This window comes from Dyella telluris (assembly GCF_014297575.1).
Taxonomy (GTDB): Bacteria; Pseudomonadota; Gammaproteobacteria; order Xanthomonadales; family Rhodanobacteraceae; genus Dyella; species Dyella telluris.
On sequence record NZ_CP060412.1, the window covers coordinates 4,056,315 to 4,517,687 of the forward strand.

General features: G+C 64.4%; 390 protein-coding genes, 5 tRNA genes, 1 other RNA gene, 1 pseudogene and 1 riboswitch (2 of these 398 running past the window's edge). Of the genes and pseudogenes, 225 read left to right on the forward strand and 172 right to left on the reverse strand.

The genetic code is table 11. From position 1 onward, the window contains the following. The 11 genes from H8F01_RS17865 to H8F01_RS17915 all read left to right on the forward strand — a co-directional run. A protein-coding gene (locus H8F01_RS17865) for an SDR family oxidoreductase (protein ID WP_187056387.1) crosses the window boundary here: on the forward strand, positions 1 to 268 show its final stretch. 518 nt of this gene lie to the left of the window's left edge; only the last 268 of its 786 coding nucleotides appear in the window; its start codon lies beyond the left edge, outside the window; the stop codon is at positions 266 to 268. 17 nt (positions 269 to 285) lie between these two features. Next, positions 286 to 546, forward strand: coding sequence for a hypothetical protein (locus H8F01_RS17870; RefSeq protein ID WP_187056388.1), 261 nt, complete (start codon positions 286 to 288; stop codon positions 544 to 546). A 161-nt stretch (positions 547 to 707) separates the two neighbouring features. Beyond that, complete coding sequence (bcsB, locus tag H8F01_RS17875; protein ID WP_238481038.1) at positions 708 to 3,008, forward strand: cellulose biosynthesis cyclic di-GMP-binding regulatory protein BcsB; 2,301 nt, start codon at positions 708 to 710, stop codon at positions 3,006 to 3,008. A gap of 3 nt (positions 3,009 to 3,011) precedes the next feature. Next, on the forward strand, positions 3,012 to 4,181 hold the full coding sequence (bcsZ, locus tag H8F01_RS17880) for a cellulose synthase complex periplasmic endoglucanase BcsZ (RefSeq protein ID WP_187056389.1): 1,170 nt from the start codon (positions 3,012 to 3,014) through the stop codon (positions 4,179 to 4,181). Beyond that, entirely contained in the window at positions 4,163 to 7,948 is a 3,786-nt protein-coding gene (locus tag H8F01_RS17885; RefSeq protein ID WP_187056390.1) for a cellulose biosynthesis protein BcsC, read from the forward strand. Before bcsZ ends, H8F01_RS17885 begins: the two co-directional genes overlap by 19 nt. 31 nt (positions 7,949 to 7,979) lie before the next feature. Continuing rightward, the gene (gene bcsE / locus H8F01_RS17890; RefSeq protein ID WP_187056391.1) at positions 7,980 to 9,734 is read left to right on the forward strand and encodes a cellulose biosynthesis protein BcsE; all 1,755 of its coding nucleotides are present in this window, start codon (positions 7,980 to 7,982) and stop codon (positions 9,732 to 9,734) included. 7 nt (positions 9,735 to 9,741) lie between these two features. After that, on the forward strand, positions 9,742 to 9,942 hold the full coding sequence (locus H8F01_RS17895; protein WP_187056392.1) for a hypothetical protein: 201 nt from the start codon (positions 9,742 to 9,744) through the stop codon (positions 9,940 to 9,942). Beyond that, positions 9,939 to 10,745: a cellulose biosynthesis protein BcsQ gene (gene bcsQ / locus H8F01_RS17900; protein ID WP_187056393.1), complete on the forward strand. Its 807-nt coding sequence runs from the start codon at positions 9,939 to 9,941 to the stop codon at positions 10,743 to 10,745. The genes H8F01_RS17895 and bcsQ overlap by 4 nt, the downstream gene beginning before the upstream one ends. Next, positions 10,679 to 13,309: a UDP-forming cellulose synthase catalytic subunit gene (gene bcsA, locus H8F01_RS17905; RefSeq protein ID WP_238481039.1), complete on the forward strand. Its 2,631-nt coding sequence runs from the start codon at positions 10,679 to 10,681 to the stop codon at positions 13,307 to 13,309. Before bcsQ ends, bcsA begins: the two co-directional genes overlap by 67 nt. 11 nt (positions 13,310 to 13,320) lie before the next feature. Next, positions 13,321 to 14,904 carry a cellulose biosynthesis protein BcsG gene (gene bcsG, locus H8F01_RS17910; protein WP_187056394.1) on the forward strand — a complete coding sequence of 528 codons (1,584 nt, stop codon included), beginning with the start codon at positions 13,321 to 13,323 and terminating at the stop codon, positions 14,902 to 14,904. Next, the gene (locus H8F01_RS17915; protein WP_187056395.1) at positions 14,904 to 15,089 is read left to right on the forward strand and encodes a hypothetical protein; all 186 of its coding nucleotides are present in this window, start codon (positions 14,904 to 14,906) and stop codon (positions 15,087 to 15,089) included. Before bcsG ends, H8F01_RS17915 begins: the two co-directional genes overlap by 1 nt. A 4-nt stretch (positions 15,090 to 15,093) precedes the next feature. Here H8F01_RS17915 and H8F01_RS17920 read toward each other — a convergent pair whose 3' ends face one another. The 4 genes from H8F01_RS17920 to H8F01_RS17935 form a co-directional block, all read right to left on the reverse strand. Continuing rightward, a complete protein-coding gene (locus H8F01_RS17920; protein WP_187056396.1) occupies positions 15,094 to 16,845 on the reverse strand; it encodes a GGDEF domain-containing protein in 1,752 nt (583 codons plus the stop codon). Positions 16,846 to 17,077: 232 nt separating this feature from the next. After that, positions 17,078 to 17,842, reverse strand: a complete 765-nt coding sequence (locus H8F01_RS17925) for a bestrophin-like domain (RefSeq protein WP_187056397.1) — start codon at positions 17,840 to 17,842, stop codon at positions 17,078 to 17,080. A 182-nt stretch (positions 17,843 to 18,024) separates the two neighbouring features. Continuing rightward, on the reverse strand, positions 18,025 to 18,162 hold the full coding sequence (locus H8F01_RS17930; protein ID WP_187056398.1) for a hypothetical protein: 138 nt from the start codon (positions 18,160 to 18,162) through the stop codon (positions 18,025 to 18,027). 346 nt (positions 18,163 to 18,508) lie between these two features. Beyond that, the gene (locus H8F01_RS17935) at positions 18,509 to 18,838 is read right to left on the reverse strand and encodes a hypothetical protein (RefSeq protein ID WP_187056399.1); all 330 of its coding nucleotides are present in this window, start codon (positions 18,836 to 18,838) and stop codon (positions 18,509 to 18,511) included. Between the two features lie 257 nt (positions 18,839 to 19,095). Here H8F01_RS17935 and H8F01_RS17940 point away from each other — a divergent pair, with 257 nt between their 5' ends. Next, positions 19,096 to 19,533 (forward strand): VOC family protein, encoded by a 438-nt coding sequence (locus tag H8F01_RS17940; RefSeq protein ID WP_187056400.1) that lies wholly within the window; start codon positions 19,096 to 19,098, stop codon positions 19,531 to 19,533. A gap of 21 nt (positions 19,534 to 19,554) precedes the next feature. Here H8F01_RS17940 and H8F01_RS17945 read toward each other — a convergent pair whose 3' ends face one another. The 4 genes from H8F01_RS17945 to ssrA all read right to left on the reverse strand — a co-directional run bounded on the left by H8F01_RS17945 (position 19,555) and on the right by ssrA (position 23,616). Then, positions 19,555 to 21,192, reverse strand: coding sequence for a mechanosensitive ion channel family protein (locus tag H8F01_RS17945; protein ID WP_187056401.1), 1,638 nt, complete (start codon positions 21,190 to 21,192; stop codon positions 19,555 to 19,557). 185 nt (positions 21,193 to 21,377) lie between these two features. Further along, positions 21,378 to 21,707, reverse strand: coding sequence for a hypothetical protein (locus H8F01_RS17950; protein WP_187056402.1), 330 nt, complete (start codon positions 21,705 to 21,707; stop codon positions 21,378 to 21,380). Positions 21,708 to 21,818: 111 nt separating this feature from the next. After that, positions 21,819 to 22,226, reverse strand: a complete 408-nt coding sequence (locus H8F01_RS17955; RefSeq protein WP_222615677.1) for a VOC family protein — start codon at positions 22,224 to 22,226, stop codon at positions 21,819 to 21,821. 1,037 nt (positions 22,227 to 23,263) lie between these two features. Next, positions 23,264 to 23,616, reverse strand: a transfer-messenger RNA (tmRNA) gene (gene ssrA, locus H8F01_RS17960). Positions 23,617 to 23,728: 112 nt separating this feature from the next. On the opposite strand from ssrA, the gene H8F01_RS17965 reads away from it, so the two are divergent. Then, a complete protein-coding gene (locus H8F01_RS17965) occupies positions 23,729 to 24,241 on the forward strand; it encodes a GNAT family N-acetyltransferase (protein ID WP_187056403.1) in 513 nt (170 codons plus the stop codon). 6 nt (positions 24,242 to 24,247) lie between these two features. Here H8F01_RS17965 and smpB read toward each other — a convergent pair whose 3' ends face one another. Beyond that, positions 24,248 to 24,739: an SsrA-binding protein SmpB gene (gene smpB / locus H8F01_RS17970; protein ID WP_019466965.1), complete on the reverse strand. Its 492-nt coding sequence runs from the start codon at positions 24,737 to 24,739 to the stop codon at positions 24,248 to 24,250. Positions 24,740 to 24,822: 83 nt separating this feature from the next. Here smpB and H8F01_RS17975 point away from each other — a divergent pair, with 83 nt between their 5' ends. Together H8F01_RS17975 and H8F01_RS17980 are read left to right on the forward strand one after the other, a co-directional pair. Beyond that, the gene (locus tag H8F01_RS17975; protein WP_187059362.1) at positions 24,823 to 25,254 is read left to right on the forward strand and encodes a type II toxin-antitoxin system RatA family toxin; all 432 of its coding nucleotides are present in this window, start codon (positions 24,823 to 24,825) and stop codon (positions 25,252 to 25,254) included. After that, a complete protein-coding gene (locus tag H8F01_RS17980) occupies positions 25,247 to 25,528 on the forward strand; it encodes an RnfH family protein (RefSeq protein WP_187056404.1) in 282 nt (93 codons plus the stop codon). The genes H8F01_RS17975 and H8F01_RS17980 overlap by 8 nt, the downstream gene beginning before the upstream one ends. A gap of 16 nt (positions 25,529 to 25,544) precedes the next feature. Here the strand turns inward: H8F01_RS17980 and H8F01_RS17985 are convergent, their stop codons facing one another. After that, on the reverse strand, positions 25,545 to 26,021 hold the full coding sequence (locus H8F01_RS17985) for an outer membrane protein assembly factor BamE (RefSeq protein WP_187056405.1): 477 nt from the start codon (positions 26,019 to 26,021) through the stop codon (positions 25,545 to 25,547). A gap of 76 nt (positions 26,022 to 26,097) precedes the next feature. Here H8F01_RS17985 and fur point away from each other — a divergent pair, with 76 nt between their 5' ends. Beyond that, positions 26,098 to 26,514, forward strand: a complete 417-nt coding sequence (gene fur / locus H8F01_RS17990) for a ferric iron uptake transcriptional regulator (protein WP_187056406.1) — start codon at positions 26,098 to 26,100, stop codon at positions 26,512 to 26,514. Positions 26,515 to 27,078: 564 nt separating this feature from the next. Here the strand turns inward: fur and H8F01_RS17995 are convergent. Next, positions 27,079 to 28,674, reverse strand: coding sequence for an MASE1 domain-containing sensor histidine kinase (locus H8F01_RS17995; protein WP_187056407.1), 1,596 nt, complete (start codon positions 28,672 to 28,674; stop codon positions 27,079 to 27,081). A 126-nt stretch (positions 28,675 to 28,800) separates the two neighbouring features. On the opposite strand from H8F01_RS17995, the gene H8F01_RS18000 reads away from it, so the two are divergent. Beyond that, on the forward strand, positions 28,801 to 29,436 hold the full coding sequence (locus H8F01_RS18000; protein WP_187056408.1) for a response regulator transcription factor: 636 nt from the start codon (positions 28,801 to 28,803) through the stop codon (positions 29,434 to 29,436). A gap of 513 nt (positions 29,437 to 29,949) precedes the next feature. Here H8F01_RS18000 and recN read toward each other — a convergent pair. Then, complete coding sequence (gene recN, locus H8F01_RS18005) at positions 29,950 to 31,620, reverse strand: DNA repair protein RecN (protein WP_187056409.1); 1,671 nt, start codon at positions 31,618 to 31,620, stop codon at positions 29,950 to 29,952. A gap of 194 nt (positions 31,621 to 31,814) precedes the next feature. On the opposite strand from recN, the gene hrcA reads away from it, so the two are divergent. The 6 genes from hrcA (at position 31,815) to H8F01_RS18035 (ending at position 39,064) form a co-directional block, all read left to right on the forward strand. Then, a complete protein-coding gene (gene hrcA / locus H8F01_RS18010; RefSeq protein WP_187056410.1) occupies positions 31,815 to 32,867 on the forward strand; it encodes a heat-inducible transcriptional repressor HrcA in 1,053 nt (350 codons plus the stop codon). Positions 32,868 to 32,951: 84 nt separating this feature from the next. Beyond that, complete coding sequence (gene grpE, locus H8F01_RS18015; RefSeq protein ID WP_187056411.1) at positions 32,952 to 33,485, forward strand: nucleotide exchange factor GrpE; 534 nt, start codon at positions 32,952 to 32,954, stop codon at positions 33,483 to 33,485. Positions 33,486 to 33,645: 160 nt separating this feature from the next. Then, positions 33,646 to 35,571: a molecular chaperone DnaK gene (gene dnaK / locus H8F01_RS18020; protein WP_187056412.1), complete on the forward strand. Its 1,926-nt coding sequence runs from the start codon at positions 33,646 to 33,648 to the stop codon at positions 35,569 to 35,571. A gap of 130 nt (positions 35,572 to 35,701) precedes the next feature. After that, positions 35,702 to 36,826: a molecular chaperone DnaJ gene (gene dnaJ / locus H8F01_RS18025; protein ID WP_187056413.1), complete on the forward strand. Its 1,125-nt coding sequence runs from the start codon at positions 35,702 to 35,704 to the stop codon at positions 36,824 to 36,826. A 143-nt stretch (positions 36,827 to 36,969) separates the two neighbouring features. Beyond that, positions 36,970 to 37,773, forward strand: coding sequence for a 4-hydroxy-tetrahydrodipicolinate reductase (gene dapB / locus H8F01_RS18030; protein ID WP_187056414.1), 804 nt, complete (start codon positions 36,970 to 36,972; stop codon positions 37,771 to 37,773). Positions 37,774 to 37,821: 48 nt separating this feature from the next. Continuing rightward, positions 37,822 to 37,955: riboswitch (yybP-ykoY riboswitch) on the forward strand. A gap of 101 nt (positions 37,956 to 38,056) precedes the next feature. Further along, complete coding sequence (locus H8F01_RS18035) at positions 38,057 to 39,064, forward strand: sodium:calcium antiporter (protein ID WP_187056415.1); 1,008 nt, start codon at positions 38,057 to 38,059, stop codon at positions 39,062 to 39,064. 41 nt (positions 39,065 to 39,105) lie between these two features. On the opposite strand, the gene H8F01_RS18040 is transcribed toward H8F01_RS18035, so the two are convergent. Continuing rightward, positions 39,106 to 39,801: a 2OG-Fe(II) oxygenase gene (locus H8F01_RS18040; protein WP_187056416.1), complete on the reverse strand. Its 696-nt coding sequence runs from the start codon at positions 39,799 to 39,801 to the stop codon at positions 39,106 to 39,108. A 230-nt stretch (positions 39,802 to 40,031) separates the two neighbouring features. On the opposite strand from H8F01_RS18040, the gene carA reads away from it, so the two are divergent. Genes carA through greA form a run of 3 tightly spaced genes read left to right on the forward strand, consistent with a single transcriptional unit; the run spans position 40,032 to position 44,864 of the window. Further along, positions 40,032 to 41,168: a glutamine-hydrolyzing carbamoyl-phosphate synthase small subunit gene (gene carA / locus H8F01_RS18045; protein ID WP_187056417.1), complete on the forward strand. Its 1,137-nt coding sequence runs from the start codon at positions 40,032 to 40,034 to the stop codon at positions 41,166 to 41,168. Then, entirely contained in the window at positions 41,161 to 44,388 is a 3,228-nt protein-coding gene (gene carB, locus H8F01_RS18050) for a carbamoyl-phosphate synthase large subunit (RefSeq protein WP_187056418.1), read from the forward strand. The genes carA and carB overlap by 8 nt, the downstream gene beginning before the upstream one ends. After that, positions 44,385 to 44,864 (forward strand): transcription elongation factor GreA, encoded by a 480-nt coding sequence (gene greA / locus H8F01_RS18055; protein WP_187056419.1) that lies wholly within the window; start codon positions 44,385 to 44,387, stop codon positions 44,862 to 44,864. Before carB ends, greA begins: the two co-directional genes overlap by 4 nt. A 241-nt stretch (positions 44,865 to 45,105) precedes the next feature. Here the strand turns inward: greA and ykgO are convergent, their stop codons facing one another. From ykgO to H8F01_RS18075, 4 genes are all read right to left on the reverse strand, one after another. Continuing rightward, positions 45,106 to 45,231 (reverse strand): type B 50S ribosomal protein L36, encoded by a 126-nt coding sequence (ykgO, locus tag H8F01_RS18060; protein WP_029213509.1) that lies wholly within the window; start codon positions 45,229 to 45,231, stop codon positions 45,106 to 45,108. A gap of 138 nt (positions 45,232 to 45,369) precedes the next feature. Then, positions 45,370 to 46,266: a LysR family transcriptional regulator gene (locus H8F01_RS18065; RefSeq protein WP_187056420.1), complete on the reverse strand. Its 897-nt coding sequence runs from the start codon at positions 46,264 to 46,266 to the stop codon at positions 45,370 to 45,372. Between the two features lie 359 nt (positions 46,267 to 46,625). Beyond that, positions 46,626 to 48,644, reverse strand: a complete 2,019-nt coding sequence (locus H8F01_RS18070) for an NADPH-dependent 2,4-dienoyl-CoA reductase (RefSeq protein ID WP_187056421.1) — start codon at positions 48,642 to 48,644, stop codon at positions 46,626 to 46,628. A gap of 260 nt (positions 48,645 to 48,904) precedes the next feature. Then, positions 48,905 to 49,162 carry an acyl-CoA-binding protein gene (locus H8F01_RS18075; RefSeq protein ID WP_187056422.1) on the reverse strand — a complete coding sequence of 86 codons (258 nt, stop codon included), beginning with the start codon at positions 49,160 to 49,162 and terminating at the stop codon, positions 48,905 to 48,907. Between the two features lie 114 nt (positions 49,163 to 49,276). Between H8F01_RS18075 and cmk the strand changes: the two genes are divergently transcribed. From cmk to H8F01_RS18135, 12 genes are all read left to right on the forward strand, one after another. After that, positions 49,277 to 49,957, forward strand: coding sequence for a (d)CMP kinase (gene cmk, locus H8F01_RS18080; RefSeq protein ID WP_187056423.1), 681 nt, complete (start codon positions 49,277 to 49,279; stop codon positions 49,955 to 49,957). Between the two features lie 164 nt (positions 49,958 to 50,121). Next, the gene (gene rpsA / locus H8F01_RS18085) at positions 50,122 to 51,795 is read left to right on the forward strand and encodes a 30S ribosomal protein S1 (protein WP_187056424.1); all 1,674 of its coding nucleotides are present in this window, start codon (positions 50,122 to 50,124) and stop codon (positions 51,793 to 51,795) included. A 70-nt stretch (positions 51,796 to 51,865) separates the two neighbouring features. Next, a complete protein-coding gene (locus H8F01_RS18090) occupies positions 51,866 to 52,153 on the forward strand; it encodes an integration host factor subunit beta (protein ID WP_046973381.1) in 288 nt (95 codons plus the stop codon). Positions 52,154 to 52,349: 196 nt separating this feature from the next. Continuing rightward, entirely contained in the window at positions 52,350 to 52,622 is a 273-nt protein-coding gene (locus H8F01_RS18095) for a LapA family protein (RefSeq protein ID WP_187056425.1), read from the forward strand. Then, positions 52,619 to 53,794, forward strand: a complete 1,176-nt coding sequence (lapB, locus tag H8F01_RS18100) for a lipopolysaccharide assembly protein LapB (RefSeq protein WP_187056426.1) — start codon at positions 52,619 to 52,621, stop codon at positions 53,792 to 53,794. The genes H8F01_RS18095 and lapB overlap by 4 nt, the downstream gene beginning before the upstream one ends. Before the next feature lie 7 nt (positions 53,795 to 53,801). After that, on the forward strand, positions 53,802 to 54,833 hold the full coding sequence (locus H8F01_RS18105) for an MraY family glycosyltransferase (RefSeq protein WP_187056427.1): 1,032 nt from the start codon (positions 53,802 to 53,804) through the stop codon (positions 54,831 to 54,833). Beyond that, complete coding sequence (locus H8F01_RS18110) at positions 54,820 to 56,715, forward strand: polysaccharide biosynthesis protein (RefSeq protein ID WP_187056428.1); 1,896 nt, start codon at positions 54,820 to 54,822, stop codon at positions 56,713 to 56,715. Before H8F01_RS18105 ends, H8F01_RS18110 begins: the two co-directional genes overlap by 14 nt. Next, positions 56,716 to 57,588 carry a UTP--glucose-1-phosphate uridylyltransferase GalU gene (galU, locus tag H8F01_RS18115; RefSeq protein WP_187056429.1) on the forward strand — a complete coding sequence of 291 codons (873 nt, stop codon included), beginning with the start codon at positions 56,716 to 56,718 and terminating at the stop codon, positions 57,586 to 57,588. Between the two features lie 288 nt (positions 57,589 to 57,876). Next, a complete protein-coding gene (locus H8F01_RS18120; RefSeq protein ID WP_187056430.1) occupies positions 57,877 to 63,909 on the forward strand; it encodes an MG2 domain-containing protein in 6,033 nt (2,010 codons plus the stop codon). A 52-nt stretch (positions 63,910 to 63,961) separates the two neighbouring features. After that, complete coding sequence (pbpC, locus tag H8F01_RS18125; RefSeq protein ID WP_187056431.1) at positions 63,962 to 66,355, forward strand: penicillin-binding protein 1C; 2,394 nt, start codon at positions 63,962 to 63,964, stop codon at positions 66,353 to 66,355. A gap of 87 nt (positions 66,356 to 66,442) precedes the next feature. Continuing rightward, a complete protein-coding gene (locus tag H8F01_RS18130) occupies positions 66,443 to 67,732 on the forward strand; it encodes an NAD(P)/FAD-dependent oxidoreductase (protein WP_187056432.1) in 1,290 nt (429 codons plus the stop codon). Further along, positions 67,729 to 68,085: a tRNA-binding protein gene (locus H8F01_RS18135; RefSeq protein WP_187056433.1), complete on the forward strand. Its 357-nt coding sequence runs from the start codon at positions 67,729 to 67,731 to the stop codon at positions 68,083 to 68,085. Before H8F01_RS18130 ends, H8F01_RS18135 begins: the two co-directional genes overlap by 4 nt. Here H8F01_RS18135 and H8F01_RS18140 read toward each other — a convergent pair whose 3' ends face one another. Continuing rightward, positions 68,086 to 69,360, reverse strand: coding sequence for an MFS transporter (locus H8F01_RS18140; protein ID WP_187056434.1), 1,275 nt, complete (start codon positions 69,358 to 69,360; stop codon positions 68,086 to 68,088). It lies immediately after the preceding gene. Positions 69,361 to 69,430: 70 nt separating this feature from the next. On the opposite strand from H8F01_RS18140, the gene H8F01_RS18145 reads away from it, so the two are divergent. Then, entirely contained in the window at positions 69,431 to 70,045 is a 615-nt protein-coding gene (locus H8F01_RS18145; RefSeq protein WP_187056435.1) for a TetR/AcrR family transcriptional regulator, read from the forward strand. Positions 70,046 to 70,054: 9 nt separating this feature from the next. Here H8F01_RS18145 and H8F01_RS18150 read toward each other — a convergent pair whose 3' ends face one another. Together H8F01_RS18150 and H8F01_RS18155 are read right to left on the reverse strand one after the other, a co-directional pair. After that, positions 70,055 to 71,002 (reverse strand): MBL fold metallo-hydrolase, encoded by a 948-nt coding sequence (locus tag H8F01_RS18150; protein ID WP_187056436.1) that lies wholly within the window; start codon positions 71,000 to 71,002, stop codon positions 70,055 to 70,057. 107 nt (positions 71,003 to 71,109) lie between these two features. Next, positions 71,110 to 71,811: a pirin family protein gene (locus tag H8F01_RS18155; protein WP_187056437.1), complete on the reverse strand. Its 702-nt coding sequence runs from the start codon at positions 71,809 to 71,811 to the stop codon at positions 71,110 to 71,112. 249 nt (positions 71,812 to 72,060) lie between these two features. On the opposite strand from H8F01_RS18155, the gene H8F01_RS18160 reads away from it, so the two are divergent. From H8F01_RS18160 to H8F01_RS18170, 3 genes are all read left to right on the forward strand, one after another. Beyond that, a tRNA-Gly gene (locus tag H8F01_RS18160) sits at positions 72,061 to 72,136 on the forward strand. A gap of 85 nt (positions 72,137 to 72,221) precedes the next feature. After that, positions 72,222 to 72,295: transfer RNA gene (locus H8F01_RS18165), tRNA-Cys, on the forward strand. 103 nt (positions 72,296 to 72,398) lie between these two features. Further along, positions 72,399 to 72,485, forward strand: a tRNA-Leu gene (locus tag H8F01_RS18170). Positions 72,486 to 72,589: 104 nt separating this feature from the next. Here H8F01_RS18170 and H8F01_RS18175 read toward each other — a convergent pair. The 14 genes from H8F01_RS18175 to H8F01_RS18240 form a co-directional block, all read right to left on the reverse strand. Then, a complete protein-coding gene (locus H8F01_RS18175; RefSeq protein ID WP_187056438.1) occupies positions 72,590 to 73,261 on the reverse strand; it encodes a hypothetical protein in 672 nt (223 codons plus the stop codon). Next, positions 73,258 to 74,028 (reverse strand): terminase large subunit domain-containing protein, encoded by a 771-nt coding sequence (locus H8F01_RS18180; RefSeq protein WP_187056439.1) that lies wholly within the window; start codon positions 74,026 to 74,028, stop codon positions 73,258 to 73,260. Before H8F01_RS18180 ends, H8F01_RS18175 begins: the two co-directional genes overlap by 4 nt. Further along, positions 74,021 to 74,629, reverse strand: coding sequence for a hypothetical protein (locus tag H8F01_RS18185; RefSeq protein ID WP_187056440.1), 609 nt, complete (start codon positions 74,627 to 74,629; stop codon positions 74,021 to 74,023). Before H8F01_RS18185 ends, H8F01_RS18180 begins: the two co-directional genes overlap by 8 nt. 1 nt (position 74,630) lies before the next feature. After that, a complete protein-coding gene (locus H8F01_RS18190) occupies positions 74,631 to 74,804 on the reverse strand; it encodes a hypothetical protein (protein WP_187056441.1) in 174 nt (57 codons plus the stop codon). A 104-nt stretch (positions 74,805 to 74,908) separates the two neighbouring features. After that, the gene (locus H8F01_RS18195; protein ID WP_187056442.1) at positions 74,909 to 75,577 is read right to left on the reverse strand and encodes a hypothetical protein; all 669 of its coding nucleotides are present in this window, start codon (positions 75,575 to 75,577) and stop codon (positions 74,909 to 74,911) included. Positions 75,578 to 75,996: 419 nt separating this feature from the next. Continuing rightward, positions 75,997 to 77,037, reverse strand: coding sequence for an AAA family ATPase (locus H8F01_RS18200; protein ID WP_187056443.1), 1,041 nt, complete (start codon positions 77,035 to 77,037; stop codon positions 75,997 to 75,999). Continuing rightward, positions 77,027 to 77,467: a CHC2 zinc finger domain-containing protein gene (locus H8F01_RS18205; RefSeq protein WP_187056444.1), complete on the reverse strand. Its 441-nt coding sequence runs from the start codon at positions 77,465 to 77,467 to the stop codon at positions 77,027 to 77,029. Before H8F01_RS18205 ends, H8F01_RS18200 begins: the two co-directional genes overlap by 11 nt. Continuing rightward, the gene (locus tag H8F01_RS18210) at positions 77,464 to 78,087 is read right to left on the reverse strand and encodes a hypothetical protein (RefSeq protein ID WP_187056445.1); all 624 of its coding nucleotides are present in this window, start codon (positions 78,085 to 78,087) and stop codon (positions 77,464 to 77,466) included. Before H8F01_RS18210 ends, H8F01_RS18205 begins: the two co-directional genes overlap by 4 nt. After that, entirely contained in the window at positions 78,084 to 78,722 is a 639-nt protein-coding gene (locus H8F01_RS18215; RefSeq protein ID WP_187056446.1) for a hypothetical protein, read from the reverse strand. Before H8F01_RS18215 ends, H8F01_RS18210 begins: the two co-directional genes overlap by 4 nt. Next, positions 78,719 to 79,117: a tail assembly protein gene (locus H8F01_RS18220; protein ID WP_187056447.1), complete on the reverse strand. Its 399-nt coding sequence runs from the start codon at positions 79,115 to 79,117 to the stop codon at positions 78,719 to 78,721. Before H8F01_RS18220 ends, H8F01_RS18215 begins: the two co-directional genes overlap by 4 nt. Further along, positions 79,114 to 79,299 (reverse strand): hypothetical protein, encoded by a 186-nt coding sequence (locus H8F01_RS18225; protein WP_187056448.1) that lies wholly within the window; start codon positions 79,297 to 79,299, stop codon positions 79,114 to 79,116. Before H8F01_RS18225 ends, H8F01_RS18220 begins: the two co-directional genes overlap by 4 nt. Continuing rightward, a complete protein-coding gene (locus H8F01_RS18230) occupies positions 79,296 to 79,529 on the reverse strand; it encodes a helix-turn-helix domain-containing protein (RefSeq protein ID WP_187056449.1) in 234 nt (77 codons plus the stop codon). Before H8F01_RS18230 ends, H8F01_RS18225 begins: the two co-directional genes overlap by 4 nt. Positions 79,530 to 79,937: 408 nt before the next feature. Further along, the gene (locus H8F01_RS18235; RefSeq protein WP_187056450.1) at positions 79,938 to 80,237 is read right to left on the reverse strand and encodes a hypothetical protein; all 300 of its coding nucleotides are present in this window, start codon (positions 80,235 to 80,237) and stop codon (positions 79,938 to 79,940) included. A gap of 66 nt (positions 80,238 to 80,303) precedes the next feature. Next, a complete protein-coding gene (locus H8F01_RS18240) occupies positions 80,304 to 81,629 on the reverse strand; it encodes a tyrosine-type recombinase/integrase (RefSeq protein WP_187056451.1) in 1,326 nt (441 codons plus the stop codon). A gap of 290 nt (positions 81,630 to 81,919) precedes the next feature. Here H8F01_RS18240 and H8F01_RS18245 point away from each other — a divergent pair, with 290 nt between their 5' ends. Beyond that, positions 81,920 to 82,165 carry a hypothetical protein gene (locus tag H8F01_RS18245; protein WP_187056452.1) on the forward strand — a complete coding sequence of 82 codons (246 nt, stop codon included), beginning with the start codon at positions 81,920 to 81,922 and terminating at the stop codon, positions 82,163 to 82,165. A 151-nt stretch (positions 82,166 to 82,316) separates the two neighbouring features. Next, a complete protein-coding gene (locus H8F01_RS18250) occupies positions 82,317 to 82,985 on the forward strand; it encodes a response regulator (RefSeq protein WP_187056453.1) in 669 nt (222 codons plus the stop codon). 261 nt (positions 82,986 to 83,246) lie between these two features. Here H8F01_RS18250 and H8F01_RS18255 read toward each other — a convergent pair whose 3' ends face one another. Beyond that, the gene (locus H8F01_RS18255) at positions 83,247 to 86,417 is read right to left on the reverse strand and encodes an Rne/Rng family ribonuclease (protein ID WP_187056454.1); all 3,171 of its coding nucleotides are present in this window, start codon (positions 86,415 to 86,417) and stop codon (positions 83,247 to 83,249) included. Positions 86,418 to 86,760: 343 nt separating this feature from the next. On the opposite strand from H8F01_RS18255, the gene H8F01_RS18260 reads away from it, so the two are divergent. Then, positions 86,761 to 87,774 (forward strand): RluA family pseudouridine synthase, encoded by a 1,014-nt coding sequence (locus H8F01_RS18260; protein WP_187056455.1) that lies wholly within the window; start codon positions 86,761 to 86,763, stop codon positions 87,772 to 87,774. Here the strand turns inward: H8F01_RS18260 and H8F01_RS18265 are convergent. Beyond that, the gene (locus tag H8F01_RS18265) at positions 87,742 to 89,274 is read right to left on the reverse strand and encodes a CPBP family glutamic-type intramembrane protease (RefSeq protein WP_187056456.1); all 1,533 of its coding nucleotides are present in this window, start codon (positions 89,272 to 89,274) and stop codon (positions 87,742 to 87,744) included. The two genes, H8F01_RS18260 and H8F01_RS18265, sit on opposite strands and share 33 nt — an antisense overlap. Then, entirely contained in the window at positions 89,271 to 89,612 is a 342-nt protein-coding gene (locus H8F01_RS18270; protein ID WP_187056457.1) for a 4a-hydroxytetrahydrobiopterin dehydratase, read from the reverse strand. The genes H8F01_RS18265 and H8F01_RS18270 overlap by 4 nt, the downstream gene beginning before the upstream one ends. 138 nt (positions 89,613 to 89,750) lie before the next feature. Between H8F01_RS18270 and H8F01_RS18275 the strand changes: the two genes are divergently transcribed. Next, a complete protein-coding gene (locus H8F01_RS18275) occupies positions 89,751 to 90,359 on the forward strand; it encodes an NfuA family Fe-S biogenesis protein (RefSeq protein WP_187056458.1) in 609 nt (202 codons plus the stop codon). 72 nt (positions 90,360 to 90,431) lie between these two features. Here the strand turns inward: H8F01_RS18275 and H8F01_RS18280 are convergent, their stop codons facing one another. Both H8F01_RS18280 and H8F01_RS18285 read right to left on the reverse strand, forming a co-directional pair. Further along, the gene (locus H8F01_RS18280; RefSeq protein ID WP_187056459.1) at positions 90,432 to 90,788 is read right to left on the reverse strand and encodes a c-type cytochrome; all 357 of its coding nucleotides are present in this window, start codon (positions 90,786 to 90,788) and stop codon (positions 90,432 to 90,434) included. 18 nt (positions 90,789 to 90,806) lie between these two features. Then, positions 90,807 to 91,130 carry a c-type cytochrome gene (locus H8F01_RS18285; protein WP_187056460.1) on the reverse strand — a complete coding sequence of 108 codons (324 nt, stop codon included), beginning with the start codon at positions 91,128 to 91,130 and terminating at the stop codon, positions 90,807 to 90,809. Positions 91,131 to 91,310: 180 nt separating this feature from the next. Between H8F01_RS18285 and H8F01_RS18290 the strand changes: the two genes are divergently transcribed. Next, positions 91,311 to 92,471: a glycoside hydrolase family 18 protein gene (locus H8F01_RS18290; protein ID WP_187056461.1), complete on the forward strand. Its 1,161-nt coding sequence runs from the start codon at positions 91,311 to 91,313 to the stop codon at positions 92,469 to 92,471. Between the two features lie 78 nt (positions 92,472 to 92,549). On the opposite strand, the gene H8F01_RS18295 is transcribed toward H8F01_RS18290, so the two are convergent. From H8F01_RS18295 to H8F01_RS18310, 4 genes are all read right to left on the reverse strand, one after another. After that, positions 92,550 to 93,788, reverse strand: coding sequence for a TraB/GumN family protein (locus H8F01_RS18295; protein ID WP_187056462.1), 1,239 nt, complete (start codon positions 93,786 to 93,788; stop codon positions 92,550 to 92,552). A 79-nt stretch (positions 93,789 to 93,867) separates the two neighbouring features. Then, positions 93,868 to 94,758, reverse strand: a complete 891-nt coding sequence (locus H8F01_RS18300) for a carbon-nitrogen hydrolase (protein ID WP_187056463.1) — start codon at positions 94,756 to 94,758, stop codon at positions 93,868 to 93,870. A gap of 145 nt (positions 94,759 to 94,903) precedes the next feature. After that, a complete protein-coding gene (locus tag H8F01_RS18305; RefSeq protein ID WP_187056464.1) occupies positions 94,904 to 95,944 on the reverse strand; it encodes an agmatine deiminase family protein in 1,041 nt (346 codons plus the stop codon). A 180-nt stretch (positions 95,945 to 96,124) separates the two neighbouring features. After that, the gene (locus H8F01_RS18310) at positions 96,125 to 96,478 is read right to left on the reverse strand and encodes a hypothetical protein (protein WP_425490043.1); all 354 of its coding nucleotides are present in this window, start codon (positions 96,476 to 96,478) and stop codon (positions 96,125 to 96,127) included. 179 nt (positions 96,479 to 96,657) lie between these two features. On the opposite strand from H8F01_RS18310, the gene H8F01_RS18315 reads away from it, so the two are divergent. From H8F01_RS18315 to recJ, 3 genes are read left to right on the forward strand one after another with little or no spacing between them, the layout of a single operon-like run. Continuing rightward, positions 96,658 to 98,571: an ABC-F family ATP-binding cassette domain-containing protein gene (locus H8F01_RS18315; RefSeq protein ID WP_187056465.1), complete on the forward strand. Its 1,914-nt coding sequence runs from the start codon at positions 96,658 to 96,660 to the stop codon at positions 98,569 to 98,571. Then, positions 98,568 to 99,500 (forward strand): phosphoglycerate mutase, encoded by a 933-nt coding sequence (locus tag H8F01_RS18320; protein ID WP_338017287.1) that lies wholly within the window; start codon positions 98,568 to 98,570, stop codon positions 99,498 to 99,500. The genes H8F01_RS18315 and H8F01_RS18320 overlap by 4 nt, the downstream gene beginning before the upstream one ends. Next, positions 99,497 to 101,212, forward strand: coding sequence for a single-stranded-DNA-specific exonuclease RecJ (gene recJ / locus H8F01_RS18325; RefSeq protein ID WP_187056466.1), 1,716 nt, complete (start codon positions 99,497 to 99,499; stop codon positions 101,210 to 101,212). The genes H8F01_RS18320 and recJ overlap by 4 nt, the downstream gene beginning before the upstream one ends. A 72-nt stretch (positions 101,213 to 101,284) precedes the next feature. Here the strand turns inward: recJ and H8F01_RS18330 are convergent, their stop codons facing one another. Then, positions 101,285 to 102,451 carry a hypothetical protein gene (locus H8F01_RS18330; RefSeq protein ID WP_187056467.1) on the reverse strand — a complete coding sequence of 389 codons (1,167 nt, stop codon included), beginning with the start codon at positions 102,449 to 102,451 and terminating at the stop codon, positions 101,285 to 101,287. 35 nt (positions 102,452 to 102,486) lie between these two features. After that, the gene (locus H8F01_RS18335) at positions 102,487 to 103,335 is read right to left on the reverse strand and encodes a hypothetical protein (protein WP_187056468.1); all 849 of its coding nucleotides are present in this window, start codon (positions 103,333 to 103,335) and stop codon (positions 102,487 to 102,489) included. Between the two features lie 234 nt (positions 103,336 to 103,569). Between H8F01_RS18335 and H8F01_RS18340 the strand changes: the two genes are divergently transcribed. The 3 genes from H8F01_RS18340 (at position 103,570) to H8F01_RS18350 (ending at position 107,352) form a co-directional block, all read left to right on the forward strand. Then, on the forward strand, positions 103,570 to 105,036 hold the full coding sequence (locus tag H8F01_RS18340) for a DUF3300 domain-containing protein (protein WP_238481041.1): 1,467 nt from the start codon (positions 103,570 to 103,572) through the stop codon (positions 105,034 to 105,036). 2 nt (positions 105,037 to 105,038) lie between these two features. Beyond that, entirely contained in the window at positions 105,039 to 105,944 is a 906-nt protein-coding gene (locus H8F01_RS18345) for a DUF2950 domain-containing protein (protein WP_187056469.1), read from the forward strand. Positions 105,945 to 106,146: 202 nt separating this feature from the next. After that, positions 106,147 to 107,352, forward strand: a complete 1,206-nt coding sequence (locus tag H8F01_RS18350) for a BamA/TamA family outer membrane protein (RefSeq protein ID WP_238481042.1) — start codon at positions 106,147 to 106,149, stop codon at positions 107,350 to 107,352. Positions 107,353 to 107,405: 53 nt separating this feature from the next. Here H8F01_RS18350 and H8F01_RS21980 read toward each other — a convergent pair whose 3' ends face one another. From H8F01_RS21980 to H8F01_RS18365, 3 genes are all read right to left on the reverse strand, one after another. Further along, positions 107,406 to 107,864, reverse strand: a complete 459-nt coding sequence (locus H8F01_RS21980) for a glycine zipper domain-containing protein (RefSeq protein WP_187056471.1) — start codon at positions 107,862 to 107,864, stop codon at positions 107,406 to 107,408. 62 nt (positions 107,865 to 107,926) lie between these two features. Next, positions 107,927 to 108,505 (reverse strand): hypothetical protein, encoded by a 579-nt coding sequence (locus H8F01_RS18360; protein ID WP_187056472.1) that lies wholly within the window; start codon positions 108,503 to 108,505, stop codon positions 107,927 to 107,929. 63 nt (positions 108,506 to 108,568) lie between these two features. Next, complete coding sequence (locus H8F01_RS18365) at positions 108,569 to 109,264, reverse strand: response regulator (RefSeq protein WP_187056473.1); 696 nt, start codon at positions 109,262 to 109,264, stop codon at positions 108,569 to 108,571. Positions 109,265 to 109,747: 483 nt separating this feature from the next. Here H8F01_RS18365 and H8F01_RS18370 point away from each other — a divergent pair, with 483 nt between their 5' ends. The 3 genes from H8F01_RS18370 (at position 109,748) to H8F01_RS18380 (ending at position 112,533) form a co-directional block, all read left to right on the forward strand. Then, entirely contained in the window at positions 109,748 to 111,346 is a 1,599-nt protein-coding gene (locus H8F01_RS18370; RefSeq protein ID WP_238481043.1) for a sensor histidine kinase, read from the forward strand. Next, a complete protein-coding gene (locus H8F01_RS18375; RefSeq protein ID WP_187056475.1) occupies positions 111,307 to 111,957 on the forward strand; it encodes a response regulator in 651 nt (216 codons plus the stop codon). Before H8F01_RS18370 ends, H8F01_RS18375 begins: the two co-directional genes overlap by 40 nt. 138 nt (positions 111,958 to 112,095) lie before the next feature. Then, positions 112,096 to 112,533, forward strand: coding sequence for a response regulator (locus tag H8F01_RS18380; protein ID WP_187056476.1), 438 nt, complete (start codon positions 112,096 to 112,098; stop codon positions 112,531 to 112,533). Here the strand turns inward: H8F01_RS18380 and ligD are convergent. Beyond that, entirely contained in the window at positions 112,530 to 113,450 is a 921-nt protein-coding gene (gene ligD / locus H8F01_RS18385) for a non-homologous end-joining DNA ligase (RefSeq protein ID WP_338017288.1), read from the reverse strand. The two genes, H8F01_RS18380 and ligD, sit on opposite strands and share 4 nt — an antisense overlap. 14 nt (positions 113,451 to 113,464) lie before the next feature. Further along, positions 113,465 to 113,701: a hypothetical protein gene (locus tag H8F01_RS18390; protein WP_187056478.1), complete on the reverse strand. Its 237-nt coding sequence runs from the start codon at positions 113,699 to 113,701 to the stop codon at positions 113,465 to 113,467. Positions 113,702 to 114,029: 328 nt separating this feature from the next. Here H8F01_RS18390 and H8F01_RS18395 point away from each other — a divergent pair, with 328 nt between their 5' ends. Further along, on the forward strand, positions 114,030 to 114,266 hold the full coding sequence (locus H8F01_RS18395) for a hypothetical protein (RefSeq protein WP_187056479.1): 237 nt from the start codon (positions 114,030 to 114,032) through the stop codon (positions 114,264 to 114,266). Positions 114,267 to 114,383: 117 nt separating this feature from the next. Further along, positions 114,384 to 116,060: an amidohydrolase gene (locus tag H8F01_RS18400; protein WP_187056480.1), complete on the forward strand. Its 1,677-nt coding sequence runs from the start codon at positions 114,384 to 114,386 to the stop codon at positions 116,058 to 116,060. Positions 116,061 to 116,098: 38 nt separating this feature from the next. Here the strand turns inward: H8F01_RS18400 and H8F01_RS18405 are convergent, their stop codons facing one another. Next, positions 116,099 to 116,680 carry an FMN-dependent NADH-azoreductase gene (locus H8F01_RS18405; protein ID WP_187056481.1) on the reverse strand — a complete coding sequence of 194 codons (582 nt, stop codon included), beginning with the start codon at positions 116,678 to 116,680 and terminating at the stop codon, positions 116,099 to 116,101. 115 nt (positions 116,681 to 116,795) lie between these two features. Between H8F01_RS18405 and H8F01_RS18410 the strand changes: the two genes are divergently transcribed. The 3 genes from H8F01_RS18410 (at position 116,796) to H8F01_RS18420 (ending at position 119,747) form a co-directional block, all read left to right on the forward strand. Then, a complete protein-coding gene (locus H8F01_RS18410) occupies positions 116,796 to 117,749 on the forward strand; it encodes a LysR substrate-binding domain-containing protein (protein ID WP_187056482.1) in 954 nt (317 codons plus the stop codon). A 61-nt stretch (positions 117,750 to 117,810) separates the two neighbouring features. Next, the gene (locus H8F01_RS18415; protein WP_187056483.1) at positions 117,811 to 118,956 is read left to right on the forward strand and encodes a pyridoxal phosphate-dependent aminotransferase; all 1,146 of its coding nucleotides are present in this window, start codon (positions 117,811 to 117,813) and stop codon (positions 118,954 to 118,956) included. After that, entirely contained in the window at positions 118,944 to 119,747 is an 804-nt protein-coding gene (locus H8F01_RS18420) for an amidohydrolase (protein ID WP_187056484.1), read from the forward strand. Before H8F01_RS18415 ends, H8F01_RS18420 begins: the two co-directional genes overlap by 13 nt. Positions 119,748 to 119,766: 19 nt before the next feature. Here H8F01_RS18420 and H8F01_RS18425 read toward each other — a convergent pair whose 3' ends face one another. After that, positions 119,767 to 121,110 (reverse strand): retropepsin-like aspartic protease family protein, encoded by a 1,344-nt coding sequence (locus H8F01_RS18425; protein WP_187056485.1) that lies wholly within the window; start codon positions 121,108 to 121,110, stop codon positions 119,767 to 119,769. Positions 121,111 to 121,175: 65 nt separating this feature from the next. Here H8F01_RS18425 and H8F01_RS18430 point away from each other — a divergent pair, with 65 nt between their 5' ends. Together H8F01_RS18430 and H8F01_RS18435 are read left to right on the forward strand one after the other, a co-directional pair. Then, on the forward strand, positions 121,176 to 121,673 hold the full coding sequence (locus H8F01_RS18430) for a DUF2975 domain-containing protein (protein WP_187056486.1): 498 nt from the start codon (positions 121,176 to 121,178) through the stop codon (positions 121,671 to 121,673). A gap of 7 nt (positions 121,674 to 121,680) precedes the next feature. Further along, on the forward strand, positions 121,681 to 121,905 hold the full coding sequence (locus H8F01_RS18435) for a helix-turn-helix domain-containing protein (protein WP_187056487.1): 225 nt from the start codon (positions 121,681 to 121,683) through the stop codon (positions 121,903 to 121,905). Between the two features lie 43 nt (positions 121,906 to 121,948). Here H8F01_RS18435 and arsC read toward each other — a convergent pair whose 3' ends face one another. The 4 genes from arsC to H8F01_RS18455 are packed head-to-tail and all read right to left on the reverse strand — an operon-like array spanning position 121,949 to position 125,654. Further along, positions 121,949 to 122,296 carry an arsenate reductase (glutaredoxin) gene (arsC, locus tag H8F01_RS18440; protein ID WP_187056488.1) on the reverse strand — a complete coding sequence of 116 codons (348 nt, stop codon included), beginning with the start codon at positions 122,294 to 122,296 and terminating at the stop codon, positions 121,949 to 121,951. An 8-nt stretch (positions 122,297 to 122,304) separates the two neighbouring features. Continuing rightward, on the reverse strand, positions 122,305 to 123,813 hold the full coding sequence (locus tag H8F01_RS18445; RefSeq protein WP_187056489.1) for a pseudouridine synthase: 1,509 nt from the start codon (positions 123,811 to 123,813) through the stop codon (positions 122,305 to 122,307). Further along, positions 123,810 to 124,691, reverse strand: a complete 882-nt coding sequence (gene scpB, locus H8F01_RS18450) for an SMC-Scp complex subunit ScpB (protein WP_187056490.1) — start codon at positions 124,689 to 124,691, stop codon at positions 123,810 to 123,812. Before scpB ends, H8F01_RS18445 begins: the two co-directional genes overlap by 4 nt. 48 nt (positions 124,692 to 124,739) lie before the next feature. Continuing rightward, entirely contained in the window at positions 124,740 to 125,654 is a 915-nt protein-coding gene (locus tag H8F01_RS18455) for a segregation and condensation protein A (RefSeq protein ID WP_187056491.1), read from the reverse strand. Between the two features lie 465 nt (positions 125,655 to 126,119). Between H8F01_RS18455 and H8F01_RS18460 the strand changes: the two genes are divergently transcribed. Together H8F01_RS18460 and H8F01_RS18465 are read left to right on the forward strand one after the other, a co-directional pair. Beyond that, positions 126,120 to 127,295, forward strand: coding sequence for a DNA polymerase IV (locus H8F01_RS18460; RefSeq protein ID WP_187056492.1), 1,176 nt, complete (start codon positions 126,120 to 126,122; stop codon positions 127,293 to 127,295). A 97-nt stretch (positions 127,296 to 127,392) separates the two neighbouring features. After that, positions 127,393 to 127,761: a PilZ domain-containing protein gene (locus H8F01_RS18465; RefSeq protein ID WP_187056493.1), complete on the forward strand. Its 369-nt coding sequence runs from the start codon at positions 127,393 to 127,395 to the stop codon at positions 127,759 to 127,761. Between the two features lie 164 nt (positions 127,762 to 127,925). Here the strand turns inward: H8F01_RS18465 and H8F01_RS18470 are convergent, their stop codons facing one another. Further along, a complete protein-coding gene (locus tag H8F01_RS18470; RefSeq protein ID WP_187056494.1) occupies positions 127,926 to 129,611 on the reverse strand; it encodes a long-chain-fatty-acid--CoA ligase in 1,686 nt (561 codons plus the stop codon). 119 nt (positions 129,612 to 129,730) lie between these two features. Between H8F01_RS18470 and H8F01_RS18475 the strand changes: the two genes are divergently transcribed. Next, on the forward strand, positions 129,731 to 130,174 hold the full coding sequence (locus H8F01_RS18475) for a hypothetical protein (protein WP_187056495.1): 444 nt from the start codon (positions 129,731 to 129,733) through the stop codon (positions 130,172 to 130,174). Between the two features lie 169 nt (positions 130,175 to 130,343). Here H8F01_RS18475 and acnA read toward each other — a convergent pair whose 3' ends face one another. Then, on the reverse strand, positions 130,344 to 133,094 hold the full coding sequence (acnA, locus tag H8F01_RS18480) for an aconitate hydratase AcnA (protein WP_187056496.1): 2,751 nt from the start codon (positions 133,092 to 133,094) through the stop codon (positions 130,344 to 130,346). A gap of 581 nt (positions 133,095 to 133,675) precedes the next feature. Between acnA and H8F01_RS18485 the strand changes: the two genes are divergently transcribed. Both H8F01_RS18485 and H8F01_RS18490 read left to right on the forward strand, forming a co-directional pair. Beyond that, a complete protein-coding gene (locus H8F01_RS18485; RefSeq protein WP_187056497.1) occupies positions 133,676 to 136,267 on the forward strand; it encodes a bifunctional aconitate hydratase 2/2-methylisocitrate dehydratase in 2,592 nt (863 codons plus the stop codon). Positions 136,268 to 136,529: 262 nt separating this feature from the next. After that, the gene (locus H8F01_RS18490) at positions 136,530 to 137,441 is read left to right on the forward strand and encodes a LysR family transcriptional regulator (RefSeq protein WP_187056498.1); all 912 of its coding nucleotides are present in this window, start codon (positions 136,530 to 136,532) and stop codon (positions 137,439 to 137,441) included. A gap of 37 nt (positions 137,442 to 137,478) precedes the next feature. Here the strand turns inward: H8F01_RS18490 and H8F01_RS18495 are convergent, their stop codons facing one another. Together H8F01_RS18495 and sbcB are read right to left on the reverse strand one after the other, a co-directional pair. Continuing rightward, a complete protein-coding gene (locus H8F01_RS18495; protein WP_187056499.1) occupies positions 137,479 to 138,165 on the reverse strand; it encodes a DUF2461 domain-containing protein in 687 nt (228 codons plus the stop codon). Positions 138,166 to 138,176: 11 nt separating this feature from the next. Further along, positions 138,177 to 139,625 (reverse strand): exodeoxyribonuclease I, encoded by a 1,449-nt coding sequence (gene sbcB / locus H8F01_RS18500; RefSeq protein WP_187056500.1) that lies wholly within the window; start codon positions 139,623 to 139,625, stop codon positions 138,177 to 138,179. 125 nt (positions 139,626 to 139,750) lie between these two features. On the opposite strand from sbcB, the gene orn reads away from it, so the two are divergent. From orn to H8F01_RS18525, 5 genes are all read left to right on the forward strand, one after another. Further along, complete coding sequence (gene orn, locus H8F01_RS18505; RefSeq protein ID WP_187056501.1) at positions 139,751 to 140,311, forward strand: oligoribonuclease; 561 nt, start codon at positions 139,751 to 139,753, stop codon at positions 140,309 to 140,311. A 24-nt stretch (positions 140,312 to 140,335) separates the two neighbouring features. Further along, on the forward strand, positions 140,336 to 141,244 hold the full coding sequence (gene folP / locus H8F01_RS18510; protein ID WP_187056502.1) for a dihydropteroate synthase: 909 nt from the start codon (positions 140,336 to 140,338) through the stop codon (positions 141,242 to 141,244). A 56-nt stretch (positions 141,245 to 141,300) separates the two neighbouring features. After that, complete coding sequence (gene glmM / locus H8F01_RS18515) at positions 141,301 to 142,653, forward strand: phosphoglucosamine mutase (RefSeq protein ID WP_187056503.1); 1,353 nt, start codon at positions 141,301 to 141,303, stop codon at positions 142,651 to 142,653. 164 nt (positions 142,654 to 142,817) lie between these two features. Then, positions 142,818 to 143,753 (forward strand): isopenicillin N synthase family dioxygenase, encoded by a 936-nt coding sequence (locus H8F01_RS18520; protein ID WP_187056504.1) that lies wholly within the window; start codon positions 142,818 to 142,820, stop codon positions 143,751 to 143,753. A gap of 158 nt (positions 143,754 to 143,911) precedes the next feature. Further along, positions 143,912 to 144,412 carry a hypothetical protein gene (locus H8F01_RS18525; protein WP_187056505.1) on the forward strand — a complete coding sequence of 167 codons (501 nt, stop codon included), beginning with the start codon at positions 143,912 to 143,914 and terminating at the stop codon, positions 144,410 to 144,412. Here the strand turns inward: H8F01_RS18525 and H8F01_RS18530 are convergent. Further along, a complete protein-coding gene (locus H8F01_RS18530; RefSeq protein ID WP_187056506.1) occupies positions 144,406 to 145,221 on the reverse strand; it encodes an SDR family NAD(P)-dependent oxidoreductase in 816 nt (271 codons plus the stop codon). The two genes, H8F01_RS18525 and H8F01_RS18530, sit on opposite strands and share 7 nt — an antisense overlap. A gap of 121 nt (positions 145,222 to 145,342) precedes the next feature. Between H8F01_RS18530 and tpiA the strand changes: the two genes are divergently transcribed. From tpiA to H8F01_RS18585, 11 genes are all read left to right on the forward strand, one after another. Beyond that, positions 145,343 to 146,092: a triose-phosphate isomerase gene (gene tpiA, locus H8F01_RS18535; RefSeq protein WP_187056507.1), complete on the forward strand. Its 750-nt coding sequence runs from the start codon at positions 145,343 to 145,345 to the stop codon at positions 146,090 to 146,092. 25 nt (positions 146,093 to 146,117) lie between these two features. Then, positions 146,118 to 146,564 (forward strand): preprotein translocase subunit SecG, encoded by a 447-nt coding sequence (secG, locus tag H8F01_RS18540; RefSeq protein WP_187056508.1) that lies wholly within the window; start codon positions 146,118 to 146,120, stop codon positions 146,562 to 146,564. An 11-nt stretch (positions 146,565 to 146,575) separates the two neighbouring features. Continuing rightward, a tRNA-Leu gene (locus H8F01_RS18545) sits at positions 146,576 to 146,660 on the forward strand. Between the two features lie 635 nt (positions 146,661 to 147,295). Next, positions 147,296 to 148,126, forward strand: coding sequence for a transketolase (locus H8F01_RS18550; protein WP_222615678.1), 831 nt, complete (start codon positions 147,296 to 147,298; stop codon positions 148,124 to 148,126). Then, positions 148,123 to 149,007 (forward strand): transketolase family protein, encoded by an 885-nt coding sequence (locus tag H8F01_RS18555; protein ID WP_187056509.1) that lies wholly within the window; start codon positions 148,123 to 148,125, stop codon positions 149,005 to 149,007. Before H8F01_RS18550 ends, H8F01_RS18555 begins: the two co-directional genes overlap by 4 nt. Before the next feature lie 4 nt (positions 149,008 to 149,011). After that, positions 149,012 to 150,976, forward strand: coding sequence for an NAD-dependent epimerase/dehydratase family protein (locus H8F01_RS18560; protein ID WP_187056510.1), 1,965 nt, complete (start codon positions 149,012 to 149,014; stop codon positions 150,974 to 150,976). Next, the gene (locus H8F01_RS18565; protein WP_187056511.1) at positions 150,973 to 151,869 is read left to right on the forward strand and encodes a class I SAM-dependent methyltransferase; all 897 of its coding nucleotides are present in this window, start codon (positions 150,973 to 150,975) and stop codon (positions 151,867 to 151,869) included. The genes H8F01_RS18560 and H8F01_RS18565 overlap by 4 nt, the downstream gene beginning before the upstream one ends. A 32-nt stretch (positions 151,870 to 151,901) precedes the next feature. Then, positions 151,902 to 152,645 carry a class I SAM-dependent methyltransferase gene (locus H8F01_RS18570; protein ID WP_187056512.1) on the forward strand — a complete coding sequence of 248 codons (744 nt, stop codon included), beginning with the start codon at positions 151,902 to 151,904 and terminating at the stop codon, positions 152,643 to 152,645. Beyond that, positions 152,642 to 152,998, forward strand: coding sequence for a DMT family transporter (locus tag H8F01_RS18575; RefSeq protein ID WP_187056513.1), 357 nt, complete (start codon positions 152,642 to 152,644; stop codon positions 152,996 to 152,998). The genes H8F01_RS18570 and H8F01_RS18575 overlap by 4 nt, the downstream gene beginning before the upstream one ends. Continuing rightward, complete coding sequence (locus H8F01_RS18580; RefSeq protein ID WP_187056514.1) at positions 152,995 to 153,321, forward strand: hypothetical protein; 327 nt, start codon at positions 152,995 to 152,997, stop codon at positions 153,319 to 153,321. The genes H8F01_RS18575 and H8F01_RS18580 overlap by 4 nt, the downstream gene beginning before the upstream one ends. 17 nt (positions 153,322 to 153,338) lie before the next feature. Continuing rightward, entirely contained in the window at positions 153,339 to 154,892 is a 1,554-nt protein-coding gene (locus H8F01_RS18585) for an ArnT family glycosyltransferase (protein ID WP_187056515.1), read from the forward strand. A 337-nt stretch (positions 154,893 to 155,229) separates the two neighbouring features. Here H8F01_RS18585 and H8F01_RS18590 read toward each other — a convergent pair whose 3' ends face one another. Further along, complete coding sequence (locus H8F01_RS18590) at positions 155,230 to 155,571, reverse strand: hypothetical protein (RefSeq protein WP_187056516.1); 342 nt, start codon at positions 155,569 to 155,571, stop codon at positions 155,230 to 155,232. Between the two features lie 738 nt (positions 155,572 to 156,309). Here H8F01_RS18590 and H8F01_RS18595 point away from each other — a divergent pair. The 16 genes from H8F01_RS18595 (at position 156,310) to H8F01_RS18670 (ending at position 176,749) form a co-directional block, all read left to right on the forward strand. Then, complete coding sequence (locus tag H8F01_RS18595; protein WP_187056517.1) at positions 156,310 to 157,290, forward strand: polysaccharide deacetylase family protein; 981 nt, start codon at positions 156,310 to 156,312, stop codon at positions 157,288 to 157,290. Positions 157,291 to 157,336: 46 nt separating this feature from the next. Further along, the gene (locus H8F01_RS18600) at positions 157,337 to 158,050 is read left to right on the forward strand and encodes a formyl transferase (RefSeq protein ID WP_238481045.1); all 714 of its coding nucleotides are present in this window, start codon (positions 157,337 to 157,339) and stop codon (positions 158,048 to 158,050) included. Between the two features lie 724 nt (positions 158,051 to 158,774). Then, on the forward strand, positions 158,775 to 159,191 hold the full coding sequence (locus H8F01_RS18605) for a low molecular weight protein-tyrosine-phosphatase (protein ID WP_238481046.1): 417 nt from the start codon (positions 158,775 to 158,777) through the stop codon (positions 159,189 to 159,191). A gap of 40 nt (positions 159,192 to 159,231) precedes the next feature. After that, a complete protein-coding gene (locus H8F01_RS18610; protein ID WP_187056520.1) occupies positions 159,232 to 161,442 on the forward strand; it encodes a polysaccharide biosynthesis tyrosine autokinase in 2,211 nt (736 codons plus the stop codon). A 45-nt stretch (positions 161,443 to 161,487) separates the two neighbouring features. Continuing rightward, the gene (locus H8F01_RS18615; protein ID WP_274380565.1) at positions 161,488 to 162,633 is read left to right on the forward strand and encodes a Gfo/Idh/MocA family oxidoreductase; all 1,146 of its coding nucleotides are present in this window, start codon (positions 161,488 to 161,490) and stop codon (positions 162,631 to 162,633) included. Further along, positions 162,630 to 163,217 (forward strand): UDP-2-acetamido-3-amino-2,3-dideoxy-D-glucuronate N-acetyltransferase, encoded by a 588-nt coding sequence (wbpD, locus tag H8F01_RS18620; protein ID WP_187056521.1) that lies wholly within the window; start codon positions 162,630 to 162,632, stop codon positions 163,215 to 163,217. The genes H8F01_RS18615 and wbpD overlap by 4 nt, the downstream gene beginning before the upstream one ends. Continuing rightward, on the forward strand, positions 163,214 to 164,308 hold the full coding sequence (locus H8F01_RS18625; RefSeq protein ID WP_187056522.1) for a DegT/DnrJ/EryC1/StrS family aminotransferase: 1,095 nt from the start codon (positions 163,214 to 163,216) through the stop codon (positions 164,306 to 164,308). The genes wbpD and H8F01_RS18625 overlap by 4 nt, the downstream gene beginning before the upstream one ends. Positions 164,309 to 164,330: 22 nt before the next feature. Then, the gene (locus H8F01_RS18630; RefSeq protein ID WP_187056523.1) at positions 164,331 to 165,443 is read left to right on the forward strand and encodes a phosphoenolpyruvate carboxykinase (ATP); all 1,113 of its coding nucleotides are present in this window, start codon (positions 164,331 to 164,333) and stop codon (positions 165,441 to 165,443) included. Beyond that, positions 165,443 to 166,681 carry a glycosyltransferase gene (locus H8F01_RS18635; protein WP_238481047.1) on the forward strand — a complete coding sequence of 413 codons (1,239 nt, stop codon included), beginning with the start codon at positions 165,443 to 165,445 and terminating at the stop codon, positions 166,679 to 166,681. Before H8F01_RS18630 ends, H8F01_RS18635 begins: the two co-directional genes overlap by 1 nt. 68 nt (positions 166,682 to 166,749) lie before the next feature. Then, positions 166,750 to 168,210, forward strand: a complete 1,461-nt coding sequence (locus H8F01_RS18640) for a lipopolysaccharide biosynthesis protein (protein WP_187056524.1) — start codon at positions 166,750 to 166,752, stop codon at positions 168,208 to 168,210. Positions 168,211 to 168,350: 140 nt separating this feature from the next. Further along, entirely contained in the window at positions 168,351 to 169,631 is a 1,281-nt protein-coding gene (locus tag H8F01_RS18645; protein ID WP_187056525.1) for a glycosyltransferase family protein, read from the forward strand. After that, positions 169,628 to 170,941: a hypothetical protein gene (locus H8F01_RS18650; protein WP_187056526.1), complete on the forward strand. Its 1,314-nt coding sequence runs from the start codon at positions 169,628 to 169,630 to the stop codon at positions 170,939 to 170,941. The genes H8F01_RS18645 and H8F01_RS18650 overlap by 4 nt, the downstream gene beginning before the upstream one ends. After that, positions 170,938 to 172,023 carry a glycosyltransferase family 4 protein gene (locus H8F01_RS18655; RefSeq protein ID WP_187056527.1) on the forward strand — a complete coding sequence of 362 codons (1,086 nt, stop codon included), beginning with the start codon at positions 170,938 to 170,940 and terminating at the stop codon, positions 172,021 to 172,023. The genes H8F01_RS18650 and H8F01_RS18655 overlap by 4 nt, the downstream gene beginning before the upstream one ends. Beyond that, positions 172,023 to 173,987 (forward strand): asparagine synthase (glutamine-hydrolyzing), encoded by a 1,965-nt coding sequence (gene asnB, locus H8F01_RS18660; RefSeq protein ID WP_187056528.1) that lies wholly within the window; start codon positions 172,023 to 172,025, stop codon positions 173,985 to 173,987. The genes H8F01_RS18655 and asnB (H8F01_RS18660) overlap by 1 nt, the downstream gene beginning before the upstream one ends. Positions 173,988 to 174,071: 84 nt before the next feature. Further along, positions 174,072 to 175,232: a glycosyltransferase family 4 protein gene (locus H8F01_RS18665; protein WP_187056529.1), complete on the forward strand. Its 1,161-nt coding sequence runs from the start codon at positions 174,072 to 174,074 to the stop codon at positions 175,230 to 175,232. 86 nt (positions 175,233 to 175,318) lie between these two features. Then, a complete protein-coding gene (locus H8F01_RS18670) occupies positions 175,319 to 176,749 on the forward strand; it encodes a glycoside hydrolase family protein (RefSeq protein WP_238481048.1) in 1,431 nt (476 codons plus the stop codon). 17 nt (positions 176,750 to 176,766) lie between these two features. Here the strand turns inward: H8F01_RS18670 and H8F01_RS18675 are convergent, their stop codons facing one another. The 3 genes from H8F01_RS18675 to H8F01_RS18685 form a co-directional block, all read right to left on the reverse strand. After that, on the reverse strand, positions 176,767 to 177,903 hold the full coding sequence (locus tag H8F01_RS18675; protein ID WP_238481049.1) for an MraY family glycosyltransferase: 1,137 nt from the start codon (positions 177,901 to 177,903) through the stop codon (positions 176,767 to 176,769). 445 nt (positions 177,904 to 178,348) lie between these two features. Beyond that, positions 178,349 to 179,452 carry a polysaccharide biosynthesis/export family protein gene (locus H8F01_RS18680; RefSeq protein WP_484489039.1) on the reverse strand — a complete coding sequence of 368 codons (1,104 nt, stop codon included), beginning with the start codon at positions 179,450 to 179,452 and terminating at the stop codon, positions 178,349 to 178,351. Positions 179,453 to 179,651: 199 nt separating this feature from the next. Then, on the reverse strand, positions 179,652 to 179,861 hold the full coding sequence (locus H8F01_RS18685; protein WP_187056531.1) for a hypothetical protein: 210 nt from the start codon (positions 179,859 to 179,861) through the stop codon (positions 179,652 to 179,654). 347 nt (positions 179,862 to 180,208) lie between these two features. Here H8F01_RS18685 and galE point away from each other — a divergent pair, with 347 nt between their 5' ends. The 6 genes from galE to H8F01_RS18715 all read left to right on the forward strand — a co-directional run bounded on the left by galE (position 180,209) and on the right by H8F01_RS18715 (position 185,111). Next, positions 180,209 to 181,231 carry a UDP-glucose 4-epimerase GalE gene (galE, locus tag H8F01_RS18690; RefSeq protein ID WP_187056532.1) on the forward strand — a complete coding sequence of 341 codons (1,023 nt, stop codon included), beginning with the start codon at positions 180,209 to 180,211 and terminating at the stop codon, positions 181,229 to 181,231. Positions 181,232 to 181,425: 194 nt separating this feature from the next. After that, positions 181,426 to 182,235, forward strand: coding sequence for a class I SAM-dependent methyltransferase (locus tag H8F01_RS18695; RefSeq protein WP_187056533.1), 810 nt, complete (start codon positions 181,426 to 181,428; stop codon positions 182,233 to 182,235). 332 nt (positions 182,236 to 182,567) lie between these two features. Beyond that, positions 182,568 to 182,822 carry a hypothetical protein gene (locus tag H8F01_RS18700; RefSeq protein WP_187056534.1) on the forward strand — a complete coding sequence of 85 codons (255 nt, stop codon included), beginning with the start codon at positions 182,568 to 182,570 and terminating at the stop codon, positions 182,820 to 182,822. A gap of 335 nt (positions 182,823 to 183,157) precedes the next feature. Further along, positions 183,158 to 183,433, forward strand: a complete 276-nt coding sequence (gene frmR, locus H8F01_RS18705) for a formaldehyde-responsive transcriptional repressor FrmR (RefSeq protein WP_020415530.1) — start codon at positions 183,158 to 183,160, stop codon at positions 183,431 to 183,433. A 61-nt stretch (positions 183,434 to 183,494) separates the two neighbouring features. Then, positions 183,495 to 184,604: an S-(hydroxymethyl)glutathione dehydrogenase/class III alcohol dehydrogenase gene (locus H8F01_RS18710; RefSeq protein ID WP_187056535.1), complete on the forward strand. Its 1,110-nt coding sequence runs from the start codon at positions 183,495 to 183,497 to the stop codon at positions 184,602 to 184,604. 87 nt (positions 184,605 to 184,691) lie between these two features. After that, positions 184,692 to 185,111 (forward strand): GFA family protein, encoded by a 420-nt coding sequence (locus H8F01_RS18715; RefSeq protein WP_238481050.1) that lies wholly within the window; start codon positions 184,692 to 184,694, stop codon positions 185,109 to 185,111. Between the two features lie 34 nt (positions 185,112 to 185,145). Here H8F01_RS18715 and H8F01_RS18720 read toward each other — a convergent pair whose 3' ends face one another. Next, a complete protein-coding gene (locus H8F01_RS18720; protein WP_187056537.1) occupies positions 185,146 to 185,319 on the reverse strand; it encodes a hypothetical protein in 174 nt (57 codons plus the stop codon). 240 nt (positions 185,320 to 185,559) lie between these two features. Here H8F01_RS18720 and H8F01_RS18725 point away from each other — a divergent pair, with 240 nt between their 5' ends. The 5 genes from H8F01_RS18725 to asnB (H8F01_RS18740) all read left to right on the forward strand — a co-directional run bounded on the left by H8F01_RS18725 (position 185,560) and on the right by asnB (H8F01_RS18740) (position 189,272). Then, positions 185,560 to 185,853 carry a 2-hydroxyacyl-CoA dehydratase gene (locus H8F01_RS18725; protein WP_338017289.1) on the forward strand — a complete coding sequence of 98 codons (294 nt, stop codon included), beginning with the start codon at positions 185,560 to 185,562 and terminating at the stop codon, positions 185,851 to 185,853. A gap of 62 nt (positions 185,854 to 185,915) precedes the next feature. Further along, on the forward strand, positions 185,916 to 186,854 hold the full coding sequence (locus H8F01_RS18730) for a TolB-like translocation protein (RefSeq protein WP_187056538.1): 939 nt from the start codon (positions 185,916 to 185,918) through the stop codon (positions 186,852 to 186,854). A gap of 82 nt (positions 186,855 to 186,936) precedes the next feature. Beyond that, the gene (locus tag H8F01_RS18735) at positions 186,937 to 187,329 is read left to right on the forward strand and encodes a SpoIIAA family protein (protein WP_187056539.1); all 393 of its coding nucleotides are present in this window, start codon (positions 186,937 to 186,939) and stop codon (positions 187,327 to 187,329) included. Between the two features lie 50 nt (positions 187,330 to 187,379). Further along, complete coding sequence (locus H8F01_RS21985) at positions 187,380 to 187,508, forward strand: hypothetical protein (protein ID WP_274380566.1); 129 nt, start codon at positions 187,380 to 187,382, stop codon at positions 187,506 to 187,508. A gap of 90 nt (positions 187,509 to 187,598) precedes the next feature. Beyond that, entirely contained in the window at positions 187,599 to 189,272 is a 1,674-nt protein-coding gene (gene asnB / locus H8F01_RS18740) for an asparagine synthase B (RefSeq protein WP_187056540.1), read from the forward strand. 74 nt (positions 189,273 to 189,346) lie between these two features. Here asnB (H8F01_RS18740) and H8F01_RS18745 read toward each other — a convergent pair whose 3' ends face one another. Next, positions 189,347 to 190,654 (reverse strand): retropepsin-like aspartic protease, encoded by a 1,308-nt coding sequence (locus tag H8F01_RS18745; protein ID WP_238481051.1) that lies wholly within the window; start codon positions 190,652 to 190,654, stop codon positions 189,347 to 189,349. A 167-nt stretch (positions 190,655 to 190,821) separates the two neighbouring features. Between H8F01_RS18745 and prfB the strand changes: the two genes are divergently transcribed. From prfB to H8F01_RS18810, 13 genes are all read left to right on the forward strand, one after another. Next, positions 190,822 to 191,947 (forward strand): peptide chain release factor 2 gene (prfB, locus tag H8F01_RS18750; RefSeq protein WP_187056541.1). Its coding sequence is split into 2 segments (ribosomal slippage): positions 190,822 to 190,896 and positions 190,898 to 191,947, totalling 1,125 coding nucleotides; the frame shifts between segments, so codons are not numbered across the junction. 39 nt (positions 191,948 to 191,986) lie between these two features. After that, the gene (locus tag H8F01_RS18755) at positions 191,987 to 192,349 is read left to right on the forward strand and encodes a hypothetical protein (protein WP_187056542.1); all 363 of its coding nucleotides are present in this window, start codon (positions 191,987 to 191,989) and stop codon (positions 192,347 to 192,349) included. A 102-nt stretch (positions 192,350 to 192,451) separates the two neighbouring features. After that, positions 192,452 to 193,972, forward strand: a complete 1,521-nt coding sequence (lysS, locus tag H8F01_RS18760) for a lysine--tRNA ligase (RefSeq protein WP_187056543.1) — start codon at positions 192,452 to 192,454, stop codon at positions 193,970 to 193,972. Positions 193,973 to 193,976: 4 nt separating this feature from the next. Next, entirely contained in the window at positions 193,977 to 194,435 is a 459-nt protein-coding gene (locus tag H8F01_RS18765) for a hypothetical protein (protein ID WP_222615679.1), read from the forward strand. Positions 194,436 to 194,514: 79 nt separating this feature from the next. Then, on the forward strand, positions 194,515 to 194,814 hold the full coding sequence (locus H8F01_RS18770; RefSeq protein ID WP_187056544.1) for a YciI family protein: 300 nt from the start codon (positions 194,515 to 194,517) through the stop codon (positions 194,812 to 194,814). Continuing rightward, positions 194,811 to 195,074, forward strand: coding sequence for a BolA family protein (locus H8F01_RS18775; protein WP_187056545.1), 264 nt, complete (start codon positions 194,811 to 194,813; stop codon positions 195,072 to 195,074). The genes H8F01_RS18770 and H8F01_RS18775 overlap by 4 nt, the downstream gene beginning before the upstream one ends. Before the next feature lie 267 nt (positions 195,075 to 195,341). Beyond that, positions 195,342 to 198,851, forward strand: coding sequence for a chromosome segregation protein SMC (smc, locus tag H8F01_RS18780; protein ID WP_187056546.1), 3,510 nt, complete (start codon positions 195,342 to 195,344; stop codon positions 198,849 to 198,851). 13 nt (positions 198,852 to 198,864) lie between these two features. Next, on the forward strand, positions 198,865 to 199,917 hold the full coding sequence (gene zipA, locus H8F01_RS18785) for a cell division protein ZipA (protein WP_187056547.1): 1,053 nt from the start codon (positions 198,865 to 198,867) through the stop codon (positions 199,915 to 199,917). 111 nt (positions 199,918 to 200,028) lie between these two features. Next, positions 200,029 to 201,600, forward strand: coding sequence for a phospholipase D family protein (locus tag H8F01_RS18790; RefSeq protein WP_187056548.1), 1,572 nt, complete (start codon positions 200,029 to 200,031; stop codon positions 201,598 to 201,600). A gap of 70 nt (positions 201,601 to 201,670) precedes the next feature. Beyond that, a complete protein-coding gene (locus H8F01_RS18795) occupies positions 201,671 to 202,243 on the forward strand; it encodes a TetR/AcrR family transcriptional regulator (protein WP_187056549.1) in 573 nt (190 codons plus the stop codon). Positions 202,244 to 202,301: 58 nt separating this feature from the next. Beyond that, positions 202,302 to 203,162: an SDR family NAD(P)-dependent oxidoreductase gene (locus tag H8F01_RS18800; protein WP_187056550.1), complete on the forward strand. Its 861-nt coding sequence runs from the start codon at positions 202,302 to 202,304 to the stop codon at positions 203,160 to 203,162. A gap of 9 nt (positions 203,163 to 203,171) precedes the next feature. After that, positions 203,172 to 203,846 (forward strand): NAD(P)H-binding protein, encoded by a 675-nt coding sequence (locus tag H8F01_RS18805; RefSeq protein ID WP_187056551.1) that lies wholly within the window; start codon positions 203,172 to 203,174, stop codon positions 203,844 to 203,846. A 130-nt stretch (positions 203,847 to 203,976) separates the two neighbouring features. Continuing rightward, positions 203,977 to 205,638 carry an esterase/lipase family protein gene (locus tag H8F01_RS18810; protein WP_187056552.1) on the forward strand — a complete coding sequence of 554 codons (1,662 nt, stop codon included), beginning with the start codon at positions 203,977 to 203,979 and terminating at the stop codon, positions 205,636 to 205,638. Positions 205,639 to 205,645: 7 nt separating this feature from the next. On the opposite strand, the gene H8F01_RS18815 is transcribed toward H8F01_RS18810, so the two are convergent. Both H8F01_RS18815 and H8F01_RS18820 read right to left on the reverse strand, forming a co-directional pair. Then, positions 205,646 to 206,107: a cupin domain-containing protein gene (locus H8F01_RS18815; protein WP_187056553.1), complete on the reverse strand. Its 462-nt coding sequence runs from the start codon at positions 206,105 to 206,107 to the stop codon at positions 205,646 to 205,648. Positions 206,108 to 206,123: 16 nt separating this feature from the next. Further along, positions 206,124 to 206,561 (reverse strand): carboxymuconolactone decarboxylase family protein, encoded by a 438-nt coding sequence (locus H8F01_RS18820; RefSeq protein ID WP_187056554.1) that lies wholly within the window; start codon positions 206,559 to 206,561, stop codon positions 206,124 to 206,126. Positions 206,562 to 206,664: 103 nt separating this feature from the next. Here H8F01_RS18820 and pdxR point away from each other — a divergent pair, with 103 nt between their 5' ends. Continuing rightward, on the forward strand, positions 206,665 to 208,098 hold the full coding sequence (gene pdxR, locus H8F01_RS18825; protein ID WP_187056555.1) for a MocR-like pyridoxine biosynthesis transcription factor PdxR: 1,434 nt from the start codon (positions 206,665 to 206,667) through the stop codon (positions 208,096 to 208,098). A gap of 251 nt (positions 208,099 to 208,349) precedes the next feature. Continuing rightward, positions 208,350 to 208,667: an antitoxin Xre/MbcA/ParS toxin-binding domain-containing protein gene (locus H8F01_RS18830; protein ID WP_238481052.1), complete on the forward strand. Its 318-nt coding sequence runs from the start codon at positions 208,350 to 208,352 to the stop codon at positions 208,665 to 208,667. Here H8F01_RS18830 and H8F01_RS18835 read toward each other — a convergent pair. The 4 genes from H8F01_RS18835 to H8F01_RS18850 all read right to left on the reverse strand — a co-directional run bounded on the left by H8F01_RS18835 (position 208,661) and on the right by H8F01_RS18850 (position 212,018). Next, on the reverse strand, positions 208,661 to 210,250 hold the full coding sequence (locus H8F01_RS18835; protein ID WP_187056556.1) for a PepSY-associated TM helix domain-containing protein: 1,590 nt from the start codon (positions 210,248 to 210,250) through the stop codon (positions 208,661 to 208,663). The two genes, H8F01_RS18830 and H8F01_RS18835, sit on opposite strands and share 7 nt — an antisense overlap. Positions 210,251 to 210,266: 16 nt before the next feature. Beyond that, positions 210,267 to 210,521: a hypothetical protein gene (locus H8F01_RS18840; RefSeq protein ID WP_187056557.1), complete on the reverse strand. Its 255-nt coding sequence runs from the start codon at positions 210,519 to 210,521 to the stop codon at positions 210,267 to 210,269. After that, complete coding sequence (locus tag H8F01_RS18845; RefSeq protein WP_187056558.1) at positions 210,518 to 210,790, reverse strand: hypothetical protein; 273 nt, start codon at positions 210,788 to 210,790, stop codon at positions 210,518 to 210,520. The genes H8F01_RS18840 and H8F01_RS18845 overlap by 4 nt, the downstream gene beginning before the upstream one ends. Before the next feature lie 130 nt (positions 210,791 to 210,920). After that, on the reverse strand, positions 210,921 to 212,018 hold the full coding sequence (locus tag H8F01_RS18850; protein ID WP_187056559.1) for an OprO/OprP family phosphate-selective porin: 1,098 nt from the start codon (positions 212,016 to 212,018) through the stop codon (positions 210,921 to 210,923). Between H8F01_RS18850 and H8F01_RS18855 the strand changes: the two genes are divergently transcribed. The 3 genes from H8F01_RS18855 (at position 212,017) to H8F01_RS18865 (ending at position 215,235) form a co-directional block, all read left to right on the forward strand. Further along, positions 212,017 to 212,172, forward strand: a complete 156-nt coding sequence (locus H8F01_RS18855) for a hypothetical protein (protein WP_187056560.1) — start codon at positions 212,017 to 212,019, stop codon at positions 212,170 to 212,172. The two genes, H8F01_RS18850 and H8F01_RS18855, sit on opposite strands and share 2 nt — an antisense overlap. Positions 212,173 to 212,520: 348 nt before the next feature. Beyond that, positions 212,521 to 213,726, forward strand: a complete 1,206-nt coding sequence (gene fabV / locus H8F01_RS18860; protein ID WP_187056561.1) for an enoyl-ACP reductase FabV — start codon at positions 212,521 to 212,523, stop codon at positions 213,724 to 213,726. A gap of 93 nt (positions 213,727 to 213,819) precedes the next feature. Beyond that, entirely contained in the window at positions 213,820 to 215,235 is a 1,416-nt protein-coding gene (locus H8F01_RS18865; RefSeq protein ID WP_187056562.1) for a cryptochrome/photolyase family protein, read from the forward strand. 1 nt (position 215,236) lies between these two features. Here H8F01_RS18865 and H8F01_RS18870 read toward each other — a convergent pair whose 3' ends face one another. Continuing rightward, entirely contained in the window at positions 215,237 to 216,427 is a 1,191-nt protein-coding gene (locus H8F01_RS18870) for a cation:proton antiporter (RefSeq protein ID WP_187056563.1), read from the reverse strand. A 46-nt stretch (positions 216,428 to 216,473) separates the two neighbouring features. Continuing rightward, complete coding sequence (locus H8F01_RS18875; RefSeq protein ID WP_187056564.1) at positions 216,474 to 217,949, reverse strand: MFS transporter; 1,476 nt, start codon at positions 217,947 to 217,949, stop codon at positions 216,474 to 216,476. A gap of 240 nt (positions 217,950 to 218,189) precedes the next feature. On the opposite strand from H8F01_RS18875, the gene rnk reads away from it, so the two are divergent. After that, on the forward strand, positions 218,190 to 218,600 hold the full coding sequence (gene rnk, locus H8F01_RS18880) for a nucleoside diphosphate kinase regulator (RefSeq protein WP_187056565.1): 411 nt from the start codon (positions 218,190 to 218,192) through the stop codon (positions 218,598 to 218,600). A gap of 54 nt (positions 218,601 to 218,654) precedes the next feature. Here rnk and H8F01_RS18885 read toward each other — a convergent pair whose 3' ends face one another. Then, positions 218,655 to 219,275, reverse strand: a complete 621-nt coding sequence (locus tag H8F01_RS18885) for a phosphatase PAP2 family protein (RefSeq protein WP_187056566.1) — start codon at positions 219,273 to 219,275, stop codon at positions 218,655 to 218,657. Between the two features lie 135 nt (positions 219,276 to 219,410). Between H8F01_RS18885 and ligA the strand changes: the two genes are divergently transcribed. The 3 genes from ligA to gloA2 are packed head-to-tail and all read left to right on the forward strand — an operon-like array spanning position 219,411 to position 223,154. After that, positions 219,411 to 221,801 (forward strand): NAD-dependent DNA ligase LigA, encoded by a 2,391-nt coding sequence (gene ligA, locus H8F01_RS18890; RefSeq protein ID WP_187056567.1) that lies wholly within the window; start codon positions 219,411 to 219,413, stop codon positions 221,799 to 221,801. After that, positions 221,798 to 222,754, forward strand: a complete 957-nt coding sequence (epmA, locus tag H8F01_RS18895) for an EF-P lysine aminoacylase EpmA (RefSeq protein WP_187056568.1) — start codon at positions 221,798 to 221,800, stop codon at positions 222,752 to 222,754. Before ligA ends, epmA begins: the two co-directional genes overlap by 4 nt. Positions 222,755 to 222,758: 4 nt before the next feature. After that, positions 222,759 to 223,154, forward strand: a complete 396-nt coding sequence (gene gloA2 / locus H8F01_RS18900; protein WP_187056569.1) for an SMU1112c/YaeR family gloxylase I-like metalloprotein — start codon at positions 222,759 to 222,761, stop codon at positions 223,152 to 223,154. A 77-nt stretch (positions 223,155 to 223,231) separates the two neighbouring features. Here the strand turns inward: gloA2 and aqpZ are convergent, their stop codons facing one another. Further along, a complete protein-coding gene (gene aqpZ / locus H8F01_RS18905) occupies positions 223,232 to 223,933 on the reverse strand; it encodes an aquaporin Z (protein WP_274380567.1) in 702 nt (233 codons plus the stop codon). Positions 223,934 to 224,177: 244 nt separating this feature from the next. On the opposite strand from aqpZ, the gene H8F01_RS18910 reads away from it, so the two are divergent. Further along, positions 224,178 to 225,500, forward strand: coding sequence for an MFS transporter (locus H8F01_RS18910; protein WP_187056570.1), 1,323 nt, complete (start codon positions 224,178 to 224,180; stop codon positions 225,498 to 225,500). Between the two features lie 164 nt (positions 225,501 to 225,664). Here H8F01_RS18910 and hflD read toward each other — a convergent pair whose 3' ends face one another. Genes hflD through H8F01_RS18925 form a run of 3 tightly spaced genes read right to left on the reverse strand, consistent with a single transcriptional unit; the run spans position 225,665 to position 227,926 of the window. Beyond that, complete coding sequence (gene hflD, locus H8F01_RS18915) at positions 225,665 to 226,288, reverse strand: high frequency lysogenization protein HflD (protein WP_187056571.1); 624 nt, start codon at positions 226,286 to 226,288, stop codon at positions 225,665 to 225,667. A gap of 10 nt (positions 226,289 to 226,298) precedes the next feature. Further along, positions 226,299 to 227,438 (reverse strand): tRNA 2-thiouridine(34) synthase MnmA, encoded by a 1,140-nt coding sequence (mnmA, locus tag H8F01_RS18920; RefSeq protein ID WP_274380568.1) that lies wholly within the window; start codon positions 227,436 to 227,438, stop codon positions 226,299 to 226,301. Beyond that, on the reverse strand, positions 227,435 to 227,926 hold the full coding sequence (locus H8F01_RS18925; protein ID WP_187056572.1) for an NUDIX hydrolase: 492 nt from the start codon (positions 227,924 to 227,926) through the stop codon (positions 227,435 to 227,437). The genes mnmA and H8F01_RS18925 overlap by 4 nt, the downstream gene beginning before the upstream one ends. A 132-nt stretch (positions 227,927 to 228,058) precedes the next feature. On the opposite strand from H8F01_RS18925, the gene clpS reads away from it, so the two are divergent. The 3 genes from clpS to H8F01_RS18940 all read left to right on the forward strand — a co-directional run bounded on the left by clpS (position 228,059) and on the right by H8F01_RS18940 (position 231,660). Continuing rightward, positions 228,059 to 228,385: an ATP-dependent Clp protease adapter ClpS gene (clpS, locus tag H8F01_RS18930; protein ID WP_026636494.1), complete on the forward strand. Its 327-nt coding sequence runs from the start codon at positions 228,059 to 228,061 to the stop codon at positions 228,383 to 228,385. Positions 228,386 to 228,506: 121 nt separating this feature from the next. After that, positions 228,507 to 230,774: an ATP-dependent Clp protease ATP-binding subunit ClpA gene (gene clpA, locus H8F01_RS18935; protein WP_187056573.1), complete on the forward strand. Its 2,268-nt coding sequence runs from the start codon at positions 228,507 to 228,509 to the stop codon at positions 230,772 to 230,774. 241 nt (positions 230,775 to 231,015) lie between these two features. Beyond that, the gene (locus H8F01_RS18940; RefSeq protein WP_187056574.1) at positions 231,016 to 231,660 is read left to right on the forward strand and encodes a hypothetical protein; all 645 of its coding nucleotides are present in this window, start codon (positions 231,016 to 231,018) and stop codon (positions 231,658 to 231,660) included. Positions 231,661 to 231,783: 123 nt separating this feature from the next. Here the strand turns inward: H8F01_RS18940 and infA are convergent, their stop codons facing one another. Together infA and H8F01_RS18950 are read right to left on the reverse strand one after the other, a co-directional pair. Continuing rightward, positions 231,784 to 232,002 carry a translation initiation factor IF-1 gene (gene infA, locus H8F01_RS18945; RefSeq protein ID WP_019466733.1) on the reverse strand — a complete coding sequence of 73 codons (219 nt, stop codon included), beginning with the start codon at positions 232,000 to 232,002 and terminating at the stop codon, positions 231,784 to 231,786. A gap of 252 nt (positions 232,003 to 232,254) precedes the next feature. Then, entirely contained in the window at positions 232,255 to 232,530 is a 276-nt protein-coding gene (locus H8F01_RS18950) for a polyhydroxyalkanoic acid system family protein (protein ID WP_187056575.1), read from the reverse strand. A gap of 223 nt (positions 232,531 to 232,753) precedes the next feature. Between H8F01_RS18950 and H8F01_RS18955 the strand changes: the two genes are divergently transcribed. From H8F01_RS18955 to kdsB, 5 genes are all read left to right on the forward strand, one after another. Beyond that, positions 232,754 to 233,521 (forward strand): FHA domain-containing protein, encoded by a 768-nt coding sequence (locus H8F01_RS18955; protein ID WP_187056576.1) that lies wholly within the window; start codon positions 232,754 to 232,756, stop codon positions 233,519 to 233,521. A gap of 99 nt (positions 233,522 to 233,620) precedes the next feature. After that, positions 233,621 to 234,706, forward strand: coding sequence for a 3-phosphoserine/phosphohydroxythreonine transaminase (gene serC, locus H8F01_RS18960; protein WP_187056577.1), 1,086 nt, complete (start codon positions 233,621 to 233,623; stop codon positions 234,704 to 234,706). A 79-nt stretch (positions 234,707 to 234,785) separates the two neighbouring features. Next, complete coding sequence (gene pheA / locus H8F01_RS18965) at positions 234,786 to 235,874, forward strand: prephenate dehydratase (protein WP_187056578.1); 1,089 nt, start codon at positions 234,786 to 234,788, stop codon at positions 235,872 to 235,874. A 42-nt stretch (positions 235,875 to 235,916) separates the two neighbouring features. Continuing rightward, positions 235,917 to 237,221 carry a 3-phosphoshikimate 1-carboxyvinyltransferase gene (aroA, locus tag H8F01_RS18970; protein WP_238481053.1) on the forward strand — a complete coding sequence of 435 codons (1,305 nt, stop codon included), beginning with the start codon at positions 235,917 to 235,919 and terminating at the stop codon, positions 237,219 to 237,221. A gap of 168 nt (positions 237,222 to 237,389) precedes the next feature. Next, positions 237,390 to 238,163, forward strand: coding sequence for a 3-deoxy-manno-octulosonate cytidylyltransferase (gene kdsB / locus H8F01_RS18975; protein ID WP_187056580.1), 774 nt, complete (start codon positions 237,390 to 237,392; stop codon positions 238,161 to 238,163). A 4-nt stretch (positions 238,164 to 238,167) separates the two neighbouring features. On the opposite strand, the gene H8F01_RS18980 is transcribed toward kdsB, so the two are convergent. Beyond that, complete coding sequence (locus H8F01_RS18980) at positions 238,168 to 238,326, reverse strand: hypothetical protein (protein WP_187056581.1); 159 nt, start codon at positions 238,324 to 238,326, stop codon at positions 238,168 to 238,170. 42 nt (positions 238,327 to 238,368) lie between these two features. Continuing rightward, a complete protein-coding gene (locus H8F01_RS18985; RefSeq protein WP_187056582.1) occupies positions 238,369 to 238,782 on the reverse strand; it encodes an energy transducer TonB in 414 nt (137 codons plus the stop codon). A gap of 187 nt (positions 238,783 to 238,969) precedes the next feature. Between H8F01_RS18985 and H8F01_RS18990 the strand changes: the two genes are divergently transcribed. From H8F01_RS18990 to H8F01_RS19020, 7 genes are all read left to right on the forward strand, one after another. Next, the gene (locus H8F01_RS18990; RefSeq protein ID WP_187056583.1) at positions 238,970 to 239,443 is read left to right on the forward strand and encodes a low molecular weight protein-tyrosine-phosphatase; all 474 of its coding nucleotides are present in this window, start codon (positions 238,970 to 238,972) and stop codon (positions 239,441 to 239,443) included. A gap of 17 nt (positions 239,444 to 239,460) precedes the next feature. Next, a complete protein-coding gene (gene uvrC, locus H8F01_RS18995; protein ID WP_187056584.1) occupies positions 239,461 to 241,290 on the forward strand; it encodes an excinuclease ABC subunit UvrC in 1,830 nt (609 codons plus the stop codon). 128 nt (positions 241,291 to 241,418) lie between these two features. Continuing rightward, the gene (gene pgsA / locus H8F01_RS19000) at positions 241,419 to 242,027 is read left to right on the forward strand and encodes a CDP-diacylglycerol--glycerol-3-phosphate 3-phosphatidyltransferase (protein WP_187056585.1); all 609 of its coding nucleotides are present in this window, start codon (positions 241,419 to 241,421) and stop codon (positions 242,025 to 242,027) included. 74 nt (positions 242,028 to 242,101) lie between these two features. Continuing rightward, positions 242,102 to 242,177: transfer RNA gene (locus H8F01_RS19005), tRNA-Gly, on the forward strand. Positions 242,178 to 242,292: 115 nt separating this feature from the next. Then, the gene (locus tag H8F01_RS19010; RefSeq protein ID WP_187056586.1) at positions 242,293 to 243,078 is read left to right on the forward strand and encodes a hypothetical protein; all 786 of its coding nucleotides are present in this window, start codon (positions 242,293 to 242,295) and stop codon (positions 243,076 to 243,078) included. A gap of 4 nt (positions 243,079 to 243,082) precedes the next feature. Then, positions 243,083 to 243,592, forward strand: a complete 510-nt coding sequence (locus H8F01_RS19015; protein ID WP_187056587.1) for an RNA polymerase sigma factor — start codon at positions 243,083 to 243,085, stop codon at positions 243,590 to 243,592. After that, positions 243,589 to 244,200 carry a hypothetical protein gene (locus H8F01_RS19020; protein WP_187056588.1) on the forward strand — a complete coding sequence of 204 codons (612 nt, stop codon included), beginning with the start codon at positions 243,589 to 243,591 and terminating at the stop codon, positions 244,198 to 244,200. Before H8F01_RS19015 ends, H8F01_RS19020 begins: the two co-directional genes overlap by 4 nt. A gap of 18 nt (positions 244,201 to 244,218) precedes the next feature. Here H8F01_RS19020 and cycA read toward each other — a convergent pair whose 3' ends face one another. The 3 genes from cycA to H8F01_RS19035 all read right to left on the reverse strand — a co-directional run bounded on the left by cycA (position 244,219) and on the right by H8F01_RS19035 (position 247,079). Then, positions 244,219 to 245,631 (reverse strand): D-serine/D-alanine/glycine transporter, encoded by a 1,413-nt coding sequence (gene cycA, locus H8F01_RS19025; RefSeq protein WP_187056589.1) that lies wholly within the window; start codon positions 245,629 to 245,631, stop codon positions 244,219 to 244,221. Positions 245,632 to 245,708: 77 nt separating this feature from the next. Next, positions 245,709 to 246,446 carry a 2OG-Fe(II) oxygenase gene (locus tag H8F01_RS19030; protein ID WP_187056590.1) on the reverse strand — a complete coding sequence of 246 codons (738 nt, stop codon included), beginning with the start codon at positions 246,444 to 246,446 and terminating at the stop codon, positions 245,709 to 245,711. Between the two features lie 87 nt (positions 246,447 to 246,533). Next, positions 246,534 to 247,079, reverse strand: a complete 546-nt coding sequence (locus H8F01_RS19035; RefSeq protein WP_187056591.1) for a DUF2058 domain-containing protein — start codon at positions 247,077 to 247,079, stop codon at positions 246,534 to 246,536. Positions 247,080 to 247,201: 122 nt separating this feature from the next. Here H8F01_RS19035 and H8F01_RS19040 point away from each other — a divergent pair, with 122 nt between their 5' ends. After that, complete coding sequence (locus H8F01_RS19040; protein ID WP_187056592.1) at positions 247,202 to 247,585, forward strand: YidH family protein; 384 nt, start codon at positions 247,202 to 247,204, stop codon at positions 247,583 to 247,585. Positions 247,586 to 247,763: 178 nt separating this feature from the next. Here the strand turns inward: H8F01_RS19040 and H8F01_RS19045 are convergent, their stop codons facing one another. The 3 genes from H8F01_RS19045 to H8F01_RS19055 form a co-directional block, all read right to left on the reverse strand. Then, positions 247,764 to 248,972, reverse strand: coding sequence for an acetyl-CoA C-acyltransferase (locus tag H8F01_RS19045; protein WP_187056593.1), 1,209 nt, complete (start codon positions 248,970 to 248,972; stop codon positions 247,764 to 247,766). 114 nt (positions 248,973 to 249,086) lie between these two features. Continuing rightward, entirely contained in the window at positions 249,087 to 251,471 is a 2,385-nt protein-coding gene (locus H8F01_RS19050; protein ID WP_187056594.1) for a 3-hydroxyacyl-CoA dehydrogenase/enoyl-CoA hydratase family protein, read from the reverse strand. A 76-nt stretch (positions 251,472 to 251,547) separates the two neighbouring features. Next, entirely contained in the window at positions 251,548 to 252,171 is a 624-nt protein-coding gene (locus tag H8F01_RS19055; protein ID WP_187056595.1) for a TetR/AcrR family transcriptional regulator, read from the reverse strand. A gap of 235 nt (positions 252,172 to 252,406) precedes the next feature. Here H8F01_RS19055 and ndk point away from each other — a divergent pair, with 235 nt between their 5' ends. The 8 genes from ndk to moeB all read left to right on the forward strand — a co-directional run bounded on the left by ndk (position 252,407) and on the right by moeB (position 260,757). Then, a complete protein-coding gene (gene ndk / locus H8F01_RS19060; RefSeq protein ID WP_187056596.1) occupies positions 252,407 to 252,832 on the forward strand; it encodes a nucleoside-diphosphate kinase in 426 nt (141 codons plus the stop codon). A 130-nt stretch (positions 252,833 to 252,962) separates the two neighbouring features. Further along, positions 252,963 to 254,102 carry a dual-specificity RNA methyltransferase RlmN gene (rlmN, locus tag H8F01_RS19065; RefSeq protein ID WP_187056597.1) on the forward strand — a complete coding sequence of 380 codons (1,140 nt, stop codon included), beginning with the start codon at positions 252,963 to 252,965 and terminating at the stop codon, positions 254,100 to 254,102. Continuing rightward, positions 254,092 to 254,892, forward strand: a complete 801-nt coding sequence (gene pilW / locus H8F01_RS19070; protein ID WP_187056598.1) for a type IV pilus biogenesis/stability protein PilW — start codon at positions 254,092 to 254,094, stop codon at positions 254,890 to 254,892. The genes rlmN and pilW overlap by 11 nt, the downstream gene beginning before the upstream one ends. Before the next feature lie 71 nt (positions 254,893 to 254,963). Continuing rightward, a complete protein-coding gene (locus H8F01_RS19075; RefSeq protein WP_238481054.1) occupies positions 254,964 to 255,941 on the forward strand; it encodes a helix-turn-helix domain-containing protein in 978 nt (325 codons plus the stop codon). Positions 255,942 to 256,090: 149 nt separating this feature from the next. Beyond that, a complete protein-coding gene (locus H8F01_RS19080) occupies positions 256,091 to 256,735 on the forward strand; it encodes a YfgM family protein (protein ID WP_187056600.1) in 645 nt (214 codons plus the stop codon). Beyond that, a complete protein-coding gene (bamB, locus tag H8F01_RS19085) occupies positions 256,732 to 257,958 on the forward strand; it encodes an outer membrane protein assembly factor BamB (RefSeq protein ID WP_187056601.1) in 1,227 nt (408 codons plus the stop codon). Before H8F01_RS19080 ends, bamB begins: the two co-directional genes overlap by 4 nt. A gap of 30 nt (positions 257,959 to 257,988) precedes the next feature. Then, positions 257,989 to 259,389 (forward strand): ribosome biogenesis GTPase Der, encoded by a 1,401-nt coding sequence (gene der, locus H8F01_RS19090; RefSeq protein ID WP_187056602.1) that lies wholly within the window; start codon positions 257,989 to 257,991, stop codon positions 259,387 to 259,389. 201 nt (positions 259,390 to 259,590) lie between these two features. Beyond that, positions 259,591 to 260,757, forward strand: coding sequence for a molybdopterin-synthase adenylyltransferase MoeB (gene moeB, locus H8F01_RS19095; protein WP_187056603.1), 1,167 nt, complete (start codon positions 259,591 to 259,593; stop codon positions 260,755 to 260,757). On the opposite strand, the gene H8F01_RS19100 is transcribed toward moeB, so the two are convergent. After that, positions 260,758 to 261,879: a GNAT family N-acetyltransferase gene (locus tag H8F01_RS19100; protein ID WP_187056604.1), complete on the reverse strand. Its 1,122-nt coding sequence runs from the start codon at positions 261,877 to 261,879 to the stop codon at positions 260,758 to 260,760. Positions 261,880 to 261,944: 65 nt separating this feature from the next. Here H8F01_RS19100 and folD point away from each other — a divergent pair, with 65 nt between their 5' ends. Together folD and guaB are read left to right on the forward strand one after the other, a co-directional pair. Next, positions 261,945 to 262,808 carry a bifunctional methylenetetrahydrofolate dehydrogenase/methenyltetrahydrofolate cyclohydrolase FolD gene (gene folD / locus H8F01_RS19105; RefSeq protein ID WP_187056605.1) on the forward strand — a complete coding sequence of 288 codons (864 nt, stop codon included), beginning with the start codon at positions 261,945 to 261,947 and terminating at the stop codon, positions 262,806 to 262,808. A gap of 191 nt (positions 262,809 to 262,999) precedes the next feature. Then, positions 263,000 to 264,457 (forward strand): IMP dehydrogenase, encoded by a 1,458-nt coding sequence (gene guaB, locus H8F01_RS19110; protein WP_187056606.1) that lies wholly within the window; start codon positions 263,000 to 263,002, stop codon positions 264,455 to 264,457. Here the strand turns inward: guaB and H8F01_RS19115 are convergent. After that, the gene (locus tag H8F01_RS19115; RefSeq protein WP_187056607.1) at positions 264,447 to 264,701 is read right to left on the reverse strand and encodes a hypothetical protein; all 255 of its coding nucleotides are present in this window, start codon (positions 264,699 to 264,701) and stop codon (positions 264,447 to 264,449) included. The genes guaB and H8F01_RS19115 overlap by 11 nt on opposite strands. Here H8F01_RS19115 and guaA point away from each other — a divergent pair. Both guaA and H8F01_RS19125 read left to right on the forward strand, forming a co-directional pair. After that, the gene (guaA, locus tag H8F01_RS19120) at positions 264,687 to 266,267 is read left to right on the forward strand and encodes a glutamine-hydrolyzing GMP synthase (RefSeq protein ID WP_187056608.1); all 1,581 of its coding nucleotides are present in this window, start codon (positions 264,687 to 264,689) and stop codon (positions 266,265 to 266,267) included. The genes H8F01_RS19115 and guaA overlap by 15 nt on opposite strands. 71 nt (positions 266,268 to 266,338) lie before the next feature. Further along, the gene (locus H8F01_RS19125) at positions 266,339 to 266,692 is read left to right on the forward strand and encodes a gamma-glutamylcyclotransferase family protein (protein ID WP_187056609.1); all 354 of its coding nucleotides are present in this window, start codon (positions 266,339 to 266,341) and stop codon (positions 266,690 to 266,692) included. Positions 266,693 to 266,708: 16 nt separating this feature from the next. On the opposite strand, the gene H8F01_RS19130 is transcribed toward H8F01_RS19125, so the two are convergent. Then, positions 266,709 to 267,419 (reverse strand): SDR family NAD(P)-dependent oxidoreductase, encoded by a 711-nt coding sequence (locus H8F01_RS19130; RefSeq protein ID WP_187056610.1) that lies wholly within the window; start codon positions 267,417 to 267,419, stop codon positions 266,709 to 266,711. Between the two features lie 48 nt (positions 267,420 to 267,467). Further along, positions 267,468 to 268,691 (reverse strand): MFS transporter, encoded by a 1,224-nt coding sequence (locus H8F01_RS19135; RefSeq protein ID WP_187056611.1) that lies wholly within the window; start codon positions 268,689 to 268,691, stop codon positions 267,468 to 267,470. A gap of 171 nt (positions 268,692 to 268,862) precedes the next feature. On the opposite strand from H8F01_RS19135, the gene tadA reads away from it, so the two are divergent. Next, the gene (tadA, locus tag H8F01_RS19140; RefSeq protein WP_187056612.1) at positions 268,863 to 269,351 is read left to right on the forward strand and encodes a tRNA adenosine(34) deaminase TadA; all 489 of its coding nucleotides are present in this window, start codon (positions 268,863 to 268,865) and stop codon (positions 269,349 to 269,351) included. Between the two features lie 228 nt (positions 269,352 to 269,579). Here the strand turns inward: tadA and H8F01_RS19145 are convergent, their stop codons facing one another. The 3 genes from H8F01_RS19145 to H8F01_RS19155 all read right to left on the reverse strand — a co-directional run bounded on the left by H8F01_RS19145 (position 269,580) and on the right by H8F01_RS19155 (position 272,161). After that, positions 269,580 to 270,437 (reverse strand): CHAD domain-containing protein, encoded by an 858-nt coding sequence (locus H8F01_RS19145; RefSeq protein WP_187056613.1) that lies wholly within the window; start codon positions 270,435 to 270,437, stop codon positions 269,580 to 269,582. Between the two features lie 145 nt (positions 270,438 to 270,582). Beyond that, on the reverse strand, positions 270,583 to 271,413 hold the full coding sequence (locus tag H8F01_RS19150; protein ID WP_187059377.1) for an NAD-dependent protein deacetylase: 831 nt from the start codon (positions 271,411 to 271,413) through the stop codon (positions 270,583 to 270,585). Positions 271,414 to 271,435: 22 nt separating this feature from the next. Next, positions 271,436 to 272,161, reverse strand: coding sequence for an HAD family hydrolase (locus H8F01_RS19155; protein ID WP_238481055.1), 726 nt, complete (start codon positions 272,159 to 272,161; stop codon positions 271,436 to 271,438). 314 nt (positions 272,162 to 272,475) lie between these two features. Here H8F01_RS19155 and H8F01_RS19160 point away from each other — a divergent pair, with 314 nt between their 5' ends. Next, positions 272,476 to 273,321, forward strand: a complete 846-nt coding sequence (locus H8F01_RS19160; protein ID WP_238481056.1) for a hypothetical protein — start codon at positions 272,476 to 272,478, stop codon at positions 273,319 to 273,321. A 32-nt stretch (positions 273,322 to 273,353) separates the two neighbouring features. Here H8F01_RS19160 and H8F01_RS19165 read toward each other — a convergent pair whose 3' ends face one another. Further along, the gene (locus tag H8F01_RS19165; protein WP_187056615.1) at positions 273,354 to 275,123 is read right to left on the reverse strand and encodes an amidohydrolase; all 1,770 of its coding nucleotides are present in this window, start codon (positions 275,121 to 275,123) and stop codon (positions 273,354 to 273,356) included. Between the two features lie 247 nt (positions 275,124 to 275,370). Here H8F01_RS19165 and H8F01_RS19170 point away from each other — a divergent pair, with 247 nt between their 5' ends. Beyond that, entirely contained in the window at positions 275,371 to 276,609 is a 1,239-nt protein-coding gene (locus tag H8F01_RS19170) for an OprO/OprP family phosphate-selective porin (RefSeq protein WP_187056616.1), read from the forward strand. A gap of 15 nt (positions 276,610 to 276,624) precedes the next feature. On the opposite strand, the gene H8F01_RS19175 is transcribed toward H8F01_RS19170, so the two are convergent. The 6 genes from H8F01_RS19175 to H8F01_RS19200 form a co-directional block, all read right to left on the reverse strand. After that, a complete protein-coding gene (locus H8F01_RS19175) occupies positions 276,625 to 277,737 on the reverse strand; it encodes a site-2 protease family protein (protein WP_187056617.1) in 1,113 nt (370 codons plus the stop codon). Between the two features lie 26 nt (positions 277,738 to 277,763). Further along, positions 277,764 to 279,197, reverse strand: a complete 1,434-nt coding sequence (locus H8F01_RS19180; RefSeq protein ID WP_187056618.1) for an amidohydrolase family protein — start codon at positions 279,195 to 279,197, stop codon at positions 277,764 to 277,766. A 56-nt stretch (positions 279,198 to 279,253) separates the two neighbouring features. Further along, on the reverse strand, positions 279,254 to 280,546 hold the full coding sequence (locus tag H8F01_RS19185) for an acetyl-CoA C-acyltransferase (protein WP_187056619.1): 1,293 nt from the start codon (positions 280,544 to 280,546) through the stop codon (positions 279,254 to 279,256). Positions 280,547 to 280,573: 27 nt separating this feature from the next. Then, on the reverse strand, positions 280,574 to 281,062 hold the full coding sequence (gene msrB, locus H8F01_RS19190) for a peptide-methionine (R)-S-oxide reductase MsrB (protein WP_187056620.1): 489 nt from the start codon (positions 281,060 to 281,062) through the stop codon (positions 280,574 to 280,576). An 81-nt stretch (positions 281,063 to 281,143) separates the two neighbouring features. Continuing rightward, entirely contained in the window at positions 281,144 to 281,521 is a 378-nt protein-coding gene (locus tag H8F01_RS19195) for a TraR/DksA family transcriptional regulator (protein WP_187056621.1), read from the reverse strand. A 106-nt stretch (positions 281,522 to 281,627) separates the two neighbouring features. Then, positions 281,628 to 284,069 (reverse strand): TonB-dependent receptor plug domain-containing protein, encoded by a 2,442-nt coding sequence (locus H8F01_RS19200; protein ID WP_187056622.1) that lies wholly within the window; start codon positions 284,067 to 284,069, stop codon positions 281,628 to 281,630. 379 nt (positions 284,070 to 284,448) lie between these two features. On the opposite strand from H8F01_RS19200, the gene fusA reads away from it, so the two are divergent. The 3 genes from fusA to H8F01_RS19215 all read left to right on the forward strand — a co-directional run bounded on the left by fusA (position 284,449) and on the right by H8F01_RS19215 (position 288,846). Further along, positions 284,449 to 286,584, forward strand: a complete 2,136-nt coding sequence (gene fusA, locus H8F01_RS19205; protein ID WP_187056623.1) for an elongation factor G — start codon at positions 284,449 to 284,451, stop codon at positions 286,582 to 286,584. 144 nt (positions 286,585 to 286,728) lie between these two features. After that, positions 286,729 to 287,268, forward strand: coding sequence for a Dps family protein (locus H8F01_RS19210; RefSeq protein ID WP_187056624.1), 540 nt, complete (start codon positions 286,729 to 286,731; stop codon positions 287,266 to 287,268). A gap of 441 nt (positions 287,269 to 287,709) precedes the next feature. Then, the gene (locus H8F01_RS19215) at positions 287,710 to 288,846 is read left to right on the forward strand and encodes a mechanosensitive ion channel family protein (RefSeq protein ID WP_187056625.1); all 1,137 of its coding nucleotides are present in this window, start codon (positions 287,710 to 287,712) and stop codon (positions 288,844 to 288,846) included. On the opposite strand, the gene H8F01_RS19220 is transcribed toward H8F01_RS19215, so the two are convergent. Continuing rightward, complete coding sequence (locus tag H8F01_RS19220) at positions 288,787 to 289,470, reverse strand: aspartyl/asparaginyl beta-hydroxylase domain-containing protein (protein WP_187056626.1); 684 nt, start codon at positions 289,468 to 289,470, stop codon at positions 288,787 to 288,789. The genes H8F01_RS19215 and H8F01_RS19220 overlap by 60 nt on opposite strands. A gap of 258 nt (positions 289,471 to 289,728) precedes the next feature. Here H8F01_RS19220 and H8F01_RS19225 point away from each other — a divergent pair, with 258 nt between their 5' ends. Continuing rightward, entirely contained in the window at positions 289,729 to 289,986 is a 258-nt protein-coding gene (locus tag H8F01_RS19225) for a hypothetical protein (RefSeq protein ID WP_187056627.1), read from the forward strand. Between the two features lie 89 nt (positions 289,987 to 290,075). Here the strand turns inward: H8F01_RS19225 and H8F01_RS19230 are convergent, their stop codons facing one another. Next, on the reverse strand, positions 290,076 to 290,660 hold the full coding sequence (locus H8F01_RS19230) for a TetR/AcrR family transcriptional regulator (protein WP_187056628.1): 585 nt from the start codon (positions 290,658 to 290,660) through the stop codon (positions 290,076 to 290,078). Between the two features lie 117 nt (positions 290,661 to 290,777). On the opposite strand from H8F01_RS19230, the gene H8F01_RS19235 reads away from it, so the two are divergent. Together H8F01_RS19235 and H8F01_RS19240 are read left to right on the forward strand one after the other, a co-directional pair. Then, on the forward strand, positions 290,778 to 291,422 hold the full coding sequence (locus H8F01_RS19235) for a glutathione S-transferase family protein (RefSeq protein WP_187056629.1): 645 nt from the start codon (positions 290,778 to 290,780) through the stop codon (positions 291,420 to 291,422). Positions 291,423 to 291,550: 128 nt separating this feature from the next. Next, a complete protein-coding gene (locus H8F01_RS19240) occupies positions 291,551 to 292,432 on the forward strand; it encodes a TolB-like translocation protein (RefSeq protein ID WP_187056630.1) in 882 nt (293 codons plus the stop codon). Positions 292,433 to 292,441: 9 nt separating this feature from the next. On the opposite strand, the gene H8F01_RS19245 is transcribed toward H8F01_RS19240, so the two are convergent. The 4 genes from H8F01_RS19245 to ahpC form a co-directional block, all read right to left on the reverse strand. Further along, positions 292,442 to 293,770 (reverse strand): thioredoxin family protein, encoded by a 1,329-nt coding sequence (locus H8F01_RS19245; RefSeq protein ID WP_187056631.1) that lies wholly within the window; start codon positions 293,768 to 293,770, stop codon positions 292,442 to 292,444. Positions 293,771 to 293,876: 106 nt separating this feature from the next. Next, positions 293,877 to 296,879 carry a TonB-dependent receptor gene (locus H8F01_RS19250; RefSeq protein WP_238481057.1) on the reverse strand — a complete coding sequence of 1,001 codons (3,003 nt, stop codon included), beginning with the start codon at positions 296,877 to 296,879 and terminating at the stop codon, positions 293,877 to 293,879. 367 nt (positions 296,880 to 297,246) lie between these two features. Then, positions 297,247 to 298,836 carry an alkyl hydroperoxide reductase subunit F gene (gene ahpF, locus H8F01_RS19255; protein WP_187056633.1) on the reverse strand — a complete coding sequence of 530 codons (1,590 nt, stop codon included), beginning with the start codon at positions 298,834 to 298,836 and terminating at the stop codon, positions 297,247 to 297,249. Positions 298,837 to 298,991: 155 nt separating this feature from the next. Beyond that, entirely contained in the window at positions 298,992 to 299,555 is a 564-nt protein-coding gene (gene ahpC, locus H8F01_RS19260; RefSeq protein ID WP_187056634.1) for an alkyl hydroperoxide reductase subunit C, read from the reverse strand. 556 nt (positions 299,556 to 300,111) lie between these two features. Between ahpC and H8F01_RS19265 the strand changes: the two genes are divergently transcribed. The 4 genes from H8F01_RS19265 (at position 300,112) to H8F01_RS19280 (ending at position 303,507) form a co-directional block, all read left to right on the forward strand. Then, positions 300,112 to 300,891: a ferredoxin--NADP reductase gene (locus H8F01_RS19265; RefSeq protein ID WP_425490121.1), complete on the forward strand. Its 780-nt coding sequence runs from the start codon at positions 300,112 to 300,114 to the stop codon at positions 300,889 to 300,891. Positions 300,892 to 301,061: 170 nt separating this feature from the next. Continuing rightward, positions 301,062 to 301,337 (forward strand): hypothetical protein, encoded by a 276-nt coding sequence (locus H8F01_RS19270; RefSeq protein WP_187056635.1) that lies wholly within the window; start codon positions 301,062 to 301,064, stop codon positions 301,335 to 301,337. Between the two features lie 2 nt (positions 301,338 to 301,339). Beyond that, positions 301,340 to 302,548 carry a 1-deoxy-D-xylulose-5-phosphate reductoisomerase gene (ispC, locus tag H8F01_RS19275; RefSeq protein WP_187059380.1) on the forward strand — a complete coding sequence of 403 codons (1,209 nt, stop codon included), beginning with the start codon at positions 301,340 to 301,342 and terminating at the stop codon, positions 302,546 to 302,548. A gap of 20 nt (positions 302,549 to 302,568) precedes the next feature. Beyond that, positions 302,569 to 303,507, forward strand: a complete 939-nt coding sequence (locus tag H8F01_RS19280; protein WP_238481059.1) for a polyprenyl synthetase family protein — start codon at positions 302,569 to 302,571, stop codon at positions 303,505 to 303,507. Between the two features lie 18 nt (positions 303,508 to 303,525). Here H8F01_RS19280 and H8F01_RS19285 read toward each other — a convergent pair whose 3' ends face one another. The 6 genes from H8F01_RS19285 to H8F01_RS19310 all read right to left on the reverse strand — a co-directional run bounded on the left by H8F01_RS19285 (position 303,526) and on the right by H8F01_RS19310 (position 312,182). Further along, positions 303,526 to 305,181, reverse strand: coding sequence for a copper resistance D family protein (locus H8F01_RS19285; RefSeq protein ID WP_187056636.1), 1,656 nt, complete (start codon positions 305,179 to 305,181; stop codon positions 303,526 to 303,528). 58 nt (positions 305,182 to 305,239) lie between these two features. Then, the gene (locus H8F01_RS19290; RefSeq protein ID WP_187056637.1) at positions 305,240 to 305,602 is read right to left on the reverse strand and encodes a copper resistance CopC family protein; all 363 of its coding nucleotides are present in this window, start codon (positions 305,600 to 305,602) and stop codon (positions 305,240 to 305,242) included. Between the two features lie 25 nt (positions 305,603 to 305,627). Beyond that, a complete protein-coding gene (locus H8F01_RS19295; protein ID WP_187056638.1) occupies positions 305,628 to 308,240 on the reverse strand; it encodes an MMPL family transporter in 2,613 nt (870 codons plus the stop codon). Positions 308,241 to 308,317: 77 nt separating this feature from the next. Further along, complete coding sequence (locus tag H8F01_RS19300; protein ID WP_187056639.1) at positions 308,318 to 309,052, reverse strand: phosphorylase family protein; 735 nt, start codon at positions 309,050 to 309,052, stop codon at positions 308,318 to 308,320. Then, complete coding sequence (gene shc, locus H8F01_RS19305; RefSeq protein ID WP_187056640.1) at positions 309,052 to 311,052, reverse strand: squalene--hopene cyclase; 2,001 nt, start codon at positions 311,050 to 311,052, stop codon at positions 309,052 to 309,054. Before shc ends, H8F01_RS19300 begins: the two co-directional genes overlap by 1 nt. Further along, positions 311,049 to 312,182 carry a phytoene/squalene synthase family protein gene (locus H8F01_RS19310; protein ID WP_187056641.1) on the reverse strand — a complete coding sequence of 378 codons (1,134 nt, stop codon included), beginning with the start codon at positions 312,180 to 312,182 and terminating at the stop codon, positions 311,049 to 311,051. The genes shc and H8F01_RS19310 overlap by 4 nt, the downstream gene beginning before the upstream one ends. Before the next feature lie 338 nt (positions 312,183 to 312,520). Between H8F01_RS19310 and hpnA the strand changes: the two genes are divergently transcribed. Then, positions 312,521 to 313,498, forward strand: coding sequence for a hopanoid-associated sugar epimerase (gene hpnA, locus H8F01_RS19315; protein WP_187056642.1), 978 nt, complete (start codon positions 312,521 to 312,523; stop codon positions 313,496 to 313,498). A gap of 17 nt (positions 313,499 to 313,515) precedes the next feature. Here hpnA and H8F01_RS19320 read toward each other — a convergent pair whose 3' ends face one another. The 5 genes from H8F01_RS19320 to hpnI form a co-directional block, all read right to left on the reverse strand. Beyond that, positions 313,516 to 314,406: a ferritin-like domain-containing protein gene (locus H8F01_RS19320; protein WP_187056643.1), complete on the reverse strand. Its 891-nt coding sequence runs from the start codon at positions 314,404 to 314,406 to the stop codon at positions 313,516 to 313,518. A gap of 9 nt (positions 314,407 to 314,415) precedes the next feature. Beyond that, complete coding sequence (locus H8F01_RS19325) at positions 314,416 to 315,435, reverse strand: lysylphosphatidylglycerol synthase domain-containing protein (RefSeq protein WP_187056644.1); 1,020 nt, start codon at positions 315,433 to 315,435, stop codon at positions 314,416 to 314,418. Further along, a complete protein-coding gene (gene hpnK / locus H8F01_RS19330) occupies positions 315,432 to 316,262 on the reverse strand; it encodes a hopanoid biosynthesis-associated protein HpnK (protein WP_187056645.1) in 831 nt (276 codons plus the stop codon). Before hpnK ends, H8F01_RS19325 begins: the two co-directional genes overlap by 4 nt. Before the next feature lie 22 nt (positions 316,263 to 316,284). Continuing rightward, positions 316,285 to 317,712: a hopanoid biosynthesis associated radical SAM protein HpnJ gene (gene hpnJ, locus H8F01_RS19335; protein ID WP_187056646.1), complete on the reverse strand. Its 1,428-nt coding sequence runs from the start codon at positions 317,710 to 317,712 to the stop codon at positions 316,285 to 316,287. 68 nt (positions 317,713 to 317,780) lie between these two features. After that, entirely contained in the window at positions 317,781 to 318,974 is a 1,194-nt protein-coding gene (hpnI, locus tag H8F01_RS19340) for a bacteriohopanetetrol glucosamine biosynthesis glycosyltransferase HpnI (RefSeq protein WP_222615681.1), read from the reverse strand. Positions 318,975 to 319,073: 99 nt separating this feature from the next. On the opposite strand from hpnI, the gene H8F01_RS19345 reads away from it, so the two are divergent. The 9 genes from H8F01_RS19345 (at position 319,074) to H8F01_RS19385 (ending at position 329,688) form a co-directional block, all read left to right on the forward strand. After that, positions 319,074 to 319,550 carry a DUF2147 domain-containing protein gene (locus tag H8F01_RS19345; RefSeq protein ID WP_187056648.1) on the forward strand — a complete coding sequence of 159 codons (477 nt, stop codon included), beginning with the start codon at positions 319,074 to 319,076 and terminating at the stop codon, positions 319,548 to 319,550. Between the two features lie 210 nt (positions 319,551 to 319,760). Then, entirely contained in the window at positions 319,761 to 320,321 is a 561-nt protein-coding gene (gene idi, locus H8F01_RS19350) for an isopentenyl-diphosphate Delta-isomerase (protein ID WP_187056649.1), read from the forward strand. Positions 320,322 to 320,432: 111 nt separating this feature from the next. After that, on the forward strand, positions 320,433 to 321,584 hold the full coding sequence (gene hpnH / locus H8F01_RS19355) for an adenosyl-hopene transferase HpnH (protein ID WP_238481060.1): 1,152 nt from the start codon (positions 320,433 to 320,435) through the stop codon (positions 321,582 to 321,584). A gap of 233 nt (positions 321,585 to 321,817) precedes the next feature. Continuing rightward, positions 321,818 to 322,924: a glycosyltransferase gene (locus H8F01_RS19360; RefSeq protein WP_187056651.1), complete on the forward strand. Its 1,107-nt coding sequence runs from the start codon at positions 321,818 to 321,820 to the stop codon at positions 322,922 to 322,924. Positions 322,925 to 323,035: 111 nt separating this feature from the next. After that, positions 323,036 to 323,605 carry a LexA family protein gene (locus H8F01_RS19365; protein ID WP_238481061.1) on the forward strand — a complete coding sequence of 190 codons (570 nt, stop codon included), beginning with the start codon at positions 323,036 to 323,038 and terminating at the stop codon, positions 323,603 to 323,605. 13 nt (positions 323,606 to 323,618) lie between these two features. Further along, a complete protein-coding gene (gene imuA, locus H8F01_RS19370) occupies positions 323,619 to 324,242 on the forward strand; it encodes a translesion DNA synthesis-associated protein ImuA (protein ID WP_187056652.1) in 624 nt (207 codons plus the stop codon). Between the two features lie 9 nt (positions 324,243 to 324,251). Further along, complete coding sequence (locus H8F01_RS19375; protein WP_187056653.1) at positions 324,252 to 325,664, forward strand: Y-family DNA polymerase; 1,413 nt, start codon at positions 324,252 to 324,254, stop codon at positions 325,662 to 325,664. A gap of 85 nt (positions 325,665 to 325,749) precedes the next feature. Further along, entirely contained in the window at positions 325,750 to 328,827 is a 3,078-nt protein-coding gene (locus tag H8F01_RS19380) for an error-prone DNA polymerase (RefSeq protein WP_187059383.1), read from the forward strand. Between the two features lie 90 nt (positions 328,828 to 328,917). Further along, positions 328,918 to 329,688 (forward strand): helix-turn-helix domain-containing protein, encoded by a 771-nt coding sequence (locus tag H8F01_RS19385; RefSeq protein WP_187056654.1) that lies wholly within the window; start codon positions 328,918 to 328,920, stop codon positions 329,686 to 329,688. On the opposite strand, the gene ccoS is transcribed toward H8F01_RS19385, so the two are convergent. The 7 genes from ccoS to ccoN are packed head-to-tail and all read right to left on the reverse strand — an operon-like array spanning position 329,672 to position 335,496. Beyond that, positions 329,672 to 329,875 (reverse strand): cbb3-type cytochrome oxidase assembly protein CcoS, encoded by a 204-nt coding sequence (gene ccoS, locus H8F01_RS19390; protein WP_187056655.1) that lies wholly within the window; start codon positions 329,873 to 329,875, stop codon positions 329,672 to 329,674. The two genes, H8F01_RS19385 and ccoS, sit on opposite strands and share 17 nt — an antisense overlap. Next, the gene (locus H8F01_RS19395) at positions 329,872 to 332,064 is read right to left on the reverse strand and encodes a heavy metal translocating P-type ATPase (RefSeq protein ID WP_187056656.1); all 2,193 of its coding nucleotides are present in this window, start codon (positions 332,062 to 332,064) and stop codon (positions 329,872 to 329,874) included. Before H8F01_RS19395 ends, ccoS begins: the two co-directional genes overlap by 4 nt. Next, a complete protein-coding gene (locus H8F01_RS19400; protein ID WP_187056657.1) occupies positions 332,061 to 332,276 on the reverse strand; it encodes a hypothetical protein in 216 nt (71 codons plus the stop codon). Before H8F01_RS19400 ends, H8F01_RS19395 begins: the two co-directional genes overlap by 4 nt. Beyond that, complete coding sequence (ccoP, locus tag H8F01_RS19405; protein ID WP_187056658.1) at positions 332,260 to 333,168, reverse strand: cytochrome-c oxidase, cbb3-type subunit III; 909 nt, start codon at positions 333,166 to 333,168, stop codon at positions 332,260 to 332,262. Before ccoP ends, H8F01_RS19400 begins: the two co-directional genes overlap by 17 nt. Then, the gene (locus H8F01_RS19410; RefSeq protein ID WP_187056659.1) at positions 333,165 to 333,365 is read right to left on the reverse strand and encodes a CcoQ/FixQ family Cbb3-type cytochrome c oxidase assembly chaperone; all 201 of its coding nucleotides are present in this window, start codon (positions 333,363 to 333,365) and stop codon (positions 333,165 to 333,167) included. The genes ccoP and H8F01_RS19410 overlap by 4 nt, the downstream gene beginning before the upstream one ends. Beyond that, positions 333,362 to 334,018 (reverse strand): cytochrome-c oxidase, cbb3-type subunit II, encoded by a 657-nt coding sequence (gene ccoO, locus H8F01_RS19415; protein ID WP_187056660.1) that lies wholly within the window; start codon positions 334,016 to 334,018, stop codon positions 333,362 to 333,364. Before ccoO ends, H8F01_RS19410 begins: the two co-directional genes overlap by 4 nt. Positions 334,019 to 334,029: 11 nt before the next feature. Next, the gene (gene ccoN / locus H8F01_RS19420; protein WP_187056661.1) at positions 334,030 to 335,496 is read right to left on the reverse strand and encodes a cytochrome-c oxidase, cbb3-type subunit I; all 1,467 of its coding nucleotides are present in this window, start codon (positions 335,494 to 335,496) and stop codon (positions 334,030 to 334,032) included. Positions 335,497 to 335,722: 226 nt separating this feature from the next. Between ccoN and fdxA the strand changes: the two genes are divergently transcribed. Next, positions 335,723 to 336,046 (forward strand): ferredoxin FdxA, encoded by a 324-nt coding sequence (gene fdxA / locus H8F01_RS19425; RefSeq protein WP_187056662.1) that lies wholly within the window; start codon positions 335,723 to 335,725, stop codon positions 336,044 to 336,046. A gap of 9 nt (positions 336,047 to 336,055) precedes the next feature. Here fdxA and H8F01_RS19430 read toward each other — a convergent pair whose 3' ends face one another. The 3 genes from H8F01_RS19430 to H8F01_RS19440 form a co-directional block, all read right to left on the reverse strand. Further along, positions 336,056 to 338,002, reverse strand: a complete 1,947-nt coding sequence (locus tag H8F01_RS19430) for an FTR1 family protein (RefSeq protein WP_187056663.1) — start codon at positions 338,000 to 338,002, stop codon at positions 336,056 to 336,058. A gap of 68 nt (positions 338,003 to 338,070) precedes the next feature. Then, positions 338,071 to 338,490 (reverse strand): group III truncated hemoglobin, encoded by a 420-nt coding sequence (locus tag H8F01_RS19435; protein WP_187056664.1) that lies wholly within the window; start codon positions 338,488 to 338,490, stop codon positions 338,071 to 338,073. 26 nt (positions 338,491 to 338,516) lie between these two features. Further along, a complete protein-coding gene (locus H8F01_RS19440; protein WP_187056665.1) occupies positions 338,517 to 339,749 on the reverse strand; it encodes an NnrS family protein in 1,233 nt (410 codons plus the stop codon). A 199-nt stretch (positions 339,750 to 339,948) separates the two neighbouring features. Between H8F01_RS19440 and H8F01_RS19445 the strand changes: the two genes are divergently transcribed. The 3 genes from H8F01_RS19445 to H8F01_RS19455 all read left to right on the forward strand — a co-directional run bounded on the left by H8F01_RS19445 (position 339,949) and on the right by H8F01_RS19455 (position 342,370). After that, entirely contained in the window at positions 339,949 to 340,821 is an 873-nt protein-coding gene (locus H8F01_RS19445) for a helix-turn-helix domain-containing protein (protein WP_187056666.1), read from the forward strand. A 63-nt stretch (positions 340,822 to 340,884) separates the two neighbouring features. After that, positions 340,885 to 341,628, forward strand: coding sequence for a nuclear transport factor 2 family protein (locus H8F01_RS19450; protein ID WP_187056667.1), 744 nt, complete (start codon positions 340,885 to 340,887; stop codon positions 341,626 to 341,628). Positions 341,629 to 341,743: 115 nt separating this feature from the next. Next, the gene (locus H8F01_RS19455; RefSeq protein ID WP_187056668.1) at positions 341,744 to 342,370 is read left to right on the forward strand and encodes a GIY-YIG nuclease family protein; all 627 of its coding nucleotides are present in this window, start codon (positions 341,744 to 341,746) and stop codon (positions 342,368 to 342,370) included. A 27-nt stretch (positions 342,371 to 342,397) separates the two neighbouring features. On the opposite strand, the gene H8F01_RS19460 is transcribed toward H8F01_RS19455, so the two are convergent. From H8F01_RS19460 to H8F01_RS19475, 4 genes are all read right to left on the reverse strand, one after another. Continuing rightward, a complete protein-coding gene (locus H8F01_RS19460; protein WP_187056669.1) occupies positions 342,398 to 342,649 on the reverse strand; it encodes a hypothetical protein in 252 nt (83 codons plus the stop codon). A gap of 161 nt (positions 342,650 to 342,810) precedes the next feature. Continuing rightward, a complete protein-coding gene (locus tag H8F01_RS19465) occupies positions 342,811 to 343,359 on the reverse strand; it encodes an alpha-ketoglutarate-dependent dioxygenase AlkB (RefSeq protein ID WP_187056670.1) in 549 nt (182 codons plus the stop codon). 138 nt (positions 343,360 to 343,497) lie between these two features. Continuing rightward, positions 343,498 to 344,151 (reverse strand): HAD hydrolase-like protein, encoded by a 654-nt coding sequence (locus H8F01_RS19470; protein WP_187056671.1) that lies wholly within the window; start codon positions 344,149 to 344,151, stop codon positions 343,498 to 343,500. Positions 344,152 to 344,206: 55 nt separating this feature from the next. Further along, entirely contained in the window at positions 344,207 to 344,701 is a 495-nt protein-coding gene (locus tag H8F01_RS19475; protein WP_187056672.1) for a GlcG/HbpS family heme-binding protein, read from the reverse strand. A gap of 109 nt (positions 344,702 to 344,810) precedes the next feature. Between H8F01_RS19475 and H8F01_RS19480 the strand changes: the two genes are divergently transcribed. After that, complete coding sequence (locus tag H8F01_RS19480) at positions 344,811 to 345,713, forward strand: LysR substrate-binding domain-containing protein (RefSeq protein WP_187056673.1); 903 nt, start codon at positions 344,811 to 344,813, stop codon at positions 345,711 to 345,713. Positions 345,714 to 345,778: 65 nt separating this feature from the next. Here the strand turns inward: H8F01_RS19480 and H8F01_RS19485 are convergent, their stop codons facing one another. Together H8F01_RS19485 and H8F01_RS19490 are read right to left on the reverse strand one after the other, a co-directional pair. Continuing rightward, positions 345,779 to 346,486: an acid phosphatase gene (locus H8F01_RS19485; RefSeq protein ID WP_187056674.1), complete on the reverse strand. Its 708-nt coding sequence runs from the start codon at positions 346,484 to 346,486 to the stop codon at positions 345,779 to 345,781. Next, positions 346,486 to 348,696 carry a TonB-dependent receptor gene (locus tag H8F01_RS19490; protein WP_187056675.1) on the reverse strand — a complete coding sequence of 737 codons (2,211 nt, stop codon included), beginning with the start codon at positions 348,694 to 348,696 and terminating at the stop codon, positions 346,486 to 346,488. Before H8F01_RS19490 ends, H8F01_RS19485 begins: the two co-directional genes overlap by 1 nt. A 900-nt stretch (positions 348,697 to 349,596) precedes the next feature. Here H8F01_RS19490 and H8F01_RS19495 point away from each other — a divergent pair. From H8F01_RS19495 to H8F01_RS19530, 8 genes are all read left to right on the forward strand, one after another. Continuing rightward, complete coding sequence (locus tag H8F01_RS19495) at positions 349,597 to 350,418, forward strand: alpha/beta fold hydrolase (protein WP_187056676.1); 822 nt, start codon at positions 349,597 to 349,599, stop codon at positions 350,416 to 350,418. Positions 350,419 to 350,482: 64 nt separating this feature from the next. Further along, entirely contained in the window at positions 350,483 to 351,136 is a 654-nt protein-coding gene (locus tag H8F01_RS19500; protein WP_187056677.1) for a hydrolase, read from the forward strand. Between the two features lie 27 nt (positions 351,137 to 351,163). Beyond that, entirely contained in the window at positions 351,164 to 351,442 is a 279-nt protein-coding gene (locus H8F01_RS19505; protein WP_187056678.1) for a XapX domain-containing protein, read from the forward strand. Between the two features lie 14 nt (positions 351,443 to 351,456). Beyond that, on the forward strand, positions 351,457 to 353,319 hold the full coding sequence (locus H8F01_RS19510; RefSeq protein ID WP_222615789.1) for an amidohydrolase: 1,863 nt from the start codon (positions 351,457 to 351,459) through the stop codon (positions 353,317 to 353,319). Between the two features lie 11 nt (positions 353,320 to 353,330). Further along, positions 353,331 to 353,792, forward strand: coding sequence for a DoxX family protein (locus H8F01_RS19515; RefSeq protein ID WP_222615682.1), 462 nt, complete (start codon positions 353,331 to 353,333; stop codon positions 353,790 to 353,792). A 20-nt stretch (positions 353,793 to 353,812) separates the two neighbouring features. After that, on the forward strand, positions 353,813 to 354,715 hold the full coding sequence (locus tag H8F01_RS19520; protein ID WP_187056680.1) for a glyoxalase: 903 nt from the start codon (positions 353,813 to 353,815) through the stop codon (positions 354,713 to 354,715). Between the two features lie 73 nt (positions 354,716 to 354,788). Next, the gene (locus H8F01_RS19525; RefSeq protein ID WP_238481062.1) at positions 354,789 to 356,225 is read left to right on the forward strand and encodes an alginate export family protein; all 1,437 of its coding nucleotides are present in this window, start codon (positions 354,789 to 354,791) and stop codon (positions 356,223 to 356,225) included. Positions 356,226 to 356,267: 42 nt separating this feature from the next. After that, a complete protein-coding gene (locus H8F01_RS19530) occupies positions 356,268 to 356,960 on the forward strand; it encodes a YoaK family protein (protein WP_187056681.1) in 693 nt (230 codons plus the stop codon). A gap of 96 nt (positions 356,961 to 357,056) precedes the next feature. Here the strand turns inward: H8F01_RS19530 and H8F01_RS19535 are convergent, their stop codons facing one another. From H8F01_RS19535 to H8F01_RS19560, 6 genes are read right to left on the reverse strand one after another with little or no spacing between them, the layout of a single operon-like run. Continuing rightward, the gene (locus tag H8F01_RS19535) at positions 357,057 to 358,217 is read right to left on the reverse strand and encodes an MFS transporter (protein WP_187056682.1); all 1,161 of its coding nucleotides are present in this window, start codon (positions 358,215 to 358,217) and stop codon (positions 357,057 to 357,059) included. Between the two features lie 12 nt (positions 358,218 to 358,229). Beyond that, positions 358,230 to 359,231, reverse strand: a complete 1,002-nt coding sequence (locus H8F01_RS19540; RefSeq protein WP_187056683.1) for an aldo/keto reductase — start codon at positions 359,229 to 359,231, stop codon at positions 358,230 to 358,232. Beyond that, the gene (locus H8F01_RS19545; RefSeq protein ID WP_187056684.1) at positions 359,228 to 359,584 is read right to left on the reverse strand and encodes a MoaF-related domain-containing protein; all 357 of its coding nucleotides are present in this window, start codon (positions 359,582 to 359,584) and stop codon (positions 359,228 to 359,230) included. The genes H8F01_RS19540 and H8F01_RS19545 overlap by 4 nt, the downstream gene beginning before the upstream one ends. A 20-nt stretch (positions 359,585 to 359,604) precedes the next feature. After that, complete coding sequence (locus tag H8F01_RS19550) at positions 359,605 to 360,723, reverse strand: alkene reductase (protein ID WP_187056685.1); 1,119 nt, start codon at positions 360,721 to 360,723, stop codon at positions 359,605 to 359,607. Between the two features lie 59 nt (positions 360,724 to 360,782). Next, positions 360,783 to 361,586, reverse strand: a complete 804-nt coding sequence (dkgB, locus tag H8F01_RS19555; protein ID WP_187056686.1) for a 2,5-didehydrogluconate reductase DkgB — start codon at positions 361,584 to 361,586, stop codon at positions 360,783 to 360,785. Between the two features lie 37 nt (positions 361,587 to 361,623). Then, positions 361,624 to 362,808, reverse strand: coding sequence for an MFS transporter (locus tag H8F01_RS19560; RefSeq protein WP_187056687.1), 1,185 nt, complete (start codon positions 362,806 to 362,808; stop codon positions 361,624 to 361,626). A 102-nt stretch (positions 362,809 to 362,910) separates the two neighbouring features. Between H8F01_RS19560 and H8F01_RS19565 the strand changes: the two genes are divergently transcribed. Next, positions 362,911 to 363,813, forward strand: a complete 903-nt coding sequence (locus H8F01_RS19565; RefSeq protein ID WP_187056688.1) for a LysR substrate-binding domain-containing protein — start codon at positions 362,911 to 362,913, stop codon at positions 363,811 to 363,813. Positions 363,814 to 363,830: 17 nt separating this feature from the next. Here H8F01_RS19565 and H8F01_RS19570 read toward each other — a convergent pair whose 3' ends face one another. The 5 genes from H8F01_RS19570 to H8F01_RS19590 all read right to left on the reverse strand — a co-directional run bounded on the left by H8F01_RS19570 (position 363,831) and on the right by H8F01_RS19590 (position 368,708). Further along, positions 363,831 to 365,285 carry a GntP family permease gene (locus tag H8F01_RS19570; RefSeq protein WP_187056689.1) on the reverse strand — a complete coding sequence of 485 codons (1,455 nt, stop codon included), beginning with the start codon at positions 365,283 to 365,285 and terminating at the stop codon, positions 363,831 to 363,833. A gap of 4 nt (positions 365,286 to 365,289) precedes the next feature. Further along, positions 365,290 to 366,342: a patatin-like phospholipase family protein gene (locus H8F01_RS19575; RefSeq protein ID WP_187056690.1), complete on the reverse strand. Its 1,053-nt coding sequence runs from the start codon at positions 366,340 to 366,342 to the stop codon at positions 365,290 to 365,292. 129 nt (positions 366,343 to 366,471) lie between these two features. Then, positions 366,472 to 366,876 (reverse strand): VOC family protein, encoded by a 405-nt coding sequence (locus H8F01_RS19580; protein WP_187056691.1) that lies wholly within the window; start codon positions 366,874 to 366,876, stop codon positions 366,472 to 366,474. A gap of 111 nt (positions 366,877 to 366,987) precedes the next feature. After that, positions 366,988 to 367,617, reverse strand: coding sequence for a nucleotidyltransferase family protein (locus tag H8F01_RS19585; RefSeq protein WP_187056692.1), 630 nt, complete (start codon positions 367,615 to 367,617; stop codon positions 366,988 to 366,990). After that, the gene (locus tag H8F01_RS19590; protein WP_187056693.1) at positions 367,614 to 368,708 is read right to left on the reverse strand and encodes an XdhC family protein; all 1,095 of its coding nucleotides are present in this window, start codon (positions 368,706 to 368,708) and stop codon (positions 367,614 to 367,616) included. Before H8F01_RS19590 ends, H8F01_RS19585 begins: the two co-directional genes overlap by 4 nt. Positions 368,709 to 368,924: 216 nt before the next feature. Here H8F01_RS19590 and H8F01_RS19595 point away from each other — a divergent pair, with 216 nt between their 5' ends. The 4 genes from H8F01_RS19595 to H8F01_RS19610 all read left to right on the forward strand — a co-directional run bounded on the left by H8F01_RS19595 (position 368,925) and on the right by H8F01_RS19610 (position 373,917). Next, complete coding sequence (locus H8F01_RS19595; RefSeq protein WP_187056694.1) at positions 368,925 to 369,404, forward strand: (2Fe-2S)-binding protein; 480 nt, start codon at positions 368,925 to 368,927, stop codon at positions 369,402 to 369,404. A gap of 42 nt (positions 369,405 to 369,446) precedes the next feature. After that, positions 369,447 to 371,708: a xanthine dehydrogenase family protein molybdopterin-binding subunit gene (locus H8F01_RS19600; protein ID WP_187056695.1), complete on the forward strand. Its 2,262-nt coding sequence runs from the start codon at positions 369,447 to 369,449 to the stop codon at positions 371,706 to 371,708. Continuing rightward, a complete protein-coding gene (locus tag H8F01_RS19605; protein WP_187056696.1) occupies positions 371,705 to 372,994 on the forward strand; it encodes a c-type cytochrome in 1,290 nt (429 codons plus the stop codon). Before H8F01_RS19600 ends, H8F01_RS19605 begins: the two co-directional genes overlap by 4 nt. A gap of 116 nt (positions 372,995 to 373,110) precedes the next feature. Then, positions 373,111 to 373,917: a FadR/GntR family transcriptional regulator gene (locus H8F01_RS19610; RefSeq protein WP_222615683.1), complete on the forward strand. Its 807-nt coding sequence runs from the start codon at positions 373,111 to 373,113 to the stop codon at positions 373,915 to 373,917. 125 nt (positions 373,918 to 374,042) lie between these two features. On the opposite strand, the gene H8F01_RS19615 is transcribed toward H8F01_RS19610, so the two are convergent. The 5 genes from H8F01_RS19615 to H8F01_RS19635 form a co-directional block, all read right to left on the reverse strand. Continuing rightward, on the reverse strand, positions 374,043 to 375,248 hold the full coding sequence (locus H8F01_RS19615; RefSeq protein WP_187056697.1) for an alpha-amylase family protein: 1,206 nt from the start codon (positions 375,246 to 375,248) through the stop codon (positions 374,043 to 374,045). Between the two features lie 179 nt (positions 375,249 to 375,427). Beyond that, a complete protein-coding gene (locus H8F01_RS19620) occupies positions 375,428 to 378,328 on the reverse strand; it encodes a TonB-dependent receptor (protein ID WP_187056698.1) in 2,901 nt (966 codons plus the stop codon). A 385-nt stretch (positions 378,329 to 378,713) separates the two neighbouring features. Further along, positions 378,714 to 381,149, reverse strand: coding sequence for a glycosyl hydrolase family 95 catalytic domain-containing protein (locus H8F01_RS19625; protein WP_238481063.1), 2,436 nt, complete (start codon positions 381,147 to 381,149; stop codon positions 378,714 to 378,716). A 148-nt stretch (positions 381,150 to 381,297) separates the two neighbouring features. Next, positions 381,298 to 382,023, reverse strand: a complete 726-nt coding sequence (locus tag H8F01_RS19630) for a FadR/GntR family transcriptional regulator (protein WP_187056699.1) — start codon at positions 382,021 to 382,023, stop codon at positions 381,298 to 381,300. Between the two features lie 294 nt (positions 382,024 to 382,317). Then, positions 382,318 to 384,585: an alpha-galactosidase gene (locus H8F01_RS19635; protein ID WP_238481064.1), complete on the reverse strand. Its 2,268-nt coding sequence runs from the start codon at positions 384,583 to 384,585 to the stop codon at positions 382,318 to 382,320. A 256-nt stretch (positions 384,586 to 384,841) separates the two neighbouring features. Between H8F01_RS19635 and H8F01_RS19640 the strand changes: the two genes are divergently transcribed. Further along, positions 384,842 to 386,278 (forward strand): sugar porter family MFS transporter, encoded by a 1,437-nt coding sequence (locus tag H8F01_RS19640; RefSeq protein ID WP_222615684.1) that lies wholly within the window; start codon positions 384,842 to 384,844, stop codon positions 386,276 to 386,278. A gap of 72 nt (positions 386,279 to 386,350) precedes the next feature. Here the strand turns inward: H8F01_RS19640 and H8F01_RS19645 are convergent, their stop codons facing one another. Then, positions 386,351 to 387,163 (reverse strand): SDR family oxidoreductase, encoded by an 813-nt coding sequence (locus tag H8F01_RS19645; protein WP_187056700.1) that lies wholly within the window; start codon positions 387,161 to 387,163, stop codon positions 386,351 to 386,353. Between the two features lie 19 nt (positions 387,164 to 387,182). After that, positions 387,183 to 388,112, reverse strand: a complete 930-nt coding sequence (locus H8F01_RS19650; RefSeq protein WP_222615685.1) for an aldose 1-epimerase — start codon at positions 388,110 to 388,112, stop codon at positions 387,183 to 387,185. Between the two features lie 361 nt (positions 388,113 to 388,473). Between H8F01_RS19650 and H8F01_RS19655 the strand changes: the two genes are divergently transcribed. Continuing rightward, positions 388,474 to 389,232, forward strand: coding sequence for a FadR/GntR family transcriptional regulator (locus tag H8F01_RS19655; protein WP_187056701.1), 759 nt, complete (start codon positions 388,474 to 388,476; stop codon positions 389,230 to 389,232). Between the two features lie 65 nt (positions 389,233 to 389,297). On the opposite strand, the gene H8F01_RS19660 is transcribed toward H8F01_RS19655, so the two are convergent. Continuing rightward, the gene (locus tag H8F01_RS19660) at positions 389,298 to 390,077 is read right to left on the reverse strand and encodes an IclR family transcriptional regulator (RefSeq protein WP_187056702.1); all 780 of its coding nucleotides are present in this window, start codon (positions 390,075 to 390,077) and stop codon (positions 389,298 to 389,300) included. 185 nt (positions 390,078 to 390,262) lie between these two features. Here H8F01_RS19660 and fucP point away from each other — a divergent pair, with 185 nt between their 5' ends. Both fucP and H8F01_RS19670 read left to right on the forward strand, forming a co-directional pair. Beyond that, on the forward strand, positions 390,263 to 391,564 hold the full coding sequence (gene fucP, locus H8F01_RS19665; protein ID WP_187056703.1) for an L-fucose:H+ symporter permease: 1,302 nt from the start codon (positions 390,263 to 390,265) through the stop codon (positions 391,562 to 391,564). Next, entirely contained in the window at positions 391,561 to 391,911 is a 351-nt protein-coding gene (locus H8F01_RS19670) for an L-rhamnose mutarotase (protein ID WP_187056704.1), read from the forward strand. The genes fucP and H8F01_RS19670 overlap by 4 nt, the downstream gene beginning before the upstream one ends. On the opposite strand, the gene H8F01_RS19675 is transcribed toward H8F01_RS19670, so the two are convergent. The 6 genes from H8F01_RS19675 to H8F01_RS19700 are packed head-to-tail and all read right to left on the reverse strand — an operon-like array spanning position 391,912 to position 397,952. Beyond that, positions 391,912 to 393,057, reverse strand: a complete 1,146-nt coding sequence (locus H8F01_RS19675) for an alpha-hydroxy acid oxidase (RefSeq protein ID WP_187056705.1) — start codon at positions 393,055 to 393,057, stop codon at positions 391,912 to 391,914. A 3-nt stretch (positions 393,058 to 393,060) separates the two neighbouring features. Continuing rightward, entirely contained in the window at positions 393,061 to 394,380 is a 1,320-nt protein-coding gene (locus H8F01_RS19680; RefSeq protein WP_187056706.1) for an enolase C-terminal domain-like protein, read from the reverse strand. Positions 394,381 to 394,423: 43 nt separating this feature from the next. Then, complete coding sequence (locus H8F01_RS19685) at positions 394,424 to 395,290, reverse strand: fumarylacetoacetate hydrolase family protein (RefSeq protein WP_187056707.1); 867 nt, start codon at positions 395,288 to 395,290, stop codon at positions 394,424 to 394,426. A gap of 13 nt (positions 395,291 to 395,303) precedes the next feature. Further along, a complete protein-coding gene (locus H8F01_RS19690) occupies positions 395,304 to 396,050 on the reverse strand; it encodes an SDR family oxidoreductase (RefSeq protein ID WP_187056708.1) in 747 nt (248 codons plus the stop codon). 28 nt (positions 396,051 to 396,078) lie between these two features. Next, complete coding sequence (locus H8F01_RS19695) at positions 396,079 to 396,930, reverse strand: amidohydrolase family protein (protein WP_187056709.1); 852 nt, start codon at positions 396,928 to 396,930, stop codon at positions 396,079 to 396,081. Then, positions 396,927 to 397,952, reverse strand: a complete 1,026-nt coding sequence (locus H8F01_RS19700) for an aldo/keto reductase (RefSeq protein ID WP_238481065.1) — start codon at positions 397,950 to 397,952, stop codon at positions 396,927 to 396,929. The genes H8F01_RS19695 and H8F01_RS19700 overlap by 4 nt, the downstream gene beginning before the upstream one ends. A gap of 332 nt (positions 397,953 to 398,284) precedes the next feature. Here H8F01_RS19700 and H8F01_RS19705 point away from each other — a divergent pair, with 332 nt between their 5' ends. The 6 genes from H8F01_RS19705 (at position 398,285) to H8F01_RS19730 (ending at position 409,169) form a co-directional block, all read left to right on the forward strand. After that, complete coding sequence (locus H8F01_RS19705; protein WP_187056710.1) at positions 398,285 to 399,274, forward strand: glucokinase; 990 nt, start codon at positions 398,285 to 398,287, stop codon at positions 399,272 to 399,274. Between the two features lie 148 nt (positions 399,275 to 399,422). Then, positions 399,423 to 401,564, forward strand: a complete 2,142-nt coding sequence (locus H8F01_RS19710) for a glycoside hydrolase family 2 protein (protein ID WP_187056711.1) — start codon at positions 399,423 to 399,425, stop codon at positions 401,562 to 401,564. Next, on the forward strand, positions 401,564 to 403,189 hold the full coding sequence (locus tag H8F01_RS19715; RefSeq protein ID WP_238481271.1) for an alpha-L-fucosidase: 1,626 nt from the start codon (positions 401,564 to 401,566) through the stop codon (positions 403,187 to 403,189). The genes H8F01_RS19710 and H8F01_RS19715 overlap by 1 nt, the downstream gene beginning before the upstream one ends. Continuing rightward, a complete protein-coding gene (locus H8F01_RS19720; protein ID WP_187056713.1) occupies positions 403,186 to 404,244 on the forward strand; it encodes a glycosyl hydrolase family 18 protein in 1,059 nt (352 codons plus the stop codon). Before H8F01_RS19715 ends, H8F01_RS19720 begins: the two co-directional genes overlap by 4 nt. After that, the gene (locus tag H8F01_RS19725; RefSeq protein ID WP_187056714.1) at positions 404,231 to 406,552 is read left to right on the forward strand and encodes a family 20 glycosylhydrolase; all 2,322 of its coding nucleotides are present in this window, start codon (positions 404,231 to 404,233) and stop codon (positions 406,550 to 406,552) included. The genes H8F01_RS19720 and H8F01_RS19725 overlap by 14 nt, the downstream gene beginning before the upstream one ends. Position 406,553: 1 nt before the next feature. After that, positions 406,554 to 409,169, forward strand: coding sequence for a glycoside hydrolase family 3 protein (locus H8F01_RS19730; RefSeq protein ID WP_425490046.1), 2,616 nt, complete (start codon positions 406,554 to 406,556; stop codon positions 409,167 to 409,169). Between the two features lie 116 nt (positions 409,170 to 409,285). Here the strand turns inward: H8F01_RS19730 and H8F01_RS19735 are convergent, their stop codons facing one another. Next, complete coding sequence (locus H8F01_RS19735; protein WP_187056716.1) at positions 409,286 to 410,653, reverse strand: alpha-L-fucosidase; 1,368 nt, start codon at positions 410,651 to 410,653, stop codon at positions 409,286 to 409,288. Between the two features lie 194 nt (positions 410,654 to 410,847). Here H8F01_RS19735 and H8F01_RS19740 point away from each other — a divergent pair, with 194 nt between their 5' ends. From H8F01_RS19740 to H8F01_RS19755, 4 genes are all read left to right on the forward strand, one after another. Further along, on the forward strand, positions 410,848 to 411,867 hold the full coding sequence (locus H8F01_RS19740; RefSeq protein ID WP_238481066.1) for a sialidase family protein: 1,020 nt from the start codon (positions 410,848 to 410,850) through the stop codon (positions 411,865 to 411,867). Between the two features lie 726 nt (positions 411,868 to 412,593). Next, a complete protein-coding gene (locus tag H8F01_RS19745) occupies positions 412,594 to 415,605 on the forward strand; it encodes a TonB-dependent receptor plug domain-containing protein (RefSeq protein WP_187056717.1) in 3,012 nt (1,003 codons plus the stop codon). A 282-nt stretch (positions 415,606 to 415,887) separates the two neighbouring features. After that, complete coding sequence (locus H8F01_RS19750; protein ID WP_187056718.1) at positions 415,888 to 417,234, forward strand: alpha-L-fucosidase; 1,347 nt, start codon at positions 415,888 to 415,890, stop codon at positions 417,232 to 417,234. Between the two features lie 75 nt (positions 417,235 to 417,309). Beyond that, positions 417,310 to 418,896, forward strand: a complete 1,587-nt coding sequence (locus H8F01_RS19755) for a family 20 glycosylhydrolase (protein WP_187056719.1) — start codon at positions 417,310 to 417,312, stop codon at positions 418,894 to 418,896. Between the two features lie 150 nt (positions 418,897 to 419,046). Here H8F01_RS19755 and H8F01_RS19760 read toward each other — a convergent pair. The 3 genes and pseudogenes from H8F01_RS19760 to H8F01_RS19770 all read right to left on the reverse strand — a co-directional run bounded on the left by H8F01_RS19760 (position 419,047) and on the right by H8F01_RS19770 (position 422,374). Beyond that, positions 419,047 to 420,588, reverse strand: a pseudogene (locus tag H8F01_RS19760) (methyl-accepting chemotaxis protein). A 545-nt stretch (positions 420,589 to 421,133) separates the two neighbouring features. Further along, positions 421,134 to 421,409, reverse strand: coding sequence for a lipoprotein (locus tag H8F01_RS19765; RefSeq protein ID WP_187056720.1), 276 nt, complete (start codon positions 421,407 to 421,409; stop codon positions 421,134 to 421,136). Positions 421,410 to 421,450: 41 nt separating this feature from the next. Next, positions 421,451 to 422,374, reverse strand: a complete 924-nt coding sequence (locus tag H8F01_RS19770) for a hypothetical protein (RefSeq protein ID WP_187056721.1) — start codon at positions 422,372 to 422,374, stop codon at positions 421,451 to 421,453. Positions 422,375 to 422,564: 190 nt separating this feature from the next. On the opposite strand from H8F01_RS19770, the gene H8F01_RS19775 reads away from it, so the two are divergent. Together H8F01_RS19775 and H8F01_RS19780 are read left to right on the forward strand one after the other, a co-directional pair. Continuing rightward, positions 422,565 to 423,080 (forward strand): ECF-type sigma factor, encoded by a 516-nt coding sequence (locus H8F01_RS19775; protein ID WP_187056722.1) that lies wholly within the window; start codon positions 422,565 to 422,567, stop codon positions 423,078 to 423,080. 38 nt (positions 423,081 to 423,118) lie between these two features. After that, positions 423,119 to 425,797 (forward strand): serine/threonine-protein kinase, encoded by a 2,679-nt coding sequence (locus tag H8F01_RS19780; RefSeq protein WP_187056723.1) that lies wholly within the window; start codon positions 423,119 to 423,121, stop codon positions 425,795 to 425,797. Between the two features lie 72 nt (positions 425,798 to 425,869). On the opposite strand, the gene H8F01_RS19785 is transcribed toward H8F01_RS19780, so the two are convergent. The 4 genes from H8F01_RS19785 to H8F01_RS19800 all read right to left on the reverse strand — a co-directional run bounded on the left by H8F01_RS19785 (position 425,870) and on the right by H8F01_RS19800 (position 433,855). Next, a complete protein-coding gene (locus H8F01_RS19785; protein ID WP_187056724.1) occupies positions 425,870 to 426,556 on the reverse strand; it encodes a hypothetical protein in 687 nt (228 codons plus the stop codon). A 290-nt stretch (positions 426,557 to 426,846) separates the two neighbouring features. Then, positions 426,847 to 430,977 carry a response regulator gene (locus H8F01_RS19790; protein WP_187056725.1) on the reverse strand — a complete coding sequence of 1,377 codons (4,131 nt, stop codon included), beginning with the start codon at positions 430,975 to 430,977 and terminating at the stop codon, positions 426,847 to 426,849. Between the two features lie 28 nt (positions 430,978 to 431,005). Further along, on the reverse strand, positions 431,006 to 432,145 hold the full coding sequence (locus H8F01_RS19795; RefSeq protein WP_187056726.1) for an HD-GYP domain-containing protein: 1,140 nt from the start codon (positions 432,143 to 432,145) through the stop codon (positions 431,006 to 431,008). 252 nt (positions 432,146 to 432,397) lie between these two features. After that, positions 432,398 to 433,855 carry a SulP family inorganic anion transporter gene (locus H8F01_RS19800; RefSeq protein ID WP_187056727.1) on the reverse strand — a complete coding sequence of 486 codons (1,458 nt, stop codon included), beginning with the start codon at positions 433,853 to 433,855 and terminating at the stop codon, positions 432,398 to 432,400. Positions 433,856 to 434,364: 509 nt separating this feature from the next. Between H8F01_RS19800 and H8F01_RS19805 the strand changes: the two genes are divergently transcribed. From H8F01_RS19805 to H8F01_RS19830, 6 genes are all read left to right on the forward strand, one after another. Further along, complete coding sequence (locus tag H8F01_RS19805) at positions 434,365 to 435,948, forward strand: Gfo/Idh/MocA family protein (RefSeq protein WP_187056728.1); 1,584 nt, start codon at positions 434,365 to 434,367, stop codon at positions 435,946 to 435,948. A gap of 723 nt (positions 435,949 to 436,671) precedes the next feature. Next, positions 436,672 to 438,465, forward strand: coding sequence for an arylsulfatase (locus H8F01_RS19810; protein WP_222615688.1), 1,794 nt, complete (start codon positions 436,672 to 436,674; stop codon positions 438,463 to 438,465). A gap of 348 nt (positions 438,466 to 438,813) precedes the next feature. Further along, positions 438,814 to 439,785 carry an AraC family transcriptional regulator gene (locus tag H8F01_RS19815; protein ID WP_187056729.1) on the forward strand — a complete coding sequence of 324 codons (972 nt, stop codon included), beginning with the start codon at positions 438,814 to 438,816 and terminating at the stop codon, positions 439,783 to 439,785. A 611-nt stretch (positions 439,786 to 440,396) separates the two neighbouring features. Beyond that, positions 440,397 to 447,569: an ESPR-type extended signal peptide-containing protein gene (locus tag H8F01_RS19820; RefSeq protein ID WP_187056730.1), complete on the forward strand. Its 7,173-nt coding sequence runs from the start codon at positions 440,397 to 440,399 to the stop codon at positions 447,567 to 447,569. A 116-nt stretch (positions 447,570 to 447,685) separates the two neighbouring features. Further along, entirely contained in the window at positions 447,686 to 449,641 is a 1,956-nt protein-coding gene (locus tag H8F01_RS19825) for a S8 family peptidase (protein WP_187056731.1), read from the forward strand. A gap of 188 nt (positions 449,642 to 449,829) precedes the next feature. Continuing rightward, positions 449,830 to 450,555, forward strand: a complete 726-nt coding sequence (locus tag H8F01_RS19830; RefSeq protein ID WP_187056732.1) for a response regulator transcription factor — start codon at positions 449,830 to 449,832, stop codon at positions 450,553 to 450,555. A gap of 30 nt (positions 450,556 to 450,585) precedes the next feature. On the opposite strand, the gene H8F01_RS19835 is transcribed toward H8F01_RS19830, so the two are convergent. Together H8F01_RS19835 and H8F01_RS19840 are read right to left on the reverse strand one after the other, a co-directional pair. Then, on the reverse strand, positions 450,586 to 452,292 hold the full coding sequence (locus H8F01_RS19835; RefSeq protein ID WP_187056733.1) for a ShlB/FhaC/HecB family hemolysin secretion/activation protein: 1,707 nt from the start codon (positions 452,290 to 452,292) through the stop codon (positions 450,586 to 450,588). Between the two features lie 71 nt (positions 452,293 to 452,363). After that, on the reverse strand, positions 452,364 to 461,373 hold the 3' portion of the coding sequence (locus H8F01_RS19840) for a YDG domain-containing protein (RefSeq protein WP_238481067.1). It continues 1,259 nt past the right edge of the window; the window shows 9,010 of its 10,269 coding nt (coding positions 1,260-10,269); its start codon lies off the right edge, out of view; its stop codon occupies positions 452,364 to 452,366.

The window sequence follows — 461,373 nt, forward strand, 5'->3', positions numbered from 1 at the left end:
ATACGCATCCAAGGGCGTGCGCGTGAACGTGATCAATCCCGGCCTGACGCGCACGGGTCGCGTGCAGGAAGGGCTCGATGCGGAATCGCGCGCCACCGGCCGCCCGGCGGACCAGATCCTTGCTGCGCAACTGGAAGAGATTCCGCTGGGTCGCATGGCCGAGCCGCGCGAGATCGCGAATGTGGCAGTGTTCCTGGCGTCGCCACTGGCCAGCTATGTCACCGGCGCCGTCATTCCCATGGACGGTGGCAAGACCAGCGTGAGCTGACGCGCGGGCTCATGGTCATGTACGGCACGGATGTGGCGAAGGCATCGCATGTCCCTGCGAAGGGCCGTGGCATCGTCGATGCCGGAAACGCGCATATGCGCACCGTTTCACATTACTTTTATGCCTGTTTCTTTAATCGTTTCACACGAGTGACGATGTTTGTTGCGCTGATGCGCGAAGTGGGCGAGGCGTCTGCTCTGCATATCGCGTCGCGGCTTCACCGCAGTCCGTGGGAACGCCACGGATGCGAAGCGGCCTCATCGTCTGCAGGGGCATGAGCGTGGAGGCGTTGCAACGCGTCGGAGGTGGCAAGGCGTTGCGCCCGGGGTTTCCGCGGATCGTGTGGGTACGTTGATGAAGGCAGCAACGCGGGACAAGGATCTGCCCCTCCAGTCAGCCCGTCCGATGACGTTCCGTAACTGACTCAAGGCAACATTCCATGCGGCCATTTCGTTCTTTCCGGTTGGGCTTGTTGATGCTGGGGTGCTGGGTGATCGTCGGCGCCCATGCGTTTGCCGTCGACGACCTTGCCCGCGGCGCCACGACATCCACGCCAGCGCATGCGCAACCGGCATCCGCCGCGACCATCGCCGCTCCGGAAGACAGCACGTCCGTTGCTTCGCCCTCCGGCGTGGCGCGCGACCTCACGCTGAAGCAGATGGGTTCCTACGGCGCCATCAAGTTGCGCGGGCAGGACCCGAACGGCACCTTGAATGTTTCCGTGCGCAACGACGAAGTGGTGACGGGCGCAAAGCTGCATCTGGTCTATACGTATTCGCCGTCGCTGATCTACTCGCTGTCGCACATCAAGGTGTATCTCAACGGCGAAGTCGTGGCCACCTTGCCGATGGACAAGGAAACGGCAGGGCAGACCGTCAGCAAGGATGTCGTGCTCGATCCGCGCCTGTTCACTGATTTCAATCGCATTGGCCTGCAGATGATCGCGCACTACACGCTCGATCACTGCGAGGACCCGTATCACTCTTCCATGTGGACGGACATCAGCCCCGACACCACGTTGACCCTGACCACCTCCAACATCGGTCTGCCCAACAGCCTGGCGCTGCTGCCCGCACCGTTCTTCGATCGTCGCGACAACCGCGCGCTGGTGCTGCCGTTCGTGTTGCCCGCGCAGGCCGATGCACCAACCTTGCGCGCCGCGGGCGTGGTGTCGTCGTGGTTCGGTGCGCTGGCTGGCTGGCGTGGTGCGCGCTTCCCGGTGACACCGACGGCACCGGCCGATTCGCATGCCATCGCGTTTGCCTTGCCCAACGCCATGCCTGCCGGCGTGAAGCTTGATGAGATCAAGGGCCCCACGGTGATCGTGATGCCCAACCCGGCGAGCCCGCCGGAATCGGGCCGCAAGCTGCTGGTGCTGGCGGGGCGCGACACGAAGGAGCTGCAGGAAGCCGCCAATGCGCTGGTGCTTGGTCAGGTCGGCATGTCGGGTGACCGGGCCATCGTGAAGTCGGTGGATCTGGGGCCCGAACGCCGTCCCTATGACGCACCCAACTGGGCGCCGGTGGATCGCCAGGTGAGCTTCAAGGAGCTGGTCACCGACCCGGGCCAGCTGGAAGCGGCCGGCTTCAATCCATCGCCGATCCGCGTCGACGTACGCCTGCCGCCGGATCTGTTTGCATGGGCGCGCCACAGCGTGCCGTTGAACGTGAGCTACCGTTACACCGCGCCATCCAACTACAACGACTCGGTGCTCAACATCGGCGTCAACGATCAGTTGCTGCGTTCGGTGCGCCTGCGGCCGGCCGATCCGTCGGGCGTGGAGCGCCAGTTCAACGTGCCGCTGATGTCGGGATCTGAAGCCCGTGGTTCGGAAGAGATCCGCGTGCCGGCGCTGCGCATCGGCAGCACCAACCAGTTCCAGTTCCAGTTCCACATGGATTCACAGAAGACGGGGCTGTGCGTTTCTGCCGCCACCGACAGTGCGCGTGCCGCGGTCGATCCGGATTCAACCATCGACTTCAGCCAGTTCGTGCACTACACGGCCATGCCGAACCTGGCGTTCTTCGCCACCAGCGGCTATCCGTTCACGCGCATGGCGGATCTTGCCGACAGCGCCGTGGTGATTCCGGATGCGCCGGACGTGCACGAGCAGGAAACCATCCTTGCCCTGCTGGGCCAGATGGGGCGCTGGAGCGGCCTGCCTGCCTTGCGTGTGTCGCTGGTGCCCACCAGCGCCGTGGAATCCGTGCGCGACCGCGACCTGCTGGTGATCGGTACGGGTTCGGGCAGCAGCTTGATGGAGAAGTGGGGCAAGGGCCTTCCCATGCTGATCCAGCGCAGCGAGAACGACCTTGCACTGCGCGAGCCGGCCGATCGCATGCGGGCCAATGCGCCGACCGGGCGAGCGGCGCTGAGCGTCAACGGCCCCACCGCGGCGTTCGTGGCATTCCAGTCGCCGTATACCAAGGGCAAGAGCGTGGTGGCGCTGGCAGCCAGTGCATCCGATCGCCTGGGCGACCTGCTGGATGTGCTCGGCGACGATGCGCGGGTGAATGAAGTACGCGGCGACCTTACCGTGGTGCGTCAGAAAGTCGTGGTGGGGCTCACCGTGGGCGACACCTACTACGTGGGCCACCTGCCGTGGTACGCGTGGGTGTGGGTGCATATTTCCAAGTACCCAGCGCTGATGGCGCTCGCCGGCATCCTGGCTGGCCTGTTCGTGGCCTTGACGGTGTTCTGGGCACTGGGCCGGCTCGCCGCGCGTCGCCTGGAACGGTGATCGATGCGACGACTGCCGATGTCATTGCTGCGCGTGCTATGGGTCGCTACCGCGATGTTCGCCTCCGGTAGCGCCCTGGCGGCATCCTGCGCGTGGCCGGACTGGGACCACTTCAGGCAGAACACGGTGAGCGCGGACGGCCGTGTCATCGACGCCAGTACGCCCGAACAGGTCACCGTGTCCGAGGGGCAGGCGTATGCACTGTTCTTTGCCTTGGTGGCGAACGATCGCGCCACCTTCGATCGCCTGCTCAACTGGACGCAGAACAATCTGGCGCAGGGTGACCTTACGCAGCATCTGCCCGCATGGCACTGGGGCCGGCGCGAAGCCAAACCCGGCGACACGACACCGAGCTGGGGCGTGCTCGACAGCAACCCTGCGTCGGATGCCGACATCTGGATTGCCTACACGCTGCTCGAAGCCGGCCGCCTGTGGCACGAGCGCAGCTACACCGCGCTGGGCACGGTGTTGGCGCGCTCCATCGTGGCGAAAGAAACCGCCATGCTGCCGGGCCTTGGCCGCACCGTGTTGCCGGGGCCGGTGGGCTTTCATCCGCAGGACGATGCGTGGCGCCTCAACCCGAGCTACGTGCCGTTGCAGGTCATGCATCACCTGGCGAGCGCATTGCCCGAGCAACCGGAATGGAAGGCCATGCTCGACAGCTCGGCGAAGCTGGTGACCGGCACCGCCCCGCACGGTTATTCGCCGGACTGGGTGATCTACCGGAGCGGCAAGGGTTTCGGCCCGGACGAGGCCACCAAGGCCGAAAGCGCATACAACGCCATCCGCGTTTACCTGTGGGCCGGCATGCTGGCCGCGGACGCGCCGGGTCGCGCGGCAGCGCTGGACGCCTTCCGGCCGCTGGCTGATTTCGTGGCCGCGCACGGCTTTCCGCCCGAGCGGGTGGATACGCAGACCGGCACGCCGGGCAGCAACGCCGGCAACGCGGGTTTTTCCGTCGCGGTGGCGCCGTATCTGGCGGCACTCGGCCGCAGCGACCTTGCACAGGCGCAAGTGCAACGTTCGCGTTCGCTGGCGACGCAGTCACCGCTGGGCTACTACAGCCAGGTGCTGGTGCTGTTCGGCCTTGGCTATCTGGATGGCCTGTATCGCTTCGATGCGGACGGCGCCGTTGTTCCAGCCTGGACATCCACGTGCCCCGCGCCGCGCTGAGCGACCTGTTCGTGCCTGCCATCGTGCTGGTGCTGGCCGGCAGCGCCGCGGCCATGGCGCAGTCGGCGGCACCGACACCCAGCCCGCAGATGAAACAGCTGCTGGATTCCGCGCGCGTGTGGCAAGCCAAGAACCGGCCGGACATGGCGCGCGGCATCGTGGAAAAGGCCTTGCTGATCGAGCCCAACCAGCCCGATGCCATGGCGTTGATGGGACAGATCGAGCTGACGTCGAACCGGCCCGCCGAAGCGGGGAAGTGGCTGCAGCAATTGCAGAAGCTTTATCCGACGCATCCCGCCACGCTGGAGCTGGCTGACGACTACCGGCTGGCCACCACCGACAAGACGGCGCTGGCCGAGGCGCGGCTGGATACGCGCGCGGGCAAGTCCGCCGAAGCCTGGCAGAAGATGCAGACCCTGTTTCCCCGTGGTGCACCCACCGGCCCGATGGCCCGCGACTACTATCGCGCCATGTCGGCCGCGGGCCAGCGCGACCGTGCCCTGAACGAACTGCGCGAACGCATGCGGCAAAATCCCGATGATCTCGGGCAGGCCCTGATCCTGGCCGACATGCTGACCGACCGCGACAACACGCGCATCGAAGGCCTGGACATCATCTATCGCGTCTACCAGCGCCAGGATGCCAACCGGCCTGAAGCACTGGAGCTGTGGCGACGCGCACTCAACAGCGCGGGCGACAACGATCCCGCCTACTACGTGTGGTATCAGCGCTACCTCAAGGAAGTGCCTGACGACGCCAGTGCCAAGTCCGCGCTGGCGGCGCTGGCCAAGAAGGGCGGTGCTACCTATGTGCCGCCGCCCAAGGGCGTCGCGGCTCCCAATACGCCGTCCTACAGCAGCGCACCATCGCCCACGGCGCGACAAGGTGCGGCGCTCGGTGAGCAAGGCCTGGCGAAGCTGCGTGACGGTCGCCACGACGAAGCGCGTGCCTTGTTCGCCCGTGCGCTGCAGCTTGATCCCGACAACGCCGGCAAGTGGCGCAGCCTGATGGCCACGGCCACGTTCTGGGGCACTCTGTCCAAAGCCCGCGCGGCCAATGACCAGGGGCATCCCGGGCAGGGCGAAGCGCTGGCGCGCGATGCGCTACGGCAACAGCCGAACCAGGCCGATGCAAAGAAGGTGCTGGCCACTTCGCTGATCGCGCAGAAAAAGTGGCCGGAAGCCGAAGCCATCCTGCGGCCCATGGTCGAAGCCAAACAGCCGGATCTCGATGCGCTGGACATGCTGGCCAGGCTGTTGGTCGACACGCATCGCGCCGACGAAATCACTCCGCTGATCGCCCATGCCGAACAGAACACCAAGGGCTCCGGCGAGGCGATGGCCAAGCTGCGCGCGCAGTTGTTCTCCATCGAAGCGGACCAGCTCATTGCCGAAGGCAAGCGCGGTGCTGCCGTGTTGAAGCTGGAAGACGCCGTGCGCCTCACGCCGCAGGATGCATGGCTGCGCTACACGCTGGCGCGCCAGTATCGCGAGCTTGGACTCCCGGCGCTGGGGCGTTCGGTGATGGAGGATGGCGTGCGCTACGCCGCAACACCGGACATGCGCTACGCCACCGCCCTCTATCTCAACTCGCTGGACGACATCGATACCGCGAGCACCGTGCTGGCAGCCGTGCCCGAAGGCCAGCGCACCGATGGCATGCGCGAACTCGCGGCGAACCTGAAGGCTCAGCGCGACCTGCGCGAGGTGCGTCAGCTCGAGGCGCAAGGGCGCAAGCAGGAGGCGGGTGCATTGCTGGATCGCATTGCCGGCGATGTGCATAACGATCCGCAGATGCTGGCCAGTGTGGGGCGCGAGTGGATTGCACTGGGTGAACCCGACAAGGGCCTGAAGCTGGTGCGCGACTGGCTCGATGCGCATCCGGGCGATCCCGCCATTGGCGTGCGCCTGCGTTATGGCGAACTGCTGGCGGCGGCCAATCGCGACGACGAGCTGCGTCCGTGGATTGCCGATGCTCGCGCAAGGCCCGGCGTGACGCCGGAGCAGCAGGCGCAGTTCGACGATCAGTTGCTGCGTCTGTCGCTGCGCACGGCCGGGCGCCAGATCGACGCCGGCGACCTGGCCGGCGCGCAACGTACGCTGGATGATGTGCCGGAAGCCGGCAGGAAGGACAAGCGCTGGCTGCTGGCGCAGGCCGACCTGCGCGAGGCGCATCGCGATTATCGTGGTGCTGAGGAGTCCGCGCGCGCCGTGCTGGTCGATCATCCGGGCGACGCCGATGCACGACTTACCATCGCGCGCATGGAAGAACGCATGGGCCATCGCAAGGCCGCGCAGGACATCATCGACCAGGTGCTGGCCGATACGCCGCCGGAGGACATCGATACCCGTCTTGCCATTGCGCGCCGCTACACCGCCATTGGTCGCAACGAACAGGCGCAGGCGATTGTCGATCCGCTGCGGCAGCAGTATCCAGACCGCTCCGATGTGACCATGCAATCGGGCCGCGTCGCGCAGTCGCAGGGAAAGTACGACACGGCCGCGCAGCTGTATCGCACGGCCGCGTTGCAGGAGCAGGGCGAAGGCGACACGCCTAGTCCGGTGGATGGCCTCACCTCCGCGCAGCGCGCCCTGCAGGGGCTGGACGACCGTCGGCAAGGGCAGGTGGCTACCGGGATCATCCAGTCCAACGAATCGGGCAGCAGCGGCATGTCGCGGCTGGATGCCACCGAGATCCCCGTCTACGTGCGCATTCCGGACGGCTATACCGGCCACTACTTCTTCCACGCCGACAGCGTGCTGCTCAACGCGGGCACCTTGCCGGCCGACCGTTTCGACCCCGCCTACAAGTTTGGCCAGATCGCCGCCTTCGGCAATGCCGGGCTGCGCCCCATCGACCAGACCGACAAGGGTGTGGCGCTGGCGGCGGGCTACGACTTCAACGGGGCGAACAACACCTGGCGCGCGGATATCGGCACCTCGCCGGTGGGCTTCACCGTCACCAACATCCTGGGCGGGTTCCTTTACCGGCACGACTTCTACGATTCGTCCGTGAGCGTGGATGTGTCGCGCCGGCCGATCACCAGCAGCCTGGTGTCGTATGCCGGCGCGCGCGATCCGATGACCGGTGAAACCTGGGGTGGCGTGGTGCGCAGTGGTGCCACCGTGCGCGGCGCGCAGGACTGGGGGCGCACCACGCTGTTCATGTCGGTGGGCTATGGCGTGCTCACCGGCGAGAACACCGAAACCAACCACGAGTTCAAAGTGCGCACGGGCGTGGACTGGCCGGTCTACGTCGGCACCGACCAGCGCTTCTCCAGCGGGCTGGTGCTGAACTACTGGCACTACGACAACAACCAGCATTTCTACACGTTCGGTAACGGCGGCTACTACAGCCCGGGCAAGTACGTGTCGGTGAGCATTCCGCTGGACTGGACCGGCCGCCACAAGCGCTGGGCCTGGGAAGTGGAAGCCTCGGTGGGCAACTCGTGGACGCGCGAAGACGAGGCCCCTTATTTCCCCACGCGTCCAGACCTGCAGGCGCTGGCGGTAGCCCGCATGAAGGCGGCGGATCTGGGCTCGCCGTACTTCGGCACCGGTACCGGCGGCGGTTTCAGCTACACGGTGGCCGCGGCGGTGGAGTACCGGCTCACGCCGCACTGGGTGATCGGCTCGCGCTTCAAGCTGGACCGTTCACATGACTACGCGCCCAACCTTGGCACGATCTACCTGCGCTATTTCTTCGACCGGCAACGCATGCCGGTGCCGTACCCGCCTGATCCGGTCAAACCGTATTCCGCGTACTGAAACAGCGCACTGAACCCCTGGGACGAGAAACGTGGCGAATCCTCCTCCACAACCTTCCGAAGCGAACGACCGGTCGATATCGCGGGCGCGCCTGCGCCTGAACCAGTCGCTGGCCATCGAAGGCTTGCCCTCGTCGCTGGCGGCACTGGCGACGGGCGGTGTGTATGCGGCGTACGCGAGCCGCTCGCCCGCGCGTGACGCCTTGTTCTGGAAGACCGCAGCCAATGCACTGGCCACGCCGGTGACGGTGCTTTCCACGCGCTCCGCCGACGACATGGTCGTGGCCCTGCGCCAGCATGGTTTGGATATTGACCAGGCGGGCGCGGTGCATCCGCGTTCCAACGTGTGCTCGCTGCGCCTGCCGCAGAACCGCGATGGTTGTGACGTGCTGATGGAGGCCCTGCAATCGCTGTCCGAGCAATGCGCCACGCCGGCCAGCCAGTTCCTGATCGAAGGCGTGGCCACGTGCTTTGCGTGGCACGATCGCGCGGCGCTGATCCGCCAGGGCGCCGCGCTCGCGGGCTGGTGCGCCCAGACACGCCACACGGTGCTGCTGGTGATGCTGCCGCCGCTGGTGGAGCAGAGCGGTGATTTCCGGCCACTCACCGATTTCCAGATCCAGTTCGCCGGCGCGGCCCAGCTGGTGCACGTGCAGGGTGAGTTCCGCTGGGAGGTGGCGTTCTGGCGCGACAACCGCGGCACGTTGTCGGCCAGTGAATCCCTTCCGCTGCGCTTCTCCGTCAACGACCATCGCCTGATCGCGGTGATGGACCCTGACACCGACGCCAGGGAAGGCATCGGCATGCTGGCGCCTGACGAATCGCAGGTGATGGTGTCGCAGGATGCCGTGGCGCACGAGCGCGCGGTGCCCAAGCCCTGGCAGGTGCTGGCGGACAACGAGGCGCTGGTGTCGGCGGCGAGCCGCGCGGTGGCCGCCACGGTGATCCTGCATTACGGCATCGACGTGAGCCTGGCGACGCTGGCCAAGCAGGTGAACTTCCTGCGCCGGCAGTGCGGCAAGGCGCTGAAGATCCTCATCCGCGAGGACAACGTAAGCATCCGCTACGAGCTGTTGATGCTCACCCTTGGCGCCAACGCCATCCTGCCGCGCAACATGCCGATGGCGCAGGTGGAGATCGCCGTGGATGGCGTGCAGGGCCAGCTGTTCTCGCGCCCCGTGCCGGAGGATTACCGCAGCGCGCTTTCCGCCGCGATGCGCGATACCACCACGGGTTACGTGCCCGCACACCGTTTCATCGAGCTGGTGCGCGAAGCGGTGGAACGCAGTCGCCCGATCCGCCTGCCCAACGTGTTGCTGCGCCTGCCACTTGAGCACGACGTGGCCGCCATCGATGCACTGAAGGCCTGCCATATCCGCCGTGCCGGCGATTTGTGCACGGCCAGCGGCGACAGCTTGTACGTGTTCTTCTTCGCCTGCCACGTGGACTATGCCGGCAAGGCGATGGACCGCGCTTTCGATATTCCGCTGGCCGACCTGTTTCGTGGCGAGCTGCGTTGCGGTGACCGCGAGAGCATCTACGGCTCGCTCAACGAGCTGGAGGACGAGATTGCCGAGCTGCCACCGCCGGATTACACCGGATTGATCGAGCCGGTGGATCCGTTGGCGCCGGCGGCTGCCGACGAGGCATCGACGGCCACGGCGAGTGAGGAAGCGAAGCCGGTCGACCTGCCGATCCTGGGTACCGCGCCGGTTCCCGGCGAGCCGACCGGTGTCGCCCGGCGCAGTGCGCAGCAGGCGTCGTTACCGCTGAAGGTGAGGGGATAAGTCGGCGATGAATACCTTCATCAACTTCTTCCTCTGGGGCCTGATTCTTGCCGCACCGCTGTGGTGGCTGGCGTGGCGCTTCCGGCTGGGTTACTGGCTGGCGCGCGGGCGTTCGCTGTTCCGTCGTCAAACCATCCAGTTGCCCTCGTCGCTGGAAGGGCTGGTGATCCGTGGCAAGCGCGTGGGCGGCCCGGGGAGGAAGGCATGAAGACCATTGCCGTCGTGTCCTCCGTAGGCGGTGCCGGGCGCACCATGCTCACCGTGTCGCTGGCGGGCTTGCTGATGGCGCGCAAGCATCCGGCGCTGGCGGTGGAGTGCGATCCGCGCAACGTGCTCACCTTTTACTGCGGCTCACGTGCACCGGCACGGCAGGGCCTGGTGTCACAGCTGCTCTCCTCCACCGATGACTGGAGCGATGCCGCGCTGCAGACCGAGGATGGCGTGCTGTGGCTGCCGTGGGGCGGTGCGCGCGGCGACGGCCGGGGGCCGGAGGCGACCTCGGCCGCAGCCATCGCGACGGCATTGCATGAACACCCCACGTGGTTGCGCGACCTGCTTGCCCAGGTGGATCTGCCCGGCCATGGCGTGGCGCTGGTGGATACACCCACCTGGCCGTCCGTGCATGCCAGCCAGGCCATCGCCGCGGCGGACCTGGTGCTGGTGGTGTTGCCGCCGCAGCCCTTGGCCTGCGCTACGCTGCCGCGCCTGCGCAGCGAGTTGAAAACGCTGGGCAAGGAAGCGGTGTACGTGGCCAACGCCTTGTCGCCTGCCTCGCAGCTGCACACCGACATCATTGCCTTGCTGCGCGACACGCTGGGCAAGGAGCTTTCGGTGTACCGCGTGCACGCCGACGCCGGTATTCCCGAAGCGCTGGCGCGCAACGAAAGCTTTGTGCAGAGCGCACCGCATTCGCAGGCAGCGCACGACATGCAGGGATTGGCGTCGTGGCTGTCGAACTGGATTCGCGCCGCCTCGCTGGCGGCCACGTCCGCACGCGGAGGCACCGCGTGAACTCGCCGGTGACCGGGTCCAGTCCTTCGTGGTGGCGTCGCCTGCTGGCGCCGCGGCTCGATGTGGATGCCGATGCCGATGGCGGCACCTGGTTGCTGCGGCTGGTCTTTCGTCCGCCGCCGCCGGGCCGGCGCGACTGGCCCGCCCTGTGGGCTCGACGTTTGGCCGGGCATCTGCGCTTTGAGCTGGCGGTTGGGCGCGACGAGGGTTTCGCCACCTGGTGCAGGCGTCTGTTCTTCCGTCCGCGTCGTCGCCGCGTGCACCTGGCGGCCAATCTGCGCAGCGTGCGCTATCAGCGCGGCGTGCATCGTCGCTCCATGTTGCTGGGGCGCATCAGCCGGTGGCTGGCGCCGGTGCACGGCGTGGTGAGCAAGGCGGGGCATGCGGTGTCCTCGCGTCTGCCGGTGGTGCCCTGGGCGGGCATCGGCGCCAAGGTGGACCACTGGTCATCCGGGATGGATCGCGTGCCCTATCTGAAGCAGGTGATCCTGCTGCTGGCCTTTGTGGTGGCGGTGGCGTTCTGGACCACGCCGTTGCCCATCGGCGCGCAGTTCCGCCTGTTCCTGCTGGTGTGCGTGGTGATGATCGTGACGCGGCGCATCCCCGGGCGCTGGCCGACCATGCTGATGGTGTCGCTGTCGATCCTGATGACGGGCCGCTACATGTGGTGGCGCCTCACCCAGACCCTCAATTTCCCCACGCCCATCGAAGCGGTGCTTGGCTACATCCTGCTGGCCGCCGAGGTCTATACGTGGATCGTGCTGTTCTTTGGCTACATCCAGACGGCATGGCCTTTGAACCGGCAACCCAAGCCGCTGCCGGAAGATACCGAAAGCTGGCCAACGGTGGATGTTTACATTCCCACCTACAACGAGCCGCTGTCAGTGGTGAGCCCAGCGGTGCTGGCAGCCAAGAGCATGGACTGGCCGCGCGACAAGCTGCGCGTCTACCTGCTGGACGACGGCAGCCGCGAGGAGTTCAACCGCTTCGCCAACGACGTGGGCGTGGGTTACGTCACGCGCGAGGAACACCGTTTCGCCAAGGCGGGCAACATCAACCACGCGCTGTCGATGACCAGCGGCGAGTTCGTCGCCATCTTCGATTGCGACCACATCCCCACGCGCTCGTTCCTGCAGACCACGATGGGCGAGTTCATCGCCGACCCCAAGTGCGCGATGGTGCAGACACCGCACCACTTCTTCTCGCCGGACCCGTTCGAGCGCAACTACGACACTTTCCTGCGCATCCCCAACGAAGGCAGCCTGTTCTATGGCCTGATCCAGGACGGCAACGATTTCTGGAACGCCACGTTCTTCTGCGGCTCCTGCGCGGTGATCCGGCGTGCGCCGCTGATGGAAGTGGGTGGCATCGCCGTGGAAACGGTCACGGAAGACGCGCATACCTCGCTGAAGATCCATCGCCGCGGCTACCGCACCGCCTACCTGCGCATCGTGCAGGCCGCCGGGCTGGCTACCGAGAGCCTGTCCGGCCATATCGGCCAGCGCATACGCTGGGCACGCGGCATGGCGCAGATCTTCCGCGTGGACAACCCATGGCTGCGCAAGGGCCTCACCTTCTTCCAGCGCATCTGCTACAGCAACGCGATGCTGCACTTCTTCTACGGCATACCGCGGCTGGTGTTTCTCTCCATGCCTTGCGCGTTCCTGTTCTTCGGCCTGCACGTGTTCGGTGCGGATGCCATCTCGGTGATGGCCTATGTGTTCCCGTACCTGTTCGTATCGGGCATGGCCAACTCGCGCATCCAGGGCCAGTACCGTCATTCGTTCTGGGCGGAGGTCTACGAATCGGTGCTGGCCTGGTACACGGTGCTGCCCACCACCATTGCCTTCATCAACCCGAAGAAGGGCAAGTTCAACGTCACCGCGAAGGGCGGACTGATCGAGCAGGAATATCTCGACTGGTCCACCTCCAAGCCCTACGTGTGGCTGCTGGCGATCAACCTGGCGGCGCTGGTGGCGGGCATCGTGCGCATCTTCACCACGCAGCGCGACGAACCAGTCACCGTGCTGATGAACATGTTCTGGGCGCTGTTCAACGTGGCCATGCTGGGTGCCGCGGTGGGTGTGGCGAAGGAGGCCCGGCAGGTGCGTGTGTCGCACCACGTGCCGCTGCGCGTGCCGGCGACACTGGTGCTCGCCAATGGCAAGACCATCGCCTGCCATACGGAAAACTATTCCACCGGCGGCCTTGGCCTGGTGCTGCCGGAGGAATTGAAGCTGGAGCGCGGCGACGCGCTGGGCGTGGCGCTGTCGCGTGGCGACGTGGACTACTACTTTTCCGGTGCAGTGGCGCGCCTCAGTGGCGTGCACCTGGGCCTGAAGTTCGAGGACTGGTCGTACGAAAAGGAAACGCAACTGATCCAGTGCACGTTCGGTCGTGCCGACGCGTGGGTGCGCTGGGAAGAAGAGCTGGTGCCGGACAAGCCGCTGCACAGCTTCGTGGAAGTGATCGAGATGGGCTACCAGGGCGTGCTGAGGCTGTTCGATGCCGGCCTCGATGCCGTGGAAGCTGCCGTGGTGCGCAAGCCGCGCCAGTCGGGTTAACGGGGTAAGGCATGGGTTTCTGGAATCTCTACTTCATCGCGGTGCTCTACCTGGCCTGGTCAGGCAGCCTGAAGCCGGTCTGGTGGCTCAACCTGCTGTTCGCGGCGGGCTTGCTGGTGCCGCTGCACAAGCGCTGGCAGCGGGTGACGCGGCAGGTGCTGGCGGTGATCGCCGGTGCCGCGCTGTTGTATTACCAGTCCAACCTGCCGCCCTTCAGTTACGTGCTGAAGCAGATTCCCGGGCTCGCCTCGTTCTCGCCCACGTACATGATGGAACTGGCGCGTCGCGCGTTTCATCCGGCCATGGTCTACATCCCGATCCTCGCGGTGGTGGTCTACGCCATCGTCAACCGCTGGGTGCGCGTGACCACCTTCGTGCTGATGGCGTTGGTCATCTTCCCGCTGTGGCAGGGCATGGGCACGCTGATCGCCAAGTCGGGCCAGGGCCCGGCCCTGGCGGCGAACCCACGTGCGGACGCGAACGCCGCCAACGCGGGCGCCGATGGCGCTACCGGCAGCTACGACGAACAGCTGGCCGCGTTCCATCATGCGGAGAAGAGCCGTCGCGTGTCGTTCTTCCCACAGGCCGCCGACGCCGAAGCGCAGTTCGACATCATCATCATCCACATCTGCTCGCTGTCGTGGGATGACCTGGAAGTGGCCAACCTGCGCGACAACCCGCTGTTCGGCAAGTTCGACTACGTGTTCAAGCATTTCAGCAGCGCCGCCAGCTACAGCGGCCCGGCCGCGATCCGCCTGTTGCGTGCCTCGTGCGGGCAGGAGGCCCATCAAGAGCTGTACAGCGCCGACGCGCAGGAATGCCACGTGTTCGCCGACCTGGCCGCAGCCGGTTACGACGTGCAGTTCATGCTGAACCACAACGGTCGCTTCGACGATTTCATCGGCGTGGTGCAGCGCGAGATCGGCCGCCCCGGCATCCAGCCGCAATCCACGGATGGGCTGCCGCCCTTCATGAAGGAGTTCGATGGCTCCGAGCTCGTCGACGATTACGACGCGCTCGCACGCTGGTACCAGCAGCGCGCCGCGAAGGGCGGTGGCCCGGTGGCGCTCTACTACAACACGGTGACCATGCACGACGGCAACCGTCTGCCGGGCAGTAACCTCACCAGCCTGCAGTCCTACCCCATCCGCCTGAGCCGTCTGCTGAGCGACATCGATCGCTTCACCGATGTCATCGCGCACTCCGGCCGCAAGGCCATGGTGATCTTCGTGCCCGAGCACGGTGCCGCCCTGCGCGGCGACGCTGGGCAGATGTCCGGCCTGCGCGAAATTCCCACGCCGCGCATCGTGAACGTGCCGGTGGGCGTGAAGCTGATCGGCCTTCCGGCGGGCAAAGCACCGGCGGGCCACCCCATCACCATCGACACGCCCACCAGCTATCTCGCGCTGGCGCAGTTGATGTCGAACCTGGTGGCCAACAGTCCTTTCAAGGAGGGTTCGCCGGCGCTGGAACAGTACTCGCACGACCTGCCGCAGACGCGCCTGGTGGGCGAGAACGACACCACCGTCACCATGGGTACCGCCAGTGGCTATGTAATCCACACCCCCGATGGCGTTTGGATGGAGGGCAAGTGATGACCAGCCCCAAAGAGCCGCATGCGCGGATGACGCCCAACGATATCGAGACCTACGCCAGCTATGTCGAGGGCATCGACCCGGCGCGCTACTACGACAGTCAGGTGGAAGAGGTAAAGGCGGCGGCCCGCAAGCGCTGGCCCTTGCTGGCCGACGTGTTGTTGCCGCCGGACCCGGAGCGCTAAGGCCTCACGCCGCGGCGGATTCAACGCGATCGCGGCCGCCTTCCTTGGCGCGGTAGAGCAGGGCATCCGCATCGCGCATCAGTTCGTCGATGTCGATGGCCACGCCGTCGGCATGCCGCGCAAAGGCCACGCCAATGCTGATGGTGACGCTGAAGCTCTGGCCATCGGCCGCGACCATCGTTTCGCCCCGGATGCGCAGGCGTAGCCGTTCGGCCAGCGCACGCGCCTGGTCCGCCGTCTGCACGCGCAGCAGTATCACGAACTCCTCGCCGCCGAAGCGGGCGACGATGTCGTCCGTGCGCACCGTGTCGCGGCAGACCCCTGCTAGCGCCACCAGCGCCTTGTCACCGCTGTCGTGGCCATAGGTATCGTTGACGCGCTTGAAATGGTCGATATCCAGCAGCATCAGCGCGATCACCGGATCGCTGTGGCGCTGGTCGGCGAACAGCACGCGGGCGCGGCTCTCCAGTGCACGCCGGTTGAACAGGCCGGTGAGCGCGTCGGTTTCGGCCATCACCTGCAGCTCGCCGATCAGGCGCTTGCGTTCCTGCTCGAGCTGCATGCGTTTGTCGTCGTTTTTCTTCAGAATGTTCAGGGCGCTGAAGAGCTCCTGCATCTCGTTGCTGTAGTTGTTTGGCGGCAATGCGGCGGACGCATGACCCGAGGCCATGGCCAGAATGAAGCGGCGCGCTTCGGCTACGGGTTCGATGATCTTTTCCCGGAACCGCCACATGATCAGCAGCAGCATGCCGGTGAGCAGGGCGGCGAAGATGCCACTGGCAATCAGGTAGATCAGGTGCGCGTGCAGGCTGTGGTCGATGGTCTTGCCGGCTAGTGCCAGGGCGTCGTCGCGAAACTGGTTGATGGGTGCGACCAGCGGCGCGTACTCCTCGCTGAGCTGAAGCGGCAAGGCATCCACGCCGCCGGGACGCACCGCCTGCTGGCGGACGCGGTCGATCAGGGCGAGCCCGTCGCCGAAGTAGCGCCGATCGAGTTCGGTGAAGTCGGACTGCAGACTGGGTGGCAGCACCCGGATGCTCGGGTGCAGCAGCTGATGCAGCTGGTCGATCTCGCCGATGGTCCGCGCCACCTCGAACAACTCTTTGTCGGTCATGGCGCGACGCGACACCACCGCCGGCGTGAACAGCGACACGATCATGCCCGCGCGTTCGCGCAGCAGGCCCGAAAGACGCGCCACCAGCAGATAGCTCTGCACATCGGCGTTCTCGCGCACGATGCCCAGCGAACCGATTTCGGTGATGGACGAAAGTTGCGGCACCACCGTGGACAGGCGGGCGAACGCGTCGATGATGTCGTCGTCGGTGTGGGTCTGGTGGCTGAGGGTGTCGATGTTCCGGCGTGCGCTCACCAGCTGTGCGTTGGCGCCTTCCCAGATGGGCACGAACAGCGGGCAGTTCCTGCAGTCGCGGTCATGCAGCGCTGCCACCAGCTGGTCCATGCGCTGATCCGTGGCCAGCCGGGCAGCCCGTTTCGCTGCCAGCCACTCTTGTGGCGCGGGTTCCTGCAGCACGGCTACGGCGTAGGACGGCCGGCGTTCGCTGGACACGTCAGCCATGGCGCCCAGCACGGCATGCAGTACGTTGAACTCCTTCTTCGCCTCATAGGCGTCGCGGTAGCCGCGCCATTGCAGCACGAACAAGGCAAGCACCAGCGCCACCACCATCAGGTAGATGGCCATGGCAGCCAAACGGAAACGGCGGCTGATCGATTCGCCTGCGGGCGCGGTGGATGGCATGCGTCGCTTTCGCCTCGTAAACGGTGATCGGGCGGGGAAGCACGCGTGGCAAAGGCCAGCGCCATGCCGTCATGGTGGCGCATGGCTGCCTGTCCCGGCGTCGCTCCCCCTGTCCTGTGCGGCCCAGTCTCCCGGGGTGACCGTGATGACCTTGTCGGCGCGGCAAGGCAGGGGCGTGGCGACCCCGCCGCCATGGGTTCCCGCGACCGATCCCGGTGAGAAGGCCGCCGGATCAGCTGTGCGGCAGGGTGGCCAGCAGGGCTTGCAGGTTCTGCGGCGCCACGCGGATAAACCCGCCGCGAGGGCTGTCGATATCCGCGATAAGCATGAATGACACCGCCACGACCAGCGGTAGCACCAGCATCAGCCCGGGACCGGACGTCAGCTTGCTCGACCCCATGCCCACCAGCAGGTTGCTGCCCAGCGCGATGGCCCACATCAGTGCCCACGCTGCGATGGGGATGCGGTTCCACCACGCGGCCTGCGTATAGCCTTCTGCATTGAGCACATCGTTCATACCCGACACCACCAGTGCAGTGATCGGCGTGGGTTGCTGGCTGGCTGGCACGGTCACTGCGTTCCACAGGCTCGATTGCACGGCGTTCTTGCGTTTGATGAGCTGGGGCAGCTGGCTGCGGTCGGTGGTTTCGTAGAAGGTGATGCGCAGCTCCAGGTAGTTCACCAGCAGGGGGCGTAGCTTGGTGGCGTCATCCGGTGCCAGCAGGTCCAGCCGCACGTACTCGGTGCCGATGGCGTTGGCTTCGGCTTCCTCGTAATTCTTGCGCAGGTCATAGCGGCTGATGGCCATGGAAAAGCTGAAGCCGATGATCAGCCCGAGCAGGGTCAGGGTGGCGCCCTGCACCACGTTGAAGATATCCCGCTCGGACGCCACGGGCGGCCTGCGTCGACTCCACCAGGCGCCCACGCGCCCTGCGATCCACATGCCCGCGAGCGAGAGCACAAACACCACGAACGGATGGTTGAACGCGTACGTCATGTAGCGCCCCCGGGGCAGATGACATCAGGCGTGGCGACACTGTCGGGGCGCTCGCGAAGCAGATGTGAAGGTGTGGCGATCCTGCGGTTTTCGCAGCGCAGATGAAGCAGGCTGTGGAATCCGGGGGAGGCGCGGCCCGGTGGCGCCTTTGGTCGGCCCGCGATGGACCTGTGGCCCTCCGCTTACCGCGACAGCTCTACCGGATGACCGTGCTCCGCCGACAACGATGCGTCATGCCGTCGCTGCCGATGTTGCATCCAGAGAATGGCCGCGACGAGCAGCGCGATACCAACGAGGGCGACGATGCGGGTAGGGCTCATGCGGGTGACTCGCTTTGATGCGGGGGGCGATGCATCGTAACCCACGTGTGGACCATGGGTTGGCCGGAGAATCGTACTGCCGTTGGCGGGGCATCCCGGCTTATTCCGTGGCGCGATGCTGCCCCGAAGGCATGGGGCAGCGTCCGGGCCTGAGCGGAGGGTAGGGCGCCTGCAACGATAACGTTGGCCTGCGCTGGCACGGGTGAGCCACGGGCAAGCGAATCCGCACGCATGAGCTTGCACTCATCCGCGTAGGCATGTGCCTAATTTCGATGTGCGTGATCGTCCAGGTGTGGCGCATCGGTTCGAACGCCGATGCGCCACGGGGAGCGATCAACGGACGGAATCAGGCGTTCAAAGTGGGCTCGTGACCGGGCCCGTACACCGCGTGCTCAAGACAGTGGATGGCTATCGAGAGTGCGGTGATCACCTCGGCGGAAAACGGAAACTCCAGCGCCTTCGCCGGCAAACCCCATGCCTTCGACTTGCGGAAACGTTCGCTGTCGCAGCGCAGGCGCACCAACGCCAGTATCGCGATGGCGACGTCCAGCCGGTCGTAGGCAAGGAGTGCCGGTGCGGCCGAACCCCTGTCGGGTGGGTCGCCGGGTGAAGCCTTGAGGGTGTCGTCGTCGGGAAACGACGGGCGAAAGCGTGCCGTATGATCGCGGCTAGCCATGATCAACTCCGTTTCAGTTGGTGATGGTCAGCGGGTCGTAGGTGCGCTAACACCTGCGGCCCGCGCCTCATGACATTGCTGCCACGGCCACCCGCGAAGCGCATCGAAAAGACCACGCGGGCGACCAGTACACGCTAGCAACCGCCCTACAAGAGCGTCTGTCAGGCTTGGATGTGATGGATGTGCGGGCAGGGGAGTGTCGCTGTCGCCAACTCCGCGCTACGTTGTCGGAACAAACCACACCCGGAGGCCCAACGATGGCACTCAAGCGGATGGACAACGTAGGCATCGTGGTTGAGAACCTCGACCACGCCATCGCCTTCTTTCAGGACCTTGGCCTTGAACTGGACGGCCGCGCCATGATCGAAGGCGAATGGGCCGGCCGCGTTACCGGGCTGGGCGATCAACAGGTCGAAATCGCCATGATGCGTACTCCCGACGGGCACAGCCGGTTGGAACTCTCGCGCTTCCTTGCACCTGCACCCGTTGAGGACCACCGCCATGCGCCGGTAAATGCCCTGGGCTATCTGCGTGTGATGTTCGCCGTGGACGATATCGACGCGACGCTGGAGAAACTGCAGAAGCGTGGCGCGCAGCTGGTGGGTGACGTCGTGAACTACAAGGATGTTTACCGGCTTTGCTATATCCGTGGGCCGGAAGGACTGCTGATCGGGCTTGCGCAGGAGCTTGGTTAGGCCCGGCTATCGCAGGGCGCATCAGCCATTCCAGTGATCCGGGGGCACCACCTTGGCTTCCTTGGGGTCACCCACGTAATGGGGTGACATGATCTGCACGCCGGCGGTGTTGAAGTTGTCCTGGATGCGGGAATGCAGCTCGTGGAGGATATCCAGGCGCAGGCTGTTGTCGGCGATGCGCGCGTGGAGCAGGTACTCGACGTAGAAATCGGACAGCGCCGTCTGCAAGACGAAGGGTGCCGGATCGGCATGTACGTGCGCGGTCGCCTTGGCGGCATCCACCAGCATCTGCTGCACCTGACGCCAGGGCGCGTCGTACCCGATGGTGACCGTGGTGGTGAGCCACATGCCCGGGCCCTCCGGGTTTCGCGAGTAGTTCTGCAACTGGCTGGCAAGTACGACATTGTTGGGGATGCTCACCTCGACACCCGTCAGCGTGCGCAACCGCGTGGTGAACATGCCGATCTGCAGCACGGCGCCCTCGGTGTTTCCGCTTTTGATCACGTCACCGACCTTCATGGTGCGGGCATAAAGGATGGTGAAGCCCGCGGCGGCCTGCCCGATGATGCCGGACGCGCCCAGTGACACCATCAGGCCAACGAGCACGCTCAGGCCCTTGAATGCTTCCGTCTGCGCGCCGGGCAGGTACGGATAAGCCATGGCCACCGCAAAAAGCCAGATCACTGCCACCACGATCTTGCGCGTGGGTTCGGCCAGTTCCGAATCAATCGCCAGCAACTTGAAGCGTCCGCTTTGCACGCCCCGAAACGTGATGCTCACCGCCTGCGCAATGACGCGCGCCACCAACAGGATGACGATGGCCGTGACGATGCCGGGCAGGGCATCGGCAATGGATTCGCCCCAATGCCTCAGGGTTCCCAGCACCCAGCCCCGCATGACCCGCGCCCACGGCTGGGTATAGGGAAACTGGGCCAGTACGAAGCGCACCCATGCGGCAAACGCGGCCAAGCCCACGATCCAGATAACGACCCGGAGAATCCAGGACGCGATCATGCGCGTGCTCAGGGCAAACTGCCTCGCCGACTCATTGCGTATGGCCAGCAAACGCCGTTCCAGCCAGCGCTGCAGCGCGCTATCGATATGTCGTCCCAGCCATCGAAGCATCAGCAGGAACGTCGCCACGATGAGGGTGGCCAGGGCAGACCACGAGACGGCTTGTATCAGGCGCTTGGGTGAATTGGAGTCATCAGAGGCTTGCACTGCCTCGGTCAGGGTCTGCGATACCCGCGCCCGCACGGAAGCCATCGTTTCGCTGTTCAGGGTGTCCAGGTCATCCGGCGTAATGATGCAGACAAACTCGTTATCCAGCATGACCAGCATCCCTTGCGGGACGTCATTGAAGGTGACCTGATCGGCGTGGCTGTGCGCCGAAATACGGTCGATGTTCGCCGCGCCGGCCGCTGCACGGAGTTCGGGCGAGCGACCGAGGAAATCGGCGCGGAACGTCACGATGTCCCGGTTGAAGTAGCGCAGCGTCGCTTCCGGACTGGAGGCGGTTGGCTTCGGCGCGGAGGGCGTCGCCGTGGGTGGCGACTGATCCGCGTGGGCCTGCATAGGCGCCATCGTCCAGAGCAGCAGCAATGCGGCGACCTGCCAGAGTGTGACAAGCCGTGACCAGCCATTCCGCGTGCTCTCCATGGCGCAACCCTTATGGTGGAGTCATGCATCAGGAGGGTCGGTGCTGGAGGGGCATCCGGCAATTCGAAAAATTACCGGAGCAGGTGCAGAAAAACTACGGGTTTTTCATGGTGCCCGGTGATTCGGGCGCTGCGAAAGACGGTGTTTGGCAGGCGCGGAAGAGTCGGAACGGACTACCGCTGTCTTCACTTGAGTGAATGCGCAACCACGCCGTAGTAAACCAGCGCTCCCAGAAACATCAGGAAGGCCATCGCGCTGAGAAACGTGGCAACCACCCGCGCGAGCGTTGCATCCTCCGCCTCGGGATCCGCTTCATTCTTCCAGCACGTATTGACCAGAACCCCTGAGTAGATCGTCAGCAGCACAAACACGCCGATCGATACGAGGCTGGACTGCACGACGGCAGGCAGCTGTCCATCCTGCGCCACCGAGAACACGGTGAGGGCAGCAGTGCAGAACATGATGGCGGCGATGACCACCTTGGAGACGGTGCGCGGGAGCGAGTAGGCGGGCATGGCTTGGGATCCACCTTGGCTGGCGATCAGGAAGGCACTCTGAACCCTTATTCTCACCCCATATGCTGCAGGAGAACGAGGGGCCAGAGGCCCCTCGTTTCCTACTTACGTTTACGCCCGACCAAAACTGGCCCGGAAGGCTTCCGCCGCATCCTCCCGCGTGTTGATCTCCACGCCGACCCCGCCCGGAATCTGGCAGAAGAAGCGTGAGCCACGCACGTGCTGGATCACCTCGGTTTCGAACACGACACCCGCCGCCTTGAATGCTTCGTACAGGGCAAGGACATCGGCCGCACTGGGTAACTCGAAGCCGATATGGAAGTTCTCCGGCCAATGCACAACGCGGTCCTCGGCGTCTTCGACGACGATATCGAAATCGTGTCGCTTGAGGATCTGTGTGGTGCCAAAGGCCGAGGCAGTGCAGCCGAGATGACGGACAAAGAAAGACGCCGTCGCGTCCACATCACACGAAGGAAAACTGATGTGGTTGAACTTCATGGTGCTGGAAACGTTGAGCATGATTGACTCCAAAAGCGAGGGAGCCGCGTCATCAACGAAAGGAGTCACCGGGGATGCATCGCGTTGACAGCGACAACCAAGACCCAGCAACCATTGCTCGAAGAAGCAGCGGCTGAAATGGGCGTTGGTTGACGTAAACGCTTACGACTGCCGGACGGCAGCGGAGTGGACTTTAGCAGCGGGGAGGGGGATGGGCAAAGGGAGGAAAAGTGCTCTGACTCCTTTTCCGCTTTTCCGAATGTTTTCGACGGCAGCGCTACGGGCGCGGAGGCGTCCCTTCAAAGGACAGTACGCGGATGCCGTAGGGTGTCACTTTGACGGTGATCTCACCGGTTCCCTCGCCTGGAACAGAGCCAATGGAGCTCTTGCTTACACAGAGGTGCACAGTCCCGTCCACAGTGAAATCCCAGAAGGCAATTTGGGGTGAGCACCCCTTGGAGACGGTGTAACTGGAGTACTTGATGGTGCTGGTGATCTCCGCGCCATCCGCGTATCGGGAAGGGAGGTCAAAGGCCGAATGAAATGCAAAGATGAGAGGCAGTGCCCAATATGCGCATACAAGCTTCAGGCGTTCCAGAAAGGGTGTGTCATCCATTGACAGCGGAATGTTGCTGAGTGCGCAACACAGACACGTTATCAACGTTGCGACTATTGACCAGAATGTGGCGTGATAACTGGTCTTTGCATAGCTGCCGACGGCAAGCCGGAAGAGCACGGCCATCCCGATCCATGGGGCAAATATTCTCAGGTAAATCCAGCGTGGCTCTTTGATTATCCCGTTGCACCTACCCATGACCTATCCATGTCGCGCGTGCTGAGTGGGAAATTTTACGGGAGCGGCTACTGATGGTGGGGCGTGGTTATCGCCAGGGAGGCTGGAGAGGACTTGTGACTACCCACATGACTCAAAGGCTACTGTCCCGTCGGTTTGATGTCCTGGCCGTCATTGGAAGACATGCAAAACGAAATGCTGCCAGACGTGCGATTCCTGGCAAACAAAAAAATCCCGGCGATTTCTCGCCGGGATTTTTTCTTATTGGTGGAGGTGGCGGGAGTCGAACCCGCGTCCGAAGGCGTTTGACGCCCGGTACTACATGCTTAGCTCGCCGTTAGATCTCGTCCCGCGACAGCACAGCGTGCAAAGCGCATCGAAGGACCAGCCTGCTTGATTTAACCCTTGCCGACAGGCGGCAGCTTCGGGCGATCTCGTGATAATGACCCTACATCCACGAGCACGAGCACAAGTGGGTTCGGGGCTAGGCCTTAAGCGGCCAGAGCGTAGTTGTCGTCGTTGGCAACTATGAGTTTTGCTGCTGGATTAACGAGGAAAGCTGCCCCCTCGGCATGCACCAAGCCATCTCACTACCCCCGTCGAAGCCATGACACCCCCGGGGAAACTGGTTTGAAGCTGGTCAGTCAGTATATGTAGGCAATGGGGCTTTCATCAAGGCGGCAGGACGCCGCTATTGTTTGCGCGAACCACCACCCTATAGGGACCGACCATGGTGCGGATACGTCAGGCAGGGCTGCATGATGCGGGTGTGTTGACGGATTTGCGTTGCGCGTTTCTGGAGGAGGAGCTGCAGCAGCAGCTTCCCGAGGGGTTTGCCGACCACCTGCGCGGCTGGATCGAGGACGCCCTCCCGGAGGGTCGCCTGCTGGCCTGGCTGGCTGAGCTGGAGGGCAGGGCGGCGGGCTGCGTGATGGTGCACCCGTATACACACCTTCCATCGGTCTATTTTCAGCGGGGCGTGGGTTGGTACGTGCTGAACATGTACGTGAAGCCGACCCATCGCCGCCAGGGTGTGGCGGCGGGTTTGCTGGCGGCGCTGGGCGCGGCGGCGCGGGAGCAGGAGGTGGATTCGCTCAACCTGCATTCCACCGCGTCGGCCCACACGCTGTACGAGCGCTTCGGCTTTGGCACCTCGGTGGATGCCATGAACATGACGCTGGTGGAGGGCGTCAGTGGCCTGTCGGAGGGTGAGCCTGGCTCGTGGCGACGCGTGGCGGGCTGAGCGGGCTCAGGCGTGCTTGTTGTGGGCACGCATGGTGCGCTGCTTTTCGCGCTGCCAGTCGCGTTCCTTCTCGGTTTCGCGCTTGTCGTGGGCCTGCTTGCCCTTGGCCAGGCCAATTTCCACCTTCACCTTGTTGCCCTTCCAGTAGAGGGCCATGGGGATGAGGGTGTAGCCCTTGCGCTCGACGGCGCCGATCAGCGTGTCGATTTCCTCACGGTGCAGCAGCACCTTGCGGGTGCGGCGGTCGTTGGCCACCACGTGGGTGCTGGCGCTGATCAGCGGCGGAATGGAGGTGCCCACAAGGAAGATTTCGCCCTGGATCACCATGGCGTAGCTGTCGCCGAAATTGATGCGGCCGGCGCGCAGCGACTTCACTTCCCAGCCCTGCAGTTCAAGGCCGGCTTCGAAGCGCTGGTCGATGTGGTACTCGTGGCGTGCACGCTTGTTCAGTGCAATGGTGCCGCCCGTGTTTTTGTCTTTGTCCTTAGGCTTGGCCATGTCCGTTAAACTTCGGGCTTAATGCCCTGATGACGGTCCCGTCCGTGGAGGGACCTGAAGGTGATGCTTACGATGAGGCTGAAGTGATCGAGATCCGCCGCAGCGCCCTGGTGCGATATTCGCCTGCCCAGATGTTCGATCTGGTCAATGACGTGGAAGCATACCCAAAGCGCTTCCCGTGGTGTGTCGCCGCCCACGTGCTGGAGAAGACAGGCGATGTGCTGGTGGCGAAGCTGGATCTCAAGTACGCCGGCTTCCGCCAGAGCTTTACCACGCGCAACACCACCACACCGCCGAGCCGCCTGCACATGAGCCTGGTGGATGGCCCGTTCCGTAGTCTGGATGGCGTGTGGAACTTCATTGCACTGGGTGACGCCGGTTGCAAGGTGGCGTTCGAGCTGGATTTCGAATACGCCGGCCGTCTGGTGGGCTCCGCGTTGAAACTGGGTTTCCAGGGGCTGGCCGGTCGCATGGTGGACGATTTCTGCCGCGAGGCGGAACGCACCTATGGCTGACCGGATGACCGTGGAAGTGGTCTACGCCACCCCTGCGCAGCGCTGGCTGCGTGAAGTGTCGCTGCCGGTGGGTAGCACCGTGGCCGAGGCCATCGAGGCGTCAGGCCTTGCCCGCGAGGTACCGGGGCTGGTGGTGGATCCGGCGCGGCTGGGCGTTTTTTCCCGCAAGGTGACGCCGGACCAGTTGGTGGGCGAGGGCGACCGGGTGGAAATCTACCGGCCGCTCATGCTCGATCCGAAGGAAGCACGTCGGCGCCGCGCCCACGAGGGCTGACGCCGGCCAGAAGGCATCAGTGGCCGTCGTTGCCGCCGCCGTTGTCGCCACCACCGCCGCCGCCGTTGTCACCACCCTTGTCGCCGCCGGAACCCGTGTTCTTGTCGCCCTTGGTTTCGTCGACCGGGTAGCTGGCGTGGTACTTCTTGGTGTCGTTGACGAGCTTTTGTGCGTCTTCCGCGAAGAAGTCACCCTCGGTGCGCACGAGCACATCGTTGTTGAAGGTGAGCTTGAGCGCGCGAACCTTGATGTCGCCGCCACGATGCTGCTGGGTGGAGACGTAATCCCACTCGTTCTGGCTGAAGGGCGAGTTCACCGACGGGGAGCCCATGAGCACCAGCACCTGGCGCTTGGTCATGCCCGGCTGCAGCTGATCCACGGTTTTCTTGTCCAGCAGGTTGCCCTGCGACACGTCTGGGGTGTAGATGAGACGGCAGCTGGCGAGCGACAGTGCCAGCATGGCGAAACCCAGCGTGCGAATCAGCTTGTGCATGCGTGTTGCGTCCGGATCGTAAAGGTGTCGGATGATACACTAACGGCCTTGTGGCGCCGCGTGCGTGGAGTTGGCAATGGAACAGGAAACCAAAGAACTGCGCAAAGCCGGGTTGAAGGTCACCCACCCCCGCATGCGCATTCTGCAGATCTTCGAAGACGAGGAGGCTCATCACCTCACCGCCGAGGACATCTACAAACGCCTTTTGGCCCACCAGGAAGACATCGGGCTGGCCACCGTTTACCGGGTGCTGACCCAGTTCGAGGCCGCCGGCATCGTGGTCAAGCACAACTTCGAGGGCGGCCAGGCCGTCTACGAACTGGACCGTGGCAAGCACCATGACCACATGATCGATGTGGACAGCGGAAAGGTCATTGAGTTCGTCAGCGAGGAGATCGAGCGCCTCCAGCACGAAATTGCGGCCCGCCATGGGTACGTCATCGAAGACCACAGCCTGGTGCTGTACGTGCGGCCCAAGAAGGGCCACAAGTAAGGTCAGGTTCCCGCAGGTACCCCGGGGCCGGTGGCGGAGACGCTGCCGGCCTTTTGGTTTTTTGGGCGGGGGGAGTTGCGGTGGTGGCCTGGCGGCTGGTGCCGGAAGGCGAAAGGCGCTGGATCCCCGCTTTCGCGGGGATGACGATCGGAGGGCCCAAAGGTACGTGGGCTCGACACGCCGCCTCAGCTTTGTCCGTCATCCCCGCGAAAGCGGGGATCCAGCGCCTTCAGGCGGGCCGGAGCAACAAGCGGGTCGGCCGACAGGCCAGAAAGCAGGCGAAGCAGGGCAACCCGAAAAGCGCCCATAAAAAAAGCCGCGGGAGGACTCCTGTCCACCCAGCGGCTTATCCGTTATCGAATGGCTCCAGAGAAAGGCGAGTTGCTCGCGTAGCCTGGTGATGCCATCGACTCCGGCGGAACGGCATCCTGCCGTTCTTCATGTCCACCGTCCCCACGGTTGACATGGCTCACCATCTTGCGATGGTGGCTCCCCCACATCGATGGATCCAGCGTAACGAAGCCTTCACACGTCGGGTATCAGAAAATTTCCTATGTAACGTTCCTAAGTGCGTGCTGCGTCACTAGTTTGCGTGCTGCTACGCAGCAATATCCTTAAGTGAACGCCCTGCGCTTCGGGGCGGACCCTGAACAGGCCGCCCAGGGACGTGACCCGGTCCCGCATGCCCTGCATGCCCCGGCCGCCGCGCGGCATGCGGGCGGGCAGGCCGATGCCGTTGTCGCGGATGTCCAGCAAGGCCAGCGCTACGCCTTGGCGCTCGCCAATGCGCAGGCGCAGCTGGAAGGTGTCGGCGTGGGCGTGTTTCACGGCGTTGGTGGCGCTTTCCTGCACCAGGCGATAGACCACGGTGCGGGTGTCGTCGTCCAGCAGGCGCGGGTCACCGTGCAGGTCGGTGCGGTAGGCCACGCCGGCGGCGTTGAGCAGGTCGCGGATGGGGCCCTCGTCCAGGGCGCGAAGCAGGCCGAATTCGTCCAGTACGGCCGGGCGCAGGTCATCCAGCAGGCGGTGCAGGGCGCGGCGCATGTGGCCGAGGATGGCGTTGATCGACACCCCGATGTCGTCCATGCCGGCCTGGGCCAGGCGGGACTGGGCCAGCTTCAGGTGGGTCTGGATGGCGGTGAGGTTCTGGCCCAGCTCGTCGTGCAGCTCGGCGGCCATGTGGCGGCGCTGGTTTTCCTCGGTCTGCAGGTTGCCGCGGGCGGCGTCGCGCAGCTGGCGGGCCAGGTGGTCCAGGCGGCGATTCACGGCGGCCAGGTAGACATTCTGCTCGGCCACGCGCTCGCTGCTGCGGCGCAGGGCATCCGTGGCCGAACCCAGCATGAGCGCGCCGGTGCCCGCCACGGCCAGGAACAGCTCACCCGCGGCGCCGGGTGCGCCGTGGCCGGACAGGTGATCCACCAGGGTCATGCCCAGACTGGAAATGAGCATGGAAAGGCTGGCGCCGCGCCAGCCATGCCGGAAGGCGAAGAACAGCACCGGTGCCAGCGACAGCACGCGAGCGAACTGGGGCTGTGGTGCCTCATGGGAGGACAGCACCAGCAGGATCGCCAGCGAAGGCAGCAGCACCAGCAGGCCGTCCATCAGCAGGCGGCCGAGGGCGCGCTTGTTCAGCGGTGCGCGCAACATCATCACCAGCAGGGGCACCACCAGCAGGACGCCGACGTAGTTGCCCAGCAGGTCCTGTCCCAGCGCCTGCATCATCATGTCCGCGCCGGGCGCGGCGTGGATCAGCGCCAGCATCACGGCATCGGCCGCGGTGGTGGCCGCCACGGTGAAGGCCGCCGACAGCAGCAGGCGGGCGACGTCTTCCGGGTCGCGCAGGCTGGCGTGCAGGTTGGCGCGGCGCATCAGCCACAGGCAGATGGCCGATACCAGCGGCTCGGGCAGTGCGCCCAGCAGGTAGCCGCGCCAGCCCAGCAGCAGCGGATGGAACGAGGCGATCAGTGCGCTGGCGGCGAATTCCGCACCGAGCAGCCATGGCCACATACGCCAAGGCGCCAGCAGCAGGGCGCCGAAGCGCAGGCCATAGGGAAGCATCCAGTAGGGTTGTTCCGTTGGCCACAGCAACAGCCAGAGCAGAAAGTAGCCAACGCCAAAGAGCAGGTCAGAGCCTGGCAGTGCAGAAGATTTCGATCGCATGCGCCCGATGTTACATGGCCCCGGGCGGCGGTATGGGCGGCCATCTGACAGCGTGTCGGCTGTCTCCCTTCCGATGCGAGGCAGGGGGTGATCGTCAAGCGGCGCCTGGCCTGCTATACATGGGGCATGTACAGCATTGTCCTGGTTGATGACCATGCCATCGTACGAGAGGGGTTCAAGCGGCTGATCGAAATGGAACCGGATCTGGAGGTCGTTGCGGAGTGCCGCAGCGCTGACGATGCGGTGGAAGCGGTTGGCCTGCGTCGTCCCGATCTCGTGGCACTCGATCTCTCACTGCCCGATGGCAGCGGGCTACCGTTGATCGAGCATCTGCGCAGCGTTGCCTCGGACACGCGCATCGTGGTGCTGAGCATGCACGACGGCGAACCCTACGTTTCCGAAGCGCTGCGCCGTGGCGCCAGCGGTTACGTGACCAAGGGCGTAGCACCGGAAGAACTGGTGGCCGGCCTGCGCGCGGTGATGCAGGGCGAGTGCTTCCTGAGTTCCGACCTGCGCAAGCGCCGCGCCGAACGCCCGAGCGAATCGCGCGACCCCATCCACCGACTCACCGCCCGCGAGCGCGAAGTGTTCCTGCTGCTGGCGGCAGGCCGGGCGCCAAAGCAGGTGGCCGGCGAGCTGGGTATCGGTCAGAAGACCGTCTACATCCACCGGGCGAGCCTGATGGGCAAGCTGGGGGCGGGCTCGGAACTGGATCTCTACCGCATGGCGGCGGAGCGCGGGTTGTTGCCGCGGAAGAACTGAGCGGGCATCGACATATCCGCTGCAGCTCTGTAGGAGCGCACTTGCGCGCGACAAACCTGCGGAGCGGCAGCGCCCTGATGCTGCGGTCGCGCCCAAGGGCGCTCCTACAAGGAGCCGGCTGATGCCTCTCCATGCCACTGGTTTTCTGTAGGAGCGCACTTGTGCGCGACAAACCTGCGGAGCGGCAACGCCCTGATGCTGCGGTTGCGCCCAAGGACGCTCCTACAAGGAGCCGGCTGGTGCCTCTTCATGCCACTGGTTTTCTGTAGGAGCGCACTTGTGCGCGACAGGCCTACGGAGCGGTGACGTCGTGACGCTGCGGTCGCGCCCAAGTGCGCTCCTACAAAGGGCCCGGGGGCCCTCAGCGTCTCTCGTTTGTGGGAGCGCACCCTGTGCGCGACAAGCCTACGGAGCGGTGACGTCGTGACGCTGCGGTCGCGCCCAGGTGCGCTCCTACAAAGGGCCCGGGAGCCCTCAACGTCGCTCTTTTGTGGGAGCAGTTGAGGAGTTACCTCACACCTGCGCTCGCTCCAGCATCTGCTTCGCATGCGCCTTCGTTTCGCGGGTGATTTCCACGCCGCCCAGCATGCGCGCCAGTTCATCGCGGCGACCGTTGGCGTCGAGTTTCTCGATGCGTGTGCGGGTGGATTCGCCGTCGCTGGCCTTGCTCACCCGCAGATGCGCGTGGCCCTGCGCGGCCACCTGCGGCAGGTGGGTGACGCACAGCACCTGACGCTGTGCGCCCAGGGCGCGCAGCTTCTGGCCGACCACCTCGGCCACGGCGCCGCCGATGCCGGTGTCTACTTCGTCGAACACCATGGTGCCGATGGTGTCCTTGCCCAGCGTGGCCACTTCAATGGCCAGGCTGATGCGGGCGAGTTCGCCGCCGGAGGCCACCTTGCGCAGGGCGCGCGGCGGCTGGCCGGGGTTGGCGCTGACCAGCAGTTCGCAGCGTTCGCGGCCCTGGGCATCCGGATCGGTGTCGCTGGTGGCTTCCAGTTCCACCACCAGGCGGCCGCCGCTCATGCCCAGCTCGGCCATCAGAGCGCTGACTTCGCTGCCCAGTTTCTCGGCCGACTGCTGGCGCGCGGCGCTGAGTTTCGCCGACTGTTCGTCGTACTGCTGCTGCAGGCGCGTGCGCTGGCTGGCGAGTTTCTCCAGCGCGTCGCCGGCACCTTCCAGTTCGTCCAGCTCCTGGCGTAGGGTGGCGGCCTTGTCGTGCAGTTCGGCCACGGGCACGCGGTGGCGGCGCGAGAGTTCGTGCAGGCGGGTGAGGTGGGTGTCCACCTCGGCGTAGCGATCCGGGTCCAGATCCACGTCGAGCGCGTAGCGGCCCAGGCCGTCGGCGGCTTCGCTGAGCTGGATGGAGGCGTTGTCGAGCAGGTCGAGCAGCGGCGCCAGCCGATCATCCAATGCGGCGAGCTTGCTCATCTCCAGCTGGGCACGACCCAGCGCGCGGCGCAGGGCGAATTCGCTGTCGCCATCGAGCAGTTCGACCACGCCGCCCGCGCCTTCGGCCAGGCGGCCGGCGTTGGCCAGGCGCTTGTGGCTGGCTTCCAGCTCGGTGAGTTCGGTGGCAGGCAGGGCCCACTTTTCCAGCTCGGCCAGCTCGTGGCTGAGCAGTTCAATGCGTTGCTCGCGGTCGTCGCCGCCGCTGAGCTTGCGGATGCGGTTGCCCAGCTCGCGCCATTGCTGGGCCAGTTCGCGCACCTGGGCCACCAGATCCTCGTTGCCGGCGTAGGCGTCGAGCAGTTCCATCTGGTGGGCGCGCGAGAGCAGGGCCTGGTGTTCGTGCTGGCCGTGGATTTCCACCAGCAGCGTGGCCAGTTCGCCAAGCTGGCTGGCATTGGCCGGGCGGCCATTGATCCAGGCGCGCGAGCTGCCTTCGGCGCGGATCACGCGGCGCAGCTGGCAGGCGTCTTCTTCGTCCAGCTCCTCGCGGCGCAGCCAGTCGCGGGCTTCGGGCAGGTGAGTCAGGTCGAATTCGGCGGTGAGTTCGGCGCGGTCACTGCCGGCACGCACCATGCCGCTGTCCGCGCGGGCGCCGGCCAGCAGCATCAGGGCGTCCACCAGCAGGGACTTGCCTGCGCCGGTCTCGCCGCTGACAACGGTGAGGCCGGGGCCGAAGGCGATCTCGGCTTCTTCGACGACGGCGAAATGACGAACGTAGAGCGAGGTGAGCATGGATGGCGACGTGGTGAAGTCGGTGGATTGTAAGGGGGAGGGGATGGGGCACGGCTAGAGGGGTGCCAACCAGGGTGACGACGTGCCGTCGCCACACCCGTTTTTTTTGTTGCCACCGCCCCCGGCCTTGCCCCGTTTCTTGCAAACTTTGCCGCCAGACCTTATTTCTTTCCTGTCTCACGGATTGCTACAGCATGCCTGCCGCCCAACTCGATGCCCGCGCACGACGCCTGTTGCGCACATTGATTGCCCAGTACCTCGCCGACGGCGAGCCGGTAGGGTCGCGCACGCTTTCGCGCTCGTCCGGGCTGGATGTGAGCCCGGCCACCATCCGTAACATCATGTCTGACCTGGAAGAAGCCGGCCTGGTGGCATCGCCGCACACCTCGGCCGGGCGCGTGCCCACGCCGCGCGGCCTGCGCCTGTTCGTGGACAGCCTGATTGAACTGCAGCCGCTGCCGCTGGACGAAATGGCACGCCTGCGCCGCGAGCTGCCGCCCGGGCTCACCACCACCCGCGACCTGCTGGGCAATGTCTCGACCTTGCTGTCGGCCATGACCCAGTTCGCCGGCGTGGTCACGGTGCCGCGGCAGGCTGACTTCCCGCTGCGCCATATCGATTTCGTGCCGCTGCCCGATGCCCGGGTGCTGGTGATCCTGGTGTTTTCGGACAACCAGGTGCAGAACCGCATCGTGCAGCTGGCCAAGCCGCTGGACAGCCGCGAGCTGGAGCAGGCGGCCAACTACCTCAACTCGCAGTTCGCCGGGCTGCGCCTGGACGACATCCGCGGTCACCTGCTGCGTGAGCTGCGCGAAGCCAGCAGCGAGCTCAACCAGCTGATGTCCAGTGCGGTGGAGCTGGCGGCGGCCTCGTTCGCCCCGCAGGGCGACAGCGACGACGTGCTGGTCAGCGGCCAGACCAACCTGATGGGTTACTCGGAACTGGCCAACCTGGACCGCCTTCGCGAGCTGTTCGAGGCGTTCCAGAAGAAAAGCGAGCTGCTGCAGCTCATGGAAGTGTGCGCGAAAGCCCCTGGCGTGCGCCTGTTCATCGGCGAAGAATCGGGCTTTACGGCGCTGGATGGCTGCAGCGTGGTCACGGCCAGCTACGGCGCCCAGGGGAGGGTGCTGGGCGCGGTCGGGGTGATTGGCCCCACCCGCATGGCCTATGAACGGGTCATCCCGGTGGTTCAGGCGACGGCCGGTTTGCTCAGCGACGCCTTGAATCGCGTCGCAACGACCTTATAACGCGCTCGGGAGGCGGGGTTTACCCGCAAGTGATTGACGGTTGGTGCCAGGGGCACCGGCCACGGACAAGGCTTGGAGTAATTCATGCAGAGCAACGATCCAACGGCGTCCAGCGGGACGCAGGGCCCTGGCGGACAGGATGAAGCAGCCCACGCGGAGCTGGAGGCGCTGAAGGCGCGCATCGCTGAACTTGAAGCGAGCAACGTCGACCTGCGCGACACCGTGCTGCGCGAAAAGGCGGAAATCGAGAACCAGCGCCGTCGCCTGCACCGCGACGTGGAGCAGGCCCGCCGCTTCGCCAACGAAAAGCTGCTGAACGAGCTGCTGCCGGTCTATGACGGCCTTGAGATGGGCCTGCAGGCGGAAGGCGGCGACGTGGCCAGCGTGCGCGAGGGCATCGCGCTGACGCTGAAGTCGCTGCTGAAGATCGCCGAGAACAATGGCCTGGTGCAGGTCGATCCGGTGGGTCAGCCGCTGGATCCGGACAAGCACCACGCCGTCAGCATGGTGGAGGCCCCGGGCGCGGCCCCCAACACGGTGGTCAGCGTGCTCCAGAAGGGCTACGTGCTGAACGACCGTCTCCTGCGCCCCGCGTTGGTGGCGGTCGCCAAGGAATAACACCCGCGCTGGCGGTAGCAGGCGCCTGAATGGCGCCCCCCGCCGGCCACGGTGACAAGGGCTTTGGGGTCTTGTCGGCATTGAGATGAAACATGCCGAACCCCATCTGACATACCAGTTGCGGCCGAGGGGTCGCTTAAAGAATTCGGGAGTAGACAACATGGGTAAAATCATTGGTATCGACCTGGGCACGACCAACTCGTGCGTTGCCGTCATGGACGGCAGCACCGCCAAGGTCATCGAGAACTCGGAAGGCGATCGCACCACGCCGTCCATCGTCGCCTTCACCAAGGACAACGAAGTCCTCGTGGGCGCGCCGGCCAAGCGCCAGAGCGTGACCAACCCCAAGAACACCTTCTACGCGGTGAAGCGCCTGATCGGCCGCAAGTTCACCGACGCGGAAGTGCAGAAAGACCTGCACATCGTGCCCTACGGCATCATCGCCCATGACAACGGCGACGCCTGGGTGGAGACCTCCGACGGCAAGAAGATGGCTCCCCAGGAGATCTCGGCCAAGGTCCTCATGAAGATGAAGAAGACCGCCGAAGACTATCTCGGCGAAGCGGTCACCGAGGCCGTGATCACGGTGCCGGCGTACTTCAACGACAGCCAGCGCCAGGCCACCAAGGACGCGGGCCGCATTGCCGGCCTGGACGTCAAGCGCATCATCAACGAGCCCACCGCGGCCGCCCTGGCCTATGGCCTGGACAAGAAGGGCGCCGACCGCAAGGTGGCCGTGTATGACCTCGGCGGCGGCACGTTCGACGTGTCCATCATCGAGATCGCCGAAGTGGACGGCGAGAAGCAGTTCGAAGTGCTGGCCACCAACGGCGACACCTTCCTGGGTGGCGAAGACTTCGACATGCGCGTCATCGACTACCTCGTCGAAGAATTCAAGAAAGACCAGGGCATGGACCTGCGCAAGGATCCGCTCGCGCTGCAGCGCCTGAAGGACGCCGCCGAGCGCGCGAAGATCGAGCTGTCGTCCAGCCACCAGACCGAAGTGAACCTGCCGTACATCACGGCCGACGCTTCCGGTCCGAAGCACCTCAACATCAAGCTGACCCGCGCCAAGCTCGAAGCGCTGGTGGAAGACCTGATCAAGCGCACCATCGACCCGTGCCGCACCGCGTTGAATGACGCCGGCCTGCGCGTGTCCGACATCAACGAGGTGATCCTCGTCGGTGGCCAGACCCGCATGCCCAAGGTGCAGGAGTCGGTGAAGGACTTCTTCGGCAAGGAGCCGCGCAAGGACGTGAACCCGGACGAGGCCGTCGCTGTCGGCGCCGCGATCCAGGGTGGCGTGCTGGGCGGTACCGTGAAGGACGTGCTGCTGCTCGACGTCACCCCGCTGTCGCTCGGTATCGAGACGATGGGTGGCGTGATGACCAAGCTGATCGAGAAGAACACCACCGTGCCGACCAAGGCCTCGCAGGTGTTCTCCACCGCCGACGACAACCAGACGGCCGTGACCGTGCACGTGCTGCAGGGTGAGCGCGAGCGCGCCAGCGCCAACAAGTCGCTGGGCAAGTTCGACCTGCAGGGTATCGAGGCGGCGCCGCGCGGCATGCCGCAGATCGAAGTGACCTTCGATATCGACGCCAACGGCATCCTGCACGTGTCGGCCAAGGACAAGAAGACCGGCAAGGAACAGAAGATCGAGATCAAGGCCGGCTCGGGCCTGTCCGAGGAAGAGATCAACCGCATGGTGGCCGACGCCGAGGCCAACAAGGAAGAAGACAAGAAGTTCCACGAACTTGTCAGCACCCGCAACAAGGCCGACCAGCTGGTGCACGCCACCCGCAGCGCGCTCAAGGAGCACGGCGGCAAGGTGCCGGCTGACCAGCTGAGCAGCATCGAGGGTGCGCTGTCTGACCTTGAGAAGGTCAAGGAAGGCGACGACAAGGCTGCCATCGAGTCGAAGATCGAGAAGCTCGAGCAGGTGGCCCAGGCCCTCTACGCTGCGGCCCAGGGCGCTGGCGCCCAGCCGGAAGCGGCTGCGCAGGCGGGTGGCCATCAGGGTTCTTCGGCACAGGACGACGTGGTCGATGCCGAGTTCACTGAAGTCAAGGACGACAAGAAGTAATATTGGCCGGTCGGCATTGCCGATCTGACGCAGCCCGCGTCCGGACAGAAGTCTGGTCGCGGGCTGTTTGTTGAGGAGACATGGATCGCTCGATTCATGTGGAAGTGAGCGGTCCATGCCGGATGCAACGATGAGCAAGCGTGATTACTACGAAGTCCTTGGGGTGGAACGCACCGTCACCGAGGTCGAACTGAAGAAGTCGTTCCGTCGACTGGCGATGAAGTACCACCCGGACCGCTGTCCGGATGATCCGCACGCGCAGGAGAAGTTCAAGGAGGCCAAGGAGGCCTACGAAGTGCTGTCCGACGGGCAGAAGCGCGCCATGTACGACCAGCACGGTCATGCGGCTTTCGAGCAGGGCATGGGCGGCGGTCGCGGTGGCTTTGGCGACATGGGCGACATCTTCGGCGATATCTTCGGCGACATTTTCGGCATGGGCGGTGGCGGGCGCGGGCGTTCGCGTCGCGGCTCCGACCTGCGTTACATCATGGAGCTCGATCTGGAAGAGGCCGTGTTCGGCGTCGAGAAGAAGATCGAGATTCCCACCCAGGTCAACTGCCACCACTGCAACGGCAGCGGTTCGGACGACGGCAAGACGGTGACCTGCAAGACCTGCGCAGGCCATGGCCGCGTGCGCATGCAGAACGGCATTTTCTCCATCCAGCAGGCCTGCCCGCATTGCGGCGGCAGCGGCCAGATGATCGAGAAACCCTGCAAGGAATGCGACGGCGAAGGCCGCCTGGAAGAAACCCGTTCGCTGTCGGTGAACATTCCCGCCGGCGTGGACAACGGTGACCGCATCCGCCTGACGGGGCAGGGCGAAGCCGGCCCGGCCGGTGGCGAAGCCGGTGACCTGTACGTGGAAGTGCGCGTGCGCGAGCACGGCATCTTCCAGCGCGAAGGCAACGACCTGCATTGCGAACTGCCGATCCGCTTTGCCCAGGCGGCGCTGGGCGCGGAGTTGCTGGTGCCGACGCTGGAAGGCGAAGTGCCGATCAACATCCCGCCGGAAACGCAGACCGGCCAGATGTTCCGCCTGCGCGGGCGTGGCGTGAAATCCGTGCGCAGCGCGCGGACAGGCGACCTGATCTGCCGTGTGGTAGTGGAAACGCCGGTGCGCCTGACCAAGCAGCAGCGCGAATTGCTGGAACAGCTGGAGTCGACCTTTGCCAATGGCGAGGCGGACAAGCACACGCCGCGCGCCAAGACCTGGGTGGATGGCGTCAAGCAGTTCTGGTCGCGCGTCACCTCGTAAGTTCAGGCGATGCATGCAGCAATGGAAGCCCCGGTTTTCACCGGGGCTTTTTCATTTGGGTGGTTTGTTCATGGGCGATCGTGCATGGCGACGCCTTCAGGCGGTAGCATCGCCTCTCCCGTGCCATCCCCCAGGAAGCCCCCATGTCCCAGCCCGTTCGCCTCGCCATCAATGGCGCCACCGGTCGCATGGGGCAGGCGTTGCTTGCACTGGTGAAGGACGATGCGCGCTTTGCGCTGGTGGCCGCCATCGCGTCGCCGTCGTCGTCGAAGCTGGGGCAGCCGGTGGATACCTGCGAGGGTGCACTGGCCTTCACGCATGAGTGGCCGTTGCCCGGCTCGCTGGACGTGGTGGTGGATTTCAGTGGCCCGGCCGGCCTGGCCGAGGCGCTGACCTATTGCGAGTCGCACAACGTGGCCCTGGTGACGGGTACCACCGGGTTGGATACCACCTTCGCGCAGCGCCTCAACGCGTCGGCGGCGCGCATTGCTTTGCTGCGTTCGGCCAATTTCAGCCTGGGCGTGGCCGTGCTGACGCGCCTGCTTCGCCAGGCCGCGGCATCGCTGCCGGACTGGGACCTGGACATCATCGAGGCCCACCACAACCGCAAGGAAGACGCACCGTCGGGCACGGCACTGGCGCTGGGCGAGGCCGCTGCGGCGGCGCGCGGCACCTCCCTGCACGAAAGCGCGGTGTATGCGCGCGAAGGGCGCGTCGGTCCGCGCGAGCACGGCACCATTGGTTTTGCCGTGGTGCGTGGTGGCGACATCGTGGGCGAGCACGAAGTGTTGTTGATGGGGCAGGGCGAGCGCATTGAGCTCACCCACCGCGCCACGGATCGCTCGATCTTTGCCCGTGGCGCGCTGGAAGCCGCCCACTGGCTCAGCGGCCGTGCCGCCGGCGACTACGACCTGGACGCCATGTTGGCCGACCGCGCGTCGGGCTGATTCCCTTCTGGCGGCTTGTCGGGGCGCCCGGCAGGCCCTAAAATCTTGCGGATTGTCATTGGGGAGTAGCCATCCTCACCCCCTCGCGACCGCCCTGCGGTTGCGGCATCAGAGGAATCCGCGTCAACAGACTTGAAGCCTCGTGCTTCATGGCGTGGATGGCACCGGTACCATCAGGTACCGGCAGCCCGGCGAGACCTTTGGCCACGACGCGCTCACCTTAGCCGGGCGAGCTCGCGTCGCTGAGCCAATGGTTTTCCGCTCGCCCGGCCTTGGAAAAAGCATGCTTACTGCACTGTTGTTCCTGCTCTCGGCTGGTGCGATCTATTTCGCGTGCGAGTACTTCGTCAACGGCGTGGAGTGGTTCGGCCAGAAGCTCAACCTGGGCGCCACCGCCACGGGCACCATCCTTGCTGCATTCGGCACGGCGCTGCCCGAGAGTGCGGTGACTTTCGTCGCCGTGATCCTGGGCAAGACGCCCGAGCAGAAGGATATTGGCGTGGGCGCCGCGCTGGGCGGCCCGCTGGTGCTCGCCACCATCGCCTATGCCGTGGTGGGCGTGGCGCTATGGGTGAATCGCCGCCGGCTGCAGCGTGCCGACAACATGGTGCGGGTGGAACATGGCCGCCTGGCACGTGACCAGTCGTGGTTCCTTGCCATCTTCGTGGTGAAGTGCGGGCTCGGTCTGGTGGCGTTCGCCTTCAAGCCATGGCTGGGCGTGCTTTTCCTCGCCGCTTACGGTCTTTATGTGTGGCGCGAGCTGAAGTCGTCGGACACGGCGCCGGAGGAAGAGGAGATCGAGCCGCTGAAGTTTCAGCCGAAGGCGGCCGACCCTGCGTTGTTCTGGGTGATCGCACAGACGACGCTGGCACTGCTGGTGATCGCGTTCGCCTCGCACACCTTCGTCAAGCAGATCGAAGCTATCGGCGTGGCGCTGCAGCTGTCGCCGCATCTTGTCGCGCTGGTGCTGAGCCCGGTGGCTACCGAACTGCCCGAGACCATGAATGCGCTGATCTGGGTGCGCCAGGGCAAGGAGCGTCTCGCGCTGGCCAATATCTCCGGCGCCATGATGATCCAGGCGACCATTCCCAGCTCGCTGGCCCTGTTCGCCACGCCGTGGTTGTTCGATGCGCCGCTGATGGTGGCGGGCGTGCTCACGGGCGTAGCCGTGGTGTATCTGTGGTGGCTGTTCCGCCGCGGGCGCGTGGATGCGCGCTGGCTCGTGCCGGTGGGGCTGTTGTACGGCGTGTTTGCCGCGTACGTGGCCTGGCACTTCAGCAGCAATCTCTGATCGACGGTGGAGCGCTGGCGCCGCCTGGCGCCAGCGCAGGCTCAGTCCTTGTGCGCGGCGTTGCGGTCGCGGTCGGCGCCGAGCTTGCGGTCCAGCGAACCGAAGATGCGCTTGAACGCCCGGGAGAACTTGCCGCGCTTGGTCTTGCGGAGCTTCTCTTCCTCGCTGGTCAGCCAGGCCACCTGGATCACACGGCGTTCACCCTCGTAGGGCAGGTGGCCGTGAAAGGAGTTTTCACAGCGCTTGAACACCGCGAACTCGCCGTACAGCGGTTTGAGCTCCGGCGCGATCAGGCTGTCGATGTTGTCGATGCTGCCGAGGAAGCGCAGGCAGCCGTCGCTGGTGTCAGGCCACAGCGTGTTGAGGTACAGCAGGGCTGTGGCCACCTTGGACTTGCTGTCCGTATGGATGGTGCCGTGGCGCTTGTTGAGCGAGCGGCACAGCGTGATCAGGGTGGGGTAATCGCCCAGGTTGGCGATGCCCAGCCGCTCGCCGATGGCGCTGGCAAACTCCGCCGAGCTCAGGCGTTCCACCAGGGCATTCACCGAGGGGCCGCAGTCGCTGGCGTCGTACGGGAAGAAACCGGCGCTGGCGTAGCGTGGAAAGTCCCGCTCCAGTTCCCCGCGGGCCTCGTCGGGCAGCTGCCCGTGAGCGATCAGGAAAGGGAATGGCTCCATCCGCACGTCCGTGTCCGGTCGGTCGAGGCGGGCGGGATCGAGCAACGCGGCTGCGTTCATGGAGTTCCGGTCATGGGCAAGTGTTGCGTAGTGTAACGCTCCGTTTACCCGCCGGTTGTCAGGGCCCCGCCGGCAGCCCTTTCCCCGGGCCGCGTTCAGCTGTTCCGGATGGACATGGAAGGGCCTTTCACCTATCATTTTGACCCGCCCTGAAACGTTCCTCGACCAAGGTCCACAAGCTGCTTCGCAGCGGCTTGCGGACTTTGCTGCACCTAAAAGGCGGTCCTCCCATGCCTATCCCTGCTCTGCTTGCCCTTGAAGACGGCAGCGTGTTCCACGGCTACGCCGTTGGCGCGACTGGTGAAACCGTCGGCGAGGTGGTTTTCAATACCGCCATGACCGGCTACCAGGAGATCCTCACCGATCCCTCGTACGCCAAACAGATCGTCACCCTGACTTATCCGCACATTGGCAACACCGGCGTGAACGTGGAGGACGAGGAGTCCGACACCGTGCATGCGGCAGGCCTGATCGTGCGCGACGTGCCGCGCCGACCCAGCAACTGGCGCAGCACCGAGAGCCTTCCCGATTACCTCAAGCGCCACGGCATCGTGGCCATTGCCGGCATCGACACCCGTCGCCTGACCCGTATCCTGCGCGACAAGGGTGCGCTGAACGGCTGCATCGCCGCGGGCGAGCAGATCGACGAAGCCGCCGCGCTGGCGAAGGCGCGCGCTTTCCCGGGCCTCAACGGCATGGATCTGGCCAAGGTGGTCAGCGTGGGTGAGTCGTACCAGTGGAGCGAGGGCGTGTACGACCTCGACCAGACCCGCTTCAATCAGCCGTCCAAGCGCTTCAAGGTCGTGGCCTACGACTTCGGCGTGAAGTACAACATCCTGCGCCTGCTGGCCGAACAGGGTTGCGACATCACCGTGGTGCCGGCGCAGACGCCTGCCGCCGACGTGCTGGCGATGAAGCCGGATGGTGTGTTCCTTTCCAACGGCCCTGGCGATCCGGCGGCCTGCGACTACGCCATCGTGGCTGCGCGCGAATTCCTCGACGCGAAGATCCCGCTCTTCGGCATCTGCCTGGGTCACCAGATCATGGGCCTGGCGCTGGGCGCCAAGACGCTGAAGATGAAGTTCGGCCATCACGGCGCGAACCATCCGGTGAAGGACATGGACGACGGCCGCGTGCTGATCACCTCGCAGAACCACGGCTTCGCCGTTGACCCGGCGACGCTGCCGGCGAACGTGCGCGTGACGCATGCGTCGCTGTTCGACGGTTCGCTGCAGGGCTTCGCGCTCACCGACCGTCCGGCGTTCTGCTTCCAGGGTCACCCGGAAGCCAGCCCCGGTCCGCACGACATTGGTTATCTGTTTGATCGTTTTGCCGCACTGATGCAGGAGGCCCGCACGAATGGCTAAGCGCACTGATATCAAGAGCATCCTCATCATTGGCGCCGGCCCGATCGTCATCGGCCAGGCCTGTGAGTTCGACTACTCCGGCGCGCAGGCCTGCAAGGCGCTGAAGGAAGAGGGTTACCGCGTCATCCTGGTGAACTCCAACCCCGCCACGATCATGACCGACCCGGAGACGGCCGACGCTGTCTACATCGAGCCGATCAACTGGCAGACGGTGGAGCGCATCATCGCCAAGGAGCGTCCGGACGCCGTGCTGCCCACCATGGGCGGCCAGACCGGCCTCAACTGCGCGCTGGACCTCGCCGACAACGGCGTGCTCGAGAAGTACAACGTCGAGCTGATCGGCGCCTCGCGCGAAGCCATCCGCATGGCCGAAGACCGCGAGCTGTTCCGCGTGGCCATGAAGGAAATCGGGCTGGAATGCCCGAAGGCCGAAGTGGTTCGCACGTTCGAGCAGGCGCTGGCCACGCAGGCGAAGGTGGGCTTCCCCACCGTCATCCGCCCGAGCTTCACGCTGGGTGGTTCGGGTGGCGGCATCGCCTACAACAAGGAAGAGTTCGAAGAGATCGTCAAGCGCGGCCTCGAGCTTTCGCCGGTGGGCGAAGTGCTGGTCGAGGAATCCGTGCTCGGCTGGAAGGAATTCGAGATGGAAGTGGTCCGCGACAAGGCGGACAACTGCATCATCGTGTGCTCCATCGAAAACCTCGATCCGATGGGCGTGCATACCGGCGACTCGATCACCGTCGCGCCGGCGCAGACGCTCACCGACAAGGAATACCAGCGCCTGCGCGATGCCTCCATCGCCGTGCTGCGCAAGATCGGCGTGGACACCGGTGGCTCCAACGTGCAGTTCGGCATCAATGCCGAGAACGGCCGCGTGGTGGTCATCGAGATGAACCCGCGCGTGTCGCGCTCGTCGGCGCTGGCCTCCAAGGCCACCGGTTTCCCGATCGCCAAGATCGCCGCGAAGCTGGCCGTGGGCTACACGCTGGACGAACTCAAGAACGACATCACCGGCGGCCTGACCCCGGCGTCGTTCGAGCCGACCATCGATTACGTCGTCACCAAGATCCCGCGCTTTGCGTTCGAGAAGTTCCCGTCCGCTGATGCCCGCCTCACCACTCAGATGAAGTCGGTGGGTGAAGTGATGGCGATGGGCCGCACCTTCCACGAATCGCTGCAGAAGGCGCTGCGTGGCCTGGAAATCGGCAAGACCGGCCTGAACCCGACGGGTCTGGACCTCACCACGGACGAAGGCGTCAACGCGCTCAAGCGCGAGCTGCGCGAGCCGCGTCCGGACCGCGTGTTCCACCTTGCCGATGCGTTCCGCGCTGGCCTGACGCTGGAAGACGTGTACGGCCTCAGCCGCGTCGACCCCTGGTTCCTGGCGGCGTTCGAAGACATCGTGCTGACCGAGAAGGAAGTGCAGTCGCAGGGCATCGCTGCCATCGACGCACTGCGCATGCGCGAACTCAAGCGCATGGGTTTCTCCGATGCGCGCCTGGCCGAACTGCTCGACACCAACGAAGCGGCCATGCGCCACCTGCGCCGCACGCTGGGCGTGCGCCCGGTGTACAAGCGCGTGGATTCCTGCGCCGCCGAGTTCGCCACCACCACGGCCTACATGTACTCGACCTACGAGGAAGAGTGCGAGGCCAATCCGACCGACCGCGACAAGATCATCGTGCTCGGCGGTGGTCCGAACCGCATCGGCCAGGGCATCGAGTTCGACTACTGCTGCGTGCACGCCGCGCTCGCCCTGCGCGAGGATGGTTTCGAAACCATCATGGTCAACTGCAACCCGGAAACCGTCTCCACCGATTACGACACCTCCGACCGCCTGTACTTCGAGCCGCTGACGCTGGAAGACGTGCTGGAGATCGTCGACCTCGAGAAGCCCAAGGGCGTGATCGTGCAGTACGGTGGCCAGACGCCGCTGAAGCTGGCGCGCGCGCTTGAAGCGGCTGGCGCACCGGTGATCGGTACGTCGCCAGACAGTATCGACTTGGCGGAAGACCGCGAACGCTTCCAGCAGATGATCGAAAAGATCGGCCTGAAGCAGCCGCCGAACCGCACGGCGCGTACGCCGGAAGAAGCCTTGGCGTCGGCGCGCGAAATCGGCTACCCGCTGGTGGTTCGCCCGAGCTACGTGCTCGGCGGGCGCGCGATGGAAATCGTCTACAGCGATGCCGATCTTTCGCGCTACATCCGCGACGCAGTGCAGGTGTCGAATGATTCGCCGGTGCTGCTGGATCGCTTCCTCGACCACGCGGTGGAAGTGGACGTGGACATCATCGCGGACGCCGGCGGCAACGTGCTGGTCGGCGGCATCATGGAGCATATCGAGGAAGCGGGCGTCCACTCGGGCGACTCGTCCTGCTCGCTGCCGCCGTACTCGCTGACGCAGGAGGTGCAGGATGAAATGCGCCGCCAGGTCACCGCGATGGCGAAGGAGCTGAAGGTCGTCGGCCTGATGAATACGCAGTTCGCCATCCAGGGCGACACCGTGTACATCCTCGAAGTGAACCCGCGCGCCTCGCGCACGGTGCCGTTCGTCTCCAAGGCCACCGGCGTGCCGCTCGCCAAGATCGCCGCGCGTGCGATGGCTGGCATTTCACTCGCCAAGCAGGGCGCGACCAAGGAAGTGATTCCCGGGTACTACTCGGTGAAGGAAGCGATCTTCCCGTTCCTGAAGTTCCAGAATGTCGACCCGATCCTCGGCCCTGAAATGCGCTCCACCGGTGAGGTGATGGGCGTGGGTCGCAGCTTCGGTGCCGCCTTCGCGCGCGGTCACGATGCCGCCGGCATCAAGACGCCGCCGAAGGGCAAGGTGTTCGTGTCGGTGCGTGACGCCGACAAGGATCGCCTGCTGCCGGTGGCCCGCGAAGTGCTGGAAAAGGGCTTCAGCCTGGTCGCCACCGAAGGCACGGCCAAGTACCTGGCCGAGCACGGCGTGACCTGCGAGCGCATCAACAAGGTGATCGAAGGCCGCCCGCACATTGTCGACCTGATCAAGAACGGCGAGATCGTCTATATCGTCAACACGACCGAGGGCAAGGCAGCCATCGCCGACTCGTTCTCGATCCGCCGCGAGGCCCTGCAGCAGCGCGTCACGTACTCCACCACGGTGGCCGGTGCCCGTGCGCTGGTGCACTCGTTGGATTACCACGGTGACGGCCAGGTGCACAGCCTGCAGGAACTGCACAAGGAGCTGAAAGCATGAGTCGTGCGCCTATTACCAAGGCGGGTTCGGAGCGTCTGCGCGGTGAGCTGGAAAAGCTGAAGTCCACGGATCGGCCGAACATCATCGCGGCCATCGCCGAGGCACGTGCGCACGGCGACCTCAAGGAGAACGCGGAGTATCACGCCGCACGCGAGCAGCAGAGCTTCATCGAGGGGCGTATCGCCGCCCTGGAAGCCCTGCTGTCCACGGCGGAAGTGATCGATGTGAGTCGTCTTGCAGCCGGCAATCGCGTGGTGTTCGGTGCAACCGTTGATCTGGAAGACGAGGACAGCGGCGAAGCCGTGACCTACCAGATCGTGGGTGACCTGGAAGCCGACATCAAGCTGCGCCTGATTGCGGTGTCCTCGCCCATCGCGCGTGCCCTGATCGGCAAGAGCGAAGGCGACAGCTTCGAGTTCACCGCGCCGAATGGCGTGAAGCACTACGAGATCACGGGCGTGCGTTACGAGGCCTGAGGTTTGCGGTTTCGTTGGGCAGAAAAGGGCCGCTTTTGCGGCCTTTTTCTTTGGGTGAATACGGCATGGGCGTTTTTGTAGGAGCGCACTTGTGCGCGATCGCGGTGTTGCGGTTCGTCAGCCCGGTGGGTTGTCGCGCACAAGTGCGCTCCTACAGGGCAGCAACGTAGCCAACAAAAAAACAGGCAACAAAAAAGGGCCGCTCTCGCGGCCCTTTTCGTGACACGTCGCAGCTAGAAAATTAGCGCTGACGAGCCTTGAAACGCGGGTTGCTCTTGCAGATCACGAACACCTTGCCGCGACGACGCACAACCTTGCAGTCACGGTGCCGCGACTTGGCGGACTTCAAAGAGGAAAGCACCTTCACGGCCAGCTCCTGAAACTATAGAAAGAGAAAATACAAGACGGCAACTATAAACAGTTTCTTGACTACAGACAAGTCCTTGGATCAATTGCGCTATTGGCGCGCTCAGCATGCCTGGGACGGCCGCGCGCCTGCGCCATGTCACTCCGGCTCGGTCATGGCACTCAGGAAGCGGCGGACCACTGGGCTGGGGTCGTCGGCACGACTGGCCAGGGCCAGCAGCATATAGGCGTCCGGGTCTTCCAGCTGCAGGTATTTCACGCCGGGCAGGTTCACCGAGCGCATGGACGCCGGCACTAGGGCGAGCCCCATGCCCGCTGCCACCAGCACCAGCAGGCCGTTGATCTGCTGGGCGTGCTGGCGGATCAAGGGATGGAAGTTGGCCTTGGCGGCAATCTGCGCCAGGCGGTCATACAGGGTGGCTGCCAGCTCGCGCGGCTGCACCACGAAGGCCTCCATGGCCACCTCCCGTAGCCAGATGCTGTCGCGCCCGGCCAGCGGGTGGTTGGCGGGCAGGGCAAGCAGCAGGGGTTCGCGGTCGATCACGTCCAGCCGTAGGTGCCTGGCCATGCCGGGGTGTTCCGGCTCATCGCGCACGAAGCCCACGTCCAGCTCACCGGCCAGCAGGGCCGCGTACTGCTGCTCGGTGTACATCTCGCTCAGGATCAGGCGCACCTGTGGCGCGAAACTGCGATAGCGAAGAAGCGTCTGGGGCAGGGCGGGGTGGAAGGTCACCGACACGGTGTAGGCCAGTCGCAGCTTGCCGCTGAAGCCGGTGGCCGCATCGGCCATCTGGGCGCGGGCTTCCTCGGCCTTGTCCAGAATCTGTCGGGCCTGTTCCAGGAACAGCTTGCCCGGTTCAGTCAGGGAAACGTTGCGCTTGTTGCGCTCCAGTAGCCGCACCCCCAGATCGTTCTCAAGTGACTGAATCTGCTGGGAAAGAGGGGGTTGCGAGATGTACAGGCGCTGGGCCGCCCGCGTGAAGCTGAGCTCTTCTGCGACTGTTACAAAGTAACGAAGCTGACGGAAGTCGAACATTTCAGGGCTTTAAGACGTTTTTCGAATAAGTTGGTGCCTAAATATATATTTGTTTCTATAACCGGTCGATCATATTATTCCTCTCGTCCCGGCACCGTCCCCTCCCCCCAGGTGCCGGCGACCCTCGCCCCGCTGCGACGCTATCCCCGCGATATCTGGTCTTCCTCCCCCCTGACCCATATCGACGCGTCGCCCAGCGGGGCGCTTTCTTTTCCAGACAACGCCCGGCCTAGCGCCGGGCGTTGTCGTTTGGGATCAAGGGTTTGTGTTGCAGGAGTGCACCCTGTGCGCGACGGCCTCACTGATGCAGTGCACGGCCGTCGCGCACAGGGTGCGCTCCTGCAGATGGCTCGCTCTGGTCAGAGCGTGGCAGCGAGGCGGGTGCCCTGGTCGATGGCGCGCTTGGCATCCAGTTCGGCTGCCACATCGGCCCCGCCGATGACATGGGCCTTCATGCCGGCCGCCGTCAATGCATCGGCCAGGGCGCGATTGGGTTCCTGTCCCGCGCAGATGATCACGTTGTCCACCGGCAGCACCTGCGTCTGGCCGTCGACCGTGATGTGCAGGCCTTCGTCGTCGAAGCGTTCGTAGCTGACGCCGCCGAGCATGCTGACGCGCTTGGCTTTGAGCGTGGCGCGATGCACCCAGCCGGTGGTCTTGTTGAGGCGGGCGCCGGGGCGACCCTCGGAGCGCTGGAGCAGCCACACCTGGCGCTCGGGTGCCTCCGGCTTTGGCGGTACCAGTCCGCCGCGTTCGGCCAGTTGCATGTCCACGCCCCATTCGCGCGTCCAGCGGGTGACGTCGGTGGTGGCAGAGGGTTGCTGTTCGACCAGGAACTCGGCGACGTCGAAACCGATGCCGCCCGCGCCAATGATGGCGACGCGCGCGCCGACCGGCTTGTTGTGCGCGAGCACGTCGAGGTAACTCAGTACGCGCGGATCATCGCTGCCCGGGAAGTGCACGCGACGGGGCGTAATGCCGGTGGCGACCACCACCTCGTCGTGGCCATCGGCAGCAAGCGTGGAGGCGTCGGCCGTCTGGCCAAGCTTTACCGACACGCCGGTGTCGTCCAGCCGGTGACGGAAATAGCGCAGCGTCTCGTGGAATTCTTCCTTGCCGGGAATGCGCTTGGCGTAGTTGAACTGGCCGCCGATCTCGCTGGCCTTGTCGATCAGCGTCACGGCATGGCCGCGCTCGGCGAGGGTGCTCGCGCAGGCCAGGCCGGCGGGGCCGGCGCCGACCACGGCGATCTTCTTGCGGACAATCGCCGGTTCGATGCGCAACTCCGTTTCATGGCAGGCGCGCGGGTTGAGCAGGCAGCTTGCGCGCCGGCTCTTGAATACGTGGTCGAGGCAGGCCTGGTTGCAGGCAATGCAGGTATTGATGCGTTCGCTGCGGCCGGCCTTCGCCTTGTTGGGCCATTCCGGATCGGCCAGCAGCGGGCGCGCCATCGACACCATGTCCGCCTCGCCGGCGGCGAGCACCTGCTCGGCCACCTCCGGCATGTTGATGCGGTTGGTGGTGATCAGCGGGATGGATACCTCGCCCTTGAGCTTCTTCGTGACCCACGCAAAGCCTGCACGCGGCACGCTGGTGACAATGGTGGGGACGCGTGCCTCGTGCCAGCCGATGCCGGTGTTGATGATGCTGGCGCCAGCCGCTTCGATGGCCTTGGCCAGTGTCACGATTTCGCTCCAGTCCTGCCCGTTTTCCACCAGGTCGAGCATCGACAGGCGATAGATGATGATGAAATCGCGGCCCACCGCTTCACGCGTGCGGCGCACGATTTCCACGGGAAACCGCATGCGTTTCGCCGCGTCACCGCCCCAGGCATCGCTGCGCTGGTTGGTGCGGGCGGTGAGGAACTGGTTGATCAGATAGCCTTCCGAGCCCATCACCTCGACGCCGTCGTAACCGGCGTCCTGTGCGAGTTTCGCGCAGCGCACGAAGTCACTGATGGTGCGCACGACGCCGCGGGTAGACAGGCCGCGAGGCGTGAACGGGGTAATCGGCGATTTGATCTTCGACGGCGCTACCGACAGCGGGTGGTAGCCGTAGCGTCCCGCGTGCAGGATCTGCATGCACAACTTGCCGCCTTCGGCATGTACGGCGCGCGTGAGCTTGCGGTGGCGCGCCACATGCCATGGCATGGAGAGCCGGCCGCCAAACGGTTTGAGCCAGCCCTGGATGCTCGGGGCAATGCCACCGGTGACCATCAGCCCCACGCCGCCGCGCGCGCGTTCGGCAAAGTACGCGGCAAGCTTGTCGTAGTCGCTGGATTTGTCCTCCAGGCCCGTATGCATCGAGCCCATCAGGATTCGGTTGGGCAGGGTGGTGTGCCCCAGGTCGAGCGGGGAGAACAGGCGAGGGAAGTTCATGCAGACCGCCGGCAGGGTTCAAACGATCGTATGAATGTGCCTGCGGAGGGCGTTTGAAAGCAAGCGCCGTGTGTGGAGTGGCGTTCGGGTTCACTCACCGTCATCCCGGCGAAAGCCGGGATCCAGTGTCTTTACGCTGCCTCAAAGGCAACGTCGCTGGATCCCGGCTTTCGCCGGGATGACGGTGAGATCCTTTGAACGCTGCCCCGAATTGCGTGCTACGTGCCGCGGGCCGAAGGGAGAGGTGCGAGCCGAACGTGTCAGCTCAGCAGATCCTGTACCAGCTCGATGTAGCGTTGCATGGCATTGTCTTCGGACACGCCGCGCAGGTGCGCCCAAGCCTCGTACTTGGCAGTGCCGACGAAGTCGAAAAAGCCCGGCTGCTCGCCGTGGACATCGCCTTCGGAACCCTGCTTGTACAGGGCATAGAGTTTGAGCAGGGTGTCGTTGTCCGGTCGCTGGCCAAGCTGCTGGATGTCTTCGGCGGCTTGTTCGAAATCGCGACGCAGATCGGTCATGGTTTGGACTTGCATGGTCTGACGGGCTTCAAAGGGTGAGTGGACACACCGCGTTCCGTGCGAGGACCAACGCGATAGAATATGCGTTTTCTTTCGCCCGCGTCAGGAGTCCCTATGACCTCGTCCTCGTCCGTCCCCGTACTTACCATCGACGGACCTTCCGGGTCGGGCAAGGGCACCATCAGTCGCAAGGTGGCTGAGAAACTGGGTTGGCGGCTGCTGGATTCCGGCGCCCTGTACCGGGCGGTGGGCTATGCGGCAGGCATGGAGGGGTTGGACCTCTCCGATGTGGATGCCATGACCCGCTGTGCCCAGACCACCAAGATCCGCTTCCGTGCCACCACGGATGGCAGCGACACCCGGGTGGTGGTGAACGGGCACGACGCCACCGACGAACTGCGTACCGAAACGGCCGGCGCGGCGGCCTCGGCCATTGCCTCGATTCCTTCGGTGCGTCAGGCACTTGTGGATATGCAGCTGGCCTTCCGCAAGGCCCCGGGCCTGGTGGCGGACGGCCGGGACATGGGCACGGTGATCTTCCCGGATGCCCCGTTCAAGGTATTCCTTACGGCCAGCGCCGCCGAAAGGGCGAAAAGGCGCTATAAGCAGTTGAAGGAAAAGGGTCTGAGCGTTACACTTGCTACCCTTCAGCACGAGATCGAAGCGCGTGACGCCCGTGATGCCTCACGGACAGTCGCGCCGCTCAAGCCGGCCGCGGATGCGGTTTTCATCGATACCACCGGCATGGGCATCGACGATGTCGTCGCGAAAGTATTGGCTGTCGTGCAGTCCTGACGGGCTGCTGATGGCTATGGCGCCTCCGCCCTGGCGGGGGATATTGGTCAACGGTGCCAAGGGAGCGATCCCGCGACACCCATAGCCGGTGGGCCGACCGTCCGTGCGCCATTCATACAGGTGCGCACAAGGACCTAAGGCCTTTTCTTATTTCTGGAATCAACATGACTGAAAGTTTTGCCGAACTGTTTGAACAGAGCCAACAGGCCATCTCCAAGCTGAAGCCGGGCGCGATCGTCACGGGTATCGTTGTGGAAATCCGCAACGACGTCGTCGTGATCAACGCTGGCCTGAAGAGCGAAGGCATCGTCCCGATCGAGCAGTTCAAGGACGAGAGCGGAGAGCTGGAAGTGCAGGTGGGCGACGAGGTGAAGGTTGCCCTCGACGCGCTGGAAGACGGTTTCGGCGAGACCAAGCTCTCCCGTGAGAAGGCCAAGCGTTCCATGGTTTGGGACGACCTCGAGCAGGCCTTCGACAAGGAAGAGACCATCACCGGCAAGATCTCCGGCAAGGTCAAGGGCGGTTTCACCGTCGACATCAAGGACGTCCGCGCATTCCTGCCGGGCTCGCTGGTCGACGTCCGTCCGGTCCGCGATCCGGTCTACCTGGAAGGCAAGGACCTCGAGTTCAAGATCATCAAGCTCGACCGCAAGCGCAACAACGTTGTGGTCAGCCGCCGCGCCGTCGTCGAGACCGAGTTCTCCGAGGAGCGCGAGAAGCTGCTTGAGCGCCTGACCGAAGGCGCAGTGGTCAAGGGTACGGTCAAGAACCTCACCGACTACGGCGCATTCGTGGACCTGGGCGGCATCGACGGCCTGCTGCACATCACCGACATGGCGTGGAAGCGCGTGCGTCATCCGTCCGAAGTCGTCAACGTTGGCGACGAGCTGGACGTCCGCGTGCTGAAGTACGACCGCGAGCGCAACCGCGTGTCGCTGGGCCTGAAGCAGCTGGGCGACGACCCGTGGGTCGCCATCGCCCGCCGCTACCCGGTCGGCAGCCGCCTGTTCGGCAAGGTCTCCAACGTCACCGATTACGGCTGCTTCGTCGAGATCGAGCCGGGCGTGGAAGGCCTGGTCCACGTGTCCGAAATGGACTGGACCAACAAGAACGTCAACCCGGCCAAGGTGGTGCAGGTCGGTGACGAGACCGAAGTGATGGTGCTGGACGTGGATGAAGAGCGTCGCCGCATCTCGCTGGGTATCAAGCAGACCCGCTCGAACCCGTGGGAAGCTTTCGCCGCCATGCACAAGAAGGGCGACAAGGTGTCCGGTCAGATCAAGTCGATCACCGACTTCGGCATCTTCATCGGCCTGGACGGCGGCATCGACGGTCTGGTCCACCTGTCCGACATCTCGTGGCAGGCCTCGGGTGAAGACCTCGTGCGCAACTTCAAGAAGGGCGACGAGATCGAAGCCGTGGTGCTGGCCGTGGATCCGGAGCGCGAGCGCATCTCCCTCGGCATCAAGCAGATGGAGCAGGATCCGTTCGGTCAGTTCATGGCCACCAACCCGCGCGGCACCATCGTCAATGGCACCGTGAAGGAAGTGGACGCCAAGGGCGCCGTGATCGACCTGGGCGAGGGCGTCGAGGGTTACCTCCGCGCCAACGACATCGCCAAGGAGCGCATCGAAGACGCTACGCAGCACCTGAAGGTGGGCGACAAGGTCGAAGCCAAGTTCACCGGCATGGACCGTAAGGGCCGCCAGCTGCAGCTGTCGATCCGCGCCAAGGACGAAGAAGAACTTAGCGATGCCATGGCTGAGTACTCGTCCGCTTCCGGCGGTACGACGAAGCTCGGTGCGCTGCTCAAAGAGCAGCTCAACAAGGCTGACTAAGCAGTAGTAGCAGGAATGCGGGGCGGCGCTCAGCCGCCCCGCGGTTTCACGTCACGGACATTGGGGACCCATGACCAAATCCGAATTGATTGAGGCGCTGGCACGGCGTCAGACCCATCTCGCGTTCGCGGACGTGGAGTTGGCGGTCAAAAGCGTGATCGAACAGATGAGCCATGCTCTTTCCAATGGCGAGCGCATCGAGGTCCGCGGCTTCGGCAGCTTTGCGCTGCATTATCGTCCGCCGCGCATGGGACGTAATCCCAAGACGGGTGACGCAGTGGCTTTGCCGGGCAAGCATGTCCCGCACTTCAAGCCGGGCAAGGAACTGCGCGAACGCGTCAACTTGAATCTGGACTGATCCCCGCTCACGCGGATTCACGACAGCATGTTTCTGGAAGGCAGGCGACGACAAGTCGGTCCTGCCTTCTTTTTTTTCCGTACCGGCAAGTTTTTGCGCTGGCCGGCCTGGGCGAAAAACGGATTGCCCACCGGTTTATGAAGCACGCTCGAGTCCCCGCCTGTGACGGGTCCGGGCAATCGGGTAAAGTCGCGCCATGCGCCTGATCGTCACGCTGATTCTCCTGCTCTTTGTCGCCGCCGGTATCGTGCTCGGCGCGCTGAATGCCGACCTGGTCGGTTACGACCTGGGCTTCGCCCACTTCTCGCTGCCCAAGGGGGCGGCCCTGCTGGTGGCCCTGGTCATCGGCTGGCTGCTGGGCGGCCTTACAGCGTGGCTGGGCGTCAGTACCAGGCAACAACGCTTGCGCCGCAAGGCTGCCGCCGGGAAGGCGGGCGGCAAGGCCAATACCTCTCCGGCTGGTGCATGAGCGCGCTTCTTTACGTACTCATCCTGTTGGTACCTGCAGCATTTGCCAGTGGCTGGTGGACCGCCCGCCGGGCAGGCGTTCGGCGTTCCGGTGCCCAGGTCAGTGAGCTCTCCTCGGATTACTTCCGCGGCCTGAACTACCTGCTCAACGAAGAGCAGGACAAGGCCATCGAGGTGTTCCTCAAGCTGGCCGAATACAACCGCGACACGGTCGAAACGCATCTGGCGCTGGGCAACCTGTTCCGCCGGCGCGGTGAAGTGGATCGCGCCATTCGCCTGCACCAGCATCTGGTATCGCGGCCGGGCCTGTCCGATGCCATGAAGACGGTTGCCTTGCTCGAGCTGGGCGAGGATTACATGCGTGCCGGCCTGCTTGATCGTGCCGAAACGCTGTTCTCTGATCTGGTGGCGATGGATGCGCACGCCCCGTCGGCGCTGCGTCATCTGATTGCGATCTACCAGCATGAGCGCGACTGGCACAAGGCGATCGAACATGCGCGCCGCCTTGAGGCGATGACGGGCGAGGATGAAGCCGGCATGATCGCGCAGTTCTATTGCGAGCTGGCCGAACAGTCACGTCAGCATGGTGCTCGTCAGGATGCCCGCGAGTACCTGCGCCAGGCCTTTGCGTGTCAGGCCGATTGCGTGCGCGCGTTCATGCTGACCGGACGCCTGTACGCGGAAGAGGGGCAGCACGCGGAAGCGGCCAAGGCCTACGAGCATGCCGTCGAGGCGGATATCGCCTTCGTTCCGGAGATTCTGCCACCCTTGCTCAACAGTTACGCGCGTTCGCAGCAGATGGAGCATGCCGAACATTTTCTCCGCGACATTCTTGAGCGCTATCACGGCATTTCGCCCGTGCTCGCCTTGACGCGCCTGTATCAGCAGCGTGACGGCGAGCGTACGGCGATTGAGTTCCTCACCTCGCAACTGCGCCAGCGTCCTTCGGTTCGCGGGTTGATGGCGCTGATCGACGCCACCATGGACAAGATGGAAGGCGAGGCGCGGGAGAACTTCCTGATCCTGCGCGATCTCACCAAGAAGCTGCTGGAAGGGCAGGCCATGTACCGCTGCAGCCGCTGCGGTTTCGGCGCCAAGGCGCATCACTGGCAGTGCCCCAGCTGCAAGAGCTGGAGCACCATTCGGCCGATCCATGGCGTGGCCAACGAATGAGGCACGGATGAACTTTGCTTCGCTGGCGACAGGGATGGTGCTGGCCGCGTTGGTGATTTCCTGGGTGGTTGTCCGCGCCGCCATCGCCTACGCCCATCGGCGCGGCATGCTGGACCAGCCGGGCCAGCGCCGATCCCACACCATTCCCACGCCGCGTGGCGGCGGCATCGGCATTGTCGTTGCCGTGCTGCTGACCATGCCCGCCAGCCTGGCGGTGTTGCCCGAGGCTTGGCCCGCCGTGGTGGTCGTGGCCGTGGCGGTTGGAACGGTGTTGGTCGCTGCCGTGGGCTGGTGGGACGACCACTCCTCGCTGCCGGTGCTGCCCCGGTTTGGCATCCAGATGCTGTCGGTCGGCCTCATCGCCATCGCGCTGGCTGCCACCGGCATGGCCTGGTGGTGGGTGCCGGTGCTCGTGCTTGCCGGCGGCTGGAGCATCAACCTGCATAACTTCATGGATGGCATCGACGGCCTCCTGGCCCAGCAGGTGATCTTCGTGGGCGTGGGTCTGGCGCTGCTGGCGCAGTCGGCGGCCCAGCTGGCCCTGACCGTTGCTTCCGCGTGCCTGGCGGCCGCGGCGCTGGGCTTCTGGTATTTCAACCGGCCACGGGCACGCATTTTCATGGGGGACGTGGGCAGCGGCACCATGGGGCTGCTGATCTTTGCCCTCACCGCGCTGCTCTGGCAGGTGGACTGGCACCTGCTGTGGCCGGCCCTGATTCTCAGTTCATCTTTTGTAGCGGACGCTACCCTTACCCTGTTCCACCGTATGGTCGGTGGCCGCCGCTGGTACACTGCCCATCGCGAACATCTGTATCAATGGATGGTTCGCAGTGGTTTCACGCATGCCACGGGAGGGGCGTGCTATCTGGTCTGGAACATGCTGGTTGCGGCGCCGCTCGCCGTCCTTGCATGGGCCCGGCCGACGTGGTCCGTGCCGGTGTTTTTCGGCACGTACCTGATAGCGACCGCCGTTTGGATTGTCATGAAGCGCCAGTGTCTGCGGCGCGTATTGAGCAAGGGTCGACATGCCGCTACGTAAATGGGTCGGTGTCATTCATCCGCGAACGGCCGTGGTACTCCACGACCTGCTGATGGCTGCGCTGGCATGGTGGATCGCCAAGGCCCTGCGTTACGCGATGATCGATAACGCAGCGATCAGCTTCCACGCGCTCGAATTTCCCCTCGTCCTGCTGGTGCAGGGCGCCGTACTGAGCTGGACCGGCCTTTACAAAGGCGTGTGGCGTTTCGCCAGCCTTCCGGACCTGTGGAACATCCTGCGGGCCGCGATCATCGGCGCCCTGGCCATTGCGCTGGTGCTGATCCTCTACAACCGTCTGGCGGACGTACCCCGTTCGGTCTTGCTGCTGTATCCCGTGGTGCTGTCGGTACTGCTGGGTATGCCTCGTCTTGCTTATCGGTTCTGGAAAGACAGCCGCGTCGACCTGTTTCAGGCCAAGCCCGCCCAGCGTGTGCTTATCGTGGGTGCCGACCGTGCCGGTGAGGCGCTGTCGCGCGACCTGCATCGCGACCATGGTTTCACCGTGGTCGGGTTCGTCGACGACAAGGAAAGCCTGCGCGGTGCCAGCATCAACGGCAAGCCGGTGCTGGGGCGTATCGACCAGATTCCCGAGCTGGCCCGTGAAGTGGCCGTGCAGATGCTGCTCATTGCCATGCCTGGCGCCTCCACCCAGGAGATGCGCCGCGTGGTGGAGCTGTGCGACCAGAGCGGATTGCCGTATCGCACCGTTCCGAAGCTAGAGGACGTGGTCTCCGGGCGCGCGCACTTCAACGAGATCAAGGAAGTCGCCATTGAGGATCTGCTTGGCCGCGATACGGTAGAGCTGGACTGGACGGCCATCCGCGTCACCCTGACCGGGCGTCGCGTGCTGGTCACGGGCGGTGGTGGCTCGATCGGTTCGGAGCTGTGCCGTCAGGTGGCTCGCCTTGGCGCGCAGTCGCTGTGCGTAGTCGACAACACTGAATTCAATCTCTACCGGATCTCGCAGGAACTGCGTGCCGAGTATCCGGAACTGATCTTCGAGGGCGTGCTGGCCGATTGCGGTGATGCGGCAGCCATGCGCAAGCTGTTCAACGAGTACAAGCCGCAGGTGGTGTTCCATGCCGCCGCATACAAGCACGTGCCCATGCTGCAGGCCCAGTTGCGCGCGGCCTTCCGCAACAACGTGCTGGCCACACGCAACGTGGCCGACCTGGCGGATCGTCATCAGGTCGAATGTTTCGTGCTGATTTCCACTGACAAGGCGGTCAACCCCACCAGTGTCATGGGCGCGTGCAAGCGCATGGCGGAAATCTGGTGCCAGAACCTCAACGAGCATTCGAATACGCATTTCATTACGGTGCGCTTCGGCAACGTGCTCGATTCCGCGGGTTCGGTGGTGCCGTTGTTCCGCGAGCAGATCCGCAATGGTGGACCGGTCACCATCACGCATCCCGAGATCTCCCGCTACTTCATGACCATTCCTGAAGCCTGCCAGCTGATTTTGCAGGCGGCCAGCATCGGCAAGGGTGGTGAGATCTTTGCGCTGGACATGGGCGAGCCGATCAAGATCCGCGATCTCGCCGAGCAGATGATCCGCCTGGCTGGCCGCAAGCCTGGCACTGAGATTCCCATCGTCTATACGGGGCTGCGCTCGGGCGAGAAACTGTTTGAAGAGCTGTTCCATCCGCTTGAGAACTACATCGAGACGACGCACGCGAAGATCTTCCTCGCGCAGTACCGTCCGGTGAAATGGGATCTGCTCAATACGCAGATGGCGAGGGCGGCCGATGCCGTCGTCGCCTATGACGAGGAAACGCTGCGCCAGTGCGTGTCCAACCTGCTGCCGTCGTTCCGCTGGAGCGAACCGGTGCATACGGACAACGTGGTGGCGCTACGTCGCAATGAATCAGGAGAGAAGTAAGTGAGCAAACCCTTGCGTAAGGTGGTGTTCCCCGTGGCCGGTCTTGGCACGCGTTTCCTTCCCGCGACCAAGGTGGTGGCCAAGGAAATGCTGCCGGTGCTGGATCGCCCGTTGATCCAGTACGCCGTTGACGAAGCCGTCGACGCCGGCGCGGATACGCTCATCTTCGTCACCAATCGATACAAGCACGCCATTGCCGACTATTTCGACAAGGCGTATGAGCTCGAGGCCAAGCTGCAGGAAAAGGGCAAGGACGAACTGCTCGCGCTGGTGCAGGGCACACTGCCCAAGCACGTGCGCGCGATCTTCGTGACGCAGCCCGAGGCACTGGGCCTGGGGCATGCTGTGCTTTGTGCCAAGCCTGTCGTTGGCGACGAGCCGTTCGGCGTGGTACTTCCGGACGATCTCATCTGGAACAAGGGCAAGGGCGCGCTGGGCCAGATGGCCGAACTCGCGCAGTCGCAGGGCGCTGGTGTCATCGCCGTGGAAGAAGTGCCGCACAGCGACACCGACAAGTACGGCATTGTCGACGCCACCCCGGTGGACGAGCGCAGTGCGCAGATCCGCCACATGGTGGAAAAGCCCAAGCCGGCTGACGCGCCGTCGAACCTGGCCGTGGTGGGTCGCTACGTGCTGCCCGGCCGCATTTTCCAGTTGCTCGAGCAAACCACGCCGGGTGCCGGTGGCGAGATCCAGCTGACCGACGCCATCGACGCGCTGCTGAAGGAGCAGGGCAAGGTCCTTGCCTACCGTTTCGAAGGCACTCGTTTCGATTGCGGCAACAAGGCCGGGCTGGTGCGCGCCACCATGCACATGGCCTTGCAGGACCCCAAGCTCGCGCCCGTCGTGCGCGAGATCATGGCGACGCTCTAAGCGATCTGCCTGCGCCGCCCCGTCAGGGGCGGCGCATTCCCGGCGATTTCCCCCGGCGGCTACGCCGCCTTGTCAGGCTTGTCCTGTTCTCGCCGGATGCCCATGCGGCGCTGACGCCGGCATGTCAGAATCCTTCCTGCATATCGCCATGTTTGGCGAGCAAGCTGTCACCAGGGTAAGCCCGTGTCGTCAGGTCCGCTTCGCAAGAGGCGGGCGTTTTGGCGCATCCGGTATCACCCCGGGGCCGGCTTGGCGCCGTGTTCATTGGATGAAAACCGGGAAGGCATCATGGATCTGCTGCGATTTCTGCTCCTGCTCCCCTTGCGTCTGTTGCGAGGGCTTCTGGCCGGCCTCGGCCTGCTATTGCGGCCTCTTTTCGGCCAGGTGAGCTGGGCCGCCCCCCGATGGATGCCCGCCACGGGTGGATGGATCCGGCAGCGCCCCGCGCAGGCGGCAGGCATCCTGGTGGCGGCGCTCGTGGTCGGCGGCGGTGGCTGGTTTGGCTGGCAGTGGTACAAGAACCGGCCGCAGCCGGTGGAGCCTTCCCGCGTGACACTGAGCGTCGAGGCGCCGCCGATCACCGATTACACCCGGCAACCCATCGTGATCCATCCGCTCACGGTAGCGTTCTCCGGTTCGGCCGCACCGCTTGAAGGGGTTGGCAAACCGGTGACCACCGGTATCGTCATGCAGCCGGCGGTGAAGGGGCAATGGAGCTGGGTTGATGACCACACGCTTCGTTTTGCTCCTGCCGAAGACTGGCCGGTTGGCAAGCATTTCCAGGTGCGCTTCGACGTGGCCAAGGCATTTGCACGCCATGTGATGATGGCGGATGACCATGTCGATTTCGACACGCCCGCGTTCGAAGCCAAGGCCGAGAAGGGCGAGTTCTATCAGGATCCGCAGGACGCCACGGCCAGGAAGACCATCCTGCCGGTCACGTTCAATTACCCGGTCGACGCCGCTGAGTTCGAGAAGCGCATCGAGGTGGGCCTGAAGCAGCCATCCGGCGGCGATGCGGCGCTGAAGTACACGGTCACTTACGACCAGTACAAGCTGCATGCGTGGATTCACTCGCAACCGCTTTCACTGCCGCGCGACGAAGGCGCGGTGTCCTACGCGATCGGCAAGGGCGTGCGCAGCGCTCGCGGCGGCGACGGTACGGCTGAAACCATCAAGACCCAGGTCCGCGTGCCTGGCCTCTACAGCCTCACCATCGACCACATCGAGCCGACGCTGGTCGACAACGAAAAGTACGAACCCGAGCAGGTGCTGCTGGTCAACGTGGGCGGCACGGTGCGCGACAGTGACCTGGGCGGCCTGATCAAGGCCTGGGTGCTGCCAGCGCGCAAGAAGGGCGACGAACAGGGCGAGGATGCTGCGCCGTACGACTGGAGCACTGGCGAAGTCGGCGAGGCGGAATTGCGTCAGAGCGAGCCGCTGAAGCTGGAGATAGTGCCGACCGAAAACGACTACGAAGCCGTGCAGAGCTTCAAGTTCCATGCCGCGCCCGGGCAGCGTGTGTACGTGCGTGTGGACAAGGGCCTGAAGTCGTTCGGCGGTTACATCCTGGGCAAGCCCTATGCCACCGTCATCAGGGTGCCGGACTATCCCAGGCTGCTGCGCTTCATGGCGGATGGCTCGTTGCTGTCCATGTCGGGCAGCAAGCGCATCTCGGTGGTGTCGCGCAACTTGCCCGGCATGCGGGTCGAGGTGGGCCGCGTACTGCCGGATCAGCTGCAGCATCTGGTCAGCTTCAACCAGGGCACGTTTGCGCGCCCGCAGTTGAGTTACGACTTCAGCGAAGATCACATCGTCGAACGCTTCGAGCAGAAGCGCAGCTTTCCCAAGGGCGATCCGGCCAAGGCGCATTACGAAGGTATCGACCTTGGGCAGTACCTGAAGGACGGCAAGCGGGGCGTGTTCCTGCTGCACCTGTCCAGCTATGACGCCGCGGCGGAAAAGAAGCGGGAAGAAGCCCGGAAGGCAGCCGAGGGCCAGCCGCAGGCAGCACCCACGAATAACGAGTCGGGTGACGAACCGGAAGAAAGCGGCGACGAGCAGGGCGAGATGGCCGACAGCGGCGACGGCAGCGAGACGGCCGACCCAACCGACACGCGCCTGATCGTGGTCACGGACCTTGGCATGCTGGTGAAGCGTTCGCTGGATGGCAGCCAGGATGTATTCGTACAGTCCATCCACACCGGCCAGCCGGTGGCAGGCGCCACGGTATCGGTGCTGGCCTTGAACGGCCAGACACTCTTCAGCGAATCGACGTCCGCCGACGGTGCCGTGCATTTTCCCACCCTCAAGGGGCTGGATCGCGAGAAACAACCCACGCTGTACGTGGTCAGGAAGGGCGATGACCTGTCGTTCCTGCCTATCGGCGGTTCGACCAGTTACGAGCGCAAGCTCGACTTCTCGCGCTTCGACGTGGGTGGCGAGCGCAATGCGCAGAACGAGGGCCAGCTCTCGGCTTATCTGTTCTCGGATCGTGGCATCTATCGCCCGGGTGACACCTTCCACATCGGCCTGATCGTACGTGCAGCCAGCTGGACCCGCAGTGTGGTCGGCGTGCCGCTGCAGGCGGAGATCGTCGATCCGCGCGGCATGACGGTGAAGCAGCTGCCGATGTCGATGGACGCATCCGGTTTTGGCGAGCTCGAGTACGCGCCTGCCGAAACCGCGCCCACCGGCACGTGGACGGTAAACCTGTACATCGTGAAGGATGGCAAGGCCAGCGCGCAGATCGGCAGTACCACCGTGCAGGTGAAGGAGTTCCTGCCTGATCGCATGAAGGTCGAAGCCAAGCTGGCCGGACAGGTGCCCGAAGGCTGGGTGAAGCCCGATCAGGTGAAGGGCGTGGTCGACGTGATGAACCTGTTTGGCACGCCAGCGGCGGATCGTCGCGTAGAAGCGTCGCTGACCTTGCGTCCGGCATGGCCGGCCTTCCGTAGCTGGCCCGACTATCACTTCTACGACGTGAAGCGCGCCAAGGAGGGCTACGAGGACAAGCTGCAGGATGGCAAGACCGACGACAAGGGGCACGCGGAATTCGACTTCGACCTGAAGAAATACGCGGACGCCACCTATCAGCTGTATTTCCTGGCGAAAGCCTATGAGCCCGAAGGTGGTCGCAGCGTGGCTGCTGCCGCGCAGACGCTGGTGTCCAGCAATGACTGGCTGGTCGGCTACAAGTCCGTCGACAACCTGGACTACGTCAACCGTGACGCGCCGCGCAGCGTGCACCTGGTGGCCATCGACCACACCGCCAAGTCCATCGCCCTGAAGGACCTGAAGGCACGCTTCATCGAGCGTCGTTACCTCTCCGTGCTGACCAAGCAGGATTCAGGCGTCTACAAGTATCAGTCCAAGCTCAAGGAGGTACCGGTCAACGAGCAGCCGTTGTCGATTCCTGCCACTGGGATGGACTATCCCTTGCCTACCGACAAGCCCGGCAACTATGCGCTGGTCATCGTCCGCGCCACTGACGGCGTGGAAGTGAACCGCGTGGAGTATTCGGTGGCGGGTGCGGCCAACGTGTCACGCTCGCTGGACCGCAACGCGGAGCTGCAGCTCAACCTGAGCAAGCAGGATTACGCACCGGGCGAGTCGGTGGATATCGCCATTCGTGCGCCGTACGCGGGCAGTGGCCTGATCACCATCGAGCGCGACAAGGTGTATGCGCACGCGTGGTTCCACGCTGATACCACTAGCTCCGTGCAGCACATCACCGTGCCGGCGGATTTCGAAGGCAACGGCTACATCAACGTGCAGTACATCCGTGATCCGTCCTCGGACGAGATCTTCATGAGCCCGCTGAGCTACGGCGTGGTGCCGTTCTCGGTGAACCTGGATGCGCGGCGCAACGTCATCAAGGTGGATTCGCCGGCGGTGGTGAAGCCGGGCGATACCGTGACTTTCAAGCTCAGTGCGCCGCAGCCCACGCGTGCCGTGGTGTTCGCGGTGGATGAAGGCATCCTGCAGGTGGCGCGCTACAAGCTGGGTGACCCGCTGAAGTTCTTCTTCCGCAAGCGCATGCTGGAAGTAGGCACTTCGCAGATCCTCGACCTGATCCTGCCGGACTTCGAGAAGCTGATGGCCATGGCCGCGCCCGGCGGTGATGCCGATGCGGCCATCGGCCGCCAGCTCAATCCGTTCAAGCGCAAGCGCGACAAGCCGGTGGCGTACTGGTCCGGCATCGTGGATGTGAGCGGCGAGAAGGAGTTTACCTATCAGGTGCCCGATTACTTCAACGGCAAGCTGCGCGTGATGGCGGTGGCGGTGTCGACCGATCGCATCGGTACCTACGAAGGCAACACGACGGTCCGCGGGGACTTCGTGCTTTCGCCCAACGTGCCGACCACGCTGGCGCCCGGTGACGAGGTCGACGTGAGCGTGGGCGTGGCCAACAACCTCACGGGCCTCGGCGGCAAGCAGGTGCCGGTGGCGGTGACCCTGAAGACCGGGCCGCAGCTCCAGGTGGTCGGTGCGCAGACGCAGAGCCTGAATCTCGGCGAGATGCGCGAGGGTGTGGTGAACTTCCGCGTCAAGGCCACCGACAAGCTCGGTTCGGGCAACTTCACCTTCACGGCGGGCTATGGCGACAAGTCGGCACGCCAGAGCGTGGATGTCTCCGTTCGGCCGGCATCCGCCTATCGCACGCAGGTGGATGTGGGTCGCGTGGATGCAGGGGCCAAGCAGGAGCAGCCCGACTTGCGTCGCCTTTACGGCGAATACGCCTCGCGAACCACCGCGTTCTCCAATATTCCCGTGGTGCTGAGCAGCGGCCTTGCGTCGTACCTGGTGAACTTCGAGCACCTGTGCAGCGAGCAGATCCTGAGCTCCGCCATGCCACGACTGGTGCTCTCAAAATGGCCGCAGGTGAAGGTGTTCGCCGATGCGTTGCAGCCGGCGCTGGGTGACAAGAAGCTCAGCAACTCGCAGGCGCTGTCGCAGATGCTGGATATCCTGCACTCGCGCCAGAACGGCGAAGGTGGCGTCGGTTTGTGGACGGCCACGCCGGATGCCAATCCGTTCGTGTCCACCTACGCCATGCATTTCATGCTCGAAGCCCGGGACCGCGGCGTGGAGGTGCCGCGCGACATGTTCGATGCAGGCAACAAGTACCTGCACCAGCTGGCCAGCAACGAATCGCTGGACGGCATCGACATGCTGCGCCAGCGCGCCTACGCGGTGTATCTGCTGACCCGCCAGGGCAATGTCACCACCAATGACCTTGCCGCCGTGCAGAAGCGGCTGGAAGCGGCTTACCCGAAGGAGTGGAAGAACGACCTGGCTGCGGCATGGCTGGCGGCGTCCTACCAGCTGCTCAAGCAGGATAAGCCGGCGGCCCAGTTGATGGCCGGTCCGCAGAAACTGCTGGAGCGTACCGGGCAGGATCGCGATTACGTCTATGGCTACTACTACGACCCGCTGGTGCGCGATGCCACCACGCTCTATCTGCTCAGCAAGCATTTCCCGGATCGCGCCAAGGCGCTCTCGCCGCGGGTGCTGGAGAACATCACCTGGCCGATGGAGCGGGGCTGGTACAACACCTTGTCCTCGTCGATGACCTTGTTGGCGTTGGATGCATACGCCACCCAGAACAACCTCGACCTGGACAAGCTGCGCATTGATGAAGTGCATGCGGACGGCTCCGTCAAGTCCATCGCCGCACCGCAGGGCAACCTGCTGCAGGCAGGCACCTGGGCTGCCGACGCACGACGCCTGCGCTTCACCAACGACAGTGCGTTGCCCGCATGGCGCGTGGTCAGCCAGGGTGGTTATGACCGCGACCAGCCGACCAAGGCCATCAAGGACGGCGTGGAGATCACTCGCGACTACACCGACACCAACGGCAAGGCGATCGACAAGATCAAGGTGGGTGACGAGATCGACGTTCACGTGAAGATCCGCAGCACCGATGGCCGTGCGTATGGCAACTTCGCCGTGGTCGACCTGTTGCCCGGCGGCTTCGAGCCGGTGATCCAGCCAGCAGCGGCGGTAACCGACCATCAGGACGATGGCAGCGCCGAGAACGACGCCGGAGGCGACAGTCAAGTGGCTGCCAGTGCATGGCGCTCGCCGATCGGCGTGGGCCAGTCCACCTGGCAACTGACGTACGCCGACATACGCGAGGATCGCGTGGTGCTCTATGGCACGGCCACCTCGGACGTGGGTGAATTCGTCTACCGCATCAAGGCCACCAACGCCGGCAAGTTCATCGTGCCGCCGGCCTATGGCGAATCCCTGTACGACCGTCGCGTGCAGGCGCGCACGGCCGGTGGTGCCACGCTGGAGGTTGTCCGTCAGCCCTGATGGTTAAGCGGCGCCCGCGAGATTTCGCGGGTGCCGCAGCGGACAGACGCGCATGAACACGCCATCGTTCATCCTTCGCAGCCGGCATGCCGCCCTACGCTGGATCGTGCGCTGGCAGAACTGGCTGGTGGCGGTGGCGTTGCTGGCCGCCTTGCTGGTGGGTTGTCGCTGGTGGCCACATCGGCCGCTGAGCGCCTGGCTACCCTCGTCAACGGCCGTGTATGACGCGCATGGGCGCCTGCTTCGCCTCACGTTGGCCAGCGACCAGCGCTATCGGCTTTGGGTGCCACTACGGGACGTGTCGCCCGCACTGGTCGATGGCGTACTGTTGCATGAGGACCGCTGGTATCGATGGCATCCGGGTTTCAATCCCTACGGACTGATGCGCGGCGCGTGGGTCACCTATGTGAACCACGGCAACCGCCAGGGTGGCTCGACCGTCACCATGCAGCTCGCCCGTCTTTTGTGGCGCCTCAACACGCGCACGCCGGTGGGCAAGTTGCAGCAGGTGGTGCGGGCAATACAGCTGGAGCTGTTCTATTCGAAGGACCAGATCCTCGAGGCCTATCTGAACTACGCGCCGTACGGGCGCAATGTCGAAGGCGTGGGTGCGGCCAGCCTGGCGTACTTCGACAAGCCCGCCGGCGCATTGAGTCTGCCCGAGGCATTGACCCTGGCCGTGATTCCCCAGGACCCCACCCGTCGCCTGCAGGCGGGAGTCGATGCGCCCGACCTCATCAGCACCCGGCTCAGCAGTTCGCGCAACCGCCTCTACGCGCGATGGAAGGTGCTGCATCCGAGGGATGCCGGGCTGCAACCGCTGTTTTCCTTGCCCCTGCGGCTGCGGCCGTTGTCGCAGCTGCCGTTCGAGGCACCGCATGCAGTGGATCAGGTGCTGGCCGCGCGTCGCCTGATGTCCGGCGACATCGATAGCCGCGTCACGACCACGCTCGATCTGGATCTGCAGCATGTGCTGGAGCGGCAGGTGGATCGTTACGTGGAACGCAACAGTGGCCGCGGCATCCGCAACGTGGCCGCGGTGCTGGTGGATACGCGGGACATGGACGTAAAGGCGCTGGTCGGATCGGCGGACTACCGCAACGCCGATATCCAGGGCCAGGTGAATGGCACGCTGGCCAAACGCTCGCCGGGCTCCACCTTGAAGCCTTTCATCTACGCGTTGGGTTTCGACCAGGGCGTGCTGCACCCGCAGACGGTATTGCGCGATGTGCCTACCGCATTTGGTCCGTACGCGCCGGAGAATTTCGACGGCCATTTCCTTGGACCGGTGACCGCAACGGAAGCACTGATACGCAGCCGCAATATCCCTGCCGTTTGGGTGGCGTCACAGTTGCAGCAACCGAGCTTTTATCAGTTCCTGCGCGATGCTGGCATCAGTCGCATGGCGAGCGAAAAACACTACGGCCTCGCGCTGGTGCTGGGCGGCGGTGAGGTCTCCATGCAGGAGCTTGCTGGCCTCTATGCCATGCTCGCCAATCGCGGTGAGTTGAAGCCGCTGCGCCTGCTCGATGCAGAGCCACACGGGGAGGGAACGCGCCTGCTCAGTGAGGAGGCGAGCTTCATGGTGATGGACATGTTGCGCCAGAACCCGCGGCCCGACGAAACCACGGGTGCCCAGCCCGATCGCCTGCCGGTGTACTGGAAGACCGGCACCTCATGGGGTTTTCGCGATGCCTGGACAGCGGGCAGCGTGGGGCCGTACGTGCTGGTGGTGTGGGTGGGCAACTTCGATGGCAGCAGCAACCCGGCGTTTGTCGGCGTGGAGGCTGCGGCGCCCCTGTTCTTCCAGATGGTCGATGCCCTGCGTGCCGCGCAGCCGCAGATGGCCGAGCCAGTGCGGCACATGCCTGCGCACCTCAAGCGCGTGGAGATCTGCCTGGCCAGCGGCGAGCTTCCCAACCAGTGGTGCCCGCAGCGTGGCATGACCTGGTTCATTCCGGGCAAGTCGCCCATCCGCGTGAGCCAGGTGCATCGACCGGTGGTGATCGACGACGACACCGGCAAGCCTGCCTGTCCGCCGTACCAGGGCAAGCGCACCCACGTGGAGGTGTATGAGTTCTGGCCGTCCGAATTGCAGCGGGTGTTCGTGCAGGCCGGCATTCCGCGCCGTACCCCGCCGCGCAACGATGCGTGTGCCCTTGGTGGTGCCGATGGCGAGCCGCCGTCCATCAGTTCGCCGCTGCGCGGCAGCATCTATGCCATGCGCCTGAAGTCGAGCGGGCAGGACCGCATTGCCTTCACTGCCAATGCCGACGCATCGGTGCGCACGATGTACTGGTTCGTCAACGACGCCTATGTGGGGCGCAGTGCGCCCGGTGAGTCGCTGTTCTGGCAACCCTCGACGGCAGGCAACTACGAAGTGCGCGTGGTCGACGATCGCGGCCGCAGCGACAGCCGGCCGCTGGGCGTGAACGTGGTCGACTGACCGACCCTGCCATGCGTCACGCCCGGGCAGGGTGTCGCGGCTGCGCTATGCTTGCCCGACTGTTCCGAGACCAGCGCACGCCCACGCATGAGTTCGTCACCGGCTGTTTCCTACTACCGCGCCACGGCGACGCCGTATACGCCGTATGCCCCGCTGCAGGGCAAGGTCGATGCACGTGTGGCCATCGTCGGCGGCGGTTTCGCTGGCCTGCATACCGCGCTCGGCCTGGCCGAACGTGGCGTGCGCGACGTGGTGCTGCTGGAACGCGAGCAGGTGGGCTTCGGTGCCTCCGGGCGCAACGGCGGTTTTGTCTTTGGTGGCTATTCGCTGGGTGAGCAATCGCTGCTCGACCAGCGTGGGCAGAACGCAGCCGGTGCATTGTTTCGTCTGACCACCGAAGCGGTGGGGCGCATCCGTCGGCATGTATCGCACTACGACATTCCCTGTGACCTGGTGGACGAAGGCGTCATCTGGGCCAACTGGTTCCGCGATCCGGCTGTGCTGCGACAGCGGCAGGAGTTGCTGGCAAGGCAGTACGGCGTGTCGTGGGAGTGGCTGCCGCAAAGCGAGCTTCGCGCACGCGTCCACACCACGCGTTACTACGACGGCCTGTACGAGCGCGACGCGCTGCACCTGCATCCACTGAATTTCGCCATCGGCCTTGCCGGCGCGGCGGCGTCGCAGGGCGTGCGTGTCCACGAGAACACCGATGTGTGGCAGCTGCGTCGCGACGGCACACGCTGGCGCATCGAGACGGCGCAGGGCACGGTGCACGCCGATCAGGTCGTGCTTGCCTGCGGAGGTTATCTGGCCGGGCTGCGGCGCCAGGTGGATCGCGCCATCCTGCCCATTGCCACCTACGTGATGGTGACCGAGCCCCTGGGTGGGCGCATGGTCGATGCGCTGGAAACGCGTGCCGCCGTTTACGATTCACGCTTCGCCTTCGACTACTACCGGCCGCTGCCGGATGGCCGCCTGCTCTGGGGCGGGCGCATCTCGGTGCGCGATCGTTCGCCTCGTGCCGTGCAGCAATTGCTTATGCACGACCTGCTGCGCGTGTTTCCCCAGCTGAAGGGCGTGCGCGTCGACTACGCATGGTCCGGCCTGATGAGCTACGCACGCCACCAGATGCCGCAGATCGGCAGCAGTGGCGACGGTTTGTGGTGGGCGCAGGCATTCGGCGGTCATGGCCTGGCACCCACCTGCGCGGCGGGTGAGCTGCTGGCCTCGGCCCTGGCCGAAGGTGATGATCGATGGAAGCAGTTCGCGCCTTACGGCCTGGATCGCACCTATCGGCCATTTGGCTATCTCGGTGCGCAGGCCAGCTACTGGTGGCAACAAAGCAAGGACTGGTTCAAGACGAGGCTGGAAGGATGAGCGGAACAGAAGCCAATGCGCCGGGCGAGATCAGCTGGGCCGATTTCGAGAAGGTGTTGCTCGTTGCCGGCACCGTAACGCGGGTGGAGCCGTTTCCCGAAGCGCGCAAGCCGGCGTGGAAAGTGTGGGTGGATTTCGGCCCGTATGGCGAAAAGAAAACCAGTGCGCAGATTGCCCGCTTGTATCAGGCCGAGGATCTGATCGGGCGCCAGATCGTCGGCATCATCAATTTCCCGGAGAAGCAGATCGGGCCGTTCCGTTCACAGTTCCTGCTGACCGGATTTCCCACCGACGAGGGTGTGGTGCTCACCGCGGTCGAGCGCCCCGTGCCCAACGGCACGCGGCTGGCCTGATCAACCCGGTTGCAGCGCCGGTTGCAGATGCTGGCGGCGACGGATCATCAGGGCCAGGCCCGAGGCGATCAGGCCGGTAACGCCGGCGATGACGAAAGGTTGCAGGTAATCGCCACTCTGCGTGCGCAGCGCGCCGGCCAGGAACGCCGCGCTGGCTGCGCCGATCTGATGGCCAGCGGCCACCCAGCCGAACACCACCGGCGCATCGCGATCGCCGAAGGCTTCCGATGCAAGACGCAGCGTGGGGGGCACCGTCGCGATCCAGTCCAGCCCGTAGAACATGCCGAACAGCGACAGGCTGGCCAGCGAGAAATCGGAGTAGGGCAGCCAGATCAGCGAGAGTCCGCGCAGGCCGTAGTACACGAACAGCAGCTTGCGCGGGTCATAGCGGTCGGTCAGCCAACCTGACAGCGTGGTGCCGACCAGGTCGAACGCACCCATCATGGCGAGCAGGCCGGCCGCGCGCACTTCGGGAATGCCGTGGTCACCGCACATGGCGATGAAGTGCGTGCCGATCAGTCCGTTGGTGGTGAAGCCGCAGATGAAGAAGGTGGCGAACAGGAACCAGAAGGTCCGCTGTTTTGCCGCCGACGCCAGCGTGCCCAGCGCGATGGCGAGCAGATTGCGTCGCGGGGCGGCATCGGCCTCGTCTTCGGTGGCGCCATAGGGACGCAGGCCGATATCGGCCGGGCGTTCCGGCAACAGCCACCAGACGAGCGGGATCAGCAGGGCGCAGCCGGCGGCTACGGTCCACACCACTGGGCGCCAGCCACCGTGTTCGGCGATGGCGGCCAGTGCGGGAAGAAAGGCCAGCGTACCGGTGGCCGTGCTGGCCGTGAGCAGACCCATCACCAGACCGCGGTGGCTCACGAACCAGCGGTTCACCACCGTGGCGCCCATCACGATGGCAACGCAGCCCGAGCCGATGCCGGAGAACAGCCCCCACGTCACCATCAGGTGCCAGGGCTGCGTCATCCACGCGCTGGCGGACACGGAGACGGTCATCAGTATCAGTGCCCCGATCAGGGTGCGTCGCACGCCCACGGCCTGCATAAGCGCCGCAGCGAACGGGCCGACCATGCCGTACAGGAAGATGCCTAGCGCGGCAGAAAGGGAGATGGTGTCCCGGCTCCAGCCGAACGCCTTGCCCAGTGGAAGAATGAGCACGCCGGGGGCGGCACGTACGCCGGCGGCGGCGAGCAGGGCAAGAAAGATCACGCCGGCAACGACAAAGGCGTACTTCTGGCCGAAAGGACGGGGGCGCGCTATAGTCATGTTACCGACCGGTACGTGGAGTGGGTGCATCGTACGTACCGATCGGTAACATTGTCAACAGTGATGTGCCATGCCGATCAAACGTCCTCCTGTCGCCCCCACCGCAGAGCCGCCCGCCGAGGGCAAGCCCAAGGCGGCCGAGCGGATACGTCGTACCGCCCGCGAGCTGTTCTATCGCGAAGGCATCCGCGCCATTGGCGTGGAGGAGATCGTCACCAAGGCCGGCGTCACCAAGCCAAGCCTGTATCGCAGCTATGCGTCCAAGGACGAACTGGCAGCCGAGTACCTGCGCGATTACGAAGTCGGATTCTGGAAGGTGTTCGAAGCCGGCGTTCCGACGCACCCGGGTGATGCGCGCGGTCAGTTGCTGGCGTACTTCGAAGGCCTCGCGCATCGCGCCACGCAGGTGGGCTATCGCGGCTGCGGCCTCACCAATGCGGTGGTGGAATATCCGGGCGACGACCACCCCGCACGCAAGGTTGCCGAAGAGCACAAGCGCCGCTTGCGTGAGCGCATGGTGGAGTTGTCCATGGCGATGGGCGCAAAGGAGCCGGCGATGCTTGCCGATGGTTTGCTGCTGTTGCTCGAAGGCACCTATGCGTCGGGTCAGTTGTTCGGGCCCAACGGGCCGGCCGCGTCGCTGGTCAGCGTGGCCAACCAGCTGATCGACGCGTCGCTGCGCTGACGTTTCCGATTAGCCAGGAGCTTTGTGCTGGCTGTCCAGCCACACGCCCAGGCCCTGTGCGTTGAGCTCCACGTCCATGCCGAGAAGGTTGAGCAGTTGCTCGCGCCCGCCGTCCCAGCCGTGAGCCTGGGCACGCGACAGATACAGCCCGGTCAGATCGGTTTTCATCGTTTCATGTCGATCTTCTGCACCGCGCGACCGTTCCTGCGCTGACCTTGCGATCGCGACCATCGCATCGATCTGCACGTGCAGGTCGTCAGCACGTTTTTCCACCTGTTCCACGCGATCGAAGTGGGTGAGATACATGGCGGCAGGCTTCAGGTCGATCAGGCGCCGGATCGATGCATGCAGGGCGTCCGGATCAAACTGCACGGGCGAGGTGGTCGGCAGAATGAAGGGGCCCATGGCGGTGTCGAATTCGCGATACGAAAGGCCGAACGTGTCGCCGGTGAAGCAGACATTCGCGCGCTCGTCGTAGATGCTGATGTGATGACGTGCGTGCCCGGGCGTATCCAGGCAGAGCAACGGCCGCCCCGCGAGTGACACGACATGGCCGTCCGGCGCTTCCACCACGCGCTCGGCGGGAATAGGTCGCAGACGTCCATAGGTGGCTTCCATGACGTCCTCGCCGTAAACAGCGGACGCACCGGCCCACAACTGGCTGGGATCGATCATGTGCCGTGCACCGCGCGGATGCACCACGAGGCGCGCATTTGGCAACTGCGCCATCAGCTCGCCCGCACCGCCGGCGTGGTCGAGGTGTACGTGCGTGAGGATCAGCCAATCCACGTTGCCTGGCGCAAGCCCGGCGTCGTGCAGTGCCTGGAGCAGGCGTGGCACGGCGTAGTTGGTGCCGCAGTCGATGAATGCCGCGCGGGACTGTTCCACCAGCAGGTAGGCCGCATCAAAGCGCGGGCGAACGAAACCGGTGTCGATGGTGTGGATGCCGTGATTCATCGCCAACCTCGCGCAGGGGGATATGGCGAGGTTAGCAAGGTCGCCCGGGTGGTTCACTCCCACCTTGGTCGGACGCATGGCGAGCGTTGCCGCTCGCCACGTCGTACTTACGGTGCGGTATCCACCAGCACCAGCTCGGCATCTTCGAGCGCCGTCACGGTGAGCTTCGTTTCATGGCGGATCGCCGCGCCGTCGCGTGCATCGAGCTGCACGCCATTCACGTCGATCCTGCCCTTGGCCGGCACCAGATAAGCAAAGCGCTGGCTGTCGATTTCGTACTCCGCTGTTTCACCCGCCTTCAAGGTGGCGCCGAGCACGCGTGCATCGGTGCGCAGGGGAAGGGCATCGGTGTCTTCCTTGAAGCCACTGGCGAGCGTCACGAATCGACCGGAGCGATCACCGATCGGAAACGGCTTGGTGCCCCACGACGGCGCCTTGCCGTGCTGGTCGGGAATGATCCAGATCTGGAAGATCTGCGTATCGCCCTGTTCCAGGTTGTATTCCGCGTGGGTGATGCCCGTGCCGGCACTCATCACCTGCACGTCGCCCGCCACCGTACGGCCCTTGTTGCCCAGGCTGTCCTGATGCGTGATCGCCCCTTCGCGCACATAGGTGATGATTTCCATGTCCGCATGCGGATGCGGCGGAAAGCCGGTCTGCGCTGCAATGGTGTCGTCATTCCACACGCGCAGTGCGCCCCAGCCCATGCGGGACTGGTCGTGGTAATTGGCGAACGAGAAGTGATGCTTGGCGTTGAGCCAGCCGTGGTTGGCACCGCCAAGGGTAGGGAAAGGTCGACGGTCGATCATGCGTCACTCCTGATAGTGGGAAGCGCTCCTGGCGCCTGCCATCAAGATAAGTCGTTGCCGGATAGATACCAGTCCGCAGAAATCGGACGGACTGTTGCCGGGGAGAGACGTCTGAGTGAACGATGGCTTGCCCGGCCGGCCATTCATGCTTCCCTGGCCGTGGCGGCAACAACCGGCGCGAAGAGTGAAAAAAAGTCTTCCCGGACTCTTCACAAATGCCATTGTTCTGTTACTATTTCTGACTCCGATGCGGGAATAGCTCAGTTGGTAGAGCACGACCTTGCCAAGGTCGGGGTCGCGAGTTCGAGTCTCGTTTCCCGCTCCAGTTTTCAGCAAAACCTCGGCATTCCGGGGTTTTGTTTTTTCAACGGATGGTGACCGGTCTTTCGGGTTACGATCCATTGTGCAATGGCCTGGTGGCAGAGTGGTCATGCAGCGGCCTGCAAAGCCGTGTACGCCGGTTCGATTCCGACCCAGGCCTCCATTGCACAGAGAGAAGCTCGCCACCCGGCGGGCTTTTTTTATGCCTTTCTGCAAGGCCGGGTGCTCATCCCGCACATGCTAGGATGCGCATCCTTCCGTCGTTGGCCCGGATGGCGAAACTGGTAGACGCAAGGGACTTAAAATCCCTCAGTCGCAAGGCTATGCGGGTTCGATCCCCGCTCCGGGCACCAATAAAATCAACAACTTGACCGAAAATTGGCCTGGTAATGTGCTGCGTTGCGGCATGTCGTATCCGCCATATATCCGGCTATAACCGGGCACTCTCCGGGGATCACTAAAACCGCAACGGCTCTACGATCACCCGTGGCACGTCCAGTCCATACACCGCCAGCGCGACGGCCAGCACCAGGTCATCATGCGCGCCTTCGCGCGCGCCGAACCTGGCATTGCCGATGGCCGAGTAGCTCACTCGAAAGTCGATCAGCTCGCGCCGGAACGTCTTGGCCAGTGGCAGCGTGTCGGGCATGTGCAGCTTGCCGGTGTGCATGAGTGCCTGCAGACGGCTCACCAGAGCCAGCTTGGGCACATTGTGGCCGCCCCGGCCGTTCGGGCCTTCCTCGCCGCCGAACGTGATCGTGACCGGCACGATGCGGGGCACGCGCTCCTGCTTGAAAATGTCGAACACGGCACGCCCGACGCCAGTGTAATCGACCCACACGCGCGGATCGTGCTCAGCGATCTGCTGACGCGCGAGGATGCGCTTGAGCCGATGCGCCTGCGCCGGGTAGGGCTCACCTAGCGGTGCCTGCTCCAACAGGCGCAGGTTGTAGTGCGGTCGCTCTTGGCGCAGTGCCTCGCGCGCTTCGGGAACCTGTGCTGTAAACACGTTCGCGCCGATCTCGGGCGCAATCTTTTCGATCACGGCGATGGAGGTCGGATCTTGCGACTGGCCCAGGTCGACGCCTACGGCGACGGTGCGGCGGTAATCAAGCAACGGGTGATTCATGACCAGGCTTCCAGGTTAGCGTCTGTCATCGCGTCGACCAGCTCGGAGCTAAAGAACGCTTCGTCCGTATCCACGAACTCGCAAAGCATCTCCGCGCGGAACTGCCATTCCGAAAGGCTGTCGCGTTCCTCGGCCAGAAACTCGGGCGTGATGTGCGGGCAGTCGTTTGCGGTGATCGTGGTTCGGGTCCAGTGCTGCCCCTCAGACCACTGCTCGTAGAACCAGCCTCGCCGGCCGTAGGGCGTCGTGAGTGCGATGAGCTGTCCATTGGCCGATGCCGCCAGCATGGGGCGAACGGCCGCATACACGGCATCACTGACGCGCGCGGCTTCATCGATGTACACCGCACGCGGTGCGCTATAGCCGCGGATCGTGGCGTCGTTGTCGCCGGGGAGCGCGACCAGGTGCGATCCGTTCTCAAGCACCAGTTCGTTGGCGTTGTCCGTGACGATGCGCGGCACGCCTGACAGCCGCTTATAGATTGCGCGTGTCTTTTCAAACAACAGGCGCGATTGTCGCAGCGTGGGCGCCACGATGAGGTAGAGCCCTGGCGCGTAAATGAGGCCGCCAGCCGCCTTCGCCCCGATGGTTGTGCTCTTGCCCGCCTGGCGGTTGCAAAGGATGAGATGGCGTCGTGCCTCGGAGCGCATGACTTCGTGCTGCCAGGGCGCCGGCGTAACGGCGTTGTCTTCGGCATCACTCACGCCCTCGGTGAATACCTGCGACGGATCTGCGGCGCGTTGGAAGTCGAGTGCGGCCTTACTCATGCATGTCACTCGACGGCGGCCGGGCCTCGATCAGCACCGGCAGGCGCTCAGGCTCGATCGGCTGCGCAATGGATGCCTCAGCCGCGGCGATGGCACGGGCGCCCGCCTCGATGGCTGCAGCGCCCAGCGGACGCAGCTCTCTCACCAGGGCCGTCCTGATGAGGTGCCACTGCGGCGACTGCACCAGGTTGACCACGTTGTTGGTGATACTGATGTGCGAGCCTAGCTCGCCCAGCATCTTGCCGATGCGCTCGCTGGCCTTGCCAGCGGAATCGATCGCCACGCGCTCGCCGAGCATGTCGCCGATGTCAAAGCATCGGTCTGCGTTTCGGTACAGGCGTCCGCGCTGCCAGACCAGGTGGTCTAGCAGGCTCTTGGACTCCACCTCACGGACCTGTGCCAGCTCTTCGTCCGAACGCATGCCTCGCACGCGCAGACGGGCGATAAGGTCCACGTCCATGTGGTCCTTGCGGTGCCGGTGGAGCGCGTCAGGGCTTAGCCCATAGCGCTTGCTCAGCACGCGAGCGGCAATGCCGTTCGCCAGTCCGATCTCGACTGGCGCCCGGTCGGGGCTCTCGCAGACGGTGCAGAGGCGGCCCATGTCAGCTCGCGGTCACGATCAGGTGCCCCACGTCGCACAGCACGCGGAAACAGGGTTGCGTGCCATCGTTGGGTGGGCCGATTTCGATACGGGCACCAGCGGGGACTTCGGCGCGCGTGTTCGGGCGATGCTCGCCCGGGTTCGTCTCGATCTGCAGGATGTGACCGCTGGACATGGCGTCCGCCGTCACCACAAGCCGCTGAGATGGCCTGAGCTTGTGGGTGACGTCACAGCCGGCACGTAGCATGCGCGGATCCGCGGGAGGCGCGAGATCAACGATCATGCAGCCGCCTGCTCATAGGCTTTCGCCTGCTGGAAGTCGACCATCGCGGCGACGTGCTCTTCCAGGCGCTGGAAGCCGGTCGCTGCCTCTTCCAGCGAGGTGGAAAGGCGCACCGCGCGGCCGAACTCATTGGGTGACGTGGAGGCGTGATAGATGTCGGTGTACCGCGATGCCAGGTCGGGCGGCAGCAAGCTCACCAGCGCCGGGCCGGCGACGGCTGCGTGCAGGATGCGCAGATCGCTGCCTGGGGTGTTTACCACCTCTTGCACCGCCTTGATGCGCTCGGCCAGGGTCATGCCGCGCAGATGTGCACGGATCTCCGCGAAGAGAGCGGCCTCGCCAGGGTCGCTGGGCGGGTTGAGCTTGCGAAGCAGCTGGGCCTGTGTCACGCGCAGCGTGTTCTCTGCGTTCTCACGGGCTTCGTTGTAGGTGTTGCGCTGGGATTCGAGGATGTTGCGCGCGAACTTGGCGGACTCGACCACGCGCGCCGCCTCAGTCTTGGTCTGGTCGGCCATGCGCCGGCCGTGGTTGCTGTGAATGTCGCCCCATGCTTTGCGGGCGCGCTCTTGCGCGGAGTGCAGTTGGCTGACGTGGTGCTCGCCATCGACGGCGACGGCCGACACGCTCGGCCACACGTGGGCTAGATACTGTGGATCGGATCGCATTACGGGCATTGGTGTTCCTTTGTTCGGTGGCGCTGAAAGCGCGGAAAGTGGATGCGCTTAAAGTATCGAGCCGGATATTTGCCGGGTACAGATGACAAAGAGTGTCGAATAGTCGGCAAAACAAGGGCATTAAGACTTATGCGCAAGGGATAGCTGATCCCTTACGGCCACATTTGATGCAAAAAACGTCGATGCACGTCCGATGGCGCAACGGCGCGGGTTGCGGGGCGTTTAGGCGGCCGAAAATAGGCCGCAAATAGCGCGAAATGCCTGAAAAACAAGGGTTTGTGGGCTGCCGGTTAACAATGACCACGAGCCCCTTGTCCCATGTCCAAAACATGTCTCGCCTGCTCATGTCCCGTGGGCATATGGGCTGTCCCACCACGGGGGGGGTATATACCCCCCGTGAGACGGGACACCTATGCGGCTGGTTTAAGCCATCGTTGCGCGGTCGATCTCGGGACGCCGGTTTGCTCCGCGATGGCGCGTACCGTCATGCCATCCTGATGAAGCCTCTCTACCTGCTCGCGCTTACTTGTATCAGCCACCGCACCCGCGGCATCGTGCAGTGCGAGTGTGGTTTCCCTCACCGGCTCGCCATCGTCGCCGATGGACTCCACCTCGATTTCAACCTTGGACAGCAGCAACGTCGGCGGTTTGCGCCAGTCCTTTGCCTTGTCGCCGGACTTCAGCTCAAGGCCGCCATCCTTCGGCTTCAGATAGAAGTCCGAATCCATGCTGGCGCCGAAGTTGCTGTTACCGCGTCCGCGGTCCTGCGCGCCCGGGTCATTGCCGGTGTGATGCACAGCTAGCACGATGCAGCCCCATTCCTGGCGCAGTTGGTCGCACGCGGAAACGAATTTGCCCATGTCGTCGGTCGCGTTTTCGTTCGCGCCGTTCATGGCGCGCGCTACCGTGTCGATCACGATCATGGCGGGCTTTATTCCGGTGGACTCTCGCAGCTCCTCTGCCGTTTCTTTGATGATGGCCAGCGTGCTGGCGACGTTGAGCTGGTCGCACAGAAAGGGCATGCCGGACGCGATGAAAAGGGGCGCACCTTCTAGGCTTACGCCGTTGTGCTTCTCCCAGCCGTCGATGCGCTTGCGCAAGCCGCGCTGTCCTTCGCCGGCCAGGTAGAAGACTGCGCCGGGCTTCACCTCGCGCCCGTACCAAGATGTACCTGTGGCGATCCGGCAGGCCCAATCGACAGCCAGGAAGCTCTTGCACGCGCCGGGCTTGGCGATCAGCGCGGCCAGCGTGTCCCGCACCAGGTAATCACGGATAAGCCAGTCGGTCGCCTTGCGTTCGATCCGGTCGGCGCGAGTCAGCGTAAAGAGCCGGCGGACGTTGTTGCCTGTCGCGTCATTGGCTGCGCCACCGGTCGCTTTGATGACCCGCTCAAGCTCATTATCAGCCTGAGCCTCAATGCGGCTGATATGCGGATTTACCTCACTTGCCATTGAGCACCTCCCTGGCGCGGGTAATACGTTCAATGGACATGGACAGGCGTGCCATGTCGTCAGCGCCTAGCGCTGCGCCGCCAGCTGTTTCCTGGGCCGCAAGTATCACGATGAGAGACTCGCGAACGAGCAAGCCAATGGCAGCAGCCCAATCGGCCTCACGGCTTAAGCGGCTGCGTTGGAATTTTCCATCGTTGCGCCAGTCGGATTTCTCAAATAGGTCGGACAAGCCGATGCCCATTGCGCTGCAAACCTGTGGGACGCTGCAACCGCCGAAGCAATTGAGAAGTACGCGGCCGTCATCGCCAAGATTGATCGAAAGGCTAGGGTTCTTGTCATCATGGGCGGGACAACACGCAACCCAGCCCTTTCCTTGTTGGCGCAGCTTGTTGCCATCGAGACGGGCGAGAACGAGATCTATGGGGTTCATGGCGTTCCCTCATGCGGCATGCTGCGTTGCAGATACCATCCCTCGCGCTCTTCGATTGGCGCGGCGAGCAATTGGAGGATGTCCTGGGCTTCGCGCCGCGCGCCCTTGCATGTACTCCACACCTCGGCGTGATCGGCTTGGGCCGGACTGAAGGGCTTGTGCGCGTGGCGGTGCAATAGCTGGCAGGCCAAATCTGTGCGGACTTCGATGTTGCGCGAGAGGCGCACGAGGGAGGCGCGAAGCTCGGGCGTCATGAGCGTGTCTAGCCCAAGGTCCTGGCGTGCGTTGGTGTAGGCATCCAACACGAGCGCAGCCCATCCGGCGTCGGCAATGCCGTCGCGTCCGTCCAGTTTATTGACGGCGATGTCTGCCTGAGCGTCTGCCAGCGCCGGATCTAGCTCGACCATCGCGCGCATCACTTCGCGAAGATGGGGGAGGGACCACATGCGGAAGTCTTCGGTGGTCATCAACCCGACTTCCATCTGCCAGTCGAAGAATGCGCCGATAGCGGCGAGTTGGGCGGAAACATCACCACTTGCTTGCGCGGAGCTAACATCGTCCATGAGGCGCCAGGCGGTTTCTTCCTGCTCAGCGGTCAGTTCAACGGTGTCCGGGGTCACGGCTTCACCTCCATGTCGGCAACGGTCGAGATGCTGACGGCATCGCGCGTCACTTCGGCGAGCAGCAGACGGCCGCCAACAGCCACGGAAACAGGCAACGAGCGCAGGAGCTCGACCTGATCGCGTGCGATCGCTGTCATGCGTTCGGCTGAGTCCGGCGGTGACGGCAATTCCGCGTAACCCGGGTTCGGGCTCGCCATCCATGGGGCTACACGTGCGACGCGGAAAGCCTTCTCGCCGTGGTCGCATTTCCAGACGGCGGCTTGCATGCGGTTCGTTGCGCGTGACCAGCCGACCATGAGGATTTCGGCACCAGGAAACGAATCGACGCCTTGCGGCTTGGCGACTACCTCCATGAAGGCCTCGAGATTCTTATCTAGAAGGCTCTGCATGCGCTCGGCCATCGCGTCGTAGCCATCGAGCATGGCCCGGTTTAGATCGCTAGCCAGCCAGTTGAAGAAGTTCTGCTCGCCGCGGGCGGCCAGCACCACGTTTGCGTGAGGCAACGCGAGGAGCTTGGATCCATGCGCGCGACGCGCGAGATCCGCGGCGTTGCCGGATGAAATCGGCGCCATGCAGGTATCGACGCTTACTAGCGCACGATCCTCAGCCACGTAACAGTTCAGAAGGCTCATGCCCGGCCCTCCGCGACGATCAGCGGATCGCCAACGACGGAGCCGCCGATCATGATGGAGGCGCCTGCAAGGCCTGCGTAGCTGCCGAAGACGCTTGCACCAATAGTGCCGGCAGCCACACCGCTGCTCAGTGCGACCAGAGCCACCATGGCAACCGTGCGCAGGATCTTCCCGCCATTGCCGCCTTGGGGTACGCCAAGGACATGGATGGTCTGGCCCGCCTTTGGCCGCACCTTGTCCCACATGGCATGCGGCACAGAATGGCCGCCGATGGTCACGTTGCAGCTAGGGCTGGCCTGCTCGCCCATCATCTGCGCAATCGACTGGCCGGCCGGCATCTCGGAAGTCACCCAATCGGCGCTCAGGGGGTGCGTTTTTGCGAGGACAGTGATCATGCGGCCTCCACTGCGCGGCGTTCGATCAGCAGGCGCTTGAAGCCATCGGTGGCGCGTTCCAGGTTGTTGAGCACTAGGACGTTCTCGGGTCCGTGCTCGGAGATGTGATGGGCCAAGTCGGAAATGCAGCACGCAGCGGCCAGCAAGTCGTCGTTGATGTCAGAGATGGTGCGGGGGCTCATGCTGCATCCCCCTGGCATTGCGCGCGCTGCGACTCGATCCAGGCCTGTACCTGCCGCTTGCTGTAGTACGTGCGGCCGTTGATCGTGAAGTGCGGCGGACCGATGCGTAGACGGCGCCAGCGCTTCAGGGTGTCCACCGAGCGCTTGATCCAGACAGCCAGCTCCTTGGTGGTCAGGTTGTCGTCGGCGATGGAATTCCATGGGGTGAACTGGATGACATTCGTAGTCATGCCTTTTCCTCGGGCAATAGAAGGGAGGGGCCAAGCGCGCGTGCGCTGGCGGTGCCGTGTTCAAGATTCAGGTCTAGGTTCGCTAGGTTCAGTTTTGAACAGCAGTGGACAGACTTGCTCTGTCCGCACCAGCCCATGACTACGTGGGTCTGCTCGGTGATCGCGCGTGTTGCACCTGGCTTAATTGCCGTATTGCGTGCCAGCCTTTCGGCTCGTATGTGTCCTGCGCCTCACACCGGTTATCGGTGGCCTTGCATGGCGGAAAACTTCGCCATCGTGAGAAATGATTGCAGGTGGCAAAACGATGTCAAGTGGTGGCGTTGACGACGCATAAGGATGCGCTCGGGGCCGAAAACAAAACGGAGCCCGAAGGCTCCGCTGGGTTGATGCCCTTGCTTCTGTGGTCCCTTACTTCGCCCGCTGCACCGAACGAAGCGGAACTTCCAGCTCTTCGGCAATGGCCCCGGCTTGCTCCATGAGCCCAGCGAGCAACCACGCTACGTCGGGACCAATGTTCTCAGAACCAACAGCATCTTCGGCAATCTGTTTCATTCCGCGGAGCATGCATTGCAGGTGAGAGAGCAGATCGCTCACATCGGCGTCATCGGCTACGCGAAAGAGACTTTTTCCCTCACGCGGAATCAAGCCAAAGCCGGCGCGTTCGCCCACATGCGCCAAGCTGGCGTCGAGTTCGTTAAAAACGGTCATGCAATCCCCTGTTTACGTTGGTGGTTGAAAGCGCCCGCAGGCGCGTTAATTCGCCTTTCGGCGGGTTTAGGCGGTGGCCTTGGGCACGCACAGCGCGTGCAGTTTCATCAGTGCATCGCGTTTCATATCTTCCAGGTCGCCTACTTCGTAGCTGGCGGCCTGCACGTCACCGCGACCATGTGAAAGCAGGTGCGCGCGTACCTCGCGGGGAACACGCAGATCACGTAACAGTGTTTCGGTGGTCTTGCGGATCGTGCCGGGGGTAGGGCGGCGCGCAACCTCGCCCGCATCCATCATGGCCTTGGCAATCGTTCGCATGCCCTCGGCGATTGCGTTCTCACACGCCGGCGTTAGGCCGTGCGACACGGTGAAGACGTGGTCGCCCTGCGGATCGGCACCGCGCATGGCCTCGATCGCTGCCACCGCGTCGGGGATCAGTGGCACAACGTGCTTATAGGCCACCTGCCTGCGGCCCTTGATGTCGCGTATCGTCACGCGCGCATTGCGGGCGTCGTAGTCGGCCACAGTGAGCCGGCGCAGTTGCCGCACGCGCTGGCCGCCGGTCAGCAGGTGGAATCGCAGCGCGGCGCCATTGGCGGGATCAAGATCGAATGTGCGCCGGTAGTAGGCGGCCAGCTCATCAGGGCTCAATGACCACTTCCGTTTCTCGGCGGCTTTGTCGGCTTCCTCAGCCAATTCCTTGGGACGGCTCACGCGGAGTTCGCGAAGGGGGTTGCTATGAATCTTGAAGCCGGCAAAGGCTGTCAGGCCTAGATCGGTGCGCGCGTTGACGGCAGTGGTGTAAGCCGCGCGCAGATAGGCGCGTAGCTTTCGAGCCTCGTTGTAGTGGCCTGCATCGATGATGCGTTGGAACACTTTGGCAAGGTCGTCGATCGTCACTTCGTCGGCTGGCAGCTTGACCAGCCTGGGAAAGTGTTTCACCAGGTGCCGCTCTACGGCGTTCTCCACCGCGCGCCAGTCCTTGCGGCCACTGTCTTTCGATTGCTGTACGTAGGCGGCCAACAGGTCGGCCAGGGTATGCGCTCGTTGTCGCGCGGCCAGTGCGACTTCCTGTGCCCGACCGTCCGCCCGCTCTTGCCATGGGTCGCGGCCTACCTCGACCTGTGCCCGGAACTCCTGCGCCTTCTTGCGCGCGGCCGACACCGTAAGGGAGGGAAACATGCCCACCACCATGCGCCGCTCGCGGCCGCTGGCCTTGGCCACGTAGCACAGGAGGAACGTCTTTGTTCCCTTGGGCGTAATCTGCAGCGCGAAGCCGGGGACAAAGGCGCCTTTGCCTGTAGCTGCCGGCTTGTCGTAGTGAATGACCGGCCGGCCCTCTTCTGGGACTGCCGCTTTCACCACGTCATCTTCCAATCGGAGCTTCGCCATGACCTATCCCTTTCGTCGCGATATCCGGCACGTATCCGGTAGATATCCGGTACAGCATGCACCCGGTGTGCAACAGAGTATCCCTCCTGTAAACCCTTATTACAAGGGCTATGCGAGGGTGCATAAGGGGTTGAAGCAGTCGGATATGCGATTTGAAGCGGTCTATGGGAAGTCGCCATGAGGGACTTAAAATCCCTCAGCCGCAAGGCTATCCCGGTTCGATCCCGGGTCCGGGCACCACGGCGGATCACCGCTTTTCATCTCCGCGCATACCGCATACGAGGGATGGCATGAGTGGCATCAGGTTTCTTGGCCCGTTTGATGGCCGTGTGGCGGCAGAGCTGCCCGAAGGCTTCGTGGTGGGGCGCTGCGAAGGAGAGTGCACCATCGAACAAGGAGCTCTCATTCAGGGCGTGCTTGGTCGTGTCGGCAAGCAGGAATGGTCTGATAGTTCTGGTCACGCGATGACAGTGATCGTCGAGGATTTCGACCTCGATGAAGCGGGCCTGCGCAACTGGTCTACAGGCGTCGAATAACGTTGTCAGTTGGCTGCTGGTCGACCTTGTAAGGCAATACCGTTGAGGCCCGTAGGAAGGCTTTGTGGCCGGGTTTTTCAAGGGCTTCAGGTGCTTGCATTGCGACATGATGCAGCCTATGTTCACCCGACACACCCAAGGAGGGCGACTGGTGATCAAGGTAGTGCTGATTGACGATCACGAGCTGGTGCGTACAGGCTTCAGGATGATCCTGCAGCAGCAGCCGGACATTCAGATTTGTGGCGAGGCGGGCACCGCCGAAGAAGGCTTGCGGTTGATCCGCGCAAAAGCCCCGGAGATCGCCCTGGTAGACGTGCACATGCCGGGCATGAGCGGCATCGAGCTCACTGAACGTGTATCCCGCTCCAAGCTAGCGACACACATCATCATCGTCACCGTCGTGGATGACGCCCGCTTCCCGAAGCGTTTGCTCGATGCGGGTGCCCTTGGCTATCTGACCAAGGGCTGCACCTCGGAAGAACTGCTCGATGCCGTGCGCCAGGTGGCGTCAGGGCGTCGTTATCTGGCGCCGGCTGTTGCGCAGCAACTGGCCCTGGCGACACTGGATGGCGAGGGTTCGCCATTTGATGCACTTTCCAGCCGCGAGCTGGAAGTAGCCATGATGCTGGTGCGCGGAAAGGCCCTCACCACCATCGGTGAGCAGCTCAACCTGAGCCCCAAGACGGTGTCGACCTATAAGCAGCGCCTGATGGAGAAGCTGCAGGTGGATCACGTGATCAGCCTTGCGCACCTGATGACCATCCACGGCTTGCTGGATACCCACAACAATCAGGTCGGGAACAACCTGCTGGGCAATTGATCGGGCTACAGCCGGACTAAAAAAAAGCCGAACGAAAGTACGGCTTTTTTTGTGCCTGGAAGGTATGGCAAAAGCCGAACGAAAGTACGGCTTTTTTGTGTCTGGAAGGTATGGCAAAAGCCGGACGAAGGTCTGGCTTTTCTTGTTTCTGGACGGTGTGGCAAAAAGCCGGACGAAAGTCCGGCTTTCACGTTGTTTAGAAGGTGAGGCAAAAAAAAGCCGGACGAAAGTCCGGCTTTTCTAGGGGCTGAAAGTGCGTCGTCAGACGTGCGACGACGCGTCCTTCTTCGCTTCCTCGGAAGTTTCTTCCGGTGCCGGACTTGCCGGCGACGGTGCGGCCTGCGTCAATCCGGCATGAGCCAGCAGGTCACCCTGGGCGGGCTGCGGAGCAGTGGGCGCGTCCATCGGCTCGGCCTTTACTTCCACGTCGTTCGCCGTCACCGGAACGTCGGCCACCGGCTCGATCTTGGGCGACACGTCGAGGCGTGCGCGTAAATCGATGGTCGTGCTGGACTCGACCAACTGCACGGTCTCCACGACCGGAGTCGCGATGTCCGGCGCGTGGGACGCGGTGGCGGAGACGTCCGTGGTCTGCTGCGTGTGGGTAACCACCTCAGCGACGGGCGCGACCGTCACGGCTGCGTGTTCCACTTCCTGATGCGGTGCGCGAGCGACTTCTGTCACGGCCGGCGCTTCAACCTGCACGTGATCCGTCGCGACGTCAGCAGCCGGTTCGCCTGCCGGAATCGGCGGAAGCGTGGGCAGGTTGAACGAGGCGGGCGCCACGGCGCTGAGCACCTGCTCGGGCACCGGCATCGGAGCCACCGGCGCAGCGGCGGCGACCACCTTCTCGGGTGTCGTCGCGGCGTCCGTGGCTGATGCGTGCTCGACCGGCTCCGGGCGGGCAGCGTGTGTGGCGGCCGCCACAACGGCGCCGGCAGCGGCGGCCGTTACGGCAGTGGCAGGCGTCGACAACGGCGCGGCATCGCTCCGGTCTTCGTCGTCCAGATCGTCCAGGTGCTGGTCGTCACCGGCGTCGGCCGACGGTGCACCCGACTGCGTGGCATCGTCATGGCGACGGCGACGGCGGCCACCGCGGCGACCGCGGCGACGACGCGACTGTCCACCTTCCGCTTCGGGCGTATCCGCCGTGGCCGGTGCGCCGTCGGCGACGACTGCATCGGTGGTGGCTTCGGCCGTCACGGCGAGGTTCTTGTCCTTGATCACTTCCGGAACGGGTGAAGCGACCGGGCGCTCGGCGGGAGCGGTGGCTGCCGTCACTGCCGCGGCGGTCGCAACGACTGCCGTGGCAGCGCCGGCTGCAGCAGCTTGCTGGTTCTGCTGCTGCGCCTGCTTGGGCTGGCGCTGCTGCTGTTCCTGGCGCTGCTGCTTGCGCTCGTTCTGGGCCGGCTGCTGCTGGCCGTCGGCCTTGGCCTGCGGCTGACGCTGTTCCTGCCTGGCCTGCTGCGGTGCCTGCGGCTGACCCTTCTGGCCCTGCGGGTTCTGCTGCTGGCGGTTGCCCTGGCCCTTGGCCTGCTGCTGGCCCTTCTGGCCCTGCTGCTGGTCGCGACGCTGCTGTTGCTGCTGGCGGTTACCTTGCTGCTGGCCCTGGCCGGAGCGACCGCGCTCATCGCGACGCTGATTGCCGCCGCGGCTGGACGGTGCGGGCTGGGGCTGGCGTGCCGGTGCCGGAGTGGCAGGCGCGGCGGTGCCGCGGAACCAGCCGAACAGGCGGGAGATGATGCCGCCACTGGGCGCCGGGGCCGCCGCGGGCTGGCGCGCAGCCGGAGCTTGCGGGGCCGGGGCTTCGGCGACTTCTTCGCGGACCGGTGCGGGCGAGGAGGGCACGATGCCGCTCACGGCGGGCTGCTCACCGCTGCCCAGGGTCTGGCCCATCTTCGGCAACGGCGAGGCCTCGACGGCCGTCAGGCGCTCGTAGCTGGGCTTGCTGTGCTCGCCCATGTCCGCTTCGCGGATGCGCTGGATCTCGATGTGCGGCGTCTCGAGCTTGTCGTCCGCCACGATGACGACGTGCACCTTGTTGCGCAGTTCGATCTCGACCACGCTGGCACGCTTTTCGTTAAGCATGAAGTTGGCCACGCTCGGCGGGGCCTGCACCAGCACCTGGCCGGTGTTGTCCTTCATGGCGTGCTCTTCAATCAGTCGCAGCGTGGACAGCGCCAGCGACTCCACGCCGCGGACGTGGCCATGGCCTTCGCAGCGCGGGCAGACGATCTGGGTGGCTTCGCCCAGGCTCGGACGCAGGCGCTGGCGCGACATCTCCAGCAGGCCGAAGCGGCTGATGCGGCCAATCTGCACACGGGCGCGGTCCAGCTTCAGGGCGTCCTTGAGACGCTCTTCCACTTCGCGCTGGTGCTTGGGGCTGTCCATGTCGATGAAGTCGATCACGATCAGGCCACCGGCATCGCGGATGCGCAGCTGGCGGGCGATTTCAGCCGCCGCTTCCAGGTTGGTGTTGAACGCGGTTTCTTCGATGTCGCTGCCCTTGGTGGCCTTCGACGAGTTGATGTCGATGGCGGTAAGGGCTTCAGTCTGATCGACCACGATCGAGCCGCCGGACGGCAGGCGGACCTGGCGGTCGAACACGCTCTCGATCTGGGTCTCGATCTGGTAGCGCGAGAACAGCGGGGTGTCGTCGCGGTACATCTTGAGCTTGCGCAGGGCGTTGGGCATCACCTGCTGCATGAACTCGCGCGCGTCGTTATAGAGCGACTCCTCGTCGATGAGGATCTCGCCGATATCGCTGCGCAGGTAGTCGCGCAGGGCGCGGATGAACAGCTTCGATTCCTGGTAGATCAGGAACGGGGCCTTTTGGGCCTGGGCGGCGCCGGAGATGGCCTTCCAGAGCTGGAGCAGGTAATCCAGGTCCCACTGGAGTTCTTCGGCATCGCGGCCGAGGCCGGCGGTACGCACGATGAGGCCTACGTCGTCGGGGACGTTGAGATGCTCCAGTGCTTCCTTCAGCGCCTGGCGGTCTTCGCCTTCAATGCGACGCGAAACACCACCCGCCTTCGGGTTGTTCGGCATCAGCACCATGTAGCGGCCGGCGAGGCTGATGAAGGTGGTCAGGGCAGCGCCCTTGTTGCCACGCTCTTCCTTCTCGACCTGCACCACCACCTCGTGACCTTCCTTGATGAGGTCGCGGATGTTGGCCTTGTTGGGGTCCAGGCCCGGCGTGAAGTACTCGCGGGCAATTTCCTTCAGCGGCAGGAAGCCATGACGCTCGGCGCCGTAATCGACGAAGCAGGCTTCCAGGGAAGGCTCCACGCGAGTGATGCGGCCCTTGTAGATATTGGCCTTTTTCTGTTCGCGGGAAGGGATTTCGATGTCGAGATCGTAAAGGGTCTGGCCATCGACGATGGCCACGCGCAACTCTTCACGCTGAGTTGCGTTGATCAACATACGTTTCATTGTAATTTTCCTCAGCTTGCCGCGCGTCGCGTGCCTCGGTGGCGCCAGTTGCTTCGGCGGCCTGCCGGGGATCGCGCCGCTGCGGTTAAGCGGCAAATGACGGCATCGTTCCCGGTGCCGGGATGATTCTTAGGCATGCGTCCGTCGCTCTCCGGAACCCTTCAGGAACCGGACAAACGACTACCCGAACCGTTACGATGTAAGGGAGCAGCAACCGGCTGCCACAGAGGCGACCGGCGCTATCCTCGCCGACGTCACGGGATGGGAGTCCCGACTCCATCCGAACTTCGGCAGGGCGGGACCAAACGCCGGCCGAGTATCCTATTTCGTCAGGTTTTTTTCAATGCAGACGGTAACTTCCCCGGACGTAGCTCACGGTGTGCGTCAAGTCGAGATCGGACCCGAAAGGGACGGTCAGCGTATCGACAACGCGCTCATGACCCTCCTCAAGGGGGTGCCCAAGAGCATGATCTACCGCATTCTGCGCACCGGACAGGTGCGCGTGAACGGCAAGCGTGCCAAGCCCGAGACGCGTCTCGCGGCCGGTGACATGCTGCGAATCCCGCCCGTTCGGACGGCGGAAAAGGTGGCCGAGAAGGGGCCGTCGGCGGGTGCTGTCTCAGCGGTAACTGATTCGATCATCTTCGAAGACAAGCACTTCATCGCCATCGACAAGCCCAGTGGCGTCGCCAGCCACGGCGGTAGCGGCGTCAGCCATGGTGCCATCGAGTTGATGCGCGCGGCTCGCCCGAATGAGCACGTGGAGCTGGTCCATCGCCTGGATCGGGATACCAGCGGCGTGCTGGTGTTTGCCAAGACCCGTGCCGGGCTGACCGGCCTGCAGGCCGCCATCCGCGATAACCAGGTGACCAAACAGTACCTCTGCCTGATGGACGGGCATCCGGGGAAGGCCAAGTTCAGCGTCAACGCGCCGCTGCTCAAGTCGGTGCTCCAGGGCGGCGAACGCATGGTAAGAGTGGCCGATAACGGCAAGCCCTCGCTCACTTTTTTCCAGGAGATGGAGCATTACCCGGGGGCGCGCCTGATGCAGGCCACCCTGGGTACGGGCCGTACCCACCAGATCCGCGTGCACGCTGCCCACATCGGTCACCCGCTGGCGGGCGATCCGAAGTACGGCAACAAGGACATGAACAAGGCGTTCAAGGACCTGGGGCTCAATCGCCTGTTCCTGCATGCCTCGCACATGAGTTTCGAGCTGGATGGTCGCTCTTACAGTTTTTCGGCACCCATGCCCGACGATCTGAAGGACTTCCTCGACCTGCTTGCCACCAAGGGCAAGAAAATCAGGTACTTGTGGGAAAGGCTACAGGAAGAAGCGCGCACTGACCTCGAGTGAGCGCAGCAGGTGGCCGGTCAGGCCGCTTTCCACCAGCAACGCACTGGCGGCGTGTGCCAGCGCGATGGGAATCAGGCGCGGCGAGCGCATGAAGCACCATGCCCACCATAGTTCGGCTACCAGGCAAAGCTGCATGAGCGAGCCATTGGGCGTGTGGAGCAGCCCGAACAGCACCGCCGTGACCATGATGACAGCGGCTCTCGGCAGCCCGGTTCGCTCCAGCCGCCCCAGTACCAGGGCCAGCATGGCCCATTGCTGCAGTAGCGCCCATCCCAGGTAGGCCAGGATGTGCCTGGGTTCCAGGTGCAGCAGGTGGTGCCCGTCAGCCAGCATCAGGCCGGCAGCCACCGGTAGCGGCAGCAGGGGGTAGAGCCAGTCCGATCGGTTGCGGCTCCACCAGCCCCATTCCACGGGCTGGCGGCGCCATTCGCTCTGGCCGCCGTAGACCAGGGCGGCGACAAACGCGACGATCCCGGCCATCGAGGGCTGCGGCCCCCAACGCAAACCGGCGATGAGCCACAGCGGGCCGAAGGCGATGGCCGCCACCTCCGTCCAGGGACGGATCACCCCAGGTCGCTGGCGGACCGCCAGCCAGACCAGCCATGCCAGATAGATACCGCAGACGCCTGCATCCAGCCACAGGGGCATGCGGTTGGACGGCTGACTGGGTAGCGCCGCGCCGAACGGCAGGATGATCGCCGCCGGCCAGTGGTGCCGGATGCGGTCGCGCAGCAACAGCATCGCCTCGGCCGAAGCGCCTTCCGGCAGCCGAACGATCGGGGTCGGCTGGCGGGTCAGTGCCTTCGCGGGTTGCCATGTGGCCGGCGTGTCGGTGCCGGTCAGGCGAATATCGGCCGCGTGCCCGTCGATGTGGGCAGGGAGCGCGACGGGCATCGGCGTAGCCGAGGTGACGGAACCCACGGTCCAGGTCGACCCCGCGGGCAGGGTCACTCGCAGACGCAACATATAGGCGACGACGCCAGGTGGCGGACAGGCCTTGCCCTGCGCCGTATGCCAGGACGGGGCCTGCAAGTTGATCGACAACACGTCGGCGTCAGCAGGCACCGTGGCCACCTGATCGGCGGTGCAGGCCTCGCTGGATTCGAGGGACTGATAGCTCAGCCCTAGCCGCCCCCTATGATCTGCCCGCGCCTGGATGCGCAGGGTCGGCCAGTGGGTCAGGTCGACGGGGCCCGCCAGTGGCAGTCCGAGCTCGAAAGGCGTGCCGTCGGCGCTCGTGATCGTCAGGCCATCCGGTGTGGCGGCGAGCGTCGCGTGGCCGAAGACCCGGCTGGCGACCAGATCGGACGGGCGGCGCAGCGCCCAAGCCCAGGGTGGTTCGCCGGCGTGAAGTGCGGCGACCACCCTGGCGGCCTCATGCACCAGCTGGCCGCGGGTCATCCAGCCGGAGAGGCCCGCCATGCACCACAGCAACACCGCGACCGCCGCAAGAAAGCCGGCGATGGCAAGGAATGGCGGTGTGGTGCGCGGCGCGCTCAACGTTCGAGCAGGACGTCGACGCGTGCGGCACAGATGATGTCGTTCATCGACAGGCCGCCCACGTCGTGCGTGGACCACAGGATCTGGCAATGACCGTAGCCGGCTTCGAGATCCGGGTGGTGGTCCTCTTGATTGGCCATGAAACCCACCGCATTGATGAAGCCGAGCGTGTGATGGAAGTCCGGGAACTTGAAGTCCTTGACCAGGGCCTTGCCGTCGTCGGTGACCTTCCAGCCCGGCAACGCGGCGAGCAGCTCCTTGAGCGTCGCGGCGTCCAGCGCGTGTTCCTTGCCCTTGCGCGGCGTGCAGTGCTGGCTGGCGAGTTGGCTCAGGTTCATGGCGAAAGTTCCGTGGCGAGAGAAAGGTGCGAAGCGTCGAAGCTTGGCACCGAAAAGTCAAAGCCGGGCACGCCGATCAAAATAGGACTAAAATGGTGCTGTATTGCCGGCCGAGCCGGAGTTTCAGCTGGAGTAGACATGATCGACATTTCAGAACGCGCGCAGAAGCACTTCCTGCGGCTGCTTTCCCAGCAGGGCATCGACGGGTTGAGCATCCGCCTGCGCGTGACATCCCCGGGTACGCCGGCGGCCAATTGCGAGCTGGAGTTCGCCGAACCCGATGAACTGACCGGGCAGGAATGGACCATCGTCTGCGAAGGCTTCGACTTCAATGTCGATGGCGACAGCGCGCAGTGGCTGGAAGGGGCCACCATCGATTTCGAGCCGAACGCCACCGGCGGGCAGCTCAATATCCGCGCACCGCGCATCAAGGGCGAGATTCCTGGCGAAGGGGCAGGCCTGATCGAGCGCGTGCGTTACGTGCTCGAAGCCGAAGTGAATCCCAAGATTGCCTCCCACGGCGGCCGCGTCAGCTTGCTTGAGGTCGATGCCGACGGCGTGGTGGTGCTGCAGTTCGGTGGCGGCTGCCACGGCTGCGCTTCGGTGGATGTCACGCTCAAGCACGGCGTGGAGAAGACCCTGCGCGAGCGCGTTCCGGAGATTACTGCCGTGCGCGACGCCACTGACCACAGCGGCGGCAGCAATCCCTACTACAGCAAGAAGGAAGGTCAGTCCGCGCTGGGTTGACGCCGCGCGGTATGGACGTCCAAACAAAAAGGCCCGCCAATGGCGGGCCTTTTTCATCGGTTCCGGCGAGGCTTACGGCTTGTCGCCCTGGATGTGTCCCTGCAGGGTATCGAGCTTGGTGGGCAGGCTGGAGAAGTAGGCCGCCACGTCCTGGATGTCCTGGTCCGACAGCTGCGCCACAAAGCCCTTCATGATGGCGTTGTCGCGCTGGCCGGTCTTGTACTCGTTAAGGGCCTGCTGGATGTACATGTTGTACTGGCCAGCCAGGCGCGGGTACTGCGGATCGACCGCATTGCCGTCCGTGCCATGGCAGGCGAAGCAGGTCGCAGCCTTCTGCTTGCCGTTCTCGATGTTGCCCGCGGCCAGCAGCTGGGTGGAAGCGAACGCCAGGACGGCGCCGAATGAAAGCAGGGTCAGTGCACGTTTCATGCGGTTCGGGTCCTTGGCTTACTTGGCGAGGCTGGAGAGGTAGGCGGCGACGTCCTGGATGTCCTGGTCGGACAGACTCTGCGCCTGGGCCATCATCGTCGGGTGCTTGCGCTCGCCTGCCTTGTATTCGTGCAGCGCGTTGACGATGTACTGCTCGTTCTGCCCGGCGATGCGGGGAACGGGGTAATTCGGATAAGCGTTGGCGTAGCCAGGTACGCCATGGCAACCATTGCACGTGTAGATCAACTTGCGTCCGGCAGCTTTGTCACCCTCGGCATGCACGCTGGCAGTGGCGAAGAGAGCTGCGGCCACGGTCAGGCCAAGCAGTTGCAGTCGAGTCATCAGGATCGTCCCCACGATTCCGGCTGGTACATGGTGAATGTCGCGGCAGTATAGTCGTTGGATTCACGAACGGACAACATGTCGCAAGCCACTGATTTCAATCAATGAGGGATGTCACAGTGGTTTGGAGGGTGCGTGCACGGAGACCCGGCGCGCCATGACCAACGCTAGGGGCAATGCATGCAAAAGATGCTTGAAAAGGCCGGTAATCGACGCGTCCTGAAGGTCGCGGTGGCGGTAGCGATGGCCTTCGGCTTCGCGTGGCAGGTGGGTGAGGCGAGGGCAGCGAGCCCTGCGGCAGATTACCGCATCGTCGGCTACGTCGGGGATAGCCAGCCGCTGCCCCACGTGAGCGCCGACAAGCTCGACGTGATCAATTACGCCTTCGCCAAGCTCGAGCCCAAGGGGGACGTGATGTTCCCCAGTCCGGTGGCGGGCCAGACGCTTGCCACGCTCACGGGGCTGCGCAAGCTCAACCCGAATCTCAAGATCATCGTGTCCATCGGTGGCTGGGGCGCAGACTACTTCTCGGATGTGGCACTCACCGACGCCACGCGTCAGCGCATGGCCGACAGCGTGGCCGCGTTCATCGCGAAGTACGATGTGGATGGCGTGGACCTTGATTGGGAATACCCGACGCTGCCGGGCCCGGGCATCAGTCACCGCCCCGAGGACAAGCGCAATTTCAGCCTGATGCTGGAAACCCTGCGCGCGCGCCTGGACAAACTTGGTGCAGCGCACGGCGGCCGCCATTACCTGCTGACCATCGCCGCGGCGGACAGCGAGTTCGTGGCCGGCATCGAGCTGGAGCGCGTGTCGCATTCGCTCGACTGGTTCAACCTGATGACCTACGACTTCCACAACAGCCTGACGCCGACCACGGGGCATCACGCGGGCCTGCATCTGTCGGCTGTGGCGCCGGCGGACGACCGCGCTGGCGACAAGGCCGTCGCGCAGTTTCTGGCGGCGGGTGTGCCGGCGAAAAAGCTCAATATTGGCGTGGCTTTCTACGGCCGCGCGTTCACCGGCGTCGACCCGGCGCATGACGGCCTGCAGCAGAAGTACACCAAGTTCGCTGGCGCGCCTTCATGGGATGAGCTGGTGGCCAGTTACATCGACAAGAACGGCTACGTGCGCCACTGGGATGCGAAGGCCCAGGCGCCGTTCCTGTGGAATGCACAGACGCACACCTTCGTGACCTACGAAGACCCCGAATCGCTGCGCGCCAAGACGGCTTTCGTCAAGGCGAAAGGTTTGGGTGGCGTGATGTACTGGGAGCACAGCCTGGATCGCAACGAGCAGTTGCTGGGCGTGCTGGATCAGGGTCTGCGCGCACACTGATTGTCGTCGTTCCGGCCTGCGCCGGAGTGACGGGCGTGGGGTGATTCGGATTCCTGAAGGGCGCGAGCGCGACCGCGCTCAGCCGCCGATCAGGCTCTTGAAAATATGAATGCCGGCGGTGTACTCGCCGATGATCGTGCCGAAGCAGACCAGGAAGAAGTTGAGCAGCGTGCGTGCCACGCGATTGCGCCACCAGCCACGCCAGTGGCCAATGTCATCGCGCAGGGTTTCGAAATCCGCCACACGTGGACGGCGCACCCAGGCTTCCACCATGGCGCTGATGCCACCGGAGGGAATGCCCGGTCGGAAGGGCTTGATGGGGCCGGCAATAAAAGCGGCGATGACGCTCAGCGGATGCGCGCCGGCGATGATCGCGCCAATCGCGGAGAAGCCGCCCGTGTAGAGAACCCAGTCGCGCAGCGCTGCCGTGCCCAGCGACGTATTGCGATGGAACGCGAAGCCGATGGCCACGAACACGGCCAACACCAGGCCGATGGCAAGCCACTTCGGCCAGCGTGCCTTGGGCGGGGCAGCAGCCAGCGCGGCAGCTTCGGTCGAGGGGTCGCCCTGCTGCGTGCGCAACTGCTCGCACAATCCCTTCAAGTGGCCTGCACCGATCACCACCAGTACGCGGCGTCCTTCACCGAAACCGGCCTGCGTCGCCTGTTCGCGCAGGCGCGCAGCCATGTAGGCGTCGCGCTCGGCGATCAGGGCGCGATACAGCGGCGCGGAATTGGTGGCGAACTCGCTGAAGGCGCTTTCCAGCATGTCGCCTTGCTTGAGCTTTTCGATCTCGGTTTCTTCGATGTCCTGGCGTTCGAACACGCTGGCGATCAGTCCGCCCATCAGGCCGAAGCGCTGCCAGAAGCCGACGCTGTGCCACGCGCGACGCAAGGTGGTGCCGACTTCGCGATCGACCAGCCAGACCGGCAGGGCACGCTGTTCGGCACCGTCCATGCCGGCCTTCATCTCCGCGCCGGGCTCGATACCGTATTGTTCTGCCAGTCGCCGCTGGAACGACGACAACACCAGGCTCGCTGCGACCATGCCGGCCTTGCCCTGGCGGATGACCTGGAACAGATCCATCTGTTTGAAGGCCTCAGGATCGCGCATGCCTTGCGCCCGGCTGTCGCAAAGCTCTACGGCAACCGCATCGAAGTGCTCGTGCGCCAGCAGGGCGTCCACTGCTTCCACGCTGGTGCGCGAAACGTGCGCCGTGCCCAGCACGACGTACTCCACGCCATCGCGCGTCACACGTTCGATGGGCTGGTCGCGCAGCACGGGCGGCAGGGAGTCGGCGATGTCGGTCTGGGTCATGCGTAGTGTCGTTATCGCTTAAGGCAAGGACTGCATGGGGATGGCCCGGGCACGATCCAAGTCGTGCCCGGTGTCAGGTTCAGTCGCGGAAGCGCTTGAGCAGGTCGCTGTAGGCGTCGATGCGACGGTCGCGCAGGAACGGCCAGATGCGGCGCACGTGCTCGCTGCGCGCCATGTCCACGTCCACGATCAGCAGTTCGCGCTGGTCCGTGCTGGCCTGCGCAAGGAACTCGCCTTGCGGACCGGCCACGAAGCTGGTGCCCCAGAACTGGATGCCGTTGGTGACGCCGGCCTTGTCCGCCTCGAACCCCGTGCGGTTGCACGAGAGCAGGGGCAGCCCGTTGGCCACGGCGTGGCCGCGCTGCACGGTCACCCATGCCTCGCGCTGGCGGTCCTTCTCGCCCTGGTCGTCCTGCGGATCCCAGCCGATGGCGGTGGGATAGAGCAGCAGGTCGGCGCCGGCCTGCGCCATCAGGCGCGCGGCTTCCGGATACCACTGGTCCCAGCACACCAGCACGCCGAGGCGACCCACCGAGGTCTCGATGGGGTCAAAACCGAGGTCGCCGGGCGTGAAGTAGAACTTCTCGTAGAAGGCCGGATCGTCGGGGATGTGCATCTTGCGGTACTTGCCCGCGATGGCGGTCGAGCGGTCAAACACCACGGCGGTGTTGTGATACAGGCCGGTGGCGCGCTTCTCGAACAGCGAGGCCACCACCACCAGCTTCAGCTCCTCGGCCAGCTTGCCGATGCGTGCCGTGCTGTGGCCGGGAATGGTTTCGGCCAGGTCGAATTCGTCCACCGACTCGCGCTGGCAGAAATACGGGCCGTTGTGCAGCTCCTGCAGCAACACCAGTTCCACGCCCTTGGCTGCCGCTTCGCGCAGGCCGGCCTCAATGGCGTCGAGATTGGCATCACGGCTGCCACGGTCGGTTTCCTGGAGCAGGGCGACTTTGAGGGTCTTGCGGGTCATCGGCGGGTTCTCGGAAAGGGGCTGCCGGGGAGCAGGCCGCCAAGTTTAGCGGATATGACGAAGCCGGCCCCGTGAGGGGCCGGCCTGTGGTTCACACACATATAGGAGCGCGCCGCGCCGGTTTCCAGCGCCGGGGCACCACGGATCAGGATTCGACGATACCGGCCGGCAGCTGCATGGTGATGCAGTGCAGGCTGCCGTTCTGCCAGATCAGCGGACGGCAGGGCACCTGCACGATCTCGCGGCCCGGGTGTGCATCGCCAATGATGCGGGCGGCCTGGTCGTCCACCACGTCGCCATAGGCAGGCACCAGCACGGCGTCATTGACGATCAGGTAGTTGGCGTACGAGGCCGCCAGGCGGCGCCCCTCATCGATGATCGGCTTGGCCCAGGGCAGGGGATACAACGCATACGGCTTGCCCTCGGGCGTGCGCAGCGCGGCAAGTTCCTCGCCCATGCGCTTGAGTTCGTCGTAGTGCGGGTCGGTGGTGTCGTCGCAGGCCTGGTACACGATGCGCTCGCCAGGCGCGAAACGGGCCAGTGTGTCGATGTGTGCGTCGGTGTCGTCGCCCTCGAGATAGCCGTAGTCCAGCCACAGCACGCGGCTGGCGTGCAGGCTGTCGCTCAGGATCTCGGTCATCTGCTCGCGCGACTGCTCCGGATGGCGCTGCGCCAGGCAACGCCAGGTGGTGAGCACCGTGCCCACGCCGTCGCTCTCGATGCCGCCGCCTTCCAGCGCCCAGTCGATGCGCTTGTGCCTGGCCTTGCCGAACACACCCGCCTGAACCAGGCCGGCGATGAGCGCGTCGTCCTGATCGGCGCCGAACTTTCCGCCCCAGCCGGTGAAGCGGAAATCGGTGAGCTGGAAGGCATCGCCCTCGGCCTTCAGCGTGATCGGGCCCGAATCGCGCAGCCAGGTGTCGTCATACGGCAGTTCGACGAAACGCACCTTGGACAGGTCAACGCCTTCGCCCGTGAGCAAGGCCTGCACGCGCAGGCGCAGCTCGTTGCCGGCCACCACGATGATCAGCGACTGGAACCGCGTGACCGCGGCGGCAAGCGCCACATAGGTCGTTTCCACGTCGGGAAGGCGGTCGGCCCAGTCGGTATCGGCGTGCGGCCAGGCAATCAGCACGGCCGACTGCGGCTCCCATTCCGCCGGAAGGCGAAGGCTATGGTCATTCATCGTGAACGGTTCTCTTGCGGGGGCGGCGACCCTGGGGCGCGCCTGGATGGATCGGGGCAGCCGGGGCAGGGGGCGGTGGAGGGCGCAGAGTGTAAACGATGCGGGGTAAGAGTCTGTGTACGGAAAATGCAAACGCGGCCCGTGTCGCCACGAGCCGCGTCTGGGTCCCTTCGCCGCCGGTCAGTTGGCGGAAGCGGGATTGGTGTTGTTGCCTGCCGGTGTGTTGAGCACGGCGTGGATCACGTGGCTCTGCTCGAAATACACGATGAAGTTCGAGTAATCCCAGCGATTGATCACCGGCTGCTTGCTGCTGCCGCCACCACGGGGCGAAAGCTTGCGCTGCGGCGCGCCGTACTTTTTCTCCACCTCGGCCATGCTCATCCCGCGGGAGGGCAGGTCCATGGTTTTTTCCTGCTGCACGCGATTGACGAGCAGGCTTTCGGCCGAGGCGACAGCCGGCGTGCCGAGGCCGGCCGAGGCCAGCAGGGCGATGGACAGGCTGATGCTGAGCTTGCTGATTCCGAACTTGTTCACGGTTCCCCTCTCCGCACAAGGCGTTGCGGCGTCGTTGTAGCAGAACGGCCACGGCTAATCCATGTGAATCTGCGGCGATTGCGACGCCGTGGGCATTCATCATGAGGAATGGGCCGCCCGGACCGTTATCATGGGCGGCTTCGGGCCACTCCACGCCCGGTCCGGACCCTGAGCTCCCCATGATTTCGTTTCGCCACTTTGCCCTCCGCCGCGGCAGCCGGTTGCTGCTTTCCGATATCGACCTGGTGATCCAGTCTGGCTGGCGGTTGGGCGTGGTGGGGCGCAACGGCTGTGGCAAATCCAGCCTGTTCGCCGCCCTGCAGGGCCTGGTGGAGGCCGATGCCGGCGACCTGGACATGCCGGCGAAGACCCGCATGGCCTCGGTGGCGCAGGAAACCCCGGCCTTGCCGGACCCGGCCATTGAATACGTCATGGGTGGCGACGAGGAGCTGGCCAAGGCATTGCGCGACGAAATGGACGCGGAGGCACGCGGCGACACGGAGGCAATGGCGCGTGCCCATCACCGCATCGAAGAGCTGAATGGTTACGACGCCCGCGCCCGCGCGGGACGCCTGCTGCACGGCCTGGGCTTTGCGCCGGAAACGCATGAGACCCCCGTCAAGGAATTCTCCGGCGGCTGGCGCGTGCGACTGAACCTGGCGCGCGCGCTGATGGCGCCTTCCGAGTTGCTGCTGCTCGACGAGCCCACCAACCATCTCGACCTTGATGCCGTGCTGTGGCTGGAAGAATGGCTGCGCCGTTATCAGGGCACGCTGCTGGTGATCTCGCATGACCGCGAGTTCCTTGATGGCGTGATCACGCACACGCTGCATCTCAACGATGGCGGCGCCAAGCTCTACACCGGCAACTACAGCGCGTTCGAACGACTGCGCGCTGAGCAGCTGCGCCAGCAGCAGATCGCGCACGAACGCGAACAGGCCGAGCGCGCGCATCTGCAGTCCTTCGTCGATCGCTTCAAGGCCAAGGCCAGCAAGGCCAAGCAGGCACAGTCCCGCGTCAAGCGACTGGAGAAGCTGGCTGGCACCGAGGCAGTGCGTCTGGAGCGTCCGTTCCGCTTCCAGTTTGCCGTGCCCGATCGCCTGCCCGATTCCATGCTGCAGATGGAAGAGGTGGAGGCGGGTTATCCGGGGGAAGGCGGCGAGCCGCCGGCCAGCATCTTGCGCGACGTGCGCTTCCGCCTGGAAGCCGGCGAGCGCATCGGCCTGCTCGGTCCGAACGGTGCGGGTAAATCCACGCTGGTGAAAACGCTGGTGGGCGAGCTGGCGCCGCTCGGCGGCGAACGCAAGTCGCACAAGGACCTGAAGATCGGTTACTTCGCCCAGCATACGGTGGAGAGCCTGCGCGAAGGTGCTTCGCCATTCGATCACCTGCAGGACAAGGCACCGGGCGTCGCTGCGCAGGCGCTGCGCGACTTCCTCGGTTCGTGGAATTTCGCAGGCGACCGCGCCTTCGAATCGGTCGATGGATTCTCCGGTGGCGAGCGCGCGCGTCTGGCGCTCGCACTCATTGCGTGGGACAAGCCCAATCTGCTGCTGCTCGACGAACCGACCAACCACCTTGACCTCGACATGCGCGAAGCGCTGGCCGATGCGCTGGCGGAGTTCGACGGTGCGCTGGTGCTGGTGTCGCATGATCGCCATCTGCTGGGCCTGGTCTGCGACAGCTTCTGGCGTGTCGCCGATGGCGTGGTGGAACAGTTCGATGGTGACCTGGACGACTACGCACGCTGGCTGCGCAGTCGCGGCTCCGATGCCAAGAAGAACAGGAACAAGGAAAAGGCCGAAAACAAGCCGGCCGCACCAGTGGAGACGCCGGAAGAGCGACGTCGTCGGGCCGCGGAGCAACGTGAAGGCGAGAAGACGGCGCGCCAGCGCGTGAAAAAGATCGAGACCCGCATCGCCACGCTGGAAGGCGAGCTGGCGACGCTGGAAACCAAGCTGGCCGACCCTGAAACCTATAACGGCCCCACCGCCGAGATGATGCGCCTGAGCCAGCGACAGACCGAGCTTCGCCGTGAGAAGGAAACGCTCGAAGTCGAGTGGCTCGGACTCTACGAACAGCTGGAGGCGTGAGTACCCGCATGAGCGGCCAGGCGCATCACGCGATCGATCTGTGGTTGCCGGACCTCGGCCGCTTCGCGCCGGACCACCCGCTGCGCAGCCTGTTGCGCAAGGCCGATCCCCTGACGGCTGGGCCGCGCGGTTACATGGATGGCCTTGCGGCACGTTTCGAATGGCACGGTTCGCTGCCGGCCGGCGCGCTGACGCGCGAACTGATCGCTGGCGATGCGGGTGAAGGCACTTGGTTGTGCGCCGATCCTTCGTGGGTGCAGCCCGACCTCAATGGAGCACGCCTGCTGGCCTGCGGCCAGATGCAATTGTCCATGGACGAGGCGGTGGCGCTCGCCGAGCCGCTGCTGCCCCTGTTCACCGAAGCGGGCATGACGCTGTGGGTATCCTCGCCCGATCACTGGCATGTACGCCTGCCGCCGAATACCGCGACGCCGGATTTCGCGGCACCGGAACAGGCGCTGGGCGAAGACTTGTACTACCACCTGCCGCAAGGGCCCGAAGGGCGCTCGTGGCGCATCCTGCTCAACGAGGCGCAGGTGATCCTGCATCAGCACCCGTTCAATGCGGAGCGGCGCCAGCGCGGCCTGCCACCGGTCAATCACCTGTGGCTTTGGGGCGGTGGCGTGCTGCCGGGTGCCGTGCATGCGGCGTACCGGCAAGTGATCGGGGACGACCTGTTGCTCGCGGCACTGGCCAGCCAGGCCCGCGTGGACTGCCTGCCGCGCACGGAACTCACCGTATCCGCCGCTTTGCCGGGCGCGCTCATCGACCTGCAGGATCTGCCGGTGGATGACATCGCCGCGCGCTGGATGCCCAGCCTGCTCTCGCTGGCACGGCAGCACCCGGTGCAGCTCAGCTTCGCCAGTGGCGAGCGCTGGCTGCATCGCTCGTGGCATCGCCTGCGCTTCTGGCGCGGGAGCGGCCCGTGAAGCGGGTCGACGTTCGCCGGCGCGCTGCGCAGGGCGTGCCCACGGGCTGGGGTCTGGACGTCCATCCGGTCTTGCAGCAGGTGTTCGCCGTGCGGGGCGTATTTTCGCCGGCAGACGCGGAGTACCGCCTTGCGCGTCTGCTGTCGCCGCAGCAGTTGGGTGGACTCGACCAGGCGGTCGCCTTGCTGTCCGAGGCGATTCGCGATGACTGGTCCATCCTCATCGCGGGCGATTACGACTGCGACGGCGCCACCGGCACCGCGGTGGCGGTGCGCGGCCTGCGCATGCTGGGAGCGCGCCATGTCGATTACGTGGTGCCCAATCGCTTCATCCATGGCTATGGCCTGAGTCCTGCCCTGGTCGAGTCGCTGCAGCCTGTGCCGCAGCTGATCGTGACCGTGGACAACGGCGTCGCCAGCGTGGCCGGCGTGGCCGCGGCGCAGGCGCGCGGCATGCGCGTGATCGTCACGGATCATCACCTCCCGGGCGACCAGTTGCCGGCCGCCGACGCCATGGTCAATCCCAACCTGGGTGGTGACGCATTCCCCAGCAAGGCGCTGGCCGGGGTGGGCGTCATGTTCTACCTGCTGCTGGCGTTGCGCGCCTCGTTGCGTGATCAGGGCGCATTCCCGGCCGGCGCCGAGCCGGACCTCTCCGTGCTGCTCGACCTGGTGGCCGTGGGCACGGTGGCGGATCTGGTGCCGCTGGATTTCAACAATCGCGTGCTGGTGGAAGCCGGCATGCGGCGCGTGCGCAGCGGGCGTGGCCATGCCGGCGTGATGGCACTGGTGGAGGCAAGCAAGCGCAGCGCAGCCGTGCTGTGCGCCAGCGACCTGGGCTTTGCCATCGGCCCTCGCCTGAACGCGGCGGGCCGGCTGGAAGACATGCGTATCGGCGTCGAGTGCCTGCTGACGGACGACCCGGTGCAGGCGCGTCGCTACGCCGATCTGCTCAGTTCGATCAACCAGGAGCGACGCGAACTGCAGGCATCCATGGTGGCCGAGGCCGAAGTGATGGTGTCGCGCGCGGCCGATATCGATGCGGTGGGCGTGGCCCTGTTCGAGCCCAGCTGGCACGCCGGTGTGGTGGGGTTGGTGGCGTCGAAACTGAAGGAGCGCCTGCATCGCCCGGTGATTGCTTTTGCGCCGGCTAACGATGACATGCCGGACGAGCTGCGCGGTTCGGCACGCTCCATCGCCGGGTTTCATATCCGCGACGCGTTGGCGATGATCGACGCGCGCCACCCCGGCTTGATCGCCCGTTTCGGTGGGCACGCCATGGCGGCCGGACTCAGTCTGCGCACGGAAGACTACCCGCGCTTTGCCGAAGCTTTTGATGCCATCGCGCGCGAGTGGCTCGACGACGATCACCTGCAAGCCGTCCAACTCACCGATGGCGAGCTGCCTCCCGGCGCGGCAACGCTGGAGCTCGCTCGCCAGTTGCGCGAGGCGGGTCCGTGGGGACAGGCATTCCCGGAACCCCTTTTCGACAACATATTCGAATGCGCCAGCTGGCGCGTGATGGGCGAAAAGCATCTTCGCCTCAGCCTGCGCGATCCGCGCGACGGCTCCGTGCATGATGCGGTGATGTTCAATGCCTACGAAGGCACGCCACCACCGCTGGTGTTGCGCGCGGTGTACGAACTTGGGATCAACGACTGGCAGGGCAGGGAATCCGCTCGTCTGATGCTGCGCTACATCGAAGCACTTTAAGGCGACACGGACCGCAGGTCGCCGTCGTCATGATGTCTGCTGGCGATACGTGATCGGTTTTGCCTTGACCGATCAGACGAGCAAACCGATCAGGTGAGTCAGCAGTACCTTGGTAGGGATCGCCGCAAGCCAGATCGGTGCAAAGGGAACGAGCGTGGCAATGGCCACCGACGCAGCGACGCGCGGATCGAACAACGTGGGCTGCATGGCATAGACGTTGGCGGCCACGCTGTAAAGGTCGGTGGTCGCCGAGAAATCCGGCTCGGACAATGCCGACGTGTCGACGGTTTTCTTGCCATCCAGCCATTTCGCTTCGAACTCTGCGCCCACCTGCCTGGCCAAGGCGCCGTACTCGAACACGCCGCGGCGCCGGGTGAGCATCAGCGTTCGCGCGAAAAGCAGGGGCGGACTGATCAGCAAGGCGACCACCACGATGGCTGTCGCCACCGGAACGGCGATGTGATCCATCGGATCGAGATGCAGGTGGACCACTTCATTGCCCAACGTGCCCGCCGTGAGGACGCCGATGGCAAAGGCCAGGGGCGCGAAAATGCGTGGCGACAGCGCGACGAACTCCAGTCCTGCCGCCTTGTCAGGATGGGAGGGCACGAGGCGGAGTTGCATGCGCGAGAGCAAATGCAGGAAGCGCATCCAGACGCCCAGCCGCCATAACCAGCTGAGAATGAGCCCAAGCACCAGGGGGGAGCTCACCAATAGATTCCACCAGCCTGCCACGGAGAGGTTGAGCGGCCCGTCGGCGCGTTGCCAGTCGAGCAGCGCCTGGGGCGATATCGTGACGCCGATGGTGATCACCAGCGAGTAGACGACGATGGCCATGCCGAGCGACGGCCACACGCCCAGGCTCATGCGTCTGGCCGATGCAATGGCTTCGTCGAAGCGTTGCCGGTCGTCGGGAAGCACCAGGCCAGAGTGCACGAAGTACTGTGCGATGGCTTCCAGCCGGGGCAGGATGATGTAGTCCGACAGGATCAGGATAGGCACGGCCAGCAGGAAGCGCGCATACGCCGCCACATCACTGAAAAAACCCGCTGACGATGAGCTGTGCAGGAACAGCCATTCCACCAGGCAAATAATGGCCAACGGCAGCCAGCCGATGGCCACGGCGAAAAGGATGCGCCGGCCCGCTTCGGCACGATGTTCCGGCTTGATCAGGCGCATGCGCCTGAGCACGGTAACGTGGCGCGCCTCGTCGAAGATGCCCTTGCCAGCATCACTCATTGAATGGAACTCCCTTGCGTCGCGATGGAATGCGATCAGAAGTTCCAGTTCACGCTGAAGGTGGGACCCGCGAGGTTGAGATCCTCGATGAACTTGTTGCTGCTGTTCTGGCTGTAGTGAATGTCGCGGTAGGAGAACGAGATGTCGCCCCAGTCAAAGCCATACGCGACGCCTGCGCTGAGCTTGTAGCTCGTATTGCCGTCGCCGCCGCCAAAATCAAGGTAATAGGGGAAGAACCAGCGCTTGTTTTCGAACGGTGACCAGTTGCCGCGTATGCCGACGATGGCATCCGTGGCGTGCATCTGGTTGGCCAGATGACCGCTGTTGGCAATATTGATGTTGCCCGCGTTGCCGTTGAGCGAGAGATCCCAGTTGAGGTTGCCCTTGACCCACAGGTAGCGCATGCCGAACAGCAGGTCGATGAAACCCTGGCCGGAATGGCTCAAGGTGTACAGGCCTGCCAGGTTCACCATGCCGCCCTTCAGGCCCCACCGCGTATTCAAGTTGGCTGAAGCGCCAAAGCGATCTCCGCCGATGTTGCTGAAGCGCCCTTCTTCATTGGAGAACTTCACCCAGTCGAGATCGCCATACATACCCCAGTCGCCTTTGCGCACGGTGCCATCGAGCATGAGCGCGCCGCTGAGATAGGAGAAAATGTTGTTGTCCGTCTTCGACGTGACTTCGCCGCCGTTGTTGGGAAGCTGGTAGCGCGTCTCCGCGCTGATGCCAGGCAACCAGATATAGGGTTGGATGTTGCCATGCCAGTTGCCGTCCCAGAAATCAGGGGTGTCGGCGCGTGCAGCGGGAGCCGCCAAACCTGCGGCAAGCGCCATGCCAAGAGCGATCAGGGAGAGTTTGGGATGTGCAATAACGGCGCGGCGCATGGCGAGTGATCCCTTTGAATTGGTGCGCTTATGTTGAGACTTTTCGCAAACATCACACAGCGAACGATTACCTAATTGCTCTTGCGTAATTTTACGAAACGCAGGCAATGGAAGGCACTGCGCTAAAGGGCTAGGTAGTTTTACGTAGTCTTGATACCGCACAAATGCAGTGGCAAATCGCGGCTCCGAACAGTCAAGCTATGACAACCGCAAGGGCGGTATGGGAGCGGCACCATGAAGACGATCATGCGTTACAGGTTCCTGAAGACGTGCCTGTGGTGTTTTGCGTTGGTGCCATTTGTCCTGTCGGGCACGGCACACGCGCAAGCAAGTCAGGCGCAAGCCCAGGCAAGTCAGGCGAATGCCCAACCTCAGGGTCAAAGTCAGAAGATCTACAACAACCAGCAGCTCGACCAGATGCTGGCGCCGGTTGCGCTCTATCCGGATTCATTGCTCTCCCAGATATTCATGGCCACCACGTACCCGAGCGACGTGGCCGAGGCGGCGGCATGGTCAGCGGCCAATCCCAAGGCCCAGGGTGATGACGCGATCAAGCAGATCAACACCAAGCCATGGGACCCCAGTGTGCAATCGCTGGTGGCGTTCCCACAGGTGCTGGCGCAGATGAAACAACACCCGGATTGGGTGCAGAACATGGGTGATGCCTTTCTCGCCCAGCCGGACGACGTTATGGCCTCCGTGCAGCGCCTGCGCAATCAGGCCAAGGCAGCAGGCAATCTGTCGTCGACATCGCAGCAGAAGGTGGTCGAGAAGACGGCACCGCAGCAATCGGGCGGCACGGCCACCTACATCCAGATCGAACCCGCGGACCCGCAGGTGGTGTACGTGCCGCAGTACAACCCGACCGTGGTCTATGGCACCTGGCCTTACCCAGCCTATCCGCCGACGTATTGGCCGCCGCCGTATGGTTATTACGGTTATTACCCGGGGCAGGCGCTGGCCGCTGGCCTGGCTTTCGGTGCGGGTATCGCCATTACCGGCGCGCTGTGGGGTAACTGCAACTGGGGCGGTGGTGACGTGGACATCAACGTCAATCGCTACAACAGCGTGAACAACGTCAACAATCGCATCTCCGGCAATGGGAACCAGCGTTGGAACCATAACCCGGACAACCGGCGCGGCACGCCGTATCGCGATCAGGGCAGCCGCCAGCGCTTCGACCAGGGGCGTGGTGGCGCGCAGCAGCGTGAGGCCTTCCGTGGTCGCGACTCGCAGATGGATGCGAACCGTCAGCGCTCGCTGCAGAGCTTCGACCGCAGCACCAACAATGGTTCGTCCATGGCCGCTCGTCGCGGTGCCGGAGAAACAGGTTCGCAGCTCAATCGGCCTTCCGGGGATAATCGAATGGGCCAGGGTGGTGCGGGCGAACGCGGCAATATCGGTGGTGGCGAGCGCGGCAATGCCGGTGGTGGCAACCGCCAGGGTGACTTCGGTGGTGGCAATCGGCAGGCGGGTGGCGGTGAGTTCGGTGGGCGGCAGCAGGGTGCCAGTGCCCGCAACAACGCCTTCAGTGGCTCGCAGTCACCCGGCTCGTCGCGCTCGCAAATGAATCGTGGACAGTCCAGCCAACGCTCCATGTCGCAGTCCCGTGGTGCCGGTGGTGGTGGCGGTCGACAGATGTCGCGCCCAGCGCCCAGCCGGGGCGGCGGTGGTGGCGGGCGTCGCCGGATAGGAGTCTGACCATGAATCGCAAATCGTGGACACTTCGCCTCGTGCTGGCTCTGACGCTGTGGTCGGGCGGCGCGGTTTCTTCCCTGGCTCTTGCGCAGGAGACCAATTATCCAACGGCCGAAGCGGCTTCCGATGCCTTCGTCAAGGCGTTGCGTGACGGCGACAAGCCGGTGCTGGTCAAGGTGCTCGGCGCCAACTGGAAAGACTATATTCCCACCGATGGCATCGATCGCGACGATGTGGACTTGTTCCTCAAGCGATACGACGAGAGCCACAAGATCGAGACGGCGGATGGCGAAACGCACCTGAGCGTCGGTTCGGACAATTGGGTTCTGCCATTGCCGCTGGTGCAGGGAAAGGGCGGCTGGCACTTTGATGTGAAGAAGGGTGCGGAAGAGATACGCGAGCGCCGCATTGGTGCCAACGAACTGGCAGTCGAACAGGTAATGCTCGCCTATTACGACGCGCAACGCGAATACGCGAGCGAGGATCGCGATGGCGACAAGGTGCTGCAGTACGCCCAGAAGCTAAGGAGCAGTCCCGGCAAACAGGATGGTTTGTATTGGCCGGCTACGGGCAGCGAGCCAGCCAGTCCGCTGGGCGAGCGATTTGCAGTCAAGGACACCGGCAAGTCGGACTTTCATGGTTACCACTACCGCATCCTCACCTCGCAGGGACCGTCGGCACCTGGCGGCGCGTACAACTACGTCGTGGGCAACCGCATGACCAGCGGCTTCGCACTCATTGCGTGGCCCGCCGAGTACGGTGATACCGGCGTGATGAGTTTCATGGTGAGTCACGATGGCGAGGTCTTCGAGAAAGACCTTGGCAAGAATGGGGCGACGACAGCGGCGTCGATGAAATCGTTCGATCCGGACAGCAGCTGGAAACAGGTGGACGAATCACCGGCCAATTGATTCGCCCGATCACGACGAGGGAACGATAGGGCGCATCCCAAGGGTGCGCCCTTTTTTTTAGGTGCTTTTACTTAGGATTGCTCCGAGTATTTGCGCTGTCCGGTCGAGGCCTGATTCGGCAAAGTCGATTCCACTTGGGTGACAACGTCGACTGACCGGTGGAGTGTTGATGAGGGCCTTCCTGGCAACTGGAACATGGCTGATGGTTTCCGGCGTTTCGCTGCTGGGTAGCATGGAAGTCCGTGCGCAGGAGAACACCGCCAATCCACCGGCCAGCGCGATCGCCTCTCCGCTGTCACCGGACGCTCCGCCGGACACGGCCGGCAGTGAAAAGAAGGCCTCCTGGTGGAGCAACTTCAAGGACACCAAGGACGGCGACTTCGACATGTCGAACTGGCTCCTGAAACACAAGGGCGCCCTGTTTGTACCCATCATCATCACGGAGCCGGCCATTGGTAACGGTGGCGGCGTGGCCGCAGTGTTTTTTCATCCGCCTAAGCAATCGGAAGAATCCAAAGAAAGCGGCCGGCACATTCCGCCAGACATTTACGGGGTTGCGGCCTTCAAGACCGAGAACGGTACCTGGGGCTACGGCCTGGGGGGATCCTTCCACTTCAAGGACGACACCTGGCGTTACGTTGGCCTGTTGGCCAAGACCAATATCAATCTGGACTATTACACCCAGGGTTTGCTTGGCGCCCCCAGGGAGATTGGCTACAACCTCAACGGCGTTTTCTCTTACCAGCAGGCGTCCCGCCGGTTGGGGGACAGTGACATGTTCCTGTCCGCCCGCTGGCTCTATATGGATATCGACAGTCGCCTCAACATTCCCACTGACAATCAGTATTTCAAGCCCAAGGAATTCGCGCAGCGTGCGTCAGGCCTCGGTCTCGGGTTGAGCTACGACACGCGCGACAACACATTGACGCCTTCGCAGGGCTGGTTGTGGCGACTCCAGGCAACCGCGTACGCACCGGCATTCGGCAGCGACAATACCTTCCAGGCCTACCGCGCCCACGTCTACGGCTATTTCAAGCTGGGCCAGGACTGGGTGCTGGGTACGCGTGCCGATTATCGGTCCGTGCGTGGTGACGTGCCTTTTTACCAGCAGCCGTCGATCGACCTGCGCGGAATCGCCTATGGTCGATACCAGGACCAGAACGTCGGCGTGCTCGAGGCCGAGTTACGTTGGAACCTCACCAATCGCTGGGCCTTGCTGGGGTTCGGCGGTGCAGGCAAGGCGTGGGGACGTACGCTGAACTTCGGCGATGCCAGTACGCATACGGCCGAAGGCGTGGGCTTTCGCTATCTGATCGCCCGGGCGCTGGGCCTTTATGCCGGCGTGGACTGGGCCTGGAGCCAGGGCGATCACGCCTATTACATCCAGGTGGGTAGCGCCTGGCGGTGAGTGAGCAGGTGACTGCTCACTCCAGTGACCGTGGATCGCGCAGTGTTGCGCCTTCAGCCGACGGTGTAGCCCTTGCCTTTCATGCAGGCGCTATACGCCTGGCCCAGATTGGCGGCATTCTGATTTTGCGCGTTGGCCGACGCGGCGTTCTCGTCACGCCGCTGCTGACGAGCGCGCACGCCGCCCGCTACGACACCCGCGGTGGCGCCAACCGCGGCACCGTGGCCCGCGTCGCCGTTGGCCACGCCGCCGATCACGGCGCCAGCGGCTGCGCCGCGTACAGCACCGCTCGCACGTTGCCCGCCGCCCACCGCGGGACCGGTCTGTGGCGGGGGAGTGGCCTGGGCGGGGGCGTTGCTCTGGGCCCAGGACATGCATGCGCTCTTGTCGGCCTCCTGCTGGCTGCTGCTTTGACCGTTGGCCGGGTAGGCCACGGGAAGCTGCTGCGCAGTCGCGGCACCCGCGACGCAGAGGAGCGCGAAACCAATGGGCCGGACTCGAAGGGTTTTCATGGGCGTGTTTCCTGGGTGTGCGCGGAAGAAGGGCTGGACATGGCTGCCCAGCCCCGTTGTGGTCAGCGGATGATGCCGTCAGCCTTGAGCTTCGGAATGAGCGTCTTGGCCAGATCCTGCGTGGTCTGCGGGATATTGTTGGTGCCGACACTTTCGGTGGTTACCGACCAGATCACCTTCTGGGTATTGACGTCCCACACGGTGGTTTCCAGCGTGACCTGGTCGTACTGGGTGACGTCCGGCGTGGAGGCCCATGCGCCGCCGTACCAGCCGTAGAAGCCACCGAAGGCCGGGCCGCTCGGGGTAACGTTGAGTTTCTGCTCAACACGCTGCAGGCGAGTGGTCAGAATCACCTGTGCACCCGTGGCCTTGACCACGTCGCTCAGCTTTTCCGAGCTGGCTCCTGCCGGAATCTGCTGGTAGCTCTGTTCCGCCTTCAGGCCCTCGCCCTGCAGCTGCGCCACAAAGGTGTCTTCAAACACATGGCGATAGGTGTCGCTCTTGGTGATGCCAAGGACCAGCACGTTGGTCGCCGGCGGGCCCGGCCAGGCCGGGTCCTTCCATTGGTTGCTCACGCTGAAGGTGGAGCAGGCGGCCATGAGCACGGCACCGAGCGGAGCAAGATAGCGGATCAATTTCATGAAGAGTCTCTCTTTGAGCTTGAGTGGTAAACGCGTGGCAATGGGCGGAAGCAAGGTGGGCAACTAAGGAAGCGACTTGTCCTCCACGACCACGTTCATGTCGTAAGGCCCGACCGGGATAAGCCCCAGTCGTTCCGCCTCACGAATAAGTGCCACGCCGCTGTGCACGCCCAGCAGATCGAGCAGTGACTGGCGATGGCTTTCCACCGTGCGCACCGAGATGCCAAGGTCCGCGGCGATCTCGCTGGTGCGCTTGCCCTTGGCCATCGACTCGATGACCTCTCTCTGCCGCCGCGTGAGCCGGTGCAGTGATTCCGGTGCATCGAGCAGGGATGCCATCAGCTGAGGGCTGATGAACTGGTTTCCCGCGGTGACTTCGCCCATGGCATTGAACAGCTCGCTGCTCGGCGATTGCTTGAGGACGTAGCCATTGGCGCCGGCCTGCATGGCCTCGCGCACGATCAGTGGTTCGCTGTGGGTGGAAAGCACCACCACGGGAATGTCGCTGCCCTGCTGCCGCAGCCGGCGCAGCGCCTGCAGAGCGCTGAACGGGGGCATGGCGATGTCAGTGATCAAGATGTCCGCCTGTTCGGCCAGTACCGCCTCCATCAGTGCCTGACCGTCATGGACCAGCAGCACGGATTGCGTGCGCTTGGCCAGCAGCCCGGCCAGGCCCTCGGCGACGCAACGGTGTTCGTCGGCAAGCAGCACGCGCAGCTTGCGGATGCTTTTGGATGCAGGGCGCACGTTGGCTTTCATGCAGCGGCGATCCGTGGAAACCGGTATGCGGCTGCCGATGCCACGCGGGCGTGCACGCCGGACCCACGCGCGATGGTCGACCCCGTGCAGGGGTTGGAGCGCTTGCGTTTCATGGTCGGCAGATCCCCGTCAGGCCGCTGATCGTCCTGAAGCAGCTTCACCTGTCGATGTGCGCTTGGTAAGCGAACTTTCACTCAAACGGGGTCGGTAAATTTACTGGTCTGAGCACAATTCAGACACTTTCCTGCGATTCGCCTGTCTCGACAGTTATTGGGTGGATTTCCATGCGCATTTGGGGCTGCATCTATATCTGTAAGTAATGCCCGAATACGAGTCTGTAGTTCACCCACAAAATGCTTCGTAGAACTACGTAAATCATCACGAAGTAATGACGGTCCTTATGGAGAAATGCCGGTTGGCTTCGCTTGTCCGGCAATGTCTACTCTTGGGGCGGCGGCTGCTTACCTGCAGCAGGGCGAAAGGATGCACGGAGCAGAGGGGTTTTTCATCGGGAAGGCACCGGCGGGTGCGTGGTCCCAGCAGCTGTCTCGTGGCTTGGGCGTTGGCCTGGCCGCGCTGGTGGCGCAATGGGTATCACTGGCCCTGTGGGATCACACGCGTGACTCCCAGATTATCTGGCTGCCTGGTCCATTACTGCTCGCGCTGCTTCTATGCGCGGGTTACCGGTATTGGCTTGTTTACAGCGTCGGCTGGATGGCCGGCATGCTTCTGTTTGCGCTGCTCATGGGCCTTCCGCTGGCGGGCCTCGTTGTCGTGACCATCGTGGTGCTGGCGCTCATCGACGGCGCGGCGTGGACGCTCAGCCGCCTGCGCAAGGATCAGTCGATCGACAATTTCTTCCAGCTGCTGGTGTTCCTCGCCGTGGCGGTGGCTGCCTTGCCGCTTGCCACCGGGATGCTGCTTTCCTGGCTGGCCGGCGTCATGGAGTTGCCCAACTGGCTGTCGCGGGAGTGGTGGCATGTGACCCTGGCCGATTCGCTGGGTTATGTGCTGCTGACGCCGGCGATCCTGAGCCTGGTCAATCCACGTTCGTCGCTGCGCCGGGATTCGTTGCCGGGTTGGCACGTGTTGCTGGTCACCGCTGGCGCGCTGGTGGTGCTCTGGCTCGGCTGGCGGGAGCTAGGGGCTTTCGCGACGATGCGGCCGCTCTTGCTCCTGGCGCCGGTGCCGCTGGCGATTTTCGTGGCGTTGCGCGCGCAGGTGGTGGGTACCAGTGCCATCAACCTCATCGTGGGCCTGATCGCCATCCAGCTGAGCTTGTCCCAGGAAGGGCCGTTCGTGCAGTCCGAATCCATGCTCACCACCATCGGCGTGCAGCTGTGGATGCTGGGCGTGGCGGTGGCCTCGCTTTATCTTGCGGCACTGGTGGAGCAGCGCCGTGCGACGCAGCACGCCCTGGTGGCCAGCAGCACCGAAGTGCGCGAACTTGCGGGGCGCCTGATCCTGGCGCAGGAGCAGGAGCGCGCCCGTATTGCCCGCGACCTGCATGACGACATCAATCAACGCCTGGCGGTGGCCTCGATCCGCCTCAGCGCGCTGCGTCGCAAGGTGGACGATAGCAACAAGCAGGACGTGAGCCAGTTGCAGAGCGAGCTGATCGCCTTGTCGGAGGATGTGCGCCATCTGTCGCACGATCTGCACCCGAGCATGCTCACGCAAACGGGGCTTACGGCGGCACTGGCCGGCCTGTGCCAGAACATCAGTCATCGCAACGGTCCGGCCATCGAGCTGCGCGTATCGCCGCACGCCAAGGATCTACCTGAAGACGTGGCGCTCTGCGTTTACCGCGTCACGCAGGAAGCGCTCGGCAACGCCATGCGGCATGCCGACGCGCAGCGCATCGAGGTGGCGCTGCAGGTCGCGCACGATCAGCTGGATCTCACTATTTCAGACGACGGCAAGGGATTTGTCACGGAAGGAGAGGGGCGTCGGGGGCTCGGCTTGATGAGCATCGACGAGCGCACGAAGTTGCTGGGTGGCAGCTACCGGCTGCAATCAACTCTTGGAAAAGGGACCGAACTATGCATACGAATACCGCTAGGAACCCACGGGTCAGCCTGAAACCCCGGCTTGTCATTGCCGACGATCACCGCATGGTGGCCGAAGGCGTGCAGCACATACTGGACGAAGATTTCGAGTTGCTTGAAATCGTCGCGGATGGCGAAGCGCTGATCGAAACAGTGCACCGCCTGCAGCCGGATCTGGTGGTGGCCGACATCAACATGCCGCGTTGCAATGGTATGGATGCGTTGAAGCGCCTGCGTCAGGCGGGGATGGATACGCGCTTCGTTTTCCTCACCATGCACATGGAACCTGCGTTGGCGGTGGCGGCACTGCGTGCGGGTGCGCGTGGCTACATCCTCAAGAATTCAGCCGGCGAAGACCTGCGCAATGCCGCGCAGCAGGTCATGTCCGGTGGCACGTATGTCACGCCGGCCCTGGGGGCGCGCTACATCAGCGGGCAGATGACGGACATGCGCAGCCTGACGTCCAAGCAGCTGCAGGTCTTGCGGCTGGTTGGTTCTGGCCTGCGTTCCAAGCAGATTGCCCTGCAGCTGGGCCTGTCGGTGCGCACCGTGGAAGCCCACAAATACACCATGATGCAGGTATTGGGCGTGCATTCCACGCTTGAACTGGTCCGGCGGGCTGAGGATCTTGGTCTGCTTTTCTGAGGGAAAAACAGTTGTGTAGCACATCTTCGCATCACGGTGGGTATTTTTACTTAGCGGCAACTGAGTTCTCTTTCGGTGGCGGAAGTTCTCACGTTGGAAGATCCTGCGTTACATGCGTCATGTGTGCAGGAAACCTATGTGAAGCGAGCCACACTCGTGCTGGCCGAGGATCACGCACCTATCGCCGAGCAGCTTCGGGAGTTGCTGGGTGAGGTGTTTGACGTGCTTGCCGTGGTGGCCCATGGCGAGGCGCTGGTCAAGGCGGTGCGACGCTTGCAGCCGGATGCCGTGGTGACGGACATCAGCATGCCGGGCATGGATGGCATGCAGGCCGCAAGGGAATTGCTTGCCGACCGCCCCGGCTTGCCGGTGGTCTTCATCACCGTGCATGACGACGTCACGCTTGCGCGTGCAGCCTTGTCCATCGGGAAGGGCTATGTGTTGAAGGCGTCGGCCGGGGACGAACTCATCGACGCGCTTGAGCACGTTCTGGCCGGTGACTATTTTCTCTCGCCTGCCTTGGGAAGGATCGAGACGGTCGTCGATCAGCAGGCCACCACGCGAGACAGTCGCTAGGTTTTCATCGGTGGGTAGTGGCCCATTGCCGTTTCCAGGCCTTGCCGCATTGTGGAAAACCCCTCCCACGGATCACTGCGCAGCCGCGCCATTCGTCGGCTGGCTGAGCCGATATCGAATGCGTGGCCACTCGTGCATCGCCCCAGGTCTTGCCAGCGCAGTGGCACGGCGACCGGTGCGCCGGCCCGTGCGCGCAGCGACCATGACGCCACGCTGGTCGCGCCACGCGTGTTCCGCAGGTAGTCGATGAAGATGCGTCCGGTGCGGCCCTCCATCGCGGACTTGGCGGTAAAGGCCTGCGGCCGTTCGTCGGCCAGGCTGTGCGCAAATGCACTACTGAAGTGACGTGCATCTTCCCATCGGCAGGTTGCATGCAATGGCACAAGCACATGCAGTCCCTTGCCACCGGTCGTACGCACAAAACTCCGCAGCGACACCTTGCCCAGACGATCGCGAATCAAACGCGCGGCCTCAATCACGTCACGCCAAGGCACGCCGTAGCCGGGATCCAGGTCAAAGACCAGATAGTCGGGTTGTTCCAGTGCATCGGCGCGCGCCGCCCAGGGATGGAATTCGATGGTTCCGAACTGAACCAGCTCGATGATGGCGCTGGCGTTACCCGGGCAGAGATAGTCGTCGAGTTGGCCGCTTTCCTCGCGCAGGCGGACGTGCCCTGTGTCATGGAGCCCGGGCATCGGGTGCTTTTGAAAGAAACCGGGTTTGGCCAGGCCTTCGGGAAAACGGAAGATCGATGTGGGACGACCCTCCACTTCCGGTAGAAAGCGCGCCATGACCGCGTGGTAGTAGTCGGCGACGTCCTGCTTGGTGATGCCATCGTCGGGAAACACCACCCGTTCGGGATGGCTTACGGCCACGTCATGCAGGTGTCGGTTCGTCATGGCGGGCGCTCTTGGCATCGGTCGAGATGGCTTCAGTCAGGCCTCAAGGTCATCAGTGCGATCAATTGCTCAGGCGTGGCGAACGGCGCCTTGCCTCGCAGCGTGATCATCTGGCGTTCGGTCTCGCGTATCTGCATCTCGCCGACGGGATGCCTGCGCAACTGGCTGCGAAGTAGTTCGTTTTCCTGTTCCAGCAAGCGATAGATCCGAAGTAATCCGTCGAACGCTTCATGTAACCGGGAATGGGACTCTCGCATTCCGTCCGTCATCAGCCATGCTCCGTGACGTGGGGCTACGAAACTGACGAGAGGGCGGTTAACGACGGGTGATGTATCGATATGAATTTTGCCAGCCGTTCATACAGGCATGGCTTGTCGTTCATGGATGACAAATGAGTGTGTATCCCTCGTGAAGCAGTGTGGTTCTTACTTACTCCCATTGTCGTAGTCGTATTCCTACGTGGCATCAGGTCCGTGGCCGATAGGCCCGCAGGTGTAAGAACGGCATGCTCTCATGGTGGTTAACGGACAGATCGCTGCGCGAGAGGTGTAAGCGATCGGCTGGTGGCGGAACTCCTTTCCCCCGAAGGATTGAATCATGGTCACGTATTCGCTCAAGCAGTTGCAGGATGGATCCTGGTGTGTGTGTCGTCTTGGCTTTTCGTTGTTCAGTGATCTTCGACTTGGCGCGGCCATCAAGCTCGCTCGGGAAGTGGCGCGCGACGAGCATCTGCGTTCGGGTCGGTCCGTGTGCGTGGAAATGCCGGGTATGGAATCGGCGATCCGCCTGGCGCAGTACGCCCGCCCTCCTGATGTCTTGGAGCGCGCCGCATAACGGCTCACGGCCCGGAGCGAAGGAAAGGCCCGGGTCACGACGGGATGCTGCGAAGCCGCTTGTGCATCGTGGCGTGGCTGGGCAAAGTCGAAGGATTCTTCACTCTGGGAATCCGCCGTGCGCCAGCTGCTTCGTCGCTGTTCAATCACCTGCCTGGCATTGGCTGCCTTGCCGCTGCAGGCGACCACGCTGCTGGTCAACGCCCATATCCATACGATGGATCCCGCTCGCCCCGAAGCGACGGCACTGGCATGGAACGACGATGGGCGCCTGCTTGCGGTCGGTGAAACCGCCGAGTTGCAGAAGCAGTATCCCGGCGCGGTGATCGACGACGCCAGGGGCGCAACCGTCATTCCGGGCTTGATCGATGCCCATGGCCACATGCTTGGCCTTGGCATGACGCATATCCAGGTGAACCTGCTGGGCAGCGCCTCGCGTGCGGAGGCTGTGTCCCGCCTGAAGGCCGCTGCTGCAACGTTGCCGAAAGGGGCGTGGCTGATCGGTTACGGCTGGGATCAGAACCGCTGGCCCGACAGACAATTCCCGACCGCTGCCGATCTTGATGCAGTGTTCCCCGATCGCCCTGTGTACCTGGACCGCGTGGACGGTCATGCCGCGTGGGTGAACACGGCGGCGATGAAGCATGCCACCCGGGCTCTGGATGGCGACTGGCAGCCGGATGGTGGTCGAATTGTCCGTGCCGGCAAGAAAGCCAGCGGCGTTCTGATCGACGGTGCCAAGGCACTCGTCGAAAAGGCCGTCCCGCCGCTGACCCGCGAACAGACGCGCGAAGCCTACAAGGCGGCCTTTGCCGACGCCGTCGCGGCAGGCCTTACCGGCGTGCACGACCCCGGCGTCAGCCTGCAGGATTTCAAAGTGCTGCAGGAAATGGCTGCAGCCGGCGAGATACCGCTACGGCTCTATGAAATGGCCGACGGCAATCACGAAGCGCTGGACTGGCTGTGCAGCCAGGATGGTCACTGGGCGGATGCCAGCGGCCGTCTGCAGATGCGCACCGTGAAGCTCTATATGGATGGCGCGCTGGGGAGCCGGGGAGCCGCGCTGCTGGCGGACTACAGTGATGATCACGGCAACCGCGGCATCTTCGTGACCTCTCCGGAGGCTTATCGCACGGCCGTGGAGAAGGCCTATCGCTGCCATGTGCAGGTGGCCACGCATGCCATCGGCGACCGTGGCAATCGCCAGGTACTCGATACCTATCAGGCCGTGCTGGGCGACCACGCGGACAGTGATCACCGCTGGCGCGTGGAGCATGCGCAGATCGTCGCGCCGGACGACATCCCGCGCTTCGCCTCGCTGCATCTCATCGCATCCATGCAACCCACCCACGCCACGTCCGACATGCCATGGGCCGAGCAGCGCCTGGGCGCGGAGCGTCTGAAGGGCGCCTATGCGTGGCAGCACTTCATCCAGGAGAAGGTGCCGCTGGCCTTCGGGTCGGATTTCCCGGTGGAGCAGGTCAACCCGATGCTTGGCCTCTATGCGGCGGTGACACGGCAGGATCTCAAGGGCCAGCCGCCGGGCGGCTGGCTGCCTGACCAGCGGGTGAGCCGCATCCAGGCCTTGGCCGGGTTCACCCGTGGCGGTGCCTATGCGTCGTTCATGGAGGATCAGGTGGGCGCGCTGAAGCCGGGCATGCGCGCGGATTTCGTGGTGCTCAGTGCGGACCTGATGACGGTGTCGCCGCGACAGATCGCCGATCTCAAGCCGCTCAGTACCTGGGTAGACGGCAAGGCCGTTTACCGGGCGGAAAAAACAAACGCCACACCGTGAGGTGTGGCGTCTGCCGGGGACGGTGCTGCCGGTAGGGCTTACGCGGCCTTGCGGGTCACGGTGCCGATCGTGTCATGGGCCGACTTGATGGATGCGACCTTGTTGTCGTCGCCGAGGTTCACGCCTTCGGCACGGACGAACTCGATGTCGGTGACGCCAAGGAAGCCGAACACGGCACGCAGGTACGGTTCCTGGAAGTCCATCGGCTGTGCCGGGCCCTGGCTGTAAACGCCACCACGCGAGGACACGATGATCATGCGCTTGCCGCCGGCCAGGCCTTCCGGGCCATTGGCGGTATAGCGGAACGACTTGCCGGCCACGGCCACGCGGTCGATCCACGCCTTGAGCTGGCTGGGAATCGAGAAGTTGTACATCGGGGCGCCGATGACGATCACGTCGGCAGCCAGGAATTCCTCGATCATCTGACTGCCCTGCACGGCGACCGGGTCGCTGGCGTCAGCCACCGGGGTCCAGTGGGGGAGCGGGTTGGCCGCCAGATCGTGGTAGATCACTTCCGTACCGGGGTTGTTGGCGGTCAGTTCGTTTACGATGGCAGCGGTCAGGCCGCGCGAAACGGAGTGGCTACCCAGGGCGCTCGCGTCGAGATGCAGCAGTTTCATGATATTTCCTCAGTAGACGAGCCGGCTCGACCGGCGACGTGACTAAGGTATTCCCCGGACAATCGGCTGATAAGTCCGGTAAAATCGAACGTATTGTTCAATTTGGGAAACAGCGATGACCGTGCTGGATGGGGCCCTGCAGGATCTCAATGATCTGTACTTCTTCGCTGCTGTCGTCGAACACGGCGGCTTTTCCTCGGCCGGTCGTGCCCTGGGTATCCCCAAGTCCCGCCTGAGCAAACGCATTGCCCAGCTGGAGGAACGCCTGGGCGTGCGCCTGCTGCAGCGGACCACCCGTCGCTTCGTGGTGACGGAAGTGGGCGAACGTTTCTATGGTCACTGCCGCGCCGTGCTGGAAGAAGCGCGGGCTGCCCAGGAAGCCGTGGAGGAGGTCCGCTCGGAGCCGCGCGGCGTGGTGCGCGTGAGCTGCCCGGTTTCGCTGGTGCAGACCGTGGTGGGCCACATTCTTCCGGACTTTCTCGCACTGCACCCGAAGATGCAGGTGCGCCTGCACGCGACCGACCGGCGTGTCGATCTGATCGGCGAGGGTTTTGACATCGCCATCCGCGTGCGCAGCAAGCTCGATACCGATGCCACCCTGGTCGTACGCACCTTCGGCCAGTCCACCGTGCTGCTGGTGGCAAGCCCCGAGCTGCTCAATCGCTATGGCCGGCCCAGCGAACCTTCAGGAGTCTCGCAGCTGCCATCGCTCAGCAACCATGAGCACGAAGGCGCGCAGAGCTGGGAGCTGCTCGACAAGCAGGGCGAGCGTGTCATCGTCGACATCCAGCCGCGCCTGATCTGTGGCGACTTCAATGCCCTGCTGCAAAGCTGCAAGAGTGGCATCGGCGTGGCGCTGCTGCCCGAGTTTGTCTGCGGGCCGGCCATATCGCGTGGCGAGCTGGAAGTGGTGTTGCCCGACTGGAGCGTGCCGCAGGGCACGATGCACTTCGTCTATCCCAGCCGCCGCGGCCTGTTGCCGGGCGTGCGGGCCTTTGTGGATTTCCTGGCGGAAAAACTGCCAGGCGCGGTGCGTGAAAATCACGCGCAATGCGGCAAATACCTCTGAGCGGAGCCATGCCAGATGGCTCGTGTTAGCATCCTCGTTTAGCCTTCCAGACATCCAGGCCATGCAGATCGAAACCAAGCTTCCGAAAGTCGGCACCACCATCTTCAGCGTCATGAGCCAGCTGGCGGTGGAGCACAAGGCGGTAAATCTGGGGCAGGGCTTCCCGGATTTCGAACCGCCCCAGCCGTTGCGCGACGCCATCACCCGTGCCATGGGCGAGGGGCGCAACCAGTACGCGCCGGGCATCGGCCTGCAGCCGCTGCGTGAGCAGATCGCGCTGAAGACCGAACGCATGTACGGGCACAAGCTGGATGCGAACACCGAAGTCACCGTGACCTCGGGCGCGACCGAAGCCCTGTTCGCCGCCATCGCCGCCGTGGTGCGCGCGGGCGACGAGGTCATCGTGTTCGACCCGGCCTACGACAGCTACGAGCCGGCCATCGAGCTGCAGGGCGCGCGTGCGGTGCACATCCCGCTGGTGGCGCCCACCTTTGCGGTCGACTGGCAACGCGTGCGCGACGCCGTGACGCCGAAGACGCGCATGATCCTGATCAACAGCCCGCACAACCCGACGGGCGCGGTGCTGTCCGCCGCTGACCTGGATGAGCTGGCGGCCATCGTGCGCGACACCGAGATCGTGGTGCTGTCGGACGAGGTGTACGAACACATCGTGTACGACGGCGAGCAACACCAGAGCGTGCTTCGCCATGCCGAGCTCGCCGAGCGCAGCTTCGTCGTGTCGTCGTTCGGCAAGACCTATCACTGCACCGGCTGGAAGCTGGGTTACGCCGTGGCGCCCAAGGCGCTCAGCGCGGAATTCCGCAAGGTGCACCAGTACCTGACGTTCTGTACGTTCCATCCGGCCCAGGTTGCGTTCGCCGAATTCATGGCGAGCACGCCCGAGCATTACCTCGAACTGCCTGCGTTCTACCAGGCCAAGCGCGATCGCTTCCGTGAGCTGATCAAGCCCTCGCGCTTCAAGCTGCTCGACGTGCCGGGCGGTTACTTCCAGCTGGTCGACTACTCCGCCATCAGCGACAAGGACGATGTGGCGTTCTGCGAATGGATGGTGAAGGAAGGCGGCGTGGCTGCGATTCCGCTCACGCCGTTCTACGAGACGGCGCCGGGCACGCATCTGCTGCGCCTGTGCTTTGCCAAGAGCGATGCCACCATGGAAGCCGCCGCGGAGCGTCTATGCAAGCTTTGAGGATCAGCCTGGTCCAGGGCGCCACGCGCTGGCACGACGCACCGGCCAATCGCGAGTATTACGGCGAGCTGGTGCGCCGCGTGGCGGGGCAGACGGATCTTGTCGTGCTGCCGGAAACCTTCCTCTCCGGTTTCAGCAACGACACGCGCGCCAGCGCGGAAACCATGGATGGCGAAGGCGTGGCGTGGATGCGCGCGCTGGCGCAGGAAGTGGGCGCCGTGCTGTGTGGCAGCCTTGCCATCCGCGAGGGCGACACGGTCTACAACCGCTTGATCTGGGCGCGCCCGGATGGTGGTTTTGCGCAGTACGACAAGCGCCACCTGTTCCGCATGGCGGGTGAGCACACGCGCTATGGCGGCGGCAACGAACGCCTTATCGTGGAGCTGAAGGGTTGGCGCATCCTGCCGCAGGTCTGCTACGACCTGCGTTTCCCGGTGTGGTTGCGCAACGGTCGTCGCGAAGAGGCGGCCGGTGGCATGGATTACGACCTGGCCATCTTCGTGGCCAACTGGCCTGCACCGCGTCGCCAGCCGTGGCGCACGCTGTTGCGCGCGCGTGCCATCGAAAACCTCAGCTACGTGGTGGGCCTCAATCGCGTCGGCGTGGATGGCAACGACCTGCCTTATGCCGGTGACAGCGCCGTGCTCGATCCCATCGGCGAGCCGCTGGTGGAGCTGGGGCCGCAGGAGCAGGTGGTGACCGTGACGGTGGATCCCGCTCCGCTGCTGGCGCATCGCGAGCGTTTCCCTGCGTGGATGGATGCCGACCGTTTCACGCTCGACGCGGATTGAGCTTTACGGCCGTGCGCGGTCATTCCGCGCGCGGCCTGGTCGCTGGTTTCGCCAGCGGCTTGCCCACCTCGAACTGCATGCGCTGGAAATCGATCGTCCAGTGATCGAATGCCTGCAGGATGTCGCCACCCAGCAAGTTCGTATCCTTCCCGGAGCCGGCGTTGCTCAGTGTGACGCTGATGGCCGGCAGCACCGTCTGCTGGTCGCCGATGCGCACGCGCACATCCGCCCAGGTGGCCGAATCGTTGATGTGTGAGCCGCCGGCGCCGGCCACGTGCTCCTTCTTTGTCTTCAGCCCCCTGACCAGCGACGGATGCTCCGACGCGAAGCGTGAGGAAAGCGCCGAGCGTGCGCCGCCGCTGTCGAGCTGCATGGCTACGGGCATGTCATCGAGCATCACATTCACGTAGAGATCGCTTCCCGCCATGCGCAGATTCCCGTCTGCGCTGGCGGACGCATCGCTGCGCGACGGCCGCAGGCTGCCATCGGCCGTGAACTCGAGGCGTTGCAACTGGCGCAGCACGGGGAAGCCGAGGATGGCGTCGATCTGGTAGCCGCCGGGCACCGGCATCTTGAGCTGCTCGTCGTCGAGCACCAGGAAGGCGACGTGGCTCAACGAGAGGCCGGCAAACGCGAAGTGGTCGGCGATGCCGATTCTCGACGTCACGGCCTGGCGACTGGCGCTGCCGACGCTGGCCGAACCGTCCAGCATGCGCAGACCCAGCCTGCGGGCCGTGGACAGCGATACGGTCGAAAGATTGGCCCCGGTATCCAGCACGGCTTCCTGCAGCTTGCCGTTGATGACGGCATTGGCGCGGGGCAGGCCGACCTTGTCGCGGGTCACCGTTACCACTTTGGGAGCATAGGCATCCACATGCTGTCGGGGCGCGGCGGCCAGTTGCTCGGCGATCACGGCCATCTGAAGTGCACTGGCGCGGTCATCGGCGCTTGCGTTCTGCTCGATCAGCGCACGCTCCCAGTGGCGCGCCGCGTCGGCGGCCTGCGGGTAATTGCCGTCGGCAAAGCTGGCATCGGCCACGATGGGCCACGCCACTGCACGGTCAGCCGGGGAGTGCGGACCACTCGCCAGATAACTCACCACCAGTCGGTGCGCTTGCGCGGCGTCCAGCTGCGTCGCCGCCAATCGCGCCTGCGCCAGCAGGGACAACCCCTGATCCGCCATGCGGGGGAGCGCAGCCGCCAGGGCGAAGACCTCGCCGTCCGCGGCGTGGAGCAGCGCGTCCTCGGCCTGCTGCCTGGAAAGCGGGGGCGATGCCGTCGTGTCCGCGGTTGGGGTGATGGGGCCGGCCGAGACGGCCAGGCAGGAGAGCGAGAGGAGCAGGGCCAGTGGCGCGCGCTTCATGGTATGGTACCTGTATGACGGACAAAAATTATCGTAATACAGAAAAAAATGCTCATGCAACAGCATTGCGTCTGACACGTGCGGCGCGCCGGCTTGCGCTGGCCTGCTGGCTGGCGGCCGTGGCCTGCCTGGTGACCACGGCGGCAGGCATCTGGGGCAAGGGAAATGGGGGCGATGGTGTGGCGGCGCTGCTGTCGACCGGCGGCCTGCCGCACGCGTGGGCCGCGTTGATGGCGGCCGTGCTGGCGCTGGTGACCAGTGCGGCATTGGCAGAGCTGGCGCGCATGCTTGGGCGCGTGCGGCCGGATGCGCTGTTCTCCAGCGCGGCGACGAAACACTTCCGGCGATTCGCTGGCCTGCTGATGCTGGCGGCCGTACTTCGCGTGGTGTTGCCAGCAGCCGCAAGGCTATGGCTGGCGTCGCAATCGGGCGCGCATTCGGCCAGCCTGGAATTCAACGGCGACGACCTGCTGTCGTTGCTGCCTGCTGCGGTGTTCTTCTTCGTGGCGCGCCTCTTCGACGAAGCGGCGCGGCTCGAAGACGATCAGCGTTCAATCGTGTGAGGCGCTGATGGCTATCGTGGTCCGACTCGATGTCATGCTGGCGATGCGCAAGGTGCGCTCGCGCGAACTTGCCGAATTCGTCGGTATTACCGAATCCAATCTGTCCTTGCTCAAGTCAGGCCACGTGCGTGGCGTGCGTTTCGAAACGCTCAGCAAGATCTGCGAATTCCTCCAATGCCAGCCGGGCGACCTGTTGGCTTATGAGCCGGACGGAGAGGCGCAGGAAAGTTGAAGCCGGATAAACGAATCCCTGCGCGAGGCAGGGATTCGTGGGCTTACAGGATGGACAGCACCGCTTCGGGTGGACGCCCGATGGCAGCCTTGCCGTTGGACACCACGATGGGGCGTTCGATCAGGCGCGGATGGCTGGCCATCGCTGCGATCAGCGCGGTGTCATCGAGCGACGGATCGTCGAGGCCCAGCTCGGTGTACTCGGCTTCGCTCTTGCGCATCAGCTCGCGCGGCGTCATGCCCAGCATGTCGAGCAATTGCGCCAGCTCGTCCGTGCCCGGCGGGGTGTCGAGGTAATTGATCACATCGCACACCACGCCACGCTCCTGGAGCAGCGACAGCGTGGCGCGTGACTTGGAGCAGCGGCTGTTGTGATAGATCCGCACGCTCACGGCAGGCCTCAGCGGTTGCCGCCGCGGTTACCGCCGCGATTGCCGCCGCCCTGCGGACGGTTGCCACCCTGCGGACGACCACCACCACCACCCTGGGGGCGATTGCCGCCGCGGCCCTGCGGACGACCGCCCTGGCCGCCTTGGCCGCCCTGGCCACCGGGGCGACCCTGCTTGTTGCCGCCACGGGCGCCGCCGGCATGGCCGCCGCCGAAGCCGCTGTAGGCGCCGCCACCGCTGCGGCCTTCACCGCCACCGGCGCGATTGCCGTACGAGCTGCCGCCACGACCTTCCGAACCACCGGCACGGTTGCCGAACGACGGCTTGCCACCGCCCGGACCACGACGGCCACCGGCGGCACCGCCGCGAGCACCACCACCGCCGCCGCCTTCGCGCGATTCACCGGCAAACCAGGTACGCACCGACGGCAGTTCCTGGCCCGGCGCCACGCCGCGCTTGTTCTTGCGCTGCATGCCGCCGGCCGGGCGATCCGGACGAGCGACGTTGCCGTTCACTTCCTTGCCCGGGCGACGGCGCTGCTGCTTGCCGCGTGCGGGTTCTTCGCGAATGCGGTCATAGGCGCGCAGTTCGCGGGCTTCGTCCTGGTAGCCGGCGCTGTAGGAGCCGCTGGCGCCGCCGGCAGGGCGATACTCGGTGACGTTGCGCGGCGCGCGGCGCTGGTGCAGCACCGGGCTCAGGGTGAGCACCGGCTGCGGTGCGCCGAGGCCGGTGGTCTTGCGCAGTTCCTTGACGGTGTCTTCGCCCAGCGATTCGCAGTCGCCGCGACGCAGGGCGCGCGGAAGCTCCACGCTGCCGTAGCGGATGCGCTTGAGGCGGCTCACCAGGAAGCCCTGGGAATCCCACAGGCGGCGCACTTCGCGGTTGCGACCTTCGCGGATCACCACGCGGAACCAGCTGTGGCTGCCGCCACGGCTGATCACGGCGATTTCGTCGAAGCGGGCAGGGCCGTCTTCCAGCTCCACGCCAGCCTTGAGCTTCTCGATGATTTCATCGGGCACTTCGCCGTGCACGCGGCACAGGTATTCGCGCTCGAGGCCGCTCTTGGGGTGCATCAGCGCGTTGGCGAGTTCGCCGTCGGTGGTGAGCAGCAGCAGGCCGGTGGTGTTGATGTCCAGGCGGCCCACGGCGACCCAGCGCGCACCCTTCAGGCGCGGCAACTGTTCGAACACGGTGGGACGGCCTTCGGGGTCTTCGCGGGTGGTCACCACGCCTTCGGGCTTGTGATAGACCAGCACTTCGGTCTCGTCGCGGTTGTCGGTGGCAACGATGAACTGCTTGCCGTCGAGCACGACGCGGTCGCCGGCATGCACGCTGGCGCCAATGGTGGCGGGCGTGCCGTTGAGTTCGACTTCACCGGCCTGGATGCGCTGCTCGAGCATGCGGCGCGAGCCGAGGCCCGCGTTGGCGAGCACCTTGTGCAGGCGCTCCTCGATGGCCGGGGTGCTTTCGTCGCGCGGTGCGCGCTTGAGGGTCAAAACGGATTTCTGGGGCGCAGTCATGCGCGGTACTCCTCGGTGTCTTGCGTGGCGTCGCCTTGGTCGGCGTCCGCAGGTGTCGCTGCCTCGTCGGCAGTGTCAGCTTGGGGCTCGGCGTGCGTGGCAGCGCCGGGTTCGGAAGAGGCGACTTCCATCGCCTCGGGTGTTTCGTGATGGGGCTCTTCGACGACGTCGGAGGTTTCGCCCTCCGTGTCGTCGTTTGCCGGGGCATCGTGCCCGGCGGGTTCGGTGACGTCGGTTTCGGTTTCTTCGCCGGCAACCACCAGGGTTTCTTCTTCTTCGTCCGGATCGATCGGCAGGTCGCGCGCCACGTGGGCAGGCAGCGGTTCCGGCGCGATGCTCATCTGCGGATCTTCCATGTCGCGGATTTCCGACAGCGGCGGCAGCTCATCCAGCGACTTAAGGTTGAAGTAGTCGAGGAAGGCGCGGGTGGTGCCGAACAGTGCCGGCTTGCCGGGCACGTCGCGGTAACCGACCACGCGGATCCATTCGCGCTCCTCCATCGTCTTGATGATGTTGGACGACACCACCACGCCGCGGATCTGTTCGATCTCCGGGCGGGTGATCGGCTGGCGGTAAGCGATCAGCGCCAGGGTTTCCAGCAGCGCACGCGAGTAGCGGCTGGGTTTTTCCGTCCACATCCGCGAGATCCACGGGTGCACGTGCTGCTTCACCTGGTAACGGAAGCCCGAGCCCACTTCGCGCAGCTCGACGCCGCGGTGGGCGCAGTCTTCCGCCAGGGCTTCGAGGGTCCTGGCGATTTCCTCGCGGCCGACCTCGTCCTCTTCGCCGAACAGTTCCAGCAGTTGAGGCACGGTCATCGGCTGGGTGGATGCCAGCAGGGCCGCCTCGATGATGGGTTTGAGTTGTTCGATCTGCATAGCCTCGAATGGGATGCGATGCTTCGGTGAATGGGTCGGCCGGGCTGCTTATTCGGCAGCGGCGGTCGGCTCGTGGTCGGCGAACAGGTCTTCGGCAGCCTCATCGGCGCTGGTTACCTTCGCCCTGACGTAAATCGGTCCCAGTGGTTCTTCCTGCACGATCTCCACCAGCATTTCCTTGGCCAGCTCCAGCATGGACAGGAAGGTCACCACCACGCCCAGCCGGCCTTCGGTGACGTCGAACAACGTCTCGAAGCGCTGGAAGCTGCGGTCGCTGGTCAGGCGGCCCAGCAGTTCGCCCATGCGCTGGCGCACGCTGAGGGCCTCGCGCTTGATGGCGTGATGACCGAACAGCTCGGCGCGACGCATCACGTCCTTCAGCGCCAGCAGCAGCTCCTTGAGGTCGAGCGGCGGCGGCAGCTTGATGACGTTGCGCTCGCCCGTTTCAGCGTGGGCAGGCGCGAAATCGCGTTCCATGCGGGGCAGGGCGTCGATATCTTCCGCTGCCTTCTTGAAACGTTCGTACTCCTGCAGGCGACGGATCAGGTCGGCACGGGGGTCTTCTTCCACGCCTTCCTCGGCCGGCGGCCGGGGCAACAGCAAGCGCGATTTGATCTCGCCGAGGATAGCCGCCATCAACAGGTATTCGGCGGCCAGCTCCAGGCGCATCACGTCGCGCATCATCTCGATGTAATCCATGTACTGCCGGGTGATCTCGGCGACAGGGATGTCCAGGATGTCCAGGTTCTGCCGGCGGATCAGGTACAGCAGCAGGTCGAGCGGCCCTTCGAACGACTCAAGGATGACCTCGAGCGCATCCGGCGGGATGTACAGGTCCTGCGGCATCTGCAGCAGCGGTTCGCCGCGCACGATGGCCAGCGGCATTTCCTGCTGTTGAGGTACCGACGCAAACGCGTCCTGCGGTGCGGCGACCGGCTGAGGCTCGACTGGCTCAGTGCTCATCAATGCATGTCGTTGGGCCGTCCGCGACGGCTTGCTCTGCGTTCAACACGTTAGGAACCATGGATCCCGTCGGCATTCGCCTGGCGATGTCCCCGCCCGGATCGTGGCCCGCAGGCGTGATCCGTTGAAGCTAACTTGCGCGATGCCTAGCCGGTGCGCATGGCGTCACCGTCGCGGGCATGCATGATGAAATCGCGCGGGCGGCGTTTCGATCAGGCTGGCCGTGAGCGACCCTTGAGCGTCTCTGGCGTGGTGGGACCACGACAATAGGCGCGAGCCATACGTGACGACACCTGCGTCACTGGCTTCTCAATCGGTCGGCTGAGTGCATCGGGAAGGGTGCCGTAGCGGTCGATCTGGCCGATCGTGCGCGCACCCTAGTGACCCTCGCGATTCCAAGATTAGCCGCTGAGGGCGGGCAAGTCCAGTACACCCGCAAAGCCAGTAACGGCAAAATACAGCGACATGCCAGCCGATGAACGCGCCATCATCCACGTCGACATGGACGCATTTTACGCGTCCGTGGAGCAGCGCGACCGTCCCGAGCTGCGCGGGCTGCCCGTGATCGTGGCCGGGCTGGGGCCGCGGGGCGTGGTCTCCACCTGCAGTTACGAGGCTCGCCGCTTTGGCGTGCACTCGGCCATGCCCACGGCGCAGGCGCGTCGCCTGTGCCCCGATGGCATCTATGTATGGCCGGACCATGCGCGCTACGAGGCGGTGTCCGACCAGGTATTTGAGGTGTTCCACGAAGTGACGCCCCTGGTCGAAGGGCTTTCCCTGGACGAGGCCTTTCTGGATGTCACTGCCAGCCAGCGACTGCTGGGATCAGTGGAATCGATCGGGCAGTGGCTTAAGGCCACCATCCGCGAACGCACCGGGCTGAACGCCTCCGTCGGCATGGGGCCAAACAAGCTGCTGGCAAAACTCGCCGGCGAGATTTCCAAGCCGGACGGCTTCCGCCGCATCACCGCCACGCACGCCGCCGCGGAGCTGGCCCCCTTGCCGGTGGGCCGGCTGTGGACCGTGGGCAAGGTGACCGAGCAGACCCTGCACCGGCTGGGCATCCGGACCATAGGCGAATTGGCAGCATGTGACACGGCGCGTCTGGCGAGTGCGCTAGGACGTCAGGTGGCGGGCCTGCAGGCGCTGGCGCGGGGTCAGGACGACCGTTGCGTCGAGCCCGCGCAAGCTGAACAATCCATCGGCGCTGAGCATACCTTTGACGTCGACGTGGCCGAGCTGGCCATGGCGGAAGCCTGGTTGCTGCGCCATTGCGAGCGGATCGCGGCAAGGGCGCGGCAGCGGGGGCTGCAGGGGCGCACCGTGACAGTGAAGCTGCGCGAGCCTCCTTTCGAGACCTATACCCGTCAGGCCCGGCTGCCTGCGCCCAGTGCGTCGGCCGGCGAGCTTTTCGGGCTGGCACGGGGTTTGCTAGTCACGTGGTGGAAGGCGCAGCGCCGGCCGCGGCTCCGCCTGTTGGGCGTCAGCCTGTCGGGATTTGCGGCCGAGCGTCAGCAGGACCTGTTCGATGGCGCGCCCGACCGGCGCGTGACCGACCAGGTGCAGGACCGGATCAACTCGCGGTTTGGCACGGGGAGCCTGGTTCGCGCAGGCGTGCTGAAAACGCGGGAGCAGGATTGAAGTTGGACGGAGGCGCGCCACATTGAAAGATGGGCGTGTTCTTCAGGATGAAGCGATCGCGGCGCCGGTGGCGTCTGACGTGGGGAGAAAGAGCAGGATGAGCAAAGCGGAAGACAAAGCCAGGAGCAGTTCCGAGTCGGAACAGCTGCGTCCCGCGCGCATGCGGATCGAAACCACGGTTCTGATGAGCCGGGCGGACGAGTCGCACCCTACCGAGCTGGTGGATATTTCCGCGACCGGCGTGCTGCTGCGTCGCCCGCTCGGCTGGCACGGCGAGCAAGGGCAGAGCTGGATCCTCGACATGATCTTCGGCCACGACCTGCACATTCACCTGGAAGCGCAGGTGGCGCGCATCTCCGACCGTCACCTGGGGTTTGCCTACACGCGCATCCCTGAAGACAAGCAGGTGCCCCTGTGGAACCTGCTGGGCGGTTATGCGGACATCCTTGAGATGTGGCACGACTGAAAGAACAGGAGTGAGTGAAGAGGAGTGAGCAGTGAGAGAGAGCTCGCTTCGACACCCACAAAAGAGCCCGGCGTGATGCCGGGCTTTTTTGTGGGTGATTAGAGCGGCGCGGTGGCTGGGAAGCCTTTTCTCACTACTCACTCCTCTTCACTCACTCCTCGCTCTCAGCCTGCGGTTACGGGCTTCTTCTCGTCGCGCAGCTCGCGGCGGAGGATCTTGCCCACGTTGCTCTTGGGTAGCGAATCGCGGAACTCGATGATTTTCGGTCGCTTGTAGCCGGTGAGGTTGTCGTGGCAGAACTTCTTGAGTTCGTCCACGGTGAGCTTGGGGTCCTTGCGCACCACGAACAGCTTCACGACTTCGCCCGAATGCTCGTCCGGCACGCCCACGGCGGCCACTTCGGCCACACCCGGGTGCTGCATCACCACGTCTTCGACTTCGTTCGGATACACGTTGAAGCCGGACACGAGGATCATGTCCTTCTTGCGGTCCACGATGTAGACGTAGCCGTTCTCGTCCATGCGCGCCACGTCGCCGGTGTGCAGCCAGCCGTCGGAGCCGAGCACCTTGGCCGTTTCATCCGGGCGCTGCCAGTAACCCTTCATCACCTGCGGGCCGCTCACCATCAGCTCGCCCACCTGGCCGATCGGCAGTGGCTGGTTGTCTTCCGACCAGATCGCGACATCGGTGGAGGGAATCGGCAGGCCGATGGAGCCGTTGTAATCCTTCAGGTCCAGCGGATTGATGCACGCCGCCGGCGAGGTTTCGGTCAGGCCATAGGCCTCGGCCAGCGTGCAGCCGGTGACCTTCTTCCAGCGCTCGGCGACGGCGCGCTGCACGGCCATGCCGCCGCCCAGGCTCAGGTGCAGGCGCGAGAAATCCAGCTCGGCGAAGCCCGGCGTGTTGAGCAGGCCATTGAAGAGCGTGTTCACGCCGGTCAGCGCGGTGAAGTTCGACTTCTTCAGCTCCTTGACGAAGCCGGGCATGTCGCGCGGGTTGGTGATCAACCAGTTCAGGCCGCCCAGGCGCATGAACACCAGGCCGTTCGCCGTGAGCGAGAAGATGTGATACAGCGGCAGGGCGGTGATGATCACTTCCTCGCCCGGCTTGACGTTCTTACCGATCCACGCGCCGGCCTGCATCATGTTGGCGACCATGTTGCCGTGCGAGAGCATTGCGCCCTTCGCCACGCCAGTGGTGCCGCCGGTGTACTGCAAGAAGGCAAGGTCGTCGTGGTTCAACGACACCTTGGGTAGCGGGTGCGGCGCGCCCTGCGACAGGGCATCGGTGAAACGCACCGCCTGTGGCAGGCTGTAGGGCGGCACCATCTTCTTGACGTGCTTGAGCACGAAGTTGATCAGCAGGCCCTTGGCGCCCAGCAGGTCGCCGATGCCGGTGGTGACAATATGTTCGACATGGGTTTCCGCCACCACCTGCTGCAGCGTGGAGGCGAAGTTGTCCAGCACCACGATGGCCTTCGCGCCGGAATCCTCGAGCTGGTGCTTCAGTTCGCGCGCGGTGTACATCGGGTTGGTGTTGACCACCACCATGCCGGCGCGCAGCGCGCCGAACAGGGCGATGGGGTACTGCAGCACGTTGGGCATCATGATCGCGACGCGATCGCCCTTGGCCAGCTTGAGCGTGCCGGTAAGGTAGCCGGCGAACTGGCGGCTGAGCTCATCGATCTGGCCGTAGCTCAGCACCTTGCCGAAGCTGGAGAACGCGGGGCGATGGCGGAAGCGCTCGAAGGCTTCTTCCACGACCGCGGCCACCGAGGCGTACTGGTTGATGTCGATCTGCGGAGGAACGCCTTCCGGGTAATGGGCCAGCCACGGACGCTCAATGCTCATGTTGGATCCAACGCTCCTCTTGGGTGCCTGCCCGCGGGTGAGGTCAGGCAAGATAGTGACGCGGCATTGGAGCATACGCCCGCGTATAGCGGCAAGCCGCGCCGCAGCGAGAATTCTTCATGCCCCTGATGCGAAAACTGCTTGTAAATCCGCTCCTTTACGCGCTGCTGGCGGTCGCCCTGGCGGCCTGCCATCGCACGCCCGACGAAAGTCGGGTGAGACAGGGTATCGAAAAAGCCGAGCATGCCGCCGAACAGGCGGATGCCTCCGCGCTGGATGATGTGCTGAGCGAAGACTTCGACGGCAACCAGGGCGAGATGCAGCGGCGCCAGCTGCTCGGCCTGTTGCGGGCCGCGTCGTTTCGCGGCGAGACCATCCATGCGCTGACCGGACCCATTGACGTCGAGCAGCACGGTGACCGCTACGTGGCACGTTTCACGGTCACGCTCACCAGCGGCGGGCGGATGCTGCCGTCGAACATGGGCATCTATAAGGTGGAGACCGGCTGGCGGAAGGATGGGCGCGAATGGCGCTGTTATTCGGCCACGTGGACGCCAGCGTAAGCGGCCCCTTGTAGGAGCGCACCCTGTGCGCGACCGCGGCGTGTTGCCGGTACTGCTTCGCCGGGGTGTCGCGCACAGGGTGCGCTCCCACAAGGGGGCGACTGATGCAAAAAGAAAACGCCGCACGATGGCGGCGTTTCCCTTTTGCCTGCGGGCATCAACCCGAAACTCAGGCCGCCTTCTTCCCGGCCAGCTGGCGCAGCACGTACTGAAGGATGCCGCCATGGCGGAAGAACTGGCGCTCCTTCGGCGTGAGCAGCAACACCTTCACGGTGAACTCCTTCTTCTTGCCGTCCGGACCGGTGGCGGTGACCTTGGCAGTCTTCGATTCGCCGCCGTTGAGGCCGGTGACGTCGAAGGTTTCCTTGCCGGTCAGCCCCAGCGACTGCGCGTTCTGGCCATCTTCGAACTGCAGCGGCAGCACGCCCATGCCCACCAGGTTGGAGCGGTGGATGCGCTCGAAGCTCTCGGCGATCACGGCCTTCACGCCCAACAGCAGCGTGCCCTTGGCAGCCCAGTCACGCGACGAGCCGGTGCCATATTCCTTGCCGGCGATGACCACCAACGGCGTCTTATCGGCCTTGTACTTCATGGCCGCGTCGTAGATGGCCATCTGTTCGCCGCTCGGCACGTACAGGGTGTAGCCGCCTTCCACGCCGTCCAGCATCAGGTTCTTGATGCGGATGTTGGCGAAGGTGCCGCGCACCATCACGTCATCGTTGCCGCGACGCGAGCCGTAGGAGTTGAAGTCCTTCGGCTCCACGCCCTTGCTGATCAGGAAGCGACCTGCCGGGCTGTCCTTCTTGATCGAGCCGGCCGGCGAGATGTGGTCGGTGGTGATGGAGTCGCCGAACAGGCCGAGCACGCGTGCACCATGCACGTCGTCGATGGTGCCCGGCTCCTTGCTCATGCCTTCGAAGTACGGCGGGTTCTTGATGTAGGTGGAGTCATCCCACTGGTACACGTCGCCATCCGGGGAGGCGATGTGGTTCCAGCGGGTGTCGCCCTTGAACACGTCCGAATAGCTCTTCTCGAACATCTCGGGATTGAGGGCGCTGCCCACGATGTCCGAGATTTCCTGGTTGGTCGGCCAGATGTCCTTGAGGTACACCGGCTTGCCATCGCTGCCGGTGCCCAGCGGATCCTTGCTGAGGTCCACGTCCAGCGTGCCGGCCAGCGCGTAGGCCACCACCAGCGGCGGCGAAGCCAGGTAATTCATCTTCACTTCCGGGTGCACACGGCCTTCGAAGTTGCGGTTGCCCGACAACACCGACGCCACGGCGAGGTCGCCCTCGGCAATGCCCTTGCTGATCTCGGGCGGCAACGGACCAGAATTGCCGATGCAGGTGGTGCAGCCGTAGCCGACGATGAAGAAGCCGACCTTTTCCAGCTCCTTCAGCAGGCCGGTCTTCTCGAGATAGTCAGTGACCACCTTGGAGCCCGGGCCGATCGAGGTCTTCACCCACGGCTGCGCCTTCAGGCCCTTGGCCGCCGCCTTCTTGGCCACCAGGCCCGCGCCCAGCATCACGCTGGGGTTGGAGGTGTTGGTGCAGGAGGTGATGGCGGCGATGACCACGGCGCCGTCGCCGAGCTTGAAGGACTCGCCATCCTTCTCCACGCGCACGCCGGCATCGGTGATGTCGTTGGCCGGGTTGCCGATGGCCGACGAACCGCCCTCGGCGATGAAGGCCGAGGTGTCATCGCTGCGCGGGCGACGGTTGGCGGTGAGCGGACCGACCGCATCGTGGAAGCTCTTCTGCACACCTTCCAGCAGCACGCGATCCTGCGGGCGCTTGGGGCCGGCCAGCGAGGGCTTCACGTCGGCCAGGTTCAATTCCAGCGTGGTGGTGAAGCGCGGTTCCGCGGCGTTCTCGTCATGCCACAGGCCTTGCGCCTTGGCGTAGGCCTCGACCAGCTTGATCTGATCGTCGCTGCGGCCGGACAGGTGCAGGTAGTTCAGTGCTTCCTGATCGATCGGGAAGATGCCGCAGGTGGCGCCGTATTCCGGGGCCATGTTGCCGATGGTGGCGCGGTCGGCCAGGGCGAGGTGCTTCAGGCCGCTGCCGAAGAACTCCACGAACTTGCCCACCACGCCCAGCTTGCGCAGCATCTGGGTGACGGTGAGCACCAGGTCGGTGGCGGTGACGCCTTCCGAGAGCTTGCCCGTCAGCTTGAAGCCCACTACCTGCGGAATCAGCATGGACGAGGGCTGGCCCAGCATGGCCGCTTCGGCCTCGATGCCGCCCACGCCCCAGCCCAGCACGCCGATGCCGTTGATCATGGTGGTATGCGAGTCGGTGCCGAACACGGTGTCCGGGTAGGCCCACGCCTTGCCATCCTTCTCCGCGGTGAACACCACGCGGGCCAGATGCTCAAGGTTCACCTGATGGACGATGCCGGTGCGTGGCGGCACCACCTTGAAGTTGTCGAACGCCTTCTGGCCCCAGCGCAGGAAGGCGTAGCGTTCCTGGTTGCGGTGAAACTCGATCTCGACGTTCTTCTCCAGTGCCGACTCCGAGCCGTACACATCGACCTGCACGGAGTGGTCGATCACCAGCTCGGCCGGTGCCAGGGGATTGATCTGCTTGGCATCACCGCCCAGCTTCACCACGGCGTCGCGCATCGCGGCCAGGTCCACCACACAGGGAACGCCGGTGAAGTCCTGCAGCACCACGCGGGCGGGCATGAAGGCGATCTCGGTATCGGGCTCGGCCTTGGCGTCCCACTTGGCGATGGCCTCGATTTCTTTCGAGGTGACGTTGACGCCATCCTCGTGGCGCAACAGATTCTCCAGGAGGATCTTCAGCGAAAAGGGCAGGGTCTTGAGGTCAAAGCGCTGGCCGAGCTTGGTCAGGCTGGCGATCTGGTACTGGCTGCCGTTGACAGTGAGGGTGTCGCGGGTGGCGAATGAATCCAGCATGGGGCTAACTCCTGTTGCGTGAGTCTGGCGAACGCGCGGACGCGTAGCTTGGGGATCCTAAGGCACGGAACGTGAGGGGAATTGCAAAAATGGCCTCACCCTCCATGGCCGTCATCCCGGCGCGGGCCGGGATCCAGTAGCGGTCAAAATCGGGTTGTCGCGAGAGCTACAACCCTGATGTCTCTTGCAAAAGCCCGGTCGTGACGTCACTGGATCCCGGCCTGCGCCGGAATGACGAACGTGTTGGGCTGAAGGACGCATGGGCTCTCCACTACCGTGCACTACCATTGAGTTTGGGACAAAAGCCCGGTCGTGCAAGAGACCCGAAAGGGGCATTCCCGCATATCCGCATTGCAAGATTTCGAACGCTCCCGGAAGCGTTGTCTTGCGTTGCGGCGCAAGGGCCCCGGCTGGCAAAATAGCGGGCTGTAATGCCGCCAAAAACGGCATGGCGACAAGGCCTTGCGCCTTGTCGAGCACCGGTAGCGGTCCAGCGGAACCTTCTCCCTCGGGTGACCTCCGCCGCGGTGGTCAAGCCACCGCTCGCTGCCTCTTTGTTCTAGTTCACCGGACGAGACCACATGCTTAACGCCTACCGCCAACATGTTGCCGAGCGCGCCGCGCTGGGTATCCCGCCGCTGCCGCTGTCGGCCCAGCAGACTGCCGACCTGATCGAGCTGCTGAAGAACCCGCCCGCCGGCGAGGAAGCCTTCCTGGTCGACCTGATCACCAACCGCGTGCCGGCTGGCGTGGACGATGCGGCCAAGGTCAAGGCCTCGTACCTGGCGGCCGTGGCGTTCGGCACCGAGAAGAGCGCGCTGATTTCGCGCGAGAAGGCCACCGAACTGCTCGGCACCATGCTGGGTGGCTACAACATCCATCCGCTGATCGAGCTGCTCGACGACGCGCAGATCGGCACCGTGGCCGCCAACGCGCTCAAGCACACCCTGCTGATGTTCGATGCCTTCCATGACGTCAAGGAAAAGGCCGACAAGGGCAACGCCAACGCCAAGTCCGTGCTGCAGAGCTGGGCCGACGCCGAGTGGTTCACCAGCAAGCCGGAAGTGCCGCAGAGCCTGACCATCACCGTGTTCAAGGTGCCGGGCGAAACCAACACCGACGACCTGTCGCCGGCGCCGGACGCCACCACCCGCCCGGACATCCCGCTGCACGCGCTGGCCATGCTGAAGAACAAGCGCGACGGCGCCCCGTTCCAGCCGGAAGAAGACGGCAAGCGTGGCCCGATCCAGCTCATCCAGGACCTGACCAAGCAGGGTCACCTGGTGGCCTACGTGGGTGACGTGGTCGGTACCGGTTCCAGCCGCAAGTCCGCCACCAACTCGGTGCTGTGGTTCACCGGCGAAGACATCCCCTTCATCCCGAACAAGCGCTTCGGTGGCGTGTGCCTGGGCAGCAAGATCGCCCCGATCTTCTACAACACCATGGAAGATGCCGGCGCGCTGCCGATCGAACTCGACGTGTCGCAGATGGAAATGGGCGACGTGGTCGAACTGCGTCCGTACGAAGGCAAGGCCCTGAAGAACGGCGAAGTGATCGCCGAATTCCAGGTGAAGTCCGACGTGCTGTTCGACGAAGTGCGCGCCGGTGGCCGCATTCCGCTGATCATCGGCCGTGGCCTTACCGCCAAGGCGCGTGAAGCGCTGGGCCTGCCGGTGTCCACCCTGTTCCGCCTGCCGCAGCAGCCGGTCGACACGGGCAAGGGCTTCACCCTGGCGCAGAAGATGGTCGGCCGCGCCGTGGGCCTGCCGGAAGGCCAGGGCGTGCGCCCGGGCACCTATTGCGAGCCGAAGATGACCTCGGTGGGTTCGCAGGACACCACCGGTCCGATGACCCGCGACGAGCTGAAGGACCTGGCCTGCCTGGGCTTCTCGGCTGACCTGGTGATGCAGTCGTTCTGCCACACCGCTGCCTACCCGAAGCCGGTGGACGTGAAGACCCACCACACGCTGCCGGAATTCATCAGCACGCGTGGCGGCATCTCGCTGCGTCCGGGCGACGGCGTGATCCACAGCTGGCTCAACCGCATGCTGCTGCCCGACACCGTCGGCACCGGCGGCGACAGCCACACGCGTTTCCCCATCGGTATCTCGTTCCCGGCCGGCTCGGGCCTGGTGGCCTTCGCCGCCGCCACGGGCGTGATGCCGCTGGACATGCCCGAATCCGTGCTGGTGCGCTTCAAGGGCGAGCTGCAGCCGGGCGTCACCCTGCGTGACCTGGTCAACGCCATCCCGCTGTACGCCATCAAGCAGGGTCTGCTCACCGTTGCCAAGCAGGGCAAGAAGAACATCTTCTCCGGCCGCATCCTTGAGATTGAAGGTCTGCCGAACCTGAAGGTGGAGCAGGCGTTTGAGCTGTCCGACGCCTCGGCCGAGCGTTCGGCCGCCGGCTGCACGGTGCACCTGGACAAGGCGCCGATCATTGAATACATGACCAGCAACATCACGCTGCTCAAGTACATGATCGCGCAGGGCTACAAGGATCCGCGCAGCCTGCAGCGCCGCATCAAGGCGATGGAAGCATGGCTTGCTGACCCGCAGCTGCTGAAGGGCGACGCTGATGCCGAATACGCTGCCGTCATCGAGATCGACTTGGCCGACGTGCATGAGCCCATCGTGGCCTGCCCGAACGACCCGGATGACGTGAAGACGCTCAGCGACGTGGCCGGTGCCAAGATCGACGAAGTGTTCATCGGCTCGTGCATGACCAACATCGGTCACTTCCGTGCGGCGTCGAAGCTGCTGGAAGGCAAGCGCGATATCCCGACCAAGCTGTGGGTGGCTCCGCCGACCAAGATGGACCAGCAGCAGCTCACCGAGGAAGGCCACTACGGCGTGCTCGGCACCGCCGGCGCCCGCATGGAAATGCCGGGTTGCTCGCTGTGCATGGGTAACCAGGCGCAGGTGCGCGAGGGCGCTACGGTGTTCTCCACCTCCACCCGCAACTTCCCGAACCGTCTGGGCAAGAACTCCAACGTGTACCTGGGCTCGGCCGAGCTGGCCGCGATCTGCTCGCGTCTGGGCAAGATCCCGAGCAAGGAGGAGTACATGGCGGACATCGGCGTGATCAACGCCAACGGCGAGAAGATCTACAAGTACATGAACTTCGACAAGATCGCCGACTACCAGGACGTGGCCAACACGGTCACTGCCTGAGGGCGGTAGGCATCGCAAGGTGCAGGGAAGGGCGGCGCAAGCCGCCCTTTCTTTTTGCGTTGAATTCGAGCTGACTGGCTGAATTCCCCTCACCGTCATTCCCGCGAAGGCGGGAATCCAGTGCCTTTGCTCTTGCCTTGGCGCAAATAGGAGAGCGAAAAGTCACTGGATTCCCGCCTTCGCGGGAATGACGGTGAGGAAGGCAGCGCGGCCCCGGGTCGTTTATGCTTCCGCCGTCACAGGCCAGGTCAGCACCCAGCGGATGATCTCTTCCCACCTCTCGGTAGTCTCCCTCCGCGACCTCATGCTGGTGCAGGCCGTGCGGCGCCACGGCAGCTTCAACAGCGCTGCGCGCGCCATGCACATCAGTCCATCGGGCCTTTCGCATCAGGTGCAGAAGGTGGAGCAGGCACTCGGTGCGCCGTTGTTCGAGCGCGGCGGCCGCCGCATCGTACCGACGGCTGGCGGCCAGCGCCTGCTGGAACAGATCGACGCCGTGCTGGCCGCGGCCGAACATCTGCAGCAGGTGGCGCGCGCGGGCGAGGTGGCGTTCGGTGGCGAGTTGCGCCTGGGCGTTCCTGCATCGCTCGGCCCTTATCTGCTGCCGCATCTCATCGGGCCGTTTCCACAGCATTTCCAGGGCACCCGACTCAGCCTGTCGGAAGGCAAGCCGCGTGGCCTGCTGCGTCGCTTGAACGAAGGCGAGCTCGATGCGGTGCTGGCGCCGCGCGTGCCGCCAGTGAGCGGCGTGGCCATGCGCCCGTTGTTTTTCGAGCCATGGGAAGTGATGTTCCGTGCCGATCACGCACTTGCCGGCAAGCGCAGCGTGGGCATCGAACAGCTGGAAGCCAGCGACGCCACGCTGATGACCGAGAGCCATTGCGAAGATGTGCTCGGCGGTGGACACGTGCAGGACGTCAGCCTGGAAAGCCTTGCCGCATTGGTGGAACTGCGTGGCGGTTACGCCCTGGTGCCTGCGCTTGCGCATGATCGCCTGGCGTCCATGCCCAATATTGTGCTGGCCAAGCTCAAGGGGCAGGCGCCCGGTCGCGAGATCGCTCTGTTCTGGCGTGAAGCGTCACCGTGGCATGCCGACCTGCAGAATTTTGCCGCGCTCCTGCGCAAGCTGGCCAAACAGCGTCCGGGGTTGCGGCTGGTGGACGAAGCGGGCTGAGGCGCGATATCAGGCGGCGCGCCCCAGCACGACGGCTTCAGAAATCCAGTTCCTGCGATGCACACAGATAATCGACCATCGGCGCTACGCGCTTGTAGGTATCCACCAGCCACGGCAACAGCTCGGCGGAGCAGGCCAGCTTCTCGTCAAAGCCTTCGCCACAAGCGAAATCCTTGCGCTTGATATCGTCGATCAATTCATGGGCCGGATCGAATCCGCGTGGCGGGCGCGTCAGCGATTCGCCCCAGAACTGGAAGTGGTCGCGAAATGCCTTGCTGCGCGTGGCGCGTTTCCATGCTTCCGGGTTGTCGGCCAGGAAATCGCGGATCTTCTTCAGCGCATCCGATTCCGGGTGCCAGATGCCGCCGCCGGCAAAACAGTCGCCCGGCTGCACGTGCACATAGAACGAGGGCGCGGGAATCTCATGGCGGCGCTCATGGAAAAAGCGGGCGCCCTGCCAGGGCTTGTACGGCTGCTTGTCGTTGGAGAAGCGTGTATCCCGATAGATGCGGAACAGTGAGCCACCACTTTTGCGCGGGTCGGCGCGGTAGTGCTGGCTGATCTTGGTCAGCGGCGTCTGCATGTCGGCAATCAGCGCGAGGAAGGGATCGCGTACGTCGCGTTCGTACTCTGCTTTGTGCGCGTGGAACCACTCGCGGTTGTTGTTGCGGTCGAGCGCGCGCAGGAAGCGGAAGGTGGCGGGCGAGAAATAGGTCGTGGCCATGGCGTTGGTGGTCAGGCAGTAAGAGGGGCGATATCGGCGGCCAGCATCTCGCCCCAGCTCTGCAGCTGGTCGAGGACGGCCTGCTTGTCTTGGGCCAGGTCGCCGCCGCGCAGCTCGGCGATGCGCGCGAAGTAGTCGTCCAGGGTCAGGTTGGTCAGTGGCGTGGACCGGGTCAGGCGATCGCGGCAGAACGCCTGCCAGCGGGCCTGTTCGTCCAGGCTCAGGGTCTCGGGCCAGTTGCGCGCGCGATAGCGGAAGAACAATTCCGGATAACGCGGGTCGCGGAACGGAAAGGCGCGCTGGCCCAATTGTTCCGGCGGCGTGGCGCGGATATCGGCCAGCAGGCGCTTGTCCGCATCCGGCAGGAAACCGCCATACAGGGCAAGTTCGGGATCGGCGGGCGGCGGCAGGTCGGCGGCGCGCTGAAACACGCGGCGCAGCTTGGCCGGCAGGCCCTCGGCGGAGGCCAGGATGTCGCGATGTGCCTGCACCTTGTCCAGGTCGATCTGCAGCCGGTCCAGGTCCACGCCCTTTAGGGTGGACAGCGGCGCCAGCGCCGGGGCACGGTTGGCGCGCACGGTACGCAGCGGAATGCGCTCCACACCCTCGGGCAGGTCGGCACGTGCAGTGAATACGCGGTCGGCGATTTCATCTTCGTCCAGTGCCAACAGCTCCGAAGGGTCGCCGGCCAGGTCGTACACGATGATTTCCCCCGGCCTGCTCGGATGCGCGGCCAGTGGCGCGATCACCGCCAGGCACTGGCGGCTCGCGGGATAGCGCGAGGACACGTGCACTACCGGTGTCATGGCTACCACGTCGAGCATTTCGAACACGCGCTGCTTGCGCCGCAGGGCGAAGTACCAATCCCACAGTCGCGGCTGCCGGACGCGGATGAGGCGCGCCAGGTCGATCAGTGCGTACACGTCAGAGAGCGCATCGTGTGCGCGTTCCTGGCGCAGGTGGTTGGCGGTGGCGAGGTGCTCCAGCTTGAAACTGGGCGAGCCATCCTCGCGCCGGGGCCACTCGATGCCCTCTGGACGCAGCGCCTGGCACAGGCGTACCAGATCGATCAGGTCCCAGCGCGAGTTGCCGTTTTCCCATTCGCGCCCATAGGGCTCGAACATGTTCCGGTAGAACAGCTGGCGGCCGATTTCATCGTCGAAGCGCAGCGAGTTATAGCCCACGCCGCAGGTGCCTGGCTGGGCGAGCTGCTCATGTACGCGCGCGGCGAAATCGGCCTCCAGGCAGCCCTCGCGCTCGGCCTGCTGTGGCGTGATGCCGGTGATCAGGCAGGCGTCGGGATGCGGTGGCATCTCGCGTGGGGGCTTGCCGAAGAACATCACCGGCTCGCCCAGGATCTCCAGCTCCATGGTGGTGCGGATGCCGGCGAACTGCACCGGGCGGTCGCGCCAGGGATCGGCGCCGAAGGTCTCGTAGTCGTGCCAGAAGAACGTCTGCATGCAGCGATCATCGCATGGCCCCGGGGCATGCTCCATGCGGCCCGTGGGCGTCCCGTCGTCGGGCGCGTGGCGATTCCGGCGTCTGGCCGGCTGGCTGCTGCTAGACTTCGCGTCCAGGAGGGCGCATGAGCCAAGCGAACGAAGACAATCTGATCTGGATCGATCTGGAAATGACCGGACTCGATACGGACAACGATTCCATCCTCGAGATTGCGACCATCGTCACCGACAAGGACCTCCGCATCCTCGCCGAGGGCCCGGTGTTTGCGATACGCCACCCGCTGGAGCGGCTGGAAGCGATGGATGCATGGAACCGCAACCAGCATCGCCGTTCGGGCCTGTGGGACCAGGTGGTTGCTTCCGACGACGATCACGCCACCGCCGAACAGGCCACGCTCGACTTCCTCAAGGCATGGGTGCCGGCCGGCAAGTCGCCGATGTGCGGCAACTCCATCTGCCAGGACCGCCGCTTCCTGCATCGCGAGATGCCGCGGCTGGAACGATTCTTCCATTACCGCAACCTCGACGTGTCCACGCTGAAGGAGCTTGCGCGACGCTGGTCGCCGGCCATCGGCAAGGGCTTCTCGAAGGAATCGGCGCATACCGCGTTGTCGGATATCCGCGATTCCATCGAGGAACTGCGTTATTACCGCCAGTTCATGGGGCCGCTGGGCGGCAACTCCTGACGCCCCACCTCCACGGGAGTTTCCATGTCCCTTGATCTGTTTGCGACCGTGCTCGACTGCAACGGCCGGCCGCTCACGCTCGACCGTCCCCGCGTGGTGGGCATCCTCAACGTCACCCCCGATTCGTTCTCCGACGGCGGCAGCCATGGCTCGGTGGATGACGCCGTGGCGCATGGCCTGCGCATGGTGGACGAGGGCGCGGACATGCTGGATATCGGCGGTGAGTCCACCCGCCCCGGTTCGGAAGACGTGCCGGTGGAGGAGGAACTCCGCCGCATCGTGCCGGTGCTCGAGCAGCTGGCGGCGCGTACCCGCGTGCCACTCGCCATCGATACCTCCAAGCCGGAAGTGATGCGCGCCGCCGTGGCGGCCGGTGCCGGCATGATCAACGATGTCTACGCGCTGCGCCGCGAGGGCGCGCTGGATGCGGCGGCCGACCTGGGCGTGCCGGTGTGCCTGATGCACATGCTGGGCGAGCCGCGCAGCATGCAGGACGAACCGCATTACGACGATGTGGTCGGCGACGTGCATCGCTTCCTGACCGACCGCCTGTTCGCTTGCGAGCTGGCCGGCATCGACCGCCGCAAGGTCATGGTCGACCCCGGTTTTGGCTTCGGCAAGAACCTGGAACACAACCTGGCGCTGCTGCGCGCGCTGGAGCGTTTTGCCAGCCTCGGCAGCGGCGTTTACGTCGGCATGTCGCGCAAATCCATGATTGGCGCGATCACCGGCCGCAAGGAGCCGCTTGAGCGGGCGGCCGGTTCGGTGGCCGCCGCCGTCATCGCCGTGCAGCGTGGCGCGCGCATGGTCCGCGTTCATAATGTAGCGGCTACGGTCGACGCGCTTGCGGTATGGCATGCGGTGCAGGCGGGCGATACGCCACCGCGCCGTGACGACAAACCCTCCGTGCCGCGCTGGCCGGACGACGAATAATCACCTTGGGCGAGAGTCGGACGCGGCAGCGCGGCGACCTGGGCAGGAGTAACGCCATGACACAACGGAAGTATTTTGGAACCGATGGCATTCGCGGCCTGGTCGGCCAATGGCCGATCAGCGCCGATTTCATGCTGCGGCTGGGGCGCGCCCTGGGCGTGGTGCTGGCGCGCAATGGGCGCGCACGGCCGAAAGTGGTAATCGGCAAGGACACCCGCGTGTCCGGCTATATGTTCGAATCGGCTCTCGAGGCCGGCCTGGTGGCCGCCGGCGCCGACGTGGCGCTGCTCGGCCCCATGCCCACGCCGGGCGTGGCCTTCCTCACGCGCTCGCTGCGCGCCGATGCCGGCATCGTGATCAGTGCGTCGCACAACCCGCATCACGACAACGGCATCAAGTTCTTCTCCGCCAACGGCGAAAAGCTCTCCGACGCGGTGGAGCAGGCCATCGAAGAGGAGCTGGAGCTGGAGTTCGCCACCGTTCCGTCCGAGCAGCTTGGCAAGGCCACGCGCATCGCCGATGCGGTGACGCGCTATGCCGAGTTCTGCAAATCCACCGCCGCGGAGGATTTCAGCCTTCGTGGCCTGCGCCTCGTGCTCGACTGCGCGAACGGGGCGACCTATCAGGTGGCACCCAAGGTGTTCGCGGAACTGGGTGCGGTGGTGACCACCATTGGCGACCGCCCCGATGGCTTCAACATCAATCGCGACGTCGGTTCCACCCATCCGCAGGCGCTGGTGCACGCGGTGATGGAGCAGGGCGCGGACCTGGGCATTGCCTTCGACGGCGACGGCGACCGCGTCCTGCTGGTGGACCGCAACGGCAAGCTGGCCGACGGCGATGACATCCTGTTCGTGCTGGCCAACGCCTGGCATGCACAGGGCCTGCTGGAAGGGCCTGTGGTCGGCACCCTGATGAGCAACTACGGGCTGCAGCTCGCACTGGCGCAGATCGACGTGAAGCTGATCCGCGCCAACGTGGGCGATCGCTACGTGTTGCAGCAGCTCAAGCAGCACGGCGGCAACCTTGGCGGTGAAACCTCCGGCCATATCCTGTGCCTGGACCGCGCCACCACCGGCGACGGTATCGTTTCGGCACTCGCCGTGCTGGAGGCGCTGGCCTATGCCGGTACCGACCTGGCCCAAGCCCGCCAGGGTCTGCGAAAAATGCCGCAGATCATGATCAACGTGCGTGCCGATGGCGCCCGCGAGTCCCTCGACAGCGAGCCGGTACGCGAAGCGCTGGCCGAAACCGAGCGCGTGCTGTCCGGTCGCGGCCGCGTGGTGCTGCGTGCCTCGGGCACGGAGCCGCTGGTGCGTGTCACGGTGGAGGCGGCCGACGAGGCCGAAGTGCGACAGTTGGCCGAAAGCCTCGCGGGTGTCGTAAAATCCGCCGCAGAACGTTCGTGAGCCTGTAAGAGCTTCAGGGGCCAAAGGCCCCACCCAGGTCGCCAAGGATTGGCCCGACGTGCCCCGCCCCTGCGGTGGCGGATTAAAGAGGCTGTTCAAAATCGCCAATATGGAGATGTTGAGCAGCCTTCAAATGGACCGCACGCACAACCTGTGGACAAGCCATGAAGAAAGTTCCAACCCTCGACATCCGTCGTTACGACACCGATCGGGTCGCGTTCGTGTCCGAGCTGGGCAACGCCTATCGTGAATTCGGTTTCTGCTGCATCAGCGGCCACGGCATTTCGCGTGAGCTGATCGACGGCGCCTACGAGTCGTTCCAGCAGTTCTTTGCGCTGCCCACCGAAACGAAGATGAAGTACAACGTGCCGGGCAGTGGCGGCGCGCGCGGCTACACGCCGTACAAGGTGGAAACCGCCAAGGACAGCAAGTTCGCCGACCTCAAGGAGTTCTGGCATATCGGTCGCGAGATCTCCCGCGACTCGACGTTTGCCGACGTGATGCCGCCCAACATCTGGCCGTCGGAAATCACCGACTTCCAGAAGAACGGTTACGGCCTGTTCGAGGCACTCGACCAGCTGGGCTCGCGCGTGCTGCGCGCACTGGCCCTGCACATTGATCTGCCCGAGCACTTCTTCGACGACAAGATCGACCAGGGCAACTCCATCCTGCGCCCGATCCACTACCCGCCGATCACCGACGAAAACGTCCCCAACGTGCGCGCCGGCGCCCATGAGGACATCAACTTCATCACCCTGCTGGTGGGTGCAAGTGCAGAAGGCCTGGAAGTGCTCACGCGCGAAGGCCAGTGGCTGCCGATCACCACCGAAGGCGACGCCATCGTGGTGAACATCGGCGACATGCTGCAGCGCCTGACCAACCACGTGTATCCGTCCACCTCGCATCGCGTGGTGAACCCGCAGAACGAGAACTCGCGCAAGCCGCGCTACTCGGTGCCGTACTTCCTGCATCCGAACCCGGACGTGGTGCTGGATCCGCTGCCGCAGACGGTCACGCCGGACAACCCGAGCCGCTACGACACCAGCATCACCTCGCACGAGTACCTGCTTCAGCGCCTGCGCGAGATCAAGCTGATCTGATTTTTTGCGCCCTTGCTCCCTCTCCGGCAGGAGGGGGAGCACTCTGGGCGTGTTTTGCCCGTGCTGCCACGTGGATACGGCTGGCGGGCGTTACTTCCGGACGATTTGCCTGCGTTGCACAGGCACTACGCTGAGCTCCCTCCTTGAAGGAGTTCGTCATGCGCCTGACGCTGTTGCTGTGCATTGCCTGTCTGGTGAGCGGCCGTGCCATGGCCTCCGCCGATGAGCCCTTTCGAGACTTCTCGGACCTGACAGGACCATGGACCTGTCACGGCGTCTTCCCCGCCACGGGAAAGACCATCGACTCCTCCATCCGTTTTGAGCTGGACCTGCACGGCAAGGCGCTGGTCAAGCACCACGACGACACCTCGCCGCCGGCCACTTATCACGCGTTGGAGGCTTGGGGATACGACGCCAAAACCAGCCGCTACAACGCGACCATCCTCGACAGCTTCGGTGGCGCCAGGCTGTTTTCGTCGGAAGGATGGAAGGACGGGCGCCTGGTCTGGCAATCCGCCCCCGAAGTCAAACCGGCGCAGCGCTTCACTTATAAGCGCGAGCCCGGAAACGGGCTGCGCATCGATTGGGAGGTGCAGCGCGAGGGCGCTTTCGTGCTCGGCGACACGATGCAATGCTCACGGGAGCGCGCCGGTCACTGAGTGGCCTCCAGCGCGCGATAGCGTTTCGATTCACGGGCCGACAGCCACAGCGTGAGCCGATCCGGCAGCAGCTTCGTCAGCGCCTTGATGACGCGATTGACGCTACCGGTCACGTGCACCACGTCGCCGCGCTCCACCGCGCGGCAGCCTTCGCGCACCACGGCTTCCGCGCTCTGCCACATGAAGCCCGGCAGCTTGTTCATCAGCTGCCGGGTGCCGGTCACATCGTGGAATTCCGACCAGGTGAAGCCCGGGCACAGCGCGCAGACATGGACGCCAAGATGGCGGTTTTCCAAGGCAAGCGACTGCGAAAACTTGATCAGATAAGCCTTGCTCGCCGCGTACAGCGTGTGACCCGCCGAACCCGGGACATGCCCTGCCAGCGAGGCCACATTGACGATGCGGCCGTGGCCACGCTCACGCATGCCGGGCAGCAGTCGCCAGGCCAGTTCGGCCGGTGCGGTCATCAGCACCCGGATAAAGGCCTCGTGCACGGGCCACTCGACGGCCTCGAAGGTGCCCGGCACACCGTAGCCGGCATTGTTGATGAGCCAGTCCACCCTAAGTCCACGTGCGTCCAGTTCGTCGCACAATCGGGATACGGCGCTCGGGTCGGCCAGGTCGGCGGGCAGGACGGTCACCACGGCTCCGTGGCGCTCGCGAAGCTCCTGGGCCAGTGATTCCAGCCGGTCGGCCCGGCGTGCGGTGAGCACCAGATCGTGTCCTTGGGTGGCCAGTTCGCGGGCGAAAGCGGCACCGATACCCGCAGATGCGCCGGTGACCAGGCTGAGTGGACGGGTCGTGGTCATAAAGTGGTCTCCTTGTGGTTCTTCTGATTTTTTCCGTAACACCAAGGGTTTGTCGCCGCGTCGTTGCCAGTGGCATGGTCCGACGTTAAGCTTTCGGGTTTATACGCAAGGGAACACGCGCATGCGCAAGAAACTCGTCGCCGGCAACTGGAAGATGCATGGTAGCCGCAGCATGGCGACAGCCCTGGTTGGCGACATCGCCGCGGCCCTGCCCACCGGGCTCGACGTGGTGGTGGTGCCGCCGCTGCTGTACCTGGGCGAGCTGGCCGCGGCGCATGCGGGTTCAGGCCTTGGTTTTGGCGGACAGGACGTGAGTGAGCACGAGGGGCAGGGTGCCTACACGGGCGAAGTGTCCGCGGCCATGCTGGCCGACGTGGGTGCCCAGTGGGTCATCGTGGGGCATTCGGAGCGTCGCCAGTTCCACCACGAAACGAGCGAGCTGGTGGCGCGCAAGTTCGCGGCGGCACGTGCCGGTGGGCTTACCCCCATCCTGTGTGTGGGCGAAACCCTGGCCGAGCGGGAAAACGGGCTCACCGAGGCCGTGGTCGCCCGCCAGCTCAAGGCGGTGATCGACCTCAACGGCATCGCCAGCTTCGATACGGCGGTGATTGCGTACGAGCCCATCTGGGCCATCGGCACGGGCCATACGGCCACGCCGGAGCAGGCGCAGCACGTTCATGCGTTCATCCGTAGCCAACTGGAAAAAGAAGATGCTATGATTGCCCGTCTGACCCGACTGCTTTATGGCGGAAGTGTCAAAGCGGCGAATGCTGCCGATTTGTTCGCGCAGCCGGACGTGGATGGTGGGTTGATCGGGGGAGCCTCGCTGGCATCGGCCGATTTCCTTGGAATCTGCGCCGCGGCGTACTGAGCACCACGGACTCTTAAAGAGAACCATGTTCGTCATCTTCAGCGTCTTCTACATTCTGATCGCCGCGGCGATGATCGTGCTGATTCTGATGCAGCGCGGCGCAGGTGCGGATGCGGGCTCCGGTTTCGGCGGCGGCGCATCGGCAACCGTGTTCGGTGCACGTGGCTCGGCCAGCTTCCTGACCCGCACCACGGCAGTGCTGGCAGCGCTGTTCTTCGCACTGAGCCTTGGCATGGGTATGTACCTGAGCCACAGCTCGCATTCGCCGAGCGAAAGCGGCAGTGATCTGGGTGTGATGTCGGGTCTTGCCAACAAGCCGGCAGCAACGCAGAATGCGCAGCCCGCCGCACCGGCCAACGCGGAAATCCCGCAGGCCACCAAGCCGGCACAGGGCGACGTTCCCGCTGCCACGGCTCCGGCCAAGCCCTCGGGCGACGTGCCGGCCGCGACGGAACCGGCGAAGAAAAATTAAGTAAGACACCTGCCCAGGTGGCGGAATTGGTAGACGCACTACCTTGAGGTGGTAGCGCCGAGAGGCGTGGGGGTTCGAGTCCCCCCTTGGGCACCAACACCCGTTTCAGGAACCTTGTCGAGGTTCGTGAAACACAATGAACCCCGCATTTTGCGGGGTTTTTTGTTTTTCGCGTTTTGCTTTCCCGTTGTCAGGCGCGGGATGGGCACGGGGGGCTGCGGCGCCCGCAAAGCTTTCCCGGACGGCTGCCGATGATGATGGCTGCGTGCTGATGGCGAGCTAATCGCCCGCTGGTGACGGTTGAGAGCAGAGCGTGCCTCCGGGGTGGGGCGAGACGCACGACGGAACTCGCGGGTCCCGCATCTCATCCGTGCGCTGGAGGAGGGTAATACACGCGCCTTCACAGAATGGGGCTGGTCCGTTGGTTTGACACGGTCAGCGTGAGAGGCTGGATTTGTCAGACCGAAGCGATTGCATCGGGTGAAAAGCCTGAAATCTCCCGCTGATGCGTATACTTTGATGACTTGATTCCGGCGGAACGGGCTGGCGCTTGCAGTGTTTGACTTGCAAGCGGGAGAGGCGGGGTGGGTTGAAGGCGTGGGGCCTTCCATCGGGAGTGATATGAGCCGCAATGCCGATGGACGCGGTCCTTGTCGCGGTTTCGAGTGCAAAAACGGCCCCTGCTCCTCATTCACCGGTTTACATGCGAGCGGCCAGGTGCCTGCGGGTCGATGCCGTCCTATATCAATAATTCAAAAGACCGGGGTTTCCCAGCAAATATGCAGCCATTCTCGGACACTCTTCGCCTGGCCAAAATCAGGTTGCTGCAGCTCCACTACGAGGCGAACTGCGGCCACCTGGGTGGCAATTTTTCCTGCATTGACGCGCTGATGACGTTATATCACCGCGTCATGGGAGCGGATGATCGCTTCATCCTCTCGAAGGGGCATTCGGCAGGGGCCTTGTATGCGACGTTGTGGAGTCTTGGCCGACTTTCCGAGGCTGATTTACAGACATTCACGCGAGACAACTCGTTGCTTCCAGGGCACCCCAGTGGCTCGGGCATCCCCGGACTGATGTTTTCCACGGGCTCCCTCGGGCACGGTCCATCATTGGCAACCGGTCTGGCGCTGGCTGCACGTCACAAGGGGCTGGATCATCAGGTCTTCTGTCTTTGCTCGGACGGCGAGTGGCAAGAAGGCGGCTGCTGGGAGGCTCTCAATTTCGCTATCCATCAGCGTCTGGATAACCTTGTCATTCTCATCGATCAAAATGGTTTGCAGGGGTTTGGCCGCACGGCGGAAGTCATTTCCTGCGAGGATCTTTCCCCGCGTATTGCCGCCTTTGGTGCCGACCTTCAGAAGATCGACGGCCACGATTCGGATGCCATCATGCAAGCCATTGCCAAGCCCGCGCGAGGTGCCCCTCGGGTGTTGATCCTTGATACGGTGAAAGGGCGCGGCCTCCATTTCGAGGATCTGCTGGAATCTCATTACCTTCCCCTTTCTGAAGCCAGCTACCTGGCTGCCCGCAGTGCGTTTGAAGAGGGGGCCAATCGATGAGGAAAGCTTTCGCTAGTGCGGTTCTGGAGCACTGCAATCGCGAGGACTGTTTTTTCCTCACCGGTGATCTCGGTTTCATGGCCCTGGAAGAAGTCCAGGCCGCATTCGGCACGCGTTTCGTCAATGCAGGCGTTGCCGAGCAGAACATGATTGGCGTGGCGGCGGGTCTCGCGCGTGAAGCTCTGCAGGTGATTGTCTACAGCATCGCCCCATTCTGTTACGCACGCCCCTTCGAGCAGATCCGCAATGATCTGTGCATCGGTGGTTTGCCGGTGTGTCTGGTCGGCAACGGTGGAGGTTACGCATACGGTCACATGGGGCCGACCCATCATGCACTGGAAGATTGCGCAGCCATGAACGCTTTGGGCGTGCGTGTGCTGGTGCCGGCATTCGATGACGACCTGCCTGCGCTTCTTGCCGGTTTCGACAGTCCCACTTATCTGCGTCTGGGCTATGACGCCAGGCCGGCAGGTGAAACTGTTCCTGGCTACGCTCCCTGGCGAGAAGTTTTACCCGGAAAGTGCGGCGCGATTGCGGCCCTTGGTCCGCTGGCCGGTGTCGCCTGGCAAGCTCTTGCTGATCTTGATGTGGAATCAAGGCCGTCTGTGTGGGCAGTGTGCGAGTTCAATGATTCCGACATACCGGAGCTGTTTCTGGAGCAAATAGCCAGCCGCTCCCTATACGTCCTCGAGGAGCATGTTGCTCAAGGAGGGCTTGGGATGAACCTGACTCTGAGCCTTGCCGCTCGCGGCTTGACGGCTGCGCGCTTCGTGCATCGCCCAGCGCTTGGTTACCCCAGCGGCCGTTTCGGTTCCCAGGCTTTTCACCGTGCCGAGTGCGGACTGGACGCACCCTCCATCCGTTCCATGGTTACTGGCTGAAACAATGAATCTAGACGACAAGCTTAGGAATCTGGCTGGCCCGGTGTTGGTTCTTGGCGCCAGCGGGTTCATTGGGGCCAATTTGCTGCACCGTCTGCTTGCGGTGCGCAGCGATGTCACCGGAACGGTATTCTCCGGCGACACGTGGCGTCTCGATGGCGTCCCGGCATCGCACATCGCCTTCCTGAATCTGCAGGATCCCACCAGCGTCAGTTCGGTGCTGCGCCGCGTTGGACCACGGACCATCTTCGACTGCTCATCCTTTGGAGCGTATTCCTTCGAACAGGATTACGAGCGCGTCCATGCAACCAACTACCTGAGCTTTATTCGGCTGATGGAAGAGGTTGCAACAATGGACCTGGCTGCTTTCGTCCATGCGGGTAGTTCGTCGGAGTATGGTCTCAATTCGGCGGCCCCCGCCGAAGATGCCGCGCTCCTGCCCAACAGTCACTATGCAGTCAGCAAGGCTGCCGCCAGTGCGGCCATTGCCTACTTCGGCAAGGTGCGTGGTGTTCCTGTGGCCAATTTGCGGCTCTACGCCGTGTACGGCCCATTCGAGGACAGCTCCCGACTCATTCCCGCGTTGTGTGAAGCGAGCCTCAGGGGAGAGCTGCCGGTTCTGGCTCGCGCCGAGGTAAGCCGTGACTTCGTGCATGTGGATGACGTGATCGAAGCGTTTGCCGATACCGCGCAATCGTTGGGGCCGGAAATTGCAGGCGAGTCGATCAATATCGGCAGTGGTCGACCGACGACTCTCGCGGCCCTCGCCGAGCTGGCCATCCACTCATTCGGACTCGCCGTGGAGCCGCGCTTCAATCCGGCCGCGGGCCGCGCTTGGGACACCGACAACTGGTACGCAAATGCAGCCAAGGCAACTCGGCTGATTGGCTGGTCTGCCAGGACCGATCTTGCGGAAGGCCTCAAGCAAACGCGTGACTGGTGGAAAAAGCACCTCATCGAAGCGGATTTCAGGCAGCTGACAAAGCGCACTCAGCCCCGCAGGGAGAAGAATTCAATCTCTGCCGTAATCGCCTGTTACCGGGACGGCCAGGCTATCCCCATCATGCATGAGCGACTGGTGGCGGTGTTTCAGCGGGCTGGCATTGATTACGAGATTATATTCGTCAATGACAATTCTCCGGATGATTCCGCCGAAGTCATTCGAGAGATCAGTGCCCGTGACCCTCACGTGGTCGGTGTCACTCACTCACGCAACTTCGGATCGCAGGCTGCATTTCGCAGCGGCATGGAGATAGCCAGCAAGGAGGCTGTCGTTCTGATGGATGGCGACCTACAGGATCCGCCAGAGCTGATCGAGGCTTTTGTCGAGCGTTGGCGCGCTGGCGCGGACGTGGTCTATGGGCGGCGAATAAAGCGAGAGATGCCCATACTCCTGGAAGCCTGCTATCGCGCCTTCTATCGTGTTTTCGCCGTGATGAGTGAAGTGCCCGTTCCGAAGGACGCCGGTGATTTTTCGTTGATCGACCGCAGCGTTGTCTACTGGCTTCTCCAGTGCCAGGAGCGCGATTTGTTTCTTCGCGGACTGCGTGCCTATGTGGGTTTTCGCCAGGAGGGGGTGGACTATGTCAGGCCCGAGCGCATGTTTGGCGTCAGCACCAATAATTGGATCAAGAACATTGGCTGGGCCAAGAAGGGCATCTTCTCTTTTTCTCGCATGCCACTGCACCTGCTGACCGCAGCGGGTGGATTTGCCTCGTTCGCTACCGTCTTGCTGGCGATCTTCAGCATTCTTGTGCGGATATTCGACGCCGAATCAGTTCCCAAGGGTATGACTTTCCTGTCATTGCTGGTGATGTTCTTCGGCTCCTTCACCCTGCTTGGAATTGGGCTTCTTGGCGAATACGTCGGCAAGATCTTCGAGGAAACCAAGGCACGTCCTGCTTACATTCGCAGCAGCTTGATTGTCCGTGGCGAGATTCGTCCCGCAGATCCGAAGGGGCTGCCGTGAACATCGAACGCGATTGCCCCGTTTGCCATGGCCGGAGCCATGTGCCTTTTGCTGATGAGCGCATTGACCTTGAGCGGGTCAGTACACTGACCTACGCGTCCCGCAAACCCCCAGAGTTCATGTGTCTGCGCCTGGTGCGTTGCAGTACCTGCGATCTGGTCTATGCGCCAACTCCGCCTCCTGAAGACTTCCTGCATGCCTCCTATGCCGGGGCTGACTTTGACTCGGGGCCCGAGGCACTGGCTGCAGCGCGAACTTACGCGACAGCCCTTGGCCCGCATGTGCGGGAACTGGCTGGTCGAAACGCCGCGGTCGACGTGGGCGCGGGTAGCGGCCCCCTTCTTCCGTGGCTGCAGGATCAAGGTTTTGCGTCGGTGATCGGCATTGAACCTTCCACCGCTGCTATCCAGGCGGCCCCGCCGGCAGTGCGTTCCCTGCTCAGGGAAGGGATGTTCTCGGCGTCCATGCTTCAAGGGGAAATCACCAGCCTCGTCTGTTCATTCATGACGCTCGAGCATCTTCACGATCCTGGTGAGTTCGTCGGTACGGCGCATGGTCTCCTTGAGTCAGGGGGCGCCATTGCGGTGGTGGTGCATAACTGGCGAGCTCCGCTGAACCGGATGCTCGGCCTTCGCTCTCCGATCATCGACGTTGAGCACATGCAACTTTTCAGTCCGAAGTCCTTGCGCGAGCTGCTGGAGAGGGCAGGGTTCGAGCGCGTCGTATTAAGCCCCATTCGCAATGCGTACCCGCTGCGTTACTGGCTTCGACTCACACCGTTGCCCGATCGCGCAAAGAAGCTGGTTCTGGCGGCGCTCGAGCGGTTCGGGCTCGCTGATCGCTGCTTCTCCATGAACGTCGGCAACATGCTCGCTGTAGGCATTAAGCCCTAATGAAACCAACAGTTCCGAAGGCGACAAATACCATGAATCACGTCCGGCCCCCTGACATCAAAGAAAATGTTCGCCGTTTTGACGAAGACGTGCGGGCGCAGGGGGCTTATGCGTACACGGGAGACCGCCTGTCCGCACGTCTCGCCAACAGCCGGATAAGCCAGAGCATCGCTGAGTCGTTCAACTTCCACGGCGCTTCCGTTCTTGATCTTGGGTGCGGCGATGGCGCGTACACCGTCGAATTTGCCGCGCATGGCGTGCGCCGGGTGGTTGGCCTCGACCCGGCTGCCGTTGCCATCGAAGCTGCCCGGGCGCGCGCTCAGTCCATGGGTGTTTCGGACACGGTTCGCTTCGAAGTGGGCAACATCTATGAACTGGATGAGCACCTGGCCTCTGGTCAGTACGACTGCATCGTGATTCGCGGGGTACTCCACCACCTGCCTGATCCTGCGCGTGCAGTGGCCGGGCTCGCTGCCTTCAAGGGTACGGTGATCGTGCTGGAGCCGAACGGCAGCAATCCGGTGCTCAAGCTCCTCGAGCGCTTCTCTCGCTATCACATCGAACACGAGGAACGTTCGTTCCGTCCCGGCTTGATCTGCAACTGGATCGAGGCTGCCGGGCTACCCATACGCAGCTGCCGCGTGTTGAACCTCGTGCCTTTCTTCTGCCCGGATCCCATTGCCAGAGTGCTTCGGTCGGTCGAGCCCCTCGTCGAACGCGTTCCTCTGGTGAGGAATATCGCCTGCGGCCAGAGCATCATCGTGGCGGGTAGGTGATGCACGTTGTTTTCCTCGCGGGGATGATCGTGTGCATGACGGCGTCTCAGATACTCCTTAAGTTCGCCGGGTTACATTCGGTGGAACATGCGGGAGCCCTGGAGGGGTTCGTTCGAAATCCCTGGTTGTGGGCGGCCTTGACCGTTTCCGCCGGTGGCATTTGCTGTTGGCTGCTTACGCTCCGTCGACTGCCGCTGGCGGTGGCCTATCCGTGGACGGCTTTGATTTACGTCATCACCCCGCTGGCGAGCGCCTGGATTTTTACCGATGTACTGAATGGACGTTATGCCATGGGCATGCTGCTCATTCTTTCGGGCGTAGTGCTCACCAGTCGTGGAGTAACGTCACGATGAGCCCGACGGAATTGGGGCTGTGCCTTTCGTCGCTCGCATGCAGCAGTGTTTCCCAGCTCTTCATGAAGCGTGCGGCGCTTCCGGGAAAACCATTGGGGCGGCTCGCCTGCCTTGGTGCGGCTGGTGGACTTCAATTGCTGTCGATCGGCCTGGTTGTGATTGCTCTTCGGACTCTTGCCATTTCCCAGCTGGTCCCATTTGCGGCGGGAGCGTATCTGCTTGTCCCCATCGGTAGCCGAAAGCTGTTCGGGGAACACCTGCATCCGCGCTTTTGGGTAGGAGCTCTTTTGATTGTCTCGGGAATCCTGTGTACTCAGATATAGCCTCCAAAGACGGTTCTTTGCCGGGTTCCTCGAGCATCCCGGCCGTCGCCATCATCATCCTGCTGCTCCTTACGGTGGCACTTCCCCGCCTGATGTTGAGTGGCGGCCTGCCGACGACTGACGAAGGATTTCAGGCTTACTACGCCCAGATCATGCATGCCAGCATGGCCGCTGGTAGAGGTCTGCCCGATGCAGGGCCGCTGATGCTCTATCCGTTGCTGGGGAGCTGGGTGTTTGCTTTCGGCGTCAATCCAATGGTTGCGCTGCGGCTGCTGGATCTGCTGTTTGCGGTAGCCTCAGGCTACGCGTTCTTCCGGGTGATTGAACTGGAAAGCCGCAGCCGCTGGGGATCGATCCTGATAGCGGGTCTCTTCCTTTTCACGATGAACCTGACCGTATTCATCCAGTACGGATACAAGAACAGTATCCACGCTGCCTATCTCCCGTTGTTTGCAGCGTTATGGTTGGGTCTTCGCGCACCCGAGGTTACAAGAGCGGGCCGTTGGTTGAGCATCGGGGCACTCGTGTCGCTGGCGGTGTTGCTGCGAGAGACCTTCCTGCCGTTCATTGCGCTGGGGGGTGCCACCGTGCTGATCAGCCGAGGCACGCGTGCATGCATTCAATTTGTCGCCGGCGCGTTTGCCGTGGGAGTATTGATTACCGTCTCGATCCTGGCTGCCCGAGGAGGAGTGGCTGCCCTTCTCGGCGCCTACAAGGATGCCGGTCTCGTCTATTCCTCTATCGCCGACCAGCGCATAACCTTCTTCTTGAACTCCGGTGGGCAGGCACTCGGTGAAAGTGCCATGCCCGTACTCGTGGCAGTGCTCGGACTGGTCGTTGTACTTGTGCGGAAGGCGAGGGGGGGCAGTTCGTCCGGCTTGCCAAGATCTGCATTTTGGATATGCGCGGCGCTGCTTCCGATGGTCGAGCCAGCAACCAAGATCGGCTTTCCCTACCACTTTGGGGTATGTCTGGTGGGACTGGCCGGGTTGGCAGCGCTGGGCTGGCGCGAATTGAGCAAGATTGGTTCCCCCTTGGTGTTGCATCTGGCTGCCGCGGTGGTGACCGCGGCATTTGCCATACAGGTCATACCTCGCCTCGCCTCCTATGCCGCCGCATGGCCGCAGACGCGAGAGGTCCTGATTGCCGCTTCGTCTGGCCAATGGCCGGAGAGTCTTACTGATAAATCGAACTATCTCCTGTCCGCGGCGGTTATCCGGCAGCTCACGCCGCCGGGAGCTTCCATAGCAATCAGCGGGTTCATGTACTCGCTTTACCCGTTGACGGGACATGTGCCTGCAACGCCCGGGCTGGCCAACTTGTCGGCCACCTTCATCACCTTGGGGCATTCCAGTGACAGGCTTCGGGAGGCACTGCTTCGCTGTCCGCCCGACGTAGTGATGACCACGAGCCGCACTGATTGGCCCGGCAGTTCCGAGATTCGTGCTGCCGTGCGCGAAACGGGTATTTACGAGGAAGTGGGCGAAATACCGTCCAGCACCTCCAGGCAGTACGGAAACTTTGGTGGGGCGATTTTTCGGGCCAAGAAGCACAACGCTTGCAGGGACTAGCAGCAGGCACGTGTAGTAATTGAAGTGCTGGCCTGGTCACCAGGTGCGTGGATGCTCCATCCACGCCGGCGGGTCAAGACCCGCCGGCTTTGCTGAGTCAGGCGTTTTCCCTGCCCGCTGCAAGTGCGACATCTCGAAAGCGCCCTGATCCAATCCACCAACGCGACATATGCCGAAGGCCCGGGAATCTCCCGGGCCTTCGGCGTTTATCGGTCGCACTCAGGGAGGGCCAGAGTGGCTTGTCGTTCCATCGAAAAGCACTCTGCCCCTTTTCCCTTGACGGCGAGCCTCGCACGCCAGGTCACGCTGATGCTTACTTGCGGGACAGCGAGTCCGGCTAAGCCTGCGTGGTTGACGAGGTAGCCTGGATGAACCTGCCAGTCTGGTCGAACGTGAGGGACTCGGTCACCGTATTTGCGTCGGCATGGCCTCGGAACGCGCCGACAAAGGGAATCCAGCTGCCGCTGCCTTTCGAATGCGTATAGGCGTAGACGATCTGGATGCTGCCGTCGGGCAGGCGGCTCGAGGCATTCGGCTTGCCGAGCTGAGCCTCAACCTCGGCGATGGTTGTTATGCCGGGCTGGAACGTGCTGACGACATGGGGATCGACTTTCGTGCCCGAGCTGGCGCAGCCGGCGATCAGGGCGGAGGCAAGTAGGGCGAACTTCTTGTACGACACTGGGTTTCCTTACGAGGCTTGGCTTTATGTATGGGGTCATGCCATCGGGCTATTGGCTGGGGCGGCTAGCCGATGAGAGGGGAATGACCGTTCTCCTGATAGCACATTCTCTCTCTTTCGTTCGCGCTGCACTGTTGCCGAGTGCCCACATCGGGCGACTGGGTGCAGCGTCGGGTTGCGCATCGCGCGGCAGGACGCAGCAGGTGCTGCTCAAGTGCTGTCGATGCATGGTGCTTGACCGCGCCCGTGCCGCGATGGTGGCTACGGCGAAGATCGGCCCGTGGGCCAACCATCACGCTGATGTGCGCGCCCGCCCGATAAGCCGCACGCCGACTATCTGAGCTTGGCTACTGATCCGCGGCAAACGTAGCGACGTGGTGGCTCGCCACGGGTGACGATTGGCGTCTGTACATCCGGTTCGCCTGCTTCGAATTTCTTGAGCGGACCGACAGCCTCCTGCAGGAGGGGAAACTCCATTCTTCGTGGCCGTGGCCCTTGCCGATTTGGACGGCTATCTGAGCAAAGTGCCCGCCAGGTCGATATCGCGATGGACCGTTCAGCTAAGCGCACCGTTGCCCTGCGTTCTGCTCGCGTCAGCCTCCCTTCACCATGCCGCAAGAACAATCGGATCTGTTCGGTCGCAAGCGGTGGTCTTGCTGGAGATAGAACCCGATGCCAGAAAACCGGCCTGGATGGCTGGAGGTGGGTGGCGTCGACTGACGGGATGGGTGCAGCCTCATGCCAGGCATATTTACTGTCTCACTGGATCTTGAGTTGTACTGGGGCGTGCGCGACAAGCGCAGCATTCAGGATTACGAAGCCAATCTACGCGGCGAGCGCAGGGCTATTGAAGAAATGCTCGCCACGTTCGAAGCCCATGGGGTGCACGCCACCTGGGCGACGCTGGGCTTTATCTTTTTCACCGACGTGAATGAGCTGCGTGCGCGCCTGCCGCAGGATACGCCGGCTTACAGCGATAGCGTGCTGTCGCCGTACCCGTATATCGAAGAGCACGAGTGGGGTGAGGATGACCAGTATCACTTCGCGCCCGAGGTGATCGAGCTGATCCGCAGCCATCCTGGGCAGGAGATAGGCACGCACACGTTCTCGCACTATTACTGTCTCGAACCCGGTCAGACGGCCGACGCCTTCCGCGCCGACCTTGCCGCCGCCATCGATACCGCCCATGCGCGTGGCATCGACATCCAGAGCCTGGTATTCCCTCGCAATCAGGGCAACCCTGAATACCTGTCAATGCTGCAGGAGCTGGGCATCCGCTGCTACCGCGGCAACGAGAGCGCACCGTTCTATACACCACGGAACCAGGACCAGCAGAACCCGTGGGTAAGGGGGCTCCGTCTGCTCGATGCCTATGTCAATGTGACCGGGCACAACACCTACAGTTTCGAAGAGTGCGCGCAGAGTCGCCCGTACAACATTCCATCCAGTCGATTCCTCCGGCCGTACTCGCCGTCCTTCGCATGGATGGAGGAGCTGCGTCTGCACCGCATCAAGCGTGCCATGCGCCATGCGGCGATCAACAAACGGTTGTTCCATCTGTGGTGGCACCCGCATAACTTCGGCGCGCACATCGACGAAAACCAGCGGTTCCTTACCAAGATACTGAGCTACTACCAGCAACTGCAGCGACGTTATGGCATGCAGTCACTCAACATGGGCGAGGTGTCCATGTTGCTGGAGCAGTTGCATGCCGGCTAGGCCGCGCATCGTCATGCTGGCGGGGCCGGGTCAATCCACGGCGCTGATGTACAACGGCCTGCGTGACAGTTGCGATATCGCCGCCGTGGTGATCGAGGAGAAACCGTCGTCCCGCGCGATGCTGCGACACCGGGCGAAGACGCTGGGCTGGCTGCCGACGTTGGGGCAGGTGGCCTTCATCGCCTACAGCCGATGGCTTGGCAAGGCGTCTCGAGTGCGCGTTCGGCGGCTTATGGAGCGCTACGGGCTGGATGACTCGTCCATCCCTGCGGATGCCGTGACTCCCGTCGCCAGCGCCAACCGGCGCGAGGTGATCCGGTTGCTGAAAGCGCTGAAGCCCGACGCCGTGGTGGTGAACGGCACGAGGATCCTGTCGGCCAAGGTACTTGCTTCAGTCTCCGCGCCCTTCATCAACACGCACATGGGCATCACGCCTGCCTATCGCGGTGTGCATGGCGGCTATTGGGCGCTCGCCATGGATGACCGGGCCAACTGCGGGGTTACCGTTCACCTGGTCGATGAAGGCGTGGATACGGGAAACATCCTCCATCAAGCCATTATCGACGTTGACGAGTCGGACAACTTTGCCACGTATCCCATCCATCAGATGGCCAAGGCGATCCCGCTGATGCAGGCGGCAGTGAGGGAGGCCGCCGAGCATCGGCTGGTGCCCGTGGCTGCTTGTGGCGTATCGCGCCAGTGGTATCACCCCACGTTACCTTTCTATGTCAGGAAGCGCCTTCTTCACGGCATAAGATGACGCTTTGATTTCGTTGTTAAGCGAGCTGTGGTTGCGCCGAAGGCGCTGCTGCATCTCTGTATGCACCGATGATCGTCGGGAGACGCGCATCTCGCTTGTCCATCCATCGACAAGCCATGTTCATTCATTCTGTCCTGTTCAGATTCGTGGGGCCACCTTGCGGCACGAAGCTCTGCCGGCGCTTGCGAATCACGCTCATGTCGATCGATGCGCCCATCGAACGATGGTGTTTGCGCTGCATCATTTTCAGGCGTCCTTCTCATCGTGCGTCGCGTTCATGTTGTCGTGACATGTCCGTGATGAGTGGCCCTTTGCTGTTCACTTTGATGAATATTCACATGAACAGCGTCAGCGCGACGACATGTTGAATGCATGTCTGTGAGGTCGTCGATGTTCGCGCGTACCCGTTGCGCGATTTCATCGATGATTCCTGAATCACTGGTACATCGAAAAACTGTTGGTGTGCTTGAGTAGTGCTGCAAATGCGCCGATTTATCCGGATCTGTTCGGCCTCGGTTCACGGTAAGAATCGTAGTTAAGTAGACCTGCTCGACGGATCGTTGTCGCGGCGGACGTCCAAATGAAGACGCCGGTTGGCAGTGCTTCGCGGGAATCTGAATGACGTTGATTCCCGCATCAAACAGGGGCCCTTATCCAGCGATATGAATGCTGGTTGATATCAATGCGGGAGCCTTAAATCACAGTGTTCAGACGGATATTGATCGTGTGCAGGGGCAACATCTGCCGCAGTCCTACGGCCCAATATCTTTTCCAGAGTCGCACAAAATTACGCGGCATCGAGGTGACCAGCGCAGGGCTGAATGCAGTGGTCGGAAGTGCAATGGACGCGATGTCGTTGCAGCTTCTCAATGAAAAGGATGGCGTGGATGGTTCATCGCATCGCGCTATCCAGCTCGTTCCTTCGATGTTGCTGGGTGCTGACCTGGTCATAGGGATGGAGAGAGAGCACATCGACGAGATGATGGAGGTTGCTCCCGAGGCACGAGGAAAGATCTACCTGCTGGACAAATGGCTTGATGGGCGCGACGTACCTGATCCGTTCCGCAAGAAGCGCCCGGTGTTCGAGCATGCCCACGAAATGATCGAGCGTGGTGTTGATAGCTGGATGCGCTATCTCTGAGTCCACTCCTTTCCATGGCGAGATTCCAGGCAAAGACGAGATGACAGTTCAATTGGCGACTATCCAAGATCCCGTGTCGCGCGAGGACGAAATAGACCTTCGCGAAGTGCTCGGAACACTGCACGACCACAAGTGGCGTATCAGCTTCATCGTCCTTGGGTTCATCGTGCTGAGCATTGTGTACGCCCTGCTCGCGACCCCCATTTACCAGGCCACGTCGATCGTCCAGGTCGAGCAGAAGGTGCCGAGCCTTCCCGGCCTCAGTGCACTGACCCAGACGCTGGGCGCATCCGACTCCACCTCTACCACCGAATCGGCGCTGATCACCTCGCGCATGGTGGTAGGAGCGGCGGTGGACAAGCTGAACCTGAAGATCGACGTGGCGCCCAAGCGGTTCCCGCTGATCGGCAGCTTCTTCGCCCGGCACTTTTCTTCGAAGAACCCCGGGAAACTCGCAGCGCCCGTGCTCGGCATGTCGCGCTATGACTGGGGTGGATCGAAGCTGGAGGTCTTCCAGCTCGACGTGCCCGATTCGCTTATGGACAAGCCCTTGCGCGTAACGGCCGGTGAGAACGGCGTCTACATCCTCCAGGACGACGACGGCAATGTGCTGCTGGTAGGCAAGGTGGGTCAGTTCTCACAGGCCAACGGCGTGTCGGCGCAGGTCTGGTCGATGGTGGCCAATCCGGGGACGCGCTTCAATGTGGTTCGCCATCGCGAACTGACGGTGATCAACAAGCTGCAGAAGGCGATTACCACCACCGAGCTTGGCAAGGACTCGGGCATCCTCCAGCTGACCTACAGCAATGCAAACGCAGCGCTGGCTGCCGAGTTCCTGCAGCAGGTGGGCGAGCTCTATGTGCGGCAGGACATCGACCGCAACTCGGCAGAGGCAGCCAGCAGCCTGAAGTTCGTCAGGGAGCAGTTGCCCAATGTCCGGCGGGATCTGGAGAAGGCGACTGCGGCGCTCAATGCCTACCAGAACCAGGCCCACTCGGTTGACGTGAGCATGCAGACGCAGAGTCTGTTGGATCAGTCGGTGTCCATCGACACGAACATCCAGCAGCTGCAGATGCAGCAGGCGGAGATGCAGCGCCAGTTCACTCCCCAGCATCCGGCCTACAAGTCGCTGATGCAGCAGATCGGCACGCTGCAGGCGCAGAAGGCGGCCATCGAGAAGAAGGTGAACGGCTTGCCTGATACGCAGCAGGAGCTGCTGAAGCTCAATCGCGACGTGCAGGTGAACAACGACACCTATACCGGCCTGCTCAACCAGGCGCAGCAGCTGGACATCGCCCGCGCCGGCACGGTGGGCAACGTACGCATCATCGACAAGGCGGCGGTGGATGTGACCGATCCGGTCTGGCCCAAGAAGGTCCTCGTGGTTCTTGGCGGAACCTTCCTGGGTTGGTTCGTCGCGCTGATCTACGTGTTCATGCGTGAAGCCCTGAACCGCGGCATCGAGGACCCGGCAGTGATCGAACGGCTCGGCCTGCCGGTGTACGCCACCATTCCGGTGAGCGTCCGGGAGCGCTCGCTGCAGCTGAAGAGAACGCGTGGCGATGGCCGGCAGAACATGCTGGTGGTGGAGTCGCCCAAGGATCTGGCTACCGAAGCCCTGCGCAGCCTTCGCACCAGCCTTCACTTTGCCCGCCTGGAAGCGAAGAACAACGTGCTGATGATCTCCGGCGCCAGTCCGAATGCCGGCAAGACCTTCGTTGCGGCCAATCTGGCGGCGGTGGTTGCCCAGAGCGGACAGCGGGTGCTGGTGATCGACGGTGACATGCGCATGGGTTCCCTGCACAAGGTGGTCGGCGGCAAGGCGGACAAGGGCCTGTCTGAGCTGATCTCCGGGCAGGCCGAGCTGGCGGAAGTCGTCAGGCCGGTAGCGTCGCTGGACAATCTCCACTTCATTTCGCGCGGAAAGGTTCCGCCCAATCCGTCCGAGCTGCTGATGAATGCCAAGTTCTCGGATGTGGTCAATCACCTCAAGTCCCTCTACGACCTGGTCATCATCGACACTCCGCCGATCCTGGTGGCGACCGATGCATCCGTCATCGGACACCATTGCGGCACGGGCCTTCTGGTGGTTCGCTTCGGTCTGAATCAGGTACGTGAACTCGCCGTGGCCAAGCAGCGCTTCGAGCACGACGGCGTGGTAATCAAGGGCGCCATCTTCAACGCGGTGGAGAAGCGCAGCAGCGGCTACTACTCGTATGCCTACTACGAGCTTGGCGGGGCGTCTTCATGAGTGAAGTCGCCCTCCAGAAGCCGGGGCGAACACGAATGATCACGCGTGTCCTTCTGCGTTGGCCGGATCTTCCCGTGGGAGGCGGTCACGCAGAAGGGCGGCTGCCAGGTGTCATCGGCCTGGCAGCAAGGACAGCACCCGTCATGGAAGACACCGCGAAGGGGAACGCGGCATCGCTGGCACATTCATCTTCGCCTGCAAGGGCGAAGTCTTCGAAGAACCGGGATAACGTCCATGAAGAATTTTGCGCTCATCGGGGCGGCGGGATACATCGCGCCGCGCCACATGCAGGCGATCAAGGCAACGGGAAACATGCTGTTGGCGGCTTTCGATCCCAACGATTCGGTTGGCATCATCGACAGTCATTTCCCCAATGCGGACTTCTTCACTGAGTTCGAGCGTTTCGACCGCCACGTCGACATGCGTCGGCGCGCGCGCAACGGTGGCCAGATCGACTACGTCGCGATCTGCTCACCCAATTACCTGCATGACTCGCACATGCGCTTTGCGCTCCGTTCGGGTGCGCACGCCATCTGCGAGAAGCCGGTCGTGCTCAATCCGTGGAATATCGATGGACTCGAGGAGATCGAGCAGGAGACAGGAAGGAAGATCAACACCATCCTGCAGCTGCGCCTTCATCCGGCCATCATTGCGCTTCGCGACAAAGTAGCGCGCGAGCGACGGAGTACGAAGTACGAGGTAGAGCTTGCCTATGTCACCTCGCGCGGCCATTGGTACCTGCAGAGCTGGAAGGGTGACCAGAAGAAGTCCGGTGGCATCGCCACCAATATCGGCGTGCACTTCTTCGACATGCTGCACCACATCTTCGGAAAGCTGCAGTCGAATGTTGTTCACCTGAGCAATGACACCAAGGCGGCGGGCTACCTGGAGTACGAGCACGCCCGCGTGCGCTGGTTCCTGTCCGTTGACGTGGAGGACGTTCCGGCTGCTCTTCGCGACACCGGCCTGCGCACCTACCGGTCGATCACCGTCGATGGGGATGAGATCGAGTTCTCCGGCGGCTTCACCGACCTGCACGACCGCAGCTACGTGGAGATTCTGGCGGGGCGCGGTTTTGGGCTGGAGGAGTGCCGGACGGCGATTGAGACAGTGGCCGCCATTCGCGGTGGAAAGCCCATGTCTCGCGATGTCGATTCTCACCCCTTCCTCGCAAGGAAAAAGATTGCATGAGCCACTATCAACATCCGTCCGCGATTGTCGATGACGGGGCAAGGATCGGCGACGGATCGCGCATCTGGCACTTCGTGCATGTGTGCGGCGGCGCACGCATCGGCAGGAACGTGTCGCTCGGACAGAACGTTTTTGTGGGAAACCGTGTCGTTATTGGCGACGAATGCAAAATCCAGAACAACGTGTCGGTCTACGACAACGTCACGCTGGAGGATGGCGTCTTCTGCGGTCCCAGCATGGTATTCACCAATGTCTACAACCCTCGTGCGCTGATCGAGCGCAAGGACGAGTATCGGGACACGCTGGTCAGGAAGGGCGCCACGCTCGGCGCCAACTGCACCATCGTCTGTGGCGTCACCATAGGTGAATTCGCCTTCATCGGCGCGGGCGCCGTGGTCAATCACGATGTGCCTGCCTATGCGCTGATGGTGGGTGTGCCCGCCAGGCACGTGGGCTGGATGAGTGAGTATGGCGAGCAGCTGGACCTTCCCCTGGAGGGTCATGCCGAGCAGGTGTGTTCCCGCTCCGGCAAGCGCTATGTCCTGCGTGGACGAACCCTGGAAACGCAGGGGGCGGTTGCATGATCGATTTCATTGACCTCAGGCAGCAGCAGAAGCGCATCCGGGGCCGTATCGAGGCCGGCATCGCGCGCGTGATGTCGCACGGGCAATACATCCTTGGCCCTGAGGTGGACGAGCTCGAGACCAAGCTGGCCCACTACGCCGGCACCGAGTTCTGCATCTCCGTGGCCAACGGTACCGATGCGCTGCAGATTGCGTTGATGACACTGGGCATCGGCCCGGGAGACGAAGTGATCGTGCCCGGTTTCACCCACATATCCACGGCCGAGGTGGTGGTTCTGCTGGGTGCCAAGCCGGTGTACGTGGATATCGATCCGCAGACCTACAACCTTGACCCCAGCCTTCTGAGTGGGCTGGTATCGCCTCGCACGAAAGCGATCATTGCCGTGTCGTTGTACGGGCAGTGCGCGGACTTCGACGCCATCCACGAGGTGGCCGGCAAGCACGGTATTCCCATCATCGAGGATGGGGCCCAGAGTTTTGGCGCCACCTACAAGGGGCGACGCAGCTGCAATCTGAGTGTCATCGCCTGCACCAGTTTCTTTCCCAGCAAACCACTGGGTTGCTATGGCGATGGTGGTGCCATCTTCACCAACGACGCCGGGCTCGAGAAAGTCGGGCGGCAGATCGCACGGCATGGGCAGGATCGCCGCTATCACCATGCGCGCATCGGCGTTAACAGCCGGCTGGATACCCTTCAGGCAGCCATCCTGCTCGCCAAGCTGGAGATCCTGGACAGCGAGATGCGACGTCGTTCGGAAGTGGCACACCGCTACGATCAGTTGTTGGCGGGCACCGACCTCATCGGTGTGCCGCGCATCGACGATCACAACACCAGTGCCTGGGCGCAGTACACCGTGCGGGTGCCCAAGCGGGACGAGGTGCGCAAGCATCTTGAATCCGTCGGGGTGCCCACGGCGGTGCACTATCCGATTCCCTTGAACAGGCAGCCGGCATTGCTGGATGGCGATAGCCGACTGGCGATGTGTGATGAGGCAGCGGCGCATGTTCTGAGCCTGCCGATGTCTCCCTATCTCGAAGCATCTCAGCAGGACTTCATTGCCGCTGCGCTGGTATCGAGCGTTTCCAGGTGACATTGCGTTCGAGGTCGGGCGTATGAAAAAGCTCATCTTTGGAAAGTGCTACGCGTTCTCTGGCGAAGTGGACCATCAGGTCTGGCTGGCCGAGTGCCTGGCGTTGTATGCGGACGCCGGCGATCGGGAGGCAGAGGTGGAGATCGTCATCTCCAGGGATGTGTCATCCGATGCACCGCTGGCGATCAACCCACGATTCCACCGCAAGCTGGAAGATGGCATGTTGACGTCCTTCCCAGCCGTGGACGTTACCTGGCGCTGGGGCAGGAACGGCTGCCTGATGGTGGACGCTGTCTTCCGCCTGCGGGATGGCATCAAGCAGCGCGTAAAGAAGCTGCTGTCGATGGAGTACGCCACGGACGTGGAGTACTTCGAGCAGATACTGCATGAGTTCGTGCTGGTCCCGTCGACCTACTTCTTCAATGACCTTGCGCCCGTACACGCCTCTTGCATGACGGTGGACGGCTCGGCCTGCCTTCTGGCAGGTACCGGTGGCGCGGGCAAGTCGGCGGCGATGCTTGCCATGCGCCGCAGCGAGCGGGTGGGTTTTGTATGTGACGACATCGCCATCATGTCCAGCGGCTCACCCGCCGGCTCGATGGTCTACGCGAACATGGCCTGGCCGAAGATCTACGGCTACGACTGCTTCGGCAACGAGCTGGGTGACCTGATACTCGAAGGTCGTGGCTGGGTCGATCGCACCCATTTCCGGGTGAAGAATTGGATCGATCCGGCCATCGTGCGCAGGAAGATCCGGCCAGATCATCTTTACCGGGAAATCGAACCGATCGCGGCACCGGCCTCACGCCTGTACTACGTGGTCCGCGAGGGCATTCCCGAGATACGCATGTCGGGGCTGGGCGTGAACAGCGCGGTGGAGATGACGGTAGCCGTCATCGGCGCCGAGTACAGCATTTTTCACGACCATCTCCACTGGGAAAAATACAACGCACTGGCCACCGGGCGGACGGCCATGCTCACCATGGACGAGGTAATGGCCAACTGGCGTTCGGTGCTGGGGAAATGCCTTTCGGGCATCTCCTGCTTCAAGTTGAGTGTTCCCTTCGATATGGATCACGCCATGTATCGACGACGCATGGTCGAGATACTCATGGGTGAGCTGGTGGTTCAGTGATGCGTATCGTGATTCTTACCAACGCCTATCCTTATCACCCGGGTGAGCAGTTCATCGATGACGAGATCGGTTACTGGGCAGAGCACGAGGAGGCCAGAGTTACCCTGATGCCGGCGGTGGCTCATGGCGAGCCGAGGCCGCTTCCGGCGGGCATGAGCATCGACACCACGTTTACCTCGGGCCGTTGGTTTGGTCGGCTGAAGGCCGTGGCCGAAGCGCTATTCAGCGACATATTCCGCCATGAAATTGATCATCTCCGTCGTACCCGGAAGCTGGAGTGGCGCACCATGGTGCGTGCGCTGCTTCACAGCTCCAAGGTGCTGCAGCAGGCCAGCCAGCTGACGCGCTACGCCGAGCGGAACGGGGATATCGATGTTGCCTATTGCTACTGGAATGACACCCAGTCGTACGCTGCCGTCCTGGCCAAGGCACGGGGCAGGGTGCGTCGGGTGGTTTCCCGTGTCCATGGCGTTGATCTGTACGAGCCAAGGCGATATCGCGACTACATGCCGCTGAAGCGCCAGTTCATTGGAGGCTACGATCGGATCTTCGTGCTTTCCTCGCACGCCGCTGCATATATGGCTGCCACGTATGGCGCTCTACCCGAGCGGATGGAACTGATTCCGTTGGGTGTGCCGCTGGAGGAATCGCTGTCTCGCCCGAGTCCGGATGGCAGCGCCCACATCGTGTCGGTTTCCTTCTGTCTACCGGTCAAGCGACTGGAGCGGATCGTGGATGCGCTGGCGATGTTCGCGCGGGAGAATCCCGCGCTGTCAGTGAAATGGACGCATGTGGGGGGCGGTCCGTTGCTCGATGCAACCCGGGAACTGGCCAGGAGCCGGCTGGGTGGCATCGCCAATCTGTCTTTCGAGTTCATGGGCTTCGTGCCGCATGAGAACGTGAAGCGCGTCTTCCTGGATGAGCCCGTCGACGTCATGGTGAATGCCAGCGAGTCGGAGGGGACGCCGGTCTCCATCATGGAGGCGATGAGCGCAGGCGTTCCTGCCGTAGCGCCCAACGTAGGTGGCATTTCCTACGTGGTATCCAATCGCTGCGGTGCGCTGTTGAGTGGAAGCCCTGACGGTCGTGAGATCTCCGAAGCCATCGCGAGAGTTGCCCTTGGCAAGGACCGGGACGTGCTTCGATCGAATGCGCGAATCGAAATCGAGAACCGGTTTGATGCATCAAGGAACTACCGGGATTTCATTGCCAACGTGATCAGTGTGGGGGCGACCTGAATGAATATCGCGCGCGTCGTTTCGTTACCTCTCGCGAATGCGTTGAAGCACCCGATGGGATGGTGGCAATGGTAAACATCAGGACCATCCTCGCGTTCGCCATGGGTCCTGTCGCCACTGCGGTGATAGGCCTGATGACGGTGCCTGCGATTGCCTGGATCTTCTCGCCGAAAGACGTTGGTCGACTCAACATGGTTCAGGTGTCGGTCTCGTTTGGCGTACTACTATTCAATCTCGGTCTTGATCGCGCTTATGTGCGCGAATATCACGAATGGAGCGACCGCGGCGCCTTGCTCAAGGCATGTTTCGCGCCGGGATTTGCGTTGATGCTGCTGGCGGTACTGATCAGCATTCCATTCGATGATCGCATTGCTGAATGGCTGTTTGGCTCAAGCCACGTCGTGTACTACTGGATACTCGTTGCTTGCGTGATCGTAAGCTTCGTGTCGCGATTCCTTTCTCTCATCCTGCGAATGCAGGACCGCGGCGTCGCCTTCTCCATGAGCCAGATCCTGCCAAAGATCATTCTTCTGGTAGTGATGGGAGTGTTCCTTTTGCCGATTTTCGAAAGATCATTTGGTGAACTGGAAGTGGCGTATCTCCTGTCGCTGCTGTCGGTGCTGTTCATCTACAGCTGGAACACCTGGCGAGAGTGGTTTCCTGCAGTCAAGGCCACCGTTTCGCGAAGCCAGGTAAACCACCTGCTGAGTTATGGCGTTCCACTGATCTTTGCCGGCGTGGCGTTCTGGGGACTGGATGCGACCAGCTCCATTGCACTGCGAAGCCTTTCGACGCTGCCGGAACTGGCCATCTATTCGGTATCCATGAGCTTTGCTGGTGTGGGCGTGGTGTTCCAGACCATCTTTACCGTGCTGTGGGCGCCGATGGTCTACAAGTGGGTGGCCGGTGGCGTGGATATGCGACGCGTGGACGATATTGCGCACCAGGCGCTTGCCGTGGTCTGCACGCTGTGGGTGGTGACGGGCAGCGTGTCCTGGCTGACCGATTTCGTGTTGCCCGAGCACTACGCCAAGGTGAAGTACCTGATGTTGTGCAGCATGGGCCAGCCTCTGCTATACACCCTGTCGGAAATCACCTGTGTCGGCATCGGCATCACGCGTCGCTCCATGCTGTCGCTGTGGTCGACGATTGCTGCCCTGGCCGTGAATGTCGCCGGCAGCATCCTGCTGGTGCCTTCGCATGGCGCGTCCGGTGCTGTGGCCTCCAATGCCATCGCGTTCCTGGTGTTCTTCGTGGCGCGAACGGAGGCATCGGCCTATGTGTGGCGGAACTTTCCCCGGGTTCGCCTCTATCTGTTCGTGACCGCTGCGGTGGCGCTGTCGATAGCCACGCTGGCCATCGGCCCCGAGAGCCAGGTATCCGCCAGCCTGATCTGGGTTGCCCTGCTGCCTGTGGTGCTTTGGTGCTTCCGCAACGAATGGATGGTCATGTACCGGTCGCTGCGTAGCGCCGTCAAATCCGAATTCTTCGCTGCCGAGCCTGGAAGTGGGCCTGGAACGGTTTCATGACTGCCATGGCTGGCCGGACTATCGAGTGCATGTTCTGCCCTACCGCGATGGTCTTGCGGGGCAGTGCACGCAGACACGGCGGAATCCCGGCGCCCTGATCGGGCTGAGGGTGGCGTCGTCGCCAGAATGAGGGCAAGCATGTGAGCAAGATCAACCTGTTCGTTTTTGCCGCGCATCACTTATCCAACAACATTGCAGCGCAACGCTTCAAGGGGTTGCTGAAGTACCTGGACACCAGCAAGTACCGGGTGTTCGTGTTTGCGCGCGGCGACGAGATGATCACGCCCGATCCGCACGTGGCGGAGGAAGAAGGTGTCGGCGTGTACGCGATCCCCGGGCATTGCGTGGGCAGTGAATCATCGTCGAAGGCTTCCTTGCCCATACTGGCTGCTGCGTTCATCCGGTCCTTGCCCTTTGCGCTGGCGCATGGCGCCGTGGGCTCACGCCAATGGCTGGTCGCCGCGTTGGCGGAGGCCGACCGCCTGTGTCGCGAAAAACTGGACGCCGGCGAGCGCTGTGTGGTCATCGGAAGCTATTCGCCGGTGGATTCCCTGATCGCCGCGGCCAGTCTTTCCGCCCGGCATGACGTGGCCTGCATCCAGGATTTCCGCGACGGACTGGTGTTCGAGTCTCTGGGTCGCGCTGGCTGGCTGCCCGGTCTCGTGCGCGGAATCATCGAGCGTCGGGTGGTGAGTACGCGCGGCCTGATCACCTCGGTGAGCGGTCCCCTGGTGGACGATTTCAAGCGCCGCTACCCGGACAAGCCGGTGGCCATGCTCCCCAACGGGTACGACCCGGACGACTTTGCCGCACTGGACCATGACGAAGCACGCAGCGAACAGGCGGAGGCGTTGCTTGCGTCCACGGTGCCGCCGGGATGGCAGGTGATCGGTCATTTCGGCCGCATTGGCGCCAGTGACAGCTCGGCATCGAAGAGCCTCGAGTACTTCGTCGAGGCCATGAACCAGGACGAAGAGTCGGCTACCCACAAGCGCATGGTGATTTTTGCGGGTGAACTCACCACGTTCGAGAAGGCGGTGCTGGAGCGCGCACAGTTCCCCGTGGCCATGCTGGGACAGGTGGAGCGTGGCCTGGCGCTGCAGTTGATGAAGCGCTGCGATCGCCTGCTTCTGCTTACCGGCTCGCGCGCCAGCTGTGCCACCGGAAAGTTGTTCGAATACCTGGCGGTCGGTGCGGATGTGATCTGCGTATCGGGCATACACAACGCCGCGACAGCCATTCTTGCCGAGTCGAGGTCGGGACAGTCGATCCTGATCAGCCAGGGTGCACAGGGCGTTTTGAAGCTGCAAAAGGCCGTGGCGGCATCGGATGTCGCAGGTCAGCGGGATATCGCCGCCTACAGCAAGGTGGAGCAGGCCAGAGTGCTTGATCAATGGCTTTCAAAGGAGGTGCTGGCATGAGCGCCGGGGACAGTCCCGTGACCCGTACGGTGCCGCAGGCGCCGCCTTCGCAGCTGCCCATGGGCGGTACCTACCGGCTGACGGTGCGGCATATCTTTCTTGCATCCGCCTTCGTGCTGCTTCTGCTTGCGGTGGTGATCCCCAACTCGCTGCCCATACCCACGGCGGCGATGATGGGTTTGACTTGCCTGTTCGCCTTGCCGGGTTTCCGGTTTGGCCAGGGCATCCGAAACCTGCTAACGCTGTATATCTATGGCGTCATCGTGAGCATCATTTATCTGATCGTGGGCGGGATGCACGATGCGCCGCTGGTCGGCCTGGCCCAGATCGCCGCGGTCTACATCGTCTCCCCGTTGGCCTGGATACTGATTGCCGATGGCCTGTGCCGGTACCTGGACATGGACCGGCTGATTGAATGGTTCGTGATGCTGACGCTGCTGTGTGCCGCCAGCGTGGCGTTGTTCTTCTATCTCTTCCTGCGGCATGGCGCATCCGCCGTTGCGTTCTTCTTCGAGGGGGCCAACGTCAACCTCAACGAGGGGTTCTCGGGCGCCACGATGCACGTGTACGGCTCGATGATCTTCCTTGCAGGCGGCTTCTTCAGCTCGCCGGAACTCATCAAGCACAGGGTCCTTCGCTTCGCTCTTCTTGGCATGTTGTTCATCTGTGCGCTGACGTCGGGGCGTTCGGCGCTGATTCTTTCCGTGCCGACCGGCTTCGTGCTGGGCATGCTGCTGTCGTCGCGCACCGTGGGTCATGCGAAGACGTCAGTGATCACCCGCACGGTGCGTTACGGCCTGCCATTGACCATCGCCGTCGTCGCCGTGCTTTTCCTGCTGCAGGCCTATACCAAGATCAGCCTGCCGGTGGTGATCAACGCGGTGACGTCGAAGGTGGCATCGGGTGGCGGTGACGCTCGATCGCAGATGGGTGCCTCGCTCTACGCGGGCATTCTGGAGAACGGTGGCCTGGGTTCCGGGCACGGCGTGGGCGTCAGGTTCGTCAGCGACGCGTTGCATCCCTGGCGATACGAGCTGGTGTGGCTGGCCACGCTCTACCGTGTGGGCCTGCTGGGGACGATCATCTATGTCCTGCCGTTCTTCCTGTATGTCGCATGGGTGGTCAAGCTGGCGATTTCCTGTCGCCTCACCTCGGCGCAGAAGTTCATGTTCAGCGGATTCGTCTGCGCCTTCCTCGGCACCAACACCAACCCCTATATCGAAGCCTTCTCCCTGCAATGGATGTACGCCATTCCGCTGGTGGCGATGTTTGTCGAATATCCGATGATCCTCAAACGGATGCCCAAATGAAGCGGGTCAAGGTATTGCTGTTTTCCAGGTACTCACGACGCGGCCCCAGTTCACGGCTGCGCAGCCTGCAATACCTGCCATTGCTGGAAGAGCAGGGCATTGATGTGCAGGTACAGGCCTTGTTTCCGGATGCCTATCTCGAATCGCTCTACGAGGGAAAAGGCAAGTCGGCTCGCTACAAGGGTCTGCTGTACGGCGGAAAGCGCATGATGCAGCTGCTGCGCGAGGACGATTTCGACCTGACCTGGATCGAGGGCGAGTTGTTTCCCTACCTGCCCAGCTGGATCGAAGCAGCGTTGCTCCGCTCCAACCGGCCCTACGTGGTCGACTATGACGATGCGCTGTTCCACCGCTACGACCTCTCGTCGAGTGCGCTGGTCAGGCGATTGCTGGGCCGAAAAATTGACGAGGTCATGCGCAGGGCCTACTGCGTGGTGGCCGGGAATGGCTATCTGGCTGATCGCGCCGCGAGTGCCGGGGCAACCCGTATCGAGATCATCCCCACCGTGGTGGATGACGATCGCTACAACGTCACTCCTCACGACGGGAACCGGCAGCCCGTGATCGGCTGGATCGGCTCCCCGGCTACTGAGGACTACGTGCTGGAGTACGGCGAACTGCTTGAAAAGGTGTGCCTCGCCAACCAGGCGCGGCTGTTGCTGGTCGGTGCCAAGGACGACGCGGCCGGGCATTTCACCGAGATCAAGCCCGAAGTGATGGCATGGTCGGAGGACACCGAGGCCGACGCCATTGCCCGCATGGACATCGGCATCATGCCGTTGCGCGACAGCCCGTGGGAGCGCGGCAAGTGCGGCTACAAGATCGTGCAGTACATGGCCTGCGGATTGCCGGTGGTGGCTTCTTCGGTGGGGGCGAACATCGACATCGTGGACCATGGCCAGAACGGTTTCCTCGCCTCGGACGAGGTGGAGTGGCGAGACGGCCTGCAGCGCCTTATCGACGATCCACGCCTGCGCCATCGCATGGGGCGGGCCGGGCGCCGACGCGTCGAGGATCACTACAGCATCCGGCAGCAGGCCCCCCGGCTTGCCGCCGTGCTGCGTACCGCGGGGGGCTGCTGATGTGTGGCATCACGGGCTTCTGGCGCATGGAAAGGGGCGGCGGCCAGGGCCTGCGCGAGCAGGTCCAGGCCATGTCGACACGACTGAAACATCGCGGGCCTGACGACTGTGGTTTCTGGTGTGACGAGGAAACCGGCATCGCGCTCGCCCAGCAGCGTCTTTCCGTGCTGGATCTGTCGGAGGCTGGGCACCAGCCCATGCCCTCGGCCTGCGGGCGATACGTGGCGGTGTTCAACGGGGAGATATACAACCACGTCGACCTGCGTGATCGTCTCGCGGGAGAGGGCGTGGCGGTGGCCTGGCGCGGTCACTCCGACACCGAGACGCTGATGGCGTGCTTCGTGGCCTGGGGCGTCGAGGAAACCTTGCGCTCGTGCGTGGGCATGTTCGCGTTCGCGCTATGGGATCGCCAGCGCCGGGAGCTCACGCTCGGGCGCGATCGCATGGGTGAGAAGCCGCTGTACTACGGCTGGCAGGGCGATACCCTGATCTTCGGTTCGGAACTCAAGGCGCTGAAGGCGCATCCTGCGTTTCGCGCGGAGATTGATCGAGATGCGCTGGCATTGTTTCTTCGCCACGACTGCATACCTGCACCGCATACCATCTACCGTGGCTTCCACAAGTTGCGTCCTGGCTATCTGCTCAAGGTCACCAGCGGATCGCGACGGGAGTCGCAGCAGTGGCCCTACTGGCGCTACAACGAAGCCGTGGACTCCGCATCAGCCACCCAGTTCGGTGGTACCGATCAGGAAGCGGTGGATGCACTGGAGCATCGCCTCGGCGACAGCATCAGCACGCAGTTGCTTTCCGACGTGCCCCTCGGAGCCTTCCTGAGCGGTGGCATCGACAGCAGCACCGTGGTGGCGCTGATGCAGGCGCGCAGCAGACGGCCGGTCAAGACCTTCACGATTGGGTTTGCCGAGGACGGTTACGACGAAGCCGCACATGCGCGCGCGGTGGCGGCGCACCTGGGCACCGAGCACACCGAGTTGTATGTCAGCCCGGACGACGCGCTTTCGGTGATTCCGAAGCTGCCTTCCATTTTCTGCGAGCCATTCGCGGACAGCTCGCAGATTCCCACCTACCTGATCAGCCAGCTGGCACGTCAAAGCGTGACGGTGGCACTCAGTGGCGATGGTGGCGACGAACTTTTCGGCGGGTATAACCGCTATCTCGCCGCCCGCACCACCTGGGGGCGCATGCAGCATCTTCCGCTGCCGGCACGTCGTGCCCTGGCCGGTGCGCTTCGCGCCGTGACGCCCGGAGCGTGGGACAACATCATGGAACGGGTCAAGCCGCTGCTGCCGCGCAAGTGGCATCTCGCCCGCGCGGGCGAGAAGGCGCACAAGTTGTCCGAGGTGTTGACCTTGTCATCCGGGCAGGACTATCTGCTCAACCTGGCCAGCTGCTGGAAGGATCCCGCATCCATCGTGGTGGGCGCGCGCGAACCCGCCACCGTGCTGACCGATCCGGCGGCGTGGCCGCGCATCGACGACCTGGCGCAGTGGATGATGGCGATGGATGCGCTGAGTTATCTGCCGGACGACATCCTGGTGAAGGTCGATCGCTCGGCCATGGCCAACAGCCTTGAGACCCGCGTGCCGATGCTGGATCACCGCGTGGTGGAGTTCGCTTTGCGTATGCCGCTGGATCTGAAGATCCGCGACGGGCAGGGCAAGTGGATTCTCCGGCAAGTGCTGCACCGTTACGTGCCGAAAGAACTGATCGAACGACCCAAGATGGGTTTCGCCTTGCCTGTGGATCAATGGCTGCGCGGTCCACTGCGCGAATGGGCCGAGGCATTGCTGAGTGAAAAGCGGTTGCGCGAGGAGGGATTCTTTGACCCCGCGCCGATCCGCCGTACGTGGAAGGAACACCTGAGCGGCCGACGCAACTGGCAACGCCAGTTGTGGACCGTGCTCATGTTCCAGGGATGGCTTGAGGAAAACCAGGGGGCATCGTGACAGTGGCCGGTTCATCGCATGGCGACATCCATGGCTGGCCATTGCCTTCAACAGCGCGTCGAAGACGGCGCGTGAGGTGCATCCATGAAAGCCGTTCTGTTCGCCAACACCGACTGGTACCTCTATAACTTTCGACGAAGCCTGGCCATGTCCCTGCTCAGGGCGGGCTACGACGTGTTGCTGATTTCGCCGGACGGGCCCTATGGTCCGCGCCTGCGCGAGCTTGGCCTGCGCTGGGAACCGCTGCCGATGGAGCGGCGCAGCCTCAACGTACTGCGCGAAAGCGCGTTGCTGTTGCATCTGGTTCGCATGCTGCGGCGCGAACAGCCCGACGTGGTCCATGGGTTCACCATCAAGTGCGCCGTGTATGGCTCGCTTGCCGCGAAGATGGCGGGCATACCCGCTCGCATCAATGCAGTGGCAGGCATGGGGTACGTGTTCACCAGCGACCAGCTCAAGGCGCGCCTGCTGCGCCCGGTGGTGCGCGGCCTGCTGAAGCTCGCCCTGGGCGGGGAGCAGGGGCGCTTGATACTGCAGAATTCCGATGATGTGAAACTGTTCCGGCAGGCTGCGCTGGTCGAGCCTGCCCATATCCGCCTCATCCGCGGCTCGGGTGTGGACTGCGGGAAGTTTGCCGGCAACTCGCCCCGAAAGAACCGCGAGGGCGCCACGCGCATCCTGCTGGCCAGCCGCATGCTGTGGGACAAGGGCATCGGCGAATACATCGCCGCACTGCGTCTGCTTCGAAACCGGGGCTATACCGTGCAGGCCATGCTGGCCGGAACGCCGGATCCGGGTAACCCGGCGGCCATTCCCGAACAGACCTTGCGCGAATGGGTGGACGAGGGAACCGTGACCTGGCTGGGCCACGTGGACGACATGAATGCCTTGTTGGCTTCGGTGGATATCGTGGTGTTGCCGAGTTATCGCGAGGGCCTGCCACGAACTCTGGTCGAGGCGGCGGCCTGCGCGCTGCCATTGATCACGACAGACGTTCCCGGTTGCCGCGAAGTCGTTGCCGATGGCGTTGACGGCTTGCTTGTGCCAGTGCGCAGCGTGGAGCCGCTTGCGCAGGCCATGCGTCAGTTGCTGGACGATCCCGCCCTGGCGCGACGGCTGGGAGAGGCCGCGCGCACCAAGGCGCGTAACTATTTTGATGAGCGCATCGTCATCGAGCGCACGCTGGGCGTTTACGCCGAACTGTGCGGCCCTGGCCAGGAAGCCAGGCAGAGGCGCTACGGCTGACCTGCGCTATCCCCTGTGATCCCACTGTCGCCAAGGCTCGAACGCCTGCACTGACCCCCTGGACCGCCCACCATCGGAGCAATGCCATGTCGCCTTCCACGAAGGTCGTGAACGTACTGGACTTCATCCCCAAGCCCGAGCAAGCCGCCATACGCAAGGGCACAAGCACCTACGACTGCACCAGGGATATCCAGTCGGCCATCAACGCGGGTTCCCGCGTGTACATTCCCGCCGGAATCTACCCGGTCACGCAGCTCAACCTGAAGTCCGACTTCGAAATGTACGGCGACGGTGCAACCACCGAACTGCGCGCCTTCGACAAGTCGCTGGCCTGCGAATTCATGCTGGTCACCTACATCCGGGATGGCGGCACTACCAACCCGGCCGACAACATGCGCAACATCCATCTGCACGATTTCAAGCTTGAAGGCCGCGTGGACGAGTTCGGTTACTCGCAGTACTACTACCTGCTGGCGGTCAATGCGACGTCCGACCTGACGGTGGAGCGGGTCGTGTTCCGTGGCTTCCGGGGCGACGGCATGTATGTCGGATCGGGCACGTTGAAGTCGACGGAACGCCACAACCAGCGCGTGGTCGTGCGCGGCTGCATGTTCGATGGCGTGGTGAGGGACAACCGCAACGGTCTGTCCATCATCGACTGCGATCACCTGCTGGTGGACGACTGCATTTTCCAGAACATCGGAAATGCCCAGCTGTCGCACTCGGTGGGCGGCATCGACTTCGAGCCGGACCACGACTGGAGCATCTACCGCGATGTGCTCATCACCCGCTGCAAGTTCATCGATATCAGCAGCACCAACACCGCGGGCATCACTTTCTTCAATGGCCATCAGAAAAACGACAACATCCATAACTGGGTGGTGGTCGATTGCCAGTTCGAGAACTGCTATTGGGGTATTGATACATCCGCCAAGGCGAAGACGGTCGACAGCACGCCGGACTTTCTTACGGTGCTGAACTGTCGCTTCTACAACTCGGTGCGCTGGGATATCTCGGTGGGCGGCCTGAGTCGCGCGCAGGTCAGTGGCTGCACCTTTGCACGGACACCGGGTTCAGGGCCCGGCGGTGACGCCATTCGGTTGGGCGCGATCGCCTCCAAGACCAGCCGAAATGCTGTCCTTCCCGTCATTACAGGCAATCAATTCCAGGGCATTCGCCCGCAGATGGGAGCTATTGGTGTGCTGGGTGCGACTGGGCTGGTGTGCGCCGGTAATACCTTCATCGACATCTATGGTTCCTGCATTGCTTTTTCGCAGGATTCATCGCCCGATGGCCAAAGGAAGATCGACAGCGTGGTCATCTCCGGCAATGTCGCCAAACTGAGTTCCGTGGCAATGAGCAAGGCCGTGCCCATGACCTTCATGAGCACCAACGAGGACATGCGAACCACGAAGGGCGATCTGTCGCTGCAGAAGTCGTTCGAATACGACAACGACACCAACGGATTGCATAAAACCGCTGCCGGCGCCCTGATCAAGTTCGTGGGGGCCGGCTAAGCGATGACCACCACGGTTCATCGCACCGTGGTGGTCGATTCGCGCGCCGTTCCCAGCGCACGGGAAGGGCGCTCCGGGGGCGCCGCTACCTGCTCGCGGTGTGCCGCGTTAATGGGGGGCTGACTGGTATTGGCGGCAGGGCGGGTGGCGGCACGAACGCCCCGGGGGATGCTCGCGGGCTGAGCACGCAGGTCTTTCTCGTGCTGAGCCGCCTCCTGCTTGAGCCACGCGCGCGTCGTGAAAAGACCGTAGGCAAACATCAGCACGATGAACGTAGCAAGGCGGGCACCGGGCGAGGGAACCCGGTCGCGCAGCGTGGCGCCGACGAAGGCGATGGACACCGCGATGGCGATAAGCACGACCAGCGTGGAGCGGGGCCCCAGCCCGGCACGCATCAGGATGTGGTGAATATGGCCGCGATCCGGCTTGAAGGGTGATTTCCCCTGGCTCATGCGGCGACACATGACCGAGAGTGTGTCGCACACGGGAAGCCCCACGCACCACAGCACGTCGACCGGGGAAAGGTTGGACTCCGGCACCTGGCTCATGCGGATCAGGGTCCAGGCAAGCAGGTAGCCGATCAGCATGCTGCCGGCGTCGCCAAGGAAGATCTTGTTGCCCATCACGCCGAGGTTGGCCAGCAGGTAGGGCAGCGATGCCATGGCGAGCAGGATGAGCAAGACCAGCGAGCTGCGCAGCGTCGAGGTGCCGACGAACATCGCGATCGCGGCGATGGAGACCAGTGCCAGGCTGCCGGCGAGGCCATCGATGCCATCCATCATGTTGAACGCGTTGACCAAACCGATGATGGCGATGATGGTCACGGGTGGTCCCAGCCATTCCAGCTCGATGTCATGGCCGAACAGGGTGCCCAGGGTGTGGATGTAGACGCCCGAGACGGCGATGACCGTGACTACGGACGCAGCCTGGATGAACAGCCTGCCTCTGACACTGAGGTCGAAGCGGTCGTCCAGCGCACCGATGAAGGTGAGGAGCGCCGCCGTGCTGATGATCGATTTCTCGAACCAGTGGAATTGCCCGTAACAGGCCGCCCCGACGGTGACGCCCATGAAGATGGCGAGGCCACCGACCAGCGGTATTTTCCCCACGTGTTGCTTGCGCTTGCTCGGATGGTCGACCAGGCCGAACAGCACGGCATAGCGACGCAGTACCACGATGGCTATCGCCGAGGTACAGGTGGCAAGCAGACAATCAACGAGAATACGAGGCTCCTGCACGGCATTTCCTCCGCGGTGTTGCATGAGCCCCCTGATTTGCACGACCCCGCCCGAAACGCGTTCAGGTGGTTGATGGAGTCGCTTGGTGCTTTCGTCCTGAAGCGGCCAGCATGGTGCTTGTCAAAGCGTCATCGGGCCGATGGTGAGAGAGCGGGCGGTCTTTGCTCTCATGTCGAACCTACCATCATTTGATGAAGCCTTTGTTGCTTCCCGAACGCGCTGTTCAGCGCAGCGTTGTTCAGGTGGCTATCCGGTACATCGCGAAGACGCATGCGCGTCTTCGCAGTGGTGATGGCGCTGGGCATCTCAGCGGAATTTGAGTATTCGCCGTGATGCCTGCGACGTTCATGAATCGAATGCGTCAGTGCGTGGCGCTGTAGTTGGCTGCCGCCGCGCTGGTGACGATGGTCGCCGAGGGAAGCAGCTGACTGATCACGCGGTTCCAACGCGTAATGCCCGCGGCACCGACGAAGACCACGTCGCCGGGCTTGACCATGAACTCGTCGCCAAGTGCAAAAGCGGTGGGCGAGCGCGCATCAAGCTGGAACACCTTGGGTGGCGTGTTCTCGAGGTTCTTCGCGCCACGTATGACGTAAACCTCCTTGCCGCTGGAGGTGTTGGGGTTGAGCCCGCCTGCGCGACCGATGGCCTGCGTCAACGAGAGATAGGCCACCGTGCGGAAAGGCACCGGTGCGGGTCGCATCACTTCGCCCATCACGTACACCTCCTTGGTGTCGTTGTAGGGAAGGAAGATGCGGTCGCCGGCCTTCAGGTAGATGTCATTGGGAATATTCGGCAGGTTGGCGAAGGTGGAGAGGTCGATATGGTAGTCATGTCCGTCGCGACTGAGCACCAGGTCGGATACGTTGGCCTGGTCGGCATTGACCGTGGCGATGCCGATGGCCTGCCCCAGAGTCAGCGGAACGGCTGTGACGCTTTGCGGATCCGTCTTCATGAAGGCGCCCTGCAACACGACCTTCTGGCTGTTGAAGCCAACCACGTTGATGTCGACCTGTGGCTTTTCGATGTATTTGGCCAGCTTGGCCGTAATGTTCTGCCGAAGCTCCTCAATCGTGAGGCCGGCGACTTTGGTTGATCCGAGGTAGGGGTAGAACAGGGTTCCGTCGGAGCGGACCAGTCGGCCATTGGCCTGTGTCTGTTGCTGTACGCCGGCCGGGGACGTCAGCTCCGGGTGATCCCATACCGTGATGTAGAGCTGGTCGCCGGGACCGATTCGATAAGGCTCGGGCTTGTAGTCGAGCAAGGCCTGGGGCACGGCCGCATTCAATGAGGCGCGGTTTGCGTCGAGAAGCTGGGGGGTGATGTCCACCAACTGGATCTCGCTGCTGTCTTTTGGTGTGCCTCGAACCACGCCATCGCTTGACATGCGTTGACCAGGAGCCATGACACATCCACTGACAAGCACGACATTCACCAGGATCGGCAAGGCGAATTTGATTTTCACGGTCTGTGGACTCCTTTTGGGAAGGTACGTCGCAGAGCGGATCATTCATTGCGTTAGCGAATGAATGACGCGTCGGATCACATGTCCGTTGCGCTCAGGCTGTTGCCTGTATTTCGCCGCGATGGCGCAGGAAAACGAGTTCATCACGTTGCGTGATCAAGCTCTTCAGGTGTCGACCCTTGGAGATGCCTTGGCGTGATCAACTTGAAAACTGGTTGTTGAGAAATGACACACCGCACGTGAACAGGCGTTCAACCAAGCCTTGATCAATATGAATGTGGTGATCGAAATATGGGCGTCTGGACGGCTGCTGTTCATGCCATGAGCGCGCGCTCATCACATCAATGAATGTCGTCGAAACCATGATGTTCTTCATGGTTCGAAGAAAAATTTCCTTCGTCGCATTCATGAACGAAAAATCGCTACTGATAACAAGTCGCTATCGCCAACGACATCCTTGTCTTGCTGTTGGCTGTCGAAGTGGTGCGTTGCGGCGAAGCCCGTCGTGGGCTTTCGGTTGTGCTGCCGTTGTGATTGTCGAAACCAGAATGCGCCCGAGGTTCACGTCGCGAGATCGTGTCGTTGTCGGCATCTTTCGGATGGACCTGTCAGCTGAACGAGGCATGCGTTCATCGTCGACATGCGCAGGAAGACAAGGTTGCCGGCATCGTGCTTACCGATCGGCGTCCAAGGGGTTGTTGAGGACAGGGCATCAGGTCCGCGTTGACGATCCGCACGATTGGGCGAGGAGACGGCATGAAAGTACTTGTCTGCGGTGGTGCGGGTTATATCGGTAGCCACACCTGCGTGAGGCTGCTTGAGCATGGCCACGACGTGGTCATCTTCGATAGCCTGGTCAACAGTTCCATGCACGTCGTGGAACACATCAATGAACTGAGTGGCGCGCGGGCCCGGTTCGTCCATGGCGATATACGCGACGAGGCGGCGCTGAAGGCCGTGCTGGCCAGCGGCGTGGATGCGGTTGTTCATTTCGCAGGGCTGAAGGTGGTTGGCGAGAGCCTGGAGCAGCCGCTGTACTACTTCGACAACAACATCGTGGGCACGATCAGCCTGCTGCGCGCGATGCAGTCTGTCGGCGTGAAGCGCCTGGTGTTCAGCTCTTCCGCCAATGTCTATGGCAACCCCGATGGCGTGCCGATTGCCGAAGATGCCGCCTTGCGGGTGACCAACCCCTATGGGCGGACGAAGCTGGTCATGGAGCAGCTGATCGGTGAGCTGTGCAAGGCCGACCCCGGGTTCAGCGCGATCCTGCTGCGCTACTTCAATCCTGCCGGCGCGCACCCCAGCGGACAGATCGGCGAAGACGCCCATGGCGCACCCAGCAATCTGGTGCCTTATGTGGCTCAGGTGGCTGCGGGTCTGCGCGACCACCTGCAGATATTCGGTAACGATTACCCCACGCGCGATGGCACGGGTGTGCGCGACTACATTCATGTGATGGATCTGGCCGACGCACACATGAAGGCGCTGGACGCGATGGATCGCGTCGGTTGCATCGCCATGAACCTTGGCACGGGGCGCGGTTACAGCGTGCTTGAAGTGGTGGCTGCGTTCGAGCGGGCGTCCGGTCACACCGTGCCCTATGAATTTGTGGAACGGCGTGCCGGTGACGTGGCGGAAGCCTGGGCCGATCCTTCGCTTGCGCAGCAGGTGCTGGGCTGGCGCGCGCAACATGGCCTTCGCCGCATGTGTGAGGATGCGTGGCGCTGGCAGGCGGCACACCCTCATGGTTATGAGCGGATGATCGCGGTGGCCTGAGCACGGTGGTGCTGGCGAAGAGATCGCGCGCGGGACTTGGCTTCCCTCCGAAGGTGGATCACTTCGCAACGCGGGAGAGTGCCGGCCAACGGAACGGTCGGGACGGTCCGGGTAGGGGCGGCTTCACGGGCGATTGCTCATCCGGCACGCATTGGGCGTACTCTTGGTGGCCTCGCCGTCAGGAGGGTCGAATCATGTTCCGACGTACCTGCAAGTTGCTGGCCTTGCTTCCCGCTCTGCTCCTGTTGAATTTCACTGTGCATGCTGCCGAGACGAAGACTCCTGCGGCCGAGATGTCGTTGCAGCAGGCAGTCCAGGGCGATTGGCGTTCGGAAGCCAACAAGGCACGCGATGTTTACCGGCACCCGGTGGAAACGCTGCAGTTCTTCGGCATACAGCCCGGCATGACGGTCATCGAGCTGTCGCCGGGCGGCGGTTGGTATACCGAGATTCTCGCACCCTATCTTGCGGCGCATGGCCAGCTTATCGAGGCGGCACCGCCGAAGGCCGAGAAGTTCACGGCCAAGCTGAAAGGCAACCCGGCCGTGTTCGGCCATATCGCCAAGGTCATTCCGTTTGCGCCGCCCGAGCAGGTGAGCCTTGGGCCCAGTCGTTCCGCCGACATGGTGCTGACATTCCGCAACACGCACGACTGGTTGATCAACAGCCCGGACACGCTGGCGGCCGTGTTCAAGTCGGCCTTTGAGGTGCTCAAGCCGGGCGGCATTCTTGGCATCGAGGAACACCGGGCCAGGCCTTTCTCGGACGGGCAGGCGACTGCCGCCGCGCTCCATCGCATCTCCGAGGATTACATGATCGCGCAGGCGATCAAGGCGGGCTTCCGCCTGGCCGATGTATCGCAGGTCAACGCCAACCCGAACGATCCGGAAGACATCAACATCCATCGTCTGCCGCCCGACCTGTCCGGGCCCGAGGACGAGCACGCGAAGATGAAGGCGATCGGTGAGTCCGATCGCATGACGCTGAAGTTCGTCAAACCCTAGGCGATCGACCGGGCACTGGGGACGCAGGCAGCGCGCGGTATCGTGCCGCGCGCTGCGTTTGTTTCACACGATGCATCGACCGTCGAGGACCCGGCGGCAAGCGGGGTGGTTTGTACCAGCTTTCGCCGGGCAGGGGATCGCTGGCCAGCGTGCGCCTGCCGCTGCCCTGAGCCTGTCGCAATGAACGCGCTGCGATGCCGGCCTGTGAGCGTTGATGTCCGTCGCTGGCACGCTCCTTGAATCTATTCCTCGCAGAGAACGACAACTTCTTCCCCACATGACGTTCCACACCCAGACGAACGCCGCAGCTGTCCGCGGCGATGGGAGGGGCTATGCATCACACAGTGGTTGCTGCGATGGAAATGAACTTCATTCTGGTCGACGAGCTTGACGAACGTATCGACGTCTTCTGTGAAGTCTTCGAGCGGGGCGAATCGGTGTATTGGCGCGCCTGGCTGTATGGCTTTGCCACGTTGCTGGAGACCTTCGAAGGGCACGCGCCCAGTGAAGCGGCCATTGCCGGCCTGATCCAGGCAGAAATCCTGGTACGCGGCATCCGAGCCCAAGTTGACCCTCAGGGGCAGTAACTGACCCGTCGCAGGGCGGCCACGTCATGGCGGCGCCGGCGCGTGGTTCGCGCCCGACGCAGTTGCCGCCCATGGTTGGACTCCCGCAAGGTCCCCGCGGCATGGCGCCCGGCCTGAAGGCCCGTTCACCCCCCGCATTCTGCGATCTTCATCGCCGGAACACTTGTTGTCCGCAACCCTGTCGGCCGGCCATGGCAGGCCGCCCGGCACGTTGACGTGCCTGCATGAGGCGCGCCGACGGCCAGCGTCGGTTCGTGACCAGGAAGAACGCACGTTGAAATACTGCCAGGGAGTATGCAAAATATACTCCTTCCCAGTATCTGGCGAGGCCTGCGATGCCACACACCGCCGAAGAGAAAAAACGCGTGCTTGCCCGCGTGCGTCGCGTCCGGGGCCAGCTCGATGCACTGGAGCTGGCGCTGGAAAAGGGCGCGGAATGCGGGCCCATCCTTCAGCAGATCGCCGCCGTGCGCGGTGCCATCAACGGCCTGATGGCCGGCGTGCTGGAAAGCCACCTGCGCGAGGAGTTCTCCCATCTGGCACAGGCCAACGGCACGCCGGACAAATCCATCGACGAGGTGGTGTCCCTCGTGCGCTCTTATCTCCGCTGACCACGTTCGCACCGCTGTTGCGGTTGCCGATCCACCTTCTTTGCTTCAGGAACAGACCATCATGAAATCACGCGCCGCCGTAGCTTTCGCCCCGGGCAAGCCCCTGGAAATCGTCGAGATCGACGTCGAGCCGCCTCGCAAGGGCGAAGTGCTGGTGAAGATCACGCACACCGGCGTGTGCCATACCGACGCGTTCACGCTGTCGGGTGACGATCCGGAAGGCGTGTTTCCCGCCGTGCTGGGCCATGAAGGCGCCGGCATCGTGGTGGAAGTGGGCGAGGGCGTGACCAGCGTGAAGCCGGGCGATCACGTCATTCCGCTGTACACCGCCGAATGCGGCGAATGCCTGTTCTGCAAGAGCGGCAAGACCAATCTTTGCGTGGCCGTGCGTGCCACCCAGGGCAAGGGCCTGATGCCCGATGGCACCACCCGTTTCAGCTACAACGGCCAGCCGATCTATCACTACATGGGCTGCTCCACCTTCAGCGAATACACCGTGGTGGCCGAGGTCTCGCTGGCGAAGGTGAACCCTGATGCCAACCCCGAACACGTATGCCTGCTGGGCTGCGGTGTAACCACGGGCCTTGGCGCGGTGAAGAACACGGCCAAAGTACAGGAAGGCGACAGCGTGGCCGTGTTCGGCCTCGGAGGCATCGGCCTGGCGGTGATCCAGGGCGCGAAGCTGGCCAAGGCGGGTCGCATCATTGCCATCGACACCAACCCCGGCAAGTTCGAACTGGCACGTAGCTTCGGTGCGACCGATTGCGTCAACCCCAAGGATTTTGACAAGCCGATCCAGCAGGTCATCGTGGAGATGACGGGTTGGGGCGTGGACCACAGCTTCGAGTGCATCGGCAACGTCAATGTGATGCGCGCTGCGCTGGAATGCGCGCATCGCGGCTGGGGCCAGTCGGTGATCATCGGCGTGGCCGGTGCGGGCCAGGAAATCTCCACGCGTCCGTTCCAGTTGGTGACCGGCCGCAAGTGGCTGGGCACGGCCTTCGGCGGCGTGAAAGGTCGCTCGCAGTTGCCGGGCATGGTGGAAGAAGCCATGGCAGGCAAGATCCAGCTGGAGCCCTTCGTGACGCACACCATGCCGCTTACCGGCATCAACGAAGCGTTCGACCTGATGCATGAGGGCAAGTCGATCCGCTCGGTCGTGCACTTCTGAGGCAATGTGCGGCGTGACGCCACCGCCTCAGGGTGGTGGTGTCACTCCACTATGATCGACCCGACAACCGTGAAGCGAGGGCGTGTCGTGCCGACTCAACTAGCCTCCCGTTCGCTGGCCGGACAGTGCTATTGCGGCGAGGTCCGTTACCAGGTGGACGACGCGTTTCTTTACGCGGCCAACTGCCATTGCTCCCAATGTCGACGGACCACCGGTTCGGCGTTCAAGCCCTTTGCCGGCATCGAGCGTGCGAAACTGAGGGTGACCCGGGGTGAATCGCAGCTGCTGATCGTCGGCGAAGCGGAGGGTCACGACGCGCATTGCCGCCGATGCGGTTCGTTGCTCTGGTCCGTGGTGCGCGAGGGTGCGTTTGTCCATGTAGCCATGGGGACGCTGGTGGATGCACCGTCCATTCGACCGGACAAACATATCTACGTCGGGTCGAAAGCACCGTGGTTCGACATCACCGACGATCTTCCGCAATACCTCGAGCTGCCCGACAGATGAAAGAAACCCCGCGCAAGGCGGGGTCTTCGAGGGGTCACACGGCCAGGCTGGGTAACGACTGCAGCCGGCTCTGGTAGGTGGCGTCCGTTTCACGATAGAGACCGGACCAGGGATCCAGCACAAACCCCTCCGTGGGCTCCGGCGACACGCGCCGGGCATGGGGGTGTTCCGCGCTGGCAATCGGCGCATCAAGGGTCATCGGATCCATATGCACTCCTGAAGGTTGTCGCGTGGGAAATTCAGACTAGCGATGCGCTCGTTGGTGAGCGGTTAAAGCGAACGCCTTTTTTCACGAACGCAATTCTTATGAAATTCCTAGGAATCCGGCGGTTTTTGACGCAAGGATGACGGCGCGATGTCGACATCACGCGTGCATGACGGAGCGCTGCGGCTGCCGATGTTTGCCCGGTCCGGGGGCAAGGCGTGCAAGAATGAGGATCCCCGCGCCGTGACGTCTCTTTCGATGGCCATGAACAAAGACGCTTTCCGCCAGTTCCAGGAAGAACTCGCCGCACTCGACAAGGAACAGGACAAGCGTCGCAAGGAAACCAGCGAAGCACCGCAGGATCGCGCCCGGCGCGAGTTCCTGGCGTTGCGCGAGCGCTATCAGCTGAGCGTTGCCGACGTGGTGGCCTTTTTCCCGGAGGAAGAGGGCATTGCCTACCTGCAGGGCCTGATTGCCGCGTCCGAGATGGCGCCACGCAAGCGTCGGGCCAGCCGCAAGGTGGCCGAGCAGGACTAACTGCACTTTGCCGCTGCCGACGGTAGCGATAGCATGCGGCACTTCCTGCGAGAGGTGTCCGGATGTTGCGTGTCGCGTTCGCTGCCGTACTGACCCTGTTGTGCGCTGATGTTGTCGCGCAAGATGTCACGCCCTCCGTTTTTGCGCCGGGAGTGATTTCCGGGCCGCTGCACGACAGTGCTCCCGCGTTCGCGCCGGACGGCCGCACCGTGTACTTCACGCGCAGCGATGGTACTGAATCCAGCATCCTGGTCAGTCATCTGGACAACGGGCACTGGTCCACGCCGACCATGGCGCCATTTTCGGGACAGTGGAGCGACATGGAGCCGGCCATGTCACCGGACGGTCGTTTCCTGGTGTTCGTCTCCAATCGCCCGAAGACGCCCGGCGGCCAGCCGCTGGATGGCTACTTCATGGGGCGCAGCTTCCCCGGGCATGGCGGCAATCTCTGGAAGGTCTCCTGGGAAAACGGCAAGTGGGGAACCCCGGTGCGCCTGCCGGATGCCGTCAATCGCAGCGACTCGACGTTTGCGCCGGCGGTGGCGGCCGATGGCACGCTGTATTTCATGCATCCGGCGGCGGACCCGAAGCACTTCGAGTTGTTCCGTGCCGCCGCGCATCGCGGTGGTTACGACGAGCCTCAGGCGCTGCCTTTCAGCGACGGGCATGTGACCGACGTGGATCCGGCGGTGGCGCCCGATGAGTCCTTCGTCGTGTTCGGCTCCAGTCGTTCGCCAGCGCGTCAGATCGATCTTTTCATCGTGTTTCGCGACAACGGCCAATGGGGTACGCCCATTCATCTGGGCAATGGCGTGAACAGCGCCGGCTCGGATGCCGAGGCGCGCCTGAGCCCCGATCACCAGACGCTGTATTTCGCCAGCGATCGCCTGGAGGACATCGCGCCCGGCACGGTCCGTGCGGACTGGGACAACGGCAAGTACAACATCTGGCAGATTCCCCTGGGGCCCTGGCTGGATGCACACGCGAGGTCGCAGCACTGACGGTCGTGGCCCGCTGACCATCGTGACGCACCCGTAACGTATCTTTTGCGATACAGGCGTCTGGGTCATCGGGACGTTGATCATGATTGAACAGATCCCCGGATTACCGGCAGGTGCGCTGGGATTCCGTGCCAGCGGGCAGGTCACTGCCACCGATTATTCACGCGTGCTGGTGCCCGATATCGAGGCGGCCTTCGCGTTGAATCGCAAGTTGCGCCTGCTCTATCACGTCGGCCCCGACTTCACCGGTTTTGACGCCGGCGCGATGTGGGAAGACGCACAACTGGGTTTCCGCCACTTCAGCGGCTGGGACCGCGTGGCGCTGGTTACCGATGTGCAGTGGCTGCGCGTCACGGCGAGCGCCATGGGTTTTGCGGTGCCGGCCGAGTTCAAGCTGTTTCACAACGCCCAGTTCGACGAGGCCATGGCGTGGATCGGCGAGCCGCGCCCCGTCGAGGACGATGGAAACAAATGAAACTTTATTGGTGCTTGTCAGCCGGCGAGCGCTGTGTTTAAGTCGGTGGCATGTCCAGCCTTCACGCCATCCTTGTCGCCATGACCGCCGCTTCCGCGTCGGCCGACGAGTGCATGCGCGCGCTGAACAACAATAACGCCAATAACAATACCCGCTTGTACGGGTGGGCCGGCGTGTAAGCAGAAGCAACATACACACGCAGAAAGGCCCGCTCCCGAGCGGGCCTTTTTGTTTTTCAGCCTCGTGAAAAAGCAAAGGGAATCCACCTCATGTGTTCGATCTTCGGCATGTTCGACCTGCAGCCCGGCGACGACCTGGCGGCGTTGCGCCAGCAGGCGCTTGAGCTATCCCAGCGCCAGCGCCACCGTGGGCCGGACTGGAGTGGCGTATTCGTGGATGCGGGCGTGATCCTGGTGCATGAGCGGCTTGCCATCGTCGATCCCGCCAGTGGCGCGCAGCCGCTGCGCTCACGCGATGACGCGCTGGCGCTGGCGGTGAATGGCGAGATCTACAACCATCGCGAACTGCGTGCGGCGAGCGACTACGATTTCACCACCGGCTCCGATTGCGAGGTGATCAACGCGCTGTATCGCGATGATCAGGCGCCCGCCGAATGGGTCTCCCGGCTCAATGGCATCTTTGCGTTCGCCTTGTGGGACAGCATCGAATCCCGTTACGTGATTGCACGCGACCCCCTTGGCGTGTGCCCGCTTTACTGGGGGCATGATGGTGAAGGTCGCCTCTGCGTGGCCTCGGAAATGAAATCGCTGGTGGGCCTGTGTACGGACGTGGCTCCGTTTCCGCCGGGGCATGTCTACGACAGCGCGGACGGTGAGCTGCGCCGTTACTACCAGAAGCCGTGGCGCGACTACGCCAGCACCCGCGGTCACGACGTGGCGCCGGCCGAGTTGCGCACCGCCTTCGAACAGGCCGTGCATCGCCAACTGATGACCGACGTGCCTTATGGCGTGCTGTTGTCCGGCGGCCTGGATTCTTCCCTGGTTGCCGCCTGCGCCGCCCGCTTCGCCCGTCACCGCGTGGAAGACGACGACCGCGCCGAGGCATGGTGGCCGCGCCTGCATTCGTTCGCGATCGGCCTGGAAGGTTCGCCCGACCTTGCTGCGGCACAGGTGGCAGCCGATGCGCTGGGCACGGTTCACCACGGCTTCGTCTACACCTTCTGGGAAGGACTGGATGCGCTGCCCGAAGTGATCCGCCATATCGAAACCTACGATGTCACTACCATCCGCGCATCCACGCCCATGTATCTTCTCGCGCGCCGCATCAAGGCCATGGGTGTGAAGATGGTGCTCTCCGGCGAAGGATCGGACGAGATCTTCGGTGGCTACCTGTACTTCCACAAAGCGCCCTCGGCCGAAGCATTCCACGAAGAAACCGTGCGCAAGCTCGATGCACTGCACAGCTATGACTGCCTGCGCGCGAACAAGTCGATGATGGCCTGGGGCGTGGAGGCACGCGTGCCCTTCCTGGATCTCGAATTCCTGGACGTTGCCATGGGCATGGACGCCCGCCACAAGATGGCGGGGCAGGGGCGCATCGAAAAGGCCGTGCTGCGCGAAGCCTTCCAGGGCGCATTGCCGGACGAAATCCTGTGGCGCCAGAAAGAACAGTTCAGCGACGGTGTGGGCTATGGCTGGATCGACGGCCTCAAGGCGCACGCCGAACAATCGGTGAGCGATCGTGAGTTCGCCGCGGCCGCTACGCGCTTTCCACACAACCCGCCGGCCACCAAGGAGGCCTATCTGTATCGCCGCATTTTCGAGCGCTTCTATCCGGGGCAGGCGTGTGCGGAGACGGTGCCGGGCGGGAAATCCATCGCGTGTTCATCGCCCGCTGCGCTGGCATGGGATCCGTCGTTCGCTGCCGCAGCTGATCCTTCCGGTCGCGCGGTGCGTGACGTGCACCAGCAGGCGTTGGCGTAAGGCGGGGTTTCGTCGCGCGGCATGGAGGACAGGCCGCGCGACGATTCATTCTTGCTCGTCGACGGCATGCGCACTCAGCGAAGGTTGTCGTGCAACAGCAGGCAGGTGTGCCTTTGTTCGAAATCCATGTAGAAGTCCATATCACCGAGTGCGCCACTGCCCAGGATGTAGCTCCACGCGAGGTCCGCGTCGGGAAACACGCCGAAGGTCATGTGGATGGGCTGGCCGGAGACGATCACATTCGCGGTGGCCTGCTTGACGCGGGCCAGGCGCGAGGCGCCGATGTCACTGATGCGCATGCTGTGGTGCGAGCTGGCTTCTACTTCGTCCATCGCGGCCTGGTTGCCGTTGAGGTAGAACGAGCTGCCGGTGTCGAGCAGGCTGGCACGCAGGTTGCCGTTGACAGAGAGTGCCACCACGGTGCGCACGGTCTGGCCCCAGAGGTCGGAAGAGACCAGCATCGGTTCGTTGCACGTGGGGCGCGTGCCTGTCTTGCCATACACGTTGAGCTCGCGCCGGGTGACGCGGAAGGCGCCCAGCAGGCGCAGCACGTCCAGGCCGATCAGGCGACGGTCGTTGGGCACGATCTCTACCGGTGCGTTCTCCAGTGTGACCGGGCCGAGGTGACCCTGCTCGAGGATGCCGTGGGTCACGGGCACGTCCTTGGACAGCAGGCCCCGGGTCTTGCCGTCCGTGCCCAGGGCGCGCACGCCCAGCTTTACCGCGGTATCCATGTCCATCACGATGGCGCCCGCCCCGGTGTCCAGCGTCATGCGCACGGACGAGCCATTGGCGGCTTCCAGCATCACCGCGCCGCGGTTGTCGCGCAGGCTCTGAAGCAGCGGGATGGTGAAGTCGCCATCCGGCCGGCTCAGGCGGAAGGGCGGGGTGTCGCGCTGCGAGGCGACGTAGGTGCTCATGCGATCCAGTTCGCGCTGCGGCACGTGGCCGGCGAAGCGCCGGACGATGTCCTGTTCTTCGGCATCCGCTGCCGCGTCGCCCTGGGCGAGCCGGAGATTACCGCTGAGGAACCGGGCGCAATACAGCGCCACCGCGGGTTGCGTGGCGATCAGTTCCTTCTCGCACAGGCGCGCGTCTTCGGTGGCTTTGTCCAGGTTGAAATGGATGCGCTCCAGCGCCATGGCCGCCAGCACGTGCACGGCCGGATCGGGGTTCTGCTGATAGAGCGCGGCCATGGTCGGCACGTCGGCCAGGGCCAGGGCTCGATTCACGACCGGTATGGCCCGGGGCGCGGTGAGGGAGGCGAGGGCGGCGGCAGGGGCGGGTGGTGCCTGGGTGGGCGCCGTGTCCGTGGCCGCGCATGCCGATCCCGGCAAGGCCGCGGCCATCATGGCCAGGGCCAGGGTCTTCCATGACGTCATCCAGTGCATCCCTGCTGGTTTGGAAGCGTCGAGTATAGGCAGGCCGGCGTGTCGGTTTCATGCCCGGGAAGAGGCGCCTCCCCGGTGTTGCGGGGGTGTCCGGGCCGGGCCCCGATCTGCCTGCGCTCTGCTAACATAGACGGCCGTTTTCCCATGATTTCCCATCCATGATCGAAACCAATCCGATCCTTGCGCAGATTGCGGACCTGAAGGGCCGCGTCGAGTCGCTTAGGGGGTATCTTTGACTACGCCACCAAGCGTGAGCGTCTCGAAGAAGTAAGCCGCGAACTGGAAAGCCCCACCGTGTGGGACGATCCGCCGCGCGCACAGGAGCTGGGCCGCGAACGCGCCCGCCTCGATACCATCGTCAACGGCATCGACAGCCTGATGGCCGGCCTCACCGATGCTGGCGAACTGCTCGAGATGGCGGCCGCCGACAACGACGAGGACACCGCCAACTCGGTGGTCGCCGACCTGGCTGGCCTCGAAGCCAAGGTGGGCAAGCTGGAATTCCAGCGCATGTTCTCCGGCAAGATGGACGCCAACAACGCCTTCGTGGACATCCAGGCCGGTGCCGGTGGCACCGAGGCGCAGGACTGGGCGGAAATCCTGCTGCGCATGTACCTGCGCTGGGCCGAGTCGCGCGGCTGGAAGACCGAACTACTGGAAGTCTCCGGCGGCGAAGTGGCCGGCATCAAGTCCGCTACGTTCCGCGTGGAAGGCGACTACGCCTATGGCTGGCTCAAGACCGAGATCGGCGTGCACCGCCTGGTCCGCAAGAGCCCGTTCGATTCGGACAACCGCCGCCACACCAGCTTTACCTCGGTGTTCGTGTCGCCGGAAGTGGATGACGATATCGACATCGACATCAACCCGGCTGACCTCAGGACCGACGTGTATCGCTCGTCCGGCGCCGGCGGCCAGCACGTGAACAAGACGGAATCGGCCGTGCGTATCACGCATATCCCGACCAATACCGTCGTGGCCTGCCAGACCGAACGCAGCCAGCACGCCAACCGCGACCGCGCCATGAAGATGCTGGCCGCCAAGCTGTACGAGCTGGAACTGCAGAAGCGCAATGCCGAGAAGGACGCGCTGGAAGCCTCCAAGTCCGACATCGGCTGGGGCAGCCAGATCCGCAACTACGTGCTGGACCAGAGCCGCATCAAGGACCTGCGCACCGGCATCGAGCGTTCGGATACGCAGAAGGTGCTTGATGGCGATCTCGATGAATTCATCGAGGCCAGCCTGAAGTCGGGCCTGGACGCCGGCGCCAAGCGCGTCGACGCCTGACCATCCGCCATTGAATCTGCCGACGGAGGCGGAGCCCGCATGAACAGCAGGAAGATTTTCCGGAATCTGATCGTGTGGGCCGCCCTGGCAGCTTGCAGTGGCGTGGCAGCTGCGCAGGACAGCGGTTCTGCCAGCCAGGGCATCAAGGACGATGCACGCACGGCGGGCAAGCATGTCGGCGATGCCGGCCGCGATGTCGGGCACGCCACCAAGGATGCCGCGGTGTCCGTAGGGCACGGCGCGCGGGAGATGGGCGTCGCCGTTGGCCACGGCACGAGAGACGCGGCGGTGACCGTCGGTCATGGCGCGAAAGAAGCCGGCCAGGGTATCGGTCACGGCGCGCGCGAAGGCTGGGACGCAACCAAACATGCGGTCAAGCACGTGTTCGGCAAAGACGACTGACCTCCGGCGTCACGAAAAATCACAGTCCCCTGTCCGATGATCGGACGACCCAACCCAGAAGCGCTCGCCACAGACGCGGGCGCCGGCAGCTACGGAAACCTCATGACTGAACCGACCGATATCCAGCCCGTCGACGAGAACAAGCTGATCGCCGAGCGTCGCGAGAAACTCAAGGCATTGCGCGGGCAGGGCGTGGCGTTTCCGAACGACTTCAAGATGGACGCCTTCACCGGCGACCTGCAGGCCGAGTTCGCCGATGTCGAGAAGTGGACGGCCGAGGCCATCGAAGCGCTGGGTCGCCAGGTGAAGGTGGCCGGTCGCATCATGCTCAAGCGCGACCAGGGCAAGGTGGCCTTCGTGCAGATGCAGGACGTCAACGGTCGCATCCAGCTGTTCATCCACCAGGGCACGGTGGGTGAAGACACCTACAAGGCCTTCAAGGGCTGGGACATGGGCGACATCGTCGGCGCCGAAGGCACGCTGATGCGCACGCGCACCGGCGAGCTGTCGGTGAAGGTGGAAAAGCTGCGCCTGCTCACCAAGAGCCTGCGTCCGCTGCCGGACAAGCATCACGGCATGGCCGACGTGGAGCAGCGCTATCGCCAGCGCTACGTCGACCTGATCGTCACCGAGGACGCGCGCCGCACCTTTGCGCAGCGCTCCCGCATCATCGGCTTCATCCGCAAGTGGCTGGAGGCCGAGCCGCGCCGCTTCATGGAAGTGGAAACGCCGATGATGCACGTGATTCCGGGCGGCGCCGCGGCGCGTCCGTTCGTGACCCACCACAACGCGCTGGACATGGACCTGTACCTGCGCATTGCGCCGGAGCTTTACCTCAAGCGCCTGGTGGTGGGCGGCTTCGATCGCGTGTACGAGATCAACCGCAACTTCCGCAACGAGGGCGTGTCCACGCGACACAATCCCGAGTTCACCATGCTCGAGCTGTACCAGGCTTACGTCACCTACACCGAGATCATGGACATCACCGAAGGGCTGATCCGTGAGACGGCCCAGAACGTCATCGGCAGCACCAAGCTGATGTGGGACGGCGTGGAGATCGACGTGGGTCCGTCGTTCCGCCGCTGGAGCATGGAAGACTCGGTGCTGGAACTGAACCCGGAGATCCGCCGCGAAGAACTGCGCGACCGCGACGCCATGGCGGCCCATGCCAAGCGCCTGGGTTGCCAGGTGAAGGCCGATTTCGGCTGGGGTCGCCTGCTGCTGGAGATCTTCGAGAAGACGGTGGAGCACACCCTGATCCAGCCGACCTTCATCACCGACCATCCGGTGGAAGTCTCCCCGCTGGCGCGCGAGAACGACACCAACCCCGGCATTACCGACCGCTTCGAGCTGTTCATCAACGCCAAGGAGATCGCCAACGGCTTCTCCGAGCTCAACGATCCGGAAGACCAGGCTGCGCGTTTCATGGCGCAGGTCGAGGCCAAGGAGCACGGCGACGACGAAGCCATGCACTTCGACGCCGACTACATTCGCGCACTGGAAGTGGGCCTGCCGCCGACCGGTGGCCTGGGCGTGGGTATCGACCGCCTGGTGATGCTGCTGACCGGTTCGTCCTCGATCCGCGACGTGCTGCTGTTTCCGTACATGCGTCCCGAGGCATAAGCGGATGCAGCCTTTCCGCGCATTCGGTCGAGGGAAGGCAACCAGTCCATGGGTGGCCGCGCTGGTGATACTGGCGCTGGTCGCCTGCTCGCCCTCGCAATCGCAGGACGAGCCGGCCGCTGCGGTGGCGCCGGCGGCCACGGCCAGCGTGCCGTCGCCGGCGGCCAGCACGTCCGTGGCCACGCCCGCCGCCGACAGCGATGATGCGGTGATCCGGCAGGTGAGCGAGACCATCCGCAAGCATCGGCTGACCAGTCTGGCGGACGCCTGCCTGGACTACGTGGTCGACGACTCCGATGGCGCCACCGTCGATGTCGACGTGCACGAAAAGCACGATGCCGCCTGCGGCGGCGATCCGGATACCTCGCCGCGTCTGTTCTCGTTCAAGCTGGATCGCGCGAGCGGCCAGCTTTCCACCGACGCGCTCGATCTGGCTGACGGGGATTTCCAGCCCATTGAATGACGGTTCCGCGGCCAGGAAACGGCCGGCCTCGCCCGCGAGCACGCTAGAATGTGCGGCTTGAACCGCTCAGGAGTTGGACATGTGGTATGCCATTGTCGGCACGGACGTGCCTGATTCGCTCGAAAAGCGCAAAAGCGCCCGCCCGGCACATATCGAGCGCCTGCAGAAACTGCTGGACGAAGGCCGCCTGATGGTGGCCGGTCCGTTCCCGGCCATCGACGCGGAAGACCCGGGCCCGGCCGGCTTCACGGGCAGCCTGATCCTGGCGGAATTCCCGTCGCAGGCCGACGCGGAAGCCTGGGCCAAGGACGACCCGTATGTCGCCGCCGGTGTCTATGCCAGCGTGAGCATCAAGCCCTTCCGCAAAGCCCTGCCATGAGCACGGCGGTGGTGGAGCAGATCCGGGAGCGCCTGCAGCAGGCGCTCGATCCGTCCGTGCTCGAAGTGCTGGACGAGGGCTACAAACACGCCGGCCATGCGAATGAGGGGAAAGGGCACTTCCACGTACGCGTGGTCAGTGCCGCCTTTGCCGGCCAGCTGTCGATCAAGCGGCACCGGCTGGTGTACGCAGCCCTGCAGGGTCTGATGGACAACGGCATCCACGCACTTTCCATCGACGCGAAGGCGCCGGGCGAGTAAGCCTCGGACGCCGGACAGGCCGCCAGCCTGGCGGGTGGTGGCCTGGTGATTTCCTGACCAATCAGCGCCCCCTGTGCCGGGCTGGTTGCGTCCCGGCAGGACCAGCTGGTCGGACCTTGCTTGGAAACTCTTTCATAACATCAGCTTAGCTGCCGGTGTTAAAGTGAAACATGTAGCCGAAACGCATTGCGGCAGGGGCCTGCGTTTGGCACAGTGACCCATCGCCCGATCTTGTCGGGCCTCACCTATTTGGCTGCTGACGCCCGCATGCGCCTGACCACGATCAAACTCGCCGGTTTCAAGTCCTTCGTGGACCCGACCACGCTGCACCTGCCGACCAATATGACCGGCGTGGTGGGCCCCAACGGCTGCGGCAAGTCCAACATCATCGACGCCATCCGCTGGGTGATGGGCGAAAGCGCGGCCAGCCGCCTGCGCGGCGACTCGCTCACCGACGTGATCTTTTCCGGCTCCAATGCGCGCAAGCCGGTGGGCCAGGCCACGGTCGAACTGATTTTCGACAACGGTGACGGCACCATCCAGGGCGAGTACGGCCAGTACGCCGAAATCTCCGTGAAGCGCCAGGTGACGCGTGACGGGCAATCCGCGTACTACCTCAACGGCGCGCGCTGCCGTCGTCGCGACATTACCGATCTGTTCCTGGGCACGGGCCTGGGCCCGCGCAGCTACTCCATCATCGAACAGGGCATGATCAGCCAGATCGTCGAGGCCGCGCCCGACGAACTGCGCACGCACCTGGAAGAAGCTGCCGGCATCTCCAAGTACAAGGAGCGCCGCAAGGAAACCGAGAGCCGCATCAAGTCCACTCGCGAGAACCTGGACCGCGTGCGCGACGTGCGTGACGAGGTGGACAAGCAGCTCGAGCACCTCAACCGCCAGGCTCGCGCTGCCGAGCGCTGGAAGGCGCTGAAGGAAGAACAGACGCGCAAGGAAGCCGAACTGCGCGCGCTCGAATACCGCGGACTGAAGGGCCAGCACGACCACGAAGGCTCGGGGCTCAACGCCGCCGAGGTGGAGATCGAGAAACACGTTGCCACGCAGCGCCATCACGAGGCGCAGATGGAAACGATCCGTGAGCGCCACACCGACGCCACCGAGCATCTGAACAAGGTGCAGGCCGAGGTCTACAAGGTGGGTTCCGAGATCGCCCGCGTAGAGCAGCAGGTTCGCTTCAACCGCGAAACCGCCGATCGCCTGTTGCGCGCGCAGGGCGATACCGAACGCGAGCACGCGGAACTGGCCGAGCACATCGGCAACGACCGCACGCAGGTGGAAACCTTGCGCATGGCGCTGGCCGAGGGCGAGCCCAAGCTCGAAGCGCTGCAACAGATGCAGGACGATACGTCCGAGTCGCTGCGCGATACCGAAACCAAGCTGGCCGACTGGCAGCAGCGCTGGGATACCCACACGCGCACCGCGGGCGAATCCAGCCGCGCCGCCGAAGTGGAGCGCACCAAGCTCAACTACCTCGATCGTCAGTCGGTCGACCTGTCGCGTCGCCGCGAGACGCTGGATGCCGAGCAGAAGGCCACCGACATCGCCGCGCTCGACGCCGCTGCCGAGCAGCTGCACATCGAGCACGACACGCAGCGCGAGCGCGTGGAATCGCTGGGCAGCCTGCTGGACCAGCACAAGATTTCGCATGAGAAGGTGCTCGACGAAGAGCGCCAGGTGCAGTCCTCGCTCAACGAGGCACGCCAGCAGCTGCAGACCGCGCGTGGCAGACAGGCCTCGCTCGAAGCGCTGCAGCACGCTGCGCTGGGGCAGGAAGAAAGCGCCGCCAGCGGCTGGCTGGCCCGCCTGGGCCTGGACCGCTCGCGCCGCCTCGGCGAGTCGCTGCAGGTGGAAGCCGGTTGGGAAACCGCCGTCGAAACCGCGCTCGCCGGCTTCCTTGATGCGGTGCTGGTGGATGAATCCCACGCGCTCGCCGCCGAATTCAGTGCGCTGGAAAATGCCGACGTCGCCCTGGTCAACCTGGCCGAGGGTGGCGCCAACACGGCGGGCACGTTGGCCGCGCATGTGCGTGGTCCTGCCGCGGCGCTGTCCATCCTCAATCATGTGCTGACCGCTGACTCCATCGAGCACGCGCATCAGGTGGTGGCCGGGCTTTCGGCGCTGGCGCCGTACCAGTCGGTGATGACGCGCAACGGCGAATGGCTGGGCCCGGGCTGGGCCCGCGTGCGTCGTGCACAGGGCAATCAGGTCGGCGTGCTGGCGCGCGAGCGCGAGATGCGCACGCTGGCCGAGCAGATCCTCGCGCTGGAAGAGCGCATCGAAGAGGCCACCGGTACGCTGGACGACCTGCGCACCAGCAAGTTCGAAACCGAGCGCGCGCGCGACGACGCGCAGCGTGAGCTGTACAACGCGCATCGTCGCCAGTCGGAACTGGCCGGGCAGGTGCAGAGCCATCGCGGCAAGATGGAAACCGCCCGCGCCCGTGCCGAGAAGGTGGCCGGCGAACTCGGTGACCTGGCCGCCCAGCTCGACGAACTGCAGACGCAGACGCGCGATGCACGTGCGCGCCTGGACGAATCGGTCGGCTACATGGGCGATTTGGAAGACCAGCGCCGCGAACTGGAGAACGAACGTCGCGCCTTGCTCGAGGCGCGTGAAGAAGCCCGCATGAACGCGCGCGAGGCGGCCGACCAGGCGCATGCGCTGGCGCTGTCGATGGAATCGAAGCGTTCGTCACTGACCTCCCTGGAGCAGTCGCTGGCCCGCATGGAAACGCAGCTGCGCCAGATCGATGCGCGCCGCAACGAGATCGCCGAACAATTGGCCGCCGGCTCCGACCCCATCGCCGAGCTGGAGGCGGAACGCCAGACCTACCTCGACCAGCGCTTGCTGGTGGACAAGCAGCTGGTGGACGCGCGCCGCGCGCTGGACGATTGCGACGGCGAATTCCGCCGCCTGGAGCAGGAACGCCAGCGCATCGAGCACCTGCTCAACGGGCTGCGCGAAAACCTCTCGCAGAAGCGCCTTGCGGCGCAGGCACTGCAGCTGCGCGCCGAACAGCTGGCCGAGGCCATCGTGGCGTCCGGCCTGGAACTGGAGCCGCTGCTGGCAGAGCTTGCCGAGGATGCCGACGCGGGCGAATGGCGCAAGCTGCTGGTCGACATCGGGCAGAAGATCGTGCGCCTGGAGCCGGTGAACCTCGCCGCGATCCAGGAACACGCCGAGCAGAGCGAACGCAAGACCTACCTCGACAACCAGCTCGCCGACCTGGCCAGCGCCATGGAAACGCTGGAGGCGGCGATCAAGAAGATCGATCGCGAAACGCGCCAGCGCTTCAAGGAAACCTTCGATCGCGTGAACGCCGGTGTGCAGGAGCTGTTCCCGCGCCTGTTCGGCGGTGGCCACGCGTATCTGGAGCTTACCGGTGACGACCTGCTCGATACCGGCGTGGCCATCATGGCCCGCCCGCCGGGCAAGCGCGTGTCCAACATCACGCTGCTTTCCGGTGGCGAAAAGGCACTGACCGCCGTGTCGCTGGTGTTTGCCATCTTCGGCCTCAACCCCGCGCCGTTCTGCCTGCTGGACGAGGTGGATGCGCCGCTGGACGAGGCCAACGTGGGCCGCTTCTCCAACATGGTGAAGGAGATGAGCGAGAAGGTGCAGTTCATCTTCGTCAGCCACAACAAGGCCACCATGGAAGCGGCTTCCCAGCTCTGCGGCGTCACCATGCGCGAGCCCGGTGTGTCGCGCCTGGTGCAGGTGGATCTCGCCGAAGCAGCTAAACTTGCGGGCGCAGCTTGAGGATTTGATGGATATGACCGCGCAACCCGTACTCGCTTTCGCCTGGAATGCCGCCGTTGGCGTTCCGATGCTTGTTGTTGGCCTGATCGTCCTGGCGGCGATGTGGTTGTTCGGCCAGCCCAGGAAAGAGCAGGGCAAGCGACGCGTGGTGCCGAACACGGCCGGCGAACGCCGCGAACCGACGTTCGGAGGGGAAGGCGAGTCGGTCGACGAACCGTCCTTCAGTGCGCGCGACGATTTCAACATGGATCCGCTCGACGCCCACCAGCCCCATCAGGGCGAGCTGGATGTCGGTCTGCGGGAAGAGCTGGAACGCCTCGGCGCCACGCTCGCCGGCGAGAAGGGTCACGTCGAACCGGCACCGGTGGGCAAGCCCCGGCCGCTGGGCATGGCTGCCTCCATCGTCGACGCGCTGCGCGCGCCGCCGGAGCAGTTCGAGCAGAGCCTTGCGCAGGCCACCGGTGCCGATCATGTGCACCTGCCGCGCATGGAAGAACCCGAGCCGGTATCCGCTCCCGCACCGGCGCCCGCTCCCGTGGCTGCGCCGGCACCCGCGCCTGAGCCGGAAGCGCCGCGTACGCCGGCGCGTTCGGACGTGGGCCGTCGACCGGAACGCATGCCGGTGGAGCGCATCGTCACCTTGTTCGTGGTGGCGCGCGAGGGCAACGTGTTCCATGGCGCCGACCTGATCGTCGCCGCGGAAAAGACCGGCCTGGAATTTGGCGACATGGGCATCTACCACCGGCTGGTGGATGGCAAGCGCGAGCTTGGCCCGATCTTCAGCATCGCCAACATGGTCAAGCCAGGCAATTTCGACCTGACTCGCGTGGATACGCTGCGCACGCCGGGCCTGAGCTTCTTCATGACGCTGCCGGCGCCGATCCCCGCACTGGATGCCTGGGACGCCATGCTGCCCACCGCCCAGCGACTGGCCGAACTGCTGGATGGCCAGGTGCTGGACGAAGAGCGCAATGCGCTGGGTCGCCAGCGCGTGGCGCACATCCGCGACGAACTGCGCGGCTGGGATCGCGACCACGAAGGCAAGGAAATCACCTTCGGGCGTTGATGAGGCGGTAGCACCTGTCGGGTGGCGTCAGTTCCCCCTCCCGTCATTCCGGCGCAGGCCGCTCTTGCGCCCGGCTTCCGGCTCCGACAGAGTCCACGCCAAGGAGGGAACATGGCCTGTACCTTGTTGCGTCGCCTTGCCTGTCTTGCATTGCTGGCGTTGGCCGGCTGCACCCATTCGGACTTTCGTCCCGACTATCCGCGCGTGGCCAGCACCGTCCTTCCGGTGCCGGCCGATGCGCCGTTGGCGGCGTATGCCACGCGCGTTACCGCCGGGCACGGCAGCGACAGCGGCCTGCGGCTGATCAGCGATTCCAATGACGCGCTGCTCGCGCGCATTGCCCTGGCCAACCGTGCCGTGCATTCGCTGGACCTGCAGTACTACATGTTCCACAGCGACGCGACGGGCGGCCTGCTGGCGCAGCGCCTGCTGGCGGCGGCCGATCGCGGCGTGCGCGTGCGCCTGCTGCTGGACGATCTGCACGTAGCCGGCAAGGACAAGTTGCTGCGCGTGCTGGATGGCCACCGCAATATCGAGATCCGCCTGTTCAATCCTTTCCTCGAGCGCAATGCCTCGATGTGGGGCATGGGCAAGCAGTTCGCGGGCGACTTCTCGCGGCTCAACCGACGCATGCACAACAAGGCCATGATTGCCGATGGGGCCATGGCCGTGGTGGGTGGACGGAATATCGGCGACGAGTATTTCGACGCCAGCGAAGGGGTGAATTTTCGCGACCTGGACGTGCTGACGGTGGGGCCGGTGGTGGCGCAGATCGGGCAGATGTTCGATCGCTACTGGAACAGCGAGCAGTCGTATCCGATAGGCGCGTTCCACCACGACACGCCGGGGCCGGAGAAGCTGGAGGAGTTGCGCAAGGACATGGACGCGCACGCGCGCCAGTTCAGTCAGGGCAGCTATGCGCATAGCCTGGTGGCGCGGGTCGGTGACCTTGCGCACGAGGTGCCCGGTACCGAGTGGGCCTGGGGACCCACGACCTACCTTGCCGACGATCCCGACAAGAGCAATCCGCAGGCGGACAGCGCCGGCCTGAACATGGCGCCGCAGATCCGCGCGTGGATGGATGGTGCGCAGCATCGCCTCACCTTGATCTCGCCGTATTTTGTGCCGGGTCCCAAGGGGGTGGCTTATCTGCAGGGGATGCGCGAGCGTGGCGTGGCGGTGGACGTGCTCACCAATTCGCTGGCGTCCACCGACGCCGGCAATGTTTACGTGGCCTATGCGTCGTACCGCGTGGCGCTGCTCAAGTCCGGCGTGCAGCTTTTCGAGCTGAAGCCCGATGCAGGGCGCGGCCGGCACGGCAGCCATTTCTTCGGGTCGTCCTCGGGCGGCAACAGCCTGCATGCCAAGGCCATCGTGGTCGACGAGGAGCATGCCTTCGTCGGTTCGATGAACCTCGATCCGCGTTCCGTGCATCTCAATACGGAAGATGGCGTGATCGTTGATTCGCACGCACTTGCCCAGGCCTTGCTGGCGATTTTTGCGGACGCGACCAAGCCCAACCATGCCTATCAGGTGCTACTGGACGACAAGGACCGGGTTTACTGGCAGGGCAAGGAGCCCGGCCAGCCCATGGTCCGCTACGACACGGCGCCGCAAACCAGCTGGTGGCGCCGCTTCAAGGTGAACGCTGGCGGGCTGCTGCCCATCGAAAGCCTGCTTTGAGAGCAGGGCTTGAAAGCCGGGGTGGGCAGCCTTATGATTGAGTACGCACTCAATTAATGATTCGAGACTCATGGCCCGCCCCCGCAGCGAAGACAAGCGCAACGCCATCCTGGATGCCGCCACCAAGGTGTTCGCGGAGCAGGGTACGAGTGCGCCGACCGCGCGGATCGCCCGGCAGGCAGGCGTGGCCGAAGGCACGTTATTCACTTATTTCGAAAGCAAGGACGTGCTGCTCAACGAGCTCTACCTGACGGTGAAAGCCGGGCTCAGGGAGGCGATGCTGGTGGACTATCCCCAGAAAGGTAGCCTCCGCGAACGGGCCCAGCATGCGTGGAACGGCTACGTGAATTGGGGCGTGGTCCATCCGGAAGGGCGCAAGGTCATGGCGCAGCTGACGGTGTCCACCGGCATCACGGACGAGGTCAAGGCGACGGGCTCGGCACCCTTCGGCGGTGTCCAGGACATGCTCCGCGAAGCGATGACCAAGGGTGTGCTGCGCGAGATGGCGCCGGCCTTCGTGGGCGCACTGATGTCGGCCATGGCGGAAGCCACCATCACCTTCATCGAGCGCGAACCGAAGCGAGCCGAAGCGTATCGCGCCGCAGGGTTCGAGGCATTCTGGAACGCCATCGGCAAGAGCTGATCATTTTTTCAATCATTTAATGAGTGTGTAAGCACTCAATTACTAAAGGAGACATGTCATGTCAAAAGTCTGGTTAGTCACAGGTAGTTCCCGCGGCCTGGGCCGCGACATCGTTGAGGCCGCACTGGCCCATGGCGACCGCGTGGTGGCCACGGCGCGCCGGCCGGAGCAACTGGCCGATCTGGCACAGCGTTACGGTGACCAGGTGCGCGCCGTGACGCTGGATGTGGCCGATGCCGCCTCGGCGCGCGCCGCAGTGCAGTCCACGGTGGATGCGTTCGGACGTCTGGACGTGCTGGTCAACAACGCCGGCTACGGCAACGCCATGCCGTTCGAGCAGAGCGACGAGGCCGGTTTCCGCGCACAGGTCGAAACCAATTTCTACGGCGTGGTGAACCTTACGCGTGCGGCCTTGCCGGTGATGCGCGCGCAGCGTTCCGGACACATCCTGCAGATTTCCTCGGTGGGCGGCCGCATCGGCGTGCCGGGGCTGTCGGCCTATCAGTCGGCCAAGTGGGCCGTGGGCGGTTTCACCGAAGTGGTGGCGGCCGAAGTGGAGCATCTCGGCATCAAGGTATGTGCACTGGAACCGGGTGGCATGCGCACGGGTTGGGCCGAGGAAGCCAACAGCACGCTGGGTGAACTGATGCCCGACTATGAGGCCTCGGTGGGCACGTTCCGCAGCCGCATCCGCGAGCATCAGGGCAAGGAAGCGAGCGACCCCGCACGTGTGGCGCAGGTGGTGCTGACGCTGGCGTACCATGAAAAGCTGCCGCGCCACCTGCTGTTGGGCAGCGACGCCCTGCATTACTTCGGGATGGTGGAGCAGGACCGCGTGGCAGCCGCGGAACGCTGGCGCGAGGTGAGTCTGTCCACTGATTTCAACAAGGGCCCCATGCCCGCCTTTCCGGCGTACTGAGGTCAGGCCATGAAGATCATCCTCTTCGGCGCCAGCGGCATGGTGGGCCAGGGCGTGTTGCGCGAATGCCTGGCCGCTCCTGACGTGGACCAGGTGCTGGTGGTGGGAAGGAGCACGACCGGGGTGACGCATCCCCGGTTGCGCGAACTGCTCCACCAGGATTTTTTCGACTACGCGTCGATCGAGCCGGCGCTGAAGGGGTATGACGCCTGTTTCTTCTGCCTGGGCGTGAGCGCAGGCGGCATGGACGAGTCGCGCTATGCCCATCTCACCTATGACCTCACGCTGGCGGCAGCGGGCACCTTGGCGCGGCTCAACCCGGCCATGGTCTTCGTCTACGTGTCGGGTGCAGGCACCGACAGCAGCGAGCAAGGACGCAGCATGTGGGCGCGGGTGAAAGGGCGTACCGAGAACGCGCTGCAACGCCTGCCGTTCCGCGCGGTGTACCAGTTCCGGCCGGGGTTTATCGAGCCAGTGCAGGGCGAAAGGTCGAAGACCCCGTCCTATCGCCTGATCTATGGCTTGTCGCGACCACTGTTTCCCTTGCTGCGACGCCTGTTCCCGCGGCACATGCTGAGCACCATCGACATGGGGCGGGCCATGTTGTCCGTAGTGCGGCATGGCGCGCCGACGGCTGTGCTTGAGATCCCCGATATCCAGGCGGCCGCACGGCGCAACGACTGATCTGTCCACTCAGCGGAAGGGTGGTGCGCAAAGCCGGCGAATGTCGTAGCGTGGCGCGGCATCTGATCGGTGGCGGGCCCGTGCGTGAGGGCCTGCGTTGACTCCAGCCCACTGGCCCAAGAGCGCTCGCATGCACCGTTCGCGTGGTTCCCGCAAAACGCATGCAACTCGCTGGGGCCGGTGCCTGGGCCTGCTGGGGCTGGCCCTGCTGGCGGCCTGCAGCAGTGCGGTGCGCACGGATGCCCCCGCGAAAGACGATCCGCTGATGACGGCCCGGCGTCTGTGGCACGACGCGGCGGCGATCCAGCGCAAGGATCTGGCGGCGCGCAACTGGATGCACTGCGCGCTGGCGGCGTATCGCGCCGCCGACACCGACAATGTGCTGCGGGCGCAGGAAGCCCAGGCCATGGCCGGTGGCTGCACCCACGAGTTGATGGGCTATCTGCTCGACCAGGAGCCGGCACCGTGGCGTCCGCACACGATCACCGTGGTGGGCGAACCCTTGCGCGTCGTGTTCCGCGACATGCCTGACAGTCTGGACGACGGCCCGGTCGCGCTGGCGCGCGCCGACGAAGTGACCTTGCCGGACGTGATGGGCCAGCGCTACATCTCCGCCGGCTATGGCGTGTCGATGGTGGGGTGGCAGCCGCCTTGCCATGACAAGCCGATCTGCAAGCTGTATCCACCGGACGGCGTGACGCGCGCACTCACGGCGTGGATCGAACCCGGCGATGACGGTGTGCCCCAGCTGGTACTGACCGGCACGCGCAAACATCCGGAGATGACCATCGGCCATCGCAGCGTGCCCTTGGCGACGGATTTCTCCGCGCCGTATGCAGCCTTGGTGGACCGCTCGCACATCAACCGGATGGCGCTGTGGGGCCTGGTGGGCGGACAGCAGCTGGCGATGCGCGAAGGGCTGTACCTGCTGCAGGATTACGACCCGTCCAAGACGCCGATCATCATGGTGCACGGGCTGGGGCGCAGCCCGCTGATCTGGGCCCGCCTGACCAACCTTATCGACGGCACGCCCGAGTTGCGTGCGCGCTACCAGGTGTGGCACGTCGTGTATCCCACCAACACGCCGGTGCTGCTCAACCGCATGGTCGTGCAACGCATGATGGATCGCGCCTGGCACACGCTGGACCCCGACGGCACGGCGCCGGCGCACCAGGACATGGTGATGATCGGGCACAGCATGGGCGGCGTGATTTCGCGCCTGATGGTGTCCGACAGCAGCGACGTGGTGTGGAAGGCGGTGTTCGACATCCCGCCGGATCAATTGCGGGGCAAGGCGTCCGATATCGCCACGCTGGATTCGCTGTTCCGTTTCCAGCCCTATACAGGCGTGAACCGGGTGATCTTCCTGGCTACGCCGCACCTTGGCAGCCCGCTCGCCGACAGCTTCATCGGCTGGGTGGCGCGTCGCGTGGTGCGCGCACACACGCCCGAGCTGGATGCGCTGGAGCGTGTGGTGGCCGAGAACCGCGCCCACGAAAATCCACTGCTGGCGCTGGACTACGCCAGCCATGGGCTGAGCAGCATCAGTACGCTGAGTGCCGCGCAGCCGGTCAGTCGCGCCGCGCAAACGCTGATGCCGGCGCAGGGCGTGCGTTATTACACCTTCGCCGGCAAGCTGCCAGGCGCCAACCCGCCCGGCGACGGCATCGTGCCGTTGCAAAGCGCGCTCATCGCCGGTGCCGTGTCGACCACGGTGGTGAAAGACGGCCACCAGCTCTACCTCAACGATGAAGTGCTGGCGAAGATCGTGGATATCCTCCGCCAGCCCTGAGGCCGGTTCAGTGCGAGGCGAGCGTTGGCAGGGCTGGTGCCAGCGACGAGGTCTGCGGCAGCGGCAACTTGATCGGATCCTGCGGACCGACGATGGCCCAGACCAGCAGGGTGGCTGGCCGGTTGCCTGCGTTGCGGGTCACCAGATGATGGGCGCGCGGCGGCTCGTACCAGCTCTGGCCGGCTGTGTACGTCTTCGGCTCCTGTCCTTCGAGCTGGGATGTCACCGCGCCTTCAAGCACGTAGGCAAAGATGGAGCCGGGGTGCAGGTGCGGTGCCGCGCTCTGGCCGGGAGCGAGCGTGACCGTGGCCATCATCACGTTCTTGCCCGGTACGTCGGCCAGCGCTTGCTTCATCAATGGCTGGACGAGCTCCTCGCCACCATCGTGAGCCCATGCGCTACCGGCCATGCCGATAGTCGCGGCTAGCGAAAACAGCAGCGAGGCAAAGGGTGAAAACGAAGTCTTCATGGTGGCGTTGCTCCGTTCAGGCCGGCAGCTTGCGGAAGGCGATCGCGAAGCGGTTCCAGCCGTTGATGGCGACGACCAGCAAGGTCAGGTCGGCCAGGTCTTCCTCGGAAAAATGGGGCTGCACGGCCTGCCACACGCTGTCGGGCACATGGTTGCCGGCGATCAGGGTGAGCGATTCGGTCCATTCCAGTGCGGCGCGTTCGCGATCGGTGAAGAACGGCGTTTCGCGCCATACGCTGAGCGTGGCAAGGCGGCGCTCGTTCTCGCCGGCTTTGCGCGCATCCGTCGAATGCATGTCCACGCAGTACGCACAACCGTTGATCTGGGACGCGCGCAGGCGGACCAGTTCGATCAGCGACTTTTCCAGGCCGCTTTTGCCGATGCGCTGTTCCAGGCCCACCATCGCCTTGATGGCTTCGGGGCTGGCCTTGTAGAAGTCGAGACGCTGGTTCATGGCGTGATCCTCGTGACGGGTTCGGTAGGGAAGGTAAAGTCAGGTTAGACTTCCCACTGGCCTTCTTGAATGTCCATTTTCAGGAGAATTGAGGTAGCCACTGATGGACATCCAGCTCAACATAGTGGGCCGGCGTGATCTGGCCGGGCAGCTCTACCAGCAACTGCGTGCCGCCATCGTCGATGGGCGTATCGCCGCAGGCTCGCGCCTGCCGTCCACGCGCAACCTTGCCGACCAGCTCGGCGTGTCGCGCAAGACCACGCTGGAAGTGTTCGAGCGACTGACCGCCGAAGGGTTTCTGCAGGGCCGGCAGGGCGACGGTACCTTTGTCGCCGAAGGCATGGCCGCGATGCCGCCGCCGGCGCGTGCGCGGGGCACCGTGTCGCCCCGGCCGGCCAAGGTCTGGCAGCGTGTTCCCGACGCACTCTCGCTGCCCAAACCGGGCGAGCGCCTGCGCTACGACTATCTGGGTGGCGTTACCGACAAGTCGCTTTTCCACGTGGATGCCTGGCGCAAGTGCGTGGCCCATGCCTTGCGCATGCAGGCACGTGGCCGTGGCATATACCGCGACCCGGCGGGCGAACAGGAACTGCGGCTGGCCATAGCCCGCTACATCGGTTTCAGCCGTGGCGTGGTGTGCAACTGGACGGACGTGATCGTGACGCAGGGTGCGCAACAGGCGGTAGACCTGGCAGCACGGGTGATGGTTGACCGAGGCGACGTGGTGGCCGTGGAAGACCCGGGCTATCCGCCGGCACGCAGCAGCCTGCTGGCGCTGGGGGCGCGGGTGAAGCCGGTTCGCGTGGACCGCGAAGGCCTTTGCGTGGACGAGCTTCCCGACAACGCGCGGCTCGTCTACGTGACGCCGTCGCACCAGTTTCCCCTGGGCATGCCCATGAGCCTGGAGCGGCGCATGGCCCTGCTGGAATGGGCGGCGCGTCGCGGGGCGCTGGTGGTGGAGGACGACTACGACGGCGAATTCCGCTTCGAAGGCCGGCCGATGGAGTCGCTCAAGAGCCTGGACCGAAGCGGCGTGGTGGCCTACGTCGGCACGTTTTCCAAGACGCTGTTCCCGGAGTTGCGCACCGGCTACGTGGTGCCACCGGCGTCGCTGGCCACGGATTTCCTCAAGGCCCGGCAGATCAACGACTGGCACGGATGCACCCTGACCCAGACCGCGCTGGCCCGCTACATGCTGGACGGGGAATTCGGTCGTCACATCCGTCGCGTGCAGAAGCACTACGCACAACGCCGCGACGCACTGCTGCAGCACCTGGCCGGGCCGCTGCTCGACTGGCTGGAGCCCATCGCGCCGGCGGCCGGCATCCACATGGCGGCGCTGTTGCGCCCCGGCCTTACCGAGGACGCGCTGATCGCCACGGCGCGCAAGGCGTCGATCGCGCTGTACGGCATCCGCGGGTTCCACGCCGGACGCCGGGTGCGCCCGGGCCTGCTGTTCGGTTATGGCGACACGCCGGTGGACGACATCCACGCCTCGATGGAGCGCCTGGCGGCACTGCTTGGCGGCCGCGGATGAAGGTCGGCGTCGACCTTCGGACATCACCCGAAAGTATTAGGTGATCGGCTCGCTGATTTCACGCAAATTCGCCATTTGCTTGAGCATGATCAGGGCGCACGTCAGACATTTGCGAGTGCAGGCGACTGGCGCGTATCGAGCAATGCGAGGCTCATGGAAGAGCGAACAGGCGTCCAGGCGTTGCTTCCGCATGACGGTGGCGCGGCCCGGATGACATAGCGGACGACGTGGGGGGAAAAGGGAGCCAACGCATGCGCAAGGTTACGATCAGGTTTCAGGACGTCGCCACCGAATTGGCCCAGATCAACACGGCGCGTGACGACGTGATGGAGCGGGCTTTCAGCATGCTCGAGCAGCGCCACGGCACCCTTGCCGCGATGCTGGTGCAGAGCCTTGGCGATCGCCAGCGCGCGGTGCGATGGATGTGCCGTCACCAGAATGCCTTCGACGGACGCACGGCTTACGAACTGCTGGCCGATGGCGAGGAAGACACCGTCTGGGACGAGATTGCGCTGCTGAGCGATGCGCCCGTGTCGGCACGCATGAACGCGGTGCGGATGGCCTACTGAGAAAGTCCGGACCCGGTGGCACTTGGCGATGCCGCCCTGAGCGCCCACACGCTGTTGGCGTCGCCGGTACGCGCGCGTCTGGCGGCAGCGCGGGCGAACAGGGCGAACACGATGCCCAGAGCGATACCGGTGAGATCAACGCCGATCACCCGCCATGTCAGCGGCGACCCGTCGTGAAGCATCGCTGATGCATTGACGGCCAGATCCACGATGGCCATGGCCGACGTAAGCGCGGCTGTGGCCCACAGCAGTTCCACCGTGGCCCGCGCGACCGGGCGCAGGCAGGCATAGGCGCAGGCGCCCAGGAACAGCCCGTAGCAGGCCGCGCGTTGCGGCACGCCGGCATCCACACCCAGCCGTTCGGCGACCCACGTCGCCACGAAGGCGCCGCTGATGGCCAGGCAACTGCCGATGCATACACCCACCGTGGCACGCGCCATCACCCACGTCTTGCGCGGTTGGTCGAGGTGGCGGCGCTTGCGCCGCGACTCGATCCACAGCAGGTTGCCCGAATAGAACAGGAAGGCCCCGCCCAGGCCAAGGATGAAATACAGCCACTGCACGGTGCGCCCGCCGAAGCTGCCGAAGTGCAGGCCGAACAGCGAGGCATAGCTGATGCCGTTGAGGCTGTAGCGGTCGCCCACGTAGGTGCCGAGCACGCGGCCATCATGCGCCGACATGGCCACCGTGCCATACGAGCCGAGCGTGTGTTGCGAAAGCCCGCGCACCTCGGCCACGGCATTGCGGTCGCCGTAATGCACGAAATGCATGTAGTCAGGTTCGAAGGTGGTGACGCCGCTCTTCATCGCCTCGGCGCGTGCGCGCTCGATCAAGGCGTCGGTGGTCAGCATGGTGGCGGGCGTGCCGCTGGCGGTGACGGTCGGCGTGGTCGCGGTGGCGCGGGCAAAGGCGTCGAACAGCTTGCCGTCGAAGGCGATGGTGTTGAGCGATACCAGCGTGATGGTGAACAGGCAGAACAGCGCGCCGGTAACGGCAAAGATCACGTGGAACGGCAGGCTGATCACGCCGATGGCGTTATGCGCATCCTGCCAGAGACGCTTCAGGTTGCGGCCCACGCGCATGGCGAAGAAGTCCTTCGCCAACTGCGGCAGGTGGATGAGGATGCCCGAGAGCAGCGCCAGCCCGTACAGCACGCTGACGATGCCCATCAGGTAAAGCCCGATCACCGGCAGGCCCAGCGAGTCGTGCAGCGCGTAGACGAAATCGGCCAGTTCGTTCTCGGCGGCTTCCGTGCGCGGCGCTTCCATCTGGCTGGCCGTGGCGAAACGGGTACCGTCCTTGGCCTCCCAGTAGGCGTAGGCGGCATGCGAGCCGTCGCGCGGCAGGATGATGCCGAAGTCGTCGCGGACATCCGGATGCTGGGCCAGCAGGCGTTCCATCAGCGTATCCAGCGACACCTCCGCGTCGGCGGCGGCGCGCCACGGCGGGTTCTGCCACGCGGCGATGTCGTCATGGAACACCGTCAGCGCGCCGGCGTAGAAGGCAACGAACAGGGCGAAACCGGCGAGCAGCCCGGTCCATGTGTGCACCGTCTGGAAGGTGCGGAGGGTGGCGGCTTTCATCTGGACGTCCCTGTAATCAGCCGGGCAGGCGCAACAGCCACAGCGCGCCGAAGACGACGGCGTTGGCACCGCCCATCACCAGCCAGGCGCGCAGGCCATTGCGGAACATGTAGGCGCCGGCCATGAACGCTGTCCACAGCGGGAAGAACAGGATCAGCGCGGGAATGAGGAAGGCTTCACCGTGACCGGGCAGCAGGTGCAGCAGCAGGGCCAGCAGCAGGGCCGCCAGCGGAAAGCCGAGCAGGGTGCCCGCCAGGCAACGCGCGATCATGGGCCGTCTGCCTTGGTGGTGCTGGTGCGCCACCAGGCGACATACGGCAAGGTGACCCACATCAGCATCACGGCAGTGAGCGCCGCGGTGATGCCCGGGCCCATGCCGGCGGCGTGCCACCAGCCGGCCGTGCCTGCACCGACCAGCAACCATCCGGCGACTTTGGCGCCGGCACGCAGTGGCGAGGCGAGCAAGCGCTGCTGTTCGCTGGCGAGGTAGACCAGTGTTGCGCCCGCAAGGGTCAGCAACAGGGCACAAAGAGTGATCACGCGGGGCCTTGTAAGCGATGCCGGTTATATCTTGAAAGTGAGAATTATTCTCGTTTAAGCGGTGCGGTGTCAACCGCGCGACAGGAACGCGCAGGCGGCTGCACGAAAGGGTTCTGCGCCAAGGGCTGGCTCAGAACTGGTACTGGAAACGGCCCACGATGGCCGCCGGATGCTTGCCGCTGTCCGGGTCGCCCGGCTTGTTGAGGTCGAGCGCACGAACCACGTTGGCCGACAGCCGCACGGACTTGTCCAGATACCAGTTCACGCCGACGGTGAGGTTGGTTTCCTTGCCGCCCACGACATCGCGGTTGTTGAGGTCGGTCATGCTCAGTCGCACGCCCACTTCCAGCGCGCCGCCGCTGTGTCCGTTCCACGAAGCGCGCGGAACCACCGGGCCGAAGGTGGCGTTGCTCTCGCGGTACTGGCGGCTTTCGCCGGTGATCATCCAGCTTGCGTAGGCGTACCAGCCGCGGAAGCGCAGCTTGGGCAGGCCGTCGTCGCGTTGCAGGTGGGCCTCCATGTATTCGGCCTGCCAGGAAAACGGGCCGGCCACATGGGCAGCTTCCAGCCCGTAGCGCTGCACCTTGTTCGAGCTCTTGATGCTGCCGGTGTTGAGGAAGTAGTCGCTGGAGGACAAGGCCACTTCGGGGGCCGACTTGAAGCTCTGGTCGTTTTCCGGCCCTGCGCGGCGCGTGGAGTAGTCGAGCGCGAGGTGATAGGGGCCGCTGGCGGCCTTCAGCAGGTAAGCGACGCGACCGGTCACCGCCACGCCGCGCTGGGTGCGGCCCTCGTCCTTGGTGCCGGCGGTGAAGAAGCCATAGCTCCATATCCACGGCCCATGGAGGTCGCTGGAGGTGACGCCGATGCTTCGGCTGGGCGCCAGCGCATTGGTGGTGGCGCGTTCCAGGAAGGTGGTGTTGCGGAAGCTGCCGTACTGCTCCAGCCCAAACGGTTCCTGCTGGTTGCCCAGGGTGACCACGCCGAAGTACTGGGTGGGCTTGCGCACATAGACGTCCTTGAACTCCAGGTGCCCATCCACCAGCTGGGTATCGGCGTAGAACAGCCAGCCGAAGTGGAGGTTGCGTTCGAAACTGATGTCCGCGCGGCGTATGGAAAACTGCGCGTCGCCAAGGCCACGGTCGGTGTAGTTGGCCACATCGACCATCACGTAGCCGTGGATCTGGGTGTGGATCAGCGGCGTATCGATGCCGCCTTCGAAGGGACGCATGAGTGAAAGACGCCGCAGCTTGTCCAGCGCTTCGCTGTCGCTTGCACTGGCGGCGCCGTCGGCGGTCGTGGTCGCGGGCGTGGTGGCTGCCGCTGTGGCCGGGGTGCCTGCTGCTGCGGCAGGCGGTGCCGATGCATGGGATTTTGGCGGCTGATGGACGCAGCCGGCAGCGCTTGCGCAGGCCAGGCCGGCGGTCAACCAGGCGGAGGCATGGCCTGCCAGCCTCTTGCGCGCGATATCCGCCATGGTCCCTATGATCCTTCGCCAAGTCCGGCCGTCGTGTTACCCCACCGGGACTCCTTGCCCGGCGATTCGCCCGTGATCATGCAAGGATCGTAAAGCTTTGGTCTGTAGGTTCGAACCGCAAAATTACTGGTTTGCGCCGCCGCTCTGTTGTGCGCCTCCCCGCCGGGCGGGGAATGTCGCCTATCCCTACGGCAGCGCATGGCAAGGCACGCGGGGTAATATGCGGGTTTGCCATGCTCTCCCTAGGAGTCTCCGAGTGATCATCAACCCCAAGGTGCGCGGTTTCATCTGCGTGACGGCCCATCCGGTCGGCTGCGAGCGCAATGTGCTCGATCAGATCAACACCACCAAGGCGCAGGGTGACCTGGGCGAAGGTCCCAAGCGCGTGCTGGTGATCGGTGCCTCCACCGGCTATGGCCTGGCCTCGCGCATCACGGCGGCGTTCGGTTACGGCGCGGCGACCCTGGGCGTGTTCTTCGAGAAGCCCAGCAGCGAAACCAAGACCGGCACGGCGGGTTGGTACAACTCGGCGGCCTTCGACAAGTTCGCCAAGGAAGCGGGCCTGTTCAGTCGCTCGATCAATGGCGATGCGTTCGCCAACGAAACGCGCGAGCGCGCCATCGAGATCATCAAGAACGAGATGGGCGGCAAGATCGACCTGGTCGTCTATTCGCTGGCCTCGCCGGTGCGCAAGCTGCCGGACACGGGCGAAGTGGTGCGTTCCTCGCTCAAGACCATCGGTGAAACCTTCACCGCCAACTCGATCGACACCAACCGTGACACGGTGGTGCAGGCATCGGTGGAGCCGGCCACCGAGCAGGAGATCAAGGACACCGTCACCGTGATGGGTGGCGAGGACTGGAAGCTCTGGATCGACGCGCTGAGCAAGGCTGGCGTGCTGGCCGATCACGCCAAGACCGTGGCCTACAGCTACATCGGCACGGAAATCACCTGGCCGATGTACTGGCACGGCACCCTGGGCCAGGCCAAGCAGCATCTGGACAACACCGCCAGGCAGCTGGTGGCCGAGCACAAGGCCGAGCATCTGGACGCCTACGTGGGCGTGATGAAGTCGGTGGTGACGCAGGCCAGCGCGGCCATTCCCGTGCTGCCGCTGTATATCGCCATTTCTTTCCGCGTGATGAAGGAAAAGGGCATCCACGAAGGCACCATCGAGCAGATCAACCGCCTGTTCCGCGACCGCATGTACCGCAAGGATCACCAGGCGCCGGAAACCGACAGCGATGGTCGCCTGCGCCTGGATGACTGGGAGCTGCGCGAAGACGTGCAGCAGGAGTGCAAGGCGCTGTGGCCGACGGTCACCACCGAAACGCTCAACCAGCTCACCGACTACGCGGGCTACAAGAACGACTTCCTGCACCTGTTCGGCTTTGGCCGCACCGACGTGAACTACGAGGAAGACGTGAACCCGGATCGCCGCTTCGACGTCGTCGAGCTCTGACCGGAACGCACCGGATGCCGTCGTCATGGCGGCATCCGGTGACGGTTTCACCGACGAGGCCCCCTGGGGCGCCGCCCTGACCGAGCCGCCGCCATGAGCACCGCCATCGTCTGGTTTCGTCGCGACCTTAGGCTCGCCGACCATCCCGCGCTCGACGCCGCCTGCAGCGCGCACGAGCACATCCTGCCGCTGTATATCCACGCACCACAGGAAGACGGCCCGTGGGCGCCCGGTGGCGCGAGCCGCTGGTGGCTGCATCATTCGCTGTCGAGCCTGGATACCCAGCTGCGCGAGCGCGGCAGTGCACTGCATCTGGCGCAGGGCGACAGTCTTTCCACACTGCGTGACCTGATCGATCGCACCGGCGCATCGGCGGTGTACTGGCATCGCCAGTACGAACCCGCGGTGATCACCCGGGACAGCGCCATCAAGGCCGCGCTGCGCGAGCAGGGCATCGAGGCGCACAGCTTCAATGCCGCGCTGTGGTGCGAGCCCTGGCAGATCGAGACGAAGCAGCAGGCACCGTATGGCGTGTTCACGCCGTTCTGGCGAAACCTGCGCACCCGGCTGGATGCGGCGCGGCCCCTGGCGGCGCCTGCATCGTTGCGCAGCCCTGCCGTCGATGGCGGACTGCCGCTGGATGCCCTCCGATTGCTGCCGTCGATCCGCTGGGACACCGGCATGCAGGACGCCTGGCAGCCGGGCGAGCAGGGGGCGCAGGAACTGCTGGAAATCTTCATCGATGACGCGCTGGGCGATTACGCGCAGGCACGTGACCTTCCCGCGCGGCACGGTACCTCACGCCTGTCGCCGCACCTGCATTTCGGCGAGATATCGCCGCGCCAGATCCATCACGAGCTGGCGGAGCGCGCGAGTGCGGCAAGCGCGCGTCGACGTCCGGACATCGAGCCTTACCTGCGCGAGCTGGGCTGGCGTGAATTCGCCCATCACCTGCTTTATCACTTTCCGCACACGCCCACGGAAAACTACAACGAAAAATTCAACGGGTTTGCGTGGACCGATGACGCCGCCGCGCTGGAACGGTGGCAGCGTGGACAGACCGGCATCCCGCTGGTCGACGCGGGCATGCGTGAGCTGTGGCACACAGGCTGGATGCACAACCGCGTGCGCATGATCGTGGCCAGCTTCCTCACCAAGAACCTTCGCCTGCACTGGCGCCATGGCGCCCGTTGGTTCTGGGACACGCTGGTGGATGCCGACCTGGCCAACAACACGCTGGGCTGGCAGTGGGTGGCCGGCAGCGGTGCGGACGCCGCGCCCTATTTCCGCGTGTTCAATCCGGTGACGCAGGCGCAGAAATTCGATCCGCAGGGGCAGTACCTGCGCCGCTGGTTGCCGGAGCTTGCCTCCGCCCCACTGCCGTTGCTGTTCGAGCCGTGGAAGGATCCCGCACTGCTGCGCCGCAGTGGTTATCCCGCGCCGATGGTTGATGTCGGCGAGACGCGCCTGGCTGCACTGGATGCCTGGCAACGCATGCGCAACGGGTGATTCAGGCGGCCTTTCCGGCGCTGCCGGTGGTTCGCCGGAGCAGCCAGGCAAGCACTGGCGGTGTGACCATCGCTGTCAGCAGCGACATCGCCACGATGATGGCGTAGATGCGGTCGGTGAATACACCGGCGGCCAGGCCAAGGCTGGCGATGACCACGCCTACTTCGCCGCGCGGCACCATGCCGAAGCCCACCACCGTGGCACTGCGCGAACCCAGCGAGAGCGAGCCCAGGAAGCCGCCGATCAGCTTGGAGACAATGGCGATCAGTGTGACCACCAGCAGCATGATCCCGGCCTCGGCGTTCGCCAGCTGGTGCAGGTCGATCTTGCTGCCGGTGATGACGAAGAAGAACGGCGTGAGCAGCGCGAGCAACGGTTGCATCTGTTTCTCCAGCGTGTGCTGCTGGCGTGTTTCAGAGGCCATCATGCCTGCGAGGAAGGCGCCGATGATCGCCGCCAGCCCGAACAGCGTGGAGATATAGGCCAGGCCAAGGCATAGCGCCAGCACGATGGCCAGCGCCGAATGCGGGCTCAGTGGCTTGTCCAGCCAGCTGGAGTTCCAGCGCATCACGCGCGCACCGCCCACACCGATGACGGCGATGAAACCGATGGCGCCGGCCAGTACGGCAAGCAGATGCACCACGTCGATGCCTTCGCCTCCTTGTAGTGACACGACCACGCCGAGCAGCAGCATGGCCAGGATGTCGTCGATGACCGCAGCGCCCAGAATGACCTTGCTCTCGATGCGCTGCAGCGCGCCCAGCTCCTGCAGGACGCGCGCGGTAATGCCGGCAGAAGTTGCCACGAAGGCGGCGGCGATGAACAGTGAGCGGCTCCAGTCGAAGCCGCTGCCGTGAGCCCACAGGCCGCCCATGCCGAAGGGCACCAACACGCCCAGTACGCCCACCAGGAAGGCCACCTTGCCGACCTTCTTCAGGTCTTCCAGGCGGGTTTCCAGGCCCACGGAGAACAGCAGCAGCACCACGCCGATCTCCGACAGCACGTCCAGCGGCGTGCCCGTGGCGACCTGGTCGGGTGTGATCCACCCCAACAAGGACGGGCCGACCACGCAGCCCGCGGCGATCTCGCCCACGACGCCGGGCAGCTTCAGGCGCTGGGCGATTTCGCTGCCGATCTGCGCGGCAACGAACACGATGAAAAGCGTGAGCAGGATGTCGGCGGCGTGGTGCATGGGCAGGGACGGCCCCGTGATCAGGTCCGGTGCATGCTACAGGCTCTTAGCCGGAGGCGTGGCCGGCGCGCGCCACGGTTTCATTCTTCAGGCGACTGAATACCCAGCTGGCCGTGGCCGTCACGATGGCCAGCAGCAGCACCGTCCAGCGGAAGGCGGGAATGTAGTCATCGTGCGCATGGCCCTGCAGCAGCGCTTCCATCAGCAGCGAAGCCAGCGCAATGCCGAAGCTCATCGACAGGTATTGCGCTGTCGATGCCATGGACGAGGCCTGAGAGGCGAACTTCACGTCCAGATCGTTGTAGATCAAGGTGTTCATGGCGGTGTACTGCATGCCCATGAAACCGCCGTAGACAAACACCATCAGGGCGATGAGCCACATGGGCGAGCCCTTGCCGAGCAGCGCGAACATGGCCAGCAGCACCGCTACCATCAGCGTGTTGGTGAACAGCAGCCGGCGATAGCCGAAACGCTGCAGCAGCCGGTTGATGCCCCACTTGGCGGTGATCGAGCCCAGCGCCTGCGGCACCATCATCAGGCCGGCCATCAACGGCGACCAGCCGCAACCCACCTGCAGGAACAGCACCAGCAGCAGGAACATGCCCGATACGCCCAGGCGGGTGAACAGGTTGCCGGCCAGCGATACCCACACGCTGCGCACGCGCAGCAGGCTCAGGTCCGCCACGGGGTGATCCGTGCGGCGGCTATGCCACACGTAGATGACGCCGAACACCACGGCGAGCACGCCGTAGATCGCAATGCGCACCCACTGGCCGCCACCGCCGCTGGCCACTTCCGAGGCTGTCAGCAGCATGGCCGAGGCGGCCGCGAACAGCAGGAAACCCAGCAGGTCGAACGGGTGGATGTCGTCGAGCCGGTAATCAGGCATGGATTGGCGATTCATCCACATGCCGACCAGCCCCACCGGCACGTTGATCAGGAAGATCAGTCGCCAGGTGGTGTATTGCGCCAGCGCGCCGCCAAGCAACGGGCCCAGCACCGAGCCGAGCAGGCCGACGGTGGCCACCGTGCTCATCGCCCTGACGAATTCCCGTTTGTCGATGCTGCGCACCAGCACATATCGCCCGACGGGCATCAGCGCCGCGCCGCCCAGGCCCTGCAGCACGCGGGCAGCCACCAGCTGCGGCAAGGTCTGCGCGATGCCGCACAACAACGAGCCGATGGTGAAAGTGGCGATGGCGGCAGCGAAGATGCGTCGCGTGCCAAAGCGATCGCACAACCACGGGCTGGCGGGAATGAAGATCGCCAGTGTCAGCACATAGCTGGTGAGCGCGGTGCGCATGCCCAGCGGCGTGACGTTCAGTGCCTCGGCCATCGCAGGCACCGCCGTATTGACGATGGTGGAGTCCAGCGCCTGCATGAAGAAGGCGGCGGCCACCAGCCAGATCAGTCCGCGATAGCGCTCACGCGAGGATTCCGTCGGCGGCTGCGGCGCCGGTGCTTCCTCGCCGGGAGGCGGTACGGGAAGGCTGGTCTGGGTAGCGGCGAGATTCTCGGGCATGTCTCACTATGATAGCTGTTATGGCAGCTTGCTTTTGCCTATTGAAGCGTCCACAGTCGGTCGCGTTTCATCTTTGACGGCCGCTTGTGCGGATCGTGTCAACGACACGGCGACCACCCCGCAGGGATGAATGGAAAAACAGCGAAGGAATGAGCGCGCCGGGGCGGCACCGTCCCGGCGCGTCGTCTTTTGCGACAGCACACGGTCGATGCATGACCCGTTCGGACGACAGGAGTCCCCATGAGCAACAAGCCACCCATTGTTATTTCCTCGCTTGACCTGGATCGCATCGAAGCCTTGCTGGAGCGCATGCCGCCGGTGCAGGCGGCGCAGTACCAGGCATTGCGTGGTGAGCTGGATCGGGCGGACGTGGTGGACCCGGCGCAGATTCCCACGGACGTGGTCACCATGAATTCCGTGGTCACTTTCAAGGACGACGATTCGAGCGATGAGCTCACCGTGACGCTGACCTATCCCTCCGGCGCGGGCTTGCCGGGCACGGTGTCGATTTTTGCGCCGGTCGGCAGTGCCTTGCTGGGCCTGAAGGTGGGGCAGCACATCGAATGGCCCACCCCCGATGGCCGCCGTCGCCAGCTGCGTGTGCTGGAAATCGAGTATCAGCCCGAAGCGTCCGGCGACCTGCATCGTTGACGTCATCGTCACGCCATGCCCATGGCGGGCTGGCGTGGCTGCCCCGATGCCGTGTCAGTCAAAGTGGTGCCGGAAACCCACCTGGAAACCACCCGGCAGCAACGACACGATCCACGGCGAGTCCCGGTGCGAGGCCCACAGGCCGACGCCGACGCCGATGGCGGCGCCAAACACCACGTCGCTCTGCCAGTGGCCATGGGTTTTCACGCGCGCCACGGCGTCATACGCAGGCAATAACGCCAGCAGGTAGACCGAGGGATGGTCGCTGCCGTAGCTGGCGATGATCGGCGTGACGGCCGCCGAGATGGTGGCCACTTCGCCGCTCGGAAAGCTCTGCGCATGGATGCCCTGGAACCACTTGTTGGGATTACTGGTCTGCGACGGCCGCTCGCGCTGGAAGGTCCACTTGAGCACCTGCGTGCCGGCCGCGGTGACGGCCATGGAATCCACGGAGCGCCACAGGGTATCGCCGAAGCGGTCGTCGTCGCCCAGCCAGATGGCGCCACCGGCGATCGACAACACGGTGCCATAGAGCAGAATCTGCTGGTTGCTGCGTTTCCAGATGCCGCTGTCGTCATAGGGCACAAGGTGGTCCATGCCCAGAATGCCGCTGCCCGCCCAGGCGGGGCTGAGGGCGAAGACGAGTGCCAGAGCCGCCAACTGTCGAGGACGCATAAGTCCACCCTCCAGAGTGCGAAACGGCTTGAGTTGTCGGCGGGAACACTACGCCGGACGGCTTTCTTTCTGCTTAGGAGGGGGCGAAAACACGGACTGAGCCGTTAAACTCGGCGGATACGAGGAACCCCCCGCATGAGCCAGAGCCCCGCCAACGATTGGCAAGCCCAAGCCAGCGCGCTGCGCGACAAGATCGAGCGCGCCAACTACCGCTACCACGTGCTCGACGATCCGGAGATCACGGATGCCGAATACGACCGCGCCATGCGGGAACTGGAAGCGCTGGAAGACGCCCACCAGGAACTGGTCACGACCGACTCGCCCACGCGGCGCGTCGGCACCCGTGCGCAGGGCGGCTTTGCCGAAGTGCGGCACGCCATGCCCATGTTGTCGCTGAACAATGCTTTCGAGCAGGAAGGCGACGACGATCGCGAGCGCTTCCGCGAAGTGGCCGAGTTCGAGCGCCGCATCGAGCAGACCCTGGATCGTCGCCAGCCGGTGTTTTCCGTCGAGCCGAAACTGGATGGCCTGGCGATCAGCCTTCGCTATGAAGACGGCGTGTTCGTGCAGGGCGCCACGCGTGGTGATGGCGAAACCGGCGAAGATGTCACCGCCAACCTGCGCACCGTGCGCGCCATTCCATTGCGCCTGCGCGGCGAGGGTTGGCCGCGCGTGCTGGAAGTGCGCGGCGAAGTGATCATGCTGCACAAGGATTTCGAAGCATTCAACGAACACGCCCGGGCCCATGGCGAGAAGACGCTGGCCAATCCCCGCAACGGCGCGGCCGGTTCGCTGCGCCAGCTCGATCCGGCCATGACCGCCAGGCGCAAGCTGAGCTTCTTCGCCTATGCGGTGGGTGACGTGCAGGGCGGTGACTTGCCGGCCACGCATTCGAAGACCCTGGCGAAACTGCGCGACTGGGGTTTCCCCGTGTCGCCGGAGGTGGATACCGCCAAGGGGCTCGACGGTCTTATTGCGTATTACCGGCGCATCGGCGCCAGGCGCGACGGGCTTCCGTACGATATCGACGGCGTGGTCTACAAGCTGGACGACTACGAAGGCCAACGGGTGATGGGCTTCGTGTCGCGTGCGCCGCGCTGGGCCATCGCACACAAGTTCCCCGCGCAGGAACAAACCACCACCGTCGAGGCCATCGAGATCCAGATCGGACGTACCGGTGCTGCCACGCCGGTGGCGCGGCTGAAGCCGGTGCAGGTGGCCGGCGTCACGGTGACCAACGCCACCCTGCACAACGCCGATCAGGTCGCGCGACTGGACGTGCGCGTGGGCGATACCGTGATCGTGCGCCGCGCGGGCGACGTTATCCCAGAAGTGGTGCGCGTGATGCCGGATCTGCGCCCGGCGCATACGCATGCCTGGCATATGCCCACGCATTGCCCCGTGTGTGGCTCGGCTTTGCTGCGTGAAGAAGGCGAGGCCGCCTGGCGCTGTTCGGGCGGGCTGATCTGCCCGGCCCAGCGCAAGGAGGCCCTGATCCATTTCGCCGCGCGTCGCGCCATGGATATTGAAGGCATCGGCGAGCGCTTCGTGGATGCGCTGGTGGACTTCGGTTACGTGCACACGCCGGCGGACCTGTACAAGCTCACGCTGGACGATTTCCTGGAAATGAAGCGCCGCGCGGACGAGCGCGACGGCAGCACGCCGGAAACCGTCAAGCAGGGAAAGGTAGCCACCAAATGGGCCGAAAACCTGCTTGAAGCCATCGAGGCGAGCAGGCAGACCACGTTGCCGCGCTTCCTGTTCGGGCTGGGCATCATGCATATCGGCGAAAGCACCGCCAAGACGCTCGCCGCCTGGCTGGGCAGCCTGGCCATGATCCGCCGCATGCCTGCTTCAGTGCTGCGTGTGCTGCCGGATATCGGTGACGAAGTGGCGCGCTCCATCGCCGGCTTCTTCGCGCAGAAGGGCAACCAGGAAGTGGTCGATGCGCTGCTGGCGTCCGGCATCGTGTTCGCCGACGAAACCCATCCGTCGTCCAAGTTGCACCAGCGACTGGACCTCGCGGTGCTGCTGGACATGGCCGGCGTCAGCAAGCTGGGTCCCAAGAGCACCAAACTGCTGGCCGAGCGCTTCCCGTCACTGGATAAGCTGATCGAGGCGGGTTCGGCGCACTGGATCACGGCGGGCCTGCCGTCGGCGGCGGCGACCAATCTGGCGGCGTTCCTGCACGACAAGGCCAGCCTTCGGCAGCTGCGTGAGGCTGATGCAGCCATGTGGGAGCTGCTCGGCGCCATTCCGAAAACCACAAAGTCCGTAGCCGCGCCGCTCGAAGGCCAGACCGTGGTGCTGACCGGCACGCTGGCCTCGTTGAGCCGCGACGAAGCGAAGGATCGACTGGAAGCGCTGGGTGCCAAGGTGTCCGGTTCGGTGTCCAAGAAGACCAGTTTCGTGGTCGCCGGTGAGGCCGCGGGCTCCAAGCTCGACAAGGCGCAGGAGCTGGGCGTGGCAGTGTGGGATGAAGACGGCCTGCTGAAGCTGCTCGCCCAGCACGAAGGAGGCGCATGAACCTGCACCTGGCCGGTCGCCTGCACCTGCGTGCTCGACTTTACGCATTGATCCGTGCGTTCTTTGCGGAGCGCGAAGTGCTGGAGGTGGAGACGCCGATCCTGTCGGCGGCAGGCAACACCGACCCGAACATCGAGAGCTTCAGCACCAGCTTCAGCGGTCACGTGGACGCCGGCGCGCGCGTGCGCTGGATGCGCACGTCGCCGGAGTATCCGCTGAAGCGCCTGCTGGCCGAAGGCATCGGCGACTGCTATGAGCTCGGCCGCGTGTTCCGCAATGGCGAAGCGGGCGGTCGGCACAATCCCGAATTCACCATGCTGGAGTGGTACCGCATCGGTTGGGATCATCGCCGGCTGATGGAAGAAACCATCGCATTGGTGGAAGCAGCACTGGCCATGATGGGGCAGCGGGCCGAAGTGTGGATCGAAGGATATCGCCAACTCTTCATCGACGAACTGGGCATCGACCCGGCCCACGCCCCGATTGCACAGCTGCAGGTGCCGCTGGAAGAGTTCAACATCAACCCGGACGGCCTCACACGCGACGACTGGCTCGACCTGCTGATCACGCATCGGCTGCAGCCATCGTTCCCGACCAACCGCATTACCGTGATCCACGACTACCCGGCGTCGCAGTGCGCACTGGCCAAGGTGCGTCCCGGCGATCCGCCGCTGGCCGAGCGCTTCGAGTTGTACCTGGGCCGTTATGAGCTGGCGAACGGTTACCACGAGCTCAACGATGCCGCCGAGCAGCGTCGTCGTTTCGAGCGCGACAACGAGGTGCGCCGTTCGCGCGGGCAGCCAGCTGTTCCCATGGATGAGCGCCTGCTGGAAACGTTGGACACCATGCCCGATTGCGCCGGCGTGGCGCTGGGCATTGAACGGTTGCTGATGTGCCTGGTGGGAACGGATGCCATTGCCGACGTGCTCACGTACCCCTTTGCCGAGGCCTGAGTCGATGGCGTCAAACCTGTTGCCGGCGATCCATCATGTGGCGCTGATCTGTTCGGACTATGCGCGCTCCAAGGCGTTCTACAGCGAGACGCTGGGTTTGCGCATCATCCACGAGGCGTACCGGGCTGAGCGCGATTCGTGGAAGCTCGATCTGGAAGTGTCGCCGGGCGTCAGCCTTGAGCTTTTTTCGTTTCCTGCGGCGCCGAAGCGTCCGTCGCGACCCGAGGCACAAGGCTTGCGCCATCTGGCGTTCGCCGTGCCGGACGTCGATGCAGTGATCACCACGTTGAACGAGCGTGGCGTGACCTGCGAGCCCGTGCGCGTGGATGAGTTCACGGGGCGGCGCTTTACCTTCTTCGCCGACCCAGACGACCTGCCCATCGAGCTGTACGAGGCATAGGGTCTCGCGTTGCAACCAAAAGAAAGCCCGGCAGCTCTGGCGAGCCGCCGGGCCTGGCAGTGGGACGCCGGTTGCGCTCAGCTTTCGCGCGAATCCAGCAGGTGCTTGTAGATCAGGCCTCCCACCGCGCCTCCGATCAGCGGAATGAGCCAGAACATCCACAGCTGGCTGATGGCCCAGCTGCCCTGGAAGAAGGCCACGGCCGTGCTGCGTGCCGGGTTCACCGAGGTGTTGGTGATCGGGATGCTGATCAAGTGGATAAGGGTAAGCGTGAGGCCGATGGCCAGCGGAGCGAAGCCGGTCGGTGCCAGCTTGTGGGTGGTGCCGTTGATGACAATCAGGAAGAAGGCGGTAAGGATGAACTCGGCAACCATGCACGCGGCCAGCGAATAACCGCCGGGCGAATGCTCGCCGTAGCCGTTGGAGGCAAAGCCCGCGCTGGCGTCAAACCCCAGCTTGCCGCTGGCGATGACGTAGAGCGCCGTGCCGGCCACCAGGCCGCCGATGACCTGGGCGACCCAGTAGGGCACGACGTCCTTGGCGGGAAAACGGCCGCCGGCGCACAGACCGAGCGTGACCGCCGGGTTGAAGTGCGCACCGGAGATATGACCCACGGCGTACGCCATGGTGACCACGGTGAGGCCGAAGGCGAGGGCGACGCCCGCAAAACCGATGCCCAGTTCCGGGAATGCCGCCGCGAAGATGGCGCTGCCGCAGCCGCCGAACACCAACCAGAACGTACCGAAGAACTCTGCTCCCAAACGCTTGCCCATACTCATGGGGACTCTCCTTGCCGTGTTTTCAGGGATGGGCCTGGGCTGCGTTCCTGCGTGTCTTCCACAACATTGCCGATCTGGAGCTGATTGTTGGTGCGGGGCCCAGGCGATTTTCAGGCTAGCAAAACTGTCCTGCTGGGTAGTTCTTGCCGGGGCGGCATGCTACCGCCCAGGTGTGACGCATTGAATCGGAACCCTCTGGTTATATGCTGCCCCGTCGCCCGACTTTGCAACCGTAGGATTACTGATGACGCAAGCCATCCCGACCACATCCGAGCTGGCCTCTCCGGAGCGCCGCCTGGGCGCGCGTGATATCCAGACCCTGCTGCTCGCCTCCCTGGGCGGTGCGCTGGAGTTCTACGATTTCGTGGTTTTCGTGTTCTTCGCGCTGCCTCTGAGCCACCTGTTCTTTCCTCCGGACATGGCACCGTGGCTGGCGCGCTTGCAGGTCTATGGCATCTTTGCCGCCGGTTATCTCGCCCGCCCGCTGGGCGGCATCGTGATGGCCCACTTCGGTGACCGCCAGGGCCGAAAGCGCATGTTCACGCTCAGCGTGTTCCTGATGGCGCTGCCCACGCTGGCCATCGGCCTGCTGCCGGTCTACGCCAGCGTCGGCGTGCTGGCGCCACTGCTGTTGCTGGTCATGCGCGTGGTGCAGGGCGTGGCCATCGGCGGTGAGGTGCCCGGCGCCTGGGTGTTCGTGGCCGAGCATGCGCCCCGCGGGCGCACCGGCATGGCCTGCGCCTGCCTGACCTCGGGCCTCACCGTGGGCATCCTGATCGGTTCGCTGACGGCGGCATGGATCAACCACCACCTTGCGCCGGCCGATGTGCTGGCCTGGGGCTGGCGCGTGCCGTTCCTGCTGGGTGGCGTGTTCGGCTTCATCGCCGTGTGGCTGCGCCGCTGGCTGAGTGAAACGCCGGTGTTTGCCCAGTTGCGCGAGCGCAAGGAGCTCAGTCGCGAGTTGCCGTTGCGCCAGGTGCTGGCCAGTCATGGTGACAGTGTGGCGCTGTCGATGGCGGTGACGTGGATGCTGACCGCGGCCATCCTTGTGCTGATCCTGTTGCTGCCGAACCTGGCACAGAAGTCGTTCGGCATCGCCCCTGACCTGGCCTTCCTCGGCAACAGCCTTGCGGCTTTCAGCCTGGGCGTGGGCTGCATTGCCTTCGGCTGGCTGGTCGATCGCATCGGTGCGGCCTGGGCATTGCTGCTGGGCTCTGTGGCTCTGGTGACGGTGACCTACGTGCTGTTCGGTGACCTGGCTGCCGGCGGCGCGCACTTCCTGCCGCTGTATGCGCTTACCGGTTTTCTGGTGGGCACGGTGTCGGTGGTGCCGACCATCATGGTGGCGGCCTTCCCGGCGCCCATCCGTTACTCCGGTATTTCCTTCGCGTACAACGTCGCCTATGCGGTATTCGGTGCCAGCACGGCCACGCTGATCGGCTATCTCGCCGAGCGGGCCGGGCGCATGGCGCCAGCCCACTACGTGACGATCACGGCCGTCGTCAGCGTGTTGGCTGCACTCTGGCTGCTGGCAAAGCGGAAGGGTTCGGGCGAACTGGCGGACTGAGGTTCGCTGGTTCCTGCCCTGGCATCGTCATTCCGGCGAAGGCCTGAATCCGGTCGCGAAAACGCCTGCAGGCGAGGGCACGTCTGGGCGCCGACGCTACGGGATCCCGGCTCGCGCCGGGATCACCGATCTGAGGCCGGAGGCGTGCTGTCGGCGTATCCGAATCAGGTGTTGTTGATGGTCGAACCGGTCAACAACCCGCGTGCCAGCATGCTGCACTGGCGGCGATAGAGCAGCATCTGCCACTGGCGTCCGCCCAGCTGGCGCCACAGCACGGCGGAGCGCACGGCAGCGAGCAGGTTGGTGCGCACCTTTTCCACCACGGCCGGCTGCTGCAGCTGTTGGGGGCTGCCGGTCACCATCACGCGTGGCTTGAGCGTGGACAGCGTGGTGGCGTATAGCTCGGCAAGCCGCTTGACCACTTGTGGCGAATCCGCGCCGAAATGCTCCACCTGACGCTGCGCGGCCACGATGCCCTGCTGCAGGCGATCAAGCAGATCGCTGCGGCGCGACAGGCTGCGCTCAAGCTTCATCACGGTGAACGCCATGCGCGTCACCGCGACATCGCGGTTGTTCTCGTCCAGCAGGGTGATCAGCTGGCGCAGGCCCAGCCGCACGGCCGATACGTCCCCGTAGACACCCACCACTGAGGGCGCGTCGAGCCGGAACACGCTGGCCATGCTGGCGGCCATGGCGATGTCGTCGCAGCGGCCGTCATTGGCCAGTTGCTGGGCGAGCGTGGCGGCCTGGAACAGGCCAGCCAGGGCCAGCACGCGCTCTTCGTTCATGGCAAAGGCTTCAAACACCGGACAGGGACTCTATGGAGGCGGGGAGGGCAACGGCATCATTCCAGCCGCCGAAGGGAGCATCGGTGCGGTCGATCACGGCGCCGCCGAGACAGGCATCGCCATCGTAGAAAACCACCGACTGGCCCGGTGTGACGGCGCGCTGGGGTTCGTCAAACACCACCTCGAGGCCGTCGTCCAGCACAAATACTTCGCAGGCCTGGTCGGCCTGGCGATAACGGGTTTTGGCCGTACAGCGAAAACGCCTTGCCGGTGGCTCGCCGGCCACCCAGCTCGGCGGCTCGGCGTGCAGGCGACGCGAGTACAGCCAATGGTTCTCGCCACCCTGGGCCACGTAGAGCACATTGCCGGGAACGTCCTTGCCCACCACGTACCAGGCATCGCCACCGGCGCCTTGCCGGCCGCCGATGCCCAGGCCGTTGCGCTGGCCCAGGGTGTAATACATCACGCCCTGGTGTTCGCCCACGGTTTCGCCTTCCGGCGTGCGCATCGGGCCGGGCTGGGCCGGGATGTACTGGGCCAGGAAGCTGCGGAAATCGCGCTCGCCGATGAAGCAGATGCCGGTGGAGTCTTTCTTGGCGTGGGTGGGCAGGGCCGCGTCCAGCGCCATCTGGCGCACCAGCGACTTCTCGATCTCGCCCACCGGGAACAGCGTGGCGGCCAGCTGCTGCTGACCCAGCGCATGCAGGAAATAGGTCTGGTCCTTGGCCGCATCCACGGCCCGCAGCAGGCGGTACTTGCCCTCGTGGAAGTCCACGCGGGCGTAGTGGCCGGTGGCGATCTTGCCGGCGCCCAGCGCCTTCGCCTCGTCCAGGAAGGTCTTGAACTTGATCTCGCGATTGCACAGCACGTCCGGGTTCGGCGTGCGGCCCGCGCGGTATTCGGCAAGGAAATGCTCGAACACGCCGTCCCAGTACTCGGCGGCGAAATTGCGGGCGTGGAAGGGAATGCCCAGCCTGCCGCACACCGCCACGGCGTCCTTGCGATCCACGTCGGCGGTACAGGGGCCGTCGCGGTCGTCTTCTTCCCAGTTCTGCATGAAGAGGCCTTCCACCGCATGGCCCGACTGCTGCAGCAGCAGGGCCGCCACCGAAGAGTCCACGCCACCGGAGATACCCAGCATCACTTTCACGGGTAACGGTCCTCGGCCAGCAGGCTGTGCAACAGGTGCAGCGGATGGCGCTGGCCGGACAGCCAGGCGTCGATGCTCAGGAGCACCAGCGGGCTGCGCAATTGGTCACCTAGCGCCACGATTTCGTCACGGGTGAGCCAAATGGCGCGACGGATGCCGTCATCCAGTCGGCGCTCCGGATCGTGGCTCACCGGCCGGGCGGCGAAACTGAAGCGGACCACACCGTCGCCATGCTCGGTGCTGCGCCACTGGTGAATGCCCAGCAGGTGCTCGAGATCCACCGTCCAGCCGGTTTCCTCCAGCGTTTCGCGCAGCGCGGCGGTCGTCAGGCTCTCCCCGTCATCCAGATGGCCGGCCGGCTGGTTATACGCCAGGCGGCCATTGACCTCCTCTTCGACCATGAGGAAGCGGTCACCGTCGGCAACCACGCAGGCCACTGTGACGTGCGGGCACCAGACTTGCAGGGGAATCAGCGTGGGATCGGCCATGGGGGGTATATGGCGACGGGGACGGGGGTAGAAAAGCGCCCATTGTGCCACTACCTGAAAGCGATCTGCCTTTGACGGGGCACCCCGGGTGCCGGGCGGTATACTTTCCCCAAGGAAATCTCACGTAGAACCATGGCTCACGAACCCGAACACGAACAAGGCACCGGTCACGGTCTGGCGCTGGAAACCTCCCGTCCGGAGGTGGCCCGGCCACCGCTCTTCCAGGTAGTACTGCTCAATGACGATTTCACGCCGATGGATTTTGTGGTCGAAGTGCTGAGGAGCTTCTTCAGCCTGGATCAGGAACGCGCGGTACAGGTGATGTTGCATGTCCATACGCGCGGGAAGGGAGTCTGCGGGGTATTCACCCGGGAAGTCGCTGAAACCAAGGTGACCCAGGTGAACGAATATTCACGTGCTCATCAACACCCGTTGTTGTGCACTATGGAAAAGCTCTGAGAGCGGGCTGATGGGGCCACGTCCCGCCACTCATGGCACGGATATTGAAGAGGCAGAGGGTGCCCCCCATCTCTTAGCCATCGCGGCAATGCCGCCCTGCCACACAGCGGAGTAGGTCCGGATGTTCAGCAAGGATCTCGAAGTCACCATCGGCCAGTGCTACAAGCAGGCCCGCGAGCAGCGTCATGAGTTCATGACGGTGGAACACCTGCTGCTCGCACTCACCGAAAACCAGTCGGCCCTGGGCGCGCTGCGCGCCTGTGGCGTTGACCTGCCGCGCCTGACCCGCGAGCTGGAAAAGATCATTGCCGAAACCGTACCGGTACTGCCGCACGGGGACGAACGTGATACCCAGCCCACGCTGGGCTTCCAGCGCGTGCTGCAGCGCGCGGTGTACCACGTGCAGTCCTCAGGCCGTAAGGAAGTCACCGGCGCCAACGTGCTGGTGGCCATCTTCGGCGAAAAGGACTCGCACGCGGTGTATTTCCTGCACCAGCAGGAGATCACCCGCCTGGACGTGGTCAACTACATTTCGCACGGCATCGCCAAGATCGGCGACGAGCCGTCGCAGAGCATGCCCGGCTCCGAGCGCGAATCGGAAGACGGCGAGCCCAAGGGCAACCCGCTCAGCGAATACGCAAGCAACCTCAACGAACTGGCGCTGGAAGGCAAGATCGATCCGCTGATCGGTCGCCAGGACGAAATCGAGCGCACCATCCAGGTGCTGTGCCGCCGCCGCAAGAACAACCCGCTTTACGTGGGTGAGGCCGGCGTGGGCAAGACGGCCCTGGCCGAAGGCCTGGCCAAGCGCATCGTGGACGGCGACGTGCCGGAAGTGCTGGAAAACGCCACCATCTGGTCGCTCGACCTGGGTGCGCTGGTGGCCGGCACCAAGTACCGCGGCGATTTCGAGAAGCGCCTGAAGGCGGTGATCGGCCAGCTCAAGAAACAGCCGGGCGCCATCCTGTTCATCGACGAGATCCACACCATCATTGGTGCGGGCTCCGCGTCGGGCGGCACCATGGACGCGAGCAACCTGATCAAGCCCATGCTTGCCTCGGGCGAGCTGCGCTGCATTGGTTCCACCACGTTCCAGGAATTCCGCGGCATCTTCGAGAAGGACCGCGCGCTGGCCCGTCGCTTCCAGAAGATCGACGTGGTCGAACCCACCGTGGCCGACAGCCTGGAAATCCTCAAGGGCCTGCGTTCGCGCTTCGAAGAACACCACAACGTGACGTACACCAGCGAGGCCCTGAAGGCGGCGGTGGACCTGTCGGTGAAGCACATTCCCGACCGCCTGCTGCCGGACAAGGCCATCGACGTGATCGATGAGGCCGGTGCCCGCCAGCGCCTGCTGCCGGTGGATCAGCGCACGGGTCGTATCGACGTGCCCGAGGTGGAGTACATCGTCGCCAAGATGGCGCGCATCCCGGCCAAGCAGGTCTCGGCTTCGGATCGCGACGTGCTGAAGAACCTCGAGCGCAACCTCAAGATGGTGGTGTTCGGTCAGGACCAGGCCATCGAGGCGCTGGCTGCGTCGATCAAGATGGCGCGCTCGGGTCTGGCCGATCCGTCCAAGCCGATCGGCAGCTTCCTGCTTGCCGGCCCCACCGGCGTGGGCAAGACGGAAGTGACCAAGCAGCTCGCCATGCAGCTGGGCATCGAGATGATCCGCTTCGACATGTCCGAGTACATGGAAGCGCATTCGGTCTCGCGCCTGGTTGGCGCACCTCCGGGCTACGTGGGTTTCGACCAGGGCGGCCTGTTGACCGAAGCGGTCACCAAGCACCCGCACGCCGTGTTGCTGCTCGACGAAATCGAGAAGGCGCATCCGGATGTGTACAACATCCTCTTGCAGGTGATGGACCGCGGCGTGCTCACCGACACCAATGGTCGCGAAGCCAACTTCAAGAACGTGATCGTGGTGATGACCACGAACGCAGGTGCGCAGCAGGCCTCGCGCCGCGGCATCGGCTTTGTGAAGCAGACCCATACCATGGATGCGATGGAGGTGATCCGCCGCATGTTCACGCCCGAGTTCCGCAACCGTCTGGACGCGATCATCCAGTTCAATGCGCTGGACTTCGACCACATCCTGCGCGTGGTCGACAAGTTCCTGATCGAACTGGAAGCCCAGCTCGGCGAGAAGCATGTGAGCCTGGACGTGGATGCGGACGCCCGCCGCTGGCTGGCCGAGCATGGCTTCGACCCGCAGATGGGCGCGCGCCCGATGGCTCGCGTGATCCAGGAAAAGGTGAAGCGTCCGCTGGCCGATGAACTGTTGTTCGGCAAGCTGGCCGATGGTGGCAAGGTGCGCCTGAGCGTGAACGATGGCGAGCTGGTGGTCAGCACGGAAGCGGCCGAGGCGCTGCCGGCCACGGTGAACTGAGGCCATGGCCCCGCAAGGGGCGGCAAGCTGAAACGACAAGGGCGCCGCGAGGCGCCCTTGTCATGGGTGCCCTACGGAACGCATCGCTCGCGGATCCAGCGCGAGCACGGAATATTCGGACGAGCCCACGGCTGATTAGGAGTCGTCTTATGTATCGAGGCCAGGGCCAAACCTAACCTTGGGAATGTCGGTGCGGCGCAAGGCTGCCGCTCCTCTACTGATCACTCCCTGGGTGCCTCGCATGAATATGCTTTCCTCGAAAGGCCATCGGGCGCGGACTGCCCGTGGCGTGACCTTGCTCAGCCTGCTGGCGTCGACGATGTCGTTTGCGTCGGTGGTGTACATCGGTCCGGAGACGGCCCGCGAAAGCCTTGGGCTGGAACATGCCACGGTGCTTGCCATGCCTGATCCGCGCGCCTCTGGTAGTGAAGCGTCGTTGGCGCACCCGGCGCTGCCCGGCTCGCGTATGGTTTCCGCGGCCAATCTGCTCGGTATGGGAGGAGCGGCGGTGGGGCTGAGGGCCAGTGCGCTCGTCGAGGCCCCGAGGATGGCCGTCCTGGGGACGGTCATGGGGGAGGAAGCAGTGGACACTGCGGGTGCGCTCCATCGCGCCATTGAGCCGAGGCTGCATCGCTGCCCGCAGGCCGCTCTGGTTCGTGACTTGGTCGAGACGGGAAAGGTCCTGCAGCCGGCGGCCCGTTTTCTCGCGCTGGGGGCGGATGCGGACGTGACCATCGAGGCGCTGCTGCGCGACAGTGGCGTTGAGCGACTGGTTGCTTCGGCCGCCCATGCCTGCACGGTCGAGGACCCTGCCGAGGGGCGCACCGTAGAAGGCCCGGGCACGACGCTGCCCAGGCTGGTGCAGTTGCAACCAAGGCGCGACTGAGCAGGCGCAACAAAAAAGGCCACGCGAATGCGCGGCCTTTCTGCTGATTCCATGGCTTCCAGTTCCGGCAGATGCCCGGAGCGGAATGTCAGCTCCCTGCAGATGACTGCAGAGGGCAGGGAATCACTTCATACGGTAGGTGATACGACCCTTGGTCAGGTCGTAAGGGGTCATCTCGACCTTCACCTTGTCGCCGGTGAGGATGCGGATGTAATGCTTGCGCATGCGGCCGGAAATATGGGCCGTAATGACGTGGCCGTTTTCCAGCTGCACGCGGAACATGGTGTTGGGCAGGGTCTCCTGGACCGTGCCTTCCATTTCGATGACGTCGTCTTTGGCCATGCGTTCCGGTGAGGGCAAGGCAGCCGTCATGGCTGCGTAAGCCGACGATTATGCCACGGAAGTTCGTCGGATGCTCTCGTTCTGTTCAGCGCGGCTCCCCGGGGCCCTGTCTGCGGGTCGGCCAAAGCCCGCCGGGGACCAGGGCCTGGCCTTGGGCGAAGAGCGTGCAACCGTCAGGTCGAGGCGGCCAACGTATTGAAATCAAAGAAAGCCGGAGCCAACGGGCGAGCAGATGGGACGCGCCTGCCGGGGTCAGCCGAACTGCTCGTCGAGCTTGCGGCGGATCTCCTGCTCGACCATGCCCTTCAGCGGCGCCAGCATCATGCCGAGCTCGGCGGTGACATGAACCACGTCGCTGCCTACGGCAATGCTGCCGTTCACGCCCGGCCGCGAGAAACGAAACGTGTCGCCCTGCCACTGGCCTTCCATGCCGAACTTTTCCTGCATGCGCGCCGCCACCTTGTCGACCACTGCGCGGGCATCGGCGACGGGAAGCTGGTGCGGGCGGCGGATATCGATCTTCGGCATGGCGGCATTCCTGTGTGCGCAAAACATGCATGGTATGCCAGACCGCAGGCCAAGCGCCTGTTTACGCTCTGCCCGCAAACAGAATCCGGCGTGCGCTGCGTAGAGAGCGTAAAACAGACTCGTGAGGCGGACTGCCATGTGTCGCCGGTGTTGGCAAGCGAAACAGACACTGAAATACGCAGGCTTCTGCTAGAGTCCCGGCCGTCCATCGACTGGTTCACTGATGCGCATCGAGTTTCCCAATTCGCCCCGAGAGGATTTCCACTGGGACAGCCCTGCGTTGCGCATCGGCAGCGCGCCGGACAATGACCTGATCCTTGCCGCCCACCAGGCGGGCGCCTATCACCTGCGCATCCAGCTGGACCGCCGGGGCTGGGTGTTGCAGGTACTTCCGCAGGGCAACCGCATCTACGTCAATGCGCGTCCGGTGCGCGAAAAGGCACTGCTGCGCGCCGGTGACATCCTCAGTGTGGGTGACTGCCGCATGCTGCTGCGCACCGACGAAGAACCGGCGCACAACCTGCCCGTGACGGTGCCCGCCGAGGGGCGCTGTACGGTGGCCTTGCGTGTCGTGGCCGGGCCGCTCTCCGGGCGCGTGCTGTCATTACAGAGCAAGCTGGAGCTGGGGCCGCACGGCCGCATTCCGCTGGAGCTGCCGCAGGGTGAAACGGCGTCGCTGGCCGTGTTCTGGCGTGATGGCCAACTGACGCTGGAGGCCGGGCAGCAATCCGCGCGGTACCCGCTGCGCGTGAACGGAGCCCCGGTAACGCAGGCGGCTTTGCGGCCGGGCGACCAGGTCGGCCTGGGCATGCATCGCTTCGTGGTCGATGCGCCGGGCCTGGAGCCCGAGCCGGAGATCGTCCAGCCCCAGCCCGAGGCATCCCACTTGCCCGAGGAAGACGCGGGCCCGCGCGGCGAGGTGTGGTGGCTTATCGCGACCGCCGCCGTGTTGGCGCTGGGCATTGCCGTGGCGCTGCTGGTGCGCTTCTGAGGCAATCCGCCGGCACGTGATCTGCCCGCGGAATTCGGTTGACGCCGTGTTGTTGCGACGCGGCATAATGCGGCGACCTTCCCAGCCTAGGCGTCGTCAGTGAGCAGACTCTGGAATTTCAGCGCGGGTCCCGCCGCGCTGCCGCAACCCGTCCTCGAACGCGCTCAGCGCGAACTGCTCGACTGGCAGGGTTGCGGTGCCTCCGTCATGGAGCTGTCCCACCGCGGCAAGCTCTTCATGGGGCTGGCCCGCCAGGCCGAGGCTGACCTCCGTGAGTTGCTGGCGATTCCCGAGAACTACGCCGTGCTGTTCCTGCAGGGTGGCGCCACACAGCATTTCGCCCAGATTCCCATGAACCTGGCGGGCGAGGGCGACAGCGCCGACTACATCATCACCGGCCATTGGGGCGAGAAGGCGGCGAGCGAAGCGGCGCCCTACGTCAAGGTGAATGTCGCCGCGAGCAGCAAGGGCGAAAACTACCTGCGCGTGCCGCCGCGCGAGACGTGGCAGCTCGATGCACGCTCCGCCTACGTGCACTACACGCCGAACGAAACCATTCACGGCGTGGAATTCCACGATATTCCGGAAGTGGGCGATGTGCCGCTGGTGGCGGACATGTCGTCGGACATCCTGTCCGGCCCCATCGACGTATGGAAGTTCGGGCTGATCTATGCCGGCGCGCAGAAGAACATCGGCCCGTCGGGCCTGGTGATCCTGATCGTCCGCCGCGACCTGCTCGAGCGCGCCACGCGGCCCATGGCGCGTATCTTCCGCTACGCCGATCACGCGGCGAACGATTCCATGCTCAATACGCCCAACACGTGGGGCTGGTATCTGGCAGGGCTCACCTTCGAGTGGCTGAGGGAGCAGGGTGGCCTGGCGGCGATGCGCGAGCGCAACGCGGCGAAGGCGGCGTTGCTGTACGGCGCGATCGACGGCTCGGGCGGTTATTACAGCAACCCGATCGAGCACGCCTCGCGTTCGCGCATGAATGTGCCGTTCACGCTGCACGACAGCGCGCTGGATGCCGATTTCCTCAAGGAATCGGAAGCCGCCGGCCTGCTGGCACTGAAGGGGCACAAGGCCGTGGGCGGCATGCGTGCCTCGCTCTACAACGCCGTGCCGCTGGAAGCGGTGCAGGCCTTGGTGGCGTTCATGCAGGATTTTGCCAAACGTCACGGATGAAACCGTTGCACGGTGATGGGGTATCGGGGATAGTCCCCGGTTCCCCATTTGGACTTCTTTCCATCTGTAGTCCCCAGACATGACTGACAAGAAATCTTCGCTTTCCGACGTACGCGAACGCATCGACAGCATCGACCAGCAGATCCAGCAGCTGATTTCCGAGCGCGCCGGCTGGGCGCAGGAAGTGGCTCGCGTGAAGGGTGAAGGGCTTTCGGCGATCGACTATTACCGACCGGAACGCGAGGCACACGTGCTGCGCATGGTGGTGGACCGCAACAACGGCCCGCTCACCGACGTGGAAATGGTGCGCTTGTTCCGCGAGATCATGTCGTCCTGCCTGGCGCAGGAGGATCCGCTCAAGGTGGGTTTCCTCGGCCCCGAGGGCACCTTCAGCGAGCAGGCAGTGCGCAAGCACTTCGGGCACGCGGCTTACGGCCTGCCGTTGGGAAGCATCGAGGAAGTGTTCCAGGAAGTGGCTGCCGGCCATGCCGATTTCGGCGTGGTGCCGGTGGAGAATTCCGGGCAGGGCATGATCCAGGTGACGCTGGACATGTTCCTGACCTCCAAGGCCACCATCTGCGGCGAAGTCGAGTTGCGCGTGCACCAGTGCCTGCATTCGCTCAATGGCAAGCTGGAAGGCATCAAGCGCGTTTACGCCCATGCCCAGTCCTTGCAGCAGTGCAAGACGTGGTTGCGCATCAACCTGCCTGGCGTGGAATGCGTGGCGGTGAGCAGCAACGCCGAAGCGGCGCGCCTGGCGCGTCATGCGGATGACGTCGCAGCCATTGCCGGCGAAACCGCAGGTCGCGTCTATGGCCTGAAAACGGTGGCCAATGGCATCGAGGATCGCGCGGACAACACCACGCGCTTCCTGGTGATCGGCCGCTCGCTATTCCCGGCGTCAGGCAACGACCGCACGTCGTTGCTGATCACGGTGAACGACAAGCCGGGCGCGCTGTACCACGTGCTCAAGCCGTTCGCCGAGCATGGCATCAGCCTCAACCGCATCGAGTCGCGCCCGGCGCACTCGGGCAAGTGGCAGTACGCCTTCTTCATCGATGTCTCCGGCCATATCAACGATGGGCCGCTGCAGGCCGCGATGAAGGAGATGGGCGACGCCGCCGCGCAGGTGCGCGTGCTTGGCTCGTACCCGGTGGCGTTGCCCTGACCTAGCTGTCGGGCCGCCGTCTGGCGGCCCATGGAGAATTTCGTGACCCGACTCGACTGGACCAGTCACCACGCCCGCGCGCTCAAGGGCAGCCTGCGCGTGCCCGGCGATAAATCCGTTTCTCACCGCGCGCTCATGCTTGGCGCGCTGGCGGAAGGTACGTCGCACATTCGCGGCTTCCTGGAAGGCGAAGACACCCGTGCAACGGCCGCCGTGCTGCAGCAGCTGGGCGTGCGCATCGATGCACCCGCCGACGGCGAGCGCGTGGTGCATGGCGTGGGCCTGCATGGCCTGCGCGGCACGACGGCCTTGCTCGACTGCGGCAACGCCGGCACGGGCATGCGCCTGCTGGCCGGTCTGCTGGCCGGACAGGCGTTCGACAGCACGCTGGTGGGCGATGAGTCCCTGTCCCGTCGGCCGATGCGCCGCGTGACCGATCCGCTGGCCCGCATGGGGGCGAAGATCGACACGCAGGAAGGCCTGCCGCCGCTGCAGGTGCGCGGGGGCCAGGCGCTTCAGGGCATCAGCTATACGCTGCCGGTGGCCAGCGCGCAGGTGAAGTCGGCACTGCTGCTGGCAGGCCTTTACGCGCAAGGTGAGACGGAAGTGATCGAGCCGCACCCCACGCGCGATTACACCGAGCGCATGCTGGCTGCCTTCGGTTGGCCGATTGATTTTGCGCCGGGCCGTGCACGCCTCAGCGGCGGACACACGCTGCGCGCCACGGATGTGGATGTGCCGGCCGATTTCTCTTCTGCCGCATTCTTCCTGGTGGCCGGCAGCATCGTGCCGGGTTCCGAACTGCGGCTGCAGGCGGTCGGGCTCAATCCCCGTCGCACCGGTCTGCTGCAGGCGCTGCGCCTGATGGGTGCGGATATCCGCGTGGAGAACGAACGCGAGAGCGGCGGCGAGCCGGTGGGCGATCTGCTGGTGCGACATGCGCCCCTGCATGGCATCGAGCTGCCGGAGGTGCTGGTGCCGGACATGATCGACGAATTCCCCGCCTTGTTCGTCGCCGCCATGGCCGCCACCGGCAAGACCGTGGTGCGCGGTGCAGCCGAGCTGCGCGTGAAGGAGTCCGATCGCCTGGCCACCATGGCGACCGGCCTGCGCGCGCTGGGTGCGCACATCGACGAAGTGCCCGATGGCGCGACCATCCAAGGTGGACCGCTCAGCGGCGGAGCCATCGAAAGCCATGGTGATCACCGCATTGCGATGAGCTTCGCCGTGGCAGGGCTCATTGCCAACGGCGCGGTGCGCATCAACGACTGCGACAACGTGGCGACCTCGTTCCCGGGGTTCCTGGAACTGGCCAACGGTTGCGGCTTCGACCTCCGGTCCGCCTGAGCGATTCGTTTCCCACCTCCGGTAGGAGCGCACCCCGTGCGCGACCACAATCTTGCCGTGAGGCAGGCTGTGGTCGCGCACAGGGTGCGCTGCTGCAGGGACTGCTGACACTCCACTCGCCGAGGTGAGTGCCAGCAGCTACCCTTGGCATCCGCCTACGAGGTTGCCATGTCCGTCGCCACGCCTTCCTTCATCGTCGCCATTCCGGCGCGTTACGGTTCCACCCGTCTGCCGGCCAAGCCGCTGCGCGAGATCGCCGGCGTTCCCATGGTGGTGCGCGTTGCTCAGCGCGCGCTGGAAGCGGGGGCCTCGCAGGTGGTCGTGGCCACCGACGATCAGCGCATCGTCGATGCGTTGCAAGGGCAGGGTGTGGATGTCTGCATGACGCGCGCCGATCACGCCTCGGGCAGCGATCGCCTGGCCGAGTGCGCCGAGCACTATGGCTGGGCCGACGATGCCATCGTGGTGAACCTGCAGGGCGATGAGCCGTTCGCGCCGGCGGCCGGTATTCGCGAAGTGGCGCGGGCGCTGGCCGAGGACGACGCGCCCATGGCCACGCTGGCCACGCCCATTGCCGACGCGCACGAGCTGTTCGATCCGAATGTGGTGAAGCTGGTGCGTTCGGCGCAGGGGCGTGCGCTCTACTTCAGTCGTGCGCCGGCACCCTGGGCGCGCGATGCCTTTGCGCTGGATCGCGATGTGCTTCCGGAAAGCGTGCCGTTCCTGCGTCACATCGGCATCTATGCGTACCGTGCGGGTTTCCTTAAGCGCTATGCAACGCTGAGCCGTACGCCGCTGGAGCAGGCCGAATCGCTGGAGCAGTTGCGCGTGCTGGAGCACGGCTTTGCCATTGCCGCGCGCCTGACACCGGAGCCGTTTCCGCCCGGCATCGATACCGAGGGTGACCTGGCGCGTGCGGAGCGCTGGCTGGCCGGCGCCTGATCGCTCAGCGCTTCCGGCGGATCAACATCACCAGCAGACCGCCCAGCAAGAGTCCCAGCGCAAGTCCGATACCGGCGCCCCAGAGGGCGCCGTTGTTGCCGGCGACGGCCCGGCCAATGAGAAAGCCGAGCACGAACAGAATGGGTAGTGGCAGGCAGCCCATGAGCGTCGAGGAGTCCCGTGCGCCGGTGCCGGCGTGGTCGGACTATTTGTTGAACGTGACCGGGACCTGCACGTAGCCGTCCGTCGGCACGCCGTTCTTGATGGCCGGCTTGTACGACCATTTTTTCACGGTGCGTACCGCTTCGTCGTCCAGCGACTTGGCGCCGGAAGACATCATCACGTGGTACGACTTGGCCTTGCCATCCGCACCGACCTGCACCATCACCACCACGGTGCCGGTGCCGCCGTCATTTTTCATCGTTGCCGAATAGCGCGGTGCGGGCTGGGGGCGGTCGTCGTCAACGCTGGCCGGGGTGTCGGCCTGCGTGCCACCACCGTGGCTTGCGGCGGACGATGCCGGTGCGGGTGCGTCCTGTGCACCGGTGGCAGCCAGTGCGGACTGGCCAAGGATAAGCGCGGCGGTGCAGGCCGCCAGCATGATCAGCTTGCTATTCACTTTCTTCCTCCCTGTAGGCCGACCAAGCATAGTCGTCCTTCTCATGACACAACAATCGTGCCGTCCGGCACGGCCGGAAGGGCTTGATAGTGGTGTCCCCCGCAGCCATAACGCGTATGGATGCCGATGAGACGACGCGCCCGCCATCGCCGGGCGCGCGCCGTGCCACCAGGAAACGTTCTGTCCCATGAAAACCAGTGAAAAGCCGTCCATTCTGTTCGTGTGCCTGGGCAACATCTGCCGCTCACCTCTGGTCGAGGCGGTGGCGCGCCAGCGCACAGCGGAGGCGGGGCTTGTGTTGACGCTGGCCTCCTGCGGCACGGGCAACTGGCACGTGGGCAAGGGCGCGGATCCGCGCATGGTGCGTGCAGCGGCCGAGGCGGGCTATGACCTCGCCCCTCACCGGGCGCGCCAGGCACGCACCGCCGATTTCGAGGACTTCGACTGGGTGCTGGCGATGGACCAGGACAATCTCGAAACGCTGGAGGGCATGCGGCGTGGCCGCGGCGTCGAGCCTGCCCTGTTCCTGCCCTGGGCCGGCGTGGCGGCACCGGAGGAATTCCCCGATCCGTACTTCGGTGGCATGGAAGGCTTTCACCGCGCCGTGGCGCTGGCGGAGCAGGGTGTGGATGGCCTGATCGCCCGCCTGTCGGGCCGGTGAGCGGATAGAATCGACTGATGCAGTCCACACCGCCGCCGCAAGCCTTCGACGGCAAGGCTTTCGTCAAAACCCTGAGTACCTCGCCTGGCGTCTATCGTTATTTCGACGAGGACGACGACCTGCTGTACGTGGGCAAGGCCGGCAACCTGAAAAAGCGGGTCGGCAGCTACTTCCTCAAGCCGCGCATGGAACCGCGCATCGCGGCGATGGTGTCGCAGATCGCGCGCGTCGAGATCACCATCACGCGCACCGAAGGCGAGGCACTGCTGCTGGAATCGCAGCTGATCAAGTCGCTCAAGCCGCGCTACAACATCCTGCTGCGTGACGACAAAAGCTACCCGTACATTTTCCTGTCGGGTGGCGAGGATTATCCGCGGCTGGCTTTCCATCGCGGTGCGCGCAACATGCGGGGGAGGTACTTCGGGCCGTATCCCAGCACCTTCGCCGTGCGCGAAAGCCTCAACCTGATGCAGAAGCTGTTCAAGGTGCGCCAGTGCGAGGACAGCTATTTCAAGAACCGCTCGCGCCCCTGCCTGCAGCATCAGATCGGCCGCTGCACGGCGCCGTGCGTGCAGCTGATCACCGTGGACGATTACCGCAACGACGTGCGTCACGCGGAGATGTTCCTGGAAGGCCGCAGCAGCGCGGTGATCGATGAACTCGCCGGCCAGATGGAGCAGGCCAGCAAATCGCTGGAATTCGAGCGCGCTGCCTCGTTCCGTGACCAGGTGGCCGCGCTGCGCAAGCTGCAGGCCGAACATCACGTGCAGGGCGCCAGCGCCGACATGGACGTGCTGGCCTGTCGCATCGAGTCGGCCATGGCCTGCGTGAGCGTGCTGTTCTTCCGCAACGGCATCAGCCTGGGCACGCGCGACTTTTTCCCGCGCCTGCCGCTGGATGCCGAGCCGGCCGATGTGCTGGAGCAGTTCATCGCGCAGTACTACCTGGATCGCCCCGTGCCGCGTGAGCTGATCCTGGGCGAAACGCTGCCGAACCAGCAGATCCTTGGCGACATGCTGGCGCAGCAGTCCGGGCACGCGGTGGAACTGAAATCGAGCGTGCGCGGCGAGCGCGCGCGCTTTCTGCAGATGGCCGAGCGCAATGCGCAGGCGTCGCTCACGGCCAGGCTGGCCAGCCGGCAGACGCTGGGCGCGCGCTTCGACGACCTGCAGAAACTGCTGGAGCTGGGCGAACCGCCGCGCCGCATCGAGTGCTTCGACATCAGCCACACGCAGGGCGAGCTCACCGTGGCGTCATGCGTGGTGTTCGGACCGGAAGGACCGGAGAAATCACATTACCGGCGCTTCAACATCACCGGCATCACCGGCGGCGACGACTATGCCGCCATGCACCAGGCCCTGACCCGGCGCTTCCGCAAGGTGGCCGAGGGCGAGGGCGCCAAACCCGATGTGCTGCTGATCGACGGCGGCAGCGGGCAGGTGGCGCAGGCGCTGGATGTGCTGCGCGAGCTGGGCGTTACCGGCATCCACGTGGTGGGCGTGGCCAAGGGGCCGGGCCGTCGCGCGGGTGAGGAAACGCTGGTGCTGGCCGATTCCGGGCGCGAACTGCATCCGGGGCCCGCCTCGCCGGCACTGCACCTGGTGGCGGCAGTGCGCGACGAGGCTCACCGCTTTGCCATTACCGGCCATCGCAAGCGGCGCGAGAAGGCGCGTGAACGCAGCGTGCTCGAGGATGTCCCTGGCGTCGGTGCGCGTCGTCGTTCCGCCTTGCTGAAGGCCTTTGGCGGCCTGGCCGGGGTGGAAGCCGCAGGCGTGGAAGAACTGACCCGCGTGAAGGGGATTGATCGCGGGCTGGCCGAACGCATTTATGCTGCACTACATGGCTGACGGGCCGGGTTCCGGCTGCTTTCCGTCATTCCGTCGAAAGCCAAAATCCCGCATGATCGACGGCGTGGCCTGCCGTATCTGATGGTGGCTCGGCCACCCTGCTGATTGCTTCACACCGGAAAGGATTTATGCACATCAACCTGCCCACCTGGCTGACCCTGTTTCGCGTCTTGCTGTTGCCGGTCATGGTGGTGGTGTTCTATTGGCAGTTTCCGGGGCACAACATCACCGCGGCCATTGTGTTCATGCTGGCCGCCATCACCGACTGGCTGGACGGTTACCTGGCCCGCCGCATGAATCTCACCTCGGCCTTCGGCGCCTTCCTGGACCCGGTTGCCGACAAGCTGATGGTGGCCGTGACCCTGTTCCTGCTGGTGGAAACCCATCGCGGTGGCTGGCCGGGCATTCTCATGGCGGTCACTGCGGCGATCATCGTGGGGCGCGAGATCAGCGTCTCGGCCCTGCGTGAATGGATGGCCGAGATCGGCATGCGCGCCACCGTGAAGGTGGCCAACATCGGCAAGCTCAAGACCGCCATGCAGATGGTGGCGCTGGTGGTGCTGATCGTGCAGCACGAAAAGAGCGCCGAAGCCCTGCGCCTGTATCACATCGGCGAAGGGCTGCTGGTGATCGCCGGCATCCTCACCATCTGGTCGGGCCTGTATTACCTGCGCGCCGCGTGGCCCAGCCTGCAGGGTGACGGGGCGGGCCGCCCCCTGCCGCGGGGCGAAGACTGAATCCACGAGTCTGAATTAATTTGTGACGAATGCTTGACGGCCGCGGATTACCCATTACAATGCGCGACTCCGATGCGGGAATAGCTCAGTTGGTAGAGCACGACCTTGCCAAGGTCGGGGTCGCGAGTTCGAGTCTCGTTTCCCGCTCCAGATTCGGTTGATCGGTGCATCGCGATCAACAAAGAAAAGCAGCCCACGTGGCTGCTTTTTTTATGCCCCGAATTATCCGGGTCGATGGTTTCGCACCCGGCATGTAAGGTTTTCGATGGCCCGCGAGACTCAAGGAACGAGACTACTCACGCAAGGAGCTCGTTCCGTGGCCAGTGTCGTTGACCATCCTGTTTCCGTCCCGCCGGTGTATCGCGCCACGCAATGGTGTGTGGAGGGCTTTCGCCTGTGGGCACGCCATCCGTTTCGCCTGCTGGTGCTGAGCCTGTTGCCCTTGCTGGTGGAAGCGCTTCTGCAATCGATTCCCTGGGCCGGCATGCTGCTTTCCAAGCTCATCACGCCGATGTTTGGCATGGGTGTGTTGTTTGGATTGGCGCATGCCGATCAAAGCGGCCGCCTGCCTTGGTCGAGCCTGTTCTACGCCTGGCATCCCGGCATGGTCCGGCGCGCCCTCGGGCTGGCAGCCATCACCGCGCCGGCGATTTTCGCCATGCAGCAAGTACTCGTGGCCATGATGTTCGGCTGGCCGGCCGTCGACGTGGTGTTGCTGGGGCATGCGGGCGCTCACCCGGCCCTGGTCGTGAACCAGGTTTTCCGGTGTCTGCTCATCCTTTCCGGCGTGCCGCTCAGCGTGCTGCTGGGGCTGGCGCCATTTGCGTTGCTCGATGGCGCGACTCCCTGGCGGGCATGCACGCAGAGCGCTCGCATCGTGTGGCGAAACGGCGGTGCGTTCACCGCCTTTGGCGTCATTCAGCTGCTGGGCTTCGCTGCCATGCTGCTGTTGCCCTGGGGCATGCTGCTGATCGTATTGCTGTTGCCGTGGTCAAGCGCGTCCGTCTGGTTGGCATGGCAGGACGTCGACGCAAGCGCGCGGGATGCATGATCCGATGACTGGGGCGGGGGCTGTACATCAGGAATTTGAGGCGCTGCTGCGGGAGCATGCAGGGCTGCTTTCGCGCATTGCCGCCAGTTACGAAGCGGATCCCGCCCTGCGTGACGATCTGCTGCAGGACATGGCGTTTGCCCTGTGGCGTGCGCTGCCCACGTGGCGGGGCGAGGCGCCGCTGCGGGCATTCATCGCCCGCGTGGCTCACAACCGTGGCGCCACGCATGTCATTGGCGAAGTGCGTCGCCCGCCGGGCGAATCGCTCAGTGGTGACTGGATGGCGTCGTGCGCTGGACCCGAAGGACATGCCGAGCAGGAGCAACGTCGCGTGCGCCTGCAGGATGCCGTGCGCCGCTTGCCCGTGTCACTGCGACAGGCCGTCACCCTGGCGCTTGAAGGGTTCAGCCATGCCGAGATTGCCGAAACGCTCGGTATCTCGGCCAACAGCGTGGGCGTGCGGCTCCATCGCGCCAAAGCCGCGTTGCATACCGTATTGGGAGAAGGCGCATGACCGCGCAAGACGACGTCTGGTCCGAATGGGGCGAACTGTGGCGCGAGCAGCCCACCGTCGACGTGGCACACCTGCAGCGACAGGCGTTGCACAAGCGACGACGCATGCAGGGCACGGTGGCGCTGGAGCTGACGGCATCGCTCATCGCGGTGGCGCAGTGCGTGCGGCTGGCGCTGCGTGGCACCGCACACTGGGCGGGCTTTGGCATCGCCGCACTGGTGTTCGTGGTGCTGCTGCAGTGCCTCTATCTTCATGCGCGTCGTGGCACCTGGCGTGCCTCGGGATGCGACGTCGCCAGTCTGCTGCGGCTGACGCGTCGACGTGCGCAAGCCGGCATCCGCCTGGCGCATATTTATCTGTGGAGCACGTTGGCGCTGGTGGCCGTGGCGCTGTGCGTGGCGGCACCGGAGCTGGCGCCAGCGCGCTGGGCATCCGACGCGCAGCTTCGGCACCTGCTTGTCCTGCAGCTTTCCATCAATGGCCCCATCGTCGCGGCCACGGTGGTTGCCTGCCTGTGGTATCAGCGCCGGCAGCGGGCGCGGCTGGCTCGCGTGGATGCGCTGTTGATGGCAGACGATGATTCCGGTCGGGCACACAGGCTCGATTGAGCCGGTGTGCCCGGATCGTCAGTGCGTTTCCTTGCGGTGCTCGATCGCCTGCCTGCGGTAGAACGGATAGCAGATGGCAAGGCACAGGAACCATACCGGGGTGTAGATCAGGCCTTGCAGGGTGTCCTCCTTCTGTCCGAACACCCACAGCACGAAGGCGAAGAAGGCCAGCACCACCCAGCACATGGCCACGCCGCCGGGCATCTTGAAGATCGACGTGGCATGGCGTTCCGGATGCATTTTCCGGTAGCGCATGTACGCAATCATGATCAGCGACCACACGAAGATGAAGCAGATGCTGGAGATCGTGGTGACGATGGTGAAGACCTTCATGACATCGCCTTCCTGATAGAGCAGGAAGACGCCGATGAAGAGCAGCAGGCAGGAATAGGCAAGGCCGTTGGCCGGCACGTTGTTGCGGCTCAGGCGGGCGAACGGCTTGGGGCCGAGCTTGCCGGCGGAAAGGCCGTAGAGCATGCGCCCGGTGGAGTAGATGCCGCTGTTCGCCGACGAGGTGGCCGAGGTGAGCACCACGAAATTGATCAGGCTGGCGGCAATCGGAATGCCGATCAGCATGAACAGGTTCACGAACGGGCTGCGATCCGGCGCCACCTGGTCCCACGGCGTCACCGTCATGATCACCAGCAGCGCGAGCACGTAGAACACGATCACGCGGATGGGAATGGAGTTGATCGCCTTGGGCAAGGTCTTTTCCGGATCACGCGCTTCCGCCGAGGCGGTGCCGACCAGTTCGATGCCGACGAAGGCGAACACGGCGATCTGGAACGCCGCCATGAAGCCTGCGCCACCATGCGGGAACCAGCCGCCATTCGTCCACAGGTTGGACACGGCGGCCCTGGCGCCGGAGGGCGACGTGAACCCGGTGGCGATCAGCACGATGCCAATGGCGATCAACGCCACGATGGCGATGATCTTCACCAGCGCGAACCAGAACTCCATTTCGCCGAACAGTTTCACGGTCAGCAGGTTCAGGCCGAGCAACAAGCCAATACATACCGCGCCGGGCAGCCACAGCGGCACGCCGGGCGCCCAGAACTGGATGTAGCCGGTGATGGCGGCGATGTCCGCGATACCGGTGACCACCCAGCAGAACCAATAGGTCCAGCCGGTGAAGAAGCCCGCGCAGGGGCCGAGCAGGTCGTAGTTGAAATCCACGAACGACTTGTAATGCAGGTTGGACAGCAGCAGCTCGCCCATCGCCCGCATCATGAAGAACAGCACGCTGCCGATGATGGCGTAGGCGAAGATCACCGATGGGCCGGCCAAGCTGATGGTCTTGCCCGAACCCATGAACAGGCCGGTGCCGATGGCGCCGCCAATGGCGATCAGCTGCAGGTGGCGGTTGCGCAGGTTCCGTTGCAGGTGGTGGTCCGGCGTGCCGGACGCAACGGTCGGTTCGTGGTTCTGCATGGGCGGCCCGATCCCCTCGGTGGCGATATGCGAAGAGGCCATCCTAAAGGATTCGCGAGCCGGCGTGCCCGGCCCTTCTACCGGGCGTCGTGGAAAATGATGCCCAGGGTGTGACGCCGGCCACTGTGCAGCCGACTCACGCCGTGGCGCATGGTCACCCGGTACGAACCGCGGCTGCCCGCGACCGGGCGCTGGTTCACGGCGAAGATCACCGCGTCGCCCTGGCGTAGCGGCACCACGTCGGCACGTGACTGCATGCGCGGTCGCTGCTCGGTCAGCACGAATTCGCCGCCCGTGAAATCGCGCCCCGGCTCCGACAGCAGAATCGCCACCTGCAGCGGGAACACGTGTTCGCCGTAAAGGTCCTGATGGAGGCAGTTGTAATCACCTGCGCCGTACTGCAACAGCAGGGGCGTGGGCCGTGTCTGGCCAGCATCGTGGCAACGGGTGAGGAAGTCGGCGTGTGTGTCCGGATAGCGCACATCGATGCCCATGCGTGCATTCCAGTCATTCGCCAGCGGGGCCAGCCGCGGATAGAACGCGCTGCGCAGTCGCTGTACGAGGGCGGGCAGGGGGTAGCGGAAGTACTGGTACTCGCCGCGACCGAAGCCGTGGCGTGCCATGACGACGCGACTGCGATACAGCGAGGCGTCGCCGTAGCTGGCGGCCATGTCGAGGCACGCCGGTGCGTTGATCAGGCCGGGAAGGATGGCGCGGCCGTACGCGTCGAGATCGGCGCAGACGGATACCCAGTCGATGCCATCCATACGCGGCGCGAGCGCACTGCCTTCCCTGTCGCCGAGGATGGCCTGCATGATCTTGTTCCGAAGAAAGAAGCCGGCAGGCTAGCGCCACGCCTTTGCGCCGACACTCCGTTTCTTGCGATCCGGCGGCCCGGTGCGTCACCAGACCAGGTCGTCGGGTACCTTGAACTGGTCCTGGTTGTAGAACTCGTCTTCTTCGCCGACCGGCGCATCGTCGCCCGGCTTGCCGTGATCCAGCACGATGACCGACGCGTCGCGTTCGCGGATTTTCGCGGCGGCGGCACGCGGCAGCAGCTCGTAGTTCTCGCCGGCACGGGCAATCACCAGCACGCCTTTGGCAAGCTGGGTGCGCAGCATCTCGTTGACCAGGATGCTGTGGATCGCTTCGCCGTCGTTGAAGCGGTAGCTGATCTCGCCCTCGCGCTTCACCTTGTTGGCATCGATGATCTGGCGCACCTGCGCGGCGAGCTCGCGTGCATGGGCCTGCGCGTTGCGTTCGGCAGCGAGTGCGCGGTCGCGCTCGGCCTTTTCCGCCTGCAGGCGCTGGGCATCGACCTTGTCGGCGGGCGCCGCGGCACCGCCCTTGGTCTGGCGCTGCTTGGCCTGCTCGCGGGCGACCTGGTCCACTTTGCCCTTCTTGGCAAGGCCGGCCTTGAGAAGTTGTTCCTGCAGGGGGTTACGCATGGAAGGTGTCCGTGGTGCTTGACCCTGGATTGTAGCGTGCCCGGCGGCCGGCGCCGGTTCCTCTCGGCGGGGGTGAGACAGACCGTGGCATGATGGTGCCGACAGCTGAACAAGGACCCGCCGTGATTCCGAATTTCTCCGATCATTCGGCCAACGAGCGCACCTACCTCGCGTGGGTCCGCACGGCGATCTCGGTGATGGCGTTCGGCTTCCTGCTGGAACGCTTCGACATCTTCCTGCTGTTTTCCATGCGTGCGGCGGAACGCGCGACGGAGGGCCTGCATACCCGCGCCTCGCAATGGCTGGGACTGGGCCTGCTGCTGGTGGGGGCGCTGATGATCGTGGGCGCTACGCTGCGCTTCTATCACAACCGCCGGGCGATCCAGGCGGCGGAATCGACCATGTACGGCGATTCGTGGGTGGCCCGTTCGATGGCCGTGCTGCTGGTGCTGATGGCCATTTTCCTGACCGTTTATGTGGCGAGGCAGATTGCGGCGTTGAGTTGATGGCAGGGAGGCGAAAGCCTTCAGCGGCGGAAGCACGCTGCGGGTTCCCTCACCGTCATTCCCGCGAAAGCGGGAATGACGGTGAGTGCGATTGAGGGAGTGACGGGTAGGGCGTGTGCAGAACAAAAAAAGCGCCGTATCGCTACGGCGCCTTTTTCGTTTTCAGTGAAGCAAGGGATCAGAGCGCTTCGAACACGCCTGCCGCACCCATGCCGGTGCCGATGCACATGGTCACCATGCCGTACTTCTGCTTGCGGCGGCGCATGCCGTGAAGCAGGGTGGCGGCGCGGATGGCGCCGGTGGCACCCAGCGGGTGGCCCAGCGCGATGGCGCCGCCCAGCGGGTTCACCTTGGCCGGGTCCAGGCCAAGGTCGCCGATCACCGCCAGCGCCTGCGCGGCGAAGGCTTCGTTGAGCTCGATCCAGTCCAGTTGGTCCTTGGTGAGGCCAACCTGCTTGAGCGCCTTCGGAATGGCTTCCTTCGGGCCGATGCCCATCACTTCCGGCTTCACGCCCGCCACCGAGTAACCGACGAAACGGCCGATCGGGGTGAGGTTGAACTCCTTGATCGCCTTCTCGCTGGCCAGCAGCAGGGCGCCGGCACCGTCGGACATCTGCGAGGAGTTGCCGGCCGTCACCGAGCCGCCGAACTTGTCGTTGCGGAACACCGTGCGCAGCTTGCCGAGCACATCCAGCGTGGTGCCGGCGCGCGGGCCTTCGTCGGTGTCGATCAGGCGGCTGTCAGTGGTGATGCCACGCGTGGCGAGATCGGGGTAGTGGTCGTCAAGCTGGAACGGGGTGATCTCGTCCTTGAACTCGCCGGCGGCGATGGCGGCCAGCGCGCGGCGATGACTTTCCACGGCGAAGGCGTCCTGCTGCTCGCGGGTGACCTTCCACTGTTCGGCCACCTTCTCGGCGGTGATGCCCATGCCGTAGGCAATGGCGACATCTTCCTTGTTGGCGAAGATGGCGGGGTTCATCGCGATCTTGTGGCCCATCATGGGCACCATGCTCATGCTCTCGGTACCGGCGGCGATCATCAGGTCGGCCACGCCGAGCTGGATGCGGTCGGCGGCCATGGCAATGGCCTGCACACCGGACGAGCAGAAGCGGTTGATGGTGACGCCCGGCACCGTGTACGGCAGGCCGGCGAGCAGGGCGCCGATGCGGGCGACGTTCATGCCCTGCTCGGCTTCCGGCATGGCGCAGCCGACGATCACGTCTTCGATGCGATGCGGGTCAATGCCCGGCGCCTGCGCCATCACGGCGCGGATCACGTGGGCGAGCATGTCGTCCGGGCGGGTGTTGCGGAACACGCCACGCGGCGCCTTGCCGACCGGCGTGCGGGTGGCTGCGACGATGTAGGCGTCTTGCACTTGCTTAGTCATTGGGAACTCCAGGGATTTGGCAACGATGATCAAGTAGTGAGTGAAGAGGAGTGAGTCGTGAGAAGAAGCAGAGCTCTACTCTCGCTTCTCACTCCTGCGCGCTGCGCGCGCTCACTAGTTCCTCAGCGGCTTGCCCGTAGTCATGGTGTGCGCGATGCGGGCCTGGGTCTTCTCGGTCTTGGCCAGCTCCACGAAGTGCTTGCGCTCGAGCTGGAGCAGCCATTCCTCGTCCACCAGCGAGCCGCGCTCGATCTTGCCGCCGCACAGCGTGTCCGCGATGCGCGTGGCGATGGCCACGTCATGCGGCGAGGCGAAGTAGCCTTCGGCAAGGTTGGCGAGCGAGGCCTGGAACGTGGCGGTACCCACGTCGCCAGCGACAGGGATGTTGCGAGCCATCATCGGCGGACGCCAGCCGGTTTCGGCCAGCGACAGAGCGACCTTCTTGGCGACGTACAGCAGCTCGTAGGCGTTGAACACGACCACGTCGCTGTCGCGCAGCAGGCCCAGCTGCTTCGCTTCCATCGCGCTGCCGGAAACCTTCGCCATGGCGACCGTCTCGAACACCTTTTTCAGCGACTCGAACGGATCTTCCGGGTTGGCCTTCGCCGCGCGGATGGCCAGCTCGTGCAGGCCGCCACCGGCCGGCAGCAGGCCGACGCCGGCTTCCACCAGGCCGATGTAGCTTTCAAGTGCGGCCACGGTGCGCGCCGAGTGCATCTGGAACTCGCAGCCGCCGCCGAGGGCGAGGCCGCGCACGGCCGACACCACCGGCACCAGCGAATGCTTGATGCGCATGCTGGTGGCCTGGAAGTTGGCGACCATGGCGTCGAAGTCGTCGAACTTGCCGGCCTGCAGCAGGCCCAGTGCTCCCTTGAGGTCCGCACCGGCCGAGAACGGCTCGCCGGTCTGCCAGATCACCACGGCCTTGAGCTGCTGCTCGGCGACATCGATCGCCTGCTGCACGCCATTGAGCACGTGGTCGTTGACCGTGTTCATCTTGGTCTTGAACGAGATGATGCCCACGCCGTCGTCGCCCAGCGTCCACAGGCGCACGCCCTCGTTCTCCCACACCGTGGTGCCCTGGTCGAACTTCTCGCCCAGGATCGGATCGGGGAACAGCTGGCGCTGGTACACCGGATGCTGCGAACGCGGCTTGTCGGCGTTGGCGCTGGCCGAGTACGAACCGTTCTTGCCGTGCACACCGGTGCGGCCGTCGGTGACCCAGGCCGGCAGCGGGGCGTTGCTCATGGCCTTGCCCGCGGCGATGTCCTCGGCGATCCAGCCGGCCACCTGCTGCCAGCCGGCAGCCTGCCAGGTCTCGAACGGACCGAGCTTCCAGCCGTAGCCCCAGCGGATGGCGAAGTCGACGTCACGCGCGGTATCGGCGATGTCGGCCAGGTGATAGGCGGAGTAGTGGAACAGGTCGCGGAAGGTCGCCCACAGGAACTGCGCCTGCGGGTCGGCGGATGCGCGCAGCTTGCCGAACTTCTCGGCCGGATCCTTGATGGCAAGGATGGCGGCGACTTCATCGGACGCCTTCTGTTCGGACGGGCGGTAATCCTGCTTGGCCACGTCGAGCACGACGATGTCCTTGCCGGCCTTGCGATAGAAACCTGCGCCGGTCTTCTGGCCCAGCGCGCCCTTCTCGATGAGGGCGGAGAGCCACACCGGGGCCTTGAAGTACTGGTGCCACGGATCGTCAGCCAGCGTGTCGGCCATGGTCTTGATGACGTGCGCCATGGTGTCCAGGCCCACCACGTCCGCGGTGCGGTAGGTGGCGCTCTTGGGGCGACCCACGGCCGGGCCGGTCAGCGCATCGACGGTGTCGAAGCCCAGGCCGAACTGCTGCGTGTGATGCATGGTGGCCAGCATCGAGAACACGCCGATGCGGTTGCCGATGAAGTTCGGGGTGTCCTTGGCATACACCACGCCCTTGCCCAGCGCGGTGGTCAGGAATGCCTCAAGGCCTTCCAGCACGTTCTTGTCGGTGAGCTTGGTCGGGATCAGCTCGACCAGGTGCATGTAGCGCGGCGGGTTGAAGAAGTGCACGCCGCTGAAGCGGTGGCGCATCTCTTCCGGCAGCGCCTCGGCCAGGCCATTGATGGACAGGCCCGAGGTGTTGGAGGCGATCACGGCGGTCGGCGACAGGTGCGAAGCGATCTTCTTGTAGAGATCCAGCTTCCAGTCCATCCGTTCGGCAATCGCCTCGATGACCAGGTCGACGTCCTTCAGGTGGTCGAGGTCTTCGTCGTAGTTGGCCGGGATGATCGTGGCGGCCACGGTCTTGTCGGCCAGCGGGGCAGGGGACAGCTTCTGCAGGTTGGCAATGGCCTTCAGCGCGATACCGCTCTTGGGACCTTCCTTGGCGGCCAGGTCGAACAGCACGGTCTCGACGCCGGCATTGCTCAGGTGCGCGGCGATCTGCGCGCCCATGACGCCGGCGCCCAGGACCGCAGCCTTGCGGATTCGTAGCGCTTTGGGGGTGGATGGAGCGGACATTGGCTTCTCCGTAATACGAAACGCTGGTGGTGAGACAGGCGGCCGTTACCGGCCGAAGGGAGTCGGGGTGACGAAATCAGGTGGACTTGAGGCCTGCGGCGGCGAAGCGGATGAGGTGCTCGGCGGTCTGCTCGCGGTGGCGCTGTTCAGGGACGTCGCTCTTGCGCTGGATCATGCCGAAGCCCGACATGGCATGGGTCAGGGCGCCGGTGACCAGATCCACCCGCCAGTAGAGCTCTTCCTTGCTCAGCTGAGGCAGCAGGCGGGCGAATTCGGCGGTGAACTGGCGCATCACGTGGCCGTAGTTGTCCGACAGGAACTTGCGAAGGGTGTCGTCGTGCTCGGCGAAGGCGCGGGCCAGCACACGCATGAACAGGGAGCCGTTGCCATCGTGGGAAAGCTCCAGTGCAGGCACGATGAAGGCGGCCAGCACGTCCTCGATGGTGGTGCCCGGCTCGCCGCTGATCTTCTGCAGGGCCGCCATGCGGCGGCCGTTGAGCTGGTCCAGGCGGCGGCGGAACACCTCCTCGATCAGGCGGTCCTTGGAGCCGAAGTGGTAGTTCACGGCGGCTAGATTGACCCCGGCGGCGGCCGTGAGCTGGCGCAGGGAGGCCCCCTCGAAGCCGTGGCGGGCAAACAATTCCTCCGCCGCGCCCAGGATGCGCTCCTTGGTTGGCATGGAAGCACTGGCGACTGGCATGGTCCGCAACTCCGGCTGGAATCAAACGATCGTTTGAGCATACGCGGGTCGATTTACGGCCGTCAAACGGTCGTTTTAGGACAGGCCCCAAAACCGGCGCCCGGCTTGCGTATCAGGTAGAATCTGTCAAACTTTCGTGAGCTAAATCCGCATATCTAGGCAGGATTTGGCGTAACTTCGTCGGCAACGGCCGACCCGCCCACTCAGATACCAGTTTTTTCCGGAGCAGACCCTCATGGCGCTGGAGCGCACCCTTTCCATCATCAAGCCCGACGCCGTTGCCAAGAACGTGATCGGTGAAATCTATGCCCGCTTCGAGAAGGCCGGCCTCAAGGTCGTTGCCTCGAAGATGAAGCAGCTGTCGCGCGCCGAAGCCGAAGGCTTCTACGCCGTGCACAAGGAGCGCCCGTTCTTCAACGCGCTCGTCGAATTCATGATCTCCGGCCCGGTGATGATCCAGGTGCTGCAGGGTGAAGGCGCGGTCCTGAAGAATCGCGACCTGATGGGCGCCACCAATCCGAAGGAAGCTGCTGCCGGCACGATCCGCGCCGACTTCGCCGATTCCATCGATGCGAACGCCGTGCACGGTTCCGACGCTGCCGAAACGGCTGCTGTCGAAATCGCGTACTTCTTCGCCACGACGGAAGTGCACGCACGCTGAGCCTTGCGTTCCTCTGTGAACGCGATGACTTGAAGAAGTGGCCACACGTGGCCGCGCTTTTCACAACAAACCGCGTTCCATTGGGGAACGAGAAGGACACGAGGGCGGTTTAAACACCGCGGTTTTGAAGATGACTGACCAGGCTATTTCCACCACCACCACCGACAAGGTCAACCTGCTCGATTTCGATCGACAGGGCCTGCGTGACTTTTTCGCCTCCATTGGCGAGAAGCCTTATCGCGCCGAGCAGGTGATGAAGTGGATCTACCATCGCCTGGAAGACAACTTCGAAAACATGACCGATGTCGGCAAGGCGCTTCGAGCCAAGCTCGAGGCGTCGTGCTACGTCGGTGCTCCCAAGACCATGTTCGAGAAGGGCGCTGCCGACGGCACGCACAAGTGGCTGCTCGGCATGGACGGTGGCAACGCCGTCGAGGCGGTGTACATCCCCGAACCCACCCGCGGCACGCTGTGCGTGTCCTCGCAGGTGGGTTGCGGCCTGAACTGCCAGTTCTGCTCCACTGCGACGCAGGGCTTCAACCGCAACCTCGCCACGTCCGAAATCATCGGGCAGATGTGGGTGGCGGCCAAATACCTCGGCAACATCACGCACCAGAACCGCCGCATCACCAACGTGGTGATGATGGGCATGGGCGAGCCGTTGCTGAACTTCGACAACGTCACCAAGGCGATGAGCCTGATGCGCGACGACCTGGGCTTTGGTCTGGCCTCCAAGCGCGTCACCCTGTCCACCGCCGGCCTGGTGCCGATGATCGACAAGTTGTCGGACACCATCGATGTGTCGCTGGCTGTTTCGCTGCACGCGGCGAATGACGAGCTGCGTACCGAGCTGGTGCCGCTCAACAAGCGCTACCCGATCGCCGAGCTGATGGCTGCATGCCAGCGCTGGCTGGATCGCAAGCCGCGCACCTCGATCACCTTCGAGTACACCCTGATGAAGGGCGTGAATGACCAGCCCGAGCACGCGCGCCAGCTGATCAAGCTGATGCGGCGCATGCCCAACTGCAAGGTCAACCTGATTCCGTTCAACCCATTTCCTGGCACGCGTTTCGAGCGCTCGGACGCCGAAACCATCCGTGCATTCCAGACCCAGTTGCTCAATGCCAACGTGCTGACCATGCTGCGCCGTACCCGTGGCGACGACATCGATGCCGCGTGTGGCCAGCTCAAGGGGCAGGTATTGGATCGCACTCGTCGCCAGGCCGAATTCCGCAAGCGTCTGGACGAAGGGGAGAGTCATGCGGCTTGATCGAATCCTGTTGAGTGCGGGCGTAGCCATGTTGATGGCTGCGTGCGTGCCGGTGTCCAACACCAATCCCGGCAGCAACGAAGGATCCAAGATCAATCGCCAGAGCAAGGCGGAGCAGAAGCAGGAGGGCGCACGCGTCCACACCGAGCTGGCCCAGCAGTACATGGCTAACGGTGACCTGGAAGACGCGCTGGTCAAGGTCAACAAGGCCTTTACCTTCGACCCCAATTACGTGCCGGCGCATACCGTGGCGGCCGTGATCTACCAGCGCATCAACGACCTGCCCAACGCCGAACTTCACTACCGCAAGGCGCAGTCGCTGGCACCGGACAAGGGCGATACCAACAACAACCTGGGCTGGTTCCTCTGCAATAGCGAGGGCAAGCCCGCCGAGGCATTGCCGTATTTCCAGAAGGCCGTGGCCGACCCGTTCTATCAGACGCCGTCGCTGGCCTGGAACAACGCGGGCATCTGCGAGCAGAAGGGGCAGAATCTTGCGGCCGCCGAGGTGGACTTCCGCAAGGCGCTGGAAATCGACCCGAACAACAGCGGGGCGTTGTATCAGCTCGCCCAGGTGCTTTATCTTCAGAACGATGCGTTCCGTGCTCGCGCCTTCATCCAGCGATTTGATGCGCTGGGTACGCCGACGGCGGCATCGCTCAAGCTCGGGCATGACATTGAATCAAGGTTGGGCAACAGGGATGCTGCTCTCAACTACAGTCGGCGATTGCAAAGCCAGTTCCCGGATTCGGAACAGGCGCGCGCCCTCGATGCAACCGCACGCCAATGACCTCTCAGCAGTCAAATTCGGCCAATAGCGGCAACCGAGAACTCCACTTCAGCCAAGCACCCGACGTCACCATGGATACCGAACACTCCTCGCTGGAAGCGATCAAGGGACACCTTGGCGGGCGTCTGCGCGCGGCGCGCGAAGCACGTGGGCTGAGCGTCGAGTCGTGCGCGCACACCCTGCGCCTGCCGACCCGTGTGCTCAGGCAGATCGAAAGCGGCGAGTACGGCGGCATCGACTACCAGGTCTACCTGGGTAGCTATCTCACCAAGTACGCGCGCTATCTCGGTATCGACGAGGATGACGTCAAGCTCGAGCTTGAGCGCATCAAGCCAGAACAGCCTTCGCTGGTTGCCACGGGTGGCATCTCCCACTCGCGCTACCTGCTCGAGAACTATGCCCGCGCCGCCACTTATGTGGTGCTGACGGCGGCCATCGTGGTGCCGACCATCTGGTTGGGCGTGCGGGGCACGCTGGATCGGGACGTCAGTCATCTGGCCCCGCTGGACGCCGCGCCGGTGGCCCAGGTTGATGCGCCGGTGAGCAGCGCCACCTCGGCCAGCACCGCCGTGGCCGAAATGACTGCCAAGCCGCAGGATCAAGGTGCCGCCGCCACCGCTGGTACGCCGGCCGTGGCCCCACAGGCTGCTCCGGAAGCCGTTCCCCCGCAGGATCAGCCGCTGATGGCGTCCATGACGCCGTTCCCGAACCTGGGTGGTGACACCCATGCCGCGCCGCAGCCCGCTGCACCGGCAGCCCCGGATGCCACGGGTACGGGCGCGCACAGTCTGGTGCTGAGCCTGCAGGGTGCCAGCTGGGTCGAGGTCACCACCAAGGATGGCTCGCGTCTGGAGTACGGCCTGTTGCCGGCCGGCAGCTCCAAGACCTACCACAGCGACCAGCCGCTGGAAGTGCGCATCGGCAATGCCGGTGGCGCACAGGTCATGCTCGACGGCCAGCCCATGGCGCTGGACAACTACCGCCGTTCCAACGTCGCGCATTTCCGCGTGGAGATGCATGACGGCAAGGCCGCGCCGACCGGCGCGTGAGCCGCGCCGGGCCTGTGCGGCCTGGCGCAATCGGTTATGCTTGCCCATTGTCCGCTCGGCGACGAGCGGGCAGGTCGGGCTGATTTATTTTCCGCATGACAGGCGCCGCCAGGAGCCTTTGGCGCGCGGCTTCCCCATAGGGTGATTGCATGGCATTTGAAGAGTACGACGACTACGAACAGAGCGAACTCGTACAACAGTGGTTGCGCCAGAATGGCCTGTCCATCGTCGTCGGTATCGCGATCGGTCTGGTCGGCATCTTTGGCTGGCAGCAGTGGAACAAGCACAAGGACGCCCATCAGGCGGAGGCCTCCAACCTTTATCAGCAGATCCAGGTCGCGACCGCGTCCGGCAAGACGGATAGCGCAGACCAGCTGACCGATCAGCTGCTCAAGGACTACACCGATTCAACCTACGCCGTGTTTGCCGTGGGCGACCGGGCCGAGCGTCAGGTCCAGGCCAAGCAGCTGGACAAGGCGATCGAATCCCTTGGCTGGGCCGAGGCACATGCCACCGATGCGAACCTGAAGTCGCTGTCGCAGATGCGCATGGCGCGCGTGCTGCTGGCGCAGGGCAAGGGCGCTGATGCGCTCGCCGCGCTGGATCGCATGCCGGCAAAAGCCTACGAAGGCGTTGCTCAGGAACTACGCGGCGATGTGCTGGTCAAGCTTGGGCGCCCGGACGATGCCCGCAAGGCATACGACGCCGCCAAGGCGGCGATGGGTGAGAGTGCGCCTCAGAGCGTGCAGATGAAAATCGATGATCTGGCCGTGGCCGGGAAGCAGGGTGCATGAAAGCTGAAGTGAAGAAGCGCGGTGCGATGAGGCGCGTTTGGCTGGTGGCGCTGACCTCCCTGGTGGTCCTTGCCGGCTGCCATTCGTTCAAGAAGGAAAACGTCCAGCCGCCGACTCCGCTGGCCAAGGACTTCAAGCCGACCACCCAGGTCACCAAGCTGTGGACCACCAGCGTGGGCGACGGTGCGGGTGAAAGCGGCGTGCGCCTGCGCCCTGCCTTTGCCGACGGCGTGCTCTACGCCTGCAGCACCGACGGCAAGGTTGCAGCGATCGACGCCACCAGCGGCAAGACGCTGTGGACCAAGAGCTCGCGCACCCAGGGCTGGTTCGGCTGGGGTGACAAGAAGCGCGCCGACGCGCTCTACGCCGGTGGCCCGATGGTGTCCGGCGACCTGCTCGTGGTCGGCACGCTCGATGGCCACGTGTACGGCATCAACGCGAAGGACGGCAGCCCGCGCTGGGAGTCGGTCGTCAATTCCGAAGTGATCTCCTCGCCGGTGATCTCCGGCAACCTGGTGGTGGCCCGCACGCAGGATGGCCGCCTGTACGGCTTCGACAGTGCCACCGGCGAACGTCGCTGGGTGTACGACCAGGACACCGTGCCGCTGCTCAGCCTGCGCGGCAATGGCCCGCTGCTGGCCGCCAACGGCGTGGTGTTCTACGGCAGCGATGCCGGCAAGCTCGTGGCGCTGCGCCTGGACAACGGCGAAAAGCTGTGGGAACAGACGCTCGCCAGTGGCGAAGGCCGCACCGAGATCGATCGCCTGGCGGATGCCGATGGCGCGATCCTGCTGTCCGGCACCACGCTGTACGGCGCTGCCTACCACGGCAATCTCGCGGCCGTGGATGGCCCCAGTGGCCGTCCGCTGTGGGGTCGTCCGTTCTCCACCTTCACCTCGCTGGATGTCACCGACACGGCCATCTATGGCGTGAACGACGAGTCGCAGGTGTGGGCGTTCGACAAGAACGGCGGCTCGGACATGTGGAAGAACGATGCGCTCAAGTACCGCTGGCTCACCGGGCCGGCCGTGCTGGGCAACTATGTCGTGGTGGGCGACCTGGAGGGCTACGTGCACTTCCTGCAGACCGGTGACGGCGCGCTGGCGGCACGCGAGCGCCTGTCCAAGAAGGCCATCCGCGCCCAGCCGCTGGTGGTGGGCGACATCGTGTACGTCGAAGACGTGAAGGGCCGCATCGGCGCTTACCGTCTCGGCGGCCGCTGATCGCCGAACAGAATAGAAGGTTGTTGAATCATGCTGCCCGTCGTTGCCCTGGTCGGTCGTCCCAATGTCGGTAAATCGACCCTATTCAACGCACTGACGCGCAGCCGTGACGCCCTGGTGGCTGATATGCCGGGCGTTACGCGAGATCGCCATTACGGCGTGTGCCGCACCGGCACGCGTCCGTTCGTGGTGGTGGATACCGGTGGTCTCTCCGGTGACGAGGAAGGCCTGGATGGCCTGACCGCGCAGCAGGTGCGCCTGGCCATCGAAGAGGCCAGCGTGCTGGTGTTCGTGGTGGACGCGCGCGACGGCCTGCTGCCGCAGGACCGCACCATCCTTGATGAGCTGCGTCGCAGCGGCAAGCCGATCATCGCCGGGGTCAACAAGACCGATGGCCTTGACCTGCAGAACGCCATGGCGGAATTCGCCGTGTTCGGCATCGCCAACACGCTGCCGCTGTCGGCCGCGCACAATCGCGGCACGGAAGACCTGGTCGCCTCCGCGCTCACGCTGTTGCCGGAAGACGAGCACGAGGAAGTGGAGGCCGTCGATCCGGACAGCATCCGCGTCGCCATCGTTGGCCGCCCCAACGCGGGCAAGTCCACGCTGATCAATCGCCTGCTGGGCGAAGACAGGCTCATCGTTTCCAACGTGGCCGGCACCACGCGCGACCCCATCAAGGTGTCGCTGGAGCGTGATGGCCGCAAGTACACCCTGATCGACACCGCCGGCGTGCGCCGCAAGGCGCGCGTCGAGGAAGCCGTGGAGAAATTCAGCGTCATCAAGACGCTGCAGTCCATGGCCGCCGCGCAGGTGGTGGTTGTGATGATCGATGCGCGCGAGAACCTGGCCGACCAGGACCTCACGCTGATTGGTCACGCCGTGGACGAGGGCAGGGCCCTGGTCATTGCCGTCAACAAGTGGGACGGCATGGACAGCTACCAGCGCGAGCAGTGCCAGAAGGCGCTGGAGCGCCGCCTGCAGTTCGTCGACTGGGCCAAGAACGTGTTCATCTCGGCGCTGCATGGCTCGGGCCTGCGTGAACTGATGAAGTCCGTGGTGCGCGCCCATCATGCGGCGACCAAGGAGCTGGGTTCCTCCGAGCTCACCAAGACGCTTGAGCGCGCCTACGAGAGCTACCAGCCGCCGCTGGTGCGTGGCCATGCCCCCAAGCTGCGCTTTGCGCATCCGGGGGGCACCAATCCGCCGACCATCGTCATCCACGGCAGCCGTACCAAGCACATCGCACCGGCGTATCGCCGTTATCTGGAGAACTTCTTCCGGAAGCGCTATCGCCTGGAAGGCACGCCGGTGCGCATCGAATTCCGCGACGGCGAAAACCCGTACGCCGGCAAGAAGAACGTGCTCACCGAAGGCCAGATGCGCAAGCGTCAGCGCATGATCCGCGAGATGAAGAAGCGCAAGCGGTAAGCCTCGCGCTTCCCCTGTGGGAGCGCACCCTGTGCGCGACTGTGGCGGCTCGATGACCTCTTGATGTATCCCCGCGCCGTCTTTATGTGGCTGCATTCGTGTGCGCCGCGGTGACTTCGCGCGTCTGTCGCGCACAGGATGCGCTTCCACCGGGGTGGCGGCGTGCTTGGACGTACCGCCACGTCGCCGTAAGCTAGTCAGATGACGAGCCTCAACCGCGACCGTTGGCTGGAATCCCTGCGGGCCAGCATTCCCGAGATCTCCCCCGTCGATGCCCTTGCCGGACAGGCGCAGGGCAGTCTGTTGATCGACGTGCGCGAGGATGGCGAGCGCGCCAGTGGCACGCCGGTGGGTGCCGTGGGCTTGTCCCGTGGATTCCTTGAGCTGCGTATCGAGCAGGTCGAGGCGGACAGGGCGCGTCCTCTGCTGGTGCTTTGCGGCAGCGGCCAGCGCTCGCTGCTGGCGGCCGAGGCACTGCAGCGCATGGGGTATGCGCACGTGGCGTCCGTCGCTGGTGGCTTTCAGCGCTGGAAGGCCGAAGGCCTGCCGATTGCGGCGGTTGCCCTCGACAGTGATGCTGCCGAACGCTACGCGCGGCAACTGCAGCTGCCGCAGGTTGGCGAGGCCGGGCAGGCGAAGCTTGGCGCGGCCCGCGTGGCGGTGCTGGGTGCCGGCGGCCTGGGTGCGCCAGCGGCGCTCTATCTTGTGGCGGCGGGTGTCGGCCAGCTCACCCTGATCGATGACGATCGCGTCGAGCGTTCGAACCTGCACCGGCAGGTGATCCATGCCGATGCCCGCGTGGGCATGCTGAAGACCGAATCCGCACGGATGGCGCTCGCGGCGCTCAATCCGCGCGTGCGCATCGACGTCCGCAACGAGCGCCTTCAAGCCGACAACGTCGAGCGCCTGCTGGCCGATCACGATCTGGTGATCGACGGTGCCGACAATTTCCCCGCGCGCTATCTGGTGGCCGCTGCATCGCGCCGCCTGCGCATGCCCATGGTGTACGGTGCGGTGGAGCGGTTTACCGGACAGGTCAGCGTGTTCGATCCGCGTCGCGCCGATTCGCCGTGCTACCGCTGCCTGTTCCCCGAGCCGCCGGCAGCGGCGGATGCGCCCAACTGCAGCGAAGCGGGCGTGCTTGGCGTGTTGCCCGGCATCGTGGGACTGTTGCAGGCCACCGAGGCGTTGAAGCTGATCCTTGGCATGGGCGAACCCCTGGTGGGGCGTCTGCTGAATGTCGATGCGCTGGGCATGCGTTTTCGCGAGACGCGGTTGCCGCGTGACCCCGGGTGCCCCGGCTGCGGGGATGCCGCCCCATTCCATGGCTATGAAGACCTCGTGCAGCTCTGCGCTGCGGCGGGCTGATCAGGCCAGGTCGCTGGCCACCAGCGAGTAAATCGCCGCGTCCAGTGGTTCGCCGCGCAGCGTGAGGCGGCGACGGGCAATGCCTTCAAATTGCGCCCCGGCCTTTTCGGCCACGCTACGGCTGGCCAGGTTGTCGGCGGCTATCACGATCTCCAGCCGCCTCAGTTCCGTCGCGTGCAGCGCATGCCGGGCCAGCAGGCGCACGGCGGCGGTTGCCACGCCACGCTCCTGCTGGCTTTGGCGCACCCAGTAGCCAAGGTTGGCCATGCCGTTCTCGGCCTGCCAGTGGTTGAGTCCCACGCTGCCGATCAATTCGTCCGTGCTGCGGTCGGCGATCACCAGTGCGCATTCGTCGCCCACGCCGTGCCAGGCCAGTCGTGTTCGGGCGATCCAGCGGCGACCGTCCTCCATGCTGAAGCCCGGCGTGCACCAGCCCTGCCACCGGCCAATGCTGTCCATGGATTCGTGTAGCGATGCATGGAGGGCAGGGAGGTCGGTGGGGCGGAATGGGCGCAGCCGCAGGCCGCCTTCCTCCAGCACGGGGCCGGGCGAGGCCTCGCTGGGCTCGGGCGGTAACAGGGAGTAGACCGCGGCAGCGGCGGCAGCCCCGTTCAGCAGAATGCGGTTGGGCGACGTGCCATCGAAGTGCGCGCCCAGGCGTTCGGCAGTACGGCGGCTCGCGGTGTTGTCCACGGCCACGACTATTTCGATGCGCACCAGCCCGAGCACTTCAAAGCCGTAGCGCGCCAGCGCCAGTGCGGCGCGCGTGGCGACGCCTTGCCCCTGCGCCGAGCTGCGGACCCAGTAGCCAAGATTGGCGCTGCGCCGCTTCGAGTCGATGCGGTTGAGGCCGATGTCGCCGAGCACGCGACCGTCCGCGTCGACGATGGCGAAGGTGCGGGCTTCGCCGCGTTCATGTCCCGCCTGCGATTCGGCGATCCAGCGGGCACTGTCCTCGGCGCTGTAACCCTCGTGCAGCCACGGCAGCCAGGGCGATACCGAGGCAATCGATTCGCGGGCGGCCTCGTACAGGGCGCGGGCGTCTTCCGTGCGCCATGGGCGCAGGCGGATGCCCTGGGCGTCAAGTTCGGTGGGAGCGGTCAAAATAGGGGTGTCAGCCATGCGGATTCGTTTGTGTGCGTGCGGCCGAGCCGGGATAATACGTCTCTTTGCAGGCGACCCTCACCATGAGCGCACGTATCCTCGACGGCAAACGCATCGCGCAGGAACTGATGGATCGCATTGGGCGGCGTGTCGCCGAGCGCAAGGCCAAGGGGCAGGACGTGCCCGGGCTGGCCGTGGTGTTGGTGGGTGACGACGCCGCGTCCTCTGTCTATGTACGCAACAAACGCAAAGCCTGCCATCAGGTTGGCTTCCGCTCGTTCGATTTCGACTTGCCGTCCAGCACGAAGCAGGAAGAACTGATCGCCCTGATCGACCGGCTCAATGCCGATCCTGCGGTGCACGGCATCCTGGTGCAGTCGCCGCTGCCAGATCATATCGACGAGGACGCGCTGGTTGATCGCATTGATCCGGGCAAGGACGTGGACGGTTTCCAGGCGGTCAACGTGGGCCGCCTCGCGTTGCGTCGCTTTGGTCTGCGCCCCTGCACGCCGCGCGGCGTGATGACCCTGCTCGGCCACACGGATCGCCCGGTGCGCGGCCAGCATGCCGTGGTGGTGGGCGTGTCCAACCACGTGGGGCGTCCGCTGGCGCTGGAGTTGCTGATCGCCGGCTGCACCACCACCTGCTGCCACAAGTTCACCCGCGACCTGGAGGGCTTCGTGCGCCAGGCCGACATCGTGATCGTCGCGGTCGGTCGTCCCGGTCTGGTCAAGGGTGAGTGGATCAAGCCTGGCGCCGTGGTGATCGACGTGGGCATCAATCGCCTCGAAGACGGCCGTCTGGTGGGCGACGTGGATTTCGCGCCGGCCGCCGAGCGCGCCAGCTGGATCACGCCGGTACCGGGTGGCGTAGGCCCCATGACGGTGGCGACGCTGCTGGAGAACACGCTGGAAGCGGCCGAGGCGCGGGACGCGCGCCAGGGCTGACGCATCCCGCGTAGGAGCGCACCCTGTGCGCGACCACCTGACGGAGCGGCATCGACACGGCGCTGCGGTCGCGCACAGGGTGCGCTCCTACAGGTGGTCTTCGGTGCCTTGCTGCGGCTTTCCGTTCATGCAAGGTGTGGCGGCCCTCTGGCCTTCCGCGTATAATCTCCTCTTTGCAGGGACAAAATCGCATGCGTATCCTCGCCGAGGCTCTCACCTACGACGATGTTTACCTCGTTCCGGCCCATTCGGCCGTTCTGCCACGTGACGTCGATACCTCCACGCGGCTTACCCGAAACCTGCGCCTGAACATCCCCATCGTGTCCGCTGCCATGGATACGGTCACCGAAGCCCGCCTCGCCATCACCATGGCCCAGCAGGGCGGCATCGGCATCATCCACAAGAACATGACCGCCGAGCAGCAGGCCGCCGAAGTGCGCCTGGTGAAGAAGTTCGAAGCCGGCGTCATCCGCAGCCCGATCACCGTCGGTCCGAACACCTCGATCCGCGAAGTGCTGCAGCTCACCCGCGCCGCCAACATCTCCGGCGTGCCGGTGGTGGACGGCGAGAAGCTGGTCGGCATCGTCACCAGCCGCGACTTGCGCTTCGAGCGCAAGCATGACGATCCGGTGCGCAACATCATGACGCGCCAGGACAAGCTCGTGACCGTGCGCGAAGGCGCCGACCAGGACGAAGTGCTGCAGCTGCTGCACAAGTACCGCATCGAGAAGGTGCTGGTGGTCAATGACGACTACCAGCTGCGCGGCCTGATCACCGTCAAGGACATCCAGAAAGCCCGCGACAACCCGAACGCCGCCAAGGATCGCCATGAGCGCCTGGTGGTGGGTGCGGCCGTGGGCGTAGGCGGCGACACCGAACAGCGCGTGGAAGCGCTGGTCGACGCCGGCGTCGACGTGATCGTGGTCGATACCGCGCATGGTCATTCGCAGGGCGTGATCGAGCGCGCCGGCTGGGTGAAGAAGAACTACCCGCACGTGGAAGTCATCGCGGGCAACATCGTCACCGGCGAAGCGGCGCGTGCGCTGCTGCACGCGGGCGTCGATGCCGTGAAGGTGGGCGTGGGCCCGGGCTCCATCTGCACCACGCGCGTCGTTGCCGGCGTGGGCGTGCCGCAGATCACGGCCATCGACATGGTCGCCACGGCGCTCAAGGACGAGATCCCGTTGATCGCCGACGGCGGCATCCGCTACTCGGGCGACATCCCCAAGGCACTGGCTGCCGGTGCGTCCACCGTGATGCTCGGCTCCATGTTCGCCGGCACCGAAGAATCGCCGGGCGAAGTCGAGCTGTTCCAGGGCCGCTCGTACAAGAGCTACCGTGGCATGGGCTCGCTGGGCGCGATGGCGCTGGGTTCCAAGGATCGCTACTTCCAGGACGAGGCCGACGCCGACAAGCTGGTGCCGGAAGGCATCGAAGGTCGTGTGCCGTACCGTGGTCCGCTGCGCAACATCATCCATCAGCTGATCGGCGGCCTGCGTGCCTCGATGGGCTACCTGGGTGCCGCCACCGTCGAGGACGTGCGCCAGAAGGCGCAGTTCGTGAAGGTGACCAGCGCCGGCGTCACCGAAGCCCACCCGCACGACATCCAGATCACCAAGGAAGCGCCGAACTATCGGCTCAATTCCTGAGAGTGAAGCGTGGCGCAGCCGGTCCATCGTCAGCGCCTTCACCCTTTGCTCGTTGAGGTGACCTTGCAGCATCGTCATTCCAGCGAAAGCTGGAATCCAGCGCCTTCGCTTTGGTGTGGAAAGGCACCGGATCTCGGCCTTCGCCGGGATGACGGTGAGGAAGATTTTCACGGGTCGGGCGCTCCAGCGTTCCGACCCTTCTCATTTTCGACTCCGGACGTTCGCCGTCATGACCGATATCCATAGCGACAAAATCCTCATCCTCGACTTCGGCGCGCAGTACACGCAGCTGATCGCCCGCCGCGTGCGCGAGATCGGCGTCTACTGCGAAATCTGGGCATGGGACCACGACCCGGCCGAGATCGCTGCGTTCGGCGCCAAGGGCATCATCCTTTCCGGTGGCCCGGAATCGACCACGCTGCCGGGTGCGCCCACGGCGCCGCAGCAAGTGTTTGATTCGGGTCTGCCCATCCTGGGCATCTGCTACGGCATGCAGACGCTGGCCGCGCAGCTGGGCGGCGCCACCGAAGCCGCTGACGCCCGCGAGTTTGGCCATGCGGAAGTGGACATTGTCCCGACCAGCCGCCTGTTCGCCGGTCTGAGCGACCACGACAGCGCGCACCGCCTGGACGTGTGGATGAGTCATGGCGATCACGTCGCCAAGGCGCCGCCGGGCTTCGTCATCACCGGCACCACGGACCGCATTCCCGTTGCCGTGATGGAGAACGAGGACAAGCGCTGGTACGGCGTGCAGTTCCACCCGGAAGTGACCCACACCAAGCAGGGCACCAACCTGCTCAAGCGTTTCGTCACGGAAATCTGCGGCTGCCAGACGCTGTGGACCGCCGCGCACATCATCGAAGACCAGATTGCCCGCGTGCGCGAGCAGGTGGGCAACGATCACGTGCTGCTTGGTCTCTCCGGCGGCGTGGATTCCTCCGTGGTGGCCGCGCTGTTGCATAGGGCCATCGGTGACCAGCTGACCTGCGTGTTCGTCGACACCGGCCTGCTGCGCTTCCAGGAAGGCGACCAGGTGATGGCCACCATGGCTGAGCACATGGGCGTGAAGGTGATCCGCGTGAACGCCGCCGAGCGCTACTTCAGCGCGCTCGAAGGCGTGGCCGACCCGGAAGCCAAGCGCAAGATCATTGGCCGCCTGTTCGTGGAGATCTTCGACGAGGAGTCGGCCAAGGTCACCAACGCCGGCCACGGTCAGGTGAAGTGGCTGGCCCAGGGCACCATCTATCCGGACGTGATCGAGTCCGCCGGCAGCAAGACCGGCAAGGCTCACGTGATCAAGAGCCACCACAACGTGGGCGGCCTGCCGGAGCACATGAAGCTCAAGCTGGTCGAGCCGCTGCGCGAGCTGTTCAAGGATGAGGTGCGCCGCATCGGCGTGGAGCTCGGCCTGGCGCGCGAGATGGTCTACCGCCATCCGTTCCCGGGCCCCGGCCTGGGCGTGCGCATCCTGGGCGAAGTGAAGCGTGAATACGCCGAGCTGCTCGCCCGTGCCGACGCCATCTTCATCGAAGAGCTGCGCGCCTGGGACCTGTACGACAAGACCAGCCAGGCCTTCGCCGTGTTCCTGCCAGTGAAGTCGGTGGGCGTGGTGGGCGATGCCCGTGCCTACGAATGGGTGATCGCGCTGCGTGCGGTGGAGACTATCGACTTCATGACCGCGCATTGGGCGCACCTGCCGTACGAGTTCCTTGGCAAGGTTTCCAATCGCATTATCAATGAGTTGCGCGGTGTTTCTCGTGTCGTTTATGACATCAGTGGCAAGCCGCCCGCAACGATTGAGTGGGAGTAAGCCGGCCCGGTCCGGGCTGGCGCGCCGGCATCATTAGTCCCGTGTAATTGATTGATATCAAAGGATTCGTGATGCCGCTGCCTGACGATCGCCACGAGCTGTTGTTCTCCTACGGGACGCTGCAGCTCGAGCGCGTCCAGCTCGAGTCCTTCGGGCGCTTGCTCGAAGGACAGGACGACGCCATGCCGGGTTACTCCCGCACCATGGTGGAGATCACCGACCCCGAGGTGCTGCGCAAGAGCGGAGAGCGGTTCCATCCGATCGTCGCACCCAGCGACAACCCGGCGGACGAAGTCGCCGGCAAGGTATTCCGCGTCACCGCGGCCGAGCTGGCTGCGGCTGACGCTTATGAGGTCTCGGACTATCAGCGGGTCGCCGTGCGGCTCAAGTCCGGCAAAGTAGCCTGGGTGTATATCCAGGCCTGAGCGGTATTCCCCCGGGTTACCACGGCACGATCTCGCCCAGCCGGTTGAGGTATTGCAGGCCGGTGCAGCCGGTTTGCGAGGTCACCACGTCCACCACGCGCGGAATGCTGTCGCTGATCTCCAGCGGTGCGCCGCTGCCACCCATGTCGGTACGGACCCACCCGGGCGCGATCAGCAGCAGGGCGCGCGTGGCGACCGGCTGGCGGGCGGCATAGCTGCGCATCAGGGTGTTCAGCGCAGCCTTGCTGGCCCGATAACCCTCCCAGCCGCCGTCCCGGTTGTTGGCCACGCTGCCAAGGCCGGATGACATGGCGGCGATCACGCCACCAGGCGCCACCAGCGAGTCGAGCGTCTCGATAACGCGCATCGGGCTCAGGGCATTGGTCACCATCATGCGGGTGAAGGCCTGGGTGTCCATCTGGGCTGCGGTCTTGTCCTGCTCGATGGAGATGCCGGCATTGACGAACAGCACGTCGATCGGACGGCCTTCCAGCCGCTGCCGCAGGGCGCTGATTTGTTCGGGCAGGTCGATGTCGACGTGTTCAATCTGAAGCCTGTCGCCAGCGGGTGCCTGCAGGTCATGCAGCGGCGTGCGGGCAGTGCCACGCGCGGTGGCGATCACCTGCCAGCCACGCTTGAGGTATTCCTCCGCCAGTGCGCAGCCAAGGCCGCGGGAGGCGCCGATGATGAGCGCGGTCTGCTGCTTCTGCTGTTCGTTGGATGTCATGCGGCGTGCCTCGTTCTGGGTGAGGGTTCCGGTTGGGTGCTTGGAGAATCAGGTTGAATGCTCATGGGGTGCATCATCGTTGGGCGCGTAACGCCAGCCGATCACCAGCCCGCTGATGGCAAGGACGGCGATCAGGCCGGCAAACAGGACGTGTGCCGTGAGTGCTCCCGTGGTTGCCGACACCAGGCCGATGCCGATGACCGGCAGGGAATTGCCGCAGAACATCATGATCAGGTAGGTCGCCACGACTTCGCCCCGGCGTTCCGCGGGCGCAATGCGATTCACCACGGCCAGGCTCCCCCGGTAACCCAGCGCGCCGGCCGCGCCAGCCAGTACCGAGGCGGCCAGCAGCAGGGGCATGCTCTGCAAGTGTTCCGCCATCACCAGCAGGGCAACAGCTGGCGGGAACAGGCTGAGTCCGCCGAGCATGGCCGTGCGACTGGGTAGCCGGCGGGCAATCACCACCATTGCCGCAGCGACGGCAAAGAGGCCGAACACCACGGCCGCGGACACCACTGGCCGCGACTCCTTCAGCGCCTCGGCGAGCATGCCGGGTATCAGTGCGGCGTAGAAGCCGAACAGTGCAAAGGTCAGGAATGCCGTCACGGCCGGCGATATGAACGAGGCCAGGATGTCCCTGGGAATGCCGAGGCGGGGGCGCAGCGACCATTCGGCGGGGCGACGTTGCGGGTGGGGCACGGTTTCCGGCACGCGAACAAGCACGATGCCGGTGAGCACCAGCAGGGCGGCATACACCGCAAAAGGGAGTCTCAACGGATGCACGTTGAACTGTGCCGCCAGTGCGCTGAGCCACGGCCCCGCAGCAAGACCGACGAAGTTCGCCGCGCTGGCTGTTACCGCGCCCGCGTTGGCGCCCTCGGGCTGCAGCTCGGTGATCCAGGCGGCCATGGTGCTGGAGGCCAGTCCGGTGGCGAAGCCGCTGAGCGCACGCCCCACGAACAGCCAGGCGACGCCCGAGGCGAGCCCGAAGGCGGCCGTGCTGGCGAGGGCAACACCGATGGCTGGCCACACCATGAAGCGTCGCCCGGCCTGATCGGAAAGCCTGGCAAAGAAGAACAACGCGCCGATGTTGCCGAGCACGTAGCTCGAATACACCAGGGTCAGCGTGATCTCGCCAAAGCCGAAGCTGCGCCGATAGAGTGGATACAGCGGCGTCAGCAGCGTGGCGGCGACGAACATCACGGCCAGCCCTGTGGCGACGGTGAGTGCTGCACGGCGACCGTGGCCGCGTTGGATGCCCTTTGAAGCCATGGCTGTGAGGTTAGGGGGCGCCATGACAGCAGCAGCTGTGGAAACCGTGGTTATTTCGTGACGACACGTCATGACGCTGAGGGCCAGGCGCCTGAGGTTGCCGGTGCATCGGGGTATGGGTCGGCCGAAGCGCTAGAATGACGCCCCGCGCACGCTTTCGTAACTTCCCCGATGACCGACCAGACGCAGCTTTCGGCCCCTGCTTTTTCCGAAGAGGACGAGCGCTACATGCGCCACGCGCTGCAGCTTGCCGCGCATGCACGCGACGCCGAAAACGAAGTGCCGGTGGGTGCGGTACTCGTGCAGGGCGACGAGATCGTCGGGCTCGGCTGGAACCGCAACATCACGCTTAACGATCCCAGCGCACATGCGGAGATCATGGCGCTGCGGGCCGCGGGCGAAAAGCTCTCCAACTACCGCATGCCGGGCGCCACCTTGTACGTCACGCTGGAGCCGTGCGCGATGTGCTCCATGGCGCTGGTGCATGCGCGCATCGGGCGCGTGGTGTACGGGGCCACGGATCCCAAGACGGGCGCGGCAGGCAGTGTGTTCGATACGCTGATTTCTGATCGCCACAACCACCGCGTTGCCGTGGAAGGCGGCCTCCTGGCCGACGAGGCATCGACCATGCTGCGCGAGTTCTTCCGCGCCCGGCGCTAAGGTCGGCGGACGAAACACTCGGAAGTCACGAGAGCCCCGCTCTTGATCGCCATTCCCGTGCAAGCGGGAGGTGCTTTTCAGCAGCCGAAGGGCTGGCCATCCAGCGCTTTCATGGCCGTGAAAGGCAACAGGGCGGATGACCCGTCGTCAGTTGCTGCAGTGCAACTCACTCCTTGGCAGGGCTGACGAACATGAGGCGTTGCCGGGTTTTGTCCGTGCCCCCAAGCCTCAGTTGGCGGTCGGACGCCAATAAGCCTTCAGCAGATCCAGCTTGGCGAGTGACTGCATGGCTTTTTCGGAAGCCTCATAGGCGGTGCGCTTGGTCCAGCGACGAAAGGCCTTCAGTTGTGCTTTGGCCTCCTTGCCATCCACCACATCGCCAATCAGCTTGCGCGCCATCATGCGGTCGTGCGCCAGGCCCAGGTGGCTTTGCAGGTCGGCAAGGCGTTTCAGCCATGCCGTGGTGGCTGGTTTGGGGAAGGCGTGCTGGTAGAGCTCCATGCTGTAGCGGAGTTTTTTGGTGGCGCTGCGCAGTCGATGCAGGCGCTTCTGGCCGCCGTCCAGCTTGCCGGCGCGCTTCTTCAGTTCGGTCAGGCGTTTTTCGATGGCGGCTGCGGCGATGTCGCGGATGCGGCCATCGGTGGGCGGCTCAAGGGTATGTACCCAATGGCTCCATGCCTGCAGCGGGGTAGCCATGCTGTGCTTTTTCAGTTGAGCCAAGGCCTGCTTGTGGTTCTGCTGTTGCAGGTCGCCGAGTGCTTTTCGCAAGGCGTCTGCATCGGTCAGCTTGCCTTGCTCCTTGTCCAGAAAGGCCGGCAAGGTTTCCAGTGCGAGGATGTCGATGTCGCGACACCGTCCGGAGGCTTCGCGGCTGGCACGCAGATAACCGAGTACATCGTGCAGGTCATCATCGGACAGCGTGGCCACATCTTTCAGTGTGGCGGTGACGCGTCGCAGGTTGACGCGCCATGCGTGCAGCAGCTTCGGGTCGTAAGGCGCTTCGAGCAGGTGCTTGCGGGATTCGGCAGCTTTCGCCAGATAGCTGTCCAGGGTTTGTCGGATGCGATCAAACTCGGACAGCGTCATCGGGCGTTTCCTGGAGGAAACCGGCGGCTCGCGCGATGGAGCAACACGGTGCTGCAGCCTGGCATTCATACAGTCATTCCAGAACCCCGGGCTATCTACTTTGCATCAAATTGTCACCATTGGCGAGCGACTTTCCGACGCATGCTCACGGCACGCAGGCGAGGGTGTCAGCGCAGGATTGTTCGATTTTCAGGCTGAGCAGCGGGTCGGCCCGGGTGGTGCCCAGATTCACCGCGGCAATCGGTTTTCCCTCGCGTGCCGCGGCAGCGGCAAAGCGGTAGCCGGAGAACACCATCAGCGATGAGCCGACCACCAGCATGGCATCCGCGTTGTTCAGTGATGTGATGGCGGCGTCAACGCGATCACGCGGCACGTTCTCCCCGAAAAACACCACGTCCGGCTTCAGGATGCCGCCGCAGTGGGGGCAGGGCGGCACGTCGAAGGCGGAGAAGTCGCGGCCGTCCAGATCCGCGTCGCCATCCGGCGCATCGCCGGCATCGAGCAGGGCCCATGCGGGGTTGAGTTCGACCAGGGCTTGCTGGAAGGTGTCGCGCGGCAGACGCGCCGTGCAGCCCATGCAGCGCACTTCATTCAGACGTCCATGCAGGTCGATGACATCCCGGTGTCCGGCGGCCTGGTGCAGGCCATCCACGTTCTGGGTCAGCAGGGTGGTGAGCCGGCCCTGCTGCTCCAGTCGCGCCAGCGCGTGGTGCGTGGCGTTGGGGCGGGCGCGGCCGAAGCGACGCCAGCCGACCAGGCTGCGCGCCCAGTAACGCTGGCGTGTGGCCTTTTCGCCCATGAACGCCTGGTAGGTCACCGGCTGCGGGCGTTTCCAGCCACCGTTGGTGTCGCGGTAGTCGGGAATGCCCGAGTCGGTGCTGCAGCCGGCGCCGGTCAGCACGAACAGGCGCGGATGGGCATCGATGAAATCGCGCAGGCGCGCGCGATCAAACTCGAGGTCGCCAGCGGGCGCCACGAAAGAATCGACAAGGCTGATGTCAGGCTGTTGCACGACCCTGCAACTCCTCGATGGCCGCGGCGATGTTGCCGGGGCCTTCCACTTGCACAACGCGCGATGTGCGGTCCACGAAATCGGTATCGGTTTCGTGCGCCCAGGTCACGTGGTAAGGCATGTACACGCCCCAGCCACCCATCTCCACCACCGGCGCGATATCCGAACGCAGCGAATTGCCGACCATGGCGAAACGGCCCGGTGCCAGCTGGAACTCTTCCAGCACATGGCGATAGGCGCGCTCGTCCTTCTCCGACACGATCTCGATGCGATGGAACAGGTCGGCAAGTCCGCTGCCGGCGACCTTCTGTTCCTGGTGGAACAGGTCGCCCTTGGTGATCAACACTACGCGATGCTGCTGCGCCACGGCTTCCACCGCTTCACGGATGCCCGGCAGCAAGTCCACCGGGTGCGCCAGCACCTGCTTGCCCAGTTCGATGATGCGGTGCAGGTCGGCGGCGCTGATGCGCTGCCCGGTGATGTCGATGGCGGACTCCAGCATCGACAGCGTCATGCCCTTGGCGCCATAGCCGAACAGCTTGATGTTGCGACGCTCCGTGGCCAGCAGGCGGTCGTGCACGTGCACGTCCGCCAGATCGACATACGCGCCGATGATGCTTTCAAACTCGCCATGCGCCGACTGGTAATAGCCTTCGCTGTGCCACAGCGTGTCATCACCGTCAAAACCCACCAAATCGATCACGTTGTTCATCCGTCCGCCGTACTGGCCAAGCCTGTCATATGGGGACATTTTCCCAGAAAACAGCCCGTTGCGGCCGGGAGTCCGGGCTCACTTGAGACGCTGTGATGGAGCAGTGGCCGACGCCGCATATGCACGGCCGCGCCATGCGGTTGCGTGGCGTTGAAGCGTGCGGCAGGCGTGATTGCAGGGGAGGCGGGCTGCGTGCAACGCGCCATGTGATCGAGGACACACCAGCACACGCCTTGCCGCGATGATCACATTGCGCGGACCTGACATCGACATCGTGGTCTCTAGGGTGCAAGCCTCGCTTCGGGAGGTCATTGATGCATCGACAACAAAAACGGACACGGCTAGTCACTCGTCTTGCAGCACTTTCCCTCACCTCGTTCGGCAGCATCTCCGCGTTCGCCGACCCATCACCCGCGCTGGATCGCGTCAGTCTGTGGCTGGGTGCGTTCTATTCCGATACGCAGACACAGATCGGCGCCAGCGGGCGCAGCGGCATCCTCAATGGCTACAGCGGCCATTTCAGTCTCGAGGATGATCTTGGCTTCCAGCAGCACAAGGCGGTACCTCGCGCGAAGCTGGATTTCCTCATTGGCGACCATCAGGGCTTTTCCTTTGATTTCTTTGGCATCAACCGCACGCACGGCCGCTCGATCAGTCGGGACATCAGCTACGACGGCACGGACTTCCCTGCGTCGGCCCGGGTGGATGGCAAGCTGAACTTCAACTTCGGCAGCGCGGCGTACCGCTGGTGGTTCGGCTCGGGCAGTGATGTGTTCGGGCTCGGCATCGGTGCGGCCTACTACGGGGTGAAGGCCCGCGTGGAAGGTCAGGCCAGCATCGACGGCTACGGTGCCGATGCGGTGGCCAGCACCCACCAGACGGCCTGGGCGCCGGTATTGCAGTTCGGTTGGCGGCACGCCTTTTCGCACAATCTGCGCATCTATGCCGATGCCTACGGCGTGAAGAAGAACGGCGGCAATCTTGCCGGGCACATCTACAACGCGGCGCTGGGCCTGGAGTGGTTCCCGATCGAGAACCTGGGTATTGGCGGTGAATACAGCTACACCCGCATCCGGCTCGACCAGAACCATCCTTCGTATCAGGCCAACCTCGACATGCGCTTGAAGGGCCCCTCGTTGTTCGCGCGCCTGCGATTCTGATCGATGGTCCGGCGATAAGCGGCTGTCGCGCCTCAGCGCGAGGCGCGATGATCGTTCCGCTGGTGCGGCGCTGCCTGTTCGTCGATGCCACCGTGCTGCGATGGCCGCCATACACCGCCGTCGTAGCGTGCCGGTGACCACTCCGGCAGGGCTTCGGGTGGCGTGAGGTCGAGTTCGGCAAAGTCGCCGTCGGCGTAGACCACGCGACCGTCCATCACGGTGAGCGTGGAGGCGATATGCCGGATTTCTTCGTCGGGCACATCGAAGTAATCCGCCGTGAGCACGGCGAAATCGGCAAACTGGCCGATATCCAGCTGCCCCTTGCTGCCTTCCTCACCGGAGAACCAGGTATTGCCCTGCGTATGCAGCGCGAGTGCTGCGGCGCGGTCCAGGCGTTGGTCCGCTGCCATGAGCGCAAGCCCGCCTGCCGTGCGGCCCGTACTCAGCCAGTGCAGCGTGACCCATGGATCCATGCCGGCCTGTTCCGTGCCGCCCGAGCCGACGCCAACGCGCATTCCCGCATCAAGCATCTGTCGCCATGGGGGCGTGCGTGCGGCGGCTTCCTCGCCGTACCGCGCCACGAAGTACTCGCCCTGCCAGGCCATGTTGGGTTGCACGCAGATGCCGCCACCGAGGCGCGCAACGCGTTCGATATTCGCGGGGCTGATGGTTTCCGCGCCATCGAGAAACCACGGCAGCGGGCGGAGCGGCGCCTGCGCGTGCGCGCGCTCAAAGGCATCCAGGGCCACGCTGATGGTGTCGTCGTGCGTGGCCTGCAGGCGCCATGGCCAGTGCCGTGCAGCGAGCCTGTTGATGACGTCATCAAGCTGGGCGGCGGCCTGCGTGGTGATCTGCGGCGATGCCTGGCGGAAGTTGGCGTAGTCGCGCGCGGCATGCACCAGTACATCGCCCGCGCCATTGAAGCGGAACAGTTCGTCGCCGTCGCCGTAGCGATTGATGGTGGACCAGTGCAGGTAGTCGGCGATCTCGCCGCCCGGCGTCTGGGCAGCGAGGTGGTAGGCAAGGCGAACTGTCAGCAGATGGTGCTGGGCCAGCTCCTCGATGGCGCGATAGTCTTCCGGGTAGCGCAGGTGAGGCGCGCCGGCGTCGATCACGCTGGTGATGCCCAGTCGGTTGAGCTCGCGCATGCAGTGTCGCGTGCTGTTGATCTGGTATTCGTAGGGGAGCCGCGGCGCGTGGGCGAGCGCCTGCTGGAAGATGGTGGTGGCTGGGGTTGCCGTCAGCAGGCCGGTCGGGTGGCCGCTGTCATCCCATTCGACATGGCCGCCGGGCGGGTCCGCGGTTTGTGCATCGTAGCCACAGGCAGCCAGCGCCGCCGCATTGAGTAGAGCGCGATCCTGCAGGTGCTGGATATAGACCGGCGTGGATGGCGCGATGCGGTTCAGTTCGTCCAGCGTCGGCAGGCGCCGCTCGGCGAACTGGTGTTCGCAGAAACCGCCGATCACCCGTACCCACTGGGGCGCCGGCGTGCGCTGGACCTGTTCGGCCAGCAGACGCAGCGCGGCATCCAGCGAGGGCAGGCCATCCCAGCGCAGCTGTTGGTTGTAATCGAGGCCGGCGGCAATCAGGTGCTGGCAGGCATCGATCAGGCCGGGAATCACGCGGCGTCGGCCTGCGTCGATGACCACGGTGGCGGGTCCGGCCAGCGAGCGGATTTGTCCGTTGGAACCCACGGCCACGATGCGTCGGCCGTTCACTGCCAGCGCCTGCACCTCCGGTCGGTGGGCCACGCCAGTGTGGATCTTCGCGTTGTGGATGATCAGTGTCGGGTACGCGGTCATGGGCAATGCCTGGACGACAGTCGGTTCCCTGCGACCAGATGTACGGCGTGCGGCGTCTATCTTTCGTGACCGTCAAGCCTTCCCGTCAATGCCCATGGCGCGCGGAACCGTAGATTGGGGCGGGACCGCGCCGTCATGCGCGCCGGAAACGGGGCATGTGCATATGCACAAAAGTCATTTCCCGCCATGGCGGCGCTTGGCCAGCATGACTTCACTGCACCGTATGAACTCGTTGGGAGGCGAGGCCATGATTCGAAGCGCGTCCGCAAACACCGTTGTCGCCATTCGTCGCGCGCTTGCCGCAAGCGTGCTGCTGGGTGCGTGGCCGGTGTGTTGTCTTGCGGACAGCTATGACTTCTACAGCAACTGGCCCACGCACATCACCGCGTCGGACGGAACCGACGTGGGCCTGGCGGTGCTGTACCAGTACGACGTCAACCAGTTCTCCAACGACGGTGGGCGCCTCGAGGATTCCAGCACAAACCGGCGCCGCTATTTTGGCGCGTACATACGCAAGCCCGGTGTTTACGACGCCATTGCCCAGTACGACTTCCAGGCCAAACAGTGGGCCGATGCCTTCGTGCGATTCCGCAGCGGTGGCGTGATCGGCGAGGACGTGGGCAATTTCCGCTTCGGCTACTCCAAGACGCCGGTGGGCTTCGAAGGCGTGACCAGCTCCTCGGCCACCACCTTCATGGAGACGGCGCTACCGACGCAGGCCGTGTGGGAAGGGCGTCGCGCCGGCGTCGACTGGGCGTTCGTGCGGAAGCATTTCATCGTCAACGTGGGCGACTACTTCTGGCGCAAGGATTTCGACGGCAACAACCCCGGACATACCTGGGCCGGGCGCGCGGCATGGATGCCGCTCAACGATCCGGGCAACGTGTTGCACCTCGGCCTGTCGGCGTCGCGCGAAAAGCTGGACTGGGCCGATGACGGCACGGTGCCGTCGTCCGCGCGATTGCGCGCCCGCCCCGAGGACGGCCTGTCGCCGGTCCGCCTGGTGGATTCGGGAACGCTCCGCTACGCCAAGAGTGTGAACCGCCAGGGCTTCGAAGGATTGTGGATCGAAGGTCCGTGGTCCTTGCAGGGCGAGTACCTGCAGTCGACGGTGACCCGCTACAACGGCAAGCCCGACTATGACGTTGGCGGCTTCTACCTGTTCACCACCTGGACGCTGACCGGCGAATCGCGTTCCTACAGCGACGGCAACGTGGCGGACCGCCGCTACAACGGCCGTGACCTGCAGGCGGTGCGGCCCGCCCATGCCTGGGGTGCGGTGGAGGTGGCGCTGCGCTACAGCGAACTGGACCTCAACGATGGCGCCATCACCGGCGGCAAGGAGCACGACTGGACGGCAGGTGCCAACTGGTACCTCGGTGAGCACCTGAAGTTCCAGGCCAACTACGTGTGGGCCTTCAGCGACCGGGGTAACCTCAAGGTGAATCCGCACATTTTCGAAATGCGCGCTCAGGTTTATTTCTGAGGAACACCCGGTGGGTCAGGCGGGCGCGAGGCTGTAGCGCTCCAGCATGTGGCCATGAAGCAGTGCCTCGCTGGGTTCGGCAGAGCGATCCTTGCTGTTGCCGGCCAGGAGCCTGGCATGGGCGAGCATGCCATGGCATTGCTCAGCGTTCATGCCCAGCAATTGCTCCAGCGCCTGGCGCCTTAGTGGTAGCCACGGAGACAGCCATGCGGCCTTCGCGTCAAGGGTGTGCCGGCGCAGATAGGCGAGGTCGCCGGTCTGCATGGTCCGTGAAAAAGCCAACTCGAACTGGAGCGTATTGACGAAGTCGGCGAGCGCATCGCGGGTTGAGGCATCCATCTGCCGGATCATCGCGTCGGCCGGTTCCTGCCAGGCGATCGCCTTCGCCCAATGCCCGCGATTCTGATCTGCCTTGTGCCGATACCACAGTGCGATCAGCGGCGCGAGTGCGGGCTGTTGCTCGAGCAGGACCAAGTCTTCTTCCGGCAATTGATCGGCAGTGCGGCCCGCCATGGAGTTGGCCAGAAGGCGCAACATCGCGTACTCCGGCGCCCATGCCGTGACGGGTTTGCGCAGACGCAGCAGCTGCAGTCCATCGGAGGGCAGCTTGCCCAGGTGAGGAACCAGGTTCACCAGTGCCAAACCGGCATTCACGATGGATAGGGCTGCGAGCAGGTAATCCCCCGTCCCTGAGAGAAATAACCAGGCCAGCAGCCCGGAAAAGATCGCAAGAATCGCGTTGGCGGCCGGCCCGCCAGCACAGAGCCAGAGGCGTTGGCGGCGCAGCGGCCGGTCAAGGACGTCAATGGCCATGACTATGCCGGCGATGCGCCGTCGGGAAAGCGATGACCAGCGCCAACGCCAGCCGCGCCGCATGAAATGAATCTCCACGCCCATGACGTTCATCGACCAGAGCGTCATGCCGCCGACGCGAGCGCCCAGGCAGTGGCCAGTTTCATGCACCGTTACGGCTATCACCCAGCACAGGCTGGCGGTGACAAGGCCAAACAGCGGCGTGTCGTGGCTGCCACCGAAAGCCGGGAACGAGGCACCGATGGCCGCGACCTGCGTAACGACTGTAATGGTCGTTTGCGTGTACCTCGCCAGCCGGTTCTGCCAGGGCTTCATGTGTCACCGCGAAGTTCTGGCACGCCTCAATGCAGCCCGACCGTGTCGCGCGTGGCGTCGAAGATCTTCTGCGTGTCGTAGCCCACGCCGTTCTTGAACACGTAAGGCATATGTTCGATGTCGCTGGTGTTCTTTGCCGGGTCGCCGTCGATCACCACCAGGTCGGCGCGCTTGCCGACGACCAGCGTGCCCACGTTGTCGTCACGGCCGAGGTACTTCGCGCCGTTGGCGGTGGCTACCTTTACCGCCTGCTCGAAACCGAAGCCCGCTTCCACCAGCAGCTCGACCTCGCGCTTGGACGAATAGCCCGGCACCACGCCGCCGTAGCCCGTGGGGTCGGTGCCGGCGAGCAGCAGGCCGCCGGCATCGGCGTACTGCTTTTCCATGCGGGCAAGCTTGAGGTAGGTCTCGGGCGATATGCGTCCCTTGCCGTTCTTCACCTTGTCCCAGGTGGCTTCGTACTGCGCGCGCACTTCGGGAAGCATGAGGTCCAGCGCGCCCTGCGGTGCCTTGGGCCGGCCCGCCACGAAGGTCTCGAACACGGTCAGCGTGGAGGTAAGTGCCACGTGGTGATCGATCATGTCCTTCATCAGTGACTTCACCTCGGCGGACTTCGCATCCACGCCGGCCAGCGAATCGGCGACGCCGGTGCCCTTGGGGCAGGCATCGGGCTGCTTGTCCTTGACGAAGTCGCTGGCCACGAAGAAACCGTGCTCCAGGTTGTCGATGCCCAGGTCCACCGCTTCGCGATAGGTCACCGAGCACAGGTGCGCCGTGACCTTGGCCTTGCGCGCATGCGCGGTGTCGATCGCGCGCTTGAGCTCGTCGCGCGAGATCTGCATGTAAGCCTTGTACGAGGTGACGCCTTCGTCGGACCAGTAGTTGACGGTGCGCTCCGCGTCATCCGCTCCGCTGAGCACATGCACGGCGGGTATGGGCAGGCCGGGGCCGTTGAGGTACGGGCCGGTCACGTCCATGTCCGGGCCGATGGTCTTGCCGCTGGCAATGGCGTCGCGCACGTTGATGTCGGCGTAGGGCATCATCGAGCCCGCCGTGCGCATCGTGGTGGTGCCGCCGGCCAGGTACAGGCGCGGGAAGCTGTAACTCATCTCGTTGTATTCGACGCCGCCCGCCGGATAGAACATGTGCTCGTGCACCATCACGAAGCCGGGCATCAGCGTCTTGCCCTTCGCATCGATGACCTTGGCGTCCTGCGGCACCTTCACCTTGCTGCTCTTGCCCAGTGCCGTGATGCGGCCTTTCTCGATGACCAGGGTCTGGTCGCGCGCGGCCTTGCTGCCGGTGCCGTCGATGACGGTGGCATGGGTGAACGCGATCAGTGGCTGATCGTAGGCGACGAAATCCTTGTCCGTGGCCGGTTTGGCGTCGGCGGCCGTGGCGGATGCCGTGCCCAGCAGGCCGGCGAGCGCAAGGGTGAAAAGTGCGGGCTTCAACGTCATGGATGCTCCCCATCTCCAGAATGGGGAGCATCCTAGCAAGCGGCGTCAGCCTGTGGTCAGGCGGCCTCGAGCAAGGCCACGGTGCCCTGGCCGCCATCGGCGCAGATGCTGACGATGGCCAGCGTGCCGGAGGGCATGGCGGCCAGCTCCTTCACCGCCTGGCTCAGGATGCGCGCACCGGTGGCGCCAAACGGGTGGCCGATGGCCAGGCTGCCGCCGTTGGGGTTCACGCGATCGCGCGGGAACGGACCGAAGTCACGATCGACACCTGCCTTGCGGGTCAGGAAGTCGCGGTTCTCCAGTGCCGCCATGTGGAACAGCACCTGTGCTGCGAAGGCTTCGTGGATTTCCCACAGCCGCACATCGTCGTAACGCAGGTTGTGGCGGGCGAGCAGCTTGGGAATGGCAAACGCGGGCGCCATCAGCAGGCCTTCCACGCGGAAGTCGACGGCGGCGATTTCCCAGTCCACCAGCCGCACGCGCGGCACATGCGAAGGGATGCGATCCAGACCCTTGTCACTGGCCACCCACAGGCCCGCCGCGCCATCGGTGAGTGGCGAGGAGTTGCCCGCGGTAAGCGTGCCCTGGCCGCTGGTGCGGTCGAAGGCGGGTGGCAGCTTGGCGAGCTTTTCCAGCGAGGTGTCGGCGCGCGCGATGCCGTCGCGGCGATAATCGCCGATCGGGATCACCAGGTCGTCGAAGAAGCCGTTGTTCCAGGCGGCCACCGTGTTCTGGTGGCTGGCCAGGGCGAGGGCGTCTTCGTCCTCGCGCCGGATATGCCAGTCCTTGGCGGTGATTTCGGTGTGCTCACCCATGCTCAGCCCCGTCGTGCGGTTCACGATGCCGGGGATGTACAGGCTGATGTCACCCAGCTTGAGCGAGAGCGCGTGCGACACCTTCTCGCCCACCGAGCGCGCCTTCTGGAATTGGCGGATCCAGTCGGAGAGCCGCTGCGGCAGGCCGAGCTGCACGCGGCTGAGGCTGTCCACGCCACCCACCAGGGCGAGCTGCAAGCTGTCGTCGTCCAGCATGCCGGCTGCTTCGATCATGCCGATCATGCTGGTGGAGCACGCCATGATGGTGGAGAAGGCCGGGATGGTCGCCGGGGCGCCGGCATCCATCAGCACCTCGCGGGCGATGTTGCTCCAGGTAAGGTTGGGCACCACCGAGCCCCACGCCGCAAAGTCAGGCCGCTTGCCGTCCGGCAAACTGGCGAGCATGTGCTGCGCCACCGGTACCGACAGCGCGATGGCATCTTGCGAGGCGAGCGCGCCATCCACCTTGGCAAACGGCGTGCGCAGGCCGGAAGCCAACCAGACGGGACGGTCATAACGGGACTTCAAGGCCATGGGCATGTCCTGGCGAGGTGGGTTGGATCAGTTATCCGCGTCGTGCCACACCGCGCCCTCGGGCGCGCCGCGCCCCAGCCGGTCCGGCAGCGGGTCGGTGGAAGCGACGAATTCCAGCGAGACGGAGTTGATGCAGTAGCGCTGGTGCGTCGGCGGCGGGCCATCGTCAAACACGTGGCCTTGATGGCTGCCGCAGCGCGCGCAGCGTATCTCCGTGCGCACCATCCCGTAGCTGGTGTCGCGGATATAGGCCAGGTGGTGTTCGTCGAACGGCGTGGTGAAGCTCGGCCAGCCGGTGCGGCTGTCGAACTTGTTGCCGGCAAGGAACAGCGGCAGGCCGCACAGGCGGCACGCGTAGACGCCCGCGCGCTTTTCCGTGAGTAGCACGCCGCAGAAGGGCGATTCCGTTCCATGATCCAGCAGCACCTTGCGCTCGTCGGCAGTAAGCGCGGCAGCCAGTGCATCGAATTGCTGCGGGGTGGGAGGGGACAGGTCGAAGGTGGAGCGTTGGCTCACGGCGTGATCTCCTCGGCAGACAGTCCCGGGCGGGAAGCCCGGGAGCCCTATGATCGGGGCGAACGCGCCCGGTACAAGGGGTCAGTGCCGACGTTCGCGCGCTTCTTCCTCGGCCACGGTGAGCACGGCCTCGGGCTTGGCTTCCAGGCGAGCCTTGGGGATCGGGTCGCCGCTGTCGTCGGAGTAGCCATAGGTGCCGTCGTCGATCTTCTCCAGTGCGCGCTGGATGTCGTTGACGCGCTGCTCGTCCACGTCGTGCTGGGCCTGGCGCACTTCTTCCTGCGCAAGATCCTGTGCGGAGTCCTCGAACTCCTGGGCTTCGTCACCGTGTTCCTCGGTGAAGGCGCGCTTGCGCGCGTTGACGCTCAGTTCGCCGCCAAGCACCTGGCGTTGCAGCGCTTCCAGGCGCTTGCGTTGTTGCGCGATGAATTCGGGGCTGAGGGACTGCTCGGCGGACATGGCGGACTCCATCGGGAGAGTGCTCCCATAAGCTATGGCACACGCCTCGTTCGTGCGCGGTGAAGGGCAGTGCACCGGCCCGCGAGGACGGGCCGGTGCGGTGCGCTCACCAGCGGTAGGCCACCTTGCCGTAGACATAGGCGCCATTGAAACCGAACGGCGAGAACACCGAGTACGGTAGGGTGCCATTGTTGTCGTTGGCTGGAATGACCCTATCGGGGTAGGTGTTGAAAATATTGTCGCCGCCCAGGGTGAAGGTCCAACGCTCCAGGTTGTAGTTCACGGCCAGGTCGAAGATCCACTTCGCTCCGAAGGTCTGGTCCAGCGCCGCCGTGGTGGAGTTGTACGAGACGAAGTGGTCGTAACGCGTGGCCGTGCCGTTGAAGCTCCAGTGGCCCAGGTTGTAGAGCTCATTGAGGATCAGCTTGCTGCGCGGCGTGGTATCGGCCAGCAGGCCGTACTGGTCGCGCCGGTCGATGCGCTTGAGGTTCACGCCCAGCTGGTCGAGGATGGCCGGGTTGGCCTTGATGTCCGTGACCTTGTTCTTGTTGTAGTTGTAGCTCAGCGTGCTCTGCAGCGAGCCGGCATCGCCGAAGTCGCTCAGGTAGCTCGTCACCAGGTCCAGTCCACGCGTGCGCGTGTTCACCGCATTGGTGAAATAGGCGATGCCGCTGTAGTTGGTATTGGTCACGCCATTGGCGGCCAGATACGCCTGCACGGTGGGCGAGGTGGTGGCCAGGTTGCTCGACAGCGTGATGCGGTTGTCGATGGTGATCTGGTAGATGTCCAGGCTCACGTTGAGCGCATCCAGCGGGTTCCACACCATGCCAAAGGTGAAGTTGCGCGACTTCTCGGGTTCCAGCGGCTCAGCGCCAAGCAGGGTGCCGACTTCGCTGTTCACCGGCACCAGGCCGGTGTTGTAGATGCCCGCCGGCAGGTGCAGCGAGTTGCCCGCGCCGTAGTAAAGCGACGATGTGTAGGAGTAGTGCTGCTGGGCCAGCGACGGTGCGCGGAAGCCGGTGGACGCACTGCCGCGCAGGGCGAAGCGGTCGGTGAAGTCGAAGCGGCCGGCGAGGGCGCCGGAGGTGGTGCTGCCGAAATCGGTGTAATCCTCGTGGCGCACGGCGGCCGAGGCGCTGAAGCGATCGGTCAGATTGGATTCCAGGCTGATGTATTCGGCTACGTCATGGCGGCTGTAGGAGCCGGCGTCGGTGGGCTGGTAGCCGCCGAAACCCTGCGCGCCGCCGGACACGCCCGACTTGCCCGTGTACCACGAAGTGAGGTCGCCGGCGTCGATCTGATACGTCTGGCGCAGGTATTCCGCACCGAAGGCCAGCGTCACCGGGTTGGGCAGCCAGCTGGTGGAGAACTCCTTGGCGATATCCACGTCGAACGACTGCTGCGACGAGTTGAGGATGCCATCGTGGAACTCGGTGGGGCTGTAGCCGAAGTCATGCAGGTACGCGCGGTTCACGCTGTTCTCGGTGGCGTACGACACGCGGTTGCCGCCGTAGTTGCCGCTCACGTCCCAGCGCCAACCGCCCTCCGTCTTGCCGCGGATGCCCACCACCAGCGAGCGGTCGGTGGATTCGGCGTGTTCCAGCGGCAGGTAGCCGTTGGGGTAGATCGACGGCACCGAGTTGCTGTTGGCCAGGTTGCGGAAGAATGCCGGCGAGGTGGTATCGCGGTCGCTGTAGTGGCCGAAGGCGTAGAGCTGCACGTTCGGCGCGATGTCGAACTGCGAGTTCATGAACAGGTTGTGGTCCTTCACCGCCGGGTCGCCAAAGCGCTGCGTGGTGCCTTCCCATGGACGCGTCCGGTTGGGCTCGGAGCGGTTGGTGTAATCCTGGTTGCCATCCTGCAGGGTGAAGCGGATCCAGCCCTTGTCGTCGCTGATCGGGATGCCGAAGCTGGCCGAGCCCTGCCACTGGCGACCGTCACCCGCCGAATACTGGCCGCCGGTAACGTCCACTTCGCCGCCTGTGCCACCTTTCTTCAGCACGATGTTGATCACGCCGGCGATGGCGTCGGAGCCGTACTGGGCGGAAGCGCCATCGCGCAGCACTTCGATATGGTCGATGGCGCCGATGGGAATGGTGTTCAGATCCACCGCCTGCGAACCACGGCCCAGCACGCCATTGGTCAGCAGGATGGCGCCCGGGTGCCAGCGCTTGCCGTCCACCAGCACCAGCACCTGGTCGGGCGACAGGCCGCGCAGCTGCACGGGGCGCTGCGAATCGGCGGTATCGGCGGCGGCGGGGCGCGGGAAAGTCAGCGACGGGATGATGCGTGCCAGCGCCGTGGTCAGTTCGGTGGTGCCGGTCTGCTTCAGTGTCTGCGCGGAGACCACGTCGATTGGTGTGAGCGAGCTGCTTTCGGTGCGATTGTCGGCACGCGTGCCGGTGACGATCACGGTATCGAGCTTCTTGGCGTTCGCGCTGGAAGCCGGTGGTGTGGCGTCCTGTGCGGAGGCCTGCGAGAGGATGGAAAAGAGTGCAACGGCAAGCAGGCTTGGCGCGGCCTTCTGGCCGACGAAGTTCTTATTCATGCGGTGGTTTCCCCAGTCTAATAAGCAGTGACGCAGTGCAACAATTGCAGGCTAGCGATGTTGGTCTGCAAGAGTCAACAGCGGTATAGACGGCCAAACATGTCCAATGAACTTTGGTTTTTTCCTCATAACGACCAAGCATGAGCATGCACGCCAGCGAGGCGGTCGTCGCGTGACGAAAGTGACAGCCGGGCGTCAGGGAGAAGCCGGCGCCGATTTCACCCGCATGGGTGTTGCAAATCGTTACTTGCTGATTTCAAAAGATTTCACGTGCTATTGATGCGGCGCTGAACGACCCTATATCCGGCGGATCGCCGGGAAACCTGTCTTTGTGGGCGCGCGACCCGGCCGGCATGCACCTTCATTCAAGGCGGAACCCATGGCACGCAAGAAGTCGCTTCAGCTGTACCGGAACCTGGGCATCATCGCGCACATCGACGCGGGCAAGACCACGACCACCGAGCGCATCCTGTACTACACGGGCAGGAAGCATCAGATCGTGGACGTGCACGACACCAAGGACGGCAAGGGCTCCACCACCACCGATTACCTGGAGCAGGAGCGCAAGCGCGGCATCACCATCCAGTCGGCGGCGGTGTCCACCGAGTGGAAGGGCCACCAGATCAACCTGATCGATACGCCAGGACACGTCGATTTCACCATCGAGGTGAATCGCAGCCTGCGCGTGCTCGACGGTGCCGTGGTGGTGTTCGATGGCGTGGCCGGCGTGGAACCGCAGACCGAGACCAACTGGCGCCTTGCCGACCAGTACAACGTGCCGCGCCTGTGCTACGTCAACAAGATGGACCGCATCGGCGCGAACTTCGAGCACTGCGTGAAGGGCATCCGCGAGCGCCTGGGTGCCAACGTGCTGCTGTGCCAGGTGCCGCTGGGCAGCCACGACGAATTCATCGGCATGGCCGACCTGGTGGCCGGCGTCGGTTACATCTGGAAGGGCGACGACAAGGACAGCCCGTGGGACACCGTGCCGCTGGACGAGATTGCCGGGCGCGTGAAGTTCTCCGCCGCGGGCGACCAGTCGTGGGTGGCCAACCTTGCCAAGCTGCGCCAGGAAACCCTGGAATATGCGCTGGCGATGGACGATGAAGCCTTCGATCGACTGATCGAAACCGGTGAGTTCGATCCGGAAGTGCTCAAGGCCTGCATTCGCAAGGGCTGCGTGTCCGGCAAGCTGGTACCGGTGTTCTGCGGCTCTTCGTACCGCAACAAGGGCGTGCAGCAGTTGCTGGACGCCGTGATCGACTACCTGCCGTACCCGGGCGAGAACGGTGGCATCGCGCTGGTCGACGAAGATGGCCATGTCACGGGCGAGCAGGGCGTTATCGACGATGCGCCGGCACGGGCATTGGCGTTCAAGGTGATCAACGACCAGTTCGGCACGCTCACCTTCTGCCGCATCTACTCGGGCGTGATCAGCAAGGGCGACACCTTGCTCAACGTCACGCGTGGGCGGAAGGAGCGCATCGGGCGCATCGTGGAAGTGCAGGCCAATGCCACCAAGGAAATCGACGAGGTTCGCGCGGGTGATATCTGCGCGTTCGTGTCACTCAAGGAGACCGAAACCGGCGACTCGCTGTCCGATCCCGCGCATCCGGCCTTGCTGGAGCGCATGCGCTTCCCTGATCCGGTGATCAGCGTGTCGGTGGAGCCCAAGAGCCGCAACGACATCGACAAGCTTTCCACCGCGCTCTACAAGATGGTGAAAGCGGATCCGTCGCTTCGCCTGGAAGTGGACAAGGAAACCGGCCAGACCGTGCTCAAGGGCATGGGCGAGCTGCACCTGGAAGTGACCATCGACCGCATGCGCACTGAGCTGGGCGTGGACGCCATCATGGGCAAGCCCAAGGTGAGCTTCCGCGAGGCGTTCGGCCGCACGATCGAGCACACCTACACGCACAAGAAGCAGTCAGGCGGCTCGGGCCAGTTTGCCGAGGTGACCATGGTGTTCGAGCCGGGCGAAACCGGCACGGGCGTGGTGTTCGCCGACGAGATTGTCGGTGGCCGCGTGCCGCGCGAATTCATCCCGGCGGTGGAGCACGCCGTGGACGTGGAATCCCGCGAGGGTCAGGTGGCCGGTTACGAGGTGGTGGACTTCAAGGCGCGCCTGATCGACGGCAAATACCACGACGTCGATTCGTCCGCGCTGGCCTTCGAAATCGCCACGCGCCAGTGCTTCCGCGAAGCCCAGCGGATGAGCAAGCCCAAGCTGCTGGAGCCGATCATGCGGCTGGAAGTGGTGACTGAAGCCGATTACCTCGGCGATGTCATTGGCGACATCAATCGCCGTCGCGGTTCGGTAAGCGATCAGGGTCAGAAGGGTCCGCAGGCATTCGTGCAAGGCTTCGTGCCGCTGGCGGAAATGTTCGGTTACATCAATTTCCTGCGCTCGGCCACGCGTGGTCGCGGCACCTTCACCATGGAGTTCGATCACTACGAGGAAGTGCCTGCCAACCTGGTGGACACACTGATGGAAAAGGAAGCGAAGGCGAAGTAATTGCCTTCACCGTTGCACCGCGCGGACCGGTGGGCCGGCGGTGCAACGGCATGGCCTGCGCGCAGCCCGGCGGCTGCGCCCGTGCCGACATAGCCATGACATTTGCGACGCCATACTGGCCGGATCAACCGCGGAGGAATCCCCATGGGCAAGACAAGCAAGGCCAAGAGTGACGCTGGCAGCGTCAAGACGCGCCAGAAGGCGGCCCTGAACACGCCCTCGCCGCTGGGCGAAAAGGCGACTCGCGACATCTCGGGCGAGCTCAATGCGCTGCTGTCCGACATCCTGGCCCTGTACCTGAAGACCAAGAATTTCCACTGGCATATGTCCGGCCCGTACTTCCGCGACTACCACCTGCTGCTGGACGAGCAGTCGGACGAGATCTACGCCACGGTGGACCCTATCGCCGAGCGCGTGCGCAAACTGGGCGGCACCACGCTGCGTTCGCTGGGGCACGCCAAGCGCCTTGCGCGCCTGTCCGACAACGATGCGGATTTCGTCACGCCGGATGACATGCTGGCCGAGCTGCGCGAGGACAACCAGCGCCTGGCCGGCTTCATGCGCGCGACCCATGAGTTGTGCGACGAGTACGGCGACGTGGCCACGGCCAGCCTGCTGGAGAACTGGATCGACGAGGCCGAGCGCCGCGTGTGGTTCCTGTTCGAGACGAGTCGCCGCTCGTAAGCAGCCAATGGCCCGTGGCGTGGCACGTCCATGCCACGGGCTTTCTCCCTGGGGCGTGATATTCGCCTGAGCGAGCGTTCATCAACGTCCACGCCCGGTCACATGTGCAACGCATGTGTCTAACAAACGGGGCACCAAGATGGCAGGTGGCGATGCACGAGCGTGCGTCGCGCCCATTCATGTCGTCGAGGAGCGCACCATGCCCAGTCGAGAGCGGGGCCCGTCCAGTCGAGCCGGTGACCTGCATCATTATCCGCAAGGCAGCCATGCCGGGCGCGTGTCACGCAAACAGGCCGAGCAGCATCGCCAGGACCTGCATGACGAGGCGCTGGAGGAAACGTTCCCGGCCAGTGATCCGACGTCACCGTTCGTCCCTGCATTGCCGCGGAAACATCATTGATCGGCACGATGCGTGGGTGGTCGCGATGAACAGGCATCGCGATGGATAGTCTGGTGCGCTGGTGGCAGCACGATCCGTGGACGCGGCTGGGCATGGCTGTCGCGGCGGCGCTGCTGGCCGCGATGGTGTTGCGTCTGCTGGCCTACGCCGTTCTGCGGCGACTGGCCCGGCGTCGTCCGCTGGCCGCTGACTTGCTGGGGCGCGCCAGTGCGCCGATGGAGTGGCTGATACCGCTACTGATGCTGCTGGCCGCGTTGCGCGTGCTGCCGGATGCTGATGTCCTGCCGGCGTTCGTGCTGGTGCAACACGTGCTGCTCATCGCGTTGATGGTCGCCCTGGTATGGCTCGCGCTGCGTTGCCTGGGTGTGCTGGAGCTTGCCGCCATTCACCGGTATCCGGTGGATGTGGCCGACAACCTGGCGGCGCGTCGCATGCTCACCCAGGTGCGCGTGCTTCGGCGGACTGCGGATGTGCTGGTGATCCTGCTGGGTACGTCGGCGATCCTGCTGACGATACCCGGCGTGCGCCAGATCGGCGCCAGCCTGCTGGCGTCGGCGGGCGTGGCAGGGTTGGCGCTCGGTCTTGCCGCCAAGCCGGTGCTGAGCAATCTCATCGCCGGCCTGCAGATTGCGTTGACCCAGCCCATCCGCCTGGATGACGTGGTGATCATCCAGGGCGAATGGGGGCGTATCGAGGAGATCACCGGCAGCTATGTGGTGGTGCGCATCTGGGACGAGCGCCGCATGGTGGTGCCGCTCAACTGGTTCATGGAAAACCCCTTCCAGAACTGGACGCGCAACAGTGCGCAGCTGCTCGGTGCCGTGTTCCTGTGGATGGATTACGGCGTGCCGATCCAGCCGTTGCGTGACGAGTTCGCCCGCCTGTGCCACGAGGCCCCCGAGTGGGATGGGCGTGTCTGCGTGATGCAGGTGACCGATACCAGCGAGCGCGCGGTGCAGTTGCGTGCACTGATGAGTTCCGCCGATTCCGGGCGGAATTTCGACCTGCGGTGCAAGGTGCGCGAGGGCTTGCTTGCCTTCATCAAGGCCAACTACCCGGAGGCGTTGCCGCGCATCCGGGCCGAGTTTGGTCGATCGGGTGATGCGGCCGCCGAAGGCTCAGGCAATGCCGCGCCAGCGGGCCACGATGCCCACTCCCTTGGTGACGGCGCTCGATAGCAGGCGCAGGTCCAGTGGCATGTCGGGACGATGCACGTCCAGCAGCAACGCCACGCGGGTCTGCCCGCTGCGGTTCCAGACTTCGTGCGGGTAGGTGTCGTCCCATAGCAGCTGCTCGCCATTGCCCAGGCGATGCTCTTCGCCGGCGAGCCACAGTACGGCGCCCGGCTGGCCATCCTCGGCCAGTGGTGATTCCAGGTTCAGCTGGTAACGCAGGATGCCGCGAAAAGGGCCGCTGTGCCGCGGGATGTGCTTGCCCGGCGCGAGAAACGACAGCGTGGCTGACAGCACCTCGGGGCAGGCGGTGAGCAGTTCGGCCAGGAACGGGCAGCGCGCCATGTTGGAGGGAACGTCCTGCCCGTAGACCTTGAGCAGCAACATCCGCCAGTCGCGGCCATCGGTGGCGGAGATGGCCGCCTGGGCCGGCATGATCTCGTGGAAACGGGGAATGGGTTCCGCGCTTTCCAGTACGGCCATGGCTTCGCCGCGGATGACCTCCCACGCGTCGTGAAAGCGGCGGGCATCCGGGAAGCAGGCGTCGATATCCAGTACGGGCGGCGTGTTGATGCGGGCGTCGTATAGACGGCGTATGGCCCGTGATGACAGCTCATAGAGCGAATCCATCTTCGGTATTCCCTTTCTTATTGCCCGGTGGGCTCGCCCGCCACGCTGCCGTGCGGCGGCCATCTCCGGCGGCCGATGTGTTGCACGGTAGCGACAGGTATCTCCTCGTCACGTGAACGCATCAGGCCGGCTCCGGTCGACATCGGTCATTTCGGAATGCAGATGAGAAAAACAGTCTTTTTGGCTGTTTTTTCGAGAGATTTTTCTTGTATTTTACGTGACGTCACGTAAAATACGCGCAAATGATGAGGATGCGCCATGGTTGACCCACAAGATCCGGGCACGCTTGCTTTGCCCCTGACGTTCAAGCGTTCGCGAGGGCGTCCGCGCAAGCCCAATGCGCTGACGGCGGCGGAGCGTGCGCGCCGTTACCGGGCAAGAAAGAAAACGATGGCGATGCACGCCGTGTCGTTTGCCGTGCACAGCGAGGTCGTGCGTGAGCGGGACGAGGCGGTATCGCAGGCAAGGCAATTGCGCGCCGAGCTGGAGCGCCTGCTGCAACAGTTGCAGCCGTAAGTCGAAAGCGGCGCGGCGGCAGCTGCTGTCGCGGACGAATCGACAGGCTCGTGGCCGTCCTTGCGACGGCCGCGCGTGTTTGTGTTCCGTCAGGCCTGCAGCAAGGACAGTGCCTGGTGACGTGCCGAGGCGCGCAGTGAGCGGCGCAGCCCCGGATCGTTGGTGGTGCGCGCCAGCACCATGCCGCCCACGCACAGCGACACCATGGATTCTGCGCGGCGGTCGGCATCGCGCACGCCCTTGAGCGCCAGGCGATACACCTCGCTCATGCCGCGGATCAGGTCGGTATAGGCCTGTTGCGGCTCAAGCCCCGCCCGCGCCACATCCGATGGCAGCGCATACAGCGGGCAATGCATGTTGATGTCGTCCAGCACTTCGTCGCTCAGGTACAGATCCACCAGCATGGTGGCCAGCTGGCGCGGGTTTTCGACGGAAAGGCCGCCCCCGGACATCTTGGCGGCGAATGGATTGCAGGTGGCGAAGCTCGCCACCGCGGCGGCGTACAGTTCGTCCTTGCTGTCGAAGTGATGGTAGAACGCGCCGCGGGTGAGTCCGGCGTCGGCCATGATCTGGTCGATGGTGACCTGCTGGAACCCATGGCGGTTGAACAGGCGTCGCGCCGATTCCACGATGCGCGCACGGGTCTGGATCTTGTGTTCAGGGCTATAGGGCATGGCGGATGGCCTCCTGCCTCAAGGTATAGCAGCGCTGCAGAATATGTTCTTTAACATAAATTGCCGCTGTGTATGCTCAGGCGTCGTGAGTGAAAACGCGCGCGAACGGAGGGCTGCATGAAGATCTACTGGATCAGGGCGCAGGCGCCGCGCCGGGTGCTGGCACTGGTAAAACACCTGGGGCTGGATGCGCAGTTCGTCTGGATGGATGCCAAAGTCGGCGCGATGCGCGCGCCGGATTACGCTGCGATCAATCCCAACTGCAAGGCTCCGACGCTGGTCGATGGCGATTTCGTGCTGTGGGAGTCGTCGGCCATCATGGCCTGGCTGTGCAACAAGGCCGGCTCGGACATGTGGCCTTCGCGGCAGCCGGATGAGCAGGTGCAGGTACTGCGCTGGCTGTCATGGAACGACAACCACTGGGCGCGCGCCGTCGGGCCGTTCTACTTCGAGCATGTGGTCAAGGCGACTTTCGGCCTCGGCCCGCCCGATCCCGCCGAGCTGGAGCCGATGATTCCGCAGCTGAAGAGTCTTGCGGTCATCCTGGACAGCTGGCTCGAGGGGCGCGACTTCGTTGCCTGCCATCGCCTCACCATTGCCGATTTCCAGCTCGCCGCCATGGCGTGCGACTGGCGGCGGGCGCAGATGCCGCTGGCAGAGTTTCCCAACATCGTGCGCTGGCTGGATGGGTTGGATCGCTTGCCGGCATGGGCCGATCCATGGCCGGCCCACCCGGTTGACGCCGAGCCCGAGCACGCCTGAATCCGGCATACGCGCATGGGTGGCGCCCAGGCGCAACTCCGTCCGCGGGCGCACGGACAATCGGCACAGGCGAGGCTGCGGTTTTTGCAGTGGAATCCCGGATGATCACCAGGACAGGGAAGGCCGCGATGCGCATCACGTTCCGTCCAGTCGCCTTGCTCGCTACGCTGATGCCGTTCTGTGCGATGGCCGGCGCGCCCGCGCTGGACGTGCAACCGTGGACGCCTGCCGGTATTTCCAGCGACCTGTTCGAGTCACATCCGGCGTTTGATCCGCTGACCGGCGACGTGTACTTCGTACGCAGCTCCAAATCGTTTTCCGGCTGGCGCATCCTCTATTCGCATTGCGACGGCACGCGCTGGAGCAAGCCATTGCCTGCGCCGTTCGCCGGAGCCGGGGTGGAGGCCGATCCCTGGTTCACGCCCGACGGCCACCGCGTGTATTTCATTTCCACGCGCGCCACCGGAAGCACCAAGAGCAAGGATCTGGATATCTGGCGCGTGGATCGCCGGCAGGACGGCCACTGGGAGAAACCGGTGCGCCTGCCGGAGCCGGTGAACTCGGGCGAGGCGGAATGGTTTCCGCGACTGGCGCCCGATGGCTGGCTGTACTTCGGGTCGAACCGCCAGGGCGGCTTGGGCAAGAACGACATCTGGCGCGCCCGCGAATCCGCGCCGGGGCATTGGAAGGTGGAGAATGCCGGCGCGGCGCTCAATACGGCAGGCAACGAGTATGAGGCGCTGCCTTCACCGGATGGCCAATGGCTGGTGCTCAATGCCGATGGTGGGTACTACACGTCGCGCATGGGAGCGAATGGCTGGCAGCCGCGCACCAGGCTGGGCCCCGAGATCAACGTCAACGGCTCGGAAATCGGCGCGCTGTTCTCGCCATCGGGTAAATCGCTGCTGTTCGCGCGGGACACGGGCGAGCCGAAGTCGGGCGAGTTCTTCGTCTGGCATATCGAAGGCAGCGAGGCGTGGCCGCCGACCTGCGGGGCCACGCCTGGTTGAGCGGATCGGTCAGGCCTTGAGCTCGGCCTTCAGTGCGTCCGCCTGCTTCGGGAACCACGGCCCGTTGGTTTCCAGTACGTCGTCGGCCAGTTTCTTCGCTTCGTCATTGCGATGCAGGGCCTTCAGTGCTTTCACGCGCTGAAGCGCGACGGCGAGACGGTTGGCGCCATAGGCCTTGTCGGCTGCCTGAGTCAGGTACGGCAGGGCATCGGCGGGTTTGCCCGCGTCCACCAGGCTGCGGCCGTAGCGATACGCGTAGACGTAATCGTTGGGGTAGGCAGCGATCAGCTTGCGCTGGTAGTCATCCAGTTCAGCGGTGCGCTTGTCGCGCTGCAGGTAGATGCGCAGGTTGTCCGCCAGGTTGCGGTCGCTGGCCAGGTTGTTGCCCAGCCGCTGGCGCGTCTGCGTGATGGCGCGGTCCAGAATCGCGGTGGCCGCCGCCTGATCACCGAGCGCCTCGTCCAGTTCGACGCTGGTCAGCACGGCGCTGCGCTGGTCGGCGCAGGCCGGCGTGGCAACCAGCACCTGGGAATTCACGTAGGTGTCGAGTGGCTTGCGTTGTGCGGCGAGCAGCGTCTTGCGTGCTGCAGCGGGCAGTTTCTCGCTGGAGGCCAGCAGGTGATCGAGCACGTAGGGACGCTGGCAGCCGATGTCTTGCGCCAGCACCTTCTGCGCGGCAGCGATCACGGCGATATCGTCCTTGGCTGTTTCGGCCTTGATCAGCACGAGCTGGTCGAGCGTCACGCCGACACGGGCCTGCTTCTTCGCACTCTGCTGCTGTGCGACGGGCAGGGTGGCGAACCAGTCCAGGCCACCGCTGCCTTCGGAGCGGGCCTGATAGGCCTCCAGCACGTTGGCGACATCGTCGACGGTGCCCTTGGCGGCCTTTTGTTTCAGGCCATCGAGCGTGTCGCCGGTGGCGAGGATGGCGTTGATCTTCGGATAGAACTTCTCGCGCGGCTGCTCCGCCGTGATGCGGCCCAGTTCATTGCCATGCGCGTCCAGCACCACGTAGCTGGGCAGGAACGATGCATTGAGCTTCTTCATCCATGCCTGGCCGTCCGGCGAATCCGCGTCGGCCTCGACCACGATGGCCTTGCGCTCCACCGCTTCCCACTCCTTGCCGTTCAATACATGGCTGGCCATGTAGTAGCAGGAGTAACACCACACGGCCTGGAAATCGAGAATCACCGGGCGGTGTTGTTCCGCCGAGGCCTTTAGTGCTTCGTCGATGGTCAGCGGCGCGCGGGTTTCCGCGGCATGCAGGCCAAGGGCCGACGAGGCCATCAGCGTGGCGACAAGCAAGGCGGCTTTCCTGCGGGGAAGGGTGTTGGGCATGGTCGAGGTCCCTGGTTTGCGGTGGCATTCATGGGTGGGAGGGATGGCCTTGCGGCCACCCCTCCCGATGCAGGCACGAGGGGATGCCTGCATCGACACGGTCTCGTCAGTAGTCGTAGCTCGCGGTCAGGCGCACATAGCGCGGCTGCTGGCGATCCACGGCCGAGCCGTACAGCGGATCAGGCGTGCCCGGCGAGATCTGGTAGTACGGGTAGGCGTTGACGATGGTCTGCGAGTTGAACAGGTTGAACACATTGAGCGAGAAGCTCAGCTTGTGGTCGGCGAAGGCAGGGCTATAGGCCACACCTGCATCCACCGTCTTGATCCACGGCAGGCGATGCGTGCCCGGAGGCGATGGCTGGCCACCGCACCAGTGGTAGTAGCTGCCGTAGCCATTCGGGTCGGTCTGGTCCGGTCCGTAGAAGCCCAGGCAGTTGCGCGGGTTGCCCGAGACCAGCGAGATGTCACCCGACACCTGCCATTCCGGGTTGATCTGGTAGTAACCGAACGCCTTCAGCTGGTGCGTGTGGTCGTTGCTCTGCGCGCCGTTGCTGTTGACCATCAGCGAGGGGAAATCCCAGTCGATGCTGGTGGACGCGGCGGTCTGCTGGATGTCCGAACGCAGCTGGCCTTCCGTATCGCCGTAGCTGCGCGAGAACACGTAGTCGACCTTGCCATACCAGTGGCCGTCGAACGGGTGTTCCAGGAAGGTTTCCAGCGCATAGTACTTGCGCTTGAGCGGCGGGAAGCTCATTTCCGCATTGCTCAGCGACACGCTGCGATAGGCACCGGTGTCGTCGACCACGGTGAAGGTGTTGGCGCGACCCGGGTTGATCAGGTAGCAGCTGTTGGTGGCGCTCACCGTGTAACCGAGCTGGGCGGCCTTGTTTTCGATGGTGGGCACATCGCAATAGTCGTCGATGGCGTTGCGCAGGATGCGCTGCGTCAGCTTGGCGCCGTAGACCCAGTTGGTGCCCAGCGTCTTGCTGAAGCCGAGGATGAACTCATCCTGGTACTCCGGCCGGATGTTCTGCGCGGTCACCGTCTTCGGGTCGGGCAGAACGCCATAGGTGTTGTTGGAGGACACCGGCTTGGAGAACGCCGTCAGTCCGATAGGTGTGCCATCGGCCGCGATGCCGCTATAGGTAAAGTACTGCTGGGTGGACACATACGCGCCGGCGGCGTTGAGCGCCGGGTTCAGCGGCAGGCCCAGGTAATAGCGGCCGGCATTGCCGTAGACCTTGAAGCTGGAGTCGCCGTTTACGTCCCAGCTGAAGCCAAGGCGTGGCGCCCATTGCGCGCTGTGCTGGCGGATGTAGGCATCGCCGTTGGCGTTGTAATCGGTGAACTGGTCGTTGCGCAGGCCCAGCGACAGCAGCCAGCGATCAGTCACCTGCCACTTGTCTTCGATGTACTGCGCGCGCTGCGCCGAGCGCACGCTGGCGATGGAGTTGTTGACGTGCTGGATCGCGTAATAGCGCGAGCCACCGTTCGGATAGTTGGCCGGTGCACCCACGCCGAGGCTGGGAATCAGCGCGACGCCCGGCGTGGTGGTGTACTCGTAATCCCAGTAATAGCCATTGCCGGAGTTCTGGCTGCCCTGGTCGATAGCACGGGAGTTCTGGTTGTCGATACCTGCCGAGATCGTGTGCGAGCCCAGCTGGTAAGTCAGGTCGATGCGCAGGTTGTCGGTGGTGTTGTGGCGGTTGGGGTTGAACAGCGACTGCGTGGTCTGGTTGTTGCCGATCGGAATGCCGCCGTTGAGAGCAGGGTTCTGATTGGCGATATAGGTGAGATAGGTCAGGCTACCGTCGTAATTGCCCGGCACGTCGTAATTGAGCAGCTTCATCTTGCCGTAGGTGGCCGTGAAGGTCAGGGCATCGGTGATATAGCTGGTGAACTTGGCCGTGTAGAGATCGCCGCCGGTCTTGATGCGGTCGTCCTGGTTCACGTAGCTGCCGCGCGACAGCGTGGTGTAGTCGTAATCGTAGATGGTGCCGGACTTCTCCAGCTTGTTGGACGCGCCGGTGATTTCCAGGATGTTGCTGTCGGTGATGTTCCAGTCCAGCTTCGCGTACCACTTGGGCGACTTGTACGTGTAATCCACGTACGGCTTGGCGTTGGACACATCGTTGACCGTGTTGCCTTCCTGCTTGGTCGCTTCCGCGGACACGAACAGGAACAGCTTGTCCTTGATCAGCGGGCCACCGATGTAAGCGTCATAGGTGGTGACCCACTGGTGATTGCGGCTGTTGGGGTCGTACAGGCCGCCGGCCACCGGCGAGGCGGGCAGGCCATTGGTGTAATAGGTGTTGGTGCCGTCTGCCTGCGCGAATGCCGGCTGCCACAGCACCTGGCCACCGAAGTGCCATTCGTTGGTGCCGCGCTTGCCCACCATGTTGATCACGCCGCCGTCGGAGCGGCCGTACTGCGCGCTGTAGCCGCCGGTATAGATTTCCTGCTGCTCGATGGAGCCATAGGGCAGGGTGAGGCCGCCCATGCCGCGCTGAGGATCGGTGGTGTTGAATCCGTTGATGTAGTAAGCGTTTTCACTCGCGGCCGAGCCGCCGAAGCTCACCAGCGACTGCCCCGTGGGGCCGGTGTAACCGCCGCTGTTGCCCGTGACGCCCGGTGCCAGCAGCGCAATGGCCTCGGCCGAGCGCGCCAGCGGAAGGCGTGCCAGTTCATCGGCGGTGATGACGGTGCGCGAGTCGATGGCGGTCACGTCGATAGCCGGCGTGGTGTTGGCCGACACGCTCACGGCGCCCAGGTTCTTGGCGGCCGGCTCGAACGACACTTCCGTTCCTGAGCCCACGCGCAGGGAAATGTCGTTGCGCGTATCCACCACGTTGCCATCGTGCAGCAGCGAGACGGTATAGGTGCCCAGCGGCAGTTCGGTGGCGCTGTAGCGGCCCCGGTTGTCGACGTTGACCGTGCGCGAAATGCCGGTGCTGCTCTTGATCAGTACCGACTCGCCGGTATTGGCGGGTACCTGGCCGAAGATGCTGCCGGTGGTGGATTGGGCGAACACCGGCGCGGCGCCCAGCGCCAGCAGGGTGGTCAGTGCAGCCGCCAGCGGGCGCGGCGAAACGGAAAAGTGTCTGTTCAAAGTCGGTTCTCGAAAATCCGGGTAGCGGGTGTCGCCACCGCGCGCATCCATGCGCAGCGAGGAAGCCTGGGCTTCCGCTTCGGTGGCAACGTTCGGAGAAGTGGCCCCTTGACCAGGTTGGGGATACCTGGTGCCACGAAGACACCGGCGCCTGCCAGCGTCGATGTCATTGGGTGGGGTTATGTAAACCCGAGCTTGGAACGATTGAAAGACTCCGACAGATGGCCATTTCTCATGTCGGAAGAACCGATGGTTATAAGCCGCGCCGCGTCTGGGCTGCGGGGCGCCGCGCGTCCAAAAAAAAAGCCCGGCCCTGCGCGCCGTGAGGGGTTCGGCAACGCAGTTCCGGGCTTTGGAGCAGTTCTCGTCAGGCGGCGACGCTTTCCTTCGCGGGCTCGTCCACCGGCAGGCGGATCAGGTAATCGAAGGCGCTCAGCGAAGCCTTGGAGCCTTCGCCCATGGCGATGATGATCTGCTTGTACGGCACGGTGGTGACGTCGCCGGCAGCGAACACGCCGGGCACCGAGGTCTCGCCACGCACGTCCACTTCGATCTCGTTGCGCGGCGACAGCTGGAGGGTGCCCTTCAGCCAGTCGGTGTTGGGCAGCAGGCCGATCTGCACGAACACGCCTTCCAGTGCCACCTGGTGCGACTGGCCGCTGCTGCGGTCGGTGTAGTTCAGTGCCGTCACCTTCTGGCCGTCGCCCAGCACCTCGGTGGTCTGCGCATTGAGGATGATGTCGACGTTCGGCAGGCTGCGCAGCTTGCGCTGCAGGACTTCGTCCGCACGCAGCTTGCTGTCGAACTCCAGCACGGTGACGTGGCCCACGATGCCGGCAAGGTCGATGGCTGCCTCAACACCGGAGTTGCCGCCACCGATCACCGCCACGCGCTTGCCCTTGAACAGCGGGCCGTCGCAGTGCGGGCAATAGGTGACGCCCTTGTTGCGGTATTCCTGCTCGCCCGGCACGTTCATGTTGCGCCAGCGCGCACCGGTGGAAATGATTACCGTCTTCGCCTTCAGCGTGGCGCCGCTGGCGAGGCGGACTTCATGCAGGCCACCTTCGCGGGTGGCGGGGATCAGCTGCTCGGCGCGCTGCAGGTTCATCACGTCCACGTCGTATTCGTGCACGTGCTGTTCCAGTGAGGCGGCCAGCTGCGGGCCCTCGGTGTACGGCACCGAGATGAAGTTCTCGATGGCCATGGTGTCCAGCACCTGTCCGCCGAAGCGCTCGGCGGCGACGCCGGTGCGGATGCCCTTGCGTGCGGCATAGATGGCTGCCGCGGCGCCGGCGGGGCCACCACCGACGACCAGCACGTCGAACGCTGCCTTGGCGTTGAGGCGTTCGGCAGCACGCTCGCCGGCGTTGGTGTCCAGGCGGGCGGCAATCTGTTCGATCGACATGCGGCCGGTATCAAAGAATTCGCCGTTGAGGAACACGGTGGGCACGGCCATCACCTGGCGCTCTGTCACTTCGTCCTGGAACAGCGCACCGTCCACCGCCACATGCTTGATGTTGGGGTTGAGCACGCTCATCAGGTTCAGCGCCTGCACCGTGTCCGGGCAGCTGTGGCAGGAGAGCGACATGAAGGTCTCGAAGCGGTACTCGCCGTCGAGGTTGCGCACCTGTTCGATCACTTCCTGGGTGGCCTTGGACGGATGGCCGCCCACCTGCAGCAAGGCCAGCACCAGCGAGGTGAATTCATGACCCATGGGGATGCCGGCGAAGCTCACGCCAACATCCGTGCCGACGCGGTTGATGGCGAACGACGGCTTGCGCGCCGCCGTGCCGTCAAGGCGCAGCGAAATCTTGTTGGAGAGCGGGGCGATGTCTTCCAGCAGGGCTTTCAGCTCCTGCGAGCTCGCGCCGCTGTCCAGGGTAGCCACCAGCTCGATGGGGTGAACGACCTTTTCGAGGTAAGCCTGCAATTGGGACTTCAGATCGGCATCCAGCATGGGTGACTCCGTGGTTTATTCAGGGTGAGCGCCGCTTGCACCCAGGCGTTGCCGGGCGTTGCGCGTCTTCGAATCGGGGGAGGTTGGACCCGGCGGGGTGCCGGGTCCGATGCGGCCCGATGCAGCGGGCCGCCAGACGGTAAAGCAGGTATTGCTTAGATCTTGCCGACAAGGCTGAGCGACGGCTTCAGCGTCTTGTCGCCTTCCTGCCACTTGGCCGGGCACACTTCACCCGGGTGGGCGGCAACGTACTGCGCGGCCTTGACCTTGCGCAGCAGCTCGGAAGCCGAACGGCCGATGCCGTTGTCGTGGATTTCGCACAGCTTGATCTGGCCTTCCGGGTTGATCAGGAAGGTGCCGCGCAGGGCCAGGCCCTCTTCTTCGATCATCACGTCGAAGTTGCGGGTGATGGCACCGGTCGGATCGCCGATCAGGGTGTACTTCACCTTGCCGATCGCTTCGGACGTGTCATGCCATGCCTTGTGGGCGAAATGCGTGTCGGTGGACACGCCGTAGACTTCGACGCCCAGCTTCTGGAACTGCTCGTAATGATCGGCAAGATCTTCCAGTTCGGTCGGGCACACGAAGGTGAAATCGGCGGGGTAGAACACCACCACGGACCACTTGCCCTTCAGCGAGGCATCGGTCACTTCGATGAACTGGCCATCCTTGAAAGCATTGGCCTTGAACGGTTTGATTTCGGTATTGATCAACGACATCGTTGTTTTTCCGTTGGTTGTGGTTGGTGAAGCCCAAAGAATACGGGCTTTGGGTCGATAGGTCTAATTGATTGTTGGGATGGTGCTAATTGATGGTGGCTATGGATGGTCTCCCGGCCATGCCGCCGGCATCGCTCATCCGGGCTGCCTTACCGATGTAGTGGCGTGCCCGGCGCTTGCAAGGCGGCGCGACGATCCGCCCCGGTTGTCTGGATGCCGGTTGTCCGGATGATTCGATGCGCCGTCGTGATGAATGTTCCCGACGCATGCGAACCATGAAACGCCCGGCGTCTTGCCAGCGCGTGACAGGTTCGCCAAAGCCTTCGCCGCTAACAGCGGCAACGTGATCGACTCGTGATGATTCGTGTGTTTGCGCAAAGGCGTTACACGAATCGTGCAATAGACGAAAGACATCACGTTCAAGCATTGACTAGGGCCTGTTGAAACTTGTACCTAGACAATGACGGTCAAGCCCTGCGACGCCCGCCAGACACGTCTCCTTGGCGTCGATTGGTCTGTTTGCTTGCAAGCATCTCTTCACTTGGCAACGGTGGTTGTGATGGTGGCATTGGCGACGGAATACGTGATCGACGTTCATCACTGGAACGACAGTCTCTTCAGCTTTCGCACAACACGCGATCCGGGATTCCGGTTCGACAGCGGTCACTTCGTCATGCTGGGCCTGGAAGTGGAAGGCAAGCCGCTGATGCGCGCCTATTCGATCGCCAGTGCCAACTACGAGGAGCACCTGGAATTCGTCAGCATCAAGGTGCCCAACGGCCCGCTGACGTCCCGCCTGCAGCACCTCAAGCCCGGCGACCCCATCATCGTCAGTCGCAAGCCCACCGGCACGCTGGTGCTGAACGACCTCAAGCCCGGCAAGCATCTCTACCTGCTGGGCACCGGCACGGGGCTGGCGCCCTTCCTCAGCATCATCCGCGATCCGGAAACCTACGAACGTTTCGACAAGGTGGTACTGGCGCATGGCGTTCGTCGCGTCAGTGACCTGGTCTTCGCCGAATACCTGGAACAACAGTTGCCGCGTCACGAGTACCTGGGCGATCTGGTACGCGAGAAGCTGGTCTATTACCCCAGCGTCACGCGGGAGCCCTTTCGTCATCGCGGGCGTCTCACGGATGCGATCGTGGATGCGCGGATGAGCGACTACGCCGGACTGCCGCCACTGAATCCCGCCACGGACCGGGTGATGCTGTGCGGCGGACAGGAGATGCTCGACGACAGCAGCGCCCTGCTGGACGGGCGTGGCTTCCAGATATCGCCGCGCACGCGCGAGCCGGGAGATTACGTGATCGAGCGTGCCTTCGTTGAACGTTGAAGGCATGCATGCAGGAGGCAGGACGGATCGGGTGCGTCCGGTGACCTCACCGGATCCGCACGAGCACGTCGGCTAAGGCAGTGTCGTTGCCGCGCAAAGCCATGGCAGGCGCGTGTACCACCCACAAAGCGTCTGGATAGAGGCTCCGGTAGCCCCGAGGAGAGTCCGTCGTGTACGAGTTGCTGAGTACCAACGATGCATCGGCGCAGTTGCGCCAGTGGGACATGCCAGGCCATCGGCTGGCCGATGGCAGTGAGGTGCGGCCGTCATTGGGGGTGGATGCGCGTACCATCGGCTTCATGGCCGGGGCATCGGCACCTGAATCCTCGGTCGGCGAGATGAGCCGTGCCTTGCGGCAACCGGTTCTGGTGGATTTGGCCACCATGGAAGGACGCCGCGAGCGCGGTGCGTATCCCCTTCCGGTGGTGGCGGAGACCGTGCGATGAGCATGCAACGTCTTTCCATACTTGGCTCGACCGGCTCCATCGGCACCAGCACGCTGGATGTGGTGGCGCGTCATCCGGACCGCTTCCGCGTCTATGCACTCACAGCACACCGGCAGATCGACCGGCTGTTCGAGCAATGCCGCGCCTTCCTGCCGGAGGTGGCTGTGGTGGCCGACGCCGAAGGCGCTGCGGAACTGGAGCAGCGCCTGCGCGCCGCGCGCCTTTCCACCGAAGTGGCCTACGGACCGCAGGCCCTGAGCGTGGTGGCGGGCGCGCCACGCTGCGACACCGTGGTCGCAGCCATCGTGGGTGCGGCTGGCCTGGCGTCATCGCTGGCGGCGGCACGCGCGGGCAAGAAGATCCTGTTGGCGAACAAGGAGGCGCTGGTGATGTCCGGCGCGCTGTTCATGCGCACCGTGGCCGAGCATGGCGCCACGTTGTTGCCGCTGGACAGCGAGCACAACGCCATTTTCCAGTGCCTTGGAACCGGGGCATGCCGCAGCGCGAGTGGTGGCGTGGAGAGGCTGATCCTGACCGCTTCGGGCGGCCCGTTCCTGCATCGGGAGCTGGATACGCTGGATGACGTCACGCCCGACCAGGCCTGCAAACACCCCAACTGGGTGATGGGGCGCAAGATATCGGTCGACTCCGCCACCATGATGAACAAGGGGCTGGAGGTGATCGAGGCGCGCTGGTTGTTCGACATGCCGCCCGAGCGCATCGAGGTGTTGATCCATCCGCAGAGCGTGATCCATTCCATGGTGACGTTTGCCGACCAGTCGGTGCTGGCGCAGCTGGGCAACCCGGACATGCGCACGCCGATTGCGCACGCCATGGCGCATCCCGAACGCGTGGATTCCGGCGTGGCGCCGCTGGATCTCACCCGCATGGCCAACCTGAGTTTCCACGCGCCGGACCTGGTGCGTTTCCCGTGCCTGCGGCTGGGGCTGCAGGTATTGCGTGACGGTTGCGCCGCCAGCGTGACGCTGAACGCTGCCAACGAAGTGGCGGTGGATGCCTTTCTGCGCGAGCAGATCCGCTTCACCGATATCGCCCGGGTGGTCGAACGCACGCTGGAACGTTTGCCCGCGCTGGCTCCGTCGGCAACGCTGGATGACATTCTTGCCGCCGACGATCTTGCGCGTGTGGTGTCGCGTCAGATCATGACGCAACTGCCGGCTGCCCATGTCGTAGCGGCGATCAACCCTTGATGCGTTGGGGAGATGAGCGAGTGAGTGAAGCAATTCAGCTGAAGGCCACATCATCCGGCCTCTCCGTGAAGCCGGAACCGCTGGATGTGTGGATGCCACAGATCCTGCAGCGCACCGAGCGCGCGCTGGAGCGCTGCCTGCCGGCTGCCGATGCGGTGCCGGCGACGCTGCATGAAGGCATGCGATATGCCACGCTGGGCGGAGGCAAACGCCTGCGCGCACTGCTGTGCCACGCGGCCGGCGAGCTGGTGGATGCCGATTCGCTCCTTCTGGACGGCGCGGCCAGCGCCATCGAAATGATCCACGCCTACTCGCTGGTGCATGACGATCTTCCCGCGATGGACAACGACCTGCTGCGTCGCGGGCAGCCGACCGTGCATGTGCGCTATGGCGAGGCGATGGCCATCCTGGTGGGGGATGGTCTGCAGGCACAGGCTTTTGCCGTGATCGGCGACTTGCCGGCCACGCCGCCGCAACAGGTGGCGCTGCTGCGGGAGCTGGCCAGCGCGAGCAGTTCGCAGGGCATGGTGGGCGGGCAGGCGATCGATCTGGAAAGTGTGGGGCACGTCCTTTCGCGCGAGCAACTCGAGCGCATGCACCGGCTCAAGACCGGTGCCTTGCTGCGTGCGGCAGTCTTCATGGGGGCGCATTGCGGGCCCATGCCACTGTCCCCGGAACTGCATGCCGCGCTGGATCATTACCAGCGCGCCGTGGGGTTGGCCTTCCAGGTGGTCGACGACATTCTCGATGTCACCACGGATGCCGCCACGCTGGGCAAGACGCCCGGCAAGGATGCCCAGGACAACAAGCCTACCTACGTCTCGCTGCTCGGGCTGGACGCGTCACGCGCGCTGGCGGAAAAGCTGGGTGATCGTGCGCGTGAGGCACTGCGTCCGCTGGGCGCGCGGGCAACGCACCTGCACGACCTCGCCGGCATGGTGGTGCACCGCATTCGCTGATCGTGGTCGCGAGGCCGCTCAGGCCTCGCGATACCACAACAGGATCACCCCGATCAGCATGAAACACGCCGGCCACACATAGCCGGCAACGCGGCCGCCGCGTCCGGGCAGGCGCAGTTCGAGCCAGCGCGCCCAGCCCGCGGCCACACCGGCCAGCGCCAGCGGGGTGTGGGTCAGCTCGATCAGCATCTGGTCCTTCACGTTGGAAATCTGATGGCTGTGCGTGAGCAGCATGGCACCACCCACGGCCACCAGCAGCGGGAACACCCATGCCGCACGTTCGCTCTTCAGGCGGCCCGTGCGTACCGACCACTCGAACGTGGCGAACAGGATGATCAGCAGCACGAAGAAGCGATGCTGCGCCACTTCCACGTCACGCCATGCTACCCACCAGCCTTCCTGGCCGAGTGGCCATACCTCCGGGTCCGAGCGCAGCAGCAGGAAGGCTGCCATGAGCAGAAACAGCAAGGGCCAGTGCCTGGCCCAGCGCACCCCGGCGCGACTGAGCAGGGCCATGAAGCCAATCAGCAGGACGAAAATGCCGGCCCAGTGGTGGTTGTATTCCGACCACGCGATGTCTTCCGCGTTGCGCGGCGGCAGGATGCCAGAGCCCGGTGTGGTGGCCGCCTGCGCCACCTGATGGTCGCGCGCGGCGTCCTGGTCGAGCTGCGTCTGCAGCTGCGAGATGGCGAGCGTGTCGTGATCCGGTGAACTCAGGCGTGGCCAGGCCGGCGCGTTGCGCACGGCGATCTCGTGGAGCGATACGCGGTCGGTGGTCAGGTCCACCGCCGGCGGCACGGAGGTGAGGGACGCGGCGGCAAAGAAGATGGTGAAGCCGATGCCGATTTCCACTTCGGCGAAACGGCGCATGCGGGTCACCGACGCATCGCGTCCCTTGCGCAGGCGTTCGGTGACAAGGAAGTTGCCCAGTCCAAGACCCAGCAGGCCGATGAACATGGCCACCTTGGCACCCACCATCACGCCATAGGCGGTGCCGTAAAAGCCCGGCAGATCGCCCACGTAGAAGACCCACATGGTGATGCCGGACAGCAGGATGCAGGCCACGCCAAGCATGGACATGCGCGAGAAGCGCACACCCACCCGCCGCAGGCTGTCGACATCCTGCAGATGGCGCAGCACCAGCACGAAGCTGGGAATGGCGCCGATCCAGATGGCCGCGCCGAACTGGTGCAGGCCCTCCACCGCCATCAGCAGGGCGTTGTGATCCAGTCGCGCATAGGCATGCGTGGTGGCGGTGGCTGCAGCCAGTTCCACCAGCCCGGCCAGCAGCAGGAGGGCGCGCGGCAACGGCGTCGCCATGCTGCGCTGGCCAAGACAAAGCGCGATCAGCAGGGCGCAGAGCATCTTGATGCTGCCCGCCACGGCGAACGACGCCTGCATCACGTTGGTGAACGGCAGGTCGACCGTCGACATCAGCACCGATACCTGCAGTGCGGTGGTTGCCAGTTCCGACAGCAGCAGCCCCCACGCGCTCCAGCGCGTCAGGCGCACCACCCGCCGCTCGAGCATTTCGCCTTGCGAAAGGCGCGACGACAACGGGTGCAGCAGGAACGTCAGAAACAGCAGGCCGCCCAGCATCATGGACTGGGTGACGATCACGAACCCATGCAGGATGACGCTCAGGTAGCCGAAGATGTCGACAAGCAGGGCCACGGAATCCCCGGTGGTCAGTGATGGCGAGTAAGGGCGGCGGAGACGGTTGCTGCTGCGCTTATGGCGCAGCCGTCACGGTGAAGGGCAGATCGCCACGCGTGATATGGCCGTCCAGCGCCAACGCTTGCCAGCGGATGACATAGGTGCCGGGCTTCAGGTCGGCGGCACTGTCCAGCTCGTTGGGCTTGTCCGCATGGGCGGTGATGGCGAGCGGTGTTTCGCTTTTGTCGGCGGCGATCAGTACCAGCCGGGAACGGCCCTGGTCGATCTTGCTGTTGTACTTGAGCGCCAGCGCCTGGTGCCCCGCGGATACGCTGCCGTTGAGCTTGGGCGTGCTCTCGGTAAGGATGGCGTGCGCACTGGCGTTGAGGCTGGCGAGCAGGGCGAGAATGACGATCGCGACGCGACAATGAAGCGGCATGCGGTGACTCCGGAATGGTCGAAGGTCAGGTTTGGCTGATGGGCTGCTTGCAGTCCCCGATCGAGTAGAGCATCGCGGGCAGGAAGGCGAAGGTGGACAGCAGCACCGCCAGCAGGCTGAGCAGGAGCACGGTGCCCATGCTGGCCGTGCCGGGGTGCCTTGCGATGGCCAGGCTGCCGAAGGCGGTGCCCGTAGTGAGTGCGGAGAACAGGATGGCGCGTGCCGTGGGTGAGCCCAGGAACTGGTGCATGCCGTGGCGCCAGTTCATCACGAAGTAGATGTTGAACGACACGCCCACGCCCAGCAGCAGCGGCAGCGCGATGATGTTGGCAAAGTTGATGGAGATGCCAAGCAGCCGCGCGAGCAGGGCCGTCAGCAGGGCCGACATCAGCAGTGTGGCCAGCACCAGGCCCGCGTCGCGCACACGGCGCAGCACCAGCATCAGCACGATGCCGATGGCCAGGGTGGCGTAGATCGCGGCCTCGCGAAAGGCGATGAGGATGGTGTCGGCCGCCTTGATGGTGTCCACGGCGGAGCCGGCGGCATCGGGTGCCAGTTGCTGTACCGCTTTCACGAAATCGCGCAGGCCGGCGGTGCTCTGCGCCTTGGTGGTCGGCGTGACCTGTACGCGCACGCGTCCGTCGGGCGCGAACCAGTCGCGCCTGAGGTCGTCCGGCAGGCTCTGCAGCGTGATGGGTTGGGCAGAGAGCGAGTCGGCGAGCTGGTGCAGCGTGTATGGCAGGAACTGCGTGAGCGCCTGGTTCGCCGTGGCCATCTGCTGATCGTTGCCGTGCGCCAGCACGGCCAGAGCCTTGCCGATGCGCCGCAGGGGCGAGTTGGCGGGAAGCTTGTCGGACACACTGGCAATGCCTTCGCTGGTGTCCCTGGCGGCTTCGCGCATCTCGTCGGCGGTTGGTGCGGCCTCTTTTTCGCCGGGATTCAGCACGGCATACATCAGGTCGGAGGCCTGCTGCAGCTGTTCGAGCTTGTCGTCCTGCCCGGTGGGTACGAAGTCGACGCCGGAAACCACTTGCGCCACTTCCGGCAACTTGTCGAGACGTTCACTGAGCGACTTGGCCGAGGGCAAGTCCCTGGCCAGCACGTCCATGGTGAAGGGGTTGGTGTTGGGGTCTTCCATCAGCGAGGTGAGCGTGCGCATCGCCTCGGTATCGGCGCGCTTGGTGTGCAGCGGGTTGGCGTCGAACGGAATGGTCACCGCGCACCAGATGCCGATGACGCCGAGCACGCTGAATACGGCGAGCACGGCCTTGCGGTGGCGGCTCAGCCAGCCATCGGCGGCAACGCCGCCGGGTAGCGCTACCTCCGCATGCGGCGAGCCTTTCGACATCAAGCGCAGCAGGGCTGGCAGTACGGTCAGGGTGCAAAGCAGTGCCAGCAGCATGCCGACGCCGGCGATGATGCCAAGCTCTGCCACGCCGGTGAAATCGGTGGGCGCGAAAGCGAGGAAGCCGCAGGCCGTGGCGAGGGCAGCCAGGCCGACCTGGCTCACGACGCGGTTGGCGGTTTCATGCAGTGAGTCGTCGAAGGTGCGGTCGCTGTACTGGCGGGCATGCAGTCGCACGCCGAACTGGATGCCGAAATCCACCGCCAGGCCGACGAACAGCACCGCAAAAGCCACCGACACCAGGTTGAGGCGACCCACAGCCAGCGCCGCGAAACCCAGCGTATAGATCAGGCCGACGATCAGCGTGATCAGCACGGGCACGATCAGTCGCCAGGTACCCAGTGCCAGCACCAGCCAGAACACCAGCAGCAGGCTGCTGCCGATGGCAATGGGGCCGGCACGGTCGGTGAGCGCGGCGAATTCCTCGTCCGCCAGCGGCACCGAGCCGGTGTAGTTGACGCGTACGCGACCCGACTTCACTTCGGGCAGTTCATGGGCCAGCCGCAGCATGGCGTTGGTGGCGGCCTGCCCGGGTTCCAGTGCGCTGTGGTCCAGTACGGGGTGAATCAGGATGAATTCCTGACCGCCATTGCTGTTCACCAGGTCCGGCGTGAGCAGTGCCTGCCAGGAGAGCGGCGCATTCTTGCCGGCGGCCGCGTCTTCCATGGTCTGTGCCACATTGCCCAGCGCGGCGTCATACGAGGACAGGTCGTCGGCCATGCCACGGCGCACGCCTTCCACCATCAGGTCGATGCCGCGAAACAGGCCGCGTGCCGAAGGATCCTTGGCCAGCGGGCCCAGCAGTGGTTGCGCCTGGAGCATGCTGTCCAGCGTGCTTTCCAGTTCGTCCTGCGGAAGCAGCAGCAGGCCTTCGCGATTGAAGAAGGGGCTGATGCCCGGGGTGGACGAGGAGAGGAAGTGCTGCTTGTCTTCCACCAGCCTGGCATTCAGCGCCTGCGCGGCGATGCGGGCTTCTTCGGGCGTGTGGGCGCGAACCACGGCGGTGAGCGTGTCGCTGAACTGGGGAAACTGGCGGGCAAAGGCCAGGCTCTGCTGTCGCCACGGAAGTTTTTCCGAGAACAGGTGGTCGGCGTCGGTGTCGATGCTCAGGTGTCTGGACGCCCCCCACAGGCTCAGCACCACGAGCAGCGCCGCCAGTACAAGTACGGCGTAATGGTAGCGACCGCTGCGGTCGACCGCGAAAACCAGTCCTTTGTGAATCGCTCTGAACACGCCGCGGGACCTCCGGGCTTCGATGTCGCCGGCCGTCCGTCAAAGCCCGGCCTGACATCCGAGTTGATGGTGAGAGATTAGCAGGGCGGGGCCGCATCGCGTCCCCACGACGCGCCGACCGCCTTGGCGGTTGCGCGCAAGGTCCGCGTAGCATTGCCCATGCGGGCCGCCAATCCGGGAAGTTCGGCAAGCAGTTGCGGGCGACGCAGCAAGGCGAGCAGCATGCGCGCGGCGAGCGGCCGACCCCACGCATCGATGCCCGCCTGCAGGGCAGCGGGTACATGATCGTCCCGCTCATCGACGACGGCGCGCAGTACGACGAACGGAATGCGGTATTCGTCGGCCACCCTGGCGATGGCGGCGCTCTCCATGTCCACCGCCAAGGACTGATGGCGTTCGCGCATCGCGCCTTTTTCCGTCGCGGTAAGCAAGGGCACAGGCAGGCTGAGCAGGCTGCCTTGCGCCATCAGCGGCAGGTTCGTCGCGGCAAGGCGCTGCAGCAGCGCGGCACGCCATGATGGATCTGGCTGGTAATCATGGCTGCGTTCGTCGAGCACGCAGGCGGGGCAGAGCAGCGTGCCGCTGCGCAATCCAGGCGCCAGCCCACCGGCGACACCGAAGGACACCAGTGCTTGCGCGCCGGCTTCGATCAGCGCCAGCGCGCCCAGTCGGGCTGCTTCCTGTCCCATGCCGGACAGGTAGATCGAGCTGCCCGCGTCGAGCCGGGTGGCTTCGCGCACGCGCAATGAACGCGGTGTCAGCGCGTGCGCTTCGGCGGCGAGCGCCGTCACGATGCCCACGGTGCCCGGCATTACGGGTTCGACCGCGTGCGGGCGAGCAATTGGCGATAGCGGGTGAGCGCCCATAGAGGAAAGTAAGCGGTATAGCCGTGGTACTTCAGGAAGAAAACGCGGGGAAAGCCGGGTGCATTGAAGCTGGGGTGATACCAGAGGTCCGCCTCGGGTTCGCCCTGGGATTGCTGGTGATCGAGCAGCCACCGGATGCCCCGCCTTACTGCCTCGGAGTCGTGTTCACCGGCGGCAAGAAGCCCCAGTAGTGCCCACGCCGTGCTGTGCGGCGTGCTGACGCCGCCGTTGGTGCCGCGCAATCCGGCGTCGTAGTAACTGTCGTTGGTTTCGCCCCAGCCGCCGTCGCCGTGCTGTTTGCCTGCCAGCCAGTCGACGGACTTGCGGATCCATGGTTGCCGCATGTCTTCGCCGATCAGTGCGAGGCCGGCCAGCACGGACCAGGTGCCGTAGATGTAGTTGGTGCCCCAGCGTCCCCAGTACGAACCATCGGGACGTTGTGCGGCGCGCAGATAGTCAACGCAGCGCGCGATGGCGGGCTGGTCCTGCGGTCGCGCGATCACGCCGAGGAACGCCAGTACGCGCCCGGACACATCTTCCGTGGGCGGATCGAGCATGGCGCCATGGTCGGCGAACGGAATGTCGTTGATGTGGTAGTGCGTGTTATTGCGATCGAAGGCGGCGAAACCACCGTTGTCCGATTGCATGCCGACCAGCCAGTCCGCGGCGCGCTCGATGCGCTCGCGGTACCGGCCTTCCTGCGGCGTACCGCGCACGGCGACGTGCAGCAGGCCGGCGACGACGGCCGTGTCATCCAGGTCAGGGTAATAAGCATTGGCGTACTGGAAAGCCCAGCCGCCCGGCGCGAGATCCGGTGCCTGTACAGCCCAGTCGCCTTTCAGTTCGAGCTCCTGCAGTGGCGCCAGCCATTCCATGGCGCGGGCCACGGACTGCTGCGTGGCGTCGTCCGGCGATGCGCGCAGCAGCGCCATGGCCGCCCAGCCGGTGTCCCATACGGGTGAAACGCAGGGCTGGCAGAAGGCCGTGCCATCGTCGCGATGCACGATCAACTTCTGCAGTGACTTCAGGCAGGTGGCACGGGCCGGGTGATCCTTGGCGTAACCCAGCAGATCCATCGCTTCCAGTGCATTCTCCATGGGTGGGAAGATCGCGCCAAGGCCATCCTCGCCATTCATGCGCGGCAGGAACCAGGCTTCGGCACGCTGGATGGCCTTGCGCCGCAACGCTGTCGGTATCAGCGGGTCCACCGCACGCCCGAGCTTGTCCAGCACCAGGAACAGCCTGCTGACGAAGGTGGTGGTGGTGAAGTAGTGGCGTTCCTGATCGGGCGGTGTCACGAACAACTCGGGGACGCCGACCTTGCGCGGGTTCTTTGCTTTCGCCTTCATCGAGCAGAGTATGAAGAGCGGCACCATGGTGCTGCGCGCCCAGTACGACACCTTGTCGAGATGGAACGGCGCCCAACGCGGAAACAGCATGATTTCCACGGGCACGTACGGTGCGGCGCGCCATGGCACCTGGCCGAACATGGCCAGAAGGATGCGGGTGAAGACATTGCTTTTCGCCGCGCCACCGCGGCTGAGCAAGGCTTCGCGCGCACGGCGCATGTGCGGCGCGTCGGGCGAATCGCCGGCGGCCTTGAGTGCGTAATAGGATTTCACCGTACAGGACACGTCGAGTGCACCGTCGTGGTACAGCGGCCAGCCGCCGTGCGTGTCCAGTCGTTGCTTGAGTCGGATGTATCGCGCCAGCTTTTCCTGCAGCACGTCATCGATCTCATCGATGAAATGCATCATCAGGATGTATTCGGACGAAATGGTGCAGTCCGTCTCGAACTCGAAACTCCAGTGGCCATCCGGTTTCTGTCGCGCCATGAGCGCGCGACGCGCGCGTTCGATGGCCTGCTCGATGCGATCGGATTCGGGTTGCACGGGACGCGTTGGTGGCAGCGCGGCGGGAGTGAGCGTGGCTGCCGTATCCGTCATAGCGACCGGGCGTTCTTGAAATCCGAGGCCCTTCGCCAGGGCCATGCCGCGTTGCTTGCCTGCGGCATGTCCCACTCGGGGGCCAGCGGCGTGAGCGGCAATTTGCGCGCGGCCGCGCCGAACAGGAAGCGCACGGCGGGGTCGTACTTGTCGGAGAGTCGTGTCAGGCCGATGGTCTGCGCAACGGCTGCGCGGGATACCTTCACCTGCGTGCCGGAGGAAAAGTCCAGCCGGTCCTGCAGGTTGCGCAGGGTGAGTACGGCCAGGCCGATGCTCCACAGGCAGAAACGGCGGAACCCGGCATGGCGCGCCGGCACCATCAGGGTGTATTCCACCGCGCGGCAGAGATGCGAGTGCGCCACGCCGATCAGTTCGATCATGGCGTCTCCGTAGTGCGCGTCTTGCCGCCCGGCGGAGAGATCAAGCAGTTCCACGCCGTGACGGGCGAATACGTCGTGGGGAAGCCAGCAGACGCCGTGGCTGCGGTCCTCCCATTGGTCCTTGAGGATGTTGGTCATCTGCAGGCCCTGGCCAAACGAAATGGCCAGGCGCATCAGCGTGCGTGACTGCGGTGCCAGTTCAGGCTCGAAGTCGATGAGCAGCTTGGTCAGCATTTCACCGACCACGCCAGCGACGTGGTAGCAGTAGCGATCCATGTCGCGCTGGGTTTCCAGTCCCTGCAGGCCGACCACGCGCTGAAAATCGTGCATGCCCCGCGACATCACGCTGAGGCATTCCACGATGGCATCGTGCTGCGAGGCACTGAACGTCTCGGTGATTTCCAGCACCAGTGGCAGGTGGGACATCAGGTCGCGTTCGCTTTCCGATGTGGCATCCGAGAACCGGGGTGCGATGTCCGCGGCAAACTCGCGCGCATCGACGCGACCGATCACGGCGTCGACGAACGCATGTTCGTAGTTTCCTTTTTCTTCGGGGCTGAAGACGGGCTCGTCTTCAATGGTGTCGGCGATGCGGCACAGCAGGTACGCATTGGCAACCACGTCGCGCAGCTCCGGTGGCAGCTGCGGGATGGTCAAGGCGAACGTTCGCGACACCTTGGGGAGAATGGCTTCCTGATAAGCGCTGGCGTTGCTCAAGGAGATCGCAGCGGCTTGTTTCGCTTCGAACATGGGCTTGCCTCGGCCTTCTTAGTATTCACATACAGAGAAACCAGCGACCGAGGCATGGTAACACCCTGTTCGTGATGGACGCTGTCCATCTGACCAGAGCGAATGTCATCGGTTCGTAGAGGCGGCCATCGGGCGTCGGAAAGCCTGCAGAAGGCGGGCGCCGCACGAGTGGCACTGGTGTGGCGCGGCATCCAGCGGTTACGTTCGCTGAAGCGAAGCCTTCGGGCGCGTCATTCGTACATAATGAACTCCCACTCGTCCCCGGGTTCAGGGAATAGCGGCGTGATGTGTCCAGATTCCATGCTGGCGATGGTCGGACTTACCTTGGCGTCTAGCCCGTGAGGTCACTGGTTACCGGTGCCACCGGGTTCGTCGGTTCCGCCGTGGCGCGGCGATTGCTGCGCGAAGATCACCACGTGCGGGTGCTGGCGCGACCGGGTTCGGACCGGCGCAACCTGCTGGGCCTGAACGTGGAGGTGGTGGAAGGCGATCTCGCCGATGCGTCGTCGCTGGCAAGGATTTGCGATGGCTGCGATGCGTTGTTCCACGTGGCCGCCGATTACCGTCTGTGGGCGCCGCGTCCGCAGGAGTTGTACCAGACCAATGTCGAGGGCACCCGCGCCCTGCTGGATGCCGCACGGCGCGCCGGTGTCGCGCGCGTGGTCTACACCAGCAGTGTCGCCACGCTCGGTCTTCCGAAGGATGGTGCGCCCGGCGACGAGGCTACGCCGGTGTCCCTGGGAGATATGGTCGGTCACTACAAGCGCTCCAAGTTCCTGGCCGAACAGTTGGTGCGCGAATACGCTGCGCAGGGTTTGCCGGTGGTCATCGTGAACCCGTCCACGCCGATCGGGCCGCGTGACATCAAGCCCACGCCCACCGGGCGCATCGTGCGCGACGCCATGGCCGGGCGCATGCCCGCCTATGTCGACACCGGGCTCAACGTGGTGCACGTGGATGATGTGGCTGACGGGCACTGGCTGGCCTTCGCCAAAGGCGTCGTGGGTGAGCGCTATGTGCTGGGCGGCGCCAACCTCAGCCTGCGCGACCTGTTGTTCCAGATTGCCGAGATCGTGGGCCGCCCGCCGCCACGCTGGCGCTTGCCGCACGGTGCGGTGATGCCCGTGGCGTACGTCGCGGAAGCCTGGGCACGGCTGTCCGGCAGGCCGCCCATCGCTACCGTGGAGGAGGTGCGTATGTCGCGCAAGCGCATGTTCTTCAGCAGTGCCAGGGCGGAGCGCGAGCTGGGCTACGCGGCAGGGCCCGTTCGACTGGCGCTGGAGGATGCCGTGGCCTGGTTCAGCCTGCATCGCTGAAACGACGCGGGTAGAACCTATTTCACGAATCGCCTGGCCAGGCGGGCCAGGCGCGGCACGAAGGTGGGGCGCAGCAGGCGTTCGTCATAGCCGCCCATGCGATAGCTGTCCTGTGTCAGGCACATGTCCAGCAGCTCGCCCAGTTTCAGGTCCAGGCCTATCTGTTCGTGCCCGGTGAGGGTGAAGTTGGCGTCCTGCATTTCGCCGTTGCCGTCCAGGCCTTTGGCGATGCCGATGCGTTCCCAGATCAGAAACAGCCACACCCGCAGCACTTTGAGCTCGAAGGCCGGGCGCCGCCACCACGGCAACTGCTTGCGATACCACGCCACCCAGTTGGCGAAGAACAGGATGTGGCGCGCCTCTTCCTGCATGACCGGTTCGAAGGTTTCCACCAGTTCGCCCGGGAAATAGCCGGTGCGCTTGGCGGACTCGAACAGGCCGAAAGCAAAGAAACTGTCGATGCATTCGCTGTAGCCGGTAACCAGCCAGCCCCATTCCGGGTCCTTGGGCACTTCGTATTCCGGCTCGGGCGCCAGTGCGATGCCATAGGCCGCCACCATCTTGCTGAGCACCACCTTGTGGCGTGCTTCCTCGTCGCCGTCCATGGTGAGTGCTTCGTGCAGCAGAGGATCGCTCACGGTCTGGGTATAGGTGGCGACGCGCAGCTTGGCTTTGCCCTCGGTCTGCACGGCAATGTCCCAGATAGGCAGGGACGTGATGCGGTGAAGCGCATCGGGTCCCAGTGCCGGCCAGTCGATCACGGCGGGTTTGTACGGGTTGTGCGTGTCCAGCAGCATCCGGCAGAACAGCCGCTTGTGGGCCTCCGAGCCGACCTTGATGCGGCCAGGCTCGCCGCCCTCCCAGTGGCGCATGGTGTGGTCGGCGGCAGCTACGGCGTCATCGGGCATGCTTGCCTCTCAGGATGTCTCGGAAAGCTTCGGCTTGCGGCGCGTCAGCCAGCGACGATGCATCCGATGTGCTTCTGCCCACTGCCAGGACAGCAGGGCCGGTACGCCAAAGCCTACCTCACGCGCGCGCTTCACCAGCGACAACGCGATGGCGGCGTCGGCGGGCAGGCCGATGATGTTGCCGAACAGCACCAGCCCGCCTTCCTGCACGCCCAGCCCGGCCGGCACGAAGAAGATGATGTGACGCACCGCCTGGGTGGTCGCCTCGATGGCGATGGCGTCCCACACGGAGATGGGAAAGCCCAGCAGCTGCAGGGCCAGCCAGCTTTCGAAACTGCCGACCACAAAGCCGGCTACCTGCCAGGCGCAGGCAACGCCGAGGCGGGCCGGGCGGCTGTAGAGCTTGCGCACTTCCTCGTCCAGCCGCGCACCGTCCAGCAGCTCGGTGAAACGCGACGGGCCGCCCAGCATTTTCTCGGCGAACGTCTCCAGCCGCGAGAACAGCTGGCCGTGGCGCAGTATCCAGATCAACCCGATGGGCAAAGGCAGTGAGGCTGCCACGGCGCCGATCACCGAATTGAGCGTGCCGATATGCCCGGCCATGCCGATCAGCAGCAACAGGCCCAGCGCCACGAAGATGTACTGGCTGACCAGGGTCAGCAGCACCTCCATGATCACGCTGGCGGCCACGGGGGCGCCCTCGAGTCCGCGCCACTTGACCAGGCGGATGCCCACGATCTCGCCGCCGACATTGGCCACCGGCAGCAGGCGGTTGCAGGCCTCCCGCACCGTGGCGACCCAGAACAGGAACGGCGTGCCGGCCTTGCGCTTTGGGTCGCTGGGCGCAAGCAGCGCGCGCCAGCCGAGCACATCCAGAAACAGCGGCAGGGCATGGAATGGCAGCAGCCAGAGCAGGGCCCAGCCTGCATGGTTGAACGCGTTCTCGATGGCGGACCAGTTCTGGTGCGTCACCAGGATGATCGCGGCAGCCAGCCCGAGCAGGCCGGCGATGTAGACGACATATTTCATGCCGCCGCCGGATCGCTGAAGCCGTGGCATAGCCGGCAATGTTCCGCCACTGCCTGCCGCACGCGCGGCGACAATAGCGCGGCCAGTTCGTCGGCGTGCCGGTAGCTGGCCATGGCGGGGGTGAGTTCGTCGTGCGTGGCCGGGTGCAGGTAGAGCTCGTTGAGTCCGTCCGGCAGGTGTTGCAGCACGTCCAGCAACACCTGTTCGTTCATGCCGCCGGTGTGCCGGATGCCAAAAACGCGGTCGTTGGTTCGCATGCCCGCGCGGCGCAAACGGTAGCGCATCAGCGCAAGCCAGGGTTTCAGCCAGGGGCCGGAACCCGGTTCGGCTGGCCAGCGTACGGCGCGAAGACCGAAGTCGCGCCCAATGGAAAGCATCAAGGAAAGCACCGTCGGATGAAGATGGAAATGTTTATGGGCGTTGACGTGGTCCAGCGGCAGGCCGGTGGCGGCGAACGCTTCGAACTGGGCGCGAATCTCCGCCGCCAGTTGCCTGCGCACGTGCGGCAGGAAGAAGAAGCGGAAGCCGTCGCCCGCCATATTGTCGCCGAAGTATCCGCGCGCATCGACCAGGGCTGGTATGTGCGGTGCCGGCAGCGCGGATCGCCCGTCCGCGAGTACCAGGTGCAGGCCCACGGCGAGGCCGGGAAGCTGTCGCGCACGCGCCACGGCATCAGCCACCGCAGGGGCAGTGACCATCAGGCTGGCCGCACGCAGCACGCCGTCGCGAAAGCCGCGCTCCACCGCTTCGTTGACGGCGGAGTGCAGGCCGAAGTCGTCGGCCGTGACGATCAGTCGTGGTTGGGAGGGTGCCGGTGGCGCAGTCATCGGTGCAGCGAGTGCAGCGCGGTCACGCCTCGTGTGCACGCAGGAAGTGAAAGAACTCCACGCCCTCGCGCAGTCGTCGTTTGGTCATCTCCCAGCTCCCGGCCATTTCCTTGACGATCTCCCAGATCTTGGACGGGCGGAAATAGAAGCTGCGGTAGAAGGTTTCCACGCCGTGGAATATCTCTTCCTTGGACAGGTGCGGGTAGCTGATCATGGCCAGCTGCACGCCCTTGTCATTGACCAGGTGCGTCGAGGTGTTTTCCTCCAGCCAGCCGTTCTCGATGGCCTGCTTGTACAGCGAAGTGCCGGGGTAGGGGGCGGCCAGCGACACCTGGATGGTGTGCGGGTTGATTTCCTTGGCGTACTCGATGGTGCGCGCGATGGTTTCCTTGGTTTCGCCAGGCAGGCCGAGGATGAAGGTGCCATGCACGGTGATGCCGAGCTTGCGGCAGTTTTCAGTGAAAGTGCGCGCGATGTCGGTGCGCAGGCCCTTCTTGATGTTGTGCAGGATCTGGTCGTCGCCGGACTCGTAACCCACCAGCAACAGGCGCAGGCCGTTCTCTTTCATGATCTTCAACGAGTCGTAAGGCACGTTGGCCTTCGCGTTGCAGCTCCATGTCCAGCCCATGGCATGCAGGCCGCGCGCGATCTCGTGCACCCGATCCATGTTGGAGCTGTCGGTGAACGTGTCGTCGTCGAACATCAGTTCGCGGACCTCGGGCATGTTCTCCTTGATCCACTTCGCCTCGGCCAGCACGTTGGCGGCCGAGCGCACACGATAGCGGTGTCCACCTACGGTCTGCGGCCACAGGCAGAACGTGCACTTGGAGCGGCAGCCGCGGCCGGTGTAGATCGACACGTACGGATGCATCAGGTAGCCAATGAAATAGCGATCGATCTTCAGGTCGCGCTTGTAGATCGGCGCCACGAAGGGCAGGTCATCCATGTGTTCGATGGTGGCGCGCGCCGGGTTGTGCTGCACGCTGCCGTCGGCCAGCTTGTAACTGATGCCGGCGATGTCCTTGAAGTGACGACCTTCCGCTACTTCCTTGCAGGTGTAATCGAACTCCTCGCGCGCCACGAAATCGATGGCGGGCGATGCGAGCAGTGAGGCATCCGGTTCCACCGCCACCTTGGCGCCCACCATGCCGATGAGAATGCCGGGTTTGCGCTCCTTGAGGAGCTCGGCGAACTTCGCGTCGGTGGGGAACGAGGGGGTGCTGGTATGGATGATCACCAGGTCGTATACGCTGGCAATGCTGAGGGTGTCTTCGACCGACAGCTCTTCCACGGGAGCGTCCAGCACGCGCGAATCGGGGACCAGCGCGGCCGGCTGTGCGAGCCAGGTGGGATACCAGAAACTCTTGATCTCGCGCTTGGCCTGGTAGCGGGAGCCGGCGCCGCCGTCGAAACCGTCAAACGAAGGGGCTTGCAGAAAAAGCGTCTTCATGGGATTGCCAAGCTCCTGCAGCAGGGGGTCTGCGTTTGCAATGAGTTGTTCATCACACTCTTTCTTCTTCAAGGATACCGCGGCGGCGCGTGGTCGCGCGCATGCAGCACCTGGCCGCGCCAGTCCACTTGCCAGCGGATCAGCGCGCCCGCCCATTCCAGCAGCAATAGCCCGTCCCGGAAAGGGGTGAGCCAGATGTCTCGCCAGCGCGAAGATCTTGCGTTGACCTGCCAACCGGCGGCGTAGCGTGCGATGCGCGCCGCGACGCCCAGCAGGGCGACGATCAGGCAAGGCACGGAGGGCGAAAGCAGGAGAGCGAGCACCAGCAGGGGCCAGGTGAAGCAGATAAAGCTGAAGAAGAATCCCGCTGGCGAGATGGCCCGGATGGTGCGCAGCCAGCGCAGCTCGTGCACCCAGAGACTGGCAAGGCGGGTTTCGGTGACGTCGGTACCCACCACGACGTCACTCAGCACGGTATGCAGGCCCAGCCGGCGCGTGCGTTCGCCCAGCCAGAAATCGTCAGCCAGGGTGTCTTTCAGGGCTTCGAAGCCGCCGATGGCTTCCAGTGCATCGCGCCGCAAGGCGATGGTGGAGCCGAAGGCAAAGCGGGTGGAGCCAAATGCGTGCGACAGGCGCACGGAGGGCGCGAACCAGTCGTCGATGAACAGCTTGCCCATGCGCGCACTGAGCGCGCCGCCGGCCATGCCGTGGTAGAGGCAGGTCACGATGCCCGTGCGTGGGTCGTTCAATGGTGCGGTGATACGCGCAAGATAATCCGGCGTCACGCTGATGTCGCTGTCGGCCAGCACCAGCCAGTCGTGGCGCGCGTGCGGCAGCAGGTTGATCAGGTTGCTGACCTTGCGGTTGGCGCCGTGCACCGTGGGGTCGATCACCAGTGCCATGGGGCGTTGCGGGAACTCGCGCTGCAGGCGTTGCACCACGGCGATGGCGGGGTCCTCCGGGTCGTGCACGCCAAAAAGCAGTTCATAGTCGGCGTAACGCTGATCGCAGAAGCTGTGCAGGTTCTCGTAGAGGCGCGGTTCGGCGCCATGCAATGGTTTGAGCAGGCTGACGGGGCGGCTTGCCTGATCGTTCACATCCGCTCGCCGATGCTTGTTCATGCGAGCACACCGAAACCAGGCCCAGAGGCTCAGGCATGCATACGCCGTGGCGCACAGGGCCAGTGCGATGCCGGACCAGGAAAGCAGCGATGAATCGGCGGGATAAGGCGGCATGAAGTCGGTTCGAGCGCAGTCCACCATTGGTTGCAAACTTACTGCATGCGCTTCGTGAATACCCCTCCCGCTGGTGGGTGGTGGCGATGCCTCCTGTTGGCAGGACTGTGTTGGCTTGCAGGCGGCATGGCGGCCGCGCAGGCGGCGCCCGGGAATGAAGCGGCTGCCACGGCCATCGAAGGTGACTGGCTGGTGGCAAGCCGCGACGCCATCATCCGCATCCAGGCGCAGGGTGACAGCTTTATCGGCACCATCGTGTGGCAACTGCACGACACCTACGGCCCGGAAGATGGGCCCGAGCTCAACGGCAGGATCGTCACGGATCGCCACAACCCCGACCCGGCCCTGCGTTCACGCCCGCTGACCGGGTTACGCCTGCTCTGGGGGCTGCATTACGACGCCGCGGCAAAGGCCTGGGTGGATGGCTTCGTGTACAACTCCGACAACGGCAAGCAATACCACTGCGAAGTGCATGTGCCATCGCCGGATACGCTGGTGCTTCGTGGCTACATCGGCATTCCGCTGCTGGGTGGAAGCACCACATGGACGCGTACGCACGAGCCGTTTCCTGCGCGATCCAGCAGCGTTCGTTCGACGAATTGACGGCTGTCAGTGCGGCGTAATGATCTGCAAGGGGCTACTCGGTCCCGTTGATACTTGATAGCCTGAAGCGACATTCGTTCAGCGCCTGACGCGCAGCTCATCGTTTGTGACGAAGATGTGATGAACGGGTGTGCACTGTTCGCCGGAAGAGAGGTTTTCATCTTGGCTAGCCGCGAGTTGGATAACAGCGAGAATCTCTGGTCAAGGAGCGTGGTTTCCTTCCAGGACGAACCCCTCGTGCTGGTGGACGAGCACGACCGCGAAACCGGCTTCCTCGACAAGGCGGCCGCGCACCTTGGACAAGGCATCCTGCATCGTGCCTTTTCGCTGTTCGTGTTCAACACGCAGGGCGAACTGCTGCTGCAGCAGCGCGCCAAGGGCAAGCGCCTGTGGCCGGGTTACTGGTCAAATACCTGCTGCAGCCACCCGCGCCGTGGCGAGACGATGGAGGTGGCCATCCACCGCCGGCTTGGCGAAGAGCTGGGCATGCAGTGCGAGTTCCAGTTCCAGTTCAAGTTCCAGTATCAGGCCCAGTTCGACGCCGAAGGGGCGGAGAACGAACTTTGCTGGGTTTACGCCGGTCGCACGGATGTTGCACCCGTCGCCAATATCCATGAGATCGCCGCGCTGCGGTACATCGCGCCCGATACGCTCGATCGCGAGATTGCCGCGCACCCGGAGCGCTTCACGCCCTGGTTCAAGATCGAGTGGGATCGCCTGCGGCGTGAACATGCGCACGTGTTCGCTCCGCCGGCGAGCCTGGCGTCCTGAACGTCGCGGCGCTTTCAGGTGGCTATACTGCAGGAAGCGGTTTAAACGACAGGAATAAAGCTGCATGCGCCATCTGGCGCGGCGCGACACGATCCATCGATCAGCGATGAGGTGATTCCGTTGGGCATTCCTCTGATTCAGCAAACCAAGATCGCGCGTTACATCATCAGCAAGAAGTTGAGTGGGCAGAAGCGTTACCCGCTGGCGATGATGTTGGAGCCCCTGTTTCAGTGCAATCTGGCCTGTGCCGGTTGCGGCAAGATCGATCATCCGAAAGAGATCCTGCAGAAGCGCATGAGCGTAGAAGATGCGCTGCGGGCCGTGGATGAGTGCGGTGCGCCGGTGGTGTCCATTCCCGGTGGCGAGCCGCTGATCCACAAGGAGATGCCGCAGATCGTGCAGGGCCTGATTGCCCGCGAGAAGTTCATCTACCTGTGCACCAATGCGTTGTTGCTGACCAAGCACATCGACGAGTACACACCGTCGCCGTACTTCACCTGGTCCGTGCATCTGGATGGCCTGCAGGAGCGGCATGACGCATCGGTGTGCATGGAAGGCGTGTTCGACAAGGCGGTGGCGGCGATCCGGCTGGCCTTGTCGCGCGGTTTTCGCGTCACCATCAACTGCACGCTGTTCAACAACGAGCAGGCGGATGAGATCGCGAAGTTCTTCGATTTCGCCATGTCGCTGGGCATTGAAGGCATCACGGTGTCGCCGGGCTACAGTTACCAGCACGCGCCGCGGCAGGATGTGTTCCTGGGGCGCACCGAAAGCAAGCAATTGTTCCGCGATGTGTTCCGCATCGGTCGCGAACGCAAGAGCAAGTGGGTGTTCAACCAGTCGTCGATGTTCCTGGACTTCATCGCGGGCAACCAGAGTTACCAGTGCACGCCGTGGTCCAATCCCACGTACAACATCTTCGGCTGGCAGAAGCCGTGCTACCTGCTGGTCGATGAGGGCTATGCCAGTTCGTACAAGGAGTTGATCGAAGACACCGAGTGGGACAAGTACGGTGTCGGCATCAACCCCAAGTGCGACAACTGCATGGCGCATTGCGGTTTCGAGGGGACGGCAGTGGACGACACGTTTGCGCACCCGCTGAAGGCGGCGCGCGTGGCGACGTTCGGCCCGCGCATCGACGGCGCCATGGCGCCGGATCTGCCGGTGTTGTACGGCGATCGTGCCGATGCCACGGCCATTCGCATTCCCATCAGTGCGATTCAACGTTCCTCGTCATCCCATGGGGCAGATACCGGGCGCTGACCGTTGGGGCGGATGTCGGGCATGAACGGCCCCTCTCCGTGTGCTGCCCCTCGCCGTCATTCCCGCGAAAGCGGGAATCCAGTGTCTTTCGTGCAACGCGTAGAGCCTCAACGGCACTGGATGACCAGCCCTTCGGCTGTTGAAGAAGCGCCTCCCGCTTTCGCGGGAATGACGGTGAGGGAGGTTCGGATCGAGAAGATCTGCGCGTGCTGGCTCCAAATAGGCCTTGATTCATGCTGACGTTGATTTGCGCCATCATCCCGGTCCTCATGTGGCTAGGGCTATTGCTGGTGCCCTGGCGTCCATGGAGCACGCGCGAGCATCTTGAGGCGGACCCTTCGGCAAACCTGCCGCTCGACGACATCACCGTATTGATTCCCGCGCGCAACGAAGCCGATGTGATCGGTACGACCCTGCGTGGCCTGCGGGCGCAAGGCGCTGGCTTGCGGGTGGTGGTGATCGACGACCAGTCGACCGATGACACGGCCGCCGTGGCGCGTGCGTTTCCGAACGTGCAGGTGGTGCCCGGTGCGCCCTTGCCCGATGGTTGGGCCGGCAAACTGTGGGCGCTGGAGCAGGGCAGGCGACACCTGCGTTCGCCGCTCACCCTGTTGCTGGATGCGGATATCGAATTGCGTCCCGGCATGCTGGCAACCCTGCTGGCACACAAGCAGCGCGAGCAACGGCAGTTCGTTTCGATCATGGCCGACCTGCGCCGCACCAGTTTCTGGGATCGGCTGTTGCTGCCGGCCTTTGTCTACTACTTCAAGCTGCTCTATCCGTTCGCCATCTCCAACTCGCGTTCCACGCTGGTGGCGGCCGGCGCGGGCGGCTGCATCCTGGTGGATACGGAGATGCTCGACCGCATCGGCGCCTTCGCCAGCCTGCGTGATGCGCTGATCGACGACTGCACGCTGGCACGCCAGGTGAAACGCGCCGGCGGGCGCACCTGGATCGGCCTGAGCCGTGACGTGGTGAGCCTGCGTCCGTACGGCAGCTTCGCGTCGATCCACCACATGGTGGCGCGCTCGGCGTTCACCCAGCTGGGCTATTCAACCGCACTGCTGCTGGTGGTGACGGTGCTGTTCCTGTTCGCCTATGGTGTGCCCCTCGCCCTGCTCGGGGCGGCCCGGGTGTGGCCGCTGGCCTGGGTGGCGCTGCTGGCCATGATGGCGGGCTACCTGCCCATGCTCAGGTACTACCGGATACCCCTGTGGTGGGCGCTGCTGCTGCCGCTGGGGGCGGGTCTGTACCTTGGCATGACCTGGAGTTCGGCGGTGCGTTACTGGCGCGGTGTGCGCTCCCGGTGGAAGGGGCGAGTATACGGCGCAGGCGCATGAATTTCCTTTTTAAACAGTGGCTTGAAGTTTTCATTGCGAGGGCGTTGAATCTCGCTCCGTGAGAATGCCGTCGTGGTATCTTGATTGCCGTCCCGGTAATCAAGTCGTCCGATGCCTCCTTCCGAACATGGTGGTCGCCGCACTGGCGCCGGTCGTCCCGCCGGTGAGCCCAGTCAGCGTATTCGCGTGCCTGAAAGCCAGGTGCCGGCGGTGCTGGCCTATCTCGATGCCTACCGCAGCCCGGCCTCGCTGGAGGCGCCGCGCCCCGTTTCGCAGGATCCGTCGACCGTGGGCCTGACGGCCTTCCTCAGCCGCGTGCCGGCAGGCGTGCCGTCGTTCGCGGAAGACGACGTCGATGAGGTGGTGGACCTCAACCAGCACCTGGTGCTGCCTGGTCATGAGCCAAGCACCTTCATCATCCGCGTGTCGGGCTGGTCGATGATCGGCGCCGGCATTTTCGATGGCGACGAAGTGCTGGTGGATCGCGCGCTTGCGCCGCGCCAGGGCGACATCGTGGTGGCGGCGGTCAACAACGAGCTGACCATCAAGCGCCTGGGCAAGGTGGACGGGCATATCGCCCTGTTGCCGGAGAATGCGCACTTCAAGCCCATCGTGTTCCGCGAGGGCGAGACGCTCAGCGTCTGGGGTGTTGTCACCCGTTGCCTGCGCACGTTGCGTTGATGAGGCACGCCGCATGGGCCAGGTCGTCGCACTCGATTCGCTCCTGCACAGCCGCCAGGTCTGGCAAGGCCGCGCTGCGCCGGTGCCCGCGACGACCCAGCCGACCGGCTGGCCGGCGCTGGATGCCGCGCTGCCGACCGGTGGCTGGCCCGAGCATGCGATGACCGAAATCCTGTTGCCGGCCGATGGCGTGGGCGAATTGCAGCTGGTGCTGCCCACGCTGGCGCGGCTGACCCGCGAGGGTCGTCCCGTGGTGGTCATCTCGCCGCCTTATGTGCCCTACGTGGCCGGCTGGGAGGCGCGTGGCGTGGTGATGTCGGGCGTGGACATCGTGCAGGCGGACGAACAGGACGTGCTGTGGGCGGCCGAGCAGTGTCTGCGTTCGGCCAGCTGTGCCGCCGTGCTGGCCTGGCCGGTGCACGCGGATGACCGCTCCCTGCGTCGCCTGCAGGTGGCGGCCGATACCGGCAAGGCGCTGGCTTTCGTGTTTCGTGATCGTCGCCATGCCGTGCAGGCGTCGCCGGCGGCACTGCGGCTGGAACTGGAAAGCACGCCGGCCTGGCAGGTGCGCGTGCGCAAATGCCGCGGCGGCAACCCGCCGGTGGGCGCGGTGCCGCTGGCCTCCGGCTGGTCGTGAGGCAGCATCATGCTCTGGGCCTGCATTTTGCTGCCGCAACTGGCGCTGGACGGTGTCCTCCGGCGACGACCGCCATCGGATGAACCATTGGTGCTGGTGAGCGGTCCGGCGCAGGCGCGCATCGTGCACGCGGCCAATGTGCCGGCACGTGCGGCGGGCATCTATCGCGGGCAGCGGCTTATCGCCGCGCAGGCGCTGCTGCAACAGTTCGAGATGGTCGAGCACGATGCGGAGGACGAGGCACGCTGGCACCGCCTGCTGGCCGCCTGGGCGTATCGCTACAGCGCCGAGGTGGGCCTGTATGCGCATGCCGTGGTGCTGGAGGTCAGCCGCAGCCTCAACCTGTTCGGACCGTGGCCGCGTTTTGAATCGCTGCTGCGGGACGATCTGCAGGAATTGGGTTTCCGTCATCGCGTCGCCCTCGCGCCGACGCCGCACGCCGCCTATGTACTGGCCGGCGTGCAGGATGGCCTGGCGGTTGTCGCGCCAGAGATGCTGCGCGACGCGCTGTCGCCCGTGCCGGTGGCACGCGCGCGGTTGCCGGTGGAGGCTACGCAGGGTTTGCCGTCGATGGGTATCCGCACGCTGGGGCAGGTGTTCAAGTTGCCTCGCGCCGGGTTGCAGCGCCGTTTTGGCGCGGAACTGGTGGCGCAGATCGATCGCCTGACCGGCGACGAGCCCACACCGATGGACAGCTACCGTCCGCCCGATGCGTTCGAGCAGCGCATGGAGTGGACGCACGAGATCGAGCATGTCGAGGCGCTGGTATTTCCGCTGCGTCGCCTGACCGGCGACCTGGCGGCTTATCTCGCCGGTCGCGACGGCGGCGTGCAGCGTTTCGAGCTGGAGCTGGAGCACCGCAGTGGGCCGCCGACGCGGGTGACGGTAGGCATGCTTGCCGCGGCGCGCGATGCGTCACTGCTGTTCGACTGCGCGCGCGGCCGGCTCGAGCGGCTGGCGTTGCATCAACCGGTGTTGGCCATGCGGCTGGTGGCGCGTGACCTGCCGCCCTTCGTGCCAGCGGGGCGCGACCTGTTCGATACGCGGCCGGTGAATGCCGTGCCGCTGGAGCAGTTGCGCGAACGCCTGCGGGCGCGGCTGGGCGAGCAGGCCATCCGGCACCTGCATCGCACGGTGGATCCGCGCCCCGAGAAGGCGCAGTCCGATATGGCGCACGTGAAAGCCGCGACGAAACCGGAAACCCTGCCGCGCCCCACCTGGTTGCTGGACACGCCGCGCCCCTTGCGCGGCCCGCCGCCGGATGTGCTGGCCGGCCCCGAGCGCATCGAAACCGGCTGGTGGGATGGCGGTGACATACGGCGGGATTACTACGTGGTGCGCACCTCGCAGGGGCAGTGCGCCTGGGTGTTCTGCGCGCCGGGCGAGCAGGGCGGCTGGATGCTGCATGGGTGGTTTGCGTGAATCGCAAGCCTCTTCAGGAAAATCGTCATTCCCGCCTTTGCGGGAATGACGGTGAGGGATGTGGCGGGTGACGGAAACGGAAGCCATGGCCGGCTACGCCGAACTCCATTGCCTGTCGAACTTCTCCTTCCAGCGTGGCGCGTCGAGCGCGCAGGAGTTGTTCGAGCGGGCCAGGGCCTGTGGCTATCGTGCGCTGGCGATTACCGACGAGTGTTCGCTGGCCGGCATCGTGCGCGCGTACGAGGCCTCGCGCGATACCGGGCTGCCGCTGATCGTCGGTGCCGAGTTCCAGGTCGAGCACGGACCGAAGCTGGTCTTGCTGTGCGAAAACCTGCAGGGTTATATCGCCTTGTGCGCGCTCATCACGCGCGGCCGCCGCGTGGCGGAGAAGGGCACTTATCGCGTGACGCGCGAGGATTTCGCCGATGGCCTTCCGGGCACGCTGGCGTTGTGGCTGCCATCGGCCGAGCTCCAGCCGGCGCATGGCGCGTGGCTGCGGATATTGTTCGAGGATCGCCTGTGGCTTGCCGTGGAACTGCATCGCGGACCGGATGATGCGCAACGCCTTGCCGATCTGCAGGCGCTGGCCGATTCGCTGGTGCTGCCCATGGTGGCGACAGGCGACGTGCACATGCATGTGCGTCGACGCCGCGCCCTGCAGGACGTGATGACGGCCATTCGCCATCACCGCACCGTGGCCGATGCGGGCGACCTGCTGTTTCCCAACGGCGAGCGGCACCTGCGCACGCCGGAGGCCTTGTCGGCGATCTATCCCGAGGCCTTGCTGGCCGAAAGCCTGCGCATCGCCGGGCGCTGCCATTTCGTGATGACGGATATCAGTTATCGCTATCCCGCCGAACTGGTGCCGGCCGGCGAGACACCGACCACCTGGCTGCGCCAGCTGACCGAGGACGGCCTGAAGTGGCGCTGGCCGCAGGGTGAGCCGACGAAGGTGCGGGACCAGATTGAATACGAGCTGGACCTGGTCGAGAAGCTCAAATACGAGCCGTATTTCCTTACCGTGCACGAGATCGTCTCCTTCGCGCGCAGCAAGGACATTCTCTGCCAGGGCCGCGGTTCGGCGGCGAATTCGGCGGTCTGCTATGCGCTGGGCGTGACGGCGGTGGATCCGGCCACGACCACGCTGCTGGTCGAGCGTTTCATTTCCGCCGAACGCAACGAACCGCCGGATATCGATATCGACTTCGAGCACGAGCGGCGCGAAGAAGTCATCCAGCATATCTACCAAAAATACGGGCGCGAGCGTGCCGCGCTGGCGGCCACGGTGATCAGCTACCGCGGCCGCAGCGCCGTGCGCGACGTGGCGCGCGTGCTTGGCCTGCCATCGGACCAGATCGACCTGCTGTCGCGCACCTTCGCCTGGCAGGATGGTGAAGACCCGGTGGAGGAGCGCCTGCGCGAGCGCGGATTCGATCCCGAAAGCCCGCTGCTTCGCCGGGTGATCGCGTTGACCGCGGAGCTGACCGGGTTTCCGCGCCACCTGTCGCAGCACGTCGGCGGTTTCGTCATCTCCGACCAGCCGTTGTCGCATCTGGTGCCGGTGGAGAACGCCTCCATGCCCGACCGCACCATCATCCAGTGGGACAAGGACGATCTGGACACCATGCGCCTGCTGAAGGTGGATTGCCTGGCGCTGGGCATGCTCACCTGCATCCGCAAATGCCTCAAGCTGCTCGAAGTGCATCACGACCGCGTGGAAACGCTGGCGTCGATGCCGAAGGAAGATCCGGCCACGTACCGGTTGATCCAGGCCGCCGACACCATTGGTGTGTTCCAGATCGAATCGCGCGCGCAGATGGCCATGCTGCCGCGGCATCGGCCGGAGAATTTCTATGACCTGGTGATCCAGGTGGCCATTGTCCGCCCCGGTCCGATCCAGGGTGACATGGTGCATCCCTATCTTCGCCGCAAGCGTGGCGAGGAGGAGGTCACCTATCCCTCGGAGAAGCTGCGCAGCGTGTTCGAGCGCACCCTGGGCGTGCCGCTGTTCCAGGAGCAGGTGATGAAGCTGGCCATCGAGGCCGCCGAGTACACGCCCGGTGAAGCGGATCAGTTGCGTCGTTCGATGGCGGCATGGCGCCGCAATGGCGACATGGAGATCCATCGCCAGCGCCTGATGGCCGGCATGCTGAAGAACGGATTCACGCCGGAGTTTGCCGCGCGCCTGTTCGAGCAGATCAAGGGCTTCGGCTCCTACGGATTCCCCGAGAGCCATGCGGCGAGCTTTGCCCTGCTGGTGTATGCCAGCTGCTGGCTCAAGTGCCATTACCGCGCGGCCTTCATGTGCGCCTTGCTCAACGCACAACCCATGGGGTTCTATGGCCCCAGCCAGATCGTGCAGGACCTGCAGCGCCACGGCGTGAAAGTGCGCCCGGTGGATGTGCGCTACAGCGACTGGGACAACACGCTGGAGGATGATGCTTTGTCGCGCGGTGGTTATGCGTTGCGCCTCGGCTTCCGCCAGGTGCGCGGTTGTCGCCAGGACATGATGGAGTCGTTGATGGCGGCGCGTGTGCGGCGACCTTTCGACGACGTGGCCGACCTGTGCGCCCGCGCCGGGCTCAATCGCCACCAACAGGAGGCGCTGGCCGAGGCCGATGCACTGCGTGGGTTGACGGGCCACCGCCATCGAGCGCGCTGGGCCATGGCCGGCATCGAGGCGCAGCTGCCGCTGTTCGGCAATACCAGTCCCGTGGAGGACGATGTGGTGCTGCCGCCGCCGTCGCAGGGCGAGAACACTCTGGCCGATTACGCCCGCACGGGGCTGAGCCTTGGCCCACATCCCGTGCAGCAGATCCGCTCACGCCTGCGCGCGGCGCAATGCGTGGATTCGCGCAGCCTGCAGCACCGGCCACATGCCAGCCACGTGCGCGCCGCTGGCCTGGTGACGCAGCGACAGCGACCGCAGACGGCCAGTGGCGTCACCTTCATTACCCTGGAAGATGAATTCGGCCCCATCAACGTGGTGGTGTGGAGTCATGTGGCCGAGCGGCAGCGGCGCATCTTCCTCGAGTCGCGCCTGCTGGGCGTGGATGGTCGCTGGGAGCATGCCGATGGGGTGAGTCATCTCATCGCACACCGGCTGCATGACCTGAGTGAACTGCTCGGCTCGCTGGACAGTCGCTCGCGCGACTTTCATTGAAACGCGCTGCGGCATCGGGACGCACGGCCGGATTGCGCGGCACCGATCCATAAAATGGTGCATCCCCGATGGTCTGCTTTCGAGTCCGCCATGTCCCCCGAGCTGCTTGTGCTTTCGCAGGTCCCCGACCGTTCTGCGCCGCAGGATGGTGATGCCATCCGGTTCTGTCACGACTGCGCCTTCTCGGCGGCCTGTCAGAGCGAGGGCTACGGCAAACAGGAGCTGGCCGCGTTGCAATGCGTGGTGGAGCATGTGCCGATGGTGCGGGAGGGCGGACACGTCTTCCGTCGCGGCGAGCCGTTCCGGGCGCTGTATGCCGTGCGCTCGGGCAGCGTGAAGACCTCCATCTTCAGCCGCGACGGCCGCGAGCAGGTGCTGGGCTTTTACCTGCCAGGCGAAGTGGTGGGACTCAACGGCATCTATCCGGAAAGCTACCCCTGCGACGCGATGGCACTGGAAGACGCGTCGTTCTGTCATTTCGCCTTTCCTGCGATGAGCACGCTTGCGACGGCGTTGCCGGTCGTGCAGCAGCACCTGTTCCGCTTGCTGAGCAAGGAGCTGGGCATGGCCAGCTTGCTGGCCGGTGACCATTCGGCCGAGGAGCGGGTGGCGGCCTTCCTGCTCGATCTGGGCGAGCGGCATGCGCAGCGAGGGCAATCGTCGACGGCGTTCCGGTTGGCCATGTCACGCAGCGATATCGCCAGCTATCTGCGGCTGGCGCCGGAGACCGTCAGTCGCGTGATCAGCCGGTTCCGCGAGAAGGGCTGGGTGAGCATCCAGGGTCGGCGGGTGCAGCTCAAGGAGATCACGGCGCTGCGCGAGTTGAGCGACGTGCTGTGCCAGCTTACGGCGGCGGCCTGAGCGACGCTGCGTCCGTTTGCTGTTCCGTTGATGGCGCTGGGGCGGGCTCACGTTCTTCCATCAGTGGAAGCACGCCGGGGCTGTCCAGGTCGTCGAACTGCTGGTGATGGGCGGCCCAGAAGAACACGCCGACAGCGACGATCACGATCAGCAGGGTCACGGGGATAAGTACGAGGATGATGTTCATGCCCGGGCCTCGTGGCGCGCGGTGTCACGGCCGATGCGCATGGCGTTGATCACCACGGCCAGCGAACTGGCCGACATGCCGATGGCGGCCAGCCACGGCGGCACCAGCCCCAGTGCCGCAAATGGCACGGCGCACAGGTTGTAGGCGAGCGACCAGCGGCGCCCCTGCGCCACCACGACCTGCACCTGGCGCGCGATGTGGCGCGCTTCGACCAGTCCATGCAGTTGGCCATGCAGCAACAGCAGGTCTGCATGGGCCTGGGCCAGTTCGGTGCCTGAGGCGAGAGCAGCGGAAACATCCGCCGCGGCCAGGATGGGCGCGTCGTTGTTGCCGTCGCCCACGGCCAGCGTGACGTGTCCCTGTTCCTTCTTGTGCTTGAGCAGGGCGAGCTTGTTCAGTGGTGTCTGTCGCGCGTGGACTTCGTTCACGCCCAGATTGGCGGCAGCCACGGTAACGCGCGATGGGGCGTCGCCGCTGGCGATCACCAGGGCGACGCCGTCCGCGCGCAGTTCGCGCAGGGTATCGACGGCATCGGGGCGGACCGTTTCATCCACGCGCAGGGTGGCCAGCAGGCCGCGATCGTCCGAAAGGTGAAGGTCTTCGCTGCCCGTGCCGTCCATGGCGCGCCCGAGGCGCAGCGCGTGGCCTTCAATCTCGCCGGTGATGCCGCTGCCGGCGACCACGGAAACGTACTTTGCGGCCGTGGGCTGCTCACTGCCGGTGGCGGCGGTAACGGCCCGGGCCATGGGGTGCGAGCTTCGCGTCGCCAGTGCGCCGGCCCACTGCATCCACGAGGTGGCGCCGGGGCGGTGCACGCGTGCTGCGGAAAGGTCGATGCGCGGCGTGGTCAGCGTACCCGTCTTGTCGAACACGGCAACGTCGACGCGCGCCAGGGTGTCGATGGCGCCGCTGTTGACCACCAGTACGCCACGTTGCGCCAGCACGCCAAGGGCACGCACGAGTGCGCTTGGTGCGCTCAGTGCGAAGGCGCACGGGCAGGCGATGACCAGCACGGCCACGGTTGCCTCGAAAGCGCGCGACGGATTGACGATCAACCATCCTGCCGCCGTAAGCAGCGTGAGCAGCAATACCCGCCCGACGAAGCGGCGCAGGTCGGCATGGTCCACGCGCGCGGCAGCCTCGCGCGCCAGTCGCGTGCGTGCGCTCAGGGCGCCGATGCGCGCGGCGGCGGTGTGCTGGCCGCTACGCTCCACGCGCAGTTCCGCCGGGCCATCGATAACGATGCTGCCGGCGGCCATGCGCTCGCCGCGATGGCGCGTGACAGGCCGGGATTCGCCGGTAAGCAGCGATTCGTCGACCTGCACCAGGTCGCTTTCGAGCAGACCATCGGCCGGTACCGTGGCGCCATCCGCAATGTGCACACGGTCGCCGGGCAGCAGTTCCATCGCCGGCATCAGCTCCAGCGAACCGTCAGTGCCACGCCGTTGGGCGAGCAGGGGCGTGCCATCGGCAACGGCATCGCCCAGCGCCGTGTTGCGATGTTCGGCGCGCAGTTCCACATAGCGCGCCGTCAGCAGCAGGAAGACGAACATGGTGATGGAGTCGAAATAGACCTCGCCCTGGCCGCGCAGCGTGTTGAAGGCACTGGCCAGGAACACCAGCCAGACGGCTGCGGCAATCGGTACGTTCATGCCCAGCTGGCCGCTGCGGATTTCCCGCAGTGCGCCCCGCGTGAACGGATAGGCCCCATAGAAGATCACCGGCAGCGAAGACAGGAAGCCCAGCCAGCGGAACAGGCCCCGCGTGGTGAAATCCACGAAATCCACCACACCGAGGTAGATCACGAAGGCATACGTCATGACCTGCATGGCGAACATGCCGGCGACCAGGAGGCGCTTGAGCAGGTCGCGTGTTTCCCTGGCCTGGATGTCCTCCGCCATGTCTTTGCCGAGCGGCTGCGCCGGGCAGTGTGCATTTTCGAAACTTCGCAGCAGGGCGGGCAAGGTGGTGCGCGAGGCATCCCAGATGATGTGTGCGCGACGCGAAGCGACATCGATGCGCACGCGCTGCACGCCGGGCAGTGCGTGCAGCAACTGGTCGAGCTGCATGACCTGTCGTGCATCCTGCAGCGAGGCAAGTCGAAAGGCGGCTTCCTGCCGGCCGTCACGTCGCGGCCTTATGACCTGCGCGGCAAGCTGGGGGTGCGCCCACACATCGTAGGTGCTCATGGCTTGGTCGAACGGTGGTCGTGCGTGGTGGATGGCACGCCCATCAGGGCTTTGGGCGCGTCCACGGGCTGGTCCGCGTGGCGCGCGCCCAGCACGATCATCCACACGCAGCCCGCCAGTGACGCTGCAAAAAAGGCGGCGCCCAGCCATACGACGGGCTGGTGATACCAGCGTCCGCCGGTATCAGGGGCAGGGTCATGGCGGTGGTGCATGGTCCGGATGGGAGACGTGATACACGTAAGAAGCGAGGACGCGGATCTGGTCATCCGTAAGGCGCGGGCTCCATGCCGGCATATGGCCCGTGCGCCCGTCATGGATGCTGGTCTGGATGTCCTTGAGCGTGCCGCCATGCAGCCAGATCTTGTCGGTGAGGTTGGGTGCGCCCAGTGCGATGTTGCCCTTGCCGTCAGCGCCGTGGCAGGCCGCGCAGGTCGTGAACAAGGGTTTGGCGGCTTCAGCGGCCTTCTCGTCGTGCGGCTGGCCGGACAGGCTCAGTACGTACTGCGCAAGGTTCTTCACGTTGTCCTCGCCCAGGCTGGCCCAGGGCGGCATGACGCCGCTGCGGCCATCGTGGATGGAGGTGTAGATGTCCTTGCCGTCACCGCCATACAGCCAGTCGTTGTCGGTCAGGTCAGGCGCACCGAGCAACGGATTGCCCTTGCCGGCACGGCCGTGGCAGGCCGCGCAGTTGTCCTGGAACAGGCGATTGCCCAGTTGCTGCGCCGCCGGGTCATTGGCCAGTTGCTCGATGGGATAAAGCGAGAAGCGCTTCATCAGTTCGCCCAGCTTGGCATCGTTTGCGGCGACGTTCTCCGCCAGTTCGCCGTGTGAGGTCCAGTTCAGCACGCCCTTGAACGCGCCAAAGCCGGGATACAGAGCGAGGTAGGCGAATCCGATGACGAACATGGCGGCGGACAACACCACCCACCACATCGGCAGCCGGCGCACGCCCTCGCGCAGCACGCCGTGGGCCCAGACGTGGCCACTGGTGCCGTCTTCGCGCACGGGAATCTTCGCGCGCGGCGCCCACAGGAACAGGAACAGGGTGATGCCCAGGTTCAGCACCACCAGGGACATGATCCACAACGACCAGAAGGGGCTCATGCGCCGGCATCCTTGGCGGGGGATGATGGAGTGCTGTCGGCGGCGCCCGGCGAAGGATCATCTTCCATCGGCAGGGCGGCCATGCGCGAGAAGGCGCGCCGGTGGTACCCGCTCCAGGCCCAGGCCCAGATGCAGATGAACATGACCATGATCACCACGATGATCACGCCGGTGAGGTGTCCCCACAGCTCGCTCATGGCTCGCCTCCGTCGGTGGCCGGCGCTCCAGGCTTGGCGCCCTCCGGTTCGTTGCGGATGCCCAGGCCCTGCAGATAGGCCACCAGGGCGTCCATTTCGTTCTTGCCCTTGACGGCATCGGGGGCACCGGCGATATCAGCATCCGAATACGGGTCGCCCAGCTTGCGCAGGCCGCGCATGCGCGCCTGGATGTCCGAGCCGTCGAGCTGCGTCTTTTCCAGCCACGGGTAGCCGGGCATGTTCGACTCCGGTACCACCTGGCGCGGATTCATCAGGTGCAGCACATGCCACTGGTCCGAATACTTGCCGCCGACGCGGGCAAGGTCCGGGCCGGTGCGCTTGGAGCCCCACTGGAACGGGCGGTCGTACACCGATTCCTCGGCAATGGAGTAATGACCGTAGCGTTCCGTTTCGGCACGCAGCGCGCGGATCATCTGCGAGTGGCAGAGGTAGCAGCCTTCGCGCACGTAGATGTCACGGCCCGCGAGCCGCAGCGGGTCGTACGGCTTCACGCCAGAGGGTGCCTTCACCTCGTGTGCGCTCATGAAGAGCGGGGTGATCTCCGCCAGCCCGCCGATGGAAACCATCACGGCGGTGAGGATGCCCAGCAGCGCGGCGTGCTTTTCGATCGCTTCGAAGTGTCGATAGGCCATGGTCGCGCTCCTCAGCCCGCCGCCGGCAGCGGAGCCGGGATCTGGTCCGGCTCAGGCTCGGGAATCGGAACGGGGATCGGCTTGATGATGCGGGCGCGGGCGTCGGCGGCGGTGTGCCACAGGTTCCACGCCATCACCACCATGCCTGACAGCACCAGCACGCCACCGAACCAGCGGATCAGGTACATCGGCTTGATGGCGATCAGGCTGTCGAGGAAGGAGTAGGTGAGCGAGCCGTCGGCATTGGTGGCGCGCCACATCAGGCCCTCGGTGACGCCCGCCGTCCACATGGAGCCCACGTACAGCAGCAGGCCCATGATGTGCAGCCAGAAGTGCAGCTCCATCCCCTTCTGCGAATACATCTCCGGACGGCCCAGCGCACGCGGCGCCATGGCGTAGAGCGAGCCGATGGTGATCATGGCCACCCAGCCGATGGAGCCCGAGTGCACGTGGGCAATGGTCCAGTCGGTGTAGTGCGACAGCGAGTTCACCGTCTTGATCGCCATCATCGAGCCTTCGAAGGTGGCGGCGGCGTAGAACACCAGCGACATCACCATGAACTTGGCGGCGGCATCGGTTTTCAGGCGCCACCACGAGCCGTTGAAGGTAAGCAGGCCGTTGGCGGCCGAACCCCAGCTGGGCATCAGCAGGATCAGCGAGAAGGCCATGCCCACCGATTGCACCCAGTCAGGCAGCGCCGTGTACATCAGATGGTGGGAGCCGGCCCACATGTACACCGAGATCAGCGCCCAGAAATTGACGATGGAAAAGCGGTAGCTCCACAGCGGCTGCTGGGCCTGGCGCGGCACGAAGTAATACATCATGCCCAGGAAGCCCGCGGTGAGGAAAAACGCCACCGCGTTGTGGCCGTACCACCACTGCACCATGGCATCGACCACGCCCGAATACACCGGGTAGGACTTGGTCAGGCTGATCGGCAAGGCGATGTTGTTGACGATGTGCAGCAGGCCCACGGCGATGATGAATGCGCCGTAGTACCAGTTCGCCACATAGATGTGCTTGATGCGTCGCCGCGCCAGCGTGGCGAAGAACACCACGCCGAACGACACCCATACCACCGCGATCAGAATGTCGACGAACCATTCGGGCTCGGCGTATTCCTTGCTCTGGGTAATGCCCAGCGGCATCGTGACCATGGCCAGCACGCAGATCAGCTGCCAGCCCCAGAAGGTGAGCTCGGCCAGCCGCGGCAGGGCCAGTCGCGTATGCCCGGTGCGTTGCACCACGTAGTAACAGGTGCCCATCAGGGCCGAGCCACCGAAGGCGAAGATCACTCCGAAGGTGTGGTCGGGTCGTATGCGGCTGAAGGTCAGCCAGGGAATGTCGAAGTTGAGGGCGGGCCACATCAGCTCGGCCGCGGCATACACGCCGACCGACATGCCGATGATGCCCCAGACCGCCGCCCCCAACAGAAACAGTCGTACGACCTTGTCGTCGTAATACTCGGTATTCGGCATATGGGTTCACCCTGGACGATGCCGCGATGGTGCGCCGCAGGGTCGATGCATATCGATGACCTAAGTCAATTTTTGTAGGACATGGCTGGTATGACTGCCCGGTGTTTTGCCGCAGCTGCATAGGGCATGGGCTTGAGGGCGGGGTGGCGCACGGCAGGTATTGACCCGTGTCAGTGCTCCCGCGCTGGAGAGGCCGCAAGCTCCCGGTGTTTATGCGAGAACTGCCATGACCCACGTCGTTACCGATAACTGCATCAACTGCAAGCACACCGACTGCGTCGAGGTGTGTCCCGTGGACTGCTTCCACGAGGGGGCCAATTTCCTGGTGATCGACCCGGACGAATGCATCGATTGCACGCTGTGCGTCGATGAGTGCCCGGTCGGCGCCATCTACCAGGAAGGTGACGTGCCCGCCGGGCAGGAGCCCTTCGTGGCCTTGAACGCAGCACTGGCAAGGCAGTGGCCGGTGATCAGTGCAACGATTCCCGCCCTGCCGGAAGCGGCCGAGTGGCATGGACGCCCGCACAAGCTGCCGCTGCTGATCCGCTGAGCGGGAGCCTCAGGCAGCGCGCGCCCGCCAGCGGTTGACCGCAAACCCCGCGGCAAGCATCAGTGCTACCGCGAGCTGTGCCAGCAGCGACTGCCAGGTGGGGTAAATCCCCAGCAGGTCGATGGAAGGCACCGGCGCCACGGTCACGGCCGTCCAGCCCGCTTCCTGCAGTGCGGCCACGCCCTTGCCGGTCAGCACGATAGCCAGCACGGCGATCACCAGCGAACTGATCGAGAAGAACAGGCCCAGTGGCAGGCGCTGGCTGGTCCGCAACAGCGCCCAGGCGATCAGGCACAGGATGACGGCGCCGGCGGCAAGTCCGGCAAGCAGCCACATGCCCTGGCCTTCGTTCCAGAGTGCCGTGTAGAACAGGATGGTTTCAAAGACTTCCCGGTAGACCGAGATGAAGGTGAGGCCGAACACGAACCAGGCCGAGCGCCGGTTCAGTGCGGTAGCCATCTTCGCCTTGAGGTAGGACTGCCAGCGCCCGCCGATGCTCTTCTGGTGCATCCACAGGCCCACGCCCAGCAGTACGGCGGCAGCGAACAGCGAGGACAGCCCTTCGGTCAGTTCACGGCTCGCGCCGCTGATCGAGATGGCATAACTCGCCGCGGCCCACGTGACGGCACCGGCGAACAGGGCCAGCACCCAGCCCGCGTGCACGTAACGGGTGGCGTCATGGCGATCGGCCTTGCGCAGGAAGGCGAGCAGGGCGACCACCACCAGCAGGGCCTCCAGCCCCTCGCGAACCAGGATGGTGAGTGCGCCGATGAAGGTTGTCATCGGGCTGGCCGCCGTTTCGGAAAGCAGCGTCTGCGCCTGTCCCAGCAGCGTGTCGACGTCGCGTGCCTGCGCGCTCACGGTGTCGCTGTCGGTCGATGACGTCAATGCGGTGCGATACGCGCCCATGGCGGTCTCGATGCGCGACCGCAGCGAGGCGTTGCGTGCATCCAGCCGGGCTTCGACGGGTTCGACGCCATCGAGGTACGCGGACAGCGCGAGCTGGCGTGCTTCGTCGGAACGACCTTCGCCATGGGCGTGCAGGCTGTCCGCCAGGCGGGCGCGCGCCAGCGGTATGCCGGCAAGCGCCTCATGGACGGCCTGCGGGTGGGCGCGCAGGTAGCCCACGATGACGCGCGCCTGCTCGACGCCGAGCGTATCGGTGAGGCTGGTCACGCGTGCGCGCGCCAGTTCGTTGGGCGAGGCGATGGCGCCACGGGCACGCGGGTCGTCCCGCCATGCCTGCTCGCCCTTTGCGTCCGCCACGGGATAGGCCAGCGTGCCCACGTAATAGGCCAGCGCCCAGCGGTCGTCGCTGGACAGGGACTGCGCAAAGCTCACCATCGGCGTGCCCGCCACGCCCTGGGTGATCACTTCATACAGGGACAACGCACTGCGCTGGTCAGCTCGCCCGGTGTCGGTGAAGTCGATCGGGCGCGGAGAGAGCTGCAGGCCGGCGGGACCGTCACCATGCCCGGTGGCGCCATGGCACGCCGCGCATTGGGCCTGGTAGAGCGTGGCGCCGTGCGCCAGGTCGGGCGTCTTCGCGGGCGCGGTGGGAATGGGGTAGGCCTGCAGCAAGGTGTCGGTCAGCGCATGCGCCTGTCGCGCCACCTCGGCTTGGGGGGCTTTCGCGTCGATCAGCGAAACCAGCTGGTCGGCCTGCTCACGCAGTGCCGGTGTGGCCGGCGATGCCGGCAGCGCCAGTACGCGCTCGCGGGCATGGCGGGCAAATTCGCGCATCTCGGCATATTCCGAGGCACTGACCACGGTGCCGTTCTTCACGGCACCGGCGTAGTCCGCGGCAAGGTAATCCAGCATCTGCCAGGTCTGCGGCACGCTGGTCGCCGCATCGCTACCTGTCTGCTGCGCGAAAACGGGCGGTGATGCCAGTGCGGCGACGAGCAGCCATGCAATCAGCGAGGGGATCACTTCACAAATGCGACTAATTCTCATTTGTGAAGTGTACTCCCGTTTTCGTTCGCGTGCCTCCCACGGGAGTGGGTGCGGCACCCGGTGCGTCGTCAGGACGTGATATGCAGCGGCCCGAGAATGCGCGAGGGGTGCTCCAGCGCCAGGCGGCCGTGGCCGATGCCCTGGCTGATGCTCTGGGCAATGCGCTCGGCCGTGCTGATGAACAGCTCGGCTGCCGGCGGCTCGAATACCTCGCGTGCGGTTTCCCGCCATAGCGCCAGCCATCGGTGGAACAGCGCCTGCGGGAAGGCGGGCAAGGCGCGGTGCACGCCCATCGGGTTGCCGTGGTAGCGACCCGTGCGCAGGATCACGGATGACCAGAAATCGCGCAGCGTATGCGTGTGTTCCGTCCAGTCATGCACGGCCGCGTTGAACACTGGGCCAAGCTCCGCGTCCGCGCGAACCTTGTCATAGAAGCGGTCGACCAGCGTTGCGATGCCGACCTCGTTTGCAGTGGGGAAAAGCGCCATTTGCGAGTGTCTTGGTGTGATGCGTGTCAGCCAGGCGCGCCGTCGCGCCTTGGGGTGAGATAGATCCATAGCGAGCGCGCCGCCCATGGGGTAAGGGCGAGCAGCCAGAGGGCTGCGGCGGCGATGTACCACGGCCATGGTTGAGAGATGTATTCCGCCACCACGCGAATCAAGGCCACCAGCTGCATGCCGAGAAACGCCATCCAGGGCACCGGCCCCATGGCAAGCGGACGCCCGGAGTGGCCGTGGGTGACCCGCGTGACCATCGCCACCAGCATCGCACTGAAGAAGCCGATGGTCAGGGCGTGCAGCGGCGCCAGTGCGCGCGAGGCCGTGGTGGTCGCGAGCACCTGCAGGCTGTCGATCGTATAGAGCAGGAACGACAGCGGCAGCCACGCCAGCGCGATGTACAGCACCAGCAGCAGCCCGGGGCGTCGGGCCTTCCACGGTTGCCAGGCCAGCCACTGCCAAAGCAGCAGGGCCGTCAGCGGTGCGTCGGCCAGCCATCGCCAGGCGGGCAGGCCGGACAGGTCCAGCGCGAGATGGCCAGCGGCAAGCGCCCATAGCGCCCACAGCGACCATGCGGGGCGGACCACCCGATACCCTGCGACCACATTGCCGGAGAAGAACGGCACCATGCGATGGGCCACCGTGAAGTACACCGGCAGCAGGAAGCCGAACGTGCCGATGCGGTTCGCCACGACGATCCACGTCACGGGGGCGCCAAGGCTGGCACACAGTGCCAGCGCCAGACCCACCGCGCCCATGGCCAGTGCGCACCATGCGGACATTGCCCAGGTGTCGCCAAAGCCGTGTCGATGAAGACGGGTGGCCAGTGATCCCAGTGCGGTGAACCAGCCGAGCAGCATCATCGCCAGGCCGGCGGGGAGCATGCGTGGAGCGAGGCACGCTGACGACAGTACGGTCGCCGCGCCAGCGAGCATGAGTGCGAACACGGCGACATAGGTGCGCTTGGGCACGATGTCCACGTTCATCCAGCGCGGAAACACCGTGAGCAGGAAGCCCATGATGAAGGGGGCCAGCGTGGCGTACTGCATCAGGATGCCGTGCGTCCAGCCGACCGGCAGCGGCTGGGCCGGGATCGGCCAGCCACGCCAGGACGCCAGCAGCACCCACAGCCACCACGCCATGCCGGCGACAAGCAGCGTGGCGCCAGCAAAGAACATGGCTCGATGCGGTGCGGCCAGCAGCACGGGCGCGGGTATCGAGGCAGGCGTGGACGGAGGGCTGGAAGGCATGTGGAAAATCCGCTGCGTGGTGCGTCGGAGTCCGTAGTGTCATGGCCGGTACGCCCTGCATGCCCTGACCTGGGTCAGATTTGCCGGCGCACCGCGGCCGGCTCCCGCGGGCAGATCACGAAGGGGCGGTGTGCCCGGCCAACCTGAGCATATCGATATGCTACTGTCGCCGCACGGGGATGCAGAGGGTGAAGCGATCATGCGCAGACCTTCCCAGCACAGACGTCCAGACGCAGCCGGCGACGCCGGGCGGTCGGCTGGCGAGCCGGTGACGGCCCGTCGCCAGGCTGCGCACGCGTCGCCGTCGGGGAGCCGCCGTCGCGCATCGCCATCCAGAAGTCCGCATGCGCCCGTAGCCGACCAGTTGCCGCCGTGCACCAGCTGCGCGTTCGCCGGGAGTTGCCTGGTTACCCTGGGGCAGTCGCCCACGTCGCGCGAATACGTGGCGGGCCGGGCATGGTCCTGCGAGGCCGGGGACGTCGTCGTCCGTCGTGGCGAGGCGCTGCGCGAGATCCATGTCGTGCGCAAAGGCGGCGTGAAGGCGTTCGTCGTGGCCAGCGACGGCAGGGAACAGGTGCTGGGCTTCCATCTTCCTGGCGAGTTGATCGGTTTGGACGCGATCCATCTGGATCGCCATCCCGGTGACGTTGTCGCGCTGCAGTCCTCCGAGTTCTGTCGCCTCTCGTTCGACGAAGTGCTTCAGCTTTCATCGCGTGTGCCGAAGGTGCAGCAGCAGTTGCTGCGGCTGATCAGCCGGGAGCTGGGACGCGCAAGCCAGCTGGCGGGCGACCTCAATGCGGAAGAGCGCGTGGCGTCCTTCCTGCTTGACCAGAAGCGGCGCAGTGCCGTGGTCGGTGGAAAGGCACAGGTCATGCGCCTGCCCATGTCGCGCATGGACATGGCGAACTACCTGCGGCTGGCGGCCGAAACCGTGAGTCGCGTATTCGGGCGGTTTCGCGCGCGCGGCTGGGTTGACGTGACCGGACGCAAGGTGCGCCTGCTCGATGCCGAAGCACTCCATCGCGTCTGCCAGGACTCTCCGCGCGCCGGCGCAAGCCCGTCCGCTCAGTGACTTCATGCACGGGCATGTCCCGGCGGGGCGGCGCATGCTCGCCCTCATTGCCGGAGGTCATCCATGCTCAAGCACGCACGCGCTGCCTTATGTGTCGTTTTCGCAGCAGCCAGTGCCTGGTCGGCCGCGCATGCCGACGAGGCGCCGGTGGCCTTGCGCGACGAACTGGTGAAGACCACGCAGGCGCTGATGGATGCGTTGCCGACCGGTGACAAGGCGCCCTGGGAGCGCTGGGTCACGGACGATGCCGTGATCATCGATGAATTCGGCCGGGTGGCCGGCAAGGCCGAGACCATCGCTTCGCTCCATCGATTTCCGGCGGGTGTTGCCGGCAGCATGGAGATGCGCGATCCGCACGCATGGCTGCATGGGGAAACGGCCTTGCTCAGCGTGGAGGAGTACGAGCGCGAATCGTATTACGGGCAGTCGTTCGTGGTGAGGTACCGGTCGCTGCTCACCTTCGTGAAGCAATCTGGCCAGTGGAAGCTGGCGGGCGCACAGGACGTCACCATTCCCACCCCTCCGCCGAAGCTGGACGTGCCTGGCCTGGTACCTGCCGATTATGTGGGCACTTATCGCTACGCACCGGGCCGGGCCTGGACGGTGTCGGTCGATCATGGCGTGCTGGGCATCGTCACGCGTCAGGGTGGCCCGGCGAATGTGCTGCAGCCGGTGGCCCGGGATGTTTTCATGGGCAGCGATGACGAGCGGAACCTGATGATCTTCCAGCGCGACGGACAGGGCAGGGTCACGGCGCTGGTCGAGCGGCGCAAGTTCAACGACCTGAGGCTGGGCCGGGAAAACTGACCGGGATTTAGCTTCCTCTTGATACAACAAAGCGTTTCGATATCACCCGCAAAGGGCGCGCATGGTGCGTCTCCCGGCTTTCTGTCGCGACGGGAGGGTCGGGTGTTAGGCGATCATGGATGCCAATATCGCGGCCATGGATGACTTCGTCATGCCCAGGACGCTCGGCAAGGGGCGTACCTACGTCTACCTGTTCCCGTGGCGCGAGCAGGATCTGCTGAAGGTCGGGTTTTCGCGGCAGCCGCTGGTGCGCCTGCGCACCTTGCATCGGCGGTTCTTCGACGTGTTCGACCTGGATCGCGGTTGCCTGCTGGAAACCGGGCGCCTGGCGCAGGCACGGAAGATCGAGCGCGACATCATCCTGCGTCATGCGGAGCAGCGCTCGCCGCCCCCGCTGGTGATTCCCGATGCGGCGGCGGGCTACAGCGAATGGTTTCGCGGTGTGTGCCCGGAAGTGACTGCGGCCCTGCATGAAGCCGCTGCGCGCGAAAGTGTTGAGCTGCGCTCGCTGCGCGACTGGCTGCAGCAATGGTTCGAAAGCCGGGGTGATGGGCTGTACGAGTGGTCGCTGCGCATGCTGGAGGCCATGGAGTATGAAACCTTCAACGTGCCGCCGGAGTTGCAGAGGGGCGAAGCCGCACGCTCGTTGCGCTACGTGATGGATGCCTGCGAGGCCGTGGGGTTGTCGTTGCCGCGCTTTTTCCCGGATGACGCACTGGCCTGGCGCGCGACCCTGCCGTGAGGTGCAAGCCCCGTCACGGCACCTGATTCACCAGCGGAGGCGGGCGCGGGCTTTGGCGGCGCGTTCACCCATGTGGATGCCGGCCCAGGCCACGCCAAAGGTCAATGGCAGTACAGCAAGTCGCAACAATGGCGGCAGCAGCCCGCTGCTGGCCAGCATGAGGCAGGCCAGGATCAGCAGCAGATCTGCGCGCAGGCGGCGCCGCCTGCAATCAGCGACCTTGCGCATGTAGATGGCGACCGCTTCGTCAAACGCTGCCCGCTCTCCGAGCGACGGCATGCTCCGTTCACGCGTGGCCAATAGACGCATTCGCCTTACCCCCTGCCAACGCCGTTGTGGCGCTTGCAGGCATGTTAGGCAGGCCGAAGGTGATGGCCGGATCAAGGAATCGTGTGGGTGGAGTTCAACGCGACAATCCGCCAAACCGGTCGCGTTGCGTCTCACGCATCCTTGCGCGTACGGAACGCCACGCTGACGCGCGGACCCATGGCGTAGGTCTGTTTGGGAATGCCGTGGTCGTAGTGCAGCTGCGTGTCCCAGCTCATCCACAGCAGGCTGCCGGCAGCCAGGTCCAGGTCCAGTCGACGCGGTGCTAGGTGCTTCTTGTTGCGGATGTGCATCCGTCGCGTGGCGCCCAGCGAGAGCAGGACGATCGGGTGACCTTCCTGCAGGTCGCCCAGGCGGTCGTTGTGCATGGCCACGCTGTCATGCTCGTTGCGATACAGGTTCAGGCCGATGCTGTTGAACGGCTCGCCCGTGCGGCGGCGCACCCGATCGAGCACGACGTCCAGCGGCCATGGCAGCGCCGGGTCACCGGCAGAGAAATGCGCGGTAAGGCGTGGCACGTCCAGTTCGCGCTCGTACATCAGCCGCCGCTGCTGGCGCCAGATCGGGCTGTCGAGCAGGTGTTCGAGCCACTGCTCCGCCTCCCGGGCGTCGATCACGTTCTCCTCGTACACGATCCGGCCGCTGGCATCGTCCAGCAGCACGAGCGGTCCTTGGGTGAACAGTGAAAGTTGAGACACGGTATAGGGGCGTGGCGCGAGTCGGGGCCTACTCCATATGGGGATGGCGGCGCTCAATTCGAGGGGCGTCGGCGGCGCCCTTCGGTGTCGCGCGTGGCGAATTCAGATGGCTTTGCAGGAGAGCGCTGCAGCGAGCCGTTGCGGCAGTTCCGTGAAGTGCCTGGCGACAGATGGCATGGCTACGTCATGCGGCAGCTGGCCATAACCCCAGTCCGCGAAGATGCCGGGTATGCCGTAGCTGCGTGCGGCCGCCAGGTCGACGACGTTGTCGCCGATCATCACGGCGGGAACGTCGTGCAGGCCGGCGCGATGCAGGGTCTGGTGGATGTGGCACGGGTCGGGCTTCTGTCGTTCCACCGTGTCGCCACCACAGACGGCGGCGAAAAGGTCCAGCACCTCGAGATGCCCCAGCATGGCGATGGCCGCAGTCTCGATCTTGTTGGTGCACACGGCCAGTTGCCATCCGTCCCGCACAAGCAAATCCAACGTGTCGCGGGCGCCCGGATAGAGTTGCGCGCCCGCCTCCGCGTGGGTCAGGCAATCCTGCACGAACGCCTCGATATCGCCCGCGACGGGCGATGTCTGGCGCAAGGCGTATGCTCGGCGTGCAAAAGCGGCCAGGCCATCGCCGAGCAAGGGGATGGCTTCGTCACGCTGCAGCGGTGCGATGCCCCGTCCGTGCAGGCGACGATTGATGGCCAGCGCAATGCCGTCGACGGAATCGACCAGGGTGCCGTCAAGATCGAAGATGGCCACGCGCCCGGCCTTGTGAGGCGATGCTGCGTCGCCCGCGCAACCTCGGGTCGGCCTGTTATCCATTGGCCAGTGCCGCCATGCCCGCCCTGGCGATTTCCTCGTCGTGTTGCGGCGTGTCTGCCGAAACGCCGATGGCACCCACGATATGTCCGTCGACTTCGATGGGAACGCCACCGCGCATCAGCACAAAGCCGCGCGCCGACAGCACTGCCGGCCGCTGGCCGTTGGCGGCATCTTCCAGTGCGCCGCTGGGGCGGCGGAACAGGGCGGCAGTGCGCGCCTTGGCCGGGGCAAGGTCGACGCCGGCCAGCACGGCAGCGTCATCCATGCGAACCAGCACGATGGGCAGGCCGCTGGCGTCAACGACGGAGATCACGCAGGGCCAGCCCTGCGACTTGGCCTTGGCCTCCGCGCTGTCGGCGATGCGTTTGGCGGCGCTCAGGGTCAGTACGGGTTGCGTGGGCAGGGTCATGGCGGCGGCTGCAAGAGGGAGGGTGACGGCGGTTCCGATCAAGGAGCCGATGGCAAGCAGGCGAAGGCGGTTCTTCATGAAAACATCTCGCGGGATGGGTGCGCCTATTCAAGCCTTTCGGGCGTTCCCGTGCATTGCCAGTTCATGGGATTACAATTAGGCAATACCTAATGAAGAGGCGCATGGCATGGAGCTTCGGCACCTGCGGTACTTCATTGCCGTCGCGGAGGAGTTGCACTTTGCGAGGGCGGCGGAGCGACTGGGCATCGCAGCGCCCACCCTCACCGTGCAGATCCAGGAGCTGGAGCAGGCGCTGGGCGCGCGCCTGTTACTCCGCTCGAAGCGATCCGTAGCACTGACGCCCGCCGGCGAGGCGTTCCTCGGCGAGGCCCGGTTGGCCGTAACCCAGTTCGAGCGCGCGCGCAGCGTCGGGCAGCGCGCAGGGCGCGGCGAGATCGGTCGCATCGAAGTGGGCTACGTGGGCTCTGCGGCGTATTCCGGTGCGCTGCAGGCGCAGGTGCAGCGGTTTCGCGCGGCAAGGCCTGAAGTGGAGATCGTGGCCACCGAGCATCCCATGGAGGTCCTGCCGGCCATGCTGGAAGAAGGCAGGATCGACGTGGGCTTTGTTCGCCTGCCGATGCGCCTGCCCGCCCCGCTGGCGTCGCATGCGTTGGTGCACGACGTTTTCTGCGTGGCCTTGCCGTCCCGGCATGCGCTGGTGGCTGTCGCCGGGCCGCTCGCGGCGCGGTCGCTGGCGGGTGAGCGTTTCATCGTGCCGGAGCAGCCATTGGGAACCTATGAGGTGGGACGGCGCGGGCGTTTCACTCCGCGCATCGGTGCTGTGCCCGGGAGTCTGGTGGCGGTGCTGACCCAGGTGTCGGTAGGTGCGGGTGTCGCCATCGTTCCCAGTGTGCTCAAGGACGTGATCGACATGCCGGGCGTCCGCTTCAGGCCGCTGGCTGGCAAACCGGTCGCATCAGGCGTGGCGGTGGTCTTTCGCAGGCAGGAGCGTTCGGCGGCAGTCGCTGCGTTTATCCAGCAGGTGCGTGCAACAGCGGCGCTCTCGGTAGTCTATCCGCAGCGCGGCTGAGGTCCGGCCTGCATCGGCACGCAAGGCCGGCGCTTGCGGGCGCCGGCCATTTTCAGGATGGCCTCTCAGGTGCCCTGTGCCGGTGCGGCAGACAAGTGCAGTGCCGCGCGCAGTTCGGTGCGGGCGGCTTCGTAGTCGCCATGCCAGTCGGCCCGATTCAATACTTCGGCGCCGATCACCGTGCCGGCAAGACGGCCGGCTTCCACGTCGCTGGGATAGTGCGCGCCCATCACGATGCGGTGCTGCGCATACAGGTCGGCACGGGCGAAGATCTCCGTGCGCTTCTCCGGGACCATGTTGGCCAGCAGCACGGCCGTGGTGTAGGCAAAGGTGGCATGCCCGCTCGGATAGCTCCAGTCGTCCGCCTTCTCCTTGGCCAGCGGGTGTACCTGGCTGGATGTCACCGAGGGGCGGGCGCGTCGCCAGTAGAGCTTGGCCTCCGCTACCTCGGTCTTGTCGAGTCGGGCGACGAGATCGAAGAAGGCCGCCGTCTTCGGCAGAGTGGCTGGCTGCATCGCAGGGTCAAGCACGTCCGCAAAGCGGAACACGGAGCGTTCCACGTCTGCCTTGGCTGCGGCTTGTTCCTCGGCGGTTCGCGAGCGCTGCACGGCGAGTACGGCCTGCAGGTCCTTGCTGGCCTGGGGCGATCCCGCCGCCGGTGGTGGCGGCAGCAGGGTTGCCAGTTCCAGCATAGGGTGGCTGGCATCGCCGCCATCGGCCATGGCGGGTTGGCTGGCGATCAACGCCAGCAACAGGAGTGCAGGGATCTTCATCAGAACAGGTCGGCCGAGATGGTGAAGTTGAAGTTGCGCGCCGGGATGGTCCAGTACAGCGGTGTGCCGTCGGCGCCGGTGGTGCCGGCCAGGGCGTTGATGTGGGTGTTGTTGAAAAGATTGTTGAGCTGCACGCCGATCTTGAAGTCTTTCACGTCGGTCATGTGTGGGTCGAACTTGTAGCTGGCGGCAAAGTTGGTGATCGCGTAGCCGCCAATCGGCGTGTCATCTTCGGCGTTGGCCGTGTAATAGGTCTTGCCGACAAACTTGTCGACCAGCGATGCGTAGAGGGTTCCGTCGTTGTAGATGAAGCCCATGGCCGAGGTCTTGTGCGGCGTGTTGGCATTCCACTGGTTGTCCGTGGTCTGGATCGCGCGGTTGAGCGACCCGTTGGCGTAGATGCTGAAGCCGGCGCCCAGCAGGTAGGTGCCTTCCAGTTCCAGGCCTTTGTAGTGCACGCCGCCACCGTTGTAGAACTCGGTGATGCCACCGACCTTGTGGCTCTGGACGAAGTTGTTGAAGTCGATCTTGTAGACGTCGCCCGACAGGGTCAGGCGGTCGTTGGTCCAGGTGGTGCCGAGCTGGATGTTGGTGGTTTTCTCAGGCGCCACGGCACTGTCGGAAACCGCCGGGTTCGGCACGTACAGCAGGTTCAGGTTGGGTGCCAGGTATCCCTTGGCCCACTGCGCGTAAGCCGTCCATTCGGAGGTAAACGTGTAGTGGAATGAAGCCGAGGGAAGGGTGGCGTTCCACTTTTTGGAGTAGGTGAGCGGCGTGCCGGTCTTCTGGTTCACCGAGGCGTCCAGATCGCGCTCGAAGTTGTTGTACTTCACGCCGCCAATGACATACGCGCTGTCCGTGATGTTCCACTGGTACTCCAGGAACGGCTGGATGGTGACAAGCGTGTCGTTCATGCGGCGATCCGCGGCGGCTTCCTGCAGCGTGGCGGCAGCGGGGTTCACGATGGGGTTGAACTGGTTGAGCGTGTCGTCGAACTCATACAGCCAGCGGATATCGTCCTGATGGTCGTACCACACGCCGGCACGCAGTTCGCCTGGACCGAGTTCCTTGCCGACGCGGAAAATGTCGCCCCACGAGCGGTTTGTGTTGCGCATGTGCTGGCCGGGCACGTTGTCGGCGCCGTACGCCGTGCCGTTCGGCGTTTCACCGTTCGGGTCATAGCCGTTGTAGCCGAAGTGGTTATAGCCGTAGGTGTAGACCTTGTTGTCGATGGTCCAGCCATCGAAAGCCGAATGCAGGCCGACATAGCCGAGATTGGTGTTGATCTCGTCCTTGTTGTAGCCGTAGTAGGACTGGCTGGTCGGGTCGTTGTTCAGGCCGTAGTTGTTGCCGTACTGCGCAATCTGCTCCTTGGTGGCGCCGGGCGGCACGTACTGGTGCAGGTTGTTGGCCATGGCGACGAAGGTCAGCGTGGTGTTTTCGCCTAGCGGCTGGACCACCTTGGCGAACACCGTCTGCCGGCGCTGGCCGGAATAGGTGAGGTAACCGTCCGACGAACTGTTCTGCAAATTGATCACCGCGCTGGTGCCGCTGCTGGTGAACGCGCCCGTGTTGATGGTCGCGCCCTGTACGGCCGTCTCCCAGCTGCCGAGGCTGATGTACGGGTTGATGCCGAACTGGTTCTGCGGGTTGAGCGAATCGACCGAAATGGTGCCGCCGAACGTGGCATTGCCCAGCGTGCCAGCCGTGCCCGGGCCGCGATCCACCGTCACTGCGTTGGTCTGCTGGTTGGTGAAGTAGGACGTGGAGTGGTGCGTGAAGTCGTTGGAGTCCATCCACGGGATGCCGTCGAACGTCACGTTGTACTGACCATCCTGGAAGCCGCGGATGGAGACCACGGCTGCTTCCATCAGGCCCGCGCCATTCGGCGTCACCGTGTACACGCTGGGTGCAATGGACGCGATGTCGGTGTAGTCGCCGGTGGGAGGAACGTTTTCCTGGATATAGGTGCGGCTGATGATCGACTGCGGCTGGGTGGCCACCATCGATGCCTGTGACGGGGCGATGTTGGTCACTGTGTCGGTGCCGGTCACCTGTACGGCATCCAGGCTCTTGGCCTGTTGCGGCGTGGCGCTGGAATCCGTTGCGCCATTATCTGCGGCCCACGCGGGTGTGCCGATGGCGGCGGCCAGGCAGAGAGCAAGCGTGCCGCGAGCGAGCCCGTTGGGCCCGAAGTTATGCCGTGTCATGGAGTGCCCTTTTTCTTGTGGTTCTAAAGGTGTCGAAACGGGGCGACACCGTAGGGCTGGTGCATGACAATTTGGCAACAAAATGATTATTCGAAAATCAATTAGATAATCGCATAATGTTGCGCTAAGTTTATTATAAGTATTGCCGTGAGAACTGACTAATGGATTTGTAAGTTTTGTTAATTCAATTAATAAGCTGAATATAAGTATTGCTTGCCTGGCGATGACCTCCCTCGTCGCACGGCGTGGTGGCTTCGCGCACGTGTGTCTCCGTCATGGTCGCTGAGGCAGGGTCGATAGACAGCGGGCCATCTCCCTGCAGGGCTACTGCGTTGCCGAGGGCGCGCCAGGCGCGCTCGAACTGCGCCGCCGCGATCGGCCTGCTCAGCGCGGCAAGTCGTGACGAGATCCTGGCTGTCACGGGTTCCTCGACGGCTGAAAGCCTTGCGCCTTCCTTGCGAAGGGCGAGTTGCAGCGGCGCGAAGCGCGGATGACTCGTGCACGTGACACGTGTGGCGGATTGGCGTCATCTACCTGATCGGGTAGGCATGATTTGCCACGATCGGGGGTAGGTCGCCGCGATGTAGTGAAGAAGAATGAGGCAGGGCGGCGGCATGGCCATCGCCTTCAGATCCATTCGTCACCGCGTCGCGGCCATCGCAAGCCGATGGGCGCCGCACATTGTTTTTCAGTACGCGTTCTGCGTTCGAGTCGTGCATCAGGAGAGCCCGTATGTCGAGCAATGATTTTCAGATGGACGTCGACCCCGCCAGGCGAGCGTTTCTCGGCGGCATGGCCGCAGCGTCCGCGGCACTGGTGCTCCCCGTGGCAGGTCTTTCCATGCCATCCCCCGCCGTCGCTGCGACGGCGCCCATGCGTCTCCCACAAGGAAATAACCACATGAGCACGATCACCACAAAAGATGGCACCCAGATCTATTACAAGGACTGGGGACAGGGGCAGCCCGTCGTGTTCTCGCATGGCTGGCCGCTGACGGCTGACGCATGGGATGCGCAGATGTTCTTCCTCAGCTCGCACGGCTACCGCACCATCGCGCACGATCGTCGCGGTCATGGCCGTTCCGGCCAGCCGTGGAACGGCAATGACATGGATACCTATGCCGACGATCTGGCCGAGCTGATCGAAAAGCTGGACCTGAAGAACATCGTGATGGTGGGCCACTCCACCGGTGGCGGCGAAGTGGCGCACTACATCGGTCGCCATGGCAATGCGCGCGTGGCCAAGGCCGTGCTGGTGGGCGCCGTGCCGCCGATCATGCTGAAGACGGCCGCCAACCCGGGCGGCCTGCCCATGGAAGTGTTTGACGACATCCGCGCGAAGACGCTGGCTGATCGCTCGCAGTTCTTCAAGGATCTGTCGGGCCCGTTCTTCGGCGCCAACCGCCCGGACAGCAAGGCCACGCAGGGCATGCGTGATTCGTTCTGGTGGCAGGGCATGACGGGTGGCCTCAAGGGCCTGTATGACTGCATCAAGCAGTTCTCCGAAGTGGATTACACCCCGGACTTGAAGAAGATCGAGGTGCCCACGCTGGTGATCCATGGCGACGACGACCAGATCGTGCCGATCGATGATTCCGGTCGCCTCTCCGCCAAGATCATCAAGCACGCCACGCTGAAGGTTTACCCGGGCGCACCGCATGGCCTGGCATCGACGCACGCCGAGCAGCTCAACAAGGATCTGCTCGAGTTCATCCGCTCGTGATCCATCCGGCCGTGCCGCTGACCCGTGTCGGCGGTGCGGTCACTTCGTACTCTGGAGGTCTGCCATGTCCATCGTCGCCACGCCCACCCCGGGCAAGAAACTGCTCTCGCCCACGGATCACGCCCTGATCCTGATCGACTTCCAGTCGCAGATGTCGTTCGCCACGCATTCCATCGATGCGGTCACGCTGCGCAATAACGCTGCCCTCATTGCCCATGCTGCGGCCAGCTTCAAGGTGCCGACCGTCCTTACCACCGTGGCCGAGAAGAGCTTCTCCGGTCCGATGTTCAGTGAGATCACCGAGCCGTTCCCGGGCCAGGCGTTGCTGGATCGCACCTCCATGAATACCTGGGAAGACGCCGCTGTGATCAAGCGCGTCAACGAGATCGGCAAGGATCGCCTGGTGTTCGCCGGCTTGTGGACGTCGGTGTGCATCGTGGGCCCGACGCTGTCGGCGTTGGACCAGGGCTTCGAGGTCTACGTGATTGCCGATGCCTGCGGCGATGTCTCCGACGAGGCACACAACCGCGCCATGGAGCGCATGATCCAGGCGGGCGCCATCCCGATGACCTCGGTGCAGTACCTGTTGGAACTGCAGCGCGACTGGGCGCGCACGGAAAGCTACGAAAGCACCACCGGCATCGCGCAGCGCTTTGGCGGTGCGTACGGCCTGGGCATCACCTATGCCAAGAGCATGTTCGGCGCCCACGAAGGCTGATAGCTGTCGCTGTTTTGGAGCAAGGCCATGAAAATCTACGTCATCTCGCTCGCCGCCGGCATGCTGGTCGGCGTCATCTATGGCCTGTTACAGGTTCGCTCGCCGGCGCCGCCCCTGGTGGCGCTGGTTGGCCTGCTGGGCATCCTGTTCGGTGAGCAGCTGCCGCCGCTGGTGAAGAATGTGCTGCATCGCCAGGCCGCGCCGGTCACCTGGTTGCGTGAACAGGTCGGGCCGCACATGTGTGGCGAGTTGCCCACGGCCAGGCGCGTCGCGCAAAGCAGCGTGCCGGAGGAGTCGCAGTCATGACGCCTGCCACGCCCGTGCCCGAACTGATTCTTCATGGCGGGCGTTTCACCACGCTGGATCGCTCCCAGCCGGAAGCGAACGCCGTGGCGATGGCCGACGGTCGCTTCGTGGCCGTGGGCAGCGCTGCGGACGTTATGGCGCTGGCTGGGCCTGCGACGCGCGTGATCGACCTCAAGGGCCAGCGCGTGTTGCCGGGCCTGATCGACAACCACCTGCACATCATCCGTGGCGGCCTCAACTACAACCTGGAGCTGCGCTGGGATGGCGTGCGCTCGCTGGCCGATGCCATGGCCATGCTGAAGCAGCAGGTAGCCATCACGCCCGCGCCGCAGTGGGTGCGTGTGGTGGGCGGCTTCACCGAGCACCAGTTCGCCGAGAAGCGGTTGCCGACCATTGACGAACTCAACGCCGTGGCGCCGGATACGCCGGTGTTCCTGTTGCACTTGTACGACCGCGCCATTCTCAATGGTGCCGCCCTGCGAGCCGTGGGTTACACCAGAGACACGCCGGAACCGCCGGGCGGGCAGATCACGCGCGACGGCGCAGGCAACCCCACGGGCTTGCTGCTGGCCAAGCCGAACGCGTCCATTCTCTATGCGACGCTGGCCAAGGGGCCGAAGCTTCCCTACGAGTACCAGCTCAATTCCACGCGCCATTTCATGCGCGAGCTGAACCGGCTTGGGGTGACGGGCGCCATCGATGCCGGTGGTGGCTTCCAGAATTACCCCGATGACTATGCGGTCATCGAACAGCTGGCCCGAGAAAACCAGCTGACCATCCGTCTTGCCTACAACCTGTTCACGCAGAAGCCGAAGCAGGAGAAGGACGACTTTCTCAACTGGGCGCGTAGCTCCCGGTACAAGCAAGGCGATGATTATTTCCGCCACAACGGCGCCGGCGAAATGCTGGTGTTCTCGGCAGCCGACTTCGAGGATTTCCGCCAGCCGCGGCCCGACATGCCGCCGCAGATGGAGGGCGACCTGGAAGAAGTGGTGCGCGTACTGGCGGAGAATCGCTGGCCGTGGCGCATGCATGCCACCTATGACGAAACCATCAGTCGCGCGCTGGATGTGTTCGAGAAGGTCAATCGTGATATCCCGCTGCAGGGCCTGAACTGGTTCTTCGATCACGCCGAAACCATCTCGGAGCGCTCCATCGACCGCATTGCCGCACTCGGCGGCGGCGTGGCGGTGCAGCACCGCATGGCTTACCAGGGTGAGTACTTCGTCGAGCGCTACGGTGCCGCCGCCGCACAGGCCACGCCACCGGTAAAGCGCATGCTGGAGAAGGGCCTGCGCACCTCGGCGGGCACGGATGCCACGCGCGTCGCCTCGTACAACCCATGGGTGTCGCTATCGTGGCTGGTCACGGGCAAGACAGTGGGTGGCCTGTCGATGTATCCGCGCAGCAACTGCCTGGATCGCGAAACCGCGCTGCGCATGTGGACCGAGCACGTTACCTGGTTCTCCAACGAGGTAGGCAAAAAAGGCCAGATCAAGGTGGGCCAGCTTGCCGACCTGATCGTGCCGGACCGCGACTTCTTCGCCTGTCCCGAGGCCGATATCGCCGATACCACCTCCGTGCTCACCATCGTGGGTGGGCGGGTGGTGTACGGCAGCGGCGGCTTCAGCCAGTACGAAGAGGTGACCGTGCCGCCGGCCATGCCGGAATGGTCGCCTGTACGCGTGTATGGCGGTTACGCGGGGTGGGCGCAGCAGCGTGGTGCATCTCCCGTGGCCGAGCGCGTGGCGTGTGGTTGCGATCATGCCTGTGGCGTGCATGGTCACCAGCACGCAACGGCGTGGTCGAGCCGCCTGCCTGTTTCCGATCTCAAGTCGTTCTGGGGCGCGCTGGGCTGCGCGTGCTGGGCGGTCTAGGAGCGGCGGCCGTGGCATCGCAACAGGAGCGGTCGCCGTCGCTTGCAGTGCGCTGGGCCTGGCCCTTCGCCACACCGGTGGCTCACTGGCTGGCATTGCTGGGTCTGTGCGCGGCGTATCTGCAGGGTGGCCTGCAGAAAGCCCTCGACTTCGGCGGAGCCGTGGCTGAGACCGCGCACTTCGGGCTGCATCCGGCCGCGCCCGTCGCGGCAGCGGTGATCGCCCTGGAGCTTGGCGCGTCGCTGGCCATCCTTACGGGTCGCTGCCGCTGGCTGGGTGCCTTGTTGCTTGCCGCCTTCACGCTGGCTGCCACGTTCCTCGCCAACCGGTTCTGGTCAGCGCCGGCCGCCGAGCGCTTCGCGCTGGAAAACGGCTTCTTCGAACACCTTGGCCTGGTGGGCGGATTCCTGCTGGTGGCGTGGCAGGATCTGCGCAGCCTGGGTGCAGGCTCGTCGACACCGGCCGCATCATGACATCCACAAGGAGCATCCCCATGCGTACGACCTCTGCAATATTGGCTTTCGCCATCGGCACCGCCTCCGCGCTGTCCTCCGTGCCCGTGCTGGCCAAGGAGGTCGTCACGCCGATGGTCGCCGTGGGCGCGCAGTACGACACCACGCACGTCTACGTGGCGCCTGCCGATGTCGATCGCTTCGTTGCCTCTTTCGTGGGCACCTTTGGCGGGCAGAGCACGAAGCAGGGCATTGCCACCGTCACGCCGACGCCCAGCAGCACCAGTACCCAGCTGCTGCAGACGCCGGTGGGTACCGTATCGTTGTTCGGTTTCCGCACGCCCATTCCCCATCCGTTCGGCGGCGAGCGCACCGGTTACCTGGTGACGGACATGGACGTGGCGATCAAGGCAGCACGCGCTGCCGGTGCCGACGTGATCGTGCAGCCGTTCCCCGATCCCATCGGCCGTGATGCCGTGGTGCAGTGGCCGGGTGGTGTGAACATGCAGTTGTACTGGCATACCACGCCGCCGAACTACGCTGCTTTCCAGACCGTTCCCGAAAACCGCGTGTATGTGTCGCCGGATCGTGCGGATGCCTTCGTGAAGAGTTTCATGGCGTTCTCTCATGGCAAGGTGGTTTCCGATGAGGCCAGGGCGCCGGGCGTGGAAATCGGCCGTAACGGTGATACCTATCGACGCATCCGCCTCGAATCCACCTTTGGCAAGGTCACGGTATTGGTGACCGATGGCCACCTGCCGTATCCGTATGGGCACGAGATGACCGGCTACGAAGTGGCCAGCCTCGCCGATACGCTGACCAAGGCGAAGGGCCTTGGCGTCAGGGTGCTCGTGGAGCCGTATACCAGCGAAGGCCGCGAGTCGGCCGTTGTGGAGTTCCCGGGCGGTTACGTGGCGGAGATTCACGCCAGCGCGAGCCATTGAGTCGACATGCAGGGACGAAGGGCTCAGGCCCTTCGGTCCATGAGATGCGGGCCATGAGTAGTGGAATGCTGGCGTGAGGCGCCAAATGACCATGGCCGGCGTACTCGGCGCCGTCCTTGCGGCGGGCGCGATGCCCCTGCATGCGCAGCAGGATGCGTCGGCCGATTCGACCCTGGCTGCTTCCGTGCAGGACGCTACCGCGCGTCCTGCCGTTCGCAGCAATCGTTGGCAGGAAGATTGGTCGGTGCTGACCGATCCTGCCCTGCGCACGCAAGGGGGTGATGCGCTCAAATACATCGCGTTGAGTGCCGGCGACCCGGGAACGTATCTGTCGTTTGGCGTGAACCTGCGCGAACGGGTGGAGATGTCGGACGCGGCGAGCTTCGGCATCGGCCACGTTCCGAACGACAGCTATCTATTGCAGCGTTTCCAGCTGCATGCGGACCTGCATTTCGCCCACTACTGGCAGGCCTTCGTGCAGGTGGAGGATGCCCGCACGGTCAACAAGCAGGTGATCGGCGGAGCCGACCGCAATCCGTGGGACCTGCGCCTGGCCTTCCTCGCCTATGTGCGCACGTTCGATGCGGGCACCTTCAAGGCGCGCGTGGGGCGACAGGATTTCGCCTTCGACCTGCAGCGCTTCGTGTCGCTGCGTGATGGCCCGAATGTGCGCCAGTCGTTTGATGCCGCGTGGGTGGATTGGGAAACCGGCAAGTGGCGCTTCATCGCCTTCGTCAGCCAGCCCGTGCAGTACTCGGATCTGCATCCGTTCGATGACACGTCGAACCGACATTTCCGTTTCGACACCTTGCGCGTGGAACGCCTGGTGTGGGGCAAGGACGAGCTGTCGGCGTACTACTCGCTGTATGCCCGCGACAACGCGCGTTACCTCGATGCCACAGGCAGCGAGCATCGTGATGTCTATGACGTGCGCTTCGCCGGCAGTCAGGCCGGTGTCGACTGGGACGCGGAAGGCATGCTGCAGCGCGGCCATGTCGGCAGCAAGGACATCGATGCGTGGGGCGCAGGCGCGCGTATCGGCTACACCTGGGACATGCACTGGCTTCCGCGGCTTGGCCTGCAAGTGGATGGGGCATCCGGTGACCGTCATCCGGGCGATGACAAGCTGGGTACCTTCAATCCGCTCTTTCCCAACGGCTATTACTTCACGCTGGCCGGCTTCACGGGTTACACCAACCTGATCCACCTCAAGCCGAGCGTGACGGTGAAACCCGTGTCGAAACTCACGCTGATGGGCGCGGTGGGTTTTCAGTGGCGCCAGACCACGGCCGACGCGGTCTACGTGCAACCCAATATTCCCTTGCCCGGCACGGCAGGGAAAGGCGGGCGCTGGACAGGTGTCTACGCGCAGGTGCGTGCCGATTACGCCTTCAACGCCAACTTCACCGGAGCGGTGGAAGCTGTGCATTACAACGCCGGTCATGCCATACGCGATGCTGGCGGTCGCGATGGCGATTACGTCGGCGTCGAAGGGAAATTCATGTGGTAACGCCACACGCAACCGGGTCGGGCCCGGAAGGATTGCATTCGCATGGCTGAAAAAACCTGGTTGCCGACCATCCTCAGTGTCATGGCCGGTTACGTCGATACGGCTGGCTTCCTCGCACTGCATGGCCTGTTCACGGCGCATGTGACGGGCAACTTCGTCACCATTGGTGCGGCGCTGGTATCCGGGGCGTCGGGCGTGGTGGCCAAGCTGCTTGCCTTGCCGGTGTTCTGCCTGTTCGTGATTGGTGCACGCCTGCTGCGTTACCAGCTCATGGCGCGTGACCTGCCCGTGGTGCGGTCGCTGCTGACGATCAAGCTGGTCCTCTTCGTGGTGGCGATGCTGCTCGCCCTGCATTACGGGCCGTTCCCGCGTGTGGACAGCTGGTCGTCGACCCTGACCGGGATGATCCTGGTGGGTGCCATGGCGATCCAGAACGCCTTGCATCGCGTGCATCTGGGCAGTGCGCCGCCTTCCACGCTGATGACGGGCACCACCACGCAGATGATGCTGGACGTGGGTGATCGACTGCGCGGTGTGCCGGTTGATCAAAAGAGCGCGCTAGACGCGCGGCTGAAGAAAATGGGCGTGGCCGTGCTGGCCTTTGCCATCGGCTGTGCCGGTGGAGCGGTGTGTTACGCCTTTGGCTCCATGTGGTGCTTCGCGGTGCCGCCGGTGCTGGCTGCGGCCGCACTGATGCGACACGGAGATGCGCCGCCCGACGTGGCGACGAAGTGACGGGAGCTGCCAGTCGGGTTCTGTCGTCGCTGCCGTCAACGATGCGCGATGGCGCAAGGGATATCGTGGCGCGCCGTTCTACCGGCGCGCCGGACCTCACGAGACCTGCACGGCCTGCTTGCGCGCATGCCCCAGCCACGCGAGCGCGAGGCCGGATGCCGCCAGCAATGCTCCGGCGATGGGCACGGCTGCATAACCCAGCCCCAGGCTGATGACGCCGCCGCCCAGTGCGGCACCCAGCGCATTGCCAAGATTGAAGGCGCCGACGTTGATTGACGACGCCAGTCCCGGTGCGTCGGTGGCGGCCTGCATCACGCGCATCTGCAGCGGTGGCACCACGGCGAAGGTGGCGGCGCCCCACACCAGCAGGCCGATGGCTGCGGTGACATGCGTGGTGAATGCCAATGGCAGTATCACCATGATGACCGCCAGCGCGGCGAGCAGCAGCTTGGTGGCGCCATCCAGCGACCAGTCTGCCAGCCGTCCACCCACCACGTTGCCGATGGTGAAGCCGATGCCGATCAGGGACAGCGATAGCGCGATGAACATGTCCGATGCGCCGGTGAGGTCGCTCAGTACCGGCGCCACATAGGTGTACAGCGTGAACATGGCGCCCGCGCCGAGCACGGTGGTGCCCATCGCCAGCAGCACGGCCGGATGAAGGATGGCCTTCAGCTCCCGTCCCAGGTTCGGTGGCGTGCCGCGTTCGCAGGCGGGCAGGGCAAGGCGCAGCGCGATGATGGCGAGCACGCCCAGCGCAGCCGTTCCCGCAAACGCCTGTCGCCAGCCCAGCTGCTGGCCTATCCATGTTGCCGCGGGCACGCCGCCGATGTTCGCGATGGTCAGGCCCATGAACATGGCGGCCACCGCGCTGGCCTGTTTCTCCTTGGGTACCAGGCTGGCCGCGACCACGGCGCCGAGTCCGAAGAACGCGCCGTGGTTGAGGCTGGTGACCAGTCGCGACAGCAACAGCGTGGTGTAGTTGGGCGCGATGGACGAGAGCAGGTTGCCCACGGTGAAAATGCTCATCAGCAACATCAGTGCCGTGCGCTTGCGAAACCGGCTGAGCAGCAGGGTCATCACCGGCGCGCCTACCATGACGCCTACGGCGTACGCGGTGATGAGCATGCCGGCCGTGGGAATGTTGACGCCGACGCCCTTGGCGATCACGGGCAGTAGCCCCATGGGCGTGAACTCCGTGGTACCGATGCCGAAGGCACCGATGGCGAGTGCCAGCAAGGCTGCTCTGGGTTTCATCACGAACTCCTGTCAGATCTCGTCGGGTAGCGGAGCGTGCGGGGACACCAGCCCCTGTTCGCGCAACGCCTGCCAGAACGACACAGGAATCGTTGCCTCGGCCAGTGCAAGGTTCTCGGCGATCCGGCTGGGACGACTGGCGCCGGGAATAACGGCGGCCACCACCGGATGCGCCAGTGAAAACTGCAGCGCGGCTGCGCGGATGTCTACCCCATGCTGTGCCGACAAAGCGCGAAGGTGCTCGACGCGGGCAAGGATCTCCGGCGTGGCCTTCTGGTATTCATAGTGCTCGCCGCCAGCCAGGATGCCGGAGTTGTATGGGCCGCCAACCACGATGCGGGCGCCGCGCTTTGCGCTGGCCGGCATCAGTTCCTGCAGGGCATCGGCGTGGTCGAGCAGGGTGTAGCGGCCGGCGATCAGGAAGCCGTCGGGGTCGGACTGCTGCAGGGCCATCACGCACGGCTCCACGCGGTTCACGCCCAGGCCCCAGGCCTTGATCACGCCTTCGTCGCGCAGGCGTGTGAGGGCTGTCGCGGCACCGGTCATGGCGGTATGGAACACGTCCTTCCATGCATCGCCGTGGAAGTCCCTGGCCGGGTCGTGGATCCACACGATGTCCAGGCGATCGGTCTTCAGGCGTTTCAGGCTGGCTTCCACCGCGCGCAGCGTGCCGTCGGCGCTGTAGTCGTAGACGATCTTGTTGGGCAGGCCGTGTTCAAACAGTCCGCCTTTCTCGCCGAAGTCGCGGCTGGCGGGGTCTTCCACTTCATCGAGGATGATGCGGCCAACCTTGGTGCTCAGCACGTACTCATCGCGCGGATGGTGTTGCAGCGCGTGGCCCAGTCGCAGCTCGGCGAGGCCGGCGCCGTACATCGGCGCGGCGTCGAAGTAACGGATGCCTTGTTGCCAGGCAGCCTCGACCGTGTCGAGGGCTTCCTGCTCGGGGATGTTGCGGTACATGTTGCCCAGCGGGGCCGTGCCGAACCCGATCCTGGTGGGAATGGAGATGTTCATGCGGGGTGCTTCTCTGAAGTGCTGCGTACGGGGCCCAGTTCGATCAGTGCTCCACGCATGCGATGGAAACTCAGGTCTGCGGCGGTGAAAAACGCCTGCGACCGGCCGTCGGTAAAGTCGTCGATATGCACCACCGTGGCGCCATTGGCCTCCTGCCACGAGATGACATACACGCCTTCGGCAATCTGGCGCCACTGGCAGGGCGATTCGCCGCTCGCCCCGCTATAAGGGCCCGAGACGATGGCGTAGCGCACCGACTTTCCGTCATCGGCGTAAGTGTTGTGTGCGGACAGGCCGTCGTAGTCGACACGAAAGCTGCGGCCGGCGAAGGCGGGTGTGCTCAGGATGGTCATGGGTGTGGCTCCGGCGTGGCTCAGGCCGCGTTCGCGGCATACGCCGGGTAATCGGTGTAGCCGCGCTCGGCGCCGCCGAAGAGCGTGTTGCGGTCGTGGGCGGTAAGTGGTTCACCCTGGCGCAGCCGTTCCGGCAGGTCGGGGTTGGCCACAAACGGACGGCCAAACCCGATGAGGTCGGCCCAGCCTTCACGCAGCGCTTCGCGGGCGCGTTCGGCGGTATAGCCACCGGCATAGATCAGCGTGCCTGGGAAAACCTCGCGCAGGCGCTGCTTGAACTCGACGGGCATGTGCGGTGCATCGTCCCAGTCGGCCTCGGCGATGTGGATGTAGGCCACGCCGATATCGGCCAGCAGTTGCGCGGCAGCGGTATAGGTCGTCTCGGGGTCGGCATCCTCGCAACCGTTGAGCGTGGTGAGCGGTGCCAGGCGAATGCCCACGCGACCCTTGTCGCCGGTGCCTTCGATCAGTGCCTGGGCCACTTCGCCGAGGAAGCGCAGGCGGTTTTCCAGTGAGCCGCCGTAAGCATCGGTGCGATCGTTGGCGTTGGAGTCGATGAACTGGTTGATCAGGTAGCCGTTGGCGGCATGCAGTTCCACGCCGTCGAATCCGGCGGCCATGGCGTTGCGTGCGGCCTGGCGATATTCGTCGACCAGGGCATGGATTTCTTCCACCTTGAGTGCACGCGGCCGGGATGCCTGTACGAAGCCGGGGGTGCCGTTGCTTTCGGCCACGAACACGTTGACGCCCTCGGCCTGGATGGCCGACGAGGATACCGGTGCCTGGCCGTCGAGCAGGCTGGTGTGGCTGAGGCGACCCACATGCCACAGCTGCGCGAAGATGCGTCCGCCCGCGTCGTGCACGGCCTTGGTGACCTTGCGCCAGCCGGCGACCTGCGCCGGCGAGTGGATGCCCGGCGTCCACGCATAGCCCTTGCCGAGCGGAGAGATCCAGGTGCCTTCGCTGATGATCAGCCCGGCGCCGGCACGCTGCGCGTAGTACTCGGCCATCAGTTCGTTCGGGATGTCCCCGGGCTGGCTTGCGCGTGAGCGCGTCATCGGCGGCATCACGATGCGGTTGGGCAGTTCGAGCGAGCCCAGTGTGTACGGCTGGAACAGCGGATCGGTGGTATCAAACATGACGTTCTCCGGGACCGGTGCGCCTGCACCGGTCGAATGGACATGAAAGAGGGGTTGGGTCAGTCCCAGGTCGGCGCCAGGCCTTCGGGATTCACTTCGCGGCCATTGCGCTCGAGCGCAGCGACTTTCGCCATGTCGTCAGCATCCAGGTGCAGGTCGCGGGCAAGCAGGTTGCTGGCCAGGTTCTCGCGCTTGGTGGACGACGGGATCACCGCGTAGCCAAGCTGCAGCGCCCACGCCAACGCCACCTGCGCCACGGTGGCGTGGTGCTTGTCGGCGATCTGTGCGAGCACCGGATCCTTCAGCACCTTGCCGTAGGCGAGCGTCATGTACGAGGTGACGGTGATGCCCTGTTCCTTGAGGAAGGTCGTGAGCTTCGGATTCTGCAGGTAGGGACTGAGTTCGATCTGGTTGGTGGCGATCTCGTGCTTGCCCACGGCGGCAATGGCCTGGCGAGTGAGCTCGATGTTGAAGTTGGAGATGCCGATCTGACGGGTCAGGCCCAGCGCCTTGGCTTCGGCCAGGGCCGTCATGTATTCGGCGAGCTCCACGCCATTGCCGGGTGCAGGCCAGTGGATCAGGGTAAGGTCGACATACGGCGTGCGCAGTTTCTGCAGGCTCTCGCGCAGGCTCGGCACCAGCTTGTCCTTGGCATAGTTGGCCGTCCAGATCTTGGTGGTGACGAACAGCTCGTCACGCGGGATGCCGCTTTCAGCGATGGCCTGGCCAACCTCGGCTTCGTTGCCGTAGATCTGTGCCGTATCGACGGCGCGGTAGCCCAGTTCCAGCGCATTGCGCACGGAGTCGATGACGGTCTGGCCGGTGAGGCGGAAGGTGCCGACGCCAAAGGTGGGAATGCTCATGGAATCAATCCTTGTTGCAGTGAAATGGGGGGGGGGTTCAGGCCTGCACGAGGCGGGGCGTTGCGTCGCGGTTGTCGAGGCGGCCGGCCAGCACGGTCAGGCCGAAGGCGCCCAGCGTGACCAGTGCGGCGATCCACGGCGTATGCGCCAGGCCGATGTGGCTGACCACCTGCGCACCAGCCCAGGAGCCGCCGGCCACGCCGAGGTTGAAAGCGGAGATGTTGAAACCGGCGGCGACATCGGTGGCTTCGGGCGCCACCTGTTCGGCCATGCGCACCACGTAAACCTGCAGGGCCGGCACATTGCCGAAGGCCACGGCGCCCCAGGCCAGCACGGTCAGCACCACCAGCGGCTTGCTCGGTGCCGTGAAGGTGAGCACCAGCAGCACGGCAGCGAGCAGGCCGAAGATGATCTTCAGTGCCGCAATCGGGCCGCGCTGGTCAGCCAGCCGGCCGCCCCACACATTGCCAATGGCAACGGAGACGCCGTAGGCCAGCAGCACCACGCCCACCATGTCCGGCTTGAAGCCCGCGATGCTTTCCAGGATGGGCGCGAGAAAGGTGAAAGCGATCAGCGAGCCGCCGTAACCCACGGCCGTCATCGCGTACACCAGCAACAGGCGGGGCTCCAGCAGCACGCGAAGCTGGCGACGCAGCGGCGCGGGTTCGCTGTTGGGAATGTTGTTCGGCACCAGTGCCAGTGCACCGATCAGCGCGATCACGCCGAAGGCAGCCACGGCCAGGAAGGTCATGCGCCATCCGAAGTGTTGGCCGATGAAGGTGCCCAGCGGAATACCGGTGACGAATGCGACCGTCATGCCGCTGAACATGGTGGCGATGGCGCGGGCTGCCTTGTCGCGCGGCACCAGGTTGGTGGCCACGATGGAGCCCACCGAGAAGAACACGCCGTGGGCCAGGCCGGTCAGCAGGCGCGCGATGATCAGCGTGCCATAGCCCGGTGCCATCCAGGCCACCAGGTTGCCGAGGGTGAACAAGGCCATCAGTCCAACCAGGAGCGGCTTGCGCGGCACGCGTCCGGTGGCGGCAGAGAGAATGGGTGCGCCCACGGCGACACCCAGGGCATACAGGCTGACCAGCAGGCCGGCGGAGGGAAGGCCGACGCCGAGGTCGCCGGCAATCGTCGGAATCAGGCCGACGATGACGAACTCCGTGGTGCCGATGGCGAAGGCCGCCAGGGTCAGGGCAAACAGGGCAAGAGGCATGACTGCAATCCAGGGAAGGGATTCAATGGCGCGCAGTCTGATGGCTTTACATTTGCTTATTAAGCCCTGTATAAGCCAAATACTATTGATTTCAGGTAAACAATGAAAACGACCCTCGACGAACTGCAGGCGTTCGTGGCCGTCGTGGATGGCGGCTCCATCACGGCTGCCGCCGAACAGCTGGACCTGACCATCTCGGCGACCAGCCGCACACTGGGGCGGCTGGAGGAAAAGCTGCAGACCACGCTGCTCCGGCGCACCACGCGACGCCTGGAGCTGACGGAAGAGGGGGCGGCGTTTCTGCAGTACGCCCGCGACATCCTGGCCTCGGTGGACGAAGCCGAAGAACAGATGGCGGCGCGCCGGTTGCGCCCGGTGGGGCGCCTGCGCGTGGATGCCGCCACGCCGTTCATGCTGCACGTGATCGTGCCGCGCGTGCCCGGTTTTCGCGAGCGCTACCCGGAGGTGGAGCTGGAGCTCAATTCCAACGAGGGCATCGTCGACCTGATCGAAAAGCGCACCGACGTGGCCTTCCGCATCGGCCCGCTGAAGGACTCCACCCTGCATGCGCGGCCCATCGGCACCAGCGGCCTGCGCATCCTGGCCAGCCCGGCCTATCTGCAGCGGCGCGGCACGCCCACGAAGCTGGCGCAGCTCGACCAGCACGACCTGCTTGGCTTCAATCAGCCGGAAAGCCTCAATGACTGGCCCCTGCGCGATGCCGATGGCAACGGGCTCCACATCAAGCCCACGGTGGCCTCGTCCAGCGGCGAAACCCTGCGCCAGATGGCGCTGGCCGGCCTGGGCATCGTGTGCCTGTCCGATTTCATGACGCGGGAAGATCGCCAGTCCGGGCGCCTGGTGCAGCTGTTTGCCCGGCAGACGCTGGACGTGCGCCAGCCGATCAACGCGGTCTACTACCGCAACACCACGCTGGCCTCGCGCATCACCTGCTTCGTCGACCATATCGTCGAGGCGCTGGGCAAACGACCCTTCGAGGAGTGAGTTGCGCGCAGGGCGACTCAGAAGGAACCCAACAGGCCACCCAGCACGATCACGGCCACCAGCGCCAGGATCGGACCGACGATGCCGACCAGCGCGATGTCGCGATAACTGTCGCGATGCGTGGCGCCGCATACGGCAAGCAGGGTGACCACGGCGCCGTTGTGCGGCAGCACGTCCAGCGTGCCCGAGCCCATCACCGCCACGCGGTGCAGCAGCGCCGGATCGATGCCGGCGGACTGGGCAATCGCCAGATACGTGCTGCCCAGCGCTTCCAGTGCGATGGTCATGCCGCCGGAGGCCGAGCCGGTCAGTGCCGCCAGCAGGTTGGTGGACACGGCCAGCGACACCAGTGGGCCGCCTTCGATCGACAGCACCCAGTCGCGTACCAGTGCAAAGCCCGGCTGCGCCGCCACCACCGAACCGAAACCGACCAGGCTGGCCACGCTGAGCGCAGGCAGCACGGCGGCGTGGGCTCCCGCACCCATGGTTTCGCGCAGCGACGGCAGGCGCCGTACGTTCAGTGCTAGCACGCAGACGATGGCGGCGGCCAGTGCAACCAGCACAGCCCACACGCCGCCGACTGCCGCAAGGCTGGTTGCTCCAAAGTGCGGTTCGGCAAGGTAGTTGGCGTGCCAGCGTGGCAGTACCACCAGGCTCATCAGCAGGTTCACTGTCACCACCACGATCAGCGGTGTCAGTGCGACCGGGGTTGAAGGTATCGTGCTGCTGCGCTTGCCGCGTGGTGCTTCGGCCGGATCGAACTCGCGCGCCACGGATGCACGCTCGCGCACCAGTTCCTGTTCGGCGACTTCTTCCACGGGAACGTCGGTGGCGTCGCCAAACCCTTCGCCGGCCATGCGCGCACTGCGTTCGGCGCGGGCAAGCCACCACAGCCCGAAGACCAGCATGATCACGCTGGCGATGATGCCCAGGCCGGGTGCCGCGAATGGCGTGGTGCCGAAGAATGGCATGGGGATCGCATTCTGTATGGCGGGCGTGCCGGGCAGGGCTGACATGGTGAACGTGGAGGTGCCCAGCATGATCGCGGCGGGCGCGAGCCGCCGTGGAATATGGGCGGCGCGGAACAGGGCGAGCGCCATGGGCGCCACCACGAAGAACGCCACGAACAGGCTTACGCCGCCGTAGGTCACCATGGCACCGGCCAGCACCACGGCAAGCATGGCGCGTTGCGCGCCAAGCCGGCGGGTCAGCAGGTTGGCGATGGCCGTCACGGAGCCACTGTCGGCCATCAGTTTGCCGAACAGTGCGCCGAGCAGGAACAGCGGAAAGAACTGCGCCACGAAACCGGCAGCGCTGGGCATGAACACCTGCGTCCAGTGCGCCAGCAGCGGTCCACCCGCGAAGGCGGCGGCCAGCAGCGCGGCGGCCGGTGCCAGCAGCAAGGTGCTCCAGCCGCGGTAGGTCAGCCACACCAGCAGTGCCAGGGCCAGCAGAATGCCAAACAGGCTCATCGCGTCATACCTCCTTCAGCAGTTCATCAAGGTCGAGCGACGAGCGCTTGCCCAAGGCGTCCGCCTGTTCGGCTAGAAACGCTTGTGCGGCACGCCGGCCTTCATCGCGCAGCATGCGGAAGAAGGCCCATTCCGCGTTGAGCTTGGACGAATAGCCCAGCGCCACCATCGCCTCGCTGGCGATGCGGTGAATGCGCATGCCCGCCCACTTCGCGCCTTCGCCATCGCCGGCGTCGGCCACCTTGTGCAGCAGGGCGATCATGCGCAGCTCTTTCAGCAGCGGTGCGTTGAATGAAATCTCGTTGAGCCGGTTCTGGATCTCGCGGGCATGGCGTGGCGTGCCTTCGCGTTCCACCGGGTTGATCTGCACCAGGATGGTGTCGCGCGAGTCGCAGTCGCGTACCAGTGGCGTGATGGTGGGGTTGCCGGTATAGCCGCCGTCCCAGTACGGCTCGCCATCGATCATCACGGCCTGGAACAGCGTGGGCAGGCAGGCGGAGGCCAGCAGCACGTCTACGGTGACCTCGGCATTCTTGAAAACACGTCCGCGTCCGGTGCGCACATTGGTGGCGGTGACGAACAGGTGGATGGGCGTGCGCGCCAGTTCGTCGAAATCGATCGATTCACGCAGCACATCGGCAAGGGGGTTGTAGCCGCCGGGATTGAGTGCATACGGTGAAATCAGTCGCGCGCCGAGATCGAAGGCGATGAACAGCGGCGAGTGATCGAGTGTCCAGCGGCCGCTCAGCATATCCAGCGGTGTGCGGCGGAATGGGCTGAAGGTGGCGGCGCGCGACACGCGCCGCCAGAAATCCTCCAGTGCCCGTTGCGCACCTTCAGCGCCACCGCGTGCATGACCCAATGCCAGCACGGCGGCGTTCATGGCGCCGGCGGAGGTGCCCGAAATACCTTCGATGCGCAGCCCGGGTTCTTCCAGCAGCCGATCCAGTACGCCCCAGGTGAAAGCGCCGTGTGCACCGCCACCCTGCAGGGCCAGGCCCACCGGTAGCGGCTCACGCGTGGATGCAGTCGGGTTGGATGCGCTGGTCGTGGCCACGGCTGCTCGCTGGGTGGGATGGGGAGTCCCGCAGGCACTTAGCCTTTCTCATGCGGCGTGAAGAAGAGATGTGTCGCGGCGCTGTCATGCCGCTGACTTGCCGCTTTCACGCTGAGCGCACGGGTTGCCTCATCGCTGCTGTCTGGCGATTGCTTCCGGCGTCACTGGCGTGAAGACGTTGACGAGGTTGCCGTCGGGGTCGCGAAAGAGCAGCGAGCGATTGCCCCACGGCATGGTGGTCGGCGGCTGCACCAGGCTTTCCGCGGGCAGGTCGCTCAGGCCGGCGTACGTCGCGTCGACGTCATCCGCGCGGAACTCGATGATGGTCGTGCGATTGGCGGCCGCCTCCGCCACATGTTGGCCGCCAAACAAGGCCAGCGTGCGGGTGCTGCCGATGGCCAGCGTGCACGCGGGCGTGGCCAGTTCGGCGAAGTCTTCCGTGTAGCGGGTGGCCGTGATGCCCGTGACCGCTTCGTAGAAGCGGACCAGGCGATCGACGTGGGTGGTGATGATGCGGGTCGAGACAAAGTTCATGGGGCCCTCGGGTCGTTGTGGTGATGGTCGACGCGTCGGGCTTTTTAATGGGGGGCTACTGACAACCTGGTGTCAGTAGCCGGTGTCGCCAGTCATTCGTCGGGCGCCTGCTTAACCGAGATCGCCGGGCGAGGGCTTGCTGCGCATGGATTGCCAATCGGCATAGTCTTCCGGTGTGTCGATGTCGCGGAAGGCCGAGGGCAGGTCGAAGCCATCGACGACGGCGGCGTATTTTTCCAGCAGCACGCGGGCGCCCTGCACACCGCTCAGTGCGGCCAATTCATCCGCGTAGGCCAGCGGGAAAATGCACGGTGGCCCGAAGTTGCCCTGATGGTGGCAGGCAAGGATGCGTTCTGGTGCCCGGCCATGCGCCGTCAGCATGCGTTCGAGGTCATCGAGGCTGATCGCCGGCTGGTCGGCCAGCAACACCATCAGCGAGTTCAGCGCGGCCGACTGGCTCATCAGGGAGAGCGTGCCGGTGGACAGCGAGCTGCCCATGCCGGCAGACCATTCGGTGTTGGTCACGGAATGGACGTCCAGATTGACCAGGCAATCGATCACCCGGTCGCCTTCGGCGCCCACCACCACGACCACCGGATGCAGCCCGGCGGCCAGTGCATGGCGAGCGATGCGGCGGACCATCGGCTCGCCATCGATGGCGATAACCTGCTTGAGTGCGCCATAGCGGGTGGCGCTGCCTGCGGCAAGGATGATGGCGCCAATGTGAGTGCCTGTGCTCATGGGTGGATGGGCATCTGCGAGTGAACGAGCGGACCGCCGCGACGTCCGTTGCGCAGGGCAAGGATTTCCGCGGCGATGGCGAGGGCGATTTCCGCGGGCGTCTCCGAGCCCACGTCCAGGCCGGCGGGGGCGTGCAGCCGATCATCCTCCGGGAAAATGGCGCGTATCTGGCTGGCGCGCTGACGGGAGCCAATGACGCCGATGTAGCGCACGGGGGTGCCCATCAACGAGGTGGCGTAAGCCAGGTCGCGCTCGAGTCGGTGGGTCATCACCACGGCAGAGGTCTGGTGATCGAACGCCACGGTCGAGGTGAGCGCGTGTGGCAGTGCCACTACGTGTTCCACGCCTGCCGGTGCAGGGTCGGCTGGCTCGCCGGTGCCCACCAGGGTCGTATGCCAGCCCAGCTGGAGAGAGAGTGCTGCCAGCATATGGGCGCCTACGCCGTCACCGATGATGACCAGCGCATGCGGTGGATGCAGCGTCTCCAGCAGTATCTCGTGACGCTGTCCGGCGTGCTCCACGTGGATGGCCGTGGCGACAGACAAGGCGGCCGACTGCGTTGTTGTTACCGCAAGAATTTGCCGCTCAAGGTCAGGCTGGCCGATGTTCGTCCAGACACTGTCGTTGCCCCACACCAGGCGATACGGGCGCCGGCTCAGTGCGTGGCCCGCGGTGGCGTACAGCGTGGCCATCACGCCGGCCGTGCGCTGCACGCGCAGGGCTTCGATGGCTTCCAGGAATCGCACGTCGTCGGAGAGCAGCCAGGGTTCGATCAATACTTCGAGCTCGCCGCCGCAGCCGGTTTCCAGCATCACGTCGTAATTGCTGTTGCGCCCGTACGCGACCACAGCCGGTTCGCCGGTTGCCATGGCCTCGCGCGCACGCAGCACGATGTCCCGCTGCGGGCAGCCGCCCGACAGCTCGCAGACCAGGCTGCCGTCGCGACGCACCAGCATGCTCGCGCCAGCACGACGGAAGGTGGAGCCCTGCGTGCGGGTGATGGTGACCAGCGCGGCCTCACCGATGTCGCCGCGCAGCTCCAGCGTGCGTGCGGCCCGGTATAGCGGCTCGAATTCCTGGGCGACGTTCATGGCATCCAGTCAGCAACGGATGGCGTCGATGTTCCGTCAAGCCACCGGGTGGGCGCCAGTGGGCAGGGCGGCTCGCCGCATGAAAGTCTCTTCACTTGTCTTTTCTTTGCCCGGGAGGAAGATTTCGTTCGTTCATGACAGTGCTGCGGAGCGGCCATGGTCCATGGCGTTCCGGCGGCGGGTTGCCAATGTGCTTGCGTTGCCCGGGAGATCCCCATGATCGTGCTTTCCATCAACGGCCAGGACACTCAGGTCGATGCGCCCGACGACATGCCCTTGCTGTGGGTGTTGCGCGACCTTCTTGGCCTGAACGGCACCAAGTTCGGCTGCGGCATGGCGCAATGCGGCGCCTGCACGGTGCACCTGGATGGCCAGCCCGTGCGCTCGTGCGTACTTCCGGTAACCGGTGCAGCCGGCAAGAAGATCACCACCATCGAAGGCCTCAGCGCCACCGACCTGGGCAAGCGCGTGCAGCAGGCGTGGCTGGGTATCGAGGTGGCGCAGTGCGGTTATTGCCAGACCGGACAGATCATGTCGGCGGCCGCGCTGTTGGCCCAGAAGCCCTCGCCAACGGACGAGGACATCGATGCGGCCATGTCCGGCAACCTCTGTCGTTGCGGTACCTATGTGCGCATCCGCGCTGCGATCAAGCAGGCTGCCACGGGGCAGGTCACGCTGCCGCAGACCATCGCCTGAGTTGTCGCGGTTCCCCTCATTGCCGACCGCCGAGAGTTCGTCATGATGCTACGCGTTGATCCTGCCCAGGACGAAGTCGATCTGCAGAACCCCTCGCGTCGCGAGCTGATGAAGCGCGGCGGCCTGGTGGTGGCCTTCATGTGGATGGGTGGCGCGAGCCGGGTATGGGGCTTCGCCCAGGGCACGCGCCTCGATGCGGACCATCCGCGCTTCGAGCCCAATGCCTTCGTGCGCGTGGGCAGCGATGGCAGCATCCAGCTGGTGATGCCATGCGTGGAGATGGGGCAGGGTGCCTATACCGGGCAGGCGACCCTGCTTGCCGAGGAGCTGGATGTCGGGCTGGACCAGATCACCGTGGAGCACGCCCCGGCCAATCGCAAGCTCTACGCCAATACCTTGTTGGGCGATCAGGCCACCGGTGGATCCACCACCATCCGCTTCTGCTGGACCAGCCTGCGTGATGCCGGCGCGGTGGCGCGCTCGATGCTGGTGACGGCGGCGGCGCAACGATGGAAGGTGGATCCGGCGCAGTGCACCGTGGCGCGCGGCGTGGTCACGCATGCGGCTACCGGCCGCTCGCTGCATTACGGCGAGCTTGCCGATGCCGCGGCGAGCGTGGCGCCCCCGGCCAAGCCGCCGGTGAAAGATCCCAAGGATTTCCAGCTCATCGGCAAGCCGGTGCGTCGCGTGGACACGGCGGGGAAAGTCGATGGCACGCTGACGTTCGGCATCGATATCCGCGTTCCCGGCATGAAGGTGGCGACCGTGCAGGCCTGCCCGACCTTTGGTGGAACACTGGCGTCCGTGGACGAAACGCGCGCCCATGCGGTGCCCGGCGTGCTGAAGGTGGTGAAGCTGGACAACGCCGTTGCCGTCATCGCCGAACATTTCTGGGCGGCGAAGAAGGGCATGGAGGCGCTGGTCATCCAGTGGAATCGCGGTGCGGGCGCCGACTACACCACCGAGCAGCTGTTCAAGGACATGGCGGAGGCGTCCGAGCACGGTACGCCCATCCTGGGGCGCGAAGTCGGGCAGGTGGACAAGGTGAAGGGCAAGGTGATTTCCGCCACCTACCAGCTGCCCTTGCTGGCACATGCCACCATGGAGCCGATCAACACCACGGTGCATGTGCGTCCGGATGGATGCGACATCTGGGTCGGCACGCAGGTGCCGGCGCGTTGCGCCGACGTGGCCGCCAGGGTCACCGGCCTGCCGCCGGAGCGCATCCAGGTGCACAACCAGTATCTGGGTGGCGGTTTCGGCAGGCGCCTGTTCGAGGATTCCGTCGGGCAGGCGGTGGGCATCGCGCGGCAGGTGGACTATCCCGTGAAGGTCATCTGGACCCGCGAGGAAGATGTCACCCAGGACCGCTATCGTCCCGCCTATTACGATCGCATCTCCGCCACGCTCGACGATCAGGGCCGCCCGCAGGCCTGGACGGATCGCACCACCGGTGCTTCGGTGCTGGCGACCTTCGCGCCGGCAGCCATGGGCAAGAACGGGCTGGATTCCGACCTGGTGGAATGCGCCGCGGAGCTCCCTTACGAAGTGCCCAACCTGCGCGTGGATTGGGTACGGCACGACATGCCGCATGGCATTCCCATCGGCTGGTGGCGCGGCGTGGGGCCCACGCACAATGTGTTCGTGGTGGAAAGTTTTGTCGATGAACTCGCGCACGCCGCCGGCAAGGATCCGGCCGCGTATCGGCACGACATCCTGGGCGACAACCCGAGGGCGAAGGCCGTGCTGGAGATGGCCATCGAGAAGTCCGGCTGGGGCAAGGGGGAATTGCCGGCGCGCCACGGGCGCGGCATCGCGCTGGCCGCGCCATTCGGCAGCTATCTGTGCGTGGTGACCGATGTAGAGGTTTCCCCGCAGGGTGAGGTGTCGCTGCGCCGTGCCGTGGCCGTGGTCGATTGCGGCATGGTGGTCAACCCCAACACCGTCGAGGCGCAGATCCAGGGCGGGCTGGTGTTCGGCTGGAGCGCGGCGCTCTACAGCGGCGTCACGTTGAAGCAAGGAGCCGTCGAGCAGCGCAACTTCAACGACTACCGCGTGCTCAGGATCAACCAGACGCCACCGATCGAAGTGCATCTGGTGCCCAGCCAGGCATTGCCCGGCGGCATCGGTGAAACCGGAACGGTGATGGCCATGCCCAGCCTGACCAATGCGATCTTTGCCGCCACCGGCGTGCGCCTGAGGACGCTTCCCATCGATCGCACCGCGCTGGCCAAGGACAAGGAGGCGCTCAAGGCCGTGCTGTCCGCCACCTCGCCCACGTCACCGCCGGGGAGTACGACATGAAGATCGGGCGCGTCATGGGTGGTGTCGTCGGCATCGTCGTACTGGTCGGTGTGGTCTTCACGGCGTATGCCCTGATGACCGTGACGCATGGTGGCAACGAGCAGGCTGCGCAACCCGTGGGCGCGGGTACGCCTGCGGATCTTCCGGCACAGGTGGCGCGCGGCGAATACCTGGCCCGCGCCGCCGATTGCGAGGCTTGCCACACCACGCCGGGCGGGGAGCCGTTCGCCGGTGGCGTGGCCTTCAAGTTGCCATTCGGCACGATCTATTCCTCCAACATCACCGCTGACCAGGAGACCGGCATCGGCAGCTGGAGTGACGATGAGTTTGTCCGCGCACTGCATGCCGGCGTGGACAAGGGAGGGCGTCCGCTCTATCCCGCCTTCCCGTACACCTCGTACACCGGGCTGAGCCGCGAGGACATCGTGGCGATCAAGGCATACCTCTTCAGCCTGCCGACGGTACATGCGGCAGCGCGTCCCAACGAGCTGTCGTTCCCATACAACCAGCGCTGGGCGCTGAGCCTGTGGAATGCGGTCTTCCTCAAGAAGGAGCGCTTCCAGCCGGAGCAGGGCAAGTCGGAAGCGTGGAATCGCGGCGCGTACCTGGCCACGGCGCTGGGCCATTGCGGCGAATGCCATACACCGCGCAACGCCGCTTTTGCGATGGATGGCGGCAAGGCTCTGGCCGGTGCGGAACTGCAGGGCTGGATGGCCTACAACATCACCTCGGACAAGGATCACGGTATTGGCGCGTGGAGCGACCAGGAGCTGACCGACTACTTTTCCAAGGGTCATGCTGCCGGTCGCGGCACGGCTTCCGGCCCGATGGGCGAGGTGGTGGGATACAGCCTGCAGCACCTCACCCCTTCCGACCTGTCCGCACTCGTTACCTATCTGCGTGACGTGAAACCCCAGCAGGCTGGCGCGCCGGTGCCGTCGCCCATGGGTGCCACGGTGGCGTCCGCTGCCGGCACGGCAAGCCTTGGTGAGCAGCTGTTCGTCGGTGCCTGCGCCGGCTGCCACACGCAGGGTGGCCAGGGGCGCCAAACTGACTACGCCATGCTCACCGGCCTGCGCTCGGTGCGAGATCCGCACGCCACCAACCTCACGCAGATCATCATCAACGGCTCGTCATTGCGCGTGGGTGGCCAGGAGGCCTTCATGCCGGCGTTCGGTCATGCCTATTCCGATGCCGAGATCGCGGCCTTGTCCAACTACGTCGTAAGCCATTTCGGTAACCAGCAGGGTGCGCTGAGTGCCGATGAAGTGGCGCGGCGGCGATGATTGCCACATCGCCACGGTATGGCTCTCGCATCGCCGGGCGGGCGTGGGGCAGGACCTTGGGAGCGTTTCAAGGGCACTGATTGTAAAGAGTGAATCACGTTGTTAGCCTCGTCCGCATGGACAACAACCCGATGCTTGAACGACCGCGGCGGACCCGCCGCCTGACCCTGACGGAGCAGGTGCTGGAGTCGTTGGGGCAAGCCATCGTCAGCGGGAAATTCGAGGCGGGCAATTTCCCTACGGAAGCAGAAATCTCGCGACTGTTCAGCACCAGCCGCAGCGTGACGCGCGAGGCCGTGAAAATGCTCACGGCCAAGGGCATGCTTACCGCCAGGCCGCGTAGCGGCATCATCGCGCAACCGCAGGAATGCTGGAGTCTGCTCGATCCGGATGTACTGCGCTGGATGCTCGAGAAGAAGTTTTCCCATGACCTCTTGCGCCACTTCACCGAGATGCGCCTCGGCCTGGAGCCTGAGGCGGCTGCGCTTGCCGCGAAGCAGGCCACGCCGAGGGCTTTGCAAGCCATCGAACAAGGGCTTCAGCGGATGGTCGATGCAGAGAACGGTGATGACGACCACCTTGAGGCCGACGTCGCTTTCCATGTGTCCGTGCTGAGGGCGACCGGCAATCCTTTTTACGCGCAGCTCGATGAGCTGATCACCACGGCGCTGAAAATCTCCATCCGGCAGACCAACCGCATCAAGGGACACACGGCGAGCGTTTCGGCACACCGGCGTGTATTCAATGCCATCAAGGCCGGGAACGCAGCGCGCGCCAGTGCGGCGATGAAGGCGATCGTGCAGGAAGCCAGTCTGCTGATCGCCGCAGACCAGGCGCGCGACGTGCCTGCGAAAAAGGCGCGCAGCAAAGCCTCAAGCGTTCCGGCAAAGCGCGCCCGTCGCCCTGCCTCCGCTACACGCTAGTCGACTTCCGGGCTTTGTGCCCGGAGAGAGTGTCTGTCCGTGGTTCGCATGGTCAAAGGGGACGCCAACATCGTTGGCGTCCCCTTTGGTTTACTGCCTGGCCAGTGGCGCCAAGGCAAGCGCCATCATGCTGCCGTGATGCGGTACATCACCGTGGCATGTGCGGGCAGATCGACCTTGATCGAGCCGTCACCCTGGGCTTCGCTGTGTTGCCACAGGTCGCGCATCCGGTAGTTCGTGGATGCCTTCAGGCCCAGCTCCTGGCTGGTGACTTGTACCTTCTTCGCGGCGTCGCCTTCGTTGAAGACAGCCACGGCGCGACTTCCATCCTTGAGCGGCTTGACGATGACGTGGATGCCATCGGCGTCGCGCACCTGCTTGCCCTGCACGCCCAGCGCATCCTGGTCCACGGCGATCACGTCCTTGTTGAGCAGGATCTCCAGGTCGTCGTGCTTGATCTTGCGGACGTCCGTGCCAATGAGCAGGGGAGAGGCCATGATGGCCCACAGGCTGAAGTGCGAACGATATTCCACGTTGGTCATGCCGCCGTTGCCCACCTCCAGCATGTCCGGGTCATTCCAGTGGCCGGGCTTGGCATAGGCGTCGAGCACCACGTTCTCTTTGAAGATCTTCAGCATGGATGCGTAGTTGTCGCTGATGTCGCCCGTCGTGCGCCACGAGCTTGCGCCAATCGCCGGGTCGCTGGCCCACAGCCAGGGCTTGTTCTCGCCCCATTCGCAGACGCTGTAGAAGATTGGTCGACCGGTGGCGCGCAGCGCCTCGCCCATGTCGCTGTAGCGCTTCTTCGCATCAAGCTTCTCGTTGTGGCAATTGTCGTACTTCAGGTAATCGGCACCCACCGAGGCGAAGAAGGCGGCATCCTGCTTTTCATGACCGAGGCCGCCCGGGAAGCCGCGGTTCTCCTCCAGTGGTTCGCAGGTGGACGTACCTGCGCTGGAGTACAGGCCAAACAGGAAGCCCTTGGAGTGTGCGTAGTCGGACAGTGCCTTGATGCCGCTGGGGAAGCGCTTTTCATTGGCCGTGAGGTTGCCCTTGGCGTCGCGCTTCCAGTTGGCCCAGCAGTCGTCGAGGTTCATCTGGCGGTAGCCGGCATCGCGCAGGCCCAGCTTGACGAACGTGTCGATCACCCCGCGAATCATGGTCTCGTTGAACTCCGCGCGGCAGTGCGTGGAGTTCCAGTTGTTGAAGCCCATTTGCGGCAAGGGCGTGGAGCTGCCCGCGGCGGGAGGTGTCTGGGCAATGGCCGCCCCTGCAAGGACAAGCGAGGAAAGTAGGGCGGTGCGGACAACAGTGGACAGAGGGCCGTTCATCAAGGATCTCCATGTGTGCGGCGATGCCGAAGGCAAAGAGCAGATGGCATCGTCCGTTGGCGAAGCGGGCGTGCCGAGCCCCGCTTTGTGTGCAGCCTGTTCCGGCTTGAGTCGTGAGGGAAGAAGTCGCAGCACTGGTGGCCCCATGGCCACCAGGCTGCGCCTGCTTCGTGGGGACATCAGAAGGTGCCGCGCAACCCGACGGTGTACACCGTGCCGTCCGCTTCGGCGTACAGGAAGCGGTTGGTGTAGACCGAGTAGTCGTAAAGGTGCTGGTGCGTCAGGTTGGTGCCCGACAGAAACACCGACAGGTACTTGTTGACGTCGTAGCTTGCACTCAGGTCCAGCTGGCCATACGACTTGCGCGTGGCGGGCTGGGCGCCCGAGCCGTAGGAGATGCTTTCCAGGTACGAGCCGCGCCAGTTGTAGGCCAGGCGCACCTGCCACGGGCCTTTTTCGTAGTACCCGCTCAGGTTGGCCGTGTCGCCAATACCGGGCACGGCGAACTTGCCGGTGGTGGAAATAAGGCCGGGACTCAGCGACGTGCTGCTGGATACATGGGTGTAGTTGAACGCCATGCCCAGGCCGTTGAACGGTTCGGGCAGCAGATGCGTGAACTGGTAGTTGACGGTGACTTCTTCGCCATAGATGTCGGACGAATTGAGGTTCACCGGCTGGGTGAGCGTCCAGACGAAGGGCTGGCCCGTGTTCTCGTTGGTCAGGAAGTTCACCGGCGTGCTGATCAGCGTGCTGAAGTTGCTGACCTTCTTGTAGAACCCTTCGACAGCGATATAGCTGGCATCGTCGATATACCACTCCAGGCCCGTATCGAAGTTGCGCGACGTATACGGCTGCAGCTGCGGGTTACCCTGCGAGATGGTCAACGAGTTCGGTCGCGTGCCGAAGCTCTTGTCGTAGTAGAGGTTGCTCAGTTCAGGCGGCGTCAGCGTCTTGGAAAGCGAGAGGCGGTAGATCAGGTTGTCGAGGATGCTCAGCTTGAAGTTCATCGACGGCAGCCACTTGTGATAGCCGCCATCGGCCGACTGTGGCGCCAGCGGGCCATAGGTCACCTGGCCGTTGCTGGTGTCGTTGGGGTCGACGTAATAAGCGATCGGGGGCTGGTTGACGGCGGTGGACGTGGAAGTGAGGTCCAGATAGCGCACGCCGACATCCAGCGCCCAGGGCTTCTCCCACATGGTGCCTTCGAACACCGCCTTGGCGAAGAACGATTTGGCGTCTTCGCTGACCTTGTTGTAGCTGCCCGGGTTGGGCACCGGATCCAGCGTGCCGCCGTTGGCTGCCAGTCCCTGCAGGAAGGCGGCACGCTTGGCGGGATCGGTGATCTGGTTGTACGCCGCCGGCGTGGTGAGCCAGGCCAGGTAGGCGCGCGGGTCGTACTGGATCCACTGTGACGGCGCGCCGGGCGAAGAGACGCCGCTGACCTTCTTGGGTGCGGTGTAGACATAAGCGCCGACGGCATCGGCCGGCACGCTGACCTGATAACCGCAGTAGGCGTTGCAGAGCAGGCTGTTGGGCGTGCTCCAGCTGTCGGACTTCACCCAGTTCTTGGTGAACTGCCCACCAAACTCCAGCTGGGAGAGCACGCCATCCTGGAAGCTCTTGCTCAGCTTGAGCTCGTAGTTGTTGATCGAGTTGGTGACATTGTTGCCCGAGCCGGCATTGCAGCAGTGCGCCGCGAGGTTGCCCATGTCGGTGGTGGAGAGGATGTTGGAATAGCTGGGCGGCTGGCTGGTTCCGCCATTGGTCCAGGTGGGATTGGTGCCGAAGTTCTTCGCGCCGATCACCAGGAAGTAGCCGTCGGCGCTGACCTTGTTCCATGCCTTGGAATTGGAGATGTCCAGGCTGAGCTTGGTCGACTGATTGATATCGAAACCAAGGTTAAGGCCGTTCTGCACGCTCTTTTCGTAGGTCGGGGCATAGGACATGACGTAATCGTTCGCCATGACATTGGGGCCCGAGCTGTTGCGCACAAAGTTGAGCGCCGTGCCGTTGGAGTCCGTCGTAATGGACTGGATGTCGCCGGTGTTGCCGTACTCGCCGAACTCGTGCTCCAGCGGATCCACCTTATAGCTGGAGTACAAGGTGTCGAACTGCACCGTCAGCCGGTCGATCGGCTTCCAGTCGATGGCGGCGCTGACGCCCTTGCGGGTGCGCGTTTCGTCAAGGACGTTGGTGGCGAGCGTCTCCGGTACCGCGACACCGTTGACGGTGGCGCCGCTGGAGGTGGTGATGTTCTGGTTGACGTACCAGGAGTTGGCCTGGGTGTTGAGCTGGGTGTCCTTGCGCTTGTAGTAGGTGGCCGAAGCCAGCCAGCCAAACGTGTTGTCCGAGTTGGTCCAGCCAAACACGCCCGACGCCTTGGGCGTGGTGTCGCCACCGGCCCAGTCGCCGGTCAGGTTGCTGTTGACGGCAGCAGCACTCCATGCGCCGTGAATGCCGTGGAAGTCCAGCGGGCGCGCGGTCTGGATGTTGACCACGCCGCCGATGTCGACTTCGGGAATGTCCGCGGACGAGGTCTTGTTGACCTGCGCAACGCTGATGATTTCCGAAGGAAGCACGTCGAAGTTGAAGGCGCGCGAGCCCGAGGCGGTGGCCATGGGGCGATCGTTGATTGTTACGGCGACGAACTCGGGGCCGAAGCCGCGAATCGCGATCTGGCTGGATTCGCCGCCGCTGCGATTCACCGACACGCCCGGCACGCGTTGGAGCGCATCGGCAACGTTCGGATCAGGGAATTTGCCAGTCTCTTCCGCCGAAATCGAATCGACGACGTTGACCGCGTCCTGCTTGATGGCCTGGGCGCGGCGAATGGCGGCGAGCTGGCCGGTAACGCTGACTGCACTGAGGTCCTTGACGTCCTTGGGAGGCGTCTTGTCGTCTTTCTTGCTCGAATCCTTGTTCTGCTGGGTCGGTGCCTGCGCCGGCGCCTGGGTTTGCGCGGCACCGGCAGAGGGTGTGGCGTCCTGGGCGTGAAGGGCGAATCCGGTAGCCATACAGGCGATGCCGGAGATGGCGAGCAGAGCTTGATGGATCGAACTGGTCAGGATGTGTCGCTGCATTGCCAATCCTCTTGAGTGGATGAGCTGCTTGAGCCGATGAACGGCCCGTTCGGACTGCATCACGGTGTAGAAGCGCACCGCCTCGAAAGCGGCCTCACTCAACACGGGGGCGATAAGGCGCACATCCGTCGTGGAACGAACGGTGTTGCGTGTAAGGGCCCCAGCCTCAGGATCTTATTTATCTTACAATAAGATTTATGGGGACTCTCCGGCAGGCGTGCCGCGAGATCAAGCTGCGTTGCAACATGGCGACTGTGAAGAGGCCGGTCCGAGGCTCGCGACGCCGGCTCCGTGTCCATTCGCGATGGCGTTTGTCTCTCGCGCATGGCGAGCGGGTGACGATGGAATTGGATGCGCCGGGCTGCAGCGAAGGCTGTCTACGCCTTCAGGCCTCGTCCGGCACGATCGTGATCGACTCACCGGCACGCAGCGAAATTTCCCTAATGCGGGTTCCGAGTTTCAGTCGTGTCTTCGTGCCACCCACGCTGTGCAAGGTTGCGTGTGTAACGATGCCGTCCTGCCAACGCATGTCCACGACAAAGCCATTGCGTGCGCCGATGCCGGTAACATCGCCACTCGTCGACCATGCGGCGGGCAGGGCGGGCAATAGTTCGATGACGCCCGGGCGGGAGTACAGCAGCATGTCGAGCATCGCTGTGGGCGTGCCGTAGTTGGCGTCAATCTGGAAGATGCCGGCATGCGGGCCGGTCTGATAGATATCGAACAAGTTCATGGCCGTGCCGTTGCCACGAATTTCCCACGGCGACAGATTGTCCAGTACCAGCTGATAGGCGCGTTCGGCGTCTTTCAGGCGCGCCCAGCACAGGGCTCGCCACGCACACGCCCAGCCGTAACTGGTCATGCCTCGCGCCTCGAGCAGGCGGGTGACGCCCTTGATCAAGGCAGGCGGGCTGTGTTCGAGCGTGATGCGGTCGCCGGGAAAGAAACCAACCAGGGGAGAAAGGTGGCGATGCCCGGGTTCTCCCAGGTCTTTCGGGGACATCCATTCTTCCAGTTGGCCGCTCTCTGGACTGATCTTGGGCAGGTAGAGCTTTCCCTGCATGCCACCAATGACGTCACTGTAATGGGCGTCCACGCCGAGGATGGCGGCTGCCTGCCGGTAGTTGGCAAACAGGTCCCACACCAGTTCCTGGGCATAGGTGATGCCCTTTGCGTCTTTGGGGCCTTGCTCGGGCGACCAGTCGCTGTCGTCAATCAATACTTCCTGGTCATGCTTGCCCGTTGCGTCAGGATTGGGCACGGAGAGCAGTCGCGCCTCCCAGAATTCGCATGCGCCCTTGAGTAGCGGATAGATGCGTGCGAGGTAATCGTGCCGTAACGTGTACTGGTAGTGCTGCCACAGGCTATTGCACAGCCATGCATTGCCGGCCGGGTGCCACCACCAGCCATTGCCGCCAAAGATGTTGGTCGATATGGCCACCGTCCAGCCGGCGATCTTTCCCGAGCTGTTGCGGAAGCCATTTCGCGTGTCATTGAAGTGCTGCCGCGTGATGGCCGTCCATGACTCGTGTTGGGACAGGCAATAGGTCGCCAGCGCTTCGAAGCAGCTGGGCAGCCCGGCGCGGTCGGGCAGCCAATAGTTCATCTGGATGTTGATGTCGGTGTGATAGTCGCTCATCCATGCCGGCGTATTGTCGCCAAGCCACAGTCCTTGCAGGTTGGTGGGCAGCCCGTCGCGCGATCCGGCGATGGTCAGGTAGCGACCGAACTGCAGGTAGGTGGCCTCGAGCTCAGGGTCTGCGGGGGCGCCCGGCCTGGCACGCGCCTGCAGGCGCGTCCATGTATCGGACGCGCGTTGCGCGGGCGTCGATGTACCCAGGTTGACCCCCATCGAGGCAAACAGTGCCGCGTGGTCGGCGATATGGGTCTGTAGCAGATCGGCTGCATTCCGCGCCGCTGCCGCATCGAGCTTCTGCATGACCCGTGCAAGCGGGTCCGCTGCGCGATCGAGATAATCCCTCGCACTGTCCGGAATGTAGTTGGTGCCGCCGCAATACAGGATGGTCAGCGCCTCGCAGCCGGCAAAGTGCAGCATGCCATCATCGATCGATACCTTGCCGGTCGAGACGGTGACCTTGATGCCGGCGGCATAGGCCAGCCCGTTGGGGAGCGTGCCACTGAAATGCATGCCTGACGTTGAAGGTGAAGGCAGGGTGCTCTCGCCATGCGTGCCCTGAAGGTCGACGGCTCCCGACCAGGTGCCGCCCCCGCTTTGCGAGAGATGCATGACGACGACGTCATCCGGATGGCTGGCAAAGATCTCCCGCAGGTAGCGGATGCCGTCCTTGCGATAGGAAATCCGCGCGTAGCCGTTGGCGAGATCCAGTTCCCTCCGGTATTCGGTGACATGCGATAACTCATGCCCGGGCACGTCGAGGTACAGCCTGGCAAGCAGGTTGAAGCTGCCAAAGGTGGCTGCGTCGTAAGGGAATTGCCCGTCCTTGTCGAGTTCGCGGTTCGGCCCGCCGAGCCACATGGAGCTGTCGGTGAGATACAGGAAGTCCCGCGCCGGGTCACCACCCACCAGTGCGCCCATGCGCCCATTGCCGATGGGCATGGCCTCCTGGATGACGCGTTGTTCGGTGGCGGGCGCGTTGTACCAGAGCGTGGGGCCGTGCAAGGTGGGTGCGCGCGTGGGTCGTGGACCTTGCGGCCTGTCTGGTGCGCCGCAGAAACCTGGCGCACTCAACAGGGGCAGCAGCGCCGCCATCGTGCCGGTCATCTTCAGGAAGCGTCGCCGGGCTGCCTGTTCGGGATCGTGCTGATGGCGGTCAACGTCAAAGTCTGGCTTGCTATTCATCGGTGGCTTGCCCGTTCCGTTTCACGTGCTCATCGAAGGGGTGTCGATGCCATGAGCGCGAGACTGTGTGGCGTCTGTGCCGGGAATGTGGTGGCGTGGTTCGCGGGCTGGCGTTGCTCGCTCCGGCCACGCCCGTGTGGCGCGATGGTCAGGCCCGTGCCTTTCTTCGTGTGGTCGCGTAGTGCTGTCGCAGGTTCTCGTGCGAATCGGCGATCATCGATCGCATCGTCTTGTGCGCCACGTCCGGCTGCTGCTGCCTGATCGCATCGAGTACCTTCTGGTGGTACGACAACGAGTACCTGAAATCGCTGGCGTTTCGCGCAGAGAGGGTGAGCAGCGTGCCAAGCGCGGTCTCGATCACCGAGAACAGTGACTGCATGAGTTCGTTGCCGGTTGCCTGAAGCACGGCGTCATGAAAGGCGAGGTCGGCCTGTGACCATGCGTCCTGCGTCTGCGCAGCAGCCATGGCGCCATAGGCTTCTTCGATCCGGGCGAGTTGCGCGCCGCTGCGACGGCGAGCCGCCGCAGCGGCGGCGGCGGGCTCGATGATCTCGCGCATCTCCACCAGCTTGTCGACGAAGTCGTCAGTCGGCATGGAGGCGCAGCGCCAGCTGAGCACGTCTGCATCGAGCAGATTCCAGTGCCGCTCTTCCAGGACGCGGGCGCCCACGCCTGTTCGCGACTCAATCAACCCCTTGGCCGACAACACCTTCAGTGCTTCACGCAGGGCGTTGCGGCTGATCTGCAGGCTCCCGGCCAGGGTTTCCTCGCGTGGGAGTACTTCGCCTGGCTTGACCTTGCCGCTGACGATGCGCTGCCCGAGCTCCTGCATGACGTGTCCATACAATGTGCGAACGGCAATCGGTTTCTTCATGAAATACTCGAGTGCGGCCGGGGAATCCCTTTTATCGTACAAAGGGACCATTTTGTGGTCTGTTGCGAAAGCTGACTTTCAGGGTTGTGTTTTCTGCAGGCTCGGTCGCGGATCGAGGTGAACTGTTTCAGTGGGCCGGGCGGCGCGGGTTTTGCGTAAGCGCGAACGTAATCGTGGCATCGGCTGGTTGCGATCCATCACTTCGATGAGTGGCGGGAGCGCGCCATCAACCCGTGCCCCCGAACTGGCGGGCACGGATCGTTTGTCGTCATGCAGCGTGGGCCTGTCGGGGCATCACGTTCCCGTCCGTTCAAAGACCACGCCGGCGGCCTGCAGGTCGCCACGGATCTTCAGGTCGATGCCCTGGTTCATCCAGAACGCACCGCTGGCCTCGGCGGGGGTGCCTTCGACCGCTTCGCCGTGGATCAGCCGATACCGGTAACGCGCCTTGGGGTCGAGACCGCGCAATCGCAGCGTGGGATAGGGCTCGGCTTCGTGGCCCTGTCGCTGGAAGGCAAACAGCACCGCCTGGCTGCCGTCTGCTGCCACCGATTCGGTTGCCGACTGCGGCGACTGGTCACGCGGTGACAGCAGGCGATAGAGCAAGCCGCGTTGCACCGTGCTGCGGATGCGCTTGTATTCGGCGACATAACGCTGCGCAACGGCATTCTCTTCCGGCGTCCATTCGAGGATGTTCGCTCCGATGCCCAATCCGCCCTGCATGGAGGACAGGAAGCGGAAGTCCAGTGAGCTGCGGCGGTCGTTGACCCAGTTCGGCGAGCCGGTCACCCAGGCCATCATCACGCCCGGGGCGTACGCATAGGTAAAGCCATCCTGGATGGTCAGGCGGTCGGAGGGGTCCGTGTTGTCGGAAGGCCACACCTCGTCGGTGAGGCCCATGATGCCCAGGTCCACGCGTGCGCCACCGCCCGAGCACGACTCGATCTCCACGCCGGGATGCCGTGCACGCAGGCGACGCATGATGTCGTACAGGTTGTTGGTGAAGGCGACATAGACCTTCTGCTGTTCTTCGGGGGCAACCTCCGGCCAGCCCGGCTCGGTCCAGTTGCGGTTGTAGTCCCACTTCAGGAACTGGATGTCGTTCTCCGACAGCAGGCGATCCAGCACGTCGTAGACGTAGTCGGCCACGTCCTTGCGCGCAAGGTTGAGCACGAGCTGGTTTCGTCCTTCGCTGCGTGGCCGGTCGTTGAAGTGCAGCGCCCAGTCAGGGTGTGCGCGATACAGGTCGCTGTCGGGATTGACCATCTCGGGTTCTACCCAAAGGCCAAAGCTCATGCCCAGTGCATGCACCTTGCCGATCAGGGGCGACAGGCCATGCGGGAACTTGTTGCGATTGACTGTCCAGTCCCCGAGGCCCGCGTGATCGCTGTTGCGTGCGCCGAACCAGCCATCGTCGATCACGAAGCGTTCCACGCCGAGTTTGGCGGCGGCTTCCGCCAGTTTTTCCTGGCCTGCCTCGTCAACCTTGAATTCGGTGGCTTCCCAGGAGTTGTAGAGCACCGGGCGTAGCTTGGTTTCCGCGCGCTGGGGCAGCACGGTATTGATCTCGAAGCGGTGCATCATTCGCGATGCCTCGCCAATGCCGTGGGGCGTGTAGCCTGCGTAGAACACCGGGGTCTGCAGCGACTGCCCCGGTGCCAGCCGGTAACTGAAGTCGAAGGGGTTGTAGCCGCCCGTCACACGCACCTGATGCAGTACGTCCTGGTCGATGCGGATGCGCCACGAGCCGCTCCAGGCGAGGGCGCCGAACCACACGTCGCCGTGTTCTTCGTTCCATTGATTGCCGCGTTCGATGGCGAACCAGGGGTTGTTCTGGTCGCCGGTGGTGCCGCGACGGCTACCTATCTCGGTGGCGCCCGGCGTGATCGCGCGCGTCTGCAGGTTCCACTCCCTGGCCCATGCGCCAGTGAGGTAGCGCAGCGAATAGTCGTCACCCGCTGGCAGGTTCCAGCTGGCGGCCGATGCGGCGTCGACGGTCATGGCCTGCGTTGTGTGGTTCTCGATGCGCGCCGAGCGCCCGATGATGCCCGTTGCCGGATCGGTCGTGTAGCGCAGCCATACCGATACGTCGAGACGGATATCGCGCAGCTCCACTTCCAGCGTATCGTCGTGGATGCGGTGGCTTGCATAGTGCAGCACCAGGTCGCGGTTGCCATCGGCGAAATGCGCCTTGAGGTCCGGCTCGATGGTGATGCGCCCGCCCCATCCCGCGTATTCCTGTGGCGATGTGCTGCCGGGTGAGTCGAACGAGGCGTGGCCGGGTGATACGCGTGCCGGCCCCAGGGGGTCGCGGGCCGCGAGTCGTGCGCCCCAGTACAGGGTCTGCAGCATGCCGTCGCTATCGACACCGAAGGCATAAGTGACCTCTCCGGTATCGATGCGGAACAGCTTGCGCGTGGCGTCATAGGTGATCGATGGTGTAGCGCTTGCTGCCGCCCGGGTGGTGGTCGCGGCTGAGATGGGCAGCGATGTGGCGACGCCAAACACGAAACCCAGTGCCATCACGGCGGTGCATGCCTTGCCCTTGAAGTGTTGCTTCACCTGGCCTGTTCCTTGAAGTTTGTCGCAGCCGTTGCCTGATCGCGAAGGGCGATAGGCATGGCCTGCCGGGACAACGCGAGGCCCGGTAGGCCTATTTGGTGATGCAAGCATATTGTATGATTATTGGCAAGGATCTTTGCAGCAATAAGCGCCTGCATGGCGTTTGCATCATTTCTACTTGTATGACAATTTACGGCGCCATATGGATGCCGTGCCCACTTCGGTTGCGCGCCCAGTCTGCGGAGCTGTTCGCCCCATGCACAACGATCTCCCGATGCAGGGCTTGTTGAGTGACAGTGTTCCCGCGGCGCCCAATGCCTACCTCTGGCGAATCTGCCTGGTGGCGGCTTTGGGTGGCTTGTTGTTTGGCTACGACTGGGTGGTGATCGGCGGAGCCAAGTTGTTCTACGAGGCTTACTTCGGCGTGCACGATCCCGCCATGTCAGGCTGGCTGATGAGTTCGGCACTGGTGGGCTGTATCGCTGGTGCCATGTGCGCGGGGACACTTGCCGATCGCTACGGTCGACGCCCTTCGCTGATTCTTGCTTCGGTATTGTTCGTGGCGAGTGCGGTTGGTGCCGCCTCCGCGGACGGTGCAACGGTCTTCGCCGTATTCCGCATCATCGGCGGTATCGGCATTGGCCTGGCCTCCGGCCTGTCGCCCATGTACATCGCGGAAGTCAGCCCTGCGGCGAGTCGCGGTCGACTGGTGGCGATCAATCAGCTCACCATCGTGGTTGGGGTGCTGCTTGCCCAGCTGATCAACCTGTGGATTGCCCGCCCGGTATCGCCGGGCATGGATGCCGCCGCCATGCTGCAATCGTGGAACGTACAGCACGGCTGGCGCTGGATGTTCCTCTGCGGCGGCGTGCCCGCGGTGTTCTTCCTGATGCTTGCCTTGTTGATACCCGAATCGCCGCGCTGGCTGAGTCGCCAGGGAAGGGATGAGCAGGCCGCCGTGGTGCTGGCCCGCATCGGCGGCGCGGACTATGCGCGCGACGTGCTGGCTGCGATCCGCGCCACTCATCACGATCACGCAGCGTCGGGTTCGCGTCGCGCATCGCTGCTCGCGCCCGACGTGCGGCCCATCCTGGTCATCGGCATCGTGCTGGCGGTATTCCAGCAGTGGTGCGGCATCAACGTGATCTTCAACTACGCGCAGGACATCTTTGCATCGGCCGGCTTCGACGTGAACGATGCGCTCAAGTCCATCGTCGCCACGGGTGCCGTGAACCTGGTGTTCACCGTGCTGGCTTTGCGCCTGGTCGACAGCTGGGGACGTCGTCGCCTGATGTTGGTGGGGGCGGGCGCATTGGCGGTGATCTATGCACTGATCGGCGGCGCCTACGCGCTGCATGTGATGGGCCTGCCGGTGTTGATGCTGGTGTTGGCGGCCATCGCCATGTATGCCACGACGCTGGCGCCGGTGACATGGGTGCTGCTCGCGGAGATCTTCCCTGATCGCATCCGTGCGCAGGCAGTGTCGCTGGGCGTGTTTTCGCTCTGGACTGCCTGCTTCGTGCTCACCTACACCTTCCCCTGGCTCAATGCGCGCCTGGGCCCTGCCGGCAGTTTCTGGACGTACGGCCTGATCTGCGCGGCCGGCTTTGTGTTTATCCTGCGGCGTGTACCGGAAACCTCCGGCGTGACGCTGGAAGCGATGGAGGCACGATTGACTGGCGGGCGGGACTGAGCTGCGTTCGCGGGTCGCACCTGCCGAATGTGCAGGCGGAAGTGACCGCCGTTCCCCTGGCCGAACGCGTGTTCAGTCGTGATAGATCTGGCTGCGTCCGCCATCGATCAGCAGATCGGTGGCGTTGACGAAGCGCGCTTCGTCGCTGGCCAGAAACAGCGCCGCGTAGGCGACTTCCTCGGGTTTGCCGATGCGCTTGCAAGGCAGCAGTTCGGCCTGACGAAGGCGCTCAGCCTCGGGATCCGGGCAGGACTGGAAATAGCGTTCGGCCGCCGGCGTCATGATCAGGCCGGGCGAGATGGAGTTCACGCGAATGCCGCGTGCGGCGTATTCGATGCCGAGCGAACGGGTCAGTCCGATCAGGCCGTGCTTGGCGACGGGGTAGGGGAATGCACCGGGGATGATCTTGTGACCATGTACCGATGCGATGTTGACGACGTGTCCGTAGCCGGCGGCAAGCATGGTGGGCAGTGCTGCGCGGATGCAGTGCCAAGCGCCCGCCAGGTTCGTATCCAGGCAACGGCGCCAGTCCTGTTCGGTGGTCTGCAGCGGGTCGCCGAACACATTGATGCCCGCGCAGTTGATCAGGATGTCCAGGCCGCCGAGTGCATCTATGGCCTCGGCAATGGCGGTATCGACCTGCGTCGCCGAGGAAACGTCGGCACCCACGGCCACCATGCGACGCCCAGTCGTCTTCATCAGTGCATCACCCACGGCCTTTGCCGGGGCCGCGGTAAGGTCGAGCAGGGCCAGGTCGGCTCCCTCGCGTGCGAAGAGTTCGGCAATGGCGCTGCCGATGCCGCTGCCTGCGCCCGTGATCAAGGCGTGTTTTCCCTGCAGTCGCGGTCGACCCGTGGTGGCGAAGTCGTGGGCGCTCGTGTTCATGCGGACTGGCCTCGGTGGATCAGGGATTAACAGCGAGAAGCGGAGCACCGGTAGCTCCCAGTGGGCGCACCCGGAACGCAAAGTGTCGGCTCAATGGTTCGCCCGGTGACAGTCGCGTCATGCCATGGGCCATCGGGCCGCCGGAACGGTGCACCGCATCGATGCAATGGTCCACCGGTTCGAAACAGAAAAAGTCGGCGCCCACGGGCGTGTAGAGAATGAAGGCGTCCACGTTGGCGGCCAGGTCCAGCGCCAGCCCCAGGCCGGGCCACTCGATGGTGGCCTGGCCATTCCATCCGGTAAAGCAGTGGTTGAGCTCCTCGCCGGGGATGGCGCGACCATCGCGAAAATCCCAGGCGGGCGGCACGTCGACGCGCTCGACCGGCATCGGCGACTGCCCGTCGTTGAGCCAGACCTGAGTGGCGGCGGCGCGTAATCGTGCGCCGCCGTGAAGCAGGAAGAAGGGGTGTAGCCCCAGGCCAAACGGCAAGCTGGCGTCACCTTCGTTGCGTACAGTCAGTGCGATTCGCAGTGTGTCGTCGTGCAGTGCATAGTGCTGGTTGGCGCGGTACGCATAGGCGCCCGGTGTAGCGTCATCCAGCGCGAGCTCGACCCCGTTGGAATCTTGCCGTTCGACCCGCCATGCGCGCTGCCACCCGGTGCCGTGGATCGGGTACGGGTCATCGGCGCGGTTCAGCGGCAGCGAAACGCGGGTGCTTTCGAATTCAAAGCCGCCATGGTCGATGCGGTTGCTCCACGGCACCAGCGGGTAGCAGGCCAATCGGTTTGGCTCAAACGCATCCGTTGGCATGGCCGGTGGTCGCAGCGGGCGCATGAGCGGGATGCGGGCGTCTCCCTGTTGTGCATCAAGAAAGGCCATGCCGCCGCCGAACGACGGGCAGATGCCGGCAGTCAGTCCCGTGCCTTCCAACTCGATCATGCGGGTCATGTTCTTTCTTCTTGTCAGTGTTGTGCGCGCCAGTGTGGATTGCCTGGCTGCCGTCACAGTGGAAGGTGCGACCGGTTCGGATCGTCGCACCATATATATAGTATGATGATTGGTGGCATGGCAATGCGGGCGCTGCGGCGGCTTGTCTGGATGCGCTGCATCATGGAATGGCCGTACTGAAGCACGTCGCCCCAGTCCTTGCTCATGCCCATTACTCATTTGTCTCCAGTCGCCCGTGCTGCGTCACGGCACGGCTCGCCTGGCCTGGCCGCCTCCGAGGCTTGCGCGGTGATGATTGAGGGCCCTGATGTATACTTTCTTGTATGACAATTTGGGCTTTTCGCCGCACAGGGGCGCATTCATGACCAAACGCTCCACTCCGCCTTCACCGGCTCGCCCGCGCCATCTCCCGGTGGCCACCACGTCGTCGCGCAGCCTGTATGGCCATGTGGTGCACGAACTGGGTCAGCGCATCATCGGTGGCGACATCAAGCCCGGCGAGCTTCTGCCGCGCGAGGAGTTGCTCGCTGAAGAACTCGAGGTAAGCCGTACCGCCCTGCGCGAAGGCATGAAGGTGCTGGTTGCGAAGGGCCTGGTGGAATCCCGGCCCAAGGTCGGCACGCGCGTGCGCGACACGCGCGCATGGCATCAGCTCGATGCCGACGTACTGGCCTGGCGCTGTGCGCTGATGCCCACCGAGGATTTCGTGCGCAAGCTTGCCGACATGCGCGAGGTGATCGAGCCGGCCGCTGCGGCCACGGCCGCGAAGTACCGTACCTACGAACAGCTTCGCCAGATCGAAGAGGCGTTTGCGGCCATGGAGGCGGCGGCCAACCTGGACGCCTGGGCCGATGCCGACCTGGCCTTTCACGAGGCGGTGCTCAATGCCACCAACAACGAGTTGATGGTTTCGCTGTTCACCGTGATCGAAAGCGCCATGGCGACGTTCTTTGTGCTTTCCGCGCGCACGGCCAAGAACTTCAAGGATGCACTGCCGCTTCATGGCGAGGTGCTTGATGCGATCCGTCGCAGCGATCCCGACGCGGCCCGCGGCGCCATGCTGGCGATGGTGGAAGAGTCGCGCGCCAATATGCGCAGGGGCAGCGCGGAGCGCGGCTGATCGAACAACGAGCGAGTCGGCGCTCGCGCTTCATCGCCTGGCCGGCACGGCGAGGTGTAACGGCCTCAGTTGCCCTGTGATGGCGCGGAGCCGTGCGTCAATGCCGCGGACACTTCGTGGCTTGCCTCGATCAGCAGGCGCGTGGTTTTCGCCATGTCGAGCGTGGAGCCGCGACGTTCGATGAAGGGGATGGTCAGGGCGCAGATGGCGCGGTCGTGCTGCATCACCGGCGCGGAGATGTCGGTGACGCCATCCACCACCTGGCTGGCAATGGTGGCCACGCCGGCGGCCCGGATGTCGCGTATCGCGGTTTCCACCGGGGCGCGGCGCAGGTCCGGCTCGTGCGCCATCATCATGGTGAACCAGCGCTCGCGCATTTCGTCGTCCTGCCACGCCAGCAGCACCAGACCGGATGCGGAGTGGGAGATCGGGCGACGATGGCCCACGCGCACCACCAGTCCGATTTCGCCCGGCGGATCGACGCGCGCGATCACCACGATCTGTTCCTGTGACGGCACCACCAGGTGGCACGACTGGTCGATGTCATCGGCCAGCCGGTGCATGACGGGCAGCGCGGTTTCCACCAGGCTTTTCACCGGTGGCTGCTCCATGCCGAGGCGGAACAGCCGTGGCGTGAGCGCATAGCGGCCTTCACCATCCGGGCGGCTGATGTAGTCGCGTTCTTCCAGCACCTGCAGCATGCGGAAAATCTCGCCGCGCGAACGGCCCACGCCTTCGGAGATCTCCGCAATGGTCAGCGGGGCAACGGCGCGTGCCAGCAGTTCCAGGATGTCCAGGCCCTTGTCGAGGGCGGGCGCGCGGTATTTGGGAGACTCAGCAGCCATAAGCGTCCGTGTATGGAGTGGCACACCAATGCGGGTCATGGTTGGGTGCCGGGGATTTGTCGTCGTCCCGGACTACCATGCTGCGCCGCAACTTGTTATACAGATAAATTATAAGTTCATATTTGCACAAATTCCGGGTCCGGTGCAGACGGACCGCCATGGGCAATTGCCGGAGGATGACATCTATGCACCCACAAGCCCCGCCGACGACGGCAGGTGGCCGCTTCAGGGGGAGCACACCGCTGCTGCCTCTCGCATTGATCGTAAGTCTTTTCTTCCTCTGGGGCGTTGCCAACAACCTCAACGACGTCCTGGTGGCGCAGTTCAAGAAGACTTTCACGCTGTCGGATTTCCAGGCGGCGCTGGTGCAGAGCGCGTTCTATCTCGGTTACTTCGTGGTGGCGCTTCCGGCGGGTGCGTTCATGCGGCGCCACGGCTACAAGTCTGCCGTGGTGCTTGGCTTGTGCCTCTACGGTGTGGGCGCCCTGTTGTTCTGGCCGGCGGCGGCGCACGCGGCCTACCCGATGTTCCTCGCGGCCTTGTTCGTGATCGCCTGCGGCCTGGCCTTTCTGGAAACCTCGGCCAATCCTTACGTCACGCTGCTCGGCCCTGCGGAGTCTGCTGCCGCGCGGCTCAATCTGGCCCAGGCCTTCAACCCGCTGGGCTCCATCGTCGGCGTGCTCGTCGGCCAGCGCTTCATCCTGAGTGGCGTGGAGCACACGCCGGCGGAATTGGCGGGCATGAGCGCGGGCGCCCGCGATGCCTTCATGCGAGGCGAAGCAGCAGCGGTGCAGATTCCCTATCTGGTGATCGGTTTGTGCGTGCTCGCCTGGGCCCTGGTGATCCTGCTGACCCGTTTTCCGCCCACTGACATGGGCGAAGAATCCACGCCAGCCATGCGCGGGGTGCTCAGGCGCCTGCTGCGTGATGGCCGCCTGCTGGGCGCCGTTGCCGCGCAGTTTTTCTACGTGGGTGCGCAGGTCGCCGTGTTCAGTCACATGATCCGTTACACGCAGGCGACCATGCCGGGTACCTCGGACAAGATGGCGGCGAGCTTCGTTACCGCCGGGCTGGTGTGTTTCATGGTCGGCCGCTTTGCGGGTGCCGCGCTGATGAAGCACTTCAAGGCCTCGCGCGTGCTCGCGTTGTTCGCGCTGGCGAATGTGCTGCTGATGGTGCTGGCGGCCTTCGTGCCGGGGCGCGCGGGCATCTATGCGCTGGTGGCGTCGAGCTTCTTCATGTCGGTGATGTATCCCACCATCTTCGCGCTGGGCGTGGAGGGCAGGGATGATGATGAGCGCAAGCTGGGTGCCGCGCTGCTGGTCATGGCCATCATCGGCGGCGCCGTGCTGACCGCGGCCATGGGCGTGGCGTCGGATCGCGTGGGCATCGCGCACGCCATGCTGGTGCCGGCCGTGTGTTTCGTGGCGATCTTCCTGTTTGCCCAGCAGCGCCGGCAGCATGCCGTGGCGGGAGCGACGGCATGACCTGGCAATGCCTGGCGCTGGACCTGCGCGACGATCCCTCGCTCATCGCCGAATACGAAAACTGGCACCGTCGCGAAAACATCTGGCCGGAGATCGTGGCCTCGATCCGCCAGGCGGGCATCCTGGACATGCAGATCTTCCGCACGGGCACGCGCCTGGTGATGCTGATGCGTGTGTCGCCGGATTTCGATCCGGCCGCCAAGGCCGCGGCGGACGCCGCCAGTGCGCGCGTGCAGGCTTGGGAGGCGCTGATGTCCACCTATCAGCAGCCGCTGCCTTGGGCGGCGGCCGGGCAGAAGTGGCTGCCGATGGAGCGGATCTTCGATCTGGCCGGTTGCGACGGCTGATCAGGCTTTGCGCCAGATCACCTCGCGCGGAATGGAGGCCGCATCGCGCTGGCCGGTGAGGGCCATGGTGACGCTCAACTCGCGCCGTATCAGTTCGATGGCCTGCGTCACGCCCTGCTGACCGTTGGCGCCAAGCCCATACAGGAAAGCCTTGCCGATCAGGCCGGCGCGCGCGCCCAGTGCCAGTGCCTTGAACAGGTCCTGCCCGCTGGTGATGCCGCTGTCGAACAGTACTTCGGTGCCGCCCTGCACCGCATCGACGATGGATGCAAGCACGTCGATGGTGGCGGGTGCGCCGTCCAGCTGACGGCCGCCATGGTTGGATACCACGATGGCATCCACGCCATGCTGCACGGCCAGCCGCGCATCCTCGGGATCCAGGATGCCCTTGATGATCAGCTTGCCCGGCCACTCCTTGCGGATCCACGCCAGGTCGTCCCAGTTCAAGGTGGGGTCGAACTGGCTGGCGATCCACTGTGCCAGCGTGGTCAGGCTGTCGGCGCCGCCGATGCGGCCTTCCAGGTTGCCGAACGATCGGCTGGGTGCCTTCAGTACATGCCACGCCCAGCGCGGCTTGCTGGCGATGTCCAGCAGGTTGCGCAGCGTGACCTTGGGCGGCACGGACAAGCCGTTCTTGATCTCGCGATGCCGCTGTCCCTGCACGGTAAGGTCGGCCGTCAGCATCAGTGCCGAGCACTGTGCGGCACGTGCGCGACGGATCAACTCGCGGGTGAAGCCGCGATCGCGCATCACATACACCTGGAACCAGAACGGCGTATCGCAACCAGCGCGCACCTGCTCGATGGAGCAGATCGACATGGTGCTGAGGCAGAACGGGATGCCTGCCTCGGCGGCAGCGCGCGCACCGAGGATTTCTCCGCTGCCGTGCTGCAGGCCAGTGAGCCCGGTAGGTGCAATGGCCAGTGGCATGCTCACCGACTGACCCAGGATGGTGGTGGCCAGTGAGCGGTTGTCCACATCCTGCATGACGCGCTGGCGCAGCTGGAGGCGCTTCAGGGCATCGCGGTTCTCATGCAGGGTGCGTTCGTCGTACGAGCCACGATCGGCGTATTCGAAGAAGGCACGGGGCACGCGCCGCTGCGCGAGGGCGCGCAGATCGGCGATGTTGGTCACTGGCGTTTTCATGGCTTACCCCGCTGCGGTCCTGGGAGTGTCCTGCCACACGATGCCATGGGGGAACAGGTGATCGCGCACTGATGCCTCGTGCATGCGGGCCGAGAAGCCCGGTGCCGTCGGTGCCAGATAGCGTCCATCCTCGATCGTCACCGGGTCGTCGAAATGCTCGTGCAGATGATCGACGAACTCGATGGCGCGATCGTCCTTCTTGCCGGTGATGGCAATGAAATCGGCCATCGCCAGATGTTGTACCAGCTCGCACAGCCCCACGCCGCCCGCATGCGGGAACACCCGCACGCCGAATTTCGCGGCAAGCAGCAGGATGGCGAGATTTTCGTTCACGCCACCCACGCGCGCCGCGTCGATCTGGATCAGGTCAACGGCCTGGGCCTGCAGCAGCTGCTTGAACAGCACGCGGTTCTGGCCATGCTCGCCGGTGGAGATGGGAATGGGCGATACACCCCGGCGAATGGCGGCGTGGCCGAGCACGTCGTCCGGGTTGGTGGGTTCCTCCACCCAGGCCAGGCCGATGTCCTTCAGCGGCTTCAGCCATTCAATGGCGGTGTCGACATCCCAGCGCTGGTTGGCATCCACGGCGATGGCGATATCCGGCCCCACGGCTTCACGAGCCAGCCGGCAGCGTCGCAGGTCGTCTTCCATGCGCAGGCCGACCTTGAGTTTGATGGTGCGGAAACCATCGGCCACGGCTTTCTTGGCGAGACGCTGCATCTTCTCGTCGGTGTAGCCCAGCCAGCCCGGCGACGTGGTGTAGGCGGGGTAGCCTTCGGCTTCGAGTTGGGCGATGCGCGCCTGCTTGTGCGGCTCGGCCTCGCGCAGGATCGCCAGCGCCTGTTCGGGAGTGAGCGCATCGGTGAGATAGCGGAAGTCGATCTGGCTGACCAGCTGTTCCGGCGTCATGTCGGCGATGAAACGCCACACCGGCTTGTTGGCGGCGCGCGCGGCCAGATCCCAGGCGGCATTGATCACCGCGCCGATGGCCATGTGCATCACGCCTTTCTCGGGGCCAAGCCAGCGCAGCTGGGAGTCGCCGGTGAGTTGCCGTGCGAAGCCGCCGAGGTCGCTCACGATATCGTCGACCGCACGGCCCACCACCATCGGGCGCAGCGCGGCCAGTGCAGCCGTCTGGATGTCGTTGCCGCGGCCGATGGTGAATACCAGCCCGTAGCCGGCGAGGTTGTCCGGCGCATCCGTCTTCAGCACCACGTACGCGGCGGAATAGTCCGGGTCGGGATTCATGGCATCGCTGCCATCGTGCGCCAGCGACGTGGGAAAACGCACGTCGAACGTCTCCAGGGCGGTAATCTTTACCATCGTGACCGGCCTCCCGGGCCGGGTATCAAAAAAGGGGAAGGTCTCAAGTGGCGTTGGCGGGCGACGAGGGGTGCGCGACCACGTCCTGTCGCTGGCGACCCAGGCCTTCGATGCCCAGTTCAATCACGTCGCCCGGCTTCAGATATGTGGGCGGGCGCAGGCCCAGGCCCACGCCGGCGGGCGTGCCCGTGCTGATCACGTCACCCGGCATCAGCGTCATGTAGCGACTGATGTAGCTCACCAGTGCGGCCACGCCGAACACCATCGTGCGCGTATTGCCGTTCTGGTAGCGATGGCCGTTCACTTCCAGCCAGAGCGAGAGGTTCTGCGGGTCGGGAACTTCGTCTTTCGTCACCAGCCAGGGGCCGATCGGTCCGAAGGTGTCGCAGCTCTTGCCCTTGACCCACTGGCCGCCATGTTCGAGCTGGAATTCGCGCTCGGACAGATCGTTGATCACCGCATAGCCGGCCACGTGGTCCAGTGCCTGCTCCACGGAAACGTCGCGCGTCACTTCGCCGATGATCACGCCGAGTTCCACTTCCCAGTCGGTCTTCACCGAGCCGCGCGGGATCACCACCGTGTCATTCGCGCCGCCGATGGCGGTGGTGGCCTTCATGAAGAGCACGGGCTGCTCGGGCACGGGGGCGTTGGTTTCCGCGGCATGGTCGGCGTAGTTCATGCCCACGCAGAGCATCTTGCCGACATGGGCCACCGGCGTGCCAAAGCGCGGCGAGCCGTCGACGCGGGGCAGGGTGGACGGGTCGATGTTCTGCAGGCGGCGCAGTCCGTCGCGACCGAGCGCGTTGGCCGTGATGTCGTCGATCACGCCAGAGAGATCGCGGATGGCGCCTTCGCCATCGATCAGTCCCGGCTTTTCCGCGCCGGGTTTTCCAAAGCGGCAGAGCTTCATGCAGTCGTTTCCATCAGTTCGACCAGCCGCCATCCACGACGTGGATGGTGCCGGTGGTAAAGGACGATTCGTCGGAGGCGAGATACACGGCCAGCGCCGCGATCTCCTCGGGTGTGCCCAGGCGGCCCATGGGTTGGCGCGAAGTGAAGCCCTGCCATGCGGCTTCCTCGTCACCACCCAGTGCGCGTACGCGCTCGGCGAGCGACGGGGTTTTCACTGTGCCGGGGCAGATCGCATTGCAGCGGATGCCCTTGGCCACGAAGTCCGCGGCAATGGAACGGGTCAGGCCGATCACGGCGGCCTTGGTGGCGCTGTAGGCAAAGCGGTTGGGAACGCCCTTGATGCTCGATGCCACCGAGGACATGTTGACGATGCTGCCTGCGCCGCGCTCGAGCATGCCGGGCAGCAGTGCGCGACAGAGGTGGAACATGCTGTCCACGTTGATGGCGAACGAGCGTCGCCAGCTCGCATCGTCGGTATCGAGAATGGTGCCGGCATGCACGTAACCGGCGCAGTTGAACAACACGTCGACGCGACCGACGGAGCTCGCCAGCGACTGGATGGCGCTGGCATCGGTCACGTCGAGGACGCGTGTGCTGATCGACGGATGGCTGGCCGCGAGGGAGGCCAGGTTCTCTTCGTGGATATCCGTTGCCAGCACCGTGGCGCCTGCTTCGGCGAAGGCGAGGGCGGTGGCGCGGCCAATGCCTGCGCCGGCCGCGGTCACCAGGGCATGCTTGCCGCTCAGTCGGCCGCTCATGCGTTGCGACTCGTGAAAGGTTGTGTCATCAGGATCCACCCAGGGCAGTGGCCGGCGCATCGCCGGCAAGGGAGTAGACAGCTGCGGCGGTTTCGCCGAACACAGCCGCTTCGTGTTGAGGAGCGAACCGCCGGGTCAGCGTCTGCGCGCAGCGCTTCCATGCGTCGTAACTTGCATGCGTGGTGAGCACGGGCCAGTCGCTGCCCCACATCAGGCGTTCGCCGCCAAAGCTTTGAAACAGGTGCGCCGCATACGGTTCGACGGCGGTCGGGTCGGCCGGTTCGCCAGTCAGCGTCAGCAGGCCGGATAATTTGCAGAGCACGTCCGGCACCTGGGCGACGCGTGCAATGGCGCTTGCCCACGCGGCGAATTCCCGTTGCGCGATATCCGGCTTGGCGGCGTGATCGACCACCGTGACCAGGCCGGCGTGTTGCGTGAGGCGTTGCGACAGCGCGCGAAGATGGCGGTTGTCCACCAGGGCGTCGAACACCAGGCCGTGGTCGCGCAGGCAATCGAAAGCGCGATCCAACGACGGTCGCGCCAGCCATTCCGTATCGGGAATATCCTGCACCATGGGGCGGATGCCGCGCAGCAGGCCCTGTCCCTGCGCGGCCAGCGCGGCAATGCGTTGCGTGGCGTCGCTGGCCTCCATGTCCACCCAGCCGATCACACCCAGCACGCCGGGTGTCTGCCGTGCGATATCGAACAGGAACAGCGTTTCGCGCTCATCCGGTGCTGCCTGTACCAGCAGGCAGGCATCCGTCGTCACGTCCATGTCGGCAGGAAGAAACGGGCGCTGGAGCGCGGCCGGCGCCTGCGCGAGCCAGCCGTAGTCGAGTTTCGTCGGGTCCCAGTAATGCCGGTGTGCGTCGATGATCATGGCGTGGGCACGCGTGGATCGAGCAGACCCTCCGCCACCAGGGCGGTCCAGGTTGCCGAGGGAATCGGCGCGCGCATGCGTGCAATGGCGCTGTCCACTTCCGCGGTGGAGCGCAGCCCGCACACCACCTTCGCCACCGCAGGGTGCGCCAGCGGGAACTGCAGGGCGGCCGCGCCAACCTGCGCGTGCGTGCGTCCGCATACCTCATAGAAACGCTGGGCGCGTTCCCGGATGACTGCCGATGCAGGCGCGTAATCGTAGGTGTCGCCGGGGCCGGTATCGGAACCGAGCAGGCCGGAGTTGTAAGGCGCTGCCACCAGCACGGACACGCCGTCCGCCTGCGCCCTGGCCATCACGGTTTCGCTGCGTGCCTGTTCAAACAAGGTGTAGCGGCCGGCCAGCATCACGGCATCCAGCGGAAAGCGCTGCATCACTTCCAGGCACACTGCCTCTTCGTTCACGCCCAGGCCGATGGCGCCGACCACGCCCTGGTCGCGCAACGCGGCCATGGCCGGCAATGCTTCGTCCAGCGCCTGGGCCAGCACCTGCGCATGGCGTTCGCCGTGGGTCAGTTCACCGATGTCGTGCAGCAACAGCAGGTCGATGCGTCCGGTGCGCAGCCGCTTGATGCTGCTCTCCAGGCTGCGCAGCACGCCATCGCGCGAGTAATCGAAGTAGGCGCGCCGGCCATCGACGGCAAAACCGTCGCTGCGGTCGTGGCGGCTTTCGTCGACATCAATGAGGCGACCCACCTTGGTGGAAAGCGTGTAGCCGCTGCGCTCGATACCTGCCAGCGCCTCGCCGAGACGGGATTCGCTGAGGCCGTATCCATAGTAGGGCGCGGTGTCGAAGTGCGTGATGCCGCTGCGCCATGCGTGCGCAATCGCTTCGCAGGCCGCGTCGTGCTCCACGCCGGTATAGAGATTGCCGGCGGGTGCGCCGCCGAAGGCGAGAGATGCAACGCGTGCATCGGCCATGGCTGGCGTGGAGGGCGAATCCTGGACTGCGTACTGAACCGGCATCAATTTCCCCAGGCCAGCCTCCTTTGAGGAGGCGTAACAGGTGCGCGATGGCGCCCCGGTTCAAGGACACGGGGTGCCTGGTCCGATCGTACTACTTGTGCATAGATAAAAACTAGGTTTATATGTGAGCGCGTTCTCGGGGCGCCCCGGACAATGGGCCGGGCGCCGTCGCGATCGCCACCGTCCGGCGACAGGCGTATCTAAATGCCTGGTTTGCCGGTGAATATTCCTTGGCCGGGCAGACGTTGCCGGGGTAGATGATGACGCCGTTGTCGGATTGGGGCCTCGGGCCCGCATCGTTTGAACGTTCGCCGGAGCCCCGCGGGCCCCTCGTGCAGCAGGCGGCGGAGCGCGCGGGTCTGGCCACGTCGACCTTCCTGGCTGCCGACGTGGGTGGCACGCATGCCCGCATTGGCCTGGTGGTGGCGGATGCGCTGACCGGCCAGCCGGACATCGTTGCTTATAAGACGTATCGATGCGCCGACCATGCGTCCCTCACCGACATTGTCTGCAGCTTTTGCCGCGAGCACGGTACGCATCCGCGTGCGCTGGTGCTGGCTTGCGCGGGCGTCGTGAGTCGTGGCGTGGTGGTCAATGACAACCTGGCCTGGCCGGTGGTGCTGGATCATCTCCGTATCGAAGGTGGTTTCGCTTCCGTCGACGTGCTCAATGACTTCGAGGCATTCGCGCATGCCGTGGGGCAGGTCGATCAGGCAAGCACCGCCGTGATCGTCGATGGCGTGCCCAATCCGCATGGCGCGGTGGCCGTGGTTGGCCCGGGTACCGGCCTGGGTGCAGCGCTTCGCTTGCCCGGTCGACCGGCGCGCGTGCTGCATACCGAGGCAGGACAGATGGAGCTGGCCGTGCGGCCCGGTATAGAACAGGCGATCCGCGCCCAGCTGGGGCCGGCCGATGGCTATGTGTCGTACGAGCATGTGCTGAGTGGCCCTGGTGTGCTTCGTCTGTATCGCGCGCTGGCCGCTGTGCACGGCGTATCCGCGGCCTTGAACGATCCCAGCGAGATCACTGCCCTGGCCTTGGCGGGCATGGATCCGCTGGCCAGCGAAACGGTGGATCACTTCTGCCGCTGGCTGGGTGCTTTCTGCGGCGACGTGGCCATGGCGTTCAGTGCGAGTGGTGGCGTGTGCCTGGCGGGTGGATTTCTCGCGCGGTTGGCCAGCGTGCTTCGCTCGGGGCCGTTCGCCGAACGTTTCCTGGACAAGGGCGTGATGCGGCCGTTCCTCAACAGCACGCCGGTGGTGGTGGTTGAGCACGGACGGCTCGGCGTGCTGGGCGCGGCGAACTGGCGGCTGGGCCTGTGATGCCTGATCCCGTGTTCGCAGAGGGTGGGCGGGGGCGGCGCGACATGCCGAAGCGCTTTATCTGGTAACGGTTGTTCGATGTGCGCCGGTGAGTTGGGCGGCGCAGGTTTCTTCCGGCACTCCGGTGCTGACGAAGCAGGGGCTGGGCATGCGATTCGCGTTTGGCAGGGCGGGCGTGGTTCTGTGGTTGATGCTGCTGTGGCCGCTCGCTGGTCACGCACAGGCCCGCATCGACCTGGATCACGACTGGCGATTCCGCACCGATTCGGCGGATACGGGCCTGACGGCCGGCTGGTCAGGTACGACGCCTGCTGATACGCGCCCGATTGATGTGCCGCACACCTGGAACATCGGCAAGGACGACGACTACGAGGGCGTCGCCTGGTACTTCAAGACGTTCGTGGTGCCTGCATCCATGCTGTCATCGCACGTGGAGCTGCATTTCGGCGCCACGTTCTATCGCAGCCGCGTCTGGGTCAACGGCGTGGAGGTGGGTGGGCACGAAGGCGGACATACCGCGTATGGCTTCGACATCAGCCGGCAATTGCATGCCGGCGAGAACCGTATCGCCGTGCGCCTGGACAACCGCCCCGGCATGGCCACCATTCCCGGTTACGCCATGCGCCAGGCTGCCAGCGGCAACGTGTGGTACGACTGGTGGCACTACGGCGGCATCGTTCGTGATGTCTGGCTCACCGTCAACGATCACGCACTGATCCGGCGGCAACGCATCGGCAGCAAGCTTGCCGGCGACTCGGCCAGTGTGAGCACGCAGGTTTTCGTGGAGAGTGTCGACGCCAGTGGTGGTAGCTATACGGCGACCGCCCGCGTGATCGACCCCGATGGCAAGACCGTTGCCGAGGCCCGGCAGGATGTTGCGGCAAAGGCGGGTCAGCCGGCCACCGTGACGCTTTCAGTGGCGCTGCCGCATCCGCAGCTATGGAACGTGGGCGACGCGCGCCTGTACCAGTGGGTCACGGAATTGCGCTCGGCCGATGGCACGGTGCTTGATTCGCGCAGCGATACCTTTGGCTTGCGCGACATTGTCATCCGCGACCGGAAGCTCTACGTCAACGGCAAGCCCGTGCGACTGAGCGGATTGACGCGTCACGCGGATTCGCCCTGGGAGGGTCTGGCCGAATCGACCGGCACGATCCGCCATGACTGGTCCGACATGGTCGCGCTGCACACCACCCTGTCGCGCCCGGTGCATTACCCGCAGAGCGATGCCGTGCTGGACTTCGCCGATCGCCACGGCATCCTGCTCGTGCCGGAGATCCCCATCTGGCAGTTCAGCGAGGCACAACTGAAGAATCCCGACCTGCTTGCGCTCGCACGCAACATGATGCGCGAGATGATCGAGCAGGACGGCAACCACGCCAGCATCTTCGCCTGGAGCGTCTGCAACGAAAGCGATGCCTCCAAGCCAGGTGGTCGGGCCTATGTCGACGCCATGGCGTCGCTGATCCACCGGATCGATCCGGGTCGTTACGTGACCTTTGCCGATGCCGATATCAGCATCAAGCCGTGGAAGGACGCACCGGTCATGCACGATGTCGATTTCATCATGGCCAACGCCTACTTCGGCTCATGGAGTGGTGGCGGCAGCGAGGTCGAGCCGTGGCTGGATTTCGTGGACCGCACCTATCCCGACAAGATGGTGATCATCTCGGAGTTTGGCTACCCGGGTGTGTTCTCGCCCGACCCGGCGTCAGCGGACAAGGCGCGCAGTGAAAACCTGCTGCAGCAGATGGATGCGTTCCAGCGCCGCAGCTTCATTGGTGGCGTGATCTTCTGGACGTATCAGGACTACAAGTCGCACCGGAACCTGTGGCCCGGCCAGACCGAGGGCTACGTGGATCACGGTGTGGTCGACGAGAACCGCCAGCGCAAGCCCTCGTACTTTGTTTACGAGGCGCGCAACCGGCCCTTGTCGGTGAGCACGCAGTGGCAGGTGCGCGAAGATGGCCTGCACGGCTTCCAGGCAACCGTCACCGGTTATGCCGACACGCACCTGCCGTCGTATCCCATGCGCGGCTACCTGGCGCACTGGAAGGCTGTGGACGACCGGGGGCATGAGCTTGGCCATGGCGACGCGATCCTGGCTGACCTGGCCCAGCCGATCCACTTCGACGGCGCATGGCCCGTGCCCGGCAAGGATGCTGCCGTGCATCTGGCCATCGAGGTGACGACACCGGAGGGCGTTCCTGTAGGTGGCACAACCAGCGACTATCACCCCTTGCATATCGGCAGTGCCCACTTTCTTCCCAACGGGGACACGCAACCATGATGAAACCGGCCGCATGCTGCGCGCTGCTCGCCAGCTGGCTTCTGTCGGCGGCCGCGCTGGCGCAGTCCGACACGGCGCCCACCGCTAACACCTTGTCGCCCGCCGCGCAGGATCAGGCGTGGCAGCAGGCCAGTGCGAAGTTCGCACCGCAGCGCAAGGCCATCCTTGATCGCGTGGCGAAGGGCGTGGCGCAGGGACCGTTCCGTGCCGACTGGGCGTCACTGCAGAAGTACCGGTCGCCGCAGTGGTACGACGATGCCAAGTTCGGCATCTTCATCCACTGGGGTGTCTACTCGGTGCCTGCTTTCGGCAGCGAGTGGTACTCGCGCAACATGTACCAGCAGGGCACCAAGGAGTTCGCCCATCACGTGGCCACGTACGGGCCGCAGTCCAAGTTTGGCTACAAGGACTTCGTGCCGATGTTCAAGGCCGAGCACTTCGATCCGGATGCATGGGCACGCTTGTTCCATGACGCCGGCGCGCGTTACGTCGTGCCGGTGGCGGAGCACCACGACGGCTTCGCCATGTACGACTCGGCACTGTCGGACTGGACGGCGGTGAAGAAGGGCCCGAAGCGTGACGTGATTGGTGAGCTGGAGAAAGCCATCCGCGGGCAGGGCATGCGCTTTGGCGTGTCGTCCCATCGGGCCGAGCATGACTGGTTCTTCGACGGTGGCCGCACGTTCGATTCGGACGTGAACGACCCCGCGAATGCCGAGCTGTATGGCCCGGCGGTGGCGCATCTCAGCAAGGTCGACGAAAACCTTGCCGACGACTGGACCTATGTTTCCCAGGCCTGGCTCGACGACTGGCTGGCGCGCACGGCCGAGCTCGCCGACAAGTACCACCCCGACCTGATCTATTTCGACTGGTGGATCGGCCACCCCACCTTTCGCAACACCTTGCCGAGCCTGCTGTCGTACTACTACAACCAGGGCGCGAGTCGTGACGGCGTGGTCGTGAATTACAAGCTCGGCGATTTTCCGGAAGGAGCGGGCACGCTGGATATCGAGCGTGGCCAGCTGCGCGGCATCCACGCCACGCACTGGCAGACCGATACGTCGATCAGCAACGATTCCTGGGGCTATGTCGAGCACGACACGTACAAGTCGCCCACTTTCATCATCCACATGCTGGTGGACGTGGTCAGCAAGAATGGCAACCTGATGCTCAATGTCGGCCCGCGCGCGGATGGCACCATCCCCCAGGGTGCGCAGGACACGCTGTTGAGCATCGGTCGCTGGTTGAAGACGAATGGCGAGGCGATCTACGGCAGCAAGCCGTGGCGCACCTTTGGCGAAGGGCCCACCGAAGTGGCGGCCGGCACCTTCCAGGATGTGAAGACCAAGCCGTACACCGCCGATGATTTCCGCTTCACCACCCGCGACGGCAAGCTCTATGCGATCGAGCTGGGCTGGCCGTCAAAGCAGGTTGCCACCATCCACTCGGTCAAGCCGGCGGACAAGGTGGTCAGCGTCGAATCGGTGGCCAACAAGCAAGCCATCCCGTTTACCCAGGACGCAGCGGGTTTGCACCTGCGTCTCCCTCCCCACCCCATCGGCACCGATGCCTACGTTTATCGCATCACCTTCTCCACGCCGAATTCGCTTAAGGCCGCACCATGAAACGATGGATGTTCCCCGTCCTGTCCCTGTGTTTCGGGCTGGCATCGACCAGCGCCTTCGCCAAGGCACCGACGGCGCTGTTCTACATGCTGGAGTCGCAGAAATCGATCAACTCGCTCGAGGCCCACATCGACAAGATCGACCTGCTCGTGCCCACCTGGTATGGCGTGGACGAGAACGGACTGGTGTCGGGCGGGCCCAATCCCTACGTGCTCAAGCTGGCAAAGGCGCATCGCTTGCCGGTGATGCCCATCGTCTCGGCCGGCGGCGACCGCAAGAAGTTCCACGACCTGCTCGGCAATGAAACGGCCAAGAAGGCCATGATCGCCAGCCTGGTCGAGCAGGCGAAGAAGTACGGGTTCACTGGCTTCCAGTTCGATTTCGAGAACATCGCCTGGACTGATCGCGACGCGCTGACCTTGCTCACCCGGCAGACCGCCGAGGCGCTGCACAAGCAGGGCCTGAAGCTGTCCATGGCGGTGGTGCCCAACGCGCCGGGCGCAGCGGGCGAAGGTCCTTTCAGCAAGTGGATGTGGGAATACTGGCGCGGCGCCTACGATCTCAAGGCGCTGGGGCAGGTGCTCGATGTGGTGTGCCTGATGACGTACGACCAGCACACCCGCTGGACGACGCCCGGCCCCGTGGCCGGCATGCCCTGGGTCATGGAAAACCTCGATTACGCCATGAAACTGGTGCCGCGTGAAAAACTTTCACTGGGTATCGGCCTGTACGGCTATCACTGGTTCGCCGGCAACCCGGTGGGCGAGGATGGCAAGGAGCACTCCAATATCTCCGCGCAGTACATCGATGCGGATGAATCCTTCCCGCTGGCCAAACAGTTCAATGCGACCATGCAGTGGGATCCGGTGGAACATGAGTCGTGGTTCTACTTCTACCGTGACCAGATGCGCGAATGGGTGTTCCTGCCCGATGCCCATGCCTTCCGCGACCGCTACGACGTGGTGAAGCAGGACAAACTGGAGGGTTTCTGTGCCTGGGTGCTGGGCGCTGAAGATCCCAAGGTGTGGGACGAGCTCCCCGATGCGGTCCGCTAAGCGCATGCGCGCCGCGCGACGCGGCTTGTTACTGGCCAGCCTGCTGGCCGCTGCCGGCGGTGCGCATGCCACGGGTGAGCCATCAATCATCCCGCTGCCGGCGCAGATAAGCATGGAGCAGGGCAGTTACACGGTGACTGCCGCTGCAGCGATCCATGTGCCGCCCGGTGATCGCGCGGCCGCTGATGCGGCGCACTACCTGGCTGACCTGCTGGCGCGCACGCGCGGTTTGTCGTTGCCGGTACTGGACGATGCGTCGCCAAGCCGTCGCGGCAATATCGTCATACGCAGTGATGCCGCCGCGAGCGTGAAGCAGGCGGAGGGTTATGTCCTCGACGTCGATGCGCATGGCATAAGCATTCGTGCGCGCGATGCGGCGGGTTTGTTCTATGGGGTCGTCAGTGCGTGGCAGTTGCTGACACCCGACGGCTCACGCGGGGCGGTCACGGTTCCGGGCATGCATGTCGTGGACTGGCCGCGTTTCCCGTGGCGAGGACTGATGCTGGATTCGGCGCGCCATTTCCAGCAGCCGGCCGAGATCCGGCAGTTGCTGGATGCCATGGCCCAGCACAAGCTCAATGTCTTCCATTGGCACCTGACGGATGACCAGGGCTGGCGTCTTGAAATCCGGCGCTACCCCGCGCTTACCCAGATCGGTGCGTGGCGGCAGCCGCCCGGTGGTGATGGCAAGCCCTATGGTGGCTACTACACCCAGGCCGAGGTCAAAGACATCGTGGCGTACGCCGCCGCACGACACATCACCATCGTGCCGGAGATCGACATGCCCGGCCACGCGCAGGCAGCCGTGGCGGCCTATCCGGACCTCGGTGTCACGGGTACGCGCCCCGCGGTATCCATCGACTGGGGCGTCAATCCTTATCTCTTCAACGTGGACGACCACACCATCGGCTTCCTGCGCAACGTGCTGGATGAAGTGATGGAGCTGTTCCCGTCCACCTTCGTCCATGTCGGTGGCGACGAGGCGATCAAGGATCAGTGGCAGGTCTCGCCAGCCGTGCAGGCGCGCATGCGTTCGCTCGGCATCAAGGACGAGAAGGCGCTGCAGAGCTGGTTCATCGAGCAGATGGGGCAATACCTGGCGAAGCACGGGCGTCGCCTGATCGGCTGGGATGAGATTCTGGAGGGTGGCGTGCCGCCGTCCGCTTCCGTGATGTCATGGCGCGGTACGCAGGGCGCCATCGACGCCGCGCGCCTGGGTCACGACGTGGTGCTTTCGCCTGCGCCGACACTCTATCTCGACAATCTGCAGAGCCGCAGCGGCGATGAGCCCTCGGGCAGGCTCAGCATCCAGACGCTTGCCAGCGTCTACGCGTTCGAGACTGTTTCGCCAGCCCTCACGGCTGAGCAGGCAAGGCACGTGCTCGGTGCGCAGGCCAATATCTGGACCGAATACCTCAACGCAACGTGGCAGATCCAGCATGCGGCCTTCCCGCGCATGGATGCACTGGCCGAAGCAGTCTGGACGCCGGCGAACGAGCGCCATTTCGATGACTTCATGGCACGCCTGCCTGCGCAGTTCAATCGTTATCGACAGCTGGGCATCGACTATGCCGACAGCGCTTTCGCGGTGGACATGCAGGGGAAGCGTTCCAGGGCAGGCGATCGCATAGCGGTCGCACTCACCGCCCAGGCTCCCGCCGCCACCATTCGTTACACCACCGATGGCACGGAGCCCGGCGCGGGTTCCACGGTTTATCGCGCACCGTTCGACATTGCGCCAGGCACGACCGTCAGCGCCGTGACGTTTGCCGATAATGGCGAGCCGTTGGCGCGGGTCCGTGCGCGACGCTTTGACGGGCGCACGATGTCGAGCATCGACGGCAGCGGGATGCAGGCCTGTGCGGGTGGCGATCTGGGCTTGCGCGTACCGTTGCTGCCAGATGCCACGTCGCCCGCGCCGGTCTACAACGTCGATGTGATGCGCAGTTGCTGGAAGATTCCGCAGATATCGCTGGATGGAGTTTCCGGCATCGCCGTTGATGGCGCCTGGCTGGCGCGCAACTACGGTCTTGCACATGATGCCGCCAAGGTGGTTTCGCGGGCTGCACGCACGTCGGCTGGCGAGCTGGAGGTTCACGTGGACAGCTGTGATGGACCGATGATCGCCAGCATGCCACTGCCGACAGGGTCGGCTCCGGGGTCGACCTGGCGGGTCGCTGCCACGTGGGCTGCGCAGGCGGGATCTCACGATGTCTGCATCCTGTCCACGGCGCCGATTCGAGGCTCGCTGTCGGCGATTGGTCGCGTGTCGTTTGTTTCATCGGTTGCGTCCGATGCGGCGCGTTGAGATGAAAAGGCTGTTGCGCATGGGAAGTCGGAGACAGGTGCGCGTTGCGCTTGGATTGATCGGCCTGCTTTCGATGGTGGTGCCGGCAGCGGCCGCCACGGCCGCCGATCAGGCCAGCGAGCGTGCCGGGAAGCTGGTGGCGCAGATGACGCCGGCCGAGAAAATCGCCCAGCTGCAAAGCGCGGCGCCCGCCATTCCGCGCCTGGGCATTCCCGCCTACGAATGGTGGAGCGAGGGCCTCCACGGCTTCGCGCGTTCTGGAGAGGCGACCGTATTCCCGCAGGCCATTGGCCTGGCTGCGAGCTGGGATCCAGCGCTGCTGCATGCCGTGGGTGGCGTGGTGGCGGCGCAGGCGCGCGACAAGTTCATGGCCACCGGCCTGCATCAGGATCATCCGCGCTACAACGGCCTCACCATCTGGTCGCCGAACATCAATATCTTCCGCGATCCGCGCTGGGGGCGTGGGCAGGAGACCTACGGCGAAGACCCGCGGCTGACGGCGGCGCTCGCGGTTGCCTTCATCGAGGGGCTGCAGGGCAGTGATCCCTCGCACCCCACGGTGATTGCCACGCCAAAGCATTTCGCTGTGCATTCCGGGCCGGAGCCGGGCCGGCACGGGTTTGACGTGGATGTGTCGCCGCATGACCTGGAGGACACCTATCTGCCGGCGTTCCGTGCAGCGATCGTCGAGGCCCAGGCCGGATCGGTCATGTGTGCCTACAACGCTATTCGCGGCGTGCCGGCGTGTGCCTTGCCCTGGTTGCTGGGCGAACGGCTGCGGCATGACTGGAGTTTCAAGGGCTATGTCGTCACCGACTGCGATGCGGTGGACGACATGACCAAGTTCCACTATTACCGCAAAGACAATGCCGGTTCGGCGGCCAGCGCGCTGCGTGCCGGCACGGATCTCAACTGCGGCGTGGCCTACGATGGCCTTCGCGCTGCGTTGGCTCACGGCGACATCAGTGAGCATGACCTGGATACGGCTGCCACCCGTCTGTTTGCAGCGCGTTACCGCTTGGGGATGTTCGACGCCCAGGCAACGCGACCGCGCATCGATGCGGCGGCGGATCGCGCGCTGGCCCTGCGTGCGGCGGGCGAATCCATCGTGCTGCTCAAGAATCGCGACAGCACGTTGCCGTTGAAACCGGGTGTCCGGCTGGCCGTGGTGGGCCCCAACGCCGATGCACTGTCGGTGCTGGAGGCGAACTATCACGGCACCGCTCGCCATCCCGTCACGCCGCTCGAGGGGCTTCGGCAGCAGCTGGGATCGCAGCGGGTGGGTTATGCGCAGGGCGCGGCGCTCGCCGAAGGCGTGCCGGTACCTGTCCCGGTGACGGCACTGCGGGTCGGGGATGGCAGCGACACGCCAGGGCTGAAGGGCGAGTACTTCCGCAGCACGGACTTGTCCGGTAGCCCGGTGGCAACGCGTATCGACAGCAAGATCGACATGGATACGGATCATGCCCCGCCTGTGCATGCGCTGGGCGCGGGCGGCTACTCGGTGCGCTGGACAGGACAGCTGCTGCCGCCGGGTCCGGGCAATTACACCCTGGTTGTGCGGCAGGATCGCTGCTTCGACTGCAAGGGGCACGACCCGGTGCGGCTCTATGTGGATGGCCGGCTGCTCATCACGAGCACCGGCGACAACGAAGCATCTGCCGCAAACATCGCCATCGCGGATGCGCGCCCACGAGATATCCGGGTGGAGTGGCAGCACTCCGGCGAGGATCAAGGCATTCATCTGCAATGGATTGCGCCGGCCGATGCGCAGCTCGCAGAGGCGCGGCGCGTGGCGGATCAGGCTGACGTGGTCGTGGCCTTCGTGGGTTTGTCGCCGGATGTGGAGGGCGAGGAACTCAAGGTGGATGTGCCGGGCTTCCTGGGCGGCGACCGCACGGATATCGGCCTGCCGGCGACGCAGCGGCGGCTGCTTGAATCCGTGGCCGCCAGTGGAAAGCCGCTGGTGGTGGTGCTCATGAGTGGCAGTGCCGTTGCCCTGAACTGGGCCAACGAGCATGCGGACGCGATACTCGCGGCGTGGTATCCGGGCGAGCAGGGCGGCGTGGCCATCGCGCAGACGCTCGCCGGTGTACTGAATCCTTCGGGCCGGCTGCCGGTGACGTTCTACCGTGATGCACGCGATCTGCCGCCCTTCATCGACTATGGCATGAAGGGGCGTACCTATCGTTACTTCCGTGGCGAACCCCTGTACGCATTTGGCGATGGGCTGAGCTACACCCGCTTCGCCTATGGCGCGCCCAGCGTGTCGTCGGCGCAGCTGAAGGCTGGCGATCCGCTGGATGCAACGGTGAGTGTGCGCAACTCCGGTGCGCGGGCGGGCGATGAAGTGGTGCAGGTCTACCTGGCCTATCCCGATGCCGCCAATGCGCCGCAGCGTGCGCTGGTGGGATTCCAGCGTGTGTCGCTGGCGCCTGGCGAGCAGCGCGATGTGACCTTCCGCCTTGATGCGCGTGCCCTGAGCCTGGTGGATGCCGACGGTGTGCGTGCGGTGAGGGAAGGGCGCTACCAGTTGTTTGCGGGAGGCCACCAGCCTTCGCCAGGGCAGGTGCCGGCAACCTTCACCATCAGCGGTCACGCCGACGTGGCGCGCTAGGCGCGCCCGTGCGGGTCCTGCACATGCGTCGGCGTCTTCGCGAGGGGCATGTCACCTCGCCGCCAGTCAGTCATCCGGTAGCTGGCGCGCGAACTGCATCGCGCGCCAGTCATCGCTCAAGGCGAGGGCAATGGCGTCGCGTTGAATACCTGGAATTCGCGGATGGATGCCGCGCCCACGCTGGAGAGTATGTTCAGGCGCACGCGCTGTGCGGTGACCTTCGGGAACACGTCAATCTTCATGTGACCGATGGCTTCGGCGTTGGCAACGGCGTGCCATGCCTTGCCGTCGTAGACTTCGATGGCGTACTTGCGCACGTGCTGTCCGTCGTCCAGCCACTCCATGGCAAGCGTGCGGTCGAAGGTCACCGGGTGGCCGAAATCCACTTCGAGCGTGGCGTGCCGCGAATCGGCGGGCGCGGTCCAGAAGGTGTCCTTGTTGCCGTCCAGCGCCGCCTCGGTGTTGTCGTCCTTGATCACGTGGTGGCGGGCAAGGTTGCTGGCGTCGCCGTAGCGGTCCCGCAGCGCCTTGCCGAATGCCTCGAGGCGGGCCACGTCCGCTTCGGGGAGCTGGCCGTGGCGATCCGGTGCAATGCCCAGCATCAGCTGTCCGCCGCGCCCCACGCTGTTTTCCCAGGTGTCCACCAGCTTTGCGACGCTTTTCAGCGTGGCTTCGTCGCTGGGGTGCCAGAACCAGTGCAGGTCGTGCAGCGGCGTATCGACTTCCACCGGGCGCCAGCGCGCATAGCCGTGGCGGTCGATGACATTCCAGTTCTCGCCATGGATGTAACCATCCTCCTGTCCCACCCAGCGGATGTCGCCGTATTCGAACAGGGCCATGTCGGCAAACACCATGGCATTGGATTGATACGTGCGCAGCGTTTCGATGTAGCGGGGAAAGTCGTAGACATGCCCGGCGCTGCCGGCGCCATCCAGCCACCATTCCACCAGTGGGCCGTAGTGCTGCACCAGCTCTTCCATCTGGGCCTGGTAGTAGGCGTCGTAGTCCTTGGGCTGCTTGTAGTGGGGTTCGTGGCGATCCCATGGCGAAAGATAGATGCCGAACTCCAGGCCCGTCGCGCGCGCCGCGTCGGACGCCAGGCGCACCACATCGCCCTTGCCATCCATCCAGGGGCTGCTCTTTACCGAGTAGTTGCTCTGGGCCGTGGGGTACAGCGCAAAGCCGTCGTGGTGCTTGGCCACCATCACCATGTAGCGCGCGCCGGCTGCGCGACTGGCGCGCGCCCATTGCGCTGCATCCACGTGATCGGGGTTGAACACCTTGGGGTCGGCCGTGCCGTCACCCCATTCGCGGTCGAGGAAGGTGTTCGTGCCGAAATGGACGATGACGCCGAACTCGAGGTCCTGCCAGTGAATCTGCTGGGGCGATGGCTTGATCTCCGGCCCGCTTTGCGCTGTCGCGGTGGCTGGCAGGAGGGCGCAGGCCAATGCGGCGCCAAGGATGGATCGGGCAAGTCGCTTCATGCTCAACCTTTGTCTTGATGATTTGGACGTAAAGCCGTCCATCTGAGAAAACGCATTAGAGGGCAGGAATCGACAACGTGTCAATGACATCAGGTCTGCTAAAAGCAGTGAAATCGCCGGGATTTCGCTACGGCCTCGCTTTGCTGTTCGCCATGCCCATTCATGCCGGGAACGCTCGTGTTGCGGAAGTGGCCGTGGAGTTCATTGATCAGGACCCGCCCACGGCTCAGTGTCATGCGGGAACCATCGTTGAAACCCCGCATGGCCTTGTTGCCGCCTGGTTTGGCGGCAAGCAGGAGCGCGATCCGAGTGTCGGCATCTGGGTCTCCAGGCATCCAGCCGGTGAGTGGACCAAGCCGCGTGAAGTGGCCAATGGCGTGCAGGGCGACGGTTCGCGCCTGCCCACCTGGAACCCGGTGCTGTTTCGTTCGGCCAGTGGCCGATTGATGCTGTTCTACAAGGTCGGCCCGGACCCGCAGCACTGGTGGGGCATGTTGATGACCTCCGTCGACGACGGCGTGAGCTGGTCCGCACCACGGCGGCTTCCGGCAGGCGTGCTGGGGCCCATCAAGAACAAGCCCATCCAGCTTCCCGGTGGTGAGCTGCTCAGCCCGTCGAGCACGGAGTCGGGTGGCTGGCACGTGCATGTCGAACGTTCCGCAGACGACGGCCGGACATGGGTGGCAGGCGACGACATGGCATCGGACGGCATTGATGCCATCCAGCCGAGCCTGCTTCCCATGAAGGACGGGACCATCGAGGCTATGGGCCGCACGCGGCAGGGCAAGCTGTTCTGGACGCAATCCGCCGATGAGGGGCGTCACTGGTCGCCACTGCAGCTGCTGGATACCGATAACCCAAATGCCGGCATCGATGCCGTGGCTCTGAAGGACGGCCGGTACCTGCTGGTCTACAACCCCACCCAGCCCGGGCCGCAATGGTTCGATGGGCGCGGCACGCTGGCTGTGGCACTCAGCGGGGACGGCCGGCACTGGAGCCGAGTGCTGACGCTGGAGGACACGCCCGGGCAGGAATACTCATATCCCGCCGTTATCCAGTCTGCCGATGGACGGGTCCACGTGCTGTACACGTGGCAGCGCACGCGCATGCGCCACGTGGTGATCGATCCGGCCCGCCTGAGTAAGGGAAAGGAAGGGAACATGCCGGACAGTGCCGCCCCCGGACGGGCCGGAGCAAAGGGTGGGAAACCCTGATGGCTGTGGCGCGTGCCTTCGGAGGCCTCCGTGACGGGCATCTGGGCGGGGTGGCGAAAAGGAAATTTCAAGCCCGTTGCATGGCTAAAAAATAAATAGCGATCAATAACTTAAGTAAAAGTACGGGGACTTTTCCGCGGCATCCCCGGCACTTTCTGCTGTGCTGCGACTTGCATCGATTTAAATTCGGCCTATAAAGCACTAACGTCACATATGAACTACTCGTTCGTATATGAATAAATCGCAACACGCCTGGGAGGGATGGGGATGCGAACCACGCACCTGGAGCAGTCCGGTCACGATGCAGCGGCGCCGCGGCATCGTGCGTCGTCCGTTTCGCGCGGGCACGGCCTTCCATGCCCACTTATGGGTTCGTCCCGCCCGCACGGGGCGCATGAAGCCGCATGACCTGGCATCTCGCTATCGGCCATCCCTCGGGAGTCGGCGACATGAAGCGAGGGTGCATGACGGGTACCAGGCAGCCGCAACGAGAAACCAGTACGGAAGACCAAAGCGGGCATCGCTGGCAAGTCGCACGAAGAGAAGTTGCATGGGCCGTTACATGGCCTTTCGGTAAGCAGGGGTGATTGACGCGTTTGCTTCGGCAGGAGGCCGCCATTGCGGGCCGGGGCAGCGCGGGAACACAGCAGAACAACGTGAATCGCGTCGGCGATGACAGCGTCCAAGAGCAATCACAACATTATGGTTTTACGGGGAGAGACAACCATGAACAACATTCGTTTGCGCCGCAGCGTGCTCGCCAGCTCGCTGGCCATGGCACTTTTCGCACCACTCGCTTTCGCTCAATCGACGCAGGCGGGCAACGCTCAGTCGTCCACGCAGCAGCCGGCGTCCGATACCTCGTCGTCGGCCAAGACGGACAAGGCGATCGAGCTCAAGGGCGTGACGGTTACCGGCTCGATGATCCCGCGCGCCGAGGTGGAAGGCGCCGCGCCGGTGGTGACCATTACCGCCGAGCAGATCAAGCAGCAGGGTTACACCACGCTGTGGGAATTCCTCGATTCGTTGCCGCAGGTGGGCCAGCAGACGTCTGATCCGGCCTCGTGGGGCTCCAGCTCCGTGAATGCGCGTTCGGTCAACCTGCGTGGCGTGGGCCCGGGCTTCAGCCTGCTGATGATCGACGGCCATCGCGTGGTGGATTACCCGCAGCCGCTGAACAAGCAGAGCAACTTCCAGAACTACAACAACCTTCCGCTCGGCATGATCGACCATGTCGAAGTGCTGGCCACCGGCGCCTCGTCCATTTATGGCTCCGATGCGGTGGCGGGCGTGATCAACGTGATCCTGAAGAAGAACTATCAGGGTGACGAGCTGCAGGTCACCGGTGGCACCGCCACGCGCGGCGGCCGCAACTACGGCGACATCAATTTCTTCGGCGGCCATTCCGGCGAGAACTGGCACGTCCTGTACAACCTCGAACAGTCCAATCGCAGTGCGCTGTGGGGCTCGGATCGTCCGTATCAGGATTCGGTCTCCGATGCCGGCTACGGTGCCTGGGGTCCGGCGTCGCGCATGTTTGGCTATCAGTACGATGCAGCGGGCGCCATCGCGCTCTCGGCCACGGACGCCAACGGCAAGTACATCACGCCGCCCACCGGCACCTGCTCGAAGTTCACCAATTCGCAGCTGAGCCAGTCGCATTCGGTCACCACCAACGGCACGCAGATCACCGGCGTGACCAACAATGGCTACTACTGTTCGCAGCCCGCCCTGTTCCAGAACTGGGTGCTGATGCCGGGCAGCCGCAGCCAGAACGGATACGTCGCGGGCGAATACGACTTCAGCAACGGCATGGCGGTTTATGGTTCGGCCGCGCTGTATGACACCACGGGTATCTCCAATACCCAGCTCCCCGTGGAAGTCACCGGCCAGTTCTATGACCAGGGCACGGGGCAGGTGATCAACCAGGGCATCCGCCAGCTCACCGCGAAGGAAATCGGCACGTCCGCCAACACCTATGACCGCGAGCAGAACTGGAACCTGCAGCTCGGCCTGAAGGGCACCGTCTTCGATGGTCGCTTCAACTGGGATCTGAACCTCAGCAGCCAGAAGTACACCGTGCGCGAGGACTTCACCGGCATCAACGTCACGGCGATGAACAACTTCTTCCTCGGCAAGCAGCAGGGGACGACCGCCGATGGCCTGCCGATCTACAACATGAACTGGCAGCAGTGGTGGAATCCCATCAACCCGCAGCAGTACAGCCAGTTCGCGGTGGGCGGCGAGAACACCTCGTCGTCGTGGCTGGATCAGGCGCAGTTCCGCATCAACGGTGACCTGTTCAAGATGCCGTGGGCGGACGAGTCGGTGGGTTGGGCAGCGGTGCTTGAAGCCGCCCACAACGGCTTCGACCTGTCGCCCGATCCGCGCGCGCAGGATCCGAGCACCTTCCAGAATCCGTTCGGTGCCTACCTCACCGGCGGCGGCACCCGTCAGCGCTTCTCGCTGGGCACCGAATTCCGCGTGCCGATCTTCAACCAGCTGACCTGGACCATCTCCGGTCGCGGCGACAAGTACAACGACGCCAGCAAGGCCGACGTGGCCAAGACCTGGGGCACGGGCCTGGAATACCGTCCGTACGACGGCCTGCTGCTGCGCGGCAGCTACGGCACCAACTTCAAGGCGCCGGACATGCAGGCGATCTACCTGACCGGCTCCACTTCGCCGGTGGGTGATTACGTCGATCCCCTGCAGTGCATCAACGCCATCAAGTCGGGCCAGTCCAACAGCACCTGGTGCAGCCTGGTGCAGCGTCCGACCTCGCAGTACTACCAGCTCAACACCAACGGCAGCCGCCTGCTGGAGCCGCAGACCGGTCACTCCTGGACCTATGGTTTCGTGTGGCAGATCCCGGGCGTGCAGGGCCTGTCCGTGTCGGCCGACTACTGGCACATGGGCGTGGACAACGCCATCGAGTACCTGGACAAGGACACCGTGCTGGTCGACGAGGCGGGCTGTCTCACTGGCCTGCAGGCCAACGGCACCTCGGCACTGTCGCCGTACACCGCGCACGTGCCGGGTTCGGCGTACTGCAGCATGGTGACCCAGATGGTCCAGCGCAATGCGGCTGGCCAGATCGTGTCGGAAGAGTCCGGCCCGATCAACGAGGCCTCGCTGTACGTCAGCGGTATCGATGCCTCGCTGGACTACAAGTTCCACACCGAGAACTACGGCAACTTCCGCGCCGGCATCAACTACACCGACAACCTCTCGTACAAGCAGCGCGTGCTTGCCTCCGACCCGCTGCAGAACACCCGTTACAACAACGTGGCGAGCCGCATGACGTGGATCGCCGACTGGACCAAGGGTGACTGGAACGTGTCGATCTCCGGCACGCGCGACGGCAGCATGCGTGCCCCGAACTACGCCGGTTGCGTGGTGCTTCCCAACGGCATCCAGCCGGGCATGGTCAACGTGCAGAACGGCTCGGAGTCGATCAGCACCGGCGTGTGCCAGGTAACGCAGGATGGCAACGCCGTGACGGTGGATTCGGCCACGTACCGCGGCAGGACCCCGGTGTGGATCACCTGGAACACCTCGGTCGGCTGGCAGATGAATCCGGACACGACGCTGAAGTTCACCGTGTCCAACATCTTCGACAAGGTGGGCACCATCCCGTACTACGCCGGTGGCTTCGAGTTCGTCACCACGGGCCAGACGGCGGACGAGTACATCGGTCGCGAAGTGTTCCTGACCTTCGATTACAAGTTCAAGTAAGCCGGTTCAAGCAAGCTGATTCAGGTAAGTGAGTTGCAGCAAGACGGCACGAGTCGTGCCGGATCTGGCCAGGGCCGCTCATGGCAGTTGCCATGAGCGGCGTTGCCTCCCCGAGGCTGCACTGGCCAATGTGTGTAAGGCAGGACTGCCCCGGCATGGCCGGGGCTACCCACATGCGAGCGACGGGCATGGGTTCAAGAACGATCATCCGCCCGTCGTCCCTGATCTGATCACCCAGCCGCCGGGCATCTGTTGGCCCGGCCGCCCGATCACGGAGTCTTCATGAGAAGGTCCATTGCAACGCGAATCCTGTCCGTCGCCCTGGCGGGTCTTTCTTTCGGCGGGATGGCGCAGACGGTAGCGACCAAGCCCGAACCTTCGGCAGCAGAAGTGCAACGGATGCAATGGTTCAAGGATGCCAAGCTCGGCATCTTCATCCATTGGGGTATCTATGCGGTGGATGGCATCGACGAGTCGTGGTCGTTCTTCAACGGCAAGATCAGCTATCCCGATTACATGAAGCAGGAGCACGGCTTCACGGCCGCGCATTACGACCCGCAGGCGTGGGCCGACCTGATCAAGCGCAGCGGTGCCCGCTATGCGGTACTCACCACGCGGCATCACGACGGCGTGGCGCTGTGGGATTCCAAGCAGGGTATCAACGTGGTGAAGGACACGCCCGCCGGGCGCGACCTGGTGGGGCCGTTCGTGCAGGCGCTGCGCAAGGATGACCTGAAAGTCGGGCTTTATTATTCGCTGGCCGACTGGTCCTCACCGGATTACGACGTCTTCACCCGCAAGGAGAAGCGCTACAGCAAGGACCCGGTGCGTTGGCAGCGATTCCTCGGCTACTACCAGGGCCAGCTGCGCGAGCTGTCGGAACGCTACCGGCCGGACTTGTGGTGGTTTGATGGCGACTGGGAACACAGTGCTGCCGAATGGCAGGCCGACAAGACGCGCGACATGCTGCGCAGTTACAACCCGGGGGTGGTGATCAATTCGCGGCTGCCCGGCAATGGCGATTACGCCACGCCCGAGCAGGGTCCGCCGATCACGCCACCCGCGGCGCGCTACTGGGAGTTGTGCCTGACCACCAACGACTCCTGGGGTTATCAGCAGCGCGACAAGAACTTCAAGACGCCGACGCAGGTGATTGGCCTGTTCGTGGACACCATCGGCATGGGTGGCAACCTGCTGCTCGACATTGGCGCCCGCGCCGACGGCACCATTCCGCAGGAGCAGGTGGATATCCTCACCGCACTGGGTCAGTGGATCCAGCGATATCCCGAGGCGATCTACGGCAGCAGCGCAGGCGTACCGAAGGATTATTACGCCGGGTCGAGCACCGTTTCGGCGGATCAGCGCACCCTGTATCTGTTCGTCAATGGCAAGCCGAATGGCCCGGTGCTGTTGAAGGGCCTGATGAACAAGGTGGTGGATGCCCGTCTGCTTGGCAGCACGGGCAGCCTCAAGACCCAGTTGATCGGCAACAGCGTGAACATTCCGGGCCTGCTTTACATCGACCTTGCCGGCCAGGCACTGGATCCGCAGATGAGCGTGATTGCACTGAAGTTGGACGGCCCGCTCAAGCTCTTCAAGAAGCCGTACGACAAGACGACGGAAAGCTGACCCATTGCCGGCGGCATGCGTGGTCGCCGGCGTTTTGACGACACTGCGAAAACGCAGGGGAGTGCTTGCTGCCTCATGTGGAAAAGCTCAGTTCTGTTGATGGGCGGCCTGGGCCTGTGCCTGGTCGCCGCGAGCGGCGCAGCCGAAGAGGCGACCTCCGTGGCCCGTGGCGTAGCGCGTGCCAATCCCGCGCCACTGGTCATGCCGAGCCTTCGGGACTGGAAGGGCGGGGAGGGGCGCTGGACGTTGGGGCCACACGCCCGGCTGCTGATTGATCCTGCCCATGCGGAAGCGCTGAAGCCTGTTGCTGCCCGGTTGGCGGAAGACATGCAGTCACTGGTTGGCTTGAAGGTCACGGTGTCGACGGGAGACCAGCCCGGGGTGCAGGACATCGTCATGCGCCTGGAATCCTGCGGTGGCGCTTCATCGCAGATCGGGCGGGAAGGGTACACGCTCGATATCGGCACAAATGTCACCGTGTGCGCGAACACGGGCGTGGGCGCGTTCTACGCAGGCCGTACACTGCTGCAGATGCTGGTGCTGCGGGACCCTGCAGGCAGGGAGCCGCTGGAACTTCCGCGTGGACGTGCCGTGGACGTTCCACGCTATCGCGAGCGGTCGGTGATGATGGATGTCGGCAGGAAATTCGCCGACGTCACGTTCCTGCAGAATTACATGCGCTTCATGGGCTGGTACAAGCTCAACACGCTGCATCTGCATCTCAACGACCAGGTGCTGAGCGACGACAAGAAGTCATGGCTGAGTCGTGACTTCCGCCTGAAGAGCGACAATCCTGCCTTTGCCAAACTGGTGCCGGTCGATGGCCAATACTACACGCGCAAGGATTGGGATGCGCTGGAGCAGACTGCGGCCGCCAACGGCGTAACCATCGTTCCGGAGATTGATACCCCGGGTCATTCAGGCGCCTTTGTGCTGGCGCGGCCGGACCTGGCTTATCCCGGTGACCAGCCGGCCGGCGGCACGCTCGATCCATCCAATCCGCATGCATTGGAGTACATCGAGTCGGTCTTCACCGAGTTCCTCCCATGGTTTCGTTCCAGCGTCATCCATGTCGGCGGTGACGAGGTCAACGTCAATGGTGGCAAGGTCAGCCTGACGGCGCAGATCGACTACCTCAACAAGCTCGGGCGCTTCCTGCAGCAACGCGGCAAGCAGGTGGAGATCTGGGGCAGTGCCGACATGGCGGCCGGGCTCGACAAGTCCTTCGTCATCCAGCGCTGGATCAACTGGGGCGACGAAGCGAAGATCGACTGGAGCGATCGCGGCTTCACCTGGGTCGAGTCCTTCGGCGACTGGTACGTGGTTACCTTCGGGCCGGCCTATTTCAACCCGAACGGTTTGCACGGCGATGCACTCTACGATGGCTGGGCGAAACACCTGCCAGCCAACACCTCCGTGAACCATGGCCCGGTCGGCGGGCAGATCGCCGTGTGGAACGACAAGGGCACGCTGGATTACGACTACGCCACCACCGTCAACCGCCTGTTGAAAGATGCCGTGCCTGCCGCTGGGCAGTTGTTCTGGAGTGGACAGGCCAGCGATGCCGCCGGCAAGCCGCTCGGCTACGGGGCGTTGCGACAGAGCGTGGTACGTCTCCAGTACGGGCCGGATGTGCACATGTTCAACGACGCGCCACTCTGACTGGCTGGTGTTCCCCACGTTGCGTCGGGCCAGGACGGGTTCGAGGCAGTTCGCGCGGATAGAGGGCGCCGTGCACGCCGGGCGTGGAGCACGGCGTGCAGCGGAGCGCCTCGCGTCGAACAGGCGGCGCAGGCGGGTCGCCCGGATGACTTACCCCAGGCGGAACACGCCAACGGAACGGCGAAGGTCGGTCGTCTGCGATTCCAGGGATTTGGCAGCAGCGGCTGCCTCTTCGACCAGTGCGGCATTCTGCTGGGTCACGCTTTCCATCTGACCCACGGCGCGGTCAATTTCCACGGCCACGTTGCCCTGTCGCTCGGAGGCCTGGCGGATGTCGGCCATGATGGTGGTGACACGACCCACGGCATTCTGGATATCCGTCATCGCCGAACCGGCTTCGTTGACATACTCCACGCCGGAGCTGATCTGTTCAACCGAATGCTGGATCAACCCCTTGATCTGCTTTGCGGCTTCCGATTAGCGCTGGGCAAGCGACCGCACTTCGGTGGCAACCACGGTGAAACCGCGCCCTTGTTCGCCGGCGCGAGCGGCCTCGACCGCTGCGTTGAGAGCGAGGATATTGGTCTGGAAGGCGATGCCTTCGATCAGGCTGACGATCTGCGTGATCTTGCCGGAGCTCTGGTTGATGCCGTCCATGGTATCGACCGCACGGGAGACCACGGTGTTGCCGCGCTCCGCGGCTTCCGCCGCATGGCCGACCAGCAGGTTCGCCTGGCGGGCATGTTCGGCATTGGCCGTTGCTGCCGTGGTCAGTTGATTCATGCTGGCCACCGTTTCGGAGATCGAAGCGGCCTGTTCCTCGGTGCGTTGTGAAAGGTCGAGGTTGCCCGCGGCAATCTGGTGAGTCGCGGTGGCGCTGATGTCGATGGACTGCTTGATACTGCCGATGGTTTGGGTGAGCTGATCGCGCATGCGCTGCATGGCATGCATGAGGCTTGATTCATCACCCTTGCGCGTGTTCACCGTAACGCTCAGGTCATTGTCGGCAATACGATTGGCAACCGACAGGGCGTCACCCGGCTCGCCCCCCAGGGTCTTCAGGATGCCGCGATTGATCACGGTGACGACCGCCGACAGAAAGACGGCCAACGCCCCCAGCAGTGCCAGGCTGTGCAGCAGCGACTGGTGGAACGATGCATCGATGTCGTCGATATAGGCGCCCGTCTGGAAATACCAGCCCCAGGGTGCATACCCCATGTTGAACGCTACTTTGGGGAAAGCCTCCGAACCGCCGGGACGGGGGAACGAGTAATAGTTGAAGCCACGGCCATCCTTGTCGACCAGGCCCTTGCCGTCGCGATACAGGTGCACGCCGTTGGGATCGGCGAACTCCGTCGTGCTCTTGCCGACCATTTCAGGCTTGGTGGCGTGCATGATGACGGTCTGATTGTCGAACGCCGTGAAGTAGCCGCTTTCGCCATAACGGAAGTTCTTGAGCATCTGCAGTGCTTTTTGCTTCGCCGTGTCCAACGGAACATGGTCCGCTGCCGCCTGTTCGGCCAGGCTTTTTACAGCCGCGTCTGCCAGCTCGGTGGCGTGCTTCAGATCTGACTTGCGCTCCTCAAGTCGAATCGATCGCGTCACATAAGCGCTATACACCGAGACGCTGGCCAGGCTGATCAGGCTGAGCACAAGCGGAAGCCAGAGCTTTTGTGCAAAGGTCAATTTCATGTCGACGACTTCTCTCGTTGAAATTCAGCTGACGGCGGTTCCATCAGGGGCTGCTTGAGCAGGTTTGACGCGACCCTCGCGGGCACGCCAGGTAGCGGGCACGGGAAAGCGGCGGACGTCATCGCCCACGCCCTTTTGCGCGGAAACAATCCCGGACGGTGGTCGCCCCGCTGCCTGATGAAGGCCGGGGAGGCGGGGCGGACCATGAGGTGGGTGGCACTCTTTAGCGTGCCGTCGACGTTGTCGGCCTCCGCGGGCCGAACTTTAGCCGTCGACGTGGGAACCGCTTGAAGTCGTTGAGAGGTTCGCCGGGTTCCGGCATCAAGCTGGGTCCAATGGCAAGTCAGCTTTCGATCGAAAGCTGACCTGGGGCAGGGTCGTCAGTCCCTGCTGTCGAAGATGAGACGCAGAAGGCGGGGCCCGGCGCCAGCGTTGCGCTGGCCGCGACACCTCGTTTCGACGAGTGCGAACACATTCGTGGCATGCCTGCACAGGGTCATGCCACGCCTGGATGGACCGGTCACCGCGGAATCCCGTGACGAGGGTTATTGAGCGAGCGCCCAGCCATCATCGGTCTTGACGAACCGCTGGCGCTGAACGCCGCCAACGCCCTGGACGTCGCACTCGTAACCGTGGTCGACGGACTTGCAGCCGAGCACCTTGATGGCGTCTATCTCCCTGGCATACAGGTCCGCGGCCTGGCTGCCTCCGATCGCCGTCATCTGTTTGCGCACGGCGGCCTTCACGTCATCCGTGCTTGGGCCTGACGAACAGGCGGCGAGGGCCAGCGTGGCCAGCGCCACGGCAATCAGTCGTTTCATGGGAATGTCCTTGCAGGAAGAAGTTGTCGGTGGATGGGGCTTCAGCACGGCGACTCGCTCGACATTGCAAAACCGCCAGGTCGCACAGGTTCGGGGAGGTTCAGGGCTTTTCGTGTCGTGGAGCATTTGATGTCGATGGGCCCCAGTGCCTTGCCGCCGATCGTCAGCAGGGGCTTGCCCGTCTTGCGATCGACCGCCGTGATGGCGTCGATGCCAAAGAAGATTGTGTCGTCCCTGCTCGCGCTTGCCATGGTGGCGAGCGCATGACCTTCGTACTGGGCGTAGGCATTGATCGAGCCCTGGCCGGCGTCGCGCTGGGCCGCCAGTGCCGCTTCGATCGCCCTGGCCTCCGTTTCGTCCCTGGGTTTGTAGATGGCCTCATGGCCGGAAGCGACGCGGGGGATGCCGACAAATCGGAAACTCCAGGCGCCGTAGGGATGGCGATTGCCTACGTCCCTGAACACGCCGACAGCGGAGCGTTCATCATCCGTGGAGAAGAGCACCTTGAACCCACCGGTTGCTGCGTCATACGGAAAAACCTGTATCAGGCTTTGGGTGCGAACCGCATAGTCATGGCGTTGTTGGGCATCGCCATAAGCCTGATCCAGTTCCGACGCGTGCAGCCTGGCGATGTCGGCGCGTTTGAAGCTATCGGTTTCGGCGCGGTATTCGGGCAGGTAGTCGAAAGCAAGCCGGTCAGCATCCTTCGGCGTGACCGACCAGTAAGCCGCCCGGAACTGCCTGATCAGCCCAAGGTAGATCGGCTCAGGGATGCTTGCCTGCGAAAGGTTGATCAACTCGTAGGCCTCCAGAGGCTTGGGGGCGCGTCGATCCGGTTCTGTCGGGGTGTCGCTGGTTGTAGCTGCGGTGGTGGCGTCTGGCTGGGCCGCGGTGGACTCGTGATGGCTGCAACCAGCCAGTACGGCGACCGCAAACAGGCTGCAAAGGAGGGAAGGTCGGGTCATGGTGATCCTCGTGTGGCGAAAGGGAAGGCAATCGAGTCGCCTTACCACCCCATACGGACTCCGTCCCTCAAAAGCGCCATGCCAGTATCGGATCTGGCACCATGTGTGCGCGGTGCCAGGCGCGCGCCGGTCATCGCTGCGCGGTGGGCGGGTCGGGTCGTGCCCCGGGCCCATTCCCGACTATGCGCTCATGACGAATCATTCCACTCGCCCCCTTCCTGCCGAACTGCTTGCCACTTCCTACGAGGAACTCAAGCAGATGGCGCATTCGCGTCTGCGCAAGGGCGAGGCGCTGACCTTGCTCAACACGACGTCCCTGGTGCACGAGGCATGGGTCCGCATGTCCAGCCGGAAAGGCCAGTGGGAGAGTCGCGCCCATTTCTTCGGCTACGCCGCACAGGCCATGCGATCAGTCGTTGTTGATGCCGCGCGTGAGCGGTCGGCATTGCGTCGCGGTGGTGACCTGCAGCAGGTCACCATGGCAACCGATCTGCCAGCGGGCACGGGCGATGCGGAGATTCTCCGTGTCCATGAGGCACTGCAAGAGCTCGAGAAGATCGATGAGCGCCTCGCTCGCGTGGTCGAGCTGCGCTACTTCGTCGGCCTGGACGAAGTGGAGGCGGCGGAGGCCTTGAATGTCTCCCGCCGCACGGTGCAGCGGGATTGGTTGAAAGCGCGCGCGCTGTTGTGGGAAACCATGGCGTGACGCGGGCACAGGGTGACTCGTGGTCCCAGCTGTCGCCCATGCTGGACGTTCTGCTCGACATGTCACCGCACGAGCAAGAGCTGCAACTGGCCGGATGGGACGAAAGCCATCCCGTCGTCGCGGCGCGGCTGCGTGAGTTGTTGGAGGCGGCCGGGGAAGCGGCCGCATCGGGTTTTCTCGAAACACTACCGGTGGTTACCGGCGCAGATCCTCGCCATCTTTCCGCGTATCAACCCGAAGACAGGATTGGACCGTGGCGGCTGCGCGCGCGAATTGGGCACGGCGGCATGGCCGAGGTGTGGCTTGCCCGCCGCGAGGACGGCCTGCTCGATCGTGACGTGGCGCTCAAGCTGCCACTGCCTGGATACGGCACGGGGCGTTACGGAGAGCGCTTCGCCCGGGAGCGCTCGATCCTGGCGGGGCTGACCCATCCGCACATCGCCCGGCTTTACGACGCCGGCATCGATGCCAACGGTCAAGCCTGGCTGGCGCTGGAGCATGTGGCCGGCGACGATATCGTGGCGTGGTGTCGTCAGCATGAGGCGAACACCGAGCGGCGGCTGGGGCTGTTTCTGCAGGTTTGCAACGCGGTGCAGTACGCCCATGGCCGGCTGGTGCTTCATCGGGACCTTAAGGCGGGCAATATCAGGGTCAACGAAGAGGGCCAGGTACGCCTGCTTGATTTCGGCATTGCGCAGCTGCTGGATGGTGACGAAGAAACTTCCTCGTTGACGCTTGCGGGCGGAGCGCCGCTTTCGCTGGAAGGTGCGGCTCCTGAGCAGGTCCTCGGCGAACGTCTGGGTATTGCAGCCGATGTTTATGCATTGGGGGCACTCCTCTATCGGCTGCTCAGTGGCGAAGGTCCCTATGAGCCGGCACAGCCTGGTCGGCGAGCTCTCACGCAGGCCATTCTTGAACAGGCGCCCCGGCGTCCGAGCGAAAGGGCGGGCAGCATCGCACTTCGGCGTGCCATGAAGGGCGATCTGGACACCATCATCCTGAAGGCGCTGGAGAAGCATCCGGGCGACCGCTACGCCACCGCGGGTGATCTGGCCAGCGACATCCGCCGCCACCTTCAACGTGAGCCTGTGGTCGCTCGTCGTCCGAGTGTCCGCTACATCGTGGCCCGTTTTGTCGGACGCCACAAAGTGGCCGTGTTCGCCGCAGCGGCAGCCATCGCTGCGCTCGTGGCTGTCACTGCCGTCGCCGTGCAGCAGGCTCGGGTGGCTCGCAATGAGGTGGCGCGAACGGAGGCCGTCAATCAGTTCGTACTGGGCATCTTCAATCCCGGGAATCAGCCGATCCCCGATACCAGCACCCGGAACATGCCGGCGCACGAGCTGGTGGCTGTGGCAGCAGCGCATGTTGCCGACAGCATGCCTGATCAGCCGGAGGCGCGATTCCAGCTGATGCATGACCTCGCGGCACTCACCACCAGTCTTGGCATGGCCGACGCGTCTTCCAGGCTGCATGAGGCGCGCGTTGCCCAGTCACTGGCGCAGATGGGTGAGGCCAGCCCGGAATACGCCGATGCGTTGCTCGACCGGACGTCGGAACTGGAGGGGCAGGGAAAATACCCGCAGGCCTATCAGGATGCGCAGAAGGCGCTCGCGATCTACAAGGCCGCCGGCGTTTCCTCACCCGACCGGTTGGCTCGCGCCCATTACCAGGTGGCTGCGTTCGGCATGCACTCGCACTCCGCCGGAGATCCTGATGACCTCAGGCATCTTCAGGCAGCCGCGGATCTTTGGCGCGGCCGTTATGGCAAAAGCGAGTATGGATCCGTGATGGAGCGACTCGTCCAGTTCTACCTGTTGGCCGATCGCCCACGGGACGCCTATGAGGCTGCGCTGTCGGGCATGCTCAACAACCGTCGCCAGTTCGGCGAGAGCAACTGGAAGACGGCGGCGGCAGAGGAGCAGACAGGGCTGGCGCTAAGCACCTTGCTGCGGCCAGCCGAGGGAGAGCCGCTGCTTCGTCAGGCGCTGGCCACACAGGAAAGCGTGTGGGGCGATGGTCACTTTCTGGTTGCCCGGTCGAAGATGTATCTGGGGAACCTGCTGGCGACCGCTGACCGGCATGCGGAAGCCGGTAGCTTGCTGCGCGAGGCCTCGACGGAGATCCACGCCGATCAATGGAGGGGCAACAAGGTGGTGTTGACGGCCTTCATCGACGATGCCAATGCGGAACTCGATGACAAGTGGGGCGATCAGGAGCATGCGCTGGCGACCTGCGAGCCGTACTTCAAGGGCGTGTCCGCGTTGCAGGCACCGGTGCACCTTCGGCTGGACCTTGTCTGTGCCCACGTCGCGCTGAACGCTGGCAGGACGTCGGTGGCCCGGCAACTGGTGTCCGATGCCGCTGCAACCGTGGCTGCGAACTGGCCCACCGATGTCCGGCGCATGGCACCCGTTTGGCGCAGGCGCGGCGACATCATGGCGGCGTCCGGTCAACCCGTCGACGCCATGCATGCGTACTCGGAAGCGATCAGGCTGGCCGATGTGGACGACCTGGATACGCGGTCGGGTTCGTGGCAGGGCCTTGCTGCGCTGGCCGGCGATGATCTTGGCAGTGCACGGCGCCTCGCGATGGTTGAACTGCTGAACCGGATCGAGTCCCTGCCATCTGCCCGCTTCTATCAGCTGTACGCAGACCGTCTTCGCCCCTACGCGCGGAACGAAGCCGGCGCCGGCCGGGCTCCACGTGTGGATGACTGAGGGGCTCGGCGGACAAGCGCTGGACGCGATGCTGATGCGTCACGAGGTCATTTTCGCCCCACGGCAGGCGGCTCAGGTCTCTGCCAGCAAGTCGGCGATCTTGTTGTGTACTTCTGCCGGCGTGCCGCCATCGTTGGCGTCGCTGTCGCGCTTCCACCACACCTGGATTTCCCGCCACAAACGATTGCCACCCACGGCGCCGTCTTCGCGGTTGGGGTCAGCGCCGAGCAGTGCCGCCAGGCCCGCCAGTTCGGTTTCCATGGGGTAGCGGGCGCCAAGCCCGGTGATGGAACGCAGGATGGGGTAGGGCGAGTGCTCAAGGTCACTCACGTTGTAGTGCGTGATCACATGGTGCGTGATGATGGAGGACGCCTCTCCGAGTGACACATAGGCGCCTGCCAGCGCTTTTTCGATGTCCGCACCCCGCCTCAGGTCCGCAGTGAGGCTGCCCGGCAATTGCGCCACGCCGCGCCGAATGGGTACCACGCAGTTCAGTTCACCGAGCAGTCGCAGCACCGAGTTGGTCTGGGGATTGATGCTCGCCAGCGGCAGCTCGGGACGCTGCGCGGAGGGCCGGGCGCCGATGATGTAGATGCGGGCGTGCCGGCGGCACTCCTCGGCGAAGTCGGCCACATCCTGGTTGGGCGGCGTAAAGAGTGGGTCGCTCTCCACCCGTCGGCGCCACAAGTGGTCCGCGACTGCGGCACCGATGCCTGCAGCACCGAACAGCGCGAGGGCGATGGTGAGTGCTATCAGCACGCATGACCCCGCGCGGCATAGCCCGGCCATGTGTCGTGGTGAAGCGACTTCAGCGTGTCGATGGACCTCGCGCACGATGGCAGTGCATGGCGCCGGGACAGTCGTACCGTGGCTGCGTAGCGATCCATATTTTCCACGGCACCTCCCTATGTTATTGATTTCGCCATGATCAAAGCGTCCAGCGGGTCAGCCCCGTTAGGCGCACCGGGTACTCTGCACTACGTGTTTCGGCTGGCGGGCGCAAAACCTTGAGCCCGGCCGCGCACGATTCGGGGCGATGCGTCGGAAACCTACGAGGCAGGGGCCTCGAGCGCGGCAAGGCAGTCGATGACCGGCCTGAGTTCGTCCAGCACCCGTGCCAGTCTCTGGCTCATCTGATCCGTCAGGCCATCGGCGTTGCATGCCTCTTCCAGAGCCCTGGCCGCGATGGCCACGCCGTCAGCGCCGATATTGGCTGCCGAGCCGCGCAACGTATGGGCTGCCCGCATGGCTGAGGTGGGGTCTGGGTCTGCCAGTGCGGCGCGGAACGAAGCGTCGAAGTCCACGTGGCTCTTCAGGAACATGAGGAGCACGCGGCGATAGAGGCCCTCGTTGTCGGCACAGCGCTTCAACCCGGCCGGGTAATCGATGCCGGCCGCCTCGAACGATGTCGGCCCCGGTGCAGGGTCGTCCTTGATGGTATCGGCGGAATGTCGCGGCTTGATCCAGCGTGCCAGCGTCGCGAACATCGTTTCGATATCCAGCGGCTTGGCGATGTGATCATTCATGCCACTGGCCATGGTCTTATCCCGGTCGCCCGCCATCGCGTTGGCAGTCATGGCAATAACGGGAAGGGCGGTCAGGCCAAGCCGGTCGCGAATGGCGCGAGTGGCGGCATAGCCATCCATCACTGGCATCTGGCAGTCCATGAGCACGCCGTCGAAGTCGGTATCCGCGGCGAGTATGTCGAGCGCGTGTTGGCCATGAATGGCCGTCGTGACGTCCATTCCCGCGCCGCGCAGCAGTTCCTGCGCAAGCTCACGGTTCATCTCGTTGTCTTCAACAAGAAGTACGCGGCTGCCGGCCAGGGGTTTCATGACGGATTCTTTCCGGGCCGTCGCGACGCCTCCCTGCGCGCCGGTAACCGCTACGGGCGTCGCGGTTCGTGCCACGGCTTCGAGCAGTATGGATGGCGTCACCGGTTTGGTGATGACACTGTTCAGCGTTACGCCGCATTGCCTGGCTTCCTCAAGTGCTTCATCGCGAGAGAAAGCAGTCACCATGACGATGGCCGGCGTGCGCGGCTGTCGACGGGATTGCAATCGGTGGACCGTCTCGATGCCGTCCAGCCCCGGCATCTTCCAGTCCATCAACAATACCCAGTAGGGCTGTCCCTGCTGCTCGGCCTCTTTTACCCGCCGCAGCGCGTCTTCGCCGCTGTCCGCCACGTCGGCGCGCAGTCCGAACGCGGTGGCCATGCCCGATAGAATCTCGCGGGCTTCCGCACTGTCGTCGACGACAAGGACACGCCGGTCACGCAGATCGTCGGCCAGCACCATGTTCGGGGTCGATGCGGTATGGGACATGCCGAACCGGGCAAGGAAGTGGAAGGTCGACCCTCTGTTCACCTCGCTGTCAACCCATATCCGGCCGTCCATCAGTTCCACCAGTCGCTTGGAGATGGCCAGCCCCAGGCCTGTGCCGCCATAGCGCCGCGTGATGGAGGAGTCGCCCTGTACGAATGATTCGAACACCTGGCTGCATTGTTCCTGGTCCATGCCAATACCGCTGTCCCTCACCCAGAAGTGCAGCGTTACCTCGTCCGCCTGGCGATGCACCCGGTCAATGCCGAGGACAATGGCGCCGCGTTCGGTGAACTTGATGGCGTTGTTGCTCAGGTTGAGCAGAACCTGCCCGAGTCTCAGCGGATCCCCCAGCAGGTTGACCGGCAGCTCAGGGCTCAGCTGGAACAGGAATTCCAGGCCTTTTTCCTCCGCCCTGAAGGCGATGAGGTTGGCGACGTGGTCCGTGACATCCTCAAGCCGGAAGTCAATGCGCTCGACCTGCATCTGGCCGGCTTCTATCTTCGAGAAGTCAAGGATGTCATTGATGATGCCCAGCAGATTCTGCGCGGACAGGTGGACCTTCTCGATGTAGCCGCGCTGCCTTGCGTCCAGCCCGGCCTGCAGGGCCAGGTGGCTCATGCCGATGATGGCATTCATGGGCGTGCGGATCTCGTGGCTCATGTTGGCCAGGAAGGCGCTCTTGGCCATCGTTGCCTGTTCTGCGATTTCCTTGGATCGCTGCATGGCCAGCTGGGCGGCCTTGCGTTCGGTGATATCCAGGAACCAGCAAAGCATGCCCTGTTCGCCTTCGTACTCGATCGGCAGGTAGGTGGCGAGCATGTCACGCACCTGGTGGTGGCGGTCATACATGCGCACTTCCTGGCCGGGTACTGTTTCGCCTCGATCAAGAACCCGGCCAATCTCCTGCCGTTCCTCGGGATTGACGTACAGCCTTACCGCCTGCTCACCCAGCTGGATGCCAAACGTTTCCACGAACTTCGGATTGCCGAAGCGCACCTGCCCGCGCGTGGATACCGCAATGCCTACAGGCCCCCGATCCAGGATGGAGCGCAGGCGTTCCTCGCTCTTCTGCAGTGCCGCCTCCATCGCGCGACGCTCGCTGACGTCGCGCACGGAGGCACAGACGCATCGACGCATGCCATCGAGTTCGGGAAGAATGGAAAGCCCGATCTCCACCGAGATCTCCGAGCCATCCTTGCGCACGCCATGCAGGTCAGCGTTGGCGCCGCCCATGCGCCGGTTCACGCCCTGTCCGAAGAACTCGCCGCGCAGCTGCGCGTGATGCCTGCCCTCAGCCGCCGGAACCAGCTGTTCCACGCGGACCCCCAGCAGCTCTTCGCTGTCGTAGCCAAAGATGGCTTCCAGTTTCGGATTGACCAGGGTGATGCGGCCCGACTCGTCCACGATCATCATGCCGTCGGGTGCCGATTCAATAATGCGGCGATACCATGCCTTGGTAGCCTGCAGCTCGCTCTGCTGCGCTTCCAGTGCGGCGGTCTGGTTCCTCAGGCTCTCCGTCTGCGCCCGGGTTTTCTCCAGCAACACGTTGGTGTGCGAGGTGCGCTCGATCAGTTCAATGCTCATGGCAAGCATGGGCAGAAGTTCGTCCAGAAGGTCGCGCTGGCCCGTGCCCAGCGGTGTCAGTGTGGCCAGTTCCAGTACCCCGTAGAGACGATCGCCGCGCAGGGCGGGGATCAGCAGGATTTCCGCCGGCACGGCTTCACCCAGGCTGGAAGCTACCTTGAGGTAGCTGGCGGGCGGTTGGGTGATCACCATCGCGCGCTTGTCCCTCGCGCATTGTCCGATCAGCCCTTCGCCCAAGCGGATCTGTGGCGGTGACTGCGCCGCCGCGTAGTCGCCCAGCAGATTCAAGACGCCGCTTGCCGCATCCCATTGATAGAAACTGCCATGACCCGCCGGCATGAGTGGGGCCACGGCCGCCAGGACGTGGCGTACGAGCTCGGCCTTGTCCGTCAGGCCCTGCATCTCGGCGGCGATGTCCGCCACGTGGGTTTTCACCCAGCGCGTGCTTGCTGCCCGCTTGCCTTCTTCGCGCAGTTTGACAATCGCGCGGGCAAGATCGCCCGCTTCGCTGGGGGAGTCGGTGTAGGGAACATCCACGTCCAGTCGGCCAGCGCTCAACGCCTCCAGGGTGTCACGCAGTTCATAAGCCGGCCGGCGGATGGAACGGCTGATCAGCCTGGCAAACACAATGCCAATGCCGATGCCCAACACCAGCAACCAGGCGGTAAGGCGCATGACGCTCACATAGCGCTCGGTGGCCTCGGACACTTCCTGGTCGGCGCCGTCGCGCTTCATCTGTTCGACGCGCGCAAGGCTGTCCTTGGCCGCCGCATCCGCACGCCGGAACTCAGGCGAGATCAGCAGTGCGGCGGCGTCGTTGTCATTGCCGCCCGAGACGCTGGCCGACTGCAGGGAAGACTGCACCTGGTCGACCTGGCGCCGGTAACTGTCAAAGGCAACGCGGAACTCGACAAGGGCACGCCGGGTTGACTCGCGGTAGATGTGCGCATTGGCCAGTTCAATCTCCTGCTGCGTCTGCGCCTCGGCGCTGGAAAGCTCGCGAAGCGCTTCGGTACGGCCGGCAACGTTGCCGATCAATACGGCCTGCCGGAGGTGTTGCCCCATATCGGAGAGCGAGGCGCGAGCGGCCTCGACATGCACCAGGCCCAGTACGTCCTGTTGGTATAGCCGTCCGATCTGGTCGCGTTGCAGGCGCAGCGTGTTCACGCTGTAGACGCACAGCAAGATCGCGATCAGGAGAATGCCGCCAAAGCCCAGTTGCAGGCGCAGGCGAAGCGGGAGTCGCTCAAGTCTTTCGAGCAGTGCACTCATGGTCGCCGACTCTCCCTGGAAATAGGCCTCAGGCAGTGCTTTCCGTGACCCGCGGCGCACCCGCGTGCGGGTCGTCGGTAAACTGGCGGGCAATCGCTTGGAATTCATCCTGCAGCTCGACAAAGGCGTCGACGATATCGGGATCGAAATCGATGCCGCGCTTCTCGACGATGAACGCCAGCGCCTGCTCGTGCGGCATGCCCTTCTTGTAAACGCGCGGGCTGATCAGGGCGTCGTAGACATCGGCAACGGCCATCAGGCGGGCTGATACGGGGATGTCGTCGCCTGCCTTGCCCTCGGGATAGCCACCACCATTCCAGCGTTCCTGATGGCTGTAGGCCATTTCCTTGGCGAAGCGGAGAAAGGGTACATCCACGCCCAACTGGTCTTCGGCGCGCTGGATGGCATCGCGTCCCAGCGTCGTGTGCGTCTTGACGATCTCGTACTCCTCCGGCGTCAGGCGCCCCGGCTTGAGCAGGATGCCGTCGGGGATGCCGACCTTGCCTATGTCGTGCAGCGGTGCCGACTGGTACAGCAATCGACGCGATGGCTCGTCCAGCACGGCGGCGAAGCGGGGGTGATCCTTCAGGTGCTCCGCCAGTGCCTTCACATAGTTCTGCGTGCGACGGATGTGGTTGCCGGTTTCGTTGTCGCGTGTTTCGGCCAACGAGGCGAGTGCGTGCACGGTGACGTCCTGGACGGCGCGGACCTCGGCGGTACGACGTGCCACCTCGTCTTCCAGATAAGCATTCTTGTCCCTGAGAAAATCGGCGGCAGCCTTGAGGCGTATGTGGTTGGCGACGCGCACCAGCACCACGGGCGGGTTCACCGGCTTGTTGATGTAGTCCACTGCGCCCAGGACCAGGCCGCGGGTTTCATCATCCGTGGCATCCAGCGTGGTCAGGAAAATGACCGGGATATCCCGGGTTTCCGCGCGTGACTTGAGCTGGCGGCAAACATCGAAACCGGACATGCCGGGCATGACGACGTCGAGCAGGATGAGGTCCGGCCTGGGGGTTCTCGCGGCGAGGATCAACGCCTCCTGCCCATTCCCGGCCACTCTTACGTCATAAAGCGGCTTCAGCAGCTCTTCCAGGATCAGCTGGTTGTCGGGAGAGTCATCGACAACCAGGACTACCGGCACCTTCCGGAATCCCGCAGCGTTCATGTCATCCCCTCACAATGGCGCTTGCCGGCCATTGGTCGTCGGCCGTACCCCTTTCTTTCCCCGCGCGGTATCGCACACGCCCGCGGCGGCAAGCCTATTCGGGCAAAGCTCAACGTCTTGCGAAGGCGCCGGGCATGCCTGGCACCGGCGCGGGGCGCGCCGGGGATGCGGGGAAACTGTTTTGCACCAGATCCAGTAGAACTACTTAACCTTCATCCTCGCGAACGTGAGGCCGGCTCGTTCCGCACGTGTTCAATGCGCCTCGCTGCCACCCACGCGCATCAGCAACGCTTCGCAGTCATCGTTCAGGCGCGTGACCTGCAGCTGTTTGCCTTGCTGGGCATAGCGACGGCGCAGGGCTTCGATCGACTCGATGGCGGAGTGATCGTCCAGGTGCGCGCCCGAGCAGTCGAGCTCGACGCGAGGCGGATCGTTCTCCACGTCGAACATGGCCTGCAGGCGAGCGGTGGCGGCGAAGTACAGCGTGCCATGCAGGCGATAGCGACGGCTGCCATCGGGCAGGTCTTCTCGGCTTACGCTGAGTCGCTCGGCATGCTTCCAGGCAAACGCGAGCGAGGCGATCAGCACGCCGCACAGCACGGCCGTGGCAAGGTTGGTCAGCACCGTGATAACCGTGACGGCAATGATGGTCAGCGCATCGGCGCGTGGCAGTCGGCGGAGCAGGGGCAGGGTGCCCCAGGCGAAGGTTTTCTGGGCCACCACCAGCATGACGCCGAACAGCGCCGCCAACGGAATGCGTTCGATCAGCGGCGACAGGAACAGCACGAAGCACATCACCAGCACGCCGGCCGTGATGCCGGACAGGCGTGTGCGCCCGCCCGAGGTCAGGTTGATCATGGTCTGGCCGATCATGGCGCAGCCGCCCATGCCACCGAACAGGCCTGATACCAGGTTGGCCGCGCCCAGTGCCATGCATTCGCGATTGGGCTGACCTTCGCTGGCAGTGATCTCATCCACCAGATTGAGCGTGAGCAGCGTTTCCAGCAGGCCGACCATGGCCATCACCAGCGCATAAGGAAACACGATTTTCAGGGTGTCGAGCGTCCATGGCACAACCGGCCAATGGAGGGCGGGCAGGCCGCCCTTGATCGAAGCGATATCCCCGACCGTGCGCGTATGCAGGCCAAACAGCCACACGATAAGGCTGACAGCCACGATGGCTGCCAGGGCCGAAGGCATGGCGCGGGTGACGCGGGGCAGCAGATACACCACCAGCATGGCCACCAGTGCCAGTCCCAGCATCAGGTAGAGGGCGCTGCCACCGAGCCATCCGCCGCCGGGTGCGCGCAGATGTTCCAGTTGCGAGCCGGCGATCACGATGGCCAGGCCGTTGACGAAGCCCAGCATGACCGGGTGCGGAATCATTCGCACCAGTTTGCCCAGTCGCAGCAGGCCGAACAGGAACTGGATCAGGCCACCCAGCAGCACGGTGAGCAGAAAATATTCGGTGCCATGTTGCACCACCAGGGCCACGATCACTACGGCCATGGAACCGGCCGCGCCGGAAATCATGCCGGGGCGACCCCCAAAGGCTGCCGTGAGCGCCGCGATGATCGCCGCGCCGTACAGACCCAGCAGCGGATTGAGATGCGCCACCAGCGCGAACGCCATGGCTTCGGGCACCAGCGCGAACGCGGTCGTGAGTCCAGCCAGCAGATTCTGGCGGACAGGGAGAAGGGAGCCGGACATACGATTTTCCTGCACAGCGTACGCATACAGCGACGCAAGACATGCCTGCCGCGCATGGCACGGCACCTCGCTCCGGCGTGGCCGGAGCATCACACGGCGGCGCGGAAGCGCCGGCCTCAGGTCACGGTGGCGTAGGCAGCACGAGGGAATGCATCAGAGCGGGATCAGGCGAACACAAAGAGGCCGAACCTTGCCATGTTGCACAGCGTCAGGCAAGGCGGGCTACGACTGCAGTGCCATGTGCGGGGCTCCATAAGCAGATCCGGCGTTTGACGTGACCCCGCCAGCCCGGGCTGGCGAAGCCGCCGTCCTGCCGCGCGTGCTTGCCGAATGTCTTGGAGCCTGTGGTGCGGATAGCCGCGGCAACCTGTCGCCGGTATGGCTGATAAATGTCGGCAACTGCTCGGTCTGTGCGACCTTCCGGGCCGGTCGCCTTGATCCCTTGATCTTTTTGCAGCCAGAATGCTGTGCTTCGGATACCGATATCCAACGGGAGGGTTGCAGCACCCATGACGGACGAATCGAAGATCGCGAAAGACGAACAGGGCCACCGTGACGGCGGAGCCTCAACGGAACCGGTGGCAGGCGGCAGGATCACCCGCCGCGAATTCCTCGCGGGCACGGCCATCGCCGCAACCGGATTGATGATTGTGCCTCGCCACGTCCTCGGCGGCATTGGCCACACAGCCCCCAGTGACCGGTTGAACATTGCCGGCATCGGTGTCGGTGGCATGGGTATGCAGAACATGCGCGCCCTGGCCGGCCAGAACATCGTGGCCCTGTGCGATGTGGACTGGCAGTACACGGACAAGTCCTTTCACAGGATGGTCGATGGCCTGGCGAAGACGCAGGCTCGCCTCGACATGGCGCAGACCGCCGAGGAGCGCCTGAAGCTGCAGGACCAGATCGAGCATACAAAACTTCTTTCCAAAAAATTTGGATCGATTAAACGCTATACCGATTACCGCCAGATGCTCGAGAAGCAGAAGGACATCGACGCGGTGGTCATTGCCACGCCGGACCATCTGCATGCGGTGATCGCCAGCGCGGCGATGAGCCATGGCAAGCACGTGTATCTGCAGAAGCCGCTCACCTGGTCGATTTACGAAGCCCGCGAGCTCTCCAGAAAAGCGAAAGACAATCCGCATCTCGTCACGCAGATGGGAAACCAGGGGCACTCGACCGACGATGCCCGGTTGATCAACGAGTACATTGCCGCCGGTGCCATCGGCGACGTTCGCGAGGTCCACGTGTGGACGAATCGCCCGCTGGGTTACTGGCCACAGGGCATTCCGCGTCCGCAGACCCGGCCGCAACCTGATGCCGCGAACTGGAATCAGGATGCCGTAATGGATCGCCTTGCCAATGCCATGGTCGGCAATTATCCGAAGCCGGAAGGGCTGGCATGGGATCTCTTCCTTGGCCCCGGTCCCGTGGTCGACTACCACCCCGTGTATCACCCCTTCAACTGGCGCGGCTGGGTGGATTGGGGTGTGGGGGCCATCGGCGACATGGGTGCGCACCTGATCGACTCGCCGTTCTGGTCGCTGGATCTTGGCTTTCCAACCTCCGTGGAAACCGTCTCGACGCCATTCAACGGGGCGTCGTACCCGCTGGCGACGATGACGTATTACGACTTCCCGGAGCGCGGCAACCGACCGCCGGTGAAGCTCACCTGGTACGACGGCGCGCTGCTGCCGCCGAGCCTGAAGGCGTTGGGCGCCGAGCAGATAAGCAAGGACGGTGGTGTTCTCTACGTGGGTGACAAGGGTGCCCTGATCCACGAGACCTACGGCGCAAACCCGCGCCTGTTGCCGCAGTCCTTGCATGATTCCGTGGGCACGCCTCCGCAGACCTTCGCGCGCATCAAGACCTCACATGAGATGAACTGGGTGGACGCCTGCAAAGGAAAGGCAAAGGCATCCTCGCCGTTCTCGTACGCTGCGAAACTGACCGAGGTCATGCTGCTCGGCATTGTGTCCCTCCGCGCGGGAGGCAGGATCGAGTACGACGCCGCGAACATGCGCATCACCAACATGCCGGACGCGAACGCGTTTCTGCGTCGCGAGTATCGAGAGGGTTGGACTCTCTAAAGGCCATGGTGCGGGTCGGTGGCTGGCCCGTCTTGAGCGTCTGCTCGCCGTGAAACTCTGGCGGGTGTCCGCTTCGGCCGGGCGGGCACCGATGGGCTTGCCGTCGTGCGAGCCGGCTTCCTGTGGGCGCCACAGCGGGAGGACGGCGCCGCATCTTCCTGAGCGGATGGATGTCCATCCCTGCGCGCAACGATGTTGACGTCGCTTGGTGCGCCGTGCCGGTCCATGTTCAGTTCCTGGAAGACACGTGCGCGACGGCACGCCGCTTTCTTGAGAGCGGCACCCGTCGCATCAAGATCGAGGTACAGGCAGAGATGGGGCTTGCCAGGCGCTGCTTCGACAATAGGTGAATCGAACCATTGCGGGCGAAGGGCTGCACGCCTCAGTGCAGGATGGTAGCGATGTCGTAGAAGCGATTCATGAGCATGGGTTTGCACGGTGTTTGCGCTTGCTGCGAGCACGGCATGCCATGACATGCCTGCTCATTGAAACGCCACGCTTTCCCGTCGTGACTGAAGGCGCCTTGGGTAAAACTACCTGACCCTTTCACGGTACTTCTTCGCTGGTTTCTGTCGTTCTCGGCCACCACCATGGGGCCGCACAAACTTACGGGTTCTTCCGTATCCACGAAAGTTGACGAGCACGCGTCTACGGTCTGGCTTCTGCACCTGAGGGCGGGCAATCGGCGTGCGCATTTATGAACGCACACCTGGAGACCGCATCATGAAGATTGCGCGGAAGGGATTTGTTTCTCTTTTTGTTCCATGGGTAGTGGGCCTGGTGGTGATGATGGGAGGCGTGGTCGGCTGCTCCCAGTCGGGTCAGGGCTTGTCCTCGACGCAGGCCAGCAGTGGTGATGTGGCCGGCACCGGTGCTCAAGCCGGCACCCCGACGGCCGCACCGGTAACGCCCAATGCCGTCACGCCTGCTCCTGTCGCGGCTGTCGCGGCCAACCCTGCCAACAATGGACGTCGCCCGAACATCGTGGTGATCTGGGGCGACGATATCGGCATGTGGAACGTTGGTGCCTACACGCACGGCATGATGGGCCGCACGCCCAACATCGATTCCATCGCCAGGAACGGCATGATCTTCACCGATCACTATGGCCAGCCCAGCTGCACGGCGGGTCGCGCTGCCTTTGTGATGGGGCAGCTGCCCATTCGTACGGGAATGACCACGATCGGCATTCCCGGGTCGACTCGCGGCATCCAGAAAAGCGATCCGTCCATCGCCGAAGTACTCAAGTCAGCCGGCTACGCCACGGCGCAGTTCGGCAAGAACCACCTGGGTGACCGCAACGAGTTCCTGCCCACCGTGCACGGGTTCGACGAGTGGTTCGGCAACCTCTATCACCTCAATGCCGAGGAAGAGCCGGAGGAGCTGGACTATCCGGGGCAGAAGAACCCTGCCTACAAGGAAAAGTATGGTCCGCGAGGTGTGCTGCATACCTGGGCCACGGATACCGATGACTCCACCACCGACGCGAAGTTTGGCCGGGTCGGCAAGCAGAAGATCGTGGATACCGGTCCGCTGACGCGCAAGCGCATGGAGACCATCGACCAGGAGGTCACGGATGAAACGTTGAAGTACATGGACAAGGTCGGCAAGGGGGATAAGCCGTTCTTCATCTGGTACAACTCCACGGCCATCCATGTGTGGTCGCACCCGAATCCGAAGTACGTGCAGATGGCGGTGGACGAAGGTCGTGCCGAACAGGACGTGGTGCGCGCGCGCATGATCGAGCATGACGAACTGGTCGGGAAGATCCTGCAGAAGCTCAAGGATCTTGGTGTTGCCGACAACACTATCGTCATCTACAGCACGGACAACGGCAACGAGTTCATGTTCTTCCCCGATGGTGGTTACGCGCCGTTCCGTGGCGAGAAGGGCACGACCTGGGAGGGTGGCCTGCGTGTGCCCATGCTGGTCGAATGGCCTGGCCATATCCCGGCCGGTCGGGAAGGCAACGGCATCCAGAGTCACGAAGACCTGTACGTCACGCTGGCTGCCGCCGCGGGCCTGCCCAACCTCAAGGAGGATCTCCTCAAGGGCTACTCCATGAACGGCACCAAGTACAAGGTGCATCTGGATGGCTACAACAATCTGGATTACTGGACCGGAAAAACCGACAAGTCGGCACGTCGCGAAATCTTCTACTACGACGAAACCGATCTTATGGCGGTGCGTGTCGATGGCTGGAAGATGCACATTGGCGTCAAGCACCACGGCAGCTGGTTTGACGAGAAGTCCTATCCCAGCGTGCCGTACATCGTGAACCTGTTGATGGACCCGATGGAAAAGGTCACGCCTGACTCGGAGGAGTATCAGTACGAAGGCCGCAAGTTCGTCGCCGAGAAGCTTTGGGCGCCCACGGCGGCCGTACCTTTCCTCGCGGCACACCTCAAGAGCCTGGAAGAGTATCCGCCGAGCCAGGGGTCCGACACATTGAGCATGAAGAAGGCCATCGACGGAGCCATGCAGAAGCTGCAGAGCCCGAACGGCAGCAGCAACTGATTGCTTCAGGGAATGCCGGATGCCGGGGATATGTCCGGCATCCGGCGTTCCCTGTCGAGTTGTTTCGCCCTGGTGATCCGTGTCATCAGGGCGTCTTGATGGAGTACCGGGCGACTCGGTCATTTCCTTTGTGCTGTTTGCCTGCTTCATGTGGGCGGCACGCCCGATCCATCGAACAACCAGGCGCTGCACCGCCGAGTGAGAACCGTGTCTCATTTTTGCCGCAGATATTTGCCGAATTTACGTGGCTTGCGAATTTCGGACAGGTTATACATAGGCTTGCACGGAGCTTTCGCCAGGCCGTGACCATGAAACCTGTCGCTTGGGGGAGCGGCGTATCCTGATTTGATGCGGGGGCGGCTGGTGAATCGAATCACCGGTTTGAAATTCGACGAGTTCGAAACCACGATGCGCGGTGTGCGCGGGCATTACATTCCCGTGGGATCGAGTACCCGTGATTGGCAGATGCATCATGTCCCACTGGTCGACATGGACATCATGGTTGGCCAGAACGGCGGTGGTGCCATCTATGAAGGCGCCTGCCATGCCGGCAATTTCGGTCTGTTCATTCCGCTATCCGAACCCGGCTCGCTCGCCGTCAATGGGGAGCAGGCCGGCACCACCACATTGTCCTGGCTGGTGCCCGAGCGCGAATTTCGCGTATACAACAGCGATGTTTTCTCGTGGATCGGGGTAAGTGTGGCCGGCGAGACCGTCCACCAGTGGCTGGACCTGACTCACGAAGATTTCCGCCCCGATCTGCATAGTCACCGCATCGGCGCAGTCGAAGGCGCGCTCATGCGCCGGTTGCAGGACATCATCCAGCGCATGGCCGGGGCATCCGACACCGGCAACGCGACCATGGATGACGCCAGTCAGGCCATGCTTCATGCGCAATTGTCCTGGGCCATCTACGAGGCGGTTCAGTCGGCAGGGGGCGCGCGTTCTGCAGCGCAAGGTCGACCGCGCCTGTCGCGCGGAGTGGTGCTTGGGCGGGCCCTACAGTGGCTGGAAACCACTGACAGCGATTCGATATACATGACCGACCTGTGCAAGGTTGCCGGTGTTTCCAGCCGAACGCTGCACGCGGTATTCATGGAAAGTTTCGGGGTAAGCCCGTATCGCTTCCTGGTACTCAAGCGGCTCAGGAAGATCCACGACGCACTGAAACAGGCAGGGCCAGGCGACACGGTGGCCGGCGTGTGCCGGCGATTTGGCGTGTGGGATTTCGGTCGATTCTCCGACGTCTATCGTCGCGTCTACGGTGTGCTTCCCTCCGGCGTCATTGCCAGCAACAGGCGCGCCCATCCTTCGCACTGATGGCTGAACCTCGCCGATGACGACGTGCGCCGACGAGGCCGTCGGCGCCTGAATGCGCTCGTTGCACGCGCGCAGCACGCCATGTCCAACCTCACGCGCCTTGCCCGTGGGCGCCTGCGCGTCTGTGCGCATGTCATGGCGTGGCCGGCCGTGGGAACAACATCTTTGGCAAAAACTGGCAAAAAATCGCGCCGGTTTCGATCGCGACGAGAGCGGGCCATTTCTTTTTGCGAAGAAGGGATAGGTCGCATGGCCTTGCATGCGTGTGCTTGCCGTGGTGACGCAAGTCCGCATGGACGCGGCATTTCGCGACCGTTGCCGGGGAGGTCCGCGCACCTGCCTGCGAACGGAGTGCACATTCCATTCGCGCGCCTCGTCACGTTTCGCGTACTCAACCACGCCGGCGATTTTCGTGAACTTGGTGATGGAGACGAAGAAAACGTGAGTGACCGAAAACCTTGCGCAGGTTCACCCTTGAACGAACGAACTTGCGGCGCACCGATGTGATGACTTTCCATCGCGCGCCCGTCGGCCCTGATGCGGGTCGATGAGGGGGAGCGAGTTCGATGACTGGGCGCCATGCCTTTCGAACTCGTTGATGGGGAGATTCAATGAACACGATCTACAGCAAGATCTGGAGTCCTGCGCTTGGGGCGGTAGTGGTTGCCTCCGAGCTTGCACGTGCCCATGGAAAGGGGCGCAGTGGCGCGACCGCGCGTCGCGCCGTTGCCGCTGCGGTGGTGCTGTCGCTGGCGCTTGCGCCGCTGACATCGCATGCGGCGGTGTGCAGTGGCGTCTTCACTGCCGGCCAGAAACCCACGGCCACGGGGACGTCGATGGCCTGCGGCGACGTGGCGGCTGCCACCGGACAACACGCCACGGCGCTCGGCAACAACACGCTGGCCAGCGGCGATCACAGCAGCGCCCTGGGTGATGGCGCGTCGGCTTCCGCCAGCAGCACGACGGCCGTGGGCGACGGCAGCGTGGCCACTGCCGCAGGCAGCGTGGCGCTGGGCCAGGGTTCGGTGGCCAATGAAGTGAACACCGTTTCGGTGGGCGTGGCAGGCAAGGAGCGCCGCATCACCAACGTGGACGATGGCGTGAATGCCCACGACGCCGTGAACAAGGAACAGCTCGACGCTACCGCCGCGCAAGCCAACACCAACCTGGTCAATGCCACGCGTTACCTCAAGGCCACCGGCAAGGGTGACGGCAGCGACGATGCACAGGCGTTGGGCACGCAGGCCGTGGCCATCGGCGCCAAGGCGAGCACGGCGGCAGGCATGCACGGCGCGACGGCGGTGGGTGCGGGCAGTCATGCGGACGGCAATATCGGTTCCGCCTTCGGCAGCAATGCCTACGCGCAGGGCAATGCCTCCACGGCCATGGGTGGCAACGCGGTCGCCGCAGGTGGCTCCGCGACGGCCGTGGGTGCGAATGCGGTCGCCTACGGTCTGGGCAATCTCGCGGTGGGCGATGTCGCCACCGCCTATAGTCAGGGTGGTGCCACCACGGCCATCGGCACGGGGGCGGACGCCGAGGCCGACGGCGCCACCGCGATTGGTGCCGAAGCCTCTGCCTACGGTGGCGGCGGCGTATCGGTGGGCCGGCAGGCCGCCTCGGGTGGTGAAGCCAGCGTGGCCGTCGGCGCACGCAGCGCTGCCACGACGTTTGGCACGGCGGTGGGTGGCTATAGCCAGGCCATCGGCGAGCGCAGCACCAGCGTCGGCGCGTATAGCGCCGCCGTCGGTGCGCACAGCGTAGCCGTCGGCGAATATGCCGCCGCCACCGACGACAACAGCGTCGCCATCGGCGGCAGCACGTGGACCGATACCAATGGCAACGGCAAGCCCGACCCGGGCGAAGCCACCATGGCCAGCGGCCACGGCGCGATCGCGATCGGCGCGCAGGCTTCCGCGCAGGGTGAAGGTGCGCAGGCCGTGGGTTACCAGAGCTCGGCCAGCGGCGCACAGAGCAGCGCCAGCGGTGCGATGAGTTCCGCCGCGGGCCACGGTGCCACGGCAACCGGTGCGCAGAGCGTCGCGCAAGGCGAGCAGGCTACTGCCGAAGGCAACATGGCTTACGCGAGCAGCGATTATGCGACGGCCGTGGGTTCGGCCAGTTTTGCTGATGGCACCGGTGCATCGGCAGCAGGCAGTGGTGCAACGGCCATAGGCAACAACAGCACGGCCGCCGGTTACGCCAGCACCGCCACGGGCATCCATGCCGTGGCCGTGGGCGCAGGCGCGCAGGCACAGACCAACAGCAGCACGGCCCTGGGTGGTGCCGCCACGGCCGCGGGCAGTGATGCCACCGCCCTGGGCGCCAGCGCATTGGCCGCGGGTGGTTATGCCGTGGCCACCGGTTATCAGGCACAGGCACTTGGCGACAACACCGTGGCCGTGGGCAGCCTGACCAAGGCGAAGGCGGCGAACAGCGTGGTGGTGGGTACGGCCGCTTCCGTGGATGCCAACTCCAGCGGTTCCATCGTCATGGGATACGGCGCGGCCGCCACGGATGGCACGGACAGCAGTGGAAATCCGCGCGGCTCGATCAACAGCGTGGTGATCGGCAACAACGCACTGGCGTATTCCGGTGCGCAGAACGGCATCGCCATCGGCTACCAGGCCGCCGTGGCACAAAACTCCCTCGACGCCATTGCGCTGGGCGTGCGCTCGGTGGGTTACGGCCAGGGCTCGATGGCCTTGGGCACGGGCACGTACGCACTCGGCCAGGGCTCGACGGCCATCGGCGGCTGGCTGGATGTCAATGGTGACGGCAAGCTGCCGCGCTCGGGCACCAGCGGTGGCGAACTGACCTGGGCTTATGGCAAGGGTTCGAACGCCTATGGCGCCGCGGCGACGGCCTTCGGTGATTACGCGATGGCGCTTGGCACGCTGGCCTATGCCGGCGGCAGCCAGGATGCCGGCGATGGTGCGCTGAGCGGTTCGGTGGCGGTGGGCTACAAGTCGTTTGCCGCAGGCGACGGCACGGTGGCGGTCGGTCGCGAGGCGCTTACCCAGCACGATGGCGCGACGGCCGTCGGCTATGCCAGCGTTGCCTTCGGCCAGGACAGCGTGGCGCTGGGTCACGGTGCGGTCGCAGCCTACGACAACGACATGGCGCTGGGCTCGGGTGCCTGGGCCGGTGGCGGCTATGGCACGCGCAACATGGCCATTGGCGTGGGCGCCACCGCGGGCAATCCGAACGCGGACAGCGACGATCCCAGCCAGAACGTCAGTGATTCGATGGCCATTGGCGCAGGCTCCTCGGCCATCAGCAACCAGTCGCAGGCGATGGGTGTCAATGCGATGGCCAGCGGCGTGCAGAGCGTGGCCATCGGCAATCAGGCCGACGTCGCCGCTGACTACGGTACCGCCGTAGGCTCGGCCAGCTTCGCGATGGGCACCGGCGCTACCGCGGCAGGCAGTGGTGCCACCGCCATCGGCAGCGTGAGCGCGGCGGTGGGTTACAACGCCACGGCCACGGCCGACAACAGCGTGGCGCTCGGCGCCAACGCGCTGGCCGATCGTGCCAACAGCGTGTCGGTGGGCAGTGCGGGTGCGGAGCGCCAGGTCACCAACGTGGCTGCCGGTACGCAGGGCACCGATGCGGTGAACGTGGCGCAGTTGGGACAGGCCACGCAGTACGAGGCGTTTGGTCCGCACGAAGGGCCGGGCGCCACCATCAACGGCGATTTCGTGCCAGCGTCGGCCACCGGCATTGGTGGCGTTGCCGTGGGCATGAACGCGGTGGCGAGCGGCGCGTTCGCTACGGCGTATGGCCTGGTGGCCCGCGCCACCAACAGCGAAACGCTGGCTGTGGGCGACTGGACCGATGTCGAAGGTTTCGGCGCGACCGGTGTTGGTGGCAGCGCCAAGGCATTTGGCGACTGGTCGACGGCGCTGGGTGCGCATGCGTCCACGCCCGCCGAAGGCGCGACGGCCGTCGGTGCGGGTGCTACCGCTTTCGCCGAGAGCGGCGTTGCACTGGGCAATGCCGCACACGTGCTGCCGGCAGCGGTCGGTGGCATGGCGCTGGGTGCGTATTCGCTGGTTACGGCGGCAGGTGTGGACAGCGTGGCGCTGGGCGCCGGTTCGGTGGCCAACCGGGCCAGCACGGTGTCGGTCGGTTCGGCCGGTAGCGAGCGTCAGATCGTCAACGTGGCAGCTGGCACGCAGGCCACCGATGCGGTGAACGTGGCGCAACTGCAGGGCGCCACGCGTTACCTGGCTGCCAATGGCGTGGGTGATGGCAGCGACAATGCGCTGGCCGTGGGCGATGACGCGACGGCGGTGGGTTCGGCCAGCTTCGCGGCCGGCACGGGTTCGTCAGCCATCGGTAGCGGCAGTACGGCGCTGGGGTCGTTCAGTACGGCGACCGGCTACAACAGCGTAGCCGCGGGCGATCACAGTTCGGCCTACGGTGAAAACGCGCAGGCGAACGATGTCTACGCCACGGCCACGGGTGCCAGCAGCACGGCGGGCAAGGCGGGCGACACCGCCACTGGTGCGTACGCACAGGCCACCGGCGGCTACAGCGTGGCCGAGGGTTACGCCGCGCAGGCGCTGGGTGGCCAGGCCGTGGCCGTGGGTCTTTCCAGCAAGGCGACCAACGGCGCCACGGCCATCGGCGGTTACGCCAATGCGTCCGGCACGGCATCCGGCGCATTCGGCAACGGCTCCACGGCCAGCGGCAATTACAGCGTGGCGCTGGGTACGCCGGTGGATCAGGGTGGCGTGCTCTACAACATTCCCACCGGCATCCTGGTGGGCACCACGGCCAAGGGCCTCGCTTCCACGGCGGTTGGCCCGGGTGCATCGACCGGTTCGGACGCCTATGCGGCCATTGCCGTCGGCACCATGGCCGAAGCGGATGGACGCTTCAGCATCGCCCAGGGCACGCAGAGCCTGGCCAGCGGCCAGTACGGCATTGCCATCGGCGGCCGCACCTATGCCACCGGCGATTACAGCGTGGCCATGGGTTACGCCAGCCAGGCCACCGGTCGCGTCGACGTGGCGCTCGGCGTGGGAGCCACGGTGGGCAGCAGCGTGAGCGGTGCCGTGGCGCTTGGTTCGGGTTCCACGGCCACGCGCAGCAACACCGTGTCGGTAGGCAGCAGCACCAACAAGCGGCAGATCACCAACGTGGCGGCAGGCACGGACAACGGCGATGCCGTGAACGTGGCGCAGCTCAACGCCACCACCGCTACCGCCACGCATTACCTTGCCGCCAATGGCGTGGGAGACGGCAGCGACAACGCGCTGGCTACAGGTACCGATGCCACCGCCGTGGGTTCAGCGAGTTTCGCTCAGGGCGATGGCTCCTCGGCCATTGGCAGTGGCACCACGGCGCTGGGGAACAACAGCACCGCGGTGGGCTACAACGCCATCGCCACGGCGGACAACAGCGTGGCACTCGGCGCCAACTCGGTGGCTGACCGCGCGAACACCGTGTCGGTGGGCAGCGCGGGTGCGGAACGCCAGATCACCAGCGTGGCGGCCGGCACGCAGGGCACCGATGCGGTGAACGTGGCGCAGCTGGGCCAGGCCACGCAGTACGAGGCATTTGGTCCGCATGACGGCCCAGGCGGCACCATCGATGGTGATTTCGCACCTGCATCGGCCACGGGCATCGGCAGCGTCGCGGTGGGCATGAACTCGAACGCCAGCGGCGTGTTTGGTACCGCGCTGGGCATGATGTCCCGCGCCACCAACAGCGAAACCACGGCTGTGGGTGACTTCACCGACGTCGAAGGCTTCGGTGCCACCGGCGTGGGCGGCAGCGCAAAGGCGTTTGGCGACTGGTCCACGGCACTGGGTTCGCACGCTTCGTCCCCGGGTGCCGATGCCACCGCCGTGGGTTCGGGCACCCGGGCATTCGCTGCCAACAGCGTGGCGCTCGGCGATGCGGCCAACATCAACACGTCGGCCACGGGCGGCATGGCCCTGGGTGCCTCGGCCAGCGTCAGCGCGGCAGGGGTGAACAGTGTGGCCTTGGGCGCCAGCTCGAAGGCAACGCGCGCCAATACCGTGTCAGTCGGTGCGGAAGGCAGCGAGCGCCAGATCGTCAATGTGGCGGCTGGTACGCAGGCTACCGATGCGGTGAACGTGGCGCAGCTCACGACGGCGACGCAGTACAGCGCCGCCAACGGTGCGGGTGACGGCAGCGACGCCGCACTGGCAGCGGGCGATTACGCCACCGCCATGGGTTCGGCCAGCTTCGCGCAGGGCCCGGGCTCGGTGGCGCTGGGCAGCGGTGCGACGGCGCTGGGCAACCAGAGCACGGCCACCGGCTACAACGCCACGGCCATCGCGGACAACAGCGTGGCGCTCGGTGCCAACTCGCAGGCCGACCGCGCCAACTCCGTGTCGGTGGGCAGCGCAGGCAGTGAACGCCAGATCACCAACGTGGCCGCAGGCACCAGCGATACCGATGCGGTGAACCTGGCGCAGCTGCGTGACACCGGACTGGTCAGCAGCAGCGGCCAGACGCTGAGTGCGCTGACCTACAACGATGCCACGCAATCCATGGTGACGCTGGGCGGGCAGGGCGGCACGGTGCTGTCGAACCTGGCCGCCGGCACGCAGATGGATCAGGCGGTGAACGTGCGCCAGCTTAGCTCGCTCGCCGCCACCGTTGGCGGTGGCGTGTCACTGGGTGCGAATGGCCTGATCGGCACGCCGATCTTCAAGGTGCAGGGCAGCAGTTACTTCAATGTCGGTGATGCGCTGACCGCGCTGGATGGTGCGGTGGGTGGTGCGATCAGCAGCATCAACGCACTGGAGAACAAGGCAGCCTCGTCGACGGCTACGATGACGACGCACGCCATGCTGTCATCGGCCTCGTTGCAGTCCACGACCGCCACGGCGGCTACGGTGGGCACCGGCGCTACGGCGGATCTGGCAACGCCGTCCGTGGCAGCAACGGCCAGCGCAACGCCGACGGCAGCCACGGCCACCACCACGCCGGTGGCGGCTGCTTCCACCACACCCAGCGTCACGCCGGGCACCGGCAACGGCATGGCGGTGGGCGCCGGTAGTTACGCGAAGGATTCGCGTGACAGCGCCGTTGGCATCAATGCACGCATCGAAGCCGATGGCAGCACCGCGCTGGGCAACAACACCAGCATCTCCGCGGCGGCGACCAATGCGGTGGCGGTGGGCGCGGACAGCTCGGTGACGGCGGCGTCCGGTGTTGCGGTGGGTCAGGCAGCCACGGCGACGGCGGCCAACTCGGTCGCACTGGGTGCGAACTCCGTGGCCGATCGAGAGAACGCCGTATCGGTGGGCGCGGCTGGCAGCGAACGCCAGATCACCAACGTGGCCGCCGGTACGGTCGCCACCGATGCGGTGAACAAGGGCCAGCTCGACAGCGCAACGTCCGAGGCGATCGCCGCTGCCAAGACATATGCCGATGCCGGTGACCAGGCCACGTTGAACAGTGCCAATGCCTACACCGACAGCAAGCTCGGCAACATGGTCACCACCGACAGCTTCAACTCGTTCAAGGACCAGGTGAACCAGCAGTTCCACCAGGTCAACACGCGACTGGATCGCGTGGGTGCCATGGGTTCGGCGATGGCCGGCATGGCAGGCGCCATTGCCGCCGCGCAGAACACGACCAACCGCGTCAGTGCGGCGGCCGGTGGCTACAACGGCCAGGGAGCATTGGCCGTGGGTTATTCGCACACGCTGCCGGCGAACGGTGCGGTGCTGGTCGGCGGCTCCATCGCGGGAGGCGGTGAATCGTCAGCGTCCGTCGGCGTCAGCTTCGGCTGGTAAGCCACTTCGTTTCATGCAAGCACGTCAGTGACCTGTCCGGCCCGAGGGGGCGGATCGGACAGGCGCTGATGACATCCGGATCCACCATCCACTTCATGCATCACCGGGGAGACATCATGTTCAAGTTCCGACCGTTCCAGACCTGCGCCCTCGCCGCTGCACTGGCGCTGGCCTTGCCCGTCGCTCATGCGGCCGACACCGTGTCCGCCGATGTCGCCGGCAAGATCAGCCTGGCAGCGCTGCAGGCGCATCCGCAGGTCACTTATGACCGCTTTATCGTGACTTACCGCAACGGCACCACGGAGAACCTCAACGCCAGCGCCGCCACGCAGAACGTGGGCCAGGCGGCCGCGCGCCTGGGCAACGGCAACGTATCCGTGGGTCACGTGCGCAAGCTCGCCACCGGCGCGCACCTGATGCACACCTCGCGCAGGCTGAGCGCGAGCGAAGCCACCCAGTTCATGGCGCAGATTGCCGCCGACCCCGCCGTGGCCCACGTCGAGCCCGACGTGATGATGCAGCTCGTGCGTGACATTCCTTCCACGCAGAAGCTCTCCGCGCAGGCGGCGGCCGCAAAGAACGTGACCGCGCAGGATCTGCTCAGCGGCGCGCCGAACGACTCGTACTACGCGAACTATCAGTGGCATTTCCAGCCGGTCAGCAGTTCCGACCTCGGTTCGGCCGACGTGGAGAAAGCCTGGACGGTCGCCGATGGTGCCGGTGTCACCGTGGCCGTGCTCGATACCGGCATCACGCAGCATCCGGATCTGGATGAATCGCTGGCCGACGCCGGTTACGATTTCACCTCCACGGCGCTGGTGTCCGGCCGTGCTGCCGATGGTCGAGCCGCTGGCGGCTGGGACCTGGGCGACTGGACTACCGGCGACGCCTATGCCGGTTGCCGCGACGCAGGCGACAGCGGCGAGAACAGCAGCTGGCACGGCACCCACGTGTCCGGCACCATCGCCGAGCTGACCAACAACGGCACCGGCATGGCCGGCATTGCCCACGCTGCGCGCGTGCTGCCGGTACGCGTACTCGGCCACTGCGGCGGTTACACCTCGGACATCGCCGACGCCATCACCTGGGCTTCGGGCGGTCACGTGGACGGCGTGCCGGACAACCAGAACGTGGCGCAGGTGATCAGCATGAGCCTGGGTGGCAGCGGCATCTGTTCCGCGTCCGATGCCTTTGGCGTCGCCATTGCCGGTGCCATTTCGCGCGGTACCACCGTGGTGGTGGCGGCCGGCAACAGCGGCTCCAACGTGTCCGGCTTCAGCCCCGCCAGCTGTCCGGGCGTGATCTCGGTGGCGTCCAACGGCATCACCGGCAAGCGCGCGTTCTATTCCAATTACGGCACCGGCGTGACCATCTCTGCACCGGGCGGCGGCATCTACGTCAACGATGCCTCCAGCGGCACGCAGGCCAACCCGACCGGCTTCGTGTGGTCGACCGTCAACAGTGGCACCACCGTGCCGGCATCACCGACCTATGGCGGCATGGCTGGCACCTCGCAGGCCACTCCGCATGTGTCGGGTGTGATCGCCTTGATGCTTGGCGCCGAGAAGGATGCCGGCCTCACCGCGTCAACGCCGGCGCAGATCGCCACCATCCTCACTTCCACCGCGCGCGCGTTCCCGGTGGTGGAGGACTATCCGATCGGTGCGGGTATCGTCGATGCCTACGCCGCGGTGCAGAAGGCTGTTTCCGGTTCCGACAATGGTGGCGGCGGCGGTGACGGTGACTCGGCCATCACGCTCACCGCGAACACGGTGCTGGCCGGCCAGAGTGGCGGTGCAGGTACGGCGACGGTGTACTCGATCACCGTGCCTGCCGGTGCCAGCAACCTCAGCCTGCGCAGCTTCGGCGGCACCGGTGACGTGAGCATGTATGTCAAGGCGGGTTCGGCACCGGCAGCTGATGGCAGCAATGCCGACTTCAGCTCCAGGCGTCCGGGCAACACCGAAACCGTGGTGATCGCCAAGCCGGCTGCCACTACGTACTACATCAGCATCGCCGGCGGCGCCACGTCCTTCAGCGGCCTCAGCGTGCTGGCCTCGTACACCAAGTAACCACCGCGATGCGTCGATCGCGTTGATGTGTTCCATCACCGTGCACAGGGACGTGCACGGGGGCTCTCCGTGACGAGTGAGCGACGGCTGTCCCGCCGGGTTGTCCAGGAAGGCCGGCCCGGTTCCATCCATCCACCGTCGAATGCGCACACCCTTGCGCGCGGTCATCCGCAGGCATGAATGAAGTAATGAGCGAACCACTGCAAACAGCGCCGAACAGGACGTGGCGCATTGCCGTACTGGAAGATGACACCCAATTGCGTGAGTGCATCCTGCTGCCGGGCTTGCGGTACTTCGGCTTCCAGGTGACCGGCTCGGGAAACGCGGCCGAGCTATACCGGAACATGCTGGCCGCCTCGTACGACATCGTCGTGCTGGATATCGGCTTGCCGGGCGAGGACGGCATCAGCATCCTGAAACACCTGCGCTCGATGTCCAATATCGGCGTGGTCATGCTTACCGCCAATGCCGACGTCAACGACCAGCTGGAGTCGCTCAGGGAGGGGGCCGATGCCTTCCTCAAGAAGCCGGTCGACATCCACATTCTTGCCGCCACGCTGCATAGCCTGGCGAGGCGCCTGGCGCCAGCCGATGCTGCCGTCAGTACCAGCGTGGCCTGCGGCAAATGGCGCCTGGACACGGAAGACTGGTGCCTGGTGACGCCGGCCGGCCAGCCGCTGCCATTGAGTGCGCCAGAGCGTTGCGTGCTCAGCCTGCTCATGCGGGAAAGCGATGAACCGGTGTCGCGCGAACGACTGATCGCCGCACTCACCTCGGACATCTATGATTTCGATCCCCACCGGCTGGAGATGATGATCTATCGCCTGCGCCGCAAGGTCCTGAGTGCCGCCGGCCTCACCTTGCCATTGCTGACCGCTCGAGGGCGGGGATACCTGTTCCGCCGCGACGGTTGACGTCGGGCCAGGCGGCGGTGCGGCCTTCCTTCAGAAGAAGGCCTTGCGCACCTGCACCCAGAAGCGGGTCGAGTTGTCCACGCGTCCCTTGAGCAGTTCCGGCGTGCCGCTGACGGGTGTGGCCACGCTGGCCGCCACGCGCCAGCCGTGTGGCGCCGACCAGTTGGCGCCCAGCCCCACACTGTCCAGGCGAGCGCTGTTGATGCCGGACAGGAAGGGGTTCTCGTAGATCTCCACGCGGCCCGTATCGAAGAACGCGGTGAACTGCCACACGCCGGGCGACCAGGAAAACACCTGGTCGTGGCGGTATTCCACGGCGGCCTGGCTGCCGATGCTGCCCGCGATCACGCCGATGTCATAGCCACGCACGCTATCGGGGCCGCCGAGGAAGAACTGCTCCGAACTGTCGAGATTCTTGTTCGCCGTCTGCGCCGTGAAGCCAAGGTACAGCGCATTGGCGGGGTCAAGCTGCTGCAGGCGCGAGATCGAGAATTCGAATTTGGTGTAGCTGCCCGAGGTCTGCGGGCCGAAGTAGTCGAAGAAGGCGGTCTGGAAATTGTCGGTGGCCAGCCGTCCGTAGCTCGCCGTGACACGCGCATTGGTGACACCGGTGACGTCGATCTGGTCAACCGCGAGCGTAGCGCTCCAGCGATTGATGTGACGATCATTGTTCAGGCCGATCACGTCGACGCGGTCATCCAGGCGACGATGGTCATACTCGACCGTGGCATAGAGGTTGCCCTTCGTGTTGCGGATGATCGGCTGCCAGAGGAATGCGCTGCCGACGGTGGCCGTGCCGTGTGCGTCCAGGTGGCGCGCATCGCCGCCAAGGCGGTAATCCAGCCCGGAGTAGGCGATGCCGAAGGTGGTGCCATAGCCATTGAGCCGGTATCGGTACTCGCCGCGCCCGTACTTCATGCCGGCGCCACTGGTGGTTACATCGAAGTCGAGCAGGTCACCCTGGCCCAGCGGACTGTTGATGGAGAGGCTGCCGGTGCCGCGCACTTCGCCGGTGTACTGGGCGGCGAAATTGTCCAACCCCAGTTCGCCGGTGAAGCGGGGCTGCGGCGTGACATCCACCTGCAGGTCCGATGTGCCGACGTCCTGCCCAGGGCGCATGGTGGAATTGACGTTTGCGCCGGGAATGTCCGAAAGCGACAACAGGCTGCGTTCCAGCGCGAATTCGGTGACGGGTTGGCCGGGCTGCAGCGACGAGGTGGTGGCGTTGAGCACGCGGGTGGAGACATAGCTCTGGTTGTTGATGTTCACCTTCCCGTAGCGTGCCTCGGCCACGTCGATACGCACCACGCCATCCTTAATGGTCTGCGCCGGCACGTAGGCTGTGGCGAGCGGATAGCCGTGCTGGTGATAAACCTCGCTGATGCGCAGCGCCAGTGCATCGAGGTCAGCCAGCGTCAGTTCGCGACCCTCGCCGGAGGCCACCGCGGCGTGCAGCTGATCCGTTGGCAGTTCGGTGTTTCCGGTGATGGTGATGTTGCGCACCATGAAACGCGTGGTGCTCTGCGGGCTTTCCTTTGATGACGGCTGGATGGTCAGGTCGAGCTTGGAGGAGGGTGCTTCGGCGGGTGGTCTCGTCACTTGTTGCAGGAGTTGGCCGCTGCTGGTCGGCGGTGGCGTGGGCCGGTTCTGCGCCCATGTGACCGGCGCGCTCAGCGCGATGGCGATTGCCGCGCCAAGCCGGATGCCATGGGAGGTTTTCAGTTGCTTTGTCGGCATGAGCACAAACCTGTGAATAGCGTGGAAGGCGTTTCGACCGTTGATCACTGCGCGCCGGGGAAGCTGGCGGATCACGGTGATTTGTTCTCGGGCAGTCGCACGCCACCGTCGACCACCTGCAGCGGCAAGCCGGGATGGAAGTCCGAACGGATGCGGTTGCGCTCCATCGGATGCTGGTCATCCTGCTTCTGGTTGCCGGTGTAGACACCCGTTGCGTTGTCCCTGGCCGTGCCGAAAGGCGTTTCGATGTCGCTATGGGTGGCCAGCGCCTGCAGGGCAGCCACGTAGCCCAGTGGGAACGGATCCGGCAGCGGTGGCGTGGGTGGCCCGATCGGCTGCGTGATGTCCGCGGTGAGATCGGTGGGCTGGACCAGCACGTAGTTCCCGGCGTCGGCACCGCTGAGGGTCATGTGGGTGTTCACCGGCTTGTCATTGCCGACGTTGGGATCATTGAAGTTGCCGGTGGTGTCGTTGCCGAGCACCACGTTGTCATTGCCTTGTACGCCGGCCAGCGACGATCCGGACAGGTTGTCCAGCGTGGTGCCGTCGTAGGGGCGGTCGGTGGTCTGCGTGCCGGTGACGGTCAGCGTGGCAGGTGTCACCGTGAGCCAGTCAATGCCGCCGGCCAGGGTGTAATTGCTGGCCAGTGCGCCGTTGTTGCCGCTGAGGGTAAAGCCGCTCAGGCCATTCGCCGCGAACGCCTTCTGGCTGCCCACGTTCTTGTCGGCAAGCGTGCCGGAACCGCTGAGCGTCAGCGTTTCACCGTTGACGCCGGTGAGCACGCCGCCGTTGCCGAACAGGCTGGCGGATGCCCCCGTGGTGGCGTCATAGACGCGCGTGCCGGTGAGGTTGAGGATGGCCGGGTTGATGTTCGCCTGCGCGGCAGTGGTGATATTGAACGTGTAGTTGCCCGCATCGGCGCCGCTGGCGCTGATGCCATTCACCGTGACCTGCTTGCCGACGCCGGCATCCTTCGTGTCGAAGTTGGCCGAGCCATCGCTGAAGGTCACCGAGTCACCGGCCAGCACGCCATTGCTGGTCAGGTTTACGGTGGCTGCCGTGTTGCCGTCGTAGGTCTTGTTGTTGGCGGTGGCGGTGACGTTGATGGCCAGCGGGGTGATGGTGACCCAGTCGGTACCGCCGGTCAGTGTGTAGTTGCTGGCCAGTGCGCCATTGTTCCCTGACAGGCTGAAGTTGGTCAGGCCATTCGACGCGAACGGTTTCTGGTTGCCAACGTTCTTGTCGATCAGCGTACCGTTGCCACCCAGTGTGAGCGTTTCACCGTTGATGCCGGTCAACACGCCCTGGTTGCCGAACAGCACCGGCGAGGCCAGGTCGGTGCCGTCATAGACCCGGGTGCCGGTGAGGTTGAGCACGTAGGGGAAGATGGTGGCCGTGGTCTGCACGATGGATGGATAGACATAGTTGCCCGCATCCGCACCGGTGAGGGTTGCGCCGCGGATGACGATCGGAACGTCCGTCCCCGCGTTGGGCGACACGAACGCGGCGGACTGATAACTGGCTACCACGTTGTCGCCGGCAATAATGCCGCCATAGTTCGCGCTGAGCAGTGTGACGTTGGTGGTGCCGTCGTAAACCTTGTCGGCAGCGTTGGCGGTGACGATGATCGGTTTGGGCAGGATCGTCACCCAGTCGGTACCACCGGTGAAGGTGTAGTTGCTGGCCAGCGCACCGTTGTTGCCGGTGAGCGTGAAGCCATTGATCCCCAGGGGAGCGAACGATTTCTGGATGCCGACGTTCTTGTCCACCAGCAGACCGCTGCCACCCAGGGTGAGCGTTTCGCCATTGGCACCGGTGAGCACACCGTTGCTGCCGAACATGCTGGCATCGGCCACGCGCGTGGCGTCGTAAATGCGAAGGCCGGTCAGGTCGAGGATATAGGGCGTGATGTTGGCCGTGGTGGTGGCGCTGGTGTTGAAGCTGTAGTTGGCTGCATCGGCGCCGCTGTCGGTGATGCCCGTGACGGTGACCGTCTTTCCGTTGCCCACGTCCTTGGTGTCGAAATTGGCCGCGCCGTAGCTGAAGTTCACGGTGTCGCCGGCCAGTACGCCGGCGCGTATCAGGGTCGCCTGCGCGATGGTGCTGCCGTCGTAGACCTTGTCGAGTGCCGAGGTCGAAAGAGTGATCGCCAGCGGGTTGATGGTCACCCAGTCGATGCCGCCGGCAAGGGTGTAGTTGCCGGCGGCTGCGCCGTTGTTGCCGGTGAGCGTGAAGGTGGCCAGGCCATTGGGGGCGAATGGCTTCTGCGTGCCGGCATTCTTGTTCACCAGGGTGCCGTAGCCACCCAGGGTGAGGGTTTCGCCGTTCACCCCGGCCAGCACGCCATTGTTGCCGAACAGGCTGGCAGCGGCGTTCGCCGAGCCGTCGTACGTGCGCATGCCGGTGAGGTTGAGGATGTACCCGGTGATATTGGCGCTGGTGGTCACCGATCCCGGGAAGGTGTAGTTGCCGATGTCTGCGCCGCTGCCGCTGATACCGTTCACCGTGATCGGGATATTGTTGCCCACGTTGGCCTGCGCAAAGAGCGCGTTGGTGTAGGCCAGCGACGCATTGTCGCCGGCCACCAGGCCGTTGACGGTGAAGCGGCTGAGTTGCGCAATGTTGTTGCCGTCGTAGGCCTTGTCCTGGCCCACCGCCGTGACCAAAAGCGCCTTGCGGGTAATGGACACCCAGTCACCGACGCCGGTACCCAGCGTGTAGTTGCTGGCCAATGCACCGTTATTTCCGGTCAGTGTGTAGCCCGCCAGCCCATTGGTCGCGAAGGGCTGCGCCGAGCTGGCGTTCTTGCTCGCCAGCGTGCCGGTACCGGACAGGATGAGCGTTTCGCCGTTGACGCCGGTCAGCACGCCGTTGCTGCCGAACAGGCTGGCTGCGGCGTTGGTGGTGCCGTCATAGACGCGGGTGCCTTGCAGCATCAGCAGGTAGGGCGTGATGTCGGCGGTGGTACTGGCCGTGGTGTTGATGGTGTAGTTGCCTGCATCGACACCGCCGGCACTGATGCCGCTGACGCTGACCGGCTTGCCGTTGCCGACATTGGCGTTGTTGAACAACGCGGACGTGTAGTTGAAGGTGACGTTGTCGGTACCCAGCACGCCGCCGCTGCCCAGCGTCACGGTGGCATCGGCATCACCATCGTAGACCTTGTTCGTGCCGGTGGCCTGCACGGTGATGGGCCGTGCGCTGATGAGAACGGAGTCGTTCGCCGCCACATCCAGCTGGTAGTTGGCGGCCAGGCCAGTGCCGTCTGTCAGCGCCAGCGTGCCCAGGTTGCTGAGCGCCTGCGTGCCGACATTCTTCGACACCAACGTGCCGGCGCCTGTCACGGTAAGGGTTTGGCCGCCAAGACCGTTCACGACTCCGTTGGTGCCGAACACGGAAGCATCCGCACCGGTGGTGGCATCGTAAACGCGGGCGCCGTTGAGGCGGAGGATGTAGGGCGTGATGTTGGCCGTGGTGGTGGCTGTGGTGTTGAACAGGTAGTTGGCTGCATCGGCGCCGCTGGCGGTGATGCCATCGACTGTGACGGTCTTTCCGTTGCCGACGTTCGCAGTGTCGAAGTTCGATGACCCCGCGCTGAAGGTCACGATGTCGCTGCCAAGCAAACCCGTTGAACTGAGATTACTGAGTGTCGCCGCGGTGGTCGTGTCGTACGCCTTGTTGAACGCGCTGGCAACAACGCTGATCGTTAGTGGCGTGATCACGCCATCGGTCAGGTTGCCCGGTTGACTCAGCGTGTAGTTGCCCGCGTCGGTGCCGCCTAGCGACAGCGCGCCAAGGGTCACCGTCTTGCCATTTCCGACGTTCTTGGTGTCGAACGTGCCGGTCGTGGCATTGTTCAGGGTGACCTGGTCCGTGCCGAATACGCCCACCAAGGTGCCGCCCTGCAGGGCCGCGATGGTGTTGGCGTCATAGACCTTGGGGACGGAGGTGAGGCCGCTGACGGTAAGGTTGAACGGGATGATGGTGACCCAGTCAGTGCCGTCGATCAGCGTGTAATTGCTGGCAAGCGCACCGTTGTTACCCGTGAGGGTGTAGCCGTTCGACACCGCAGGACCGGAGATGAACGATTTCTGGTTGCCCACGTTCTTGTCGATGAGTTGGGCGCTTCCCGACAGCGTAAGCGTTTCACCATTGACGCCATCGATCACGCCGTCGTGGTTGGTGCCGAAGATAGTGGCCAGGGCGATATCGGTGCCGTCATACACGCGCGTGCCCTGCAGGTTGAGGATGCGCTGGGTGATATCGGCGGTCGTGGTGGCTGTGGTGTTCTGGAAGATGTAGTTGCCGGCATCGGCGCCGCCTTCGGTGATGCCGTCGACGGTTACCGTGAGGCCGTTGCCGACATCCTTCTGCGAAAAATTGGCCGATGTGTAGGCGTAAGTGACATTGTCGCCTGCGATGACTCCCGGGCTGTCCAGTGTGACAGTGGCGGTGGTGGTGCCGTCGTAGGCCTTGCTGTCCGCGCTGGCATTCACGACAGTGCTGATGGCCTTCCTATAGATGTTGGCCGCCAGTCCGCCGGGCTGTTGGATCACATAATTGCCGGCATCCGTGCCGGTGATGTTCATGTTGGTGCTGACGGCGATATTGGTGCCGACATCCTTTTGGGCGAATGTGCCAAGGGTGTCGTTGCCGAGGGTGACCACGTCCGACCCAAGCACGCCGCTGAGCGTCGCGCCGGTAAGCGTGGCATCGGTAGTGCCGTCATACACCTTGCTCTGCGCAACGGTGTTGATGACCGTCAGGATCGCCGGGTCGATGGTCAGCCAATCGGTGCCGCCAGCCAGCGTGTAATTGCTGGCCTTGGCGGTGCCGTTGCCCGTCAAGGTGAAGCCGGTCACGTCCATCGGCTTCTGTGTCCCGACATTCTTGTCGGCCACGGAGCCCTGTCCGCCGAGTGTGAGCGTTTCGCCGTTGACGCCAGCCAACTGGCCGCCGCCGAACAGGGAAGCATCGGCAATGCTGGTTGTATCGTAAATGCGCGTGGCCGTGAGATTGAGGATGCGCTGGGTGATGTCGGCCGCGGTGGTGGCGGTGGTGTTGAGCAGGTTGTAGTTGCCGGCATCCGCACCGGTCAGCGCGATGCCGGTCACCGTCACCGGGAGGTTGCTGCCGACATCCGACTGGGAGAATGTGGACGACGTTGCGCTGTAGCCGATGGAATCGGTTGATACGACGTTGGAGCTGTAACTGACCTGTGCCAGGTTGGTGCCGTCATACTGCCTGTTTTTGCCGGTGACGGTGACCGTCACGCCAAGCTGGGTGATGTCGGCGATGAGGCCGGTGGGCTGGATCAGGTTGTAGTTGCCGGCATCCGTGCCGGAGATCGTCATGCTGGTGGTGACCGGCTTGTTGGTGCCGACGTTCTTGGTATCGAACGTGCCGACCGTGTCGTTGCCCAGCGTGACCACATCGCCCGGCAGCACGCCGTTCAGTGTCGCGCCGCTCAGTGCAGCGTTCCGGTTGCCGTCGTACACCTTGCTTGCCGCCACTGTGTTCAGCACCGTCAGCGTCGCCGGCGTGATGGTGACCCAGTCGTTGGCGGCAGTGTTCAACTGGTAGTTCTGGGCCAGGCCAGTGCCATCGGTCAGTGCCAGCGTGCCCAGGCTGCTGAGTGGCACATGGATGCCGACGTTCTTGCTTGACAACGTGCCGGCGCCAGTCAGGCCCAGCGTTTGTCCGTTGACGCCGTTCACGAATCCGTTCACGGAAAACACGCTGGCATCGGCATTGGTGCTGGCGTCGTACACGCGCGTGCCGGTGAGCGTGATCAGCGCCGCCGTGATCTGTCCCAGCGGACCCGTGGCGGTGGTGGGCAACAAGTAGTTGGACAGCAGGGTGCCGGTGGGGGCGCTGTAGTTTGACGGCTCCAGCGTGGCCTGCAGGCCAATGTTGGTGCCGACATTGGGCGACAGATAGCCACTGCTGGTGGAGCCGTTGATGCTCCCGCTTTGTCCGCTGACAAAACCCGTGATGGTGTAGTCACTGGGCGAAAGACTGACCGACGTGGTGCCGTCGTAAGCCTTGACGGGATTGCCGGTGATGCTCACCGTCAACGGACGTGGCGTGATGTTGGCGGTCAGTCCGTAGGGTTGGGATACGGAATAGTTGCCGGCCTGGGCGCCGCTCAGCGTAAAGCCGCTGGTGTTGACCAACAGGCTGTTGCCCACGTTGGACGTAATGAAGTTCCCGGTGCCGGACGCGGCATTCAGCGTCACGTTGTCGCCGCCGAGCACGCCGGAAAGTGACGCCCCGCTGGTATTGATGGTGGCGAGGGTGGTGCCGTCGTAAATCTTGTCATTGGCATCGGCGCCAAGGATGGTGAGCGGGGCGGGCGTAATGTTGGCGGTCAATCCCGCAATCGGTTGCAGCAGGTAATTGGGCGCTGCGCTGCCGGAGATGCTGAAGCCATTCGTGCTTACCGCAATGCCATTGCCCACGTTGGATTGGGCGAAGGTGCCGGTAGTGCTGGTATTGAGCGTGACGCTGCCCTCGTCACCCGACACCAGGCCGGACAGGGTGGCACTGGCGACATTGAGCGTCGCGGCAGTCGTGGTGTCATACACCTTGTTGTTCGCGTAGGTGTTGATGACATACAGCGGTGCCTGGATGATCGTGCCTGGCCCCGTGGCGCTGGTGGGCAAGGTGTAATTGGTGAGCAGCGTGCCGGCATTGGCGGTGAAATTGGACGGCACCAGCGTGCCGCTGATAAGCCAGTTTCCAGCGTTGGCGCTGGCGTAATAGAAGTTGGTGGTGGGCGTGATGGTGGCGCCCTCGCCGGACACAAACCCGCCGATAACGAACTGCAGATTGTTGCGGGCCGCGAGGTTCGATCGGTTGTAGACCTTGGTCGGGTCGCCCGTGATGAAGGCTGTCAGCGGCGCAGGGATGATGGTGCCCGTGCCATAGGCATCGATCGGGAAGGTGTAGTTGTTGAGGTCGGTTCCCGCGTTGGGCGTGAAGTAGGACTGCAGCATGGTCGCGTGTACCGGCTGCGAGCCCGCATCCTTGGTGGCGTAGTCGCCGATCACGGTCTGGTTCACCGTGGCGCCCTGGCCGGGCACGAAGCCCGACAGGGTGAAGTCGCCTGCAGGGATGGTGGCGACCGTCGTGCCGTCGTACACCTTGGACGGGTTGCCGGTGATATCCACGGTGAAGTAGGCGGGACCGATCTGCCGCTTGTAGATCGTGCCCAGGCCTGTTGCCGTGGTTGGCAGCAGGTAGTCGCTGAGCAGCGTGTTGGGACCTGCGGTGAAGTTGCCCGGCGTGAGCGACGTGGTGACCGTCCAGAAGCCCACGTTCGACGAAGCGTAAGTGCCGCTGGTGGGGTAGGGGCTGAGGGTGATCTGTTCGCCGGGTATGGTGCCCGTCACCTGATAGTTGCCCGAGCCCAGCGTGGCGACGTCGTTGCCGTCATACACCTTGCTGGGGTTGTTGACGATGTCGACCTGGATGGGCTGCGGCGTGATGATGCCGTTGAGGTTGGTGTCGTTGGTCGGGAAGGTGTAGTTGGACATCGACGTACCCGTGGCGGGTACGAAATCCGATGCCGTCAGGGCGACCGTCACCGGAATATTGGTGCCCGCGTGGGAGGTCGCGTAACCGGACCCGGAGAACTGGGCGATGGTGGCGCTCTGTCCTGCCACGAATCCCGAAATGGAGTAGTTGGACTGGTCCAGCACGACACCCGTGGTGCCGTCGTAAACCTTGGTGGGGCTGCCCAGGAAGCTGATGGTCAGCGGCGCCGGCGTGATGTTGGCGGTAATGCCCGAGGAAAAACCACTCACGCTGTAATTGCTGGCGGCCGATCCACTCAGCGTGAAGCCGCTGGCCGACACGGCCAGGTTGTTGCCCACGGCGGACTGGCTGAAGGTGCCGCTGGTGCCCGTACTCGACAGGACCACGTTGCCCGCATCCGAAGGCACCAGGCCACTGATACCCGCACTGCCCACGTTGAGCGTGGCGGCCGTCGTGCCGTCGTAGACCTTGTTGTTGGCGGTGACACCCGTAATGGTCAGCGGACGGAGTGTGATGTCCGCCTCGAGATAGCCGGTTGGCTCGAGGAAATAGTTGGCTGCCTTGCCGCCACCAAGCACGAAGCCGGTGGCCAGCACCTGGATATTCGTACCCACATTCGGGGTAACGAACGCCGCGTTCGCCGCGGACGAATCCAGCGTGACCTGTCCGGCGTCAGTACTGATCAGGCCAAACAAGGCGGCGCCACTGCTGTTGAGCGAAGCCGCGCGGGTGCCGTCGTAAACCTTGTCGGACGTGGTCAGGCCGGTGACCAGAAGCGGGGCCTGGGTGATCGTGCCCGTGCCGGTGGCTGTGCTCGGCACGATGTAGTTGTTGAGGTTGGTACCGCTGTTGGCCACGAAATTCGTGGGTGTGAAGGTGGCGCTCATCGCGATGCCGGAGCCGGCGTTGGGCGTGGCGTAGCTCACCGAGCTGGCCTGGTTCACCGTGGCGCCCTGGCCTGCGACGAAGCCGCTGAAGCTGTAGTCGCTGGCGGTCAGCGTGGCGCTGGTGGTGCCGTCGTACACCTTGGTCGGATTGTTGACGATGCTGGCCGTGAGCGGCGCCTGCGTAATGGTGCCGATGGCGGCGCTGACCGTGGCGTTGTTGAGCAGATAGCCATAGACCGGAATGGTGCCGGTGCTGTCGACAAAGGCGAGTCCGGCGGTGGTCGTGGGCGAGGTCACCACGATGTTGCTGCCCGCATTGGCGCGGGCATACGAGCCGGTGGCGCTCTTGATCTGGTCGCCGTTGACCAGGCCCGAAGCCTGCAGGTTGGCGCCGGTCAGTGCGGCGGTCGTGGTGCCGTCGTAGACCTTGCTGATGGTGCCGGTGAGACCCGTGGCGGCGACCGTGGGCGCCAGGCTGTACAGGAAACCGTTGCCACTGGCCGCGGGCGCCTTTGCATAAGGCGCGTTGTACTGGATGAACGAGGGCGTGAGTCCACCAACGGTATTGGCGGTGGGGTTGGCCGAATAGATCAGCCACGGCGATGACGTGCCCGTGCTGACCGCCGTCGCTCCACCGTTGTTGACGAACTTCGCG

Coding starts and splice junctions, on each gene's coding strand:
- H8F01_RS17870 (WP_187056388.1), top strand. CDS start 286: ATGTACGGCACGGATGTGGCGAAGGCATCGCATGTCCCTGCGAAGGGC.
- bcsB (WP_238481038.1), top strand. CDS start 708: ATGCGGCCATTTCGTTCTTTCCGGTTGGGCTTGTTGATGCTGGGGTGC.
- bcsZ (WP_187056389.1), top strand. CDS start 3,012: ATGCGACGACTGCCGATGTCATTGCTGCGCGTGCTATGGGTCGCTACC.
- H8F01_RS17895 (WP_187056392.1), top strand. CDS start 9,742: ATGAATACCTTCATCAACTTCTTCCTCTGGGGCCTGATTCTTGCCGCA.
- bcsQ (WP_187056393.1), top strand. CDS start 9,939: ATGAAGACCATTGCCGTCGTGTCCTCCGTAGGCGGTGCCGGGCGCACC.
- bcsG (WP_187056394.1), top strand. CDS start 13,321: ATGGGTTTCTGGAATCTCTACTTCATCGCGGTGCTCTACCTGGCCTGG.
- H8F01_RS17915 (WP_187056395.1), top strand. CDS start 14,904: ATGACCAGCCCCAAAGAGCCGCATGCGCGGATGACGCCCAACGATATC.
- H8F01_RS17920 (WP_187056396.1), bottom strand. CDS start 16,845: ATGCCATCCACCGCGCCCGCAGGCGAATCGATCAGCCGCCGTTTCCGT.
- H8F01_RS17925 (WP_187056397.1), bottom strand. CDS start 17,842: ATGACGTACGCGTTCAACCATCCGTTCGTGGTGTTTGTGCTCTCGCTC.
- H8F01_RS17930 (WP_187056398.1), bottom strand. CDS start 18,162: ATGAGCCCTACCCGCATCGTCGCCCTCGTTGGTATCGCGCTGCTCGTC.
- H8F01_RS17935 (WP_187056399.1), bottom strand. CDS start 18,838: ATGGCTAGCCGCGATCATACGGCACGCTTTCGCCCGTCGTTTCCCGAC.
- H8F01_RS17940 (WP_187056400.1), top strand. CDS start 19,096: ATGGCACTCAAGCGGATGGACAACGTAGGCATCGTGGTTGAGAACCTC.
- H8F01_RS17945 (WP_187056401.1), bottom strand. CDS start 21,192: ATGGAGAGCACGCGGAATGGCTGGTCACGGCTTGTCACACTCTGGCAG.
- H8F01_RS17950 (WP_187056402.1), bottom strand. CDS start 21,707: ATGCCCGCCTACTCGCTCCCGCGCACCGTCTCCAAGGTGGTCATCGCC.
- H8F01_RS17955 (WP_222615677.1), bottom strand. CDS start 22,226: ATGCTCAACGTTTCCAGCACCATGAAGTTCAACCACATCAGTTTTCCT.
- H8F01_RS17965 (WP_187056403.1), top strand. CDS start 23,729: ATGGTGCGGATACGTCAGGCAGGGCTGCATGATGCGGGTGTGTTGACG.
- smpB (WP_019466965.1), bottom strand. CDS start 24,739: ATGGCCAAGCCTAAGGACAAAGACAAAAACACGGGCGGCACCATTGCA.
- H8F01_RS17980 (WP_187056404.1), top strand. CDS start 25,247: ATGGCTGACCGGATGACCGTGGAAGTGGTCTACGCCACCCCTGCGCAG.
- H8F01_RS17985 (WP_187056405.1), bottom strand. CDS start 26,021: ATGCACAAGCTGATTCGCACGCTGGGTTTCGCCATGCTGGCACTGTCG.
- fur (WP_187056406.1), top strand. CDS start 26,098: ATGGAACAGGAAACCAAAGAACTGCGCAAAGCCGGGTTGAAGGTCACC.
- H8F01_RS17995 (WP_187056407.1), bottom strand. CDS start 28,674: ATGCGATCGAAATCTTCTGCACTGCCAGGCTCTGACCTGCTCTTTGGC.
- H8F01_RS18000 (WP_187056408.1), top strand. CDS start 28,801: ATGTACAGCATTGTCCTGGTTGATGACCATGCCATCGTACGAGAGGGG.
- recN (WP_187056409.1), bottom strand. CDS start 31,620: ATGCTCACCTCGCTCTACGTTCGTCATTTCGCCGTCGTCGAAGAAGCC.
- hrcA (WP_187056410.1), top strand. CDS start 31,815: ATGCCTGCCGCCCAACTCGATGCCCGCGCACGACGCCTGTTGCGCACA.
- grpE (WP_187056411.1), top strand. CDS start 32,952: ATGCAGAGCAACGATCCAACGGCGTCCAGCGGGACGCAGGGCCCTGGC.
- dnaK (WP_187056412.1), top strand. CDS start 33,646: ATGGGTAAAATCATTGGTATCGACCTGGGCACGACCAACTCGTGCGTT.
- dnaJ (WP_187056413.1), top strand. CDS start 35,702: ATGAGCAAGCGTGATTACTACGAAGTCCTTGGGGTGGAACGCACCGTC.
- dapB (WP_187056414.1), top strand. CDS start 36,970: ATGTCCCAGCCCGTTCGCCTCGCCATCAATGGCGCCACCGGTCGCATG.
- H8F01_RS18035 (WP_187056415.1), top strand. CDS start 38,057: ATGCTTACTGCACTGTTGTTCCTGCTCTCGGCTGGTGCGATCTATTTC.
- H8F01_RS18040 (WP_187056416.1), bottom strand. CDS start 39,801: ATGAACGCAGCCGCGTTGCTCGATCCCGCCCGCCTCGACCGACCGGAC.
- carA (WP_187056417.1), top strand. CDS start 40,032: ATGCCTATCCCTGCTCTGCTTGCCCTTGAAGACGGCAGCGTGTTCCAC.
- carB (WP_187056418.1), top strand. CDS start 41,161: ATGGCTAAGCGCACTGATATCAAGAGCATCCTCATCATTGGCGCCGGC.
- greA (WP_187056419.1), top strand. CDS start 44,385: ATGAGTCGTGCGCCTATTACCAAGGCGGGTTCGGAGCGTCTGCGCGGT.
- H8F01_RS18065 (WP_187056420.1), bottom strand. CDS start 46,266: ATGTTCGACTTCCGTCAGCTTCGTTACTTTGTAACAGTCGCAGAAGAG.
- H8F01_RS18070 (WP_187056421.1), bottom strand. CDS start 48,644: ATGAACTTCCCTCGCCTGTTCTCCCCGCTCGACCTGGGGCACACCACC.
- H8F01_RS18075 (WP_187056422.1), bottom strand. CDS start 49,162: ATGACCGATCTGCGTCGCGATTTCGAACAAGCCGCCGAAGACATCCAG.
- cmk (WP_187056423.1), top strand. CDS start 49,277: ATGACCTCGTCCTCGTCCGTCCCCGTACTTACCATCGACGGACCTTCC.
- rpsA (WP_187056424.1), top strand. CDS start 50,122: ATGACTGAAAGTTTTGCCGAACTGTTTGAACAGAGCCAACAGGCCATC.
- H8F01_RS18090 (WP_046973381.1), top strand. CDS start 51,866: ATGACCAAATCCGAATTGATTGAGGCGCTGGCACGGCGTCAGACCCAT.
- H8F01_RS18095 (WP_187056425.1), top strand. CDS start 52,350: ATGCGCCTGATCGTCACGCTGATTCTCCTGCTCTTTGTCGCCGCCGGT.
- lapB (WP_187056426.1), top strand. CDS start 52,619: ATGAGCGCGCTTCTTTACGTACTCATCCTGTTGGTACCTGCAGCATTT.
- H8F01_RS18105 (WP_187056427.1), top strand. CDS start 53,802: ATGAACTTTGCTTCGCTGGCGACAGGGATGGTGCTGGCCGCGTTGGTG.
- H8F01_RS18110 (WP_187056428.1), top strand. CDS start 54,820: ATGCCGCTACGTAAATGGGTCGGTGTCATTCATCCGCGAACGGCCGTG.
- H8F01_RS18120 (WP_187056430.1), top strand. CDS start 57,877: ATGGATCTGCTGCGATTTCTGCTCCTGCTCCCCTTGCGTCTGTTGCGA.
- pbpC (WP_187056431.1), top strand. CDS start 63,962: ATGAACACGCCATCGTTCATCCTTCGCAGCCGGCATGCCGCCCTACGC.
- H8F01_RS18130 (WP_187056432.1), top strand. CDS start 66,443: ATGAGTTCGTCACCGGCTGTTTCCTACTACCGCGCCACGGCGACGCCG.
- H8F01_RS18135 (WP_187056433.1), top strand. CDS start 67,729: ATGAGCGGAACAGAAGCCAATGCGCCGGGCGAGATCAGCTGGGCCGAT.
- H8F01_RS18140 (WP_187056434.1), bottom strand. CDS start 69,360: ATGACTATAGCGCGCCCCCGTCCTTTCGGCCAGAAGTACGCCTTTGTC.
- H8F01_RS18145 (WP_187056435.1), top strand. CDS start 69,431: ATGCCGATCAAACGTCCTCCTGTCGCCCCCACCGCAGAGCCGCCCGCC.
- H8F01_RS18150 (WP_187056436.1), bottom strand. CDS start 71,002: ATGAATCACGGCATCCACACCATCGACACCGGTTTCGTTCGCCCGCGC.
- H8F01_RS18155 (WP_187056437.1), bottom strand. CDS start 71,811: ATGATCGACCGTCGACCTTTCCCTACCCTTGGCGGTGCCAACCACGGC.
- H8F01_RS18175 (WP_187056438.1), bottom strand. CDS start 73,261: ATGAATCACCCGTTGCTTGATTACCGCCGCACCGTCGCCGTAGGCGTC.
- H8F01_RS18180 (WP_187056439.1), bottom strand. CDS start 74,028: ATGAGTAAGGCCGCACTCGACTTCCAACGCGCCGCAGATCCGTCGCAG.
- H8F01_RS18185 (WP_187056440.1), bottom strand. CDS start 74,629: ATGGGCCGCCTCTGCACCGTCTGCGAGAGCCCCGACCGGGCGCCAGTC.
- H8F01_RS18190 (WP_187056441.1), bottom strand. CDS start 74,804: ATGTCCAGCGGTCACATCCTGCAGATCGAGACGAACCCGGGCGAGCAT.
- H8F01_RS18195 (WP_187056442.1), bottom strand. CDS start 75,577: ATGCGATCCGATCCACAGTATCTAGCCCACGTGTGGCCGAGCGTGTCG.
- H8F01_RS18200 (WP_187056443.1), bottom strand. CDS start 77,037: ATGGCAAGTGAGGTAAATCCGCATATCAGCCGCATTGAGGCTCAGGCT.
- H8F01_RS18205 (WP_187056444.1), bottom strand. CDS start 77,467: ATGAACCCCATAGATCTCGTTCTCGCCCGTCTCGATGGCAACAAGCTG.
- H8F01_RS18215 (WP_187056446.1), bottom strand. CDS start 78,722: ATGAGCCTTCTGAACTGTTACGTGGCTGAGGATCGTGCGCTAGTAAGC.
- H8F01_RS18220 (WP_187056447.1), bottom strand. CDS start 79,117: ATGATCACTGTCCTCGCAAAAACGCACCCCCTGAGCGCCGATTGGGTG.
- H8F01_RS18225 (WP_187056448.1), bottom strand. CDS start 79,299: ATGAGCCCCCGCACCATCTCTGACATCAACGACGACTTGCTGGCCGCT.
- H8F01_RS18230 (WP_187056449.1), bottom strand. CDS start 79,529: ATGACTACGAATGTCATCCAGTTCACCCCATGGAATTCCATCGCCGAC.
- H8F01_RS18235 (WP_187056450.1), bottom strand. CDS start 80,237: ATGACCGTTTTTAACGAACTCGACGCCAGCTTGGCGCATGTGGGCGAA.
- H8F01_RS18240 (WP_187056451.1), bottom strand. CDS start 81,629: ATGGCGAAGCTCCGATTGGAAGATGACGTGGTGAAAGCGGCAGTCCCA.
- H8F01_RS18245 (WP_187056452.1), top strand. CDS start 81,920: ATGAGTGGCATCAGGTTTCTTGGCCCGTTTGATGGCCGTGTGGCGGCA.
- H8F01_RS18255 (WP_187056454.1), bottom strand. CDS start 86,417: ATGAAACGTATGTTGATCAACGCAACTCAGCGTGAAGAGTTGCGCGTG.
- H8F01_RS18260 (WP_187056455.1), top strand. CDS start 86,761: ATGCAGACGGTAACTTCCCCGGACGTAGCTCACGGTGTGCGTCAAGTC.
- H8F01_RS18270 (WP_187056457.1), bottom strand. CDS start 89,612: ATGAACCTGAGCCAACTCGCCAGCCAGCACTGCACGCCGCGCAAGGGC.
- H8F01_RS18275 (WP_187056458.1), top strand. CDS start 89,751: ATGATCGACATTTCAGAACGCGCGCAGAAGCACTTCCTGCGGCTGCTT.
- H8F01_RS18280 (WP_187056459.1), bottom strand. CDS start 90,788: ATGAAACGTGCACTGACCCTGCTTTCATTCGGCGCCGTCCTGGCGTTC.
- H8F01_RS18285 (WP_187056460.1), bottom strand. CDS start 91,130: ATGACTCGACTGCAACTGCTTGGCCTGACCGTGGCCGCAGCTCTCTTC.
- H8F01_RS18290 (WP_187056461.1), top strand. CDS start 91,311: ATGCAAAAGATGCTTGAAAAGGCCGGTAATCGACGCGTCCTGAAGGTC.
- H8F01_RS18295 (WP_187056462.1), bottom strand. CDS start 93,788: ATGACCCAGACCGACATCGCCGACTCCCTGCCGCCCGTGCTGCGCGAC.
- H8F01_RS18300 (WP_187056463.1), bottom strand. CDS start 94,758: ATGACCCGCAAGACCCTCAAAGTCGCCCTGCTCCAGGAAACCGACCGT.
- H8F01_RS18305 (WP_187056464.1), bottom strand. CDS start 95,944: ATGAATGACCATAGCCTTCGCCTTCCGGCGGAATGGGAGCCGCAGTCG.
- H8F01_RS18315 (WP_187056465.1), top strand. CDS start 96,658: ATGATTTCGTTTCGCCACTTTGCCCTCCGCCGCGGCAGCCGGTTGCTG.
- H8F01_RS18330 (WP_187056467.1), bottom strand. CDS start 102,451: ATGAGTGATGCTGGCAAGGGCATCTTCGACGAGGCGCGCCACGTTACC.
- H8F01_RS18335 (WP_187056468.1), bottom strand. CDS start 103,335: ATGCGCCGCGCCGTTATTGCACATCCCAAACTCTCCCTGATCGCTCTT.
- H8F01_RS18340 (WP_238481041.1), top strand. CDS start 103,570: ATGAAGACGATCATGCGTTACAGGTTCCTGAAGACGTGCCTGTGGTGT.
- H8F01_RS18345 (WP_187056469.1), top strand. CDS start 105,039: ATGAATCGCAAATCGTGGACACTTCGCCTCGTGCTGGCTCTGACGCTG.
- H8F01_RS18350 (WP_238481042.1), top strand. CDS start 106,147: ATGGTTTCCGGCGTTTCGCTGCTGGGTAGCATGGAAGTCCGTGCGCAG.
- H8F01_RS21980 (WP_187056471.1), bottom strand. CDS start 107,864: ATGAAAACCCTTCGAGTCCGGCCCATTGGTTTCGCGCTCCTCTGCGTC.
- H8F01_RS18360 (WP_187056472.1), bottom strand. CDS start 108,505: ATGAAATTGATCCGCTATCTTGCTCCGCTCGGTGCCGTGCTCATGGCC.
- H8F01_RS18365 (WP_187056473.1), bottom strand. CDS start 109,264: ATGAAAGCCAACGTGCGCCCTGCATCCAAAAGCATCCGCAAGCTGCGC.
- H8F01_RS18370 (WP_238481043.1), top strand. CDS start 109,748: ATGCACGGAGCAGAGGGGTTTTTCATCGGGAAGGCACCGGCGGGTGCG.
- H8F01_RS18375 (WP_187056475.1), top strand. CDS start 111,307: ATGCATACGAATACCGCTAGGAACCCACGGGTCAGCCTGAAACCCCGG.
- ligD (WP_338017288.1), bottom strand. CDS start 113,450: ATGCCAAGAGCGCCCGCCATGACGAACCGACACCTGCATGACGTGGCC.
- H8F01_RS18390 (WP_187056478.1), bottom strand. CDS start 113,701: ATGACGGACGGAATGCGAGAGTCCCATTCCCGGTTACATGAAGCGTTC.
- H8F01_RS18395 (WP_187056479.1), top strand. CDS start 114,030: ATGGTCACGTATTCGCTCAAGCAGTTGCAGGATGGATCCTGGTGTGTG.
- H8F01_RS18405 (WP_187056481.1), bottom strand. CDS start 116,680: ATGAAACTGCTGCATCTCGACGCGAGCGCCCTGGGTAGCCACTCCGTT.
- H8F01_RS18410 (WP_187056482.1), top strand. CDS start 116,796: ATGACCGTGCTGGATGGGGCCCTGCAGGATCTCAATGATCTGTACTTC.
- H8F01_RS18415 (WP_187056483.1), top strand. CDS start 117,811: ATGCAGATCGAAACCAAGCTTCCGAAAGTCGGCACCACCATCTTCAGC.
- H8F01_RS18420 (WP_187056484.1), top strand. CDS start 118,944: ATGCAAGCTTTGAGGATCAGCCTGGTCCAGGGCGCCACGCGCTGGCAC.
- H8F01_RS18425 (WP_187056485.1), bottom strand. CDS start 121,110: ATGAAGCGCGCGCCACTGGCCCTGCTCCTCTCGCTCTCCTGCCTGGCC.
- H8F01_RS18435 (WP_187056487.1), top strand. CDS start 121,681: ATGGCTATCGTGGTCCGACTCGATGTCATGCTGGCGATGCGCAAGGTG.
- H8F01_RS18445 (WP_187056489.1), bottom strand. CDS start 123,813: ATGACTGCGCCCCAGAAATCCGTTTTGACCCTCAAGCGCGCACCGCGC.
- scpB (WP_187056490.1), bottom strand. CDS start 124,691: ATGCAGATCGAACAACTCAAACCCATCATCGAGGCGGCCCTGCTGGCA.
- H8F01_RS18455 (WP_187056491.1), bottom strand. CDS start 125,654: ATGAGCACTGAGCCAGTCGAGCCTCAGCCGGTCGCCGCACCGCAGGAC.
- H8F01_RS18460 (WP_187056492.1), top strand. CDS start 126,120: ATGCCAGCCGATGAACGCGCCATCATCCACGTCGACATGGACGCATTT.
- H8F01_RS18465 (WP_187056493.1), top strand. CDS start 127,393: ATGAGCAAAGCGGAAGACAAAGCCAGGAGCAGTTCCGAGTCGGAACAG.
- H8F01_RS18470 (WP_187056494.1), bottom strand. CDS start 129,611: ATGAGCATTGAGCGTCCGTGGCTGGCCCATTACCCGGAAGGCGTTCCT.
- H8F01_RS18475 (WP_187056495.1), top strand. CDS start 129,731: ATGCCCCTGATGCGAAAACTGCTTGTAAATCCGCTCCTTTACGCGCTG.
- acnA (WP_187056496.1), bottom strand. CDS start 133,094: ATGCTGGATTCATTCGCCACCCGCGACACCCTCACTGTCAACGGCAGC.
- H8F01_RS18485 (WP_187056497.1), top strand. CDS start 133,676: ATGCTTAACGCCTACCGCCAACATGTTGCCGAGCGCGCCGCGCTGGGT.
- H8F01_RS18490 (WP_187056498.1), top strand. CDS start 136,530: ATGATCTCTTCCCACCTCTCGGTAGTCTCCCTCCGCGACCTCATGCTG.
- H8F01_RS18495 (WP_187056499.1), bottom strand. CDS start 138,165: ATGGCCACGACCTATTTCTCGCCCGCCACCTTCCGCTTCCTGCGCGCG.
- sbcB (WP_187056500.1), bottom strand. CDS start 139,625: ATGCAGACGTTCTTCTGGCACGACTACGAGACCTTCGGCGCCGATCCC.
- orn (WP_187056501.1), top strand. CDS start 139,751: ATGAGCCAAGCGAACGAAGACAATCTGATCTGGATCGATCTGGAAATG.
- folP (WP_187056502.1), top strand. CDS start 140,336: ATGTCCCTTGATCTGTTTGCGACCGTGCTCGACTGCAACGGCCGGCCG.
- glmM (WP_187056503.1), top strand. CDS start 141,301: ATGACACAACGGAAGTATTTTGGAACCGATGGCATTCGCGGCCTGGTC.
- H8F01_RS18520 (WP_187056504.1), top strand. CDS start 142,818: ATGAAGAAAGTTCCAACCCTCGACATCCGTCGTTACGACACCGATCGG.
- H8F01_RS18525 (WP_187056505.1), top strand. CDS start 143,912: ATGCGCCTGACGCTGTTGCTGTGCATTGCCTGTCTGGTGAGCGGCCGT.
- H8F01_RS18530 (WP_187056506.1), bottom strand. CDS start 145,221: ATGACCACGACCCGTCCACTCAGCCTGGTCACCGGCGCATCTGCGGGT.
- tpiA (WP_187056507.1), top strand. CDS start 145,343: ATGCGCAAGAAACTCGTCGCCGGCAACTGGAAGATGCATGGTAGCCGC.
- secG (WP_187056508.1), top strand. CDS start 146,118: ATGTTCGTCATCTTCAGCGTCTTCTACATTCTGATCGCCGCGGCGATG.
- H8F01_RS18550 (WP_222615678.1), top strand. CDS start 147,296: ATGCCGTCCTATATCAATAATTCAAAAGACCGGGGTTTCCCAGCAAAT.
- H8F01_RS18555 (WP_187056509.1), top strand. CDS start 148,123: ATGAGGAAAGCTTTCGCTAGTGCGGTTCTGGAGCACTGCAATCGCGAG.
- H8F01_RS18560 (WP_187056510.1), top strand. CDS start 149,012: ATGAATCTAGACGACAAGCTTAGGAATCTGGCTGGCCCGGTGTTGGTT.
- H8F01_RS18570 (WP_187056512.1), top strand. CDS start 151,902: ATGAATCACGTCCGGCCCCCTGACATCAAAGAAAATGTTCGCCGTTTT.
- H8F01_RS18580 (WP_187056514.1), top strand. CDS start 152,995: ATGAGCCCGACGGAATTGGGGCTGTGCCTTTCGTCGCTCGCATGCAGC.
- H8F01_RS18595 (WP_187056517.1), top strand. CDS start 156,310: ATGCCAGGCATATTTACTGTCTCACTGGATCTTGAGTTGTACTGGGGC.
- H8F01_RS18600 (WP_238481045.1), top strand. CDS start 157,337: ATGTACAACGGCCTGCGTGACAGTTGCGATATCGCCGCCGTGGTGATC.
- H8F01_RS18610 (WP_187056520.1), top strand. CDS start 159,232: ATGACAGTTCAATTGGCGACTATCCAAGATCCCGTGTCGCGCGAGGAC.
- wbpD (WP_187056521.1), top strand. CDS start 162,630: ATGAGCCACTATCAACATCCGTCCGCGATTGTCGATGACGGGGCAAGG.
- H8F01_RS18625 (WP_187056522.1), top strand. CDS start 163,214: ATGATCGATTTCATTGACCTCAGGCAGCAGCAGAAGCGCATCCGGGGC.
- H8F01_RS18630 (WP_187056523.1), top strand. CDS start 164,331: ATGAAAAAGCTCATCTTTGGAAAGTGCTACGCGTTCTCTGGCGAAGTG.
- H8F01_RS18635 (WP_238481047.1), top strand. CDS start 165,443: ATGCGTATCGTGATTCTTACCAACGCCTATCCTTATCACCCGGGTGAG.
- H8F01_RS18640 (WP_187056524.1), top strand. CDS start 166,750: ATGGTAAACATCAGGACCATCCTCGCGTTCGCCATGGGTCCTGTCGCC.
- H8F01_RS18650 (WP_187056526.1), top strand. CDS start 169,628: ATGAGCGCCGGGGACAGTCCCGTGACCCGTACGGTGCCGCAGGCGCCG.
- H8F01_RS18655 (WP_187056527.1), top strand. CDS start 170,938: ATGAAGCGGGTCAAGGTATTGCTGTTTTCCAGGTACTCACGACGCGGC.
- asnB (WP_187056528.1), top strand. CDS start 172,023: ATGTGTGGCATCACGGGCTTCTGGCGCATGGAAAGGGGCGGCGGCCAG.
- H8F01_RS18665 (WP_187056529.1), top strand. CDS start 174,072: ATGAAAGCCGTTCTGTTCGCCAACACCGACTGGTACCTCTATAACTTT.
- H8F01_RS18670 (WP_238481048.1), top strand. CDS start 175,319: ATGTCGCCTTCCACGAAGGTCGTGAACGTACTGGACTTCATCCCCAAG.
- H8F01_RS18685 (WP_187056531.1), bottom strand. CDS start 179,861: ATGAATGCGACGAAGGAAATTTTTCTTCGAACCATGAAGAACATCATG.
- galE (WP_187056532.1), top strand. CDS start 180,209: ATGAAAGTACTTGTCTGCGGTGGTGCGGGTTATATCGGTAGCCACACC.
- H8F01_RS18695 (WP_187056533.1), top strand. CDS start 181,426: ATGTTCCGACGTACCTGCAAGTTGCTGGCCTTGCTTCCCGCTCTGCTC.
- H8F01_RS18700 (WP_187056534.1), top strand. CDS start 182,568: ATGCATCACACAGTGGTTGCTGCGATGGAAATGAACTTCATTCTGGTC.
- frmR (WP_020415530.1), top strand. CDS start 183,158: ATGCCACACACCGCCGAAGAGAAAAAACGCGTGCTTGCCCGCGTGCGT.
- H8F01_RS18710 (WP_187056535.1), top strand. CDS start 183,495: ATGAAATCACGCGCCGCCGTAGCTTTCGCCCCGGGCAAGCCCCTGGAA.
- H8F01_RS18720 (WP_187056537.1), bottom strand. CDS start 185,319: ATGGATCCGATGACCCTTGATGCGCCGATTGCCAGCGCGGAACACCCC.
- H8F01_RS18730 (WP_187056538.1), top strand. CDS start 185,916: ATGTTGCGTGTCGCGTTCGCTGCCGTACTGACCCTGTTGTGCGCTGAT.
- H8F01_RS18735 (WP_187056539.1), top strand. CDS start 186,937: ATGATTGAACAGATCCCCGGATTACCGGCAGGTGCGCTGGGATTCCGT.
- H8F01_RS21985 (WP_274380566.1), top strand. CDS start 187,380: ATGTCCAGCCTTCACGCCATCCTTGTCGCCATGACCGCCGCTTCCGCG.
- asnB (WP_187056540.1), top strand. CDS start 187,599: ATGTGTTCGATCTTCGGCATGTTCGACCTGCAGCCCGGCGACGACCTG.
- H8F01_RS18745 (WP_238481051.1), bottom strand. CDS start 190,654: ATGACGTCATGGAAGACCCTGGCCCTGGCCATGATGGCCGCGGCCTTG.
- H8F01_RS18755 (WP_187056542.1), top strand. CDS start 191,987: ATGAACAGCAGGAAGATTTTCCGGAATCTGATCGTGTGGGCCGCCCTG.
- lysS (WP_187056543.1), top strand. CDS start 192,452: ATGACTGAACCGACCGATATCCAGCCCGTCGACGAGAACAAGCTGATC.
- H8F01_RS18765 (WP_222615679.1), top strand. CDS start 193,977: ATGCAGCCTTTCCGCGCATTCGGTCGAGGGAAGGCAACCAGTCCATGG.
- H8F01_RS18770 (WP_187056544.1), top strand. CDS start 194,515: ATGTGGTATGCCATTGTCGGCACGGACGTGCCTGATTCGCTCGAAAAG.
- H8F01_RS18775 (WP_187056545.1), top strand. CDS start 194,811: ATGAGCACGGCGGTGGTGGAGCAGATCCGGGAGCGCCTGCAGCAGGCG.
- smc (WP_187056546.1), top strand. CDS start 195,342: ATGCGCCTGACCACGATCAAACTCGCCGGTTTCAAGTCCTTCGTGGAC.
- zipA (WP_187056547.1), top strand. CDS start 198,865: ATGACCGCGCAACCCGTACTCGCTTTCGCCTGGAATGCCGCCGTTGGC.
- H8F01_RS18790 (WP_187056548.1), top strand. CDS start 200,029: ATGGCCTGTACCTTGTTGCGTCGCCTTGCCTGTCTTGCATTGCTGGCG.
- H8F01_RS18795 (WP_187056549.1), top strand. CDS start 201,671: ATGGCCCGCCCCCGCAGCGAAGACAAGCGCAACGCCATCCTGGATGCC.
- H8F01_RS18800 (WP_187056550.1), top strand. CDS start 202,302: ATGTCAAAAGTCTGGTTAGTCACAGGTAGTTCCCGCGGCCTGGGCCGC.
- H8F01_RS18805 (WP_187056551.1), top strand. CDS start 203,172: ATGAAGATCATCCTCTTCGGCGCCAGCGGCATGGTGGGCCAGGGCGTG.
- H8F01_RS18810 (WP_187056552.1), top strand. CDS start 203,977: ATGCACCGTTCGCGTGGTTCCCGCAAAACGCATGCAACTCGCTGGGGC.
- H8F01_RS18815 (WP_187056553.1), bottom strand. CDS start 206,107: ATGAAGACTTCGTTTTCACCCTTTGCCTCGCTGCTGTTTTCGCTAGCC.
- H8F01_RS18820 (WP_187056554.1), bottom strand. CDS start 206,561: ATGAACCAGCGTCTCGACTTCTACAAGGCCAGCCCCGAAGCCATCAAG.
- pdxR (WP_187056555.1), top strand. CDS start 206,665: ATGGACATCCAGCTCAACATAGTGGGCCGGCGTGATCTGGCCGGGCAG.
- H8F01_RS18830 (WP_238481052.1), top strand. CDS start 208,350: ATGCGCAAGGTTACGATCAGGTTTCAGGACGTCGCCACCGAATTGGCC.
- H8F01_RS18835 (WP_187056556.1), bottom strand. CDS start 210,250: ATGAAAGCCGCCACCCTCCGCACCTTCCAGACGGTGCACACATGGACC.
- H8F01_RS18840 (WP_187056557.1), bottom strand. CDS start 210,521: ATGATCGCGCGTTGCCTGGCGGGCACCCTGCTCGGCTTTCCGCTGGCG.
- H8F01_RS18855 (WP_187056560.1), top strand. CDS start 212,017: ATGAGTGAAAGACGCCGCAGCTTGTCCAGCGCTTCGCTGTCGCTTGCA.
- H8F01_RS18850 (WP_187056559.1), bottom strand. CDS start 212,018: ATGCGTCCCTTCGAAGGCGGCATCGATACGCCGCTGATCCACACCCAG.
- H8F01_RS18865 (WP_187056562.1), top strand. CDS start 213,820: ATGAGCACCGCCATCGTCTGGTTTCGTCGCGACCTTAGGCTCGCCGAC.
- H8F01_RS18870 (WP_187056563.1), bottom strand. CDS start 216,427: ATGCACCACGCCGCCGACATCCTGCTCACGCTTTTCATCGTGTTCGTT.
- H8F01_RS18875 (WP_187056564.1), bottom strand. CDS start 217,949: ATGCCCGAGAATCTCGCCGCTACCCAGACCAGCCTTCCCGTACCGCCT.
- rnk (WP_187056565.1), top strand. CDS start 218,190: ATGAGCAACAAGCCACCCATTGTTATTTCCTCGCTTGACCTGGATCGC.
- H8F01_RS18885 (WP_187056566.1), bottom strand. CDS start 219,275: ATGCGTCCTCGACAGTTGGCGGCTCTGGCACTCGTCTTCGCCCTCAGC.
- ligA (WP_187056567.1), top strand. CDS start 219,411: ATGAGCCAGAGCCCCGCCAACGATTGGCAAGCCCAAGCCAGCGCGCTG.
- epmA (WP_187056568.1), top strand. CDS start 221,798: ATGAACCTGCACCTGGCCGGTCGCCTGCACCTGCGTGCTCGACTTTAC.
- gloA2 (WP_187056569.1), top strand. CDS start 222,759: ATGGCGTCAAACCTGTTGCCGGCGATCCATCATGTGGCGCTGATCTGT.
- aqpZ (WP_274380567.1), bottom strand. CDS start 223,933: ATGAGTATGGGCAAGCGTTTGGGAGCAGAGTTCTTCGGTACGTTCTGG.
- H8F01_RS18910 (WP_187056570.1), top strand. CDS start 224,178: ATGACGCAAGCCATCCCGACCACATCCGAGCTGGCCTCTCCGGAGCGC.
- hflD (WP_187056571.1), bottom strand. CDS start 226,288: ATGAACGAAGAGCGCGTGCTGGCCCTGGCTGGCCTGTTCCAGGCCGCC.
- H8F01_RS18925 (WP_187056572.1), bottom strand. CDS start 227,926: ATGGCCGATCCCACGCTGATTCCCCTGCAAGTCTGGTGCCCGCACGTC.
- clpS (WP_026636494.1), top strand. CDS start 228,059: ATGGCTCACGAACCCGAACACGAACAAGGCACCGGTCACGGTCTGGCG.
- clpA (WP_187056573.1), top strand. CDS start 228,507: ATGTTCAGCAAGGATCTCGAAGTCACCATCGGCCAGTGCTACAAGCAG.
- H8F01_RS18940 (WP_187056574.1), top strand. CDS start 231,016: ATGAATATGCTTTCCTCGAAAGGCCATCGGGCGCGGACTGCCCGTGGC.
- infA (WP_019466733.1), bottom strand. CDS start 232,002: ATGGCCAAAGACGACGTCATCGAAATGGAAGGCACGGTCCAGGAGACC.
- H8F01_RS18950 (WP_187056575.1), bottom strand. CDS start 232,530: ATGCCGAAGATCGATATCCGCCGCCCGCACCAGCTTCCCGTCGCCGAT.
- H8F01_RS18955 (WP_187056576.1), top strand. CDS start 232,754: ATGCGCATCGAGTTTCCCAATTCGCCCCGAGAGGATTTCCACTGGGAC.
- pheA (WP_187056578.1), top strand. CDS start 234,786: ATGACTGACAAGAAATCTTCGCTTTCCGACGTACGCGAACGCATCGAC.
- kdsB (WP_187056580.1), top strand. CDS start 237,390: ATGTCCGTCGCCACGCCTTCCTTCATCGTCGCCATTCCGGCGCGTTAC.
- H8F01_RS18980 (WP_187056581.1), bottom strand. CDS start 238,326: ATGGGCTGCCTGCCACTACCCATTCTGTTCGTGCTCGGCTTTCTCATT.
- H8F01_RS18990 (WP_187056583.1), top strand. CDS start 238,970: ATGAAAACCAGTGAAAAGCCGTCCATTCTGTTCGTGTGCCTGGGCAAC.
- uvrC (WP_187056584.1), top strand. CDS start 239,461: ATGCAGTCCACACCGCCGCCGCAAGCCTTCGACGGCAAGGCTTTCGTC.
- pgsA (WP_187056585.1), top strand. CDS start 241,419: ATGCACATCAACCTGCCCACCTGGCTGACCCTGTTTCGCGTCTTGCTG.
- H8F01_RS19010 (WP_187056586.1), top strand. CDS start 242,293: ATGGCCCGCGAGACTCAAGGAACGAGACTACTCACGCAAGGAGCTCGT.
- H8F01_RS19015 (WP_187056587.1), top strand. CDS start 243,083: ATGACTGGGGCGGGGGCTGTACATCAGGAATTTGAGGCGCTGCTGCGG.
- H8F01_RS19020 (WP_187056588.1), top strand. CDS start 243,589: ATGACCGCGCAAGACGACGTCTGGTCCGAATGGGGCGAACTGTGGCGC.
- cycA (WP_187056589.1), bottom strand. CDS start 245,631: ATGCAGAACCACGAACCGACCGTTGCGTCCGGCACGCCGGACCACCAC.
- H8F01_RS19030 (WP_187056590.1), bottom strand. CDS start 246,446: ATGCAGGCCATCCTCGGCGACAGGGAAGGCAGTGCGCTCGCGCCGCGT.
- H8F01_RS19035 (WP_187056591.1), bottom strand. CDS start 247,079: ATGCGTAACCCCCTGCAGGAACAACTTCTCAAGGCCGGCCTTGCCAAG.
- H8F01_RS19045 (WP_187056593.1), bottom strand. CDS start 248,972: ATGACTAAGCAAGTGCAAGACGCCTACATCGTCGCAGCCACCCGCACG.
- H8F01_RS19050 (WP_187056594.1), bottom strand. CDS start 251,471: ATGTCCGCTCCATCCACCCCCAAAGCGCTACGAATCCGCAAGGCTGCG.
- H8F01_RS19055 (WP_187056595.1), bottom strand. CDS start 252,171: ATGCCAGTCGCCAGTGCTTCCATGCCAACCAAGGAGCGCATCCTGGGC.
- ndk (WP_187056596.1), top strand. CDS start 252,407: ATGGCGCTGGAGCGCACCCTTTCCATCATCAAGCCCGACGCCGTTGCC.
- rlmN (WP_187056597.1), top strand. CDS start 252,963: ATGACTGACCAGGCTATTTCCACCACCACCACCGACAAGGTCAACCTG.
- pilW (WP_187056598.1), top strand. CDS start 254,092: ATGCGGCTTGATCGAATCCTGTTGAGTGCGGGCGTAGCCATGTTGATG.
- H8F01_RS19075 (WP_238481054.1), top strand. CDS start 254,964: ATGGATACCGAACACTCCTCGCTGGAAGCGATCAAGGGACACCTTGGC.
- H8F01_RS19080 (WP_187056600.1), top strand. CDS start 256,091: ATGGCATTTGAAGAGTACGACGACTACGAACAGAGCGAACTCGTACAA.
- bamB (WP_187056601.1), top strand. CDS start 256,732: ATGAAAGCTGAAGTGAAGAAGCGCGGTGCGATGAGGCGCGTTTGGCTG.
- der (WP_187056602.1), top strand. CDS start 257,989: ATGCTGCCCGTCGTTGCCCTGGTCGGTCGTCCCAATGTCGGTAAATCG.
- moeB (WP_187056603.1), top strand. CDS start 259,591: ATGACGAGCCTCAACCGCGACCGTTGGCTGGAATCCCTGCGGGCCAGC.
- H8F01_RS19100 (WP_187056604.1), bottom strand. CDS start 261,879: ATGGCTGACACCCCTATTTTGACCGCTCCCACCGAACTTGACGCCCAG.
- folD (WP_187056605.1), top strand. CDS start 261,945: ATGAGCGCACGTATCCTCGACGGCAAACGCATCGCGCAGGAACTGATG.
- guaB (WP_187056606.1), top strand. CDS start 263,000: ATGCGTATCCTCGCCGAGGCTCTCACCTACGACGATGTTTACCTCGTT.
- guaA (WP_187056608.1), top strand. CDS start 264,687: ATGACCGATATCCATAGCGACAAAATCCTCATCCTCGACTTCGGCGCG.
- H8F01_RS19115 (WP_187056607.1), bottom strand. CDS start 264,701: ATGGATATCGGTCATGACGGCGAACGTCCGGAGTCGAAAATGAGAAGG.
- H8F01_RS19125 (WP_187056609.1), top strand. CDS start 266,339: ATGCCGCTGCCTGACGATCGCCACGAGCTGTTGTTCTCCTACGGGACG.
- H8F01_RS19130 (WP_187056610.1), bottom strand. CDS start 267,419: ATGACATCCAACGAACAGCAGAAGCAGCAGACCGCGCTCATCATCGGC.
- H8F01_RS19135 (WP_187056611.1), bottom strand. CDS start 268,691: ATGGCTTCAAAGGGCATCCAACGCGGCCACGGTCGCCGTGCAGCACTC.
- tadA (WP_187056612.1), top strand. CDS start 268,863: ATGACCGACCAGACGCAGCTTTCGGCCCCTGCTTTTTCCGAAGAGGAC.
- H8F01_RS19145 (WP_187056613.1), bottom strand. CDS start 270,437: ATGACGCTGTCCGAGTTTGATCGCATCCGACAAACCCTGGACAGCTAT.
- H8F01_RS19155 (WP_238481055.1), bottom strand. CDS start 272,161: ATGAACAACGTGATCGATTTGGTGGGTTTTGACGGTGATGACACGCTG.
- H8F01_RS19160 (WP_238481056.1), top strand. CDS start 272,476: ATGCATCGACAACAAAAACGGACACGGCTAGTCACTCGTCTTGCAGCA.
- H8F01_RS19165 (WP_187056615.1), bottom strand. CDS start 275,123: ATGACCGCGTACCCGACACTGATCATCCACAACGCGAAGATCCACACT.
- H8F01_RS19170 (WP_187056616.1), top strand. CDS start 275,371: ATGATTCGAAGCGCGTCCGCAAACACCGTTGTCGCCATTCGTCGCGCG.
- H8F01_RS19175 (WP_187056617.1), bottom strand. CDS start 277,737: ATGAAGCCCTGGCAGAACCGGCTGGCGAGGTACACGCAAACGACCATT.
- H8F01_RS19180 (WP_187056618.1), bottom strand. CDS start 279,197: ATGACGTTGAAGCCCGCACTTTTCACCCTTGCGCTCGCCGGCCTGCTG.
- H8F01_RS19185 (WP_187056619.1), bottom strand. CDS start 280,546: ATGGCCTTGAAGTCCCGTTATGACCGTCCCGTCTGGTTGGCTTCCGGC.
- H8F01_RS19195 (WP_187056621.1), bottom strand. CDS start 281,521: ATGTCCGCCGAGCAGTCCCTCAGCCCCGAATTCATCGCGCAACAACGC.
- H8F01_RS19200 (WP_187056622.1), bottom strand. CDS start 284,069: ATGAATAAGAACTTCGTCGGCCAGAAGGCCGCGCCAAGCCTGCTTGCC.
- fusA (WP_187056623.1), top strand. CDS start 284,449: ATGGCACGCAAGAAGTCGCTTCAGCTGTACCGGAACCTGGGCATCATC.
- H8F01_RS19210 (WP_187056624.1), top strand. CDS start 286,729: ATGGGCAAGACAAGCAAGGCCAAGAGTGACGCTGGCAGCGTCAAGACG.
- H8F01_RS19215 (WP_187056625.1), top strand. CDS start 287,710: ATGGATAGTCTGGTGCGCTGGTGGCAGCACGATCCGTGGACGCGGCTG.
- H8F01_RS19220 (WP_187056626.1), bottom strand. CDS start 289,470: ATGGATTCGCTCTATGAGCTGTCATCACGGGCCATACGCCGTCTATAC.
- H8F01_RS19225 (WP_187056627.1), top strand. CDS start 289,729: ATGGTTGACCCACAAGATCCGGGCACGCTTGCTTTGCCCCTGACGTTC.
- H8F01_RS19230 (WP_187056628.1), bottom strand. CDS start 290,660: ATGCCCTATAGCCCTGAACACAAGATCCAGACCCGTGCGCGCATCGTG.
- H8F01_RS19235 (WP_187056629.1), top strand. CDS start 290,778: ATGAAGATCTACTGGATCAGGGCGCAGGCGCCGCGCCGGGTGCTGGCA.
- H8F01_RS19240 (WP_187056630.1), top strand. CDS start 291,551: ATGCGCATCACGTTCCGTCCAGTCGCCTTGCTCGCTACGCTGATGCCG.
- H8F01_RS19245 (WP_187056631.1), bottom strand. CDS start 293,770: ATGCCCAACACCCTTCCCCGCAGGAAAGCCGCCTTGCTTGTCGCCACG.
- ahpF (WP_187056633.1), bottom strand. CDS start 298,836: ATGCTGGATGCCGATCTGAAGTCCCAATTGCAGGCTTACCTCGAAAAG.
- ahpC (WP_187056634.1), bottom strand. CDS start 299,555: ATGTCGTTGATCAATACCGAAATCAAACCGTTCAAGGCCAATGCTTTC.
- ispC (WP_187059380.1), top strand. CDS start 301,340: ATGCAACGTCTTTCCATACTTGGCTCGACCGGCTCCATCGGCACCAGC.
- H8F01_RS19290 (WP_187056637.1), bottom strand. CDS start 305,602: ATGCCGCTTCATTGTCGCGTCGCGATCGTCATTCTCGCCCTGCTCGCC.
- H8F01_RS19300 (WP_187056639.1), bottom strand. CDS start 309,052: ATGCCGGGCACCGTGGGCATCGTGACGGCGCTCGCCGCCGAAGCGCAC.
- shc (WP_187056640.1), bottom strand. CDS start 311,052: ATGACGGATACGGCAGCCACGCTCACTCCCGCCGCGCTGCCACCAACG.
- H8F01_RS19310 (WP_187056641.1), bottom strand. CDS start 312,182: ATGTTCGAAGCGAAACAAGCCGCTGCGATCTCCTTGAGCAACGCCAGC.
- H8F01_RS19320 (WP_187056643.1), bottom strand. CDS start 314,406: ATGCCCGATGACGCCGTAGCTGCCGCCGACCACACCATGCGCCACTGG.
- H8F01_RS19325 (WP_187056644.1), bottom strand. CDS start 315,435: ATGAAATATGTCGTCTACATCGCCGGCCTGCTCGGGCTGGCTGCCGCG.
- hpnK (WP_187056645.1), bottom strand. CDS start 316,262: ATGACTGCGCCACCGGCACCCTCCCAACCACGACTGATCGTCACGGCC.
- hpnJ (WP_187056646.1), bottom strand. CDS start 317,712: ATGAAGACGCTTTTTCTGCAAGCCCCTTCGTTTGACGGTTTCGACGGC.
- hpnI (WP_222615681.1), bottom strand. CDS start 318,974: ATGGTGGACTGCGCTCGAACCGACTTCATGCCGCCTTATCCCGCCGAT.
- H8F01_RS19345 (WP_187056648.1), top strand. CDS start 319,074: ATGGCGGCCGCGCAGGCGGCGCCCGGGAATGAAGCGGCTGCCACGGCC.
- H8F01_RS19360 (WP_187056651.1), top strand. CDS start 321,818: ATGCTGACGTTGATTTGCGCCATCATCCCGGTCCTCATGTGGCTAGGG.
- H8F01_RS19365 (WP_238481061.1), top strand. CDS start 323,036: ATGCCTCCTTCCGAACATGGTGGTCGCCGCACTGGCGCCGGTCGTCCC.
- imuA (WP_187056652.1), top strand. CDS start 323,619: ATGGGCCAGGTCGTCGCACTCGATTCGCTCCTGCACAGCCGCCAGGTC.
- H8F01_RS19375 (WP_187056653.1), top strand. CDS start 324,252: ATGCTCTGGGCCTGCATTTTGCTGCCGCAACTGGCGCTGGACGGTGTC.
- H8F01_RS19380 (WP_187059383.1), top strand. CDS start 325,750: ATGGCCGGCTACGCCGAACTCCATTGCCTGTCGAACTTCTCCTTCCAG.
- H8F01_RS19385 (WP_187056654.1), top strand. CDS start 328,918: ATGTCCCCCGAGCTGCTTGTGCTTTCGCAGGTCCCCGACCGTTCTGCG.
- ccoS (WP_187056655.1), bottom strand. CDS start 329,875: ATGAACATCATCCTCGTACTTATCCCCGTGACCCTGCTGATCGTGATC.
- H8F01_RS19395 (WP_187056656.1), bottom strand. CDS start 332,064: ATGAGCACCTACGATGTGTGGGCGCACCCCCAGCTTGCCGCGCAGGTC.
- H8F01_RS19400 (WP_187056657.1), bottom strand. CDS start 332,276: ATGCACCACCGCCATGACCCTGCCCCTGATACCGGCGGACGCTGGTAT.
- ccoP (WP_187056658.1), bottom strand. CDS start 333,168: ATGAGCCCCTTCTGGTCGTTGTGGATCATGTCCCTGGTGGTGCTGAAC.
- H8F01_RS19410 (WP_187056659.1), bottom strand. CDS start 333,365: ATGAGCGAGCTGTGGGGACACCTCACCGGCGTGATCATCGTGGTGATC.
- ccoO (WP_187056660.1), bottom strand. CDS start 334,018: ATGGCCTATCGACACTTCGAAGCGATCGAAAAGCACGCCGCGCTGCTG.
- ccoN (WP_187056661.1), bottom strand. CDS start 335,496: ATGCCGAATACCGAGTATTACGACGACAAGGTCGTACGACTGTTTCTG.
- fdxA (WP_187056662.1), top strand. CDS start 335,723: ATGACCCACGTCGTTACCGATAACTGCATCAACTGCAAGCACACCGAC.
- H8F01_RS19430 (WP_187056663.1), bottom strand. CDS start 338,002: ATGAGAATTAGTCGCATTTGTGAAGTGATCCCCTCGCTGATTGCATGG.
- H8F01_RS19435 (WP_187056664.1), bottom strand. CDS start 338,490: ATGGCGCTTTTCCCCACTGCAAACGAGGTCGGCATCGCAACGCTGGTC.
- H8F01_RS19440 (WP_187056665.1), bottom strand. CDS start 339,749: ATGCCTTCCAGCCCTCCGTCCACGCCTGCCTCGATACCCGCGCCCGTG.
- H8F01_RS19445 (WP_187056666.1), top strand. CDS start 339,949: ATGCGCAGACCTTCCCAGCACAGACGTCCAGACGCAGCCGGCGACGCC.
- H8F01_RS19450 (WP_187056667.1), top strand. CDS start 340,885: ATGCTCAAGCACGCACGCGCTGCCTTATGTGTCGTTTTCGCAGCAGCC.
- H8F01_RS19455 (WP_187056668.1), top strand. CDS start 341,744: ATGGATGCCAATATCGCGGCCATGGATGACTTCGTCATGCCCAGGACG.
- H8F01_RS19460 (WP_187056669.1), bottom strand. CDS start 342,649: ATGCCGTCGCTCGGAGAGCGGGCAGCGTTTGACGAAGCGGTCGCCATC.
- H8F01_RS19475 (WP_187056672.1), bottom strand. CDS start 344,701: ATGAAGAACCGCCTTCGCCTGCTTGCCATCGGCTCCTTGATCGGAACC.
- H8F01_RS19480 (WP_187056673.1), top strand. CDS start 344,811: ATGGAGCTTCGGCACCTGCGGTACTTCATTGCCGTCGCGGAGGAGTTG.
- H8F01_RS19485 (WP_187056674.1), bottom strand. CDS start 346,486: ATGAAGATCCCTGCACTCCTGTTGCTGGCGTTGATCGCCAGCCAACCC.
- H8F01_RS19490 (WP_187056675.1), bottom strand. CDS start 348,696: ATGACACGGCATAACTTCGGGCCCAACGGGCTCGCTCGCGGCACGCTT.
- H8F01_RS19495 (WP_187056676.1), top strand. CDS start 349,597: ATGAGCACGATCACCACAAAAGATGGCACCCAGATCTATTACAAGGAC.
- H8F01_RS19500 (WP_187056677.1), top strand. CDS start 350,483: ATGTCCATCGTCGCCACGCCCACCCCGGGCAAGAAACTGCTCTCGCCC.
- H8F01_RS19505 (WP_187056678.1), top strand. CDS start 351,164: ATGAAAATCTACGTCATCTCGCTCGCCGCCGGCATGCTGGTCGGCGTC.
- H8F01_RS19520 (WP_187056680.1), top strand. CDS start 353,813: ATGCGTACGACCTCTGCAATATTGGCTTTCGCCATCGGCACCGCCTCC.
- H8F01_RS19530 (WP_187056681.1), top strand. CDS start 356,268: ATGGCTGAAAAAACCTGGTTGCCGACCATCCTCAGTGTCATGGCCGGT.
- H8F01_RS19535 (WP_187056682.1), bottom strand. CDS start 358,217: ATGAAACCCAGAGCAGCCTTGCTGGCACTCGCCATCGGTGCCTTCGGC.
- H8F01_RS19540 (WP_187056683.1), bottom strand. CDS start 359,231: ATGAACATCTCCATTCCCACCAGGATCGGGTTCGGCACGGCCCCGCTG.
- H8F01_RS19545 (WP_187056684.1), bottom strand. CDS start 359,584: ATGACCATCCTGAGCACACCCGCCTTCGCCGGCCGCAGCTTTCGTGTC.
- H8F01_RS19550 (WP_187056685.1), bottom strand. CDS start 360,723: ATGTTTGATACCACCGATCCGCTGTTCCAGCCGTACACACTGGGCTCG.
- dkgB (WP_187056686.1), bottom strand. CDS start 361,586: ATGAGCATTCCCACCTTTGGCGTCGGCACCTTCCGCCTCACCGGCCAG.
- H8F01_RS19560 (WP_187056687.1), bottom strand. CDS start 362,808: ATGCCTCTTGCCCTGTTTGCCCTGACCCTGGCGGCCTTCGCCATCGGC.
- H8F01_RS19565 (WP_187056688.1), top strand. CDS start 362,911: ATGAAAACGACCCTCGACGAACTGCAGGCGTTCGTGGCCGTCGTGGAT.
- H8F01_RS19570 (WP_187056689.1), bottom strand. CDS start 365,285: ATGAGCCTGTTTGGCATTCTGCTGGCCCTGGCACTGCTGGTGTGGCTG.
- H8F01_RS19580 (WP_187056691.1), bottom strand. CDS start 366,876: ATGAACTTTGTCTCGACCCGCATCATCACCACCCACGTCGATCGCCTG.
- H8F01_RS19585 (WP_187056692.1), bottom strand. CDS start 367,617: ATGAGCACAGGCACTCACATTGGCGCCATCATCCTTGCCGCAGGCAGC.
- H8F01_RS19590 (WP_187056693.1), bottom strand. CDS start 368,708: ATGAACGTCGCCCAGGAATTCGAGCCGCTATACCGGGCCGCACGCACG.
- H8F01_RS19595 (WP_187056694.1), top strand. CDS start 368,925: ATGATCGTGCTTTCCATCAACGGCCAGGACACTCAGGTCGATGCGCCC.
- H8F01_RS19600 (WP_187056695.1), top strand. CDS start 369,447: ATGATGCTACGCGTTGATCCTGCCCAGGACGAAGTCGATCTGCAGAAC.
- H8F01_RS19605 (WP_187056696.1), top strand. CDS start 371,705: ATGAAGATCGGGCGCGTCATGGGTGGTGTCGTCGGCATCGTCGTACTG.
- H8F01_RS19610 (WP_222615683.1), top strand. CDS start 373,111: ATGGACAACAACCCGATGCTTGAACGACCGCGGCGGACCCGCCGCCTG.
- H8F01_RS19615 (WP_187056697.1), bottom strand. CDS start 375,248: ATGAACGGCCCTCTGTCCACTGTTGTCCGCACCGCCCTACTTTCCTCG.
- H8F01_RS19620 (WP_187056698.1), bottom strand. CDS start 378,328: ATGCAGCGACACATCCTGACCAGTTCGATCCATCAAGCTCTGCTCGCC.
- H8F01_RS19625 (WP_238481063.1), bottom strand. CDS start 381,149: ATGAATAGCAAGCCAGACTTTGACGTTGACCGCCATCAGCACGATCCC.
- H8F01_RS19630 (WP_187056699.1), bottom strand. CDS start 382,023: ATGAAGAAACCGATTGCCGTTCGCACATTGTATGGACACGTCATGCAG.
- H8F01_RS19640 (WP_222615684.1), top strand. CDS start 384,842: ATGCACAACGATCTCCCGATGCAGGGCTTGTTGAGTGACAGTGTTCCC.
- H8F01_RS19645 (WP_187056700.1), bottom strand. CDS start 387,163: ATGAACACGAGCGCCCACGACTTCGCCACCACGGGTCGACCGCGACTG.
- H8F01_RS19650 (WP_222615685.1), bottom strand. CDS start 388,112: ATGACCCGCATGATCGAGTTGGAAGGCACGGGACTGACTGCCGGCATC.
- H8F01_RS19655 (WP_187056701.1), top strand. CDS start 388,474: ATGACCAAACGCTCCACTCCGCCTTCACCGGCTCGCCCGCGCCATCTC.
- H8F01_RS19660 (WP_187056702.1), bottom strand. CDS start 390,077: ATGGCTGCTGAGTCTCCCAAATACCGCGCGCCCGCCCTCGACAAGGGC.
- fucP (WP_187056703.1), top strand. CDS start 390,263: ATGCACCCACAAGCCCCGCCGACGACGGCAGGTGGCCGCTTCAGGGGG.
- H8F01_RS19670 (WP_187056704.1), top strand. CDS start 391,561: ATGACCTGGCAATGCCTGGCGCTGGACCTGCGCGACGATCCCTCGCTC.
- H8F01_RS19675 (WP_187056705.1), bottom strand. CDS start 393,057: ATGAAAACGCCAGTGACCAACATCGCCGATCTGCGCGCCCTCGCGCAG.
- H8F01_RS19680 (WP_187056706.1), bottom strand. CDS start 394,380: ATGGTAAAGATTACCGCCCTGGAGACGTTCGACGTGCGTTTTCCCACG.
- H8F01_RS19685 (WP_187056707.1), bottom strand. CDS start 395,290: ATGAAGCTCTGCCGCTTTGGAAAACCCGGCGCGGAAAAGCCGGGACTG.
- H8F01_RS19690 (WP_187056708.1), bottom strand. CDS start 396,050: ATGAGCGGCCGACTGAGCGGCAAGCATGCCCTGGTGACCGCGGCCGGC.
- H8F01_RS19695 (WP_187056709.1), bottom strand. CDS start 396,930: ATGATCATCGACGCACACCGGCATTACTGGGACCCGACGAAACTCGAC.
- H8F01_RS19700 (WP_238481065.1), bottom strand. CDS start 397,952: ATGCCGGTTCAGTACGCAGTCCAGGATTCGCCCTCCACGCCAGCCATG.
- H8F01_RS19710 (WP_187056711.1), top strand. CDS start 399,423: ATGCGATTCGCGTTTGGCAGGGCGGGCGTGGTTCTGTGGTTGATGCTG.
- H8F01_RS19715 (WP_238481271.1), top strand. CDS start 401,564: ATGAAACCGGCCGCATGCTGCGCGCTGCTCGCCAGCTGGCTTCTGTCG.
- H8F01_RS19720 (WP_187056713.1), top strand. CDS start 403,186: ATGAAACGATGGATGTTCCCCGTCCTGTCCCTGTGTTTCGGGCTGGCA.
- H8F01_RS19725 (WP_187056714.1), top strand. CDS start 404,231: ATGCGGTCCGCTAAGCGCATGCGCGCCGCGCGACGCGGCTTGTTACTG.
- H8F01_RS19730 (WP_425490046.1), top strand. CDS start 406,554: ATGAAAAGGCTGTTGCGCATGGGAAGTCGGAGACAGGTGCGCGTTGCG.
- H8F01_RS19735 (WP_187056716.1), bottom strand. CDS start 410,653: ATGAAGCGACTTGCCCGATCCATCCTTGGCGCCGCATTGGCCTGCGCC.
- H8F01_RS19745 (WP_187056717.1), top strand. CDS start 412,594: ATGAACAACATTCGTTTGCGCCGCAGCGTGCTCGCCAGCTCGCTGGCC.
- H8F01_RS19750 (WP_187056718.1), top strand. CDS start 415,888: ATGAGAAGGTCCATTGCAACGCGAATCCTGTCCGTCGCCCTGGCGGGT.
- H8F01_RS19755 (WP_187056719.1), top strand. CDS start 417,310: ATGTGGAAAAGCTCAGTTCTGTTGATGGGCGGCCTGGGCCTGTGCCTG.
- H8F01_RS19765 (WP_187056720.1), bottom strand. CDS start 421,409: ATGAAACGACTGATTGCCGTGGCGCTGGCCACGCTGGCCCTCGCCGCC.
- H8F01_RS19770 (WP_187056721.1), bottom strand. CDS start 422,374: ATGACCCGACCTTCCCTCCTTTGCAGCCTGTTTGCGGTCGCCGTACTG.
- H8F01_RS19775 (WP_187056722.1), top strand. CDS start 422,565: ATGACGAATCATTCCACTCGCCCCCTTCCTGCCGAACTGCTTGCCACT.
- H8F01_RS19780 (WP_187056723.1), top strand. CDS start 423,119: ATGCTGGACGTTCTGCTCGACATGTCACCGCACGAGCAAGAGCTGCAA.
- H8F01_RS19790 (WP_187056725.1), bottom strand. CDS start 430,977: ATGAGTGCACTGCTCGAAAGACTTGAGCGACTCCCGCTTCGCCTGCGC.
- H8F01_RS19795 (WP_187056726.1), bottom strand. CDS start 432,145: ATGAACGCTGCGGGATTCCGGAAGGTGCCGGTAGTCCTGGTTGTCGAT.
- H8F01_RS19800 (WP_187056727.1), bottom strand. CDS start 433,855: ATGTCCGGCTCCCTTCTCCCTGTCCGCCAGAATCTGCTGGCTGGACTC.
- H8F01_RS19805 (WP_187056728.1), top strand. CDS start 434,365: ATGACGGACGAATCGAAGATCGCGAAAGACGAACAGGGCCACCGTGAC.
- H8F01_RS19810 (WP_222615688.1), top strand. CDS start 436,672: ATGAAGATTGCGCGGAAGGGATTTGTTTCTCTTTTTGTTCCATGGGTA.
- H8F01_RS19815 (WP_187056729.1), top strand. CDS start 438,814: ATGCGGGGGCGGCTGGTGAATCGAATCACCGGTTTGAAATTCGACGAG.
- H8F01_RS19820 (WP_187056730.1), top strand. CDS start 440,397: ATGAACACGATCTACAGCAAGATCTGGAGTCCTGCGCTTGGGGCGGTA.
- H8F01_RS19825 (WP_187056731.1), top strand. CDS start 447,686: ATGTTCAAGTTCCGACCGTTCCAGACCTGCGCCCTCGCCGCTGCACTG.
- H8F01_RS19830 (WP_187056732.1), top strand. CDS start 449,830: ATGAGCGAACCACTGCAAACAGCGCCGAACAGGACGTGGCGCATTGCC.
- H8F01_RS19835 (WP_187056733.1), bottom strand. CDS start 452,292: ATGCCGACAAAGCAACTGAAAACCTCCCATGGCATCCGGCTTGGCGCG.